Genomic DNA, 461,373 nt, shown 5'->3' with positions numbered 1-461,373 from the left:
GGCCACGCAAGACACCACCAAGGGTGTAGCCGACAAGAATGGTGTGCGGCGAGACCGGCGAGACCATCAACTCCTCGATCGAACGCTGGAACTTGCTGCCGAAGAAGCTCGATACCACGTTGCCGTAGGAGTTGGTGATCACCGACATCATGATCAGCCCCGGCACGATGTACTCCATGTAGGTGAAGCCACCCATGTCGCCGATCTGACGGCCGATCAGGTTACCAAAGATGACAAAGTACAGAACCATGGTGATCGCCGGCGGCAGCAGGGTCTGCGGCCAGATACGCAGGAAGCGTCGAACCTCGCGATAGACAATCGTATTCAGGGCGACCCAGTTGGTGCGCAGTTCCACACTCATACCGCCACCTTCGACAGGTTCTTTTCCACCAGTGCCACGAACAACTCCTCGAGTCGGTTGGTCTTGTTGCGCAGGCTCTGCACCTCGATGTTCTGCAGCGCCAATTGGCCGAACAACGCAGTGATGCCGATATCCTTTTCTACCTGCACTTCCAGCGTATGCGGCGTGATCAGCCGGCACGGGTAGCCTTGCAGCGTCGGCGCCACAGGCAGGTCCTGCTTGAGATCGAGGACAAAGGTCTCGACATGCAGCTTGCCCAGCAACTGGCGCATACTGGTGTTCTCGACGATGGTGCCGTGGTCGATGATGCCGATGTTGCGGCACAGCTGTTCGGCTTCCTCGAGATAGTGCGTGGTGAGGATGATGGTGATGCCTTTCTGGTTCAGCTCGGTGAGGAAACTCCACATCGAGCGACGCAGTTCGATGTCCACGCCAGCCGTCGGCTCGTCGAGGATCAACAGGCGCGGCTCATGGATCAGCGCACGGGCGATCATCAGGCGCCGCTTCATGCCGCCGGACAGCGACCGCGACTGCACGTCACGCTTGTCCCACAGCCCCAGTTGGGTGAGGTACTGCTCGGCACGCTCCTTGGCCAGCTTCGGCGGGATGCCATAGTAGCCAGCCTGGGTGACGACGATGTCGAAGGTCTTCTCGAACTGGTTGAAGTTGAACTCCTGGGGCACCACGCCGATGCTGCGCTTGAGCGCGGCAGGCTGGCGGTCCAGGTCGTGACCGAAGACATTCACCGTGCCGCTGGTCTTGTTCACCAGGGTCGAAAGAATGCCGATGGTGGTGGATTTGCCGGCGCCATTGGGGCCGAGCAAGGCGAAGAAATCACCTTCGGCGACCTCCAGGTCGATGCCCTTCAGGGCCTGAAAGCCGTTGCCGTAGGTCTTGGTCAGCTGTCTTATGGACAGGGCAGAACTCATAGCGGGTCACGTACCGAAGAAAAAGGTTCAGGACACGCCAGGTCAAGTCACTGGCGCAGTGAGTAGTGCGGCCATGGTGCAAGGCCTGACCGCACAAGTACAGTCATGTGTATCGATAGTGACTATCGAAACGGGCGGGGTATCCGCTCAAGTCAGTGCCGTCATTACCGCTTTCTGATAGGCCGGACGCGCCTTCAGGCGCTCGTACCAGGCCTGCAGGTGAGGGAGCTCGGGGCGTTCGATGGGCATCTCGAACCAGCCGTAGGCAAAGCAGCCCAGCGGAATGTCGCCCATGCCGATCTGCTCACCGGAGAGGTAGGGCTGGGTGGCCAGCGCCTTGTCGACGATCGCCAGCAACTCGCCGCACTTTTCCCGCGCAGCGTTGATCGCCGTCCAGTCACGCTCGTTCTCTGGCGTACGCAGCATGCCCCAGAACAGCGGGCGGAACGGCGCGGCGAAGGACGAGGTGGTCCAGTCCATCCATTTGTCCGCTAGGGCGCGCTGACGCGGATCGTCCAGATACCAGCCCTGCTCGGCACCATATTCGGCGCTCAGGTAGCGCACGATGGTGTTGGACTCCCAAAGGACGAAGTCGCCATCTTCGAGCAACGGCACCAGGCCATTGGGGTTGCGGTCACGGTACTCAGGCTCGTCGACCAAGCCGAACGCCCCACCGGCGTCGATCGATTCGAACTCTAGCCCCAACTCGTGGGCAATCCACAGCGCCTTGCGCACATTGCTCGAATTCTTGCGACCCCAGATCTTCAGCATGACAACGTCCTTAGTGAGTGCAGAGGGCGAACAGTCTACTCCACAGTGACGGCACCTGTACCAGCAGACAATGCGCTGAAACTCCTGTCGCCACACCCTGTCACTGTTCATAGCGAGCCATCCGGCGCATCGCGTCTAAGCTATCCGGGATGGCGCGAGCCCAAGCTTCCAAGGAGGAAGAACTATGCTGCTGTTGTGGTTGGTGGTGCTGGTGATCGGCGCCGCATATCTCACCCATCGACGTCTGGCACCGCTGCAGATCCTCGGGGTGATCGCTGCCTATGTGTTGCTGATGGGTATCTTCGCCGACGCACCCGGCTGGCTGCTGACCGTGATCTGGCTGGTGCTGGCCGCCAAGGCCGCCCTGCTGGTGCTGCCGCAGTGGCGGCGCCAGGTGTTCACCGGCCCCGTGTTCAAATGGTTCCAGCGCACCCTGCCACCCATGTCGCAGACCGAGCGCGAGGCGATCGACGCGGGTACCGTGTGGTGGGACGGCCAACTGTTCAGCGGCCAGCCTGACTGGAACACCCTGCTCGACTACCCTGCCCCCACGCTCACCGCAGAAGAACAGGCATTCATCGATGGCCCCACCGAGGAACTCTGCGCCCTGGTCAGCGACTGGCAGATCGGCCAGGACCTCGACCTGCCGCCCACAGCCTGGGAACACATCAAGCAGCACGGCTTCTTCGCCCTGATCATTCCCAAGGAATTCGGTGGCAAGGGCTTCTCCGCCTATGCCCACTCGCAAGTGGCGATGAAACTTGCCACCCGCAGCGGCGACCTGGCCTCGACCGTGATGGTGCCCAATTCGCTCGGCCCCGCCGAACTGCTGCTGCACTATGGCACCGATGAACAGCGTAACCACTACCTGCCGCGTCTGGCCCGTGGCGACGAAATCCCCTGCTTCGCCCTCACCGGCCCACTGGCCGGCTCCGACGCAGGCGCCATGCCTGACACCGGCATCGTCTGCAAAGGAGAATGGAACGGCGAGGAAGTCATCGGCCTTCGCCTGAACTGGGAGAAGCGCTACATCACCCTCGGCCCGGTGGCCACCCTGCTGGGCCTGGCCTTCAAGGCCTACGACCCCGATCACTTGCTGGGCGAACAGGAGTCCCTGGGTATCAGCCTGGCACTCATCCCCACCGACACCCCGGGCGTGCAGATCGGCAAGCGCCATCTGCCGCTGGGTGCCGCCTTCATGAACGGCCCGAACAGCGGCAAGGACGTGTTCGTGCCCCTGGACTTCCTCATCGGCGGCAAGGACATGCTCGGCAAGGGCTGGATGATGCTGATGAACTGCCTGTCGGTCGGTCGCTCCATCTCGCTGCCCGCGGTCGGCACGGGCGCTGCCAAGTACACCAGCCTGGTCACCGGCCAGTACGCCCGCATCCGCGAGCAGTTCAACGTGCCGCTGTCCGCCTTCGAGGGCATCCAGGAATCGCTGGCACGGATAGGTGGCAACGCCTGGCTGATGGACAGCGCCCGCCTGCTCACCGCAAAGGCAGTGGACCTGGGCGAAAAACCCTCGGTGCTTTCGGCAATCCTCAAGTACCACCTGACCGAACGCGGCCGTGAATGCATCCAGCACGCCATGGACGTACACGGTGGCAAGGGCATCATCATGGGCCCGAACAACTATCTGGGTCGCAACTGGCAGGGCGCGCCGATCTTCATCACCGTCGAGGGCGCCAACATCCTGTCGCGCAACCTGATGATCTTCGGACAGGGCGCGATCCGCTGCCACCCCTTCGTCCTCAAGGAAATGGCCCTCGCCGGGCGCGAGGATCGCGAGCAGGCGCTCAACGAGTTCGACGATCTGCTGATGAAGCACATCATGTTCGCCGCCAGCAATGCTGCCAGCACCTTCGTGCTCGGGATCGGGCTGGGACGCTTCGAGAAGGCGCCGGGCGACGCCCTCAGCCAGGGCTACTTCCGTGCACTGAACCGTCAGGCGGCCGCATTCGCCTTGCTTGCCGACCTGTCGATGATGCTGCTCGGTGGCGCACTGAAGCGGCGCGAACGCCTGAGCGCGCGCCTGGGGGATGTCCTCAGCTACCTGTACCTGTCATCTGCAGCGCTCAAGCGCTATCACGACCTCGGCTCACCCGCGCACATGCAACCCCTGCTCCGTTGGGCGCTGGAAGAAAGCCTGGGGCAGGCCGAAAAGGCCCTCGATCGGCTGCTCGACAACTTCCCCAATCGCTTCATCGGCTGTGCGTTGCGGGTTCTGGTATTCCCGTTCGGTCGCCGCCATACCGGGCCAAGCGATGAACTGGATAAAGAGGTGGCTGAACTGATCGGCCGACGCAAGGGTGATCCGGCCCTGGAGGAGCTGCTGGCGGGCTGCTTCCGCCCTGACGGCGAAGGTGATCCGGTAGCCGCCCTGCAGACAGCTTGCGACCTGCTGGACGAGGTGGCGCCACTGCACAAGGCGCTGCACCAGGGGCTCAAGGAGGGCAAGGTGCATCCGGCACCGGGCCAGTCGGACATCGAAGCCGCCGTGCAGGCTGGCGTGCTGCAGGCTGATGAAGGCGAGAGACTCCATGCAGCCGAAGCTGCACGTCGGACAGTGATCGATGTGGATGCTTTCGACAAGGCACAACTGCTGCCCGTGGAGGGCAAGGTGCGCTAAGTACCGTCAGTCGCACGGATCGCCGGCACCTGACGGTCCGGCGGTCAGGGCAGAGCGAGGCTGCGCCTGCCCCGGCGGGGCAAAACCTGCGTATACTCCGGCCCCCGTTTCAATACCAGAGGATCGCCCCCATGGCCAACCCCCACCTGGAGTACCACCTGCAACTGCTCCAACACCTGCGCACCATCCTGGTGGCCCTGGGCGACGCCGAGCAAGTGCCGGAAGAAAGCCACGCCCTGTTCCTCGAACGCTTCGACGAACTGCTGACCCTGCTGCCGCAGAATCCACTGGAAAGCCAGTACCTGGGCCAGGACCTGATCTGCCAGGTGATCACGCGCTACCCGCAGATCGCTCACCTGGTCCCGCGCGACCTGTTGTGGTTCTTCGGCGGCGACTGCCTGCACTACATGCCCGATGAGGAACTCGAGCTGTACCAGACCCTTGAAGAGCGTCGCTACGAAGCCGAGCAGAATGACGAGCCCTTCGACTGGAACCTGGAGAAGCAGTTGCTGAGCGCGCCTGACCAGGGCGAGCGCCACTGAGCAAAAAGGCCGCGGGCATTACAAATGCCCGCGGCCCCGTGGCTGCGATGTTTTTGAAGGTAAAAAAAACGCCACTTCAACGAAGTGGCGTTTTCGAATGGAGCGGGAAACGAGACTCGAACTCGCGACCCCGACCTTGGCAAGGTCGTGCTCTACCAACTGAGCTATTCCCGCAATGTGAAGCAAAACCGCATGTGGCGTGAATGGCCTGAGCCTTTCACTACCGCTGCACCGTCAATGGACGCCACAGTTTTAAAACTGGAGCGGGAAACGAGACTCGAACTCGCGACCCCGACCTTGGCAAGGTCGTGCTCTACCAACTGAGCTATTCCCGCATTGGCGTCCCCTAGGGGACTCGAACCCCTGTTACCGCCGTGAAAGGGCGGTGTCCTAGGCCACTAGACGAAGGGGACACACTACAACTTCACTGCCTGCCGCGTTTCGCTGTGTGCTTTACGCTGCAAGTGGCGCGCATTCTATGGATGCCTCGACAAGCCGTCAACCCCTTTGTGGAAATTTATTTAAATCAACGACTTCCGCCCCTGTACATAGGTCGCGCATGATGCGCCCGGGGATTGGCGTTGCTTTTCTGACGCCAGCCCGGCAAGCTCGCATCAAAGTGCCAGCACTGTAGATTTTCGACCTTGCGCCGACACCCATGGGTATGACCTGTCCGCCAGGCTGCACTGTTCGCCCCCTGGCGAACTCACTACACTCAATGATGCAAAACTTCTTCATGAGGCGTTAACGGTGACACCACTTCTGATCACCCTGCTCATCGTGGCGGGTATCGCGTTGCTGATCGTGATCGGCTACCTCAACAATGTCGTGGAAAACGCCAAGCTCGAGCGCGCGCGCCTTAAAGTCGAGCTGACCGAACGCTTGCGCCGCTGCGGTGAGATCACCGAAACCTTCCCCGGCCAACTGATGACCCCGGCACTCAAGCTGCTGCTGACCCGCCTGGAGCTCAACCTCAATCAGCGCCTGCTGGCGCTGGACAAGCACAACGGCGACTTCAAGGCGCGCATCACCGAACTCGAAGGATTGATTGCCACGGGCGACAAGTTGCCGGTCAACAACCCGCCGAGCCCGATTCAGACCGAGGTCAAAGCCAAGGACGTGCGCTTCCTGCTTGAGTCGCTGCACAACCAGATCGTGCGCGCTACCCAGGAAAACTTCCTGCAGTCCAACGAAGGCAAGTACTGGGTCAGGGAAATTCGCCACATCCTGGTACTACTGCACATCGAGTTCTTCAATAACCTGGGCCAGCAGGCGTTGCAGCAGAATCAACCAGGCCATGCGCGGCTGGCGTTCGAACGCGGCGTGCAGTACCTGCGCAAACAACCGGAACCGAAACAATATGAAGAGCAGCTGACCTACCTGGAAAAACTGCTCGCTCGCGCCAACGCGCAAGTACTGGACCAGATGGAGCCGGCCGAAAATGACCAGAACGCGCTGACCCAGGGCCTGAAAACCGATGAAGACGAGACGTGGAAAAAGCGGGTGATCTACGACTGATCCACAACCGTTGAATACAAGAAGGGCCGCAAAAAGCGGCCCTTCTTGTTTTCAGCAGTCGCTCAACGCCAGGAAGATCGACGCCAGGCGTTCAAGCCCGCACTGATCGGCCTCACTGAAACGCGCAAGGCTCGGACTGTCCAGGTCGAGCACGCCAATCAGCCTGCCCTCCTTTACCAGCGGGATCACCAGCTCGCTGTTGGACGCGCTGTCACAGGCGATGTGACCTGGGAATGCATGCACATCTTCCACCCGCTGGGTCTGCCGCGTGGCTGCGGCCGCGCCGCACACACCCTTGCCGAATGCGATGCGCACGCACGCCACCTGCCCCTGAAATGGCCCGAGCACCAGTTCTTCGTTGCGGTTGAGGTAGAAACCCGCCCAGTTCAGGTCTTCCACCTGGTGGTAGAGAAATGCCGAGAACTGTGCGGCGTTGGCGATGAAGTCACGTTCGTCGGCGAACAACGCCTGTACTTGCGCAGCCAGCAGGTCATAGCCATCGAGGCCTTTGCCGCTGGCGTTGAGGTCGATCATTGGTTCTGCTCCAGCAATTGCAGTCCGACCCAGTAGCGGGCGAACTGGTAGGCACAACGGCCATTACGGTTGCCGCGGCCGGTGGCCCAGCGCGCAGCGAGGATGTCGAGTTCTTCGGTGCGCTGCCAGGCCAGCCCGGCCGGTCGCGCCAGTTGGCCGATCCAGTGCTCGACCACGTTGAGGAAATGCTCCTGGGTGAACGGATAGAACGACAACCACAAGCCAAAACGGTCAGACAAGGCGATCTTGTCTTCCACCGCTTCGTTGGGGTGCAGCTCGCCGTCGATCATCTTCCAGTTTTCGTTGTCGCTCTGCTTCTCGGGCACCAGGTGACGGCGGTTCGAGGTGGCATAGAGCAGGACGTTGTCCGGCGCCTGCTCGAGCGAACCATCGAGCACACTCTTGAGCACGCGGTAGTCGCCCTCTCCCGCCTCGAACGAGAGGTCGTCGCAGAACAGGATGAAGCGTTGCTCGAGCTTTTGCAGTTGCTCGACCACCCGCGGCAAGTCGGCCAGGTGATCGCGCTCGATCTCGATCAGGCGCAGGCCCTGGCTGGCATGTTCGGCCAGCAGCGCACGCACCAGCGACGACTTGCCGGTGCCCCGCGAGCCCCACAGCAGGGCGTGATTGGCGGGCATGCCATTGATGAACTGATGGGTGTTGCGGCCCAGTTGCTCACGTTGCTGATCGACGCCGATCAGGTCCGAGAGTCGGATGTCCAGGCTGACTTCCAACGGCATGAGGTAGCCACTGCGACCATCACGCTGCCAGCGCGCAGCGAGGGTCGATGACCAGTCGATCTGCGGTCGGGGCGCCGGCAGCAGCGGTTCGAGGCGGGTCAGTATGGATTCGGCGTGTTCCAGGAATGCAATGAGGCGGGTGTCCATGAAGGTTTCCTTAATCAAGACCGGTTCAGGAGCCGGAGCGCCGCCATCGCGCGACAAGACTGCCCCTACAGAGCCAACAGAGGTTGTGGGAGCAGGCTCGTCCCGCGATGGCCGCACACCGGCCCATTGATTGGATCGCTCGAAACAACAGACAGACCCGCCAGCAGCCGGGGCTGATCGGCTATGCTTGCGCAGCGCAAGGGGCGTTGAACCGGCTCGGGAACCATGGATATCAAGTTCACCAATCGCCTGTCATACAAGCAAGCCCGGTTGACAGTCCTGGTCGGCTTCATCCTGGGAACATTGCTCAGTCTCATCCAGATCGGCATCGATTATGCCAGCGAAGACGCGTCCATCAACCGCGAAGTGCAGGCATTGCTGCAAATAAGCCACGACCCGGCCTCGCGCATCGCCTACAACATCGACGCCGAGCTGGCTCAGGAGCTCACCGGCGGGCTGCTGCAATCGCCAGCGATCATCCGTGCGCGCCTGATCGACAACAACGATACGGTGCTGGCCGACGTCCATCGCCCGCGCCAGGAAGACAGCTACCGGCCGCTCAGCGACTTCCTGTTCGGCGAGCAACGCCAGTTCAAGGACCGCCTGTTCCTCGCCCACATGCCCGACGATTACCTCGGCACCCTGTACCTGGATGTCGACACCTACGCCTTCGGCAGCCGCTTTCTCGACCGCGCCGGCATCACCCTGCTCAACGGCTTCGCCCGCAGCCTGGTGCTGACCGGTATTCTCCTGGGGCTGTTCTACATCATGCTGACCAAACCGCTGGTCACTGTCATCGGCGCCCTGAGCGGCAGCGATCCACGCCAACCCGGACAGACGCGCCTGGACTACCCCACCGGTCATGAGCACGATGAGATCGGGGTACTGGTGAAAGTCGCCAACCAGCAGTTCGTCAGCATGGCCACCGAAATCCAGCAGCGGCGCAACGCCGAAAACCGCCTCACCCAATACCTCAACGAGCTGGAAGACATCGTCTCGGCCCGTACCGAAGAACTCAAGGCCAGCAACAACCGGCTGAGCCAGTCCAACCAGGAACTGGAAGAGGCCCGCCGCCGCGCCCTGGACATGGCCCAGGCGCGCGCCGCCTTCCTGGCCAACATGAGCCACGAGATCCGCACACCGCTCAACGGGATGCTCGGCATGATCGCCCTGGCCCTGGACAGCGGGCTGACCGCCGAGCAACGCCAGCAGCTGTCGATCGCCCACGACTCGGGCAAGGTGCTGGTCGAGCTGCTCAACGATATCCTCGATCTGTCCAAGTTCGATGCCGGGCAACTGGAGCTCGAACGCATTCCTTTCGACATGGGGGCAATGGTCGAGGACACCGCCAATCTGCTGTCGCAGAACGCCGCGCCCAGTGTCGAGCTGACCTGCCTGATCGCTCCGGACTTTCCCAGCACCGTGCTCGGCGACCCCACACGGGTGCGCCAGATCGTCAGCAACCTGCTGTCCAATGCGCTCAAGTTCACCCGTTTCGGGCGCGTCGACGTTCGCCTTTCGAGCATCGTCGGCGGCGTACGCCTTGAAGTGTGCGACACCGGGATCGGAATCCCGGAGGAAGCCCAGGTGCGCATCTTCCAGCCCTTCACCCAGGCTGGCGCAGGCATCACCCGCCAGTACGGCGGCACCGGCTTGGGCCTGGCGCTCACCCACAATCTGTGCAAGGCCATGCACGGGCACCTGCATATTCACTCGCAAACCGGCTTCGGCAGCCGCTTCAGCGCCGACCTGCCCCTGCCCACCCACACCGAAGCGGTCTCGCCTGCGCCGCTGAAGGGTCAGGTGGTGGCACTGAGCAATGCCTCAAGCGGCCTGGCTGAACTACTGCACGGCCTTTTGCCAAGCTGGGGGTTGGATTATCAGCGACGCGACGATACCAGTGGACTCGACGGCATGGCCATCGACCTGCTCATCACCGACGATGCCGAGCACCTGTTCGAACTGCGCCCCGGCCTCAGCGCACCGATCCTGCTGGTCACGGCCTATGGCAACTTCCTGCCCGCCGAGCAAACCGCGCAATTGGCCCCTTTGCACCAGCAGGCACGCCCTCTGGCGCGCAATGCCCTGTACCAGATGCTGCGTCGCACCCTGCAAGGCGAGAATGCCACCCCCGCACCCACCGAGGCCGGCCGCCTGCTGGAGCGGCGCGCGCAGATCCTTCTGGTGGAAGACAACCCGGTAAACCAGTTGGTAGCCAAGGGCATGCTCGGCAAGCTCGGCTGCCAGGTACAGGTTGCCGCCCATGGTGCCGAAGCGCTGGAGATACTCGAGCGCGAAGGCTTCGACATGGTACTGATGGACTGCAACATGCCGGTGATGGATGGCTACGAGGCCAGCCGGCGCATCCGCCAGAGCGGGCGCTGGCCCGACCTGCCAATCGTCGCCCTGACCGCCAACGCCATGCCCGAAGAGCGCGAACGCTGTCGCGCTGCGGGCATGGACGACTACCTGGCCAAGCCGTTCCGCCGCGAAGAACTACTCGCCCTGATCGACCACTGGGTGCCGGTCAGCGGCTGAGCAGACGCTCGATATCCGCTTCCAGCGCCTGCGGCTTGGTGGTCGGTGCATAGCGCGTGACCTGACCGCTGGACGGATCGACCAGGAACTTGGTGAAGTTCCACTTGATCTTCTGCGTCCCCAGCAGGCCAGGCGCACGCTTCTTCAGCTCGGCGAACAGCGGGTGGGCGCCAGGGCCGTTCACCTCGATCTTGCGAAACAGCGGGAAGCTCACGCCAAAGTTGAGCTCACAGAACTGCGCGATTTCCGACGCATCGCCCGGCTCCTGCTTGCCGAACTGGTTACACGGAAAGCCCAGTACGACAAGGCCCTGGGCGGCATGGTCCTGCCACAGCTTCTCAAGCCCCTTGTACTGCGGCGTGAAACCGCACTGGCTGGCGGTGTTGACCACCAGCAGCGCCTTGCCGGCGAAGTCGCCCAGGGTTTTCTGCTCGCCCTTGAGGGTGACGCAGGGAATGTCCAGCAACGCATCGGCCATGTCGAATCTCCGTTCAGTCGTGCGGTTTGAAATCCAGGCAAACCGAATTGATGCAGTAGCGCAGCCCCGTCGGTGGCGGGCCGTCCGGGAACACGTGACCCAGGTGCGCGTCGCACTGGGCGCAGGTGACTTCGGTGCGGATCATGCCGTGGGACGTGTCGCGGATCTCGATCATCGCACTCTCCTCGATCGGCGCGTAGAAGCTCGGCCAGCCGCAACCGGAGTCGAACTTGGTCTGCGAATCGAACAGCGGCAGATCACAACAGATGCAGTGATAGACACCGGCACGCTTTTCACTGTTGTATTTGCCCGTGAACGGTCGCTCGGTCCCCTTCAGGCGGCATACCTGGTATTGGGCGGGATCGAGCATCTCACGCCATTCTTCAAGTGTTTTGTCGATCTTTTGCATGGATGGACCTCGGCAGGCTGAATTTCACCCTGCGCCGTCTTTTCCCTGGCGCGGGTGGCACGTATATTAGTTGGCTTGTGCGCAGACGATCAGTCTGGCACCCGCGCCCCGTCCTTTTCAAACCTTTTGACGACAGCGCCCCGCGACTTATCCATTCGGGATCACATCATGCAGTTCAGCAAATCGAACAAGCTCGCCAATGTCTGCTACGACATTCGCGGTCCGGTGCTCAAGCACGCCAAGCGTCTGGAAGAGGAAGGCCAGCGCATCCTCAAGCTGAACATCGGCAACCCGGCGCCCTTTGGTTTCGAAGCGCCGGACGAAATCCTCCAGGACGTGATCCGCAATCTGCCGACCGCCCAGGGCTACAGCGACTCCAAAGGGCTGTTCAGCGCGCGCAAGGCGGTGATGCAGTACTGCCAGCAGAAGCAGATCGAAGGCGTTGGCATCGAGGACATCTACCTGGGCAACGGCGTCTCCGAACTGATCGTGATGTCGATGCAGGCGCTGCTCAACAACGGTGACGAGGTGCTGATCCCGGCCCCCGACTACCCATTGTGGACCGCAGCAGTGAGCCTGGCTGGCGGCAAGCCCGTGCACTACCTGTGCGACGAGCAGGCCGACTGGTTCCCGGATCTTGACGACATCAAGGCCAAGATCACTCCGGACACCAAGGCCCTGGTGATCATCAACCCGAACAACCCGACCGGCGCGGTGTACTCCAGGGAGCTGCTGCTCGGCATGCTGGAGCTGGCCCGCCAGCACAACCTGGTGGTGTTCTCCGACGAGATCTACGACAAGATCCTCTACGACGAAGCCGTACACATCAGCACCGCCTCGCTCGCTCCGGATGTGCTGTGCCTGACCTTCAACGGCCTGTCCAAGTCCTACCGGGTCGCAGGTTTCCGCTCCGGCTGGCTGATCATTTCCGGGCCCAAGCACCACGCGCAGAGCTACATCGAAGGCATCGACATGCTGGCCAACATGCGCCTGTGTGCCAACGTGCCCGCACAGCACGCCATCCAGACCGCGCTGGGCGGCTACCAGAGCATCAACGACCTGGTATTGCCGCCGGGCCGCCTGCTCGAACAGCGCAACCGCACCTACGAGTTGCTCAACGCCATCCCCGGCGTCAGCTGTGTCAAGCCAATGGGTGCCCTGTACGCGTTCCCGAAAATCGACCCGAAGGTCTGCCCGATCCACAACGACGAGAAGTTCGTCCTCGACCTGCTGCTGTCGGAGAAACTGCTGATCGTCCAGGGCACGGCGTTCAACTGGCCGTGGCCGGATCACTTCCGCGTGGTCACCCTGCCGCGGGTGGATGACCTGGAGCAAGCCATCGGCCGTATCGGCAACTTCCTGCGCACCTACTCGCAGTAAGCGATCAAGGCCTTGTCGTGCCAACCGGCCATGTTGGCACGACGCCCTCCGCCCCACGGATGAATTCTTACATCCTGCAACGGTCTATCTCCCGGCGATCCGCCGCGTCTCTGTCATACTTCGCGATACACAGTTTGAAATAGTCGGCCAGTTGAATCGCCTCGGCCGCCACCTTATATACCCCGCAGTAGAGCGACATTTTCATCCGTCAGGAGAACGTAACAACCATGATGCGCATTCTGTTGTTTGTGGCCACCAACCTTGCGGTGGTGCTGGTTGCAAGCATTACCCTCAGCCTGTTCGGTTTCAACGGGTTCATGGCCGCCAACGGCGTCGACCTGGACCTGAGCCGCCTGCTGGTCTTCTGCGCCGTGTTCGGGTTTGCTGGCTCGCTGGTTTCGCTGTTCATCTCCAAGTGGATGGCGAAGATGACCACCGGCACCCAGATCATCACCCAGCCGCGCACTCACCACGAACAGTGGCTGCTGCAGACGGTCGAGGAGCTGTCCCGCGAGGCGGGTATCAAGATGCCGGAAGTGGGCGTGTTCCCCGCCTACGAGGCGAACGCCTTCGCCACTGGCTGGAACCGCAACGACGCACTGGTCGCCGTTTCGCAGGGCCTGCTCGAACGCTTCTCGCGGGACGAGGTACGCGCGGTACTGGCCCACGAGATCGGCCACGTCGCCAATGGCGACATGGTCACCCTGGCACTGGTCCAGGGCGTGGTGAACACCTTCGTGATGTTCTTCGCGCGTATCATCGGCAACTTCGTCGACAAGGTGATCTTCAAGAACGAAGAAGGCCAGGGCATCGCTTATTACGTCGCGACCATCGTCGCCGAACTGATCCTGGGCATCCTGGCCAGCATCATCGTCATGTGGTTCTCGCGTCGCCGCGAATACCGCGCTGACGAAGCCGGTGCCCGCCTGGCAGGTACTGGCGCGATGATTGCCGCACTGCAGCGCCTGCGTTCGGAACAAGGTATGCCAGTGCACATGCCCGATACGATGAAGGCCTTCGGCATCAACGGCGGCCTCAAGCAGGGCCTCGCCGGCCTGCTGATGAGCCACCCGCCGCTGGAAGACCGTATCGATGCACTGCGTCGTCGCGGCTGATTCAACGCGGTAAATGGAAAGGGCGACTCAGGTCGCCCTTTTCTTTGCACGTCTTCTGGTCAGAAGGCCGATCAACGCTGCAACCGATACACCCGTTCCACCAGGCTGCCGACTCCCGCTTTCTGGAATTTAGGGCTGTCCTCGATAATGTCCGGCGCCTGCAACTCGGCCACTTCTTGCCATCCAGCAAGCCCGCGCCGGACTTCGTCATCCGGCACCGAGAACGGCGGCCCGTCCAGACGCGACTGATCGTAATCCAAGGTGACCATCAGCCCCTGGCAAGCCGTCGGCAGGTAGTCAGACAGCAACGCAAGGTAACGGGTACGCAGCGCCTGCGGCAATGCAATCACCGCAGCGCGATCATAGAGCCCCGCGCACTGTGCCAGATCCTCCGCCTGCAAGGCGAAGAAGTCACCACACCACAACTCCACCAGGCCGCTGCGCCAGACCTCGAAGGCCCCATGCTGTGACACCTCGGGCTCGAGTTTGTGCTCCAGGAAGAAATCCGCCACCGCACGTTGCGACAATTCCACCCCCAGCACGCGATACCCCTGCCCCGCCAACCAGATGACATCCAGGCTCTTGCCGCACAAAGGCACCAGCACCTGGCTGCCGGATTCCAGCTTTGGCCAGTGCGCCTGCAGGTACGGGTTCACCTGCGACTGGTGAAAGCCGATCTGATTGTCCGCCCACCGTTTGTGCCAGAACGCTGGCTCCATGATTCCTCCGAATATTTCGATAGATAACTTGCAAAACTTATATTGGATATCGATCTGTAACTGATCGAAGATGGCGGCATCTTAACCGCTCAGGACCCTGCCATGCTGCCTAGCCTGTTCATTTCCCATGGCTCCCCCATGCTTGCCCTGCAACCCGGCGCCAGCGGCCCCGCACTGGCCCGCCTGGCGGCAGGCCTGCCACGGCCGAAGGCGATCGTGGTGGTGTCCGCGCACTGGGAAAGCCAGGAACTGCAGGTGATGAGTGGCGCGCAGCCACAGACCTGGCACGACTTCGGCGGCTTCCCCGCTGCGCTGTATGCCGTGCAGTATCCAGCACCTGGCGCCCCCGAACTGGCGCGCGAGGTAGCAGGCTTGCTCAGTGACGCCGGCCTGTCCGCCCAGCTCGATGCACAACGCCCCTTCGACCACGGCACCTGGGTGCCACTGTCGCTCATGTACCCGGATGCTGGCATCCCGGTAATCCAGGTGTCGCTGCCCAGCCGCCAGGGCCCAGCCCTGCAGCTGCAGGTTGGCAAGGCACTGGCCGGATTGCGCGCCCAGGGGATACTGCTGGTCGGTTCCGGCAGCATCACCCACAACCTGGGCGAACTGGACTGGCACGCCGGGCCAGACGCCATCGAGCCCTGGGCACGGGCGTTCCGCGACTGGGTGGTCGAGCAATTGAAGGCAGAGGATACGGCCGCCCTGGAAGACTATCGACAGCAGGCTCCCTACGCGGTGCGCAACCACCCGAGTGATGAGCATCTCCTGCCATTGTTCTTTGCCATGGGTGCAGGCGACAGGTTCGGGATCGTCCACCAGGGCTTCACGATGGGAGCACTGGGAATGGATATCTACAGGTTCGACTGACTCCACAGACCTCAATCGACAGGCAAAAAAAATCCCCGGCAAGGCCGGGGATTTTTCATTGCAGCAGGACTTAGTCCTCGCGATAGCGGCGCAGCTTCAGTTGCTTGCCGGCCACGCGGGTATCCTTGAGCTTGGACAGCAGACGCTCCAGGCCTTCTTCCGGCAGCTCGACCAGGCTGAAGCTGTCGCGCACCTGGATGCGACCGATAGCATCACGGGCCAGGCCGCCTTCATTGAGGATCGCACCCAACAGGTTCTTGGCGGCGATACCATCACGGGCACCCAGGGCAGTACGGCAACGCACGCGGCCTTCGGCCAGCGGCATCGGCGCACGACGCTCGCGATCACCGCGCTCGCTGCGCTCACCACGGTCACTGCGCTCGCCGGTACGCTCACGCGGCGTGTAGGTCGGCACCAGCGGTTGCTCGCGCTCGACAGCAGCCAGGTCAAGCGACTGGCCATTGGTGGCCTTGCGCAGCAACGCAGCAGACAGCGCACGGGCCGAGCAGCCCAGGTCGGCGGTCAGGCGGTCGAACAGCTCGCCATGGGTGGCCTCAGCTTCGGCAACCAGCGGCGCGAGGCTTGCGGTCAGCTTCTTGATGCGCGCATCCAGTACGGCCTGTGGGCCAGGCAGACGAGCTTCGGCAACCTTCTGCCCGGTGACGCGCTCGATTACCTGCAGCATGCGGCGCTCACGCGGCGTCACCAGCAGCAGTGCGCGACCATCGCGACCGGCACGACCGGTACGGCCGATACGGTGCACGTAGGATTCCGGATCGTATGGCATGTCCACGTTGAACACGTGGGTGATGCGCGGTACGTCCAGGCCACGGGCGGCGACGTCGGTAGCGACGACGATGTCCAGGCGACCATCCTTGAGCGAGTCGATGACACGCTCACGCTGGTTCTGGGCAATATCGCCGTTCAGCGCGGCAGCCTTGTAGCCCTTGGCTTCCAGCGCGGCGGCCAGGTCCAGGGTGGCTTGCTTGGTGCGCACGAAGGCGATCAGCGCGTCGAACTCCTCGACCTCCAGCAGACGCAGCACGGCCGGGATCTTCTGGTCGGCGTGGACCATCAGGTGAGCCTGCTCGATCGCGGTGACGGTCTGGGTCTTGCTCTGGATCTTGACGTGCTTGGGCTCGCGCAGGTGGCGCTCGGCGATCGAACGGATCGACGACGGCAGGGTTGCGGAGAACAGCACGGTCTGGCGGGTGGCAGGGATGGCGTCGAAGATCACTTCGAGGTCGTCCATGAAGCCCAGCTTGAGCATTTCGTCGGCTTCGTCGAGCACCAGGTACTGAACGGTGGAGAGCACTTTCTCGTCACGGCGCAGGTGGTCGCACAGACGGCCCGGGGTGGCGACGACGATCTGCGCACCGTTACGGATGGCACGCAGTTGTGGGCCCATCGGGGCACCACCGTACACAGCCACCACGTTAACGCCCGGCATCTGCTTGGCATAGGTTTCGAAAGCGGTGGCTACTTGCAGCGCCAACTCACGGGTTGGCGCCAGGATCAGGGCTTGCGGTTCGCGCTTGCTCACGTCGATCTTGTTGAGGATCGGCAGGGCGAAGGCAGCGGTCTTGCCGGTGCCAGTCTGCGCCTGGCCGATCATGTCATGACCGGCGAGGATGATCGGGATCGACTGTTGCTGGATGGCCGACGGCTCTTCATAGCCGGTGGCCAGAACGGCGGCAACGATGTTCGGATGAAGATCGAGAGCGGCGAATCCGCCGGTTTCCTGGGTCATGGGTCTGCCTCTATGTGCATCCGCAAAGACCCATGCTCCAAAGCTGCACATGCCTTGAAAGACCCGAAAGTCACCCAGGCAGCTTTGGCGGCGGGGATTTGCGAAAACGATTGAAAAAGAATTACGTGGGAAAGGTCCGCCTAGCGGACGTGCAGCCGAAGCTGGACTCGGAGGGTTTGCACCACCTGATTTTGAGGTCCGCTAAAAGACCGGCGCGTACTATATACGAATTCGCCCTGTACCGTGAGATTTTTTTCTGGGGTGCTGCATGGTATCAGGCCATCATCGAGCAGCTTGCTGAATCGTTTCCTTTTTTTGCTCCGCGGCACACTTTTGTGGGAGCGGGCTTGCCCGCGAATGAAGGCATCACCAACGCCGGATCAGCTCGCCGGTCGAACTTCCTTGATCAGATACTCCAGTGAATACCCCAACTGCGCCGCCAGCGCAGCGGCGCGGGCGCGCAGCCCGTCCAGATCCAGTGTCTGCTCCAGATCCGCCGGCACCAGCAGGATCACGTTGCCCTCCTTCACCGGCAGCTCCCAGTAATGCCGGTGATACAACCCACGCAACAATGCCGCGCCCAGCGGCCGGCCATCGTCGCCGGCCCACTGGTTGATCACCAGCCACCCCCCCGGATTGAGCTGCTGCTGGCACCGCTCCAGAAAGCCCCAGGCCAGGTGCCCGACACCCGGGCCATGATCGGTATAGAGGTCGACGAAGATCAGGTCGGCCTGCTCAGCCGTGGGCAGCAGTTCGAGAGCGTCGCCAATGCGCACGTACAAGCGCGGATCATCATCCAGCCCCATGTATTGCATGGCCAGGCGCGGCACGTCCGGGCGCAGCTCGATGGCCTCGACATCCTCCAGCGGCAGGAACTTCAAGCAGGCCTGGGTCAGGGTACCGGCCCCCAGCCCCAGGAACAGCGCGCTCTCTGGCTGCGGATGGCACAGCGCACCGACCAGCATCGCGCGGGTGTAGTCGTATTCCAGCCAACTGGGGTCGGCGGTGAAGGTACAGCTCTGCTCGATGGCGTCGCCGAACTCAAGGAAGCGATAATCCTCGACCTCGTACACACTGATGACCCCGTAGGCATCTTCCACCCGGGCCAGCAGCCGCTCTTCCCGCTCCGTCGCCATCGCTTGCCACCTGCCCACACAAAAAACCGGCATTGTCCGCCAATGCCTGCGGTGCAACAAGCACGCCGCCAACTGATACCATGACAGGTACGCCTGAACCGACCACATCGAGCCCGTGATGAACCGACCCTGGACCCCTGACAGCTGGCGCGCCCTGCCGATCCAGCAACAACCGACCTACCCCGACGCCGCTCACCTGCTCAAGGTCGAGCAGACCCTGGCCAGCTACCCGCCGCTGGTATTTGCCGGGGAAGCCCGCGAGTTGCGCCGCCAGTTCGCCGAGGTCACCCAGGGCCGCGCCTTCCTGCTCCAGGGCGGCGACTGTGCCGAAAGCTTCGCCGAATTCTCCGCCGCGAAAATCCGCGACACCTTCAAGGTGCTGCTGCAGATGGCCATCGTCATGACCTTCGCCGCTGGCTGCCCGGTGGTGAAGGTCGGGCGCATGGCCGGGCAGTTCGCCAAGCCGCGCTCGGCCAACGACGAAACCATCGGCCAGGTCACCCTGCCCGCCTACCGTGGCGACATCGTCAATGGTATCGGCTTCGACGCCGCCAGCCGCGTCCCCGACCCGGAGCGCCTGCTGCAGGCATATCACCAGGCCACCGCCAGCCTCAACCTGCTGCGTGCGTTCGCCCAAGGCGGCTTCGCCGACCTGCACCAGGTGCACAAATGGAACCTGGACTTCATCGCCAACTCGGCACTGGCCGACAAGTACCATCAGCTTGCCGATCGCATCGACGAAACCCTCGCCTTCATGCGCGCCTGCGGCCTGGACAGCGCCCCGCAACTGCGTGAAACCAGCTTCTTCACGGCCCACGAGGCGCTGCTGCTCAACTATGAGGAAGCCTTCGTACGCCGCGACAGCCTGACTGGGGACTACTACGACTGTTCGGCGCACATGCTGTGGATCGGCGACCGCACCCGTCAGCTTGATGGTGCCCATGTGGAGTTCCTGCGGGGCGTGCACAACCCGATCGGGGTCAAGGTCGGCCCGAGCATGAACACTGAGGATCTGATCCGCCTGATCGACGTGCTCAACCCGGACAACGACCCCGGCCGCCTGAACCTGATCGTGCGCATGGGAGCGAACAAGGTCGGCGATCACCTGCCGGGGCTGATCCGCGCCGTCGAGCGCGAGGGGCGCCAGGTGTTGTGGAGTTCCGACCCGATGCACGGCAACACCATCAAGGCCAGCAGCGGCTACAAGACCCGCGATTTCGCGCAGATCCTCGACGAAGTACGGCAGTTCTTCCAGGTACACCAGGCCGAAGGCAGCCACGCCGGGGGTATCCACATCGAGATGACCGGGCAGAATGTCACCGAATGCATCGGCGGCGCCCGGCCGATCACCGAAGATGGCCTGTCGGACCGCTATCACACCCATTGCGACCCACGGATGAACGCCGATCAATCACTGGAACTGGCATTCCTGATCGCCGAAACCCTCAAGCAGGTGCGTCGCTGAGGGCCTGACGCAACGGCCCTGCCGACTCGCGCGCGCAATCCAGACGCACCCGTTCCAGGCCCAGCCAGCCCGCCAGCCGTTCCAGGCTGCGGGCCAGGGCCTGGAAGCCCTCTTCATCCAGCCCCTGAACTTCCTCATGCACGGCATGCACCGCCAGCTCGCCGCGTGCCCGTTCCGCACGCAGGTCCAGGCGCGCGGCGATACGACCGTCGTGCAGGAACGGCAGCACGTAGTAGCCATACACCCGCTTGTGCGCCGGGGTGTAGATCTCCAGGCGGTAGCGAAAGTCGAACAGCCGCTCGGTACGGGCGCGCTCCCAGACCAGCGAGTCGAACGGCGAAAGCAAGGCGGTGGCCTCCACACGCCGGGGAATACGCGGCGTGCCGGCGCAGTAGGCCGGCTGCTTCCAGCCCTGCACCGTGCACTGCTGCAAGCGACCGTCAGCGAGCAACTCGCCCAGGGCGGCCCGCGCCTGCGCGGGACTGAGCCTGAAATAGTCGCGCAGGTCTTGCTCGGTTGCCACGCCCAACGCCATGGCGGCTTGCAGCAGCAACCCCTGCTGGGCCTCGCTGTCACGGAGTTCGGGCTGATCGAGGATCGCCGCTGGCAGCACGCGCTCCGGCAGGTCGTACAGGCGCTCGAACCCGCGGCGCGCGGCGACGGTGACCTGTCCGGCCGCAAACAGCCACTCCAGGGCGTGCTTCTCCTCGCTCCAGTCCCACCATGGGCCGGCGCGCTCTTGTCGGGTCGACAGGCTTCCGGCGCCCAGGGCGCCCTGGTCGCGCACCGCAGCCAGCACGCGGGCAATGACATCCTGACGCTCACGCCCGAACTGCGCCAGCTGCCGGTAGATACCCTCGCCCTGCTGCGCTCGCGCCATGCGCCAACGCATCAGCGGATAGAGCGACAAGGGCAGCAAGGACGCCTCATGCCCCCAATATTCGAACAACTGGCGCTGACGCCCACGGCCCCAGGCCAACTGGTCGAGCAGCTCGGCCGGGTAGTCGCCCAGGCGCGAGAACAGCGGCAGGTAGTGCGAGCGCACCAACGCATTGACCGAGTCGATCTGCACCACGCCCAAGCGCTGCAGCATGCGCTTGAGAGCAGCCGGCGTCGGTGCCTGGGGCTTGCCGAAGCCCTGCGCGGACAGGGCCAGGCGTCGGGCCTGCTTCAGGGAAAGGCTGAAGGTCACGGTACGGGCTCCACGGCAAGTCGGGTCACAGTGTAGCGCCAAGGCAGTCTTTACCCAGCCTTTACCCTGCACTGACCGCCCTTGACCTTGATCTCCCTAGACTGGGCTCATCCGGTAACCACCGGCCTCAGAAAGGAGAAACACCATGCGCAAGACCCTTATCGCCCTGATGTTCGCCGCAGCCCTGCCGACCGTAGCCATGGCCATGCCAGACGGCGGCCCACGCGGTGACGGCCCGCATCACCGCGGTGATGCGCCTTTCGCGCAGCTCGACCTGACCCGTGACCAGCGCCAGCAGATCGGCAAGTTGATGGGCGAGCAGATGAAGCAGCGCCGCGACATCACCGAACGCTACCTGGCCAAGCTGCCGGCAGCGGACCAGAAAGCCATGCAGGACGAGATCAAGGCCGGTCACGACAAGACCCAGAGCCAGATCCGTACCCTGCTCAAACCAGAGCAACAGAAGCAGTTCGACGAACTGCAGAGCAAACGCGCCGCAGACAAGGCTGAATGGCAGCAGTTCCAGGCATGGAAAGCTGAAAAAGCCGCCAAGGCCCAGTAAGCTGTCCGACCGATGCCCGGCTCGCATTTATGCGGGCCGGGCCTTTCTCGTGTGTGGGAGGTACTCGTCTTGCGTTCATTGTTCTGGCGCATCCTGGCCAGTTTCTGGCTGGCCATCGCCCTGGTTGCGGGCCTGTCGATCCTGCTCGGCCACATGCTCAACCAGGACGCCTGGATTCTCAGCCGCCACCCAGGCCTGAACACCTTGGCCAGCCGCTGGGTAAAGCACTACGAACAGGAAGGGCTGGAGGCATCGCAGCGCTTTCTGGAACGCCGCAAGCAGCGCTACAAGATCGACGTCCAGGTGCTCGACGACAGCGGCGACGCCGTGGTGCCCGGCACCTTCCCGCGTCGCGCCGAAGACTTCGAGCGACGCCAGCACAACGACGAGCGGCGCCTGCCCTGGCGCCGCCTCACCGAGGAATACACCAGCCCGACCACGGGCGAAACCTACCTGCTGATCTACCGTATCCCGCACCCGGAGCTGATGGCCTGGCACCGTGAAAGCCTGATCTGGCCGCTCAGCGCCCTGGGAATCGCCTTGGTGGTGCTGACCCTGTTCAGCTTGCTGGTGACCCTCTCGATCACCCGCCCCCTCAGCCGCCTGCGCGGTGCGGTGCACGACCTGGGCCAGACCAGCTACCAGCAGAACAGCCTGGCGCGGCTGGCGGTGCGCCGCGACGAGTTCGGCGTACTGGCCAACGATTTCAACAAGATGGGCGCCCGCCTGCAAAGCCTGATCGGCAGCCAGCGCCAGCTACTGCGCGATGTGTCCCACGAGCTGCGCTCGCCGCTGGCACGCCTGCGCATCGCCCTGGCCCTGGCCGAACGCGCCGAGCCCGAACAGCGCCAGGCCCTCTGGCCACGCCTGACCCGCGAGTGCGACCGGCTGGAAGACCTGATCAGCGAAATCCTGGTGTTGGCCCGGGTCGATGCCGAGCAGGCACATGCCGAGCCTGTCGACCTCAACGCACTGCTCGGCAGCGTGCGCAAGGATGCCCAGCTCAGCGTGCCGGAACAGGAAGTACGCCTGGAGGCCGAGCCCGGGCTGACCCTGCAGGGCTGGCCGACCCTGCTGGAGCGTGCGGTAGACAACCTCGTGCGCAATGCGCTGCGCTTCAGCCCAGCGGGGCAGCCGATCGAGATCCGCGCCACCCGCGAGCAGGAACACCTGCTGCTGAGCGTGCGCGACCATGGGCCGGGGGTGGCGCCAGAACACCTTGCACAGTTGGGCGAGCCGTTCTTCCGCGCGCCGGGACAGGAAACGCCAGGCCACGGACTTGGCCTGGCGATCGCCCGGCGCGCGGCCGAGCGACATGGCGGGACGCTGGTGCTGGAGAATCATCCGCAGGGGGGCTTTGTCGCGCGGCTGGAACTGCCGGTGGCCCAGGCAACTGCCTGAGCGTGCAAGCCCACCTGGTCACTCGCCCCAGGCGCTGACGAACTCGGCGGTCTCCAGCACCGGCGGGGTGCGTGGTTCATTGACCGGCGTGCCCAGGTACAGGTATCCGATCAGCTCTTCGTTCTCCGCCAGCCCCAGCCCCTTGTTCACATGGGCATCGAAGGCCATGTCGCCAGTGCGCCACACCGCGCCGATCCCCTGAGCATGGGCGGCGATGAGGATGCCATGGGCCGCACAACCGGCAGCCAGACGCTGCTCCGACTTCGGCACCTTGAAGTGATCCTGCAGACGGGCAATGACCACGATCAGCAAGGGCGCGCGCAGCGGCATGGCCCGGGCCTTGTCCAGTGCCGCCTGGCTGGCGTCACCCTTGGCCTGTACAGCTTCGGCGAACAGCTCGCCAAGCTTTTCGCGCCCCTGCCCTTCGATGGTCAGAAAACGCCAGGGGCGCAGCTGACCGTGGTCCGGTGCACGCAGCGCGGCCTGGAACAAACCCTCGCGCTGGGCGGCATTGGGCGCCGGGTCGGTCAGGCGTGGTACGGAAACACGGTTGAGCAATGCGTCGAGAGCCTCCATCGGCTACCCTCCTGACAGAAGAAATGTGGCGCCATTCTAAAGGACCTCGCGCACATGTGGAGCCGACTTGTCCGCGATCGCGATCAAAAGTCCGCACCCCGCACCGCCGGGCACACGTTTACATCCCGCAACCCACAGGTAGAATGGCGCCCTTTCCGTTTCGAGTCAGAGCAGATCACATGGCGTTGCCGACCTTAAGGATCATTGGTTTCATCATCGGCATCTTCCTGATCACCCTGGCGGTGAGCATGGTCGTGCCCATGGCGACCCTGCTGATCTTCGAACGCACCGGCGACATGCCGTCATTCCTCTGGTCGAGCCTGATCACCTTCATTGCAGGCCTGGCCATGGTCCTGCAAGGCCGCCCCGAGCACGTGCACCTGCGCCCACGCGACATGTACCTGCTGACCGTCAGCAGTTGGCTCGTGGTCTGTGTGTTCGCCGCCCTGCCCTTCCTGCTGACCCAGCACATCAGCTACACCGACGCCTTCTTCGAAAGCATGTCCGGTATCACCGCCACCGGCTCGACGGTGCTCAGCGGGCTGGACAACATGTCGCCCGGCATCCTCATGTGGCGCTCGATGCTGCACTGGCTCGGCGGCATCGGCTTCATCGGCATGGCGGTGGCGATCCTGCCATTGCTGCGCATCGGCGGCATGCGCCTGTTTCAGACCGAGTCCTCGGACCGTTCGGAAAAGGTCATGCCGCGCTCGCACATGGTTGCCAAGTACATCGTCGCGGTGTACGTAGGCATCACCGTACTCGGCAGCCTGGCCTTCTGGTGGGCGGGGATGAGCCCCTTCGATGCGATCAACCACGCCATGTCGGCGATTTCCACCGGCGGCTTCTCCACCTCCGACCTGTCGCTGGCCAAATGGGACATTCCTGCGGTGCACTGGGTCGCCGTGGTGGTGATGATCCTGGGCAGCGTGCCCTTCACCCTTTATGTGGCCACCCTGCGCGGCAATCGCCGGGCGCTGATCCGCGACCAGCAGGTGCAGGGGCTGCTCGGGTTGCTGGTGGCCACCTGGATCGTGCTCGGCACCTGGTACTGGGCCACCACCGATTTGCACTGGCTCGACGCCTTCCGCCACGTGGCACTGAACGTCACCTCGGTGGTCACAACCACCGGTTTCGCCCTGGGCGACTACAGCCTGTGGGGCAACTTCTCGCTGATGCTGTTCTTCTACCTGGGCTTCATCGGCGGCTGCTCCGGCTCGACCGCCGGTGGCATCAAGATTTTCCGCTTCCAGGTCGCCTACATCCTGCTCAAGGCCAGCCTCAACCAGCTGATCCACCCGCGCGCAGTGATCAAGCAGAAATACAATGGTCACCGCCTCGACGAAGAAATCGTGCGCTCGATCCTGACCTTCTCGTTCTTCTTCGCCGTGACCATCTGCGTCATCGCCCTGTTGCTGTCGCTACTGGGCGTGGACTGGATGACAGCCCTGACCGGCGCAGCCAGTACCGTTTCCGGCGTGGGACCAGGCCTGGGCGAGGTGATCGGCCCGGCTGGCAACTTCGCCAGCCTGCCGGATGCCGCCAAGTGGATTCTCGCCGGCGGCATGCTGCTCGGCCGCCTGGAGATCATCACGGTGCTGGTGTTGTGCATGCCTGCGTTCTGGCGTCACTGACCACTGACGCCTCCAGGCGCGCGCGGTACTCGCTGGGGGTGACGTCGAACCAGCGGCGGAAGGCCCGGTAGAAATTGCTCGGATCGGCAAAACCCAGCAGATAGGCGGTTTCCAGCAGGGTCATGCCCGGCTGTGCCAGGTATTGCTCGGCCAGTTCGCGCCGCGTGTCGTCGAGCAGGGTCTGGAAGCTGGTGCCTTCCTCCTGCAGACGCCGCTGCAGCGTGCGCTGGGACAGGTGCAAGGCCTGGGCCACGGTTTCGCGCTTGGGTTCGCCCTGGGGCAGGATGCGGCACAGGGTCTGGCGCACCCGATGGGTGACCCGACTTTCCGAGAAACGCGCCAGGTATTCGCCCGCGAAACGGTCATGGAGAATGGCCATCGCTTCGTTGGCAGTGGGCAGCGGCGCCTCCATGTCGGCCCGTTCGAGCACCAGCGCATCGTGCGGAGCCCCAAACACCAGCGGTGCCCGGAAAGCGACCCGATAGGGCTCGACATTCCTCGGTTGCGGCCCCTGGATCAGCACCCGGCGCGGCTGCACCGGGCGTCCGCTGAGCCAGCTGCACAGCGACAGCGCACAGGCCAGCGAGGCTTCCGAGCTGTGCCGGGTCGGAGGCAGGTGATCACCATGAACGGTGAGAATCAGCGAATAGCCCTCAGGCCCGAGACGGAAGCTCAGGTCGGAGCTTTCGGCGATGATCCGCTGGTAACGCACCAGGCGTTCGAAACCTTCGGCCAGCGTACGGCTGGACATCAGCGCATAGCCAACCACATGGAAGGACGCAGGCCGCACCACGCGTGCCATGTTCAGGCCAATGGCCTCGTTGCCCGACAATTCCACCGCCAGCTGCCAGAGGCGGGTCATGGCGTCCTGGGGGAAGCGCGCATCCGGATCGTCGAGGGCGGCGAAGTCCAGCCCGAGTTGCTTGAACATGGCACGACAGTCGAGCCCTTCCAGCTCGAGCGCCTTGACGATCCCTGATGCCCAGCTGGCTGACGTGGTTCTTTCACTCATGACAGGCTTCTTGTGCTGACCGCTCCAGCGGTGAATCGAAAGGATACTCAATTGGCGCCAATTGTCACTGGTAGCCCCTCCCAGTGACTCTAGACTCGAAACAGGCTCCACGCCGTGTATCCTGAACAAAAACGCACCTGCGGGAACACAGCCCATGAACAGCACAGCGCAGTTTCGCAGTTTTGCCGAGTTCTACCCCTACTACCTTGGCGAACACGCCAACCCTACTTGCCGACGCCTGCACTTCGTCGGCACCAGCCTGGTCATCGCACTGTTGGCCTACACCATTGGCAGCGGCAACTGGCTGCTATTGCTGGCCATACCGTTCGCCGGGTACGGCTTCGCCTGGGTCGGGCACTTCTTTTTCGAGAAGAACCGACCGGCAACTTTCACGTATCCGCTATATAGCCTGATTGGTGATTTCGCGATGTTCCGCGATATCCTGCGAGGCAAGATCAGCCTTTGAGAGGCCTGCGGCCGTATCGAACTAAGCTGGCTCGCGCAACGCCTCGACGCGCTCGATTTCCCGTGCCTGGGCATCGGCCAGACGATACAGCTCGATGTGGCCATCCCAGTGCTCGATCAACGCCGTGCACGATTCGACCCAGTCACCGCAGTTGAGGTATTCGACCTCGCCCACCTTGCGAATCTCGGCGTGGTGAATATGCCCACACACCACACCCTGGAACCCCCGGCGTGTGCATTCATGGGCGATCGCATCCTCGAAGTCGCTGATGAAGTTCACCGCCCCCTTGACCTTGTGCTTGAGGTAAGCCGACAGCGACCAGTAGCCATACCCGTAGCGGGCACGCCAATGATTGAGCCAGCGATTGAGCACCAGGGTGAACTCATAAGCCCGGTCGCCCAGAAACGCCAACCAGCGGTGGTAGCGGGTGATCACGTCGAACTGGTCGCCATGCACCACCAGCAAGCGACGACCATCGGCGGTGAGGTGCTCGGCCTCGTCGACCAGCTGGATATTGCCCAGGACCAGCTTCGAATAACGGCGCAGGAACTCGTCGTGGTTTCCGGTGACGTAGATCACCTCGGTACCGCGCTTGCTCATGGTCAACAAGCGACGGATCACGTTGGTATGGGCTTGCGGCCAATAGATGCCGCTACGCAGCTTCCAGCCGTCGATGATGTCGCCGACCAGGTAGACGCGGTCGGCCTGGTAGCCCTTGAGGAACTGCGACAGGTGTCCGGCCTGGCAATCCCGGGTGCCCAGGTGCACATCGGAGATCCACAGGGTGCGCACCCGCTGCTTGCGTGACGGACGGACAAGTTCGGCATGTGTCATGGGGCGGCCTCCGGCGCTGTTTGCAGGAGACTGGCAGGTGCGGATGACAGATTGGTGGCAGTGATGTGACGAGTGATCGTCCCGGACGGAGCGCCGGCCTTTTCGCGGGCAATTCCCACGGTGATACACTGCACCTCTGTTCCAAGGATGCTCCCATGGTCGGTCCGATCCTTTCCCTGCGCCACTACCGCGACGAGTTGCTCGCCCACAGCCACGAACACCCGCAACTGGTGTTCGGCCTGCGTGGGCAACTGGATTTCGAAGTACAGGGCCGGGGCGCGCGCATCGACCGCCAGGGGCTCATCGTGGTCCCCGCCGGCTTTCACCACACCTGTGCCAGCGACGCGGGCAGCCACTGCCTGGTGCTGGATATTCCAGGCGAACACTGGCTGCGCGAACAGATGGGCGGCCACGCCGAGGCCAGCCACCGCCTGCTCGAGCGCCCGGCGGCGCTACTGCTCGACGGCCGCCAGCAGCAACTGGTGGACTGGCTCGCGGCGAGCCCGGTGGATGACCCGCTGATCAGCCGCCAAGGCGCACTCCTGCTGCTGGCCAGCCTGAACACCGCTGCCGCCCCCACCACCGCCAGCAAACGCCTGCCCTACGCCGCCTTCGATGCACATATCGAGCGTCATGCCGCACACCCGCTGCAGGTCGCCGACCTGGCACGACTGGCAGGTTTGTCAGGTGCCCGCCTGCACGCACGCTTCGTCGAGGAATGCGGCATGACGCCGATGGACTACATACGCCAGCGGCGTTTGCTCAAGGCACGGCAACTGATCGTTCGCACTTCGCTGCCGATGGGCGAAATCGCCGCACAGGTGGGTTACAGCTCGCAGAGTGCATTTTCGGCGGCGATACTGCGGGCATTCGGCCTTACGCCGCTGGCGCTGCGGCGAGAGTCTGGCGACAACTGACGCCAGGATCGCGACAGAATCTGTTCTCCCCGAGCTCTACACTGTGCCTGTATCGGCCTGTGGCTGCGGGTTTACCCGCGCAAGTGCCAGCAACGATCTCGAGCAAGGACTCAGCATGAACCACCGTACTGCCCTCGGCGCCCTGCACATCGGCGCGCTGTTCTTCGGCCTTACCGGCGTCTTCGGCAAACTGGCCGCCAGTGCCACGCCCTCGATCATCGTCTTTGGCCGCGCACTCTTCGCGGTGCTGGCCCTGGCCTTGTTCGCCGGCCTCGCCCGCAAGGGTTGGCAGCGACTCAGGGCTCAGGACCTGGGACGTTTGCTGCTTGGCGGCATATTGCTGGCCGGGCACTGGGTGAGCTTCTTCATCGCCGTGCGGGTCGGTGGCGTTGCCATCGCCACCCTCGGTTTTGCCAGCTTTCCAGCGTTCACCGTAATCCTTGAGGGCGTGCTGTTCCGCGAGCGCATCCGGCGCAACGAAGCCGTGCTGGTACTGCTGGTAAGCATCGGCCTGGTGCTGGTCACCCCGGCGTTCAACCTGGCCAGCGAGGCCACGGGCGGCCTGCTTTGGGCCTTGCTGTCGGGCCTGTTGTTCTCGCTGCTGTCGCTGACCAATCGTGCCGGCTCCGGTCGTGTGCCTGCGGTGCAGGCTGCGCTGTGCCAGAACCTGGTGGTCGGCCTGTGCCTCCTGCCCTTCGCGTTGCCGGGCCTGAGTGCCGTGAAACCGATGGACTGGCTGTGGATCGCCCTGCTCGGGATCTTCTGCACCGGGGTGGCGCACAGCCTGTTCGTCGCCAGCCTGGCAGTGATCAAGGCCCGTACCGCCTCGGTGGTGTTCGGCATGGAGCCGGTCTACGGTATTGCCGTGGCCTGGATGGTGTTCGCCGAGACCCCCACCCTGCGCATGCTCGCTGGCGGGGTGCTGATCATCTTCGCCATCGTGCTGTCCAGCCGCCTGTCTGCCGAGCCACCACCACAGCGTGAACGCCTGGCCGAAGGTGCATGATCAACGGTCGTTGTGGCCCAGGTCACGCTGCGGGTCGATCTGGTCGCGCACCCGCTGCTTGAGCACCTTGGCCTCGGGGAAGCCACCGTCGAGCTTGCGCTCCCAGATCTGCGCGCCGTCGCAAGTGATGCGGAACACTCCACCAGTGCCCGGTTCCAGGGCGACTCGCGCGAGATCGTCGGAAAAAGTGCTGAGCAGTTCCTGCGCCAGCCAGGCAGCGCGCAGCAACCATTGGCACTGCGTGCAATACGTGATGACGATTTCGGGTTTGGTATCGGCCATATGAGGACATTTCCTGGTGGGTGAGCCGCTTATACTAGCGGTCTTTGCCCACCGCTTTGAGACTCACGATGCATCATCTGCTGCTATGCCTGTTGCTGGCGCTCACCTCGTTCACCGCCCTGGCCGTGGAGCCACCCCGGCCCAAGGTCGGCCTGGTACTTTCCGGCGGCGCCGCCCGCGGCCTGGCGCATATCGGCGTGCTCAAGGCCCTGGAAGAACAGGGCGTGCGCATCGACGCCATCGCCGGGACCAGCATGGGTGCGGTGGTCGGCGGCCTGTATGCCTCCGGCTACAGCATCGAGGAGCTCGAGCACCTGGCGCGCACCCTCGACTGGCAGCAGGCACTCTCCGACGCCCCGCCGCGCAAGGATGTGCCGTTTCGCCGCAAGCAGGATGACCGTGATTTCCTGGTCAAGCAGAAGCTGAGCTTTCGCGATGACGGCAGCCTTGGCCTGCCGCTGGGTGTGATCCAGGGCCAGAACCTGTCATTGCTGCTGGAAAGCAAGCTGGCGCACACTGCTGACATTCGCGACTTCGACAAACTGCCGATCCCGTTCCGCGCCGTCGCCACCGACATCGCCAGCGGCGAGAAAGTGGTGTTCCGCCGTGGCCACCTGCCTCAGGTGGTGCGCGCCAGCATGTCGATTCCGGCAGTGTTCGCCCCGGTCGAACTCGACGGGCGCCTGCTGGTGGACGGTGGCATGGTCGACAACATCCCACTGGATGTGGTGCGCGAAATGGGCGTGGACATGGCCATCGTCGTCGATATCGGCACCCCGCTGCGCAGCCGCAAGCAACTGGCCACGGTCGTGGACGTGCTCAACCAGTCGATCACCCTGATGACCCGGCGCAACTCCGAGGAGCAACTGGCCAGCCTGCACCGCGACGACATCCTGGTACAACCAGCACTGGCAGCCTTTGGCGTCACCGACTTCGGTCGTGCCCAGGACATGATCGACGCCGGCTACCGCGCCACCCGCGCCCTCGACGCACGCCTGGCGGTGCTGCGCCAGGCAGGCGGCGACAGCCAGTTGGCCGCGGCCCGCTCTGCGCAACAGCGCACGCCCATCATCACGGCGATCAAGGTGGAGAACGATTCAAAGGTCAGCGATGACGTGATCCGCTACTACATCCGCCAACCCATCGGCGAGCCGCTGGAGCTGGAGCGCCTGGAGACCGACATGGGTACCCTCTACGGCCTGGACTACTTCGACCGGGTGCAGTACCGCGTGGTGCACAAGGGCGACGACAACACACTGGTGATCAACGCCCGAGGCAAGCGCGGCGGCACCGACTACCTGCGCCTGGGCCTGAACCTGTCCGACGACATGCGCGGCGACAGTGCCTTCAATCTGGGTGCCAGTTATCGGGTGAATGGCATCAACCGCCTGGGCGCCGAATGGTTGACCCGGGCACAGATCGGCGATCAGCAGGAACTGTACAGCGAGTTCTACCAGCCGCTGGACGTGGGTTCGCGCTACTTTGTCGCGCCGTACCTGTCCCTTGGCTCGCAAAACATCGAAGCGACCCTGGACAACGATCCGGTTGCCGAGTACCGCCTGGAACGCTACGGCTTCGGACTGAACCTGGGTCGACAGATCGGCACCTACGGGGAAGTGCGCCTGGGCGTGGGCAAGGCCTGGGGTGAGGCCGAAGTGCGCATCGGCGACCAGGACCTGCCCAAGGTCAGCTTCAATGAAGGCTTCTACGAATTGAAATACTCCTTCGACACCCTCGACAACGTGTACTTCCCCCACAGCGGCGAGGACATCGGCCTGACCCTGCGCAAGTACGACCGCTCGCTGGATTCAGACACCGACTACCGCCAGTGGCAGTTCAACATCGACAAGGCGTTGAGCTACGGGCCGAACACCTGGGTATTCGGCGGCCGCTACGGCCGTACCCTGGACGATACCGACGTGGTGACCTCCAGCTTCGTGCTTGGCGGCGCTCGTCAGCTATCGGGCTTTCGCCAGGATTCGGTCTCGGGGCAGAACATCAGCCTGATGCGCATGGTCTACTACCGGCGCCTGACACCACGCGCCTACCTGCCGCTGGACTTCCCGCTGTACCTGGGCGGGTCGCTGGAGCGTGGCCGCGCCTGGAACAACGACAACGAGTTCGACAGTGGCTATATCAACGCAGCGAGCATCTTCCTCGGGCTGGACACACCGCTTGGGCCGCTGAACATCAGTTATGGCGCCAACACCGAGCACCAGAAGGCGGTGTACCTGAACCTGGGCCACACCTTCTAGGCTCTGTATGAAAAACCTTGATACTCGGTGATGCTGCGTTGAAAACAGCCTCGGAATGCTCATTTACAACCCGTAAACTCCGCTTCCTCGGCTGTTTTCGCCTTGCCTGACCTTCGTCTCAATGCTTTTCATACAGACCCTAGTACGCGCGAAGGCGCGACATAAAAAAACGGATAGGGCGTGAGCCTCTATCCGTTTTCTCGTGCCGCTGAAGCGTAGTGCTGTGGTCAGGACTTCTCGAGGTTGCCAAGAATCTTCGCGTGCACGCGCATGCACACCTCCAGATCCGCCTCATCGACGCCAGTGAAGAGTTCGGCGCGCAGGGCATTGGCAATGGTTTCGATCTGATCGATGAGCGGTTTTGCAGGCGGGCACAGCAGGATTTTCTTGGCGCGCCGATCTTCCATGACCGCTTGACGACGCACCAGCCCCTGACTTTCCAGGCTGTCGAGCAGGCGCGCCAGCGTCGGGCCCTCGACACCGACACTTTGCGCCAGCTCGCGCTGGGTCGGCGCTTCGTCGAAACGGGCCAGGTGCAACAGCACCAGCCAGCGGGCCTGGGACAGGTTCAGCCCGGCCAGGCGGCGGTCGAGTTCGGCGCGCCAGCCCCGGGACATCTGGGCCAGCTGCATGCCGAAGCGGTGTTGGTTGTCGGTCAGGGGCATAAGCAACTCGATCGATAGAACTAATTATTAGTCAGCTAATCATGCCCCGGAGTATCAGGCAAGGCTCGGCGAGTGGGAAACGTCCGATAATCAACAAAAAGAATGACAAAGGTCAGGAATGACCGGGAAACCCAGCGTTACCGGCGGCACTCTACGCTCACGGCAGCAGGCACTATTGCCTCAGAGCTCGAACTCCGCCGCCAGCGCCGCGCGCACGCAATACAGCACCCCTTCCGGCACGCGCTGGCCAAACTGCGGGGCAATGGCCGAAACCGGCGGCAGTTCACCCTCCCCGTCGAGGAATGCGTCCTGCACCTCCATCATCAACTCTTCTGGCAGGTCCAGCGCCTGCTCCAGGCTCAGTTCCTGGCGCCCGATGGCCTCGGCCAACAGGCTGTAGACGTTCTTCTCGCTGCAGTTCAACTGCCCGGCGATCTGCGCCGGGGTCATGCCGGCGCGGGCCAGGCTGACCAGTTCGTGCCGCAGGTCGAGCACCACCTTCGGTGCCTCCTCGGTGCCGCCGGCGCCGTTGAGCACCTCCAGGAACGCCTGGCCATAACGCTCCAGCTTGCGCGCACCCACGCCACTGACCTGGGCCATGTCGCTGAGACTGGTGGGCTGGCTGCGCAGCATCTCGAGCAACGTCGAATCGGGGAAGATGACATAAGGCGGCACGCTGTGCTCCTCCGCCAGCTTGCGCCGCAGTGTACGCAGCGCCTCCCACAGCTCGCGCTCCTCGGCACGCACCAATTGGCTGGCCGGGCTGCCGCCGCCGCTGCCCGAGGACTTGGCCACGGTCTGCGGCTTGAGATCACGCCGCAGTTGCAGGTTCACCTCGCCTCGCAGCAGTGGCCGGCAGGTGTCGGACAGACGCAGGCCGCCATAGCCTTCGAGGTCGATGTCCACCAGGCCACGGGCAACCAGCTGACGGAACAGCGACCGCCACTCGTGCTCGCCCAGCGCCTTGCCGACCCCGAATACCGACAGCTTCTCGTGACCGAAATTGCGTACCTTCTCGTTATCCTTGCCCATCAGCACATCGACCAGATGGCCAACCCCATAGCGCTGGCCAGTGCGAAACACGGCCGACAGCGCCTGGCGGGCAGGCTCGGTGGCATCCCAGGTCTGTACCTTGTCGACGCAGTTGTCGCAATGGCCGCAGGGCTGCTCGAGCACCTCATCGAAGTAGGCCAGCAAAGACTGGCGCCGGCAGCGCGTCTCTTCGCACAGCGCCAGCATCGCGTCGAGCTTGTGCTGTTCGATACGCTTGTGACGCTCGTCGCCTTCGGAGTTCTGCAGCATCTGCTTGAGCATCACCATGTCCTGCAGGCCGTAGGCCATCCAGGCATCGGACGGCAGGCCGTCACGCCCGGCCCGACCTGTTTCCTGGTAATAGGCCTCAAGCGACTTGGGCAGGTCGAGGTGGGCGACGAACCGCACGTTGGGCTTGTCGATGCCCATGCCGAACGCGATGGTGGCGACCATGATCAGCCCTTCCTCGTTGAGGAAGCGGTGCTGGTTGGCCGCGCGGGTCTCGGCAGCCAGGCCGGCGTGATAGGGCAATGCCGGGAATCCCTGCTCGCAGAGGTAGGCGGCGGTTTCGTCGACCTTCTTGCGCGACAGGCAGTAGACGATGCCGGCGTTGCCGCGCCGCTCGCCGAGAAACGCCATCAACTGCTTGCGCGGCGATTCCTTGGGCACGATGCGATAGAAAATGTTGGGCCGGTCGAAGCTCGACAGGAAACGCTCCGCGCCCTGCAGGTGCAGGCGCTGGACGATCTCCTCACGGGTGCGCATGTCGGCAGTGGCGGTCAGGGCGATACGCGGCACATGCGGGAACAGCTCGGCAAGCTGACCCAGTTGCAGGTATTCGGGGCGGAAGTCATGCCCCCATTGCGACACGCAATGCGCTTCGTCGATGGCGAACAGCGAGATATCCAGGTCGCGCAGGAACTCCAGCATGCGTGGCTGCACCAGGCGCTCAGGCGCCAGGTAGAGCATCTTTACCTCGCCGCGGCGCAGGCGCCCGGCCAGGTCGCGCTGCTGCTCGGGGCTGAGCGTCGAGTTCAGCGCGGCCGCAGCCACCCCCAGCTCATCGAGGGTGGCGACCTGGTCGTCCATCAACGCGATCAGCGGCGAGACCACGACGGTAAGGCCAGGGCGCAGCAGGCCTGGCACCTGGAAGCACAGCGACTTGCCACCCCCGGTGGGCATCAGGACCAGTGCATCGCCCCCGTTGGCCACGCATTCGATGATCGCCGCCTGGCGACCTCGGAAACTGTCGTAGCCGAAGATGTCCTTGAGGACGCGCTGAGCCTGTTCGAGCATTTGCCACTCCAAATCGCCGTACCATCCTGGACACAGGCTGGACGATAAATCCGCCGCGCACACGTCGAATGCGTAAGCGGTTTTTGCCGGGCGGCGCAGAAACGCCAGCCGGCTTGAAAAACCGCGGAGTATACCCGAGTGCCCTGCTCTGCGGCAGGCTCCGGTGACAGACGTTCCCTTTGCCCCGCCGAGGCTGCAAGGTGCTAGAATTCACTATCGTTTATTCCCCAAGGTAGCCCTGTAATGTCCTTCGCCGAGCAACTGACCCGCCTGCAAGCCTTCCTCGACGCCGATGAGCTGCACGAAGAAGCGCTGGACTACGTCGCCGCACACGGCTACCTGACCGCGCTGTCGATCTGTGCCGAGGACGTTCCCGAGCGCGAATGGATCGACGCGCTTTTCGCCGAAGAACCTCACTACGCCAGCGAAGCCCAGCGCACCGAGATCGAAGCGACGCTGGTGGCCCTCAAGGGCCACATCGCTCGCCAACTGGCCAGCGACGAGGAATTCGACCTGCCTTGCGAGCTGGACCTGACCGACGAGCCGGACGATTCCGACCTGCGCGGCTGGTGCATTGGCTTCATGGAGGGCGTGTTCCTGCGTGAAGAGGCCTGGTTCGAGAACGCCGAAGAGGAAGTCAGCGAAATGCTGCTGCCGATCATGGTTGGCTCGGGCCTGTTCGACGAACAGCCTGAGTTCGCCGACATCGCCAGCAACGCCAACCTGCAGGACGACATGGTCGTGCAGATTCCCGAGGCACTGAGCGCGCTGTTCCTGCTGCTGCACGCGCCGGAAGAAAAGCCGGCCCTGCTCAAGCCGCGCCACCACTGATTCGCAGTGGTGCGCTACCTGCTGCTGGCCGTCGGCTGGCTCAGTGTCGCGCTAGGGGTGCTGGGGATCTTCCTGCCGGTGTTGCCCACCACCCCTTTCCTGCTGCTGGCGGCGGCCTGTTTCGCCCGCAGCTCGCCGCGCTTCCACGACTGGCTGGTGAACCACCCCAGGCTCGGACCGTGGATTCGCGACTACCTCAACGGCGAAGGTATCCCGCTCAAGGGCAAGGTCTACGCCATCGGCCTGATGTGGGCGAGCATCGGGCTTTCGAGCTACCTGGTGCCGCTGTTCTGGGCCAGGGCCTTCATGCTCACCAGCGCCGTGCTGGTCACCCTCTACATCCTCAAGCAGAAGACCCTGCGCCATCCGTAACCGGTTACACCGTATCCACCTTCAACGAATGATCGTTGAGCATGCCGCTGATGACGGTCGCGGTATCGTGCCCTGCCGCGATCATGCCCCCCGCTCCCGCCGTCACCCCGTAATGCTGGGCCAGGTCGACGCCGGCAAGATCGATGGTCTGGGTCGCCGCAGCACCCGCCACACTACTGACCTCAATGGTCGAGACCACATTGACCCCACTGCCACTGACCTTGAAGTGCAGGTAGTCATCCAGCGAGGCTGCCGTAGCATTCTCGCCTTGCAGCAATTGCGACAGGTCGAGCCGGTCGCTGCCCGGCGTGAAGTCGGTCACCCGGTCGTGCCCGGTATCGCCTTTCTGCCAGACGAAGGTATCGTTGCCGCTGCCGCCGGTGAGGGTGTCGTTGCCTGGCCCACCAATGAGGATGTCGTTACCGCCACCGCCGATGAGAATGTCGTCCCCCAGGCCACCACTGAGCACATTGTCCCCCTCGTTGCCGATCAGCGTGTCGTTGTAGTCCGAGCCGATCAGGTTCTCGATGCTGACCAGGGTGTCGAGGCCCGCCCCGCCGGTGTTCTGCGCACCGACATGGCCGAGATCGACCGTGACCCCGGCCGTCGCCGACGCGTAGCTGGCGGTGTCATTGCCGGGCCCGCCGTCCAGCAGGTCGTTGCCGGGGCCACCGATCAGCAGATCATCTCCCTCCCCGCCGTACAGGGCATCGTTCCCAGCCCCCCCCACCAGCACATCGTGGCCGGCACCACCGTTCAAGGTGTCGTCGCCATTGCCCGCCAGCAGTACATCGTCGCCTGCCGTGCCCTGCAAGGTGCTACCGGCCTGATAGGTGATGTCCACCGCCCCGGAGGCGCTGCCGCCATGGTTGTCGCTGAGCGTGTAGCTGCCCTGGTAGACCTCGTTCTCGGCATGGCTGTAGTCGATCACCAGGCTCAGCTTGTAGTTCTCCGCCGCCTTGCTGTTGCCCAGGGCATTCTCGCTGTTGATCACGTGAATGCTGTACACACCGTCGTGGCTGGCGGTGAAGCTGCCACCGTCGGCGATCGGCTGATAGCTGCCGTTGGCATCCTTCCACTCCAGCATCAGGTTGCCTGTCGGGCGGTCATGGTCGAGGCTGAGGCTCTCACCCTTGCGCAGGGTCACGGTCAGGGTGTCCTCATCGTTGGCATTGCCGGTGCTGATCGAACCCAGGTACCCAGCAATCACCAAGGCCGCCGTCATGGAGCCCGAGATCGCCGTGAAGTCACTGCGCGCCAGGTCCTTGAGCTGATTCTCGAGCTTGTTGGCGGTGCCATCGAACTTGAGCGTCTGTGCCTGGCTGCCTGCCGTGAAGCCCGCGCCCTTGTCGGCAAAGCCCGTGTTGAAGGTGATGGGCGCAGCGCTCAGGTGGTCGTGATCCGCATCGCTGTCATTGGCCAGCAGCGCCTCGGCCGGTACGGTGACACTGGCACCGGTGATATTGGTGATGATGTGGTCGGCACCCGCCACTGGCGCGCTGTTGCTATTGATCTTCACCATCAGGCTGGCGCTGCTGGTGTCGCCGTCGTTGTCGCTGACAGTGAAGCCGAACTTCTCGACCTGGCTGCTGCCGGTATCCTTCGGCGGCGTGTAGGTAAATTCACCAGTGTCCATGTCCACCAGCAGCGTGCCACCGAGCGCAGTCTTGATCGACAGCGTGTTGCCGCTGGTATCGAAGCTGGCCTTGTCCGGCCCTCCGGCAACGCTGTAGCCCCCCTGCCCAGCATTGGCCTTGGGATCGAAGGTGTAGGTGGTGCCATCGACCAGCAGCGCCTTGATGAAGCCGCCATCGGCACCAAAGTGCCCGCCACTCATCAGGCTGCCGGTGATCGGCGCCCCCTGCACAGTGCCCGACAGCACGGCGCTGAGCTGGCTGAGGTCGGTAACCACCACGGAGCCCGTATCCACATGGCTGCTGCCGTCGTAGGCCAAGGGGTCGAGGTTGGCCTGGTTGACGCCAGTGCCCAAGCCAATGGCGTAGGACTTGATCCCGTTGTTATCGAGGAAGCTTTCCCAGGCCGCTTCGCGCCCCGCTGTCATCGAATGATTGTCAGTGGGCACGCCATCGGAGAAGAAGTAGCTGATGTTCTGCGCCCCCGCGATCTTGCCGCTGGTGACAAAGGCTTCCTGCGCCTTGGTCGCGGCGGAGTCGTAGTAGGTCGAACCGTCGGCGGTCAGCCCGGCGACGATGCTCTTGGCCTCGGCGATCGACACCCAGACCGGCGTCTTGACCCAGGCCCCGGTGGCGAAGGTGACGATTTGCACCTTGATATCGCCCATGTCGTCGTACTTGTCGAGCAAGGCGTTGATCGCCTGCTTTGCCAGGGCCAGACGGCTCAGCCCCTGCACACCAGAGGCAAAGTTCATGCTGCCGGAGACATCGATCACCAGCAGGATATTGGAGTCCACCTGGCCGGGCGTGATGCTGCGTTCGGCGCACACGGCCTTGGGCACATCATCGACGATGGAAATGGCAATGGTACTGGTGACACTGTTGCCCAGCGAATCGGTGGCCTTGTAGGTGAAGTACTCGACAACCCGATTGGCGCCATCGTCCGCACCGCCCGGGGTTTTCGGTGCCGAGGTCAGGGTGTAGGTGTAGGAACCATCGGCGTTGATCTGAATTTGCCCGAACTGGCCGACAGCATTGCCCACCAGGCTATAGGTCAATGCCCCGACACCGCCGCCGACCGAACCCACCAGACTGCCGGAGGCGGTTTCCGCCGTTGAATGCGGGTCACTGCCAGTGACCGTGCCCGCCGCCAGGTCGTTGCCGTCCTTGACCAGGTCCAGCGCCTTCTCGTACACGGTGACGTCACGATCCTCACAAGCCACCAGCTTGCTGTCCTGCACATCGATGGTGATGGTCGTGGTGCTCTCGTCACCATCGGCATCGCGAATGGTGTAGACGAACACGTCGCTAGCGCCGGCCTTGGACACACTGTCAGGGTTGGCGTGATAAGTCGCATTGCCTTGGGCATCGAGGGTCAGGTAGCCGTACTGGCCCATGACCTGACTGCCAAGCTGGCCAATCGCCGAGGTCGAGGTGTCGCTGCCGGCGCGCACGCCGACCACATACTGACCGTCTGCCCGCACATCGGCACCGACAATGTCGTTGTCCAGCACATTGCCGCTGACCACGCCGCCTTCAGTCACACTGGCCACATCGCAATGGGCCTTGGGTACATCGTCGACGATGGTGATGACGATGGTGCTGGTAGTCGAGTTACCTACGGAGTCCGTCACTTGATAGGTGAAGGACTCGGTCAGACTGTTCGCACCGTCATTGACGTTGCCCGGCGTTTTCGGCGCTGAGGTCAGGGTGTAGGTGTAGGAACCATCGGCATTGAGCTGGAGCTGGCCATATTGCCCCGTGGCATTGCCCACCAGGCTGAAGGTCAGCGCGCCAACACCACCACCCACCGAGCCCGCGAGGCTGCCGGACGCGGTTTCCGCTGTCGAGTGCGGGTCACTGCCGGTGACATTGCCTGCGGCCAGGTCGTTGCCATCCTTGTTCAGGTCCAGTGCTTTTTCATACACCTTCACTTCACTGTCTTCGCAGGCCACCAGCTTGCTGTCGTGCACATTGATGGTGATGGTCGTGGTGCTCTCGTCGCCATCGGCATCACGGATGGTGTAGACGAACACATCGGTAGCGCCGGCCTGGGACACGCTGTTGGGGTTGGCATGGTAGGTCGCGTTGCCCTGGGCATCGAGGGTCAGGTAACCGTACTGGCCCATGATCTGGCTGCCGACCTGGCCAATCGCCGAGGTCGAGGTGTCGGAGCCGGCACGCACGCCGACCACGTACTGGCCGTCGCCGCGCACATCTGCACCGACAATGTCGTTGTCCAGCACATTGCCGCTGACCACGCCGCCTTCAGTCACGCTGGCGACATCGCAGTGCGCCTTGGGCACATCGTCGACGATGGTGATGACGATGGTGCCGGTGGTCGAGTTGCCGAGCGAATCTTTCACCTGGTAGGTGAAGGACTCCGTCAGCGTGTTCGCGCCGTCATTGACGTTGCCCGGCGTTTTCGGCGCCGAGGTCAGTGTATAGGTGTAGGAGCCGTCGGCATTGAGCTGGATCTGCCCGTACTGACCTGCGGCGTTGCCTACCAGGGTGAAGGTCATCGCCCCGATACCACCACTCACCGCCCCCGCCAGCGAGCCCGAGGCCGTCTCGCCCGGGGAGTGTGGATCGCTGCCGGTAACAGTGCCTGGCGCCAGGTCATTGCCGTCCTTCACCAGATCCAGCGCCTTCTCGTACACCGTCACGCCGCCATCAGGCGTTGCGACCAACGAGCAGTCGTGGATATCAATGGTGATGGTGGTGGTGCTCTCGTCACCGTCGGCATCGCGGATGGTGTAGACGAACACATCCGTAGCACCAGGCGGCGCGACACTGTCGGGGTTGGAGTGATAGGTCGCGTTACCCTGAGCATCGAGGGTCAGGTAACCATACTGGCCGACCACCTGGACGCCCAGTTGGCCGATGGCCGAGGTGGAGGTATCAGCGCCTGCGCGAACCCCGACCACGTATTTGCCATCGGCCACCACATCGGCGCCGAATACATCATTGACCAGCACGTTGCCACTGACCGTGCCGCCCTCGAAGACATTGGCAAAATCGCTGTGCGCCTTGGGCACGTCGTCAACGATGGTGATGACGATGGTGCTGGTGGTCGAATTGCCCAGCGAATCCTTCACCTCGTAGGTGAAGCTCTCGGTCAGACTGTTCGCCCCATCATTGACGTTATCCGGCGATTTCGGCGCCGAGGTCAGCGTGTAGGTGTAGGAACCATCGGCATTGAGCTGAATCTGGCCATACTGGCCCACCGCATTGCCCACCAGCGTAAAGGTCAGCGCACCGACGCCACCGCTCACGGAGCCCGCCAGGCTACCGGAGGCGGTTTCGCCAGTGGAACTCGGTGTGCTGCCGGTGACAGTGCCCGGCGCCAGGTCATTGCCGTCCTTCACCAGGTCCAACGCCTTCTCGTACACCGTCACGCCGTCGTTGGGCCCGGCGATCAGCGAGCAATCCTTGACGTTGATGGTGATGGTCGTGGTGCTCTCGTCACCGTCGGTGTCGCGGATGGTGTAGACGAACACATCGGTGGCACCGGCCGGCGCCACGGCATTCGGGTTGGCATGGTAGGTAGCATTGCCAGCGGCATCGATGGTCAGGGTGCCATACAGGCCCCCGATCGCGGTATTGAGATTTCCGATGGCCGAGATCGAGGTGTCGGACCCCGCCCGCGCGCCCACCACCACATTGCTGGTCCCAGCCTGGTCGGCGCCCAACTGATCGTTAAGCAGCACGTTGCCGCTGACCGTGCCACCCTCCACCACGCTGGCCGAATCGGGCTGCGCCTGGGGTACGTCGTCGACGATGTTCACATCCAGCGTGGCCGTGGCGCTGCTGCCATCGGTGTCCTGGGCGATCACGCTGAAATGCTCGCTCAGGCTGTTGATGCCCTCGCCCGCAGGATGGCCTTCGTTACCGAGCAAGGTGTAGCTGTAGCTGACCACGCCGGTGGCCGGGTTGTAGCCGGTGATGGTCAGGGTGTTGCCCAGCGCGGTCGTGATCGACTGCGGGAAACCCGCCACGATGCCGCCGCTGACCACGCTGATGCCACCGACACTCAGGGTCTGCAGGCCGTCCGGTGCATTGACGGTAAAGCTGCCACTCTGGGTCAGGGCGGTGCTGTCCGGCGCACTGCCGTTGCTCAAGTGTTTCTCGAAGACCGTCAGCTCACCGCCCTTCACATCCAGGCCACCGAGGGTTACCGGATCGTCGAGGTTGGTGATGTTCAGGGTCAGGGTCGCACTGCTGGTGTCACCGTCCGCATCCGTCAGGGTGTAGGTGAAGGTCTCGACGCCATGTCCGCCACCGTTGAGGTTCTTGAAGTCCGCATCCTTGGGGTTGAGCGTGTAGGTGTAGGAGCCGTCCGCAGCAAGCACCAGGGTGCCGTAGGTTCCGACGTAGGTACCGGCCACCACGGGGCCGCCGACCACCCGATCGGCGCCCTGGACGTCGTTGTCCAACACATTGCCGGTGAGCTGGGTGTGCTGCTCGGTGGCGGTGACCGCGTTGGTATCGTTGACCGCCGTGGGCACATCGTCGCGAATGATCACGTCCAGCGAGCCACTGGCGACGTCGCCATCCGTGTCGCTGACCAGCACCGGGAAATGCTCGCCGAGTTCATTGCTGCCCGCCCCGTCCGGATGGTGCTCGGCGCCGGTGAGGGTATAGCTGTAGCTGACGACACCCGTGGACGGGTTGTAACCGGTGATGGTGAGGACGTTGCCAAGGCCCGTGGTAATGGACTGGCCCACACCGGTCACCACACCGGCAGTCACCACGTTGATACCGCCGACGCTGAGGTTGAACACACCATCCGGCGCGACCACGGTGAAACTGCCGGATTGGGTCAGGGCTGCCGGGTTGCTGGCCGATCCCAATGGCAGGTTTGCCTCGTTGAGGGTCAGTTCGGCGGGGCTCAGGTCCAGCCCGCGCAGGGTGACAGGATTGTTCGGCGGTGTAACGGGAGGATTCACAGGTGGATTGATCGGCGGGTTTACAGGGGGATTGACCGGCGGATTGAGCGGCGATCCGAAGGGCCCTGCGTTGTTGTCGGCGTCCAGGGTGCCGATGTAACGGTTGGCCAGTTCCGGAATACCGTTGAAGCCGGCGGTGGGGAAGCCGATGGTCGGATCGACCCGTCCGGCCACCTCGGTCAGCAACACGAAACTGTGCCCGCCCCCCAAGGCCCCAGGCGCTCCGTTGGCGCCAGGCCCGGCGGCGGGTGCTTCGCCCTCCTGCGTCGGGTCGGCACCTGCGGCAATGGCTTGCTGCAGACGCTCGACATCGCTGAGCTGCGCCTGGCTGGGAAGCGGATCAGGAGCTTGTACGTGGGGAGCACGGTTGGCCAAAAGGTCCGGGGTCATTTCCAGGCTGCTGCCTCGTCCCAACGTCAGCTCGGCGCCGTTGTGCAAACGTACAGCCACAGCACCGGCGGCTCCGGTTTCCAGTTGCTCGCCTGCGAACAGGCGGTCGCCCTCCACCAGCATGCGCTTGGCACCGTCGCTGCCCACCGCGAATACCTGGCCTATGACCTTGCTGACCACGCCAATTGATTTAGCCATGAACGCACGCCTCCCCTGCCGATTGGCTTTCTGCAGTGGCGGACGGGCCAGGTAATGCGGGAAGCGATCCTTTGCGGGGTCTCGCGTCTGTCACAAGGGTGAGAAATCGCCTTCACCAAGACAGCTCAACGCGTGCGGTAGTGGGAATTGGCCATTATTATAATGCCAATTTTTTGTCGCCAAATTCCGCCGTCGTTGTCCTCTCCAGGGTCCTTAGCTGCAAAAAATCTGGAACTTTCTCCGAAGCCCGGAAATCAGGTACTGCAGCCGATTTACCCGGGCGCTTGAATAGAACAATGTCTCGGTTTGCTTAGACCGCATAAGTTTTTTTTCGCATAGACCTTATGAAAAAATCTTCTTAGCTTGCCCGTTAAATGTTCTTAGCTCTGTTGTTACAAACCTGAAACTGTTTCAACTCAATTTTTCGTCATTTTTTTGGCGAATCGCAGGACTTTTTTTAAGACCAGGGAGAAGTACCCCATGCGCGTGTTAACCCCCATCACCAGTGCGATCCTGTTGGCCATGGCCTGTGCCAACGCTCAGGCGATGTCGATCACCGAGGCTGTCCAGAGCGCCGTGGACTACCACCCTCAGATCAGTTCCAATCGCAACAGCAAGCTGTCGGCCGATGAGGATGTGAAGTTCGCGCGCGGAGGCTACTACCCCAGCGTCGACCTGGTGGCCGGTTATGGCCGCCAGCGCTCGGACAACCTCAATACGCGCGGCATCAACCCCGACGGCACGCGCAACCACAACAAGGAAACCCTCAACTACACACAGTCCGAGCTGCGCCTGCGGCAGATGATCTTCGACGGCTTCAACACCGCCAACGAAGTCGGGCGCACCGAATCGGTGGCCACCTCGCGCGCGTACTACACCCAGGCCATCGCCCAGGATGTCGCCCTGCGCGCCATCGAGGTGTACCTGGAAGTGCTCAAGCGCCGTGAGCTGGTGACCCTGGCCAAGAACAACCTGCAGGCACACCTGCGCGTCAACGACCAGATCGGCCTGCGCAGCGAGCGCGGCGTGGGCAGCACCGCCGACCTCGACCAGTCCCGCGCCCGTCGCGCCCTGGCGGAAAACAACCTGGACACCGCCGAGGTCGACCTGGCCGACGCCGAGGCCAACTTCTACAGCGTCATCGGCCGCCAGCCGGACGAACTGGAAACGCCGACTTCGATCAAGATCCAGATGCCCGGCACCCTCGATGAAGCCCGCCAGGGCATGCGCGAGAACAACCCGTACCTCAAGTCCGCCCAGGCCGATGTCAACGCTGCAGAGAAACAGTACGAAGTGGCCAAGTCGCCGTTCTATCCACGCCTGGACGCAGTGCTGGCCACCGGTGCCAACAACAACCTGGGCGGCGAGCGCGGCCACAGCAACAACGACTGGCAGGCCGGCGTCGAGCTCAGCTACAACCTGTTCCGCGGCGGCAGCGACAAGGCGCGCCTGCAGTCCGATGCGCACAAGATCAACCAGGCCATGGACATCCGCAACAACGCCCTGCGCGAGCTCACCGAGAACCTGAGCCTGGCCTGGAACGCCATGAACAACGCACGCAAGCAGACCCCCAGCGCCCGTGAATACGCCGAGACCACCCAACGCGTGCGTGGTGCCTACCAGGACCAGTTCGGCCTGGGCCAGCGCACCCTGCTCGACGTGCTCGACAGCGAGAACGAGCTGTACAACGCCAACCGTCGCTACACCGAGGTGCGCTACACCGAAGAGTTTTCCATGTACCGGGTGCTGGCGACCATGGGCGAGTTGCTGAGCAAGCAGCGCATCTCGCTGCCACCGGAAGCCATCGCCAAGACCGAAGTGCGCAATGAGGCGCAGTTGCCCGATATGCGCTAGGCCCTGCGAAAGGCGGCTGTAGCCCCCTGCAGCCACTTCCCGTCCACCGCGGCAGGAGTAGGCCATCGTGACCAGTATGCAAAGCACGCAGCCCAACCTGGCTGCGGATGATCCATTGCTCGATGGCCTGCTGATCCTGTGCAAGGTTCATGGGTGCCCGGCCAGCCGCGCCAGCCTGTGTGCCGGCCTGCCGCTGGCCGACCAGCGCCTGAGCCTCGAACTGCTGCCCCGAGCCGCCGCACGCGCCGGGCTGCAGGCGCGAGTACTGCGCCGCGAGCTAGGCGCGATCAGCCCGCTGAACCTGCCGGTACTGTTGCTGCTTGGTGACGGGCGCAGCGCCGTGCTGCAACGCTGGAGCGAAGATGGACGGGCGCTGATACTGCCGTGCGAGGCCGAAGGTGGCGAGCAATGGGTCGAGCGCCAGGCGCTGGAGCAGGCCTACAGCGGGCAAGCCCTGTTCGCCCGCCCGCGACATACCCTCGAAGACCTGCGTACGCCACTGCTGCCACGGGTCGAAGCCTGGTTTCGCGACACCCTCAAGCATTCACGCTGGCTGTACAGCGATGCCCTGCTGGCCAGCCTTCTGATCAACCTGCTCGGGCTGATGGTGCCGCTGTTCGTGATGCAGACCTACGACCGCGTGGTGCCCAACCAGGCACTCTCGACCCTGTGGGTGCTGGTCATCGGCCTGTTCATCGGTACCGCCTTCGAGCTGGTACTGCGCATGGTCCGCGCGCACCTGCTGGACCAGGCCGGCAAGAAGACCGACCTGATCCTGTCCGCCACACTGTTCGAGCGCATCACCGGCATGGCCATGAAAGCACGTCCGGCCAGCATCGGCGGCTTCGCCCAGAGCATCCACGACTTCCAGGGCCTGCGCGAATTCCTCACCGCCGTCACCCTGACCAGCATCATCGACCTGCCCTTCGTGGTGCTGATGCTGCTGGTGATCGGCCTGCTCGGCGGCTGGCTGGTGCTGATCCCGCTGGTGGCCTTCCCGCTGGCGGTGGGTGTGGCGTTGTTCATCCAGATGCGCCTGCGCGATACGGTGCAGAAAAGCCTGAGCCTCGGCGCCGTGCGCCAGGCCTTGCTGATCGAAACCCTTGGCGGCCTGGAAACCCTCAAGGCCTGCGGCGCCGAAAGCGAACGCCAGTATCTGTGGGAACACACCAACGGCGCCATCGCCCGTCTCGACGCCCATGCCCGCAACCTGTCGGCCCTGGCCAGCAACGGCACGCTGTTCATCCAGCAGTTCTGCGGCATGGCCACCATCGTCGCGGGGGTCTACTCGATCATCGCCGGCAGCCTCAGCGTGGGCGCCCTGGTCGCCTGCTACATGCTCGGCAGCCGGGTGCTGGCGCCGCTGGGCCAGATCGCCGGGCTGATCACCCGCTACCAACAAGCGCAATTGACCATGCGCAGCACCGACGCACTGATGAGCTTGCCGCAGGAGCGCCAACCCGGCCAGCAGGCACTGGAGCATACGGCGCTGCAAGGCGGCCTGGGCATCAGCCACGTGACCTTCCGCTACCCCGGCCAGGTTGCCGCTGCCCTGAACGACATCAACCTGTCGATCAAACCCGGGGAGCGCATCGGCATCATCGGCCGCAGCGGTTCGGGCAAGAGCACGCTCGGGCGGTTGTTGATGGGGTTTCATCACCCTGACGAAGGCCAGGTGCTGCTGGACAACCTCGACCTGCGCCAACTGGATATTGCCGACCTGCGCAACCAGCTGGGCTATGTCGCCCACGACATGCCCCTGCTGGCAGGCAGCCTGCGCGACAACCTGACCTTGGGCGCACGCCACGTCAGCGATGCGCGCATGCTCGAAGTCGCCGAGCTGACCGGCGTCAGCGAACTGGCCCGCCAACATCCGCAGGGCTTCGACCGCCCGCTGGGCGAGCGTGGCCAACTGCTCTCCGGCGGTCAGCGCCAGGCCGTTCTGCTGGCCCGCGCACTGTTGCTGGAGCCGCCGATCCTGATCCTCGACGAACCCACCAGCCACATGGACAACAGTAGCGAAGACCAACTGCGCCAACGCCTGCTGGCCTGGGTGCCCGGCAAGACCCTGCTGCTGGTCACCCACCGCAGCTCGATGCTCAGCCTGGTGGATCGGCTGGTGGTACTGGACAACGGCAAGGTGGTGGCCGACGGGCCGAAGGACGCGGTGATCGACGCCCTGCGCAAAGGCCGTGTCGGCGCAGCCCTGTAAACGACGTCAAGAACGGCGCTGCCAGAGGCTCCGTGGTTTTCATCGGAGGTAGACATGCCCCTCAGCCAAAGCGTTCGCAGCCATCTCGCCGGCGCCGACAAGCATGCCGAGCGTGACTACATGCCGGAGCTGGCCGGCGCCACCCTGCAGGACTCGCCGCGCCTGTCGCGCATCACGGTGTGGCTGGCAGCAGCGCTGTTGCTGGTGGCCCTGGTCTGGGCCAAGTTCGCCGTGCTCGACGAGGTCACGGTCGGCGAAGGCAAGGCCATCCCCTCGAGCAAGGTGCAGGTGATCCAGAACCTCGAAGGCGGCATCGTCACCGAGATCTTCGTGCGCGAAGGACAGATGGTCGACAAGGGCGCCACCCTGCTGCGCCTGGACGACACCCGCTTCAAGTCGAACAAGGGCGAGAGCGAAGCCGACCGCTACGCCCTGACCGCACAGGTCGAGCGCCTGTCGGCCGAATCCGAAGGGCGCCCCTTCGCGCTGTCGGACGAAATTCGCGCCAAGGCACCGCAGGTGGCCGAAGACGAAATCGCCCTCTATCAGTCGCGTCAGCGCCGGCTCACCAGCGAGAAGCAGACGCTCAACGAACAACTGCGGCAGAAGACCCAGGAGCTCGCCGAATTCCGCTCCAAGGTCGATCAGTACCGTTCAGCGGTAGGGCTGCTGCAGCAAGAGCTGGACATGTCGTCGCCACTGGTGAGCAAAGGCGCCATTTCTCCGGTGGAGATCCTGCGTCTCAAGCAGCGCAGCGTCGAAGCCCGCGGCCAACTGAACGCGACCAACCTGGCCATTCCTCGCGCTGAAGCGGCCATTGCCGAGATTCGCAGCAAGATCCAGGAGTCCGAGGCGAGTTTTCGTTCCGACGCGGCCAAGGAGCTCAATGACAAGCGCACGGAATTGTCGAAGATCACCGCCACCAGCATCGCCATCGACGACCGGGTCAACCGCACCACCGTGGTGTCGCCAGTGCGTGGCATCGTCAAGCTGCTCAAGGTCAACACCATCGGCGGCGTGGTCCAGCCCGGCAGCGACCTGGTGGAGATCGTGCCGATCGAGGACAACCTGCTGATCGAGGCCAAGGTGCGCCCGCAGGACGTGGCGTTCCTGCATCCGGGGCAGGTGGCGATGGTCAAGTTCAGTGCCTACGACTACACCATCTATGGCGGGCTCAAGGCCAAACTCGAGCTGATCAGCGCCGACACTGTCACCGACGACAAGGGCAATGCGTTCTACCTGATCCAGGTGCGCACCGAGAAGAACCATTTGGGCGGGGACAACAAGCCGCTGCTGATCATCCCGGGGATGACCGCGACGGTGGACATCATCACCGGGCAGAAGAGCGTGCTGGATTACCTGCTCAAGCCGGTGATGAAGGCCAGGACCGAGGCGATGCGCGAGCGGTGAGGGTCGTGAGATTGGGGGGGCCTTTTCGCGGGCAAGCCCGCTCCTACAGGGGCCCCACAGCATTCAGAATGCTATGGGGCAGTCCAATTTGTGGGAGCGGGCTTGCCCGCGAAAAGGCCCCCGCCAATCCGTCATCCTTGCCCATGATTCCGAGCAAAGGTCTCAGCCCCCATGGCGCTGATCTGCCCCTCGATCAATGCCTCGAACGGTCTGAGCAATTCATCGAAATTCGCGGGCTGTTCCAACCCATTCAACACCTGCACCACCGCCTCCAAGGTCGACAGCGCACCCTCCTCCGGCGCCTTGCGCAGCCGGTAACGCGAGGGCTGCACCTGGCCGAGCGTCACCCGCGGCAAGCCCTCCAGCAGCGGGTTGAGGTACAGCAGCTTGCGTGCCTTGCGCCAGGTCCCGTCTGGGACGATCAGCAGCAGCGGCAACGCATCGCCTTCGCCATAGGCCGACACCACCTCGGCCTGCTCGCCCGGGAACAACAGCGCCGGACGATAGCCGGGGGTGGCCAGCAGTGCAGGAAGATCCTCGAAGACTTCGCCAATCACCAGCTCGGCATTGCGCAGCCCCAACGCAGCCAGGCGGGCGGTGTTCAGGGCGTGGCTGGTTTCACTGGGGTGCTGCAGCAGGACTACGCGGGTGCGGCTGTCGAGTGACGGGATCAGTGGGCAAAGGCAATGGGCGAGCGGACGCTGGCAGCGCTCGCAGCGGGGTCTGGGCATGGGGGTCTCCGTTGGCGGAGGGATTTTGCCATATGCCGGGACTATATGCCGGAAATCGGGGGCCGCGTTGCGGGCCATTCGCGGGACAAGTCGGGACGCCGAACCGCCGCTCCCACAGGACAGCACCGCATTCGAGGCATGTGATGTACTTGTGGGAGCGGGCTTGTCCCGCGATGGGCCGCGCAGCGGCCCCAGGATCAGTGCAGCTACACAGAATGCACGGGGCTGCTACGCAGCCCTTTCGCGACATACAGCAGATCGCAGTGCCTGGCAGGAGCAGGTTTGCCGGCGTCACCATACTCGTCTAACGATTGAACCGCTCCGCCAGGCTATGCAGGTACTCCGCCATCCGCTCCAGATCCTGGCTGATCTCAGCCCCCTGCTTCGCCTGCCCGGCGCTTTCGTCGCACAGGTGGGCAATGCGCACGATCTGCTGGTTGATATCCTCCGCCACGTGGCTCTGCTGCTCGGAGGCAGTCGCCATCTGCTGGCTCATGCCAGTAATGCGGCTCACCGCCTGAACGATACCCGCCAGCGCCGACTGCACCGCCTCGACGCTGTGCACGCTATCGCGAGAAATCTGCTCGCCGCGGCTGGCGCTGCTCACCGCGCGCTCGGCACCGGCACGCAGCGAGGCAATGATCTGGTGGATTTCCTCGGTGGAGGTGCGGGTGCGCTGGGCCAGCGAACGCACCTCGTCAGCCACCACCGCAAAGCCCCTGCCCTGTTCCCCGGCACGCGCCGCTTCGATGGCGGCATTGAGCGCCAGCAGATTGGTCTGCTCGGCAATCGAGGTGATCACATCCACCACACTGCCGATCGACTGGGTCTGCTCGGCCAGGGCATTGACTGCCTGGCCGATGTCGTTCACCGCCTCGCTCATGCTGCCCATGGCGCGCAGGCTCTGCTGGGCCAGGTCACTGCCCTGCTGCGCCAGCTGGTCGGCATCGCCGGCCGCGTGGGCGGTACTCTGCACGTTATGGGTGACCTGCTGGATGGTCGCCGCCATCTGCGCGATAGCGGTCGCCGACTGGTCGGTTTCGCTGCGCTGTCGGTCGAGCATCTGCGCCTGGGCATCGGACAGTTCCGCTGACTGCGCGGCCCGTGACTTGACCCCGACGCCAGCATCCACCAGCCGCGTGAGCGCAGTCTGCAGACGCGCCTCTTCGCTGATGATCGCCAGGTCGAGCTGACCGCGCAGGCCCGGGTTGTCACTGTAGGTCAGGGCGACCAGCGGACTGGTGAAAGCCTTGGGATGCTCGGCCAGGGTACGGCGAATGGCCTGATTCTGCCGGTGTTCGATCAGGTACCAGGCACTGAACAGGCTGACCATCAGCAGGCCCAGCGCCGCATAGGGCGGTAGCCACAGGTAGCCTGCCGCCGCAATCAGCCCGGCACCCACCAGTGGCCAGCCAGTCCCCAGGCCATGCCCCAGCCGCGCCGCCCAGGGCACCGGCGAGCGTTCGGCCCGCAGGCGTGCGTACAACGCTTCGGCACGACGAATCTGTTCGCGAGTCGGCACCGAGCGCACCGACTCGTAGCCACTGATGCGACCGTTCTCGTAGACCGCCGTGACATAGGCGCTGACCCAGTAGAAGTCGCCGTTCTTGGCGCGGTTCTTCACCACCCCCATCCACGGCTTGCCTTGCTTGATGGTTTCCCACATATGGCCGAACACCGACGGCGGCATGTCGGGGTGGCGCACCAGGTTGTGCGGCTGCCCCACCAACTCGTCGTAGGTGAATCCGCTGATCGCCACGAACGCGTCGTTGCAGTAAGTGATCCGGCTGTTCAGGTCGGTGGTGGAAATCAACCGCTGCTCGCTGGAGAACGTTCTTTCATGCTCGGTTACGGGCAGATTCGTGCGCATCTCGGGCGGTCCTTGCTTGTGTAGATGAGAGGGAAATTTCATCAAAGCAAGTAAAGGTTTAGCAGAGCTTTTTCACGTGCGGGATCAGCATTTGTAAGAAAAGTTCCCGACCTGACGGAATGTATTTTCGGCAACGACGATCAGCCCACATTCAACTGCGACTTGAGCAGGTCGCGGAAGGTCTGGATCAACGGTTCGCGGCTGCGCCCACGGCGGATGATCAAAGAGAATGGCGCCTGATAGCCGAAGGTAGACGGCGACAACACCCGCAGATCACCTTTGTCGGCCCAGGCCTGGGCATAGTGCTCGGGCAGGTAACCGATGTAGGCACCGGACAGGATCAGGATCAACTGCGCCTCCATGCTTTCCACGGTCGCGGCGCTGTGCTTGAAGCCGTGACGAGCCAGCTCCGCCTGGCTCCAGTAACCGCGCCCGACCATGCGTTGCTGAGTGATGACCTGCGCCGGAATGCGCCGCTCGCTGAACAGCGGGTGGCGGCTGCTGCAGTACAGCCAGTGCTGCTCGCGGTACAACGGCTGGTACACCAGGCCGCTCATGCGCGAAGAGAAGGCGCCGATGGCCAGGTCCAGGCGGTTGTCCTGCACACCCAGCTGCAGCTCGTAAGGGCTGGACACCGACAGGTGCAAGTGCACGGCCGGGTGTTCCTGGCTGTAGGCGCCGATCGCCTCGGCCAGGGGCAGCGCGCGATCGCCAACGGTGGAGTCGATCACCCCCAGGTTGAGGGTGCCGCGCAGCTCACCCTTGAGCGCCGCGGCGTATTGCTCGAAACCGTCGAGCTCGCCCAGCAGGCGCAAGGTCTCCTGGTGGAACAGCTCGCCCTTGCTGGTCAGGCTGAAACCACCACGCCCACGGTGGCACAGCACCAGGCCCAGGGCGCTTTCCAGCTGGCTCATGTAGGTGCTGATGGCCGACGTGGAAAGGTTGAGGTCGCGCTGGGCATTGGCGAAACCCTGGTGGCGCACCACGCTGGCAAAGATGCGCAACAGTTTCAGGTCGGGCAGCGATGAGGCCATGGCGCACGGGTTCCGTCGAGTGGAAATGCGCCAGAGTCTACCGCGCCTGCGCGTCGATAGTTCAGAAATTCCTGAAGTAAGTATTTGTCGGTAGCGATTCTTTCCGCGCACTACCTTGCGCAGACTTGGCCGAAATGTCCCTGGTCGCCGGCGCCTTCGCGCTTGCCGAGCGTGCCGCGACACAGGTTCGAACAAACAGAACAATCGACCGACTGATGAGGCCCACCGTGGACAAGATTCTCCACCAACCACTGGGCGGCAACGAAATGCCGCGTTTCGGCGGCATCGCCACCATGCTCCGTCTTCCTCACCTGCAAAGCGCCGAAGGCCTGGACGCCGCCTTCATCGGCGTGCCACTGGATATCGGCACCTCGCTGCGCTCCGGCACCCGCTTCGGCCCGCGGCAGATCCGCGCCGAATCGGTGATGATCCGCCCGTACAACATGGCCACCGGCGCCGCCCCGTTCGACTCGCTGTCGGTCGCCGACATCGGTGACGTGGCGATCAACACCTTCAACCTGCTCGACGCCGTGCGCATCATCGAAGAAGCCTACGACGAAATCCTCGAACACAACGTCATCCCCATGACCCTGGGTGGCGACCACACCATCACCCTGCCGATCCTGCGCGCCCTGCATAAAAAGCACGGCAAGATCGGCCTGGTGCACATCGACGCCCACGCCGACGTCAACGATCATATGTTCGGCGAGAAGATCGCCCACGGCACCACCTTCCGCCGCGCCGTCGAGGAAGGCCTGCTGGACTGCGACCGGGTGGTGCAGATCGGCCTGCGCGCCCAGGGCTATACCGCCGACGACTTCAACTGGAGCCGCCGCCAGGGCTTCCGCGTGGTGCAGGCTGAAGAGTGCTGGCACAAGTCGCTGGAGCCGCTGATGGCCGAAGTGCGCGAGAAGGTCGGCGGTGGCCCGGTGTACCTGTCGTTCGACATCGACGGCATCGACCCGGCCTGGGCGCCAGGCACCGGCACCCCGGAAATTGGCGGCCTGACCACCATCCAGGCGATGGAAATCATCCGCGGTTGCCACGGCCTGGACCTGATCGGCTGCGACCTGGTCGAGGTCTCGCCACCGTACGACACCACCGGCAACACCTCGCTGCTGGGCGCCAACCTGTTGTTCGAAATGCTCTGCGTGCTTCCCGGCGTGGTGCGTCGCTGATCACCTGAAACACCTGCAATACCCAGGCAGGAGCCGTGGGTCAGGGCCATAGAGGCCCGCCAACACTCGATGAGGAGCGCCGGACGCGGTGAGAGCGTCCGAGCGATCGATCTCGCATAATAAAGATAATCGGAGACACCCATGGCCTTGGACATCATTGTTGTACTGATCTACGCCGCTGGCATGCTCGGGCTTGGCTGGTACGGCATGCGGCGGGCGAAAACCCACGAAGACTACCTGGTCGCCGGACGCAATCTCGGCCCGACCCTCTACATGGGCACCATGGCCACCACCGTGCTCGGTGGTGCATCCACCGTCGGCACCGTGCGCCTGGGCTATGTCCACGGCATTTCCGGTTTCTGGCTGTGCGCGGCCCTGGGCCTGGGCATCATCGCCCTGAACCTGTTCCTCGCCAAACCGCTGCTGCGCCTGCGCATCTTCACCGTGACCCAGGTCCTGGAGCGCCGCTACAACCCGATGGCGCGCCAGGCCAGTGCAGTGATCATGCTGGCCTACGCGCTGATGATCGGCGTGGTCTCCACGCTGGCCATGGGCACCGTGCTGCAAGTGCTGCTCGATGTGCCGTTCTGGATGGCCTTGCTGTTCGGCGGTGGCGTGGTGGTGGTCTACTCGACCATCGGCGGCATGTGGTCGCTGACCCTCACCGACATCGTGCAGTTCGTCATCAAGACCGTGGGCCTGATGTTCATCCTCCTGCCGGTGTGCCTGTACAAGGCCGGTGGCTGGGATGCACTGGTGGCCAAGCTGCCGGCGGCGAGCTTCCAGCTCACCACCATCGGCTGGGATACCATCATCACCTACTTCCTGATCTACTTCTTCGGCATCCTGATCGGCCAGGACATCTGGCAGCGCGTGTTCACCGCACGTGACGAGAAGGTCTGCCAGCGCGCCGGCACCGCCGCAGGCGTGTACTGCGTGATCTACGGCCTGGCCTGTGCCCTGATCGGCATGGCCGCCCATGTGCTGATGCCTGACCTGGCCAACCCGAACAACGCCTTCGCCGAGATGATCAAGACCACCCTGCCCGACGGCATCCGTGGCCTGCTGATGGCGGCGGCACTGGCGGCGATGATGTCGACCGCAAGCGCCGGCCTGCTGGCGGCGTCCACCACCCTGACCGAAGACCTGCTGCCCAAGCTGCGTGGCGGCAAGCGCTCGAGCCTGGGCGTGAACCGCCTGTTCACCCTGCTCACTGGCGTGGCAGTGCTGGTGATCGCCCTGGCGGTGAACGACGTGATCAGTGCCCTGACCTTGGCCTACAACCTGCTGGTCGGCGGCATGCTGATCCCGCTGATCGGGGCGATCTTCTGGAAACGCGCCACCACCCCGGGTGCAATCGCCAGCATGTCGCTGGGCTTTGCCACCGCGCTGTTCTTCATGTTCAAGGACGGCCTGGATGCCAACTCGCCGATCTACTACAGCCTGGCGGTGGGCCTGGTGAGCTTCATCGTGGTCAGCCTGATGTCGCGTAGACCGACGGCTGCGGTGAACCTGGCCTGATTCCAGGGCAGAAAATCTCCGGACCAGCCCGCCCCTACCCTGTGGAAGCAGCTGTCTTGTTCAAAATCTAAAGGTCAGCCCAATCCCTGTGGGAGCGGGCTGGCCCCGCGATCACCGGCGAAGCCGGTGCCATGCACTACGAAAGCCACACCACAGATCCCCCTTGCAAAAACGCAAAAGGCCGCCGCATCCCCCAAGGATGCAGCGGCCTTTTTCCTGCGCTAATCAGCGCCGACGCGGCTGGCGCTTGCGCTGTTCTTCGTCGGTGGGGATCGGTACCGGTTGCAATGGCGGCGGTACCAGGCCAAGGGCGACGGCAAGGTCGTGGAGCCAGTTGTACATGCGCTTGTTCATAGTGCCCCCTTCACGGGTCAGCCTTGCGGCAAATCAGTCCTGCGATGCTTCATACAGATCATAGTCCCATGTTCTGTATATCGCCTGCGTCTAACCTTACAGATATGGGCGATTTTGCCGCAGATCAAGCGGAAACGCCGTACTCCGACAGCCGGTTTACTGTTTCACCTTGTTGCAGGTCGATCCAGGCCTGCAAATTCGCCCCGCACATGCCCTGGCGCCACATCAACCAGGTCTCGGCATGATCGAACGGCGCCTGCAGCGGATGCGCGCTGACCCGCTCGCGCCCCGGCAGGCTGTCGAGCATCGAACGCGACATCATCGCCACCCCGGCACCGGCGATCACACACGCCAGCATGCCCTGGTACGACTCGATCTCCATCACCCGCCCCATGGGCGTGTGGTCGTGCGCGTACCAAGCCTCCAGACGCATGCGGTAGGCACACCCCTGACGGAACGTGAATACCGAACGCCCGGCCACATCACGCGCGCTATGCACAGGCGGGTGCTCGGGGCTGGTGATCAGCACCAGTTGCTCCTCGCACAAGGGCACGCCATCGAGCCCGGCCAGCCCCGGCGGGCCATCCACCAGGGCGGCGTCCAGGCGGCGCTCGAGCAGGCCCTGCAACAGCTCGCCGCTGGGCGCGGCCTGCACCTGCAGGTTCACTGCCGGATAGGCCTGATGGTAGCGCGCAAGCAACGCCGGAAGCTGGATGGCCGCGGTGCTGTACATGGTCCCGATGATGAAGTCCCCAGCTGGCTGACCGCCCTGCACCGCCGCCATGGCTTCATCGCGCAGTACCGAAAGCCTGTGCGCATAGTCCAGCAACACTTTGCCGGCCGGCGACAGTTGCAAGCGCTGACGCTCGCGCAGGAACAACTCGACCCCCAGTTGCTCTTCGAGCTGACGCAGGCGCGTCGACAGGTTCGACGGCACCCGGTGCAGGCGCTCGGCGGCGCGAGTCACTGAACCCTCCTCGGCGACGGCCTGGAAGATTCGCAATTGGCTGAAGTCCACGACATTCTCCAAAACAGAACAACTTGATCATCATTATTCAATTTTATTGAAAGTCAAGAACCCCTACCCTGCCATCCATCGCTTACCACTGCGCAGGAGTCTTCCCATGTCGCCCTTACTGCAACTCATGGCCAGTGCCGTCGCGCTGATGATGGCCATGGGCATCGGCCGCTTCGCCCTGACCCCGCAGATGCCCCGCCTGATTGCCGAGGGCCAGTTCGACCTGACCGCAGGCGGCCTGGTGGCCGCTGCCAACTATCTCGGCTATTTCATCGGCGCCGTGGACGGCATGTTCGCTCGCCACCCGCACCAGGTGCGCCTGCGCCTGCATGCCGGGCTGTGGCTGTGCGTGCTGCTGACCCTGGCCTCCTGGGCCGCCAACGGGTTTTGGAGCCACCTGCTGCTGCGCTTCGGCACCGGTGTGGCGAGTGCCTGGGCATTGGTGATGCTGACCAGCCTCAGCCAGCACGTGGCCAGCAGCCACGGCCGTGCGCGACTCGGCGCCCTGGTGTTCGCAGGCCCCGGCGTGGGGATCGCCATCACCGGCTTCCTGGCACTGGGCGCGCACCTGCTCAGCCTCGATTCGGCCGCGTTGTGGCTGATGTACTCGGTGGCCGCGCTGGTGATGCTGCTGGCCGTGCTGCCGTGGCTGCCCCGCGCCCACCTGCTGACGCCTGCGACCACTAACGCACCGGCACAGGCTCATTCACACCAGCGCGGCATAGCTCGTCTGGCGGTGGTCTATGCGCTGTACGGCATTGGCTACATCCTGCCGGCCACCTTTCTGTCGCAGATGGCCAGCCAGCAATTCCAGGGACAGTGGCTTGCCGACCTGTTCTGGCCCGGCTTCGGCCTGGCTGCGGCGCTTGGCGTAGTGATCGTCAGCCTGCGCGGCCCTGGTCGCACCAGCGTCTGGCTGACCGCCACACTCTGGCTGCAAGCCTTGGGCGTGCTGGCCTGCCTGCTGGGTGGCGGTATCGGACTGGGGCTCGGGGTATTGCTGTGTGGCGCGCCTTTCCTGGCCTGCATGCAACTGGTGATGCAGCGCTCACGGGAGCTTGCACCCCACGCCACCCAGCGCAACGCCGGTCTGCTGACCGCCTGCTTCGCCCTTGGCCAACTCAGCGGACCGTTGCTGGCCGCGCTGAGCAACCACTTCAGCGGTGGGCTGCAACCCGCACTGTTGCTGGCGGCTGCGGGGCTGGGGGTCGCCGGGTTGCTGGTGGCGACAAGCAGGTCGGATCAACGCGCCGCAGAGCAACTGGCGACCCCTGTGTAGGAGCAGCTGTCTTGCTCAAAATCTAAAGACCAGCCCAATCCCTGTAGGAGCGGGCTTGCCCGCGAACACGGGCGTAGCCCGTGCCAGGCAGCGCGATATCTTCTTCGCGGGCAAGCCCGCCCCTACCGGTCGAGGCGGTTTCATAGCCGGGCTGTGGCCTCAATGCACCGAGTTACGCCCAACCTCCAGGTCGTTCAGCAACGCCTTGGCCATCGCGCTCAGGTAGTGCAGCGCGGTGATGCTCACCGGGTCCACCTGTTCCTGCTCGCTCAACTCGCGGACACAGCCAAGGATCACCGACACTTCTTCCAGCACCCGCTCGAAAGGAATGCCAGGCTGTACGCGGTACATGTCCAGGAAAGTCGCCACGCCAGCGGTGGTGTAGCCATTGGATAGATCAGTCATGGTCACGTTTCCTCACTGCGGTGTGGGGAACGTGCGTAAGGCGGGGTGGATCGGGGACGAGCTTTTTCATGGCATGACTCCCATCGTGAAAAACAGGAACTGCCACTCGCTCGTTCTCACAGGATTGGGTGGCAGTCGTACGCGGGGTGAGAACCCGGCCACGATAGGGGAACCGGTCAGGACGAACCTGCCCGCGCACGGCTGCCATAGCAGAGCGGACGCTATCGTGATTAGGGTTCTCACACCCTGTCGTTTGGACGACCCGGCGAAGTTATCCCTGACGCATTTCCACGACAATTAAGACGCTTCCGCAAGCCGCGTAGGATAGATCCTAACGACTCAAAACCTGACACCGGCGCCCGAGAATTAGGAAAAATCAGACACGCTACAGCCCACCTTACCCCACCACCCGGCGCAACTGCCGCCGCACCCAAGGCTCGGCACTCACCAGCACCACACCACCGAGCACCATCACCGCCCCCACCACGAAGTTCACGCTCAGCGGCTCATCCAGCAACAGCACCCCGAACGTCACCCCGAACAACGGCGTGATGAACGAAAACACCGCCAGGTTCGACGCCAGGTACTGGCGCAGCAACCAGAACCAGGTCAGGTAACTGAAGAACGACACCACCAACCCCTGGAACAGCACGCTGCCCAATGCCAACGGCGTGAACGACACCGCACCGATCTGCCCGCTGAACAACGCCATCAGCAGCAAGCCGACGAAGCCCACCATCAGCTGGTAGAACAGCGTCAAGGTCGCCGGCGCCTCCGACAACCGCGAAGCCCGCACCACCACCGTGGTCGCACCCCACATCAGCCCCGCCAGCACCGCCATGGCATCGCCGAGCAGCACCCGCCCATCGAGTTGATCCAGCGACAGCCCGCCCGCAAAGGCCAGGGCAATCCCGGCAAATGCCAGCGCGATCCCCAGCCACTGCAACAAACGCAGGCGCTCGCTGGGCAACATGAAGTGCAGCCCCAGCGCGGTGAACACCGGGGCCGTGTAGAGAAACACCGACATATGCGCCGCCGAGGTCAGCTTCAGCCCCTCGGCGATGAACAGAAACTCCAGCCCGAACAACGCCCCGGCCAGCAAACCCGCGCGCCAGGTGCTGCCCAACTGCGCCCAGCCGCCCCGCCAGCACATCAGCAGCCCGACCAGCACCGCAGCGATACCGGAACGAAACGCCGCCTGCATCACTGGCGCGATATCGGCGGCGGCCCATTTGATCATCACCTGCTGGGAGCCCCAGATCAGGCACAACCCCAGCATCACCTGCAGGGCAAAGGCGTCGGTGTTCTTGCGGGCCGCGCTCATGGGCGGGCCTCGTAGCGGGTCAGGGGCATGGGCAACGCTCGGCAGTCAGAAAATGGATCCATTGCCGATTATCGGTGCGCCCGCCCCGCCGATACCAGCCTAAATCGCGCCCGGTGTTATCTGCGGCTTGCTCGAGACCTGATCGAAGGTGGACTCATCCAGCGCATCTGCCTGCTGATCCAGCGTCAAGCGCGGGCTGTCCGCCCCTGGAATCGCGCTGTCGATGAGGCTGAGCAGGCGTGAGCCGCGCTCGGTTAGCACAAAGTTCTCACCGTTGCCGCCATCTTCTTCAGGACGGCTCTTGATGAACCCGCCCTTGAGCAACAGCTTTTCGTAATCACAGGCGCGGGTTTTCAGCTGATCCAGATCGCCCACTGGCTGGCCCTTGGCGGCCAGCGCCGCAGCATGCTGCTCGGCGTAGGGGCGTGGCGTGAAGCTGTGACCGGCGCCGTTCTGCACCTCGTGCAGCAAGCGTTCGATCAGGTCCCAGTCGTAGGTGCTCATGGCAGTGGCCTCTTGCAGTGGACGGTGGGTACACAGCATGGGACCGGAGGCGTTGGAGGTCCGTTCAAATCATTGACAGTACACGGTTGGAACCGGCTCGGGGCCTGCGAACAGGTATCTACGGCACTTCAAACCTGCTCACGGGTTACAGCTCCCCCGAACTCGAGACAAGTCTTGTCTTCAGAAACCTCAAAACAAATCAACGCGGCTCATCTGAGCTGTGCTGAATAGCCGACAGCTGCGCCAGCCGCGACAAAGCACGGCCATAACCCGTTAGCAGTTGCTTTTGCACCGAGTTAGTCCGAAATCTCGTCCACAAATGGCTCACGGACAGAGTTCAAGAAATTTTTGCCGATAGCACCGATGGTAACGAAATTAATTCTGGCCTGCTCGAGGCTGATGGAATTCGCCCCGCCACCGTAAGTGGGATCACGGAATTGTGCATCGTCATCTTCCCACCCACAAACAGGGCAAACCTCAAAAGTTCCGGTAGGACGCTCATCAAACGTCAAATATTCACAACAAGGACAAGGGCATACCACTACTTAACATCCCATTGCCGATTTCAGCAGTTAACTTTTCCACCTACTCAGGAATGATCACCAACTCACTCCACAGTGGTTTCAGCCCTAGCTTTTCCATATAAGTCCCGTAGTCGAAAAAATCCTTAACCCCAATATTTTCGTATAAAAGCCATGAGGCTTCGCACTCTTGGCATACAAACAAGAAAGTATCGTTAGCTATAATTCTAGCCTTGACAACATCTCCCTGCTCACACCTTGGGCACAGCATATATAACCCCTCTATTTTATAGGATAGGCGGTAATAACCTGATTAGTTCCAGGCCGAACAATGATTTTAATACTCGTTTCTCCAGAAGTACCAAGAGCTCGACCCATCGGCACAACATATGCTCCCGGATCACCTACCACGGGACTTCCTTTCTTGAGCCATGCCTCATCGACAGCGCCTAAAATTTCTTTTCTGTCCATACTAAAGACGCTATGCGTTGTCTTGGCCGGATTCGGCTCCGCATGCTCTAAAACATGCAAAACTCTGTTTCCTTGAACCGATCCTTGTCCATAGTCTAGACCTGCTGGGGTTGTCCAAGTCCGAGTAGCTTTGTCAAATGTCAGTTCTACTGCACCGCCTGTAGCTTTTGCCCCACCCCCCGCCTTCCCAGCCGCAATCTCCCGCTCCGCAGCCGCCAACCCCGCAAGGTTCCCACCTTCCTTGGGCACCAACGCCGACTCGCTATAGAAATACAGCTTTCCATCCGGCGCGACAAACTCAAAATTGCCCGTGCGCAGGTTCACTACCGCCGTATACCCCTCCGGCGCCACCACGTTCGCACCAACCCCTGAACCATCGCGGTAATACGACGGCAACCCAGGCACCTGCCTGCCCGTCGCACCGCCCACCGCTTCGGCAATGGCCTCGCGCTCGGCCACCGTCTTGCTCACCTGACTCAGCTTCCCGGCCTTGCCGACCGGTACCAGGTTCATCACGAACTTGGTCTGCCACTCCGCTTCCACCCGCGCCGCAGCCGTAGGATTGCCCTGCAGCCGATACAGGGTCGCCTCGGCGCGCATGTCCTGCCATTCCTGCACCACCGCTTCAGGATGACTCAAGGAGTTGATCAGCTGGTGAGACACCTGCGAGGCGGTGTTCTGGGTATCGGTCAGCAGCCCCTTGCCCAGGCCGTACATGCCTTTGAGCATGTCGCCCAGCGCCGTGCCTACACCCGCCACCGAACCCAGCGTTTCTGCCGTGGGATCGTACTTGCCGAAGTTCAGGTTATTGGCGTAGTACGCGGCGTACTCGGGGTCCACTCAGGGCGCAGGAACTGGAACTTCAGCCATCCGCCTGTATCACACGAACGCGCAACGTTTATTGCATACAAACCACATTACTGCTAGTTGGTGAGATCACGGGTTTTGATGGGTAACCCGCGGTGTTAAAATTAGGAATCATCTGTGCTTGGCTTTTAGGAAATCCCACCCCAAACATATACTTGCCAGCATTCACTCAGGCTTCCAAGGCCTGCAACAATGATTTGCCCAAATGGAAATAAGTCTATAAACGCCTCAGAAAGCCCATAGCATTTAGGTTGCTCGATAATTTCGCAACGAATTACACATGAAGAACCACTCTAATAGTGGCAAACACACACTCAACTTCGTCGCTAACTGCCTGAACAGCAGACATTGTCGACCCCACCCAAAGCTCTGAGAGGTCATCCACAAAAGAAAACGCCCACACACAACTTTTCCATAGGGGCCAACTCAAACTAGCCCTTTCAGAGTTATAGTAAAATCTTCCCCATGAAACAAGTACGTGAAAAGTTCTGTAAACCCTCTACTCTGTCAATCGTGATGCCTTTTCTCTGAGGTGAGCTTGACCGAGCTTAACTCCGTCGTCGGTTATTTCAACATAACGAGCCACACCATCAACAATTCATTTATAAACACAAGTCGTCCCGCCTACAGAGGTAGCCCCACCTGCCCCTTTTACACCTCTAGCCTATAAAGCCAGACGACCTACAAAAATCTAAATTTCCAATAATCTTTAAACTCCAAAACCCAGTACTTCTCTCTGTCCGGAATCAAGTATCCGAAATCAGCACACTTAGCAAACCAACCAGGATAGGCCGAATCTTCATGAGCCCTTCCATTGTCCATATGCAGGTATATCTCCCTATCAAAATTCACATAAAACATCGGGAGCCTAGATGCAACAGCATTAGCAGCCTTGAAACAATTAACATTCAGCTCCGCCCCAGAAAGATAGTACTGCTCAATTTTTTCATACAAATCCCCCTCCAGATCAAGCCCCATCATAAGGATACTCTTAAGATTTTCCTGTGAAAGAATCTGCCTCCCATCGCCGCCAATGTATTGCGGGAAGTTATCTGATGTAAGTTTAAGAAGACCACCCCTAAACTCATTGCAAGCCAAAAAATATTGCTCCTTTGTTATATATCCCTTATCAAGATAGGCCCGATAATCCTTCTCCGCATCCAGACAGAAGTTATACTTATAATCCACAACCCAAAAGCATCGCCCCAAATGAACAAAAATACAGATGCTTTTTTCACCATCCCACAACTCGCCAAATAGTGCCTGGCTTAGTTTCATCGTCCAAACTCCTTCAGAAATTCGCTTTGTGAGCACACCCGCGCGTTGCTTGAGTGTTTTTCAAGCAGCGACTCCCATACCTTGGGTAGCTCCAGCGCAGTACCTGGCTGGTTCGGATCTACGATTTTGGGTGCTGATGGATCTCGTGGAACACCAGGGATGGGTCGTTGAGGCACGGCACTATCCATAATCTGCCTATGAAGACCCGCATCTACCTCGAACACAACCACAGACCCGTCCGGACGCTTATTGGTTAAGAAATAGCTAGCATGATCAGCATTTCCGACACTGACGCAAAGCTGCCCAGAACAACCGGGGTTAATGTTAATACTTTTCTGTCCGTACTAAAGACACTATGCGTTGTCTTGGCCGGATTCGGCTCCGCATGCTCTAAAACATGCAAAACTCTGTTTCTTTGAACCGATCCTTGTCCATAGTCTAGACCTGCTGGGGTTGTCCAAGTCCGAGTAGCTTTGTCAAATGTTAGTTCTACGGCACCGCCTGTCGCTTTTGGACCTAATCAGCAGCTGTAAAAAAATGCTTATCTAGATCAGCAGGAGGGAACTGACTAGGTAGAATTTTTGACGAGACATCCCTACCAAGAAGTTTTAAAAGAAACTCAACACAGCCATAACTGTAGACCTCTTCGCCTCCCTGATCCGAGCTATGAATAGCAACTCTCCACGAATCTGGCTGCCCCTCAACCAACCAAACAAAAGTTTCTCCATTATCTGTCACCGCCCAAGGAAGAAAAGAACCTTCCGCAGGATAATTTGGCCTTGGATAGTCCGACAAAAACTCCTGCCGCATTACAGCGTACGCGTCTAAAAAGTATTTACTTTTCTCAAAATTCAAATTTGGATTTTGAGAAAAAGGATCTAACACCCACACAAAATCGTCTACTACTCCGCACCCGTAAATTGAAATAAACTCCTTGAAATCGTTGGGCAGCCGCAGATCCTTATCAGCTTCAAAGTTTACCCAAGCGGCTTTATCAAAGGCTCGCGGAGAGGGTGGCGGAAGAATACTAATCAGCTCATTTATCATACTTACTTTACCCCATTTATGTTCGGGTTTGATACATCAAGAGTAAAACCACCTGAGCCACGAGCAGACAACGTCACACCGGTTGGCATTGGGTTTGCACCTGTACAAATAGGAATCGCCCTATAGCTTACTGTTTCACCACTCTGCACGGCACCTCTGACTTGACGCTCAAATGAGCTCATATTTGGATGATTCGCGTTGCGCTGGAAAAGTGTCACCAAATTTCTTGCATCATCACCAGCCCCTCCTAGTGAATTCGCAAGCAAATGTCCTCGCGCATGGCTAGCGGGCTGCCTCTCAAAACCTGGAGGTCGAATTGCTGGATTAGCACTCGAACCGCTTCCCAACGAACTCTCCCTGAGGACTGCTGTAACTCCCGTAGGTCGACCAAGTGAGTCGAGGTCGCCAAGAATTATGTTGCTTGGAGCATTTGCACTTGGCCTGGCGAGCGTCGAGTAGCTGCTTTCTGGAGTTGCTTTTGCCCCATTAAGTTATCTGAAAAAATGTAATCACTGGACCATAATCCTGATCTGAGTTAGAAACCACAACACTAAATTTCTTGTCAGAGAATTTCTCTCTCAAAACTAACCGCCAGGAGAATGCCATCACCTCTGCCAGCTGTTCGAACACCCTATTATCGACGTCCTCAGAGCACCCTTCAAAGACATCATAAATGTGCATATGGTTGATCATTTTTTCAGTTGCTTGCACGTCACCATTGAATTGATCCAGCCAACACCTAACAACACCGCCATCATATTTACTTTCTAAAAAAACCCCATTTCCATCAACAACAAAATCAGGAAAAAAAAGCCTGCTCGACAGCAATACGTCCTCAGGATTGCACTGACTGCTTATATAGGAAAACTCATCAATCTCGTCTTTTTCCGCCCACCCCGACTTCCAAGACTCATAACGAACCAAGCCGAACATGGAATGAATTGTTTTAACTTTCATTATGGGATCTCTTCGGGTTTAGCGGGTCTTGGTGCTAATTTTGTCGAGGGTGATTGAACTCTAATCGTCCCATCTGGCAACTTATTTCTACCGTACTCAATCACATGCGGAGTTTGCACATTTGCATGTGCAGCTCCAGTAACATCAACTCTCTTAACAATCATTCCTGCCGAATCGTACACAGCATAGCTCGTAATATTTCCTTGGTTATCCGCTCTATACACCGTCCCATTGACTGGCCCACCATCAAGTTTGAAGCGTCCGCTTATCTGGGCTGCGTTTTGCAGCGGGCCGCCTGCAAGGTTGCTGGCATTGCGAGGCACGGAAGGGGAATGTATTCCTTTTGCACCAACTAACTTCTAGTTCTTTACTGCTTCAACCCCAGCAGGTGCTTAAATGGCCCTTCATCCAAATCAAGCCCCATATCTAGAATCAGCAGAACAGCCTCTCTATATTCTTCGTCCGTTATAGAAATATCATATTCGCAAATATGATCACACAGTATCTCAAAGGCTAGGTTCTCTTCGCTATACGCGACATAATCCAAGGCGCCTTGGAGAAGATCGGAATTTAATCGACCTTCAAATTTTCTCCCAAACCTAATGATACGATCCGCAAACATAAATCCTACTTGATTGGTTTGTAAGGTGGAATTGGAGCATCATCAGGAAATGCAGTAACAACCTTTCCTGTAGCCGGCTGATATACAACTCGCATTCGTACGCCATCACGAGTTTCATAAGCGACCCATTTAGCAGCATCTCCTTTAACTGTATAAGCGCCACCGGTTCCAGTTTGCGCGTACCACTTAGTATTCGGAGATGTCGTGATATCGCCGACCGCGTCAACAATCTTATCTCCTGACCAACTTTCAGGAAAAACTGTCTTCCCTTCCTGTCCCGGCCACATATGTCCACCACTGCCTGGCTTATCACCGTACAAAATATGTTGCTTTGCTTCAGGAGAAAGAATGTCAACGTAATTCTTTCCAAGTCCTTTTGCCCCCCCCCCACCCGCCTTCCCAGCCGCAATCTCCCGCTCCGCCGCCGCCAACCCCGCAAGGTTCCCACCCTCCTTGGGCACCAACGCCGACTCGCTATAGAAATACAGCTTTCCATCCGGCGCGACAAACTCAAAATTGCCCGTGCGCAGGTTCACTACCGCCGTATACCCCTCCGGCGCCACCACGTTCGCACCAACCCCTGAACCATCGCGGTAATACGACGGCAACCCAGGCACCTGCCTGCCCGTCGCACCGCCCACCGCTTCGGCAATGGCCTCGCGCTCGGCCACCGTCTTGCTTACCTGCCCCAGCTTCCCGGCCTTGCCGACCGGTACCAGGTTCATCACGAACTTGGTCTGCCACTCCGCTTCCACCCGCGCCGCAGCCGTAGGATTGCCCTGCAGCCGATACAGGGTCGCCTCGGCGCGCATGTCCTGCCACTCCTGCACCACCGCTTCAGGATGACTCAAGGAGTTGATCAGCTGGTGAGACACCTGCGAGGCGGTGTTCTGGGTATCGGTCAGCAACCCCTTGCCCAGGCCGTACATGCCTTTGAGCATGTCGCCCAGCGCCGAACCTGCACCCTCCACCGAACCCAGCGTTTCTGCCGTGGGGTCGTACTTCCCGAAGTTCAGGTTATTGGCGTAATACGCGGCGTACTCGGTGTCCACCCCAGGGCGCAGGAACTCGCGATTCTTGGTGGAATCGTTGAACTCGGCGCTATGCGTGCTCGCATAGTCCTTGAACAACGCCGCTCCTCCAGCGCCCCCGCCATGGCGGCGTTGGCCCCGGCAGCCGTCGCTCCGCTGGCGAAATTACTACAAAAGCCTGCCGCCAATCATGGAGGCTCAACTGCTAGGCTCTGTATGAAAAACCTTGATACTCGGTGCTGCTGCGTTGAAAACAGCCTCGGAATGCTCATTTACAACCCGTAAACTCCGCTTCCTCGGCTGTTTTCGCCTTGCCTGACCTTCGTCTCAAGGCTTTTCATACAGACCCTAGACAGCTACGAACAAGACCTGAGCACATTAATTGCGCCCCCCGAGAACTCGCAGTCACACAGCAAGGATCAACTGCAGTCATTGCTGGATCTGCTAATGGCACAGCGGATGTAGCGCCGTGAAAAATGAAAGGGGCAGTAAGCAGGTAAAACAACACCGGCGCGTGGCCGGTGCAACTCCAATCACATTTATAGAAATGACTAGTGCGAATTCCACTATCGGGAGAGAACGCTAATCCACTTGGCACGCAAAAATCAATGACATCATATTGATCCGCGCCCCTGTTAAGGTGTGAACAATCATGATGAAAAGGGGCGTATTGGTTAGGTAGACAGAAGATCTTCAGGCTTGGGTGATAAAGACTAAAGATCCGGTGCGACAGGGGTACCAACGGAATGCAGGAATAGTCAGAAAACACCGGCACAAGGCCGTCGCCAGATCACACCTAGGCTACCTCTATCAAAGATTTTTCTTTCTCGAATATCTGCTCCGCAACGGAGTTACCATCGTGATACTTCTCCCAAAAACCATCGACTTGCCATGCTTCAGGCCCTAAATCAAAGTTTCCTGTGGGATCAAGACGAACTACCCAGCGCGGTGATAAATGTTTATCCACCAAATCAAAGTCTGTTCCAGGAAAGAGGGCCACGGTCTCTTGCGCTGCAGACCAAATAAGATATTTAACTCCTTCAAGTGGCGAAACATTCATCGCCAGAACCGTTAAGATTTCACCTTCACCCAGCCAGCCGGTAGCACTGGACGCAAAGGCTTTAACAATAACTTTCATTTCACCGCCCCCTTCACTTTGAAATCGATGTTCAGGTTGAGCTCGCCAGTTATTTTGTTCATATAGTAATGGACTTGAGAGCGCTGCCCGCTTGGCAAAGTTATGGACTGAGTTGTAAATTTACCCCAATCTTCAATTTTCGAGCCGTTTGCAGTCAGTTCCTTAACAACTGCTGGATTCGTCAGACGCCCACCTGAGATAGGTATTTCACGCGAAGCGGTAACAGCTTCTTTGGTTAGCCCGGCGCCTCCACGAGTCAAAATACCCGCTTCTTCATATGCAAGCTGAGTGGATAACTTCAATCCACTTGCAGAGCTATGAGCAGCATTGCCTGCTCCTCTTGCCCCACCCCCCGCCTTCCCAGCCGCAATCTCCCGCTCCGCCGCCGCCAACCCCGCAAGGTTCCCACCTTCCTTGGGCACCAACGCCGACTCGCTATAGAAATACAGCTTTCCATCCGGCGCGACAAACTCAAAATTGCCCGTGCGCAGGTTCACTACCGCCGTATACCCCTCCGGCGCCACCACGTTCGCACCAACCCCTGAACCATCGCGGTAATACGACGGCAACCCAGGCACCTGCCTGCCCGTCGCACCGCCCACCGCTTCGGCAATGGCCTCGCGCTCGGCCACCGTCTTGCTCACCTGATTCAGCTTCCCGGCCTTGCCGACCGGTACCAGGTTCATCACGAACTTGGTCTGCCACTCCGCCTCCACCCGCGCCGCTGCCGTAGGATTGCCCTGCAGCCGATACAGGGTCGCCTCGGCGCGCATGTCCTGCCACTCCTGCACCACCGCTTCAGGATGACTCAAGGAGTTGATCAGCTGGTGAGTCACCTGCGATGCGGTGTTCTGGGTGTCGGTCAGCAACCCCTTGCCCAGGCCGTATATGCCTTTGAGCATGTCGCCCAGCGCCGAACCTGCACCCTCCACCGAACCCAGCGTTTCTGCCGTGGGATCGTACTTGCCGAAATTCAGGTTATTGGCGTAGTACGCGGCGTACTCGGTGTCCACCCCAGGGCGCAGGAACTCGCGATTCTTGGTGGAATCGTTGAACTCGGCGCTATGCGTGCTCGCATAGTCCTTGAGCAATGCCACGGTCTGCTGCGCGGTGTACTGCTTGCCTGCCTTCCCCACCATAGGCACGTCACCATTGGCGCGGCTCACGTCGAGGCTGTCAGCCATTGGCGCCAGAGCCTGGCCGAGGTGCGCCAGGGTGCTGGCCTCGATGCTCCTGCCATTGGCGGTAATCACCTGCCGCCACTCGTTGTCGGTGTAGTAGGCCAAGGCTTCGGCCATGCGCCGCTCCGCCTCGGCGGGGCTGATACCTAGCTCCTGGGCGAGTGCAGGTGCCTGCTTCTTGATCTGGACCACCTCTTTCGGATGCGCCTGCCGGTTGTAGCGGTCGGCCATCTGGGCGATCCAGGCACCTTTCTCGACGTCGCCGTTGACCAGCCCCGCCGCAGCGAGGCCGGTGAGTTGCGAGAAGGTATCGCGCAGCGCAGGCTGCTTCTTGTAGAGCTCCTCCAGCGCCCCCGCCATGGCGGCGTTGGCCCCGGCAGCCGTCGCTCCGCTGGCGAAGTCGCCGCCGGAGGCCACAGAAACGGCGCCCCCTGCCAACGCGTGCAAGGCTACACGGCCTGCGCCACCTTCCTGCCACAACGCGATAGCGGCGGCATCGCTGCGGCTTTCTGCGTCGGCCAGGTTCTTCGTTGCGAGGTTGCCGATGGCATTGAAGGCCGAGGCGGCGACGACGTTGGACGCCTGTGACACCAGTGCGTCGAGCAGGTTGTCGCTCAGGCTCCCACCCTTCACTACGGTCTTGATCGCACCCGAGGTCACACCGATCGCACCGGCCCGCAGGCCGAAGCCACCTATGCCTTCGAGCTTGCTCAGGTCAAAGCCATAAGTACGGCTGAAGCCTGCATTGTCGCCGCTGAACTTGGGATCGATGTAGCCAGCGGTGGCGCCGGTCACCAGGCCGGAGATCACCGCGCCCTTCAGGCTGTCGCTGCTGAAGGTATCCTTGACCACCAACTCCAGGTTGCCGCGGTTGTTGATGGCGCTGATCGCCGCATTGCTGGTCAAGCCGGTCAGCCCGGCCGTCACCGCCGCATTGGCCCAACCAATCCCGCTCAGGGCAGCGCCGGTACCTGCTGCCCAGGCACCACCTGCAGTGGTCGCAGTAGCGGCAGTGGTTGCTGCTGCCGAAGCACCTGCGGTAGTCGCGCCGCTGGCGACCAGGCCACTGGCCACACCCGCCGTCAGGTAGCTGACGATGACGGCGATCACCATCTGCGCTGCCACGCCCATGCCGGAATGGCTGTATTTGAAAGAGTCGTGCACCTCCTTGACCTGACGCCAGTCGACGTCGCCGCGTGCCTCGGCCTCCTTGAGCCAGGCCAATTGCGGATCAGCCACGACCATCGCATCGATGATCTGGCTCACGCTCTGCCGGTCGACCTGCTTGATGTCGATCTGCAGCCCATCGGCAGCCTTGATAAGCACCTCGCCCTGGGCCAGCAACTGGCTCTGGCGCAACGTCTCATCGGTACTACCCTTGCCCTTGGCGCTGTTCCAGGCCAGGCTCGATTTGCTCTTCTCGTGACTCTCCTGATGAAGGTCCTTCACACCCTCGAACGTGATCGTCCCACCACTGGCCAGGGTAAGGTCTTCACCACTCTCAAGCTTCGCCGCCTGATAGCGCTGGTCGCCGCCGCTCGCCAGCGTGACAGCGCCTGCCGCCGAGACTTCGCTGCCGACATGACGCACATCGGTGACTTCGTCACGCTTGGTCTTCTTGCTGCCGAAGCTGCCTTTGCTCTTCTTGTCGTATAGGGAGTAGTCGCTATCTGTCTCGGCGAGCAACGACAGTTGCTCCCTGGCATACAGGTACGCCTCGTCCCCGGCACTCACACGGCTGGAAATCAGCGCCAGGTCCTTGCCAGCGGTCAGCGCAACATCACCTCCGGCCTTGACCGAAGTACCGACCTGGCTGACGTGGTCTTCCTGGCGGGTGACTTTCTTGGTCTTGCTGTAGAAGTTAGACTCATTGGCCGCAGAGGCCAGGGTCAGGTTCTCCAGTGCATCGACCGCAACATTGCGCCCGGCCTCCAGGGTGCTGGCGATGGCGGTGAAATCGCGACCGGCACTCAAGGCCAGGTCGCCGCCTGCGGTCACCTGCGAGCCGTATTGCTGCGTGGTCTGCGTGCGGTAGTTGGAGCCTATCTGCGTGCTGTCGACCTGCTGCGCCGAGGTGATCAGCAGATCGCGCCCAGTGCGGATATCCAGGTCGGCTCCAGCACTCAATACACCGCCGCTGTTGATCAGGTCGCGACCAGCATGAATCGACAGGTCATTGGCTGCCTCGATACGCGCGGCACTGTCGACGAAGTCAGCACGCTTGCTATACGCACCTGCACCGCTGGCATGGCTGCTGACGCTGCGCTCGTTGACCACATCGCCGCTGAGGCTGGTGAGGCTGACGTCGCGGCCGCTGATCAGGCCGCCGGCACCATTGACGATGCGGTTGCCAGCCAGCAGGTCCAGACGGCTACCGGCCTCGATCAGGCCGCTGTTGTCGAGGTCGTGGCCGGCGCTGGCGGAGAGGTTGTTGCTGGCCCGCAAGGTGCCGCTGTTGTCCAGGTTCTGGCCGGCGACCAGGGTCAGGTCGTTGCCGGCGATCAGGGCGCCGTTGGGCGCCAGACGGTTGTTGGCGTGGGCCAGGTACAGCACCGGCACCAGCACCTGCTCGCCCATCACCTCGTGCTGTTCGAGCCAGACGATGTCGTGAGTCAGGGCGGCGACCTGCTCGGCGCTGAGGCTGACGCCGACCTGGAGGTCGAGCTGGTTCTTGCTCGTCAGAGCGTTGTCCATCAGGTGGCGGTACAGGGCCTCGCCGTCGGCCTGGCCATCGATGAATTGCTGACCGGTGCGGGCGACCACCGCCTGCTGGATCAGACGCTGCTCGTAGAAGCCGTCGCCCAGGCGCTTCCAGCTCTGGTCAGGGTCGTAGCCGAGGTTGCCAAGCAGATAGTCCGAGCTCATGAACTGCTTGAGGTCGGTGAGTACCGGATTGGTCTCGATCAGGTACTTGTGCGGCTGCGGGGTGCCTGTATTGGCCGGAACCCCCTGTACCCGCAGGATGCTCTGCGCCGCGGGCAGTGTCATGGCGGTGGAGACGGTGCTGGCGACGGTCGGGAGGGCCTGCTGGAGCGTCGGCGCGGCCACCGACGTCATTGCCGGGAGGCTGGTGTCGCGCGCAAGGATGGTCTCGGTGGAGGGCTGTGCAAGCGTGATTGGCGTGCTCGGCCCAGGCTGTGCAGTGGACCAGTGCAACCCGTCGGCGGCCCCTCCTACCTGGCTCGACGTGCCTTGGCTGGCGGCCACTTCGCCGCTGCGGCTGGGCAATGTACCCGGCCCCTGGGCCTGATCGATGGCGGCCACGCGCACGTTGGTGGCGGCCGGGTCCAGACCTGCGGCCTGACGCTGATGCGCCTGCAGGGCGCGGTCGCTGCCAGCGACGGCGGCCAGCTCGGCGAGGTCGACGCTGCGGCCCTGCACAAGCGGCGTGGGCTGCTGGCGCTGTTGCAGGTCGATGCTCGCGCTGCCCAGTTGCCACTGGGTCGGGACGCTGGACGTAGCGCTGGCCTTGGCCTGGTTGGCAGCCTGGGCGCTGAGGCGGAACAAGCCGTTCTGACCGGTGGGCAGGCTGAAGCCGGGCAGGGTCAGCGGGTTGACCTGCTGCTGGGCGAGGTCAGGCGGCAGTTGCTGATGAATCGTGACGATGGTCGGCTGGGCCCCGCCGGAGACCGTAGTGTCCGAAGACCGCTGGCTGATGGATGACGCGGTGTTCTGCACCACGATGTTGCTGATGTCGTTGCTGGCGGTCAGCCTTGCCTTGCCACCGGCCTGGATGATCGCAGGGGCCACGGGGGCGCCACCCTCGACCATGATCTTGTCATCGATCCCGATGAACACACCCGGGTCGAACTTGTCGACCAAGGCCTTGAAAGCCACCGGATCGAACGGCCCAGATTGCGGATGGGCCTGGTCGTAGGCGGCCACCGCATCGATCATTTCGTAGAAGTAACGACCGGAGATCTTCACGTCCTTGCCGATCTGATGGCGGTCAGTCCCCGAAGCCGAACCGCCGGCCACGTTGGAGATATTGGCGCTGTCGATGGCCAGGTCGTTGACGGCGGAGATCAGGCTGAATTCGTTGTTCAGTGCAGTGCTGGCAATCGTCAGGTTACGGCCAGCCATCAGCATTGCCATGGGCGAATCTTCATGCACAACGGTGGAAACCGTCTGCGAGATGAACGCCGGCCCACGCACCCACTTGCCGCCAGGGCGACCGCAATGCTGGACGCAGTAGATGCTGATCGAACCGCTGGTCACCTGCGTGTCCGAACGGAATTTTTCACGCTTGTTGATAACGCTGGCGGCCTGCAGGTCGATATCACCCGCCGCTTCGATACTGGCAGAACTGTTGAGCACGCTGTTTGCCCGCGTTCCGCCCGTCACGCCGCCGACCAGCAAATTGCCGAGGCTGTAGACATCGGCGTATTCGTTGCTGAAGGCGCCCACCTGAAGCCTCATGTTCTGGCCACTGAACATGAAACCACGGCTGCCACCGGCAGCCTGGACGTTGCGCAGGTCCTGGCTGACGACCGTCAAGTCCTGCGAGGCGGCCAGGGTTCCGACGTTGGTCATGCTCCCAGCCAGCATTTCGAAGTTGCGTGCCGAGGTCAGGCGGCCCTGGTTCGACACTTGACCGGCTACTGCGATACGCGTGTTGTCGCCCCCGGCGATACTGCCGGTGACGCCAAGCTCTAGCTGCCCGGCATCGATGCCCAGTTGGCCAAGGCTGGCGGTGCGACCATTGCCGGCATAGCGTCCGCCAAGGTGCAGGTCGAGGCTTCCATCACTGATGATCCGGCCGTCGTTGAGCCAATTGCCGCCACTTCCCGACAGCCGCTGGGTCGCCAGCAACTGCCCGGAGGCTGTCTGGGTCAGCTCGCCGACGTTGAGCGTCAGCCGCGCGGCCTGCAGCACACTGCTGTTGGTCCAGCTGGCCGCCTCCAGGGTCAGGCCGCCAAGGGTGGCAATGTCACCGCCGGCATTGCTGAGGTTGGCCATGCCGATCTGCAGGTCGCCACTGCCACCGTGCAGCAGGCGGCCCTGCTGGTTGAGGAAGGTGCCGGCCTGCAGGTTGAAGTCCTGGCTGCCGATTTCAAGGGCGCCAGTGCGGTTGTCGAGCAGCCCGGTAACCTGCAGGCGGCTCTGGGCGCCGCCAAGGCTGCGCAATTGGCCGCCCTGGTTGTCGAGGGTGGCAGCGACCAGGCCCAGGCGGCTGTCACTTTCGATGATTCCTGCGCGGTTGTACAAAGCACCGCCAAGGGTCAAGTCCAGCGCTTGACCGGCGAGCTTGCCACCGGCGCTGTTGTCCAGCGCAGTCGCCTCGAGGGTGACCTGGCCCTGGCCGTAGAGGCCGCCATTACGGTTGTCCAACTGTTGAGTACGGATAACCAGAGGCCCTGCCTGCGCCGCCAGACGACCGCCCTGGTTGTTCAGGCCGCCGAGGGCAACGAGGTTGAGCTGGCTGGCCTGCAGCGTGCCGCCTTGGTCGTTGCGCAACAGGCCGGCGACCTGCGCCTGCAGCAGCCCGTGAAGGCTGGCCAGCACACCGCCGCGGTTGTCCGTGCTGCTGGCCGACAGCGCCAGCGGGCCCTGCTGGGCGATCAGTTTGCCGCGCTGGTTGTCCAGCACTTGCTGCAGGCGCACATCGAGCGCCTGGCCGGCCTGTACCGCACCGCCTTGGTTGGTCAGGCTGGCGGCTTGCAGGCTGACGCTGGCGTCACGGCTGGAGATCAGGCCGTCCTGGTCGTTGGCCAGGGTGTCGGCGAGCGTCACGGCTACCGCGCCGTTGGCGGCCAGCGTGCCCTGGGCAGAGTTGTCCAGACGGCTGCCTGCCAACTGCAGGGTGCCCTGGCTGGCCAGTTGACCACCCTGGTTGAGCAGCGTCGCGTTGCCCAACACCTGCAAGGTGCTGGTCGCGAGCAACTGGCCCTGGGCGTTGTTCAGCAGACTGGCCAGGTCCAGGCTGAGCAAGCCCTGGCTGATGACGTTGGCGCTGCGGTTGTCGAGGCTGGCGGCCTGGATGAACAGGTCGCCACCGGCATCGATGCGGCCCTGACGGTTGTCCAGGGCGCCGAGCAGGTGCAGGCGCTGGGATCCGCCGCTGGCCAGGTAGCCGCTACGGTTGTCCAGCGCAGCCGCGTTCAGGCGCAGCGCGCCCTGGCTGACCAGGGCGCCACCGCTGCTGTTGTCGAGGTTGGAAGTGACGCTCAGGTCCAGGTCGCCGGCGCGACTGGAGAGCGTGCCCTGGTTGCGGTTGTCCAGGCTGTCGGCACTGACCGACAGGCTCTGCCAGCCGGAAACCAGACCGCCCTGGTTGCTCAACACGCCGCTGCCGACACCCAGGCGCTGGGCCGAAATCAACCGGCCGCCGTCGTTGTTCAGGGTCCGTGCTGCCAGGTCGAAGCCCAGGTCGCTGGCGATCTCGCCACGCTGATTATCCAGGTCGCGCAGGTTGGCCAAGGTCAGGGCACCCTTGGCGCGAATCAGCCCGTCGCGGTTGTTCAGGCCGCCGCCATCCAGGCCCAGCAGCAGGGCCAAGGTGCTGTCGCCGAGCAGGCGTCCGCCCTGCTGGCTGAACTGGCGTGCCTTGATCTGCAGCGCCGCGCCAGCGGAAAGTTCGCCCCCGTCGTTGTTGACGTCGGTGGCTGTCAGGTCCAGACCTGCCTGGCTGTTGATCAAGCCTTTGTTGCCGTTGTCGAGTTGGCCGGTCACGAGGGTCAGTCGTTCGCTGGCAAGCAACTGACCGCCTTGGTTGGCCAGGCTCGCGCTGTTCAGCACGAGTGCGCGACCGGCATTGAGCAGCCCGCCACCCTGGTTGGCCAACTGACCGGCAACGTCCAGTTGCAGATCGCCGCGGCTGGTCAGCAGGCCCGCGCCGTTGTCCAGGCTGGCGGCGCTGACCGAGAGGCTGGCGGCGGCGATCTGGCCCTTGAGGTTGGCCAGGCTGCGCGCGACGATCAGGTTCAGGCCTTGGTTGCCGAGCAGGCGACCGTTGCCGTTGTCCAGTTCGGCGGCCGCCAGGGTGAAGGCGTTGGCACTGGAAATTTCACCGCCACGATTGTCGACCCGGCCAAGGCGCGTAAGCAGCAGTTGGCCTGGGGTGTTGATCAGCCCGGCCTGGTTGTCGAGGGTGCCGCCGGCCAGATCGATTGCCACGCCGCTGGCGCTATAAATCGTGCCGCCATGCTGGCGCAGGCTGCCGAGGTTGGCCTGCAAGGCCTGCTGACTGGTGATGCGTCCGCCACTGTTATCGAGCTGGGTAGCCTCGATGTGCAAGCGATCGGCACTGCTCAGGCGGGCGCCGGAAAGGTTGTCGACGCTGGCGGCACTAATACTCAGCAGGCCCTTGGCGCTAACCATACCAGCGTCGCGGTTATCCAGGTGCGCCGCTCTCAGTTCCAGGCCCGCGTCGCCCAGGATCTGTCCCCCGGCGTTGCCCAGCGTGCCCTGGCTGCGCAACAGCAGGTCGCCGGCACCGGACAGCACGCCGTGATCGTTGTCGATGCTTGCGGCGCTGACGCTCAGCGCGCCGTAGCTGTCCAGACGCCCATTCTGGTTGAGCAGGCCGTCGTCCAGCTCGACACTCAGGTCGGCGCCGCTGCGCAGTGTACCGCCGGCGTTTTCCAGCCGCGTGCCGGTGAGGGTCAGCGGCCCCACGCTGGACACCAGCCCCATGGCGTTGAGCAGAGTGTGCTGCTCGATGACCAGCGCGCCCTTGGCCAGGATCAAGCCAGCGCCGTTATCCAAGCGCTGCCCGCTCAGGCGCACTTCGCCCTGCCCGGAGACTTCGCCAGCGCGGTTGTCGAAGGCAGCGCTGTGCACGGTCAACAGGCTCTTGGCGGCGAGCAGGCCTTTGTCACGGTTATCGAGGGTGTCGGCCTGCAGGTTCAGCGTAGTGTCGCTGGCAATCTGGCCAGCCTGATTGTCCAGGCTGCCCAGGCGCGCTTGCAGACCCGATCTGGCAGACAACTGGCCTTTGCCGTTGAACACGCTGCCGGCCACCAGTAACAGCTTGCCGTCAGCCTGTAATGTGCCCGCTGCGTTGCCCAGCAGGCCGTCGACCTGCACCTGGAGATCGCCGCGGCTGCTGATCAGACCGGCGCCGTTGTCCAGGCCGGCAGCCTGCAACTGCAGGCTGCGCGCACTGACCAGGCCGCGCAGGTTGTCCATTTGCCGGGCGATGCGCAAAGTCAGGCTGGCGCCGGAGAGCAGCTTGCCACCGGTGTTGTCCAGACCGTCCGCGGCCAGCTCGAAGCCGACCAGACTGGAGATCTCGCCATCGCGGTTGTCGACCTTACCAAGGTTGTGCAGCAACAGGCTGCCCGGGCCGCGGATAAGCCCGGCACTGTTATCCAGCACACCGCCGTTGAGGTCCAGGTTCAGGCCATCGAGGCTGAACAGTTCACCGCCGTGCTGATCGAGACCGCTGACGCTGGCCTGGACCTGACGTCCGGCCAAGGTGCCGGCCTGGTTGCCGACCTGACCGGCGCGCACTTGCAGCAGTTGCCCACTGCTGATCAGGCCGCCCTGGCCGTTGCTCAAAGCACCGCTGCTCAGGTGATTGTCACCCTCGGCGGTGATGCGGCCGTGGTCACGGTTGTCGAGGCTGGCGCTGGCCAGTGTCAGCGCCGCGTCGGTCTCGATGGTGCCGCCGCGGTTGTCCAGCGCCTGGATGCCCGTCAGGGACAATTCACCATGGCTGGAAAGCTGGCCTGCCTGGTTGAGCAGTTGCCCGCCTTCCAGGATCAGGCGGCCAGCGCTGTCCAGGCGTCCGCCGCGGTTGTCCAGCAGCGCCTCGGCCAGTGGCACGCCGCCGTTGTCGAGCACCAGGTGCAGAGCCTGCCCGGCAGCGATCGAACCGCCCTGGTTGTCCACCCGCGCAGCACGCAATTCGACCTGCTGGGCGAATACCAGCGCCGTATTGCGGTTGAGCAGGCGTTCGACGGTCAGGGCCAGACGCGTGCCGGCGATCAGCTTGCCACCGTCGCTGTTGTCCAGCTGTGTGCCGCCCAGAGTAGCCTGCGCCAGGCTGCTGAGCTGGCCACCACGGTTGTCGAGCATACCGACCTGCAGGTCGAGACCCGTGTTGCCGGCGATCAGGCCACCGCTTCGGTTATCGGCATTATCGCCGTGCAGGGTGAGCCGACCTTCGGCGATCAACTCGCCACCCTGCTGCTGCAGGGTGGCAACACTGGCGTCGAGATTACCGCGAGTGGCAATACGACCCCTGCTGTTGTCGACCTGGGCCAGGCGCAGATCAAGTGGCCCGCCGGCGCTGAGCAGGCCTTCGCGGTTGTCCAGCGTGGAACCTTGGTAATCCAGGCGGTCCTTGCTGCGCGTCACCCCCTGGCGGTTATCGAAGCGGTCGACCAGCAGTTGCAACAGGCTGTCGGCATGCAGCAGGCCAGCCTGATTATCGACGCTGTTCGCCTGCAGGCTGAGCAGTTGCTTGCCGGAGACGACGCCGCCACGGTTGTCCAGACGGCCCAGGGCCAGGTCGATCAGGCCACGGGCACGCAGTTCGCCAGCTTGGTTGTCGAACAGGCCGGTGCTGCGTACGTGCAGACTGCCGTCGCTGACCAGGCTGCCCTGGACGCTGTTGTCCAGGCCCGCGCTCTCGACCTGCAAGGCGTTGCCGGCAGCCAGGGTACCGCTGCGGTTGTCCAGTGCGTCGCTCAGGGTCAGGGTCGTGCTGTCGTCGCCCAGTACGGCGCCGTCCTGGTTGTCCAGGCTGGCAGCGCGAACCTGGGTCTGGCCGCTGCTGGACAGCTCGCCGCCGCGATTGTCTACCTCGGCAGCCACCTGCAGGTCCAGGCGTTGCCCGGCGCCGAGAGTGCCGTGCTGGTTATCCAGCGTGCCGGCCACCACATGAAGCTGGTCGGCCTGTACCAGGCCCTGGGTATTGCGCAACTGTTGCGCCACACGGATGAGCAGTGCGTCATCGCTGATCAGTTGGCCGCCACCGTTGTCCAGACGCTGGGCGACCAGCTCGAAACTGCGCGCGCTGGAGATCTCGCCTGCGCGGTTGTCGACCTCGCCAAGCTGGCGCAACAGCAGTTGGCCGGCGGTGTGGATGAGGCCCTGACGGTTGTCGAGCCGCGCGCCGCGCATGTCGACGGTCAGGGCGGTGTCGCTGAGCAACTGTCCGCCGCCTCGCTGGTCGAGCCCGATGAGTTCGGCCAGCAGTGCACCCTGACTTGTGACACGACCGCCGTTGCGGTTATCCAGGTTGACGCCGATGAGGCTGAGGGTCGCGCCACTGGTAACGCGACCGGCCTGGGCGTTGCTCAGTTCAGCCAGTTCCAGGCGCAACGGGCCCTTGCCTTCGAACAGGCCGCTGGCACTGTTGTCCAGGCGCTGGCCAAGCAGCTCGATGCCGGCCTCGGCGCTGACCATGCCGCCCCGGTTGTCCACCTGACCGAGCACCAGGGTCAGGGCATTGCCACTGAGCAGACGCCCAGCGCGGTTGTCCAGGTACTCGCCGCTCAGGCTCAGCCCGGCCTTGCCCAGCAATCGTCCCTGGGCCTGGTTGTCGAGGCTGCCGGCGCTCAATTGCAACTGAGCACCGGCTGCGAGCAGGCCGCCACGGTTGAGCAAGCCGGCAGCGATTCGGGCGCGCAGGCCTGCATCACTGGTCAGTTGCCCGGCGCTGTTGTCGAGGCTGCCGGCGTCGAGCGTCAGCGGCCCGCCGGCCTGCAACGTGCCGTTCCGGTTGTCCAGGTGCGTCGTCACCTGCAACTCGGCATCCTGCTCGACCTGCAACAGGCCCTGACGGTTGTCCAGTTGGCCAAGTCGCGCATTCAGGTGCGCAGCACGCACTTCGCCCTGGCGGTTGTCGAGGCTTTCAGCCTGCAGGTCCAGGCGCTGAGTGGCGGCGAGCACTCCGGCGTTGTTGATCAGTGCCGTGCTGTGCAGATCGATGAGCGGTGCCGCCAGGCGCCCGCCGACGCTGTTGTCCAGGGCGCGAGCGATGCGCAAGGTGAGTGCTTGCTCGGAGAGCAGTTTGCCACCCCGGTTGTCGAGGTTGTCAGCCAGCAGTTCGAAGGCCCGCGCAGAGGAGATCTCGCCGCCGCGGTTGTCGACCTGAGCCAGTTGTCGAAGCAGCAACTGGCCAGGTGCATTGATCAGGCCGCCCTGGTTGTCGAGCAGACCGCCGCGCAGGTTCAGCAGCAGATCGGCGCCACTGAACACTTGCCCGACGTTGTGCATTTGCGTGGCGCTGACCTGCAGCCTCTGACCAGCATGCAGGCGCGCGGCAGTGCCGTTGTTCAAGCGTGCGGCATTCAGGCTCAGATGATCGGCGGCGTACAGTTGCCCACCGGTGTTGTCGAGGTCACCGCTGTCGATATTTGCCGACTGACCGGCGATCACGGCGCCACTGCGGTTGTCCAGCACAGCGGCGCTGGTCAGGGTCAGTCCCGCATCGGTCTGCACGCGACCGGCGCGGTTGTCGAGGCGGCCGAGGTGGGCATTGAGGGTCTGCCCGCCGAGGTTGCCGCGCTGGTTGTCGAGCGCGCCCTGAACGCTCAGGGTGAGCCCTTGACGGGCCTGCACACGGCCATCGAGGTTGAGCACGTCACCGGCGCTCAGGTCCAACTGCTCGGCACTGATCAAGGCGCGACTGTTATCGAGTACGGCGGCGATACGCAGGATCAGCGCACCATTGGACGACAGGCTGCCATCCTGGTTGTCGAGGCTGTCGGCGGCGAAGGTGAAACCGCTGCTGGCATGCATCTCGCCGTGACGGTTGTCCACGCTCGCCAGATTGCGCAACACCAACGCACCTGCACTGTGCAGGCGCCCGCCAGCGTTGTTCCAATGACCATGCAGCAGATCGAGGGTGAGTGCCTGATCGGCGTCCAGGCGCCCACCTTCACTGTTGTCCAGGCTGGCGCTGCTCAGGCTCAGGCTCTGCTGGCTGGTCATGCGCGCGCCACGGTTGTCCAGCGCGAGCGCCTGAACGTCGGCGGCCAGGACCGCGCTGGTCAGCCCGCCACGGTTGTCGAACCGGCCCTTGACCTGTGCAGCCAGGGTGCCACGCGCCTGCAAGGTACCCTGGCCATTGAGCAGTTCGGCGGCACTGAGCGCCAGCCCTTGTGCCGCGATCAGCCCTGCACCGTTGTTCAACTGCTCGACAATCGCCAGTTGCAGGTCGGCGCCGCTCAGCAACTTGCCACCGCGGTTATCCAGCTGGCGCGTGGCAAGCTGGTAGCCCTGAGCCGAGGAGATCTCGCCGGCGCGGTTGCCGACGCTGCCCAAGCCCAGCAGCCGCAGCGTACCAGGGCTGCTGATCAAGCCGCCGTCACTGTTCTCCAGGTGCCCGCCGCGCAGGTCCAGGCTCAACGCCTGGTCGGCGTGCAATTGGCCGCCGCCGCGCTGGTCGAGGCTGCCGGCCTGGACATCGAGCTGGCCGGTGCTGGCGATGCGTCCACCGTCACGGTTGCCGAGGCTGCCCGCCTGGAGGTGCAGCTCACGGTCGGCGGCCAGGGTACCGGCGCGGTTATCCAGTGTGCTGCTGGCGGTCACGGCCAGTTCGCGGCCGGCACTGATACGCCCGCTGTCATTGTCCACCTGCTGCGCGGCAATGGCCTGGCGCTCGCCAGCGGCGAGCTGCCCGGCGCGGTTGCTGACCCGGGTTGCGGTGATCTGCTGGGCACGCGTGGCAACGACCTGCCCGCGCTGATCGTTGATCAGGCTGGCAGCCTGCACGGTCTGGTCGCGGCCTGCCAGGACGCGGCCCTGGGCGCTGTTGTCCAGCACACCGACGTGACTGCGCAGGTCTTGGACGGCGCTCAGCGTGCCGCCGCGGTTGTCCAGCGAGCCACGAATGTCGGCGCTCAGGTCACGGCTGGCAACGATGCTTTTGCCGGTATTGACCAGCGCACCAGCGGCCAGGTCGATATCGCCTTGGGCATTGCGGCTGCCGTCGGTGTTGACCCCGCTCTCGATCACGCCCAGGTTGCTCAGGGTGCCGGCGGCCTGGACCTGCAGCTTGGCGCCTGCGGTCAGCGCCTGACGATTGACCACTTCGGCACTGCTGAGCACTTCGACGCGCGACGCGCCATGAACCGGCCCCTGGAGATCGACACCTGCCGCCCGCACCGTCACCGCGCCGCTGGCGCTGGCCTGGTTCAGGGTGAGTTGCCCGTTGACATCGAGCTGGATGTCGCCGCCGCTGGCGGCCATCTGGCCATCGAGCTTGACCCCTACGCCGGCTTCGGTGCCCACCAGCTTGATGGCCCCGGCATACATGCCGCCCAGGGCAGAGCTGTCGATAGCCAGCGTCGGCTTGGCGCTACCCTCTTCGGCTCGAGCCGTCGCCGCGAGCGTCCGGGCATCGACATCGTTGCGTCCGGCGACGATATCCAGGCGCCTGGCCTGCAGCCCGGCATTGATCTGCGCACTGCGGGTGATGATCTCGAAGCGGTCGACGTTGCTGGCATTGAGCCCGGCACCTTCGATCGCCACGCTGCCCTGCTCCACCTGGTAGCGGGTCAATTGACCGTTGTCGAGCACCGGCGTACCCGTAGTCAAGGTCACCTGGGGCGTGTTGATAAAGCCGCAGCCATTACAGGTGATGCCATGCGGGTTGGCGACGATGACATGGGCCGACTGCCCCGCCACCTCCGTATAGCCGCGTAGCTGGCTGGAGTTGGCGCCGTTGACTTCGTTGAGGATGATGCTTGCCGCCGTGCCCTGCAGGTTGGGGTTGCCGACGATGATGCCGCCCAGTTGCGTCTGCTGGGTACGGCTGGTGGCGTTGTTGAGGATCAGCCCCTGCTGGCCGACGTTGTAATCGCTGAACTGGTTATGCGAGAGGCCACTGCCGTTGGGCGCGGCAATATTGACGATCGGCACGCCGTTGCCCGCCTGACCGACACTGGTGTTGCCGCCGCTGACCATCACTCCTTCGGCAGCCTGCGCCCACAGTGGCTGCCAGAACATGACGTTGGCCAACAGGAAGGCCAGCGCGCGCTTGGACACACCGCAGAATTGCAGGCGGGGTTGCAGGCGCGCCGAAGGCTGGCGAACCAGGAAGGTGAAAAGGCGAACGTCCATGTGTTCTCTCGGGGCTCAAAGCACGAATCAGATGAAGAAATCGAGGCGCAGGTATACCGGATGCTCCTTGTCGGGCAGGGCATCCGGGCGTTCGAGGCTGCGGGCAAAAGTCACACTGGCCGCCAGGTGACGGCCCCGGGCGAACAGCTCCAGCGAATGGCTGCTGGCACGGCCATGGCGGTCGCCGTTGTAGCGGTCGTTGCGGATCACACCCAGGTCGTAGCCCAGGCCCATCCCGTATTCGGCAATCACCGGCTGTGCGACGGACCAGGTCACCGGGCGCGTCCAGCGCAGGTCGCTGCGCCAGTAGGCGCCGCTGTCGCCGGACAGCGACTGGTCCTTGAAACCACGCACCGATGACAACCCACCCAGGCTTATGCGCTGAGGGCTGAACAACACGTCTTCGCTGCGCTGGGCGGTAGCCAGGCTGGTGACGCTCAACTGCTCGCCGAATACCTCAAAGCCCTGCACGTAACTGACCGTCGCGGTGTACTTGCGATAGCGCGCGACCGGCTCGCCAGGTCGCGGATTGCCGTTGCCCTGAGCATCGAAGGCACCAATGCCCTCCTGCGTGCCCAGGTCAAGGTTGACGAAGGCCGTGCCCAGGCGCCGACCATGGTTGATGCCGAACTGCGCTTCGCTCAGACGATTGCTGCTGGCTCGCAGCAGGCTGTCTTCGATGTAGTTGCGGGTGCGCAGATGGGCAACGCCCAGGTTGACCGAGGTCTTGCTTGTGGCGTCGCGATGCAGTACACGATCGACGCGCAATTGATGATTCTGGCTGTCGCCGGTCTGTTTGAAGTCGAAGCCGTTGGCCTGGCCTACGGAGCGGTAGTCGGACGCGCTGTAGCTGTACGAGAAGTTCCACCAGCCCCAGGGCAGGCTGTAGGCCAGCACCCCGTTCTTCGCCCCCTTGGTGTGATCGCTGACCACATCGTGGGCACCGCGTAGCACCAACTGGTCGGCCAGGCCCAGCGGGCTATCCCACTCGAAGCCTAGGTTGACCTGCTGCTCGCCAGTGCTGCGTTGGCCTTCGTTGTTGCGCGACAGGGAAGCCCGCCAGGGCTTCTGCGCCTGATTGCGTACCAGCACCTGGCTGCCACCCACCGCCTCGCCAGGGACCAGTTCCATCTGCGCCTTGTTCGAAGGCAGACGGTTGAGTTGGTCGACCATCTGCTCGATCTCACGCAGGTTCAGACGCTCACCGGGCGCGCCGGGAAAAGCCATGGCCAGCTCCCGCTCGCTCAGCCTGCTGTCGGGAGCTGCGCGCAAACTCTCCAGGCGCCCCTCTACCACCAACACCTGCAGATGCCCGGTGGACAGGTCCTGCTGCGGCAAGTAGGCGCGGCTGGTCACTCGGCCACGATCCAGATAATGGTTGGTGATGACCTTGAGGAGCTCGTTGAGCTGGCTGACACCCAGGCACTGACCAATGAACGGCTTGAGCAGGCGCTCGCGCTCGGTCTCGGTGAGGCTGTCGGCACCCTTGAGGGTGATGGTGCGAATGGTGAAGCAGCGGCTGTCATCAGGCGCCGGTACGGCAAACGGCGGCGCCGTGCTGCCGGGCAGGTTGCGCAGCTCTTCGATGCGCCGCTGCTGCTCTTGCAGCAGGCGATCCTGGCGGTCGCGTATAAGATCCTGCTCCAGCGGCGAGGCCGCCAGGGCAGGCATGCTGGCAGTCAGCATGAGAATCGCGCTGCAAAGGCGTGTGCGAAACCCTATCGCCATGTTCCAGTCCCTGGGCGGTGAAAAAGTGGGGACGGAGAATACAGAGATGGCCTTTTGGCGTCAATTTGCCATCACATCAAGGGCAAACAGCTACATGCTGAACCTTTGCTGGCCGGCCAGACTCCACCGATAGACTGCACAAGGAGCAAGCGCCATGAACGTTATATGCCGCATCACCCTGCTCGCCACCCTGTCCTGCGCCCTGCCCGCCTGGGCCTGCACACCGGAAGAAGCCACGCAAAAGCGCGAGGAGCTGGCCAAGCTGGTGACACAATTGACCGAGCAGAGCCCGCAGAAGGCCAAGGAGATCAACGATGAGCTCCAGGGCATGGATCTGGGGACGGCGAGCAAGGACTTGCCGGACAAATGCCAGCTGATCGACAAGCGGGTGAAGGAGTTGAAAGAGGCGGAGCAAAAGGCGGGCTGAATCAAAGCTGCCGTGCACCGCACACCAGTTGTAGGAGCGGCGGTTCGGCGCCCCGACTTGCCCGCGAAAAAGACACAGCGCTGCCTGGCACGGGCTACGCCCGTGTTCGCGGGCAAGCCCGCTCCTACAGGGGTTGGGCTGGCCTTAAGATTTTGAACAATACAGGTTCTGGGGTTACTCCGCCTTCGGCGCGCGCTTCTTCAGCGGTGCCAAGCCGTCCGAGCTGCTCAGCGGCGCGTTCGGGCGCGGCTTGGCGGTCGGCTTGCGCTTGGCGGCGGCCTTTTTGTCGCCGGTCTTCTTGTCGACCTTTTTCTTCTTCGCGCCAACCGCCTTGCCCGAAGCCTTGACCTTCTTCGGCCCGCTGTAGGTGCCCTTGACCTCCTTGATGACGCGGCGCTCGAACTGCTGCTTGAGGTAGCGCTCGATGCTCGACATCAGGTTCCAGTCGTTATGGGTGATCAGCGAGATCGCCAGGCCTTCGCCACCGGCGCGGCCGGTACGGCCCACGCGGTGCACGTACTCGTCACCACTGCGCGGCATGTCGAAGTTGATCACCAGGTCCAGGCCGTCGATGTCCAGGCCACGGGCCGCCACGTCGGTGGCGACCAGTACCTTCGAGCTGCCCTGCTTGAAGCGCTCGATGGCCAGCTTGCGGTCCTTCTGGTCCTTCTCGCCGTGCAGGACGAAGGCCTTCACGTCCTTTGCCACCAGGTGACCGTAGATGCGGTCGGCCAGAGCGCGGGTGTTGGTGAAGATGATCGCCTTGTCGAAGGTCTCGTTGGCCAGCAGCCACTGCACGATCGCTTCTTTATGCTGGTCGTGGTCGGCGGTGATGATCTGCTGACGGGTGCCTTCGGCCAGTTGCGAGACACTGTTGAGCATCAGGTGCTCAGGGTCTTTCAATACCTTGCCGATGATGTCGCGCAGCGCTGCACCGCCAGTGGTGGCGGAGAACAGCAGGGTCTGCTCGCGGTTCTCGCACTCCTTGCACAGGCGCTCCATGTCTTCGGCAAAGCCCATGTCGAGCATGCGGTCGGCTTCGTCGAGGATCATCACCTGCACGTGCGAGAGGTCGAGGTTGCCCGCGTTGAGGTGCTCGAGCAGACGGCCCGGGGTGCCGATCAGCACGTCCGGCACCTTGCGCAGCATCGCGGCCTGCTCCTTGAAGTCTTCGCCGCCAGTGACCAGGCCAGACTTGATGTAGGTGAACTGCGAGAACAGCTGCACCTGCTTGAGGGTCTGCTGGGCCAGCTCGCGGGTCGGCAGCAGGATCAGCGCACGGATCTCGACCCGCGGCCCGCTCAGGTCGACCAGGCGGTTGAGCAGCGGCAGCACGAAGGCTGCGGTCTTGCCGCTGCCGGTCTGCGCCGTGACCCGCAGGTCACGCCCTTGCAGGGCCAGGGGAATGGCCGCCGCCTGCACCGGGGTCGGCTCGACAAATTTAAGCTCGGCCACGGCTTTGAGCAGGCGTTCGTGCAGGGCGAATTGGGAAAACACGGGTGTACCTCAGACAGATGCGGACAATTCGGTTGCATAGGGTAACGTTTTCCGTGGCCAGAGCCGAGTTTCTTTTGGCACCATCGGCGACTTCCGCGCATCGACTGCGCTTCGTTTACTGTGAATATCGGCCTTATCCCATGGACATCCAACGACTCTGGCACGACACCCTCGACCTCTGGGGCGTTCTCGACCAACATCCACTGCTGCACGCGGCCCTCGGCCTTGGCGTGCTGTTGCTGGTGTCGCTGCTGGTAGGCCGCGTGGCACGCCTGCTGGTGGTGCACGTCAGCCGTCTGCTGGCCCGTCAGCCCACGCTCCGGTGGCTCGATGACCTGCGCGACAACAAGGTACTGCAGCGCCTGGCGCAGACCACGCCGTCACTGGTGGTGCAGTTCGGCCTGCGCCTGGTGCCGGAGTTGTCCGATACCGCGCAGCATTTCCTGGGCAACCTTGCGCTGGCCTTCACCCTGCTGTTCATGACCCTGGCGGTGTCGTGCCTGCTCGACGCCCTGCTGGACATCTACGCCCGCACCGAACACGCACGCACCCGCTCGATCAAGGGCTATGTGCAACTGGCGAAGATGGCGCTGTGGGTGTTCAGTGCCATCGTCATCGTCGCCACCCTGATCGACCGCTCGCCGCTGTTGCTGCTGTCGGGCCTGGGTGCAATGTCGGCGGTGCTGCTGTTGGTGTACAAGGATACGTTGCTGTCGTTCGTTGCCAGCGTGCAGTTGACCAGCAACGACATGCTGCACGTTGGCGACTGGATCGAGATGCCCCAGGTCGGCGCCGATGGCGATGTGATCGACATCACCCTGCACACGGTCAAGGTGCAGAACTTCGACAAGACCATCGTCTCCGTCCCCACCTGGCGCCTGATGAGCGAGTCGTTCCGCAACTACCGCGGCATGCAGCAGTCCGGCGGGCGGCGCATCAAGCGCAGCCTGTTCATCGACGCCACAGGCGTGCGTTTTCTCACCCAGGAAGAGGAACAACGCCTGGGCGGCGTGCGCCTGCTCGGCGACTACCTGGCGACCAAGCGCAAGGAGCTGCACGACTGGAACGAGGCCCAGGGCCTGGTCGCCGAACTCTCGGCCAACCGCCGCAAGCTGACCAACATCGGCACCTTCCGCGCCTTCGCCCTCGCCTACCTGCAGAACCACCCCGAGGTGCATCCGGACATGACCTGCATGGTTCGCCAGATGGAGACCGGCGCCGGAGGTGTGCCGCTGGAGATCTACTGCTTTACCCGCACCACGGTGTGGGGCGAGTACGAGAGGATCCAGGGGGATATCTTCGATTACCTGCTGGCGGTGTTGCCGGAGTTTGGGTTGAGTTTGTATCAGCAGCCTAGCGGTAGCGATATGCGCTCAGGGCTGGCGGCGCGGGTCGAGCGGATGAGCGAGGCCTAAAAAGCGCTCCCCCTGTGGATGCGGCGGTTCGGCGCCCCGAATTGCCCCGCGAAAGGGCCGCAAAGCGGCCCTCTGCAATGAAAAGCCGTATCCGATAACCAATGGAAGCTCAAACTCTTGGGTTTCCACCTAAAAGCCGCATAGCAACTCGCGCCTCCCTGCCAGTACTTCGCTTGCGCAACGCGTAGCCGCACTTATCGGTTGCCCATTTAAACCGCAAATAATCTGCATGCTGAGCGATCGTGTGCCGAACCATTTGAGCAAGTCCTATGTCAACGACAGAGCCGCGTACAGATAGGGACGCGCTGGCCTACAGTGCAGGAAGTGCGTTGGACTGATGGGCATCAGACAGCTGCTTTATCAGGCCTGCGCGCGTCCAGTAACTGCCCATCGCGCTCCCCCCTTGTTTTTAGAGACTGCGTCCATGGAACACTCAAGCTTCGCCGCTTCGCACGACCGTGCCCTTGACTGGCTGAACTTCTTCCTGGCTGACGTGCGTGACGGACTCGGCCCCTACCTCGCCATCTACCTACTTGCCGTGCACCAGTGGCAGCCGGCGAGCATTGGCCTGGTGATGAGCCTGGCAGGCATTGCTGCACTGGTGGCGCAAACTCCAGCGGGAGCCTTGATTGACCGCACGACAGCCAAACACGCGGTGGTCGTGACCGCCGCCGTGCTGGTGACCGGCAGTTGCCTGCTGCTGCCTTGGATTTCGTCGTTCGCCGGGGTGGCCTTGACCCAGACGATCGGTGCCATAGCAGGCTCGCTGTTCGCTCCGGCGATTGCCGCCATCTCGCTGGGCATCACAGGCCCCAAGGCCTTTACGCGAAGGGTGGGTCGCAACGAGACGTTCAACCATGCGGGCAATGCCTGCTCAGCATTGCTGGCCGGTGGCTTGGCGTATCTGTTCGGCCCGGTGGTGGTGTTCTATCTCATGGCGGTCATGACCGTAGCCAGCATTGTGGCGATGTGGCGTGTGCCAGCAGCCGCCATTGACCACCAGGTGGCTCGCGGCCTTGTCCATGGTCCGGGTTGTGCTGAAAACCTTGCCAGGTTCAGGGTCCTCCTGCACAACCGCACGCTCTTGGTATTCGCTGTGTGCTGCGCTTTATTCCACTTGGCCAACGCGGCGATGCTGCCGCTGGTGAGCCAGAAGCTATCGCAAGTCGACCTGCGCTTGGCCACGCCACTCACATCCGCCTGCATCGTCGCAGCGCAGTTGGTGATGGTGCCGATGGCGCTGCTCGTGGGGGCAAAGGCCGAGACCTGGGGGCGCAGGCCGTTCCTTCTGGCCGGCTTTTTCATCCTACCGCTGCGCGGAGCCCTGTACGTGGCGTCCGACAATCCCTTCTGGCTGGTTGGCGTGCAATTGCTCGATGGAATCGGCGCAGGCATCTTCGGAGCATTGTTCCCGATCGTGATCAAGGACTTGACCGAAGGCACCGGGCGCTTCAATTTCAGCCTTGGCGCGCTGACGGCGGTGTTCGGACTGGGCGCTGCGCTCAGCCCTGGGATTGCCGGGCTGGTTGTTCAAGCAGCCGGCTACGATGCGGCATTCCTGACCTTGGCCGGCATTGCCGCGGTCGCCTTCGCAATAGTGCTGATGGCGCTGCCTGAGACTCACCCGCGCGTCGCACCATCGTCCCTGCCTACCCCTGCCGGAAACTAGACGCCTCATGCCTTACAGCGAAAATGCCTCGATCATCTGGACGGTAGCCGCTCTGGCAACCTGCGGTGTCATCCTGCGCCCATGGCGGATCCCGGAATACGTCTGGGCCATGGGCGGTGCGCTGCTACTGACAGGCCTGGGCCTGATCACACCGCGCAGCGCTCTGGCGGCAGTGGCCGAAGGCGGCGATGTGTACCTCTTCCTGATCGGCATGATGGTACTGGCCGAGCTTGCACGCCAGGAGGGGCTGTTCGACTGGCTGGCCCGCTACGCGGTCCGCCACGCCCGAGGTTCGGGGCAAAGACTGTTCGACCTGGTATTTCTGGTGGGCACGCTAGTCACCGTGTTCCTGTCCAACGATGCAACGGCGGTGGTGTTGACTCCCGCGGTGTATGCGGCGTGCAAGGCTGCCAAGGCCGAGCCCTTGCCCTACCTGTTGATCTGCGCCTTCATCGCCAACGCCGCCAGTTTCGTGCTGCCGATTTCCAACCCGGCCAACCTGGTAGTCTTCGGCAGCCAGATGCCCCCGCTACTGGAGTGGCTGAGGCAGTTCAGTTTGCCATCGCTTGCGGCAATCGCTGTGACCTATCTGGTGCTGCGCCTGACCCAACGCCGGCAGATCCGCCAACCGCTGACCCTGAATGTGGATAACCAGCCGCTGTCTCTGGGTGCCCGTCTATGCGCAGTGGGCATCGTGCTCACGGCAATTCTGCTGCTGGGGGCCTCAGCGCTGGACCGGGCACTAGGCCTGCCGACCTTCTGTGCCGGCGTGGCAACCACAGCACTGATCCACTTACGCCAGCGGCGCAGCCCGATGCCTGTGCTACGCCATGTAGCGTGGGGTGTGCTGCCGTTGGTGGCGGGCTTGTTCATACTGGTCGAAGCTGTCGCCCAGACCGGCCTGATAGTGCAGCTTGCCCAGGGGCTGGCTGCTCTGGCCGCAGACTCGACGATCGGGGCCAGTTGGGTGGGAGGCGTGGGCGTGGCCATCGCCAGCAACCTGATGAACAACTTGCCGACTGGACTGATAGCCGGGTCCATGGGGTCGCTGGTGGCCCTGCCGCAGCAGGTGACCGCTGCGCTGCTGATCGGCGTCGACCTGGGACCGAACCTGTCGATTACCGGATCACTGGCCACCCTTTTGTGGTTGGTGGCGATCCGTCGCGAAGGGGCGCATGTCAGCGCCTGGAACTTTTTGCGCCTAGGGGTGCTGGTGATGCCGCCTGCACTTGCAGCAGCACTGCTGGCGCTATAGCGTCGGGACCCGTGCAGGGGCAGCTTGATGGCGGCGAGCGGCCCCAGACGATTTTTGGGGGGAATACAGCGCATCCACGAAGCTCAACTTTCTACCTGTAGATGCCATTGGTGGGGAGAAAGTAAAACATTCTTAATCGCTGATTAATCACAACTTTGAGTTTCGCCCAGGTAGGATTTTGCGCGTATACCTGTGGAGAAAGCTCCGATGTTCCGAATGCTGTTTTGTGCCACCCTCTTAACCACTTCATTCGCCTGCTCGGCTGCTGACGTTGTACACGGCGGTAAGGAAACACTGACCGTTCTGAGTTCCGGCGGGATCATGGGCGCCATCCGCGAAGTAGCGCCAGCGTATGAGAAGAAATATGGCGTGAAGCTGGAAATTCTAGCCGCCCCATCGATGGGGGATACCCCACAGGCCATCCCAAACAGACTCGCTCGTGGTGAGCAGGCGGATGTTGTGCTGATGGTTGGTTCGGCCCTCGACAACTTGGTCGCCAGTGGACAAGCCGACAAAACGAGTCGAATCGATCTCGGAAAATCTTTCATTGCCATGGCCGTTCGCAAAGGTGAACCGAAGCCAGACATAAGCACCATGCAGACCTTACGCAAAGTGCTGCAAGATAGCAGCTCTGTCGCTTACTCCGACAGCGCAAGCGGGGTATATCTTTCCAAGACGCTGTTCCCTCGCATGCAGCTTGGTGAACAGTTCGAGTCGAAGGCTCACATGATACCTGCCGAGCCCGTAGGCGCAGTGATCGCTCGTGGCCAAGCACAGATCGGCTTTCAACAGCTAAGTGAGCTTAAGCCAGTAAAAGGTATCGACATCGTTGGTCTGATCCCGGCAGAAGCGCAGAAAATGACCCTGTATTCGGGCGCTGTCATCAACAAGAGCCAGCATCACGCCGCAGCCCAGGCGCTGCTCGATTACCTGGCCTCACCAGAAGCCGACGCAGCGATCAAAGATAGTGGCTTGACGCCGCTACCCCATCCAGCAAGCTGACGACACGCGCCGACATTGACCACGCGGCTACGCAAGACACGACGGTCTCGCCTCAGCCTTCGCTGCGCGCGTGTCGGCTTTGGGTCGAGAGCATTCAGTCACGGTCAGCAAGCCGCCGCTCTCGGCCAACCCTATTTCAGTTGGCCGCATAGACTCGCTGAATTGCGCGTATCCTCGGCCGGTCCTACAGGCGCGGGCTTGTCCCGCGATCATCCCGTAGCAGTCAGCCCGCCACACCCAGCAGGTACATGAGCCCGGTCAGGGTCAGCAGCGAAGCCACCGTAGACAGCAGGATGGTGCGCGAAATGAGCCCCGCCTCACGGTTGTAGTACTCAGCCAACATAAATGGCCCGGTCCCGGTCGGCAGCGCCGCCAGCAGCACCGCCGAGGTCGCCCACATGGTCGGCAGGCTGAACACCTTGAAGGCCAGCACCCAGGTCAGCGCCGGTTGCCCGACCAGCTTGAGCCCCACCAGCGGCCAGGGGCTGGCCTGCGCGCCGCTGCGTTTCTGCGCCAGGAATGCGCCCAGCGACACCAGCGCGCAAGGCGTGGTGGCCAGGGCGAGCATGTCGAGAAAATGCATCACAGGCTCCGCCAGGCCCAGGCCGGACATGGCCCAGGCGGCGCCGGCCAGTGGCGAAATCACCAGCGGGTTCTTCGCCAGCGCCTTGGCCACCAGCATTACGGCGCGGCCGATCTGGCGTTCTTCCTGCAGGCCGATCTCGATCAGGGTCAGGGAAATCGCGAACACCAGGCAGACCACGATCAGCGATGAGATCAGCGCCGGTTGCAGCCCCGGCTGGCCGAACAGCAACAGGCACAGCGGGATGCCGATGTAGCCGGTGTTGGCATAGCCCGCACTCAGGCCATCGATGCTCGAAGCCACCAGGCTGTGGCCGCTGAACAGGCGCCAAGCGAGGGTGATGAAGAACATTGCCAGCGCGCCGGCACCGAAGGCGACGATGAAGCCGGGGTGCCAGATTTCGCTCCAGGTCGCGGTGGCGGTCACCTTGAACAGCAGCGCCGGCAGGCACAGCCAGACCACCATGCGATTGATTTCGGCAGCGGCCTGCTCGCCGAGCTTGCCAGTCTTGCGGCACAGGTAGCCGACCAGGATCAGCGCAAAGATCGGCGCGACGATGACCAGGATGGTATGCATGGACGCCTCAGGCCTTGCCGACCAGCGCGGGGGTGCGACGGTCGCCCAGCCGGCTCAGCCACACCGAGGCGAGGATCACCGCACCGCCGATGAACAACCGCCCCAGCGGTTCGTGCTGGTTCCAGATCAGCAGGTTGAGCAGCAGGCCCACCGGCACGTGCAGGTTGTTCATCACCGCCAGGGTGCCGCCGGAAACCAGGCAGGCGCCCTTGTTCCACCAATACAACCCCAGCGCGGTCGGGCATAGGCCGAGGAACAGCAGCACCAGCCATTGCACGTCGGTGCTCGGCAGGTGCTGGGCGTTGCCGAACAGCAGGAAGGCCGGCAGCACGACGATCAGCGCGCCCAGGTAGAAGTAGCCAAAGCGCTTGTAGTGCGGCAGGTCGCTGGGGTGGCGGGCAATCAGGTGGCGGTACAGGACCTGCCCGGCGGCGTAGGTGAAGTTGGCCAGCTGCAGGAGCAGGAAGCCCATGAAGAACTCGCCGCTGATGCTGTCGAAGCGGATCACCGCTGCGCCGGCCACCGCGACCAGCGCCGCAAGCAGCGCCCAAGGGTTGAAGCGGCGGTTCAGTGCATCTTCGATGAGGGTGACGTGCAGCGGGGTGAGGATGGTGAACAGCAGCACTTCAGGCACGGTGAGCACGCGAAAGCTCAGGTACAGGCAGACATAGGTGATGCCGTACTGCAGCGCACCGATCAGCAGCATCGAGCGCATGAAGCGCGGCTCGACCTGGCGCCAGCGGGTCAGCGGCAGGAACACCAGCCCTGCCAGCAGCACCCGCGCCAGCACGGCGAAATAGCTGTCGACATGGCCGGCCAGGTATTCGCCGATCAGGCTGAAGGAAAACGCCTGGATCAGCGCGACGATAATCAGGTAGCCCATGGTTGCCTCTCGTGGATCAAGGCGGCGACCTTAGCGGGTAGGGGGTGGTCTGGGCAACCGGGAGGAGGATGAAGATGCGGCGGTGGATGGCACCGGCTGTGCCGGTGTTCGCGGGCAAGCCCGCTCCCACAACTCACATCCATGAGTGCCACCGCTTTTGTAGGAGCGGGCTTGCCCGCGAACACCGGCGAAGCCGGTGCCATCCACCGCGGCGCCCTTTTCGCGGGCAAGTCGGAGCGCCGAACCGCCCACAAATCTTGCCTGTCAGCGCTGCGCGTCGAACTCGGCCATCAGCACCTCGACCAGCTGCGCGGCCGGCAGGGCGCGCGCCCGGTGGGCGCCGGTACCGGCCCATTGTGCGGCGAAGTCGCTGCAGCCCTGGGCAGTCGCCACGCTATTGAGTGCCTTGTTGGCATCGTAGGCGCGGGGATAATCCGGCACGCCCGCAGCACTCTTCACCTCGAACGCCCGGTTGACCATACCCCGCGCAGGCCGTCCGGAAATTGCGCTGGTGATCTGCGTCTGCCGCGCCCGTGGTCCGCTCAGCGCCTCACGGTAGGCCGCGTTGGCCGACGATTCCGGGCACAGCAAGAACGCTGTACCCAACTGCGCCGCACAGGCGCCCTGCGCGAACGCCTTGGCGATGTCTGTGCCATCCATGATTCCGCCAGCTGCGATGATCGGCAGTCGAACCTGCTCGGCCAACAGGCGCACCAACTCCAGCGTGCTCGATTCGTCGTCATGCTCAGGATCGAATATCCCGCGATGACCACCCGCCTCGTAACCCTGGGCGATCAGTGCATCGACCCCTGCTTGCTGCACTTGGAGCGCCTCGTCCACGCAGGTCACGCAGGCCAGTAGCACGATACCGGCCGCCTTCAGCGCCTCGATGAACGACTGCGGCGGCAGGCCAAAATGAAAACTCACCACTGCCGGTTTTTCTTCCAGCAGCATCTGCAGCATCTCGGGGTCTTCGACGAACGAGCGATAGATTTCCCGCAGGCCCTTCGGCGGCTGGGCCTGGAACTCGGCAAAGCGCGCTTCGAGCGCCTGCAGCCAGGCGTCCTCGCGCACGTCATCTCGCAGCGCCGGGCGGTGGCAGAACAGATTGACGTTGAACGGTTGTTGGGTCAGCGCGAAGGTTTCGCGTATGTACTGGCGAGCCTGCTCGACCGAGCTCGCGCCGATCGCGATCGACCCCAAACCACCCGCATTCGATACCGCCGCCGCCAGCGCTGGCGTAGAAACGCCCGCCATGGGCGCCTGGATGATGGGGAAACGGACGTTCAGCAAAGCCTGGATGTCAGTGGTCATGGAGGTTGCTCATCATGGGTTGCTCATGGCGGGTGCGCATGTCCGTTGGCGGGGAGCGAGCCCAGAGTTGACCTTAAGCGCACCCATGAATTTTCACAAATGATGATAAATGATGAATTCCATCACTGATCGTGAACCAGCAGTCTGGCCCGGTCGCCTCCAAGCCACTGGAAAACCGATCATGAAATGATGCATAAACACCCCATCAATCATCATCAGTGATAGGTAGACCCCATGGAAATGCGCCAGTTGAAGATCTTCTGCGCCGTGGCCGAGCTGGGCAGTTTCACCGCGGCTGCGGTCAGGATCAACACCGTGCAATCCAACGTGACCATGCGCATCAAGGAGCTCGAGACAGAGCTCAAGCGCGAGCTGTTCATCCGCAGAAAATCCGGCGTCGTGCTCACGGTCGCGGGCGAGACGTTTCTCGGGTATGCCCGGCGCATCCTGCAACTGACCGAAGAAAGCCGCAGCGCCCTGCTCGATACCGGTGTACCCAACGGCCCGCTGCGCCTGGGCTCGATGGAGACCACTGCCGCCATTCGCCTGCCGAAGATCCTCACCCGCTACCGCGAGCAGCATCCCGATGTGCAACTGTCGTTGCTCACCGGCACCACTGCCGAACTGATCAAGGCCATCGAGTCCCACCGGATCGATGGCGCTTTCGTCGGAGGGTTTCACCAGAATCCGATGCTTGCCCAGCAAGAGGTGTTCAGCGAGGAACTGGTGCTGGTCAGCAGCGACCAGTTCGATTCGCTCGACACCTTGATGGCGCGAATGCCCTCGCAGACAGTGCTGGTGTTTCGCAGCGGCTGCTTCTACCGATCGACGCTGGAGAACTGGTTCTATCGGATGGGCCTGGTGCCCAACCAGATCATGGAAATGGGCAGCCTGGATGGCATCCTCACCTGCGTCTCGGCCGGAATGGGCGTGACTCTGTTGCCCAAGTCGGTGACGCAGAACTGCAGCGTGCGCCATGCGATTCGCTGCCATGAACTACCCGCGGAATTCTCCCGCGTGTCCACGGTGTTCATCCGTCGCCAGGATTCGCTGCCGACCTCGGCGATGAGCGCCTTCATGGAGCTGGCGCAGCAGCGCAGGGACGCGGCGGACCTGCACTGAGCCTGGCGCAAAAAAAAGCCCGGCCATTCGCATGACCGGGCACATACACCCAAAGGAGCAACAGGTGTCAGGGTTGGGAATTCGTGGACGCCTCGCGCCTCAAGCCACTGCGGCGAGCTTCGCCTTGGCCTGGTTCAGCCCCTTCTCGTGGAAGTCGCCGCTCATGTTCAGGCCCTCGGCGTGAATGAAGTTCACCTCGTGGATCCCGATGAAGGCCATCACTTGGCGCAGGTAGGGTTCCTGGTGATCGCTGGCAGCGCCGGTGTGGATACCGCCGCGGGCAGTCAGGACGATCGCACGCTTGCCGTTGAGCAGCCCCTGCGGGCCGGTCGGGGTGTACTTGAAGGTGATGCCGGCACGCAGCACATGGTCGAGCCAGGCCTTGAGTGTGCTGGGGATGGCGAAGTTGTACATGGGCGCCGCCATCACCAGCACATCGGCGGCCAGCAACTCATCGGTCAGCTCGTTGGAGCGGGCCAGCGCATCGATTTCAGCCGCGCTGCGCTGCTCTTCAGGCTTCATCCAGCCGCCGAGCAGGTTGGCGTCCAGGTGCGGCACCGGGTTGACCGCCAGGTCGCGTACCTTGATCTCGTCGGCAGGATGCGCCGCTTGCCACTGCTGGATGAAGTCACGGGTCAGTTGACGGGAAACGGAATCCTGTTGGCGGGCGCTGCTTTCGATGATCAGTACGCGGGACATGGGGTGCCTCCATCGGCAAATAGGGTTGCGATTCGATGGAGGTGAGATTAAGACTTGACCTATCGATAAAAAAGCGTAAAAAGTGGGTTCAATCTATCGATTAATTGGTTTTATTCCGGTTTGCAGCTCAGGTCGATGCGCAGCTTGATGATCTGCCGGTTGAACTTGGCCGTCACATCCACGCTCTTGCCGGCCGGCACATTGACCCGACGCACCCTCGGCGCTTCGGGGCCATTGCGCATGGTGACCTTGCAGGCAGCCGGCACCTGCCCGTAGTTGTTCAGGCTGATGCTGCCGATGTCGTAGGCGGTGTCGTACGCGGTGTAGTCGAGCTTGACCCCTTCGATCTCCTTCTGCACATCGATGGGATAGGCCATGGCGCTCAGGGGCAGGGACGTCAGCAGTACCGCAAACCATTTCTTCATTTCGCGCTCTCCTTGTGATGAGCGCAGCTTAGGACAACAGGAGCCGAAGATGAAAGCGCCGCGCGTGACCCTGGATCAGTGGCGAACCCTGCAGGCAGTGGTCGATCACGGCGGCTTCGCCCAGGCCGCCGAAGCCCTGCATCGCTCGCAGTCCTCGGTGAGCTACACCGTGGCGCGCATGCAGGAGCAACTGGGCGTGCCGCTGCTACGCATCGACGGGCGCAAGGCGGTACTGACCGAGGCCGGCAGCGTGCTGCTGCGTCGCTCGCGGCACCTGGTCAAACAGGCCAGCCAGCTCGAAGACCTGGCTCACCACATGGAACAGGGCTGGGAGGCCGAAGTGCGCCTGGTGGTCGACGCCGCCTACCCCAGCGCCCGGCTGGTGCGCGCACTGAGCGCGTTCATGCCGCAGAGCCGCGGCTGCCGTGTGCGCCTGCGTGAAGAAGTGCTGTCCGGGGTCGAGGAAGTACTGCACGAAGGCATCGCCGACCTTGCCATCAGCAGCTTCAACATTCCCGGCTACCTGGGCGCCGAGCTGAGCGCGGTGGAGTTCGTCGCCGTCGCCCACCCCGAGCACAGCCTGCATCGCCTGGGCCGAGAGATCACGTTCCAGGACCTGGAAAGCCAGTTGCAGGTGGTGATTCGCGACTCCGGCCGCAGCCAGCCACGCGACGTCGGCTGGCTGGGTGCCGAACAGCGCTGGACCGTCGGCAGCCTGGGCACCGCGGCGACCTTCGTCGGCAGCGGCCTGGGCTTTGCCTGGCTGCCCCGGCACATGATCGAACGCGAACTGCGCGAGGGCCTGCTAAAGCCTCTGCCGCTCGATCAGGGTGGCAGTCGACACCCGCTGTTCTACCTTTACTCGAGCAAGGAAAAGACCTTGGGTCCGGCCACGCAGATCCTCATCGAGCTGCTGCGCAATTTCGACACCGCGCCACTGGACGTGCCCTTCGCAGCCCCCCCGCAAGCCTGAGAGGACCGCGCCCATGGCCTGTTTCGAACGTGACGGATGCCTGCTGCACTATGAGGAACATGGCCAGGGCGAGCCTCTGGTACTGCTGCACGGGCTCGGTTCGAGCAGCCAGGACTGGGAGCTGCAGGTCCCGGAGCTGAGCCGTCACTATCGGGTGATCCTGATGGACATTCGCGGCCACGGCCAGTCGGCCAAGCCTCGCCACGGCTACCAGATCAAGACCTTCAGCGAAGACTTGCTGGCCATGCTCGACCATCTGGACACCGGCCCGGTGCACTTCGTGGGCTTGTCCATGGGCGGCATGGTCGGTTTCCAGTTTGCCGTCGACCATCCGCACAGGCTGCGCAGCCTGTGCATCGTCAACAGCGCCCCCGAGGTCAAGCGCCACAACCTCGAACACTGGATCTGGTGGGCCAAGCGCTGGAGCCTGGCACGCCTGCTCAGCGTCGAGACGGTCGGCCAGGGCCTGGCCGCGCGCCTGTTCCCCAAACCCGAGCAAGGCGAACTGCGCCGCAAGATGGCCGAGCGCTGGGCGCGCAACGACAAGCGCGCTTACCTCAAGAGCTTCGACGCCATCGTCGACTGGGGTGTGCAGGAACGCATCGGGCAGATCCCGTGTCCGACACTGGTGATCGCCGCCGACCACGATTACACCCCGATACAACAGAAAGCGCGCTACGTTGCCCTGATGCCCCATGCGACACTGGCGGTCATCGAGGATTCGCGGCACGCTACGCCCCTGGACCAACCCGAGGTCTTCAACCAGACCCTGCTGCGTTTCCTCGCAGCCGCATCCACCTCTCAAGGATCATTGAGCCCATGCTGAAGAAACTCCTGCTGACCGCCTGCTCGTTCGCCTTCGCTGCCAGCGTCATGGCGTCCGACAAGACCCCTCACGTGCTGCTGACTACCAGCTTCGGCGATGTCGAGATCGAACTGAACGCCGAAAAAGCCCCCATCAGTACGAAGAACTTCCTGGAGTACGTCGACAGCGGTTTCTATAACAATACGATCTTCCACCGCGTGATCCCGGGCTTCATGGTCCAGGGCGGCGGCTTCACCGACCAGATGGTACAGAAGAGCACCAAGGATCCGATTCGCAACGAAGCCAGCAACGGCCTGCAGAACACGCGCGGCACGCTGTCGATGGCCCGCACCTCGGATCCGAATTCGGCCACCAGCCAGTTCTTCATCAACGTGGCCGACAACGACTTCCTCAACCCTGGTCGTGACCGCGGCTACGCCGTGTTCGGCAAGGTGACCAAGGGCATGGAGGTGGTCGACCAGATCGTCAACTCCCCCACCACCGTCAAGAAAGGCATGCGCGATGTACCGGCCGATCCGGTCTACATCAAGTCGGCCAAACGTATCGATTGATCGCGGGTCTCACAGGATGTGACGCCGCCCGCGAGCGGGATCAACAGGAGTTTCCATGCTGTACCGTCGCTTCGAACAACTGATCGACATCTTCCGTGAGGCGCCCAGCGAGGCGCCGCCGAGCACGGTCTGGCCGTTCTACCTGTACTACTTGCGCCAGGTCTGGCCGAGCTTTCTCGCCTTGCTGGTGGTCGGCCTGGTCGCCTCGCTGATCGAGGTGGCCTTGTTCAGCTACCTGAGCCGGATCATCGACCTGGCCCAGGGCACGCCCAACGTCAACTTCTTCAGTGAGCACAGCGGCGAGCTGATCTGGATGCTGGTGGTGGTCCTGTTGCTGCGGCCGGTGTTCTTCGGCCTGCACGACCTGCTGGTGCACCAGACCATCAACCCGGGGATGACCAGCCTGATCCGCTGGCAGAACCACACCTATGTGCTCAAGCAGAGCCTGAACTTCTTCCAGAGCGACTTCGCCGGGCGCATCGCCCAGCGCATCATGCAGACCGGCAACTCGCTGCGCGACTCGGCGGTGCAGGCGGTGGATGCGCTGTGGCACGTGCTGATCTACGCGATCAGCTCGCTGGTGCTGTTTGCCGAGGCCGACTGGCGCCTGATGATTCCGCTGCTGGTCTGGATCGTCGGCTATATCGCCGCGCTCTACTACTTCGTGCCGCGGGTCAAGGAACGCTCGGTGGTGTCCTCGGACGCACGCTCCAAACTGATGGGGCGGATCGTCGATGGCTACACCAACATCGCCACCCTCAAGCTGTTCGCCCACACGGACTACGAACAGCAGTACGCCCGCGAGGCGATCAGCGAACAGACCGAGAAGACGCAACTGGCCTCACGCGTCATCACCAGTATGGATGTGGTGATCACCACCCTCAACGGCCTGCTCGTGGTCGCCACCACCGGCCTTGCCCTGTGGCTCTGGAGCCAGTCGCTGATCAGCGTCGGCGCCATTGCCCTGGCCACGGGCCTGGTGATCCGTATCGTCAACATGTCCGGCTGGATCATGTGGGTGGTCAATGGCATCTTCGAAAACATCGGCATGGTCCAGGATGGCTTGCAGACCATTGCCCAGCCGGTCTCGGTCATCGACACGCCCAATGCCCCGGCATTGAAGGTCAGCCGTGGCGGCGTACGTTTCGACGATGTCGACTTCCACTACGGCAAGGGTGGCAAGGTCATCGATGGGCTGAACCTGGATATTCGCCCGGGCGAGAAGATCGGCCTGATCGGCCCGTCCGGTGCGGGCAAGTCCACGCTCGTCAACCTGCTGCTGCGCCTGTACGACGTGCAGGGCGGGCGCATCCTCATCGATGGTCAGGATATCGCCCAGGTCAACCAGGCCAGCCTGCGTGCGCAGATCGGCATGATCACCCAGGACACCTCGCTGCTGCACCGCTCGATCCGCGACAACCTGCTGTATGGCCGGCCGGACGCGAGCGACGAGGAAGTCTGGGAGGCCGTGCGCCGCGCCCGGGCCGACGAGTTCATCCCGCAGTTGTCCGACGCCCAGGGCCGCACCGGCTTCGACGCCCATGTAGGCGAGCGCGGGGTCAAGCTCTCCGGCGGCCAGCGCCAGCGCATCGCCATTGCCCGCGTGCTGTTGAAGAATGCGCCGATCCTGATCATGGATGAAGCGACCTCGGCGCTGGACTCGGAAGTCGAGGCAGCGATCCAGGAGAGCCTGGAAACCCTGATGCAGGGCAAGACCGTGATCGCCATCGCCCACCGCCTGTCGACCATCGCCCGGATGGACCGTCTGGTAGTGCTGGAGAAGGGGCGTATCGTCGAAAGCGGCAGCCACGCCGAGCTGCTGGCCCAGCAAGGGCTGTATGCGCGGTTGTGGCATCACCAGACCGGCGGGTTCGTCGGGGTGGATTGAGGGGTTCTAACCGGCCAGGTAGCGCGTTGCACTGACGGACAGCGCGGTACCTGTGGGAGCGGCGGTGCGGCGATCCGACTTGCCCCGCGATAGTGCCGGCACAGCCCCCACTCAACCCCGCCGATACGGCAGCATCTCCCGTGCCTGCTCGGCATACGCCCTCACCCCGTCTCGCTCCTGAGCCAGAAACTCATCCACCGCCCGCCGCAGCCCAGCATGGCGCAAGTAGTGCCACGAACGCGTCAGCACCGGCTCGAACCCGCGGATCAGCTTGTGCTCCCCCTGGGCACCGGCGTCGAACCGATGCAGCCCCTCGGCAATCGCGTAATCCATGCCCTGGTAGAAGCAGGTCTCGAAATGCAGGCGGTCGAATTCGTCCAGGCAGCCCCAGTAGCGACCGTAGAAACTGTCGCCCCCGACCAGGCTCAAGGCCATGGCCACGTCGCGGCCGTTCTGCCGTGCGACCACCACCCGCAGCGCCTCGGGCATGCGCTCGGCCAGCAGGCTGAAGAACTCACGGGTCAGGTAGGGCGCACGTCGTCGCACCGCATAGGTGTTGGCATAGCAGCGGTAGACGAAATCCCAGCGCGCCTGGTCCAGCTCATCGCCGCGCAGCCACTGGAAGTCGATGCCCTGTCCGGTCACCTGCTCGCGCTCCTTGCGCATCTGCTTGCGCTTGCGCGAGCTGAGGGTGTCGAGAAAGTCCTGAAAATCCCGATAACCACGGTTGCGCCAGTGGAACTGGCAGCCCAGGCGCTCCATCCAGCCCGGCTGGCCGAGCATCTGCTCGTCCAGGCTGCTGTCGGTGAAGTTGATGTGCGCACCGGACAGTTCACCCTTGACCAGGTACTCCGGCAATGCCTGCAGCAACAGCAGGGCGTCGGCAGGGTCTGCGCTCAGCAGGCGAGGCCCACTGACCGGGCTGAACGGCACCGCCCCGAGCAGCTTGGGGTAATAGGCGATACCCGCACGCTCACAGGCATCGGCCCAGCCGTGGTCGAACACGTACTCACCGAACGAATGCCATTTGCGGTACGCAGGCAGCAACGCCCGCACCTCGCCATCGCGCTCCAGCACCAGGTGCTCGGCGGCCCAGCCGGTCTGGCGGCTGACGCTGCCACTGTCCTCCAGCGCGCTGAGGAAAGCATGGCGCAGAAACGGCTGGCCGGCGGGCACGAGCGCGTCCCAGGACAGTGCCGGAAGGTCACGCAGGTGGGCAAGACTGTAGAGGCTGGTCACGACTTCGGCTCCCTGAACACAGGTCGCCAGTATCGCCAAAGGCGCCGGTTCGCTCAAATGACGACGACCGTGCTTATAACCAAGTGAGTAATTACTTAACAGCAGTGCCACTAAATAGACATTATTCTGTAATCCCCCCTCGCAATACTTGCGCCTGTTTTTCGGATGCCGAGAACCTGTCTAGTCAGGCCTTTTCCGGAGACATGCCAACTTGGGGGTGGGCGCACACAAGCCTCCCCACACTTTTCCAATAGGGAGAACCTTATGCGTCTTGTTTCTACACTTACCGGAGTTAGCCTCACCGGCATGATGCTGGCCCTGAGCGCCCCGGCCAGTGCTGCAGTCGACGCCAAGCTGCTCGAAATGCTCCGCGCCAACGGCTCGATCAACCAGGCGCAGTACAGCGAACTGCAGGCCGATCTGGCAAAAGAAACCAAGGAAAAGGCCGACCAGAAGGCACAGTCCGAGCGCCTGAGCTCCTTCGAACAGAAAGTGGCATGGGCCGCCAAGACCCAGATCAAGGGTGACGTGCGCCTGCGTTACGAAGACGTCAACGTCGACAACCCACGCAGCGGCAGCGGCAACCAGGACCGCGAACGCGTCCGTGCCCGCGTCGGCTTCTACAGCGAAATCAACCCGCAGGTTGACGCTGGCGTGCGTATCGCCACCGGCAGCAGCGCCGATGGCCGCTCGACCAACCAGAGTCTGGACAACTACTTCGAGAAGAAATCGCTGTGGGTCGACCTGGCCTACCTCGACTGGCACCCGACCGCCATCCCGAACCTGCACCTGATCGGCGGCAAGATGCAGCAGCCTTGGGTGAGCATGGGCGACATCATCTGGGATAGTGACCTGAACCCGGAAGGTGTGGCTGTTACCTACAAGACCAACCTGGGCGGCGCCGAGCTGTTCGGCAGCGCCGGTCAGTACACCCTCAAGGACAACGTCGACGGCGACGGCGTGCAGTTCAAGCACGACGCCCAGCTGTACCACGGCCAGTTGGGTGCCCGCTTCGCACCGGCTGACACCCTCAAGGTCACCGTTGGCGGCAGCATCTACGGCTACGACAACGACAAGGAATCTGCCGCCCTGCGTCAGTTCGGCAACACCACCAACGAATTCAACCTGGTGGAAGGCTTCGGTCAGATCGACTTCACCGGCTTCGCCATCCCGCTGGCAGCCTACGGTCAGTACGTGAAGAACACCGAAAGCACCGACGGCGAAGACAAGGCCTGGCTGGCTGGTGTGAAGACCAAGCTCGGCGCCTGGAGCCTGGACTACAACTACCGCGACGTGCAGCGCAACGCTGTGGTCAGCGCCTTCACCGACTCCGACTTCGGTAACGGCTTCACCGGTAACCGTGGTCACAAGTTCAAGGTCGGTTACGAAATCGACAAGAACTTCGCTGTCGGCGCGGCTTACCTGATGGCCAAGACCGACCGTTCGCAGCTGCCGAACACCGACGCGGACGTCGACACCCTGCAGGTCGACCTGGAAGCCAAGTTCTAAAAGAACGCTCCCCTGCGTAGCTCAGCGGGAAGTGCCGACCCCATCCGGCGCTTCCCGCTTTTTTTCGTCTGCTGAAAAGGCCGCCGCCGTTATCAGCGCTTGCGCAGAATCACACTGCCAATCGAATACCCCGCCCCGAACGAACTCAGCACCGCCAGCGAACCCTCGGCCAGGTCATCCTGGTACAGGTGGAAGGCAATCACCGAGCCGGCCGAACTGGTATTGGCATAACGGTCGAGAATCACCGGTGCCTCCTGCTCGCTCACCTCACGCCCCAGCAGTTTCTTGACGATCAGGTGGTTCATGCTCAGGTTGGCCTGGTGCAGCCAGAAGCGCTTGACGTCGGACGGCTGCAGGTCGTTCTCGGCCAGGTGCTTGCCGATCAACTCGGCGACCATCGGGCAGACTTCCTTGAACACCTTGCGCCCTTCCTGCACGAACAGTTTGTCGCGGGTGCCTTCACCCTCCTCCGCCGCACGGTTGAGGAAGCCGAAGTTGTTGCGGATGTTGTTGGAGAACGAGGTCAGCAGCTTGGTGCTGACGATGTCGAACTGATGCTTCGAGGTGGCCTTGTCGGCGCGCTCGAGCAACACGGCAGTAGCGGCATCACCAAAGATAAAGTGGCTGTCGCGGTCACGGAAGTTCAGGTGCCCGGTGCAGATCTCCGGGTTGACCATCAGGATCGCCCGGGCCTGGCCGAGCTGGATGCTGTTGGCGGCGTTCTGGATGCCGAAGGTGGCCGAGGAGCAGGCCACGTTCATGTCGAAGCCGAAGCCCTGGATACCCAAGGCCTGCTGCACTTCGATGGCAATCGCAGGATAGGCGCGCTGCAGGTTGGAACAGGCGACGATCACCCCGTCGACGTCGGCAGCGGTACGACCGGCACGCTCCAGTGCCTGGCGGGCGGCGGCCACGGCCATTTCGCAAAGAATGGAGTACTCGTCGTTGGAGCGCTCCGGCAGGCGTGGCTTCATGCGCTGCGGGTCGAGGATGCCGGCCTTGTCCATGACGAAGCGGCTCTTGATGCCCGACGCCTTTTCGATGAACGCCGCGTCGGACAGCGGCGCCGGCTCGACCTCGCCACGCTCGATGGCGGCGGCGTTGTCTGCGTTGAACTGTTGCGACCAGGTGTTGAAGGATTCCACCAGTTCTTCGTTGGAGATGCTCTGGGCCGGGGTATACAGGCCGGTGCCGCTGATCACGACGTTATGCACGGTCGTTCCTCTGGTCTGTGGCCTGCGCCTGTCGGGCGTTGGCCGGGATGGGCTGTGATTAATGGCACTTTAGTGCCAACTTGAGATCGTCAGCGAGGGCTGCGCCCTCGATCGCGGGGCAAGCCCGCTCCCACAAAGTGAGAGCGCGGTTGTCATGCGATGGGCCGCAACGCGGCCCAAATTGCACCAATATTGCCACAATTCAGGGAATTTAGGCTTCCACCAAACTCCACTGCTTGCTTAATCGCTTATCGGAAACCGCCACTTTCGTCCCCAACTGCTGCGCGAACAGCGACACCCGGTACTCCTCCAGCAACCAGCGATACAGAGTCAGCTCGGCGTCACGCTTGCCCTCCTGGGCATGCTTGTCGGCGCGGGTCTTGTACTGTGTCCACAGGTTGCCCAGCTCGCCGCTCCAGACCCGGTCCTTCTGCACCTGCGAGCCCAGCTTCTCCAGACGTAGCTCGATGGCCTTCAGATAGCGCGGCAGTTCCTTGAACCACTGCGCCGGCGTCTCGCGCACGAAGCCTGGGTAGACCAGGTTGCCCAGTTGCTGCTTGATATCGTTCAGCGCCACGGCCTGGCTCAGGTCGATCTTGCCCTTGAAGCGCTTCTGCAGGCCATGCCACAGCTTGAGCACTTCCAGGGTCTGGCGTGCCAGCCGCTCGGCATGCTCGGCCCAGTCGCCACGCTTGCGTTCGGCGAGCGAGGCCAGTGCGGCGCCGTCGCGCGGCAGTGGCGTCTCGCCTTCGAGCACACAGCTGTCGAGGCTGGCCAGCAGGATGTCCTCGACCAGCGACTCGACACGGCCCAACTCGCGGTACAACAGCCCCAGCTCGGTCAGCCCCGGCAACTTGCCGCGCAGGAACTTGGCAGGCTCGGCCAGCTGTTGCAGCAACAAGCGCTGCAGCGCGCGGCGGTGCTGGAATTCGGCTTCGGCCTGGGTCGAGAAACGCCCCTCGCGCACCGCGCCGTTGTCTTCCACCAGTGCCGGGTAGACCGTCAGCGACAGGCCGGCAATCTTCTGCTGGGCAGTCTGCGCCACCTGGGCGAAGGCCTTGGCCTGCACCGGCTGTTCGGTCTTCTCGCTACGTGGCAACGCCAGGGCGGCCTGGCTGGCGGCGGCGAAACGCGCGGTCAGCTCAGCCAGGTCGCGGCCTTCGCCGAGGAACTTGCCCTGGCCGTCGACCACCTCGATGTTCATGCGCAGGTGCCCTTCGACCTGGCCGGCCGATTCGGCCCACGCCTCGTCGGACACCCGCGCCCCGGTCATGCGCAACAGCTCCTGGCCCAGGGCCTGCGGCAAGGCACCTTGGCCGAAGCTCATGCGCGACAATGCCGCCTTGACGAAGTCCGGCACCGGCACGAAGTTCTTGCGCAAGGCCTTGGGCAGGTTGCGCACCAGGGCCACGCACTTGGCCTCCAGCAACCCCGGCACCAACCACTCCAGGCGTTCGCCCGGCAGGTTCGGCAGCAGGGGCGCAGGCACCCGCACGGTGACACCGTCACGCGGGTGATTGGGTTCGAAGTGATAGCTCAGCGGCAGGCGCAGGTCGCCCACCTGCAGGTGGTCCGGGTACTGCGCGGCGGTGACTTCGCTGGCCTCACGGGCGAGCACGTCCTCTTCGCGCATGATCAGCAGGTTGGCGTCCTTCTGGCTGTTCATCCGGTACCAGCTGTCGAAGGTCGCGGTCTGGTGGATCTCTTCGGGCAGGCGCGCCTCGTAGAACGCGTACAGTGTCTCTTCGTCGGCCAGGATGTCACGACGGCGGGCCTTGGCTTCCAGCTCGTCGAGCTGCTCGAGCAGGCGCTTGTTGGCCGACAGGCACTTGGCCCTGGACTGGATCTCGCCACCGACCAGCCCCTCGCGGATGAACAGCTCGCGCGAGGTCACCGGATCGATCGGACCGAAGTGCACCGGGCGACGACCGACCAGGATCAAGCCATAAAGCGTGATCTGCTCATAGGCAACCACCTGACCGCGCTTCTTCTCCCAGTGCGGCTCGAAATGGTTCTTCTTGATCAGATGCCCGGCCAGCGGCTCGATCCAGTCCGGCTCGATCTTGGCGACCATGCGCGCATACAGCTTGGTGGTTTCCACCAGCTCGGCGGCCATCACCCACTGCGGGCGCTTGCGGCCGATGCCGGACGAGGGGTGCACCCAGAAGCGCCGCTGACGCGCGCCCTGGTAATCACCCTCTTCGGTCTTGTGGCCGATCTGGCTGAGCAGACCACTGAGGATCGCCTTGTGCATCCGCTGGTAGTCGGAGGCTTCCTTGTTCACCGCCAACTGCAGGTCGCGGCAGATCAGCGACAGCTGGCGGTGCGCATCACGCCACTCGCGCAGGCGCAGGTAGTTGAGGAACTGCTTGCGGCACCAGTTGCGCAGCGGGTTGGCGGTCAACGCCTGGCGCTGTTCCTCGAAGCCGCGCCAAAGGTTGACCAGCGCGGCGAAGTCCGAATCGACATCTTTCCACTGCGCGTGCGCCTGGTCAGCGGCCTGCTGGCGCTCTGGCGGTCGCTCGCGCGGGTCCTGCACCGACAGCGCACTGGCGACGATCAGCACTTCCTGCAGGCTGCCCTGGCGGGCACCTTCGAGCAGCATGCGGCCCAGCCGCGGGTCGATCGGCAGACGCGCCAACTGGCGGCCCAGCGGCGTGAGCTGGTTCTCGCGGTTGACCGCCGAGAGCTCCTGCAACAGGTTGAAGCCGTCGCTGATAGCCTTGCCATCCGGCGGCTCGATGAACGGAAACGCGTCGATCTCGCCCAGGCGCAGGTGCAGCATCTGCAGGATCACCGCCGCCAGGTTGGTGCGCAGGATCTCAGGGTCGGTGAAGGCCGGGCGGCCGTTGAAATCATCCTCGCTGTAGAGACGGATGCAGATCCCCGGCTCGACCCGCCCGCAACGGCCTTTACGCTGGTTGGCGCTGGCCTGCGACACCGCCTCGATGGGCAGGCGCTGGACCTTGGCGCGGTAGCTGTAGCGGCTGATGCGCGCGGTGCCGCTGTCGATCACGTAGCGGATGCCCGGCACGGTCAGCGAGGTTTCGGCGACGTTGGTCGCCAGTACCACGCGCCGGCCACTGTGGGACTGGAAGATCTTCTGCTGCTCGGCCGGGGTCAGGCGCGCGTACAGCGGCAGGATTTCGGTGTGGCGCAGTTGTGCCTTGCGCAGGATTTCGGCGGCATCGCGAATCTCGCGCTCGCCGGGCAGGAACACCAGCACATCGCCCGGGCCCTTGCCCTGGCTGCGCTCGTGCTGGGCGATTTCATCCAGCGTGGCGAGGATCGCCTGATCGACGGTGAGGTCATCCTCGACTTGGTTACCCTCCTCGTCCTGCTCGCTGGTCAGCGGGCGGTACCAGGTGTCCACCGGGTAGGTGCGGCCGGACACCTCGATGATCGGCGCGCCATCGAAGTGCTTGGAGAAGCGCTCCAGGTCGATGGTCGCCGAGGTGATGATCAGCTTGAGGTCAGGGCGCCGGTGCAGCAGGGTCTTGAGGTAGCCGAGCAGGAAGTCGATGTTCAGGCTGCGCTCGTGGGCTTCGTCGACGATGATCGTGTCGTAGCGCTCGAGGAAGCGGTCGTGCTGGGTTTCGGCCAGCAGGATACCGTCGGTCATCAGCTTGACCAGGGTGTTCGAGTCGCTCTGGTCCTCGAAACGCACCTGGTAACCGACCAGCGCCCCAAGCGGTGTGCCGAGCTCCTCGGCAACCCGCGCCGCCACACTGCGCGCGGCGATCCGGCGTGGCTGGGTATGGGCGATCAGGCCATGACTGCCGCGGCCCAGTTCCAGGCAGATCTTCGGCAACTGGGTGGTCTTGCCCGAGCCGGTTTCGCCGGCGATCACCAGCACCTGGTGCTCTGCCAGGGCCTTCTTGATCTCGTCGCGCTTGGCGGCGATGGGCAGGTTGTCGTCGTAGCGGATGCTCGGCACGCTCTGCTGGCGCGCGGTGACCTGGGCACAGGACGCCTGGACCTTCTCCACCCACTGCGCCAGCTTGCCCTCGTCGGGGCGCTTGCGCAGCTCGTGCAGTTGCCGCCGCAGGCGATGGCGGTCGGCGATCATGGCGTGGTCGAGGTTTTGCAGCAGTTTGTCGATGGCGTGGTCAGTCATGGGGCTTTCTGATGATGCAGGTGAGCCTGCTTTTGCATGATCGGCATTCTTGAGGATGCGCGATTGTCGCAGATTTGGCGGTTCTCTGCTGCCTGTACCGGCCTCTTCGCGGGCGAGCCCGCTCCCACAGGGACTGAGCTGGCTGTCAGATTTTGAACAAGACGGTTACTCCTACGCGACCGCGCGCGCCGGCAATTTCCGATCAGCCCCGATCCCGTTCGAAATACCGCGAACGCTTGAACAGCAGTCGTGTGCCAGCCATCGTGAAAAAGACGGTCCAGACCAAACCGTCGAGCAATAGGTTTTCGTGCTCACCCAGTTTCGTGCAACTCGTAATCGCTGCTGCCATGAAAACCAGATACATGAACACTCGGAGCCTGCTAGACCGGAATAGCCAGTCGACGCCTACCGCGAGAATGCAGATGAAGCCAATTGCAAAGACGTCAGCCATCACTACCCCGGATTAAATGATCAGCATCAGGCTGCTGGACTGTGGACCCCTATCCATTACGGTCTGAACATCTCGCAGGACTACTCCGAAACCCCATCACCAAGCGGCGCAAATGTTTAGCCAACTGCGGAGTGAACGTCGCCATTCACTGCTTGAATCAACCTTACCCACCATGTGAGTATCCAGGGCATGATTCCCGACCCGATCACCGCGCCCCCGCTGTCACGCCCTTCGCTGCCGAAGGTCAGCGCCCGCGCTGGTGAAAATCCGCTGGTCCACGTCATCCTCGCCTTCTGGGCCCTGTGGCACTGCCGCCATGCTCGCCCGCCGGATACCTCGCTCGCTGTCCATTGACGCCTACCGCAGCCCTGCGGCTGCCTGAATCCATCCGACACACCGCGTCAACCCGCGGTGGTCTTGTGCGCCCCTGAACGACAGGGGCGCGAGCAAGCCTCCATGCACTTTGCCAACCCCGAGCAAGCCCGCGGCTTTCTGGCCGAAAACCCCGATATCGACCTGATCGAACTGTTCATCCTCGACGCCAACGGCGTGCCGCGCGGCAAGCTGCTGCACCGTGACGAGCTGATGGCGGTGTATGAAAGCGGCCGGCCGCTGCCCAGCACCATCCTTGGCCTGACCCTCAATGGCGACGATGTGGAAAACTCGGGCCTGGTCTGGGATGTCGGCGACATCGACTGTCGCGCCTATCCCCTGGATGGCAGCCTGGTGCGCCTGCCCTGGCGCCGGGTGCCGACCGCCGCGGTGCAGGTCAGCATGCACCCCAGCGAAGGCCTGCCCGCCAGCATTGCCGACCCACGCCATGTCCTGCTGCGCACCATCGAGGCCCTGAAGGCCGACGGTTATCACCCGGTGATGGCCTGCGAGCTGGAGTTCTACCTGCTCGACCAGCAGCGCGATGCCCAGGGCCGCCCGCAACCGGCGCTCGACAGCGACGGCGGCCGGCCACGCAGCACACAGGTCTACGGCCTGCGTGAACTGGAACAGATCGAACCCTTCCTCGCCGACCTGTATGCCGCCTGCAAGGCCCAGGGCATTCCGGCGCGCACGGCGATTTCCGAATACGCCCCCGGCCAGGTGGAAATTACCCTGGAGCACGGCGATGCCCTGGCGGCCATGGACCAGGCGGTGCGCTACAAGCGCCTGGTCAAGGGCGTGGCCCACGCCCATGGCATGCAGGCCTGCTTCATGGCCAAGCCCTTCGCGCAGATTGCCGGCACCGGCATGCACATGCACCTGAGCCTGGCTGACAGCGAAGGCCGCAACCTGTTCGCCAGCGAAGACCCGGCCGGCACGCCGCTGCTGCGCCAGGCCGTGGCCGGCATGCTGCGCCACCTGCGCGATTCGCTGCTGCTGTTCTGCCCCAACGCCAACTCGTTCCGCCGCTTCCAGGCCAACAGCTATGCGCCGCTGGCGCCGACCTGGGGTGTCGACAACCGCACCGTGAGCCTGCGCGTGCCCGGCGGCCCTGCCCCCAGCCGACACATCGAGCACCGTATCTGCGGCGCCGATGCCAACCCTTATCTGGCTGCCGCGGCCATTCTCGCCGCCACGCACCAAGGCATTCGCGAACAACTGGACCCCGGCGCTCCGGTCGAGGGCAACGGCTATGCCCAGGCCACCGAGCACCTGCCCACCGACTGGCTCACTGCCCTCGATGCACTGGAGCACTCGGTTTGGGCTCGCGAAGCGCTGGGCGATGCGTTCCTCGGCGTATACCTGAAGGTCAAACGCGCCGAATACCGCCAGTTCATGGCCGAAGTCAGCGAACAGGACTGGCGCTGGTACCTGCACCAGGCCTGAGCCCTACCCTATTCAGAACAAGGAACACCCCATGAACGCAGCACTGAACAACGGCCCGGCCCAGCGCGCACCGTCCTACTACAGCGCCACCCTTAATGATCAGACCGAGTACCCGACGCTCAAGGGCACCGAGCAGGTAGACGTGGCGATCATCGGTGGCGGCTTCACCGGTGTCGCCACCGCCGTGGAGCTGGCCGAGCGCGGCCTGAAGGTCGCCATCGTCGAGACCAATCGCATCGGCTGGGGCGCCAGCGGGCGCAATGGTGGCCAGGTGACTGGCAGCCTGTCCGGCGACGAGGCCATGCGCACGCAGATGCGTGACCGGCTCGGCAGCGAGGTGGATGATTTCATCTGGCACCTGCGCTGGCGCGGGCACCAGATCATCGAGCAACGCGTGGCGCGCTACGGCATCCAGTGCGATCTCAAGCGCGGCCACCTGCATGCCGCGATGAAGCCGTCGCATATGGAGGAACTGCGCGCCTTCGAAGCCGAGGCCCAGCGCCGTGGGATGGGCGACCAGGTGCAACTGCTCGACCGCCAAGGCATCTCGCGCCACCTGCAAAGCCCGCTGTATCTCGGGGCACTGAAGAACACGCGCAACCTGCACCTGCATCCGCTCAATCTGTGCCTGGGCGAGGCGCGGGCTGCGCACAGCCTCGGCGCGCTGATCTTCGAGAATTCAGAAGTGCTGGATATCGTCCACGGTCCGCGCCCGGCGGTGGTCACTGCCAACGGTCGGATCGAGGCGCGCCAGGTATTGCTGGCGGGCGATGTGTACCACAAGCTCGAACAGCGCCAGCTCAAGGGCAAGATCTTCCCGGCCATGGGCGGCATCGTGACCACCGCGCCCCTGGGCGAGCTGGCCGAGCAGATCAACCCCGAGGACCTGGCGGTGTACGACTGTCGCTTCGTCCTCGACTACTACCGCCTGACCGCCGACAAGCGCCTGCTGTTCGGCGGCGGCGCCAACTATTCGGGGCGTGATTCGCGGGACATCGAAGCCGAGCTGCGCCCCTGCATCGAGCGCACCTTCCCGGCGCTCAAGGGCGTGCCGATCGAATTCAAGTGGAGCTGCGCCATGGGCATCGTGGTCAACCGCATCCCGCAGCTGGGCAAGCTGTCGGACAACGTCTGGTACTGCCAGGGTTACTCCGGGCATGGCATCGCGACCAGCCACATCATGGGCGAGATCATGGCCGAGGCGTTGACCGGGACGCTGGAGAAGTTCGACACCTTTGCCGCGTGCAAGCACATCAAGGTGCCGATGGGGGATTTGCTGGGCAATCCGCTGCTGTCGGTGGGGATGTGGTACTACCAGATGCTGGAAAAGTTGCGCTGAAACCAAAACCGGCCCGTTCTTGCAGGAGCGGGCCGGTGTGAATCAGGCGATCTTCTTCAGCCCAAGCTTCTTCATTTCTTCGTCGCGCAGCTCACGACGCAGGATCTTGCCAACGTTGGTGGTCGGCAGGGCATCGCGGAACTCGATGAAGCGCGGCACCTTGTAGCCGGTGACGTTGGCACGCATGTGCTCCATCACCTGCTCCTTGGTCAGCGTGACACCCGGCTTGGCGACGATGAACATCTTGATCACCTCGCCCGACTTCTCGTCAGGCACGCCGATCGCGGCACATTGCAGCACGCCCGGCAGGGAAACCAGCACGTCTTCCAGCTCGTTGGGGTACACGTTGAAGCCCGAGACCAGGATCATGTCCTTCTTGCGGTCGACGATGCGCATGTAGCCGTCGGGCTGAATCACCGCGATGTCACCGGTCTTCAGCCAGCCTTCGCTGTCGAGGATCTCGGCGGTGGCGTCTTCGCGCTGCCAGTAGCCCTTCATCACCTGCGGGCCCTTGATGCACAACTCGCCGATCTCGCCCAGCGGCAGTTCCTGGCCGCTGTCGTCGATGACCTTGCACAGGGTGGACGGCACCGGAATGCCGATGGTGCCGATCTGGTTGGCTTCGGACGGGTTGACCGCCGCCACCGGGCTGGTCTCGGTCATGCCGTAGCCTTCGCAAATGGCGCAGCCGGTGACCGCCTTCCAGCGCTCGGCCACGCTCAGTTGCAGGGCCATGCCGCCAGAAAGCGTGACCTTCAGCGCCGAGAAGTCCAGGCTGCGGAAGGTTTCGTTGTTGCACAGGGCGACGAACAGGGTGTTCAGCCCGACGAAGCCGCTGAACTTCCACTTGCCCAGCTCCTTGACCATCGCCGGCAGGTCGCGCGGGTTGCTGATCAGCACGTTGTGGTTACCGATCAGCATCATCGCCATGCAATGGAAGGTGAACGCGTAGATGTGGTACAGCGGCAGCGGCGTGATGATGATCTCGGAGCCTTCCTGCAGGTTCGAGCCCATCAGCGCGCGGCACTGCAGCATGTTGGAGACCAGGTTGCGGTGGGTCAGCATCGCGCCCTTGGCCACACCCGTAGTGCCGCCGGTGTATTGCAGCACAGCCACGTCATTGGCTTGCGGGCTGGCCTCGATGACCGGCTGGCCACGGCCCTTGGCCAGTGCATCGTTGAAGCGCACGGCCTGGGGCAGGCTGTAGGCCGGCACCATCTTCTTCACATACTTGATGACGCTGTTGATCAGCACGCGCTTGAGCGGCGGCAGCAGGTCGGCCACTTCGGTAACGATGACGTGCTTGACCTGGGTCTTGGGCAGGACCTTCTCGACCAAGTGCGCCATGTTGGCCAGGCACACCACGGCCTTGGCACCGGAATCGGTGAACTGATGCTCCAGCTCACGCGCGGTATACAGCGGGTTGGTGTTGACCACGACCAGGCCGGCGCGCATGGCACCGAACACGGCGACGGGATATTGCAGTACATTGGGCAGTTGCACGGCGATGCGATCGCCGGGCTTGAGGTCGGTGTGCTGTTGCAGCCAGGCCGCGAAAGCGCCGGACAGGGTGTACAGCTCGCCGTAGGTAAGGGTCTTGCCGAGGTTGCTGAACGCCGGTTTGTCGGCGAAGCGCTGGCAGGATTGCTTCAGTACGGCCTGGATGTTGGGGAATTCGTCAGGATTGATTTCCGCCGTAATTCCGGCTGGGTATTTATCCTTCCAAAAATGTTCGATCATGGAAGCCCACTCCTTTAGCAACAGCGAATTCTTCACGCGTCGATGCGTTTATTATTGATATGAGATGAAGGGATTCATTGCAAACCGCATCATCTGAAAGCGCGCCGAGAGTAACAGCTTTGCCTGGGGTCGCCTAGAGGGCTTCGCAAGCCTCAAGAGTCACCAAAGTGACTCAATGAACTCTATGAGTCATTTCTAGAGTATTTAATCAAAATGTCGCATTGCGGTGCGTGCTGCAGCCGACTCGGTCGCTGTAGGAGCGGGCTTGTCCCGCGATCGGGCGCGAAGCGGCCGCAAGCCAGGCAGTCGAGATCGTCCTGATAAATCTCGGTGCCAGGTTCTACGGCCGCTTCGCGCCCGATCGCGGGACAAGTCGGCACGCCGAACCGCCGCTCCCACAGGGGATTGGGCTGGACTTTAAATTCTGAGCAAGACAATTGCTCCCACAGATGCGCTGGATTTCAGGCGATGTCGCGCAACTCCCGACGCAGGATCTTGCCTACCGGCGTCATGGGCAGTGAATCGCGCAGCACGATGTGCTTGGGCACCTTGTAGCCGGTGAAGTTGGCCTTGCAGAAGGTCTTGAGCTCCTCGACGCTGACACCGCCCGCCCGAGGAACCACGAACAGTTTTACCGCTTCGCCGGAGCGTTCGTCGGGCACGCCGATCACCGCGCAACTGGCCACCTGCGGGTGGCCCATGACCACGTCCTCGATCTCGTTGGGATACACGTTGAAGCCCGAGACGATGATCATGTCCTTCTTGCGATCGACGATGCGGGTGAAGCCGTCCGGGTCGATCACCGCGATGTCGCCGGTCTTGAACCAGCCGTCGGCATCCAGCGCCTGGGCTGTCGCCTCCGGCTGCTGCCAATAGCCCTTCATGACCTGCGGCCCCTTGATGCACAGCTCGCCGCGTTCGCCCAGCGGCATTTCGTTGCCGTCGTCATCGATGACCTTGAATGCAGTCCCGACCACCGGGATGCCCACCGTACCCAGCCGCGCCAGTTGCCCGTAGGGGTTGGTGCTGGCCACCGGGGAGGTTTCGGTCAGGCCGTAACCCTCGACGATGCGACAGCCAGTCAGGCTCTCCCAGCGCTCGGCGGTGGCCTTGACCAACGCCGTGCCGCCCGAGTTGGTGACCTTCAGCGCCGAGAAATCCAGCGACTTGAAGCCCGGGTTGTCCATCAACGCGACGAACAGGGTGTTCAGGCCCAGCAGCGCCGAGAAGCGCCACTTGCCCAGCTCCTTGATGAAGCCCGGAATGTCGCGCGGATTGGTGATCAGTACGTTGTGATTGCCCGTGACCATCATGCACATGCAGTTCGCTGTGAAGGCATAGATGTGATACAGCGGCAGCGGTGCGATCATCACCTCCTGCCCTTCCTTGATCAGCGGCTGGCCGTCGGGCCCGTGCTGGGCGAAGCAGGCCAGCACCTGCAGCATGTTGGCGACCAGGTTGCCGTGGGTGAGCATCGCGCCCTTGGCCAGCCCCGTGGTGCCGCCGGTGTATTGCAGCACGGCGACATCCTCGAGCGTCTGCACCACCGGCTTGTGCGTGAGCTCACGGCCCTCGCGCAGTACCTGCTTGAACGACACGGCCTGGGGCAGGCGGTAGGCCGGCACCATCTTCTTCAGCTTGTCGACCACCGTGTTGACCAGCCAGCCCTTGGCGGCGGGCAGCAGGTCGCCCATCTTCGCCTCGATCAGGTATTCGATGCCGGTATCGGGCAGCACCGTCTGCACCCGCTGGCCGAACATGTTCAGGTACACCAGCGCACGGGCGCCGGAGTCCTTGAACTGGTGGCGCATCTCGCGCTCGGTGTACAGCGGGTTGGTGTTGACCACGATCAACCCGGCGCGCATCGCACCGAAGACGGCGATGGGGTATTGCAGGACATTGGGCATCTGCACGGCGATGCGATCACCGGGCTTGAGGTCGGTGTGCTGTTGCAGCCAGGCCGCAAAGGCCGCCGAATGGCGCTCCAGTTCGGCGTAACTGAGGGTGACACCGAGGTTGCTGAACGCCGGCCGGTCGGCGAAGCGTTTGCAGGAACGCTCGAACACTTCGACGACGGATTTGTAAGCAATGATGTCTATGGTGGAAGGCACGCCCGCCGGGCGCTTGTCATTCCAGAAGTCGGCTTGCATTTATTGTTGTTCCTCAGCCTGAACCGTCCATGACCTGATTGCCCAGCGGCAAAAAGGCGTTGAGCCGACGTTAGCAGGTAAGTCGGAGGTGGCAAATACGCCAAGGGCTGCCATTAACATTGTGAATCTTATTTGTGCCCCTGCTGCAATCCTGGTCATTGTGCATACACTGAGCTCAATCCCGTGCACAAAGGATTTTCCATGCCCCACGACGCCTTCTGGCTACCCGCCAGCGAGCACTGCAGCCTGTACGTCCACCAGTGGCTGCCGCAGACGCCGGTCAAGGCCGTTGTGCTGCTGGCCCATGGCATGGCCGAGCACGCCGGGCGCTACCGGCGCCTGGGCCACGCGCTGAACGATGCCGGCTTTGCCCTGTTCGCCCCTGATCTGCGTGGCCACGGCCGCACCGCGGAGCTCGGTAGCCTCGGTCTGTTCGCCCATCAGCACGGCTGGAACACGGTGGTCAACGACCTGGGCCTGCTCAGCCAGCACATCGGCCAGCAGTTCCCCGGCACGCCGCTGTTCCTGTTCGGCCACAGCATGGGCAGCTACATCGCCCAGGCGTACCTGCTGCACCACAGTGGCAGCCTGCATGGGGCGGTGCTCAGCGGCTCGAACTTCCAGCCGCCTGCGCTCTATCGCGCAGCACGCCTGATCGCCCGCCTGGAGGCCTGGCGCCAGGGGGTGGAGGGCAAGAGCGCGCTGATCGACTGGCTGTCGTTCGGCTCGTTCAACAAGGCCTTCAAACCCAACCGCACGGCGTTCGACTGGCTCAGCCGCGACCCGGCCGAGGTCGACGCCTACATCGACGACCCGCTGTGCGGCTTTCGTTGCAGCAACCAGCTGTGGCTCGACCTGCTGCAAGGCCTGGCACAGATCAGCCAACCGCGCCATCTGGCGCAGATCGATCCGAACCTGCCGATGCTGGTGATCGGCGGCGAATGTGATCCGGTCAGCGCCGGCAAGCGTCTCACCCACCTGGCCAACGCCCTGCGCGCGACCGGCAATCGCCATGTACAATTGCGCGTCTACCCGCAGGCACGCCACGAAGTGCTCAACGAAACCAATCGCGACGAGGTCACCCGCGACATCATTGCCTGGCTGGAACAGGCACTGGCCCTTGGCCGCCCTGCCCGCAGCGAATGATGTGCACCGCCTCGTCCCTCCAAGGAAGCCCTGATGACCCAGGTCACCAACACGCCCTACGAAGCCCTCGAAGTCGGCCAGAAAGCCAGTTATGAAAAATCGGTGGAAGAACGCGACATCCAGCTGTTCGCCGCCATGTCCGGTGACCACAACCCGGTGCACCTGGACGCCGAGTTCGCGGCCAAGAGCATGTTCCGCGAGCGCATCGCCCACGGCATGTTCAGCGGTGCCCTGATCAGCGCCGCGGTCGCCTGCACCTTGCCAGGGCCCGGCACCATCTACCTGGGGCAGAAGATGAGCTTCCAGAAGCCGGTGAAGATTGGCGACACCCTGACCGTACGCCTGGAAATCCTCGAGAAGCTGCCCAAGTTCAAGGTGCGCATCGCCACCAACGTGTACAACCAGAACGACGAACTGGTAGTCGAGGGCGAGGCCGAGATCCTGGCGCCACGCAAGCAGCAGACAGTAGAGCTGGTATCGCCGCCGAACTTTGTCGCCGGCTGATCGAGCAGTATCCTGTCGCGGATCTACCCGCGACAGGGCTCCAACGCCCTCAGGCAGCGCTCGATATGCCGCCGCTCCGGCGCCTGTCGGGCCAGCGCCAGCGCCCTGCCCCACGCCTCCCGGGCCTGCTGCACATGCCCCAGCTGCCCATGTAGCTGAGCCCGCGCCGCATGGGCCAGATGGTAATCGAGCAACTCGCCGCGCCCCAGAATCGCCTCCACCACCGCCAGGCCCGTCGCCGGTCCGTCACGACTGGCCAGCGCCACTGCGCGGTTGAGTTCGATCACAGGTGACGGCCAGTGCCGCAGCAACACGTCATACAGGCCGACGATCTCTGCCCAGTCGGTGTCCTGGGCGCTGGCGGCCTCGGCATGCACCGCAGCGATCGCCGCCTGCACGCTGTATGGCCCGATATCACGGGTGCCCAGCGCATGACGCACGAGGGCGCAGCCTTCCTCGATCTGTGCCTTGTCCCACAGGCTGCGGTCCTGCTGGTCGAGCAGCACCAACTCGCCTTCGCCATCGGTGCGCGCCTGCTGGCGCGAGGCCTGCAACAGCATCAACGCCAGCAGGCCGAACACCTCTGGATCCGGCAGCAATTGCGCCAGCAGCCGCCCCAGGCGAATCGCCTCGTCACACAGGTCGCGCTGCACCAGGTCTTCCCCCGCCGACGCCGAATAGCCTTCGTTGAACACCAGGTAAATCACCCGCAACACACTTTCCAGGCGCTCGGCCAGTTCGCCCATGGCGGGCACCTGGTAGGGAATCCGTGCATCGCGAATCTTGGCCTTGGCCCGCACGATGCGCTGGGCGATGGTCGAGGGCGACTGCAGGAACGCACGGGCGATCTGCTCGGTGGTCAGATCGCACACCTCACGCAGGGTCAAAGGCACCTGGGCATCGGCGGACAACGCCGGGTGACAACAGGTGAAGATCAAGCGCAAGCGGTCGTCAGCGAGCAGTTCCTCCTCGCTCGGATCCTGCGACGGGTCTTGGAGCTGCATGATCAGCGCCGCCTGCGAACGATCGAAACGGGCGCGTCTGCGCAAGGCATCGATGGCCTTGAAGCGCCCGGCCGAGACCAGCCAGGCCCGGGGGTTATCCGGCATGCCGTCGCGCTGCCAACGCTCCACGGCAATGAAGAAGGCATCATGCAGGGCCTCCTCGGCCAGGTCGAAATCACCCAACAGGCGGATCAGGGTCGCCAGGATGCGCCGCGAGTCGCGCCGGTAGATAACCTCGACCTGGGTGCGCAGTTCATCACCCGTCATCGTGTTGCGGTCCGCGGCGTCATCTTGGCTGACCTCCCGTCATCAGGGTTGCAGTTCGCGCACCGGCCTCACTTCGACACTGCCGACCCGCGCCGCCGGAATGCCTTTGGCGATGTTCAGTGCCTCGTTGAGGTCACGGGCATCGACCAGGTAGAAGCCGGCCAGTTGCTCCTTGGTTTCGGCGAAGGGTCCGTCGGTCAGGCTCATCTTGCCAGCGCGCATGCGCACCGTAGTGGCGGTCTGCACCGGCTTCAGCGCCTCGGCCGCAAGCATCCGCCCGGAGCCGTGCAGCGACTCGGCGTAAGCCATGCACTCGGCGTCTTCGGGGCTGTCGGGCAGGCTGTGCAGCAGCCCCTCGTCACAATAGACCAGGCACAGGTATTTCATGATCGTCTCCAGGCGACAGGCGGTTCAGGGCTTGAGGTCGAAGCGAGCCTTCTGGGTTTCCATGTCGAACGGTGCCGACCAGTGCTCATGGATCACCTGCCAGCGCCCTGCACTACGACGATAGCCCACCGTGACGCGCATGAAGCCGCACTGGCTTTCATCGTCGGCCGGGCCGCAGCGGTTGAGCCAATGCGCCAGGGCCAGGTCGCCATCGGCCTGGACGCTCAGTTCGGCCACCTCGAAGACCATCGGGCCGGTGCAGAAGCCCATGCACATCTCCCAGTGCGCCTGGTAGGCGGCCTTGCCCTTGAATTGCAAGGCCTGGATGGCGTCGAAGGCAACGATATCGTCGGCATAGGGCGCGACGATGGCCGGCAGGTCGCGCTCGCGCACGGCCTGGATCCAGCCTTCGATGAGTTGACGGATTTCGGTTTCGGCGGCGGTGTTCATGGGGAAGCCTCCAGCAGGTCATCAGTGGGTGGCGCCGAGTGTTTGCGGCGCCTTCACTGATGGTCGACTGGGGATGGGAGGAATCGACAACGCTGGAAAACTTTTTGCGGTTTTCCGTTACCGGCCTGTGCCGACAGGCCTTCGCAGGTTCAAGCCCGCGCCGCCTGCTCGAACACTTCGTCGGCCCACTGGTTGAGACTCTTGCCTGCAGCTCGCGCTGCGACACTTGCGGCAGCGTGCACTTCAGGACGAATACGCAGCATCACTTTGCCGGAGGCCGGTTTTTCCGGGGCAATACCCTGTTCGGCACAATCCGCTAGGTAATCTTCCAAGGCTTGAGCGAAAGCCTCGTGTAACGCAGGCACCGAGCTTGCGTGAAAGCTGATGATGTCACGCATCCCCAGCACACGGCCGACGAACAGGTCGTCACGTTCGTCGTAATCGATACGGGCAACATAGCCCTTGTAGCGCATGCAACTCATATCCCAACTCCCGCCCGCAACAGGAACTCACGGGCTTCTTCTACCTGATACCGCTTGGCCTCTTTGCCCGGATGGGGCCGATGGCAGCGCCAGCAATGCTCGCCAAGCACCAGCTTGACCCTGGACCCTTGCCTTTCCAGCACCTGCCCACCCAAGTGCAGCACAAGCGCTTCAATATCGGAAAACACCAGGGACGCCGTGGTTGGCGTTCTGAAAATGGTTTCCAGGATCTTGCGGTATCGAGTGTTCATCGAAAAATGCTATCAAATTAAGATAGCACTATTTCCACCGAGAGTGATTCAGGATTTTTCGTTGCGCCCCTTTACCTCGCCAGCACCTGCGCATAACGCGCCCGGTCCACGTTGGCCCCGCTCAACACCACCGCAACCCTCCTGCCCTGCTGGCGTTCGCGCTCCTGCAACAGCGCGGCCAGCGCTGCGGCGCCCGCGCCTTCGGCGGTGTTGTGGGTGGTTTCGTGGTAGAGGCGCATGGCCTGGGCGATCTCGTCATCGCTCACCCGGACGATGCGCGCGGCATGCTCACGCACCAGGGCGAAAGCGTCCGGATGCGGCACGCGGCAGGCCATGCCGTCGGCAAAGGTATCGGCGGTGGCCGTGGTGACGATACGTCCCAGCTCGAAGCTCTGTGCGTAGGCATCTGCAGCGCTGGACACCACGCCAACGATCTCGGTCCTCAGCCCCAGCAGGTTGCGCGCCTGGATCAGCCCGCAGATGCCAGAACCCATACCAATCGGCACGTAGACGGTGTCGAGGTCCGACACGGCCTCGAACAGCTCCAGCGCATAGGTCGCCACGCCGCGCACCAGCTCCGGGTGGAACGAGGGCACCATCCGGTAGCCGCGCTGCTCGGCCAGCTGTGCGGCGTACTCACGGGCCACATCGAAATCGACACCGTGCTCGATCAGTTCGGCACCCAGCGCACGCATGGCGGCGTTCTTCTCTCGCGAGTTGCCTTCAGGCACCACGATCACCAGGGGCAAGCCTGCCTGGCGCGCCGCCAGGGCCATGCTCTGGCCATGATTGCCGCGAGTAGCGGTGACCAGCCCCGGGGGCACATCACCGCTGGCCAGCAGCGAACGCACATAAACCAGCCCGCCGCGCACCTTGAATGCGCCGGTCGGCGCATGGTTCTCATGCTTGACCCACAGTTGGCAGCCGGCCCGCTCGGCGAGCAACGGCCAGACGTGCTGCGGCGTCGCAGGCACATGCTGGTGAACGAAATCGGCGGCTTCGCGCAGGGCAGTGAGGTCGAACATGGCGATCATCCTTCATCGAGGGCAGTTGCGACGATCCTGAGCGCCGGGCATTGTATGGGTCAAACCTTATATTGCATGGGTAGCAATTTCGTGTGGACCCCGGAACTGATCGACGACGCCCAACCCCGCTACCTGGCACTGGTCGATGCCATCGCCGCCGCCATCGAACGCGGTGAACTCAAGGTAGGGGAACGTCTGCCGCCACAACGGCGCCTGGCCTGGAAGCTGGGGCTCAACCCAAGCACCACCCAGCAGGCTTACCGCGAAGCTGCAGCGCGACACCTGGTGGCCGGCGAAGTGGGACGCGGTACCTACGTATTGGCGGGTAGCAAGGAAGCAACGCTGTTTCGCCTCAAACAGCACGACCGGCATTCGTCGCTGATCGACCTGTCGACCAACGTGCCGGTGGCCGATCCGCACCCGCACGACCTGCAGCACAGCCTCCAGGCATTGCTGCAGGCGGACGACCTCAGCCTGCTCGATCACTACCTCGATCATGACCAGTTGCTGCTCGCTCGTCTGCATGGCGCACACTGGCTGGCCCAGCGCGGACTGGTGCTGGGCGCTGACGACCTGCTGCTGTGCGGCGGCGCCCAGCAAGGGCTGGCCTGTGTGCTGCAGTCGCTGTGCCAGCCCGGCGAGGCGGTCATGGTCGAAGCCCTGACCGCCCCCGGAATCAAGGCTGCCTGCCGCCAGTTGCGCCTGCCAGTGCATGGCGTGGCCCTGGATCACCAGGGGCTGCGCCCGGATGAGCTCGACCGGGTGACGCGGGCCAGTGGCGCCAGGGTGCTGGTGACCACGCCGACCCTGCACAATCCCACCGGGGCCTGCATGGACGACCGCCGTCGCAAGGCCATCGCCGAGGTGGTGAAGCGCCACGGCCTGCGGGTGATCGAAGATGATGTCTATGGCGCACTGAGCGAGCGGCCCCCCTTGTACCCCTTGCTCGACGGCCAGGGAATACTCGTCAGCAGCTTGTCCAAGACGGTCGCGGCGGGGCTGCGCCTGGGCTGGATCGCCGCACCGGCGTCAGTGCTGGAACACATCGACCCGCATGCCCGGGCCACGCACTGGCCGGTGTCACCGCTGAACCTGCGCATCGCCTGCCAATGGATCGCCAATGGCACAGCCGCGCGGCGGCTGGCTTGGCAACGGGAGGAAATCGGGGAACGCTGGCGCCTGGCGCGACGTCTGTTCGGTGAGGCGATGCGCGCTCAGGATGAGCCCTCGCCACATGTCTGGGTGACCACCCCAGGGCCTGCTGAAGCACTGGTAGGCGCGTGCCGGGCACGTGGGGTCGAAGTAGTACCAGCCAGTGTCTTCGCGGTGGGTGGCGATGAGGTCAGGGCCGTGCGCATCAGCCTGTCGGCCGCCACCAGCCGCGCGCAGCTCAAGCAGGGGCTGGAGGTCGTGCGCGCGGTACTTGGAGAGCTGGCAGGGAGATAGCACTCACCCCTGCTGGCAACCCTCGCCCATGGCTCGGTACTGAATGGTGTGCACCTGACCTTGATGATCCTCATAGGTCATGGTGGCCGGCACCACCTCGCAGACATCGGGGATGGTCGACAGATTGATCACCCGCTTGATATCCAGGTTCATCGAGTAATCGTACTGCACCGGGGGCTGGGTCTGGGCGGTCTTGGCCTCGTCCGCGAGGGCGAGCGAAGACATCCCGACCAATGCAAGAATGAGTAATGTTTTCATGAGTCTGTGGCCTTGAAAGCAATCACGTTGATCGATTGACTTCTTATGCCGTCACTGGCGCGGAGAAGTTGTCATCGTCGGCGATGACACGAAGCACCGATCCCGCATCGTCGTACTGCAGAAGGGATGAGTGAAATTCTACGCCCGCCACCGAATACTTGAACCCTGCAGTCGGATATTCACCCTTGCCAGATTTGCAACAATCTGCGACAAAGCCCCCCATGACCCTGCCCGAATTCCTCCCGCTCTGCCGCTCGCAGCGCCGCCTGCTCGACCACTTCTACCGCCAGCACGGCTCGCGCATGCGCGCCAGCGCAGAGGGGCAACTGTGGGTCGCGCGTAATCAGGTCATGGTGGGTGCATTGAACCTGACGCCCGTCGCCGATGGCCACTGGCTGACCGGCCTGTTCGTGGCGCCACAGTGGCGTGGCCAGGGTGTCGCTGCAGGGCTGGTAGGCGCAGCGCTGGCCGACAGCACAGGCCCGACCTGGCTGTTCTGCCACCCCGACCTGCAAAGCTTCTATGCGCGCCAGGCATTCACAACGGCGAGCGCCCTGCCCGCCGAACTGGCCTCGCGGCTGGCCCGCTACCAACGCAGCAAAGCGCTGGTAGCGATGGTGTGCGCTCAGTCGTCGGCAACGTCGAGCCCGGGAAACAGCACATCGGTATAGCCGAAGCGGGCAAAATCCTGGATGCGCGATGGGTAGAGCCGGCCGATGAGGTGATCGCACTCATGCTGCACCACCCGCGCATGAAAGCCATCGGCGAAGCGGTTGATCGGGGCACCCTGGGGGTCGAGGCCCTCATAGCGGATGTGCTTGTAGCGGGGCACGACACCGCGCAAGCCCGGCACTGACAGGCACCCTTCCCAACCGTCCTCGAGCTCGGTGGACATCGGGGTGATCAGCGGGTTGAGCAGGATGGTCTGCGGCACGGGCTCGGCGTCCGGATAGCGCTCGCTGCGCTCGAATCCGAAGATCACCAGCTGCAGGTCGATGCCGATCTGCGGCGCGGCCAGGCCGACGCCACCGACGTGGCGCATGGTCTCGAACATGTCGTCGATCAGTTGCTGCAGCTCTGGGCTGCCGATCATCTGCTCGGGCACAGGCGGTGCGATGCGCAGCAGGCGCTCATCGCCCATCTTGAGGATGTCACGGATCATCAGGGGTTCGGCTCACGGGTCTGGGGTTCGGCATGCGCGGGATGCTCATGGCCGAGCACAGTGATGGTCTCCTTCGGCTGCTCGCCGTCGAAATCCTTCTCGCCGGGGTTCTTGCCTTCAACCGACATGTGCTCGATCACCGCATTCATCTCGGCGCCCAGCAATAGCACGGCGGCGGAGATATAGAAATACAGCAAAAGCACGATGATCGCCCCGATGCTGCCGTACATGGCGTTGTAGTCGGCGAAGGTCTTGACGTAGTAGGCAAAGCCCAATGAGGCGATGATCCACACCACCACCGCCAGCACCGAGCCTGGGGTGATGAAGCGGAATTTCTGCTTCACGTCGGGCATCACGTAGTAGATCAACGCCACCGCCACCATCATCAGGATGATGATCGCCGGCCAACGCAGCACGGTCCAAATGGTGACGATCACCTCCTGCAGGCCGACCTGGGCGGCGATCCACTCCATCACCTGCGGCCCCAGCACCATGAGTGCGGCGGCGGCCAGCAGCATGCCAGCGATGCCGATGGTGTAGAAGATCGACAACGGGATGCGCTTCCACACCGGACGGCCCTCGGGCACATCGTAGGCGGCGTTCATGGCGCTCATCATCAGGCGCACACCGGCCGAGGCCGTCCACAGGGCGATGACGATACCCACCGAGAGCAATCCGCCCTTCGATTGCTGCAGTTGGTCGATCACCGGATTGACTTGTTCGAGTGCCTGGGGCGGCAGCACCAGTTCCGATTGCAGGCGCAACCAGGAGAAGAAGTCGGGCAGGTGCAGGAAACCGATCAGCGCGATCAGAAACAAAATGAAAGGGAACAGCGAGAACAGCATCTGGTAGGCCAGTGCCGAGGCATAGGTGGACATCTCGTCATCGAGGAATTCCTTGACGGTGCGCACCAGCACGCGGTGCAGAGGCAGGCCCTGCAGGGCGGGAAAAATCATAGCGTCTCCTTTCGCCGCTTGATCGTCGTGGTTGCAACTGTGCAGACAAGTCTAATAGACCACGCGCACCGCGTACTGCTCACTGGCGAAATCAGGAAAACGGCTACGGCGGACGTTGAGACAAAACGGTAAGGCCTCATGGGCGCAAAACGGCGCGCCCACAAGGCCCTGTGCATCAACCGCGGTTCAAGGCTTTTTCACCGCATCCTTGACCTTGCCCACCGCCTGCTGCCCTTCGCCCTTGAGTTCCTGGGCCTTGCCCTCGGCACGCAGCTTGTCGTTGTCGGTCACTTTACCGACGCCTTGCTTGATGTTGCCAACCGCTTCGTTGACCAGGCCCTTGACTTTGTCTTTAGTGCCGCTCATGGCGAATCTCCTGCAAAAAGAGACACGTGAACCGTGTCGACAAAAGGTGGACCGGTTCGCTTGCGCAAGAGTTTCAACAATTTCTCGGGCACCAAGCCGAACGGCAAACAGCGGGCGAATACCGCACCGAATTGTCCCAGCGCCGCTGCGCACTCGGAAGGCGCAGCTCTAGAATCCGGCCATTCATAAAAACAACAGTTCGTGGAAACCTTGCACATGCGATTGATACCCCTACTCGCGGCCATGCTGCCGTTACTTCCCCTGCCCGCCCTCGCCGCCGCCCCGACCACCGTGCAAACCTTGCGGGTCGAGCGCTACACCGACGACGACCAACCCGGAACCCTGCGCTGGGCCCTGGAAACCAGCAACCGCAACCCCGGCCACTACCGCATCGACATCGCCGCGGTCGGCGAGCCGCCCTACGTGATCCGCCCGAGCCGGCCACTGCCTGAAATCAAAGGCCCGGTACGCATCACCGGCCTGGCCTGGGCACGTGACGGCCAGTACATCGCCATCGACGGCGCCGGCTATATCAAGGACCAGGGGGTACGCACCTGCCCAGGCGCCCTGCCCGGCCAGTTCGGCACAAATGTGCGCACCACCACCAACCCCGGCCTGGTGCTGCGCGACACCCAGGGCGTGCACCTGAGTGGCCTGGAAGTGCGCAACTTCTGCATCGGCATCCTGGTCAACCGCGCCAGCGGCAACGTGATCGAAGACAACCGCATCGTCGCCAACAAGGGTGGGGCCGGGATCATGCTCACGGGCGATGACGGCGCGGGCAACCCGACGGCCACCACCACACTCAACAACAAGGTGCTGCGCAACCAACTGGTCGACAACGGCGACGGGCTGGAGCTGACCCGCGGCGCCGCGTTCAACCTGGTGGCCGACAACCTGTTCCGCTCCACCGACGCCAACCCCGAGCCTTCCCAGGGCATCGAGATCCTGCTGGGCAACGACAACAGCGTGGTGCGCAACCGCTTCGAGAACTACTCCGACGGCCTGCAGATCAACTGGGGCAAGCGCAACTACCTGGGTGCCAATACCTTCACCGGCAACTCCATCGGCATCAGCGTGACCGGCGAGGGCAACATCCTCGACGGCAACCTGATCCACGGCAACCGCATTGGCGTGGCCCTGCGTCCGGAGCCGGAAGTCACCGCCACCCGCGTCACCGCCAACCGTATCTGGGGCAATGGCCTGGATATCCGGCGCTGCGAAGCGGGTGGCTCGTGCGTCGCGAACCAGCGCACTGGCGCGATCATCTTCGGTGTGCCGGCCCAGGCCCACGCGCTGTACGTCGGTTCGCGCGGTGTCGGCGCGGAACTGGCGAAAAAGGACCAGGCGATCATCTGCGATGGCAGCGGCCAACCCCAGCCGTGCCAGCCGCTGCCCAATCACAATCAGCAGGCGCCGCGTCTGATCGGGCTGGCCGGGCAGATGCTGCAAGGTGAAGTGCAAGGGCCGGCATCCAGCCTGCTGCGCATCGAGGTGTTCGGCAATGCGGCGGCGGATGGGCGGGAGGCGGAGCAGTATCTGGGCGAGGTGCTGGTCGCCAGCGATGCCCAGGGCAAGGCACGGTTCGAGAAGAGGCTGGACGGCAGTGACGGCTTGAACAGCTTCACCGCGACGGTGACCACAGCCGATGGCGCGACCTCGGAGTTGAGCCAGCCGTTGCGGCGCTGAAGCTCAGGGCCTCTTCACGGGCAAACCCGCGAGGAGGCCGACCCAACCCACCCCACAACCCTTGCCGCGCCCCGCGCCACCCCGCACAATGTCAGGCCTTTCTGGCGTCAACCCGCAGGAACCTGCATGAAACTCGACAAACCCACCGCCATCGCCCGGCGCAACCAAGCGCTGAACCGGCCGGTGCTCGACCGCGACAACACCCTGTTCGCCATCCTCGACAAGAAACGCAACCTGTGGTGGTTCGAGGTGCCGGTGGCATTGCTGCGCAAAGGCCAGCCCGATTGGGTCAACCTGCTGCTGCACTCCCCGGAAACCGACGAACTGCAGCACTTGAAAGTGCCGGTCAACTTCCTGCGCGCGCATCAGGAACAGATGGAAGTCCGCCACCCCGGCAAGCGCCGCTCGACCATCAGCCTGGCGCTGAGCGCCGACCGCGACTCGCTGCTGCGCGACACCCGCCCAGGCGGTGAGCAACTGGACTTCAGCACCTTCGTGCAGGCCTGATCAGGCCCGCTCGATGCGATCGTCATGGATGACGATCAGCCCCTGCTTGAACAGCCCGCCAATAGCCTTCTTGAAATTGCCCTTGCTGACGTTGAACAGCTTGACGATCACTTCCGGTGCGCTCTTGTCGCACACCGGCAGCACGCCTCCGGATTCGTCCAGGCGCTTGAGGATCTGCTCCTGCAGGCTGTCGGCCAAGGCCGCGCCCACCGGCTGCAGACTCAGGGCGATCTTGCCGTCGTGGCGCACTTCCTTGATGAAGCCCTTCTCGTGCATGCCCGAGCGCAGGAACTTGAACACTTCGTTCTTGTGGATCAGGCCCCAGTGGCGGTTGTTGATGATCGCCTTGAAGCCCATTGGCGTCTCGCCCGCCACCAGCAACTCCACCGGCTGGCCCGCCTTGTAGTCGGCCGGGGTACGGTCGAGGTAGCGGTCCAGGCGCGCGGTGGCGGTGATGCGTCGGGTGCGCTTGTCGAGGTAAGCGTGCACCACGCAGTAATCGCCGATCTTCAACTGCTGCGCCTCTTCCGAGTAGGGCATCAGCAAGTCCTTGGACAGGCCCCAATCGAGGAAGATACCTGCACCGTTGATGTCCTTGACCTTGAGACTGGCGAACTCACCGACCTGCACCTTGGGTTTCTCGGTGGTGGCGATCAGCTGGTCTTCGCTGTCGAGGTAGATGAACACGTTCAGCCAGTCGTCGAGCTCGAGCTCGGCGTCCTTGGGGAAGTAGCGCCTGGGCAGGAGGATCTCGCCGTCGGCGCCGCCGTCCAGGTAAAGACCGAACTCCACGTGTTTCACGATTTGCAAACTGTTGTAACGCCCAAGCAGAGCCATTTCCGATGTTCCTCAAGACAAGGCGGCTATTCTACACCTGAAGCTGCCCGGCTGCCCGATCCGTGGGAACCGCCGAGCGCGGCGCGTATCTATTGCCTGGCAAGCAACCTGCAAGGATTCGCTCATGCCTGTCCGTCTGCCCAGAGCCCTGCTGCTCATTCTCGCGTTTGCCCTTACGCTCGCGGCCTGCAGCCGTATCGACCTCGCCTACCGCAACCTCGACCGGCTGGTGCCCTGGTCGCTGGGCGACTACTTGGACATGAATCGCCAGCAGAAGGCCCTGCTCGACGAACGGCTCAAGGAACACCTGGCCTGGCACTGCAAGACACAGCTGCCCGGCTACCTCGACTGGCTCGACAAGGTGCGCCTGATGGTTGCCAACCAGACCGTGACCGACCAGGCCCTGCAGCAGCGCACTACCGAGGCGCGCCAGGCCATTGGCCGGGTCGCCGAAGAAATCACACCCTCCGCGACCGAATTGCTGCGCGGCATGAGCGACGCGCAGGTCGCCGAAATGCGCAAGGCGTTCGATGACGACATTGCCGAACGCCAGAAACAGTATGTCGACACTCCGCTGCCCAAGCAGATCCAGGCGCGCGCAACGCGCATGGAAAAACGCCTGACGCCGTGGCTGGGCGAACTCAATGCCCGCCAGCGCCTGCGGGTGATGATCTGGTCCCAGGCCCTCGGCGATCAGAACAGCGAGTGGATCGCCAACCGCCAAGCCTGGCAGCAGCAGTTGGTGCTGGCCATGGAGCAACGCCGCTCGCCAGCGTTCGAGCCGCGCCTGGCGCAGCTGCTGCAGCGCAAGGAGAGCCTGTGGTCACCGGCCTACCGCATGGCCTTCGAGAACACCGAACTGCAGGCACGCAGCCTGCTTGTCGACCTGATGCAGCAGAGCAGCCCGGCGCAGCGGCAGTTCCTGCAGGATCGGCTGGCCAAGGTACGTCGTGACTTCAGCGAGCTGAAGTGCCTCAAGGGGTGAGGGTCGGGATGGCCTTTTCGCGGGCAAGTCGCAGCGGCGAACCGCCGCTCCTACAAGGGCGGTGGAGGGGGTGTAGGAGCGGGCTTGCCCGCGAAAAGGCCACCACCGACTCAACTGACACCCTCACCTGCCCCTGCGCCGATAGGGGAATACATCGATCACCTTCCCCGCCCGTATCGCCCCCTGCAATCCCTGCCAGTAATCGGCGTCATACAGCTCCCCATGCAGCCGGCTGAACAAGCGGCGCTGGCCGATATCGGCGAACAGGAAGGGTGGGAACTCCTCGGGAAACACATCGTGCGGCCCGATCGAATACCAGGGCTCGCCAGACATCTCATCTTCCGGGTAGCGCGGCGGCGGGATATGGCGAAAATTCACCTCGGTGAGATAGCTGATCTCGTCATAGTCGTAGAACACCACCCGCCCATGCCGGGTAACCCCGAAGTTCTTCAGCAGCATGTCGCCGGGAAAGATGTTTGCCGCCGCCAGTTGCTTGATCGCCAGCCCGTAGTCCTCCAGCGCTTCGAGCACCTGGGCCTCGCTCGCCTGCTCCAGGTACAGGTTCAACGGCGTCATGCGCCGTTCGGTCCAGCAGTGGCGGATCAGCACGCTGTCACCCTCCACCACCACCGTCGAAGGCGCGACCTCCAACAGCTCGGCCAGGCAATCGGCTTCGAACTTGGCCACCGGGAAGCGAAAATCGGCGAACTCCTGGGTGTCGGCCATACGCCCCACGCGATCGACACTTTTCACCAGCCGGTATTTTTCGATCACGGTGGCCCGGTCGACGGTCTTCGAGGGTGAAAAGCGGTCCTTGATGATCTTGAACACGGTATTGAAGCCCGGCAGGGTGAACACACTCATCACCATGCCACGCACGCCAGGCGCCATGACGAAACGGTCATCGGTACTGGCCAGATGATTGATCAACGCGCGGTAGAACTCCGACTTGCCATGCTTGTAGAAGCCGATCGAGGTATACAACTCGGCAACGTGCTTGCCCGGCAGGATGCGCTTGAGAAAGTTGACGAACTCCGCCGGCACCGGCACATCGACCATGAAGTACGAGCGGGTGAACGAGAAGATGATCGACACCTCGGCCTCGTCGGTGATCAGGGCATCGGCCTCGATGCCATGGCCCTCGCGGTGCAGCAGCGGGATCACCAGCGGCCATTGCTCGTCACGGGTGTACAGGCGCCCGACCAGATAGGCGCCCTTGTTGCGGTACAGCACCGAGGAAAACAGCTCCACGGCCAACGCCGGGTCCTTGCATACCCAGTCGGGCAGGCAGTCACGCAGTTGCTCCTCAAGGCGCATTAGATCGGCGTCCAGCTCGCCGTAGGGCACTTCGAAAGCATGGTCGGCAAGGATCGCCCGCAACAGGCTGCCCAGGCCATCGCGCAGGTGATAGGTGCGGGTCTGTGCAGCGCGCTCGCGGCCGCGCATGGCCGGACGGGTGGTGTGGATGAACATGCAGCCGTCGCTGATCAGGTCGTGGCTGAACAGGCTGCAGAACAGGGAGTTGTACCAGGTCTCGGCCAGCTCATCGTCCAGGCGCGGGTCGATCAGGCGGATATAGGCGCTCTTGACCAGCGGCCACTGTTCCACGTCCAGCAGCAGCGAGGCGTCGAAACCCTCGCGCAACCAGCCGTTGACCTCGGCGACCTTCTCTTCGTACAGGTTGATCCGCGCAGCAGCGGCCTGCTGGATCGCCTGCCATTGCGCCTGTTCGAAGCGTTCGCGGGCGCCCAGGGTGATGCGGCGAAAGTGTTCGCGGTAATTGTCGAAGCCATCGAGGATCATCCGGGCGATGGCTGCAGCGGGCCAGGGCTGGGGCATGCTGAGGGGCTCGTTGGGTGCGGAATGAAAAGAGCTTAGTCGGGTGTCGGCCTTTTCGTGGGCCGACACAATTGCCAAAGCAAGAAAGCAGAAGAAACACCCCCGACAGCTGACGTACACTCGCGCCCCTGCCCAGAACCCGGAGATACCCGTGAGCCCCATCGCCCTCGCCCGCCTGCTGACCCTTGCCGCCGTCTGGGGCGCGAGCTTCCTGTTCATGCGCATCATCGCCCCTGAACTGGGTACGGTGCCGACCGCTTTCTTTCGCGTCTCCATCGCCTGCCTCGGCCTGATCGGCATCCTCGCCGCAGCCAGGGTGCGCTGGGACTTCCAGGGCAAGCTCGGTGCCTGCCTGGTGCTGGGCATGATCAACTCGGGCATTCCGGCGACCTTCTATTCGGTCGCCGCGCAGGTATTGCCCGCGGGCTATTCGGCAATCTTCAACGCCACCACACCGCTGATGGGCGTGCTGATCGGCGCGTTGTTCTTCCGCGAAAGTATGACCCTGCCCAAACTGTGCGGGATCTTCCTGGGCCTGTTCGGCGTCGGCATCCTCAGCGGCGCAGGCCCGGTGGCGCTGGACATGGCACTGGTGCAAGGCGCCCTGGCCTGCCTTGCGGCGACCACCTGCTATGGCTTCGCCGGTTTTCTCGCCCGGCGCTGGATCGGCGGCCTGGACAGCCGCCTGTCGGCCCTGGGCAGCATGCTGGGAGCGACCTTGCTGCTCAGCCCGCTGTTTGCCTGGAGCGCCCTGACCCAGCCACCCGCCAGCTGGGGTGGCTGGTCGGTGTGGCTGTCGTTGCTGGGCCTGGGGCTGGTGTGCACGGCCTTCGCCTACATCCTGTACTTCCGCCTGCTCAACGAAATCGGGCCGGTCAAGGCCAGTACCGTGACCTTCCTGATTCCGGTGTTCGGGGTGCTGTGGGGAGCCTGGTTGCTGGATGAGCCCCTGTCGTTGGCGCACCTGTATGGCGGGGTCCTGATTGCCGCAGCACTGTGGTTGGTGCTGCGGCCGGCGCGTGCCTGAAACCGTACCGCCGCAGGCGGTATCAGGCCTCGGCCATCTTCACCCCAGGCTTGCGGAACACGAACAGCAACCCCACCACGATCAGCCCCATCCCCAGCAGGCTCAGCGGCGCCAGGCGGTTACCGAAGATAAGGAAATCCATCACGGCAGTCACTGCTGGCACCAGGTAGAACAGGCTGGTGACATTGACCAGGTTGCCTCGGGCGATCAACCGATAGAGCAGCAGCGTCGCCAGCAACGACACCACCAATCCCATCCACAGCAGGGCGCCGACGAAGCTGGCGCTCCATTCGACGTGCAGCGGCTGAAACGGCGCAAACACCGCACACAGGGCAAACCCTGCGAGGTATTGCAGCGGCAAGGTCCCCATCGGATTGTCGGTGATGCGCTTCTGCAGGATCGAGCCGAACGTCATGCTGGTCAGCGCCAGCAGGGCAAACAGCATCCCGGCAAGGGAAACCCCACCCAGGTTGATGCTCTGGTAGACCACCATCACCAGGCCGCCAAGCCCCAGGCCCAGGCCGAACAGACGGCTCCATGAGCGCTGACGCTCCATCGACACCACCGTGAGGATTGGTTGCACCCCCATGACCGTGGCCATGACACCGGGGGTGACGTGGGTGTTGAGCGCCAGCAGGTAAAAGATCTGGTACGCACCGAGCAGCACGCAACCGGTGCCCAGGGCACGCAGGATACCGCCGCGACTGCGCGGCCAGCGCAACCCCAGCAAGGGGCCGATCAGCAACAGCCCTGCCAGGGCCAGGGCCGAGCGCAGCAGCAGGAAGGCGAAGGGGCTGGCCTGGGCCAGGCCGAGCTTGGAGACGATCGCCCCGCTGCTCCACAGCAGGACGAACAGGCTGGTAGTGGCCGCCGAGGCCACGGATGCTTTGGAAAGGACAGACATGTAGTGCCACCTGAGTATTGGGCAAAAGCCAAACGGTGGGCGCGCTTCAGCGAGCAAAGAGGCCGACCGTGTTCAGTAGGTTGCGAGTGCGCGTGGGCCGGCGAGAACGCCGATCAGCCCAGCACGACCACGCAGCGGGGCGGGGATACGCCGCCGACGACGCCACTGACAGGTGGTGGGTAGTGACTGATCATGGCCGGCTGCTGGCTGCCACGCACGACAACGCCCGCAACAGGCGCGAGAACGTAGGCGGAGGTGGAAGGGATGGCTGGCATGAACAGGTCTTCGGGGAAGATGGATGTTTCGGAATATATCGGTGAATGCGGGACAGGGCAACACCCTGGATTGATCGGACAGACCTCTTCGCGGGCAAGCCCGCGAAGAGGTCAACGAATCAGAACAACCAGCGATACAGCAGGTAGGCCACCACCACCGCCAGCACCGGCCGCAGGATGCGGTAGGCCTTGGGGTTGGAGCGCTTGAACTGCTTCACATGGGTGCTGATGCGGTTGCTGAAGCGCTTGCTCCAGGCATAGGCCTGGTTGATCCCGCCCACCCGCTCGTCGTCAGTGTTCTGCGGCGCGGTGGCGCGGCCAAGGAACGCGCTGACCTTGCGGTTGATGCGGGTCATCAGCGGGCTGTTGAGCGGACGCTCGACGTCACAGAACAGGATTACCCGCGTCACGTCGGTTTCGTTCTTCACCCAGTGCACATAGGTTTCATCGAACATCACGTCTTCGCCGTCACGCCAGGCATAGGCCTGGCCATCGACGTAGATGCGGCAGTCATCGGAGTTGGGGGTCGAAAGCCCCAGGTGATAGCGCAGGGAGCCGGCAAACGGGTCGCGATGCGGGTTCAGGTGGCTACCGCCAGGCAACAGGGCGAACATTGCACCTTTGACGTTGGGAATGCTGCTGACCAGTTCGACGGTACGCGGGCACAGGGCCTCGGCGGACGGCAGCGGCTTGTCGTACCACTTGAGGTAGAACCGCTTCCAGCCCTTCTTGAAGAACGAGCCGAAGCCGGCGTCGTTGTCTTTTTCGGCTGCGCGAATATACCCCTCGTCGAACAGGCGCATGGCCTCTTCGCGGATCTCCTGCCAGTTATCCTTGAGCACATCCAGTTCCGGGAACCGCTGGCGATCCAGGTAAGGCTTGGACGGGACGCCGGAGAACAGGTACATCAGGCTGTTGTAGGGGGCGAACAGCGCCGAATGGTTGACGAACTGGCGCAGTACCGGCAGGCGTGCCTTGCCGCGCAGGTGTACGAACAGCACACTGCCGAAGAACACCAGCAGGACACCCGCCTTGGCGACGAAGGAAAAGGTCATGCAACACTCCTTGACGGGGAAATCAGGCCATCCCCAGATAGCCGGACATGATAAACCCATCCGGGCCGGGTAAAAACAGCCCGCACCGGATCACAGTGTCACGGATTGTGCAGCAAACCGAAACCGTCGGCATTGCCCAGGATCAGCGTTGAGGCAGGGGCGCTAGACGCCCCTGGGCTTCACTGCTGGTTTTCCTGCTCGCTGAACATGTCGCTGAACAGCATGCTCGACAGGTAGCGCTCGCCCGAGTCCGGCAGGATCACCACGATGGTCTTGCCCTGCATCTCCGGTTTTTCCGCCAGGCGCACGGCCGCCGCCATCGCCGCACCGCAGGAGATACCACACAGGATCCCCTCCTCCTGCATCAGGCGGATGGCCATGGCCTTGGACTCTTCATCGGTGACCTGCTCGACCTGGTCGACGACCGACAGGTCGAGGTTCTTCGGCACGAAACCTGCGCCGATGCCCTGGATCTTGTGCGGGCTGGGCTTGAGTTCCTCGCCGGCCAGGGTCTGGCTGATCAGCGGCGAAGCCACCGGCTCCACAGCCACCGACAGCAGCGGCTTGCCCTGGGTGTGCTTGATGTAGCGCGACACGCCGGTAATGGTGCCGCCGGTGCCGACACCTGCGACCAGCACATCAACGGCGCCGTCGGTGTCGTTCCAGATCTCGGGGCCGGTGGTCTTCTCGTGAATCGCCGGGTTGGCGGGGTTTTCGAACTGCCCTGGCTGGAAGTACTGCGCGGGATCGGAGGCGACGATCTCGTTGGCTTTCTCGATCGCACCTTTCATGCCCTTGGCAGGGTCGGTCAGCACAAGCTCGGCGCCCAGTGCCTTGAGCACCTTGCGCCGCTCCAGGCTCATGGAGGCCGGCATGGTCAGAATCAGCTTGTAGCCGCGCGCCGCAGCAACGAAGGCAAGGCCGATGCCGGTGTTGCCCGAGGTGGGTTCGACAATGGTCATGCCCGGTTTGAGCTTGCCGCTGCCTTCGGCGTCCCAGACCATGTTCGCGCCGATCCGGCACTTCACCGAATAGCCCGGATTGCGCCCCTCGATCTTGGCCAGAATGGTCACCCCGCGCGGGGCGATGCGGTTGATCTGCACCAGCGGCGTGTTGCCGATGGAGTGGGCGTTGTCGGCGTAGATACGGCTCATGGCAGGGGTCCTTGAATCGTTGGAAACAGGCGGGAAAGCTTCAAGGGTAAGCCTGCCCCGGCAGCCCGTAAAGCCCGTTCGAACCAAGCCCGGCGCCTGGCGGTCAACCGCACAACCTGCCCTGGAGAGCTTGCGATGAAAGCCCGTTATCGCTGGCCGCTGATCGGCCTGGCCGGCCTGATCGTGCTGCTGGTGGCCCTGCATCTGGCCCTGCCCTACCTGGTGCGCGACTACCTGAACGACAAGCTCGCCGACATGGGCGACTACCGCGGCCAGGTCGCCGACGTCGATCTCGCCTGGTGGCGCGGTGCCTACCAGATCAACGGGCTGAAGATCGTCAAGACCACCGGCAAGGTGCCCGTGCCGCTGCTCGATGCGCCGCTGATCGACCTGTCGGTCAGTTGGCATGCGCTGTGGTACGACCAGGCCGTGGTCGCCGAGGTGGCGTTCGTGCGGCCCGAACTCAACTTCGTCGATGGCGGCAGCAAACAGAACTCGCAGACCGGCCAGGGCACCGACTGGCGCCAGCAACTGGAGAAACTGCTGCCGATTACGCTCAACGAAGTGCGCATCGAAAACGGCACCCTGACCTTTCGCAACTTCAACTCCAAGCCGCCTGTGGACCTCAAGGCCATCCAGCTTCAGGCCAGTATCCGCAACCTGACCAACGTGCGCGACGAAAAGGGTCGGCGTGACGCCAGCTTCGAGGCCACCGCCCTGATCGCCGGAGATGCCAAGGTCGAAAGCCGCGCCACCTTCGATCCGTTCAGCGACTTCGACGACTTCGAGTTCCGCCTGCGCGCCGAGGGCCTGGAACTGCGTCGACTCAATGACTTCGCCAGCGCCTATGGCAAGTTCGATTTCAATGCCGGGCACGGCGACCTGGTGATCGAGGCCCAGGCCGAGAACGGTAGGCTCAACGGCTATATCAAGCCGTTGCTGCGCGATGTCGATGTGTTCGACTGGCAGCAGGATGTCGAAGACAAGGACAAAGGCTTCTTCCGCTCGATCTGGGAGGCGGTGGTCGGTGCCAGTGAAACGGTGCTGAAGAACCAGCCGAAGAATCAGTTCGCCACCCGCGTCGAGCTCAGTGGCAGCGTGCATCAACAGAACATCAGCGCATTCGAGGCGTTCCTGCAGATATTGCGCAATGGTTTCGTCCAGGCATTCAACGCCCGCTACGAGCAGCCGCCACCCAAGGCTGACTGAAACCGGGGTGACGGGCCATTCAGGGACTGAATACCCGGTCTGCGTTTGCAGCCGCCTGGGGCCGCGTTATAGTCGGGGACACATCATAGACATGAGTTCTCGGTGTCGGCCTTTTCGCGGGCAAGCCCGCTCCCACAAGGTACTCTCCCCTGTAGGAGCCAGCTTGCCCGCGAAAAAGCCAGCACCGACACCCCGCAGAGGATCGGCTCCATGAAATTCGAAGGCACCCGCAACTACGTCGCCACCGACGACCTGAAGCTGGCGGTCAACGCGGCCATCACCCTCGAACGCCCGCTGCTGGTCAAGGGCGAGCCGGGCACCGGCAAGACCATGCTGGCCGAGCAACTGGCCGAATCTTTCGGGGCACGCCTGATCACCTGGCACATCAAATCCACCACCAAGGCCCACCAGGGCCTCTACGAATACGATGCGGTGAGCCGCCTGCGCGACTCGCAACTGGGCGTGGACAAGGTCCACGATGTGCGCAACTACCTGAAGAAAGGCAAGCTGTGGGAAGCCTTCGAGGCCGATGAGCGCGTGATCCTGCTGATCGACGAGATCGACAAGGCCGACATCGAGTTCCCCAACGACCTGCTGCAGGAACTCGACAAGATGGAGTTCTACGTCTACGAAATCGACGAGACCATCAAGGCGAAACAGCGCCCGATCATCATCATCACCTCCAACAATGAAAAAGAGCTACCCGACGCCTTCCTGCGCCGCTGCTTCTTCCACTACATCGCCTTCCCCGACCGCGAAACCCTGCAGCGCATCGTCGATGTGCACTACCCGAACATCAAGCAGTCGCTGGTCAGCGAGGCGCTGGACGTATTCTTCGACGTGCGCAAGGTGCCGGGCCTGAAGAAGAAGCCCTCCACCTCCGAGCTGGTCGACTGGCTCAAGCTGCTGATGGCCGACAACATCGGTGAGGCGGTGCTGCGCGAGCGCGATCCAACCAAGGCCATCCCGCCGCTGGCCGGTGCCCTGGTCAAGAACGAGCAGGACGTACAACTGCTGGAGCGCCTGGCCTTCATGAGCCGTCGCGGCAACCGCTGAGGGGCTGGCCATGCTGCTCAACCTGTTCAATGAAATGCGCGCGGCCAAGGTGCCGGTGTCGGTGCGCGAACTGCTCGACCTGCTCAACGCCCTGCAGCAGCGTGTGGTATTCGCCGACATGGACGAGTTCTACTATTTGGCGCGGGCAATCCTGGTCAAGGACGAGCGCCATTTCGACAAGTTCGACCGCGCCTTCTCGGCTTATTTCAAGGGCCTGGAGAACCTCGACCGCCACCTGGAAGCGCTGATCCCCGAAGAATGGTTGCGCAAGGAGTTCGAACGCTCGCTCAGCGATGAAGAGCGCGCGCAGATCCAGTCGCTCGGCGGGCTCGACAAGCTGATCGAGGAATTCAAGAAGCGTCTCGAGGAGCAGAAGGAACGCCACGCCGGCGGCAACAAGTGGATCGGCACCGGCGGCACCAGCCCGTTCGGCTCGGGCGGTTTCAACCCCGAGGGCATCCGCGTCGGCGAGGCCGGCAAGCGTCAGGGCAAGGCGGTCAAGGTCTGGGACCAGCGCGAGTACAAGAACCTCGACGACCAGGTCGAGCTGGGCACGCGCAACATCAAGCTGGCCCTGCGTCGCCTGCGCAAGTTCGCCCGCGAGGGCGCCGCCGAGGAGCTCGACATCGACGGCACCATCGACCACACCGCCCGCGATGCCGGGCTGTTGAACATCCAGATGCGTCCGGAACGGCGCAACACGGTCAAGCTGCTGTTGCTGTTCGATATCGGCGGCTCGATGGATGCCCACGTGAAAGTGTGCGAAGAGCTGTTCTCGGCCTGCAAGACCGAGTTCAAGCATCTGGAGTACTACTACTTCCACAACTTCGTCTACGAATCGGTGTGGAAGAACAACCTGCGCCGCACCTCCGAGCGTTTTTCCACCTTCGACCTGCTGCACAAGTACGGTGATGACTACAAGGTGGTGTTCGTCGGCGATGCGGCGATGGCGCCCTACGAGATCACCCAGCCGGGCGGCAGCGTCGAGCACTGGAACGAAGAGGCCGGGTATGTGTGGATGCAGCGCTTCATGGAGAAATTCAGGAAGATCGTCTGGATCAATCCTTACCCGAAACAGACCTGGAACTACACCGCCTCCACCCAGCTGGTGCGTGAGCTGGTCGAGGACCGGATGTTCCCGCTGACCTTGCAGGGGTTGGAGGAAGCGATGAGGTACTTGTCCAAATAGGTTCGCGGCGTCTGTACCGAGCCTATCGCGGGACAAGCCCGCTCCCACAGGGATAGGGCTGGCTTTTAGATTTTGAACAAGACAGTTTCTCCCACAGATACCCTACCGTCCCTGCGAACAGTGGGTTATCTGTGGGCTTGCCCCGCGATAGCGCCCGAAAGCTCACGCCCAGCGCTGCAGATACCCCTGCTGCTCCCGCCAGGCCGTCTCCTGCACCACCGCCCGAAACCGCACCACCGCCCCCGGCATGCACTGGGCCAACTGCGCCAGCGCCAGCGGCGTCAACGCCCCCAGCCGCGGATAGCCGCCAATGGTCTGGCGATCATTGAGTAGCACGATCGGCTGCCCATCCGGCGGCACCTGCACGGCGCCCAGCGGAATACCTTCGGAAATCATCGGCGCGCCCTGGTAGACCAGTTGCGGCCCCAACAGGCGGCTGCCCATGCGGTCGGCACGGCTGTCCAGCGTCCAGTCGCTGTTGAAGGCCTCGAACAGGCTGGTGCCGCTGAAGTCGCCGATCTGCGCGCCCATCACCAGGTCCAGTACCGGCTTGGCCGGATACAGCGGACGCAAGGCTTCGGGTACTTCACGCAAGGCCGGGGCGCCCTCGGCAAAGCGCAGAGCCTGCCCCTTGGCCAGCGCCTCGCCGCGCCCCTCGATGCCACCGAGCGCTTCACGCGCCACCGTCGAACAACTGCCCAGCACGGCTTCGCCGGCAAAACCGCCCGGTGCCGCCAAGTAGGCACGTATCCCCTGACGCGGCTGCCGCAGCGTCAGCCGTTGGCCCTTGTGCAGGGCGAAGCTGCGCCAGGGCGCCAGCGGCTGGTCGTCGATCCTGGCGTCCAGATCGGCGCCGGTCAGGGCCAGCACACAGTCCTGCTCGGCGAGCAGGCTCAAACCACCCAGCGCCACCTCCACCACTGGCGCGTCCAGGGCATTGCCCAGCAGCCAGTTGGCCCAGTTCATCGCCACCCAGTCCAGCGCTCCGCCCTGGGTCACACCCAGATGCCGCACACCCAGGCGCCCGGCGTCCTGTAGCTGGCACAGCGCGTTGCTGGCTTCGATCCTCAACTGCCTCATGCCAGCGCCTCCAACGGACGGTCATCGCCGCCCAATGCCATGAATTCGGTGTGCGACACCGCCACGAAACGTACCCGATCCCCCGGCTGCAGCAGGCTGTAGCCATCACGCTCGCGGTCGAACAGACGCACCGGCGTGCGCCCGATCAGGTTCCAGCCCCCCGGCGACACCGCAGGGTAAGCCGCCGTCTGCCGCTCGGCGATGCCCACGCTACCGGCTGCGACACGCTTGCGCGGTGTGCTCAGGCGCGGCGTGGCCAGACGCTCGTCCACCAGCCCCATGAAACCGAACCCCGGTGCGAAGCCCAGGGCGAACACCGGGTAGTCACGCGCGCAGTGCAGGCGGATCACCTCGTCTTCGCTCAGGCCACTGCGTGCGGCCAGCAGCGCAAGCTCCGGGCCGACGCTGGCGTGGTACCACACCGGAATCTCGTGACGCCGACCACTGTGGCCTGTATCCGGCTGCAAGCCTTCCAGCGCCTGGCCAATTCGCGCGCGCGCCTCACCTGGCGCCAGGTCCGACTGCAGCATCAGCGTGGTGTAGGACGGCACCAGGTCGATCAGGTGCTCACCGAACGCTGCGCGCAGGCGCTGGCTGGCGGCGAGGATCCACGGCATGTTGCCCTCATCGATGGTGTCGAACAGCCGCACCATCAGGCTGTCGATCGCCACCACTTCGATACGTGGCTTCATCGCGACATCCTCATGCCTGCAACGCGTCGAGGGCCTGGCGGATCTGCCGCACCGCAGCCACCGAGCTTTCGTTGTCGCCATGCACACACAAGGTGGCAGCATTGAGCCGCAGCGCGCTGCCATCATTGGCCACCAATGCCTCGCCACGGGCCAGGCGCACGGCCTGTTCGACCACCAGGGCCGGGTCATGATGCACGGCACCGGGCAGGCGACGCGACACCAGGTGGCCGCTGGCGGTGTAGGCGCGGTCAGCGAACGCTTCGAACCACAGCGGCACCCCGATCTCGTCGCCCAGGGCCTGTGCAGCGCTGTCGTCGGCAGTGGCCATCAGCATCAGCGGCAGGTCTGCGTCATAAGCGGCCACAGCCTCCAGCACCGCGCGCAGCTTCTGCGGGTCGGCCATCATGTCGTTGTACAGCGCGCCGTGCGGCTTGACGTAGGCCACGCGGCCACCGAGCACCTTGCAGATGCCGTCCAGGGCGCCGATCTGGTAGTGCAGCAGGTCGCGAATCTCGTCGTCGCTGCAGGCCATCGAGCGGCGGCCGAAGCCGACCAGGTCCGGGTAGGCCGGGTGCGCACCGATGGTCACGCCATGCTGCAGCGCCAAGGCCACGGTGCGGCGCATGGTGCCGGGGTCGCCGGCATGGTAGCCACAGGCGATGTTGGCGCAGTCCACGAAGGGCATGACCTCGGCGTCCAGGCCCATGCGCCAGTTGCCGAAACTCTCGCCCATGTCGCAATTGAGAAGCAGGCGGTTCACCTGTCGAACTCCTGTTGTGCTGTTCATAGGTCTACCTTAACGCGCCTTCAGTTCTTTGCCGCGGGTTTCTGGCAGGCTCAGGGCGGCGACGATCACGATGCCATAGGACACCGCAGCGAATGCGCCGATGCCCAGGCCCAACGGGATCTTCTCGCCGAGCAGGCCGATCAGCAGCGGGAACATCGCCGCCAGCACCTTGCCGACGTTGTAGCAGAAACCCTGCCCCGAGCCGCGGATGCGCGTGGGGAACAGTTCGGTGAGGAAAGCCCCCATGCCGCTGAAGATGCCCGAGGCGAAGAAGCCCAGCGGGAAGCCCAGCCACAACATAACGCCGTCACTGACCGGCATCTGCGTGTACAGCAGGACAATGACGAACGAACCCACCGCGAACAGGATGAAATTCTTGCGACGCCCCAGCAGGTCACTGAGGTAGGCGCTGATCACATAGCCGATGTAGGAGCCGACGATGACCATGGCCAGGTAGCCACCAGTGCCCAGCACGCTCAGGCCACGCTCGTTCTTGAGGAAGGTCGGCAGCCACGAGGTGATGGCGTAGTAGCCACCCAGGGCGCCGGTGGTCAGCAGCGAAGCGCGGATCGTGGTCCAGAGCATGCCGGAGGCGAAGATTTCGTAGAAGTGCGAAGGCGCTTCAGGCTTTTCCGCGCTCTTGGCTTCGCGGTAGACCTCCGGGTCCTTGACCATGCGGCGCACGAAGATCACGAAGATCGCCGGCAACAACCCGAGCAGGAACAGCGCACGCCAGGCCTGTTCGGCCGGCAGCCAGGAGAACAACAAGGCGTAGAGGATCGCGGTCAGGCCCCAGCCGATGGCCCAGCCCGATTGCACCATGCCCACTGCCTTGCCGCGGTCCTGGGCACGGATCACCTCGCCGATCAGCACTGCACCGGCGGTCCACTCGCCACCGAAGCCAAAGCCCATCAGGGTGCGGGCGATCAGTAACTGCTCGTAGCTCTGGGCGAAGCCGCAGAGGAAGGTGAAGAAGGCGAACCACAGCACGGTCAGTTGCAGGGTACGTACGCGGCCAATGCGGTCGGAGAGGATACCGGCGACCCAGCCGCCGATGGCCGAGGCGATCAGGGTGCTGGTGTGGATCAGGCCGGCTTCGGCAGTGCTGATGCCCCAGATCATGATCAGGGTGGGGATGACGAAGCTGAGCATCTGCGTGTCCATGCCGTCCAGGCCATAGCCGATCTTGCAGCTCCAGAAGGTGCGTCGTTGCTGGGAGTCGATGTCACGGTACCAGGCAAAGGGCCCGCCCGAAGATCGGGCGGGTGCCTGCTGCTGTACGCCGGTGGGGTTCATGGATGCCTCGGCTTGTTGGTATTGTTTGAGGAACGACTGCGTGGTCGCGGCCTGGACGCTATTGTTCAAAGCCCGCGCAACCTGCGTCCAACGAGAAAAACCGTCGGTCTGGAACAAGAAAACCTGATCGCCCTGCCCTGCGAGCACGAGATGAACCTGCGATTTCTCGAAACCTTCGTCTGGGTCGCCCGGCTCAAGAGCTTTCGCCTTACGGCCGAGAAGCTGTTCACCACCCAGGCCTCGGTGTCCAGCCGCATCGCCGCGCTGGAGGCCGACCTGGACGTGAAGCTGCTGCTGCGCGACTCGCGCGGCGTCAGCCTGACACCGGAAGGCAGCAAGGTGCTGGAGTACGCCGAGCGCATGCTCGACACCGCCAAGGCGATGAAACAGTCGCTGGGCGGCGAACGGGCCGTGGTCGGCCGGATCCGCCTGGGGGTCATGGACACGGTGATCCACACCTGGATGAGCGCCTTGGTGGCCGAGTTGACCGAGCGCTACCCGCAGGTGGAAATCGAGTTGGTCGCCGACACCTCGCTGAACCTGCGCGACCAGTTGCAGAAGGGTTTTCTCGACGTGATCCTGCAGACCGACCTGCTGCGCCAGGAAAGCATCCGCAGCCTGGACCTTGCGCGCTACCCGATGGGTTGGATCGTCGCCACCGGCTCACCGCACCATCGCGACTATGCATCGCTGGCCGAACTGGCGCGCGAGCGGATCATCACCTTTTCGCGCAACTCACGGCCGCACCAGGAGGTGTTCAGCCTGCTGCAGAGCGCGGGGAGCGAGACGCCGCGGCTGAACTGCGTGAACTCGGTGTCGGCCATCACCCGGTTGCTGCGCGACGGCTTCGGCATCGGCGCCCTGCCCCCGGCGCTGGTCGCCGCAGAGCTGGCACGCGGCGAACTGGTGCTGCTGACCGGGCTGCAGCCACCGCCTAGCCTGGAGCTGGTGGTGTCGTGGCAGACCGGGGTGGAGCTGGTCGATGAAGTGGTGGGGTTGTGCCGGCATGTGCTGGAGCGCTATGCGCAGGATGTGGGGGTGCAGCGGATCGTGCTGGTCTGAGCCAGGGATGTGTCAGTTTCGACCTCATCGCGGGACAAGCCCGCTCCCACAGGGATTGAGCTGGCCTTTAGATTTTGAACAGGACAGTAGCTCCCGCAAGGTCCAACACTGTGGGAGCGGCGGTTCGCCGCTGCGACTTGTCCCGCGATGAGGCCCGCCCCGGGCAACGAAATACCGGCAGCCTAGCGCCAGCTTTCCTTCACCGCCCGACGCCGCCCGCCCAGGATCACCCAACCGATCCCCAGCAACAGGCTCTCGACCAGGAACGCCAGCAGGAAGCCGCTGGCAATCCCCCAGCCGATCGCCTCGGGCACCAGCAGGATCTGGTAGCTATAGCCCTTGAGCGTCTCTTCGCGGAGCTGCGGATCGGCCTGCACCAGCACATGCCAGCTGCGGCTGGCCCAACTGCCTTGCAGCGCCTGCCATTCGTTTTCCAGCAACTGGTTGCGAATCATCAGGCTTTCGATGCTGTTGGCGTCACTGTTGAACACCGGGTCGTCGCTGGTACGGTAATGGCGCACCAACGCCTGCAGATCGCCCTTGAAGAAGCGCTCGGCGGTTTCCTGGAAGCCCGCCAGCGCTTCGCGCGACTCGAGCATGTGCGCCTCGACCCGCTGGCTGTAGTCCTTGACCAGGCCGGGCACCTGGACACCGGCCAGCAGGCCGAAGGTGAACAGCAGCAAACGCAGGTAACTTCTGAACATGCTCTGTCCTTAGCCTTTGGCGACGCACTCGCCGTGCCGCCACAGGGCCCATTGACCCGGCTCGTAACGCTGCCAGGTCTCGTTTTCGGTCAGGGCCTCGGTGGCGATCACCGTGACCACGTCATTGGGCGTGGTTTCCGATTGAAAATCCACGATCAGGTCGACATCCTTCAACCGCGCGGCACCAAAAGGCGCGCGTCGGGTGATGTGTACCAGCTTGGTCGAACAGAAGCAGAACAGCCAGTCGCCGTCGCTGAGCAGGTAGTTGAACACGCCCTTCGCGCGGTAGCCTGCGCAGGCCTCGACCAGCACCGGCAGCAGCGCCTCGACCTCGACGGGCTCGGGGAATGCCGCACGCACGCGGTTGAGCAGGTCGCAGAAGGCGGCTTCGCTGTCAGTGTCGCCGACCGGGCGGTAGAACGTCTTCTCGCCACTGAAATCGGCGAGCTGGCCGTTGTGCGCGAAGCACCAGTTGCGCCCCCACAGCTCACGCACGAAGGGGTGGGTGTTGGACAGGCAGACCTTGCCGACGTTGGCCTGGCGGATATGGCCAATAACCACTTCGCTCTTGATCGGGTAACGCTGCACCAGGTTGGCCACCTCCGACTCGCTGCTCGCGGCCGGGTCCTGGAACAGGCGCAGGCCACGCCCTTCGTAGAAGGCAATGCCCCAGCCGTCGCGGTGCGGCCCGGTACGCCCGCCGCGCTGCATCAGGCCTGTGAAGCTGAAGACGATATCGGTGGGGACGTTGGCACTCATGCCCAGCAATTCACACATTGGCGAGGGCTCCGTCCTAGATCCGTGGCTCGACGCGGCCGCCACCATTGCCCGGGCGACGCACCGGGGCAGCAGGTGGCTCTTCACGGTAGCGATCGCGACGATCGGCGACGGGCGCATCGGCCATCACCGCATCGTCTTCGGCCGCCTGGCGCTTGGCGGCGGCCTCGACCTTCTCGCGGCGCTCGCCAGCGCGTTTTTCCAGTGGCCAGCGCACCAGCACGAACAGCAGGTAAAGGCCAAAGGCGATCATGCCGTACATCGCCAGGTCCGAGGCTGCGCGCCAGGCGTTGTTGCCCACCTTGAACGCCAGGTCCAGGGCGGTGATGGCAATGGCCGGGGCAAAGCTGTCCTTGACCGGGTCGACAATGGTGGGAGTGAACAGCAGCACGGCAACGATCACCCGCAGCGGCTCGCGCAGCCAGCGCCACATCCAGCCGGTGAACTTGAAGGCCACCAGCAGGCAGCCCAGGGCGGCGACGGCGTAGAGGCCCCAGGCCAGTGTGTAGTCTTGTTCGATCATGGTGTCCGTGCAAGGCAGGCAAAGAGATGCCTATGATAAACACTTTTACGGGCACAGGCGCCTCTTCCCTCTATGAAGCCTGAGCGGCCTCTTCGCGGACAAGCCCGCTCCCGCAGACCGGCAATGCTCGCGAAGAGGCCGGCACAGACGCCACCAAACCACGGACATCCCATGCATACCAGACCCAAGCCCCCCATCGCCCGCCCCGCCCAAGCCGCCGATCCCTACGCCTGGCTGCAGGAACGCGACACCCCCGAAGTGCTGGCCTACCTGGAGCAGGAAAACGCCTACCAGCAAGCCTGCCTCGCCGACCAGGCCGAGCTGCGCGAACAGCTGTTCGAAGAAATCAAGGGCCGCATCCTCGAAACCGACCTGTCGCTCCCCTCCCCCTGGGGCCCCTACCTCTACTACACCCGCACCACGGCAGGCGACGAATACCCGCGCCACTACCGCTGCCCGCGCCCGGCCGACGACAGCAACCGCGTCGACGAAAGCGCCGAGCAACTGCTGCTCGACCCCAACGCCCTGGCCAACGGCGGCTTCCTCGCCCTGGGCGCGTTCAATGTCAGCCCCGACCATCGCCTGCTGGCCTACAGCCTCGACACCAGCGGCGACGAGGTCTACACCCTTTACATCAAGGACCTGGAAAGCGGCAGCGTCACCACCCTGCCCTTCGACGACTGCGACGGCAGCCTGACCTGGGCCAACGACAGCCGCACGCTGTTCTTCGCCGAACTGGACGACACCCACCGCCCGTGGCGCCTGCGCCGCCACACCCTGGGCGAAAGCGACGCCAGCACCGTGTTCGAAGAGCCCGATGGGCGCTTCTTCCTGCACTGCTACCGCGCAAGTTCCGAGCGCCAACTGGTGCTGCTGCTCAACAGCAAGACCACCAGCGAAGCCTGGGTACTCGATGCCGCCACGCCACAGGCCGACTTCACCTGCCTGGCGCCGCGGGTCGAGGGCCACGAGTACTTCCCCGACCACGGCCAGCTCGATGGCCAGTGGCGCTGGTTCATCCGCAGCAACCAGGACGGCATCAACTTCGCCCTGTTCCACGCCCCGGCCGACCAGGTGCCCAGCCGCGCACAATGGCAGGTACTGGTGCCGCACCGTGACGACATCATGCTCGAAGGCTTGAGCCTGAACGCTTCGGCGCTGTCGCTGAGCCTGCGTGAAGGCGGCCTGCCGATCATCGAAGTCCGCCCCCAGGGCCTGCCGGCCTATCGCGTCGAACTGCCCGACGCCGCCTACAGCCTCTACGTGCAGGACAGCCTGGAGTTTTCCAGCACGCGCATCCGCCTGCGCTACGAAGCGCTCAACCGCCCGGCCCAGGTTCGCCAGCTGGAGCTGGCCAGTGGTGAGCAGCAGGTGCTCAAGCAGACCCCGGTACTCGGTCGCTTCGATGCCGACGACTATGTCAGCCAACGCCTATGGGCGACCGCCAAGGACGGCACCCAGGTGCCGATCAGCCTGGTGCGCCGCCGCCAGGACCTGGACCGCGAAGTGCCGCTGTACCTCTACGGCTACGGCGCCTATGGCGAGAGCCTCGACCCCTGGTTCTCCCACGCCCGCCTGAGCCTGCTCGAACGCGGCGTGGCCTTTGCCATCGCCCATGTGCGTGGCGGCGGCGAGCTGGGTGAAGCCTGGTACCGCGCTGGCAAGCAGGAGCACAAGCAGAACAGCTTCGACGACTTCATCGCCTGTGCCGAACACCTGATCGCCCAGGGCGTCACCCGCACCGAGCAACTGGCCATCAGCGGCGGCAGCGCCGGCGGCCTGCTGATGGGCGCGGTGCTCAACCAGCGTCCGGAGCTGTTCCGCTGCGCCATCGCCGAGGTGCCTTTCGTCGATGTGCTCAACACCATGCTCGACCCCGAGCTGCCGCTGACCGTCACCGAGTACGACGAGTGGGGCAACCCCGAAGAGCCTGAGGTGTACGCACGCATCAAGGCCTATGCCCCCTACGAGAACGTCAAGGCCCAGGCCTACCCGGCCATGCTGGTGGTGGCTGGCTACAACGACAGCCGCGTGCAGTACTGGGAGGCGGCCAAGTGGGTAGCGCGCCTGCGCACCCGCAAGACCGACGACAACCTGCTGCTGCTCAAGACCGAAATGGGCGCCGGCCACGGCGGCATGAGCGGACGCTATCAGGGGCTGAAAGACGTGGCCCTGGAATATGCGTTCGTCTTCAATGAGCTGGGCGTGGTGTAAATCGCATTTCTTGTTGTCATAGAGTTCTCGCACACCCTGCGGCCTCTCCCGCAGGGTCTGTGGAAGCTCTCAAATACCGGACGACACGAAGAACAACACATGCCCGACCCAAGCCTCCTCAGCGCCGAAATCCGCGACATGCTCATGGACTGCGGCTTGTTCGACAGCCTGCAGCCCAGCGACTTCCAGGCCGTCGCCGGTTACTTCGCCATCGCGGCGATGACCGAGGGCCAGACCATCTTCGCCGAAGGTGACGCCGGCACCTTCATGTGCATCCTGCACCGCGGCGTGGTGTCGGTGCGCAAGACCGACGGCAACGGCCAGCAAGTCGAGATCGCGACCTTGCGCAAGGGCCGAGCCTTCGGCGAAATGGCCGTGCTCGACGGCGAACGTCGCTCGGCCAGTTGTGTGGCGGCCAGTGACTGCCAGTTGCTGACGCTGGGCAAGGACTCGCTGGACAAGATGCTCAACGACGCCCCACGCATCGCCGCGCGGATCATCCGTGCCCTGGCCGTGGCGTTGTCGAAACGCCTGCGGATGCAAGATGGCCAGCGCCTTTCGCAACAGGTCTAGTCGTTCTTTTTCGGCGGGTCCTGGGACAATCCCGGCAATGGCTGGTCCTTTGGCGGCCCGGGCAGCGGCATCGGCGGCAGCAATGGCGCGCCAGGCTGACTGCTGCCCGCCTTGGGCGGCGTGCTCGGGGTGATCTGCGGGTAGGGCGTGGGCGTGGGCGTACCCGGCGCGCCGGGCACCGGGGTGATGCTCCCCGATGGCTGCCCGGCAGCTTCGGCCGCTGGGGCAGCAAGCAACATCAGCGTGGCAAGGATCACAGGCAACATCGGTAACCTCCCGTCCGGAACCTGCCTACAGGCTACGCCCAATCGCACCTTTTTGCCTGTCCGCCAGGCCCGCAGGCGCGCTAGACTCAACGCCATAACCGTCATTGCCCTGATAACGAAAAAGGTAACACCATGAGCTCGGCCTCCAACTCCGCCGCCACCGCCCGCCTCGACCGCATCCTCGCCGACGCCAAGCGCGACAAGGAAATGGGCTACCGCGACAAGGCACTGAAGATGTATCCGCACGTCTGCGGGCGCTGCGCCCGTGAGTTCTCCGGCAAGCGCCTGTCGGAACTGACCGTGCACCACCGCGACCACAACCACGACAACAACCCCCAGGATGGCTCCAACTGGGAGTTGCTGTGCCTGTACTGCCACGACAACGAGCATTCGCGCTATACCGACCAGCAGTATTTCGGCGAGGGCTCGCTGAGCACGCCGAAAACCAATGTCGCCACGCACAACCCCTTCGCCGGCCTGGCTGCCCTGATGAAGAAGGACTGACCGTCGATTCATCCGCCCACGGCGTCGGCGAGCCCGTATAATCGCGCTCTTTTTTTCGAAGGGCCCCGACTCGTGGCGAACAAACGGTACAGCTGCATCGGCCTGTTCAACCCAAAATCTGCTGAAAACGTCGGCTCGGTGATGCGAGCGGCAGGCTGCTATGGCGTCAACTCGGTGTTCTACACCGGCAAACGCTACGAGCGCGCCCGCGACTTCGTCACCGACACCAAGCGGGTGCACTACGACATCCCGCTGATCGGCATCGACGACCTGCAGCGCATCATCCCGCTGGGCTGCACGCCAGTGGCAGTGGAGCTGGTCGACGGCGCACGGCCGCTGCCCGAATACACCCATCCGGATCGGGCGATCTACATCTTCGGCCCGGAGGACGGCAGCCTCGACGAAAGCGTACGCGCCTGGTGCGAAGAAACCATCTACATCCCCACCCAGGGCTGCATGAACCTGGCCGCGACAGTCAACGTGGTGCTGTATGACCGGCTGGCCAAGGGCTTGAATACTCGCTCCGGGCCCAAGTTCAAGTAACGGGGATCAGGGTAATTGCACTGAACGCCGGGGCAGCCTCCAAGGTCAGCTGATGTACCAACCCACAAGGAGACCTACCCATGCTCGATATCCATTCGGCGTCAGACAGGCATGACCACAACGTCCAGGGCTGGGAGCGCGTCAGCTCACTGGCGGGCGGTGCCCTGATGATCAGCAAAGGGATGCGCCACGGCGGGCTGATCGGCTTGCTGCAGGTAGCGGTGGGCGGCATGGCGCTGGCCCGGGGCATCAAGGGCCATTGCGCGACCAAGGCTTGGTTCCACAAGCATCGTGCGGAGTACCACCGGTTGCATGCCGATATCGAACGGGGAGCGGCGGAGTTGAAGGCACTCAAGGCCAGCGCCGAGGCGGCGACCCGCACGGTGACGGTGACGGGTAAGGATCCGTTGGCTGGGGTTTGAATCGGCGGTGGCCTCTTCGCGGGCAAGCCCGCTCCTACAGGACCTCCACAGCCTTGAGGGTGGTGTGGGAGCGGGCTTGCCCGCGAAGAAGCCGACACCCGCTCAACGCAACAACTTGCTCTCCAGCACCTCGGACTCGCGCCCCAGCACGCTCTCGCTGATCTGGATGAATTCCTCCGTGCTGACACTGGCCATGCGCATCAGCGCGCGAGTGACGTCGTCCAGCGAGCGCTTGTCGTGGCTGTGCAGGCGAATCTCGCGATCCAGCGCCTGCAACAACAGCACGCCCCTGGCCACCTGCATTGCGTCGGCCTGCTCGGTGCGAAGGGTCTTGACCTTGGCGCCGTCCTTCTGCAATCGCGCCTGCAACGCCTGGTAGCGGTCATCGCTCAGGCCGCCGGCGCGGCGCAGCAGTTCGGTGGCGTAGTAGTCGGTCAGGCTCTCGCCCAGCCAGTCACTGCGATCACGGTCGTCGATCTGCGCGAACAGTTGCACCAGCTCACGCAGCAGCGGGCTGCTGCCGCTCTCGCCGATCAGCGGGCCGGTGCTGTGCAGGTACAGCGAGTTGCGCGAGGCACGCGCACCGCGCCACATGTCGTCGCGGGCACCGACCACCAGCAGCTTGGGCGGATTGCGCGGGAACACCGCCTGCAACTGCGGCCAGACGAAGGTCATCAGGGTGAGGGTATCCATGCGCCGCATGCCCTGCCCCTGCGGCGCGGCGACCGTCACCTCGGTATCACCCAGGCGTGCGCGGCGGCTGCCGAGGTTGCCGGCGAGCATCCAGCCAGTGGGGCGGTCGAACAGGCGCGAGACGTTGTCGATACGGAATTTCTGCTTGCCGATGCGCGGCCAGGCCGTCTCGACACTCTGCCAGCCCGACGGCAGCTCGAAGGCCAGGCGTGTCACCAACTCGGTGCCATCCTGCTGATCGAGACGGGCCGGGGGCACGAGCTGATCGCCGCGAAACAACGCCCAATGCGGTGTGATGCGTGCCTCATGGGCGCTGCCATGGGGCTTCACATCGAGCTGCACGCGGTAGCTGAGGCTGCTCTTGCCTGCTCCGGGGTGCCAGACGCCACGGTCCTGCTGCACCTGCCATTGGCCGTCCGCCTTGAAATCGCTGTAGGCACCCTGCCTGCCCAGGTCGAAGTCCAGGCTGCGCACCGGCGTGCCCTCGGCCAGGGTCAGGCGCACTTCGGCCTGGCCCGTCTGGGGCAGCAAGCGCACCTGGTAATCCAGATCGACCTTCTTCGCCCAGGCCGGGAAGCTGGCCGACAGGGCCAGTAGCAACAACAACGGGCGACGCATACAGAAACTCCTTGTTCCCCAAAGGCGCGGGCCAGGCGGATCAGCCGGCGCGAAAGATCAGGTGGTCTTCCCAGTCGTCTTCGTCGACGTCGTTCTCGCTGAGCATCCGCCCGGACTGGGAAATGCGCTGCTCATGGACCTGCTCGCGGTCGCCACAGACCAAGTGGTGCCAGGCCGGCAGATCCTTGCCCTCGCTGACCAGTCGATAGCCACAGGTGGTCGGCAGCCATTTGAACTGGTCGGCCTTGCCCGGCGTGAGCTGGATGCAGTCGGGCACCTGCTCGAAGCGGTTGGGGTAGTCGCTGCACTGGCAGGTGTTCATGTCCAGCAGTTTGCAGGCGATACGCGTGTAATAGATGCTGTTGTCATCCTCGTCTTCGAGCTTCTGCAGGCAGCATAGCCCGCAGCCGTCGCAAAGCGACTCCCACTCCTGCGGGTCGAGCTGGTCGAGGGTCTTGCGCCGCCAGAAGGGCGCGGGGTCGGCGATCATCACACGTTTTCCTGCAATCACTTTGAAGGCCGCGGCGCGCGGCGGCGCCAGTCTAGAGCCTGTCCCGACGCAATGCCATACCGCTTGTCAGTGCCGAGCGGACGCAGTAGCGTTCAGGCTTTCCCTCGTCCTTTCGCAGGAGCCCGCATGAGCGTCAATCCCCGCATCGCCGACTATGCCATCAACGAGCAGTTCATCAACCGCTGGTCACCTCGTGCGTTCACCGCTGAACCCATCAGCGAAGAGACCCTGCTGAGTTTCCTCGAAGCTGCGCGCTGGGCGCCGTCGGCCTACAACTCGCAACCCTGGCGCTTCCTCTATGCCCGCCGCGACACGCCGAACTGGGAGCGCTTCCTGGAATTCCTGGTGCCGTTCAACCGCAGCTGGGCACAGCAGGCCTCGGCGCTGGTGCTGATCCTTTCCAAGACCACCTTCACTGCCCCGGGCGCCAGCGAAGAGACACCTGCCCTGTGGCACACCTTCGATACCGGTTCGGCCTGGGGCCACCTGGCGCTGCAGGCGAGCATCAGCGGCTGGCACACTCACGGCATGGCCGGGTTCGACCAGGAACTGGCGCGCAAGGAGCTGAAGGTCCCCGAAGGCTATGTGCTGCATGCGATGGTGGCGATCGGCAAGCTGGGCGACAAGGCCAGCCTGATCGAGGCGTTGCAGGCACGTGAAGTGCCGAGTCCGCGCCGGCCGCTGAGCGAGTTGGCGGCTGAGGGGGATTTCAGCCTCTAAGACCGGGTTGGCCCTATCGCGGGAAAAACCCGCGATAGGGCCAGCAGAAGCACCTCAATACCCCCGCGAGAAATCCACTTCCCCGCGCAGCCCCTGCCCCGCCGCATACGCCCGCACGTTCTCGACGAACAAGCGCACCATCGCCACCGGCGAGGTCGGCGCCGAACTGTGCCCGGTCAGCAGCAACCCCCAGGCGGTCCAGAACGGATGGCGCTGGGGCAACGGCTCCTGGCGGCAGACATCGATCACGGCACCAGCCAGGTGCCCGCTCTTGAGTGCCTCGACCAGGTCGGCATCGACCACCGCCACACCACGCCCGGCGTTGATGAACAGCGCGGTCGGCTTGAAGCACTGAAACAGCGCGGCATCATACAGGTCTTGGGTAGCCGGGGTATCCGGCAGCAGGTTGAGTACGTAATCGACCTGGCCGACCAGCCGCGGCAACGCATCCAGCCCCGCCACTTCGACGAACGGCGCCTGCTCGCGCGGGCTGCTGGCCACGCCATACAGCGTCACGCCAAACGGCAGCAGGAACTCGGCGACCCGCTGGCCGATGTCGCCGGTGCCGACGATCAGCACCTTGCGCCCTTCCAGGCTGTTGCCCGGCCGGCCATCCCAGCGCCGCTCGACCTGGCTGACCAGCCGCGCCAGTACATCGCGCTCGTGGGCCAGCATGTAGGTCAGCATGTACTCGGCCATGACCTGGCCGAAGATGCCCACCGCGCGGGTCAGGCGATAGTCACGCGGCAGGCCGTCGGCCAGCAGTGGCGTGATACCCGCCCAGGTGGACTGCATCCAGGCCGGCTTGTGGCCCTGGCGCAGCAGGCTGGCGACCAGGTGAGGCTCACCCAGCCAGATCGGGCATTCGGGGGCGTGGCGCGACAATTCGGCGGAATCGCCACTGGTCAGGACCTCCAGGTCCGGTGCCAGCTCGCCCAGCAGGCGAGCGTAAAGGGCATGATCCTGTTCAGCGATCAGAACGCGCATCTCGATGACAACCTTGCAGAACGACGAAAGCGGCCCGTCGAGGGCCGCCTGTTGATAGGGTTCGCGCCCGGCTCAGGCCGGATCGTTGCGGCGCAGCAGCTCTTCGGGCAAGTGCTCGATGTAGTCGTCGTCCGGCGGCGGCATCTGCAGGTGGTAACCCTGGTTGTCGAGGTTCTCCAGCACCTTGGCGATGTCCTCGCGAGCCAGCTTGCGCTCGGGGGTCAGCACCAGGTCGAAGGCATGCACCGGCGTACCGAAGAACGGCAGCAAGCCCTCAGGCACGCGCTCCAAGCCCTCGGCCTTGAGCACATACAGGTACATTTCGCGCTTGCGCGGGCTCTTGTAGATCGAGCAGATACGTTTCATCGAGTCTCTCCGGCGCCTGCCAGGTCGTCCAGCAGGGCCTGGCCCATCCGCTCACGGCGCCAGCCGCGCAGCGAATCGGGCAATTGATAGGGGCCATTGGGGTAGCCGCTCTTGAGCAGGGCTTCCAGGGCCTTCTTGCGCAGCATCAGCTCAGGGGCGATCTGCAGGCGCTCGCCTTCGGCCTGGCCGATGGCGCGCAGGCGCTTGAGAATGCCGGCGGCTTCGATTGGCAGCGGCTCGGGCAGCACCGCGGGCCATTGCTCGGCGGGCTGGCTGGCGGCGTTCTTGATCAACTCGATCAGCGTTGCGCCGTCCTGGCGGATGGTGCGCGGGTGCATTTCGTCGATCTTGGCCAGCGCCGACAGGCTGTCGGGCTGCCCCTTGGCCATGGGCCACAGCGAGTGCTCCTTGAGGATTCGACTGCGCGGTACATCGCGGCTGCGGGCTTCACGCTCGCGCCAGGCGCACAGCTCGCGCAGCACCGCCAACTGCTGCGGGCCCAGCTTCCAGGCCAGCTTGACGTCGCGGTAAAGGGTTTCGGGCTCGACTTCACGGCGCATTTGCGCGACCAGCTCGGCGCCGTCCTCCAGCACCCAGGCGTACTTGTCATCCGACAGGCGCGGGCGCAGGGCGGTGAACAGCTCCGCCAGGTGCACGGCATCCTCGGCGGCGTAGCTGACCTGAGTGTCGGACAACGGGCGCTGCAACCAGTCGGAGCGCGTCTCGCCCTTGGGCAGTTCGATACCCAGCACTTCCTGGACCAGGCGCGAATAGCCCATCGAAAAACCGATGTTCAGGTAACCACCGGCCAACTGCGTATCGAACAGCGGCTGCGGCAGCTTGCCGGTCAGGCGCAGCAGGACTTCGAGGTCTTCGCTGCAGGCGTGCAGCACCTTGACCACGCCGCTGTCTTCGAGCAACTCGCCCAGCGGCTGCCAATCGCGGATCAGCAGAGGGTCGATCAGGTAGGCGCTTTGACCATCGCCGACCTGCACCAGGCCAGCCTTGGGATAGAAGGTATCGACCCGCATGAATTCGGTGTCGACGGCCACGAACGGCAGCGTGCGCCACGTCCGGCAGAGTTCGGCCAGGGTCTGGTCGTCACGGATCCAGTGTATTTCGATGGCCACAAGGCTCTCCCACAAACATTGGCGCGCAGTATATACGGCGCGGGCACTGCTCGTGAAACCCGGGCCATCCATGGTGGCGATCAGCGGTAACGATAGCGCGCTGTCAGTTCCTGGCCGTCAACCAGGGCCGGCACCCGGCAAACATGTCCAGCGACTGCTGGTATACCTCGGTGCGCACCTGCAGCAGGCCCAGCATCGAGTGGAACAGGTTGTCCTGGCTCAGCGGCGTGTCACGCATCTTCGACAAGCAGTCGGTATCGATGGCGAAGTCCTGGCGGTAGCTGTCGGAGAACCAGGCCAGCAGCGGAATGTGCTTCTGCTGGTCAGGGGCAAGCATGTACGGGGTGCCGTGCAGGAACAGGTTGTATTCGCCCAGCGACTCGCCATGGTCGGAGAGGTAGATCATGGCGGTGTCGACCTTGTCCTGGTGCTTGCGCAGGGTGTCGACCAGCGACGCCAGCACCTCGTCGGTGTAGACCAGCGTGTTGTCGTAGCTGTTGACGATGTCCTGCTGGCTGCACTGGTTCAGGGCGTTGCTGCGGCACACCGGAGTGAAGCGCTCGAAGCCCGCGGGGTAACGCTTGTAGTAGTCCGGGCCATGGCTGCCCATCTGGTGCAGCACCAGCACGGTATCCTTGTCGAGGCTGTCGAGCAGCGCATCGAGGTTCTGCAGCAGGATCTGGTCATGGCACTCGCCATCGGCGCACAGGACCGGGTCCTTGGCGCTGGTGAGGTTGACGTAGTTGAATCGATCGCAGGTGCCTTTGCAGCCGGACTGGTTATCACGCCACTGCACCTCGATGCCGGCACGCCCGAGGATATCGAGCAGGCCCTCGCGGCGGCTGGCCAGGCTCGGGTCGTAGTCCTTGCGTGCCATGCCGGAGAACATGCAAGGCACCGACACAGCCGTCTCGGTCCCGCACGAATGCACATCGGTAAAGCCCAGCAGGCCAGCCTCCTTCGACAGGCGTGGCGTGGTATCGCGGCCATAACCCAGCACACCGAAGTTCTCGGCCCGGGCACTTTCACCCACCACCAGCACGGTCAGCGACTTGCGCTCATGCTTCTGCCAGGCGGCATCGCGATGGGCATCTTCGCCGTATTTCTGGAAGGGTTTGGCAGCGCTGCCGAGCTTTTCGCTGGCATAGCTGAACGACGCCCCGACGATATTGCTGGGGGTCAGCATCAAGTGCAGTTCGTGGTGATTGCGAAACAGCGACGACAGGCCCTGGTAATTGACCAGGCCGATCGAGCCCAGGGCTGCAACGCAGGCGCCGCTGACGATGAGCTTGCCCAGCAGCTCGCGGTGCCAGGGGCGGTAGGCGATGCGCGCCTTCCAGAGCAACAACGACGGCACGACGCCCAACCCCAGCATATAAAGTGCGAACTTCAACGACAGCAAGTCACGCACTTCCTCGATATTGGTTTCGGCGACATTGCGAAACATCCCGGCATCAATAAGTACGCCATATTGATTCATAAAGTAGGCGACACCGGCACCACTCATGAAAAGCACAATCAATACCGGTTTCAACACATACTTGAAGGCCAACAACGTCAATATCAGGTTGAAGGCGAACAACATCAGTACGGCAAACGCCAGGCCCAGCCACAGCCCAACCATGCCGGGGGGCAGGATGGTCTCCAGATGCTCCCAGAGGAACAGATTGAAGCCGATCAACAGGTAAAGGCTGGCCAGCAGCGTGACCCACTCGGTCCGCAGTGATTTGATTTTCAACATGGCGTTCGCAATCAGAGTTTAGAAGCGACCAGGCGTACCCGGGCGGGCACCTTGGGAAGTTGCCCGAACTTTAGAAAGCGTAGCATCAATTTTTTGTGAAAAAGACGCCAACAATCAGTTGTCATGCGTCTTTCATGATTAATTAAAGTTCATTCAGCTGCCATTCAGCGGCGTTGCGACGCTGCAGCCATGCCCGGCGAACCACTCCCGCCATCGGCAAACGCAGCTATCCTGAAGGATCAGGACTTTTACCAACCCCTGAAACAGAGGTGAAGAGATGCCAGTCCCGCACGATCTGCTAGCCGACCTGCACATTACCAAAGACAAATTCCAGGCCCTGATCGACAAGGACCAGGACCTGCACAAGCTGCACAAGGAATACAACGCCAAGGACAAGGAAGTGCTGGCCGCCGAAGGCAACGGCACCAACGACGAGGCGGTCAACCGCCTGCGCAAGGAACGTCTGCTGATCAAGGACAAGATCGAGCGGATCATTCATCCGCCCAAGGGTTGAGCCCTTTCAATCGAACTCACTGGTTTGTGGTAGGAGCTGGCTTGCCTGCGAACACCGGCTTGGCCGGTGCCAGACACCGCGATGTGCTTTTCGCGGGCAAGTCGGGGCGCCGAACCGCCGCTCCTACGATATTTGCTGCTACGCCGTCGCGGCCGCCCGCAACCCCGCTTCAAGGTCATCGATCAGGTCGCGGTAATCCTCGATCCCCATCGACAACCGCACCAGGTTCTCGCTGATACCCATCACGCCCTTCTGCTCCGGACTGAGCGAGTTGTGCGACATGGTCCAGGAATGGTTGATCATGCTCTCCACACCGCCCAGCGAATCGGCCAGGACAAAGATCGACAACGCTTCGACCAGGCGATTGACCGCTGCCCGGTCACCCTTCACACGCAGTGCCACCACCGCCCCGCCAGTGCGCATCTGGCGCTGGCACAGCGCATGCTGCGGATGGCTCGCAAGGCCTGGGTAGAAGACCTGCTCGACCTGCGGGTGCTGCTCCAGGTACTGCGCCACACGCAGGGCGTTGGCACTCTGGCGCTCCATGCGCACATCGAGGGTCTTCAGACCGCGCAGGGCCAGGTAGCAGTCGAACGGGCCCTGGATCGCGCCCACCGCCATGCTGATTTTGCGCAGGCGCGCCAGCAGCTCAGGATTGCCCGCCACCACCACCCCGCCAGTCAGGTCGGAATGGCCGCCGATGTACTTGCTCGCCGAGTGCATCACCAGGTCCACCCCCAGGGTGATCGGTTGCTGGTTCCACGGCGAGCAGAAGGTGTTGTCGATGCAGGTGAGGATGCCGCGCTCGCGGGCCAGGTCGCACAGCGGCTTGATGTCCACCAGGTGCAGCAGCGGGTTGGTCGGCGACTCCAGCCAGATCATCTTCGTACTCGGGCGGATCGCTGCGGCGACGGCGTCCAGGTCGTTGAGGTCGACGTAGGTGGTGGTCAGCCCGGAGGTGTGTGCCCGGTAGTCCTCCATCAGGCGGAAGGTGCCGCCATAGACGCCATTCATCACCACCACATGGGCATCCTTGGGCAGCAGTTCGAGCACCGTGGCGGTGGCACTCACGCCCGACGCGCAGGCAACCGCACCGACACCCTCTTCCAGGGCTGCGACGCAGGTTTCATAGGCGTGGCGGGTGGGGTTGGAAACACGGCTGTAAGCGTATTCAGGGTTATCGTCCAGGCCGCGCTTGATGAACGAGCTGGAGGTGACGATGGCCGGGAAGATAGCGTTGTCGGCGACGCTGGACTGCTCGCCGGCGTGGATGGTGCGGGTGGCGAAATTGCGCGGTTTTTCGGCCATGGTCGGATCCGTTGACTGAAGGGGTCAGGTAGAAAACCGCCACTATCGCATATCCCGGCCCGACCCGCTGCAACAGCGCCAGACGTAGCAAGCGATTCCCCGACTGAGCTACTCTCGAGAAACTTTTTCTGCAAATTCGGCCCCTATCGCCATGGACAGTTTCGACCAGCACATCCTCACCCTGCTCCAGCGCGACGCCTCGATCTCCCTCAAAGACCTGGCCGAGGCGGTCAACCTGACCACCACGCCCTGCTGGAAACGGGTCAAGCGCCTGGAGGATGAAGGCTATATCCGCGGCCGCGTCGCCCTGCTCGACCCCGAGCGCATCAACCTGGGCCTGAGCGTGTTCGTCCAGCTCAAGACCCAGCGCCACGACAGCGCCTGGCTCGAGCATTTCGCCAGGACCGTGACCGGTTTCGAGGAAGTGATGGAGTTCTACCGCATGTCCGGCGACTGGGACTACATGCTGCGGGTGGTGGTCAGCGACATTGCCGCCTACGACCGCTTCTACAAGAAGCTGATCACCAGCACCGACGGGCTGTCGAACATCACGTCCAGCTTTGCCATGGAACAGATCAAGTACACCACGGCGTTTCCGGTGTATCGGTGAGAAGATCACGGCAGCGGCCTGATGCGCCCTTACTGATCGCTTGATAGATCACACCTATCAAACGGTCGGGCAAAGCAATTTGACGCCCGTGCCTGCAGGTTATAGCGTGGACATTACCCCACCCCACCCTTTCGAGCGCGAACGTGGAACACAGCAGCCAGGCCCTGATCGACGGTTTCAACCGAAAAATCGACTACCTGCGAATGTCGGTGACCGACCGCTGCGACTTCCGCTGCGTCTACTGCATGGCCGAAGACATGCAGTTCCTGCCCCGCCAGCAGATCCTCAGCCTCGAAGAGCTCTACCAGGTCGCCGAGCGCTTCGTCGCACTGGGCACCCGCAAGATCCGCCTGACCGGTGGCGAGCCGCTGGTACGCCAGGGCATCGTCGACCTGTGCGGGCGCATCGCCGCCCTGCCCGGCCTGCGCGAGCTGTGCATGACCAGCAATGGTTCGCAGCTTGGCCGCCTGGCCCAACCGCTGTTCGATGCTGGCGTCACACGCCTGAACATCAGCCTCGACAGCCTCGATGCACAACGCTTCAAGGCCCTGACCCGCACCGGCGACCTGGCCCAGGTGATCGCCGGCATCGACGCTGCGCGCCAGGCAGGCTTCCACCGTACCAAGCTCAACTGCGTGGTGCTCAAGGGCCGCAATGACGATGAAATCGTCGACCTGGTGCGCTTTGCCATCGACCGCGAACTGGACATCACCTTCATCGAGGAAATGCCGTTGGGCGTGATCAGCGAGCACGAGCGTGGCGAGTCGTTCTACTCCAGCGACGATGTGCGCGAGCGCCTGGAACCGCACTTCACCCTGATCGAATCGGCCGAATCCTCCCAAGGCCCGGCCCGCTACTGGCGCCTGGCCGAAGCGCCGCAGACGCGGGTCGGCTTTATCTCGCCGCACAGCCACAACTTCTGCGCCACCTGCAATCGCGTGCGCCTGACCGTCGAAGGCCGGTTGCTGCTGTGCCTGGGCAACGAGCATTCGATGGACCTCAAACAGGTCCTGCGCAGCCATCCCGGCGACAGCGAGCGCCTGGAGCAAGCGATTCGCGACGCCATGCACCTCAAGCCCTACCGCCATCACTTCGAGGTGGGTGGCGAGGTGCAGATCCTGCGCTTCATGAACATGACCGGCGGCTGATCGGCCGTCTCTGGAACCGCCTTGATCGTCCATTCCAACACCGACATGCTGCGCATGCTGTTTACCCTGCGCGGCTCGATCGTCAAGCGCATCGCCCTGCGCTGCCTGATGGTGACCCTGCTGGCAGCGCTGATCGTGCTGGTCGAGCGACGCTACCCGGCGCTGTTCTACCCGGTCAGCGCCACGCCCTTCACCCTGCTCGGGTTGTCGCTGTCGATCTTCATGAGCTTTCGCAACAACGCCTGCTACGACCGCTGGTGGGAGGGGCGCAAGGCCTGGGGGCGGATGATCATCGAGACTCGCTCGTTCATCCGCGAAAGCGTGGTGATCGCAGATCCGGCCCTGCGACGTGAGCTGCTGCGCAGCCTGTGCGGCTTCGCCCATGCGCTGAACGCCCGCCTGCGCAACGAGGACGAACTGCGTGGCGCGAAGCCGTGGCTAGCCGAGGGCGCAGTCGGCACCGAGCACAATGTCTGCGACGGCATCCTGCGCCAGATCGGCGCGCACTGCTCGCACCTGGCCACCCAGCAGCACATCAGCGAATTCCGCTATACCCTGCTCGAGCAACGCCTGCTGGGGCTGTCGGAGGTGCAGGCGACCTGCGAGCGGATCAAGGGTACGCCGCTGCCGTTCCCCTACACCCTGCTGCTGCACCGCACCATCTACATCTTCTGCCTACTGCTGCCGTTCGCCCTGGCCCAACCGCTGGGCTGGCTCGCGCCGCTGTTCACCACCATCGTCAGCTACACCTTCCTTGGCCTGGATGCGATCGGCAACGAACTGGAAGACCCGTTCGGCCGCGACGAGAACGACCTGCCCACCGACGCCATGGTGCGCACGCTGGAGCGCGATGTGCTGTCTGCGCTGGGCGAGCCGCTGCCGCCGGTGCTGGAGCCGGTGAAGCATGTGTTGAGCTAGAAACGGCCGCTCACAAGATTTGTCTACACAGGGTTTTTTGCGTCAGGCTAGGGGCCCGGCGCGAGCGTCCAGTCGATAAGACGTGTCGTGCAGTCCTTCTCTATCGTCAGGCCCGACCATGGACATCAAGCAGCTCAAGTTCCTCATCGCCCTCGACCAGACCCGCCACTTCGGCCAGGCCGCCGCGCTGTGCCACATCACCCAGCCGACCCTGTCGATGCGCCTGCGCAACCTGGAGGATGAGCTCGACCTGGTGCTGGTCAAGCGCGGCCAGCGTTTCGAGGGCTTCACCGAAGCCGGCGAGCGCATCCTGGCCTGGGCCAAGACCCTGCTCGCCGCCCACGACGGCCTGCAGGCCGAGGCCGCCAGTTGCCGCGGCCAGGTGGTCGGCAGCCTGCGCCTGGGCACCGTGCCGCTGGCCAGCTTCAACCCGATGGAGTTGCTGCTGCCGCTGCGCGAGAAATACCCCGAACTGCACTTCCAGCTGAGCTCGCTGAGTTCGGAGCAGATCATCGACGGCCTGAGCCGCAACCAGCTCGACCTGGGCATCTGCTACCTCGACCAGGTCAATGTCAGCTTCTTCGATGTGATCGAGCTGGGCACCACCACCATGGGCCTGCTGCACGATACCCGGCACTTGCAGTTCGACACCGAGCAACTGCGCTGGGAAGACCTCGACGGCTTGCCGCTGGGCCTGCTGAGCAAAGGCATGCACTACCGCCAGTCGCTGGACCTGAGCTTTCGCAGCCGCGGCCTGGAACCCCAGGCCGTGCTGGAAAGCGACTCGACCTTCCAACTGATCCAGGCACTCAACGCCGGCATCTGCTGCGCGGTGATGCCGCTGGACTGCGGCCTGGAAGAGCTGAGCGAACACCTGCGCATCATCCCGGTGGCCGACGCCAGCATTCACAGCCCGGTGGGCCTGTTGCTGCGTCGCAGCGAACCGCGCTCGGCCATCGCCGAACAGTGCTTCGACGAAGCACGTGCACTGTTCAGCGCAGGCTGAGCCTGCTCAGCGCTTGGCCAGGCCAAGGGTGCCGAGAAGCAGGGTGTCGCGGGCAAGGGTACGCAGGTGGCTCCGGTCGTTGGGGTTTTCAGCTCGTAAACGCCCGCCACGCCGGTTTATTCCCTCACCGTCGGTCACCCGGTCAGCGACCTTGCCCCAACTGCGCCGCCAACCACTGCGAAAACACCCGCACCCGCGCCGACAGTTGTCGGCTCTGTGGGTACACCACCGACACCGGCATCGGCGGTGGCGGGCAGTCCGGCAACAACTCGCGCAGGCTGCCGGCCGCCAGTTCCTGGACAATCCGGTAGCGCGGGACCTGAACGATCCCCAGCCCCGACAGCGCCGCGCCGGTGTACAGGTCAACGCCGGTCACCGAAACCCTCGCTGGCAACAAACGCTCCACCACCTCACGACCGACCCTGAACTCCAGGGGCACCGCCCTGCCGGTGGCGCTGGACAGGTAATCCACCGCGAAATGCTGCTGCAAGTCGTCCAGCGTCGCGGGCGTGCCGTGTTGCGCGAGGTACTCGGGGCTTGCCACGGTCACCTGTTCAAGGCTGGCGACCTGTCGGCCGATCAACGACGAATCCTGCAGCAGGCCCGCCCGCAGCACGCAGTCCACGCCTTCGCGCACCAGATCGACCAGGCGGTCGTCCTCACCGATGTGCAGGGTGATGTCCGGGTACTGCGCCAAAAACCCACCCAGCGCCGGCATGACGAAATGCTTGGCCAGGGTGCCCTGCAGGTTGACCCGCAGCAGGCCCTTGGGCGGGGCATTGCGAAAGGCGCTTTCGGTCTCCTCGAGGTCCAGCAACAGGCGCACGCATCGGTGGTAGTAGGCCTCGCCATCGTGGGTCATGCGCACATGCCGGGTGGTGCGCTCGAGCAGGCGCACGCCGAGGCGCTGCTCCAGGCGCTTGATCAGGTTGGTGACGGTGGCCCGCGGGATCTGCAGGTCTTCGGCGGCCTGGGAAAAACTGCCGCGCTCGGCGATACGCACGAACACCTGCATTTCCTGGAAGCGATCCATGGACGGGTTCTCCTGGAAGGTGGCGGCTACGCTTGCTTCGCAAGGGAAAAGACGCCAAGGCGATAATTAAAGCAAATGGAACACTGATCGCACCTGCCGCGCAATTATCTTTTTTCGCCAACAGTCCACACTCCTTCCCACACCCACTCAGAAGGATGCCCAGCATGACCTCTCAAGTAGCCTTGATCACCGGCGCCTCGCGCGGCATCGGTGCCGCCATCGCCCGCCGCCTCAGCCGTGACGGCTTCGCCGTGGCGATCAACTACGCCAGCAACGATGACGAAGCCGATGCGCTGGTGAGCGAGATCCGCCAGGCCGGCGGCAAGGCCATCGCCCTCAAGGCCGATGTGTCCAGCGCAGGCCAGGTGCAAACCCTGTTCGACACCCTCGAGCGGCAACTGGGTCGCATCGATGTGCTGGTCAACAACGCCGGCATCCTCAAGGTCGCGCCCCTGGCGCAGACCAGCGACGAGCTGTACGCCCGCAACTTCGCGATCAACACCCAGGGCGTGTTCAACACCCTGCGCGCTGCAGCCACACGCCTGAACGACGGCGGGCGCATCATCAACCTGACCAGCACCACGCTGGCCCTGAAGATGCCAGGCTACGCCATCTACAACGGCACCAAGGCCGCGGTCGAGGCCTTCACCCAGGTGTTCGCCAAGGAGCTGCGCGGTCGCAACATCACCGTCAATGCCGTGGCCCCTGGCCCGGTGGAAACCGATATGTTCCTGGCCGACAAGACGCCCGAGCAGATCCAGGCCGCCACTCAGGCTCCGCCCCTGGGCCGCCTGGGCCAGCCAGAGGATATCGCCGGTGTCGTCGCCTTCCTCGCCGGCCCCGACAGCGGCTGGGTCAACGGCCAGATCCTGCGTGCCAACGGCGGCGTGGCCTGAGCAGCCGATAACGCCGCCCCACGTCCCTGATCTTCCCGCCTTTCTACACCCCGGCCCCCGGGGTGTTGTCATGCGTGGCGGTTTGTCGCCACGACCTGTTGTGGTGCAAAAAAAATGATGGCCCGCGTAACGTTTTCGAGCAATTACTCGAAACTTCCAAACTTTCCCAATAAAAACAGCCAATAACAAACTGCGTGCGCATGACTGTTTGCGAAAGACGACCGCAAACCCTACCGCAAACCCGCCATTTGTTTCATGACAAAGATGACAACTGCGAATGTGTTCACAAACTTCGCGATGGCGGATTACCGCCAACTAATAAACTACACAAAAGGATGATCTAAATAGTATCCATAGGGGGTCAGTTTATCCCCGCCCAACAATGAATCGCGCCGTGGCTGCGCATCGCGCACACACTTAACACCCTTTGCCAGGTATGGCGGGGAACCGCCAGGCGCTATTCGGCTTTTTGTCAGTACACACCGTCATGATCCGTACAGCCCGCGATTTACAATGCCTCCATTCGCCGTCGTCGTCCTGCAAAGTACGCCCGCGACCTCACTCATTCGGCAACCCGAACGCCATACGAATGAAACATTCGGAATTCCGAATAAAACCACGACCGACCTCGGCAGTGCGCATCGTTTCGCGAAAGTTCAAGGACGCCCGTTACCTGATAATCATCGGATCCATGGCACGGTACTTGCCAGAATTTGATCCGCTGCGGAGTCCTTCCGCGACGTGCCTTGCGAAACATGAACGAACAATGACAAACGAATGGCCCTTGGCTATCGAAGTTCGCCCGTGCCGCCAAGACAGACCTTTACGTCGGATCGCGCTGTTTATCCTGAACATGTGAAACAACAAAGGCGCCCTTCAAGACCGCCAATAACTAACTCATTCATAAAGGTTTAATCATGCCCCTGACCAAGACCAAGCCCGGAAAGATTGTCGCCCTGGACGCCCTGGATACCCCTGATCCGGAAAACGCCCTGTGCTTTGGGTCCTTCGTGCTATACCCCCAGCAGCATCTGCTGTTCAAGGACGGGGAGCTGGTGCAGTTGGGCAGCCGTGCGCTGCAACTGCTGGTCACGCTGGCGAGCCGAACCGGCGAGCTGTTGGAAAAGAACGAGCTGCTGGCGCTGGTCTGGCCCAAGGTCGTCGTCGAGGAATGCAACCTGCGCGCGCAGATGACCACCCTGCGCCGAGTGCTTGGCGAAGAAGGCGACTTCACCTACATCGTCACCGTACCGGGCCGCGGCTATCGCTTCGTGGCCCCGGTGACCATCCGTGAAATGGCGCCACAACCCCTGCTCGCAACGAAGACCGGCAACGATCTCCCGAGCCTTGGCAGCAGCGTCATCGGCCGCGACGACATTCGCCAGAGCCTGGCCGAAACCCTGCGCAGCCGCCGCCTGCTCACCCTCACCGGCACCGGCGGTATCGGCAAGACCACCCTGGCACTGACGCTCGCCCACGCCATGGCCGAAGACTTCAGCGAGGGGCGCACCTTCGTCGACCTCACCGAGGCTGACCAGCCTGCCTGCGTCGCCGACATGGTGGCGGCGGCCCTGGGCATCGATAGCACCGCACAAGACGCCGTGGCACTGATCGCCTCCCTGCTCGACGAAGCCCGCCACCTGCTGATCCTGGACAACTGCGACCACGTGCTCGAAGCCACCGCGACCCTGGTCGAAGCCCTGCGGCAACAGGCGCCGGGCTGCCATATCCTGGTCACCAGCCGCGAAGCCCTGCACGCCGAAGGCGAATGCGTCCACGAGGTCGCGCCGCTGCCCTGCCCCGCAAACGATCACGTGCTGTGCGCCGCCCAGGCCCTGCTCAGCCCCGCCGTCCAGTTGTTCGTCGAACGTGCCGCAGCGCACGACACAGACTTTGCCTTCGGCGATGCCGACGTGCCGGCGGCGCTCGCACTGTGCCGCACCCTCGACGGCAATCCGCTGGCCATCGAGATCGCCGCCAGCCACGTCCGCGCCTTTGGCCTGGCCTATCTGGTCGAACTGCTCGATGGCGACTTCCGCCTGCAGATGGCCGGCCGGCGTACCGCCCTGCCCCGCCACCGCACCCTGCAAGCCTCGCTGGAGTGGAGCCACGCCCTGCTGTGCACGCAGGAGCAGGCGATGTTCCGGCAGTTGTCGGTGTTCACCGGCAGCTTCACCCTCGCCGCCGCCAAGGCGGTGGTCGAGGTCCAGCCAGGTCCGTTCCAGGACACCGCCTGGCTGGTGGAAAGCCTGATGGACAAGTCGCTGCTGGTGGCCGCAGGCGCGCAACCGATCAAGCGCTACCGCCTGCACCACACCGCCCGCGTGTACGCAGCGCAGCAGCTGGCCCTGCATGACGAGACCGCCGCTATCGCCCAGCGCCACGCGCAATACACCCTTCAGGAGCAACGCCGTGCGGTGCAAGACCTGGAGCGCCTGGACAGCGACAGCTGGCTGGCCCTGCACAGCCCCGGCAGCGACAGCGTACGCAGCGCCTTGAACTGGTGTTTCAGCGACCAGGGCGACGCCTGCCTCGGCGTCGAACTCACGCTGATGAGCGTGCCGCTGTGGCTGCGCCTGTCACGGGTCGACGAATGCCACGCCTGGGTCGACCGCGGCCTGCGTTTCGAGGCCATCACACCTCGCCAGCGCATGCTCCTGCTGACCCTCTCGGCCAGCGTCATGGCCCTGACCCGCGGTGCCGGGCAGTCGATCCGCGACGCCTGGCAGCAGGTGATCGAAGACGCCCGTACCCTGGGCGACACCGAGCATGAACTGCGCGGCCTGTGGGGCCTCTGGCACGACCACTGCTGCAGCAACCAGCACGCCGAGGCGCTGGACCTGGCCAACCAGTACATCCAGCTCAGCGAACGCACCGGCATCCTTGAGCGGCGCATGCTCGGCCGACGCATGCGTGCAACGCCGCTGTTCCAGATGGCCGACTTCGATGGCGCCCGCCAGGCGATCAGCGAAGCCCTGAGTTTCCCGATGATGCCCCGCGCCCACGTCATCGACAGCCACTTCGACCAGGGGATCGCCGCGCGCTCGCTCAAGGCCCAGGTGCAGTTGCTGCAAGGCCAGGTCGGTCAGGCCCTGCTGACCATCGAGGCCAACGTCGAGGCGGCGTTGACCCAGCACCACCCGGCCAGCCTCTGGTACACCCTGAGCCTGAGCGCGATCCCCATCACCCTGCTGGTCGGCCACGAAAAGCGCAGCCGCGAGTTTCTTGCCCGCCTCAAGGACAGCCTGGGGCACCACGAGATGCCGGTATGGCGCCTGTTCGCTCGGTGCTTCGAGCACATCCTGCTGATCCGCCAGGGCAATGCCGAAGATGGCGTGCGCGGCCTGGGCGAAGCACTCGACCAGCTCCACGCGATCGGCGACAGCCCGCTGTACAACCTGGTGCGCAGCGAGTATGCCCAGGGCCTGGCGCAACTGGGCCTGGAGCAGTTGGCCATCGAGATCCTCGACCAGACCCTGGCCGTGACCGCGGCCCGCCAGGAGCGCTGGTTCCGCCCCGAACTGTTGCGCATCAAGGCCCAGTTGCTGGCCAGGCCCGACTCGCCCGAACGCCAGGCGCAGGCCCTGGAGCTGCTCAACGAAGCCATGCACGAAGCCCAGGAACAGGGCGCGCGCTTCTGGGCCGGACGCATCACCGCTAGCCTGTCGCAGTTGACCAGCCAACCGGAAGAAGCCCCCAGGCGCACCAGCCAAGCCTGGGATCAACGCCGTCAGGAGCGCCTGGTCAACACACAGTTTTCACACACGTGAAACCTTGTTGTAACTTGCCAAGGTTGTGCGTTTCAAAGGTCGAGGTCGCCTAGGATCAGACTTCCATGAACCTTTGATGTCGGTCGCGCAACCTGGTCGCCCAGCAACGAAATCGTCTGAGGCTGCGGGGCTGCGCTTGCCGCCGTCCTCGCCCCGGACCGTGCAATGATCAACAGACCCGAAGCCCCCTCCAGCAGCAGCCCCTCCTCCCCCTCCGACACCGCCGGCCTTTTCGACAGCGTCCTCGACAGGGCCCGCCTGCTGCTCAGCGATCCGGGCGCGGAGAAACCCTTCAAGCCCAAGGTCCTGGCGGCCAACGACAATGCCGGCGTATCGCATGACAAGCCCCCCCACGCCGACAGCTACAAGGACATCACCGAACTGCCGGAAACCCTCGACATCGCCAAGCTGAAGATCGTCGCCCAGGACAAGGATAACGGGGTCATCTACTTCGAACACGGCGGCACCAAGTACCAGATCAGCGAGAAGGCCGCGCAGCAGGCCCAGCCCGGCTTCGAGACCTTCGAGAACCTGCGTTTCGGTCACGCCGTGCCAACCCGCGAAGACCGTGGCCCGAACCACGGCACCCAGCTCTACAATCTGCTCGACACCCTCGCCGAGACCCAAGGTACGCCGGCCCACGACCTGATCGTCGCCGGCCTCGCAGGCCCCGACCAGACGCTGCTGCGCAAGGACGACAGCAGCTTCCTGCTGGACAACATCCAGTCGGTGGAGCAAGCCGCCGAGGGAGTGCTCAAGGTCAAGCTTACCAATGGCCGCGAAGTGATCATCGCCGAGGGCATCACCCCCGAGGCCTACGCCAGCTACAGCGGCGCCGGCAAGACCCGCCAGGTGCTGGATGAAGCCAAGGCTGCAGGTTACGAACAGGTCACCGGCCTGCCGGCGGGCCTGGACGTGGACAAACTGAAGGTGATCTCCGAAGACAAGGATGCCCACGTCATCCTGTTCGAGCACGACGGCCACAAATACGCCATCAGCCGCGACGACGCCAAGGCCCACGACCGCGGCTACGACTCGCTCGACAGCGTGCCCTCCGCCGCCGCCAACCAGCCCGCCCCGGAGAACCGCGGCAGCCAGCTGTACGACTTCCTGCACGCGCTGGACACGACCAAGGGCACTCCGGCCTTCGACTACATCAAGAACGCCTACAAGCTGCCCGACCAGCACCTGCAGGCCCGCGCCGAAGGCACCCTGGGGATGAGCGACATCAGCAAGGTCGATGCCCCCACCGACGGCATCCTGGTGGTCACCAAGGCCGACGGCAAGCTGGTGGTGGTGTCGCGCGATGTCTCCCCTGAAGCCTTCCTCGACTACAGCACCAAGGGCCAGACCCTCGCCGGCCTGGAAAAGGCCAAGGGCGACGGCTACACCAAGGCTGGCCCGGACGACTACCTGGCCTCGACCGAGGACATCATGAGCGTCGGCGGCGTCGGCGACTACGGCCCGGGCCTGATCGCCTTCACCCAGCGCAAGCCCGGCGGCGAAGAGCAGAAGATCATCGTGTCGCAGTTCGACAATCCGCAGATGTTCGAACAGATCGCCGACTACCGCAGCACCATCGCCGAACAGGTCACCGACGTCGACAAGCTGCGCGCCGACCATGGCCTGCCGCCGCTCAAGGACGTGTCGGTGGACGAGCTCGCCACCACCGAGAAGGATGATGACGGCCAGCCGCTGTCGGTGCGCGACCTGGCCATCCGTGACCTGGTCGATGGCTACCGCGCCGGGATCAAGGACGGCAGCATCGCCAAGGACGATCCACGGGCCAAGCTGGTCCGGGCGCTGGAAGCCAAGAGCATGTCCGACCACGGCATGTCGATCATCCCCGAGCACGGCTTCGGCAACCATGGCAGTGCCAGCGACCCGATCACCGTGACCTCGCGCGATGTGCGCGACGAGATCTTCGATGCCAAGGCCATCGACGCCCAGCTCGGCGAACTGCTCGGCGATCCGACCATCGTCGCCGACCTCAAGAGCAAGCACGACGCCGCCCTCGGCAAGGTCGAAGGCGGCTCGGCGAAAGTCGACGAAACCCGCCAGAAGCTGCTCGACAGCACCTCGTCGGAGAACTTCGTCAAGTACATCAACGACCTGCAGGCCAACGGCCAGACCGAGCTTGCCACCAGTGAAATCCGCAGCGCCTACGCAGGGCTCGCCGACATCGATCCGGCCAAGGCCGACCAGTTCCTGCAGAACCTGCAGATCGACGGCTACACAATGGAACTGGACAAGCTGATCGCCGACCCCAGCAAGATCTCCGACGACAACACCGCGCTGGCCACCACCGACCAGACCCTGCTCATGCTCCAGGCGCTCAAGGCCGGCGGCGACGGGATCCCGCGCCGGTCCCTGGCGACCTACGAGAAGTTCGTCGAGATGCTGCTCAAGGACAAGGACATGGCCACCGATTTCGGCAAGGTCATGAGCAACCTGGGCGACACCTGGCAGGCCAACGGCAAGATCACCCTCGACGACATCAACAAGGCGGTCAGCACCGAGCTGATGCCGAACCTGAGCGCGGAAAACCGTGGCGCCTTCGTCAAGACCTTGTCCTTCCTCAGCGACAATGGCGTGCTCGGCTCGATGGGCGGGGCGATCTCTCTGGGTCGGGCGATCTATCAGCTGGCGGGCAAGGGCGGCACGCTGGCCGACACCCCACGCGAACGGGCCGGCATCGCGAACGACTTCATCGGCTTCCTCAGCACCGGTTCGCACTTCGCCACCCTCGGAACCAAGGCCTTCGACAAGGCGTTCGGCACCAACGCCTACAAGCTGATGGGCCTGGACCGCTCGGTGCCGACCATCTGGAGCAAGCCTGGCACTGCGGGGCCCGAGATCCCGCGCAGCGTGCAGGACGTGCAGAACCAGTACTACAACATCATCGACGACGCCATGGCCGATGGTAAGGATGTCGGCAAGGCGCTCAACGGCCAGCCGTTCGACGAAGCCACGATGAACAAGCTGCACCAGGGCATTGAGAGCGGCATCGAAAAACGTGGCGGTGTCGTCGGTGCAGGCAAGATCGCGCGCTTCGCTGGCAGCGCGATCAAGGTCATTGGCGCAGGTGCCGACGTGGTTGGTGGGGTAATCGGCGTGGTCATGGGTGGCCTGACCATCCGCGACGGTGTGCGTGAAAAGGACCCTATCAAGATCGCCTCCGGTTCCTTGTCGGTCGCAGGGGGCGTCAGCAGCCTGTTCGGTGCAGCCGGCAGCGTCGCCGGGGTGTTCGGTATCACCGGGCGCCTGGTGCCCCTGCTGGGGCCGGTGGGCTTCCTGTTCTCCGGGGTGTTCTCCTTCGTCGGTGCGATTCTCAACGACGTCAAGTCGCACAAGCTGCACAAGATCTCTTTGCAAAACTGGGACCAGATCCAGGACTTCAAGCAGGACGGCCTGCTCAAGCCCAAGGGCGACGAGGCTTATGTGTGGCTGCAGACCTACCTTTCCGATTGGGGCCAGCGCGACGCGCCGGGCGATCGCAGCATCTTCGACTTCCGCAAGGAAGAGTGGGATGCCCGCTCGAGCATCCGCGGCGACCATCGCGTCGATCATCCGGACTACATCGGCGACGGCAACAACCGCCGTTCGGAAGACTACAAGTACTCGCTCAAGCCCTCGGACTGGATCGACGACAACGGCAACATCATCTCGATGGTCGGTGATGGTTACGGCGGGCCGTACAAGCCGGTGGATAACGGCTGACCTGTAGGAGCGGGCTTGCCCGCGAAAAGTACACCGCGATGCATGGCACCGGCTATGCCGGTGTTCGCGGGCAAGCCCGCTCCTACAAAAGCAGTGAACACATGGCACCGGCTACACCGGGGGATCAGATCAACCGCGCAGCCACCAACAGATCAGCCACGGTCTGGAAGGTGCTGTCCGGCACCGGATCCCCCGCCACGGTGCGCCGGGCAAGCTCCGCTGCCAGGCGGGCATCCATGGCATGGGCGATCCCCAGTTGCGCCGCCTCGGCCAGCATCCGCGCACTGTCTTCAGGCTCTGCCTGACACACCACCACCGGCACCGGGGTCTCGCCGCGCACATAGCGCAAACCCACCACCCAACCACCCGCCACCCCCACCATCAACGACGCCCGGCCCAGCCCCAGCTTGGTCGCCATGGCCTGCATTTCCTGGCGCTGGCGGCGCAGCTCGCGCTTGATCAACGGATCGCCATCGATATCCTTGCGCTCGCGCTTCTGCTCGCTGCGAGTCATGCGCATGTCGCGGCCGAACAGCCAGCGCTGCATCAGCACATCCGCCGCCCCCAGCACCAGAAACGCCGCCAGCACCGTGAACACCAGCGGCTTGAGCACCAGCAGGAAGGTCGACTGCAGGCACTCAGGCCCACACCGCGACGACTCCATCAGCGCCTGCAGCGCATGGCGCCCGACCACATAGAACGCCAGCCCCAGCAAGTGCACCTTCACCAGGCCCTTGAGGAATTCCACCACGTTGCGCATGGCGAAGATCCGCTTGAAGCCCTCGGCCGGGTTGATGCGCTTGAAATCCGGCTTCAGCGGCTCGACCGAGAACACCAGCCCGCGCATGGTCACCAGGTTGGTCAGCACCACGGCCGTCACCGTCACCGCCATCACCGGCAGGGTGATGCCGATCAGCAGTTGCTCGGCGGTATCGAGCAGGCGCGGCCACACCGTGGCGAAGGGTTCGATGTAGATCTGCGCGGTCAGGTCCACCAGTGCCGTGACCTGGGCCTTGGCCCGTGGCGCGAGGATGGCGATGCACAGGGTGCAGAGCAGGATCACCACCCCCGACACCAGGTCCTGGCTCTTGGCGACCTGGCCCTTCTTGCGTGCATCCTTGAGCTTCTTGTCCGTTGCCGGCTGCGACTTCTCTTCGCTGGTGTCAGCCATTACCCCCCTCCACCAGGCTCTGCAGCACCCCGACCGTGCCGCGAAACTCCGCAAGCTGATCGAGCATCAGCGGCACCAGGAAGCCGATGTAGACCACCATCAGAAGGGTGAAGAACAGGTTCTTCACCGGCAGCGACAGGTCGAAGATGTGCAGGCTCGGCGCCATGCGCGAAAGGTAGGCGAGCATCAGGTCGGTGATCAGCAACGAAATCAGCAACGGCGACACCATCAGCACCCCGATGCGCATCACCTGGTCGAGGATCGACAGCACCGCCGTCAGCGCGGAACCGGCGAACAACGGCGTGAACTGGGTCACCGGCCATAACTGGTAGCTGTGCAGGTAGCCATCGACCATGAGGATGAAACCACCCGACATGAAATACAGCGCGATCAGCATCACGGTGAGCAAGGTCGCCATCACCCCGGATTCACCCGACGACAGCGGATCCACCAGTTGCGCCATGGTCGAGCCCCGCTGCAGGTCGATCAGCTCCCCCGCCACTTCTGCCGCCCAGAACGGGATGCCGAACAACAGACCGACCACCAACCCGACCAGGAACTCCTTGATCAGCAAGCCCGCCAGCCAGAATCCGCCAAGCTCAGGCGAGGCGGTAAAGGCCGAGAACACTGGCAGGAACATCGGCACCGAAATCGCCACGGCGGCGCAGGTGCGGATCATCCCGGTCAGGCCCAAGCGGTTGAAGGCCGGGGTGATCACCACCACGCCCATGGCACGGGCCGTGGAGAGCGCGGCCGAGCTGATCACCGGGTAGGCGATCTCCAGAAAGGCATTGACGAAACCTGCGTCCATGCCCGGTCAGCGCGTCCACAGCGCGAAGTTGTCCAGCACCTGGTTGCCCAGCCCCATCACCTGCCCGGCCAGCAGCGGGCCAACGAAGACGATCAGCAGCAGCACCGCCACCAGCTTGACCACTTGCGGCAGGGTCTGGTCCTGGATCTGCGTCAGTGCCTGCAAGAGGCCCACGCTCAGGCCGACGATGATCGCCACCCCCAGCGCTGGCGCCGACAGCAGCAACACCGTCATCAGCGCCTGCTTCATCAACGAAAGGAACACGTCCTGTCCCATCGGCTCAGCTCCCGTAGCTCAGAATCAGACCATGCATCAAGCGCGACCAGCCGCTCAGCGCAACGAAGAGGAACAGCTTCAGCGGTATCGAGATCAGCGTCGGCGACACCATCGACATGCCCATCGCCATCAACACGTTGGATACCAGCAGGTCGACCACCAGGAAGGGGATGTACAACAGGAAACCGATCTCGAACGCCCGCGTCAGCTCTGAGCTGACGAACGCCGGGATCAGCACCACCAGATCGTCGTCGCGCAACTCGGCCCGGGCCTCTTCGGACCACACGTTCTGCGTGGCCTGCACGAAGAAGCCGCGCTCGCTCTCGTTGGCGAAGCGCGACAGGTGCGCCTGCAAGGGTGGCCTGATCGCCTCGCCCAGCTCCTTGAGCTGCTCGGCGTTCTCCAGTTGCAGGCCGTGGCTTTGCGCGGCCCGGTACATGTCGCCGATCACCGGCGTGGTGACGTACACCGACAGGATCAGCGCGATGCCATAGAGCACCAGGTTCGGCGGCGTCTGCTGCACACCCAGGGCGTTGCGGATCAGGAACAGCACCACGGAGATCTTCAGGAACCCGGTCAGGGTCACCACCGCCAGCGGAATCAGGCCGATGGAGGCGACGACCAGGATGATCTCGATCAGGTTTGGCTGGTAGCCACTCATGATGCGGCAAAGCTCAGCAGGCGCACGCCCAGGCCGTCGCCGATCTTCACCAATTGGCCCTGGCCGACGCGTCGGCCGTTGATCATCAGGTCGACGCCTTCGTGCATGCGCGGCGCCAGCTCCAGCACGCTGCCCACGCCCAGCTCGCGCAGTTGCGCCAGGCTCAACTCGACGCTGCCGACCTGGCAGACCAGTTTCAGTTGCAGCTCGTCAAGGCTGCTGTCCAGGCTCGGCCCGGTGCCCTGTTCGCTCATGTGTCGCTCCTTCAAGGCAAGCGCGGTGATAGGGGGTTCGAGTAGTTGCAGGCGTCGTCCGTCGCGCTGCACACGGGCCTGCCACTGGTCGTCCAGGTGCAGGCGCAGATGATCGTTCGACCAGGGGTCGAGCATGACCACATCGCCCGGCAGCAGGCTGCGCAGCTCGGCCAGGCTGAGCCAGGCTTCGCCGCCGTCGACGCCCAGCGCCAGCGCCAGGCCACCGAGGTCGTGGGGCATGGGGGTGGCATGCTGTTCCAGCAATAGGGCGATCTCGGCCCAGGTTGCGGCATCGCAGCGCAATTGCACCGCCAGCGCGCTGTCAGCCAGGTGCACCGCCAGGCCAAGGCTCAGCGGCGCCAGCTCGACGCACTGCGTGAGCGCGCGGTCGAGCACGCGAATCGGCTGCGCGAACAACTGCTCCAGCGGCGCGATCAGCGTCAGCAGCGCCTGCTCCAGCAACAGCGCCGCGGGCAGGCTCGGCAGCACCAGCCCCTCGGGCAAGCCGAGCAGATCGAGGGCACGGGCCGGCACGAGCAGCTGCACGGGCGAGTCGCCCAGCGACAGCCACAACTCAAGCTGGGGTTCATCCATCGCCACACCACTCGACGCCCAGGCGACACTCAGCGGCTCCCCGCCCAACTGCCCCTGCCAGGGCTGGCGCGGCCGATGCAGGCGCTGGTGCAGGGCTTGCCAATGCGGGTCAAGGCGCTCCAGGCTGCGCTCGAAGGCCAGCGCGTCGGCGGGCACCTCGGTGGTCTGCAGGGTCAAGGCGTGAGATCCAGCAAGGGGGCAAACAGGTCTTCGCCTTCATCCTGCGCTTCCACGACGCGGCGCTCGCCCAAGGCGTGGCCTTCGACCAGGGAATCCCAGGCATCGGCCTGGCGCTGGCGAGCGACATGGGCCTGACGCAGGCTCTCCTGGGTCTGCTCCTGCTGCTGGTGATAGTCGTGGGCCTCGTCCAGATTACCCAGCAGCGTCTCCTGTTCGTCCTCCAGCTCCGACAGGTGCACTTGCGCGGCAAGCCAGGCCTTGACCGACAGCCCCTCGCTGAAGCGACCGTAGAGTTTTTCTGCCTCGAGCGCGGAGGTTTCCCGCGCCAGGCACAGCCGCTGGCGGGCGTCGTCGAGGGCCGCATGGGTTTGGCGACAGAGCTGGCGCTGCGCGGCCAGTTGCGCCGACGCCCGTTGTTCACGCAATTGGCGCAGGGTCTGCAGGCTTTTCAGTTCGTGACTCTTCATGGGCGCTCCTCATTCATGCCAGCACCTTGCGCATGTGATCCAGGGTTTGTCGGGCGCCGCTCGGCTCCGCCGCCGACTGGCGCAGGAAAGCTTCGATAGCGGCGTGGCGGGCGATCGCTTCGTCCGCCAGTGGGTCGCTGCCGGCGGCGTATTCACCGATGCGGATCAGCATTTCGATATCGTTGCGCCGCGCCATCAGCTCGCGCATGCGCATGGCCAGCTGGCGTTGCTCAGGGCTGGCGACCTGCTCCATCAGGCGGCTGCGGCTGCGCAGCACATCGATGGCGGGAAAATGGTTGCGCTGAGCAAGCTCGGCGCTGAGCACCACATGGCCGTCGAGAATCGAGCGCGCCTCCTCGGCCACCGGATCGGTCGCCGCGTCGCCTTCGGTGAGCACCGTGTACAGCGCCGTGATGCTGCCCCGGGCTGCGGGGCCGGCACGTTCCAGCAGGCGCGGCAGGGCCGAGAAGAACGACGGCGGATAACCGCGACGGGTCGGCGGCTCGCCCACCGCCAGGCCGATCTCGCGCTGGGCGCGGGCGAAGCGGGTCAGGCTGTCCATCAACAGCAGCACGTTGCGGCCCTGGTCGCGGTGATACTCGGCCAGCACCGTCGCCACATAGGCGGCGCGAGCACGCTCGGCGGCCGGCCGGTCGGAGGTGGCGACCACCGCCACGGTGCGCGCGCGGGCCTGGGCATCGAGCTGCACGTCGAGCAGCTCGCGCACTTCGCGGCCACGCTCGCCGATCAGGCCGATCACCACCACGTCGGCATCGGTGTTGCGCACCATGCTGGCGAGCAGCGACGACTTGCCCACCCCCGGCTCACCGAACAGGCCCATGCGCTGGCCACGGCCCAGGGTCAGCAGCCCGTCGATGGCGCGAACCCCCACCGACAACGGCTCGACGATCACCTGCCGGGCGAAGGGTTCAGGCGGCTCGGCCTGCAGCGGATAACGGCGCATCGGCCCCAGCGGCGGCTGGCGATCACCATCGAGGTAATCGCCCATGGGGCTGATGACCCGCCCCAACTGACCATCGCCCACACTCACCCCCAGCGCCTCGCCGGTGGCGGTGATCTCGGTGCGCGTCGACAAGCCTTCGAGCGAGCCGATCGGCGAGAGAATCGCCTCGTCGCCATCGAAACCGATGACCTCTGCCGCCAGGGCGCGACCACTGGACGGGTCGTGCAGGCGGCACAGCTCGCCGATGCGCACCCCGGCGACGCTGGCACGCAGCAACACACCACGAATGCTGCGGATGGTGCCCTTCATCGGCCGTGGCCGGGCATCGCCCAGGCGCGCGTGCAGGCGCGGCAACAACGCTTGCAAGCTCACGGCGTCACCTCGGCGAACGGCAACAGGCTACGGCGCAGCGCCTGCAACTGGGCGTCCAGCCCCAGCTCCACCGAGCCGACCGGGCTGCTCAGGCGAGCCTGACCGGGCTGCAATTGATCATCGGACTCCACGGCGATCGTCGCCAGGCCATCCGTTTCGCCGTGCATGCGGCGGCGCACGGCCTCGACCTCCAGGCGCGGCACGAACAGCGTCAGCGCCTGGTCCTGGCGAAACGCAACCAGCGCCTTGCGTGTGCACAGCACGATGCGCTCGGCGTCCCCCAGGCTCTCCAGCACTTCGCGGGCAATGCCCAGGGCTAAGTCGGCCAGGCTGTTTTCCAGCCCCGCCAGGTAGGCCTCGACCTTGGCGGCAGTGTCGGCCAGCAATTCGCTGACTGCCTCGGCGCCCTTGGCGCGGCCGAGTTCAAAACCCTCGGCGCGGGCCTGCTCCAGCCAGCGGGCGCTGTCTTCACGGATACGTTCGGCCTCATCGCGGGCGGCCTGCAGGTAATCGCGTCCATCGGTCCAGGCCTGGACCTCGGCGGCACGCAGAATGCGCGACGCCGGACGGCTGGGCAACTGACTCATTGCACGCTCTCCCGGTTCTCGGACAACGGCATCAGCAAGGCGGCGACCCGACGCACGATGCCAGGGTCGGCCAACGATGCCGAACCTTCCGCCACAGGCATCGGCAGGCGCAATTGCAGCCAATCGCGCAGGTCGGCGGGCTGCTCGTCGAACCAGGCCTGCACACAGCGCGCACCGTCGTGATCGATGGCGGTCAGCAGGTCGTCAGGCTGGCGCAACAGGTCCATTGCCCCGCCCCATTGCCGATGGGCAATGGCCAGGCCGAAGACCTCATGCCCAAGCCCCTGGCGCAGGTGCTCGACCACCTCGCGACGGATTTCCCGGCCCAAGGTCGCACCGTGCCAGATGGCCCCACACAGGCGCGGCAAACGGGCGAAATCCTGCGGCGCCAGCAGCAACACCGGCAGGTCCTGTTCGGTCGGTTGCGACACCTGATCCAATGGCTGCAACTGGAAGTGCGCCAGCATCAACGCCTGCAGGCGCGCCTGGAAACGCGGCGACTCGATCAATGCCTGGATCTGCGCACCGGCGACGTTCTCGGCGAAACAGCGGCGCAGGTGGCGCCGGTCGACAAAGGCCAGAGGCTGCCCCAGCAGGGCCTGCCATTGGGGCATCAGGCTCATGGCGCCTCCGACAGGCTGTACAGCGCACGACCACGACGCTGCTGCCAGTGTCGCCAGCCCAACAGCCCGGCGAGGGCCAGCGCCACCAGCAGGCTGCCACCGAGCAGCAGACGCGCGCGGGCTGCATCCTGTTCGAGCATCCAGATGCCCATCACGCTTGCCAGGCGCGGCTGGCCGTCGGCTTCGCTCCTGGGGGCCGCAGCCTTGATCGCAGTCACCGACACACCGTCATAGCTGAGCCCGGAAATGCCGTTGGCGACCAGGGTCTTGATCTGCGGGATCAGCGGATTGATGTCGGTGTTGGCGTCATAGCGCACCAGCACCGAGGCCGACGACGGGGAAATCACCCGCTTGAGCAAGTCGTTGTCCGGCAGCACCACATGTACCCGCGCCGAGACGATGCCGTCGATCTGCGAGACGCTGTGCGACAGCTCTTCGCTCAGGGCGTAGACCATCTGCGCACGCTCCTGCACCGGCGAGGACACCAGGCCATTGCTCTTGAACACTTCGCCCAGGTTGGAGAACGACTGCCCCGGCAGCCCGGCCTCGTCGAGGCGGGCCATGGCGTCGGCAAAGCGACGCTCGTCCACCACGATCTTCATCTGGCCGTTGTCCTGGACCTTGCGCGAGGCCGGGATGCCATCGCGCAGCAACACCGCGAGCATGGCATTGGCCTCGCGCTCGCTGAGGTTGCTGTACAAGTCCATGTCACAGGCCTGCAACAGGCTGGCCAGGGCGACGACGATCAGCACACGCAGGGCTCGCCAACGACGGGTCATCGATTCATTGTCCTTTGAGCAGGGTGTTGGCGGAGCCGGAAACCTGGGTCGCGCCACGCACCACCATCTGGGTTTCGATGGAGTAGTCGAACATCCGCCCGAGGGACTCGACGATGTTCGCAACCTGGGTCTCTCCGACCTTGGGCGTGCCCTCGGCGCCCGGCGCCACGAACGGCGACGAGCCCACGGCCGGGCTCGACGATGGCATCGCTGGGCCGCCATGGCTAAGCAACTCGGCCCGAGCGCTGAAGGTGCGCGAACGGTCGATGAAACCATCCAGGCGCTGCATCAGGCTCTCACCGATCTGGTGAGGACTGGCACCTTCAGGCATGCCCTTGGCGCTGTTGGCCATGTGTTCGAAGAGGTTCTGGGAGGCACCAACCCCCCCTTGTCCTCCTGACGGCGGCAGTGCCGCCGTAGTCGCAAGACTGGCTGTCATGGCCGCTTACTCATCGTCGTCCGAGGACTGGGCTTCGTTCAGCATTTCCTGCGCCTTGGGCATGATGATGAACTGCCCGCCGATCATCACGGCCTGGTTCACCAGCGCCTCCTGGAAGCTTGGATCGTCAGAGGCGTCCTGGGATTTGCCGAGCGCAGCATCGAAGCGCGCTTCAGCGCTGCTCGGGGTGCTGCCGGGGGTATCGATCGGGGTAACGGCCATGGGGCTTCTCCTGGTTGGTTTTTCAGTGATCGCTGACGCTGGCGCCGCGGAACACCCGGATACTCCGGGAGGCTGCGGACGTCGCGACGGGTTGGGGTCGGTTGTCGAGGTGCTGCTGGATCATGTTCAGGTAGGCGGGCGGTCCGGACACCAGCAGCTCGTCGCGGTCGGCGCCAGGGCGTTGCGACAACTGGCGGCCGTACACATCGAGGCTTTGCAGGTAGTCGCGCAACTGCTCCAGGTCCAACCCGGGCTGGCGACGGAACAAGCGCGTGGCCACTTCATCGTTGCTATTGATGTAGAGCACGTTGCCGTCGTAGTACCAACCCAGCGCGTTGCTGTCGCACAGCTGGGTGAGGAATTCGCCGGCAGTGCTGCTGCGCAGTGGGCTGCGAGCCTTGCCGCGGACCTTGTCGGACACCACCACGACCTGCTCCAGGTTCTGCCCGAACTCGCTCAGGGCGCCGCGCAGGTCCTGGTCGACCAGGGCGTAGGCATAGGGTTGGGCGAACCAGGCGGGGTCACCCTTGCCTTCATCGCTGCGCGCAGGCAACGACAGCACGACCAGCAACAAACCGATGAGCCAGAGCGAGTTACGCATGGGCAATCACCTCTTTGGCAGAGGTCACAGCTGTGAAATCGTATGAAGCGCAGTCGAATTCACACATCAAGTCGCTAGAATGGCCACTCCGTCGCCCGGTCGAGTCCTTTCCATGCCCAACCGTTTTCCGTCCACCTTGCTTCTGATCGCCAGCACCTTGCTCGGCGCCTGCACCAGCCAGCAACACACTGCCGACGATGGCTACGATCGCCTCATGCACCTGGCGGGCGATCTGCAGCAGCGCGGCGATGCCGCCTCGGCTGCTGCGCTCTACCAGAATGCCGCGCAGCAACCTGGGCGCCATCCCGAAGCCTGGCAGAAGCTGGGCGACACCACGCTGGCCGCGGGCGATGCGCGCGCGGCCGAGCGGGCCTACCAGCAGGCGCTTGAACTGCAGCCGGACAACCTCGACGCCCTGCTGGGGCTGGGCAGCGCCCAACTGCGCCAGGGCAAGCTGGAGCGAGCGGTCACGTCCCTGACCCAGGCGGCCGAACGTGGCAACCGCGCCGATGCCTGGAACCGCCTGGGCATCGCGCAGATCCTGCGCGGCCAGGCAGCGGCCGCCCAAGGGGCCTTCAGCAAAGGCTTGGCGCTGGCGCCGGACGACCTCGACACCCGCTGCAACCTGGCCCTGGCCTACGCCCTGGGCGGTCAGACGCAACGGGCCCTGGACACCGTGCGCGTGGTCGGCCAGTCGCCCCGTGCCCTGCCCCGGCACCAGCGCAACGAACTGCTGGTCACCGTACTGGCCGGCCGCGAGCAGGACGTCGCCGGCCTGCCCCTGGACGATCTCTCCGCCAGCGAACGCCAGACGCTGCTCAACGAAGCCCGGCGCATCAAGGCGATCCCGGATGCCCAGGCCCAGGCCCGCGAGCTGGGCCTGGTGGACGGTCGCTAGCACCTGCACATGCGCGCGTTTCATTGCTTCTCCTGGCGATCGGCGCGCGCTTGCTGTTCATCCTGGCGTCGACGCAGCTCGGCGCGATCGTAACCCTCGATATAGACCTGCGCGGCGCGTCCCACGGGCGCCGCCATGGTCGGGCCGGTCGGCCGCCCCTGGGCCAGGTCGTCCGGCTGCTCGACCATGCGCATCAGCGTGAGGTTGTTGGCGCAGCCCGGCGGCAGCAGCGGCACGAAGTCCTCATCGAGGCCGAAATCATCCTTGCTCGCCGGTTTCAGGCACTCCACCGGCAGGATCTCGGTGCTGCCATTGGCCAGTGTCTTGTGCTGGAAATCCGGTGAATAGGAGACCGGCTCCAGGTGCGTCTGGCAGCCAGCCAGCAGTGCCAATGGCAACAGCCAGCAGAGCCCGGCGGGGGCACTGATCATCGGCTTGGAAAAGATCGATTTCATGGTCACCCCCAAGTCAGTTCATGTAGAAGCCGAACTTGCCGCCACTGCGTGGCCCTGCCGAAGCGGTCGCAGGGCCCGGCAGGGCATCGAGGGGGGTGGCCAGGTCGCGCTCGCGGGTCGGCTGGACCAGGTACGGGGTGATCAGGATCACCAGCTCTGTCTCGTTGCGCTGGAAGCGCTTGGAGCGGAACAGGTTGCCCAGGATCGGCATGTCGCCGAGCATCGGCACCTTGTCCATGTCCTGGCTGCTTTCGCGCTGGAACAAGCCTGCAATGGCAAAGGTCTGGCCGCTGCCGACCTCGACCCGGGTATCGGCACGCCGCACGCGGAACGACGGCACCCGGTAGCCGTTGACGTCGGTGGTGTCCGAGCCCATCAGGCTGCTGACCTCGGGGCGCACCTGCAAGGCGATATGACCGTTGGGCAGCAGCGTCGGGCTGAACAGCAGCGACACACCGAAAGGCTTGTACTCGATGCCCACCAGGTCACGGTTGACCGGCACCGGCACGGGGATTTCGCCGCCCGCCAGGAAGCTTGCGGTCTGCCCGGTCATGGCGGTGATGTTCGGCTCGGCGAGGATCTGCAGCACGCCATTGCTCTGCAGGGCTTCAAGCATCGAATCGATGTTCACGTTGCCCGAACTGAGGCCGGCGCTGATGACATTCGATGCACCGCTGGCGGCGTCGGCGGCAAGGCGACCACCGGTGATCAAGCCAAAGGAAAAGGTGCCGTTGTTGAACAGCGCGTTCCAGCTCACCCCGTAGCGCAGCAGCTCGGAACGCGAGACTTCGGCAAAGCGCACGCGGATGTTGACCTGGGCAGAACCGGCATAGGTCGCGGCGTTGACCGCTGGCACCGGGCTCTGGTTGTCGAGCAGTGCATTGAGGTCACTGGCTTCGCCGACATCCCTGACCAAACCCTTGGCCACCAGCTGATTACCCACGGCGCTGACCTGCGCGCCGCTGGCCGGATGCAGGTCCTGCAGCGGACGGCTGACGCTCTGGGTGGCGTTGTTCACCGACAGGCTCAAGGCCGCCAATTGCTTGCCCGCGTCGTCCAGAGCAATCAGGCTGGTCTGCCCCGGCGCCTTGCCGAACACGTAGATCACCCCGTCGGACACCACTTGCAGGTCGGCGATTCCCGGCTCGGCGACCAGCACCGACGCCACCGGCGCCTTGAAATGCAGCACCCTGCCCTCGCCCGATGCCAGGTCCAGGCGGCCATGGCTGCCGGCCGCGATCTCATCGGCAGTGGCCAGGAAGGACAGCAGCAACCCGACCAGGCCGAGCCACAGCCGGTAATGAAGCACAGCGCCAATGCGTGATGAACCGATCATGAAGCACTCGCCAGAGAAGTGACCGAGGCACCGCTGGTGGAGCGGCGTTGAGAGGTGTCGCCAAGTTCGAGAGTGCCCACGGCCTGCAGGTTGTATTCACCGGCCAGTTCGCGGAACGACAGCACGGCCAGTTCCATGTCGCCACGCTGCACCAGGCGACGCAGGTGGCGGCGCAGTTCCGGGTGCACCAGCAGCACGCTGGTGCGGTCTTCGGGCAGGCGCTCGCAGGCCTGGCGCAGTTGCAGCATCAAGGCGCGGCTGACCTGCTCGGGAATCGCCTCGCGGCCACCGCCCTGGCGACGCATGCCCGTGCGCAACTGCTGCTCCAGTGCCGGCGCCAGCACCAGGGCGCTGATCACCCGGTTGCGGTCGGCATATTGATGGCTGATCTGTCGGGCCAGCGCTGCGCGCAGGTGTTCGGCCAGGTGCGCGGCGTCGGCATCGCGGCCTCCCCAATCGACCATGGCCTCAAGCAAGGCGCGCTGGTTGCGGATCGATACACCCTCTGCAACCAGGTAGCGCAGGGCTTCGGCCATGCGCTGCAACGACAGGTTGCGCAGCACTTCCTTGATCAGCTCGCCATAGCTGCCCTCAATGCTTTCCAGCAGCGCACGGGTCTCCTGGATGCCGAGAAAATCGGCCGCGTAGCGGCGCAGGGTGCGCTCGACCGTCGCCCGTAGCACTTCCTCGGGGAGCATGAAACCGATGCCCGCCTGTTCCAGACGCTCCTGGTGCTCACGAGCGATCCAGTGGGCGCTGCGCGCAGCCAGGGGCGAGTCGGCTTCGATCATCGGCATGTCGAGCAACTGCACATTGACCGGGTCGTCCCTGAGCAGCAGGCAATCGGCAGGCAGTTCACCTTCGCTCACCGGCACGCCTTCAAGTTCGATGACGAAGCGCTGGGCGGCGCTCTTGGCGTCCACATGCACGGCGGCCAGGGGCACATCGATGCCGAGCTCGCCACGGATCTCGTGGCACAGCGCCTCGAAGCGCTGGCGTAGCGGCTGCTCCGGCGCACTGGCCGCAAGGCCCGGCCCCATGACCAGGAGGATACGGCAGTCGAGCGGCTTGCTCGCCGACACGCTGGCCTCCACCGTCGGCACCTGGGGTTCGTCCTCGGCCTCCGGTGTTTGCACAGGCTCAGCCTGCTCGATCGCCTGGCGACGCTTGAGGTAGAACGCCGAGCCAGCCAGCACTGCGGCAAGCACGAAGAACACCGCCGCCGGGAAGCCCGGCAGCAGGCCGATGCCCAGCAGGATCAATGCAGTGAGGAACAAGGCACGATGGCTGGCGCCCAACTGGCGAATGATCTCCGTCCCCAGGTCACCGCTGGCACCGTCGCTGTTGACGCGGGTCACCACGGTGCCGGCCGCCACCGAAATCAGCAGCGCCGGAATCTGTGCGATCAGGCCATCACCAACGGTCAGCAGCGAATAGGTGTGCACTGCGGTGCCGAACGGCATGTCGCGCTCGACCATGCCGATCAGCATGCCGCCCAGCAGGTTCACCGCGAGGATCACCAGGCCGGCGATGGCGTCGCCCTTGACGAATTTCATCGCACCGTCCATGGCGCCGAACATCTGGCTTTCACGCTCCAGGCGCGAACGACGGCGACGGGCTTCGGCCTGGTCGATGTCGCCGTTGCGCAGGTCGTTGTCGATGCTCATCTGCTTGCCGGGCATGGCATCGAGGGTGAAGCGCGCGGCCACCTCGGCAACCCGCTCGGCACCCTTGGTGATGACCACGAACTGCGCCACGGTGATGATCAGGAACACCACCAGGCCGACCACCACCTGGCCGGCGATGACGAAGTCACCGAACGCCTGGACGATATGGCCGGCATCGCCGTGCAGCAGGATCAGCCGCGTGGTGGTGATCGACAGCGACAGGCGGAACAGGGTGCTCAGCAGGATCAGCGGCGGCAGCGCCGAGAACTCCACCGAGTGGTTGATATAGAAAGCGACGACCAGGATCAGCATGCTCAGGGCGATGTTCAGGCCGATCAGGCCGTCGACCAGATAGGTCGGCAGCGGGATGATCATCATCGCGATGGCCATCAGCATGAACGACACGATGATCACGTCGGTGCGCTGGGAGGCCGCACGCGCCAGGCCGTTGAGGCGATCGAGCGGGCTCATCGGGCGGCCCTGCGTGCACTAAGGTAGCGCTTGAAGCACTGGCGCGCTTCGTCCTTGCGCCCGCCGCGCCACAGGGCATGGCTGCGCAGCAGCAACAGGCCGGGTGATTCGCCTTCCTGCTCGGTGAGGCGGTCGAGCGCGTTCAGGGCACGACTGGCGTTGCCGCTGTCGGTGAAGGCCATGGCCAGGTAGCGCAGCAGCGTGCCGTCCTGCGGGGCCATCTGCGCGGCGATCAACAGCATCACCAGCGCGCGCTGGGGCTGACCGCTGCGGCGGTAGAGGTCGCCCAGGCCCTTGAGTAGCTCGATGCTGTCGTGTCGTTCGCGGGACATCATGGTTCCTGCACCTCGGCGCGTTGCTGCTCCAGGGACTGGCGCAGGTGGATCTCTTCACGAAGCAGGTCTTCGGCCAGATCGCGGATCTCCGGTTCGGCATCCAGCGACGGCATGACTTCGTCCAGCAGGTACTGCAGCAGGTCCAGCGCACGGGTGCCGCTGAACAGGTCCGGGTTGATCTCCTCGCCGGCGCACGCTTGCTCGAGCTCTGCGCGCAGCGAGCGGCGACCAGCCACTTCACGCTTGCCCAGCAACGCATCGAAGCGAGCATTGGGGCGCGCCTGCAGCGGGCGCACGGCCTCGACGGAGGGGGTCTTTTCGGTGGAAGACGGCAACAATGGCCGCGGTTCGATCCTCATGCTCGGTCCTATAGGGTCAGGGTGAAGCGTTCTTCACCCCTGGCCAGGATCACCTGGTCGCTGTCGATACGTTCCAGCATCCAGCCGTCGGCCAAGGCCGCGCCGGGATAGAGGCGCTTGCCGCTTTCGCTGATCACATAGGGGTTGTTGCCGAACCACACCGCCTGGAAGCGCACCCGTGGACGGGCGACATCGGCCTGGGCGGTGACCGTGCTGTGCAGCATCACCTGCTGGCCGTAGCGCTGGTCGTAGTCCTGGCGTACGGCGAGCCAGCGCGCCTTCTGCGTCAGGTCCAGGCGCCCTTCGGCCAGCAGTTGCCCGCCTGCTTCGCTGAGCCGTACGCCTTCCAGGCCGTTGACCTGCAGCTGCTGCCCCAGCCATTGATGGGCCTGCGCCAGCGAAGGCAGCTGCGATGCACGCGGCGCAGGCATCACGCTGGCAGCCAGGGGTTTGGGTGGCTCGCCACGCACGGCGTAGGCGAAGGCGCAGATCAGCATCAGGCCCAGCGCCAGCGCAACGTGGGTGCGGGTGAATGCCGAGGCGTTCTGGGGCCGTGCGATCGCGGCAGCGGCGCGCGCGGACTGTTCGTGCTCCAGGCTCAACCGCGCCTCACCCAAGGCGATACGCAGCGGCAACTGGCCGCGATAACCGCTGCCCAGCGGAACGATGATCGCCCGCCCCTGCTGGTCTTCGACCCGCACTTCGCCGCCCACGGCCTCGACTGCGACCTTGCCGTCAGCCAGGCGCAATACCAAGTGGCGGGGCTCGACGCCCGGGTCATTGAGAATGAAGTCGGCATCAGGTGTGCTGCCGAAGGTGTACTGGGCGCCGTCCAGACTGATCCGGCCACCCTGGTGCAGACCCTGGGTGACGCTGAGTACCGGCTTGGAGGCTGTCGCGCCACCGGTGACGGCGGCCAGAGCGGTAAGGGCTGTCATGGGCGGGGCACCACCGTGAATACCACGGGCAACGGCCATTCAGGCCCTTGCCGAAAAATGCGTCGTTGCAAGACATGCGGGCGGAGCAACCTCCGCCCGCAGGGCACAACGTCAGTTCTGCGGACGCTGTTTGGTGGCGTCGAGCTCAGCCTTCTTTGCCGTGGTCAGCTCGGTGATCTTGGCCGACTTCTCGATAGCCATGTTGAAAGTGGCTTCCATCTTGGCGATTGCTGCGTCTGCGCCGCCACCGCTGCTTGCTGGAGGTACGTTGCTCATGGTGATACTCCTTCAGGATAGGGATTCATAAGAAGCCGCTTTGAGGCGGGTAGAAGTCCGTGCAAGACAGCGACCGAAGGGGATGTCAGGCAGTCGCTCTCTAACACGGGACCCATGTTAGGCAATGAATATTCGCCACTGCTGTGAAACGTTGTGAAAGGTTGGGAAAACTCTTGATACAAACCACCAGACAGCGCCTTTACACAGGCTACAAGCCAGGTACAGCAAGGCCTTCAGCTGAAAAGCCGAATACCTTTAAATGTCTCGAATGGGGTAAAACGCGCTGTTTTTCTGGTCGAAACAGCCGGCAGTCAAGTTCAGTTATCGAACAAACTTAGTCACTCAGGAGGCATGACAGGGCAAATATTACAAGGCGGCAGGATGAACGGATAAGTAATCACTTCTGTGAACTCAATCAACTTTGCGCCTGTAGAAACAGCGAAAACAACTCGGACTGTGACTTGATCCCCAATTTGCTGTACATGTGCTTGCGGTGCACTTTCACGGTCTCGGCGGATATCGCCAGCTTGCGCGCGATCTCCTTGCTCGAACAACCACTGAGCATCAAGCGCCCCACTTCCAGTTCCCGTGCAGTCAGGGGTGTCTGCAGCGCCTCGACGGTTTCCTCCAGGCGGCTCTGCCAGCGTGGCGCCGGTGGCGTGGCCTGCTCCAGCAATTCGCGCTCGAACGTCATGCGCTGGCGCATCAGCCCGGCCACCCAGGGGCGCAGCAAGTCGAGCAGGGTGATCTGCTCGGCGCTGAAACGCCCCTTGGTCCCCAACGACAGGCACAAGGTGCGCTCCTTCTCCAGCTGCACATTGAACTGCACCTCGTCGGCGACCACGTTCAGGCGAAAGTAGCGCTGATAGTAGTCGGTCTGCTCGAAGCACTCCGGCGCCACGTCCGCCAGTTGGAACAGGCCGCTGCCCGGCGCCTCGCGGCTGGCGATGTAGAACGGATCGAGCAGGTACAGGCCCTTGAGGTAGTCCTGGAACAGCGGGTCGGGCCCGCCGTCCTCACCAGGACACTCGGCGAACACTTGCGGTCTACCATTGCTGAAGAGCAAGGCCACCCAGCTGTCGAACGGCACATACTGATCGAGCAGGCGCACCAGGGCAAGCCAGAAGCCGGGCTTGTCGAGCGTCTCGACCAGGTGACCGACCGAGCGGTGCCAGGCCAGGTCCTGCAGCGTAAGGTTCATGCCTCTACCCCTGTTGGGTTACCACGTGGGCGTAATTACCCCCGATACGGTGGCCGACGCATACTCGGGCAAGCCTTGCCTCGGTCCGATGCGCATTCTGACCGTTTTTCACCGGGCGGTCATGTCACCGCCATGGCTCGGGCATTTCAATAAAAGATTGGGTCTATGAGAACAGCAATGAAGGTCGAACTCGTGCAACTGGTGGGCCGCGACGGTGACACCGCCTACAACCTGAGCCGCACCCTGGAGGCAATCCACGCCTGCCCTGCCGGCACCGACCTGGTGGTCTTCCCTGAAACCCAGCTGATGGGGTTCCCCAGCGAGGACAACATCGCAACCCTCGCCGAGCCCCTCGACGGCCCCAGCGTGCGCGCCGTGCAACAGGCAGCGCGCGAACGTGACGTCGGCGTGGTGGTCGGCATGGCCGAAGCGGGTGACGACGGCCGCTTCTACAACACCACCCTGCTGATCACCGCTGAAGGCATCGCCCTGAAGTACCGCAAGACCCACCTGTGGGCGTCGGACCGCGGCATCTTCACCCCGGGCGACCGCTACGCCACTGCGCTGTTCAAGGGGGTGCGGGTGGGCTTGCTGATCTGCTTCGACATCGAGTTCCCCGAAAGCGCCCGCGCCCTCGGCCAACTGGGCGTCGAGCTGATCCTGGTGACCAACGGCAACATGGACCCCTATGGGCCGACCCACCGTACCGCGATCAGTGGCCGCGCCATGGAAAACCAGGCGTTTGCAGTGATGGTCAACCGCGTCGGCGAGGGGGATGGCGCCCTGGTGTTCGCCGGCGGCAGCGCGGTGGTCGACCCATACGGGCAGTTGCTCTGCGAAGCCGGGCGCGAGGAGTGCCGCATCGGGCTGGAACTGGACCTGGCGCAACTGGATGTTGCCCGTCGCGACTACAGCTATCTGGCCGAGCGACGCTTCGTCCTGCCGGGCGAAGTGCGCGAGCACGATAACGGCCTGCGCGAGCTGGTGATCGGGGCCTGAACACCAGGTCCTGTGCCGGCAATCAGCTCCTGTTCCCACACAGGTATCGGCGCCAGCCTTGGGTCTGGTGCCAGACGATTGCTCGCACATTCGAACTCTGCATAACAAACATAATCTGGAGTAAGCAGTAATGGCCCGACTCAAGCGAACCCTTTCGCTCAGTGCGGTGGTGCTGTTTGGCATCGCCTACATGACCCCGATCATCGTCCTCGGGACCTTCGGCATCCTCGCCGACACCACCGGCGGCGTGGTGCCCTCGGCGTACCTCGCCGCCTCCGTCGCCATGCTGTTCACCGCCCTGAGCTACGGGCGCATGGCCGCCGCCTTCCCGGTGGCGGGCTCAGCCTACACCTATGTGCGCAAGTCGATCAGCCCGAAACTGGGTTTCCTGGCCGGCTGGGGTGTGCTGCTCGACTACCTGTTCCTGCCCATGGCCATCTGGCTGATCGGCGCGGCCTACCTGCACTCGGCCTTCCCCGCCGTGCCGCAAGCCGTCTGGGTGCTGGCGTTCATCGGCGTGACCACGGCGATCAACGTGGTCGGCCTGCGCCTGGCGAAGAACATCAACGGCGCGCTGATGCTAGTGCAGTTCCTCGTTCTGGCGGCCTTCGTGGTGCTGGCGATCCACTATGTGCTGGGGGACGCGAGCAAACCGCTGTGGTCGCTGGAGCCGTTCTTCAAGGAAGGCGTGCAGTTGCCGCTGATCATGAGCGGTGCAGCGATTGCCTGCTATTCGTTCCTGGGCTTCGATGCGGTGAGCACCCTGACCGAGGAAACCCACGAGCCGCGCAAGAACATCCCGCGGGCGATCCTGCTGATTACCCTGATCGGTGGATTCCTGTTCATCGCCGCCAGCTATTTCGTGCAGCTTGCCCACCCCTCCACCCAGTTCGAAAACGCCGACTCGGCGGCCTACGAGATCGCCCGCAACATCGGTGGCGACCTGTTCGTCAGCCTGTTCCTGGTCGGTTTGATCGTCGGCCAGTTCACCTCGGGGCTGTCCGCCCAAGCCAGCGCCTCGCGCTTGCTGTTCGCCATGGGGCGTGACGGTGTACTGCCCAAGGCATTCTTCGGGCGCCTGAGCGAGCGCTTCGGCACCCCGGTCGGCAGCATCGTGCTGTGCGGCGTGGTGGCGCTGCTGGCGTTGCACATGGATGTCACCACCTCCACCTCGTTCATCAACTTCGGCGCCTTCCTGGCCTTCAGCCTGGTCAACCTGTCGGTGGTGTTCCACTACTGGATCGGCCGTGGCGAACGCGGGCCACGCGCGGTGCTGCTGTTCCTGGTGTTCCCGCTGATCGGCCTGGCGGCAGACCTGTGGCTGATGGTGAGCCTGGATCACCTGGCGATCTACCTGGGCCTGGCCTGGCTGGCGGCGGGAATCCTGTACCTGGCAGTTCTGACGGGTGGGTTCAGCAAGCAGCCGCCGGAGATGCATTTCGAAGAAGCGTGATCGGAGGGCACCGGCCACGCCGGTGCCCTTCCTGCCATCGCGGACTACAAGGATCCGAAGCTAAGCTCGACGCTCAAGCTGCCCTGGTTGTCGCGCAGACCAACCCCGTAGCGCCCCTCCAGATCGTCATTGATGCACAACTGCAACTCGCCCTTCTGGCCACGCGGCAACTGCACCTTGTCCCCTATCAGGAACGGCGTGCCGTTACTGCCGATACGGCCGATCAGCGCACCTTCGTTCTGCCCGGGCAAGGTATAGCCAGGTTTGGCGATCAAACCCGCATGACCACTGGCGCCCACGAACCCGGTAGCCGGGTTGGCTGTCCACTGCCCGCCCTTGCACACCGCCAACTGCCAACTGTGACCATTGACCTGCACACCGGTCCCCTGCCAGGCCTGGTTGGCCTGTACCTGCACGGTGCGCGCAAGCAGGTCGCTGGCCACCACATCGGCAGCCTGGAAGGTCAGCGCAGTGATGGTCAGGGTGGGGTTGGCGGTACCGGTGGTGGGGAACACACCGTCGCCGACCAGGAACAGGTTCTTGTGGTCCCAACTGCGCTGCTGCTTGTCGACCACCGATTTGCCCGGGTCGCTACCCATGCGGTAGGTGCCCATCAGGTGCCCGGCGCCGTAGAACGCATAGCGTTCGTTGCCATGGTCGAACACCGTTTGCGGTCCAGGTTCCTTTTTGGGGTGGAAGTCGGTCAACTCGCTGGCGCCCATCAGCTCAGTGATGATGTGCGTCGCGGCCAAACGCGCCTGCCTGAACCCTTCCTTGGTGTAGTCGGAGAAATCATATTCGATCTCCGGTCTAGCCAGCCCGAGGCCGTCGGTGAGGGTATCGCTGACCTTCACTCGACACAGCGCCTTGTCCGGGTCTTTTTCCAACTGCTCGACCAGAAAGCCCAGGCGGAACTGGCGAGTCAGCACGCTGTTGAGCTGCTGGACCAGTGCCTGGCCAGACAGTGCCGACTTCTTGGGGTTGGTCCCGCCCTCGTTGGTCCCGTCGATGTAGTCGCAAACGGCCTTGTACGGATCCTCCTGCGACCAGTTCCAGCCCTCGTTGCCGATCTCGATACGCCAGGCCGCATGTTTCCTGCGAAAGTCGCCGTCACGCATTTCCTCGATGCCTGAAGTCGACAGCGGGCCACGGAACGGGAACAGCGGTTTACCCTCGGGCATCAGGCCCCAGGCCAGGTACACCGGATGGTCCGACAAGCCACAGCCAAGCTGCTTGCTGCTGTTGGCAACCCCATCCGGCCAATCCTTGCTCTTGGAGTTGAGCAGCAGTTTCGGCGTCTCGATGGCATGGGCGGCGATGACGTAACGCTGGCCCTGGGCCACGCCATCATTGCGTTTGCCATCGGCCTGGTACTGGATGAACTCGATGCCACTGACTTGCTTGTCGGTCACCAGCACCTTGCTGGCCACGGTCTGGTAGAGGATGCGCACGTTGCCGGTGTCCAGCGCCTTGGCCATGGTCACGGTGGCATCGTACTTGGCCTGGATCGGGCAGATCGGCGTACAGCTGGTATTACCGGCACAGGCCCGCCGCCCGTTGTCGTTCTGCGAGTTGCGTCCGGCCGGGGTCGGGCGCACCTTCAGCGTGATGCCGTTATAGAGCTTGCCGTCGATTGCCTTGGCCACGCCCTGGTCGACCAGCGAAGGCGGGATGCCGTGCATGCGGTACTGGTAGCCCTCGGGGAAGGTCACGCCGAGATAGGACTGGGCCGCCACGTCGGCAGACACGCCCATCTCCTCCTCGGCGCGGCAGTACGCGGTCTGCAGGTCGGCATAGCTGATCGGCCAATCGACCCCGACGTTGTAGGCCGACTTCATGCGAAAGTCATTGGGCAACAGGCGCAGTGCGGTGCCCATCCAGTGCCACATGGTGCCGCCACCGACCCGCTCGTAGGTGCTGGCGAACAGCAGTGGCCCTTTCTGTACCAGATAGCTTTTCTCATCCTTGTGCGGGTCGTTGCTAGCGACCGTGATCACGTCCTTGATGGTCGCTCGGGGAGCGAACTGCTTGTCCGGGGTCTGCTCCATCTGCTCAGGCGGATAGGGCGATTCAGGCGATTTGAGCACCGCGGTGTAGAAACGCTCCAGATACTCGCTGCGGTTCGGCGGAATCGCCGGCCCCGACTCCAGCACCAGTACCTTGAGCCCGGCCAGGCCCAACTGGTAGGCCATCACGCTGCCGGCCATGCCGGCGCCCACGACGATCACATCGGCTTGCTCGATGTTCTTGGCTTGTACGAGGCTCATGGCTGCTGCCCTTCCTTGGCTTTGACACCGGTGAATTGCTCGAGGGTTGGTGGCTGCTCGGCCCAGTAGCCGAAGTGATACTGGCTATAGCCCATGGGATGGGCCTGGGCGATCTTCCACGCCCAGCTTTCCTTGTAGGCCTGGTCGGAAACCACGTGGATATCACCTTTGGTTTTCTGCGCGTCCTTCAGGTCGTAGGGCTGGTACCAACTGCCCAGCAGCCAGAGCTTCATGATCGAACGCGCGCCCTGGGCGATCGGTGAATCCTTGCGGTCCAGAATGGCGGCGGCGATCTCTTTCTCGGGCCGGCCCTTGAGGCTGACAAACAGCTCCAGCAGATTGCTGAAGGCTGCCGCGCCCATGCCGCTTTGCGCTGTGGCGAAAAACACCGGTGGCAGGTTGACCGGGTCGTCGGACGGGGCAAGGTGGTCGCTGGACAGGCCCGTCAGCAGCGCCGAAAGCTCAATGAAGTTCTGCAGGTTCTGGTCGTTCATGGCATCACTCCTTGGCGCCAGTGGATTGGGCACGTTCAAGCAGGAAGGTGAAGTCCGCGAAGCTGGTACGCGGCGATTCAGTCACCCGGGTGGTCGCGTTGTTGTGGCACTCCATGCAGCTCGAAGACGCCTGCGGCACGGTGCCCTGGTTGTAGGTTTCCAGCGTGGCGTTGGCCAGGAAGCTTGGCGCCGGAGAGCCCAGGGGGTTGACCGGGTCCGGTACCTGGCACTTCGGATCCTTGGCGGGCTTGGTCGGCCATTGCGTACTGACCAGTTGGTAGTTGGCCCAGACCGTGCCGGCCAGCGCGCCTCGCCACTGCTGGTTGAGCGCCTGGGCGGCGGCAGTGATCGGAATCTCGCGCACGATCTGCGACGGCACGGCCTTCTTCGACGGATCCCACGGCAGCGCCGGCGGCTCGTTGATCGGCCGATCGGCCTTGGCGTCATAGAAAAGGTACGGCCCCTTGCGCTCACTCATAGGCGTAGTCTTTTCCGGCACGTTGCGCACGTGCTCGAACGTCGACCACACCCACTGCTGCGCGTCCTGGGTCTTGTGCACGATGTGCAGCCCGACCAGGCCGACCTTCTGTGCACTGCACGACTCGGGAATGAGCGCCCCTTTGTCCGGATCGTCATTGCCCGGGGTATAGACCAGGGCATCGACGGCATGGAACTCATCGGCCTTGTCGCTTGCATCAAGGACCTTCCAGGCCGACTTGACCATGATCGCGCCGACCCGCTTATCCTCGTTCGAACCGCAGGCAAAGGCGATGCGGTTGTCGCTCTTGCCGAGGAACGCCTGTTGCCCCTCCTTGCTGTAAAGGCCGTTGTTGACGATATCGTCGAACATCGGCTGGTTGACCATGATCGCGTTGCGCGTGTACTGCCCGCTCTGGTCGACCAGTGGGCCGGTCTTGAACGGCTGGATGAACTCATCGAGCACTCCGGCGACCTTGCCCATCTGCTGCAGCACAGGCAGGTTGCCCTTGCCCTCACAGGCCGCGGGAAGCGGGGCTTTCTCGTGCCAACCTACAGGTTTCTGCCCCTTGGGCAGGAAGATCTCGTAACTCTCCTTCCACGACTCCCACACCGTCGTTGTGTTCGGCTTGCCGATCGGCGCATCGGTGTCGGCACTGCCATCGGGCTTGGCCGGCCAGTTCAGGGCGACGAAGGTCTTCCACGACAACAGGTCGAAATCGTGCTGCAGGCTTTCAAGGGTAGGTGTGGGCGGTACCACGACGGTGACATCGAAGGGAATCTGCGGCGACAGCACGGGGCTGTCTGCCACCGCGGCCACGGCCAGTACGCTGGTGAAGCCTGCACCCAGGCAGGCCAGGTGTTTCGGTCGTTTTCTCATTATCGTCTCCTCAGCAGATAAAGCGTCGGGACGACACAAGATGCGGGCCCTTCATGGTCCCAGTATTCAGCGTTATCCCTGACGCTGATTTGCAGGCTAGCTGGCCATTTGCCACAGGAAAAATAATCGGATTAACGGTAGGGTTATTGCCCTGCCGTACCGATCAGGACACCTGTTTCACGGATGTAAAACGTTGTGAATTCCCGCGCACTGAAATCTTTACTTACATTCTGTTCTGCTACCTTCGAGCCGCCTCGAGGGTCGCCGAGCGTCCAGCAACGCTGACACGCCTTGCGCCCTTTCTGCCCCGACGAAAGGAGTTTCACGGCATGTCGACCAGCCCTCTCACCCGCAGCGCCGACACCAAACTGTCAGAGCCACGCGATCATAAGCCCGCCGCCACCTTCCGCGTGCTGCTCGCCAACAGCGAGCGCAACGCCGACAGCTACCGCAGTGCCAAGCCCGACGAGCAGATGCCCACGCTGGGCGAGCTGGCCGCGATCGGAGCGCCCGGTGCCCAGGGGGCCGACACCGTGCGCTACGTGACGGCCGCAGGCGACCATGTGCTGGTCAGCAAGGCCACCACCCCCAAGCTCTATCAACAGATCGTGGAGGCCCGCCCGGCACTGGAGGCCATCGCCAAGAGCAAGCAGGACGGCTACGAACTGCTCGGCAAGGACGCCCAGGCCCCCGCCACCCTTGGTGACTACAAGGCCATCGGTGCCGCTGACGAAGTCGGCCCCGGCCTGATCCGATACCAGACCGCCGACGGCAAGGCCTACATCGTCGCCGAGCAGGACAACCCCGAACTGTTCAAGCAGGTCTCGCAGGACTACAAGGCACTTTCGGGCATCAACCGCAGCATCGCCGATGGCTACCAATGGGCCGGGGCCGACCAGCAGGTGCCCGGCACGCTTGGCGACTTCCGCGCCGTGGGCCCCGCCGAGGAAGTCGGGCCGGGCGTGATCCGTTACGAGACCCAGGATGGCAGCAAGTACGTGGTGTCCGAACGCGACAATCCCGAGCTGTTCAAGGCCGCCAGCAGTGCCTACGACAGCCTCTCGGGCCTGCAGGCCAGCGAAGCCGACGGCTACCGGCGCGCCACCGACAATGAAGTCTGGCCGCCCTTCGACGGTACGGCCATCGGTGCCCGCGACGAGGTCGGCCCGGACCTTATCCGCTATGAACACAATGGCGAGAAAGTCGTGGTCGCCCGCGACGACAACCCCAAGCTGTTCGATTACCTGGCCGGCCTGCATGAGGTCTACAGCGACCCGGCCAAGGCTGCCGACATCCGCACTGCACTGGACAACGGCGCCGTGCTGGCCGATGCCAACACACAGGCGCCGGGCCTGAACGACTACAAGGGTTTCGGCTGGACCATCGGCCAGGAAGACAACGTCCTCACCTACGAAACCCACGACGGCACCAAGGTCGTGGTCTCGCGCGACATCGCGCCGGAGCTGTTCAAGCAGGTGGCGACCGCCAACGACACCTGGGGCAAGATCCACGACAGCGAGAAGGACGGCTACAAGCTGGCCGGCCCCAACGATTTTCTCAAGAACAAGGACATGTCTTTCGGCTCGCCGGACGAGCTGGGCGATGGCCTGATCCGCTTCGAGACCGACGAGGGCAAGTTCATCGCCTCCAAGGAGCTCAGCCCACAGCTGTACGACGAAGTGGTCGGCAAATGGGAAGGCTGGACCAAGGGCGAGGTCGATGAGACCCGCAGCAAGTACAACCTGCCGCCGCGCGAGGAGCTCGATGCGCTCAATCTCAAGACCGGGGTCAAGGCCGATGAGAAGGACGCCTCCTCGCCCGAACTGACCGTGGGCGAGTTGGCCACCAAGGAGCTGCTCGACAGCTACCGCAAAGGCGTGCAGGACGGCTCGATCGCCAAGGACGACCCGCGTGCCAAGCTGGTCCGCGCCCTCGAGGCGCAGGCCGCCTACCAGAACGGCCGCGGCATCACCGGCTACGAGGAAGAGCCCGGCGCCTTCGGCGGCACCTGGCGGGTGTTCGACAAGGAACAGACCGCGCTCACCTCCGCCGACATGCACGACATCATCGACGGCGGCAAGCTCAAGGAGCAGATCAGCACCCTGTTCGCCGACGAGACCATCCAGAAGGACTACAAATCGAAGATGGACGATGCGCTCAACCGCATCCCCAACAAGGACGAGGTCAAGCAGAAGCTGCTCGACCTGACCAACAACCCCGACTACATCGCCTACCTCAAGGACCTGCAGAAGCAGGGCAAGGACCACGAGGCCAAGGAAGACCTCAACAATACGCTCTCGGCCTTGTCGTTGTTCGATCCGGAGGCGGCCACCAAGGCGGCCCAGTCGATCCAGGCCGACGGACTGACCAGCGACCTCAATGACCTGGTCGGCGACCCGAGCAAGATTTCCGACGAGAACAAGGAGCTGGCCACCAAGGACCTGTTCGGCCTGCTCAAGAGTGTGCTCAAGGGCTCACTGCTGGACATGCCGCGCCGCACCCAGGAAGTCATCGAGAAGTTTCTCGAAGAGGGGCTGCAGGGCAAGCAGAAATCCTCGGTGGTCACCAAGGTGCTCGAAGAGCTGTCGCAGATCGACATGGCCAAGGGCAGCATCAGCGAAGCCGACCTCAAGACCGTGCTGTCCAAGCCCTACGTGCCGATTGCCGACCGTGGCACCCTCGGCGAGGTGTTCAGCGCCCTCAACAGCAAGGGCATCCTCGGCACGCTGGGTGCCGGGGTGAACCTGTTCTCGGGCATCTATCAACTGGTCGGCCAGGGCGGCAAGCTGGGCGAGACCTGGCAGCAGCGTCTGTCGATCGCCAAGGACTTCGTCAGTTTCGCCGGCGCCGGCAGCCACTTCGCCAAGGTCGGCGATGCCATCGGCGGGCTGGTCGGCAAGAGCGGGTTGGTCGACTTCCTCGGCCTGGACAAGACGCTGCCGGAGATCTGGGGCAAGGGCGGTATTCAGGAGCCGAAATTCGAGTTCAAGCTCAGCGAGCTGCCGGCGAGCACCAAGGCCAAGATCGCCGAAGCGCTCGATACCCTGCCCGGCAGCAAGCTGGGGGACTTTTCCGATGTGCTCGGTGACGGCGCGGGCAATGCCAACGCCGCCAAGAACGCCTATGGCGGCATTACCCAGCGCCTGGAGGACGCGGTGTCGGCCTCCGGCACGGTCAAGCTGCCACCGGGCAAGGCGGCGAAGATTGCGGGGTCGGTGATCAAGGTACTGGGCCCGGCCACAGACCTTGCCGGTGGTTTCGCCGACATCGTGCTGGGGGCCTTCACCATCAAGAACGCGATCAAGGATGGCGACCCGCTGGCCAAGGCCTCCGGTGGCCTGCAGATCGCCGGCGGTGCCTTCGGTGCCTCGGCCGGTGTCCTCGGTGCTGCCAGCCTGTTCGGTGCAGGCACGGCTGCAGCGCTGACCGGGCCGTTCTTCCTGGTGGGCGTGGTGCTGGGAGTGATTGGCGGGATCATCGGTTACTTCGTCGATCACAACAAACGGCAGAAGGCCAGTGAGAAGGAAAACGACTGGTATCGGGATTTGGCGGCGGATGGGTTGTTGCAGGGCGACTGGGCGGACAAGGTCGAGTATGCCCACTATTCGATCCACCATTATGGCGACCGCGAGGCGCCGGAGGATGACAGCCTGTTCCGCTTCCAGGAGGCCGAATGGAAGCATTTCGACGAGACGCCGCAGAAGAATGGCTCGTCGAGCAACCGCCTGGACGACAAGTTGCACGTGGATCATTGAGCCACTGATTGCAATCCATCCCTGTGGGAGCGGCGGTTCGGCGCTCCTACAAGGGCTGTGGCTTGGGCACAAAAAAGCCACGAGCCCGCCTGCGGCGATCCTCGTGGCTTTTCAGGCAACGGCCTGTCAGACGACAGGCCATCCCCAGGGCAGCTTACAGCGCCATGTCGTTGGCAGCCTTGCTCTCGGCAGGTGCGGTCGACTCGACACCGGTGCTGGTCCCGACGCTCTGGTCGATGACCGGCGGCTTCTCCAGTTGCAGCACTTCAGCGGTGTAGTTCCACTCTTTCTGCACAGCAGCAGCGGAATCGTTCAGCTTGGTACCGTAGCTCGGCACGATTTCACGGATGCGGGCCTGCCATTCAGGCGTGGCGACCTTCTCCTTGAACACGGTTTCCAGCACGTTGAGCATGATCGGCGCAGCAGTCGAGGCGCCTGGCGAAGCACCCAGCAGACCGGCGATGGTGCGGTCTTCGGACGCTACGACCTCGGTGCCCAGCTTCAGCACACCGCCCTTCTCTTCGTCACGCTTGATGATCTGCACGCGCTGACCGGCCTGCCACAGGCGCCAGTCTTCTTTCTTGGCGTTCGGGAAGTAAGTGCGCAGGGCTTCGAAGCGGTCGTCATCCGACAGCATCACCTGGCCGGCGAGGTACTCGACCAGCGGGTACTGCTCGATACCCACTTTGGTCATCGGCCAGACGTTGTGCAGGGTGGTGCTGCTCAGCAGGTCCAGGTACGAACCGTTCTTCAGGAACTTGGTCGAGAAGGTGGCGAATGGCCCGAACAGGATCACGCGCTTGCCGTCCAGCACGCGGGTGTCCAGGTGCGGAACCGACATGGGTGGCGCGCCGGTCGAGGCGATGCCGTAGGCCTTGGCCATGTGCTGCATGGCAACGGTCGGGTTCTCGGTCACCAGGAACGAGCCGCCAACCGGGAAGCCTGCGTATTCCTTGGCTTCAGGAATGCCCGACTTCTGCAGCAGCTTCAAGGCGCCGCCGCCGGCACCGATGAACAGGAACTTGGCGTCGGTGGCAGAGGTGCTGCCATCCTTCAGGTTCTTGTACTCGACGTGCCAGGAGCCGTCCTTGTTACGGGTGATGTCCTGCACTTCGCTGGACAGCTTCAGCTTGAAGTTGTCGCGGGTCTGCAGGTGGCCGACGAACTGGCGGGTGATCTCGCCGAAGTTGACGTCGGTGCCGATCGGCGTCCAGGTCACGGCCAGCTTCTGGTTCGGGTCACGCCCTTCCATCATCAGCGGGACCCACTTGGCGATCTGCGCGTGGTCTTCGGAGAACTGCATCGGGCGGAACAGCGGGCTCGCCTGCAGTGCTTCGTAACGCTTCTTCAGGAAGGCGATGTTGTCGTCGCCCCAGACGAAGCTCATGTGCGGGGTGGTGTTGATGAACGATTTCGGGTTCTTCAGCACGCCCTGGCGAACCTGCCAGGACCAGAACTGGCGCGACACCTGGAAGGCTTCGTTGATCTCGATCGCCTTGGAGATGTTGACCTTGCCGTCCTTGTCCATCGGGGTGTAGTTCAGCTCAGCCAGCGCGGAGTGGCCGGTACCGGCGTTGTTCCAGCCGTTGGAGCTTTCCTCGGCGACGCCATCCAGGCGCTCGACCATTTCCATCGACCAGCTCGGCTCCAGTTCGCTGAGCCATACGCCCAGGGTCGAACTCATGATGCCGCCGCCAATCAGGAGCACATCGACTTTCTTGGCTTCGTCGGCGTGCGCTTGCATGAAGCTCGCCGCGACAGCCAGACCCAGCAAGGTCTTGCCAGCTTTTTTGAACATTGATCACTTCCAGTCAGTAGAACGGAGGGGGGCCTGTGGCTGGCCCAGGTGTTTCTTGTTCTTCAGCGCAGGCTTTTTGTGATCATTGTTCAGCAGCCAGAGAACCCTTACAGGCTTCAGCCATTGGTCTGATTGACCGGGGTCGGCTGAAACGGTTGCGGATTGTAACCGAAACGCCAGCACAAACAAATTGGCGGCGGGAACGTCAAGGTGGCGGGTTGTCCCAGGGGCTCGCCCGGCACGTGGCCGGGCGATTGGGAGGTTCAAAGCTCGGGATCGATATCCCCGGCGTACATGTCCGACTCTTTATACAGGTCGTGCACATGGCGCAGCAGCACCATGATCACCGCCGCCACCGGCAGCGCCAGCAAGACGCCGGTGAAGCCGAACAGCTCGCCACCGGCGAGAATGGCGAAGATCACCGCCACCGGGTGCAGGCCGATGCGATCGCCCACCAGCAGCGGCGTCAGCACCATGCCCTCGAGGGCCTGGCCGATCATGAACACCGCGACAATGCCCAGCATCGGGTACAGGTCGCCGCCGAACTGGAACAACCCGGCGATCAACGCTGCACCGATGCCGACAATGAAGCCCATGTACGGCACGATGGCCGCCAGCCCCGCCAGCAAACCGATCAACAGCCCCAGCTCGAGACCGACCAGCGACAGCCCGACCGCGTAGATCACGCCCAGCGCCAGCATCACCAGCAACTGGCCGCGCACGAACGCCCCCAGCACCTCATGGCATTCACCCGCCAGCCCTACCACCTGATCTTCACGCTGACGTGGCAGCAGGCTGCGCAGCTTGGCCATCATCAGGTCCCAGTCACGCAGCAGGTAGAAGCCCACCACAGGGATCAGCACCAGGTTGGCCAGCCAGGCGATCAGCGCCAGGCTCGAGGCCGTGGCCTGGGACAGGACTATGCCGACGATGTCGGTGGTCTGGCCCATGTGCGCGCCGATGGCAGCCTTGATCTTGTCGAACTTCCAGAAGCCATCGGCCAGGCCCAGGCGGCTCTGCACCCAGGGCAGGGCCACATGCTGCAGCCAGTCGAGCATCTGCGGCGCCAGTTCGTACAGGCGCAGCAACTGCTTGGCCAGCATCGGCACCAGCACCAGCAGCAAGGCGAGGAACACCAGGGTGAACAGGCTGAACACCACCACCACGCCCCAGGTGCGCGACAGGCCCAGGCGCTCCAGGCGATCGACCAAAGGGTCGGCCAGGTAGGCCAGCAGGATGCCAACCAGGAATGGCGAGAGAATGTTATGCAGCAGGTAGAGCAGAACGGCGATCAGCAAGGCGACGCCCAGCCACACCCAACGGCGTACATCAGTCATGTTCGCGGCTCCTTACCAGCGAAAACGCAGGCCATCGAATGGCTTGGGCGCAGCCGCCTGCGGCGCGACCGCCTGGCCAGGCGCTGCCTCTGCTACGGGAGCGGGAGCGGCGGCAGGCGCCTGTTCGACAGGCACCTCCTGCAGATGCGCCAGCCCCAGTTGCGCACGCAGTTGCTCGCGATTGCCGGTGACCGTATAGGTCAGCGTGTCGCCGTCGGCCAACTGCAGCCGCGGGCCATAGGGCTCAAGCACGCGCAGCAGTTCGGCGTAGCGCTGCAGGTTCATGCCCTGCACCTGGACCTGCAGGTCGCTGCTCGCCCCCGGACGGGTGACGTAACGGGGCGCCAGGCGTGCGCTGATCGCCAGCATCACCGCATCGGCCAGCGCAGCTTGGTCGGCGCCCTGCGCCTTGCCCTGCTCGCGCTGATCGCCCAGCCACAGTTGCCATTTGCCCTGCCACTTGCCGTCGGCCTCGTGGGCGTGCACAGCCAGCAGGGCATCGGCGCCATAGCGCTCGGACGCCTCACGCAGTGGCGCCGGGTCGTTGCCTTCGAGCTGCTTGGCATTGGCCACCAGTTGTTCCTGCAGGTCGGCCAGCGGCAGGCGCAGCGGCAGACCACGGTGCTGGGCGGCACGACGCAGCGGCTCGGCACTGGTCTGACCATCGCCGACCAGGCTGCTGCCCTCGACACTGTCGTACAGCCACCAGCCAAGAATCGATGGCCGGTTGCTGCCCCACAGGGCCAGGCCGCCCTGGCGCAGGGCGCGCTCGGTGCTGCCGGGGTCGAACTCCACCACCACCGTCTCAGGTGGGCCGGCGTCGCTGCCCACCTGGTTGATGATCTGTTGCGGATCCTTGCGCAGGGCGACCACCGCCGGGTTCTGCGTCGCCTTGGCATCGCCGGTCAGACGCAGCACCAGGGTGTCGAGTGCCTTGGCGGTGGCCTGGGTCCGCGCCTCGCTGCCCTGCCCATCGACAGGTTCGCGGACCTGGTAAAGGCCCGATACGGTCTCGGCCTGTGCCGTTGCACCGATCAGCCCTACGCAAACCACTGCCAGGTAATTGAGAAAACGCATGGAGGATTCCTGTCCGGATGACTTTCAGGTCAGAAGCTACAAGCTGCACACCGTCAGCGGCAAGAAAAAGCGCGCGACACCGCAGCTTGTCTTCTCTTATAGCTTACCGCTCGCCACTTGCCGCTCAATGGAGGATGGCCGCTGCCGGGCAACCCTGATAAAATCGCGCGCCTTCGCAGACCAGTCACGTACAGGCAGCCGCCGCCTCCCGAGCCGGCCTTGGCCGCGCTGGTCGTTTTCCTGAATCCCTCCCCCTTAAAGGCCTGGATCAATGAGCAAGCAACCCTCCCTGAGCTACAAAGACGCCGGTGTAGACATCGACGCCGGCGAAGCACTGGTCGAACGCATCAAGGGCGTCGCCAAGCGCACCGCACGCCCTGAAGTCATGGGTGGCCTGGGCGGCTTCGGCGCCCTCTGCGAGATCCCGGCCGGCTACAAGCAGCCGGTGCTGGTCTCCGGCACCGATGGCGTCGGCACCAAGCTGCGCCTGGCGCTGAACCTGAACAAGCACGACAGCATCGGCCAGGACCTGGTCGCCATGTGCGTCAACGACCTGGTGGTCTGCGGCGCCGAGCCGCTGTTCTTCCTCGACTACTACGCCACCGGCAAGCTGAATGTCGACGTGGCCGCCACCGTGGTCACCGGCATCGGCGCCGGTTGCGAACTGGCCGGTTGCTCGCTGGTCGGTGGTGAAACCGCCGAGATGCCTGGCATGTACGAAGGCGAAGACTACGACCTGGCCGGTTTCTGCGTCGGCGTGGTGGAGAAGTCGGAAATCATCGACGGCTCGAAAGTGGTCACCGGCGACGCCCTGATCGCCCTGCCCTCCTCCGGCCCGCACTCCAACGGCTACTCGCTGATCCGCAAGATCCTCGAAGTGTCCGGCACCGACATCGAGAACACCCAGCTCGACGGCCAGCCGCTGACCGACCTGCTGATGGCGCCGACCCGCATCTACGTCAAGCCGCTGCTGGAGCTGATCAAGAAGACCGGCGCGGTCAAGGCCATGGCCCACATCACCGGTGGCGGCCTGCTGGACAACATCCCGCGCGTCCTGCCAAAAGGCGCCCAGGCCGTGGTCGACGTGGCCAGCTGGCAGCGCCCGGCGGTGTTCGACTTCCTGCAACAAAAAGGCAACGTCGACGAGCACGAGATGCACCGCGTCCTGAACTGCGGCGTGGGCATGGTCATCTGCGTGGCCCAGGACCAGGTCGACAACGCCCTGAACGTCCTGCGCCAGGCCGGCGAGCAGCCTTGGGTGATCGGCCGCATCGACGTGGCCGCCGAAGGCGCTGCCCAGGTCGAGCTGCAGAACCTCAAGGCACACTGATGCCGAGCAAGACCTGCAATGTCGTGGTACTGCTGTCGGGCTCCGGCAGCAACCTGCAAGCCCTGATCGACAGCACCGCCGCCACCGATAGCCCGGCGCGGATCCGCGCGGTGATATCCAACCGCCCCGACGCCTTTGGCCTGCAACGGGCCAAAGCCGCCGGGATCGACACCGCCGTGCTCGAGCACGGTGGTTTCGACGGGCGCGAAGCATTCGACGCGGCGCTGGTGCAGCTGATCGATGGCTTCGCCCCCGACCTGGTGGTGCTGGCCGGCTTCATGCGCATCCTCAGTGGCGACTTCGTGCGCCACTACCAGGGGCGCCTGCTCAACATCCACCCGTCGCTGTTGCCCAAGTACAAAGGGCTGCACACTCACCAGCGGGCCCTGGATGCCGGTGACGCCGAGCACGGCTGCAGTGTTCATTTCGTCACCGAGGAACTCGACGGCGGGCCCTTGGTCGTACAGGCTGTGGTAGCGGTCGCGCCAGGCGACGATGCGCAGAGCCTGGCACAACGGGTCCACCAACAGGAACACCAGATCTACCCGCTGGCGGTGCGCTGGTTCGCCGAAGGACGCTTGCGCCTGGGCGAACAAGGTGCATTACTGGATGGCCAGCCGCTGGCGGCCAGCGGTCACTTGATTCGACCCTAGGAGAATTTATGCGTCGCGCCCTGCTATTGGCTCTCGCCGTGCTCGCCCTGCCCCTCCAGGCAGCTGATCTGAAGCCGTTCTCGGCCAGCTACACCGCCGACTGGAAACAGCTGCCCATGAGCGGCACCGCCGAACGCAGCCTGGTCAAGAACGCCAACGGTACCTGGGACCTCAACTTCAAAGCCTCCATGATGATCGCCAGCCTGACCGAACAGAGCACGGTGCGCATGGACAACGACACCCTGCTGCCGCAGAAGTACCACTTCGAGCGCGGTGGCCTGGGCAAGGCGAAGAAGGTCGACCTGGACTTCGACTGGAACAGCAAGAAAGTCACCGGCAGCGACCGTGGCGATGCGATCAGCCTGCCGCTCAACCGCGGGGTGCTGGACAAGTCGTCCTATCAACTGGCCCTGCAACATGACGTGGCGGCGGGCAAGAAGAGCATGACGTACCAGGTGGTCGACGGCGACGAGATCGACACCTACGACTTCCGCGTGCTGGGCACCGAGAAGGTTGCCACCAAGACCGGCCAGGTCGATGCGGTGAAGGTCGAGCGCGTGCGCGACCCAAGCCAGAGCAAGCGCATCACCGAGCTGTGGTTCGCCAAGGACTGGGACTACCTGCTGGTGCAACTGCGCCAGGTCGAGACCGATGGCAAGGAATACGTGATCGTGCTGCAGGATGGTACGGTCGATGGCAGGACGGTGAAGGGCAACTGATCCCTTACCTGCGCTGTAACCTGCTGTAGCCCGAGCCCCGCCTAGTGCGGGGCTTTGTTTTGGCTTGCAGGAGCAAGCGCAGCGCGTTTCATGAACATAGTTTCATCGTCGTTTTATTTACTTAGCCTGCTAACAAACTCTATAAAGAAGGTGTGCGACACAGTGTCGCAGACCAACAGAAGTGGAGTTTACCGATGACTGTCCAAGTAACCGAACGCGACGAATCGAGAATGTCCCACGAAGGCCTGGCCGCTGGCGTGCGGATCTGGGACGTACACCAGCAGGGCCAACTGGTCGGCATGTTCCACAACGAACATGAAGCCCATCAGTACCGCCAGGAGCTCGAGACCCTCGAGAGCCAACGCGGCACACAATAAGATCTCCCCCACGAAAAACCCCGCCTGAGCGGGGTTTTCGTCATTTACCACATCAGATCGTCAGGGATCTTGTAGGCCGCATAGGGATCGTCCTCATCGGCCTCCTCGACATGGGTGTTGAGCAGCAGGATGCGCTTGGGATCGCGTTCCTGGATCTTCACCGCCGCCTCGCGTGGGATCACTTCGTAGCCGCCGCCATGGGCGACGATCGCCAGCGAGCCGTTGCTCAGCTTGCTGCGCATCAGCGCGTTGACGGCAATGCGCTTGACCTTCTTGTCGTCGACGAAGTTGTAGTAGTCCTCGGTGGTCAGCTTGGGCAGGCGGGTCGCCTCGATCAATTGCTTGACCTGCGCGGCACGGGCCTTCTGCTCGGCCTTCTCCTGCACCTGGCGGTTCAGTTCCTGGTCCTTTTTGGCCTTGTCGGCCATGGCTTCCTTGGCCAGGCGCTGCTGGCTGTCATCCACCTCGACCTGGCCCTTGTGTTCCAGGCGTTTCTGTTTCTTTTCGGCCTTGTTGGCCTGGGAGACCTGCTTCTGGTTGACCAGACCGGCCTTGAGCAATTGATCGCGAAGGGAAAGGCTCATCGGTGTTCACTCACTTATGCATCGGCTCAGCCGCAGCTGGGCAGGTTCTTTTCCTGACGCTTGGCTTCACCCCAGAGGGCATCCAACTCGTCAAGGTTACAATCTTCGATCGGTCGGCCAGTGTCGCGCAATGCCTGCTCGATGAAGCGGAAACGTCGTTCGAATTTACGGTTGGCGCGGCGCAGTGCGTTTTCTGGATCCTGCTTGAGGTGACGGGCCAGGTTCACGGCGGCGAACAGCAGGTCGCCGACTTCGTCCTCCAGTGCCTGCTCATCGCCATCGGCCATGGCCTGCAACACCTCGTCGAGCTCCTCGCGCACCTTGTCCAGCACCGGTAACGCCTCGGGCCAGTCGAAGCCGACGGTGGCCGCGCGCTTCTGCAGTTTGGTCGCGCGCGACAGTGCCGGCAAGGCGCCGGGTACATCGTCGAGCAGCGAGAGCTGTTCGGGGGTACTCTTCTCGGCGCGTTCCTCGGCCTTGATCTCCTCCCAGCGCGATTTGACCTGCGCCTCGCTCAAGCGCGGGATGTCGGGTGCGGCGTAGAGATCGCCGGTGGGGAATACATGCGGGTGGCGGCGGATCAGCTTGCGGGTGATCGAATCGACCACACCGGCAAATTCGAAACGCCCCTCCTCCCGCGCCAGCTGGCTGTAGTAGACGACCTGAAACAGCAGGTCGCCGAGCTCGCCCTGCAACTGCGCGAAGTCGCCCTGCTCGATGGCGTCGGCCACCTCGTAGGCTTCCTCGAGGGTGTGCTTGACGATGCTGGTGTAGTCCTGCTCAAGATCCCAGGGGCAGCCGTACTGCGGATCGCGCAGGCGGGCCATGAGGTGGAGCAGGTCGTCTAGGGTGTAGGTCATTACAGGTCCTTCGGCGGTGCCTTCATCGCGGGCAAGCCCGCTCCTACAGGGATCACGCTGCACCCGTAGGAGCGGGCTTGCCCGCGATGGAGGCGACGCAGTCTCAAGGCGTACGATTACGCCGCGTCTCGATGATGTTCGGCAACTGCGAGATCCGTCCGAGCAAGCGCCCCAGCGCATCCAGGCCTGGAATCTCGATGGTCAGCGACATCAGCGCGGTGTTGTCTTCCTTGTTCGAGCGGGTATTGACCGCCAGCACGTTGATCTTCTCGTTGAGCAGCACCTGCGAAACGTCGCGCAGCAGGCCCGGGCGGTCGTAGGCGCGGATGACGATGTCGACCGGGTAGGTCTGCACCGGAATCGGCCCCCAGCTCACCTGGATCATGCGCTCCGGCTCCTTGCCCGCCAACTGCAGCACCGAGGCGCAGTCCTGGCGGTGAATGCTCACGCCGCGGCCCTGGGTGATGTAGCCGACGATGGCATCGCCCGGCAGCGGCTGGCAGCAACCGGCCATCTGCGTGAGCAGGTTGCCTACGCCCTGGATCTGGATGTCGTTGCGCTTGCCCGATCGGGCTCCGCGCGCCGGTCGTGGCACCAGCTCGACCGGATCGATGCGCTCCGGCTCCAGCAGTTGCTGGGCGGCGTTGACCATGTGCGCCAGACGCAGGTCGCCAGCCCCCAGGGCGGCAAACATGTCCTCGGCGGTCTTGACGTTGGCCTTTTCCGCCAGGCGCTCGAAATCCACCTGTGGCAGGCCCAGGCGGCTGAGTTCGCGCTCGATGAGGGTCTTGCCGGCAGCGACGTTCTGGTCGCGCGCCTGCAACTTGAACCAGTGGACGATCTTGGCCCGTGCCCGCGAGGTGGTGACGTAGCCCAGGTTGGAGTTCAGCCAGTCGCGACTCGGGCTGCCCTGCTTGCTGGTGATGATCTCCACCTGCTCGCCGGTCTGCAGGCTGTAGTTCAGCGGCACGATGCGCCCGTTGATCTTGGCGCCACGGCAGTTGTGGCCGATCTCGGTGTGCACCCGGTAGGCAAAGTCCAGCGGCGTGGCGCCCTTGGGCAGGTCGATGGCGTGGCCGTCAGGGGTGAACACGTAGACCCGGTCCGGCTCGATGTCGACCCGCAGCTGTTCGGCCAGCCCGCCGATGTCGCCCAGTTCCTCGTGCCACTCCAGCACCTGGCGCAACCAGGAGATCTTCTCTTCGTAGTGGTTGGAGCTGGACTTGACGTCGGTGCCCTTGTACTTCCAGTGCGCACAGACGCCCAGTTCGGCCTCTTCGTGCATGCCATGGGTGCGGATCTGCACCTCCAGCACCTTGCCCTCGGGGCCGATCACCGCGGTGTGCAGCGAGCGGTAGCCGTTCTCCTTGGGGTTGGCGACGTAGTCGTCGAACTCCTTGGGAATGTGGCGCCACAAGGTGTGGACGATACCCAGCGCGGTGTAGCAGTCGCGGATTTCCGGCACCAGCACGCGCACCGCACGCACGTCGTAGATCTGGCTGAACTCCAGGCCCTTGCGCTGCATCTTGCGCCAGATCGAATAGATGTGTTTCGCCCGGCCGCTGATGTCGGCCTTGACCCCGGTGGCCAGCAGCTCGTTCTGCAACTGGTTCATCACATCGCTGATGAAGCGCTCGCGGTCCAGCCGCCGCTCGTGCAGAAGCTTGGCGATCTGCTTGTACTGGTCGGGCTCCAGATAGCGGAAGGACAGATCCTCCAGCTCCCACTTGATATGGCCGATGCCCAGGCGATGAGCGAGCGGTGCGTAGATGTCGAACACCTCGCGCGCCACGCGCAGGCGTTTTTCGTCATCGGCGGCCTTCACCGCGCGGATCGCGCAGGTCCGCTCAGCCAGCTTGATCAGGGCGACGCGCACGTCGTCGACCATGGCCACGAGCATCTTGCGCAGGTTCTCGACCTGCGCCTGCGAGCCCAGCACCAGCGACTGGCGCGGGCTGAGGCTGGCACTGATGGCCGCCATGCGCAGCACGCCGTCGATCAGCTTGGAGACCACCGGGCCGAAACGCTGGCCGACCTCGGCCAGGGTGACCTTGCCTTCGCGGACCGAGCGATAGATCACGGCGGCGACCAGCGAGTCCTGGTCGAGCTTGAGGTCAGCGAGAATTTCAGCGATCTCGAGCCCCGCCTGGAAGCTCGACGTCCCGTCGGCCCAGGAATGCTTGGCCGGGTTGCCCTTCTTCTCGACTTCCTGGGCGAAATCGCAGGCCTCCTTGAGCGCCGTGCGATCCAGCGCCGAGTCGACGCTCACCACATGATCCAGCCATGCTTCGAGATTGATACTGCCGTCGGTGTTGACCGGCTGGTGCACTCTCACCTGTACCATGTTCCGTTTACCTTTCCATACAGCGCACCTCACGGGTGCACTGACAATCAACCGTGCCGCTTCCCATCCGTGGAAGCCACACCAAGGGGCCAGCCGTTACTGGCCCACTTCGAATAACGCCATGGCCTCGACATGCGCCGTCTGAGGAAACATGTCGAGAATCCCGGCCCTTTTTAACCGGTACCCCTGGCCGACCAGCACCTGCGCATCTCGCGCCAGCGTGGCGGGGTTGCACGATACATAGACCAGCCGCTTGGCCTTGAGGCGGGCGATGCTTTGCACCACCTCGTAGGCACCGTCGCGCGGTGGGTCCAAGAGTACCGCAGAAAAGCCCTCGGCGGCCCATTCGGCACCTGCCAAAGACTGCGATAAATCGGCCTGAAAAAACCGTGCGTTATGCACATTGTTGCTCGCGGCGTTGGCGGCGGCCCGATCGACCATCGCCTGCACACCTTCCACCGCCACCACTTCACGGGCCTGGCGAGCCAGCGGCAGGGCAAAATTGCCCAGGCCACAGAACAAGTCCAGTACCCGTTCATCCGGTTGCGGCGCAAGCCACGCCAGCGCCTGTTGGATCATCAGGGTGTTGACCTGGGCATTGACCTGCACGAAGTCGCCAGGTCGCCAGGCCAGCTCCAGCCCCCAAGGGGCAAGGTCAAACCCAAGTGTCGCGGCGCCATCATGTGGCGCCGGCTCACCCTCGCCCTGCAGCCACAGTTGCGCACCCGCCTGCTCGCAGAACGCCTGCAGGCGCGCCAGGTCGCCATCGGCCAGCGGCGCTACATGGCGTACCAGCACCGCCTCGGCCGTGCCGCTGAACAATTCCACATGCCCCAGTGCCTGGGGCCTGCTCAGGCTGCGCAGCACGGTCGGCAGGTGACGCAGGATGGTTTGCAAGGGTTGTACCAGCACCGGGCATTCGTCGATGGCGATGATGTCCTGGCTGGCTTCGGCACGAAAACCGACGTGCAGCTCCCGCGCCTTCACATCCCAACGCACGGCGATGCGCGCGCGGCGGCGGTAGCCGAATTCCGGCCCCGCCAGCGGCGCGGCCCACTCCTCAGGCTGCACACCGGCGACACGCTGCAACTGCTCGGCAAGCAGGCGCTGCTTGAGCGCCAGCTGGCCCTCGTGGGGCAGGTGCTGAAGGTTGCAACCGCCGCAGCGGGCGTAATGCCGACACGGCGCCTCGCGCCGCTCGGGGCTGGGCTGCAGCACGCGCTCAAGACGAGCTTCGACGATCTTGCCGCGGGCATTGAGCACCCGCGCCTCGACCGCCTCACCTGCCAGGGCGCCGCTGACGAACCAGGTGCGCCCTTCGACAAAGGCGATGCCGCGTCCGTCACCGGCCAGGCGCTCGATGTCCAGGCGTTGCTTCTTGCCTACCGGCACCTGTGGGGTGCGATCGCCGCCGGCTGGCTGAAAGCGCAGGCCGCTACTGTTGCTTTTCTTTCTGGACATCAGGTTGCGTCGAACAGGCCGGTGGAGAGATAACGGTCGCCGCGGTCGCAGATGATCGCGACCATCACGGCGTTTTCAACTTCACGGGACAGGCGCAGCATCGCCGCGACCGCACCGCCGGAGGACACACCGCAGAAAATGCCCTCTTCGCGTGCAAGGCGACGGGTGGTGTCTTCGGCTTCCTGCTGGGACATGTCCATCACCCGATCGACGCGAGTGGCGTCGAAGATCTTCGGCAGGTATTCCTCCGGCCAGCGGCGGATACCCGGAATGGCCGAACCTTCCATCGGTTGCAGGCCGACGATCTGCACCGCCGGATTCTGCTCCTTGAGGTACTGCGAGCAGCCCATGATGGTGCCGGTGGTGCCCATGGAGCTGACAAAGTGGGTGATGCTGCCTTGAGTCTGCTGCCAGATCTCTGGGCCGGTGCTGTTGTAGTGGGCAATCGGGTTGTCGCCGTTGGCGAACTGGTCGAGCACCAGGCCGCGACCTTCGGCCTGCAGCTTTTCGGCCAGGTCGCGCGCCCCTTCCATGCCCTCTTCCTTGGTCACCAGGATCAGCTCGGCGCCATAGGCGGTCATCGCCGCCTTGCGCTCGGCCGTGGAGTTGTCGGGCATGATCAGGATCATCTTGTAGCCCTTGATCGCCGCCGCCATGGCCAGGGCGATACCGGTGTTGCCGGACGTCGCCTCGATCAGGGTATCGCCAGGCTTGATCTGGTTGCGCAGTTCCGCGCGGGTGATCATCGACAACGCCGGGCGGTCCTTGACCGAGCCGGCCGGGTTGTTGCCTTCGAGCTTGAGCAGGAGGGTATTGCTGGTCTGCCCGGCGATACGCTGCAGGCGAACCAGAGGGGTGTTGCCGACGCAATCGGCGATGGTTGGGTACTGCAAGGTCATGGGCGTGTTTCGCAATCAGGACGGCAGGGGCGCCTATCATACCGGCAAAGGACGCGTGGCCATATCACGCAATTGCTGGGGCATATAGCAGACCGTTATATGGGCGGTGCGTTCTTCACGGACAACCCTACCCCCACAAGAACATCGAACGCCTTCGGGGGAGCGGGTTGATCCGCGAGAAACCCACTGTCGATACACGGCAGGCGCATGCACAGTCGCAACCCTCGTTGCCCATTCTCGGCCCACAGCCTCCCGCCCTGACGCTGGATCGCACTGCGGGCGATGCTCAGCCCCAGCCCAAAGCCTCCATCCCCGGGGCGCGAGCCGTCGAGACGGGAGAACGGCGCGAAGATCCTTTCCAGATCGTCTTCGTCCACCCCGCCGCCCTCATCCTCCAGGAACAACTGCCAGTGATTGCCCTCGCGCTGGCCACTCAGGCGCACCACTCCGTCGTGCGGCGAGTGGCGGATGGCATTGCGCAGCATGTTCTCCAGCGCCTGGGCCAAATGGTTGAGGTTGCCCTCCACCCAACAACTGGCCGGCAACGTGCACTGCAACCGCTGCGCCGCCCAGCCGCTTTCGTAGCAGGCATTCTCCACCAGCAGGTCCCACAGGGCCTGAAGCTGGATGGGCTCAAGGTTCATCGGCGCACGCTCGGCATCCTGCCAGGCCAGTTGCAGGGTGTCCTCGACCAGTTGCTGCATGCAATCCAGTTCCCGCCCGAGGCGTTCGCGCAGGCGCGCGACGTCGGTCTCGCCCTCGCAGGCCACACGCAGGCGGCTCAGGGGCGTGCGCATCTCGTGGGACAAGTCGCGCAAGAGTTGCTGCTGCAGGGCCACGGTGCTCTGCAGGCGCTCGGCCATCTGGTCGAAGGCACGCGCCAGTTCGCCCAGCTCGTCGTCACGGCCGATGGTGCGCGAATCGAGCCGCGCCGACAGTTGGTCGGCACGCCAGGCATTGGCCTGCTCGCGCAACTGGTTCAGCGGCACGATCAGCATCCGGTAGAGGCCTACGCACAACAGCAGGGTGAACAGCCCCGGCATCACGCCATTGGTGATGATCCGCCAGAACAGCCGATACTGGCCGGGGGTCAGGCGCTGGGGCAACTCGATCACCAGCATGCCTTGCTCAGGGGCATGGGGGAACGGCAGGCGCAGCCAGGGCTGGTCGACGCTGCGCCTGCTCATCGGCCAGTCGACTCCGCGCAGACGGGTCAGGCGCTGGATTTCCTCAGTGGACAAGCGAGCGCCGGCGAGCGGTCGCAAGTTGCCATCGAGCACCCCGATCCAGCCCGACTCACGCTGGCGCATGTCCAGCAACCAGCGGTCGAGGCCTTCGCGACCGCCCTGGTTCCAGGCCTGCTCGGCCTCGGCGGCATAACCGCGCAGCAGGTGCCGGGCAGGCTCCGACAGGAAGGCGTTCTGGGTTTCCATGTGCCGGCCCCAGGTGTAGCTCAGGCCGATCATCAGCAGGCAGAAGCCCACCAGCAGCACCGCCAGCTTCCAGAACAGCGATCGACGCTCGAGCATCCTCAGTCTGCCTCGCCCGCACAGAACACGTAGCCCTTGCCCCATACCGTGCGCACCTGGCGCTCGTGATAACCGATGCCCTTTAGCTTGCGACGGATCTGGCTGACATGCATGTCCAGGCTGCGATCATGGCGCGAATAGCCCCGCTGCAGGACCTGCTGATAAAGGAAGGGCTTGCTCAGCACCTCCTCCTGGCTGCGGTTGAGGGTGTCGAGCAGGCGGTACTCGCTGGGCGTGAGCCCTGCTGGCTGCCCGTCGAGCGTCACGTCGCAGGCCTGCTCGTCGAAATGCAGCTGCCCCGGCAGGACGTCACGCGGCGCCTGATGACGGCGCTCCAGGGCGACCCGACGCAGGATCGCCTCGATGCGTACGCGCAGCTCGGCCATGCTGAAGGGCTTGGGCAGGTAGTCGTCTGCACCGCGCTGGAAACCGCTTATACGGTCCGCCTCGGCCCCCAGCGCCGACATCAGGATGACTGGCGTGGCACTGCGCCGGCGTAGTTGCGCCAGGGTGTCCAGACCGTTGAGCCCGGGCAGCAGGATGTCCAGCAACACCACATCGAAGGCCTCGCGGCCAGCAGTTTCCAAGCCTTCCAGGCCGTTACGGCACCAGGTCACGCGGAAACCGCCGCGCTGCAACTCCTCGTGCAGGTAGGCGCCGAGCACCGGATCGTCCTCGATGGCGAGGATGCTTGAGTCGTGAATGGATACGGTATGCATTGGCATCTGCCATGAATTCTCAGTTGCGCGATTATTGGCGAGGGACGCCGTTCTGGCAACCGAGTGTCGACCAATGCCCCGGCAAGCGCCGTGCGGCATAAAAAACCCGCACAAACAAAGTGCATTACCGCTGCGCGCGGAGTAACGTTCTGCGGGATCCCGTCCACTCGCGACGGCCCGCACGCACATGACAGGAGACAGGTGTGCTCGATCGTTTGGGAATCAGAAGCCGCGTCCTGCTGCTGGCCCTACTGCCCGCCGGGCTGATGGCGCTGGTGCTGGGCATTTATTTCACCTGGTTGCAGCAGAACGAACTGCGCACCCAGCTGTTGCAACGCGGCAAGATGATCGCCGAGCAACTGGCACCGCTCGCAGCCCCCGCCCTGGCTCAGGAAGCGCCAGCGCAGCTCGAGCGCATTGCCGCCGAGGCTTTGGAGCAGACCGATGTACGTGCCGTGGCCTTCCTGGCCCCGGACCGTTCGCGCCTGGCCCATGCCGGCCCCAGCATGCTCAACCAGCCGCCCAGCGGCGGCACCGGTACGCAACTGCTGCAACGCACCGGCAACGACGCCACGCGCTACCTGATGCCGGTTTTCGGCCATCACCGTGACCTGGCCACCGAAGCCGTGCCTAACGAATCCGAGCGCTTGCTTGGCTGGGTCGAAATCGAACTGTCCCACGATGGCACGCTCCTGCGCGGCTATCGCAACCTGTTCACCAGCCTGCTGCTGATCTTTGCCTGCCTGAGCCTCACGGTGCTGCTGGCACTGCGCATGAGCCGGGCGATCAACGGCCCGATCGGGCGCATCAAGCACGCGGTCACCCAGCTCAAGGAGGGCAATCTCGAAGAACGTCTGCCGCCGATGGGCAGTGTCGAGCTGGACGAGCTGGCGGCTGGCATCAACCGCATGGCCGAAACCCTGCACAACGCCCACGAAGAGCTGCAGCACAGCATCGACCAGGCCACCGAGGACGTGCGCCAGAACCTGGAGACCATCGAGATCCAGAACATCGAGCTGGACATGGCGCGCAAGGAGGCCCTTGAGGCCAGCCGGATCAAATCCGAATTCCTCGCCAACATGAGCCACGAGATTCGCACCCCGCTCAATGGCATTCTCGGTTTCACCCACCTGTTGCAAAAAAGCGAGCTCACGCCTCGACAGCTCGACTATCTGGGCACCATCGAAAAATCCGCCGACAACCTGCTGGGGATCATCAACGAGATTCTCGACTTCTCCAAGATCGAAGCCGGCAAGCTGGTGCTCGACAGCATCCCCTTCAACCTGCGCGACCTGATCCAGGACACCCTGACCATTCTCGCCCCAGCGGCCCACGCCAAACAGCTGGAGCTGGTCAGCCTGGTGTACCGCGACACGCCTTTGTCGCTGGTCGGCGATCCGCTGCGGCTCAAACAGATCCTCACCAACCTGGTGAGCAACGCCATCAAGTTCACCCGCGAAGGCACGATCGTCGTGCGCGCCATGGTCGAAGACGAGCACGAAGACACCGCGCAACTGCGCATCAGCGTGCAGGACACCGGCATCGGCCTGTCACCGGCGGACGTGCGCACCCTGTTCCAGGCCTTCAGCCAGGCCGACAACTCGCTGTCGCGCCAACCCGGCGGCACCGGCCTTGGGCTGGTGATTTCCAAGCGCCTGATCGAACAGATGGGGGGCGAGATCGGTGTCGACAGCACGCCGGGCGAAGGCTCGCAGTTCTGGATCAACCTGAGCCTGCCCAAGGCCCATGACGACACCGAGGAACTGCCCCTGCAAGCGCTGCTGGGCCGTCGCGCAGCGATCGTCGACGGCCACGAACTGGCCCGTCAGGCCCTGGAGCACCAGCTCGAAGACTGTGGCCTGAGCGTCAGCCTGTTCTCGTCGTTCGAGCAGTTGCTGCAAGGGGTGCAGGCCGCCAGCCAGGCCGGCCAACCCTTCGAGTTCGCCGTGCTTGGCGCCAACCTGGCCAACCTCTCGCCCGACCAGCTCGGCCAGTACCACCAACAACTCGAACGCCTGGGCTGCCAGTGCGTGGTGCTGTGCCCGACCACCGAGCAGGCGCTGTATCACCCATTCCTGCCCAATGCCCATGGCCAACTGCTGTCCAAGCCCACCTGCACCCGCAAGCTGCGCCGCCTGCTGCTGGAACTGGTGCAACCGACCCGCCCCAGCAGCGAACCGCGGTATACGGCCGGCTCACGGGTGCCGAGGATTCTCTGCGTCGACGACAACCCGGCCAACCTGCTGCTGGTGCAGACCCTGCTCGAAGGCATGGGCGCCGCAGTGGTGGCGGTGGACAGCGGCTTTTCGGCAGTTCAGGCCGTGCAGGATGAGCCCTTCGACCTGGTGCTGATGGATGTGCAGATGCCCGGCATGGACGGCTGCGCCTGCACCGAGCAGATCCGTCGCTGGGAAACCAGCCAGAGTAGCCCACCCCTGCCCATCGTCGCCCTGACGGCCCACGCCATGGCCAACGAAAAGCGCGCCCTGCTGCACAGTGGCATGGATGATTATCTGACCAAGCCGATCAGCGAGCGCCAACTGGCCCAGGTGGTGATGAAGTGGACCGGCCTGAGCCTCGGCACGCCCTCGCTGGACCGCGCCACTGAACGTTTCCCCGATGGCAACGAGCTCAAGGTGCTCGACCACGAAGAGGGTTTGCGCCTGGCGGCCGGTAAAGCGGACCTGGCCGCCGACATGCTGGCGATGCTGCTGGCCTCGCTGGAAGGTGATCGCCAGGCCATCCGCAACGCCCGCGAACAAGGTGATCGCTTGGCAATGATCGAGCGCGTGCATCGCCTCAACGGCGCTTCGCGCTACTGCGGCGTCCCACAGTTGCGGGCGGCCTGTCAGCGTAGCGAGACGCTGCTCAAGCAGGACAGCCCGCAGGCATTGCAGGCGCTGGATGACCTGGAGCGCGCCATCCACCGGCTGGCGGAGCAGGCGCACCTGAGTGCCTGATCGTCGACGACACACCGAAGGAATCCCCACCATGCGCGTCCTGTTGTTCAGCAGCCAGCACTACGACCAGGAAAGTTTCACCCAGGCCGCTGCCAGCAGCGCGCTGGAGCTGCATTTCCAAGCCGCCCGCCTCACCTCGGACACCGCACCGCTGGCCCAGGGTTTCGAGGTGGTCTGCGCCTTCATCAACGACGATCTGGGCGCCGACGTCCTGCAACGCCTGGCCAACGGCGGTACACGGCTGATCGCCTTGCGTTCGGCGGGCTACAACCATGTTGACCTGACGGCCGCAGCACACCTGGGGTTGACAGTGGTGCGCGTCCCGGCCTATTCGCCGCACGCCGTGGCCGAACACGCGGTGGCGCTGATCCTGGCCCTCAACCGCCGCCTGCACCGCGCCTACAACCGCACCCGCGAAGGCGACTTCACCTTGCATGGCCTGACCGGCTTCGACCTGCACGGCAAGACTGTCGGCGTGGTCGGCACCGGGCAGATCGGTGCTGCGTTCGCCCGCATCATGGCCGGCTTCGGCTGCCAGTTGCTGGCCTACGACCCCTACCCCAACCCCGAGCTGCTGGCCCTCGGCGCCCGCTACCTGGAACTGCCCGAACTGCTCGGCCAGGCGCGAATCATCAGCCTGCACTGCCCACTGACCGAGCATACCCGTCACCTGATCAACGCCGAGAGCCTCGCGCGCCTGCAGCCCGGTGCCATGCTGATCAACACCGGGCGCGGTGCGCTGGTCGATACCCCGGCGCTGATCGACGCGCTCAAGTCTGGCCAGCTCGGCTACCTGGGCCTGGATGTCTATGAAGAAGAGGCGCAACTGTTTTTCGAGGACCGCTCCGACCTGCCACTGCAGGACGACGTGCTGGCGCGGCTGCTGACCTTCCCCAACGTGATCGTCACCGCACACCAGGCGTTTCTGACCCGCGAAGCCCTGGAGGCGATCGCCGCGACCACCCTGGACAACATCGCCCGCTGGGCAGCAGGCGATGCGCAAAACACGGTCACAGGGTAGGATACGCGGCATTTCTGGAGGACCCATGGTCGAGCACGATTTCCGCTACACCCTTTTCAACCCGCAACACACCCTGATCGAATGCCGTGCACTGGTGCCAGGTCGCTACCAGGTGACCGGCAACGGCGGATCGATGCACAAAGGCGACGTCCTGCTGGTGACGCTCAAAGGCAGCAAGGACCTGTCCATGCGCCTGACCGTCGAGAGCGTCCGTCACCTGATCAACCCTCGCGGCCAGTGGGTTGCCGTGGCCAGCGGCCCGGTGTTCAACGAACTGGAAATCCTCACCTGGCAGGTCAAGTGCGACAGTTGCGAGGCCGTGCTCGACTTCGAATTCGCCGTCGATGCCAAGCTCGGCAAGAAGGCCCGCCAGCCCGCCGCCAATGCACGCATCGCGGAACTGGGCTGGAGCAGCCAGGGCGAGCGTCACCTGTGCCGCAACTGCCAGGGAAGCGCCCAGTGAAACACCTGTTGATCTGCGCCGCGCTGCTCGGCGGCCTATTCGGCTGCGCGGCGCAGCCATCCAAACTGCAGCAGGAGCGCAGCTATGTGCTGGAATGGATCGGCGAACGCCCGCTGATCGACTACAGCCACCTGACGCTAACCCTGGCCAATGATGGCCGCGCCTACGGCAATGCCGGCTGCAACCATTGGTTCGCCAGCTATACGCTGGACGGCGAGCAATTGAGCTTCGGCAAGATCGGCAAGACCCGCAAGCTGTGTGCACCGGCATTGATGGAGCAGGAAAAGCGCTTCCTCCAGGCACTGGAGACGGTGCAGCGCTGGGATGTGTCGGCGATCGAGCAGATCCGTTTCTGGCCGGCCGAAGGCAAGCCGCTGCGCTTCTGGCCTGAGGAAGGCTGAAGTGCATCGGGGCCGCTGCGCGGCCCATTCGCGGCACGAGGCCGCTCCCACAAGTAACACCGCAGTATTCAGAAATTGCGGAGCTCTTGTAGGAGCGGCCTCGTGCCGCGAATGGGCTGCGAAGCAGCCCCGACAACAGGTCAGGCGCCGCCCTTGAGTGCCTTGATCTTCGCCTGCAGCCCTTCGAGCGTCTGCTCGCCGAGCAACTGCTCACGCACCTTGCCCTTGTCGTCGATGATGTAGGTCACCGGCAGTGCTTCGCTGCGAGGCAGCTCGTAGCGCTCGGCCGGGTCCTGGGCCAGCACGGTGAAGTCGATGCCCAGGGCCTGCGCGGCCTGCTTGAGGTCATCGCCCTGCAGCCCGTCGAAGTTCACCCCCACCACCTTGATGCCCTGGGCGTCCCATTGCTTGGCCGCCGTATTCAGTTCAGGGATCTCGGTGCGGCACGGTCCGCACCACTCGGCCCAGTAATTGAGCACCAGCCAGTGCCCGTCGATCTGTTCGGCCTTCACCGTATTGCCGTGCTGGTCCACGCCGTAGTCCGCACCGCAGCCGCCGAGCAAAAGACTCGCGGTGATGGCCAGTGCAGCTGCCAAACGCCTTGCCATGGGTCAATCCTTCTCGAAGTTTTAAAGCATGAAATGTCGGTCGCTGCGGTTAGAATAGCCGCCAAACCCAGCTGGATGCGACCCGTCATGACCGATCTGACCCTCTATCATAACCCGCGCTGCTCCAAATCCCGCGGCGCCCTTGAACTGCTGGAAGAACGCGGCCTGGCCCCGACCGTGGTGCGTTACCTCGAAACCCCGCCCGACGCCGCCACGCTCAAGGCGCTGCTCGGCAAGCTCGGCATCGGCCCACGCCAGTTGTTGCGCAGCGGCGAAGACGAATACAAGGCCCTGGACCTGGCCAACCCAGCGCTCACCGACGCGCAACTGATCGACGCCATGGTCCAGCATCCGAAACTGATCGAACGCCCGATCCTGGTCGCCGGCGACAAGGCCGTGATCGGCCGGCCCCCCGAGAAAGTCCTGGAGATCCTGCCGTGAGCGATCCCTTCATCCTGGTCCTGTACTACAGCCGCCACGGCTCCACCAGCGAGATGGCCCGGCACATCGCCCGCGGTGTCGAGATGGCGGGCCTGGAAGCGCGCCTGCGCACCGTGCCGGCGATTTCCAGCGAGTGCGAAGCCGTGGCCCCGGACATCCCCGCCAGCGGCGCACTCTATGCCACCCTCGACGACCTGCGCCACTGCGCGGGCCTGGCCCTGGGCAGCCCGACGCGCTTCGGCAACATGGCCGCGCCGCTCAAGTACTTCCTCGACGGCACCAGCAGCCTGTGGCTGGGCGGTGAACTGGTCGGCAAGCCAGCGGCGGTATTCACCTCCACTGCCAGCCTGCACGGCGGCCAGGAAACCACCCTGTTGTCGATGCTGCTGCCGCTGATGCACCACGGCATGCTGGTCACCGGCCTGCCCTACAGCGAATCGGCCCTGCTCGAAACCCGTGGCGGCGGCACGCCCTACGGCGCCAGCCATCATGCCGGTGCCGATGGCAAACGCGAATTGGACCAACACGAGATCGCCCTGTGCAGGGCGCTGGGCCAACGCCTGGCCAACACTGCCAAGGCCCTGGGTGGCGAGCGTGGCTAGAAAGCCCAAGGCCCTGCCTGCACTCGACTGGCTGGCCCCACGCCTGCGCCTGACCCGGGCGCTGAGCCTGGCCTGCTTCTTCGGCCTGATCGCCTTGCTGGTGGTGAACAACCTGTGGTTCGCCGACCTGCATGGGGCGCGGGTCGAAGTGATCCTGGCCATCGAGCTGATCCCTCTGCTGCTACTGCTGCCAGGCATGCTCAGCGGCAGCGCCCGGGCGCATGCCTGGACCTGCTTCGTGGTGAACATCTATTTCATCAAGGGCGTGCTGGCAGCGTTCGACCCGGCCCGGGCGCTGTTTGGCTGGGTCGAGGTGCTGGTGAGCCTGGGGTTGTTCGTCAGCGGTTTGCTGTACGTGCGCTGGAAGTTTCAGCACGAGCGGCGGCTGGCGGGGGAATAGAACACCGGGTGCGGCATTCGCGGGCAAGCCGGCTCTGTAGGAGCGGGCTTGCCCGCGAAGCAGGCGCCGCAACCCTCAATGATTGACGGTATGCGCCAGCATCACCGACAACTGGCACAGCGGCCGGCCACTCTCTTCATGCCACTGGTTGAACGCCTGCTGCACCAGCGCCAGGTCGCGCTGGCTGGTGGGCGGCTTGTCGATCACCTTCTGCGCGATCAATGCCGCGGCCATGTCCTCGGTGGGGATGAAGGTATCCTTGCCGACCATGCGCAGGAAGCGCGGCGCCGACAACCCACCCAGCTGGTTGCCATGCTTGGCCAGGTACTTCCACAGCCCGACGATATCGGTCTCGGGCCAGTCGGCGATGAAGGCACCGAAACTACCCTTCTCCTTCGCTACATCGAGGATCATCTGCGCATTGCGCGGCACGCTCTTGAGCTTGCCCAGGTGGCGGATGATGCGCTCGTCCTGCATCAGGCGCTCCAGGTGCTCGGCGCCCATGAGCACCACTTTCTCGGGGTCGAAACCGAAGAACACCTGCTCGAACGCTGGCCATTTGGCGTCCACCAGGCTGTGCTTGAGCCCGGCGCGGAACACGCGCAGGGCCAGGGTCGACAGGTAGCGGTCGTCAGTGATGTCGCGCAGTTGCGCCGGCGTGCGCGGTTGCGGCAGGAAGGCTTCGAGCGCCTTGGACGAGCCGAAGCGATTGAGGCAGTACTCGTGCAGCCACTGGTAATCGCGCATGGGTTCAGATGTTCAGCACGTCGAGGAAGCGCGGAGTGGCGCTCTCGTCGATTTTCAGGCTGGTGAAGTCGAACAGGTTGCGGTCGGCCAGTTGCGACGGCGCGACGTTCTGCAGGGCGCGGAAGATGCTCTCGGTACGGCCCGGATGCTTGCGCTCCCACTCCACCAGCATGTCCTTGACCACCTGGCGCTGCAGGTTCTCCTGCGAACCGCACAGGTTGCACGGGATGATCGGGAATTCCTTCATATCCGAATAAGCCTGGATATCCTTCTCGCTGCAGTAGGCCAGCGGACGGATCACCACGTTGCGACCGTCGTCGGCGCGCAGCTTGGGCGGCATGCCCTTGAGCGCGCCATTGAAGAACATGTTGAGGAAGAAGGTCTCGACGATGTCGTCGCGGTGATGACCGAGCGCCATCTTGGTCGCACCGATCTCGTCGGCGAAGGTGTACAGCGTGCCACGGCGCAGGCGCGAGCACAGCGAACAGGTGGTCTTGCCTTCGGGGATCAGTTCCTTGACCACCGAGTAGGTGTCCTTCTCGACGATGTGGTACTCGACGCCGAGGGTCTTCAGGTAGGCAGGCAGCACATGCTCGGGGAAGCCTGGCTGCTTCTGGTCCATGTTCACCGCGACGATCTGGAACGAAATCGGCGCCACCTTCTGCAGGTGCAGCAGAACATCGAGCATGGTGTAGCTGTCCTTGCCGCCGGACAGGCAGACCATGACCTTGTCGCCATCCTCGATCATGTTGTAGTCGGTGATGGCTTCGCCGGCGAGACGACGCAGGCGTTTTTGCAGTTTGTTCTGGTTGACCGAGAGGGTGCCCATAGCGCTTGGATCCGCGAGGTGTGACAAAAGCCGGCTATTTTACGCACAAACCGAGCACAGGCGTAGGCCATTCCGATAAAGAATCAACAGCGCCGCCGACAGCGCGATTTGCTCTAAAAAGCCGGGTTTGTGCCGGGTTCTGCTTCCTATACTGCGACATAAGGCCATATTACCGCTTGATCGGTTGCCTGGCCTCGAGCCACAGGCGCTCCGCTTGGGGGGCGTTTGGCAACGACGATAGGAGTGACCGGCATGATCCATCACGTTCTGGGACTGTTTACCCATCCCGACCAGGAATGGCGGGAGATTCGTGGCGAAGAAGAAAGCATCAGCCACATGTACCTGACCCACACCCTGATCCTGGCGGCGATTCCGGCGGTGTCCGCCTTTATCGGCACCACTCAGGTCGGCTGGGTGATCGGTGACCGACCACCGGTGATGCTGACCATGGAAAGCGCGCTATGGATGAGCGTCATGTCCTACCTGGCAATGCTTGCCGGGGTGGCGGTGATGGGGGCCTTCATCCACTGGATGGCGCGCACCTACGATGCCAACCCCTCTATGGCGCAATGCATCGCCTTTGCCACCTACACCGCCACGCCACTGTTCCTCGGCGGCCTGGCGGCGCTCTACCCCCACCTGTGGCTGGGCATGCTGCTGGGGACAGCGGCCATCTGCTACACGGTCTACTTGCTGTATGTCGGGCTACCGACCTTCATGAACATCCCCACTGACGAGGGCTTCCTGTTCTCCAGCTCCGTGCTGGCGGTGGGCCTGGTGGTGCTGGTGGCGATCATGGCCGCCACCGTGATCATCTGGGGGCTTGGCGTGGGGCCGGTCTACACCAATTAGAAACACCAACACTGGGGCGTCGGGCCAGGGGCCGCCGTTTTGGCGGCCTCTGGCTTCGTGCTGACCGGCGGCTCGGCAAGCGTGCAGGGCTTGCGGCATAATGGCGCGTCAGGAGAATCATCCCGCCATGCCCGAGCAACTCAAGCAACGCGTCGAAACCTGTTACCAGCAAGCCGAAACCTTCTTCAAACGCCCCTTCCCCCGCCCGGAAGTCAGCTTCAAACTGCGCGGCCAGAAGGCCGGTGTCGCCCATCTGCACGAGAACCTGCTGCGCTTCAACCTGCAGCTGTACCGCGAGAACCAGGATGATTTCCTGCGCCAGACCGTGGCCCATGAAGTCGCCCACCTGATCGCCCACCAACTGTTCGGCGACCGCATCCAGGCCCATGGCGAGGAGTGGCAACTGATCATGCGCGGGGTGTACGAACTGCCGCCCAACCGCTGCCACAACTATGAGGTGCAGCGCCGTGTGGCAACCCGCTACATCTACCGCTGCCCCTGCCCGGACAGCGACTTCCCCTTCAGCGCACAGCGACACAAGCTGGTGCGCCAGGGGCGTCGCTACCTGTGCCGGCGCTGCCGGGAGATTCTGGTGTACAGCGGCGAGACACGCGTCGAATGAACCAACGCATTCGCGGGCAAGCCCGCTCCCACAGGGCTGCGGGAGCGGCGGTTCGCCGCTGCGACTTGCCCGCGAAAGGGCCAGTCTGATCACCGCAAGAACCGAGCATGAAAAAAGGCGACCCGAAGGTCGCCTTTTTCGCATCACTACAACCGCTATCAGCGAGTAGCCGGGCCTTCAGCAACGCCCAGGTCGTCGGTCGGACGGGTTTCGACCAGCGGCGCACCGCCGGAAGCCAGTTCCGATTGCAGCTTGTCGGTGTCCAGTTCCTTCACCCACTTGGCCACGACCACGGTGGCAACGGCGTTGCCGATCAGGTTGGTCAGGGCGCGGGCTTCGGACATGAAGCGGTCGATACCCAGGATCAGCGCAAGGCCGGCAACTGGCAGGTGGCCAACGGCGGACAGGGTGGCGGCCAGGACGATGAAGCCCGAACCGGTAACGCCAGCAGCACCTTTGGACGCGACCAGCAGCACCAGCAGCAGGGTGATCTGGTGAGTGATGTCCATGGGGGTATCGGTGGCCTGGGCGATGAACACCGCAGCCATGGTCAGGTAGATCGAGGTGCCGTCCAGGTTGAACGAGTAGCCGGTCGGAATCACCAGGCCAACCACGGATTTCTTCGCGCCCAGGCGCTCCATCTTGGTCAGCATGCGTGGCAGGGCCGATTCCGAGGAGGAAGTACCCAGTACGATCAGCAGTTCTTCACGGATGTAGCGGATCAGCTTGAGGACGCTGAAACCGTGGGCGCGGCAGATACCGCCGAGGACGATCAGGATGAACGCCAGGCAGGTGATGTAGAAGCAGGCCATCAGGTAGCCCAGCTGCACCAGCGAACCCACGCCGTACTGGCCGATGGTGAAGGCCATGGCACCGAAGGCACCGACCGGCGCCAGCTTCATGATCATGTTGATGATGTTGAACATGACATGGGCGAAGCGGTCGATCAGCTCGAGCACTGGCTTGCCGTAGCTGCCCAGGCGATGCAGGGCGAAGCCGAACAGCACCGAGAACATCAGCACCTGGAGGATGTCGCCGTTGGCGAAGGCACCGACCACGGTGTTAGGGATGACGTTGAGCAGGAAGCCAACGGTGGTCTGCTGCGCACCGGCGGCGGCGTAGGCTGCGACGCTGCTGGCGTTCAGGGTGCTGACGTCGACGTGCATGCCAGCGCCAGGCTGAACCACGTTGACGACGACCAGGCCGATGATCAGGGCGATGGTGGAGACGATCTCGAAGTACAGGAGCGCATAGCCGCCGGTCTTGCCGACCGACTTCATGCTCTGCATGCCGGCGATGCCGCTGACCACGGTGCAGAAGATGATCGGGGCGATGACCATCTTGATCAGTTTGACGAAGCCGTCACCCAGGGGTTTGAGGGCGACACCGGTTTCGGGGTAGTAGTGGCCGAGCAGAATGCCGATGGTGATTGCAACGATCACCTGGACATACAGGGACTTGTACAGCGGCTGACGTTTCGTCATGGCTTAATTATCCTCAAGTGTGCCGTTTCACCCTTCCCAGGGCGAGGCACCTAAAGCGCGAACCCTCCTGCACCTGGAGGGATTTGTCGTTGTGTTCGAGCTGCCTGAGCAGGCCTCTGCCAGATCTTTAGCAAGGGTGATGCCAAAATGCCCGGATTGGGTGCAAGGCCAGTGTTTTCGGGAAATTTCTGCCCAAGGACAGGGCGAATCGACAGGGGTGGGTTGGCGGATTTCCGCCCGGTGGCGAAATTCGTACAAGGCCGATGGCGGGAATCCGCCCGATGCGGGGCATGATGCAGGAAAGCCTCACCTGCGGGAGCTAGCCTGCCCGCAAGCTCACTCCAGGCTGAACACGATCCTGAATGCCGCCCCGCCCAGGGGCGAATCATCCAGCGTAAGCCGGGCATCGAAGCTGTCGATGATGTCCTTGACCACCGCAAGCCCGATCCCCTGCCCCGGATGCTGCCGGTCCAGGCGCTCGCCGCGCTGCAGGATACGTTCGCGCTGGCCTGCGGGCACACCCGGACCATCATCCTCCACGCACAACACCTGCTGCCCGGGCAGCGCCTCCAGGCTCACCCGCACCTGCCCCAGGCACAGCCGATACGCGTTCTCCAGCAGGTTGCCGAGCAGCTCGAGCAAGGCACCCTCTTCGATCGGCACCGAGGCTTGCGCGGGAACACTCAGGGTGACGGTGACACGCTTGTCGCGATAGACCTTGTCCAGCGTGTTGCACAGGCTATCGAGCACCGGCGCAAGGCGTACCTTGTGCCGCACCAGGCCGCTCTTGCGCAGGCTGGCGCGTTGCAGCTGGTAGTCGATCTGCTGGCTCATGCGCTCGATCTGGCTTTGCAGCACCCGCGCCTGTTCCCGTTCGCCGCTGCGCTGGCCCATGCTTTCGCCAACCCCCTGCAGCACCGCCAGCGGGGTCTTGAGGCTGTGTGCCAGGTCATCCAGCGAGTCGCGATAACGCTGACGTTGCTCGCGCTCGCTGTGCAGCAGGCGGTTCAGCGAGCCGGTCAGGCGCAGCAGTTCGCGCGGGTGCTCACGGCTCAGCCCCTCACGGGCGCCGCTCTCCACTTCATCCAGTTCGTGACTCAACCGGCGCAACGACCGCAGCCCCCAGGTCAGACCAGCCCAGAGCAGCACCATCAATGCCAGCAGGGCCGCGCCAAAGCCCAGGTAGAGTTTCTCGCGCAGGCCATCGAGGGTGTGCTGGTACTCACGCACCGGCTGCAGGGCAACGATGCTGAAGGCCGCGCTCTTGCCACCGAGCAGCTTGACCTCGACGTCATAGACGAAGAACTCGTCGCCGGTGTCCTGGCGGATCCGCGCGAACTCGTTGCCTCGACCGTCATAGCGGGGCTGATAGTTGATGTGCTTGTCGGCGGTGGCACGTGAACGCCAGACCAGCCGGCCGTCGCGGTCGAAGATGTAGCCGAGCAAGCCCATGTTGGGCAGGTTGTAGCGCTCGTCGGGCAGCAGGTCGGGCATCTGCAGATGACCATGCTCGATGCGCGCCGCCGAGATCATGGTGGTGACATCCGAGGCCAGGCGCTGCTCGATCGACTCCTGCAGGGCCAGGCTGAAGGCCTTCTGCAGCGCCGGCAGCAGCGCCAGCATGAACAGCAGGGCCAGCAGCGCTGCGGCCAGCATCAGGCGCAGGCGCAGCGAACGGATCATCGGCAGCGCTCGGTGAACAGGTAGCCCAGGCCGCGCACGGTGTCGATGGGTTTGAAGCCGTTGTCGCCCTCGAGCTTGCGGCGCAAACGACCGACCAATACCTCGATGACGTTGGGATCGCGCTCCTCGTCGTCCGGGTAGAGCTGCTCCATCAGACGGTCCTTGGCCACCACCTGCTGGTGATGGCGCATGAGGTATTCGAGGATCCGGTATTCATAGGCGGTCAGCGCCAGGGGCTGCTCGTCCAGTGTCGCCTGCTTGCGATTGAGGTCCAGCACCAGCGGGCCGGCAGCGATGGTCGACTGGGTAAAGCCACTGGAGCGACGCAGCAACGCGTTCAGGCGCGCCTCCAGCTCTTCGAACTGGAAAGGCTTGACCACATAGTCGTCGGCACCGGCGGCCAGGCCTTCGACCTTGTCCTGCCAGTTACCGCGGGCGGTGAGAATCAGAATGGGGAACGTCTTGTCCTGGCTGCGCAACTGGCGGATCAGGTCCAGCCCGCTCATGCCCGGCAAGCCCAGGTCGATCACGGCGAGGTCATGGTTGTACTGCTCGGCCTGGTAGAGCGCCTCTTCGGCATCGCCCACCGCCTGCACCACATGCCCGGTCTCGCCCAGACGTGTATACAGATGATGGCGCAGCAGCGCCTCGTCCTCGACCACCAGCAATTTCATGCCGCATCTCCTTTGTCTATATCTCCCGGACCGCCGAGCGGTCAGGGCCGGCACAGCATAACAGCGAACCGGCACGGGAAACCCCTGCCGGTTCGATGAGCCTCGACCTTAGAACTTGTAGCTGGCGGCGAGGTAGGTCTGGGCGCTGCTGGTCAGGCGCAGGGTGCCGTCCTTCGGACCACCGTGCGGCGACAGCTCGGTGGCGGCATTGCTGCGCAGGTAACGGTAGCCCAGTTCCACCGAGGTGTTGTCGGTGACCTGCTGCAGCACGCCGGCTTGCAGGCCGACCGCGTAGCCGTAGTCAGTATCGCGGCTGTAGCCAGACGAAGTCTGGGTCAGCTTGGTCATGCCCAGGCTGCCGCCGCCGAAGAGCTTGGTGGTGTCGGTGATCGGCAGGAACACATCGTAGCTGCCGAGCAGGTTTTCCTGGCGCAACTTGACGCCGCTGTGATCACCCGAAACGTTGTCGTAGGTCAGGTAGTAGCGACCTTGATCGTTGATCTGGCCGACACGCAGGCCCCAGGTGCTGTCCTTGCCGATGATGCCGTCGGCGTTGAGGTTATCGGTGTTGCGTTGCAGCAGGCCGGACTTGCGGACTTTGTCGCTGGTCTGACCGTAGGTCAGGCTGGCGAAGTTATCGTCGGCCTGGGCGGTGGCGGCAACGCCAGCGGCGCAAACAGCCATGGCGACCATCAGGGTGTTGAGTGCTTTCATGCTTTGTTACTCCAGTTAGGTGCGCTGTTTCGGTCTGGGGACTAGAGTAAGCAGGGCGCCCTGAACCGCTCCTGAACCCCGGCTGAACCTTGGCTGAACGAACCCGATACGGCTGCATCTTTCCTGGAGACCCCCTCATGCGTTCACTGCTTGCCCTGGCCCTGATGTGCAGCGCCGCCTTCGCCCAGGCGGCGGTACAGACCCGCGAGATCCGCTACCAGGACGCCGAAGGCACTGCGCTGATCGGCTACTACGCCTATGACGACGCCATCGCGGGCAAGCGCCCCGGTGTCGTCGTGGTGCATGAATGGTGGGGGCTGAACGACTACGCCAAGCGCCGTGCCCGCGACCTCGCGGCGCTGGGCTACAACGCACTGGCCATCGACATGTATGGCGACGGCAAGCACACCGAGCACCCGCAGGACGCCCAGGCATTCATGGCCGCCGCGCTGAAGGATCCAGCGGCAGCGGCGCGACGCTTCGATGCCGGGCTCGAGCTGCTCAAGCTGCAACCCAACACCAACAAGCACCAGTTGGGCGCCATCGGCTACTGCTTCGGTGGCAAGGTGGTACTCGACGCCGCACGCCGGGGCGAGAAGCTCGATGGCGTAGTGAGTTTCCATGGCGCGCTGGTCACCCAGACCCCGGCCAAGCCCGGAGTGGTGAGGGCGAAGATCCTGGTCGAACATGGCGAGGCCGACAGCATGGTCACGCCCGAACAGGTCGAGGCCTTCAAGAAGGAGATGAAGGATGCCGGAGCAGACATGCAGTTCGTCGGCATTCCCGGGGCCAAGCATGGCTTTACCAACCCCGATGCGGACCGCTTGAGCCATGGCGCGCATGGCGGGCCGGATATCGGCTATGACAAGGCGGCAGATGAAAGCTCCTGGAAGGACATGCAGGCGTTCTTCAAGCAGGCGTTCAAGTAAGGGCCCAAGCCCCCGCGAATTCTCTGCGTATAGGGGCAACTGTCTTGCTCAAAATCTAAAGGCCAGCTCAATCCCTGTGGGAGCGGGCTTGTCCCGCGATCGGGCGCGCAGCGGCCGTACAACCAGGCGACCGAAGTCTTTCTGAAAAACCTCGGTGTCAGTTTTACGGCCGCTGCGCGCCCGATCGCGGGACAAGCCCGCTCCTACAGGAATCGCGTCAGTTGCGGATTTGCATTGGCCTTGCCCGCGAAACGGCCGGAACTGGCACAATACCGCCCATGGACAGACTCCCCACCTGCTGCACCCCACTCCAGCATCACTGGCCCCTGCCCCAGCCCCTCCCCGGCGCAGTGCTGGTCAGTTGTGCCTTCGACCCCAAACGCCTGGCCGCCGACGACTTCCAGCGCGCCGGCATCGCACAGAGCCCCAGCCTGCAGCGCTCGGTGGCCAAGCGTCAGGCCGAGTACCTGGCTGGCCGAGTCTGTGCCCGTGAGGCGCTGCAACGCCTGGACGGCCGCGACTATGTTCCGGGCAGCCACGAAGACCGCTCACCGGTCTGGCCCGCCGGCATCCGAGGTTCGATCACCCATGGCCAGGGCTGGGCCGCTGCCGTCGTCGCCCACGAAGGTGCCTGCAACGGTATCGGCCTTGACCAGGAGAGCCTGCTTGACGACGAACGCGCCGAGCGCCTGGCGGGGGAGATCCTCACCGCCGACGAGCTGCAGCGTCTGGACCGCTCAATGATCGGCCTGGGTGTGACCCTGACCTTCTCGCTCAAGGAAAGCCTGTTCAAGGCCCTCTACCCCCTGACCCTCAAGCGCTTCTATTTCGAACACGCCGAAGTGCTGGAGTGGGATGCCACAGGCCACGCACGCCTGCGCCTGCTCACCGAGCTGTCGAGCGAGTGGCACCACGGCCGCGAACTGGATGGCCAGTTCTGCCTGCAGGACGGCCACCTGCTCAGCCTGGTCAGCGCCTGAGCCTCACCCCGGCGCCTGCTGTCGTGGCCAGTTCAGGCTGAAGCAGGCGCCACCCAGCGCCTCGCTGCGCCCCACCTGCGCCCGCCCACCGTGCCAGTAGATGATCCGCCGCACGATCGACAGGCCCAGGCCATGCCCTCCCGAGGCACGGGTACGGCTGTCATCCAGGCGGGTGAAGGGGGTGAAGATGCGGTCCCAGACGCCTTCGGGAATCCCTGGGCCGTCGTCCTCCACTTCGATGCGGCAACGTTGCTGGCCAAGCTGAAAGCTCAGGCGCACCTCGGACTCGGCATGGCGCATGGCATTGCTCACCAGGTTCTGCAACGCCCGATGCAGGTAGCGCGGTTCGGCCTCGACCCAGGCCTGATGGTCTTCCCCCAGCTGGCAGGTCCCGCGGGTCACCCGAACATCCGCACGCAGCGGTGCCAGTTCGTCGATCACCCGATCCAGCAGGCTGTCCAGCTCGATGCGCTGGAACTTCAGGGCCGGGGCGCCCTGCTCCAGGCGCGCGTAGGTCAGCATCTCGTCGACCAGTCGGTCCAGATCCTGGATATCGCTGTCCATGCCCGCCAGGTGCTTGCTCCGCGCCTGCTCGGTGCTGGCGCTCTCGATCATCTCAAGGCCGAAGCGCAAGCGCGCCACCGGTGTGCGCAACTCGTGGGACACCGCCCGCACCAGCTCACGCTGCATGCTCAGCGAGCGCTGCAAGTGCTCGGCCATGCCATTGAACGCCGCTGCCAGGCGCCCGACCGAGTCCGCATCACCGGCCGGCACGCGGGTTTCCAGGCTGCCCTGGGCGATGCGCGAGGCCGCCATCTCCAGTCCAGAGACACGGCGCTCGAGCTGGCGCACCAACAGGTACACCACCAACCCGATCAGGCACAGGCCGAGAAAGGCGATCAGGATCAACAGCTGCGGCGGATAAGGATTGAGCTGATACAGCGGGCCGATTTCCAGCACCCACGGCGAGCCGGACAAACCGGCAAACACGCGGATCGAGTCACCATCGCGGCCCAGCGCCATTACCGTGTCGCCTTCCTCGACCCGGCGCCGCTGGTCGTCGTCCAGCCCTACCCGCTCGATCCGCTGCAGGGCGATGTCGAAACCGAACCCCTTGCTCTGCCTGATCTGCGCCAACCGCTGCTGCTGCTCGGTCACCGGGTAGCGCACCAGCTCGTCGGCCAGCAGATAAAGGGTGGCACGGGCCAACTGCTCGCTGACCTGCTTGACCTGCGCGACCAGCACCACATCCTCGTGCGCCACCTGGCGCAAGACCTTGGCCGCATGCGGACCGGTCTTCTCCACCACCACCAGGCCGCGCGCCAGACGGCTGCGCTGCCCGGCATCGAGGGTCTGCATCGACAGCGGCGCCAGGTCCAGCGGCACCCCGAGCAAGCGCTCCCAGATCACCAGCGACCGCTTGCGCTCGACCTCGTTCTGCAGCGCCAGGTTGTCTGCCATCAGGCTGAAGGTGCCTTGCGCCAGGCCCTCGCGATGCTGGCCTGCGCGCACCTCGTTGACCAGGTGCAGGCTCAGCACGCCGAGTACGGCGACCAGCACCAGCACCGCGAGCATGCCGCCATAGATGCGCAGGAAGATCGAATTCATGGGGTGGCATCGCCGACGAACAGGTAGCCCTTGCTGCGCAGGGTCTTGATCAGCCGCGGGTGGATCGGGTCGTCACCGATCTTGGGGCGAATCTTGGAGATGCGCACATCGATGGAGCGATCCTGGCCGTCGTAACCCACCCCGCGCAACGAGGTGGAGATCTGCTCGCGCGACAGCACCCGCCCGGCGTTGCTGGCCAGCAACCAGAGCAGGTCGAACTCGGCGCCGGTCAGGTCGATCGGCTGCTCGCCCAGCCAGGCCTCGCGCAGGCGGTTGTCGATGCGCAGCGGGCCGAAGCTCAGGTCATGGCCCTTGCCCTGCGGCGCCTCGCTGCGCCGCAGCAGGGCGTTGATGCGCGCCAGCAACAGGCGTGGGCGCACCGGTTTGCAGATATAGTCGTCAGCCCCCAGGTCCAGCCCCTGGATCTGGTCGAGTTCATCGCTGCGCGCGGTGAGCATGAGAATGGGGTTGGGGAACTGCCCGCGCACCCGCCGGCAGATGCTCAGGCCATCCTCGCCGGGGAGCATCAGGTCGAGGATCACCAGATCAGGCTGGCTGTCGATGATGCGCCGCACCGCCCGCCCGCCATCGCCCTCGACCGCCACCTCGAAGCCGTTGGCCTGCAGGTATTCGGCGGTGAGATCGGCCAGGCGCTGGTCGTCCTCGACGATCAGGATACGGTTGTTGGGCTGGTCCATCGCCGGTCACCTCTGTTCATGATCTTGTTGGCGGTGCGCTATCGTGGGGGCAGTCTTGCCCCGCGACGGGGCAACTGCCGCCCTTCACCAAAGGGCAACATATCCCTCGGATACTACGTCCCGCCCCAGGCACTGCCAACCACGCGAAAAATTCTGTCACAGGCCTGAAACCGGCAAAAACCTCTTGCGACAAGGCCTACAGCGAATACCCACCTTTCACACACAAAGTACCCACAAGTTATCCACAGCGGCTCGCCTTGCAAAGACCCCAATACCGCATTATCTTGTATCCCTATTGCAGCGAACCACTACATGTTGTGGCTTCGACCCAAATCACAAACACAAGTCCAGGCAGAAACTCAAGCGATTTTTCTGCCGGAACTTACAGTGATTTCAGCAGCCAAACCGCTCCTGCGGAGGCGCGACCGAGGCAAGCCCTCCAGGGCCTTGTTCGGGTATGGGTGTTGCAGGCATCGCCTGACACCCGACAGCAACAGTTTTTGGGCGTGACCCAGAATCTTTGACTTCGGCCAGGGAGCGGCAAGTGATTGCCCCTTATTCCTGAGTCTGTCCCGAAGTCGGTAAGCCCGAGCGGGCGGATGCACGTGCGCGTGGCATCCCCCGCCCGGGCCGGTCGAACTGATGGATGGAACGGTGGGCGCCCACAAGGCGCCCGAACAATATAGAAACTGTGGAGACACCCATGCAAACCGACACAACTCGCGAGAACCCGCAGGCCAAGGCGCCGCAGGCCGCCGATTCGAACCAGGATCTGGCTGCGACCGCTCCGGGCCAGCTGCGCGTGATCAAGCGCAACGGCACTGTCGTCCCCTACACCGACGACAAGATCACCGTTGCCATCACCAAGGCGTTTCTTGCAGTTGAAGGTGGCACCGCCGCCGCCTCGTCGCGCATCCACGACACCGTCGCGCGCCTGACCGAGCAGGTCACTGCCACGTTCAAGCGCCGCATGCCGTCGGGTGGCACCATCCACATCGAAGAGATCCAGGACCAGGTCGAACTGGCCCTGATGCGCGCCGGCGAGCAGAAAGTCGCCCGCGACTACGTGATCTATCGCGATCAGCGCGCTAAAGAGCGCGCCACCCGCGCCCACACCGACGCCGTGGTCGAGCCGCACCCAAGCATTCGCATCACCCTGGCCGACGGCAGCCTGGCGCCGCTGGACATGGCACGCCTGAACACCATCATCAGCGAAGCCTGCGAAGGCCTGGCAGAAGTCGATGGCGACCTGATCCAGCGCGACACCCTGAAGAACCTCTACGACGGCGTGGCCATCAAGGACGTCAACACCGCCCTGGTGATGACCGCCCGTACCCTGGTCGAGCGCGAGCCGAACTACTCGTTCGTCACCGCCCGCCTGCTGATGGACACCCTGCGCGCCGAAGGCCTGGGCTTCCTGGGCGTGGCCGACAGCGCCACCCACCACGAAATGGCCGAGCTGTACGCCAAGGCCCTGCCGGCCTATGTCGAGAAAGGCGTCGAGTTCGAGCTGCTCGACCCTGCACTGAAAGGCTACGACCTGGAGCGCCTGGGCAAGGCCATCAATCACGAGCGTGACCAGCAGTTCACCTACCTGGGCCTGCAGACCCTCTACGACCGTTACTTCATCCACAAGGATGGCGTGCGCTTCGAACTGCCGCAGGTGTTCTTCATGCGCGTCGCCATGGGCCTGGCGCTGCAGGAGAAAGACCGCGAAGCCCGTGCGATCGAGTTCTACAACCTGTTGTCGTCGTTCGACTACATGGCCTCGACCCCGACCCTGTTCAACGCCGGCACCCTGCGTCCGCAGCTGTCCAGCTGCTACCTGACCACCGTTCCGGACGACCTGTCGGGCATCTACAAGGCCATCCACGACAACGCCATGCTGTCCAAGTTCGCTGGCGGCCTGGGCAACGACTGGACCCCGGTACGCGCCCTGGGCTCGTACATCAAGGGCACCAACGGCAAGTCGCAAGGCGTCGTGCCGTTCCTGAAAGTGGTCAACGACACCGCCGTTGCGGTCAACCAGGGCGGCAAGCGCAAGGGCGCGGTCTGCGCCTACCTGGAAACCTGGCACCTGGACATCGAGGAATTCCTCGAGCTGCGCAAGAACACCGGTGACGACCGTCGCCGCACCCACGACATGAACACCGCCAACTGGATCCCGGACCTGTTCATGAAGCGCGTCTTCGACGACGGCAAGTGGACCCTGTTCTCGCCAAGCGAAGTGCCTGATCTGCACGACCTGACCGGCAAGGCCTTCGAAGAGCGCTACGAGTACTACGAAGCCCTGACCGAGTACAACAAGATCAAGGTATTCAAGACCATCCAGGCCAAAGACCTGTGGCGCAAGATGCTGTCGATGCTGTTCGAGACCGGCCACCCATGGCTGACCTTCAAGGACCCGTGCAACCTGCGTTCGCCGCAGCAGCACGTGGGCGTGGTGCACAGCTCGAACCTGTGCACCGAGATCACCCTGAACACCAACGCCGACGAAATCGCCGTGTGCAACCTAGGTTCGATCAACCTGCCGAACCACATCGTCGATGGCAAGCTGGACACCGCGAAACTGGCGCGTACCGTCAAGACCGCCGTGCGCATGCTCGACAACGTGATCGACATCAACTACTACTCGGTGCCACAGGCGCAGAACTCGAACTTCAAGCACCGCCCGGTCGGCCTGGGGATCATGGGCTTCCAGGACGCGCTGTACCTGCAGCACATCCCGTACGGCTCGGACGCAGCCGTCGAGTTCGCCGACAAGTCGATGGAAGCGGTCAGCTACTACGCCATCCAGGCCTCGTGCGACCTGGCCGATGAGCGCGGTGCCTACGAGACCTTCCAGGGTTCGCTGTGGTCCAAGGGCATCCTGCCGCTGGATTCGCAACAGATCCTGATCGAAGCCCGTGGCGCCAAGTACATCGACGTCAACCTGGAAGAGTCGCTGGACTGGGCTCCGGTGCGCGAGCGTGTGCAGAAAGGCATCCGCAACTCGAACATCATGGCCATCGCGCCGACCGCAACCATCGCCAACATCACCGGCGTGTCGCAGTCGATCGAGCCGACGTACCAGAACCTGTACGTCAAATCGAACCTGTCGGGCGAGTTCACCGTGATCAACCCGTACCTGGTCCGCGACCTGAAGGCCCGCGGCCTGTGGGACTCGGTCATGATCAACGACCTGAAGTACTACGACGGTTCGGTGCAGCAGATCGAGCGTATCCCGCAAGAGCTGAAGGACCTGTACGCCACCGCGTTCGAAGTCGACACCAAGTGGATCGTCGATGCCGCCTCGCGTCGCCAGAAGTGGATCGACCAGGCCCAGTCGCTGAACCTGTACATCGCCGGCGCTTCGGGCAAGAAGCTGGACGTGACCTACCGCATGGCCTGGTACCGTGGTCTGAAGACCACCTACTACCTCCGTGCCCTGGCCGCGACCAGCACCGAGAAGTCGACCATCAACACCGGCAAGCTCAACGCCGTCTCCAGCGGCGGCGACAGCGCCCCGGTCCAGGCCGCGGGCCCAGCCCCGGTACCGAAGGCCTGCGCCATCGACGAGCCGGATTGCGAAGCCTGCCAGTAAGGCTTGGCTGAGGCTTCCCCCGGGAAGCCTCAATTTTCTGTGCAACAGCACAGCACCCTGTAGGAGCGGGCTTGCCCGCGAAGAGGCCACCACCTCTCCTGCAGACAGACATAAAAAGCCGCCGCCCAGTGCCGCGGCCAGCCCTTAAAGGGCGCTTCCGATTTGCGTGCACCGCACCGCAACCAAGATCCACCGGCCATACTCCATAGATGGCCCTCAAGCAGGAGAACCTCACCATGCTGAGCTGGGACGAATTCGATAAGGAAGACGGCGAAGTCGCCGCCAAAACCAACACCCCTGCGCAGGCCAACGCCGCCGCGACCCTCGACAAGCTCGACAGCGCCGGCGGTGCCGCCGCCCTGGAAGCCCGCGCCGCCACCGCCAACGACTCCGACGCGGTCAAGCGCGCCAAGGCCGCGCTGGACGCCCTCGACGTCGCCGAAGGCCTGGCCGAACTCGAAGGCTCCTCGGCCCGCGTCGCGGTAGACGAGAAGCGCATGATCAACTGCCGCGCCGACCTCAACCAGCTCGTGCCTTTCAAGTACGACTGGGCCTGGCAGAAGTACCTCGACGGCTGCGCCAACCACTGGATGCCGCAAGAGGTCAACATGACCGCCGACATCGCCCTGTGGAAGAGCATGGACGGCCTGACCGAAGACGAGCGCCGCATCGTGATGCGCAACCTCGGCTTCTTCTCCACCGCCGACTCGCTGGTTGCCAACAACCTGGCCCTGGCCGTGTACCGCCTGATCACCAACCCCGAGTGCCGCCAGTACATCCTGCGCCAGGCCTTCGAGGAGGCGATCCACACCCACGCCTACCAGTACTGCATCGAGTCGCTGGGCATGGATGAAGGCGAGATCTTCAACATGTACCACGAGATCCCGTCGGTCGCGAAGAAAGCCGCCTGGGGCCTGAAGTACACCCGCGCGATCTCGGATCCGGAGTTCAACACCGGCACCGTCGAAACCGACAAAGAGCTGCTGCGCAACCTGATCGCCTACTACTGCGTACTGGAAGGCATCTTCTTCTACTGCGGCTTCACTCAGATCCTGTCGATGGGCCGCCGCAACAAGATGACCGGCGTTGCCGAGCAGTTCCAGTACATCCTGCGTGACGAGTCGATGCACCTGAACTTCGGTATCGACGTGATCAACCAGATCAAGATCGAGAACCCGCACCTGTGGGATGCGGCGATGAAGGAAGAAGCGACCCAGATGATCCTGCAAGGGACCCAGCTGGAGATCGAATACGCCCGCGACACCATGCCTCGCGGCGTGCTGGGGATGAACGCAGCGATGATGGAGGATTACCTCAAGTTCATCGCTAACCGTCGCCTGACCCAGATTGGTCTGAAGGAAGAGTACCCAGGGACTACCAACCCGTTCCCTTGGATGAGCGAGATCATGGACTTGAAGAAGGAGAAGAACTTCTTTGAGACTCGAGTGATTGAGTATCAGACTGGTGGTGCGTTGAGCTGGGATTGATCGCTTGACGATTCGAAAAGGCTGCCTTCGGGCAGCCTTTTTTATTGCCCGAATTTCAGATCAGCCCGAGTCCGCGACGCGCCTGCAATCTCGCACGCCCTCATAAGGGTCTATCCTCTTTGACAAGTTGCTGTGGCAAACACATGACGCAAAGCTTCGGGTTGCGAGCAGGACGTCCACATGAATACAGCACTGTTTACTGCCACTCCGATAGTCACCGTCCGTGACAACCGCGGGTTGGCCATACGCGCCGTGGCCTACTGCCGCCATCCCGACACCCTTGATGTCACAGACAGACGAATCACCCATCACGGCTACGACGCGCGCGGCCGCCTGGTACACAGCGCTGACCCGCGACTGTCTGGCGCAGGGCAGACGAACGTCCTTTACCGGACAGACTTGACCGGTACTGTGCTGCACGCACAGAGGGCGGACACGGGCGTCACCCTGTCGCTGAACGATGCTGCAAGCCGGCCAATCATCGCCCTGAATAACCTGCCTGCCACTGACGTAGGGGCCGCAGATCAGGGTATGACACGCACCTGGCAGTACGAGGCGGCTGATCTGCTGGGTCGAGTGTTATGTGTGACAGAGCAGGTCTCCAGCCATGCTGCACGGATTGCCGAGCGCTTCGTGTATGCCGGCAGCACGGCCGCCGAGCGAGCCCGCAACCTCGCCGGACAATGCGTCAGCCATTTCGACACCGCCGGCCTGGTGCAGGTCGACAGCATCGGGCTCACCGGTGCACCGCACGCCGTGACTCGCCGTCTGCTACAGGGAGCCGCCGAGCCCTTTCAGGTAACCGATTGGCAAGGGTCGTCACGCGCTGCCTGGGACGCCCTGCTCGACAGTGAGCCTTACACCACCCTTACCACCGTGGACGCCACAGGCACGGCCCTGACCACTACCGATGCGCAAGGTCACCGCCAATGCATGTCCTACAACGTGGTGGGCCAGATGGCCAGCAGTTGGGTGACCCTGGCTGACAGCAGCGAGCTGGTCATCGTCAAATCCCTGAACTGGTCGGCCGCCGGACAGAAACTCCAGGAGGAACACGGCAACGGCGTAGTGACCCTATTCACCTACGAAGCGCAGACCCAACGCCTGGTCGGTATCAAGACGCAACGCCCGAACGGCCACGCGGCTGGTGCCAGGACGCTGCAAGACCTGCGCTACGCCTACGACCCCGTAGGCAATGTGCTGAAGGTCAGCAATGACGCCGAAGAGACTCGCTTCTGGCGCAACCAGAAAGTGGTGCCCGAGAACACCTATGCCTACGACAGCCTGTATCAGCTGACCAGCGCCAGCGGCCGCGAGATGACCAATACAGGCCGACAGAGCACGAACCTGCCACGTGCCGCCGTACCGCTACTCACCGCCCCCGATGCTTACACACTGTATACGCGCACCTACCGTTACGATGCCGCCGGTAACCTCACGCAAATCCGCCACAGCGCCACCGCCACGAGCAATCACTACACAACCGATATCACACTCTCGAACACCAGCAACCGCGGTGTGCTGAGTACGCTGACGGCAAAACCGGAAGAAGTGGATGCACTATTCACTGCCGGTGGACAGCAGACCCAGTTGCAGCCCGGCCAGGGCCTCGCTTGGACATCGCGCAACGAACTGCTTCAGGTGACACCAGTGGTGCGTGACGGCGCTCAGGACGACCGCGAGGGCTATCGCTACGATGCCACCAGTCAGAGGGTGCTGAAAGTCCGTCAGCAACACGCCAGCGGCAACCTGCATAGCCAGCGAACGCTTTATCTGCCGGGGTTGGAGCTACACCGCGTGGCAACTGGGCAGACCACTGTCGAGGCGCTACAGGTCATAACGGTAGGGGCCGCCGGGCGCGCGCAGGTTCGATTGCTGCACTGGACGCACGGCCAGCCTGCCGGCATCGCCAACGATCAACTGCGCTTCACCTACGACACGCTTACCGGCAGCACTGGGCTAGAGGTGGATGGCGACGGCAACGTCATCAGCATGGAGGAATACTATCCATACGGCGGTACAGCCGTGTTCAGTTCACGCAGCGCAGTAGAGGCGAACTACAAGACGATACGCCACTCGGGCAAAGAGCTGGACGCGACAGGGCTGTATTACTACGGCTATCGGTATTACCAGCCTTGGATCGGGAGATGGCTGAGCGCCGACCCGGCGGGCACTGCGGATGGCTTGAATATGTTCCGCATGAGCCACAACAATCCCTGCTCTGGACGTGACAGCGACGGCAGGATGTGGGAATACGCTGAGGATGCTCGACTACAACCGCTCGCCGATCGGCTGCAAGCACACGACCTCAATGTGTTCCTGGAGATATTGGGCCTTGCGTCCGAGCACAGTCCGGCACCTCGGCATTTGGCAGCTTATATCCTCAGTGGTTTGAACAACGATTTTCCGGCAGCCCTCAAAGCGCGGAAGCACCTGAAATACCTGGAAGGCCTGGAACACCTGGACTTTCGTCGCGAGCTCCAACCCCAGCAAACCCCTACGCTCGACCCGCTCGCCGGTATTGAGCCCATGCAAGACTACCCCATCGACGAGCGTTATTTCGCTACCGCCGTTTCATCAACCACTACCAACATGCCATCGGCCCCCCAGCCTCGCCCCTCCAGTTCAACAATCGAATATCTTTCGCCAGACAGCAGCCCAGACGTGAAAAACCGAATCGATACGCTCAGCCGCCGAGTGACCAGCCACCTGTTTGGTAGCCTTATCATATCGGGGGTTGACGGGGGCCACTTCCAGAATACTTTCACCCCTGATGAATGGAGATTCCAGTCGAACTTCAAAAACAACAAAAACGCGAGCTATTTCGCCAGCGATGTCGTTGCCATCCAATACGCCAAGGTCTCCCAAGCGGGAGGCTACGCGCTGAAGGCACCCAAGCGAATAATACGAGAGAGTGTGGTAAATCCAACGACCCTCACTGTGATGAACGCAGCGGCGGACTCTGCATTGTCGATGAAAGATCTGTTTCTGACGTCAACGCCGAACGGTCGAAGCACCCAGAGGATCATGGACTATTTTGGGCTGGAAGCGACGAATGTCACGCGGATAAACGACGATTTCATCGTTGACGTGAGGGTGAAGCCAAGCCCATCGCGGCGCGCATTGCACTAGTATCGCCCAAACACTGAAGGCTCGCACCGAAACGCCGTCGCGGGCAAACCTGCCCGCGAAAAGCGCCCCCAACTGCCAATCCTCAGAAGAACGTCTGCACCACATTGGCAACCCGGTAATCGCCATCCACCAAGTACAACAACCGCTACTTGTCGAACGTGGTGCAAGGATGCGAAACGCCCAGGCTGATCACATCGCCCACCGCAAAATAGCTGTCCACCGGCACCCGCACATGGGCGTGCTGGTCACTGACCGCTTCGATCACACACCCCGACGGCACCTCCTCCAGTGGCATGCCTGGGCGCTTGTGCAGCAGTGGCCGCGGTAACCCGGCAACGGTCCCCGCAAAGCGCGGCAGAGGCCATGCGCCAGCACATCCTGCGCTCGCGTGAACGCATGGCCCCGGTGTTCGAGGCCCTGCCCTGAGACGCTAGCCGGCGCGCTGCATCACAAACCGCACAAAGGCGTCGAGCTTGGACAACACGCTGCGCTGGCGCAGGTAGACCAGGTTGACCGGGCGAGTCGCCGGCAGAAAGGGTTCTAGTAGCGAGACCAGGCGCCCCTCGCGCAGGTCATCGGCCACCAGGAATTCCGGCTGCATGAGAATGCCGTTGCCACTGATCGCAGCCAGGCGCAGCACCTGGCCATCGTTGCTCTTGAGCGTCCAGTGTTCCGGCCAGGAGTATTCACGCCCGGCGTCCTGCAACGGCCAGGTGAAGCGATGGGTCCAGCTGGAATGAACCAGCAAGCGGTGCTTGCCGAGATCGGCCGGCACCGTGGGCCAACCCTGTTCGTTCAGATAGGCCGGGGCCGCACAGATCACCATGCGATAGGGGCGCAGCGGCTTGGCGACCAGATCCACATCTCCCAGCTCGCCGATACGAAACGCCAGGTCGAAACCCTCGGCCATGAGGTCGACTACACTGTTGCTCAGGACCAGATCGACGCGCATCTGCGGATGCTCCCGCAGAAACTGCGCCACGATCGGCGCCACCAGCGCCGAGCCCAAGGTCATCGGTGCACTGATTCGCAGCAGGCCGCTGGGTGCCTTCTGCAAGCTCTCGACTTGCTCGTAGGCCCGGCGCACCTGCTCCAGCGCCTGGCGGGACTCTTCATAAAACACCCTTCCCGCCTCGGTGACGTGCATGCGCCTGGTACTGCGCTGGATCAACTCCATCTGCAGCGCTTCTTCCAGCCCACGGATGTACTTGCTGACCATCACGGTCGACAGCCGCAGGTGCTCGGCAGCCGCGCTGAAGCTGCCTTGCTCCACCACGGTGACGAAGACTTCCATCGCGCGCAGACGATCCATATTTAACTCTCAGTTAAAATTAATTGAACGAAACCGTTATTTATTAACAGATAATTTTCCAATAACGTGTCTTCGTCAACTCACAACCACGGTGTTTCATCATGAGGTCGCTCACCTCCCTGCTCGAACGGTTCCCACGCACGTGCTTGATCGAACAGGCCACGCCCATTCAGCGCCTCGTCGCGCTGGAACAGGTCTTGGGGCTCGACGCGCGCGGTATCCGCCTGTTCGCCAAGCGGGACGACTTCATGGCGCTCGGTGGCGGTGGCAACAAACTGAGGAAACTCGAATTTCTGCTGGGCGCAGCGCTGCATGACGGTATCGAGCATGTCATCACCGTCGGAGGCCTGCAGTCCAACCACGCGAGATTGACCGCGGCGGCCTGTGCGTCACTGGGCCTGCCCTGCGAACTGGTGCTGTCGCGGGCAGTCGCCAAGGATGGCGAAGAATACGAGCACAGCGGCAACGTGCTGCTGGACGAGCTTTTCGGCGCCAAGGTGCATATCAGCCCCGACGGGATCAGCGCGCTGCATTGGGCCGAGCTGCGTGCAGCGCAACTTGAGAAGGCGGGCCACAAGGTCAAGGTGATCCCCACCGGCGGCTCGACTGCCCTGGGTTGCCTGGGTTATGTCAGGGCCGCACAGGAAATCGCCGAGCAGGAGCAGGCCCTGGCCGTGCAGTTCACGCGGGTGTTCACGGCCAACGGCAGTTCCGGCACCCATGCCGGCCTCAGTGCAGGATTCGCCGCCCTCGGACGTGGCGCCAACTTGGTGAAATCCTATGCGGTACTGGCAGACGCGAGCACTGCACAACGCCAGACCTTGGATTTGTCACACCATGTCCAAACCCTGCTTGGCCTGCCAGCCGACATCGAAGCGCACGATATCGAGGTGGATGGAAATTACCTTGGCAAAGGCTATGGGCTACCAACTCCCGAGATGCTCAATGCTCTGCGCCTGATGGCCCGCCATCAAGGCCTGCTGCTGGACCCTGTGTATTCCGGCAAGGCATTCGCCGGCCTGCTCGCCGACCTGCAGAGCGACCGCCATGTGCGCGGCGACAACCTGCTGTTCGTCATGACCGGCGGAACACCCGGGCTGTTCGCCTATCGCGATGCCCTGCAAGACGCCTGATCGACTCGCTGACTACCTACCCGCACGTCCCCCATTCCAACAAGACATCTCACCCCCCGGCTTCGCCGGGGGCGTGCTGATACCTCACCCCTGCAAGCAACACAACGCCCCCAATGCAAGCCATTGGGATCGAGAGGCAGTGCCAGTTACACATCCACCCTTATTGCCAGTCAGGAGAACACTCATGAACGGGCGCAACCTTTCCCTCACCCTGGGCACCCTTGGTCTGTTCGCTGTGGCCGCGCTGGGCCTTACCGCCGACCTGCGAAACACCACCGAAATCGACCCCGCAGGCTGCCTGCAATCGGCCAGCAGCTCACCCTGCAACCGCAAGCTGGCGCGCTACTACGACGACGTCTACGGCCAGCACGTGGAGGCCGACCGGGAAAACTCACTGGTGACCTCCGTGCAGAGTGCACTGCTGCAACTGCAGTACTACCCCGGCCCGGTGGACGGGCTGCTGGGGCGTGACACCCAATCGGCGCTGGTCGCGTTCCAGATGGACTACGACATCGGCGTGACCGGGGCGATCGACTCCTCGACGCTGGAAAAACTCAAGCTGCCGGTTCCCCGATGGTTCATGCAGTAAAGCGTCGCGCCCGAACGTTGAACGACGGTGTCGAAGGTGCGCTCTATCCCTGGCGGTTCCGCTTTGTCGTCGGCTTGCTCCTGCTGCTGGCAGGAGGCTTGATGGTGCGCATCGTCCAACTGCAGCTCGACAGCCAGGGATTTCTCCAGCGCCAGGGCGATGCACGCAGCCTGAGGGTGATCGCGATCCCGGCCCATCGCGGAATGATCACCGACCGCAACCACGCACCGCTGGCAGTGAGCACGCCCGTGGTCACGGTGTGGGCCAACCCGCGGCTGCTCGCTGACGCCCAGGACAAGTGGCCACTGCTGGCCGAGGCGCTGGGTATCGCCCCGGCCACCTTGAGCGACCACCTGACGCGCCACGCCCGGCGTGGTTTCGTGTACCTGGCGCGCGGCCTGACCCCGGAGGTGGGCGAAGCCGCCATGGCGCGTATCAAGGCCCAGCAGATTCCCGGGGTGTTCGAACTCGAAGAGTTTCGCCGCTTCTACCCCAGCGCCAACAGCCTGGCGTCGGTCATCGGCTTCACCGACATCGACGACCATGGGCGCGAAGGCCTGGAGCTGGCCTTCGACAGCTGGCTGGCAGGTATTCCAGGCAGGCGCCAGGTGCTGAAGAATCGTCGTGGCGATGTGATCAGCGAACTGCAGGTGCTGCGCAATGCCCGCCCCGGCCAGGACCTGGTCCTGTCGATCGATGCCCGCCTGCAGCACATCGCCCAACGCGAGCTGGCCCAGGCGATGCTCGACTATGGCGCCAGCGCGGCGAGCCTGGTGATTCTCGATGTGCACAGCGGAGAAGTGCTGGCCATGGCGTCGCAGCCGACCTACAACCCCAACAACCGTCGCCACGTGCGCCCGGCGATGATGCGCAACCGGGCGCTGGTGGATGTCTTCGAACCGGGCTCGACCATGAAACCGCTGTCGATGAGCGCAGCGCTGCTCAGTGGCCGCTGGAAACCGCAGGACAAGGTGGAGGTGTTCCCCGGCACGCTGCGTATCGGCAACTACACCATCCGCGACGTGTCGCGCAGCGAAGGACCGGTGCTGGACCTGACCGGCATCCTGATCCGCTCGAGCAACGTGGGCATGAGCAAGGTCGCCTTCGACATCGGAGGCGAGGCGATCTTCAACCTCATGCGCGACGTCGGGCTGGGCCAGGACAGCGGCCTGAACTTCCCCGGTGAACGCAGTGGCAACCTGCCGAACTACCGGCAGTGGCGCCCGGCGGAAACCGCGACCCTGTCGTATGGCTACGGCCTTTCGATCACCACAGCGCAACTGGCCCACGCCTATGCAGTGATCGCCAATAACGGGCGCAACGCGCCCTTGAGCCTGGTCAAGGTCGACACGCCGGTGAACGCTCCGCAGGTCATACCCGAGCCGGTGGCGCGCACGGTGCAAGAAATGCTGCAGCAGGTGGTGGAGGCGAACAAGGGCGTGTACCGCGCGCGAGTGCCTGGCTACCACGTCGCGGGCAAGAGCGGCACGGCCAAGAAGAACCAGGTGGGCAGCAAGGGCTACACTAAGAGCACCTATCGCTCGCTGTTTGCAGGTTTCGCCCCGGCCACGCAGCCGCGCTACGCAATCGCCGTGGTCATCGACGAGCCGACCAAAGTGGGCTACTTCGGCGGGCTGGTCGCAGCGCCGGTGTTCAGCAAGGTGATGGGCCAGACGCTCAGACTGATGGGGGTCGCGCCCGATGACCTGGAGGGACTGGAAGCCATGAAGCATGCACCCCGCAACGCCCGGCGATGATACGCGTCAGTCACTGGCAAAGCGGCGCCTGCGCCCCACCTCGCGCACAGCCTCGACCAGGGCGCGGGTCATTGGCGCAGGTTTGCCGGTGAAGGCATGGAAGCGTGCCATCGCCAGCGGCGGCAAGCCCTCGCTTTCGTCCACCGCACGCAGCCCCTGGCGCAACTGGCTCTGCGCCACGGGGCTGACGGCGAAGCCTGCCTGCGCCGCCGCCAGGCAACCGGCCATGCTGCGGCTCTCGAACGCCAGGCGCCAGTCGATATCCGCCGCAGCCAGGGCATTGATCGCCGACTCGCGGTACACGCAAGGCTCGGGAAACACCGACAGCGGTACGGGCTCATCGGACGGCAAGGCGGTGTGTTCGGCGAAGGCCCACACCAGAGGCTCTTCCCACAGCAGTTCACTGTCGTCTTCGATGCGTGCGCAGCGTTTGCCGAACACCACGTCCAGTTCCCCCTCCGCCTGTTGGCGCAGCAGTTCGGTGGTGATGCCCACCCGCAACTCGATGGCGATGCCCGGATGCCCGCGGCGAAACACCTGCAGCACTTGCGCAAGCCAGGTGCCGGCGAAGTCTTCGGAGGCGCCGATCACCAACCGCCCGGCGGGCGACTCACCTCGCAGGCGTGCCCGCACTTCCTGCTCCAGGTCGAGGATATTGCGGGCGTAGGTGTAGAGCGTCTCTCCCGCCGGCGTCATGTCCAGCTGGCGGGTGGTGCGCTGCAACAGGCGCGTCCCCAGGCTCTCCTCGAGGCGCTTGATGTGGCCGCTGACCGCTGACGGCGTCAGCGCCAGGCGATCGGCCGCAGCGGCGAAACCGCGCAGGTCGACCACCGCAAGGAAGGTACGCAACAGCACGATATCCAGGGCAAGTGCCGACGACGGAGGTTGCGAAGACATAGGGAATTTCAACTCATCACGAAATATGATTAGTAAACATCAATTACTCACGAATCACAACGATCACCAGCAGTAGCATGGAACGGTCATCAATGCTTTGAGCAGGACACATCATGAACACCCCATCCAGATCCTTGATAAACACCGCAGCACCGGCTGTTCGCCGACTGGCGATCGCACTGTCGCTGGTATGTATCGGGATGCTTCGTAGCGGCGCAGGCGCGGGGCTGACGCAAAGTGTGCGTGCAACCGGCTCCCGAGGCTGAGCCGTTCGAAGTGATTGGGCCGTGCCCTGTGCGGCCACGGCGTGAAGTGCGAATTTCACGCCGTTTTTTTATCTAGGCACTTGGCACCCGGACCAACGGCCTTGTAGCGTGGCGGCACCCTTATGCGCCCCAGAGCTGACTAGCCCCCATGGAAATCCGCCATTTCCGCTACTTCCTGAGTGTTGCCCAGCACGGTCACTTCACCCGTGCCGCTGAGCAGTTGGGCATCGCTCCGCCAACGCTGAGCCGGCAGATCCAGGACATGGAAAACGAGCTTGGCGTACGCCTGTTCCAGCGCAGCCAGCGGGCCGTGCGTCTCACCGCGGCGGGTGAAGCGCTGCGGGTCGAGGCGTTGCAGGCGGTGCGCCAGTTCGATGCTGCGCAACTCGGCGCGCAGCGGGCCGGGCGGGGTGATGTCGGGCGTATCGAACTGGGTTATGTGGCTTCTGCCGCGTACTCGGGGCTTTTGCAGCAGCAAGTGACGCACTTCAGTCAATCCTGCCCCGGCGTCCAGCTCAATATTCGCGAAGTCGCCATGATGGCCTCGCCCGAGCTGGTTCGTGATGGGCAGCTTGACCTCGCCTATGTACGAATGCCCATGGAACTGCCAGAAGAACTGAACGCCATTACGCTGCTGGAAGAAGGCTTCGTCCTCGCCCTGCCCTCCAGCTCCCGCCTCAACGAACTGCCGCAGATCAACGCCGCACGGCTGGCCGGGGAAACCTTCATCCTGCCCGAGCAGATCTCCGGCACCTTGGCGGTAGCCGCACAGGGAGGCTTCACCCCGCACCTGGGGCCGCAGCCCGGCAGCCTGGTGGCGGTGGTCGCTCTGGTCTCGCTGGGCCAGGGCATCGCGGTGGTGCCGGAGTCGATGGTGCGCCGGGTCAATCTGCCGCAGGTCAACTATCGCCCGATCGAAGATTGCCAGCCGCGCTCCTGCCTGGCCCTGCTGCATCGCCGTTTCGAAAAGGCGCCGGCGGTGCAGCGCTATATCGAGATGCTGGGGCGCGTGCGCTAGGCTCTGTACGAAAAGCCTTGATACTCGATGATGCTGCGTTGAAAACAGCCTCGGAATGCTCATTTACAACTCGTAAAGTCGAGCGCGACCCCGGCCGTTCCTCGGCTGTTTTCGCCTTGCCTGACCTTCGTCTCAAGACTTTTCATACAGAGCCTAGGGTCTGTTCCGCCCTGCCCGGTTCTCCCGCCTGAAGGTGCTGGCTAAAGTCCGCCCATCACTTGCTCCCTGGAGCACCACCATGAACCGTATCGCATTCTGCACACTCGCCCGGGCCTTGGCCTGACCGACCTACCATGGCCGCGCAGGTCAACTACCGCACCGCCGAAGTCGATGGCGTACAGATCGCCTGGCTCGACAAGCAAGGCTGAACCGGCCCGTATCGCAGCGACCTTGCCAGCCTTTGAAGCTGCGCAGCCTGTGTCGGGATGGCCGCGTTACGAGCGCCAGCCACCTCGCCAGTCATAGGATGTCTTCGCAACTGGCGAGCTAGAGCGACTGTAGCCTCAACACTGGAAAACCTCCGATAAATATGGACGCAAAACCCTGTTCAAAAGCGTTGACAGCGTTTTCAGCGGTTGTTAATAATCGCCAAAGTTGTACGACAACACACAACAAAAACAACAACTCGTGAAGCCCATCATGTCGACATCCTACCCACGCTACTCGCACCCTCCTCTTTCCAACATTCGCCGCTGCGGCGAATCGCTGGCAGCAACGGGCACCTGAGCGCCCGATTCGCGCGTTTCACCTTGGTCCACGACGGGCCATTCACCCCACCGCCCCTGCAATCGGCCGCTCGCGCGTGCCTGGCAGGCGGCTGCCTCACTGCTGGGAGCACAACAATAATGAAAATCCGCCAGACCCTGCCCTTCGCCCTGTTCGGCGCCACCGCCCTGGGGGCACTGCCCGACGCTGCACTGGCCGCCGGCTTCATCGAAGACTCCAAGGCGACCCTGAACCTGCGCAACTTCTACATCAACCGCAACTTCGTCGACCCGAGCAACCCGCAAAGCAAGGCCGAGGAGTGGACACAAAGCTTCATCCTCGACGCCCGTTCCGGATTCACCGAGGGGCCGATTGGCTTCGGCGTGGATGTGCTGGGGTTGTGGTCGGTCAAGCTCGACGGTGGTGGCGGCACTTATGGCACGGCCCTGCTGCCACGCCATGACGATGGACGCCCGGCGGACGATTTCGGTCGCCTGGCCGTGGCAGGTAAAGCGCGCATCTCCAAGACCGAGCTGAAGGTCGGCGAGTGGATGCCGGTCCTGCCGATCCTGCGCTCCGACGATGGCCGCTCGCTGCCGCAGACCTTCCGTGGCGGCCAGGTGACATCCAGCGAGATCGCCGGGCTGACCCTCTATGGCGGGCAGTTCCGCGGCAACAGCCCGCGTAACGACGCGAGCATGGACGACATGAGTTTCGGCCGTGGGGTGTCCGATCGCTTCAACTTCGTCGGCGGCGAATACAGCTTCAACGACAAGCGCACCCTGGTCGGGCTGTGGAATGCCCAGCTCAAGGATGTCTACCAGCAGCAGTACCTGCAACTGAGCCACAGCCAGCCACTGGGCGACTGGACTCTGGGCGCCAACCTCGGCTACTTCCAGGGCGAAGACGACGGCGCCGAACGCGCCGGCAAGCTCGACAACAAGACCTACTCGGGCATGTTCTCGGCACGCTATGCCGGCCATACCTTCTGGGTCGGCCTGCAGAAGGTCAGCGGCGATACCTGGATGCGGGTCAACGGCACCAGCGGCGGCACCCTGGCCAACGACAGCTACAACGCCAGCTTCGACAACGCCAACGAACGCTCCTGGCAAGTGCGCCACGACTTCAACTTCGTCACCGTCGGCATCCCCGGCCTGAGCATGATGAACCGCTACATCAGCGGCCGCGATGTGCACAGCGGCGCGGTGAGCGATGGCAAGGAGTGGGTGCGTGAATCGGAACTGGCCTACGTGATCCAGAGCGGCCCGTTCAAGGATCTGAGCGTGAAGTGGCGCAACTCCAACATCCGCCGCAGCTTCAGCAACAACGAGTTCGACGAGAACCGGCTGATCTTCAACTATCCGCTGTCGATCCTGTAAACCGATACCATCAATGCATTGACAAGCCGCGAACTCGCTGTCGATAATCGACCCATGTCGTACGACAACCTACAACAATCAACGACAAGAGCTGGCCATGACCACTACTCCCTTCAAACGCCTGCTGCTCACCGGAGCGGCAGGCGGCCTGGGCCAGGTGCTTCGCGAACGCCTCAAAGGCAGCGCCGAAGTCCTGCGCCTTTCCGATATCGCCCCGATGGCACCTGCTGCCGGTCCGCATGAAGAAGTGATCACCTGCGACCTGGCCGACAAGGCTGCGGTACACGCGCTGGTCGAAGGCGTCGATGCCATCCTGCATTTTGGCGGGGTGTCCACCGAGCACAGTTTCGAGGATATCCTCGGCCCCAATATCTGCGGGGTGTTCCACATCTACGAAGCGGCGCGCAAGCATGGGGTAAAACGCGTCGTCTTCGCCAGTTCCAACCATGTGATCGGCTTCTATCGCCAGGACGAGCGGCTCGATGCCCACTCCCCTCGCCGCCCCGATGGCTATTACGGCTTGTCCAAGAGCTACGGCGAGGACCTGGCCAGCTTCTACTTCGACCGCTACGGCATCGAGACCGTCAGCATCCGTATCGGCTCGTCCTTCCCGCAACCGCAGAACCCGCGAATGCTTTGCACCTGGCTGAGCTACGACGACCTGCTGCAACTCATCGAACGCAGCCTGCGCACCCCCGACGTCGGCCACACCGTGGTCTATGGCGCGTCCGACAACCGCACCGTCTGGTGGGACAACCGCCACGCCGAGCACCTGGGCTACCAGCCCAAGGACAGCTCGGAGGTGTTCCGCGCCGACGTCGAATCAAGGCCCGCGCCCCCCGCCGACGACCCCAGCATGGTCTACCAGGGCGGCGCCTTCGTCGCTGCCGGCCCCTTCGATTGAGCGCCACTGCGTGCAAGGAGCAGCACCATGCAGCACTGTGAACTGATCGTCGACGCGCGCAACGCCACCGGGGAAAGCCCGGTGTGGCATGCCGGCGAGCAGGCCCTGTACTGGGTCGATATTCCCGCCCGCCAACTGCAGCGCTGGCGCCTGGCCGATGGCAAGCACGACGTCTGGCAGGGCGATGAAATGCTGGCCTGCATCGCCCGTGGCGCACAGGGCTGGGTCGCGGCGATGGAGACCGGCCTGTTCACCCTTGAACCGACCGCGGACGGGCGCCTGCTCGGCACGCTCCTGGCCAGCGTCGAGCATGCCCGCGACCGCATGCGCTTCAACGACGGGCGCTGTGACCGCCAGGGCCGTTTCTGGGCCGGCACCATGCTGATGGACATGCAGCAAGGCGCCCAGGTCGGCGCACTCTACCGCCTCGATGGCAAGGACCACCTGCATTGCCAGCTCGACGGCATGATCGTGCCCAACGGCCTGGCCTTCAGCCCGGACGGCAGGCGCATGTACCTGTCCGACTCGCACCCGACGGTGCAGAAGATCTGGTCGTTCGACTACGACACCGACAGCGGTACGCCCCATAACCAGCAGCTGTTCGTCGACATGCGCGAGCATCCAGGCCGCCCCGATGGCGCGGCCGTCGACCAGGACGGCTGCTACTGGATCTGCGGCAACGACGAGGGGGTGATCCATCGCTTTGCCCCCGATGGCCGCCTGGACCGCTCGCTGCACGTGCCGGTGAAGAAGCCGGCGATGTGCGCCTTCGGTGGCCCTCAGCTCGACACCCTGTACGTCACCTCGATCCGCCCCGATGGCATCGACCTCGCCGACCAGCCGCTGGCCGGCGGCGTGTTCGCCCTGAATCTCGGCGTCAAGGGCCTGGAGGAAACACCCTGGCAAGGCTGACCGCCCAGCCCACCCACACCTGCACAACCGAAACCAGATAATAAAAACCACGGAGTTTCATCATGACCTTCAAACGCACGTTGCTTCTTGCCGCCCTCCCCTTGGCCCTCGGTCTGTCCAGTGCCGCCAGCGCACTGGACATCAAGTTCGCCGAGATCCACCCAGCCGGCTACCCGACGGTGGTCGCCGAGCAGAACATGGGCAAGAAACTCGAACAGGCCAGCAATGGCGAGATCACCTTCAAGATGTTCGCCGGCGGTGTGCTCGGCTCGGAAAAGGAAGTCATCGAACAGTCGCAGATCGGCGCGGTGCAGATGACCCGCGTGAGCCTGGGGATTGTCGGCCCGGTGGTGCCGGATGTGAACGTGTTCAACATGCCATTCGTGTTCCGCGACCAGGCGCACATGCGCAAGATCATCGATGGCGAGATCGGTCAGGAGATCCTCGACAAAATCACCAACTCCGAATTCAACCTGGTGGCACTGGCCTGGATGGATGGCGGCTCGCGCAGCATCTACACCAAGAAGCCGGTGCGCAGCATCGATGACCTCAAGGGCATGAAGATCCGCGTACAGGGCAACCCGCTGTTCATCGACATGATCAACGCCATGGGCGGCAACGGCATCGCCATGGACACCGGCGAAATCTTCAGCGCCCTGCAGACCGGGGTGATCGACGGCGCCGAAAACAACCCGCCGACCTTGCTCGAGCACAACCACTACCAGAGCGCCAAGTACTTCACCCTGACCAACCACCTGATCCTGCCGGAGCCGGTGGTGATGTCCAAGACCACCTGGAACAAGCTCACACCGGACCAGCAGGCACTGGTGAAGAAAGTCGCGCGTGAAGCGCAGATGGAAGAGCGCGAACTGTGGGACGCCAAGTCCGCCGCCAGCGAAGAGAAACTCAAGGCCGCGGGTGTCGAGTTCATCGCCGTGGACACCAAGCCGTTCTATGACGCCACTGCCCCGGTACGCGAAAAATACGGTGCGCAGTACGCCGACCTGATGAAACGCATCGACGCGGTCGAGTAAGCCACTCCTTCCAGACGACTCCGGCAGCACGGCGCCCGCCGTGCCGCCTCCTGGTGATGCCCATGAAAACGTTTTTCCTGCGCCTGAACGACAGGCTCTACAGCAGCTGCATCTGGATCGCTGGCCTGTCGATCCTGGCCATGTCGCTGATCATTCCCTGGGGCATCTTCGCCCGTTACGTGCTCGGCACCGGCTCCAGTTGGCCGGAGCCGGTGGCGATCCTGCTGATGGTGGTGTTCACCTTCGTCGGCGCCGCCGCCAGCTATCGCGCCGGCGCGCACATGGCGGTGGCGATGCTCACCGACCGCATGCCCGCACCACTGCGCCAGCTGGTTGGCGTGCTGGTGCAGGTGCTGATGATCGTGGTGTGCCTGTTCATGACCTGGTACGGCACCAAACTGTGCATCACGACGTGGAACCAGTTTCTCGCCTCGCTGCCGGGCGTGCGGGTGGGCATGACCTATGCGCCGATCCCGGTGGGCGGCGTACTGACCTTGATCTTCGTGCTGGAAAAACTCGTGCTGGGCGATCAGAGCAACCGCAAGGTGGTGCGCTTCGACCTGGTGGAAGAAAGCGAAGGAGCGGCATAAATGGATGCGTTCATTCTGTTGGGCAGTTTCATCGCGCTCATCCTGCTGGGCATGCCGGTGGCTTATGCGCTGGGGCTCTCTGCACTGATCGGTGCCTGGTGGATCGACATTCCGCTGCAGGCAATGATGATCCAGGTGGCAAGCGGGGTTAACAAGTTTTCGCTGCTGGCCATTCCATTCTTCGTGCTGGCCGGTGCGATCATGGCCGAGGGCGGCATGTCGCGGCGCCTGGTGGCTTTCGCCGGGGTGCTGGTGGGCTTCGTGCGTGGCGGGCTGTCGCTGGTCAATATCATGGCCTCGACCTTCTTCGGCGCGATTTCCGGCTCCTCGGTGGCCGACACGGCGTCGGTCGGTTCGGTGCTGATTCCGGAAATGGAGCGCAAAGGTTATCCGCGCGAATTCTCCACGGCGGTGACCGTCAGCGGCTCGGTGCAGGCACTGCTCACCCCACCAAGCCACAACTCGGTGCTCTATTCGCTGGCCGCAGGCGGCTCGGTATCGATCGCCTCGCTGTTCATGGCCGGGGTGATGCCGGGGCTGCTGCTCAGTGCGGTGATGATGGGCCTGTGCCTGTTGTTCGCCAAGAAGCGCAACTACCCCAAGGGCGAAGTGATCCCGATGCGCCAGGCGCTGAAGATCGCCGGTGAAGCGCTTTGGGGCCTGATGGCCATGGTGATCATCCTCGGCGGCATTCTCTCGGGCGTGTTCACCGCCACCGAGTCGGCGGCCGTGGCGGTGGTGTGGTCGTTCTTCGTGACAATGTTCATCTACCGCGACTACAAGTGGCGCGACCTGCCCAAGCTGATGCATCGCACGGTGCGAACCATCTCCATCGTGATGATCCTGATCGGCTTCGCAGCCAGCTTCGGCTACGTGATGACGCTGATGCAGATCCCGTCGAAGATCACCACTGCGTTCTTGACCCTGTCGGACAACCGCTACGTGATCCTGATGTGCATCAACTTCATGCTCCTGCTGCTGGGCACGGTGATGGACATGGCGCCGCTGATCCTGATCCTCACCCCGATCCTGCTGCCGGTGATCACTGGCATCGGCGTGGACCCTGTGCACTTCGGCATGATCATGCTGGTCAACCTCGGTATCGGCCTGATCACCCCGCCGGTGGGGGCGGTGTTATTCGTCGGCTCGGCGATCGGCAAGGTCAGTATCGAGGCGACGGTCAAGGCGCTGCTGCCGTTCTACCTGGCGCTGTTCATGGTACTGATGGCGGTGACCTACATCCCGGCCATCTCGCTGTGGCTGCCAAGCGTGGTTCTGTAAGTTCGTGGACAGCCTGCTCTCTCCCGGTGGGAGCAACTGTCTTGTTCAAGTCCTAAAGGCCAGCCTAATCCCCTGTGGGAGCGGCGGTTCGGCGCCCCGACTTGTCCCGCGATCACCGGCAGAGCCGGTGCCATGCAGCGCGGTGTTCTTGGCGTAGGCCCCCGCCCCGGCAAGCCCCCACTGTTGACCTCTTTTGCAAATGGACCCTGCACATGGCTGTTCCCGCCTCACCTTCCCTCTTCCCGCGCAAGCTGGCCATCGCCCTCCTGGCGCTGCTGGCCTGCTCGTTCGCCGGCAACCACATCGCCGCGCGCATCGCCTTCGATGACGGCACCGGCGTGCTGCTGGCGATTCTCTGCCGCTCGGGCATCACCTTCCTGGCCCTGGCCAGCCTGGTGCTCTGGCAACGCCAGGCCCTGGGGCTGCCCAGCGGCACCCGGCGCTGGCAACTGCTGCTGGGGCTGCTGATCGCCACCCAGAGCCTGTGCCTGTACTCGGCGGTGGCGCGCATCCCGGTGGCGTTGGCACTGCTGGTGGGCAACACCTTCCCGATCCTGCTGGCGCTGCTCAACTGGGCGCTCAACGGCGTACGCCCAACCGGGCGCACGGTGCTGTTCATGGCCCTGATCCTCTGCGGCCTGGTGCTGGCCCTGGATGTGCCGGGACGCCTGGCCGACAGTGGCACGAGCAATCCGCACTGGACCCTCGGGGTCAGCCTGGCCTTCGGTGCCGCCTGCGTGTTCGCCTGTGCGCTGTGGATCACCGACAACAAGCTGGCCGCTGTGCATGGCCCGGTCCGCAGCCTGCTGACCTTGCTGATCGTGTTCACCAGCATGCTGGTGGCAGGCGCTGGTGGTTGGGTGCCGGCGGGCCTGTCGTTGCCGGGCAGCGCAGGGGGATGGATGGCCCTGGCCAGCCTGGTGGTGCTGTACGGGGTGGCATTCACCCTGCTGTTCGTCTGCGTGCCGCGGCTGAACATGGCGCAGAACGCGCCAGTGATGAACATCGAACCAATCGCCACCCTGCTGCTGGGGTGGGCCTTGCTCGACCAACAGTTGAGCGGCCTGCAACTGCTCGGCGGGGCGGTGGTGGTCAGTGGCATCGTGCTGTTGACGTACCGCCGCCAGCCCGCGGCGAAATGAGCACGGCCCTGCCGGAGAACAGCGCAATGACCGAACTGCACCTGCAGGACCGCCTGACCCGTCTCACCCTGGCCCCCGCGCTGGGCGCCAGCCTGGTCAACTGGCAGGTCAAGGCCACCGGCCAGGCGTTGTTGCGCCACAGCGACGCCGCAGCACGTGCCAGCGGCTCACCCCGGCGCCTGGCCTGCTATCCGCTGGTGCCCTGGTCCAATCGCATCGCCGCTGGCGGCTTTGCCCGCCCGGACGGCTGGCAGGCCCTGGCCGCGAACACCGATCACGATCCCTACCCGATCCACGGTAGCGCCTGGCAGCAGCCGTGGCGTGTGGAGCACCACAGCCAGCGGCGGGCCCGGATGATCCTCGACAGCCAGCAGCCCTTCGCCTACCAGGCCATGCTGGATGTGCACCTGCACGAGGGGCGTCTTGACCTGGAGCTGCACGTCACCCACCTTGCCGCCCAGGCGACCTGGCACGGGCTGGGCCTGCACCCGTATTTTCCAAGGTCTGCCAACACCCGCCTGCAGGCATCCGCCCGCCAGGTGTGGCTTGGCGAGAGCGGTGAGCTGCCATCACGGCTGGCGCCCATTCCCGAGGCCTGGCGCTTCGACAGCGCCCGCCACTTGCCCCTGACACCGGTCGACCACGCCTTCGCAGGCTGGACAGGCAGCTGCACCATCGAACAGCCCGACGCGGGCTATCGCCTGGAATGCCAGGCCACCGGCGCCGAACACTTTCTGTTGTTCTGTCCGCAAGATCGCGACTTCTTCTGCTTCGAGCCGGTCAGCCACCCGATCAACGCCCATCACCTGCCCGGGCGCCCGGGGCTGCGCTTGCTGCAGCAGGGCGAGCAGGCCAGCCTGGGGTTGCGCCTGCGTTATCTGCCGGGCTGACGGGCAGTCAGTCCAGGCCCTTGGCGCGCACGTCGGCGGCCAGCATGTCGATAAACGCGCGCACCTTGGCCGAGCCGTACTTGCTCTCGCGGTGCAGGATATGGATGGGCCAGGGCGCCTCCTCGAAATCGGCGAGCACTACCTGCAGGCGACCGCTGGCGATCTCCTCGACCACCTGGTACGACAGCAGCCGGGCGATACCCAGGCCTGCGCATGCGGCGGCAATGGCACCGTCGTTGCTGGTCACGGTGAGGCGGGGCTTCATGCGCACCATGGTCGGCTCGTCGGTCAGGCCAAAACGCCAGCCCGCACGTGGCGACAGGTTGGTGGTGGCGATCACCACATGCTCGTGCAGATCGGAGGGGTGCGCCGGTACGCCGTGCCTGGCGAGGTAATCGGGCGATGCGCAGAGCATGCGCCTGACCTTGCCGACACGCAGGGCCTTGAGCCCGGAGTCGGGCAACTGGCCGATGCGCACCGCCACATCCATGCCCTCCTCGACCATGTTCACCACCCGATCGAGGAAGTACGCCGACACGTCCACCTCAGGGTACTGCTGCAAGTAACGCACGATGCTAGGCATGACGAACTTCTTGCCGAACAGGATCGGCGCGGTCACCGCCAGTTCGCCCTTGGGCGTGGCGTTGACTCCGGCTGCCGCCTCGTTGGCCTCGGCGATGCTGGCGAGGATGCTGCGGCAGTCTTCCAGGTAACGGCCGCCGGCCTCGGTCAGGCGCACGCTGCGGGTGGTGCGCAGCAGCAGCTTGACCCCCAGGCGTTCTTCGAGGGCGCTGACCGCGCGGGTCACCGCAGCGGGCGACATGTCCAGCCGGCGTGCCGCGCCAGCGAAGCTTTCCAGCTCGCCGACGGCGACGAATACCTTCATCAGGTGGATGTGGTCCATGCCCTGCCCTTCTGCCTGGAAACGATGTGCGATTATTTCAGCAGCCGGGGCGAATGAGTAGGTCGGGATGAGTGATGACCTGCGGCAGCAGGTAACTGGCCTCACACTCCGCGGCACAGGGCAGCGCCGGGACATCGAGCATGTCGATATCAGGGCACCTGTCCCCAGGCCACGCGGCAGACTGCTCGAGCGGTTCGACGACGTTCATCACTCATCTCCTGTCGCGAGGATCAGGCCTCGGCCTGCAGACCTGCCGCAGTGCGCGGCATCGCTACGAAACCGTCCAGCGCCTCGACCCGCGCCAGCCACGCTCGCACATTCGGGTAGGCTTCCAGCGACACGTTGCCTTCCGGTGCGTGGGCGATGTAGGAGTAGTTGGCGACGTCGGCGATGCTCGGCTCGCTGCCGGTGAGGAACGGCGCCTTGCCCAGCTCAGCCTCCATCACTTTGAGCAGGTTGTGGGCACGACCGATGACTTCGTCGGCATTGAAGCCTGCACCGAACACGGTGATCAGCCGGGCAGCAGCAGGCCCGAAGGCGACGGGGCCGGCGGCGATGGACAGCCAGCGCTGTACTCGGGCTTCGCCGGCGGCGTCCTGGGGCAACCAGCGGCCCTGGCCATAGGTCTTGGCCAGGTAGACGAGGATGGCGTTGGAGTCACCGATGATGGTGCCGTTGTCATCGATCACAGGCACCTGCCCGAACGGGTTGAGGGCCAGGAACTCAGGCTTTTTCTGCTCGCCCTTGGCCAGGTCGACGAAGACGACTTCCGGCTGCAGCTTGAGCAGCGACAGCATCAGCAGGGCACGATGAGCGTGGCCGGACTTGGGGAAGTGATAGAGCTTGATAGGGTTGGTCATGATCTGGACTCCGGTTCAAAGGTTTGAGGTCTGAGCGCCGGTATCCAAGGATGGCGCTGCTGGAGGGAATCCTGCACCTGTTCGCCGTTCAACAGAATCCGTGTGGCCAGCAATCCATAATTTCGCTGATCGGAATAATACAAGCGGTGCATTGCTCACAAACCCTGTGGGATCGGGCTTGCCCGCGAAGAAGCCACCGCAGTACATGGCACCGGTGGTAGGTCGATTGCCACCGGTTGCTCTGAGTGCCGACTTCGCTATGAAGCACCAGTGATCAGTCGCGTGTCAGCTTCTGATAGCGATAAAGGCCACGGACCGCCTCGATCACGCCCGGCACGCAGGCCTGGTGTTCATCGAAGCTCATCGCATCGAGCAGCTCGAAATTGTCTTCCAGGCCATGCAGGGAAATGGCCTTGAGCAGGGCGTCCTGCTGCGCTGGCAACTCGCTCCACTCGGCAACCTGGGTGCCGCGCATGTAGCCGAAACACCACTCTTCGAGAATGATCGCTGGCCCTTCCTCGCCCTCGCTTTCCTCGAACAAAGGCTCGAAGCCGTCGAGGTTCTCGTCCAACTCGTCGGCGACCTGGTCGGCGTAGCGCAGCATCAGCGCAGTGTAGGCTTCCTCGTGGGCGGGCTTCTTGAACTTGGGCACCTTGCCGCCGGCAACGGCTGGCAGCCATTGCTCGGGGTTGACCCTGACAGGCGAACTGGCCAGCGCAGTGAAGAAACCGTTGAGCTCGGCGAGGTTGAGTACCGAATAGTCGTTGCCGTAGGTGATCAGGAGGTCTTCGAGGCGGTGGAGTTCTTTTTCGCTGAGCGGCGGGAGCATGGGCTGGCGTCCTGATTGAATAGGGGTGCACCCTAGCACAGAGCCATGCAAAACGTGCCCGCTCATGCGGGCACCGGCTCAGTGGGCCAACCAGTCATCCAACTCTGTGAGGGCTGAGCTGCCCAGCAGCAACCAGAGCAAGATGCGACACTTGCGCGGGCAGAGCACACCAGCCATGCGCATGCCCTTCGCCTGCAGGTCGATCTCACCCCCCACAAAACCGTAGGTCGCACGAGCCGTCGAGCCACTGCCGGTGCGGGTAGCGACGATGACCGGCATGTGCCCGACCACATCAGCCAACGTATCGGCCCAGGGCTCGGAAACATGGCCGGCACCAAACCCGGCGACGACCAGCCCGTCATACCCCAACCCCGGGAGGGCCTGCAGCAAGGTCGTATCGGCATCGAGGCAGGCCTCGAGCAGGACAACGCGCTGGCTGGTGCGCTGCGGGAGAGGCAGCACTCGGCGTCGTGAAGCGACCTGACGATAGTGTGCACAGCCCTCTACCACCTGCCCTATGGGCCCGCTGCCCGGGGATTCGAACGCCGCCATCGCAAGGCTTGCCGTCTTGCGAACCGCTTTGGCCTCATGGATCTGGTCATTGATCACGGCCAGAACACCCCTCCCCCGGCTGTTCTCGGACAGGGCCACCCGCACGGCCGCCAGTAGATTGGCCGGCCCATCGGCCCCAGGGTGGCTGGCAGCGCGCATGGCACCGGTCATGATCAGTGGTGCATCGCATGGCCAGAGCAGGTCGAGGAAGTACGCCGCCTCCTCGAGGGTATCGGTACCCTGGGTCAGCACCACAGCCTGTGCACCCTGCCCGACTTGCGCCTTGGCCCACGCCAAGACTTCCAGCAACCCGGTGAAGTCCAGTGATGCACTCGGTACCAGGCATAAAGTCGCCGTGCTGAACTGCGCCAGCCCGACCAGTTGCGGCAATGCAGCCAGCATTGCATCACAATCGAGTTTCGGTGTGACCCCCTGCCCCGGAGCTGCGGCCTGCATGCTGACCGTCCCCCCCAGGCTGCCGATGGCGACACGCGGCAATGCCGTTTCCTGCGTCATGCTTCACCTCCTGCCAGCCATCCGACCAGAGGCACGATCGCCAGGGTACAGATGGCCATGGACAACACATTGCCGATATAACCGTGCATGTAGCGTGGCAAACGCTGAGTGATGGCCACGGCCAAGGGCGGTGCGAACACTGCGCCAAACACTGCGCTGGCCACCACCACCTGCCAACTGCCGCCCCATGTGAGGACCGTCGCCGGCACGACCGAGACGATGGGAATGTAGGTGGGGTACCAGCCCCGCATCATCCACTGCCGTCGCCACAATAACACGCCGACCAACGAGGCCAGCGCCTGCCCTGCCACCATGTGCAGCACCAACTGTGAGCCATAGGCCGGGGCACCTGGTGCGAGTATGTAAGCCAGCAGTACGCCCAACAGCAGGCCCAGGCTGGCCAGTTCATTGCCGAAAAATGGCGCCTCGCTGAAGTCTGCCAGCACCCGCCGCAGGGTCCAGGCAACGCCATGGTCGGGGTTGCATGCGCCCGCGGTCGACGGGGCGGCTGCGAGGCCATCACGTACCAGCACGGGATAGCGCTTGCACAACAGGAAGGCCACCACGCTGCCCAGTGCCATGCCGCAGACATTGCCGATGACTACCGGCAAGCCCAGCGGGTAGCACAAGTAATTGACCATCATCAGGCTCGCCGGGGTCACTAGCACGGCACCGAGCAGAGCACCATTGATCGCGACTCGCCAGCCCCCGCCAAAGAACAGCACCATGGCCGCTGGCAGTGACACAAAGGCCACGAATGTCGGTTGCCAGGTACCGCTGGAAAGCGTCCAGCCCCACAACCCGTGGCTGAGCAGCAACCCCAGCATCGAACTAAGCAGCAGCCATGGCCAGAGCCCGCTGCCGTAACAGATGGCGAAGCCTTGCCAACGATAGCCCCGAACCTGGGCCCAATGCGCAAGGCTCGCGCCCAACAGCAGGCCCAGGGCGGGGAGCTCATGCTTGTAGAACGCAACCTCGCTGATGTCACCAATGATCCAGCGCAACCGACTCAATGGCTGATCCAGGGTCGCGGCGACGTGGGCGTAATCAGGCCACTGTCCCAACACCAAAACCACGAGCAGCATCCCGGCCACGGCGGCCACGATGAAAGTGCAGGTGAATGACCGTCGTGTCGAATCGTGTACGTGTTCCATACCCTCTCCTCAACGCGGCAGCGGTGCATGCAACCGATAACCCAGGGTCGCGTCGTACAGGTCGATACGTCGATCCCGGGGCAGATCATTGAGGCTGTTCCAGATGGGCGCCGAACGTGCTGCGCTAAGGTCGACATCCGCATAGAGGATGCACTCCTGCTCGGCTCCGGCCACTTCCCCAAGCGGCCAGCCATGGGTGCCAGCGATCAGCGAGCAGCCGAGGAAACGCCCGCCACGTTCATGGCCGATACGATTGGCGGCGGCGATGTAGAGGTTGTTGACATGGGCTGCCGTCATGGTGAGATACGACGCCATGCAGCGCCCCGCCTCGTCGAACAGCGGCGGTGGCGTCCACACCCAGTTGTTCAGGCTGCAGATGATATCGGCACCCTGCGCGGCCATCAGGCGGGGGACTTCAGGGAACCAGATATCCCAGCAGATCAACAGGCCGATCCTGCCTATTGGCGTCTCGAAGACCGGGAAGCCCAGGTCACCAGGGGTGAACCAAAGCTTCTCCTGGTTCCACAGATGCGCCTTGCGGTAATGCCCCAGCAGGCCGCCGGGCCCCAGGAGCACGGCGCTGTCATAGAGCCTGAGGCCATCACGTTCGGCGAAGCCCGCGACTAGGTAGACCTGCAGCTCGCGGGCAAGCTCCGTCCAGGCCTTGAGGCTTCGCCCCTCAGACAAGGTTTCGGCATGGTCATAGGCTTCTGAGCGGGACTGGAAGGTATAGCCGGTATTGGACAGCTCGGGCAGTACGATGAGGTTGGCGCCTTCGCGCGCAGCCTGCCGTACAAGGGCCAGGCTTTGACAGAGATTGGCGTCGCAATGTTCGAGACCAACTTGCGGGTCGTACTGGATGACAGCGACGCGCACAGGGCTGACGGGGTGGTGCATGGCGGCTTCCTCTTGTGGTTGTTTTGGAAGGCCGCCAGTAGATCTGGGGAAGTACAAAGAGAAACAGTCAGGGATCTCTCATCACCATGCAAGAAAGGTTCAAATCTCTTGAAAGATAGATCCTACTTGCCTACGCATCGGTCAAGACCGCCGGACCTCATAATGCGGATAGCACTCAAGAGTGAAATCGCCCTTGAACTGAGCCTGGGTGTGGTCGCAGAGGTTGATCACCACATCGATGGCTGTACGCAGACAAGGCTCGGTCCAGCCGGCATCGACAGAAAAGGACTCACCGGCAAGGTACAGCCCTGAAGCACCGGCCAGGTCACGGTTGTACTTCATCAGGCTGACGGCGTCATAGTAGGTACCAGCTCGGTACAATTTCGCGCACCCCAACGAATTACGATCTGTCATCCAGCGTTGTATGCGAATGTTTTGCTTATCGATGTAGGGAGAGATGGGTTCAGCGATATTGACGCATCGCATCAGAATTCGATCCAGCTCAGCCACACACTTGTCCACCAGTTCATCGTCCGAGAACACCGCAAGCTTGGTCGCATCATCCTCCCATGTGTAGCTGAGCAGGATGCAGTCATGCGCACAGTGGTCGTTGTAGCGATAGGCATAGACATCGTGGACAAAGCTGTCGGTAATCAATATCTGCGGCAGTTGGGGATTATGGTCGAGGAAGCGCTTATCGAGAGGCGCGTAAACCTTGCAACTGGTCTCCCAGTGCGCATGTTTCCAGGCATCGATAATCGGCTGTGGCAATACAGCCTGACTGAATCCCTCGAGGCGAATATTGGTTTCGATCAACCAGGAAGGCATCGTCAGGATTACGCTGTCGAAGACGTCGCTAAGCAGTTTCTCCTCCGCGGGCTCGCTTGGCTGCCATCGATAATCAACCTGGATACGGCCATCGGCTAGCTTGTGCAGTGCACATACCGAACTGCTAGTGAGCAGCCCGTTGTCGCGGGCAACACACTGTTCATAGAGTGAAGTGCCACCCGCCTCCAGCGGCATGAAAAGCAGGCATTCATCCATTGCCGCCAAGCCTACATAAGTCGGCGCCTGGAACCTCTCCCCTCTGCTATCGGGGATTCCATCACGCTCCAAATAAGGCGCGGGCAACGGTACACCTTGGTCATCCACCCTGCCGTGGACCAACTGCAAATGGCTGCTGAATCCAAAAATTGCAGTCCGTAGCGGATACAGGCAGCAGACGTCATAGAAGGCGCCCCAACTACCGTCACCTATCCCGATGGCATAAAAGATCGCCGATTCGTCGCTATCCATTCCCAACCCACCGAACGCGCCAGGATCGGCCGCACTCCATGTGTCGAGAACAGGCAGGTGCACCAGATCGCGAAAGGACAAACGATGGTAGTGCTCAACGATGGCAGACCACATGGCCTCCCACTCCGCCGTCCCATACACAGCGGCCACTTTCTCGGCAAACCGCTTGGCAAAGCGCTGCCATTTACCGTGAACCGACTGCAAGATTTCGGTTGGTGGGGGTGTAATGCCCTCTGGATTCTTCCAAATGAGCAACTTGGGATCTCCCTCGCCATGCAGCAAACCTTCCCGCAGGTATATACCCGTAGCATTGACCCACGGTGTGCCTGGATTAGGAAAGTCGGAGATCTTCAGATCAAATAACTGGGCGTAATGGGCCATGAGTGAACGCCCTGCCTTGGGAGGCTCGCCGGTTCGATTGAAGAACGGCATACGCATGGCTCCCATCTCGAACGGCGTCGAAGACTGAGCGTGGCTCTCTGGATGACCTACCACGGTCAGATGTCGCCCGCCAATACGATGGGACTGCTCGATCAAGGTAATCTGGGTGAAACCACAACGCAGCAGTTCACGCGCTGCGGTGAGGCCTGTAACGCCCGCACCAACGATGCAGATGCGATGCTCCGGGCGAGTTGCAAGGGCAATACCGTCTACTTGCTCTACCAGTCGGCGATAGTCAAAACATAGGTCAGGTGGATTGGGAAATCGTGCAGCCCAGGGCTTAAGGGGAGAGTTCGGCTTGATAGCCAGATCGGCAGGATGATTGTGTGACGATCCTATAGTCATGATTCAGGCACTTCCTTCGAGGAAAAAAGAAACCTGAAAATGCCGCGCCCAAGCAAATGGCAAGTGGTAATTAGTTGTTTTGAACTGTGAAAACCTTCGCGGGCGTATCGTAACCTCGACTTGCCCGCGAAGGCACCTCAGGCCTTACACCGCCAGCGCGCGCTCACGCAGCTCGCTGTTGAGGATGCGGTCGTTCTCGCTGTAGTCGACCGGGCAGTCGATCACATGCACGCCCGGGGTCTTGATGCAGTGCTCGAGCAGCGGCAGCAGGCCTTCGGCGCTTTCCACGCGGTGGCCATTGGCGCCGTAGGCTTCGGCGTACTTGACGAAGTCCGGGTTGCCGTAGTCCAGGCCGAAGTCGGTGAAGCCCATGTTGGCCTGCTTCCAGCGGATCATGCCGTAGCCGTCGTCACGCAGGATCACCACGGTGATGTGCATGCCCAAGCGCACTGCGGTCTCCAGCTCCTGGCTGTTCATCATGAAGCCGCCGTCGCCGCACACCGAGATCACCGGGCGGTCCGGGTACACCAGGTGCGAAGCCATGGCCGACGGCAGGCCGGCGCCCATGGTCGCCAGGGCGTTGTCCAGCAGTACGGTGTTGGGCTTGTGCGCCTTGTAGTTGCGGGCGAACCAGATCTTGTAGATGCCGTTGTCCAAAGCGACGATGCCTTCGGAGGGCAGTACGCGACGGATGTCGGCAACCAGGCGCTGCGGGTAGACCGGGAAGCGGTCGTCATCGGCACCTTCGGCGATCTGCGCCTCGTTGGCTTCACGGATCGCCATCAGGCGGGTGAAGTCCCAGTGCGAGGTGTCGGTCAGCGCTTCACTGATCTGCCACACGGCGTTGGCGATGTCGCCGATCACTTCGACCTGCGGGAAGTACACGGCATCGACTTCGGCAGAGCGGAAGCTGATGTGAATGACTTCGGTGCCGCCACGGACCATGAAGAACGGTGGCTTCTCGATCACGTCGTGACCGATGTTGATGATCAGGTCGGCCGCCTCTACGGCGCGGTGCACGAAATCACCGGACGACAGCGCAGCGTTGCCCAGGAAGCGTGGGTGGCGCTCGTCGACCACACCTTTACCCATCTGCGTGGTGATGAACGGGATGCCGGTCTTGTCGATCAGTTGCTTGAGGACCTTGGCGGTCATCTTGCGGTTGGCGCCGGCGCCGATCACCAGGATCGGGTTGCGTGCGTTCTGCAGCTTCTGCACAGCGGCTTCGATGGCCACGTGCTCGGCCAGCGGGCGGCGGTGCAGGCTGCGCGGGATCGGCAGGGCGTCGGTCTGCTCGGCGGCGATGTCTTCGGGCAGTTCCAGGTGCACGGCACCTGGCTTTTCTTCTTCGGCCAGGCGGAAGGCTTCACGCATGCGCGCGGGGATGTTGTCGGCCGAGGCGAACTGGTGGGTGTACTTGGTGATGGGGTCCATCATGCCGCACACGTCGATGATCTGGAAACGGCCCTGCTTGGACTTCTTGATCGGCTTCTGGCCGGTAATCATCATCATCGGCATGCCGCCCAGGTACGCGTAGGCACTGGCGGTCACCAGGTTGGTCGCACCTGGGCCCAGGGTCGACAGGCTGACGCCGGTCTTGCCGGTCAGGCGGCCATAAGTGGCAGCCATGAAGCCTGCGGATTGCTCGTGGCGGGTCAGTACCAGCTTGATCTTCGACTTGCGCAGGGATTCGAGCAGGTCGAGGTTCTCCTCGCCGGGAATGCCGAACACATACTCGACACCTTCGTTTTCCAGGCATTGCACAACGACATCGGCGGCCTTGGCCATCTTGCTTGTTACCTCAATTGATTGGACGTGGGTGGAGTCCAGGGACGGTCAGCGCGGTGCGCTGACATCGGTCTGTCCGGTGGCCAGCAAAGCCCCCCGAACAAAGCCTTGACGCAGGCAACGCTCGACAAAGTCACTTACAAATGCGGCCGAATTGTCGCAGCCCCTCGGAACGGCCATGGCCTGGCGGATCGCGGTGAACGCACCGTCGAGCACACGGTAGCGCGGATCGGTGTCGGCGACCTTCTGCAAAGGCTGGCGCACACCTGCGGCGGCGTCCAGGCCTTCGTCGACAAACAGATCGACGGCAGCTGCGGAGGTGTCGGCGCGACACAGTTCGGCATGCTGCAGGGTGCGGCTGAGGTAGAGGTCATAGGCCGCGCCCTTGCCGACGGCCAGGCGCAGGCCGGATTGGTCGAGTTCGTCGACGTGCTGGAAGGGGGCGTCTTTTCTGACCAGGTAGGTGCCCTCGATCAGCACGTAGGGCGCGCTGAAGGCGATCTGCGCCTCGCGCACCGGTTCGATGGCGAGGAAGGCCAAGGTCCAGGCGCCCTCCTCCAGGGCGGCGAACACCTTGCCCGCGGCGTCAAAGGTGCGCATCTCGAGGCGCACGCCCAGTTCTTCGGCCAACTGCTTGGCCAGGGCGACCGAGACGCCCTGGGGCTCGCCATCAGGGCCGCGTTGGGCGAGGACCGGGTTGCCGTAGTTGATGGCAGCACGCAGGACGCCATCAGGGGCGATTTCGTCGAGAACGGCCTGGGGGATAGTGAGCGTCATTGGAACTCCGCTGGGCGATGAGTGGAATTGATGATTACAGCTACTGGCTGTGGGAGCGGGCTTGCCCGCGAAAAGGCCAGCACCGATTCAAGAATGGGCTGAGGCAGAAAAGACCATGCACACCGGGCTGCCGGTGGACACCGAGAAACCAGTCTGGCGCAGCCTGCCCTGCTCGGGATCGACGACGAAAGCCACGATGCTGTCGCTGTCTTCGTTGAGCGCGAAGAGGAAACGCTGATTGGGGGTAAGGGCGAAAAAGCGAGGAGTCTTGCCGGCACTGGGCTGCACTTCGACCAGGCTCAGAAGACCACTGGCTGCATCGACCGCATACACCGCAAGGCTGTCGTAGCCCCGGTTGGAGGCATAGACGAAACGACCGTTGCGGTCGATCTCGATCTCCGCGGCGCGGCTGTTGCCGGTGTAGGTCGAGGGCAACGTCGAGAGGATCTGCAGCGGCTGCAACGCGCCGTTGTGCGAGTCGAAACGGTAGGTGGTGACGGTCGAGTCCAGCTCGTTGACCACATAGGCGAACGGCGCCTTGGGGTGCACTGCAAGATGCCGCGGGCCGGCGCCTTCGCGAGTGGTGACGAAAGGCTGCTCGGCGGGATGCAGGCGGCCGTTGTCGAAGCGAAAGGTGAATATCCGGTCCAGCCCCTTGTCCGGCACCAGGACGAACTGGCCCGAGGCATCGAAGAGGTTGAAGTGCGGCTTGGCGAAGGGCTGCTCGATACGGTGCGGGCCGATCGGCCCCTCAAGCGTGAGCAACTGGCTGAGGGGGCCGATGCGCCCGTCCTGTTCGACATTGAGCACGGCAAGCGTGCCCGTGATGTGGTTCGACACCACCAGGAAGCGCTCGCTCGGGTCCAGTGCCAGGTGCACCGGATTTCTGCCCTCGCAGCGCTGACGGTTGAGCAACGCGAGCCGACCAGTGGCCTTGTCGACAGTGAAGGCGCTGACCTCGTCGAGGTCGCCATGCACCGTGTAGAGCCGATCCCCAGCGCGATTCAGCGCCAGGAAGGAAGGGTTGACCAGATCACCGACGACCTGGACCTGCTCCAGGCTGCCGTTGGCCTGATCGAGGCGGTAGACAGTGATGCCATCGCCACGGGCATTGCGCTCCCGGGCCGTGCGCGAGCCGACATAGGCGTACATAGGGGGTCGTTCTCCCAGTTGCGGATAGGTGGATCACCTGGCTGGCTGCCCATGGTCAGGGACGCGGAGCTGCCAGGCAAGTCCGCGCCCTTCATATGTGCAAACGATGCCGGGGCCTCAGCCGCGGGTGCGCTGCACCACCTTGCGGATCACGTAAGGCAGTACACCGCCATTGGTGAGATAGCGGATCTCCTGCTGCGAGTCGAGCCGTGCGATGAGTTCGGCCTCATCGACACCGCCATCGACGCGACGCACCTGCAGGCGGATGCGGTTGTCACCGACCCTCAGTTCGTCCAGGCCGATGAAATCGAACTGCTCGCTGCCGTCGAGCTGCAGGTCATCGACGCCCTGCCCTGCCGGGAACAGCAAAGGCAGCACACCCATGCCGATCAGGTTGCTGCGGTGGATACGCTCGATGCCGCGCGCCACCACAGCTCGCACGCCAAGCAACGCCTGGGCCTTGGCCGCCCAATCGCGACTGGAGCCTGCGCCGTAGTTGATACCGGCGAACACCACCATGGGGGTGCCGACATAGCTCTGCGCGGCCTCGTAAAGCGGCAGGCACTGATTGTGGTCGGCATTCCAGGCCCAGGCGCCGACGCCAGGCTGGGTATCACCGAGCAGACGGTTTTTCACCGACTTGTTGGTGAAGGCACCACGCAGCATGACTTCGTGGTTGCTGCGCCGGGTCGAATACTGATTGAGGTCCTGCGGGTCTTCGCCGCGGTCCAGCAGCCACTGGCCGGCCAGGCTACTGGCGGGAATGGCGCCGGCTGGAGAGATGTGGTCGGTGGTGACATTGTCCCCCAGCACCATCAAGGTACGGGCGTTCTCGATTGCCAGGCTGGCCTTGGGTTCGGCCTGGATATCGGCCAGGTATTGCGGGCGGCGCAGGTAGGTCGAGCGTGCATCCCAGGGGAACTGCACGCTGCCCTCGGCCGAGAGGGCCTGCCAATGATGGGTGCCGTCCCACACCGTGGCCAGGCGCTGCTGGAAGAACTCGGGCTTGACCACCTGGGCCACCAGCGCCTGCACTTCATCATCAGTGGGCATCAGGTCGTGCAGGTGAACCGGGTTACCGGCGCTATCCTGACCGAGCGGCTCGTGGGTCAGGTCGATATCGATGCGCCCGGCAATGGCGAAGGCTACGCACAGCGCAGGCGATGCCAGGTAGCCCGCAGGCACCTTGGGGTTTACCCGACCTTCGAAGTTGCGGTTGCCTGAAAGCACCACCACCCCCTTCAGGCCTTGGTCGGCGAAGGCCTCGACATGTGCCTCGAGCTTGCCGGAGTTGCCGATGCAGGTCATACAGCCGAACCCGGCCAGGTCGAAGCCCAGCGCGGAGAAGTCCTGCAGCAAGTCGGCTTCGCTCAGGTAATCAGCCACCACCTGCGAACCGGGCGACAACGAGGTCTTCACCCAGGGCTTGCGCTTGAGCCCCAACCGCCGCGCGCGGCGGGCCAGCAGACCGGCCTGGATCATCTGCGCGGGGTTGGCGGTGTTGGTGCAACTGGTGATGGCCGAGAGCACCACCGCGCCATGGTCGATGGCCTCGCCGAAGCTGGGCGCGAGGTAGCGGCTGCCGATCAGCTCGCTACCGCCCAGCACCTGTTCGCGGAACGACTCACCGGCGCGCGACAGCGGCTGACGCTGGTGCGGCTGGTAGGGGCCTGCGACGCTGGGCTCGATACTGGCAAGGTCGAGCTCGATCAGTTCGTCGAATTCAGGCTCCGGCAGCGCGTCGTGGCGATAGAGCCCCTGGGCCTGCAGGTAGGTGGTGGCCTGCAGGCACAGCTCGGTGGAGCGACCGCTGAGCTTGAGGTAATCGAGGGTCTGGTCGTCGAAGGGGAAGAACACCACGGTGGCACCATACTCGGGCGCCATGTTCGATACCGTGCCACGCGCAGCCCAACCAAGGTTCGATAGACCCGGGCCTGTGAACTCGACGAACTTGCCCACCACCGAGCGCTGGCGCAGGATCTCGGCCACGTGCAGCGACAGGTCGGTGGCGGTCACTCCAGGACGCAGGGCGTTGCTGACGCGAAAACCGATAACCTGGGGGAAGTTGATCGGTACCGGCTCACCCACCATCGCCGCCTGTCCTTCCAGACCGCCGACACCCCAGCCGAGCACACCGATGGCGTTGATCATCGGCGTGTGGCTGTCGGTGGCGACCATGTCGTCAGGGTGCAGCAAACGCTGCCCCTCGGCGGTGCGGGTTTCCCACACCACCTTGGCCAGGGCCTCCATGTTCATCTGGTGGATGATGCCAGTCCCCGGCGGAATGACACCGAAATTGTCCAGGCTCTTCTGCGCCCACTTGATGAAACGATAGCGCTCGCTGTTACGACGAAAATCGATCTCGAGGTTCTGCTCCACCGCATCGGCTTCTGCGTAGTGTTCGACGATCACCGAATGGTCGATGGTCAGCACCGCAGGAATCAGCGGGTTCATCGCCGCCGGGTCGCCGCCGAGTTCGGCGACCACATCGCGCATACCGGCAAAGTCGGCCAGGGCTGGCAGGCACGTGGTGTCATGGAACATCAGGCGGTTGGGCTGGAATGGCACCTCGCAGTCCGGCCCCTCGCCGATGGCGCGGGCAAGCACGGCGTCCAGCGCCTCGGGAGAACAGCGTGCCACGTTCTCCAGAAGGATGCGGATGGCGTAGGGCAAGCGCTGCAGTTGGGTGGGCGTCAGCAGTTTCTTGAGATCGAGGTAGGTGAAGTGATCCTGGTCGATCTGCAGGGGGCTCATCAGGTGGGCATTGTCGATCATGCGCGTGTCGCTCGGCTTCTTGTCATCATGGCGTCGTTCAGGCGACGACGCTGCAGGTGAGCCAATGCTAGGCGCTGGAGCGAGGGGTGAAAATTGATCGATTATCACGTCAGCGTTCTCCATCGGAGAACGCTCGAAAGGAAGGTTATGGCTGGGAGGGAGCGCCCAGGTGGTCGATGAAGGTCTTGAGCGTCGGCGAGGCGAGCTCGTACTTCTTGAATACCAGCAGCAATGAGCGGTGGGCCCAGGGCTCTGACAGGGTCACACGCTTGAGGCTGTGGCTGCGCACGTAGGGCTCCACCGCGCTACGTGGCAGCACGGTAATACCCAGGCCATTGGCGACCATGCGACACATGCAGTCGAAGCTGCTGATACGAATACGCAACTTGAGCGGTTGACCCATTTCTTTGGCCTGTTCGGTGAGCAGGCTGTGCAGGGTGCTGTCCAGGTGCGGGCCGACGAACTCGTATGCCAGCACCTCGCTGAACTGTACGGTGCGGCGTTTGGCCAGCTCGTGCTCTACCGGCACCACCAGCACCAGTTCATCGTGCCGGTAAGGCAGGGTTTCAAGCCCCTGTGGGGCTGTGTGCGACGAGATGATACCGAGGTCGGCGTGATCATCCGCGACAGCGCGGACTACCGCCGAGCCTACACCTTCCTCGATATCGAACTTGATCTGTGGGTAAAGCTGGGTGAAGCCAGCCATGTCCTGGGGCAGGAACTGCGACAGCGCCGAGGTGATGGCGTGAATGCGGATATGGCCTTTGACCCCTGCGGCGAACTCGCTGAGTTCGTTGTCCAGCTGTGCCAGGGTCTGCTTGAGCTGACGGGCGTAATAGAGCAGGGATTGACCGGCAGGCGTCAACTCGACACCGCGCGCGTTGCGAATCAGCAGCGGCGAACCGATCTGCGCCTCAAGTTCGCTGATGCGTTTGCTGATCGCCGAGACCGCCAGGTGCTTGATACCCGCAGCGCGCGTCAGATTGCGCTCCTGGGCGACAGTGATGAACAGGTCCAGGCTGGTAAGGTCGTAGCGCATGCGGGCCGGGTCAGGGAAGAATAGAGGTGCACCATACCCGGTAGAAGCAGGCTTGTCCCGTGGCATGGGCGGGTCCGGCCTGGCTTCAGAACGCCAGAAAGACAAAACCCCTACCTGCTCGCGCAGATAGGGGTTTTGCGAAATGAATCTTGACGATGACCTACTCTCACATGGGGAAACCCCACACTACCATCGGCGATGCATCGTTTCACTGCTGAGTTCGGGATGGGATCAGGTGGTTCCAATGCTCTATGGTCGTCAAGAAATTCGGTTGCCAGTGCGTCTTTGCAGACACGCCAGCCAATTCGGATATGTGATCTTTGTGAGTCGCTTCGAACTTTCGGTTCGTTTCGTCTTCACCACCGCAATCTGCACAGCAAATTGCTTGGGTGTTATATGGTCAAGCCTCACGGGCAATTAGTATTGGTTAGCTCAACGCCTCACAGCGCTTACACACCCAACCTATCAACGTCGTAGTCTTCGACGGCCCTTCAGGGGATTCAAGATCCCAGTGAGATCTCATCTTGAGGCAAGTTTCCCGCTTAGATGCTTTCAGCGGTTATCTCTTCCGAACATAGCTACCCGGCAATGCCACTGGCGTGACAACCGGAACACCAGAGGTTCGTCCACTCCGGTCCTCTCGTACTAGGAGCAGCCCCTCTCAAATCTCAAACGTCCACGGCAGATAGGGACCGAACTGTCTCACGACGTTCTAAACCCAGCTCGCGTACCACTTTAAATGGCGAACAGCCATACCCTTGGGACCGGCTTCAGCCCCAGGATGTGATGAGCCGACATCGAGGTGCCAAACACCGCCGTCGATATGAACTCTTGGGCGGTATCAGCCTGTTATCCCCGGAGTACCTTTTATCCGTTGAGCGATGGCCCTTCCATACAGAACCACCGGATCACTAAGACCTACTTTCGTACCTGCTCGACGTGTGTGTCTCGCAGTCAAGCGCGCTTTTGCCTTTATACTCTACGACCGATTTCCGACCGGTCTGAGCGCACCTTCGTACTCCTCCGTTACTCTTTGGGAGGAGACCGCCCCAGTCAAACTACCCACCATACACTGTCCTCGATCCGGATCACGGACCTGAGTTAGAACCTCAAGGTTGCCAGGGTGGTATTTCAAGGATGGCTCCATGAGAACTGGCGTCCCCACTTCAAAGCCTCCCACCTATCCTACACAAGCAAGCTCAAAGTCCAGTGCAAAGCTATAGTAAAGGTTCACGGGGTCTTTCCGTCTAGCCGCGGATACACTGCATCTTCACAGCGATTTCAATTTCACTGAGTCTCGGGTGGAGACAGCGCCGCCATCGTTACGCCATTCGTGCAGGTCGGAACTTACCCGACAAGGAATTTCGCTACCTTAGGACCGTTATAGTTACGGCCGCCGTTTACCGGGGCTTCGATCAAGAGCTTCGCTTGCGCTAACCCCATCAATTAACCTTCCGGCACCGGGCAGGCGTCACACCCTATACGTCCACTTTCGTGTTTGCAGAGTGCTGTGTTTTTAATAAACAGTCGCAGCGGCCTGGTATCTTCGACCGGCATGGGCTTACGGAGCAAGTCCTTCACCCTCGCCGGCGCACCTTCTCCCGAAGTTACGGTGCCATTTTGCCTAGTTCCTTCACCCGAGTTCTCTCAAGCGCCTTGGTATTCTCTACCTAACCACCTGTGTCGGTTTGGGGTACGGTTCCCAGTTATCTGAAGCTTAGGAGCTTTTCTTGGAAGCATGGTATCAACCACTTCGCACTCTAAAGAGCGCTCGTCATCAGCTCTCGGCCTTGAAATCCCGGATTTGCCTAAGATTTCAGCCTACCACCTTAAACCTGGACAACCAACGCCAGGCTGGCCTAACCTTCTCCGTCCCTCCATCGCAATAACTGGAAGTACAGGAATATTAACCTGTTTTCCATCGACTACGCTTTTCAGCCTCGCCTTAGGGACCGACTAACCCTGCGTCGATTAACGTTGCGCAGGAAACCTTGGTCTTTCGGCGTGCGAGTTTTTCACTCGCATTGTCGTTACTCATGTCAGCATTCGCACTTCTGATACCTCCAGCAAGCTTCTCAACTCACCTTCACAGGCTTACAGAACGCTCCTCTACCGCATCACCAAAGGTGATACCCGTAGCTTCGGTGCATGGTTTGAGCCCCGTTACATCTTCCGCGCAGGCCGACTCGACTAGTGAGCTATTACGCTTTCTTTAAAGGGTGGCTGCTTCTAAGCCAACCTCCTAGCTGTCTAAGCCTTCCCACATCGTTTCCCACTTAACCATGACTTTGGGACCTTAGCTGACGGTCTGGGTTGTTTCCCTTTTCACGACGGACGTTAGCACCCGCCGTGTGTCTCCCATGCTCGGCACTTGCTGGTATTCGGAGTTTGCATCGGTTTGGTAAGTCGGGATGACCCCCTAGCCGAAACAGTGCTCTACCCCCAGCAGTGATACATGAGGCGCTACCTAAATAGCTTTCGAGGAGAACCAGCTATCTCCGAGCTTGATTAGCCTTTCACTCCGATCCACAGGTCATCCGCTAACTTTTCAACGGTAGTCGGTTCGGTCCTCCAGTCAGTGTTACCTAACCTTCAACCTGCCCATGGATAGATCGCCCGGTTTCGGGTCTATACCCAGCGACTAAAGCGCCCTATTAAGACTCGCTTTCGCTACGCCTCCCCTATTCGGTTAAGCTCGCCACTGAATATAAGTCGCTGACCCATTATACAAAAGGTACGCAGTCACCTAACAAAGTAGGCTCCCACTGCTTGTACGCATACGGTTTCAGGTTCTATTTCACTCCCCTCTCCGGGGTTCTTTTCGCCTTTCCCTCACGGTACTGGTTCACTATCGGTCAGTCAGTAGTATTTAGCCTTGGAGGATGGTCCCCCCATGTTCAGACAAAGTTTCTCGTGCTCCGTCCTACTCGATTTCATTGAAAAGAGACTTTCGTGTACGGGGCTATCACCCACTATGGCCGCACTTTCCAGAGCGTTCCACTAATCTCAAATCAACTTAAGGGCTGGTCCCCGTTCGCTCGCCACTACTAAGGGAATCTCGGTTGATTTCTTTTCCTCAGGGTACTTAGATGTTTCAGTTCCCCTGGTTCGCCTCTTGCACCTATGTATTCAGTACAAGATACTCAGCTTATGCTGAGTGGGTTCCCCCATTCAGAGATCTCTGGATCACAGTCTGTTTGCCGACTCCCCAAAGCTTATCGCAGGCTACCACGTCTTTCATCGCCTCTGACTGCCAAGGCATCCACCGTATGCGCTTCTTCACTTGACCATATAACCCCAAGCAATCTGGTTATACTGTGAAGACGACATTCGCCGAAAATTCGTGAGAACTCACAAATTTTACCTTAGCCTGAACTACCAGCAGTGAAACTGGCATTCAGTCTATTTCTATCACATATCCGAATTTTTAAAGAACGATCTGACAAAAGCCAGAAATCAACATTCGATGCGAATGCTCATTTCTGAGTTTGATCAAGGTACAGCAGAAAGTGGTGGAGCCAAGCGGGATCGAACCGCTGACCTCCTGCGTGCAAGGCAGGCGCTCTCCCAGCTGAGCTATGGCCCCGCATATTGGTAGGTCTGGGCAGATTTGAACTGCCGACCTCACCCTTATCAGGGGTGCGCTCTAACCAACTGAGCTACAGACCTATATAGGGTCTTGATCGTCTTCGACAATGAATCAAGCAATTCGTGTGGGAGCTCATCAGCAGGCTGATGTCTTCGATTAAGGAGGTGATCCAGCCGCAGGTTCCCCTACGGCTACCTTGTTACGACTTCACCCCAGTCATGAATCACACCGTGGTAACCGTCCTCCCGAAGGTTAGACTAGCTACTTCTGGTGCAACCCACTCCCATGGTGTGACGGGCGGTGTGTACAAGGCCCGGGAACGTATTCACCGCGACATTCTGATTCGCGATTACTAGCGATTCCGACTTCACGCAGTCGAGTTGCAGACTGCGATCCGGACTACGATCGGTTTTGTGAGATTAGCTCCACCTCGCGGCTTGGCAACCCTCTGTACCGACCATTGTAGCACGTGTGTAGCCCAGGCCGTAAGGGCCATGATGACTTGACGTCATCCCCACCTTCCTCCGGTTTGTCACCGGCAGTCTCCTTAGAGTGCCCACCATGACGTGCTGGTAACTAAGGACAAGGGTTGCGCTCGTTACGGGACTTAACCCAACATCTCACGACACGAGCTGACGACAGCCATGCAGCACCTGTGTCAGAGCTCCCGAAGGCACCAATCCATCTCTGGAAAGTTCTCTGCATGTCAAGGCCTGGTAAGGTTCTTCGCGTTGCTTCGAATTAAACCACATGCTCCACCGCTTGTGCGGGCCCCCGTCAATTCATTTGAGTTTTAACCTTGCGGCCGTACTCCCCAGGCGGTCAACTTAATGCGTTAGCTGCGCCACTAAAATCTCAAGGATTCCAACGGCTAGTTGACATCGTTTACGGCGTGGACTACCAGGGTATCTAATCCTGTTTGCTCCCCACGCTTTCGCACCTCAGTGTCAGTATCAGTCCAGGTGGTCGCCTTCGCCACTGGTGTTCCTTCCTATATCTACGCATTTCACCGCTACACAGGAAATTCCACCACCCTCTACCATACTCTAGCTCGCCAGTTTTGGATGCAGTTCCCAGGTTGAGCCCGGGGCTTTCACATCCAACTTAACGAACCACCTACGCGCGCTTTACGCCCAGTAATTCCGATTAACGCTTGCACCCTCTGTATTACCGCGGCTGCTGGCACAGAGTTAGCCGGTGCTTATTCTGTCGGTAACGTCAAAACAGCAAGGTATTAACTTACTGCCCTTCCTCCCAACTTAAAGTGCTTTACAATCCGAAGACCTTCTTCACACACGCGGCATGGCTGGATCAGGCTTTCGCCCATTGTCCAATATTCCCCACTGCTGCCTCCCGTAGGAGTCTGGACCGTGTCTCAGTTCCAGTGTGACTGATCATCCTCTCAGACCAGTTACGGATCGTCGCCTTGGTGAGCCATTACCTCACCAACTAGCTAATCCGACCTAGGCTCATCTGATAGCGCAAGGCCCGAAGGTCCCCTGCTTTCTCCCGTAGGACGTATGCGGTATTAGCGTTCCTTTCGAAACGTTGTCCCCCACTACCAGGCAGATTCCTAGGCATTACTCACCCGTCCGCCGCTGAATCAAGGAGCAAGCTCCCGTCATCCGCTCGACTTGCATGTGTTAGGCCTGCCGCCAGCGTTCAATCTGAGCCATGATCAAACTCTTCAGTTCAATACTGCTTGGGTTTTTAAGAAACCCTAAACTTGGCTCAGCAATCTCAAATGACTATGTGATTTCTCGCATGGCCACTTGTGATGCTGATAATCTTGGCGACTATCAGTCCATACTCACAAGCACCCACACGAATTGCTTGATTCAATTTGTTAAAGAGCGTTTGGTTAAGAGCTTTTCGTCTCAACCGAGGCGCGCATTCTACGCTTTCCTCATTGCCTGTCAAGCGTTTATTTTGAAGTTTTTTCAAACCGCTTTCTTTCAAAAGCCTTCAACGTCAACGACTTACCGACTGCCCCGCTGCGTTCATCGCTGCGAGGAGGCGAATAATACGTGGTTTGAAATCACAGTCAACACTTTGATCCAAAAAAACTTTTATCTGCCCTCAGGAGCTCACTGGCAACTAATCCGAGCGCAATCGATCTGTAGAGAAACACCCCCTGGAGCGCACCACGATGAGCAAAGCGCAGAACGAGAAAACACCAGGCCTGTCGGCAGATGAAGAGCAGGAAGTCAGCCATAACCAGCCACCCCGCGCGGCAGTACTGCACGAGATCATCCGCGCCCAGGGCGATCAGGAACTGGAGCGCACCCTCGCGGCCCTGTGGTGGTCGGCACTGGCTGCCGGCCTGACCATGGGCCTGTCGCTGATGGCCATGGGGCTGTTCTATGCACGCCTGCCAGACAACGACAGCAGTCAGGTGATCGCCAGCCTCGGCTACGCCGCTGGTTTTCTTGCCGTGATTCTCGCTCGACAGCAGTTGTTCACCGAAAACACCCTGACCGCCGTGCTACCGGTAATGACCTCCCCTACGCTCGCCAACCTCGGTCGCCTGCTACGCCTGTGGACCGTGGTGCTTGTGGGCAATCTCGCCGGCACCTTGCTGGTGGCGTGGGTGATGCTCGAGCTGCCGATCTTCGACAGCAAGACAGATGTGGCCTTCCTCGAAATCGGGCGCAAGGTGATGCACAACGATCCGAGCCAGATGTTCGCCAAGGGCATCGTCTCGGGCTGGATGATCGCGACCATGGTCTGGATGATCCCGTCCATGGAGAACGCCAAGATCTGGATCATCCTGATGATCACCTACTTGATGGCCCTGGGCGACTTCACCCATATCGTCGTCGGCTCGGTAGAAGTGTCTTATCTGGTCTGGGCCGGAGAGCAGACCTGGCGCAGCTTCTGGCTGGAGTTCGCCCTGCCGACCCTGGCCGGCAACATCATCGGTGGCAGCTTCATCTTCGCCCTCATCAGCCACGCGCAGGTACGCAGCGACAGCGGCAAGCCGCCGTCGAAGCTGCTGGATGATGAACAAGAGTCGCCAATAAAGAAGGGCCGTGAAAGCTGATACTCAGCGCACCGCCACTGCACGCTCAGTGCTGTCGCCTCGCTGACGCAAAGGCCTGGGCTGCCACCAGTTCTGCCCGGCATGGGGCGAATCGAGACTGACGCGCTCGCCCATCTGTGGCGTGCTCAACGGAACCTGGGCCTGCGCGGCGAGCGCGACGATGCGCTCGAACGGCTCCTGCCAGCTGTGCAGGGACAGATCGAAGGTTCCATTGTGGATCGGCAACATCCAGCGTCCGCGCAGATCGAGGTGCGCTTGCAAACTCTGCTCAGGCTGCATATGCACATTGGGCCAGGCCAGGTTGTAGGCGCCGGTCTCCATCAGTGTCAGGTCGAAGGGACCGAAGCGCTCGCCGATTTCACGAAAGCCCTCGAAATATCCAGTATCTCCACTGAAGAACAGTCGCAGCCCTTCATCGATCACTACCCACGACGCCCACAAGGTGCTGTTGCTGTCGAACAGGCCGCGCCCCGAGAAATGCTGCGCGGGTGTGGCGACGAAGCGCACGCCTGCGACTTCGGTTTCCTGCCACCAATCCAGTTGACGCACCTTGTCGCTCGGCACGCCCCACTCGACCAAACGGTCGCCCACGCCCAGCGGCGCAAGAAACTGGCCGGTGCTTGGCGCCAACTGACGTATGGCCGACTCATCGAGATGATCGAAGTGATCGTGGGACAGAATGACTGCAGCCAGCGGCGGCAACTGGTCGATCGCCAGCGGCGAAGCGTGGAAGCGCAGCGGGCCGGCCCATTGCACCGGCGAGGCGCGATCGGCAAACACCGGGTCTGTAATAAAGAAATGTCCACGCAGTTTCAGCAGTACAGTGGAGTGCCCCAGACGCCAGAGACTGTGGTCGGGAGCATCGAGTACCTGCTGGCGGGTCATCGGCTGCAGGCTCGGGGGAGTGGCAGGTCGTGTTTCGGGAGGCTTGCGCAGCAGCAGGTACTTGAGACCGATGCGCAACTTCTTGAGCACGCCATCCTTGGGCAGCTCGGCCTGATTGTGGAAACGCCCATCTCTGTAAGGTGCCGGCTCGCCGGCGAGGGAAGCCATGGGGGCCATCAGCAGGAACACTCCGAGGAGGAAGATAGGCTTGATGCTACCTCACAATGATCGGATCAACCGTGAATTGGCTTGTAAGGTCATTTTTCCGCGATGAATCATTGTTCAACAATATTCATGCAACTTATGCGATAAACGGCTTCTGCAGAAAAAGAACGATAGACATGATCGACAACAGAAGCGGCAAGGGGCTCTCATTCGTCAGACGCATCTACCTGCCGCGCACCATCGGCATGGGCATCGGCCTGTTCAGCGTCATGGCGGCACTTGCCCCGCTGCACCCGCCCACCTGGGCGTGGCTGCTGATGCTGCTCAACGGTCTGGCCTGGCCCCACCTGGCTTATCAATGGGCGATCCGCTCCCCTGCGCCCTACCGCGCCGAACAGCGCAACCTGTTGCTCGATTCGTTGAGCGGCGGCTTCTGGGCCGCGGCCATTCATTTCAATCCATTGCCGACCGTGACCATCCTGTCGATGATGACCATGAACAACGTCGCCGCAGGCGGCAAGCGCCTGGTGCTGCGCGGGTTGCTGGCGCAACTGGCAGGCATGCTGCTGGCCATGGCGCTGTTCGGCCCCGGGCTGCAGCTGCAAGCCACGACATTGCAGGTCTATGCCTGCCTGCCAATGCTGACGCTCTACCCGCTGGCGCTCGGATGGGTCTGCTACCAGTTGGCGATCAAGCTGGCCGACCACAAGCGTCGACTGAGCGCCCTGAGCCGCACCGACAGCCTCACCGGGCTGCTAAACCACGGCTCATGGAAAGACTTGCTGCTGCTGAGGTTCCAGATCTGCCAGCAACAGCAAGCACCGGCCGTCATCGCCCTGATCGATATCGACCATTTCAAGACCATCAACGACACCTTCGGCCACGTGGTCGGTGATTGCGTGCTGCGCCAGCTGAGCCATGAGCTCAAGCGCATCCTGCGCGAAGATGACCTGGCCGGGCGCTACGGCGGTGACGAGTTCTGCCTGATCCTGCCTGCCACCGACCAGATCCAGGCCGGTGTTGCGATGGAGCGCCTGCGTGAACAGGTCGGCGCCTATCGCAACCCACAACTGCCGGAATTGCGCATCAGCCTGAGCATAGGCCTCTCGGCCTATCACCCTGGGCTGAAGACGCCCGAGCAGTGGCTTGAAGACGCCGACAAGGCGCTCTATACCGCCAAGCATCAAGGTCGCAACCAGGTCAACGTCGCTCGCAGCGAGGCTGGCCCTCTCAAGCTGGCCTACCCCGACTGAACCGCAGGCTCAGCGCAGGCTACGCTCGGCGACGATCTCCGGCAGGTCGGTGCGGCGCAGATAGATCCGCAGTGGCTCGCCAATGTTCAGGCGATCGTCCACATGCTGCTGCACCAACAGTGCCAGGCGCTCACGGCAGAGCGCCATGCGCTGCCCCGACTCGGGACGCCAGACGAACTCGCTGCAGGGTGTAATGCTCGCATCCGCGACATCCATACCGAATGCGTCCTCGGAAAAGCGCACGATATGCGTGCCACGCTTGCCATGAAAACCGACGAAGCCGTTGAGCTGCTCGGCAGCTGTGCAGATATCCTGGGATGTAATGGCCATGACGCTACCTCGCAATGAAATCGGAAGGAACGCACGCCGGGCGGGAACGGTTGCCTCTGTCGGGCAACGCGCAGATCGTTTGTTGCGCAGACTAACGCAACCTGCGCCGCCTTCGCCAAGGTTTTTCAGCGAGCGCCGGATACCGCCGGATCGAGCTGATCGGTCAACAGCGCCTCCATCCATCCCATGAACGCCTGTACCCGGCGCGGAACATGCCGCTGGCGCAGGTACAGCATCGTCACTGGCATGGCCCGGGCCCGCCGACATGGAGCTGCTCACCCGCTACCAGGCCAAGGAGTTGGGTGTCTAGCGCGGCATCCGGGCGCCATCGAGACCGATTTTGGTGGCACCATACGTGACAATCCGCAGGTCAACGCCTTCGTGGCCAGCAATACTGCCCTGGGCCGCGCCGGCCTGCCCGACGATATAGGCGCAGCCATCGCTCTGCTGCTTGAGGACGGTAATGGCTGGATAACCGGGCAGCGCCTGGAAGTCTCCGACGGCATGCTCCTCTAACCCAGGCTGCTGCCGCTCAGCACCTGCTGCAAGCTGGCCAAGGCAGGAATGGCCAAAGCCTGGGCGGCGTAGCACAACCCGACCCGACGCCGCAGCGCCGGGCCGGGCCCTGGTTGCCAGTAGACCCCCGGGTGGCGCTCGACCAGCGACTGTGGCAACCAGGCCGCGCCCATTCCGGCGGCGACCAGCGCCAACGCCAGTTGCAACGATCCGGCCTGTGCCACCTGCTCACCCTCGCCATACAGCCCCATCAGGCGCTGGTGCGAAGGGTGCTGCGGGCAGGTGATCCAGCGACCGTCGGCCTGGCTGCCGGTGGCCATGACCAGGACAAACGACTCTTCCCACAGCGCCAGGAAGAGCTCATCCTCACAGCGCTCGGCTTCATCGGCCAGCCGCGCATCGCCCTCGCAACCGTCCAGCAACGTCAATTGCAGCCCGGGCACGGCCTGAGCCGCAAGACGCACGCATGCTTCGACCTGGGCCGGAGCAATATCGGCCTCGATACCCAGCGCGAGCGGGACACACTCCTGCTCCTGGCGAAAGCGCAGGCGCAGCGCCTCGGCTTCCGCGACCATGCGGCACGCCTGGGGATACAGCGCCCGCGCCTGCTCGCTGACGTCCACCCCGCGGGCCTGGCGCAGGAACAGACTGACGCCGAGGTTGTCTTCGAGTTGCCGTATGGTCACCGACAATGTCGGCTGGGCCACGCACAGGCGCTGGGCGGCCAAGGTGATGTTGCGTTCTTCGAACACGGCGATGAACGCCTTGAGATGACGAATATCCATAGATAGAACCGATACCAGCCAGAGGAATAAGCCGTTTTTCATGGCCTGGATCGACGCCTACAATCCTGGCCATCGAAAACGATTATGCCTTGGAGGCGCTCATGAACAAACCTCTGATCATCATCACTGGCGCCAGCTCCGGTATCGGCGCCGCCACGGCTCAGCAATTTTCGGCCGCAGGCCACCCGCTGCTGCTGATCGCTCGTCGCCTGGAACGTCTCGAAGCATTGGCCTTGCCCAACTGCCTGTGCCGCGCCGTGGACATTCGCGACCGTGCTGCGCTGGTCGCGGCCGTGAACGAAGCCGAAGCCTTGTACGGCCCGGCCGACGCGCTGGTGAACAATGCCGGCGTGATGCTGCTGGGCCAGGTGCACGAGCAGGATCCCGAGCAGTGGGACCGGATGATCGACATCAACGTCAAGGGCCTGCTAAACGGCGTGCATGCCCTGGCCAGCGGCATGGTCGCGCGTCGCGCCGGCACCCTGATCAACGTCAGCTCCGTCGCCGGGCGCAAGACCTTCCCCAACCATGTCGCCTACGTCGGCACCAAGTTCGCCGTGCATGGCCTGTCGGAAAACCTGCGCGAAGAGCTGGCGCCACACAACGTGCGTGTCGTCACCATCGCGCCGGGCGCGGTCGAGACCGAGCTGCTCGGCCACACCACCGACGAGGGCATCAAGCGCGACTACGAGTCGTGGAAAGCCAATGACATGGGCGGTGTAGTGCTCAAGGCCGAGGATGTGGCCGGCGCGATCGTCTGGGCGTACCAGCAGCCGCAGTATGTGTGCATCCGCGAGATCGTCCTGGCGGCCACTGCCCAGCAACCCTGATCGGCAAACACTCCCACAGGTACCCGGGTGCCTGTGGGGGCTTGTTCAGCGTTGCACCTCATCCTCCCGCACCTGCACACTCGCCGTCATCCCGGCACTGAGGTTCACCCCTGCAGGAATCTCGTCCAGCCTGATTCGCACCGGGATCCGTTGCGCCAGCCTCACCCAGTTGAAGGTCGGTTCCACCTCCGGCAACAACTGTCCATCCGGCGTCGAGTTGCGGTCGGTGATGCCCCGGCTGATGCTCTCCACATGCCCATGCATGGCCTCACCTGCGCCCATCAACCAGACCTTCACCGGATCGCCGACACGTATGCGCGGCAGCTTGGTTTCCTCGAAATAGGCCTGGATATAGAAGGTCGACTCGTCCACCAGCGCCATTACCGATTGCCCGGTATTGACATAGTTGCCCTGGGCCAGCCGCAGGTTTGTGATGTGGCCGCTGCGCGGCGCGCGCACTTCACTGCGGGCCAGGTTGATCTTCGCCACTTGCAGTTGCGCTTGCGCCTCGTGCAGTTCCCCACGGGCGATTGCGGCGTTGATCTGGGCGTTCTCGCGCAGCTCGGCGCTGATCGCCTCCGGACCCAGGGCCGTGCGTCGGGCCGCTTCGCGCTCACGCAGGCGCAACTGCTGGGTGCGGGTTTCAGCCACGGCACTGGCCTGGTCGAAAGCGGCCTGGAAGCGCTCGTGGTCGATGGTCATCAACACATCGCCGGCCTTCACCGGCTGGTTGTCGTGTACCCGCAGTTCGCGCACCCAGCCGGACACGTCCGGGGCGATCACCACCACATCGGCCCGCACCCGCGCATCGCGGGTCCAGGGGGTGAGCATGTAGTACTGCCAGAGGTGATACCCGGCAAACACGGCAATGGCCACCACGCACAGGGTGACCAGGGTACGTACCGCTGTACGCATGGACTGACTCCTTACAAAGGTCCCAACAGATGTACCACCAACGACAGCACACAGACGAACAACGCCGCATCGAACAGCGCTTCATGCCAGATCCAGCGCCCTAGCGGCGTCGCCTGCACCACCAGGCGCAACAGGCCGGTAAGCGCCAACGCCATCAGCACATAGATCAGAAACGGGCTGAGCAATACGCCGCCCAGCGCCCACTCACGCAACCCCATGGACTTCCTCCTGCCAACGGCACCACTTGCCCCAGCTTTTCTGCAATTGCAGGACCGCGCCGATGGCCAGGCGCAGCGGGTCGCTCGACGGCTGGCGGCGCAGGGCCTCGATGAACTGTTCGCTGGCGGCATCCAGACGCTGGCCGCGCCCAGGCGCAGGGCCACTGGCCAGAACCGCCTCCAGTTGCTGCAGATACTGGCGCTCGGCACCGGCCAGCGGCACCTGGGCCACCGCCAGGCACATGCGCAGGTGCACCAGCTCGTCACCGATGTCCAAGCCATGCAGGCCATCGTCCCAACGCTTGCGCTCGGCCTCGGGCAACTCGCTGGCATGACGGGCCAACTGCATCAGGCGATCGGCCATGCGTCCACCGAACCAACTGTCAGCACCCCGCAGGTCGCGATGGGTCAGGCGAACCAGGTCGCTCTGGGTGGCGGCCCTCAGGCGCCGCCCCAGCCACTTCGGATTACGCAGCACGACCAAGCGAAACGCCAGTACCGCCGCCCCCACACCGATGAGCATGGCTTGGGCGCTGTTGAGCATGCTGGCCACGTCGAAGTGCATGGCGTTGAGGGGTGCCACCAGCACGATGAAATGCAGGCAGTACGAGGTCGCCGTCGGCCCCGTGCGCGGATGGGCCATGCCCAGCGCACCGAAGAACAGCGGCACGCCCATGCCCAGACACAGCAAGGCGAAACTGCTCCATTGCGGCAACAGGATCTGCCCGACGAAAAACGCCGCCGGAATCGCCAGCAAGATGCCACGCAAAAAGCTCAAGCCGATCTGTGCGCCGTTCTCGCGGCTGGCGAACAGGCTGCAGACCACGCAGGTCAGCACCAGGCCTCCGGGGGCCGAGGGCCAGGCCGTGGCCAGCCAGAAACTGCTCATGACCAGAAACGCCAACGCACTGCGCGAGCCGAACAGCAGCGCCAGCGGCAAGTCGCGATGCGCCGCCAGGCCCAGCGATACATCCTTGGGCGTTCGCCCCTCCTCCACATCGAGCAACGCCTGGGTGGCGGCCATGGCGAAATCCAGCAGCAAGGCCAGGCGCGCCAGGCAGAAATGCTCGGCGGGGCTGATCTGTTCATCGTGAGCAGCGTCCCAGACGCGCTGGCGCAACAACAGAAGGCTGGGTTGGTCGGGGCTGGCCAACTGGGTCCGAACCTCCTCGAGCCAAGGCGCCAGGTGCGCCGCTTGATGTTCGTCAAGCTGACGCCACTGACGACGCACCGAACGCGAGATGCGCAGCAGCACCATCAGCTTCTGGCTCAGGCCACGGATCGCCCGGGCCCGCTGGCGACCACGACTGCCTTCGAACCAGGCATGTTCACGCTGAGCGTCGATGGCGACGATGCGTCCAAGGATATCCAGCAAGCCCTGGCGCGCTTCGTCTTCGCCGCCGAGCATGGCGCTGGCGGTCTGCATGCCGTTCTGCCAGGCCTGCCTCGCCTGGCCGCCGAGTTGCTGCTCGACGCGCATGGGCCAGATCAGCGCGCTGGTGGCCGTGGCGCAAACGATGCCCAGGCAGATTTCGGTGGAGCGCGCCACCGCTTGGTCGAACACCTGCAAGGGATGGTCGATTGCCGGCAACGCGATGATCGCTGCGGTATAGCCGGCCAGCACGAAGGCATAAGCCCAGGCACTGCGCAATTGGGTTGAAGCGGCGGTACAGAGGGCCAGCCACAAGGCCAGGGTCAGCAGGAACAACCACGGGGTCTGGGCGAACAGGCCAATGAACACCACCGACATGAACGTACCGACCAAGGTGCCGGCCAGTCGCGCCAGGCCCTTCTGCACCACCATGCCCGACAGCGGCTGGGCGACGATGAACGCAGTCATCAAGGCCCAGGCGGGTTGCTCCAACCCCCAGCGCAGCGCCAGCCACAGCGCCAGTCCACCGCCCAGCAGGGTCTTGATGGCGAACTTCAGAGCAGGGCTGGTGGGTGCGAACAGGGCCTGGAGGGTGATGGGCACGAAGCGGACCTTGCAGGGGGATATTGAGTAGAAAGATAGACAACGGATGGAAGAATAAAATGCAATCAACTAATTAGCTAGCTAATCATCTTTTAAAAAGGCAAAAAAATAGGCGACCGAAGTCGCCCTAAATGCCTTGCGTGCTCGTATACCCGGAAGAATCAGCGCGATTTGCGCTTGTTCGCATCCTTCCAGATGAAAAGTCCCAGACCGGCAAAGAACGTCAACATCAACCCGACTGTCACCACACCGGCGATCACCACGTTGTCGAAGAACATGTCGGCCTCCCGATTCGTTGCCGTTGTCCGATGTGTGCAAGGTAACGAATATGCGGGGAGGAGAAATTGACCAGGGTCAATAGGGCCCGGGACCGGGCACAAGAGGGGGCGCAGGTTTGACCTGCATCAGTTTTCAGCGTTTCTTGGGCTTGCTTTTGCTTTTCTTCTTCTTGCTTTTCGCCAACGGCATGGCCTGCTCGAAGGCCTGGCGCATTTCATCCAGGCGCTTGTCCTTGATGTCGTGGATACGTTTGGCGCGCTCGGCGCCGAAGTCGATCAGGTTGTCTTGGCTCATGGGCGGGCTCGACTGACAGCGGATGCGCCCATGATGAAGCCTGATGGCGACGCTGAACAGCCCCGCCTCAGACTTCGATATCCACCAGCAGCCCCTGGCGCGGCCGCTCACCCAGCGGCGCCACCGGCACGGTGTTGTCGGCATTGAGTTCATCGCCAGGCATGGCGCTGTAGAGCTCTTCCTGCTCGTCCTGTCGGCGTTGCTGGCGACGTTGCTGCTGGCGGCGCTGCTCTTCGCGCAGCCGATAGGCCTCATCCTGCGGGTCGCGCTGCTGCTTGAGGTCGATGGTGCCATCACTGGAGGCAGGCTGGGCCGGAACCACCGGAGGAATATTGGGGGTCTGCTTGACGGGGTCTTGTTGCGAGGTCACGGGGACGGCACTGAGCGGAATGATCGGCGGCAGCATGAGTCGGTTCTCCTGTAGCCACTGTGTCGGCCAGCCAGCGTGCCCCTTGAGCGCGTGCGCAAGGGTTTGTGCGGCTGGTCACAATACCGTTTGCAAAGTATAGACCGCGATCACTCGCCTTCGTCGTCGGGATCGTCGTCCGCGGGCTGGCTGGTCTCGCTCCAGGGCCTCTTGTAGACCTGCTGCCAGACCGCGTCCATGTGCTCGCGCAGCACCTGCGGCGCACTCTTGAGCGACGCACTGTCCTCGCGCTCGCCGCCGATGGGCTCCTCGCCCGCCGGGCTGATCTGCGACTGGCCACTGATGCTGTAGATCGCCTGGCCTTCGCGCATTTCGATGCTGATGTCGTGCGGGTCGATGCCGCCGCCACAGAAAGCGTGGCTGGCCACGGTGACTTCGGCGACACCATCCTTGTTCAGGTCGGTGACGTCGCTGACATCGGTATAGAAATCGACATCCAGGTCCAGCCCGGGACAGGTCGTTTCCTGGTCGATCTGCCAGCGTGGCTTGAACGCCTCGCTTTCGCTCGCACGCCCATAGAGCGTGGCCTTGAGCACGACCTTGTCGACTTCCTGTTCGCTCTCGGCATCGGTCGCCTGGCCGTCGACACGGCTGAGCACCAGCAGGCCTTCGCCCTCGCGGTCGTGGAAATGCACGCTCTTGAGCGGTGTCTGCACGCCCAGGACTTCCAGTTGCTCGACCGGGATCGGCGCGAGGATCTCGAACTTCTTCTGGTCACAGGCCGCGAGCAGCGCCACGCTGCCCACGGCCAGGGAGAGGTTCAACCAGCGGTGCGTGACAGGCATGTTGGCGCGAGGCCCTCGTTGACTAAAGGGTATTCGTCGATGAAGTGGCTGAACGCTTTGGTCCGCCGGGCCTATCCGTTAAGATAGTGCGCTTTTTCATCGCGGGAGTTCAGGCAGTATGGCGCAGCAGTATCAACCGGGGCAACGCTGGATCAGCGACAGCGAAGCCGAGCTCGGCCTGGGAACCATCCTGGCGCAGGATGGCCGCCTGCTGACCGTGCTCTATCCGGCCACTGGCGATACCCGCCAGTACTCGCTACGCAACGCGCCGCTGACCCGCGTGCGCTTCTCGCCGGGAGACCAGATCACTCACTTCGATGGCTGGAAGCTGACCGTGCGCGAGGTCGAGGATGTCGACGGCCTGCTGGTCTACCATGGCCTGGACGGGCAGAACGAGGCGCGTACCCTGCCTGAGACGCAACTGTCGAACTTCATCCAGTTCCGTCTGGCCAGCGACCGTCTGTTCGCCGGGCAGATCGACCCGCTGTCGTGGTTCTCGCTGCGCTACAACACGCTGCAGCACAGCAGCAAGCAGATGCTCTCCACGCTCTGGGGCCTGGGCGGCTGCCGCGCCCAGCCGATCGCCCACCAGTTGCACATTGCCCGTGAAGTCGCCGACCGTATCGCCCCGCGGGTATTGCTGGCCGACGAAGTGGGCCTGGGCAAGACCATCGAGGCGGGCCTGGTCATCCACCGCCAACTGCTGACGGGCCGTGCCAGCCGTGTGCTGATTCTGGTCCCGGAAAACCTTCAGCACCAGTGGCTGGTGGAAATGCGCCGGCGCTTCAACCTGCAGGTGGCACTGTTCGACGCCGAACGCTTCATCGAGAGCGATGCCAGCAACCCGTTCGAAGATGCCCAACTGGCGCTGGTGGCGCTGGAATGGCTGGTCGACGATGAAAAGGCCCAGGACGCACTGTTCGCCGCCGGCTGGGACCTGATGGTGGTCGACGAAGCCCACCACCTGGTCTGGCACGAGGAACAGGCCAGCGCCGAATACGCGCTGGTCGAGCAACTGGCCCAGGTCATTGCTGGCGTGCTGCTGCTCACTGCCACCCCCGAGCAGCTCGGCCAGGACAGCCATTTCGCCCGCCTGCGCCTGCTCGACCCCAACCGTTTCCACGACCTGGCCGCGTTCCGCGCCGAGAGCGAGCACTATCGCCCGGTAGCCGAAGCCGTGCAGGAACTGCTCGACGAAGGCCGCCTGTCGCCCAAGGCGCACGCCACCATTCACAATTTCCTCGGCGCCGAGGGCGAAGCCCTGCTGGCCGCAGTCAGCGATGGTGACAGCCAGGCCAGCGCACGCCTGATCCGCGAATTGCTCGACCGCCATGGCACCGGCCGCGTGCTGTTCCGCAACACCCGCGCCGCGATCCAGGGCTTCCCCGAGCGCCAACTGCACCCCTACCCGCTCGCCAACCCCGAGCCGTACAGCGCGCTGCCTGCCGGCGAGCGTGCCGAGCTGTACCCGGAAGTGGCCTTCCAGGCCCAGGGCGAAGTCAGCGACGACGAACGCTGGTGGCGCTTCGACCCACGGGTCGACTGGCTGATCGACACCCTGAAGATGCTCAAGCGCACCAAGGTGCTGGTGATCTGCGCCCACGCCGAAACCGCCATGGACCTGGAAGACGCCCTGCGCGTGCGCTCCGGCATCCCCGCCACGGTTTTCCATGAGGGCATGAGCATCCTCGAGCGTGACCGCGCCGCTGCTTATTTCGCCGACGAAGAATTTGGCGCGCAGGTGCTGATCTGCTCGGAGATCGGCAGTGAAGGCCGCAACTTCCAGTTCGCCCACCACCTGGTGATGTTCGACCTGCCGGCGCACCCGGACCTGCTCGAGCAACGCATCGGCCGTCTCGACCGGATCGGTCAGAAACACACGATCCAGCTGCACATCCCGTACCTGCAGGACAGCCCGCAAGAGCGCCTGTTCCAGTGGTACCACGAAGGCCTGAATGCCTTCCTCAACACCTGCCCGACCGGTAACGCCCTGCAGCACCAGTTCGGCCCACGCCTGCTGGCGCAACTGGTCGGCGGCGACAATGCGGCCTGGAGCGCCCTGGTTGCCGAGGCCCGCGGCGAGCGCGAGCGCCTGGAGGCCGAGCTGCACAGCGGCCGTGACCGTCTGCTGGAGCTCAACTCCGGCGGCGCTGGCGAAGGCGAGGCACTGGTCGAGGCGATTCTCGAGCAAGACGACCAGTTCGCCCTGCCTATCTATATGGAAACCCTGTTCGACGCCTTCGGCATCGACAGCGAAGACCATTCGGAAAACGCGCTGGTGCTCAAGCCCAGCGAGAAAATGCTCGACGCCAGCTTCCCGCTGGGCGACGACGAAGGCGTGACCATCACCTACGACCGTGGCCAGGCCCTGTCACGAGAGGACATGCAGTTCCTGACCTGGGAGCACCCGATGGTCCAGGGCGGCATGGACCTGGTGCTGTCCGGTTCGATGGGCAACACCGCGGTGGCGCTGATCAAGAACAAGGCGCTCAAGCCTGGCACCGTGCTGCTCGAACTGCTCTATGTCAGCGAAGTGGTGGCGCCACGCAGCCTGCAACTGGGTCGCTACCTGCCATCGGCCGCCTTGCGCTGCCTGCTCGATACCAACGGCAACGACCTGGCGCCGCGGGTTGCCTTCGAAACCCTCAACGACCAGCTCGAGAGCGTGCCCAAGGCCAGCGCCAACAAGTTCATCCAGGCCCAGCGCGATGTATTGGCCAAGCGCATCGCCGCTGGCGAGGCGAAGGTACTGCCAGTGCACGACGAGCGTGTCGCCGAGGCGCAGCGCCGCCTGGCGGCTGAAGCCGACGAAGAGCTGGCGCGCCTGACGGCGCTCAAGGCCGTCAACCCGAGCGTGCGTGACAGCGAGATCGACGCCCTGCGCAAGCAGCGCGAAGAAGGCCTGGCAATGCTCGACAAGGCCGCACTGCGTCTGGAAGCGATTCGCGTGCTGGTGGCCGGCTGATAGAACTGCGGCCCCTTTCGCTCGCCTGCTCCTGCAGCTGCAGGAGCGGGCTTGCCCGCGAAAGAGACGACATCAGAATCCAGGTCGCCCCACCCTTTTTATAACCTTCCGCTATCGACTCCATGTCCAAATGGTAGAGATCAAATTGCCATTAATCAGGAAGGCCTAGTTTCCCTTTCCTATACTCGGGTTTCAACGGTCTCCACCACGCTGTTAGGAGACGAGTGCAAACTCGACGAAGAGACAGGCAATGGAGTGGCTGGGACTTCAATTGTTCGCCGAGCTTCCGGCGAACGGACAAATCATCCTCGACTGCCGTCATAACCCTTTCCTGGTCATGCTCGCCTACCTGGTGGCCTGCGCTGCATGCTTGGCCACCCTGGACATGGCCGAGCGGCAAAGTCACAGCGAGGCGCTCAACGCCCGCCGCCAATGGCGGATCCTCGGTGCCTGCTGCCTGGCCAGCGGTATCTGGGCCATGCACTTCATCAGCCTGCTGGCGTTCCAGGCGCCACTTGAAGTGCACTACGACATGCCGCTGACCGCCCTTTCGCTGATCATCGCCCTGCTCGCCGCGTGGCTGGCGATGAACAGCCTCGATCGCACGGTGATGCAGTGGCGTCATTACCTGCAGGCCGCACTGGCGATCGGCCTCGGCATTACCGTGATGCATTACGTCGGCATGGCCGCGCTGCAGACCAGCGCCCTGCAGTACTACCAGACCCCACTGCTGCTCACCTCGTTGGGCATCGCCACTGTCACCAGCCTGGTGGCGCTGCTGATGGCCCGGCATTTTCGCAGTGGCAGCGGGACCCTGCACCTGGTGATGAAATACGGCGCCAGCCTGATGATGGCGGCGGGCATCGTCCTTACCCATTTCACCGGCATGGCTGCACTGTCGCTGGTGATCCCAGACAACATGCCCCTGCAACTGCCCTCAGCCAACAACAGCCTGCAGCTGGGGCTGACCATCGCGTTCATCACCCTGCTGATCAGTGGCAGCAGCATCAGCGCGGCCCTGGCCGACAAGAAACTGCAAAGCAAGGAACATGATCTGCGTCGGGTCAACGTACTGCTGAGCCAGCTCGATCAGGCCCGGGCTTCGCTGCAACAGGCCGCCCACTACGATGCCCTGACCAACCTGGTCAATCGCCGCGGCTTCAACCAGGTCTTTGCCGAACGCCTGGCCGAGCAGACCGCGAGCGAAGGCATGCTGGCCGTGATGTTCCTCGACATCGACCACTTCAAACGCATCAACGATAGCCTCGGGCACGCTGCCGGCGACGAACTGCTCAAGGTGATCGCCGGGCACATCAAGGCGGCGACCCGCTCCCAGGATGTGGTGGCACGCTTTGGCGGCGATGAGTTCTGCATCGTCACCAGCCTGCACAACCGCGACGAGGCCCGCCACCTGGCGCAACGCATCATGCAACGCATGAAGGAGCCGATCGACCTGGGCGGGCGACGCATGGTCATGACCACCAGCATCGGCATCAGCATCTTTCCCGACGACGGGCGCAGCGTTGAGGAGTTGCTGAAGAATGCCGACCTGGCGCTGTACCAGTCCAAGGGCGGCGGGCGCAACAACCTGAATTTCTTCAACAGCAGCCTGAAGACCCGCGCCACGCTGGAGTTGCAACTGGAAGAGGAACTGCGCGTGGCGCTGCTCGAAGAGCGCGGACTGCGCGTGCATTACCAGCCGATCTTCGACCTGCACAGCACACGGGTCGCCAAGCTGGAAGCCCTGGTACGCTGGCAGCACCCGCAGCATGGCCTGCTCGGCCCCGACCGCTTCATCGGAATTGCCGAAGCCAATGGCCTGATCGCCGAACTCGACCTGTGGGTACTGCGCCGCGCCTGCGAAGACCTCGCCGAACTCAACCGCCTTGGCTACGGACATCTCAAGGTCACGGTGAACTGCTCCGCGGTGACGCTGGGGCGCGAGGAACTGGCCAGCGAGGTGGAGATGGCCTTGTTCCAGGCCGGTGTGGCGGCTCGCCAACTGGAACTGGAAGTCACCGAAAACGCCTTGATGGGCGATATCCACCGCACCATCAACCTGCTAAAACGCATTCGCGCCCAGGGCGTGGCCCTGTCGATCGACGACTTCGGCACCGGCTATTCATCGCTGGCCTACCTCAAGCGCCTTCCCCTGGACGTGCTGAAGATCGACCGTTCGTTCATCCAGGATGTGCCGGGCAGCCAGCAAGACCGTGAGATCGTCCAGGCCATCATCATCATGGCCCATACCCTGCACCTGCAGGTCGTCACCGAGGGCGTGGAGACCGACGAACAACGCGCGTTTCTCGCCGCCCAAGGCTGCGACTTCCTTCAGGGCTACCTGCTCAGCCGTCCGGTCCCGCTGACCGACCTGCAGCCAGTGCTGGAACGCCTCGACAATCTGGACAGCGACTTCATTCCCGAGCGCGGAACAGCTCTACAAGGGTCGCCGGATCGTTTTGCAGATGCCCCTGGCTGCCGTGCAGGCGCATCAGTTGCGCGGCGAGGCCACTGATCGGCGTTGCCGAACCCTGCTCGCGGGAAAACTTCACCGCAGTGTCGAGGTCCTTGAGCAAGGTGCGTACATGCCATTTGACCGGGGTGTAGCAGCTTTGCGCCATCTGCGGCGCGAGGATCTGCAGCGGCCGAGAGTCGGCGAACCCGCCGGAGAGTGCTTCGGCGATCAGGCTGGCATCCACCCCTGAACGTTCGGCCAAGGCCACCACTTCGGCAATCACCAGGGCATTACAAGCAACGATCATCTGGTTGCAGGCCTTGGTCACCTGGCCGGCGCCAACCGCCCCCATGTGCGTCACGCGCTGGCCGAGGGTCAGCAACACCGGGCGTACGCGCGCCAGGTCTGCAGCGTCACCACCCACCATGATCGCCAGGGTTCCCGCCTCGGCGCCTGGCGTACCGCCGGACACTGGTGCGTCCAGCCAGGCCATGCCGCACAGCGCCGCAAGTTCCGCGGCCATCTCGCGGGTGGCGGTTGGCTCAAGGCTGGAGAAATCCACCAGTAACTGGCCACTGCGACCGCCCTGGGCGATGCCTTGCTCGCCGAACACCACCTCACGTACTACGCCCGTGTCGGCCAGGCACAGCAGCACGATCTCAGTGTCACGGCACAACGCTGCCGGGCTCTCGGCCAGACGTGCCCCGGCGGCGACCAATTCGGCGCACTTCTGCGGGCTACGGTTCCACACGGTCAGCGGATAGCCGGCAGCCAGCAGGCGACGGCACATCGGCAGCCCCATCAGACCGATGCCGGCAAACCCCAGGGAAGGCAATGCAGTACTCATGAATGACTCCAGGCAAGGATTAAAGAAGCGTGGCTCTCGGGCGATGCAGTGCAGGTGCCAGCGTAAAACCACTATCGACCATAGGGTAAACCCCTATCGCATGGGCAAAAGGCGCACTGCTACAGTCGCCGGATTTACGTAATGGCCAGATGACATATCTTCCGACCGTCCACCACTCCAGGCAAATGGCGCACTATGACCTCCAATAATACTTCTGCCAATGCAGTGCCCGAGCCCTCGACCAGCATCACCTCGCTGACCCTCGGTGGCGGCCAGGCCACCCGCAACGTCCCCGCGCAATATCTGTACTTCACCGAGAACGATATCCAACGCATCCTCGACAACCTCGACGGCCTGCGTGACCTGGTGTTCCCGCAGGGCCTGCACGCGGAAGACGAAAGCCAATTGCGCCTGGACCAGCAGTTCCCTTCGGTATGCCTGATCGGCCTGGGGCGCTGCGGTTCGAACATTGCACTTGACGTGGCGGAACTGGTGTACAACGCACGTACCTTCTTCCTCAACGAATTCAACAACGAAGACCGCAACAGAAGCGAAGGCGGCTACAGCCCTGCACGCTGGATCCGACAGAACCTGCGCCTGGTGCAGAACAAGGGCGCCAAGCCGGTATTTCTGGTCGAGCCCTTGGTGATGCTCGGCGACCTGGACAAGGACATCGCCGGACGCATCCGCTTTTCGCGCAAGGGTGAGCGCGGGGGCTTCCTGCGCGACTACAGCAAGATGAAGATCATGGACCTGTCCGAGGTGCACGCCGGTGGCGCCGGCAATGCGCCGATCCTCGGCCAGTACCTGGCCAAGATCATCCTCAACAAGGATACCCAGCGCTTCTCGAGCGCCGACTGGAAACTCATCCACTCCTACCTGATCGATTCCTGCGGCATCAAGGCCAACCAATCGCGCCTGTACTTCTACATCTTCAGCGCCGGCGGCGGGACCGGCTCAGGGATGGCCTCGGAGTTCGGCCTGGCCCAGCAGTACTCGTACATGAACAAGACCTTCGACACCAAGCCGGCCGACGAGAACGACGGCAAGGGCGGGCATTCGTTCGTGTTCGAGCCGATCTTCACCAGCGGCATCTGCGTACTGCCCAATGCCTCCGACCACCGCAGCGAAATGTCCGAAGCCTTGCACATCAATGCCGGGCGCCTGCTGTGCAAGTATTTGTCCGAAGAATGGGACTTCTCGTACAACTTCGACAACGAAGACAGCAGCGAGGCCAGCGTGATGGGGCGCATCCGCCCCTGGAACGCAATGATGCTGATCTCCAACGACATCATGCGTTACGCCGAAGAGAGCGATGACGGGACGATCCAGAACATCGACGTCAATGCCATGGAGAAGCATGCCAACCAGTACATCTCTCAGCAGATCTTCAACATCCTCACCGCCCAGGCCGTGACCACCGACTACGACCAGAACTACTTCCGCCGTGCCGGCATCGACATTGGCGAAACCATCCGCCTGGATGCCAACGACCTGTTCATGAGCCTCGCGGGCCCGGTCGCCATCGCCTATGCCGAATCGGTAGTGCCGGAGGCGCCCGCGCAGGGCTCGGACAAGTTCAAGGTGTTCGAACGCGAATCGCCGCGCCTGGACATCGACGACCTGTTCTTGCGCTCCATCGACCTGCCCCACTTCAACAAGCAGACCCAGGCCATCGAGGGCATCAGCCTGCTGCCCATCGAGTCGCGTCGCTATCGCGCGGCACTGGAGCAGTACCAGGCCTCGGGCTTCGACGCAGCGGCCCTGCACGACCTGCATTTCTTCAAGAACTGCTCGTCGGTGGTATCGATCGTATCGCTGCCCAAGGACTACAAGCTGTCGTACATGGACCTGAACCGGCTCAAGACCCACCTCAACAGCCTGTTCCCCAACACCACGCTCAAGCGCTACGCGCTGGTGATCGGTGCCTCGGCCAACCTGTCGCTGACCACTCTGATCGCCAAGAGCCCCTGCCTGTCGGACGACTTCCTGACGCTGATCGTGGCCTTCATCAAGCGCTGCTTCGCACGCGCGCCCTACCGTTTCGACGACACGCTGGACAACGCCATCCTGGAGTTCATCACCAGCGAGCATTTCGATGAAGACCGTATCGACGACCTGCTCAACGAATTCGAGAACCCGGCGAAGATCCTCGATACCAACTGGTACGCGATCAAACCGATGTACGAGAAGAAGTACCGTGAGCTGATCAACGACAAGAGCCGCTTCGTCTCGATCAACGACATCCGCCTGTCGCGCGAATGCGTGAAGAAAGCGGTGAAGTACCTGCGCGAGATCTTCAGGCATCGGATCGGCAAGACCCGGGTGATTTCGCTCAACAGCCATACCGGGCGGGTGGATTACTGAGGTCTTGCACATGATTCCTGTAGGAGTGGCGGTTCGCCGTTGCGACTTGCCTGCGAATGCAATAGTGACGGCGCGGACGCATTCGCGGGCAAGCCCGCTCCTACCGGGATATTACGCATCCCGTAAACTGTTACCGCAGTGGCGAACGCAGCGGCGACTTGTTACTTACTTCCACCTTACGTCAGCGTCAACACGCACCAACAAGGTGCAATCAACTACTTTTACGCACTAAAAAAGCCCGCAGTTATTCCGCTTTCTTCACCTGGATCACGATGAACGGCGAAACCACCACCGCCCAGATCTCGGGATCGCGGCTTTGCAGGTCTAGCGCCTGCTCTGCACTGAGCGGTCCGACAACGCCATCGTTACGCCACTTGGCGAAGATTTCGCTGCGATTCTCGGCCATCGCCTCGGCAACGGCGATCAGATCCAGGCTGGAGTCGACCCAAATCAGGTCACCCTTGGCCCAGAAACGCTCCAAGGCTTTCCACTCGATAATCGCGGTCTCGCCGAGCAATTTGGCATAGAGGGTGCTTGTGTGATCAGTCATGGGTTTTCCTGCCGACAGAATGGCCATTTGAAAAGGCCGGCATTTTTGCAGAAAAACCCGGTTTCAAATACGTAATTTGATCGACGGGCCCCGGTTATATGGGGTTGGGCTCGGGATAGAGGCAAAGTGATGGCGCTTTTCTATATCTTTATGTCGATCATGCGACACCCCGGGAAACAGGCGCTTTTCGCCCGCTTTTCAAGCGCTCGGACAGCGCTCTACACTGTACCGGTACAGTTCCGGGACATGTTCCGGGGGAAGGTGGGCTTGCGACATGGCACGAGCGTGCCGCAAATCCCGCCCGGTCTGTAGCCCTGGCCGCCAGGACTATAAGAATTACAACAGAATGAGTGGAGCACTATGATCAAGATTTCCAAGCTGTTCGCCGCAATGGTCCTGGCCGGGGTAGCCAGCCATTCGTTTGCCGCCGACACCATCAAGATCGGCATCGCCGGTCCCAAGACCGGTCCGGTCACGCAATATGGCGACATGCAGTTCATCGGCGCCAAACAGGCCATCAAAGACATCAACGCCAAGGGTGGCGTCGACGGCAAGATGCTCGAGGCCAAGGAATATGACGACGCGTGCGACCCGAAACAGGCCGTTGCAGTCGCCAACAAAGTGGTCAACGACGGCGTCAAGTTCGTCATCGGCCACCTGTGCTCCAGCTCCACCCAGCCTGCGTCCGACATCTACGAAGACGAAGGCGTGATCATGATCACCCCTGCCGCCACCTCCCCGGAAATCACCGCGCGTGGCTACAAGCTGATCTTCCGCACCATCGGTCTGGACAGCGCCCAGGGCCCGGCGGCCGGCAACTACATCGCCGACCACGTCAAGCCCAAGGTCGTTGCCGTCCTGCACGACAAGCAGCAGTACGGTGAAGGCATCGCTACCGCGGTCAAGCAGACCCTCGAGAAGAAAGGCACCAAGGTCGCCGTCTTCGAAGGCCTGAACGCCGGTGACAAGGACTTCTCCTCGATCATCCAGAAGCTCAAGCAGAACAACGTCGACTTCGTCTACTACGGCGGCTACCACCCAGAGCTGGGCCTGATCCTGCGCCAGGCGCAAGAGAAGGGCCTGAAAGCCAAGTTCATGGGGCCGGAAGGTGTCGGCAACGACTCCATCTCGCAGATCGCCCAGGGCGCTTCCGAAGGCCTGCTGGTCACCCTGCCGAAGTCGTTCGACGCTGACCCTGAGAACAAGGCCATCGTCGACGCCATCAAGGCTGACGGCAAGGATCCTAGCGGTCCGTTCGTGTTCCCGGCCTACTCCGCTGTCGAGCTGATCGCCAAGGGTATCGAAGCCGCCAAGTCCGAAGACACCGACAAGGTGGCAGCCGCCATCCACGCCGGCAAGTTCAAGACCCCGACCGGCGAGCTGTCCTACGACGAGAAAGGCGACCTGAAAGACTTCAAGTTCGTGGTCTACGAATGGCACTTCGGCAAGCCGAAGACCGAAGTCTCCCCTCAGTAACTGCGTGACTAATAGCTGACCGAGAAGCCCACTGTGCGAGCAGTGGGCTTTGTTTTACGAGGTTCATGGACCTGATTCCCGCGATCCGGGAGCCGGTTCACCTGAAAATCTTAAAACCGTCACCCGCGGTTTCCTGGCTGTGCCCACTGACTTGGCGAAGACCACGAAACGGGCCGGGCCCATCGCCCGCCAGCGAAATGCAAATCAGGTTTTTAGGAGCGCTGTAATGCCTGAGATCTACCATTTCTTCCAACAACTGGTTAATGGATTGACCATCGGCAGCACCTATGCCTTGATCGCCATCGGTTACACGATGGTGTACGGCATCATCGGGATGATCAATTTCGCCCACGGCGAGGTGTACATGATCGGATCCTACGTGGCCTTCATCGCCCTCGCGGGGCTGGCCATGATGGGCATTCACTCGCTGCCGATCCTCATGACCGTGGCCTTCGTCGCCACCATCTGCGTCACCAGTGCCTATGGCTACAGCATCGAGCGGGTCGCCTACCGACCGCTGCGTAACAGCAACCGCCTGATCCCGCTGATTTCCGCCATCGGCATGTCGATCTTCCTGCAGAACACCGTGCTCCTGTCGCAGGACTCCAAGGACAAATCCATCCCCAACCTGATTCCGGGCGCCTTCTCGTTCGGCCCGGGCGGTGCGGAGGAAGTGCTGGTGTCCTACATGCAGATCCTGGTGTTCGTGGTCACTCTGGTGGCCATGACCTGCCTGACCCTGTTCATCTCCCGCTCCCGTCTGGGCCGCGCCTGCCGCGCCTGCGCCGAGGACATCAAGATGGCCAACCTGCTGGGCATCAACACCAACAACATCATCGCCCTGACCTTCGTCATCGGTGCTGCCCTGGCGGCCGTGGCGGCCGTACTGCTGAGCATGCAGTACGGGGTGATCAACCCCAACGCCGGTTTCCTGGTGGGCCTGAAGGCCTTCACCGCGGCGGTACTGGGCGGCATCGGCAGCATTCCGGGCGCCATGCTCGGCGGGCTGGTGCTGGGTGTGGCCGAAGCTTTCGGCGCCGACATCTTCGGCGACCAATACAAGGATGTGGTGGCGTTTGGCTTGTTGGTTCTCGTCTTGCTGTTCCGGCCGACCGGCATCCTGGGCCGTCCGGAGGTTGAAAAAGTATGAACAGAAATCTCAAACAGGCGTTCTTCAGCGCCTTGCTGGTCTGGGCCGTCGCCTTCCCGGTGCTGGGCCTGAAGCTGAGCATCGACGGCATCAGCCTGATCGTGCACAGCCAGGGCAGCTTCACCATCAGCATCATTGCCGTGTGTTCGATACTGATGTTCCTGCGCGTGCTGTTCGACAAGCAGTGGAGTTCGGTGATGGGCGGGCGCTCGGATCGCAAACTGATCCCGCCTTCGGTCAGCAACTTCCTGACCCTGCCCAAGACCCAGCGCTGGATCATCCTCGGCCTGATCGTGGCCGCCCTGATCTGGCCGTTCTTCGGCTCGCGCGGCGCGGTCGACATCGCCACCCTGATCCTGATCTACGTGTTGCTGGGCCTGGGCCTGAACATCGTGGTCGGCCTGGCCGGCCTGCTCGACCTGGGTTACGTCGGTTTCTACGCCGTCGGCGCCTACAGCTACGCCATGCTCTCGCACTACCTGGGCTGGAGCTTCTGGGTCTGCCTGCCGATCGCCGGCCTCATGGCCGCGACCTTCGGCTTCCTGCTCGGCTTCCCGGTACTGCGCCTGCGCGGTGACTACCTGGCGATCGTCACGCTCGGCTTCGGCGAAATCATTCGCCTGTTCCTGCGCAACCTCACCGACTGGACCGGCGGCCCCAACGGCATCAGCAACATCCCCAAACCCGAGTTCTTCGGGCTCACCTTCGAGCGCCGCGCGGCAGAGGGCATGCAGACCTTCCACGAGTTCTTCGGGCTGGAATACAACTCGATCAACAAGGTCATCTTCCTCTACCTGGTCGCCCTGCTGCTGGCCTTGCTGGCGCTGTTCGTGATCAACCGCCTGCTGCGCATGCCGATCGGGCGTGCCTGGGAAGCGCTGCGCGAAGACGAGATCGCCTGCCGCGCGCTGGGCCTGAACCCTACCGTGATCAAGCTCTCGGCCTTCACCCTGGGCGCCTGCTTCGCCGGTTTCGCCGGCAGCTTCTTCGCCGCGCGCCAGGGCCTGGTGACCCCGGAGTCGTTCACCTTCATCGAGTCGGCGATCATCCTCGCCATCGTCGTGCTTGGCGGCATGGGCTCTCAGCTGGGCGTGATTCTAGCGGCCATCGTGATGATCCTGCTGCCTGAGCTGATGCGTGAGTTCAGCGAATACCGGATGCTGATGTTCGGTGCGCTGATGGTGTTGATGATGATCTGGCGTCCGCAAGGCCTGCTGCCTATGCAACGTCCACACATGGAGCTGCGTCGATGAGCCGCGAAATTCTGCAAGTCAGCGGCCTGAGCATGCGCTTCGGCGGCTTGTTGGCGGTCAACGGCGTGGGCCTGACCGTCAAGGAAAAACAGGTGGTGGCCTTGATCGGCCCGAACGGCGCTGGCAAGACCACGGTGTTCAACTGCCTGACCGGCTTCTACAAGCCAAGTGGCGGCACCATCCTGCTCGACGGCCAGCCGATCCAGGGCCTGGCCGGCCACCAGATCGCCCGCAAGGGTGTGGTGCGGACCTTCCAGAACGTACGCCTGTTCAAGGAAATGACCGCGCTGGAAAACCTGCTGATCGCCCAGCACCGGCACCTGAACACCAACTTCTTTGCCGGCCTGTTCAAGACCCCGTCCTTCCGCCGCAGCGAGAAGGAAGCCATGGAGCGGGCCCAGTACTGGCTGGAGAAGGTCAACCTGACCGAATTCGCCAACCGTACCGCCGGCACCCTGGCCTACGGTCAGCAACGCCGCCTGGAAATCGCCCGCTGCATGATGACCCAGCCACGGATCATCATGCTCGACGAACCGGCAGCAGGCCTGAACCCCAAGGAAACCGAAGACCTCAAGGCCCTCATCGGCTACCTGCGCGAATCGCACAACGTGACCGTGCTGCTGATCGAGCACGACATGAAACTGGTGATGAGCATTTCCGACCACATCGTGGTGATCAACCAGGGCACGCCGCTGGCCGATGGCACGCCGGAACAGATTCGCGGCAATCCTGATGTGATCAAGGCCTACCTGGGGGAAGCGTAAATGCTGAAGTTCGAGAACGTTTCCACCTTCTACGGCAAGATCCAGGCGCTACACAGCGTCAACGTGGAAATCAACCAGGGCGAGATCGTCACGCTGATCGGCGCCAACGGCGCCGGCAAGTCGACCCTGCTGATGACCCTGTGCGGCTCGCCACAGGCACACAGCGGCAGCATCAAGTACCTGGGCGAAGAGCTGGTCGGCCAGCCCTCCTCGCATATCATGCGCAAGAGCATCGCCGTCGTGCCGGAAGGCCGCCGTGTGTTCGCCCGCCTGACCGTCGAGGAAAACCTGGCCATGGGCGGTTTCTTCACCGACAAGGGCGATTACCAGGAGCAGATGGACAAGGTCCTGCAACTGTTCCCGCGCCTGAAGGAGCGCTTCACCCAGCGCGGCGGCACCATGTCCGGTGGCGAGCAGCAGATGCTGGCCATCGGCCGGGCGCTGATGAGCAAGCCCAAGCTGCTGCTGCTCGACGAGCCGTCGCTGGGCCTGGCGCCGATCATCATCCAGCAGATCTTCGATATCATCGAACAGCTGCGCCGTGATGGTGTGACGGTGTTCCTGGTTGAGCAGAACGCCAACCAGGCGCTGAAGATCGCCGACCGCGCCTATGTGCTGGAGAACGGCAAGGTGGTGATGCAAGGGACCGGGGAAGCACTGCTGACCGATCCGAAGGTACGGGACGCGTACCTGGGTGGTTGAATGAAAAAAGGGCCTGCGGGCCCTTTTTTCATGGGGGTGGAGGTTCGGTGGCCGGTACTGTTCCTGCGGCCTGCCCCTTGTGAAGCCGCTCCCCGCTGGGTAACGTGGCCAACTTCAACCCGCCGCGACCCCGGAGTCCACCGATGCGCCTCACCCCTCCCCTGCTGCTCGCTGCCCTGCTGCCCCTGTTCGCCGGTTGCCAGATGCTCGCCGAGCAACCAAGCGACCCGAACGTCGGCACCACGCGCATGCAAGGCGAACTGAGCGCAGCCAACAGTCAGTTGCTGTTCAAGCCTTGCAGCGAGGCACGCCGCTTCGTGGTCAAGGATGCCGCCGGCACCGGTATCCTGCAGGAAGCCGCCAACCTCGCCAATGGCCCCAAGGCCGCACTGTTCGCCGACCTCCGCGGGCGCCTGGCCGGCAGCCGCGAAGCCAACAGTGACGGCCAGCTGGACGTCACCCGGCTGTACCGCGTCGAAAACTCCGCCAGCGCCTGCGAAGACCCCAACTTCAAGCAACTGACTCTGCGTGCCGGCGGGCATGCACCCGACTGGGACATCAAAGCCAGCGGCAAGGGCATGGTGATCAACCGTGCCGACAAGGATCCACTGCCGCTGCCGTTCCTCGAAGAGCAGATGCCCGGCGGCGGCCTTAGCCTGTCCAGTGAAGCCAACGGCCAGCGCGTCGAGCTGTGGGTCGCGCCGCAGCGTTGCGTCGAGCCTGGCACCGGTGCCGTGCGCCACCTACGCGCCGAACTGCGCATCGATGGCCAGACCCTGCAAGGCTGCGCCTACTACGGCGGTGCGCGCGACAACTGATCATCGGGTACTTTTATCCTGCCAGTCAGGCCGGCGAACAGCTTATACTTGGCGGTTTGAGTAAAGCCGCCGGCCGCCCATGGCCGGGATACTGGACCCTGCCATGCTACGAATCACCGAACTGAAGCTGCCCCTGGACCATCCCGAAGAAGCCTTGCGCGAGGCTATCGTCCAGCGCCTGGGGATCCGCGACGAGCAACTGCTCGGCTTCAACCTGTTCAAGCGCAGCTATGATGCGCGCAAGAAGAACAGCGAGCTGCTGTTCATCTACACCATCGACCTTGAAGCCAGCAACGAAGCCGAGCTTCTGCACAGGTTCGCCGATGATCGCAATATCAGCGTGGCACCGGACGTCAGCTACAAGTTCGTCGGACATGCACCTGCCGATCTTCAGCAGCGTCCGATCGTGGTCGGCTTCGGCCCGTGCGGCATCTTTGCAGGCCTGCTGCTGGCGCAGATGGGTTTCAAGCCGATCGTGCTCGAACGCGGCAAGGAAGTGCGCCAGCGCACCAAGGATACCTGGGGCCTGTGGCGCAAGAGCGTGCTCAACCCCGAATCCAACGTGCAGTTCGGCGAAGGCGGCGCCGGCACCTTCTCCGACGGCAAGCTGTACAGCCAGATCAAGGATCCGCAGCACCATGGCCGCAAGGTGCTCGAAGAATTCGTCAAGGCGGGTGCGCCGGAAGAAATCCTCTATATCAACAAGCCACACATCGGCACCTTCCGCCTGACCAGCATGGTCGAGAAGATGCGTGAGGAAATCATCAGCCTGGGCGGTGAAATCCGCTTCCAGGAAAAGGTTACCGACTTGTTGATCGAGGGCGAACAGCTCACCGGTGTGGTGCTGGAAAGCGGCGAACAGCTGCACTCACGCCATGTAGTGCTGGCCCTGGGCCACAGCGCCCGCGACACCTTCCGCATGCTGCACGCCAAGGGCGTGTTCATGGAGGCCAAGCCATTCTCGGTGGGCTTCCGTATCGAGCATCCCCAATCGCTGATCGACAAGGCGCGCCTGGGCAAGTATGCCGGCCACCCGAAACTGGGCGCCGCCGACTACAAGCTGGTCTACCACGCCAAGAACGGTCGTTCGGTCTACAGCTTCTGCATGTGCCCGGGTGGTACCGTGGTCGCGGCCACCAGTGAGCCGGGGCGCGTAGTCACCAACGGCATGAGCCAGTATTCGCGTAATGAGCGCAATGCCAACTCTGGCATCGTCGTGGGCATCGATCCTGAGCGTGACTACCCGGGCGGCCCGCTGGCTGGTATCGAGTTGCAGGAACGCCTGGAAGCCCACGCCTATGTCATGGGTGGCAGCAACTACCAGGCGCCGGCGCAACTGGTCGGCGATTTCGTCGCAGGTCGTGCGTCCACGGCGCTGGGCAGCGTCGAACCCTCCTATAAACCAGGCGTCACCCTCGGGGACCTGGCCCCCAGCCTGCCAGACTTCGCCATCGAGGCGATTCGCGAAGCGCTACCGGCCTTCGATCGCCAGATCAAGGGCTACAACCTGCACGATGCAGTGCTGACCGGTATCGAGACGCGGACCTCATCACCGCTGCGCATCACCCGTGGCGAGGACTACCAGAGCCTGAATCTCAAGGGCCTGTTCCCGGCCGGTGAAGGGGCAGGCTATGCCGGCGGCATCCTGTCGGCCGGCGTCGATGGCATTCGGATCGCTGAAGCGGTCGCGCGCGGCATACTCGGAATCAAGGCCTGACGCCCCAAGCCAGGCCAGTTGCACGAGGTTGCGGCTATTGCCGAGCACTGCGGTTCTTGCGGTACTCGGCCACATAGCCCAGCTTGCGACTCGCAGTGTTGTCCAGCTCCTTGCGGTCACGCTGCGATAACCTCCCATCTGGCGCGCAGTGAAGCCGCTGTCGCCCACAAGCTGCTGCGGAGCCAGCGTCACCATCAAGCTAGCCGCTGGCGCAACTGCCTGCCGATAACCGCTGCGCTCATCAAGATCGAAAGCTGCCAGCGGCAACGCCCCCCGCAGCCAGTTGCCCCAGTAGAACTCGAGAAACTCAGGCGCCACGTCGCCTGAACGCGGTTTGTCGTAGCCAACCTTGCGGGTGAACGATCCAAGCAGGATGTAGGTTACTGTGCGACCTCCAACTTTCCTTCCGTCGTGCATGTTCGGCTGCGACGTTTTCCCACGAGTATTTCAACGTGCATTTCAATGGTAGAAAGGCCCGTTAGTTGTCTGAGTAATCCTAAAATCCAAGCGAATATTTCCGCGCAAGACTCACAAGGCCAAAGTGAAACCACTTATAACAAAAAAGAATATAATTTTTGTTTTAAAGAATATCGTTGCGCGTTAGGGTGTACTCCCGTTCCGTTCGATCAACGTACTGGAGACCCATCCCCGTGCGCAGCCTCATCAATCGTTTCCTTCAGTTGGAGGCCGCCAGCGGCTTGCTGCTGATCATCGCGGCGATCATCGCCCTCATCGTCAACAACTCCCCGCTGTCGCATCTGTACGTCAGTTTTCTCGACGTCCCCGTCGCTGTGCAAATCGGCCCCCTGGAGATCGCCAAGCCGCTGCTGCTGTGGATCAACGACGGCCTGATGGCATTGTTCTTCCTGCTGATCGGGCTGGAGGTCAAGCGCGAAGTGCTCGAGGGCCAGCTGTCGAAACCTTCGCAGATCATCCTGCCGGCCACCGCCGCAGTCGGTGGCATGCTGGTCCCGGCGCTGATCTACTGGTTCATCAACCGTGACAACCCCGCGACACTCGCCGGCTGGGCCATCCCTACCGCGACCGACATCGCTTTCGCCCTTGGCGTGCTGGCGCTGCTCGGCAAGCGTGTGCCTGTGTCGCTCAAACTGTTCCTGATGACCCTTGCGATCATCGACGACCTGGGTGCGATCATCATCATCGCCCTGTTCTATTCCGGCGAGCTTTCGAGCATGGCATTGATGCTTGCAGGGGGCTGTCTGCTGGCTCTGCTGGGCATGAACCGTCTAGGGGTGAAGAAGCTTGCACCCTACCTGATCGTGGGGCTGGTACTTTGGGTCTGCGTGCTGAAGAGCGGCGTGCATGCCACCCTCGCCGGCGTGGCCCTGGCAATGTTCATCCCGCTGGGCGCTGGCGGCAAGAAAAGTACCTCTCCATTGCTCACCCTGGAGCACGCGCTACACCCCTGGGTGGCCTACGCGATCCTGCCGCTGTTCGCTTTCGCCAATGCTGGAGTCTCCCTGGTCAACGCCAGCGCGGAGAGCTTCACGCATTCGGTGCCCATGGGCATCGCCATCGGATTGCTGCTGGGTAAGACGGTCGGCGTGTTCGGCCTGACCTGGATGGCCATCAAGCTGCGCCTGGCCGCCCTGCCGGCGGGCGCCAATTGGGGCCAGGTGCTTGGCGTCGCGATTCTTTGCGGCATCGGTTTCACCATGAGCCTGTTCGTCGGTTCCCTGGCCTTCCCATCCGGTGTCAGCGAGTATGCCGGAGAGGACCGCATGGGCATCCTCACCGGCTCGCTCTTCGCAGCATTGATCGGCTATGCCGTGACTGCGGCGGCCAGCCGCAAGCGACAAGTGGCGGTTGCAGCCAGCTGATAGCACCAGGCACAAAAAAACCCCGACCGGCCTCGCCGGATCGGGGTTTTCTTTGCCCTGCGAAATCAGTGAGTGACGCGGCTGGTGCCGTCGACGGTCATGATGCGCACGCGCTCGCCCACGCGGAAGATCTCGTTCTGCTGCACTTGCTGCACGTAGGCGCGCATGCTGCCGTCGTCTTCACGCACGGTAATTTCAACGCCCTGGGTGCGGGTCAGGCCTTCTTCAGCAGCCGAACCTGCCAGGCCACCGGCCACGGCGCCGATCACCGCAGCGACGATACTGCCACGACCACCGCCGACGGCACTGCCCGCGACACCACCGACGATGGCGCCGGCACCACCACCGATCGGCGTCTTGGTACCCTCGATCTTGACCGGGCGCAGGGATTCGATCGTGCCCATGCGCACGGTCTGCACGCGACGGGCTTCATCTCGGGAATAGCTGTCACCGGTCAGGCTGGACTGGCAGCCGCCGAGCAACAGCGCCATGGTGGTGAAGCTCGCCACCATCAAAACGGATTTACGCATGGGGAATCTCCATAAGTCAGGTGTCCATTAGACTCCCCGTGTAGATGGGTGTCACGACACAAACGTTATTAAATTGTTTTCATTCAGCTCGAGTACAGGCGCCAAGCGACTTGCCGCCCACTTCACCAATGAGACCAAGAATAGTCGTGGATTACTTCATCGTCGCAGTGACAGGCGTTGCAGGTCGGTATTTTGCCGCTGAATGGCTGGATGGGGACCACGCCCTGCCGAGCAATGGCGGGGCCGCAAGCGGCCCCTGATGATCACGGTGCCAGCCGCTCACGCAGCCACTGACCATCGACCAGGCGGTAATTGAGGCGATCGTGCAAGCGACTGGAGCGCCCCTGCCAGAATTCGATCCGTTCAGGCAGCAGGCGGTAGCCGCCCCAATGTTCCGGGCAATGCGGCTGGGTGTCGGAGAACCGCGCCTCGGTGGCCTTGACCAACCCTTCGAGCTCGGCACGATCGGCAATCACCCGGCTTTGCGGCGACGCCCAGGCGCCCAGACGGCTGCCCAGCGGACGTACCTGGTAGTAGTCGTCCGACTCCTGAGCGCTGACCTTTTCCACCCGTCCCTCGATCCGTACCTGGCGCTCGAGCGCTGGCCAGAAAAAGGTCATGGCCGCGAACGGGTTGGCCAGCAGTTGCTGGCCCTTGGCACTGTCATAGTTGGTGAAAAAGGTGAAGCCGCGCTCATCGAGCCCCTTGAGCAACAGCACACGACAGTGCGGACGCCCCTCGCCATCGACGGTGGCGAGGGTCATGGCGTTGGCCTCCACCGGTGGCTGCTCGGTCTTCACCGCCTCGCCAAACCAGTGATGGAACAGCGCGAACGGCTCGCCCGGGGCCTGGGCCTCGGCCAGGCCATCACGGGTGTAGTCGCGGCGCATATCGGCCAGGGATTGAGTCATGACTGCGTTTCCTCAGACGATCAATTGGTCTTCGCAGGGCTGTTGGCGGCGACTTTCTTGTCGGCAGCTGGAGCTGTCTTCTTCGCTGCTGGCTTGGCCGCTGGTTTTTTCGCGGCTGGCTTGGCTGCGGTTTTCGCCACGGCCTTCTTCGCAGCCGGTTTGGCGGCAGCCTTGGCAGTTGGCTTGGCGGCCGGTTTGGCCTCAACGGCCTTGGCCGGGGCCTTGGCGTCCTGGGTGGCGACCATCGCTGCCGGTACGGACGCTGGCGCGGCCTGCTGGTACTTGGCCAACAGCGCAACCATGGTGTTCTGCGGCGTCAGCAGCATTTCCACCCGGCGGTTCAAGGCACGGCCCTCGACGCTGTCGTTGGCGGCACGCGGCATCACTGCGCCCATGCCCTTGAGGGTCAGGCGGTCACGCTGCAGGCCGCTCAAGCGGAAAATCGCCGAGACCGAGGCTGCACGCTCGAGGCTGAGCTTCTGATTGGCAACTGCAACACCGCTGGTGTCAGCGTGACCGAGCACGAGCACGGCAGTCTTCGGATCGCCTTCGACGATCTTGGCCACGCGGGTGATCGGGCCCAGAGAAGACGGCAGCAGCATGTTCGGGCGGTCCGGGTTGTAGGAGCCGTCGACCGGCAGGGTCACTGCAAGCACGTTGTCACGACGCTCGACTTCAAGCTTGCTGTCTTTGGCCGCCTCGCGCAGCTTCGGTTCATACTCGTCCAGCCAGGCCTGGGTAGCCTTCTGGTCGATCTTGGGTACCGCGGGCGCCTCGGCCTGCTTGTCGCTGGAGCCGAACGGCCACCACCAGCGGCTGCTGCTTTCGGACTTGGCATCGGCCTGGGCGACCTTCTCGGTCACCGCGTCCTTCACGTCCTGTTCGGCAACCTTGTCCGAACCGAACGGCCACCAGCTGAGGCCACCGTCCTTCGAGGCGTCCTGGGAGTGGCTGGCGCAGCCGGTCATGGCCAGGCACAGGGCAAGTGCTAAGGTTTTTTGTGAGGACATCAGCGATACACCATGAATTAGAAAGAAATTTTGCCCACGCACGCGAGGCGTTGGCATTGAGGATAGTCAAAGGGATCGGGCATTACCCGCATTACCCGATCAAAGGCAACTGCCCAGTACCCGCACCAGCGTCTGCGCACGGGGGTCCATCAATACGTAAGGGCCCAGGGTATTGGTGACGAAGCCGAAGGCCACGTCGTGCTCAGGGTCGGCGAAACCAACCGATCCGCCCGCCCCCGGATGACCGAAGGCCCGAGCCCCCAGACCGAAAGTGGCGTTGGCGACATCCGGCTGGTCGAGCATGCAGCCCAGGCCAAAACGGGTCTGGGTCAACAGCGTGCGATCCTGTCCAAGGCTGTGCTCGCGGGTCAGCTCATCGAGCAGTTCGGATTCCAGCAGGCTGCCATCGAGCAGGCCGGCATAGAAACCCGCCAGGCTGCGGGCATTGCCGTGGCCATTGGCAGCCGGTTGCTGCATGCGTCGCCACTCGGGTTTGTTGGTGCTGGTGAGGATTGCCGGCGGGTTGGTGAAGGCGCGGGTCGACAACGCCTCGGGCTCGCGCATGGTCACCTGCAGCAAGCGCTGGGCGGCGGCATCACCAGGATTACCCTTGCCACGGGCGATATGCGCCACGCGGTGGAACTCCTCATCGGCTAGCCCCACGTGGAAGTCCAGGCCCAACGGGCGCGCAGTGCGGGCAACGATCGAGTCACCAGGGCCGCGGCCATCGGCGCGGCGGATCAGTTCACCGATCAGCCAGCCATAGGTGATAGCGGCATAGCCATGTTCGCTGCCAGGGGTCCACCACGGGGTTTCGGCAGCCAAGGCATCGACCATGACCTGCCAGTCGTAGAGGGCCTCGGCGGGCAACAGCTCACGGATTGCCGGCAGGCCGGCGCGATGGCTGAGCAACTGACGCAGGGTAATGCCTTCCTTGCCCGCCTGGGCAAACTCCGGCCAGTACCGAATCACCGGAAGGTCCAGGGCCAGCTTGCCCTCGCCCACCAGTTGCAACGCAGTCACGGCAGTGAAGGTCTTGGTGCAGGAGAACAGGTTGGCGATGGTATCGCTGTGCCAGGCCTGCTGGCCGTCCTTGTCGGCACTTCCAGCCCAAAGATCGATGACGGTTTCGCCCCCTACCTGGATGCACAGCGCCGCGCCACGCTCCTGGGGATCATTGAACAATGCCGCAAATGCCTCGCGCACCGCTTCGAACTTCAGCTCATAGTGACCCTGGATCTGCACCCGCCTAATCTCCGTACGACCTGTCTTACAAAGTCGTGCATTGTTTCAGTAGTTGGCGGGTTTGCATACTGAATGTGGCTGGAAGGTTGTAAGGAAAACCTTGGGGTTTGGCTGAACCAACTGTCACCTTCAGGGCGCCTTGACCTCAAGCCCCGCGCGCAATTGCTCCAGGGCCTGCTGGTTGCTCCGACGCACGGCCTCGACAAAACCCGAATACGCCACATCGGTGATAGCGACCAAGCCCAGATGCCCATTCTCCCCATCGAGCAGGCGCCCGCTGGCGGGCTGGTCAAGGTATTGGAACCAGTGAGCGCCAACGATCATCGGCTGAGCCAGGGCTGCCTTGAGGAAATTGCGGTAGGCAGGCCCACGGTCCTCTTCACGCGCCACCTCGAGCGGCCCTGGCCAGAAAGGGCCACGGTCTCGGGAGCCAAACTGGAACTCCGAGACCAACACCGGTTTGTCCAGCTCGACCAACCGGGCGAAGTCGTAGCCATCCTCGGGCTTGAGGGTATAGAAGTTGAAACTGAGCACATCGCAGAACTCGGCGCAGGCCTTCACCGCCTCAGGCGTGCTGACCGCGTAGCGTCCACCCAACAACAAATGGTTGGGCGCATGCCATTTCAGCGCATCGGAGATGGTCTTGAAGTAGGTCTGTGCGAACACCTGCTGGAAGTACTGGTAGTCACGCTCGATTTCCGGATGCTCCGGGTTGGGCAGGGGCGCCTCGAAACCCGGGTCCTCCATGAGCTCCCAGGCCTTCAGTTCGATGCCCCAGGCCTTCGACAACCCCTCCTGGTTTCGGTATTTGTCACGCAACTGCTTGAGGAAGGCGCGCTTGGCCGGCACATCGGTGGTCAGACGCAAGGTGCCGTAGGCCAGGCCATAGCGTGCCTTGGGGTCATCGCCCGGCGCCGCCCAGGCCAGTTCGTTGTCGGCGAAATAACCGATCAGCCAGGGGTCGTCGCGATGGTCCCGCGCGGCAATGGCTACGGCGCGCTCGGTGGCCATGGCAAATCGTGGGTCGAACGGGTCGGGCATGCGCCCCCACCAGTCCATGCCAGTGCTGATGCTGGCATAGTCGCCGACAATCGATAGTGGCAGGGTGTACGGCATGCGCTTGGCCTGACCCAGGGCCGGATCACTCCAGTTACCCAGGGTGTTGAAACCCCAGGCCTGCAAACGATCGAGGCTGTGCACCTGCCAGCGTTCGGCATCGACACCGGCTGCCGGGCAGTTCGTTGGCGGCTGGCCCTCGGCCGCAGGGGCGCAGGGCTTGGCATAGGTACGCTGCAGGTTGGCAGCATAGAAGTCGAACCAACGCCCTTGCTTGAACCCGCGCCCCTGGGAAGACGCATTGCCGTCGTCATTGTTGCCCTCACCATAGAACGCCGCGAGCGGGTCACCCTCCCCGGGCAACCCTTTGAACATCGATTCGCGGCCCGCGACGTAGGTGCGCCCGCCATCGGCGGCCACCGCGTTGACGCCCAGCGAGTAGAACGGGTGCCCCTGCGGGGTCACCAGGAACCAGCGGCCATCGCGCTTTTCAGTGCGGAAGAAGCCGGTGGCTTCGAAGGCCGGTCCGGCCACCAGGCCGCCGTAGGTGTCCAGTTTCTGCCTGTCGCGCTCGGCCAGCCAAGCCTTGAGCTGCTGCCGTTCACGCGTATCGGCGGCCTTGAGTTGTTCATCGTTGACGATTTTTTCCGGCCAGCGTGCGCGGGTGGACTGGCCATAGGCGTCGATCAGATCGCCGTAGGCTGCCCGGTATGCCTGGTCATCATCCTGTATCCCGACCTTTTCGATCAGCAGGTTCTGCGCGACCTTGGGTCGCGGAATGCTCAGGCTGATCGAAACCACCTGCTTGAGGTCTACCTCACCCTCGCTGCTGGTCAACAGCACACGCTGTCCTTCGTACGTCCAGGGCATCGGTGGACCGGCACGCATGCCCTGGCTCAACGGCGAACTGGCCTTGAGCGGCACCATCACCGTTTGTGCCGGGCCCGCTGGCAGGTCGATGCGGCTGGTGAGCGTACGCCCGTCGCTGCCCAGCAGCGTGACGTCCACGGTCAAGGCCCAGTCCATCGCACTTTGCAGGCGTAGCGTCAGAAACTGCCCCGTCGACCAATCCCAGGTACCGGCCTGCGGGCTCAGGCGCAGGGTCGGACGCTCCACCGGGTTGAACACCACGCGCCGCAGCACCTCGCCTTCGGCTGTTTGCTCCGCGTTGTACTGCGGCATGCCCGTGTCCTCGGTGGTCACGGTGACGACCGAAGTCGGGCGTACGAAGCTGAACAACGTCTGCTGGGCTGCCAGCAACGGGGTACTGAAGAGCAGGGTGAAAACGACGGGCAAGGTACGGCGGATCATGTGGACGTGGCTCTCCTTCAAGGCCCTCATGGGCCTGATCGAGTCATGGACAACGGGCCGGAGCATCATGCTCCGGCCGTTACTGGATCTCCCGCCGGAAGGGCGGCAGCGCATTGAGAATAGCCTTGCCGTAGCGCTGGGTGACCAGGCGTCGATCGAGCAAGGTGATGACGCCACGGTCCTGCTCGGTACGCAGCAGGCGACCGCAGGCCTGGATCAGGCGCAGGGAGGCGTCGGGTACGGCGATTTCCATGAACGGGTTACCGCCACGCGCCTCGATCCACTCCGCCAGGGCCGCCTCGACCGGATCGTCCGGCACGGCGAACGGAATCTTGGCGATGACCACGTGCTCGCAATAAGCACCTGGCAGGTCGACGCCCTCGGCGAAACTGGCCAGGCCGAACAACACACTGTGCTGACCGTCATCGACCCGCGCCTTGTGCTTGTTGAGCGTTTCCTGCTTGGACAGGTTGCCCTGGATCAGCACCAGCTTGCGCCAGTCGCGGTCCAGGCCATCGAACACGTCCTGCATCTGCTTGCGCGAAGAGAACAGCACCAGCGCACCACGGGCTTCTTCGACGATGTTCGGCAATTCGCGGATGATCGCCGCCGTGTGGCCCGCCGCATCGCGCGGGTCGGCACCCAGATCGGGCACCCGCAGCAAGCCGGCATCGCCATGCACGAATGGGCTGGGTACGACGCAGGTCACCGCATCGCGCGGCAGGCCGGAGCGCATGCGGAAGCGATCGAACTTGCCCAGGGCCGTCAAGGTCGCCGAGGTGACCAGTGCACCATGGGCAACGCTCCACAGGCTGCGGCGCAGCATTTCGGCGGCGAGGATCGGGCTGGCGTTGACCTCGATGTCGAACAGCGCCCCACTCTCGGCCAGCGTCAGCCAGCGCGCCATGGGCGGACTGTCTTCCGGGTCTTCGGCGGTGAAGGCGGTCCACAGCTCCCAGTTGCCCTGGGCACGGGTGACCAGGCTGCCGAACAGCGGGTACCACTCTTCGGCCTGGTGGCTGGCGATGCCGATGTTGACTTCACCGTCCATGCCTTCCTTGAGCAGGTCGGCAAGCCGGGTGAACAGATCGTTGAGGCGGGCGAAGCCCTTTTTCAGCTCGATGCCGACCTCGCGGATCTGCTCGGGCACCACGCCCCCCTCGAAGCGGTAGCGCGGACGATCACGCCCTTCCATGTCTTCACCGGGCCGGAAATCGGCGACCTGCTCGCACAGGGTGAACATGAACTGCTGCTGGGTACGGATTTCCCGCGCCAGCTCCGGCACCTGCTCGATCAGCTTGCCCAGGTCGCCTGGCAACGGGTGCTGGGCCAACAGCTTGGTGAGATTCTTGGCGGTCTGCTCCAGCCAGTCGGCCGTGGAGCGCAGCCGCGAATAATGGGCGAAATGGCCGATGGCCTTGTCTGGCAGGTGGTGGCCCTCGTCAAACACGTACATCGTGTCGCGCGGGTCGGGCAGCACCGCGCCGCCGCCCAGCGCCAGGTCGGCCAGGACCATGTCGTGGTTGGTGACGATCACATCGACCTTGCCCATGCCTTCGCGCGCCTTGTAGAACACGCACTGCTGGAAGTTCGGACAATGCCGGCCGGTGCACTGGCTGTGGTCGGTGGTCAGGCGCGCCCAATCCTGGTCCTCGAGGGTTTCCGACCAACTGTCGCGGTCGCCGTCCCACCGGTTGCCGGCCAGTTTCTCGATCATGCTGTTGAACAGCTTCTGGCTGCGTTCGTCGACTTCGATATGGAAGCCTTCTTCCTCGAACAGCTGGGCGGTCGCCGACTGGGCGTGGCCCTCCTGCAGCAGTACGTCGAGCTTGGACAGGCACAGGTAGCGGCCACGCCCCTTGGCCAAGGCGAAGCTGAAGTTCAGGCCGCTGTTGCGCATCAGGTCGGGCAGGTCCTTGAAGACGATCTGCTCCTGCAGGGCGACGGTGGCGGTGGCGATCACCAGGCGCTTGCCGGCGGCCTTGGCGGCGGGAATCGCGGCGAGGCTGTAGGCGACCGTCTTGCCGGTACCGGTGCCGGCCTCGACCGCGACCACGGCAGGCTCGCCGGCCCGACGGCCTTCATCATCGCAGGCGATGTCGCCGAGTACCTTGGCCACTTCGGCGATCATCAGGCGCTGGCCGTAACGCGGCTTGAGGCTCTTGGCTTCGAGAAAACGCGAATAGGCGCCCTGGATGGTGGCTTTGAGTTCGTTGCTGATCATGGTCTGCGGGCGCCCAAAGGGCTGGATATATTTTCAGTGTTTCGCATGGGGCGGCTATCATACCCCGCTATTGCCCTTTATGCCGCATGGAGATCCGGATGCTCGCCTTTGCCCTGCCCTACACACTGCATGTCCTGGCCGCCCTTGTCTGGGTTGGCGGGATGTTCTTTGCCTGGCTGGTACTGCGCCCGGCGACTGTCGCAGCGCTGGAAGGGCCCGCGCGGCTGCGGCTGTGGGTGGAAGTATTCCGACGCTTCTTCGGATGGGTCTGGCTGGCGATAGCGGTGCTGGCGATAAGTGGTATCGGCATGTTGCACCTGCGATTTTCCGGCTTCGAGACCGCGCCCCGCTATGTACAACTGATGATGGGCGGCGGGATCGTGATGTTTGCCTTGTTCCTGCGCGTGCACGCGCTGCTGCTGCCGGAGCTGCGCGCTGCGGTGCAGGCCGAGGACTGGCCGGCGGGTGCCGGGGTGCTGGGCAGGATCCGACGGATGGTGGGGATCAACCTGCTGCTGGGCATTGCCGTGGTGGCAGTGGCCAGCGCTCGCGTCATGTTCTGAAGTCGTTGACCCAGGGCCGCGACGCAGCCCTGGAAACGCAAACGCTCGGGCGCGTAAAGCGCGTGTGTCAAAGCCGCTGCAGAATCAACTCCCCCGCCGTACCGGCAAGCCCCGGTTGCCCTGGCAGGCCCGGACGACCGTTGGCACCGGCCTCGGTGCGATACACAAGGCACCCTTTGCTCGCACCACCCTGCCCGGCCTTGCCGGCAGCGCCCGGCTTGCCCGGTGCACCGCCATCGAGGCGTACCTGGATGCGCTCCTGCGGGAAATCTGCCGGCAGGGCCAGGCGAATCCTTCCTCCGGCCGCGCCGTCATGCCCGTTGCCGCCGTTGTCACCGTTCGCGCCGCGGCTGGCAGTGCCCCAGGTACAACCTCCAGACGTGCCATTCCCCCCATCGAGGCCAGCATAGCCCGGTGCGCCAGCGCCGCCACGGGCGTCGATCGACAGTTGCTCGGCCTCCAGCGTCTGCAGGCGCAGGTCGAGGTCACGACCGGGGCGCGCCGCACGCTCGTAGCTGCCCGGCGCCCCCGGCGCGCTGATTTCACTACCGACGCCCAGCACGGCACTGCTCGCCTCGATGCTCAAGGCGCTTTGCGCCGGGGCGATGGCAATGCGCGCATCGCGTCCCAGTTCAAGATGATCGATCTTCAGCGCGGTGAGCGTGGCCGGCAGCAGCAGGGTCGCCGAGTCGGCCACCTGCACACGCTCCAGGTGCACGCTGGACGACTTGTTCGGCAGGCGCAGCATCGAATGGGCAGCGACTTCGAGACTCTCGGCCTGGGCCAGCGGGGTGGCCAGCGCGGCCAGCAACATCAACTTACGCATGGCGCGAAGCCTCCTGCGGACGGGGAATGGACATGACATGGAAGATGCCGGTCAGCAGGATCTGCAAGCGATCGAACCAGCGATGGCTGCGCCCGCGCAGGCTGGCGTTGAAGAAAAACACCTCCAGCACATGCAAGCCCAGCAGCGTGATGCCTGCCGCATTGATCAGCAGATTGAACGGCAGGGGCTGCGGCATCAACAGATTGACCAGCACCACCCACCAGAAAACCACCGTCAGGGCCTTGCCCAGGCCCAGGATGAACTTCATACCCCGCCCCCCGACTGTCTTGTACTGTCTTGTTATGTGCACGCGGCCCGTTCGAGCGGGCCGTGCGCACAACAGTACCGCCGCGCCAGGGCGCGCGCCAGAGGCGATTCAGTTCAGGTGCAGCTCCACCCGTCGGTTCTTCGCTCGGCCCTCGTCGGTGTCGTTGTCGGCCACCGGCTCGCTTTCACCGCGACCTTGGCTGGTCACCTTGGCCGGCGACAGCCCCTGGCCGATCAGGTACTGCGCAACACTGGCCGCGCGGCGCTCGGACAGGCCCTGGTTATAGCGGTCTGTGCCTACGCTATCGGTATGCCCGATCACCCTGATGGCGGTCACGCCGGGATCGCCGAGCTTCGGCAACAGCGCTTGCAGGCGCTGCTGGGCAGCGGCCGACAACTGTGCAGAGTCGAACGCAAACAGCACCTGGCCCTGATCGTCGAGGGTGATCACCTCAGGCGCAGGTGCTGGAGCCTCGGGTTTGGGCGTCGAAGGCGGATACTGCGCAAGCGGGCAGCCCATGTGGTCGACCGCCGTACCTTTGGGGGTGTCCGGGCAACGATCACGACGGTCGAACACCCCATCGCCATCTTCGTCACCGTCCTGGGCATAACAGATCAGGCCACCGGCGATGGCTCCAGCAACACCGGCACCCGTCGCCCAACTGGAACTTTCGATCGCACCCAGGCCACCACCGACCAGCCCGCCGAGCAGACTGCAGACCGGCCAGGTCCGTTGATTGAGGGGGGCGCTGCCATCACTGTGGGTGGCGCACCCGTTCAGCAGGCTGGAGGCCAGCAGCAGCGACACAGCCGTCTTCGACAAGGTATTCATGGATCATGTCCCCGGTGAATGCGCCCACGCCACGGCTAAAGACGTGGGCGCGGGCCGTCAGCGCTGGATCTTGATCTCGGTGCGCCGGTTCATCGCACGACCATCAGCCGTGGCATTGTCAGCCACCGGCTGGGCCTCGCCTGCCCCCACTACCGAAACGAAGCTGCTGCGTGGCACGCCGCTGCTCACCAGATAGTCGGTCACCGAGTGGGCACGACGTTCGGAGAGTTTCTGGTTGTAGCGGTCGGAGCCGACGCTGTCGGTGTGGCCGGTCACGCTCAGACGAGCGCTCGGCGCTTCCTGCTTCAGGCGCGTGGCAATGGTGTTCAGGCGTTCCTTGTCGGTGGCAGTCAGGCGCGCGGAATCGAACTCGAAGTGCACGTCACGAATGACGATGACTTCCTCCTTCTCGACCACGACGACTTCCTCGACCACGGCGACCGGCTCGGGCGGGCAACCGTTGGCATCGACCTGCACCCCCCGCGGGGGTGCCAGGGCACTTGTCACGGCTGTCGGGCACGCCATCGCCATCTTCGTCACCGTCGCCATGGGCCCAGCAGTAGCCCGCCGCCAGGCCACCGCCGAGCAACGCGCCCCAGCCGGCCCAACTGGAGCTTTCGATGGCGCCCAGGGCTGCGCCTCCCACGCCCCCGACGGCAGCACACTTCGGCCAGTCGGTTTTTTGCAAACCTGCACAACCAGTCAACACACTGGTGAGCAGAACCAGGGGTATCGCTGTGCGTACTATGCTCATTTTCGTTGCTTCTCCTAGGGGGATCGGTGCAAAACCGATGCTCTGGGAGTAAAGACCGCCTATTCCCTCTCTGCCAGCAATAGGCCACGACGCGACGCCGCGCCTCTTTGCCGCCAGGGCTGGGACCGCTAGTCTTGAGCGACCTGAACGAGGATTGGCAATGACCGACGGTTTCTCCCAGCGTACCCCCCAACAGGCCCTGGCGGCCCTTCTCGAGCGCTTCGCCCCCGCGCGCCTGCTATTGGTCGGCACACGTTTCCCGGCCCTGGAGGCCTTCGCCGCAGCCCACCCGGCGGTAGTGCTGTCAGAGGCGCTGCCAGGCCCGCTGCCTGCCGACCTGGCAGCGCAACGTTTCGACCTCGCGGTGCTGGTCGATTGCCTGGAGCACTTGCCCAAGCGCAGTGGGCTGGAACTGCTCGGCGGCATTCGCAATCTGAATGCCAGCAGGGTCGCGGTACTGGCCGACCTGTCCGCCTGTGGCTGGCAGGACACCGATTTCTTCGCCCTGGCGCTGTCGGCCAGCGAGAAATTCCGTCGCGACGAACAGGTGCTGAGCCTGTTCACCTATGATCTACATGACTACAAGCAGGTCCCGGACTGGCTCAATGCCAAGTTCTGGGCGAATCCGCAAAACTTTGGCAAGTACTGGTGGTGATTTCATGAGTGTCTCGGTCTGCCCCTGCGGCAGCGGCAATCTTCTCGACGCATGCTGCGGGCACTACCATGCCGGCACCCCGGCACCGGATGCCCAGGCACTGATGCGCTCGCGCTACAGCGCCTATGTGCTGGGGCTGGTGGATTACCTGGTAGCTACCACGCTTCCCGCCCAACAGGCCGGGCTGGACCGTGCCGGCATTGCCGCCTGGAGTGCACAGAGCACTTGGCTGGGGTTGGAGGTGGAAAGCGCACAGGTCCTGGGCGGGCAGCCGGAGCATGCGTTCGTCACCTTCACCGCACGCTGGCACGACCAGCAGGGCGACCACCAGCACCGCGAGCGCTCGGCGTTCGTACAGAATGGCGGGCGCTGGTACTTCATCGACCCGACCGTCGAGCTCAAGGCCGGACGCAACGACCCCTGCCCCTGTGCCAGCGGGCAGAAATTCAAGAAATGCTGCGCCAGCTACCTCGGTAATCAATGATGAATGCCCTGGCCCGCCTGCTCCTGCTCGGCCTCACCCTGGCCTTGCTGGGGGGCTGTGCGGGATGGGGCGGCAACCACTGGCGCGAGCCCGAGGTGCACCTGGTCAGGGTGGAAACCGTCAAGGCGCGCCTGCACCAGCAGGAGTTCGTCCTGCACCTGCGCATCGACAACCCCAACGACAGCCGCCTGTTCATCCGCAGCCTGTCGTACGCAATCCGGCTCAACGACCTGCTGCTGGTGCAGGACGAGACCAGTATCTGGCGCAGTGTCGGCGGCCATGCCCGGCGTACCTTCAAGATCACCGCGCGCACCAACCTGTGGCAGCACCTCAAGCCCCTCGCCAAGCTGCTGAAAAGCGGCGATCCGCTGCACTACACCCTGCAAGGCGAACTCAATACCGGCCTGATCAGTCAACGGGACCTGCACTTGTCGCGCAGTGGTGAGATAATCCCCGGCGATTTTCAACCGGAGTAACCCGCAATGACCCAGCAACCCCATGTCCATGGCCCCGACTGCAACCACGGTCACGATCATCACCATGATCATGAGCACGGCCATGTGCACGGCCCGCACTGCAACCACGGCCACCAGGAACCGGTGCGCAACGCCCTGAAGGACGTCGGACGCAACGATCCATGCCCATGCGGCAGCGAGAAGAAATTCAAGAAGTGCCACGGCGCGTAACGCGACTCCGGGTGGCGCTGCGTTTGCCGCTTGCAGCCCGACGCGCGCCGCCCTACCTTTAGCGCCTTTCCGACCCCGCCACGCCGCCCAGGAGCCCTCGTCATGGCCGCCCCCGTGTTTCCTCCCTTCCGCCCTCGGTTCGGCACCAGCGCCGTGCTGCTCGGCATGCTCGGGCTTGCCGGCTGCCAGATGGGCGGCTACCAGGACAGCGTGCCACCGACCACCGGCGTCCAGCCGCTCAAAGGCCTGGCGCAGAACGTCTCGGTACGGCGCAACGCCATGGGCGCACCACTGATCGAGAGCAGCAGTTTCCATGACGCGCTGTTCAGCCTCGGCTACGTCCATGCTGGCGACCGCATCGAACAGATGGTCGCCATGCGCCTGCTCGCCCAGGGGCGACTGGCCGAGATCGCGGGCAGCGAAGCCCTGGACATCGACCGCCTGATGCGCGCGGCCAACCTCAAGCAGAGCGCCGGCCAGCTGTATGCCGACGCCTCGCCGCGCCTGAAGCGCTTCTTCGAGGTCTATGCCCGCGGGGTCAACGCCTATCTGTTCCGCTACCGCGACAAGCTGCCGGCCGAACTCGCCCGCAGCGGCTATCGCCCCGAATACTGGAAGCCCGAAGACTCGGCGCTGATCTTCAGCCTCTATGCCTTCAGCCAGTCGGTGAACCTGCAGGAAGAACTCTCGGCCCTGACCCTGGCGCAGAAGATCGGCAGCGACAAGCTTGCCTGGCTGCTGCCCGGTGCACCCGACGAGCCTCTGGCCGAGGGCGAAACCGACAAGCTCAAGGGCATCAACCTGGCCAGCCAGATCCCCGGCCTGAACGACGTCGCCGCCGCCAGCCAGAAGCTTGCCGACCTCGACCTGCTGGGCAGCCCCGGCTCCTCGAACCTGGCCCTGGGCCCGCTGCGCAGCCGCAGCGGCAAGAGCCTGCTGGCCAGCGACAGCCGCGCCGCCTGGGCGCTGAGCCCGGTGCAGATCCATACCGGCAAGTACCAGGTCGCCGGCCTGTCGCTGCCCGGCCTGCCGATCGTGCTGGCCGGCTACAACGGCAAGCTGGCCTGGAGCAGCAGCGCGGTGATGGCCGACAACCAGGACTTGTTCCTCGAGCAACTGCGCCGCCAGGGCAGCCAACTCACCTACCTGGCCGACGGTAAGTGGCAGCCGGCCCGCGCGCGCAACGAAACCTTCTTCGTGCGCGGCCAGCGCCCGGTGCGCGAAGTGCTGTACGACACCCGCCACGGCACCCTGCTCGGACAACCCGGCAACGGCTATGGCCTGGCCCTGCACCTGCCGCAGCTCAAGGACGACAAAAGCCTCGATGCGCTGTTCGACCTTACCCGCGCCAGCAACATCGAACGTGCTTTCGACAGCACCCGCGAGATCGGCGCCGCTGCGCTGAACTTCGTCTTCGCCGAGCCCGAGCACATCGGCTGGCAGGTCAGCGGCCGCTACCCCAATCGCCGCGAAGGCCAGGGCCTGCTGCCCTCGCCGGGCTGGGACGGACGCTTCGACTGGGACGGTTTCGCCGATGCAATGCTTCACCCCTACGACCAGGATCCGCCCAGCGGCTGGATCGGCCATGCCAACCAACGTAGCCTGCCCAAGGGCTACGGCATGCAGTTGTCCAGCACCTGGTACTATCCCGAACGCGCCGAGCGCCTGGGCCAGTTGGCCGCCAACGGGCGTCATGACAGCCGCAGCCTGATGGCCCTGCAGAACGACCAGGTCACCCTGCTGGCCGACAAGCTCAAGCGCATGTTCGACGCCCCTGGCATGGCCCAGCCGCTCAAACAGGCCATCGATGCCCTGCCCGCCGAACAGCGCGACAAGGCCCGCGAAGCCCTCACCCGGCTCAAGGCCTTCGATGGCCGCCTGAGCCCGGTCTCGGCCGATGCGGCGCTGTACGAACTGTTCCTCCAGGCCGTCACCCGCCAGACCTTCCTCGACGAGCTCGGCCCCGAGTCCTCCCCGGCCTGGCAAGCGTTCGTCAGCAACGCCCGGCTGTCCTACTCGGCCCAGGCCGATCACCTGCTTGGCCGCGAAGACAGCCCGTTCTGGGATGACCGCAACACGCCGCAGAAAGAAGACAAACCGACCATCCTTGCCCGCAGCCTGGCCGCTGCTGTGGATGCCGGTGTCGCCCAGATGGGCGCCGACCGGCGTGCCTGGCAATGGGGCAAGCTGCACCAGTACCGCTGGCCCGCACCGAGCTACCACGGGCTCGGCGACAGCCTCAGCCGCGCGCCGATGGCCACTGGCGGTGACTTCAGCACCCTGGCCCTGACCCCTTACGCCTGGGGCAACGGTTTCGAAACCAGCCTGCCGGCCTCCGCGCGCATGGTCGTCGACTTCGGCCAGACCGAACCGCTGCAGATCCTGACCAGCAGCGGCCAGTCCGGCAACCCGGCCAGCCCTCACTACGGTGACGGCCTGGACGCCTGGTTCAAGGGGCGCTTCATGAGCCTGCCGCTGCAACCGCAGAACTTTGCCCGCGCCTATGGCAGCCAGCGCCTGACGCTGGTGCCGGGCAAGTAGGCAGTAACCCCGAGCGGCCCGTCCGGGCCGCTCGCCAGCACCACGCCATCCGAACTTCCAGGCCAGCGCTGCGCTCCTAACTGGTAACCCCAGCCAGCGCGAACGCCATGGACCTCGTCATCGCCCGCCCCGAAGGGCTGTACTGCCCGCCCGGGAACTTCTACATCGACCCCTGGCGCCCGGTTGACCGTGCGGTGATCACCCATGGGCACGGCGACCATGCGCGCACCGGCAACGGCCATTACCTGTGCGCCGAGCCCGGCGCCGGTATCCTGCGCAGCCGTCTTGGCCAGGATATCGCCCTGCAGACCCTACCCTATGGGGAGCGTCTGCAGCATCACGGTGTCACCTTGAGCTTCCACCCTGCCGGCCATGTACTTGGCTCGGCCCAGGTGCGCCTGGAATACCAGGGCCAGGTGTGGGTCGCCTCGGGCGACTACAAGGTTGAGCCCGACGGCACCTGCGCGCCGTTCGAGCCGGTGCGCTGCCACACCTTCATCACCGAATCCACCTTCGGCCTGCCGATCTATCGCTGGCCCTCGCAGGCCGAGGTGTTCAGCGGCATCAATGCCTGGTGGCGCGCCAATCGTGACCAGGGCAAGGCCAGCGTGCTGTTCTGCTACGCCTTCGGCAAGGCCCAGCGCATTCTCCACGGGCTGGACGCAGATATAGGGCCGATCGTAGTGCACGGCGCGGTCGAGCCGCTCAACCGCGTCTATCGCGAAGCCGGGATCGCCCTGCCCGACACCCTGTACGCCGGAGATCTGCCACGCAACGACCCACGGCTGCGCGAAGCCCTGGTGCTGGCACCACCCTCGGCAGGTGGCAGTAGCTGGATGCGTCGTTTCGGCGACTACAGCGATGCCTTCGCCAGTGGCTGGATGCTGCTGCGTGGCACTCGACGCCGGCGTGGCGTCGATCGCGGCTTCGTCCTCTCCGACCATGCCGACTGGCCTGGGCTGCTGTGGGCAATCGGCGAAACCGGTGCCGAACGGGTAATGGTCACCCACGGCTCGGTCAACGTGCTGGTGCGCTACCTGTGCGAACAGGGCCTCGACGCCCGGGCCTTCGCCACCGAATACGGCGAGGAAGACGACACGCCCCCGTCGGAGAGCGCCACATGAAGGCCTTCGCCGAACTCTACCTGCGCCTGGACGCCACCACTTCGAGCAACGCCAAGCTGCAGGCCCTGCGCGACTATTTCGCCCAGGCTCCCGCCGCCGATGCGGCCTGGGCGGTGTACTTCCTGGCCGGAGGCCGCCCGCGCCAACTGGTGCCGACCCGTCTGCTACGCGAGCTGGCCACACAGTTGGCAGACCTGCCCGACTGGCTGTTCGAAGAGAGCTACCAGGCTGTCGGCGACCTGGCCGAGACCATTTCCCTGCTGTTGCCCCAGCACCGACACGATACCGACGAGGGCCTGGCCCTGTGGGTCGAGCAGCACCTGCTGCCCTTGCGCGGGCAACCTGCGGACGAGGTACGCCAGCGCTTGCCGGCACTGTGGGAACGGCTGGACCGCCCCAGCCTGATGCTGTGCCTGAAATTGATTACCGGCAGCTTCCGTGTCGGCGTCTCCAAGCTGCTGGTCACCCGGGCGCTGGCGCAGTTGTCGGGGCTGGATGCCAAGCGTGTAGCCCAGCGCCTGGTCGGCTACACCGACCTGGCTCATCGCCCCGTTGCTGAAAGCTACCTGAAGCTGATCGCCCCCGAGTCCGCCGACGAACACGCCCAGCGCGGCGGCCAGCCCTACCCGTTCTTTCTCGCCCACGCCCTGCAGGCGCCGCTGGAACAGTTCGAGATACTGCTCGGCCCGGTCGAGGACTGGCAGGCGGAATGGAAGTGGGATGGCATCCGCGCCCAGGTGGTCAAGCGCGACGGCCAGTTGTGGATCTGGTCACGGGGCGAGGAACTGGTCACCGAGCGTTTTCCCGAATTGCACAGCCTGACAGAGACCTTGCCTGACGGCACCGTGCTCGATGGCGAGATTCTGGTATGGAAGCCTGGCATCTGCGACGACACCCTGGCGGTGCAGCCCTTTGCCCTGCTCCAGCAGCGCCTGGGCCGCAAGACCCTGGGCCGCAAGCTGCTGGCCGATGCGCCGGTGGTGCTGCAAGCCTACGACCTGCTGGAATGGCACGGCGAGGACTGGCGCAACCGCCTACAGCATGAGCGCCGCAGGCAACTGGAGCGCGTGCTGGTCGAACACCCCCTGGCCCCTGTGCGGCTTTCACCCCTGTTGCAGGCATCGAACTGGGCAGCCCTGGCCGAGCAACGCGAGCAGTCGCGCGAGTTCGGGGTGGAGGGGCTCATGCTGAAGAAGCGCGATGCCCTGTACGGCGTCGGCCGCACCAAGGACCTGGGCCTGTGGTGGAAATGGAAGGTCGACCCCTTCAGCGTCGATGCGGTACTGATCTACGCCCAGCGCGGCCATGGTCGACGCGCCAGCCTCTACAGCGACTACACCTTCGCCGTCTGGGATGCTCCACCAGGAGCAGCGCAACGCAACCTGGTGCCCTTCGCCAAAGCCTATTCAGGCTTGAGCGACGAAGAGATGCGCAAGGTCGATGCGATCATCCGCAAAACCACTGTGGACACCTTCGGCCCGGTGCGCAGCGTCACCCCGACGCTGGTCTTCGAGTTGGGTTTCGAAGGCATCGCCCTGTCCAAGCGACACAAGAGCGGCATCGCCGTGCGCTTCCCGCGCATGCTGCGCTGGCGGCTCGACAAACCGGTCGAGGAGGCCGACGACCTGGCCACCCTGCAGAGCTTGCTGGGCCCTGTATAACCAGGCCCGTGGCCGCTTCTGCGCACACCCGCATGCACAAATCCCTGGTTTATGCTTCTATTTCCAGTCGTCCACGTTCACAACCCAGCGCAGATCAGGCCCCCCATGCACCACTCGACCCACGAACTGCTGTCCCCCGTACCCGGCATCTGCCGCCAGTTGCACAGCTTTCATTTCGGCCCGCGCGGTGGCGGCAAGGTATACATCCAGGCATCGCTACACGCTGACGAATTGCCCGGCATGCTGGTGGCCTGGCACCTCAAGCGGCGCTTGAACGAACTGCACCAGCAAGGCCTGCTGCGCCGCGAGGTGGTGCTGGTGCCAGTGGCCAACCCGGTGGGCCTGGAACAGGTGCTGCTGGACGCACCATTGGGGCGCTTCGAGTTGCAGAGTGGGGAAAACTTCAATCGCAATTTCGTCGACCTGTCCGACAGCATCGGCGACCAGATCGAAAGCCACCTCACGCAAGACCCGGCACGCAACCTCTCGCTGATCCGTGAATATCTACGCCGCGGGCTCGACAGCCACCCCGCCGTCACCCCCCTGCAATCCCAGCGCCTGGCCTTGCAGCGCCTGGCCTGCGATGCCGACATGGTGCTGGACCTGCACTGCGATTTCGAAGCCGTCGAACACCTCTACACCACTCCCGACGCCTGGCCCCAGGTCGAGCCGCTGGCACGCTACCTCGGCGCCCAGGCCAGCCTGCTGGCCACCGACTCCGGAGGGCAGTCGTTCGACGAATGCTTCAGCCTGGTGTGGTGGCAACTGCAGCAGCGTTTTGCCAAGCGTTTCCCGATCCCCATGGGCAGCCTCTCGGTGACCGTCGAGCTGCGCGGCCAGGCCGACGTCAACCACGAGCTGGCAAGCCAGGACTGCCAGGCAATCCTCGATTTCCTCACCCACAGCGGTGTGATCGAAGGTCAGCCCGCAGCATTGCCGCCGCTGCGCCACCCCGCCACCCCGCTGGCTGCCGTGGAGCCATTGATCGCACCGCTGGGCGGCCTGCTGGTGTTCCACGCAAAACCGGGGCAGTACCTGGAGCCTGGGCAACTGATCGCCGAGGTCATCGATCCGCTCAGCGACCGGGTGACCCCGATCCGCAACGTCCAGGGCGGGCTGCTCTACGCCCGCAGCGTCCGGCGCATGGCCACCACCGGCATGGTGATCGCCCATGTCGCAGGGGAAAAAGTCTGCCGCAGCGGCTATCTGCTGGCCAACTGATCCCGATCAAACCAAAGCACCTGCGGCCGGTCTGTAGAAGCACAGCCTTCGACGAGACCGGCCGCCGATGCCATCCCCTTCCGACCTCGCCAGCTCCTGGTTTGCCTCCCGCAACTGGAAGCCGTTCGCCTTCCAGCGCAGCATCTGGGCGGCGATCCAGCGCGGCGAGTCGGGCCTGCTGCATGCCAGCACCGGCAGCGGCAAGACCTACGCCGTCTGGCTCGGCGCCCTGCGCGCTTTCGCACAGTTGCACGACGTACGCCGACCGGCGCCACTCCAAGTGCTGTGGATCACACCGATGCGCGCCCTGGCCAGCGATACCGCGCGCGCGCTGCAAGCACCGCTGGACGAATTGGGGCTGAACTGGACCATCGGCGTACGCAGCGGTGATACCACCAGTGCCGAACGTGCACGCCAGGCCCGGCGCCTGCCCAGCACGCTGGTCACCACTCCCGAAAGCCTCACCCTGCTGCTCACCCGCGAACAGGCTGCCGCCGACTTCGCCAGCCTGCGCCTGGTGGTGGTCGATGAATGGCACGAACTGCTCGGCAACAAGCGCGGCGTGCAGTTGCAACTGGCCCTGGCCCGGCTGCGGCGCTGGCAACCGCAACTGGTGGTGTGGGGGCTGTCGGCCACACTGGGCAACCTGCCGCACGCCCTTGAGGTCTTGCTGCCTGCAGGCGGGCGACTGGTTCAGGGCCGTCAGGACAAGCGCATCCTGGTCGACACCCTGGTGCCGAGCGCGATCGAACGCTTCCCCTGGGCCGGGCACATGGGGCTGAAGATGCTCCCTCAGGTCAGCGCCGAGATCGCGGCCAGCGCCAACAGCCTGGTGTTCACCAACACCCGCGCCCAGGCCGAGCTCTGGTACCAGGCCCTGCTCGAGGCGCATCCCGAGTGGGCGGGACTGATCGCTCTGCATCACGCATCGCTTGCCCGGCACGCCCGTGACTGGGTCGAGCGCAGCCTCAAGCAGGGCACGCTGAAGGCGGTGATCTGCACCTCAAGCCTCGACCTGGGTGTGGATTTCCTGCCCGTCGAACGCGTCCTGCAGATTGGCTCGGCCAAAGGCATCGCCCGCCTGCTGCAACGTGCAGGCCGCTCTGGGCACGCACCTGGGCGTACCTCGCGGGTGACCCTGGTACCAACCCACAGCCTTGAACTGGTGGAAGCGGCCGCAGCACGCCAGGCGCTGGCTTGCGGGCATATCGAGGCACGCTATTCGCCGCGCCTGAGCATGGACGTGCTGGTCCAGCACCTGGTCAGCATGGCGCTGGGCAGTGGTTTCCGACCGGCCGAACTGTTCGAGGAGGTTCGCAGCACCTGGGCCTTTCGCGATCTCGAAGAGAGCCAGTGGCAATGGGCACTGTCATTTGTGCGCAATGGCGGCAGCTCGCTCACCGCCTACCCGGACTACCAGCGCGTCGCAGCGCACCCCGACGGCATCTGGCGCGTGGCCAGCGAGCGCCTCGCCCGGCGTCATCGTCTGGGTATCGGCACCATCGTCAGCGACGCCAGCCTGCAGTTGAAGTACTGGAGCAAAGGGGGCGGTGGCAAGTCGCTGGGCAGCGTGGAGGAATCTTTCATTGCCCGTCTCAAGCCCGGTGACGCGCTATTGTTCGGCGGACGTATCCTGGAGCTGGTAAGGGTCGAGAACATGACCGCCTACGTGCGCCGCAGCACCGCGCGCAAAGCAGCGGTAGCACGCTGGAATGGCGGACGCATGCCGCTGTCGAGCGAGCTGGCGCAGGCGCTGGTCGAGCGTCTGGATGCTGCTGCCCACGGCCGCTACGAAGGCGCGGAAATGCATGCCGTTCGCCCCTTGCTGACACTTCAGGCAAGCTGGTCCGCCCTGCCCACCCAGCGCACATTGCTGGCCGAAACCCTGCACTCGCGCCAGGGCTGGCACCTGTTTCTCTATCCCTTTGCCGGGCGCATGGCCAATCTGGGCCTTGCCAACCTGATCGCCTGGCGGGTCAGCCGCGTGCAGCCGCTGTCGGTATCGATCGCGGTCAATGACTATGGCTTCGAACTGCTCGCAGCAAGCCCTGTGGACTGGGCCGCGCACTTGCCCGCTGCACTGGCTGCGGACAATTTGCTGGAAGATGTACTGGCCAGCCTGAATGCTGGCGAGATGGCATTGCGGCGCTTTCGTGAAATTGCCCAGATCGCCGGGCTGGTATTCGGCGGCTATCCCGCCGCGCAGAAAAGCACGCGCCAGCTCCAGGCCTCCAGCGGTCTGTTCTACGAAGTGTTTCGCAAGCATGACGCTGGCAATCTGCTGCTGGGCCAGGCGCGTGACGAGGTGCTGCGTGAGGAGCTGGAGATCGAGCGCCTGCATCAGCAGTTGCAGAAAATGGCAGGATTGCGCCTCGATCTGCACGCATTGCGCCGGCCCGGGCCGCTGGCCTTCGCCCTATTGGTCGAGGGCATGCGCGAAACCCTGAGCACGGAAAAATTGGCAGACCGCATCGCCCGGATGGTGGCGGATCTCGAAAAGGCGGCGAGCCGAACCATGAGCGACCTTGCGGGGACTGAACGGAGGAAATCCTGAACGTGCACCACCTGGCGATCGAACATTGCGGCGAAACGCTGTGGCTGTTACCTGGAAAAGCGCTCTACTGGCCAGCCCGGCGCGCCCTTCTGGTTGCCGACCTGCACATTGGCAAGGCTGCCAGCTACCGCGCCCTGCACCAGCCGGTGCCACGCGGCACTACCCAGGCGACCTTGAATCGCCTGGACACGCTCTTGCAGCATTACGATTGCCAGCAGTTGATCGTGCTCGGCGACTTTCTCCACGCCCGTACTGCGCGAGCACCAGCCACCCTAGCCCGTGTAGCTGCATGGCGCGAACGGCACCCAGGGTTACGGGTGGTCCTGGTGCGAGGCAATCACGACCGTCATGCTGGCGATCCGCCGCAGGAGCTAGCTATCGAAGTCGTCGACGAACCGTTGCTACTGCCGCCATTCGCGCTACAGCACGAGACCGGCGCTCACCCTGAGCATCCGGTGATCGCAGGCCATGTCCATCCGGCGTGCGTCCTGCGCGGTCGTGGCCGCCAACGCCTGCGCCTGGCGTGCTTCATGTTCCACCCAAAGGTCAGCCTGCTGCCGGCGTTCGGCGAATTCACCGGCGGTTGGACGGTGCAACCAGAGCCCGGCGCCCGCCTGTTCGTCGTGGGCGATCAACGGGTCTGGGCAGTGCCGGCCTGATCAGGCGACTGGCGCTGGAGGCGGCTCGTCGGGCAAGGTCGGCTCGCCCGGCTCCATCGGCGGGTGCTCGCCAGGCTCGGGGGGTTGCGGGGTATCGGGATCAGGCTGGTGCGGGACGCCACCGGCGTGCAAATCCGTCGGCGGATGGGGGTGCGCGAGCAGAGTCCAGGCCATCATGCCGATCTGGTTCGGCTGCAGGACGGCCAGCTTCGCGCTGATTGCAGGATCGAGTTTCATGGGCTGCTCCTGACGAGGGCCGGCGTACGTCATGCACGCCGGGGACTTACCTCGTTGGAGTGGCAAAAGGGAAACTAATTCCCCCGGCTCGTCGGCTCAGGTACGTGGCAGCGTTACGCCGCGCTGGCCCTGGTATTTGCCGCCGCGATCCTTGTACGACACTTCGCATTCTTCATCGGACTGCAGGAACAGCATCTGCGCCACGCCTTCGTTGGCGTAGATCTTCGCCGGCAGTGTGGTGGTGTTGGAGAACTCGAGGGTGACGTGCCCCTCCCACTCCGGCTCCAGGGGGGTGACGTTGACGATGATGCCGCAGCGGGCATAGGTGCTCTTGCCCAGGCAGATGGTCAGGACATCGCGTGGAATGCGGAAATACTCGACGGTACGGGCCAGGGCGAAGGAGTTCGGCGGGATGATGCAGACGTCGCTCTTGATGTCGACGAAGCTGCCGGCGTCGAAATTCTTCGGATCGACGGTGGCCGAATTGATGTTGGTGAACACCTTGAATTCATCGGCGCAGCGCACGTCGTAGCCGTAGCTCGAGACGCCGAAGGAGATGACTCGGCTGTCCTGTTCGCCACGCACCTGGCGCTCGACGAACGGCTCGATCATGCCGTGTTCCTGCGCCATGCGGCGAATCCACTTGTCCGATTTGATGCTCATGGCGGGATGTCCTGAAAGTACGAGGTGAAAAAACGAGATGCGCATCTTACCGGTCCTGGCCTGCGCGTTAAAGTTCCGCGCCCTATCCCGCGCCGGACGGGGGCTGGGCCACCCGTCGATCCGAATTTCATCAAAGCCGCTGTTGGCCATTGGCAGCTTGCGGAAAGTGGGGTAAGGTGGCGCCACTGTGCTGCACGTGACACCGAGAATCTGTTTGATGCACGATCCTGATCGGCCCATCGCTGAATTTTCCGCTCTCTTTGCACTCAGTCCCGGCCAGGGCAATTCCTGAGCCGAAATCTACTTTGTCCAAGGAGACAGACACATGTCCAATCGCCAATCCGGTGTTGTTAAGTGGTTCAACGATGAGAAGGGCTACGGCTTCATCACTCCTCAGTCGGGTGACGACCTGTTCGTACACTTCAAAGCCATCCAGGCTGACGGCTTCAAAACCCTGAAAGAAGGCCAGGCTGTTACTTTCGTCGCTACCCGCGGCCAGAAAGGCATGCAGGCTGAAGAAGTTCAAATCGCCTAAGTCGATTTAGCTTCCTCGCTTTCAAAAAAAACCCGCCTTCCGGCGGGTTTTTTTGTGCCCCAGTGCAGGAGCGGCCAGCAGCGGATCAATCCTCGCTGATGGTAATGCTGGGCATTGCGGGCGCCGCCGCTTCCTGCAGCACGATCCGAGCGCCCACCTGGCGGGCCAGCTCCTGGTAGACCATGGCAATCTGGCTTTCCGGCTCGGCGATCGCAGTCGGCTTGCCGCTGTCGGCCTGCTCGCGAATCAGCATCGACAACGGCAACGACGCCAGCAACTCGACACCATACTGCGCCGCCAGCTTCTCACCGCCGCCTTCACCGAACAGGTGCTCGGCATGGCCGCAGTTCGAGCAGATGTGCACCGCCATGTTCTCCACCACACCGAGCACCGGGATGTTGACCTTGCGGAACATCTCCACACCCTTCTTCGCATCCAGCAGCGCCAGGTCCTGCGGGGTAGTGACGATCACGGAACCGGCTACCGGCACCTTCTGCGCCAGGGTCAGTTGAATGTCGCCAGTGCCCGGCGGCATGTCGATCACCAGGTAGTCGAGGTCGTCCCAGGCGGTCTGGGTCACCAGTTGCAATAGGGCGCCGGAAACCATCGGACCGCGCCAGACCATCGGCGTGTTGTCATCGGTCAGAAACGCCATCGACATCACTTCGACGCCATGGGCCTTGATCGGCACGAACCACTTCTGCTCGCGCACCTGCGGGCGGGTGCCTTCGGGGATCCCGAACATCACGCCCTGGCTTGGGCCGTAGATGTCCGCATCGAGGATACCGACCCGCGCGCCCTCGCGCGCCAGGGCCAAGGCCAGGTTGGCGGCAGTGGTCGATTTGCCGACACCGCCCTTGCCAGAGGCCACGGCAATGACATTCTTCACATTGGCCAGCGCAGGCACCTGGGCCTGGGCCTTGTGCGTGGCGATCAGCGTGTCGATGCTCACCTGTGCTGCCGTCACGCCTTCGAGGTTCTCGATCGCCGTCTGCAGCACCTGGGCCCAGCCATTTCGAAACAGTGCAGCGGCATAGCCCAGTTGCAACTGCACGTTGACCTGCCCGTCCTGGATGTCGATCGCGCGCACGCAACCGGCGCTGACCGGATCCTGGTTCAGGTAGGGGTCGGTGTACTGGCGAAGCACGCCTTCAATGGCGGCACGTGTGACGGCACTCATGGAGACTCCCGTGGCATTCCGAAAAAGTGAATCAGGCGCCTATGCTAACCCGTCAACCGTCAGCAGATGCGTCTGCGGGGTGAAATATATTTCCCAGCCCTTTATAGTGGCCGATCACCCTCAATTTTTACCCGTCGCCAGATAAGTAGCCGAGCCACCATGTCCGAGCCACGCCAGATTCTCGTCACCAGCGCCCTGCCCTATGCCAATGGATCCATCCATCTTGGCCATATGCTTGAGTACATCCAGACGGACATGTGGGTACGCTTCCAGAAAATGCGTGGCAACCAGTGCATCTACGTCTGCGCCGACGACGCCCACGGTTCGGCGATCATGCTGCGCGCAGAGAAAGAAGGCATCACGCCCGAGCAGTTGATCGCCAACGTCCAGGCCGAGCACAGCAGTGACTTCGCCGACTTCCTGGTCGAGTTCGATAACTTCCACTCCACCCACAGCGAAGAGAACCGCGAGCTGTCGAGCCTGATCTACACGCGCCTGCGTGAAGCCGGGCACATCGCCAATCGCTCCGTGACCCAGTACTACGACCCCGAGAAGGGCATGTTCCTGGCCGACCGTTTCATCAAGGGCACCTGCCCGAAGTGCGGGACCGAGGACCAGTACGGCGACAACTGCGAAAAATGCGGCGCCACCTACGCCCCCACCGAGCTGAAGAACCCCAAGTCGGCGATTTCCGGTGCCACGCCGGTACTGCGCGACTCCCAGCATTTCTTCTTCAAGCTGCCCGATTTCCAGGCCATGCTGCAGCAGTGGACCCGCAGCGGCACCTTGCAGGACGCGGTCGCCAACAAACTCGCCGAGTGGCTGGATTCCGGTCTGCAGGAGTGGGACATTTCCCGAGACGCACCGTACTTCGGCTTCGAGATTCCCGGCGAGCCGGGCAAGTACTTCTATGTCTGGCTGGATGCGCCGATCGGCTACATGGCGAGCTTCAAGAACCTCTGTGACCGCCGCCCGGACCTGGACTTCGACGCGTTCTGGAACGAAGGCTCCAAGGCCGAGCTGTACCACTTCATCGGCAAGGACATCGTCAACTTCCACGCCCTCTTCTGGCCCGCCATGCTCGAAGGCGCAGGCTTCCGCAAGCCGACCGCCGTCAATGTGCACGGCTACCTGACCGTCAACGGCGCGAAGATGTCCAAGTCGCGCGGCACCTTCATCAAGGCGCGCACCTACCTCGACCACCTGCAGCCCGAATACCTGCGCTATTACTATGCCGCGAAGCTGGGCCGCGGGGTCGACGACCTCGACCTGAACCTCGAGGACTTCGTGCAGAAGGTCAACTCCGACCTGGTCGGCAAGGTGGTCAACATTGCCAGCCGCTGCGCAGGCTTCATCCACAAGGGCAACGAAGGCGTAATGGTTGCCGGCGACGCGGCACCGGAGCTGACCGAAGCCTTCCTGGCCGCCGCACCGTCGATCGCCGAAGCCTACGAGGCCCGTGACTTTGGACGCGCCATGCGCGAAATCATGGCCCTGGCCGACCGCGCCAACGCCTGGATCGCCGACAAGGCACCGTGGTCGCTGGCCAAGCAGGAAGGCAAGCAGGATGAAGTCCAGGCCATCTGCGCCCAGGGTATCAACCTGTTCCGCCAACTGGTGATCTTCCTCAAGCCGGTACTTCCTGTGCTGGCTGCCGACGCCGAGGCCTTCCTCAACGTCGCACCGCTCGAGTGGAACGACCTGCAGTCGCGCCTGGAAAACCACAAGCTGAACCCGTTCAAGGCCCTGATGAGCCGCATCGAGCCGGCCAAGGTCGAAGCCATGGTCGCCGCCAGCAAGGAAGACCTGCTGGCCGCCGAAGCCAAGGCACCAGCCGGCAACGGCGAGCTGAGCAAGGACCCGCTGTCGGCCGAGATCGAGTTCGACACCTTCGCCGCCGTCGACCTGCGCGTGGCGCTGATCGTCAAGGCCGAGGCCGTGGCCGGTGCCGACAAGCTGCTGCAACTCACCCTCGACATCGGCGACGAGCGTCGCAACGTGTTCTCCGGCATCAAGTCGGCGTACCCGGACCCCTCGAAGCTCGAAGGCCGTCTGACCATGATGGTGGCCAACCTCAAGCCTCGGAAAATGCGCTTTGGTGTTTCCGAGGGCATGGTCATGGCCGCCGGCCCTGGCGGCGAAGAGATCTACCTGCTGAGCCCGGACAGCGGCGCCAAGCCCGGTCAGCGCATCAAGTAAGGCCCGCTTGCCCTGGGGATCGTCCTGCGATCCCCAGGCTTGCCTCCCCTCTTTGGGCATTTCCAATGCCTGCCCCCTTGCCGGATAATCGTTCCATCCCCGGCCCTCGGCACCTCCATGAACGATTTCGTCCTGGTTCTGGTCAGCGCTGCGCTGGTCAATCACCTGATCCTGCACAGCGGCACGCCCGACCGCGCACGCCTGCACCTGCTTGGCCTAAGCAGCGCACTGTCGATGCTGTTGCTGGTGCCCGCGGCCCTGTTGCTGCGCCAGCCGCAGTTCGAAGGCCTGGAACCGCTGCTGGGCTTGTCATGGCTGGCAGTGCTGGCGTGGGGCATCCCGACGGCATTGACGCGCTTGCGCCCTCATTGGCCTACACAGAATCTGCCGACGCTGCTGCTGAGCAATGTCGCGGTGCTAGGCTTGCTGTTGCACATGGCCACATCGCAATCCCGTCCAGCCGCCACTGTCGCCTGGGCGCTGGGCCTGGGAATGGGGTTCTGGCTGGCACTGGCACTGTTCGACGACCTGCGCCAACGTCTCGATCATCCTGATGCGCCCCGCGCCTTTCGCGGCCTGCCGATCGAACTGATAGGTGCCGGGATCATGGCCATGGCCTTTTCCGGCTTCAACGGACTGTTCACACAATGAACCTGATTCAACGCATCGACGCCCTGCTACCGCAGACCCAGTGTGGCAAATGCGATCACGCAGGCTGCCGGCCTTACGCAGAAGGCCTCGCGGCGGGCGAAGCGATCAACAAATGCCCGCCTGGCGGCAGCGAAACCATTGCCGCCCTGGCCCAACTGCTGCTGGTGCCAGTGATCGCCCCGGACCCCGAGCGCCGTGCAGCGCCTGCGCAGGTCGCGTTCATCCGCGAAGCCGAGTGCATCGGCTGCACCAAGTGCATACAGGCCTGCCCGGTAGATGCCATCGTTGGCGCCAGCAAGCTGATGCATACCGTGATCGCCAGCGAATGCACCGGCTGCGACCTGTGCCTGGCGCCCTGCCCGGTCGATTGCATCGAGCTGCTGCCACTGCCGGACAACCTGGTGCCGATCGTTGGCGGGCTGGCGCAGACCGCCGAGCACCTGATCGCGCGCAGCCATCGTCGCAATCAGGCACGACTGCGCCACGAGCAACGAGCCGCACGTCTGCAGCGCGAAGAGACACGACGCCAGGCCGAGCGCCAAGCCCGGGCTCAGCGCAGCACCTACGCCCAAGGGACTGCCCAGGAAAGCGCACTGAAGCGGGCCAAGGTCGCGGCGGCGATGAGCCGCGCGCAGTTGAACGCTGTACGTAGCGCCCTGGGCGCGACAGCGGACCAGACACAGCTTGCGCAAATCCAGCGACTGGAGGCGGCAGCGCAAGAAGCGCAGCAACAGCTGGACGTTCTGCTGGCCGGACCGGGCCATGCAGGCGCCTGACCGCCGACAGCGCAACGCCATGGGCCTTGTGCTGCTGGCCTGTGTTCCCGGCCTGTTGTGCCTGCTCTGGCTGCAGGGTTGGGGCGTGCTGTTCAACCTGCTGCTGTGCAGCGCAACAGCACTGACCTGCGAATCGCTCTCGCTGTATCTGCGTGGTCAGCCAATACGCCCCTTCCTCAGCGATGGCAGCGCCCTGGTCAGCGCCGTGCTACTGGCAATCGCCCTGCCCGCACTGGCGCCCTGGTGGCTGCCGATAACCGCTGCGCTGGTGGCGATCACCTTGGGCAAGCACGTATTCGGCGGCGTCGGCCGCAATCCCTTCAACCCGGCCATGCTGGGATACGCCTTCGTGCTGCTGAGTTTCCCGCTGCAGATGACCCACTGGCCGGCGGGCCACCTCGACCTGACCGACAGCCTGAGCCTGGTGTTCGGCCACGGCACGCAGATCGATGCCTGGGCCCGCCCCACGGTACTCGACGTGCTGCGCCACAACCGCAGCCTGACCCTCGACGAGCTGTTCGCCAGTAACTCAGGCTTCGGTAACCTCGGTGGGCGCGCCAGCGAATGGATCAATCTAGCGTTCCTGCTGGGCGGCGTGTTCCTGCTGCAGCGTCGCGTATTCAGCTGGCATGCCCCAGCGGGACTGTTGGGTGCGTTGCTGGTCGTCAGCCTGCTGTGCTGGAATGGTTCAGGGTCGGACTCCCACGGCTCACCGTTGCTGCACCTGTTCAGCGGATCGACCATGCTTGCAGCCTTCTTCATCGCCACCGAGCCGGTGTCCGGCCCTCGCCTGCCGCTGGCCCGTCTGCTATTCGGCATCGGCTGCGGATTGCTGATCTACTTGATTCGCACTTGGGGCAACTACCCGGACGGCACGGCCTTCGCAGTGCTGCTGATGAACCTGGGAGCACCGGCGCTCGATCGCATTGCAGCCCGACGCCAGGCACTCGCCTCATGAACGCCAGAGTGCGCGACCTGCTCTTGCTTGCCTTGGTCACTACCCTGGCCGTTGCCGCCACCCTGGCCTGGCGGCAGTGGACCGCGGCCCCCATTGCCGATGCCGCACGAGAGCTGCAAGAACAACAATGGCTCGCGGTGCTGCCCCCGCAACGGTACGACAACGCTCCCCTGCAAGCGCCTCTGCCGATCGCCAGCGCTCAACTGCAGCACAGTCAGCTATTGGGCGGCTACCGCGCAACCCTCGCCGGCACGACCAGTGCCATCGTGCTGCGCAGCCAGATCCAGGGGTATGCGGGGCCCATCATGCTGTCGATCGCCATCGATCCCAATGGCCGCCTGATCGCTACCCGGGTGCTGATGCAGGAAGAAAGCCCAGGGCTTGGCGGTCAACTTGGCGACCCCGCGAGCCACTGGCTTGAGCAATTCGACCGGCAGGGCGCAGCGGCCAACTGGGCGCTGAAGCGCGATAAGGGCGACTTCGACCAGTTGGCAGGTGCCACCGTCACCTCACGCGCAGTAATGGCGGCCTTGCAGGACGCTCTGCGCTACTTCGATGCACAGCGCAGCAGCCTGTTGGAGCACACCAGCGATGAATAGATTCTGGCTCCTGGGCAGTGCCCTGGCTCCCCTGCTGGGCGCCACCCAGACCCTGGCGAACGCGCTGGCAATGGGATTGTCCGCCCTGTTGCTGGTACTCGGCCACCAGGCGCTGATGCGACCTCTGCACCGCATGATCGGCGCGCCGCGGATTATCGTCAGCCTGATACTCGCCGCCGCCCTGGCGAGCTGCCTGCAATTGGGCCTGAACGCCTGGGCCCTGCCCCTTGCCCTGAGCCTCGGCCATTACCCTGCCCTGCTGAGCCTGCACTGCCTCGCGGTGGATGCGCTGGCACCGCACCCTGGACGCTGGTCGGCGCTCATCCGGCACCTGCTTGGCCTGACGGGCCTGTGCCTGATACTGGGCGCCTGCCGCCAATGGCTGGGACAGAGTGCCGGCATCCACCTGGCGAACCTGGCACCCGGCGCATTGATACTGCTCGGCCTGCTCCTGGCCTTGTACAATCGCCTGCGTCCGGCCCCTGCCACCTCAAGCCGTCAAGGAACGCTTTGACCCCATGAATGCCGCCAAACGCCTGGAGATCTTCCGCAGGCTGCACGAAGACAATCCTGAACCCAAAACCGAACTGGCCTATACCACGCCCTTCGAATTGCTGATCGCCGTCATCCTTTCCGCACAGGCAACGGATGTCAGCGTCAACAAGGCGACCGCGCGGCTCTACCCTATCGCCAATACGCCCGAGGCTATTTATGCCCTGGGGGTGGAGGGTTTGAGCGAATACATCAAGACCATCGGCCTTTACAACAGCAAGGCGAAGAACGTCATCGAGACCTGCCGCTTGCTGATAGAGCAACACGGCAGCGAAGTCCCGCAAACCCGTGAAGCACTCGAGGCACTGCCCGGCGTGGGGCGCAAAACGGCGAACGTGGTGCTCAATACAGCCTTCCGCCAACTGGCCATGGCGGTCGATACTCACATCTTCCGCGTCAGCAATCGCACCGGCATCGCGCCGGGCAAGACGGTACTGGACGTCGAGAAGAAGCTGATGAAATTCGTACCAAAGGATTACCTGCTCGACGCCCACCACTGGCTCATCCTCCACGGCCGCTATGTCTGCCAGGCCCGCAAGCCACGCTGCGGCAGCTGCAGGATCGAAGACTTGTGCGAGTACAGGGGCAAGACCTCTGACGATTGAGGCAATAGCGAAAAATCAACCAATTCGATTGAAAAAATCTTTTTTACCGACTCCGTGATTCTCGCTATAAGGACGGCCAATGGCCCTTTGGCTTGGAGTGACACATGAGCACCGATAAAGACGAGCTAATCGAAGACGACTTCCCTGCGCAGGACGAAGACGAACCTCAGGTAGAACCTGCAAAGACCAACCTCAGCAAGCGCCGCACCATCGACAATCTGTTGGAAGAGCGGCGCCTGCAACGGCAGCTGGCTGATTTCGATTACGACCTGTAGCCCTGCGAAAAAGCCTCCCGCAAAGGAGGCTTTTGTGTTTCAGGCCAAGCCATGACGCTGGGCCAGCTCGATCAGGTCGACCAGTGACCGAGCATTGAGCTTGAGTAACAGCCGGGTCTTGTAGGTGCTGACCGTCTTGTTGCTGAGAAACATGCTGTCAGCGATCTCCTTGTTCGTACGTCCCCTCGCCAGCTGTTGCAACACCATCATTTCGCGTCCCGAAAGGCGTTCGACCATCTCCGTCTCACTTCCGCCACTGACACCACTGCGGGTCTTGTGCAACGCCTGGTTGGGAAAGTAGCTGTAGCCCGACAGCACGGCCTTTATTGCACTGAGCAGCTCGGTCAGTTCCTGCTGTTTGCACACATAACCTGCGGCGCCGGCCTGCATGCAACGCATGGAAAAATGCCCCGGCGCCTGCGATGTCAGAACCAGCACCTTGCTGCCGGGACTGGCAGCAGTCATCCGCGCGATCACTTCAAGCCCGTCGAGTTTGGGTATGCCGATATCGAGCACCACGATATCCGGCAAACACTCTCGAGTCAGTTGCAGCGCATCCACTCCATTGTCCGTTTCCGCCACCACTTCATATCCATGCCGCTCCATCAACATACGTACGGCCAAGCGAATGACCGGATGATCATCCACGATAAGTACTTTATTCATGGGATATCCATTGATCCATTATTCTAGTTGTGACGCGCCAAGATAACCGAGCCAATAGCGTAATGGCGCAGCCATTCCCTGACAGAGGGCATTCAAAGATGAAACTTACATCGTTAATAGAAACTTCCTACATTCATTGCGTGACTCGAATCGATGTCCATCCGTTCGACCAGATGCTCGTGAAAGCTAGCATGAACCGGGAAAGCAGCAGGTGGGGATAGCGCTTCAAAGCGGTGGGATATTTCTACCTTTTGATAAAGAAACATTTATCACCCGCCATATAAGCGGGAATACTTTACTGGTGAGGAAACAGCAGACATTTTCCACGGGGCGCCAGAAGCGATACAGATGCGCTAACGCCAGGAGATCGAATGCCATGAACAGTCCCGCAAAGATCACACCCTTGGGAATTATCGCCATCTTCGCTAGCATCATCGAAGCGTCGGCGCTCGCCTCGCTACCGTTCCTGAATCCAGAGAGCCAGGCCATTTACACCTGGTTTCTAATGGGGTTCCCCTTCTTTCTGACCGTCCTGTTCTTCCTGACCCTCAACTTCAACTGCGAATCGCTCTACATTCCGGAACACAGGGCCATACACCCGCCACTCGACGATCGTGGCGACAGCGAAGCAGCCACGGTCATCACTCTGCCAGGGCAGGATGTGCGCCAAGCCATCGAAACCCAGATCCTGCCCGAGTTGATTCAACCCCCGCAGCGCGAGCGCCGCTGGACGCTCTACAACCTGAGCGCCCACTCCTGCATTCAGCTGTCGGTGCGGGCCATCAAGAAAGGAGAAAAGGTTGCGCTGTAGGTACAGGAAGGCAAAAAAAAACCCGGCCAACAATGACCGGGTTTCTCACCACATACCGACACTCAGAGCAGCGAACGGCCCTTGTTGGCGGCAATGCGCATGCGCAGTGCGTTGAGCTTGATGAAGCCTGCGGCGTCCGCCTGGTTGTAGGCGCCGCCGTCTTCCTCGAAGGTCGCGATGTTGGCGTCGAACAGCGAGTCATCCGACTTGCGGCCCACCACGGTAACATTGCCCTTGTACAGCTTCAGGCGTACGACACCGTTCACATTGGTCTGCGAAGCGTCGATCATCTGCTGCAGCATCAGACGCTCAGGGCTCCACCAGTAGCCGGTGTAGATCAGACTGGCGTACTTGGGCATCAGCTCATCCTTCAGGTGAGCGACTTCGCGGTCCAGAGTGATCGACTCGATGGCGCGGTGGGCACGCAGCATGATGGTGCCGCCAGGCGTCTCGTAGCAGCCGCGCGACTTCATGCCGACGTAGCGGTTCTCGACGATGTCCAGGCGACCGATGCCGTTGGCACCACCGATGCGGTTGAGATCTGCCAGCACGGTGGCTGGGGTCTTCTCGACGCCGTCGATGGCGACGATGTCACCGTTGCGATAGGTCAGCTCGATGTAGGTGGCCTGGTCAGGCGCGTTCTCCGGAGAGACGCTCCAACGCCACATGTCTTCCTCGTGTTCGGTCCAGGTATCTTCCAGGACACCACCTTCATAGGAGATGTGCAGCAGGTTGGCGTCCATCGAGTAGGGCGACTTCTTCTTGCCGTGGCGCTCGATCGGGATACCGTGCTTCTCGGCGTAGTCCATCAGCTTCTCGCGGGACAGCAGGTCCCACTCGCGCCATGGTGCGATGACCTTGACCCCTGGCTTGAGCGCGTAGGCGCCGAGCTCGAAGCGGACCTGGTCGTTACCTTTGCCGGTGGCACCATGGGAAATGGCATCGGCGCCGGTTTCGTTGGCGATTTCGATCAGGCGCTTGGCGATCAGCGGACGAGCGATGGAAGTACCCAGCAGGTACTCACCTTCATACACGGTGTTGGCGCGGAACATCGGGAAGACGAAGTCTCGCACGAACTCTTCGCGCAGATCGTCGATGTAGATTTCCTTGACGCCCATTGCCTGCGCCTTGGCACGGGCCGGCTCGACCTCTTCGCCCTGGCCCAGGTCAGCGGTGAAGGTCACCACTTCGCAGTTGTAGGTGTCTTGCAGCCACTTGAGAATCACCGAAGTATCAAGGCCGCCGGAATACGCCAATACGACCTTTTTTACGTCCGCCATGCCATCACTCCACGGGGTTGTACGGAAAGCCGTCGATTCTACCGACCTCGGTGAAGAATTTACAGTGGGGCGACAGCTTGTGATGACAAAGCGACAGGAAATGTCGTGAGCGCGACCCGTCGCCGCACTCAGGCTTTCTTCGCGCCCGCTGGCAATGCCGGGGGCGGAGCCTGAGTCGTCGGCACCGGCGCCGCAGGCGCGTGTGCTGCAGGCTGGGCCGGGGCGGTGGGCGCCGCGTCGTGAGGTTTCTCCACGGGCTTCTCGATCGGCGTGACGCGGTCGAGCTGAATGTTCACCCGACGGTTGCGCGCCCGGTTGGCGGCCGTGTTGTTCTTGGCCAAGGGATAGCGCTCACCGTGGAAGCGCACGGTGATCTGCTCGTCCGGCACGCCATGGGCCTTGAGGTACTCAGCCACCGCCAACGCACGACGCCGCGAGGCATCGCGGTTGGTCAGGCGATTACCGCTGTTGTCGGAATGGCCGTCGAGTTCGATGTGATTGACCGTAGGATCGGCCTTCAGGTAGTCGAGGATCACGTCCAGACGCGCACGGGCCGCACTGTCCAGATCGAAACCGGTGCCGGGGAACGGCACCTGGGTCTGGCGAATCTGGTCATAGTTCATCGGTAGCAGTTTCGCGGCACACACTTGGTAATCGCCATAGGCCTTGGCGAAACTCACCGGCAGTACATGCACCTCCATCGGCCGCCCGCCCTCGCCGGCATAGTTGCGCACCACCGTACTGCGACCGTCCAGCAGACCATTGATCAGCCGGCTGGCCTGGCCCTGCGAAGAGCTGAACAGCACGCCATTGCGGCTCATGCGCACCGCACCCAGGTTGATGTCGCCACGCCCGGGCTGCCATGGGGCAGCGGCGGCCAGCAGCGTTGCGGAACCTGCGCCCAACGCATTGCTGTCCGAGCGCAGCTGGAAGACTGGCTGCTCGCCTGCACGACGCACGAACTCACCGCTGCCGAAGCCGTCGATCGGCTGGATCAGCCGACACTCGAACTGGTCGCCCTCGACCTTCCAGGCGATGTTCTCCATGCGGGTCTGGAAGGTGAGTGCCCCAGCCGGCAGGCTGGCACACAGGCTGAACAGGAGTAGGTAACGCTGGCGCACGGGCGGCTCCACAGATTCTGACGGCTTACCTGCAGGCTATCGGACGCTCGTCCGAAAACTTGATAGCCGTGCTGCCCACTGGGTTTTCCGGTAGCATTGACGCCTGAGTTCGAACCGCCTGGAAACCCCAATGTCCGATCGCCTGACCCTCCTGCGTCCCGACGACTGGCACATCCATCTGCGCGATGGTGCTGTGCTGCAACATACCGTCGGCGACGTGGCGCGCACCTTCGCCCGCGCCATCATCATGCCCAACCTGGTTCCGCCGGTACGCAACGCCACTGAAGCCGACGCCTACCGCCAGCGCATCCTCGCCGCCCGTCCGGCCGGCAGTCGCTTCGAGCCGCTGATGGTGCTGTACCTGACCGACCGTACCAGCCCCGAGGACATCCGCGCAGCCAAGGCCAGCGGCATCGTCTATGCCGCCAAGCTTTATCCGGCCGGTGCCACGACCAACTCCGACTCGGGCGTGACCAGCATCGACAACATTTTCCCGGCGATCGAGGCACTGGCCGAGACTGGCCTGCCGCTGCTGGTCCACGGTGAAGTGACGCGCTCGGAGATCGACGTGTTCGACCGCGAAAAGCGTTTCATCGACGAGCACATGCGTCGCCTGGTCGAACGCTTCCCGACACTCAAGGTGGTGTTCGAGCACATCACCACCAGCGATGCCGCGCAGTTCGTCACCGAGGCGCCAGCCCACGTCGGTGCAACCATCACCGCCCAGCACCTGCTGTACAACCGCAACCACATGCTGGTCGGCGGTATTCGCCCACACTTCTATTGCCTGCCGATCCTCAAGCGCAACACCCACCAGGTGGCATTGCTGGACGCGGCCACCAGTGGCAATCCGAAGTTCTTCCTCGGCACCGACTCGGCGCCACACGCCAAGCACGCCAAGGAAGCTGCCTGCGGCTGCGCAGGCTGCTACACCGCCTACGCGGCGATCGAGCTGTACGCCGAAGCCTTCGAACAGCGTAACGCCCTGGACAAGCTGGAAGGTTTCGCCAGCCTGCATGGCCCGGCGTTCTACGGCCTGCCGGCAAACACCGACACCATCACCCTGGTGCGCGAGGACTGGACCGCCCCGGCGAGCCTGCCGTTCGGCGACACCACCGTGGTTCCGCTGCGCGCTGGCGAAACGCTGCGCTGGCGCCTGCTGGAGGACAACGCGTGAGCGAAGACCTTTACGATGACGACCAGGACGGTCAGGTAGGCAGCAGCTCGCGCCACCCGATGGCCGAGCGCTTCCGTGGCTACCTGCCGGTGGTCGTGGACGTCGAGACCGGCGGCTTCAACAGCGCCACCGACGCGCTGCTGGAAATCGCCGCCGTCACCATCGGCATGGACGAGAAGGGCTTCCTGTTCCCGGAACACACCTACTTCTACCGTGTCGAGCCTTTCGAAGGCGCGAATATCGAAGCGGCGGCGCTGGAATTCACCGGCATCAAGCTGGACCACCCGCTGCGCATGGCCGTGAGCGAAGAAAGCGCGCTCACCGATATCTTCCGCGGCGTGCGCAAAGCGCTCAAGGCCAATGGCTGCAAGCGGGCGATCCTGGTCGGCCATAACAGCAGCTTCGACTTGGGCTTCCTCAACGCCGCGGTGGCGCGCAACGATCTCAAGCGCAACCCCTTCCACCCGTTCTCCAGCTTCGACACCGCGACGCTGGCGGGGCTGGCCTATGGTCAGACCGTACTGGCGCGGGCCTGCCAGAGTGCCGATATCGACTTCGATGGGCGCGAGGCGCATTCGGCACGTTACGACACCGAGAAGACCGCCGAGCTGTTCTGCGGGATCGTCAACCGCTGGAAAGAGATGGGCGGCTGGCGCGACTTCAACGACTGAGTCGAAATCCTGGGGTGCGCAGCGCTCCAGGATGCCAGACACAAAAAAACCGGCCACATGGGCCGGTTTTTTTACGCGTGGCGATTACAGCTTGCCAGCGTTCTCGCTCAGGTAGGCCGCAACACCTTCCGGCGAAGCGTTCATGCCCTTGTCGCCTTTCTTCCAGTTGGCCGGGCAGACTTCGCCGTGCTCTTCGTGGAATTGCAGGGCGTCGACCAGACGCAGCAGCTCGTCCATGTTACGGCCCAGTGGCAGGTCGTTGACGATCTGCGAACGGACAACGCCGTTCTTGTCGATCAGGAAGGCACCACGGAAGGCTACGCCGCCTTCGGACTCGACGTCGTAGGCCTTGCAGATTTCGTGGGTGATGTCGGCCGCCAGGGTGTACTTGACCTGACCGATACCGCCGTTGTTGACCGGGGTGTTACGCCAGGCGTTGTGGGTGAAGTGCGAGTCGATCGACACGCCGATCACTTCCACGCCACGGGCTTCGAAGTCAGGAATGCGGTTGTCCAGGGCGATCAGCTCGGACGGGCAGACGAAGGTGAAGTCCAGCGGGTAGAAGAACACCAGGCCGTACTTGCCCTTGATGGCCGAAGCCAGGTTGAAGCTGTCGACGATCTCGCCGTTGCCCAGCACGGCTGGAACGGTGAAGTCCGGGGCTTGTTTACCAACGAGCACGCTCATTCGTTATCTCCTGATGATGGTGAAAAACCGTTGCCCGGGCGAGGCTTGCACGCCCGGCATCCAACAAAGGCCGACCATCATACACGGCTTATCGTGACAGGCCGAATCGAACCACCGGTCGCGGGAAGATGAAGCTTTCTTCAAGTGCTTTGACAAGCATTCTCATTACCATTAAGCTCCACCCCATCGACTCAACCAGCGATGGTCTGACCTTATGTATGTATGTCTCTGCGTCGGCGTAACCGATGGACAGATCCGTGATGCGATCTACGAAGGATGCTGCAGCTACAAGGAAGTCCGTGCCGCCACCAACGTCGCCAGCCAGTGCGGCAAGTGTGCGTGCCTCGCCAAGCAGGTGGTCCGTGAAACATTGACAGACCTTCAGCTCAGTCAAACGGCCGCCCTGCCTTATCCGGTAGAATTTAACGCCGCCTGAAACACCCCGATTTTGAAGAACCGGACCTCGTGTCCGGTTTTTTTATGCCTGTAATTCAATAAGTTAGCCTTCGAACGCGGTTCACAAACATTCTTATTCCTATTAATTTTCACTTATTATTCAAGAACTTAGGTTTGACACGCGAAGTTGTCGGGCTCAAACTTCCTGCATTGGCACACTTCTACAGGGCAGGAACCCGATCATGAAAGGCGACGTAAGCGTCATCCAGCATCTCAACAAGATCCTCGGAAACGAGCTGGTCGCGATCAACCAGTACTTCCTGCACGCACGCATGTACGAAGATTGGGGCCTGAACAAGCTCGGCAAGCACGAGTACAAGGAATCCATCGACGAGATGAAGCACGCTGACAAGCTGATCAAGCGTATTCTCTTCCTCGAAGGCATCCCCAACGTCCAGGACCTGGGCAAGCTGCTGATCGGCGAGCACACCAAGGAAATGCTCGAGTGCGACCTGAAGATCGAGCAGAAAGGCCTGGTTGACCTGAAAGCCGCCATCGCGCACTGCGAAACGGTCGGCGACTTCGGCTCCCGCGAATTGCTCGAAGACATCCTCGAGTCCGAGGAAGAGCACATCGACTGGCTGGAAACCCAGCTGGGCCTGATCGACAAGATCGGCATCGAGAACTACCTGCAGTCGCAGATGGGCGAAGAATAAGCCTCCCTGGATAGCACCCATGAAAAAGCCCCGCCTAGGCGGGGCTTTTTCATGCCGGCGGTAAACCTGGATCAGGCCTCGGAAGCCTTGGCCTTGGCGGCTGCTTCCTTGATCAGGGTCTGCAGCTCACCCTTCTCGAACATCTCCAGCATGATGTCGCTGCCCCCCACCAGCTCACCACCTACCCACAGCTGAGGGAAGGTTGGCCAGTTGGCATACTTGGGCAGGTTGGCGCGGATTTCCGGGTTCTGCAGGATGTCGACGTAGGCGAATTTCTCGCCACAACCCATCACAGCCTGCGAAGCACGGGCCGAGAAGCCGCACTGCGGGGCATTCGGCGAGCCTTTCATGTAAAGCAGAATGGTGTTGTTGGCAATCTGCTCTTTGATTGTTTCGATGATATCCATGGAGCACCTCGGCTGAACTTTCCGACACGGTCGTCGGCACGGTGACGCATTGTATCGGAAAGCCGAGTGTCGTGCTTGGTAATGGACCTGGGGCGTCAAGCCGCCCCATTTCGCAATCAGGCCGCCTCCACCTGCACCGGTACTCCATTGAGCGCGGCATTGCCCGACAACGCATCGCGCAGCCGTTCATCGGTCAGGTCATTGGCACTCACCCCCGGCTGTGCGTGGGCAATCTGCAAGCGAACACCCTGGCGACCATGCCCGTAGCCATGCGGCAGGCTGACCACCCCGGGCATCACCTCTTCACTGGCCAGAACCTGCACCTCCAGGCTACCGGTACGCGAGCGAACCCTTACCCATTGCCCGTCCTCGAGCTGGCGCTGCTGCAAGTCCTGCGGATGCATCAGCAATTGGTGCCGTGGCTTGCCTTTGACCAGGCGATGGAAGTTGTGCATCCAGGAATTGTTGCTGCGCACATGCCGACGGCCAATCAGCAACAACTGGTCGTGCGCCATCGGCACCTGCCGCGCCAAGCGCTGGAGATCGTCGAGCAGCACCTGTGGCGCGGCCTGCACAACCTGACCTGGGGTACGCAGCCGAGCAGCAAGATTGGGTTGCAACGGCCCCAGGTCGAGTCCATGAGGGTAGGCGTCCAGCGCCTGCAACGACAACCCCCATGGCGACGCCTCGCCGCGCGGGCCTTTGCGCAGCGCCAGGTCGATCATCTGCGCCGGAGGCAGGGTCGGCTTTAACTCGAGCGCCGCACGCTCGGCGAACGCCCGCGCCAGCCCGACAAAGATCTCCCAATCATGTAGCGCCCCCTCTGGCTTGGCCAGGATCGCTCGGTTGAAACGGGTGACGTTGCGCACTGCCAGCAGGTTGAAGGTGCTGTCGTAGTGATCGTTTTCCAGCGCCGACGTGGAAGGCAGGATCAGGTCGGCGTGGCGCGTGGTTTCATTGATGTACAGGTCGATGCTGAGCATGAACTCAAGGCCCGCCAGCGCCCCGTCGAGCTGGCGGCCGTTGGGCGTGGACAACACCGGGTTGCCGGCGACGGTCACCAGCGCCCTCACCTGACCTTCGCCGGGTGTCAGCACTTCCTCGGCCAACGCCGCAACTGGCAGCTCCCCGCCGTACTCCGGCAGGCCAGAGACCCGGCTCTGCCACTGGTTGAAGTGACCGCCCGAGGTACTGGCGACCAGGTCAACCGCAGGCTCGGTGCACAGTGCCCCACCTTGGCGATCGAGGTTGCCGGTGACCAGATTGATCAGTTGCACCAGCCAATGGCAGAGCGTGCCGAAGGTCTGGGTGGAGACACCCATGCGCCCGTAGCACACGGCACTGCCGGCCGCAGCGAAATCGCGCGCCAGCTGGCGAATCTGCCCGGCCTCGATGCCGCACAGCGGGCTCATGGCTTGCGCCGTGAAGGGCGAGATCGCCTCGCGCACCTGCTCGAGCCCATCGATCGGCAGATGCGAGCCGCGCGCCAGGTTTTCACTGAACAAGGTGTTGAGCAGGCCACACAGCAACGCCGCATCACCGCCAGGACGGATGAACAGATGCTGATCGGCCATCGCCGCCGTTTCACTGCGTCGGGGGTCGATCACCACCAGCCGCCCGCCGCGGGCACGCAGCGCCTTCAAGCGTTTTTCCACGTCCGGCACGGTCATGATGCTGCCATTGGACGCCAATGGGTTGCCGCCGAGGATGAGCATGAAATCGGTGTGGTCGATATCGGGGATCGGCAGCAGCAGGCCATGGCCATACATCAGGTGGCTGGTCAGGTGCTGGGGCAACTGGTCGACGGAGGTGGCGGAAAATCGGTTGCGCGTCTTGAGCAGCCCCAGAAAGTAGTTGCTGTGAGTCATCAACCCGTAATTGTGCACGCTGGGATTGCCCTGGTAGACCGCCACGGCGTTGCGCCCATGCGCCTGCTGGATGCTCCACAAGCGTTCGGCAGCCAGCGCAAATGCCTCATCCCAGGCGATTGGCTCCCAGCGCTCCCCCACGCGCCGATGAGGCTGGCGCAAGCGGTCAGGGTCTTCCTGGATGTCCTGCAGCGCCACCGCCTTGGGACAGATGTGCCCACGGCTGAACGGATCCTGCGGATCGCCCTTGATCGCGCTGATCGACGCCCGCCCATCGGGCGCATGGCTGACTTCGATGTTGAGGCCGCAGATGGCCTCGCACAGGTGACAGGCACGGTGATGCAGGGTCTTGGTCATGGCCGCCTCTGCCTTGTTGTTCTGGAAGCTCCGACTATGCCCCCGGCCGATCACCGATGCCACGCCGCTTAGTCGTGTGAATCGGACGTCATCAGGCACACGATTCGCGACACGGCGTTTGCCAAAGCCCTGCCAAGCCGTGTACAACCCCCTGTAGAAAATAAAAAACAGACCTTCCACAAGGGTTTACGACACCCTTTGAAACAGCCCCGCTGTTTCCCCTCTTGGTTTCAGGCGACATTTAATTATAGTATTGCGCCTTTCCCTATTCCGTCCGCCCCGTGCGGCTTACGCCGCAGGTCACTCCCGTTGTCAAAAAAAACCATACGGTCGACCTGCAAACCGTTGCAGATAAGGTAGTCAATCATGAGCACCAGGCACTTTCTCTCCCTGCTGGATTTCACCGCTGACGAATTGCTCGGCGTGATCCGTCGAGGCATCGAGCTGAAGGACCTGCGCAAGCGAGGCGTGCTCTTCGAACCCCTGAAGAACCGCGTGCTGGGCATGATCTTCGAGAAGTCATCGACCCGCACCCGCGTATCGTTCGAAGCGGGCATGATCCAGCTCGGCGGCCAGGCGATCTTCCTGTCCCCGCGCGACACGCAACTGGGTCGCGGCGAGCCGATCAGCGACAGCGCCATCGTGCTCTCGAGCATGGTCGACGCGGTGATGATCCGCACCCATGCCCACAGCACCCTGACCGAATTTGCCGCGCATTCGAAGGTGCCGTTGATCAATGGCCTGTCCGACGAATCGCACCCCTGCCAACTGCTGGCCGACATGCAGACCTTCGTCGAACACCGTGGCTCGATCCAGGGCAAGACCGTGGCCTGGATCGGTGATGGCTTCAACATGTGCAACTCCTACATCGAGGCGGCCCGCCAGTTCGATTTCCAGCTGCACATTGCCTGCCCGGAGGGCTACGAGCCCGATCCACGCTTCCTCGAGCTCGGTGGCGAGCGCGTTCGGATCATCCGTGATCCGAAGGAAGCGGTACGCGGTGCGCACCTGGTGACCACGGATGTCTGGACTTCCATGGGTCAGGAAGAGGAAACTGCACGGCGCCTGGCGCATTTCGCGCCTTACCAGGTCACCCGCGAACTGCTCGACCTGGCGGCACCCGACGCCCTGTTCATGCATTGCCTGCCCGCCCACCGCGGTGAGGAAATCAGCCAGGACCTGCTCGACGACCCACGTTCGGTCGCCTGGGACCAGGCAGAGAACCGCCTGCATGCACAGAAGGCCCTTCTTGAATTCCTTGTAGAACCGGCTTACCACCACGCATGAGTCAACCCCTGCTGCTCAACCTGCGCAACCTCGCCTGTGGCTATGGCGAGCAGCGCATCGTCCAGAACCTCAACCTGCACCTGAACGCAGGCGACATTGGTTGCCTGCTGGGGTCATCGGGTTGCGGCAAAACCACCACCCTGCGCGCCATCGCCGGCTTCGAGCCGGTGCATGACGGCGAGATCCAGCTGGCCGGAGACGTCATCTCCCGAGCAGGCTTCACCCTCGCCCCCGAAAAGCGCCGGATCGGCATGGTGTTCCAGGACTACGCCCTGTTCCCACACCTGACCGTGGCACAGAACATCGCCTTCGGCATCGGCAAGCATCCGCGCCAAGGCGAAGTGGTCGAGGAAATGCTCGAGCTGGTCAAGCTCGGCGGTCTGGGCGCACGCTACCCCCATGAACTTTCCGGCGGCCAGCAGCAGCGCGTCGCCCTCGCCCGCGCGCTGGCGCCAGAGCCGCAATTGCTGCTGCTCGACGAACCGTTCTCCAACCTCGATGTGGAGTTGCGCCGACGCCTGAGCCACGAGGTGCGCGACATTCTCAAGAGCCGCGGCACCAGCGCAATCCTGGTCACCCACGACCAGGAAGAAGCCTTCGCCGTCAGCGATCATGTCGGCGTGTTCAAGGAAGGTCGCCTGGAACAATGGGATACGCCCTACAACCTCTATCACGAGCCACAGACGCCGTTCGTGGCCAGCTTCATCGGCCAGGGCTACTTCATCCGTGGCCAGATGAGCAGCCCGGAATCGGTGAACACCGAGCTCGGTGAACTGCGCGGCAATCGTGCCTACCTGATGCCGGTGGGCAGTTCGGTGGATGTCCTGCTGCGTCCGGACGACATCGTGCACGCACCAGACAGCACGCTGCGCGCGCGCATCAATGGCAAGAGCTTCCTGGGCGCCTCGACGCTCTATCGCCTGGAATTGCCCACCGGTAGCCAGCTGGAGGCGATTTTCCCCAGTCATGTCGATCACCAGGTCGGCCAGGACGTAGGCATCGCCGTAGCGGCTGACCATCTGGTGCTGTTCGCCGTACCGGGAAGTGTCGCGGCGCAGTTGCAGATACAGGAAAACGGCGTGCGCCGCTACAGCTCGGCGACCTGAAGCCGCTTTCCTGCACGCCCTCAGCCTCTGCCGATCCCGGCAAACGTGCCCTGGGTATGCTCGGCCAGCACCGCGGCTGCCAGCTCCACCTCGAGCCCGCGCCGTCCGGCGCTGACATGAATGCTGGCGAACTGCTGCGCCGACTCATCGATGAAGGTGCGCAGGCGCTTCTTCTGCCCTAAAGGGCTGATGCCACCGACCAGATAACCCGTGGCCCGCTGGGCCGCGGCAGGGTCGGCCATCTCGCACTTCTTTACCCCCGCAGCCTGGGCGAGCGCCTTGAGATCGAGCGTGCCGATCACCGGCACCACTGCCACCAGCAACTCACCTTTCTCGCTGCTGGCCAGCAGCGTCTTGAACACCTGCTGCGGATCGAGCCCGAGCTTCTCGGCGGCTTCCAGGCCATAGGAGGCGGATTTGGGGTCGTGTTCGTAGCTGAGCACGCGATGTTCGGCGCGCGCCTTCTTCAGCAGGTCGAGTGCGGGGGTCATGTACAGCTCCAGTCAATGACAGCTTGCCGGCTACTTTAGGGCAAATCCCGGGGGCCAGCCAGCGGACTTCGGGGCGTGCACCGGACCTGTGCAGGCAGGTTCATGTTCGTGGGTCAGAATGTGGCCGACCGTTCACTTTCGACCTTTGACATCAGCGTTTCTTGTCTATATTTTTTCGTTTATGAAGAAAATGCGCACATAAATAGTGCACACCCGTACACTCGCCGGTCGTTCATGGGGATGGACAACCGGCGTCGACACCCGAGCGCCCAGCGCCTCACAACAACAAGAACCGAAGGTCCTACATGACGACAGCTCTACGACAACCAACGCTTTCCGGCCAGTGCATGGCCGAGTTCCTGGGTACAGCATTGCTCATCTTCTTCGGTACCGGTTGCGTGGCCGCGCTCAAGGTCGCGGGTGCCAGCTTCGGACTCTGGGAAATCAGCATCATCTGGGGTGTCGGCGTCAGCATGGCGATCTACCTCAGCGCTGGCGTTTCCGGTGCGCACCTGAACCCGGCCGTCAGCATCGCGCTGACCCTGTTCGCCGGTTTCGACAGGCGCAAACTGCCTTTCTATATACTCGCCCAGGTCTGCGGCGCGTTTTGTGGTGCGGCATTGGTCTACACCCTGTACAGCACGCTGTTCTTCGATTTCGAACAGGCGCACAGCATGGTCAGGGGCAGCCAGGCCAGTCTCGAGCTGGCGTCGGTGTTTTCCACCTATGCGCATCCGTCGCTGTCCATCGGCCAGGCGTTCTTGGTTGAAGTAGTGATCACTGCCATTCTCATGGCCGTGATCATGGCGCTGACCGATGACAACAACGGCCTGCCGCGTGGCGCCACCGCACCGCTGCTGATCGGCCTGCTGATCGCGGTGATCGGCAGCGCCATGGGGCCGCTCACCGGCTTCGCGATGAACCCGGCACGGGATTTCGGGCCCAAACTCATGACATTCCTGACGGGTTGGGGCGAAATTGCCTTCACGGGTGGACGGGACATTCCCTACTTCCTGGTTCCGGTGTTCGCACCGATCCTCGGCGCGTGCCTGGGGGCTGCGGGCTATCGCGTCCTGATTGCCCGCAACCTGCCGACGGCCGACGCCACGAACCCACAGACAGATGCTGCTACCCAGGGCGATACTCAAACTTCCTGAGACCGGCGCTGCGCGATCTCGCCCGCCCTCCTTGACTCACTCCCTTTTCGTGCAAGGCAACGACCATGACAGACACCCAGGATAAGAACTACATCATCGCCCTGGACCAGGGCACCACCAGTTCGCGGGCGATCATCTTCGACCGCGACGCCAATGTGGTCGGCACCTCCCAGCGCGAGTTCGCCCAACACTATCCGCAAGCTGGCTGGGTCGAACACGACCCGATGGAGATCTTCGCCACGCAGAGCGCGACCATGGTCGAGGCCCTGGCGCAGGCAGGCCTGAGCCACGCCCAGGTGGCAGCGATCGGCATCACCAACCAGCGCGAAACCACCGTGGTGTGGGACAAGGAAACCGGTCGCCCGGTATACAACGCCATCGTCTGGCAGTGCCGCCGCAGCACCGAGATCTGTGCCCAGCTCAAGCGTGACGGCCACGAGCAGTACATCCGCGAAACCACCGGCCTGGTCACCGACCCATACTTCTCCGGCACCAAGCTCAAGTGGATCCTCGACAACGTCGAAGGCGCCCGCGAACGTGCCGAACGGGGCGAACTGCTGTTCGGCACCGTCGACAGCTGGCTGATCTGGAAATTCTCCGGCGGCAAGGTGCACGTCACCGACTACACCAACGCCTCACGCACGCTGATGTTCAACATTCACACCCTGCAATGGGATGACAAGCTGCTGGACATCCTCGGCATCCCGCGGCAGATGCTGCCCCAGGTGCGCCCGTCCTCGGAGGTCTACGGCCACACCAAGAGCGGTATCGCCATCGCCGGTATCGCCGGCGACCAGCAGTCGGCGCTGTTCGGCCAGATGTGCGTGGAGCCGGGCCAGGCCAAGAATACCTATGGCACCGGCTGCTTCCTGCTGATGAACACCGGCGACAAGGCCGTCACCTCGTCCCATGGCCTGCTCACCACCATCGCCTGCGGCCCTCGTGGCGAAGTGGCCTACGCCCTCGAAGGCGCAGTGTTCAACGGTGGCTCCACGGTCCAGTGGCTGCGCGACGAGCTGAAGATCGTCAACGACGCGCTCGACACCGAGTACTTCGCCAGCAAGGTGAAGGACAGCAACGGCGTCTACCTGGTGCCTGCCTTCACCGGCCTCGGCGCCCCCTACTGGGATCCGTACGCCCGCGGCGCGCTGTTCGGCCTGACCCGTGGCGTCAAGGTCGACCACATCATCCGTGCCGCCCTGGAATCGATCGCCTACCAGACCCGCGACGTGCTCGACGCCATGCAGCACGACTGCGGCCAGCGCCTCTCGGAGCTGCGCGTGGACGGTGGCGCGGTGGCCAACAACTTCCTCATGCAGTTCCAGGCCGACATCCTCGGCACCTGCGTGGAGCGTCCGAAAATGCGCGAAACCACCGCCCTCGGCGCCGCCTACCTGGCAGGCCTGGCCTGTGGCTTCTGGAGCAGCCTCGACGAGTTGCGCGACAAGGCGATCATCGAACGCGAGTTCAGCCCGCAACTGGATGACGCGCAGAAAGAAAAGTTGTACGCGGGCTGGAAGAAAGCCATCGAGCGCACCCGCGACTGGGAAGATCACGAAGGCTGACGTCAGCCTCTCACTTGATCCGTTCAGGAACGGCCTTGCACGCCCGATCGCGGCGCAAGGCCGCTTCCACAGAAGTACCAGCACAGGCTAGCGACAACAGTCTACTGGTCGTCATCCCCTTCCTACGGCATCATTGCAGCATTTGTCTGGCAGCTCCAAAGGACCGCCCATGAATCTGCCCCCTCGCCAACAACAAATCCTCGAACTGGTGCGCGAACGCGGCTACGTCAGTATCGAGGAAATGGCGCAGTTGTTCGTCGTCACGCCCCAGACCATCCGTCGCGACATCAACCAGCTCGCTGAGGTCAACCTGCTGCGCCGCTATCACGGCGGTGCCGCCTATGACTCGAGCGTCGAGAACACCGCCTACGCCATGCGCGCCGACCAGATGCGCGACGAGAAACAACGCATCGCCGAGGCCGTCGCCCGGCAGATCCCCGATCACGCCTCGCTGTTCATCAATATCGGCACCACCACCGAATCCATCGCCCGGGCCCTGCTCAACCACAGCCACCTGAAGGTCATCACCAACAACTTGCACGTGGCGTCGATCCTCGGTGCCAAGGATGACTTCGAAGTCCTGGTGGCAGGCGGTACGGTTCGCCGTGACGGCGGTGTGGTGGGGCAGGCCAGCGTCGACTTCATCAGCCAGTTCAAGGTCGATTTCGCCCTGGTCGGCATCAGTGGCATCGACGAAGACGGCAGCCTGCTGGACTTCGACTACCAGGAAGTACGGGTATCCCAGGCCATCATCGCCAATGCCCGGCAGGTCATCCTTGCTGCCGACTCCAGCAAGTTCGGGCGCAACGCCATGGTGCGCCTGGGCTCGATCAACCTGATCGACTGCCTGGTGACCGACCAGCATCCCACTCCCACGCTCACGCAACTGCTGAACCAGTACAAGATCCGCCTGGAAGTGGTCTGAGCGCGCACCGCTGCACCTCGCCGGTGGTGATCCGCCGGTGAGACAGCGCCATGGAATGTTCACTAATGTTCACTTTATTGCCATCTGATCAGTATTTTCTATGATCAGCGACTGGCGATGGCCATTTTGTTGCGCTACTATTTTCGGAAACGAACATAGATGTTCACATTCGCTGTGAACCGCTCCCAGGAGGCCTTGCCCGTGTCCCAGCCCGTCCAGCCCCAGCCGCCCCTCGCCGACTGCTATGACCTCGCCGTGATCGGCGGTGGCATCAATGGCGTCGGTATCGCCGCCGATGCTGCTGGGCGCGGCCTGAAGGTCTTCCTGTGCGAGAAGGACGACCTGGCCCAGCACACCTCCTCGGCGAGCAGCAAGCTCATCCATGGTGGCCTGCGCTACCTGGAACACTACGAATTCCGCCTGGTACGTGAAGCTCTGGCCGAGCGGGAAGTGCTGCTGGCCAAGGCGCCGCACATCGTCAAACCCATGCGCTTCGTGTTGCCACACCGTCCGCACCTGCGTCCGGCCTGGATGATTCGCGCCGGCCTGTTCCTCTACGATCATCTGGGCAAGCGCAAACGCCTGGGCGCCTCGCGCAGCCTGCGTTTTGGTGCCGGATATCCGCTCAAGCCCACGATCACCCGCGGTTTCGAATATGCCGATTGCGCAGTCGATGACGCTCGCCTGGTGGTACTCAACGCCATGGCTGCCCGCGAAAAAGGTGCCCACCTGCACACCCGTACCCGCTGCTTGCGCGCCGAACGTGTCGATGGCCTGTGGCAGGTTGAGCTGCAGCATGCCGACGGTAGCCTGCAGACCATCCGCGCCCGCGCCCTGGTCAACGCCGCCGGCCCTTGGGTGGCAAGCTTCATCAAGGACGACCTCAAGCTGGATGCGCCCTACGGCATCCGCCTGATCCAGGGCAGCCATCTCATCGTGCCGCGGCTGTACGAAGGCGAACACGCCTACATCCTGCAGAACGAAGACCAGCGCATCGTCTTCTGCATCCCTTATCTGGACCGCTTCACCCTGATCGGCACCACCGACCGTGAATACAGCGGCGACCCGGCCAAGGTGGCGATCACCGACGCGGAAACCGACTACCTGCTCAAGGTGGTCAACGAACATTTCAATCATCAATTGTCACGCGCCGACATCCAGCACACCTACTCCGGCGTACGCCCGCTGTGCAACGACGAGTCGGACAACCCCTCGGCCGTTACCCGCGACTACACCCTGGCGTTGTCCGCCAGCGAGGGGCAGGCGCCCCTGCTTTCGGTGTTCGGCGGCAAGCTGACCACCTACCGCAAGCTGGCAGAGTCGGCCATGGCCGAACTCAAGCCCTTCTTCTCCCAGATGCGCGGCAGCTGGACTGCCTGTGCGCCATTGCCAGGCGGCGAAGGCATGACCAGCGTGCAGGCCCTGGTCGATGCCGTTCTGGCGCGCCACGGCTGGCTGCCGGTGGACATCGCCAAGCGCTGGGTACTGACTTACGGCAGTCGGGTCTGGCGTCTGCTCGAAGGTGTACAAGGGCCGGACGACCTTGGTCAGTCGATCGGTGGCGGCTTGTTCAGCCGCGAGGTGGACTACCTGTGCGCCGCGGAATGGGCCGTCAGCGTGGACGATATCCTTTGGCGTCGCACCAAACTGGGCCTGTTCACCAGTGCTGCCGAGCAACAGGCTCTGGCCGACTACCTGCAGCAGGCCGCCTCGAACCGGGCCCGGGTCCGCGCGGCCTGAGTCCATCGACGGGGTGGCGCCGCGCCAGCCCGTCCCTGTTTCTACACACGAGCAAACGCCTCTTCGGCCAGTTCGCGCAGCAGCTTGCGTTCGGCGATAGCGTACTCGTCCTTGAGGGCCCTGCTGCGCAGATCGAACGTCCACTCGTCGATCGCCCCCTTGCCTACGTAAGCCTCCAGATCGGCCAAGCGCGTATGAAAGCGCTCTACTACCTCGCCGAACCTGTCGTTGTAATGATGTCGCGCATAGGCTTCCCAGAACGGACGCTGCGATAGGGAATCAGCGAGCGACTGGGTGTTCTCGGCCGCCAGGACCTCCCGTCGGGCCCGCAACAAGTCGCTGGTGTTGACGTTGGCGAAACTCTGGTAATGCATCGTCTCGGGTTCGATCGGCAGGTCCAGGGCGTAAGCCAGTTTGAGCCGGTAGAAAAGACGAATCTCCACCTCATCCACCAATGCCCAGGCGTGCAGACGCATGGACTCGACATGCCTGGCCGCGATCCGGTCCAGTTCATCCAGGCGAAAGAGCCCTCGCCCCAGACGCAGCAACGCCGATTCCGTCTGGCTGGCAGGTAGATCGCAGGTGGCGCGTTCGGCCAGGATGCTGATCTCCATCTGCTCCAGCACCAGCAGCAAGCGGTCCTCGCAGGTCCGTGGTCCGGCCGCCTCGAGGAACACCCGGTCACGCAACAGCTCGTGCTGCTCGCACTGCTCCAGGATACGCCAGACCCTCGCGCGAAAACGCTCAGGCGCATCGCTGAAGTCCTCGCTATTGGAGAAATCGGCCAGAAACCGAAACAATCCCTGCGACCCCGTCTCGCCCTGCAGCGTGTGCCATAGTCGCTGACGCTGACTACGGATGTCGTCCGCGACCGATCCGGTCCATGCATCGCGCACCGAATCGTCCAGGCTGTGGTGCTTGAACGACGGCAGCCGATGCGCATCGGTGGCAGAACCGGCAGCAGCCTGGTCCAGCAGTGACTCGCTGGCCTGGTCCAGTGGATTGTCGTGCAGCGCGACCACCTCAAGTTGATCGCGCAAGCTCGCCAGGTCCTGGCGCAACTGGCGAATACTGTTTTCACGCAGATCGACGATGCCGCGCAATGGCAGGTTCTGCGGCATGGCCTCAAGACCGGTCGAGCGCAACCGGACATCGCGCAGGCGCGAGCGTGCGGGCAACACGGGCGGGCGTCCGAGCGGGTTGCGATCGAGGTCGAGCAGTTGCAGCGTGGATAACCTGGCCAGCAGGTCGTCTGCGGCCTGATCCAGGACAATACGATTGGAAGCCAACCGCAACTGTTGCAACTGCCCCAGGCGCGCAACACCCGAAGGAATGGTCGCCAGCCGGTTCCCGGACAAGTCGAGCTCCACGAGGTTCGAGAAACGTGAAAGAAAATCGTCCTCGACCCGCTGCAAACCCATGTTTCTCAGGCGCAAGCGCCGAACATGCCCGAAGTCGATGCCCACCGGCAGCACGGGCAAGCTGTCGAGCACCTCGCCATCAAGCTCAAGCACATAGTCATCCGCCGAATCGGTGAGCTTGCGTCGCCAGCTGCGCCGGATCGCCGCGGCGACTCTGCGGCGCCTGAGCGCATCCAGCGGGCCGGTCCGTTGGCCACGCCACTGCTCCAGCCCCTGGCGTAATCGACCCAACTGCTGCTGCAATCGACTGTAATGCTCCCATAGGCCTTCTCCTGCACGGGTCAAGTTCTCCAGGTACGCGGTGAGCTGAGTCTCGTTGAGCAACGGAAAGACCTGCTGGATACCTCTGCGGATCGCCTCACGGCTGCTTTCACCCCGCCCACTGAGGGCATACCCCAGACGCCCGTCGGCAAAACGCCGCGGCGGGCGCAACCCGGCAGCGGTGGGCGTCAGGCCAATCAGTTCAGCCACCTTGGCGCGATCGGCGAACGCCAGGGTCATCAGATGCTCACGCAGCGTGGCCAGGCTGTCGCCCTCGGGCATCAGCGCCTGGCGTTGGGTGTCGTGCAGGCTAGGCAACACGACTTCCAGCAGGTCAGTTGACGTCAGCGACGAGCCTTGGCGCTGATAGCCTTGTGCGCTGCGCAACACGTACTCGACAGTCGCTGCATCCGTCGCCCCCCGGCTCGCCAGCAGCGCACCATCGGCCGTTGTCTGGCGCAACTCGATACGCACCGACGAGGGCCAGGCAGCCGCCTGGTCGATCAACCCCAGCACCAGACGCTCACTGTCGGCGTTGCTCGCCCAGGGCCAGCGCACGCCCGCGCACGCACGATCGATACGGTGTTCGCGCAGGCTCCAGCGCGCCCTTTCCGCCAGGGCCAGCGGCAAGCGCTGACGGCTGACCATCTCGTCAAGCTCCGCACTGCTGGCGTTGGCAAGCACCTCACGCACGCAGCGAATCGGCAGCCCTGCGAAGGCGGCGAGCACCAGTTTGTCTTCTGCAGTTGCCAGCGGCTGCCGCGCAATCAACTGCGCATCGAGGTCTGCGGCATTCAATGCGGGCGACTGCTCATGGATCTGATAGCGTTCCAGCACCTCGTGAAGGCGGGCAGGCACCTGCGCGTTTTCCAGGTGAAGCCGACGCAACTGCGCCTGCTCGAAGCCGGTCACCTGCAGCAGTTGCTCGGCAAGCAGATCGGTCACCTGGCTGAAGGCAATGCCAAAGCGCCGCAATATCAGCCCGGCCCCCTGCCAGCACTGGGGCTGCTCGTAGGCATGGCGCCAGCCGCCTCTGCCGTTTTCATGCACCTGCGGCCGATGAGCGTACTCACGCACCGGGTGCCGAGCCCGTGCGATGCGATCCTTCGGGTCATCGATCACCTGCAAGGTCATATCGGGCAGCGCCAGCATCCGCCCTTGCGTAGCGTCCGCCGGCACTTCGCTGCCGGCGTGATAGCCCGGCAAGCGCCCATCGATCAGCCGCAACGCCCCCGCCTCGTTACGCAGCGGCACCAGGGCATCGACGAAGGCCACCCGCTGCAGCGCCTCCCTCGCTGCCGAAGCCCCAATGCCAACGGCTACGCCGACCGCGATGTTTTCAGCCACACCGAAGAGGTGATCCAGCGCACCTTGCCGATCACCGACGCTCCAATCCAGGTAGCCCTCGTACACTTCATCGGCAATCTGCAGGGCCCCCACCACCAGCATGGCCTGCCCGAGCAGTGGGACGAACAGCCCGGCCAGGTTCAGTACATCGAGCCCCAGGCCGAGGTAGGCATCCAGACGCTCGCGCCGATCCTCCTCATCTTCATCACCGGTGGGCACCGCCAGTACCCGCGCGTCGTCGAAGAGCTTGGCGATGTGCAATTCACGCAAGTAGGCGAACAGCTTTCCGTCGATGGCCTGATGGCGTCCATCCAGCGCCAACGTTTCACCTGTGCCCAGCGCCCGGTTCAACTCGAGGAGGCGGGAGAAGAAACGAGGTCGATCACGCTCACTGACAAACCGGGAAAAGAACGTGCGATAGGATTTGTCAGTCAACTTCTCGGCCAACGCCTGGTACAGCGCGGCCCATGAAGGGTATCGCGCCACTGGCTGCCGCGCATCGCCTGGTAGCCAGGCGATCACCCCGCTCACCGCGGCGTCTGGACTGGCGCGCACCTCCAACGTGACCACACCACGGATGCACTTGCCCAGCAGGTACAATTGGCGTGGAATCACCGACGACGAGACCGGCGGAACGATCGGCCTGGGCGCGATCAACGGCAACAGTTCCAGATAGCTCTGCTCGTCCAGCTCGCCCTTGAGCACGGCCACGCGCACCGCGACCTCCAGGTGCGCGGCCAGACTCTCTTCGAACAGACCATGCACCTTGGCTGGCGAATCCGACGGGCGCAGTTGCTGCGCCAACACGGCTTGGTACGCCTTGCCCAGGTCAAGCGTGCGACACAGCCCGGCAAACGCTTCGAAGCCCATTCCCAAGTGCTTGCCGGTGGCATCGATCAGTTGCCCCGTGCGCCCGGGTGCCGGCTTGGTTTCGGTGACATGGTAGTTGTGCAGTGCCGCAGCCAGCAGCGTCTGCCGGGAAACATGGGTGAAGGTCGGCGCAGGCAGGGCCGCCGAGATGCTGGGCGTGACGATGCGCTGGCGAATTTTCACGGTGCTGTACCTGACATCCGGCCGTGCAATCGCGCGCCTGCGCAGCGCAGCGTCGATCAAGGGCTCGGCGAAGGCATCCAGAGACGGGATGGCATCGAGTATGGGCTTCAGGGCTTCGTTGGCCTTGGCCTGGCGGGTCATCGCCGCCTGCAGGGCCCTGAGGCGGTCGAGGGAGGCACCGGTCAACCAGGCAGGCAGGCGAGAGGCAATCAGGCTATCGATGGACTCGGGGTGGGGGGCGTAGGTCATGGCGCACACTCCTGGAAAGGAGCGCCAGTTGACCGCTTTCACGGTGGGCGACGTCGGTAGCCCTGTACCACCTGATCCCGGTATGGCACCCCGCGCCCATCCATTCGGATTTCCGAACGACACCAGCCCGGCCATTCGGAAACCCGCACGCCTTCCCTTGGAAATAATTCGTCAGAAAAGATTAATTTCCAGAAAATTCGCGGCGTTATGATGAATATGGGGGCTTGGCACGAGTCATGCTCTACACTTGGTAGCCGAACGCACACCGCTTCTTGTTGTGTTCGTTGAACGAAGAGTCCGCCAACGGCTCCATAAAAAAAACAAACGTCGAGGAAAATTTGATGCGTATCGTTCGTCAATTGCTGGGCGCTGCAATCGCCGCCGCCGTTATCGCTTCGCCGGTCATGGCCGAAGAACTGACCGGCACCCTGAAGAAGATCAAGGACTCCGGCACCATCACCCTGGGCCACCGTGACTCCTCCATTCCGTTCTCCTACCTGGCTGGCAGCACTGAGCCCGTGGGCTACTCCCACGACGTCCAGCTGGCTGTGGTCGAGGCCCTGAAAAAGCAACTGGGCACCGACATCAAGGTCAAGTACAACCTCGTCACCTCCCAGACCCGCATCCCGCTGGTGCAGAACGGCACCGTCGACCTTGAGTGCGGCTCCACCACCAACAACGTCGAGCGCCAGCAGCAAGTCGGCTTCTCGGTCGGCATCTTCGAAGTCGGCACCCGCCTGCTGACCAAGGTCAAGGACGGTCAGCCCTCCTACAAAGACTTCCCGGACCTGGCTGGCAAGAACGTCGTGACCACCGCCGGCACCACCTCCGAGCGCCTGCTCAAGGCCATGAACGCCGACAAGCAGATGAAGATGAACGTGATTTCCGCCAAGGACCACGGTGAAGCCTTCAACATGCTCGAAAGCGGCCGCGCCGTAGCCTTCATGATGGACGACGCCCTGCTGGCCGGCGAAATGGCCAAGGCCAAGAAACCGACCGACTGGGTCATCACCGGCACCCCGCAATCCTACGAAATCTACGGCTGCATGGTCCGTAAGGACGATGCGCAGTTCAAGAAAGCGGTCGATGACGCCATCATCGCCTACTACAAGTCGGGCGCAGTGCAGAAGAGCTACGACAAGTGGTTCCAGCAGCCAATCCCACCGAAAGGCCTGAACCTGCAGTTCCCGATGAGCGATGAGCTGAAGAAACTGATCGCAGAGCCTACCGACAAGGCTGCGGACGACAAACAGTCCTGATCCCCTGCTGAAATGGCCCGTGTGCTCCGACGAGCACGAATCGAACCGACGGGCCACGCATAAGTGTCTAACCTTTACTTCCGAGGGCGCCCGCGCCCTTGGAAGTTCAAAGGTGCCCGTGAAACAACCGTCTGAGGGGAAATCCCGATGAATTACAACTGGGACTGGGGCGTGTTCTTCAAGTCCACCGGCGTGGGCAGCGAAGTCTATCTGGACTGGTACATCACCGGCCTGGGCTGGACCATCGCCATCGCCATCTCTGCCTGGATCATCGCCTTGCTGCTGGGATCGCTGCTTGGCGTCATGCGCACCGTGCCGAACCGCCTGGTTTCGGGCATCGCCACTGCCTACGTGGAACTGTTCCGCAACGTACCGCTGCTGGTGCAGCTGTTCATCTGGTACTTCCTGGTACCGGACCTGCTTCCGGAGGGCCTGCAGGAGTGGTTCAAGCAGGACCTCAACCCGACCACCTCGGCATTGATCAGCGTGATCATCTGCCTTGGCCTGTTTACCGCCGCGCGTGTCTGTGAACAAGTGCGCACCGGTATCCAGGCCCTGCCCCGCGGACAGGAGTCTGCCGGGCGCGCGATGGGCTTCAGCCTTCCGCAGATCTACATGAACGTGCTGCTGCCGCAGGCCTACCGGATCATCATTCCGCCGCTCACCTCCGAATTCCTGAACGTGTTCAAGAACTCCTCGGTGGCGTCGCTGATCGGCCTGATGGAGCTGCTGGCCCAGACCAAGCAGACCGCCGAATTCTCCGCCAACCTGTTCGAGGCCTTCACCCTGGCCACGCTGATCTACTTCACCCTGAACATGGGCCTGATGCTGCTGATGCGCATGGTCGAGAAGAAAGTCGCCGTGCCTGGCCTGATTTCCGTGGGAGGTAAATAATGGACATGGATTTCAGCGAAATCATCCCTGCCCTGCCCGCCTTGTGGGACGGCATGGTCATGACCTTGCAACTGATGGTCATGGGTGTGGTCGGTGGTATCGCGCTGGGGACCGTCCTGGCGCTGATGCGGTTGTCGTCGAGCAAGCTGCTGGCCAATATCGCCGGCGCCTACGTCAACTACTTCCGCTCCATCCCGCTGCTGCTGGTGATCACCTGGTTCTACCTGGCCGTGCCCTTCGTGCTGCGCTGGATTACCGGCGAAGACACCCCGATCGGTGCGTTCACCTCCTGCGTCGTGGCGTTCATGATGTTCGAGGCAGCCTACTTCTGCGAAATCGTGCGTGCCGGCGTGCAGTCGATCTCCAAGGGCCAGATGGGCGCCGCGCAGGCACTGGGCATGACCTACGGCCAGTGCATGCGCCTGATCATCCTGCCCCAGGCGTTCCGCAAGATGACCCCGCTGCTGCTGCAGCAGAGCATCATCCTGTTCCAGGACACCTCGCTGGTCTACACCGTGGGCCTGGTGGACTTCCTCAACTCGGCACGCGCCAACGGCGACATCATCGGACGCTCCCACGAGTTCCTGATCTTCGCCGGCGTCGTGTACTTCATTATCAGTTTCTCCGCTTCCTGGTTGGTCAAGCGTCTGCAAAAAAGGATCGCCGTATGATTTCCATCAAGAATGTCAACAAGTGGTACGGGGACTTCCAGGTGCTGACCGACTGCACCACCGAGGTCAAGAAAGGTGAAGTGGTGGTGGTATGCGGCCCGTCCGGCTCGGGCAAATCCACCCTGATCAAGTGCGTCAACGCGCTGGAGCCGTTCCAGAAGGGCGACATCGTGGTCGACGGCACCTCGATCGCCGATCCGAAGACCAACCTGCCCAAACTGCGTTCGCGGGTGGGCATGGTGTTCCAGCACTTCGAGCTGTTCCCCCACCTGTCGATCACCGAGAACCTGACCATCGCCCAGCGCAAGGTGCTCGGCCGCAGCGAGGCGGAGGCCACCAAGAAAGGCCTGGCCCTGCTCGACCGGGTCGGACTCGGCGCCCATGCCAAGAAGCACCCCGGCCAGCTCTCCGGCGGCCAGCAGCAGCGCGTGGCAATCGCCCGCGCCCTGTCGATGGACCCGATCGTCATGCTGTTCGACGAACCAACCTCGGCACTGGACCCGGAAATGGTCAACGAAGTACTGGACGTAATGGTGGAGCTCGCCCACGAAGGCATGACCATGATGTGCGTGACCCACGAAATGGGCTTCGCCCGCAAGGTCGCCAACCGAGTGATCTTCATGGACAAGGGCAACATCATCGAGGACTGCCAGAAGGAAGATTTCTTCGGCAACCCCGAAGGCCGCCACGAACGCACCCAGCACTTCCTCAGCAAGATCCTGCAGCACTGATGATCCCGGTGTCCGCTGCCTGCCAGGGCAGCGGACGCTGGTCGTGACAAGGCCACTGTGATGAAATGCGATCCTTCGCTACTTCGCCCTGCCAAGCCTGCCGTGAAATCCCGCCTGATCCGCCAACTGTTCCTCCCACCACTGATCGTCCTGCTGATGGTCGGGCTGGGTCTGGTCGGCTACATGATCAGCGAAAACAACGGCATCCGCGCCCTGAGCGAGAACGGCGAGCGCCAGCTCGAGCTGCACGCGCGCACGGTCGAAAGCGAAATCAGCAAGTACACCTACCTGCCAAGCCTGCTGGAGCTCGAAGACAGCGTCTCGCAACTGCTCGCCGACCCTGACGGCGGCTCGCGGCAGGTCGTCAACGAATACCTCGAAGGCCTGAACCGCCGCAGCCGCAGCCGGGCCATCTACGTACTGGACACCAGCGGCCGAGTGCAAGCTACCAGCAACTGGCGCGACGCCGACTCCTTCCTGGGTGAAGACCTGGCCTTCCGCGCCTACTTCCAGGACGCCGTGCGCGGTCAGCCTGGGCGTTTCTATGGCATCGGCAGTACCACCGGAGAAGCCGGCTACTATCTGGCCCATGGCTTGGAGGAGCACGGCAAGATCATCGGCGTCGCGGTGATCAAGGTGCGCCTGGACACCCTGGAAGAGCGCTGGCAGCGCGCCCGTCTCGAAGCTTTCGTCAGCGACGAGAACGGCATCATCATCCTTTCCAGCGACCCCGCCCGGCGGTTGAAGTCGGTGCGCCCGCTTACCCCGCAGATCAAGGAAGAGCTGGCGCGCAGCCTGCAGTACTACTGGTGGCCACTCAACGAACTGCAACCGCTGGCTCGCGAGACGCTGGGCGATGGTGTAGAAAAGCTGACCTTCCCGACCAGCAGCGAAACTGTCCAGGGCAAAGTGCGAGAAGTCGCCTACCTGGCTCAGACGCGGCGTCTGGCAGACACCCCCTGGGACTTCACCCTGCTTACCCCGCTGCAGGATCTGCATCGCGAGTCGATGGTGCAGGGCATTCTGGTCGGCGTTGCCTTCGCCCTGCTGGCAATCCTCGGCATCGCCTGGAACGAACGGCGCAAGGTGATCGCCACCCGCCTGGCCGCCCGCGAAGCCCTGGAAGAGGCCAATAGCCTGCTGGAGCGGCGGATCGCCGAACGTACTGCCGACCTGCGTGCCAGCAACGAACGGCTCAAGGGGCAGATCCGCGAACGACGTCACGCCGAGCAGACCCTGCGCCATGCCCAGGACGAGTTGGTCCAGGCCGGCAAGCTGGCGGCCATCGGGCAGATGTCGACCAGCATCGCCCATGAACTGAACCAGCCGCTGGCGGCGCTGCGTACCCTGTCGGGCAACACCGTGCGCTTCCTCGAGCGCGGCGCCTTCGAGACCGCCAGCACCAACCTGCGCACCATGAATGACCTGATCGATCGCATGGGGCGTATCACCGCCAGCCTGCGCTCCTTCGCCCGGCGCGGCGAGGACAGCGGTCGCGCCTCGCTGGGCGTGGCGGTGGAAGCGTCCCTGCAGGTGCTCGGCAATCGCATCGGCGCATGCAACCTGCAATTGCATCGCCAGTTCGAAGATCAGCCGCTGGCCATCGACCAGACGCGCCTGGAGCAGATCCTGGTCAACCTGCTCGGCAACGCCCTCGACGCCATGACCGCCCAACCCCAACCGCAGTTGTGGCTGGAAGGCGAACTGATGGGCGACAGATACCGCCTGAGGGTTCGCGACAACGGCCACGGCATTGACGTCGAGGCACGCAAGCACCTGTTCGAACCGTTCTTCACCACCAAACCGGGCGAGCATGGCCTGGGTCTGGGCCTGACCTTGTCGGCCAGCCTCGCCACAGCCGCCAAGGGCACCTTGAGCGTCGAGCACCCCGCTGGCGGCGGCACGGCCTTCATCCTCACCCTGCCCCTGGTCACCTCCCCCACCGACTCGGCCGATGCCCCATGAACGAAGGGTCCCCATGAACCAAGCACCCTTGACGGTCCTGATCGTCGAAGACGACCCCCACGTGCTGCTCGGCTGCCAGCAGGCGCTGGCGCTCGAGGATATCGCCTGCGAAGGCGTCGGCAGCGCCGAGCAGGCCCTGGAGCGGATCGGCGACGATTTCGCCGGGATCGTCGTCAGCGACATTCGCCTGCCGGGCATCGACGGCCTGGAGCTGCTCAATCGCCTCAAGGCCCGCGACCGCAGCCTGCCGGTGGTGCTGATCACCGGCCACGGCGACATCGACATGGCTGTCGGTGCCATGCGCAACGGCGCCTACGACTTCATGGAAAAGCCGTTCTCGCCAGAACGACTGGTCGATGTCGTGCGCCGGGCGCTGGAGCAGCGCGGCCTGTCGCGTGAAGTGGTCGCCCTGCGCCGGCAACTGGCCGGTCACAGCTCGCTGGAAGGGCGCATTATCGGCCGTTCGCCCGCCATGCAGAACCTGCGCGAACTGATCGCCAACGTCGCCGACACCTCGGCCAACGTACTGATCGAAGGCGAGACCGGCACGGGCAAGGAACTGGTCGCCCGCTGCCTGCACGATTTCAGCCGTCGCCAGGCAGCCCCCTTCGTGGCCCTGAACTGCGGCGGCCTGCCGGAAAACCTGTTCGAGAGCGAAATCTTCGGCCACGAAGCCAACGCGTTCACCGGCGCCGGCAAACGGCGGATCGGCAAGATCGAGCATGCCAACGGCGGGACACTGTTCCTCGATGAAGTCGAGAGCATGCCGATCAACCTGCAGATCAAGCTGCTGCGCGTCTTGCAGGAGCGCACCCTCGAACGCCTGGGCTCGAACCAGAGCATCCCGGTGGACTGCCGGGTGATCGCTGCCACCAAGTCGGACCTGGACGCCATGGGCCAGGCCGGGCAGTTCCGCAGCGACCTGTACTACCGCCTCAACGTGGTCACCCTCGAGTTGCCGCCATTGCGCGAGCGCCGCGAGGACGTGCTGCAGTTGTTCGAGCACTTCCTGCAGCAATCGGCGCTGCGCTTCGACCGCGAAGTCCCCGAGCTGGACAGCCAGACCTTGTCGCGGCTGATGGCCCATGACTGGCCCGGCAATGTGCGCGAGCTGCGCAATGTCGCCGAGCGCTATGCGCTGGGCTTGCCGGCGTTCAAGAAGGCCGGTGGCGGTGCCAGCCAGGGGCTGGGCTTTGCCGAGGCGGTGGAAGCGTTCGAGCGCAACCTGCTGAGCGATGCCTTGCAGCGCACTGGCGGCAACCTCAGCCAGGCCAGCCAGGAGCTGGGCATGGCCAAGACCACCTTGTTCGACAAGGTGAAGAAGTACGGGTTGGGCTGAGGGGGAGCCGCGCCCCCGACTCAAAGCCCTGCCAGGTGCGTCACATCCTGGCGATGCGACTTCAGGTAAGGCAGCACCGCTGCCAGCAACGGCGCCTTGAACGGTTCCTGGAAGCGATGCGCCAACCCAGGAATCAAGCGCAACTGGCTGCCCTGGATATGCGCCGCCAGATGCACCCCATGCATCACCGGAAGCAGCGGGTCGGCCGTGCCGTGCACCACCAGCGTCGGCACACGCAACTGGTTGAGCAGCGCCACTCGGCTCGGCTCCGCCAGGATCGCCATGATCTGGCGCTTGACGCCCTCCGGGTTGAACGCCCGGTCATAGGCCAACGCCGCCTGCTGCAACAGCACCGCGCGATCATCGTGCACCGCCGGGCTACCCAACGCCGCCAGCAGGTCAGCCTGCTGCTCCAGCGCCACCTCACGGCTCGGTGCGCTGCGCCGGGCCAGCAACTGCACCAATGCAGGATTCGGCGCCGGCAAGCCTTCGGCCCCGGAACTGGACATGATCAGCGTCAGGCTGCGCACACGCTGCGGCGCCATGGCGGCCAGGTGCTGGGCGATCATCCCACCCATGCTGACCCCCAGCACATGGAACTGCTCGATCCCGAGCACATCCATCAGGTGCAGGCCGTCACCGGCCATGTCAGTCAGGCTGTAGGGTGCCGCCACTGGCAGGCCGAGCTTGTAGCGCAGCAACTCGACGGTGAGGTTGGCCGAAGCCGGCGCCTGGCTCCAGCGCGACAGGCCGACATCGCGGTTGTCATAACGGATGACCCGAAAACCCTGGCGACACAACGCCTCGACCACATCATCCGGCCAGTGGATCAATTGCCCGCCCAGCCCCATGACCAGCAGCAGTGCCGGATCCCCCGGCGCACCAATGCTCTGGTAGACCAGGCTCAACTCACCCAGCTCGGCACGCTGCACCGGTACATGGGCATCGCAACGCCCGGCTGCGAAGCCTGTCGGCACCCCGCATAACAAAAGAAAGAAGATCAGAAAAACCCGCATGGAAGGAAACACCAGAATGCAAATCCCCAGTAGAGCGCGAGTCTGATGAAATCCATTCGGTGGCGCTGCCACAGTTGCGTGACAGTTTGATTAATGTCGCCGAACGGTCATCTGCAGGGTTCTGTCGACAGACACTCCAACATGAGAGAAACTCAACCCAATCGATCTATTACCAAGTGTTTCTCCCGGAGTTGCGAGTGCTGGAAATCCGTCACCTGAAAACCCTTCATGCCCTGCGCGAAGCCGACAGCCTGGTGGAGGCCGCCGAGCGCCTGCACCTGACCCAGTCGGCGCTGTCGCACCAGTTCAAGGAGCTGGAAGAGCGCCTGGGAATGCAACTGTTCGTGCGCAAGACCAAGCCGATCCGCTTCACCAGCGCCGGCCTGCGCCTGCTGCAACTGGCCGACGCCACGCTGCCGCTGCTGCGTGGCGCCGAACGCGACATCGCCCGCCTCGCCGGCGGCACCGCGGGCCGCCTGCACATGGCCATCGAATGCCACAGCTGCTTCCAGTGGCTGATGCCGACCATCGATCAGTTCCGCGATGCCTGGCCCGAAGTCGAGCTGGACCTGGCCTCGGGCTTTGCCTTCGCCCCCTTGCCGGCCCTGGCCCGGGGCGATCTCGACCTGGTGGTGACTTCCGACCCGCTGGACCTGGCGGGTATCACCTACGTGCCGCTGTTCACCTATGAAGCCATGCTGGCGGTGGCCAACCAGCACCCGCTGGCGAGCAAGCCCTACATCGTTCCGGACGACCTGGCCGAGCAGACCCTCATCACCTACCCGGTGGAGCGTGATCGCCTGGACATCTTCACCCGCTTCCTCGAGCCGGCCGATATCGAACCGGCCGCGGTACGCACCTCGGAGCTGACAGTGATGATGATGCAGCTGGTCGCCAGCGGTCGCGGGGTGTGCGGCATGCCGCACTGGGCATTGCACGAGTACAGCTCGCGTGGCTACGTGAAGGGCAAGCGTCTGGGCGAAAAAGGCCTGTTCGCCACGCTCTATGCCGCGGTGCGCACCGACATGCTCGATGCACCGTACATGCGTGATTTCCTGCTGACCGCCAAGGATACCTCGTTCGCCACCCTCGACGGTGTCAGCGCGGTGCGCTGAGGCCTTCACGCCACAGCGGCAGGATCAGGTCGCGGGTCAAGGGTGCCAGGGCCAGCGCTGGCGCCTGATCAGCGGCCAGCCAATGCACTTCTTCGATTTCCGCAGCTGGGGACACCGCTTCGGCACACTCGACACGAAACAGCTCGGCCTGCACCTCGAACCCCGGCTCGTTGGCCGCCGGAGCGCTGAAGCACCCCAGGTGCACCGCCTGCTCAGGATCGACACGCACGCCCAGCTCCTCATGCAGCTCCCGCACCAGCGCCTGAACCGGCGTTTCACCCGCATCGATCTTGCCACCCGGTTGCATGAAGGCCTGGGTGCCGCGCTTGCGTACCAGCAGGGTACGGCCCGCCGGGTCGATGAGCAGGGCGGCGGCGATGTGGATAGTCTTGGTCATGGGGGCATTCCTGGACAGAGGCTGGCGAGGATACCTGATGAGGCCTTTTGCGGGTAATCCGCCGCGCGAACCGAGCGTTACTTCGCCTTCCCGGCAAACCCTGCAAAACGCTTGTTGAACCCAGCCACTCGCCCTTCGACGGTCGTTTTGCGCTGCTGCCCGGTGTACACCGGGTGCGATGCGCTGGAGACATCCAGCGCCACGTAGGGGTAGGTCTGGCCGTCGCTGTGGACCTGGGTGCGATCCGTTTCCACGGTCGACCCGATCAGGAAGAACACATCCGCCGCCGTGTCATGGAACAGCACCGGACGATACTCGGGATGGATACCTGCTTTCATGAAAATCACCTCGCTCATAAAATTGATACTTTATAACATACTATATTGAGAATGATTTTCGATACCCGAAATTTCATTTTTCCTCGCCTTTCGTCCGCTGGCCATTTGTCACCCGACCGGGCTATGGTCGGGGTTTGCCCAGGCCCCTGAGCCTGATTGACCGAAGCATTCGCAAGGATTTTCGCATGAGTCTGTCACTCCTCAGCCGTTACGCCGTGTTCGCCGCCTGCGTGCTGTTCACCTTGGCCAGCCTACCCTTCCTGCACCACGAATGGCTGTGGCCCTTCACCCTGACCACCGCCGTGCTCAGCCTGATCGGCCTGTTCGACCTGCTGCAGAAACGCCATGCGGTACGCCGCAACTACCCGATCCTGGGCAACATCCGCTACCTGGTCGAAGGCATCCGCCCGGAGATCCGCCAGTACCTGCTCGAATCCGACAGCGATGCCCTGCCCTTCTCCCGCGCCCAGCGCTCGCTGGTGTACGCCCGCGCCAAGAACGAAGCCTCCGACAAACCTTTCGGCACCCTGATCGATGTCTATGAGTCGGGCTTCGAGTTCATCGGCCACTCCATGCGCCCCGCCCCCCTGGCCGACCCGGCAGGCTTTCGCATCACCGTCGGCGGCCCGCAGTGCAGCCAGCCTTACTCGGCGTCGATCTTCAACATCTCGGCCATGAGCTTCGGTTCGCTCAGCGCCAACGCCATCCGCGCCCTCAACGAAGGTGCCCGGCTCGGCAACTTCGCCCATGACACTGGCGAAGGCAGCATCAGCCCCTACCATCGCGAGCACGGTGGCGACCTGGTCTGGGAGCTGGGCAGCGGTTACTTCGGCTGCCGCACCGCGGACGGACGCTTCGACCCCACGCGCTTCGCCGAGCAGGCCGCCAACCCGCAAGTGCGGATGATCGAGATCAAGATGAGCCAGGGCGCCAAGCCCGGCCACGGCGGCATCCTGCCCAAGCACAAGGTGACCCAGGAAATCGCCGACACCCGCGGCATCGTCATGGGCGAGAACTGCATCTCGCCGTCTCGCCACAGCGCCTTCTCCACGCCCATCGAGATGATGCAGTTCATCGCCCAACTGCGTGAGCTGTCTGGCGGTAAACCGGTGGGCTTCAAGTTCTGCCTGGGCCACCCATGGGAATTCATGGGCATCGCCAAGGCCATGCTGGAAACCGGCATCCTGCCCGACTTCATCGTCGTCGACGGCAAGGAAGGCGGTACCGGCGCGGCCCCCGTGGAGTTCACCGACCACATCGGCGTACCCCTGCGTGAAGGCTTGCTGTTCGTGCACAACACCCTGGTTGGCCTGAACCTGCGCGACAAGATCAAGCTCGGCGCCAGTGGCAAGATCGTCAGTGCCTTCGACATCGCCAGCGTGCTGGCCATCGGCGCCGACTGGGCCAACTCTGCACGCGGCTTCATGTTCGCCATCGGCTGCATCCAGTCGCAGAGCTGCCACACCAACAAGTGCCCGACCGGCGTTGCCACCCAGGACGCCCTGCGCCAGCGCGCACTGGTGGTGCCCGACAAGGCCCAGCGGGTGCTCAACTTCCACCACAACACCCTGCGCGCCCTGGCCGAAATGCTGGCCGCTGCAGGCCTCGAGCACCCCGCGCAACTGGAGGCCAAGCACCTGGTGCGGCGTATTTCCGCCACCGAGATCAAGCTGTTCTCGCAGATGCACGTGTTCCTCAAGCCCGGCGAGCTGCTGACCGGCGAGGTGGACGGGCAGTTCTACTCGCGGATGTGGCAACTGGCCCGCGCCGACAGTTTCGAGCCGCACAGCGAAGCCGCAGCCTGATCCGAATACACCGATCATCGCCCTCACAATTTTTTCACCAAGTCCGGCCAGCGTCTAAGCTTCAGACAAGCAAGACGAAAATACTTGGCCGGACTGAACTCTATGGGCGCACTGTGGCAATCGGAACAGACCAGAACGGAAGCACCCGAAACACCTCTGGCCGAGCCCCCACAGCCAAAGACTCCTCGTCAGCGTCGGTTGTGGTGGCGATTGATCATCCTGATCGTGCTGGTGGCCATGGTTGCGGTGGGCTTTGCCGTCTATGACGAGATGCAGAGTTCGGACCTGCAATCGCGTGAGTTCAGCCGCCTGGCCAGCACCCTCACCTACTCGCTGGAGCGCGGACCGAGCGACGCGATCGTCTACCCAGGCGACGGCCCCTTTGACAAGCGCCTGGGCTACAGCGCCCTGGGCCAGTTCCTGCCGCGTCTGCTCAAGCGCGACTACCTGATCAGCGAGCAGGTCCGTTTCTCGCCAGCGCTGATGCGCTACGTCGACCACGGCCTGTTCGTGCCCTACGTCGAGAAGATCCAGGCCGGCCTGTCGATCACCGACTGCCGCGGCGACACTCTCTACCAGTATCACTACCCCCAGCACCTGTACGGCGACTTCGCCTCGATCCCGCCGGTGATCGTCAACAGCCTGTTGTTCATCGAGAACCGCGACCTGCTCGACAGCAAGGATCCGCAGAACAACCCGGCGGTGGACTGGCCACGTTTCGCCAAGGCCGCCTACAGCCAGGTCGCCAAGTACCTCGCCCTGCCCGGCCAGTCGGCAGGCGGCAGCACCTTGGCCACGCAACTGGAAAAATACCGTCACTCGCCGGACGGGCTGACGGTCAATGGCGCCGAGAAGATCCGCCAGATGATTTCCGCCAGCGTACGCGCCTACCAGGGCGGGCCGGACACCACCGAGGCGCGCCAGCGCATCGTGCGCGATTACCTGAACAGCGTGCCGCTCTCGGCGGTACCCGGGCACGGTGAAGTGCATGGCATGGCAGAAGGGCTGAGGGTCTGGTACGGCGCCGACTTCGCCGAGGTGAACCAGGCGCTCAACTCGACCGAAACCGACCCCCAGAGCATGGCCGCTCGCGGCCTGGCCCTGCGTGAGGTGCTGTCGCTGATGATCGCCCAGCGCCGGCCTTCGCATTACCTGTCCAAAGGCCGCGTCGAGCTGGCCGAGCTCACCGACTCGCATATCCGCGTGCTCGCCACCAACGGCATCATCGATCGCCCGCTGGCCGACGCCGCGCTGGCCAGCAAGGCGGTGTACCGCGACTGGGTGGCCCAGCCGACCATCGTGCCGATCATCACCAACAAGGGCATCAGCCTGGCCCGCAACCGCCTGGCGGCCATGCTCAACCGCCCGCTGTACGACCTCGATCGCCTCGACCTCTCCGCCACCAGCACCCTGCAGGCCGACTTGCAGACCCAGGTCAGCCAGTACCTGAAAAACCTCGCCGACCCCGAGTTCGCCGCGCAGATGGGCCTGATCGGCGAGCGCCTGCTGACCAGCAAGACCACCGACCAGGTCAGCTACAGCTTCACCCTGTTCGAGCGCACCGCCGACGGCTCGCGGGTTCGGGTGCAGACCGACAGCACCAACCAGCCGTTCGACATCAACGAGGGCAGCAAGCTGGAACTGGGCTCGACCGCCAAGCTGCGGGTGCTGACCACCTACCTTGAGATCGTCGCCGAGCTGCACGACAAGTACGCCGGCAAGCCGGTGGCCGAGCTCAAGAAAGTGGAAGTGGCCGACCTCGACCGCATCACCCAGTGGTCGCTGGAATGGCTGATGCAGAACAGCAAGAACCAGAACCTCGACGCCATGCTCGACGCCGCGCTGGAGCGCAAATACTCGGCCAATACCGGCGAGGCATTCTTCACCGGCGGCGGCATGCACGTGTTCAACAACTTCCGCAAGGAGGACAACGGCCGCAACCCGACCCTCAAGGACGCATTGCGCGAGTCGATCAACCTGCCGTTCATCCGCCTGATGCGCGACCTGGTGCGCTACGTCACCTACCAGCAACCCTACAACCGCGAGCCACTGCTCAAGGATGACGCCGATCCGCGCCGCCAGGAATACCTGGCGCGCTTCGCCGATCGCGAGGGCACCAACTACCTGATGCGCTTCTGGCGCAAGTACCAGCGCAAGACCTCCCAGCAACGCCTGGACACCTTCCTCGACAGCATGCGCGTCACCCCCCAGCGCCTGGCGGCGGTGCACCGCTACCTGTTCCCCGAGGCCAGCCAGGAAACCTTCAACGCCTTCGTCCGCGCGCACAGTGCCAAGGACAAGGCCGCCATGGCCAAGCTCAATGACGGCCGCCTCTCCGAGATGTACGCCGCCTACGGTCCCGGCAAGTACGACCTGCCCGACCAGGGCTTCATCGCCAAGGTCCACCCCCTGGACCTGTGGCTGCTCGGCTACCTGCTGAAAAATCCTGGCGCCACCCCTACCGACATGGTCAACGCCAGTCGTTTCGAGCGTCAGGAGGTGTACAGCTGGTTGTTCAAGAGCCGTCACCAGGGCGCCCGTGACAGTCGCATCCGTACCATGGTCGAAATCGAGGCGTTTCTCGACATCCACCAGCGCTGGAAGCGCGTCGGCTACCCCTTCGATCACCTGGTACCGTCGCTGGCCACGGCCATTGGCAGCTCGGGCGACCGCCCTGCGGCGCTGTCCGAACTGGTGGGCATCATCCAGAACGATGGCGTACGCCTGCCGACCCTGCGCATCGACACTCTGCACTTCGCCGCCGGCACGCCCTATGAAACCAAGCTGATCAGCGATCCCGACCGCGGCCAGCGGATCCTCAAGGTAGAAGTGGCGCGGGCTCTGAAAGGCGCCATGTCGCAGGTGGTCGATGCCGGTACCGCGCGGCGCATTTCCGGCAGCTTCAAGCTGCACGACGGCACCTCGCTGGTGATGGGTGGCAAGACCGGTACCGGTGACAACCGCCTGCAGAGCTACGGCGCCGGTGGACGGCTGATCGGCTCACGCTCGCTGAACCGCACCGCCACCTTCGTGTTCTTCCTCGGCGACAACCACTTCGGCACGCTCACCGCCTTCGTACCAGGGCGCACGGCAGAGTCGTTCAAGTTCACCTCGGCCCTGCCCGTGCAGGTGCTCAAGGGCATGGCGCCGATTCTCATGCCGTACCTGGAGCCGGGAAACCCCAATGAATGCAAGGCGCCGCAATTGGCGATGCACTGAGATGGCCGACCCATCAAAAAACAAGATGATAATCATCTGCATTTAATGGTTTGTGTTTAGATATATCTTGAGTAATATCTTGCGATATATCGAAACACAAGGAACCTCTTCACCATGCGTGACCACGCCCCCCATGACCCTTTCGAGCGCCGCCCCGGTCGCGGTGAGCGCGGCCCACGGGTGTTCGCCCCTGGCGATCTGAAACTGCTGATGCTGTCGATGCTCGCCGAGCAACCGGGCCATGGCTATGACTTGATCCGCCAGATCGAAGGACTCTTCGATGGCAGCTACAGCCCCAGCCCCGGAGTGATCTACCCGACCCTCAACTTTCTCGAGGAAGCCGAGCTGATCAGTGGCCGGATCCAGGGCAGCAAACGCCTTTATGTCATCACCGAGGTCGGCCGCCACTCACTCGCCGAACAAGCCGTCGCCCTCGACGGCGTACGCATGCGCATCGAGCTGAGCAAGCGTGCCCTGCGCGGACATGACCGCCCGCCAGAGATCAACGAGGCGGTCGGCAATCTGCGCCACGCCCTGCACATGCACAGCGGCCGCTGGACACCCGAGGAAATCGAGCGGGTGCGCGATCTGCTCAACGACACGGCCAAGGCCATCGCAGGCGGGCCGAGCGATTCCGTTCAGGAGAACACCCCATGAGCGACACCATTCACCGCGTCAACCACGAGATCCGCCAACGTCGCCTGCAGGTGCTGCGGGTCACCGACCTGACCCCGCGCATGCGCCGCATCACCCTGGGCGGTGCGGAACTGGCAGGTTTCACCAGCGTGGGCACGGACGACCACGTCAAGGTTCTGTTCGGCTGCACGCCCGAGGAGCAACAGGCGATCGACGCCCGCAACCTGGGCCGCGACGGCGGCGTGCGGCCGACCATGCGCGAATACACACCGCGACGCATCGACCTGACAGCCCTGGAATTGGACATCGATTTCGTTCTGCATGGCGACGGCCCTGCCTCGACCTGGGCTGCCCAGGCTGCGCCGGGTCAGCACCTAGATATCGCCGGCCCACGCGCGTCGATGGTGGTGCCGGACATCTTCGACAGTTACCTGCTGATCGGCGACGAAACCGCCATCCCCGCCATTGCCAGAAGGCTCGAAGAACTGCCAGCCGGACGCCAGGTGCTGGCGGTCATCCAGATCGAGGATGAACAGGAGCGCCAGCCGCTGCCCAGCAAGGCGCAGGTGGAGGTGATCTGGGTACGTCGGCAGAAAGAGAACCTGCTTGAGCAGGTGAAACACCTGGCATTGCCCCAGGGCCGTCTGTATGGCTGGGTGGCGCTGGAGAAAGGCCTGACCCGGCAGGCCAAGGCCTTGCTGCTTGAAAAGGGTGTGCCAGAGAATGCGCTCAAAGCTGCTGCGTACTGGCGTGCAGAGGGCACTGCGGATGATGAGTAGCGAGTAAGACCGATCCGGCCCTGTCGCGGGACGAGTCGCAGCGACTCGTCCCGACTCATCCCTTCACCCGCCCCCACCACCGATCCACCCCAATCACCAGCAACCCTATCCCCCAGAACCCCGCCAACATCGCCAGCGCATTGAGCAGCACTCGCCCATACCCCAGGCTCGCCACATCGACGAAGGGATAGGGATAGACCCCGATCTCATGCCCTCGCCACAAGGTGAACAGGAAATACACCAGCGGATACAGGCTCCAGGCCCCCAGGTGCCATAGCCGCAAGCGCCCCTTGGGCACCGCCACGCACCAGTACAGCACGAACACCAGTGGCATCACGTCGTGCAGCAACTCATCGGCCAGCCATTGCCAACCCTCGGGCTGCCACAGGTGCCGCAGCAGCAGGCTATAGGCCAGCGCCACCAGCACGATACTGACCAGCACACCGGAGCTCACCGCCGGCGCCAGGAACCAACGCCGTGCCGCCGTCTCACGGCCGAACGCCGCATGGCTCAGCACCGTGGCCACCAGGGTGTTGCTCAGCACGGTGAAATAGCCGAACAGATTGACCATGCCACCGATCAGGCTGGCCTGTTCCTGCCAGCGCGCCAGCAGCACCAGGTACAACTGGACCGCCAACCCCGTCCAGCCGAGCAGCGCGGCCAGGGTCAGCCAGGGACGCGGCACCCTCAAGCCTTGCGCGACAGCTTGATGTACAGCTGCTCGACCTTTTCCCGCGCCCAAGGCGTCTTGCGCAGGAAGGTCAGGCTCGACTTGATGCTCGGGTCGCTCTTGAAGCAGCGGATGTCGATGCGCTCGGCCAGCCCCTGCCATTGGTAGTGGGCCACCAGCTCGATGAGGATCTGCTCCAGCGTCTTGCCGTGCAGTGCGTTGTGTTGGGCCGTGCTCATGCAGTGCTCCCGCGTTGAAAGATGCGCACCTTACACGAGTGTAGTGGGCCGGTGTGCAAGGATGCGGACCGCCTGTGCTCCCAGCCCAGGCCAGAGCCTTCCACAGCACGCCCCCCCTGGCCAGGACGCAACCTCTGTGATGAAATAGTAATGTTATATTGTATCCATACGTATCTTTACTATAAGTATCTGCCAAGGAACGTCACACGCTCATGTTGTCCAAGCCCCTGCGTCTCTCTCCCCTCGCCGTCGCCTTGTGGCTGGCGTCATCGCCCAGCCAGGCGGTGGAGCTCGAACCCCAGGTGATCACCGCCAACCCACTCGGCAACCGCCAACTCGCCGCGCCAAGCACCGTGCTCGAAGGCGACGACCTGCTGCAACAGCAGCACGGCAGCCTCGGTGAAACCCTCAACAAGCAGCCTGGTGTCGCCTCCACCTGGTTCGGCCCAGGCGCCAGTCGCCCGGTGATCCGTGGCCTGGATGGCGACCGCATCCGTATCCTGCGCAACGGCGTCGGTGCCCTCGATGCCTCGTCGCTGTCCTATGACCACGCCGTGCCGCTGGACCCGGTCACCGTAGACCGCGTCGAGATCGTCCGCGGCCCCGCCGCCCTGCTCTATGGCGGCAACGCCATTGGCGGTGTGATCAACACCTTCGACAACCGCATTCCCGACTCGCCCATCGAGGGCATCCATGGCGCCGGCGAGCTGCGCTACGGCGGCGCCGATACCACACGCAGCAGCGCCGGCAAGCTCGAAGCCGGTGACGGCAACTTCGCCCTGCACCTGGACGCCAACAGCCGTCAGTTCAACGACCTGCGCATCCCCGGCTACGCCCGCAGCTCGAAGGTGCGCGACGCCGATGACCCCGGCAGCAAGCATCGCCTGGAAAACAGCGACGGCCGCCAGGACGGCGGCGCCATCGGCGGGGCCTACCATTGGGATCATGGCTATGCCGGCCTGTCCTACAGCCGCTACGACAGCAACTACGGCTCGGTGGCCGAGCCCGGTGTGCGCCTGGACATGCAGCAGGATCACTACGCCTTCGCCTCGGAGTTGCGCGATCTCGAAGGGCCGTTCAGCTCGGTCAAGGTCGACGCTGGCTACACCGACTACCAGCACCGCGAGATCGAAGAGGGCGAGGTCCACACCACCTTCAAGAACAAAGGCTATGAGGCACGCATCGAGGCCCGCCACCAGCCCATCGGCCCGGTCGAAGGGGTGATCGGTGCCCACGTCAGCCGCAACGAATTCTCGGCGCTGGGTGAAGAAGCCTTTGTGCCGCACACCGACACCGACAGCCTGGCGCTGTTCATGCTCGAGCAATGGCAGGCTACCGAACGCCTGAACCTGAGCCTGGGCGCGCGCCTGGAGCACACCCGCATCGATCCGGATGCCAAGGGTAACGAAAACTTCGTCGGTGCCGACAAATCGACCAGCTTCAATGCCGCAAGCCTGTCATCGGGCGCGGTGTACCAGCTCGACCCGGTCTGGGCGCTGGCGGCGAGCCTGGCCTACACCGAGCGCGCACCGACCTTCTACGAGCTGTATGCCAACGGCGCGCACGTCGCCACCGGCGCCTATGAAGTGGGCGACCCGAACCTGAACAAGGAGAAGGCGATTTCCGGCGACCTGGCACTGCGCTTCGACAACGGCACGCACAAGGGCAGTGTCGGCGTGTTCTACAGCCACTTTCGCAACTACATCGGCCTGATCGGCAGCGGTAATCTGCGCGAAGGGCATGATCATGGCCATGGTGACGACGACCACGACCACGACCATGATCATGATCATGATCATGACCACGACGACGGCGGGATTCCTGAGTACCTGTATCAAGGCGTGCGTGCGCGCTTCTACGGTATCGAGGCCCAGGATCGCTGGAAGCTGGTGGAGAACCGCTACGGCAGCTTCGCCCTGGAGCTGTCCGGCGACTATACCCGCGCCAAGAACCTCGACACCGGCGAGCCACTGCCACGCATCGCCCCGCTGCGGCTGGGAACAGGCCTGCTGTGGGAGCTGGATCGCTGGCAGGCGCGGGTGGACGTGCAACACGCCGCCTCCCAGCACCGCAAGCCGGACAACGAACACAGCACCGACGGCTACACCACCCTCGGCGCCAGCGTCGGCTATCGCTTTGACATTGGCCAGAGCCAGTGGCTGGCGTTCGTACGTGGCGAAAACCTGACAGACCAGACCGTGCGTTACGCCAGCTCCATCCTGCGCGACATCGCGCCGGCACCGGGGCGTAGCGTCGAAGTCGGGCTGCGCACCAGCTTCTGACCTGCGTGCAGGAGCGACTGTCTTGTTCAAAATCTAAAGGCCAGCCCAATCCCCCTGTGGGAGCGGGCTTGTCGGGGCGCCGAACCGCCGCGAACACGGGCGTAGCCAGTGCCAGGCAGCGCGGTGTCTTTTTCGCGGGCAAGTCGGAGCGCCGAACCGCCGCTCCTACAGAAACCGCGCCGACTGTTACCTCTGCGACAACAATCCCCTGCGACATTTTGTCTTTTTTTCTTACAACTTCCCCTATATCCTCCGCACCGCAAGCTGAAACGCTTCACTGATAAATCCTCCAGCCGTTTCCATCGAAGCGTTCGCTCCTCGATGCGCTTGCGTTTTTTTCAATAATCAAAAGACAGCGCTATCTCATGCTCCAACTGCCGAAGAATCCATACCCGGGCCTTGCCCTCACTGCCCTGCTTGGCGGCTTTTCGCCCAGCGTCAGCGCAACCGCAGCCTTCGCGAACGACTCGCCCTGGATGTTCGGCGACTGGGGCGGCGCCCGCACCTCACTCAAGGCCCAGGGCTACGACTTCACCTTCGGCTACACCGGCGAAATGGGCAGCAACCTGCACGGCGGCTTCGATCACGATCGCACTTCGCGCTACAGCGACCAGTTCACCCTCGGTGCGCACCTGGACCTGCAGAAGATCCTGGGCTGGCGAGACAGCGAATTCCAGCTGACGGTCACCGAACGCCACGGCCAGAACATCAGCAATGACCGCATCAACGACCCGCGCGTGGGCGGCTTCACCTCCGCCCAGGAAGTCTGGGGCCGTGGCGAAACCTGGCGCCTGACGCAGATGTGGATCAAGCAGAAATACTTCGATGGCGCACTGGACGTGAAGGTCGGCCGCTTCGGTGAAGGCGAGGACTTCAACAGCTTCCCCTGTGACTTCCAGAACCTGGCGTTCTGTGGCTCGCAGGTGGGCAACTGGGTGGGTGGCATCTGGTACAACTGGCCGGTCAGCCAATGGGCGCTGCGGGTCAAGTACAACCTCGCCGACGATCTCTACGCGCAGGTCGGCGTCTTCGAACAGAACCCCTCCAACCTCGAATCCAGCAATGGCTTCAAGCTCAGTGGCAGCGGCACGCAAGGTGCGCTGATGCCGATCGAACTGGTGTGGACCCCACGGGTCAATGGCCTGAAAGGGGAATATCGCGCCGGCTACTACTACAGTAATGCCAAGGCACAGGATGTTTACAAGGACGGCAACGGCCAACCGGCGGCCTTGAGCGGCCAGGCTTACCGCAGCAGCGCCAGCAAGCATGGTTTCTGGCTCGGCGCCCAGCAGCAGGTGACCTCGCGCGCCTCGGACGCCTCACGCGGGCTCAGCCTGTTCGCCAATGCCACGATGCACGACAAGAAGACCAATGCCATCGACAACTATGTTCAGGCCGGTGTGGTGTACAAGGGGCCCTTCGATGCCCGCGCCAAGGACGATATCGGTTTCGCCCTCGCCCGCGTGCACGTCAACCCCGCCTATCGCAAGAACGCGCGCCTGGCCAACCAGGCCAACACCGTCGCCGACTACGACAATCCCGGCTTCCTGCCCGTCCAGGACACCGAATACAGCGCCGAACTCTACTACGGCATTCACTTGGCCGACTGGCTTACCGTGCGCCCTAACCTGCAGTACATCCGCCATCCGGGCGGGGTGTCGCAGGTCGATGACGCGCTGGTCGGCGGCCTGAAGATCCAGAGCAGTTTCTGAACCCAACCTTGAACGAACGGAGAACATACGATGAGCACTGACGGTGCCAAGAATGGAACCCGCTGGCTACCGCGCCTCGTAGGCGTGCTGCTGTTGCTGATGGGCCTGGCCCTGATCGCAGGCGGCATCAAGCTGAGCCAGCTGGGCGGATCCCTGTACTACCTGATCGGCGGGATCGGCTTTGCCCTCTCGGGCATCCTGCTGATCGCCCTGCGCCGCATCGGCCTTGGCCTGTATGGCGTGGTGCTGCTGGCCAGCACCGCCTGGGCGCTGTGGGAAGTGGGCCTGGACTGGTGGCAACTGGTGCCACGCCTGGCCATCTGGTTCGCCCTTGGCGTGATCCTGCTGCTGCCCTGGGCGCGCCGCCCGCTGCTTGGGCCTGCATCGAAGGTCAACGGCGCCCTGCTGGCCGCCGCGGTGGTCGCCTCCGGCGCAACCGCAGTCGGTAGCCAGTTCACCCATCCCGGGGAAATCTTCGGCGAACTGGGGCGTGACAGCAGCGAGATGGCCAGTGCCGCTCCCTCCATGCCGGATGGCGAATGGCAGGCCTACGGGCGTACCGAGCACGGCGACCGCTACTCGCCACTGCGCCAGATCACCCCGCAGAACGCTTATCGCCTGGAAGAAGCCTGGCGTATTCGCACCGGCGACCTGCCGACCGACAACGACCCGGTCGAGCTGACCAACGAGAACACCCCACTCAAGGCCAACGGCATGCTCTATGCCTGCACCGCGCACAGCAAGGTGCTGGCCCTGGACCCAGACACCGGTGCCGAAATCTGGCGCTTCGACCCGCAGGTCAAGAGCCCGGTCAAGACCTTCAAGGGCTTCGCCCACATGACCTGCCGCGGCGTTTCGTACTATGACGAGAACCGCTACGTCAGCCGTGACGGCAGCCCTGCGCCGAAGATCTCCGATGCCGGCCAGGTCGTTGCCCAGGCCTGCCCACGACGCCTCTACCTGCCCACTGCCGATGCCCGCCTGATCGCGATCAATGCCGACAATGGCAAGGTCTGCGAAGGCTTCGCCAACCAGGGTGCGATCGACCTGACCACCGGCATCGGCCCGTTCACCGCCGGCGGCTACTACTCCACTTCGCCAGCTGCGATCACCCGTGATCTGGTGATCATCGGCGGGCATGTCACCGACAACGAGTCGACCAACGAACCGTCCGGCGTGATCCGCGCCTACGACGTGCACGACGGCCGTCTGGTGTGGAACTGGGACAGCAACAACCCCGACGACACCAAGCCCCTGGCGCCGGGCAAGACCTACAGCCGCAACTCGGCGAACATGTGGTCGCTGGCCAGCGTCGATGAAGAGCTGGGCATGATCTACCTGCCGTTGGGCAACCAGACCCCTGACCAATGGGGCGCCGACCGCACCCCAGGCGCCGAGAAGTACAGCGCTGGCGTCGTCGCCCTGGACCTGGCCACCGGCAAGGCACGCTGGAACTACCAGTTCACCCATCACGACCTGTGGGACATGGACGTGGGCAGCCAGCCCACCCTGGTGCACCTGAAGACCGACGATGGTGTGAAGCCTGCGGTCATCGTGCCGACCAAGCAGGGCAGCCTGTACGTGCTCGACCGCCGTGACGGCACCCCGATCGTGCCGATCCGCGAGATTCCGGTCCCGCAAGGCGCGGTCAAGGGTGACCACACTGCACCGACCCAGGCCCGTTCCGACCTCAACCTGCTCGGCCCCGAGCTGACCGAGCAGGCCATGTGGGGCGCCACGCCGTTCGACCAGATGCTGTGCCGTATCCAGTTCCGCGAGCTGCGCTACGAAGGCCAGTACACCCCGCCGTCCGAGCAGGGCACGCTGGTGTATCCCGGCAACGTCGGCGTGTTCAACTGGGGCAGCGTATCGGTCGACCCCGTGCGTCAGTTGCTGTTCACCTCGCCGAACTACATGGCGTTCGTGTCGAAGATGATTCCGCGCGAACAGGTGGCCGAAGGCAGCAAGCGCGAAAGCGAGACCAGCGGCGTGCAGCCGAATACCGGCGCCCCGTATGCCGTGACCATGCACCCGTTCATGTCGCCACTGGGCGTGCCGTGCCAGGCACCGGCCTGGGGTTATGTGGCAGCCATCGACCTGTTCACCAACAAGGTGGTGTGGAAACGCAAGAACGGCACCACCCGTGACAGCACCCCTGTGCCGATCGGCTTGCCGGTGGGTGTGCCGAGCATGGGTGGCTCGATCGTCACTGCCGGTGGCGTGGGCTTCCTCAGCGGCACCCTGGACCAGTACCTGCGCGCCTATGACGTGCACAACGGCAAGGAGCTGTGGAGCGCTCGCCTGCCAGCCGGTGGCCAGGCCACGCCGATGACCTACAGCGGCAAGGACGGCAAGCAGTACGTGCTGATCGTGGCCGGTGGGCATGGCTCGCTGGGCACCAGGATGGGCGACTACATCATCGCTTACAAACTGGCTGAGTAACCTTCGAAGGCGGCGGTGGCCTCACCGCCGCCTTCGCGGGCAAGCCCGCGAGCGGCCCGGCACAGGCCGACAAAGATGAAAGCCTCCCCCCGCTGCCTTCGTCTACCATTGAAACCCATCCCCCCCCGCCCCATCTAAGCACCATAGTCATTCACGCAGGTGCCCCATGAGCGACCAGCAGGATTTCCCGGAACACCCCAACGCACACAGCGAAGTCGAACACCTCGATGCCAAGGCAGAGACCAGCCGCGCCCTCGCGCTGCCCGGCCAGCAGTTGCCGGACAAGGTCTACGTGATCCCGATCCACAACCGTCCGTTCTTCCCCGCGCAAGTGCTGCCGGTGATTGTCAACGAAGAGCCATGGGCCGAAACCCTCGACCTGGTCGCCAAGACCGATCACCACTCCCTGGCCCTGTTCTTCATGGACACCCCGCCCGAAGACCATCGCCACTTCGACACCAAGGCGCTGCCGGAATACGGCACTCTGGTCAAGGTGCACCATGCCAGCCGCGAGAACGGCAAGCTGCAGTTCGTCGCCCAGGGCCTGACCCGCGTACGCATCCGCACCTGGCTCAAGCACCATCGACCACCCTACCTGGTCGAGGTCGAGTACCCGCATCAGCCCGCGCAGCCCACCGACGAGGTCAAGGCCTACGGCATGGCCCTGATCAATGCGATCAAGGAGCTGCTGCCGCTCAATCCGCTGTACAGCGAAGAGCTGAAGAACTATCTCAACCGCTTCAGCCCCAACGACCCCTCGCCGCTCACCGACTTCGCCGCCGCCCTGACCTCCGCCACCGGCAACCAGTTGCAGGAAGTGCTCGACTGCGTCCCCATGCTCAAGCGCATGGAGAAGGTCCTGCCGATGCTACGCAAGGAAGTCGAGGTCGCGCGTTTGCAGAACGAGATTTCCGCCGAAGTGAACCGGCAGATCGGCGAGCACCAGCGCGAGTTCTTCCTCAAGGAACAGCTCAAGGTCATCCAGCAGGAACTGGGGCTGACCAAAGACGACCGCAGCGCCGACCTCGAACAGTTCGAACAGCGCCTGCAAGGCAAGACCCTGCCCGAGCAGGCTAAAAAGCGCATCGACGAGGAAATGGGCAAACTGGCGATCCTGGAAACCGGCTCGCCGGAATACGCCGTCACACGCAACTACCTCGAGTGGGCTACCGCATTGCCGTGGGGGCAGTACGGCCAGGACAAGCTCGATCTCAAGCACGCACGCAAGGTACTCGACCAGCACCACGCCGGGCTTGACGACATCAAGGAGCGCATTCTCGAGTTCCTCGCCGTAGGTGCCTGGAAAGGCGAGATCAGCGGCTCGATCGTGCTGCTGGTCGGCCCGCCGGGTGTCGGCAAGACCAGCATCGGCAAATCCATCGCCGAATCCCTGGGGCGTCCCTTCTACCGCTTCAGCGTCGGCGGCATGCGCGACGAAGCCGAGATCAAGGGCCACCGCCGCACCTACATCGGCGCCCAACCCGGCAAGCTGGTGCAGGCGCTGAAGGATGTCGAGGTGATGAACCCGGTGATCATGCTCGACGAGATCGACAAGATGGGCCAGAGCTACCAGGGCGATCCGGCCTCGGCACTCCTGGAAACGCTGGATCCAGAGCAGAACGTCGACTTCCTCGACCACTACCTGGACCTGCGCCTGGACCTGTCGAAGGTGCTGTTCGTCTGCACCGCCAACACTCTGGACTCGATCCCCGGCCCGCTGCTCGACCGCATGGAAGTGATTCGCCTGTCCGGCTATATCACCGAAGAAAAGCTGGCCATCGCCAAGCGCCACCTGTGGCCCAAGCAACTGGACAAGGCCGGCGTTGCCAAGACCAGCCTGAGCATCAGCGACGGCGCCCTGCGCATGGTGATCGAGGGCTATGCCCGTGAAGCCGGGGTCCGCCAGCTGGAGAAACAGCTCGGCAAGCTGGTGCGCAAGTCAGTGGTCAAGTTGCTGGAGAGCCCGGACGCCAAGCTCAAGATCGGCACCAAGGACCTTGAGGCAGCACTGGGCATGCCGGTGTTCCGCAGCGAGCAAGTACTGGCGGGCAAGGGCGTGATCACAGGCCTTGCCTGGACCAGCATGGGCGGCGCCACCCTGCCGATCGAGGCCACGCGCATTCATACGCTCAACCGCGGCTTCAAGCTCACCGGCAAGCTGGGTGACGTGATGAAGGAGTCCGCAGAAATCGCCTATAGCTATGTCAGCTCGAACCTCAAGCAGTACGGCGGTGATCCAGGCTTCTTCAACGAAGCTTTCATTCACCTGCACGTGCCCGAGGGCGCCACGCCCAAGGACGGCCCCAGTGCCGGCGTAACCATGGCCAGCGCATTGCTGTCACTGGCGCGGGACCAGGCGCCGAAGAAAGGTGTGGCGATGACTGGCGAGTTGACCCTTACCGGGCAGGTGCTGCCGATTGGCGGAGTGCGCGAGAAGGTGATCGCCGCGCGGCGCCAGAAGATTCACGAGCTGATCCTGCCGGAAGCCAACCGAGGTGATTTCGAAGAACTGCCCGAGTACCTGCGCGAAGGCTTGACCGTCCACTTCGCCAAGCGCTTTGCCGACGTGGCGAAAGTGTTGTTCTGATAAACCCAGGGCCTATCGCGATGCCCCGCGATGGGCCCTCACAGGCCCCACACACTCCAGCGCATCGGTTATCCTCAGGGCCATCGTCCGCCTCAGGAGCCATCATGACCTTATCCCGCCTGCTGCTCCCCCTGAGCCTCAGCCTGCTCGCCGCCTGCGCCCAGCAATCGCGGCAGACCGTCGAGCTGGATGCCGACAGCGAATGCCCCCAGCGCCTGCACGTCGGCCAGACCCTGTCGCTGTCGCTGGCCAGCAACCCCTCCACCGGGTATCGCTGGAGCATCCAGGATCCGGCCTCGGGCCTGCTGCGCAGCCTCGGCCCGGAAGTCTACAACTCGCCCGAGGAAGCTGGCATCGTTGGCAGTGCCGGTGTCGCCACCTGGCGCTTCCAGGCGGTCAGTGCCGGCGAAGGGCACCTGGTGCTGGTCTACCAGCAGCCCTGGGCCCCGGAAGTCCAGCCCGTGGAAACCTTCGATTGCGCCATCCGGGTGAAATGAACGCGCCACACTGGTCAGCCGGCCATGCATCCTCGGCCCGGTTTGGCTAGAATGCCGCCCCTCGACATCACCCGCTGAATCTGGATCCGCCGTGAGCAAAGACCCCGACCGCCTCTTCGCCCAACCCCTGGAGCAAGTGCCCGACTTCGTCTTCAACGAGGACGTGGTGCGCGTGTTCCCGGACATGATCAAGCGTTCGGTACCCGGCTACCCGACCATCGTCGAGAACCTCGGCGTACTCGCCGCGCGCTTCGCCCAGCCACACACCGCCCTGTACGACCTCGGCGCCTCGCTGGGCGCAGTGACCCAGTCGCTGCGCCGCCACGTGCGCCACGATGGCTGCCGGGTGATCGCCGTGGACAACTCCGCGGCCATGGTCGAACGCTGCCGGCAGTACCTCACCGCCCAGGACTCGATGTTCCAGGAACTGCTGCCGGTGCAGGTGCTCGAGGCCGACATCCTCGCCCTGCCCTTCGAGCCTGCCTCGGTGGTGGCGATGAACTTCACCCTGCAGTTCATCGCCCCGGAGCAACGCCTGGCCCTGCTCGCACGCATTCACCAAGCCCTGCTGCCAGGCGGCGCGCTGATCCTGTCCGAGAAACTGCGCTTCGACGACGAACAGGAACAGGCGCTGCTCAACGACCTGCACCTGGACTTCAAGCGCGCCAATGGCTACAGCGACCTGGAAATCGCCCAGAAGCGCAGCGCCATCGAGCACGTAATGAAGCCCGACACCCTGCAAGCCCACCAGGAGCGCCTGCGCGCCGCCGGCTTCTCGAAAGTCGTGCCCTGGTTCCAATGCCTCAATTTCGCCTCGCTGATAGCCCTGCCATGATCGATCTGTCCCCTCTCGTCCGCCGTCTGGCGGGCACGCCGCTGGCTTCCTGGTCCCAAGGGCTGCAAGCACAACTCGACACCAAGCTGGAAAAAGGCCATGGCGACCTCGAGCGCTGGCGCGGCGCGCTGGATGCGCTGCCGGACCTGACGCCCGAGAAAATCGACCTGGTCGACGGCTTGCGCCTGGACAGCGACTGCGATGCCGCCACCCGCGCCCAGGTACACCAGGCGCTGATGGGGCTTTCGCCCTGGCGCAAGGGGCCGTTCGACCTGTTCGGCGTGCACGTGGACACCGAATGGCGCTCGGACTGGAAGTGGTCGCGGGTCGGCCCGCACCTGGACCTCAAGGGCAAACGCGTGCTCGATGTCGGCTGCGGCAACGGCTACTACCAATGGCGCATGCTCGGCGCCGGTGCCGACATGGTGGTCGGTGTCGACCCGAACTGGCTGTTCTTCTGCCAGTTCCAGGCGGTGCAGAAGTACCTGCCGGAGCTGCCCGCCTGGCACCTGCCCTTCGCCCTGGAAGAGCTGCCAGCCAACCTCGAAGGCTTCGACACCGTGTTTTCGATGGGCGTGTTCTATCACCGTCGATCGCCCATCGAGCACCTGCTGGCGCTCAAGGACTGCCTGGTCAAAGGCGGCGAGCTGGTACTCGAGACCCTGGTGGTCGAAGGCGACGAGCAGCACGTGCTGGTGCCGGAAGACCGCTACGCGCAGATGCGCAACGTTTGGTTCCTGCCGTCGGTGCCCGCGCTGGAGCGCTGGCTGCGCCGCGCCGGCTTCAGCGATGTGCGCTGCGTGGATGTCAGCGTCACCAGCGTCGAGGAGCAGCGCAGCACCGACTGGATGCGTTACCAGTCGCTGGCCGACTTCCTCGACCCGAACGACCACAGCAAGACCATCGAAGGCCTCCCGGCCCCCCGCCGCGCCACGCTGCTGGCGCGCAAATAAAAAAGGCGCCCCGAGGGGCGCCCAAGTTCACCGGCGACGGGGAGCTGTCGCAGCGCCGGTGCCTCACCAAGACTATTCCTTGGCCACCTCACGGGCCGTCTCCTGCGCCTGGCGCTCACGCTTGACCAGCACTTCCTGCCGATCGCCGAACAGCCGCTGCTGTTCCTTGAGAAATGTATCCACGAACCGCTGCGAACGCTCCGCGCCACCCTCGGCGAAAACGCTGGTGCTACCCACGGCGAGAATCGCCAGCAGCAGGTATTTGGTCAGGTTCATCGTGCTTGCCTCATGATCACCGTTCAGACAGCGCCATCCTAGCGAGGGGCAGCTAACGCCAAGGTGAGGTGGGCATTACAGTCTTGCAATGTGGTCCTGTGGGCTGTGTTTACCCGCGACGGAGCTCGAACAAGCAGCCAGATGACGCCCGCATTACAAATCGGTTATTTGCGCCGACAACGCGTTCTCATGCCGTAACATCCTGCAGCTTGACCCTAAAGCCCCTACAGGCTTGAGAATCGCGCCCTTTCCACCCCACAGAGCCCCCCATGCGTCTATTGATCATTGAGGACGAACCCCGCACCGCCGACTACCTGCAGCAGGGCCTGCGCGAAAACGGCTACGTGGTCGATTGCGCATATACGGGCACCGATGGCCTGCACCTGGCGCGCCAGCACAGCTACGATCTGGTGATCCTCGACGTCAACCTGCCAGAGCTCGATGGCTGGGGCGTGCTGCAGCGCCTGCGTGCCGAATCGTCCACTCGGATCATGATGCTCACCGCCCACGGTCGCCTGGCCGACCGGGTCAAGGGCCTGGACCTGGGCGCCGACGACTATCTGCTCAAACCTTTCGAGTTCCCGGAGCTGCTGGCACGGATCCGCAGCCTGCTGCGGCGCAACGACCAGCACCTGCAACCGGACACCCTGAAAGTCGCCGACCTCGAGCTCGACCCAGGCCGGCATCGCGCCTGGCGTGGCGGCCAGCGCATCGACCTCACCGCCAAGGAGTTCACCCTGCTGCACCTGCTGATGCGCCAGAGCGGCGAAGTGCTGTCACGTACGCAAATCATCTCGCTGGTGTGGGACATGAACTTCGACTGCGACACCAATGTGGTCGAAGTATCGATCCGCCGCCTGCGGGCCAAGATCGACGACCCCTTCGACAACAAACTCATACACACCTTGCGCGGCGTGGGCTATGTACTCGAGGCACGCACGTGAAAGGCCGCACCCTGTCGCTGCGCCTGGGGCTTTCGGTCACCCTGATGGGCGCCGCGCTGGTGCTGCTGCTGGCCTGCCTGGCAGTGTTCGCCCTCGACCACGAACTGGACAGCCGCGCCCGTCGCGACCTGGCGCGCAAGATGATGCAAGTCGAGCACAACCTGCGGGTGGACCTGCGCAGCGACGACCTCGGCGCTCGCGCTCATCCCCTGCTCGACCTGGTGATGGGGCACGACAACCTTAGCCTCAATGTGCTGGCAATCAACGGGCGGCATCCGTCGCTGCTGAGCCTGGGCCCGGCGCTCGAGGCACAGGCCTTGCGCCAGCTACCGGCGGGGCAGCAACCAAGCTTCACGCAATGGCGCGACAGCGACGGGCGGCAGATCCTCACCGTCACTCAATTGATGCGCCTGCGCGACGACCAGCCGGTGCGGGTGATGATGTCGCTGGACCGCGCCGACGACAATGCGCTGCTCCAGGCCTACCTGAATTCGACCTTGCTGGCGCTGCCGATACTCTTGCTGCTGATCGGCATCGGTGCCTGGAAACTGGTGCAGCGCGGGCTCGACCCCCTGCGCCGGTTCCGCCGCATCGCCGGGCAGATCTGCACACACGACCTGGCGCACCGCCTGCCGACCAGTGGCCTGCCCCAGGAACTGGCGGAGCTGGCAGGCAGCATCAACATCATGCTCGATCGCCTCGACCAGGGCGTTCGCCAGCTGTCGCAGTTCTCCGACGACCTGGCCCACGAACTGCGCACTCCCATCGGCAACCTGATGGGCAAGGCCCAGGTCACCCTGTCCCGCGAGCGCGACGGCAACCGCTACCGCGAGGCGTTGGAGGACAGCGTCGAGGAGCTCACCCGCCTGAACCGCATCATCAATGACATGTTGTTCCTGGCCCAGGTCAGCCAACCCCAGGCGCTGGCCATGCTCAAGCCGCTGTCCCTGGCCGATGAAACCGCACGGGTGATGGCGCTGTTCGACTTCAGCGCCGAACTGAAAGGTATCGAGCTGCGTGCACACGGCTGGGGCACGGCACTGGCCGACCGGTTGATGTTCCAGCGGGCGCTGTCGAATCTGCTGAGCAATGCGATTCGCCATAGCCCGCAAGACCAGGTGATCGAACTGGGCATCGAGCGGCGCCAGGACCAGGTGTGGTTATGGGTGCAGAACCAGGGGCCCGGGATCGACGAAGCACATCTGGCGCATCTGTTCGAGCGTTTCTACCGGGTCGGCTGTGGGCGCTCGCGACAGGAGGGTGGAACCGGGCTGGGGCTGGCGATCGTGAAGTCGATCATGCAACTGCATGGCGGCCGGGTCGAGGTGAGCAGCCAGGCTCAGGGGCCTACGCGGTTTACCCTGGTGTTTCGGGCGGAATGATGAGGGGGTCACACCGGCCCAATCGCGGGACAAGCCCGCTCCCACAAGTACCCGCTATTCTCATGGACAGCGGGTACTTGTGGGAGCGATTGGGCCGGCACTGATCAGCGGGAACTGGCCGCCACGATCAGGGCCTTCATCTCTGCCACCGCCGCCTTGAAGCCGACGAACAATGCATGGGCCACCAGCGCATGGCCAATGTTCAGCTCATTGATACCCTCGATCGCTGCCACGGCCTCGACGTTATGGTAGTGCAGGCCATGCCCGGCATTGACGATCAGCCCCTGCCCCACGCCGAAGGCCACACCGTCGACGATACGCTTCAGCTCTTCGGCCACCTCGGTCGGGGTCTGTGCATCGGCATAGCGACCGGTATGCAACTCGATGGCCGGTGCGCCCACGCGACGCGACGCTTCGATCTGCCGCTCGTCGGCATCGATGAACAGCGACACCTCGGCCCCGGTACGCGCCAGGCGTTCCACCGCAGCCTTGATCCGCGCCTCCTGGCCGGCCACGTCCAGGCCACCTTCGGTGGTCAGCTCCTGACGGGTCTCGGGCACCAGGCAGATGTGCGCAGGGCGGATCCTCTCGGCAAAGAGCATCATTTCCTCGGTCACGCCCATCTCGAAATTCATGCGCGTCTGCAACACGTCCTTGAGCAGCAGCACATCACGCTCCTGGATGTGCCGACGGTCTTCGCGCAAATGCACGGTGATGCCGTCGGCACCCGCTTCCTCGGCGTCCAGCGCGGCCTTGACCGGGTCCGGATAGCGGGTGCCCCGGGCCTGGCGCAGAGTGGCCACGTGATCGATGTTGACGCCGAGAAGCATGCGGTTGCTGTGAGTCACGAAAGGCTCTCCTGAAGATTGAGCCACACAGCATACGACGTGCTCAGCGCTTGCGAAACAGTTCCCGGCTGACCAGCGGCTTGGGCCCCAGGTGAACGGCAAGCGCCTGGCGCATCAGGCGCTTGGCCGCAAGCAGCGCGCCAGGTGCGTCCCAGTCAGCATCGGCCAGGGCCAACAGCTCTGTGCCAATGAACAGACCAGGCTGAAGCAGTTCGACCCGCTCCAGCCCGGCGTCCACCTGGAGTCGGTAGCGCCCCTCGGCGACGACCGCGTCATCGTTCACGTCGTGAGTCAGCGAGAAGGCATAACCCAACTCGTCCAGCAGACGCCATTCGAAGGCGCGCAGCAGCGGCTCCAACGGGCGACCGGCAGCCAGCGCCTCAAGGGTGAGGGTGTAGTGCTCGAACAGTGCAGGGAACGGCGCCTCGGCAGGAAGCAGGCGCATCAGCAACTCGTTGAGATACAGCCCGCTGAACAACGCATCGCCATGCAGCCAGCCGGAAAGGCCGACCGTATCCAACCGACCGACATTCTTCAACTCGCCTCGCCCGCGCAACTCGACTTCCAGCGGCACGAAGGGGCGCACCGGGCTGCCGCCCTTGCCGCGCGCGCGCCGCAGCACCGCCCGCACACGGCCTTGGGCGGTGAAGAAGTCCACCAACGCGCTGGTTTCCTTGTAGGCGCGGCTGTGCAGGACGTAGGCGGGTTGCGGGGTGGGTTGGTCCATGAGCGGTCACTCGGTCTCAGGCAAAGCGCACACCTGTAGGAGCGGGCTTGCCCGCGAAGAGGCCAGCCCAGGCACCGTGGATGCATGGCACGGGCGTTGCCCGTGTTCGCGGGCAAGCCCGCTCCTACAAGGTGCGCGGCGAGGCTTAGAGGTCGCCGTAACCCAGCGAACGCAGGGCGCGTTCGTCATCGGACCAGCCGCCCTTGACCTTGACCCAGAGGTTGAGCATGACCTTGGAGTCGAACAACACCTCCATGTCCTTGCGGGCCTCGGAACCAATGCGTTTGATACGCTCGCCCTTGTCGCCGATGATGATCTTCTTCTGGCCATCACGCTCGACCAGGATCAAGGCGTGGATGTGCAGCACATGCCCCTGCTGCTTGAATTCCTCGATCTCGACCGTGATCTGGTACGGCAGCTCGGCACCGAGCTGGCGCATGATCTTCTCGCGTACCAGTTCGGCCGCCAGGAAACGGCTGCTGCGGTCGGTGATCTGGTCTTCCGGGAAGAAGTGCTCGTTTTCCGGCAGGTGCTTGGCGATCTGAGCTTCCAGCGCGTCCAGGTTGTGCCCCTGCTGGGCCGAGATCGGCATCACTTCGGCGTTCGGAAGTTGCTCCTGCAGCCACTGCAGATGCGGGATCAGCTCGGCTTTCTCTTCCATACGGTCGGTCTTGTTGACCGCGATGATGAGCGGGCCAGTGACGTACTGCACACGTTCGAGCACCAGTTGGTCCTCATCGGTCCAACGGGTGCGGTCGACCACAAAGATCACCACGTCGACATCCTTGAGGGCTGCCGAGGCGTTGCGGTTCATGTAGCGGTTCAAGGCCTTGTCGTTGGCCTTGTGCATGCCGGGGGTGTCGACGTAGATCGCCTGCACGTCACCTTCGGTCTTGATGCCGAGCATGTTGTGACGGGTGGTCTGCGGCTTGCGCGAGGTGATCGCCAGCTTCTGCCCGAGGATGTGGTTGAGCAGCGTGGACTTGCCCACGTTGGGGCGGCCGACGATGGCCACGTAACCGCAGCGGGTCGGATTGTTCTCAGTCATTGCCATTCTCCACGCCCAAGGCGATCAGTGCGGCGGCAGCGGCGACCTGCTCGGCGATACGCCGGCTCACGCCCTGACCGCGGCTCTTGTTGTTCAGCAGCACCACTTCGCATTCGACGAAGAAGGTGCGGCAATGAGGTTCGCCCTGGATATCCACCACTTCATAACGCGGCAGCTCGCAGGCACGCGACTGCAGGTATTCCTGCAGGCGCGTCTTGGGGTCCTTGTTGGTGTCGACCAGGGTCAGCCCATCGAACTCACCGGCCAACCAGGCCAGGATGCGCTCGCGGGCAGTCTGCATGTCGGCGTCCAGGTAGATCGCGCCGATCAGCGCTTCGAGGGCGTCGGCAAGAATGGACTCGCGGCGAAAACCACCGCTCTTGAGTTCACCCGAGCCAAGGCGCAAGTAGTCGCCCAGGTCGAAGCCACGGGCCAGGCGGGCCAGGGTTTCTCCTTTGACCAGGCGAGCGCGCAGGCGCGACAACTGGCCCTCGCGAGCCTGCGGGAAACGCTCGAACAGCGCCTCGCCAGCCACGAAATTGAGAATCGCATCGCCGAGAAACTCCAGGCGCTCGTTGTTGCGCCCGGCGTAGCTGCGGTGCGTAAGTGCCAGGAGCATCTGATCCCGGTCTTTGAAGGTATAGCCGAGCTTGCGCTCCAGGCGTTCGAGGGAAGCGCTCATGCAGCCACCCCTTCGTTGTTAAACGCGTTCAAATCAACATCCTGAAAGACTGTTTGGCTGTGTCACGCCGTCATGCAGCGGCGAATTTACCCATCCCTGAGAACACAGCCTATGTCAGAAATGCATTCGGCGCTGTCTGTGGACAGCGCCGAGGGGTATCAATGGATCAGACCGACCCGTGACAGGTTGGGGAAGTGGCTGAGCTTGGGCTCGGGCCAGCTCATCCAGACCGCAAAGGCCTTGCCGACGATGTTACGGTCCGGGACCATGCCCTGCAGCTCGCGCGGGATACTCGGGTCGTCCCAGTAGCGGCTGTCGTTGGAGTTGTCGCGGTTGTCGCCCATCATGAAGTAATGGCCAGCCGGCACGGTCCACTGCTGGTCCGGCGGCATGCGATAGCGGCTCATTTCCTTGCGGATCAGGTGCTCGGCTTCGCCCAGCTTCTCCTTGTACAACTCGGCGCTACCCAAGGATCCGGCTTCGGTGCCCACCAGTTGCTCAGCGACCAGCTGGTCGTTGACGTACAGATGCTTCTCGTTGGTGTAGCGGATCCGGTCGCCCGGCAGACCGACCACACGCTTGATGTAGTTGACGTTCGGGTCGCTCGGGTAGCGGAACACCATGACGTCACCGCGCTGCGGGTCACCGACCTCGATGACCTTCTTGTCGATCACCGGCAGGCGGATACCGTAGGAAAACTTGTTCACCAGGATGAAATCGCCCACTTCCAGGGTCGGCTTCATCGAACCCGACGGAATCTGGAAGGGTTCGACCAGGAACGAGCGCAGCACCAGCACGATGAACAGTACCGGGAAGAACGACTTGCCGTACTCGACGAGCAACGGCTCCTTGTTCAGGCGCTCGACCACCGCGACCTCGGGCTGGCTGACGCTGCCCTGGTAGTTGGCGATCGCCGCTCGCCGGCGCGGAGCCAGGAACAGCAGATCGATCAGACCCAACAGGCCGCAGACAGCGACGGCGATGACTAGCAACAGCGGGAAATTTAGCGACATAGGACCTAGCTATCCAACCTGAGCACAGCGAGGAAGGCTTCCTGTGGGATCTCCACGTTGCCCACCTGCTTCATGCGTTTCTTACCGGCCTTCTGCTTCTCCAGCAGCTTCTTCTTACGGCTGACGTCACCGCCATAGCACTTAGCCAGTACGTTCTTTCTGAGCGCCTTGACAGTGGTCCGCGCAATGATCTGGCCGCCGATAGCTGCCTGGATCGCCACGTCGAACATCTGCCGAGGAATCAGTTCCTTCATCTTCTCGGTCAACGCACGGCCTTTGTAGGCCGCGTTGTCACGATGCACGATCAATGCCAGGGCATCGACCTTGTCGCCGTTGATCAGCACGTCCAGCTTGACCAGGTTGGCCGACTGGTAGCGATCGAAATGATAGTCCAGCGAAGCGTAGCCGCGGCTGGTGGATTTGAGCTTGTCGAAGAAGTCCAGCACCACTTCGTTCATCGGCAGGTCGTAGCGCACCTGCACCTGGCTGCCGAGGAACTGCATGTCACGCTGAACGCCACGCTTCTCGATGCACAGGGTGATGACGTTGCCCAGGTGCTCCTGCGGCACGAGGATGGTCGCCGTGACGATCGGCTCGCGGAAGTCCGCGACCGCCGAGACATCCGGCAGCTTCGACGGGTTGTCGACGACGATGGTTTCGCCGGTCTTGAGCTCCAGCTCGTAGATCACGCTCGGCGCCGTGGTGATCAGGTCCAGGTCGTATTCGCGCTCGAGGCGCTCCTGGATGATCTCCATGTGCAGCATGCCGAGGAAGCCACAACGGAAGCCGAAGCCCAGGGCGTCGGAGCTTTCCGGCATGTACTGCAGCGACGAGTCGTTGAGCGTCAGCTTCTGCAGGGCGTCGCGGAAGTCCTCGAAATCGTCGGAGCTGACCGGGAACAGGCCGGCGTACACCTGCGGCTGGATCTTCTTGAAGCCTGGCAGCACTTCGACCTCGGGGGTCGAGGACAGCGTCAGGGTGTCGCCGACCGGCGCGCCGTGAATGTCCTTGATGCTGGCGATGATGAAGCCCACTTCGCCAGCCTTGAGGTCGGCGGTCTGGGTGTGTTTCGGGGTGAAGACGCCGACGCTGTCGACCAGGTGCACCTTGCCGGTGGACTTGACCAGGATCTTGTCGCCCTTCTTGACCCGACCCTGGCGCACACGCACCAGCGACACGACGCCCAGGTAGTTATCGAACCAGGAGTCGATGATCAGCGCCTGCAGAGGGGCGTCGATCTCGCCTTCTGGCGCGGGAATGGTCTGCACCAGGCGCTCGAGCACCTCGTCCACGCCCATGCCGCTCTTGGCACTGCAGGCCACGGCTTCGGTGGCGTCGATGCCGATGATCTTCTCGATCTCGTCCTTGACGCGGTCCGGATCGGCCTGGGGCAGGTCCATCTTGTTCAGTACCGGCATGACCTCGAGGCCCTGCTCGATGGCGGTGTAGCAGTTGGCGACCGACTGCGCCTCGACGCCCTGACCGGCATCGACCACCAGCAGCGCGCCCTCGCACGCGGCCAGCGAACGCGAGACTTCGTAGGTGAAGTCGACGTGGCCGGGGGTGTCGATGAAGTTCAACTGGTAGGTTTTGCCGTCCTGCGCCTTGTAGTGCAGGGTGACGCTGTGGGCCTTGATGGTGATACCGCGTTCACGCTCGAGGTCCATGGAGTCGAGGACCTGGGCCTCCATTTCGCGCGCCGACAGGCCACCGCACATCTGGATGAAACGGTCGGCCAGCGTCGACTTGCCATGGTCGATGTGGGCGATGATGGAGAAATTGCGGATATGACTCAAATCACTCACGGGTCAACACTCGAAAAGGCTGCGAGCCGGACGCCCGCGGAAAAATAGCCGGGAATTGTACCTCAAGCCGGAGGGATATGGGAGATTCCTCTATCGCCACGCACACCTGCAAATGCGACATGAATTTGCTCGACTCGCTGATGTTCCCACAGAACATCATGACACGCTCATGAAAAAGGGCAGCCGAAGCTGCCCTTTCCTACCCTTCACTCAGCCTATTCAGCCAACTTGAAGGTGATGAAGCTGGCGCGGCCCTGTCGCAGCACACGCATCGATACCGAACGGTTCTTCGGCAGGTCCTTGGCGATCTCGGTGAATTGCTTGGCCGAGCTGATCGCCTGGTTGTTCAGGTGGCTGATCACGTCGCCCGGACGCAGGCCAATCAGTGCTGCCGGACCATCCTGAACCTCCTTGATGACCACACCGCCCTTGAGCTCGAGCGACTTCTTCTGCTCGTCGCTGAGGTCGGCGACCGAGACGCCCAGGCGGTTGCTGTTGCGCTCCACGCCTGCCTGGCCAGCGGTGCCAATGTCGGCATCGTCTTCAGGGAGTGCACCGATGGTGATGTCCAGGGTCTGGCGCTTGCCTTCGCGGATGATCTCGAGCTTGGCTTTCTGGCCATCCTTGAGACCGCCGACCAGGTGTGGCAGGTCTGCGGACATGACGATCGGCTGGCCGTTCATGCTCAGGATCACGTCACCGACCTGCAGGCCGCCCTTGGCCGCAGGGCCGTTTTCCAGCACCTGGGCTACCAGCGCACCGGCAGGCTTGTCGAGCCCGAAGGACTCGGCCAGGTCCTTGTTCACTTCCTGGATCACCACGCCGAGCCAGCCGCGGCTGACCTTGCCGTCTTTCTTCAACTGGTTCGAGACATCGATCGCCACGTCGATTGGGATGGCGAACGACAGGCCCATGAAGCCGCCGGAGCGGGTGAAGATCTGCGAGTTGATACCCACGACCTCACCCTTCATGTTGAACAGCGGGCCGCCGGAGTTACCCGGGTTGATCGCGACGTCGGTCTGGATGAACGGCACGTAGGTGTCGTTGGGCAAGGTACGCCCCTTGGCGCTGACGATACCTTTGGTCACCGAATGATCGAAACCGAACGGCGAGCCGATGGCCAACACCCACTCACCGACCTTCAGCTTCTCGGAATCGCCCAGCTTGACGGTCGGCAGATTCTTGCCATCGACCTTGAGCAGTGCCACGTCGGTGCGCGGGTCGGTGCCAACCAGCTTGGCTTGCAGTTCGCTGCGATCGGACAGGCGGACGATGATCTCGTCGGCATCGGCGACAACATGGTTGTTGGTCAGGACATAACCATCGCTGGAGATGATGAAGCCCGAGCCCAGCGACTGAGCCTCACGCTGGCGATCGCCACGCGGGGAGCGCGGCTGCTGCGGCATGTTGCGCTCGAAAAACTCGCGGAACATCGGAGGCAGGCCCTCCAGGTCGGGCATCTGCCCGGCGGCGACGCGACGGTCCGGCAGTTTTTGCTTGGTACTGATGTTGACCACCGCCGGCGAGGCTTGCTCGACCAGGGTGGTGAAGTCCGGCAGGGCTTCCTCGGCCTGGGCGGTAAGCACCTGGCCGAGCATCAGCACGGCGGCGAACATCGATAGATAGGTTTTCAAGCGTGGTATTGACATACGGCTCCCGTCACAACGAGCGTAGTTAGCAGAAGGGCCCCTGCAGATGCAGGAAAGGCCAGACTCCAGGAAGTCTGACCTATAGAAAATTTACCAGTTGATTGCAAATGACAATGCTTTAATTTCATGTCAGCTGCGCGCCTGACAGCTTGTAGGAAGGGTCTGGGACGGTCATTACCGCGCCTGGACATCCTGGGCGCGCATCGACAATGCCACGCGCTCGGCGGTCCCAAGCGGAATCTCTCCGACCACGGTGACCATGACCTTGCCCTTGGGTGTGTTCAGATGCCGTGAGACAGCGACGGTAGGCCCCAGTTGCGCACGGGTATCGGTACCGGCGTCTTCCTTGATCGGCTCGAGAAAGACGGAGAACCGCGCCAGCCCATCGTCGTACATCAGGCTGCTGACGGTGCTGTTGCGTTCGGGATCACGGCGCACGGCGCTGTTGACCAGCTCGAAGCCAGGCGGCAGCCAGTCGGAACGCCAGCCAGCGACAGTTTCAGGCTTCGCCGCCGCAAGAGGCTGCACCGGCTTGCACGCGGAACTGGCCTGCAGGTCGCGATCGGTCGGAACGTCATCGGTATCCAGGCGGGTCATCTGGAAGCGCTCGAGCAACTGGCCCTTGTCGTTGAGCATCAACGACCGCAGCGGCAGGCCGGTCTGGCGATCCAGGTGAAGTTCAAAGGCGTAACGGTGCTGGTCGCGTGGAGTGAGGGTGACGATCACCGCGTCGCGCCCGGCGATACGTGCCTTGCCAGCCACACCCAGGTCGTACCAGCTCATCAGCTTCAGAGGATCGAGCACTCGCGGGGCGGAATCGGGCGGCGTACCGACCCCGCTGACCAGGGAACCACTGACGCACTGCACCTTGCCGTCGACTCGCACGATTTCCTGGGCGGCGCCATCGAGCTGCAACAACCGCTCGCTGACTTTGCCGTCCTGGACGCGATGCCAGATATCGTGGGAAGAAAAACTGCCGTTACGTTCGTAGACGAAAGAACCCTGGTAACTCTGCCCTTGCTCGGCCTGTGCCAGCTTGTTCAGCCACTCGCTCGCCTCAGGCGAAGAGTTGGCCGCCAATGCCGGCACCGTGATGCAACTGCCGAGCAGCAGCGACAGAAGAGGTAGCGCGCGCATGATCCTCCTTACTTAGCGATTTTCCAGGCTGGCGGCGCGTGCGTAAGGCAGAGCGGTTTCAGTGCCCTTCAGCGCAGACTCCTGAGCGTGCTGGCGCAGGTAACCTGGCAGACGCTGATCCCAGCCGGCCTGGTTCTGCAGCACACCGTTGGCCATCGGCCCGGTCGGTTGCTCACTGCTCTCACTATAGCCTGCCAGAACGGCTGGACCTTGAGCCTGCGGTACGGTGATCCCCTGCTGCACAGGTTGCTGCGAAGCAAGTTGCGCGCCGTTGATCTCATCCTGGTTGTACAGGCGTACGCCTGCCAGCACAGCGACGGTCACCGAAGCGGCAACGGCCAGGCGACCAATGCTGCGCCACGGGCCACGCTTGGCCTTGACCGGGACGGCTTCGTCGGCCAGCGCGGCAGAAACGGCCGACGCGATGTCGAGCTTGGGCAGCAGCAGCTCCTTGTGCATGGCTGCGCGAGCGACCTGGTAACGCGACCAGGTGGCACGTGTCTCGGCATCATCGACCGCGTTCAGCACTCGACGTAATTCCAGTTCGTCCGCTTCGTTATCCATTACCGCGGACAGCGATTCCTGCAAAGCTTCACGACTCATGGCGGTTCCTCTCTTGGCTGTCGCCGCTGTCTCAGGTTTCCTGCAACAGGGGTTGCAGGGCTTTGTCTATGGCCTCCCGAGCGCGGAAGATTCGAGAGCGCACGGTACCCACCGGACATTGCATGACACTGGCAATGTCTTCGTAACTCAGCCCGTCGAACTCGCGCAGGGTCAATGCCGTGCGCAGGTCTTCGGGCAGTTGCTGGATGGTGCGATGGACAGTGCCTTCGATTTCATCCCGCAACAACGAGCGCTCTGGGGACTCGAGATCCTTGAGACCATGATCGCCGTCGTAGAACTCCGCATCCTCGGAGCTCACATCGCTGTCTGGCGGCCGTCTTCCACGGGACACCAGGTAATTCTTCGCCGTGTTGATGGCGATGCGGTACAGCCACGTGTAGAACGCACTGTCACCGCGGAAGTTGCCAAGCGCACGGTAGGCCTTGATGAAAGCTTCCTGCGCCACGTCCTGCGCTTCATGGGTGTCGTGTACAAAACGCACGATCAACCCGAGAATCTTGTGCTGATACTTCAGCACCAACAGATCGAACGCTCGCCTGTCACCGCGCTGCACGCGCTCGACAAGCTGCTGATCCTCTTCCTGGGTTAGCATGAACACTCCTCAGTGAACTCAAAGGAGCGTTGCGACAGCCATCGTTCAGGCTTGCAACCATAGACTCGGGCTTTGCGCAAAAGTTCTCCCCTCCAAGCAAGTTTCCTGCGGCCTCTGGTCGGCTCGCACGAAAAAGACACAGCGCGGTCGCAGCCGGCTGCGTCGATAATCGGTGTCTCGAATACACAGGTTTCAGCCCGGGTAGAGCCGCTGTCCTGCGTCGCCTCGGCAATCGTGGCAGACGGGCAGCCTTCTTGAGATTTGCAGGGGTACTGGAAAGTTCCCACAAAGTCGCCACGCCTGCGCAACCGCCATTGGAAATCCGACGCCGGGGGCTGCTATAAAGGCAGCCCGGCATCTTTCACGATAGTTTCACAATGCCATATACGCATGACTATTGTGCCGCTCCCCTTCCCTAGTTACTAGTGTCCCGACATGAGCCAACAATTCCAACATGATGTCCTGGTGATCGGCAGTGGCGCCGCCGGTCTCAGCCTGGCACTGAACCTTCCCGGCCACCTGCGCGTCGCGGTCCTGAGCAAGGGCGACCTCGCCAACGGCTCTACCTTCTGGGCCCAGGGCGGTGTCGCCGCGGTACTGGACGACACCGACACGGTGCAATCGCACGTCGAGGACACGCTCAACGCAGGCGGTGGCCTGTGCCATGAAGACGCCGTGCGATTCACCGTCGAACACAGCCGCGAAGCCATCGAGTGGCTGATCGAGCAGGGCGTGCCCTTCACCCGCGATGAACACCACAGCGTCGACGACGGCGGCTTCGAGTTCCACCTCACCCGTGAAGGCGGTCACAGCCACCGCCGCATCATCCATGCCGCCGATGCCACGGGCGCCGCGATCTTCACCACGCTTCTGGAACAGGCGCGCCAGCGCCCGAACATCGACCTGCTCGAACAGCGTGTAGCCGTGGACCTGATCACCGAGCGGCGCCTGGGCCTGCCCGGCGAACGCTGCCTGGGCGCCTACGTGCTCGACCGCAACAGCGGCGAGGTGGACACCTTCGGCGCACGCTTCACGGTGTTAGCGACAGGCGGCGCGGCCAAGGTCTATCTCTACACCAGCAACCCCGACGGCGCCTGCGGTGATGGCATTGCCATGGCCTGGCGCGCCGGCTGTCGGGTGGCGAACCTTGAGTTCAACCAGTTCCACCCAACCTGCCTGTACCACCCGCAAGCCAAAAGTTTCCTGATCACCGAGGCCCTGCGTGGCGAAGGTGCGCTGCTGCGCCTGCCCAACGGCGAGCGCTTCATGCCGCGCTTTGACCCGCGCGAAGAGTTGGCGCCACGGGATATCGTCGCTCGCGCCATCGACCATGAGATGAAGCGCCTGGGCGTGGACTGCGTGTACCTGGACATCACCCACAAGCCGGTCGAGTTCATCAAGAGCCACTTCCCCACGGTCTACGAACGCTGCCTGACCTTCGGCATCGACATCACTCGCCAGCCGATCCCGGTGGTACCGGCAGCGCACTACACCTGCGGCGGCGTGATGGTCGACGAGCGCGGCCACACCGACGTACCGGGCCTGTATGCCATTGGCGAGACCAGTTTCACCGGCCTGCACGGCGCCAATCGCATGGCCAGCAATTCGCTGCTGGAGTGCTTCGTCTACGGCCGCGCGGCTGCCGCGGACATCGAGGCGCACCTGGATCAAGTCGGCAGGCCTCAGGCCCTGCCTTGCTGGGATGCCAGCCAGGTTACCGATTCGGATGAAGACGTGATCATCGCGCACAACTGGGACGAACTGCGGCGATTCATGTGGGACTACGTCGGCATCGTGCGCACCAGCAAACGCCTGCAGCGCGCCGAGCACCGGGTGCGCCTGCTGCTGGACGAAATCGACGAGTTCTACAGCAACTACAAGGTCAGCCGCGACCTGATCGAGCTGCGCAACCTGGCACAGGTGGCCGAGCTGATGATTCGCTCGGCGATGCAGCGCAAGGAAAGCCGTGGGCTGCACTACACCCTGGACTACCCGGGGATGCTGGGTGAGGCCAGGGATACGATACTCAGCCCGACCTGAGCCTGGCGCCGGCCTCTTCGCCGCGGCGACTTGCCCGCGAAGAGGTCGGCAACACCCACTTCACTCTACAGCCATCACCCATCGGCGTCGGCTGAACTTCAAGCGCACACGAAGCTGTCGGTGCTCATCCGCCGTCAGCGCATCCCTTGGAATGCACTGGCTCTGGGCAACCCGCCGCCCTTCGCGCACGAAGCGCAACACCACCATCACCGGCAGCGCGACGCTGTCACGGCACAACCTAACCCGCTGCCAGCCACGGGCACGGCTGAACGCCTGCCAGCCACGCGCATCACGGCGCAGACCGCTCACGGCATCAGGATGGGTCAGGAGGATACGACGGGGAATCACCCAACAGGCATGGGCGAGGCAGGCAATCAGCACGCCGGTTGCCAACCACCAGGGCAAGGCACTGAACCACAGAGTGGCGAGCGCCAGCGCCTGCCCGGCAAGATAGGCCGTCAGCAGCAGGCGCGAGCCCTGCCAACGGCACTCGAAGCTCTCACTTGGGCTGGACACGGTCCAGGATGATGCGGACCATGCGCTGCAGCTCAGGGTCTTCGGATTCGTTACGCTCCATGAACCAGCCGAACATGTCCTGGTCCTCGCAGGTCAACAGGCGGCGGTACAGTTCGCGATCCGCTTCGCTCAGGTTCGGGTAAACCTCCTGGGTGAAGGGTACGAGCAGCACGTCCAGCTCCAGCATGCCGCGGCGGCTGTGCCAGAAAAGCCGGTTGAGTTCAGTTTGTTCGACCATGGGGCCCTCCTCGAATGGTCGCGCAGTATACCGCGCTGCAACCACAGCGGCACGAGGCATTGGTCTAGTCACCTACCTATTTTGTTACTGGCGTTCTATGATGGCCGCCAGTCTTTATAGCTACCGCGATGACCCATGGCCGACTCCGCTTTCTTCTGTCCCCTGTCCCACGAGGGCATCCTCGCTGTCCGCGGCTCCGACGCCGGCAAGTTCCTGCAAGGCCAGCTGACCTGCAACCTCGACTATCTGAATCCGCAGCACGCCAGTCTCGGCGCTCGCTGCATGGTCAAAGGCCGCATGCAATCCAGCTTCCGCATCCTGCCCGAAGGCAATGGCTATCTGCTTGCCATGGCCAGCGAACTGCTCGAGGCGCAATTGGCGGACCTGAAGAAGTACGCGGTGTTCTCCAAGGCCACGCTGACCGACGAAAGCCCCGCCTGGGTACGCTTCGGCCTGCAGCAGGGCGATGCCGCGCTGCACGCGCTGGGGCTTGAAACACCACAGGCAGCCGGCGCCACCGTGCGTCATGAAGGGCTTGTCGCCATCGCTGTCTCGCCTGCACGCGTCGAACTGTGGGTGCCCGCCGAACAGGCCGCCAACGTGCGCGGAGTCCTCGCCGCCGCACTGCCCGAAGGCACCCTGGATGCCTGGCTGCTGGGCCAGATCCGCGCCGGCATCGGCCAGGTCATGGGCCCGACCCGTGAACTGTTCATCCCGCAGATGATCAACCTGCAGGCCGTCGACGGCGTGAGTTTCAAGAAGGGCTGCTATACCGGCCAGGAAATCGTCGCGCGCATGCAGTACCTGGGCAAGCTCAAGCGTCGCCAGTATCGTCTCTCGCTGCCCGTGGACGAAGCCCCCGCACCCGGCGCAGAGATCTTCTCGCCCACCCACGGCTCCTCGGTCGGCGAGGTGGTCATCGCGGCACCGGCCGAGCAAGGTGTCGAACTGCTGGCAGTGCTCAGCGCCGACTCGGTGGAAGATGACAACCTGCACCTGGGCAGCCTCGAAGGCCCACGCCTGACCCTGCTCGACCTGCCCTACGAACTGGACCGCGATCGGGAAATCCAGCGCTGACCAGCCCGCCCCGCCGCTGCGGCGGGGCAGCCCCACCACTGCGGTAGAGAAGTCCATGAACAAGCTGGCCGAGATGGTTCAAGCGCAGTTGCTCGCTGCCATCGACAACGACGACCTGGTCCTGCCCACGCTGCCCGAGGTTGCCCTGAGCATCCGCGAAGCCGCCGAAGACAGCGAAATCAGCGTGGCCGCCTTGAGCCGCGTGATCGGTCGCGATGCTGCGCTGTCGGCGCGCCTGATCAAGGTGGTCAACAGCCCGCTGCTGCGCGCACTGGTGGAGGTCACCGACCTGCACACCGCGATCACACGCCTGGGCGTCAACTACAGCTGCAACCTGGCTATCGGCCTGGTGATCGAACAGATCTTCCATGCCCGATCGCCGGCGGTGGAACACAAGCTGCGCGATATCTGGGAAAACAGCCTGGAAGTGGCGGGCATCAGTTACGAAATCTGCAGACGCTACACCCACCTCAAACCCGACCAGGCCACCCTGGGTGGTCTTGTGCACCAGATCGGCGCCCTGCCGGTACTGATCTACGCCGAAGAGCACAACGAGCTGCTGTCCGACCCGGTGTGCCTGCACTTCGTGATCGAACAGATCCATCCCGTGCTGGGCGACAAGATCCTCAGCGCCTGGGAGTTTCCCGAGCAACTGGTCAACCTGCCCAGCCAGGTCCAGGACCTGGAGCGCGAGACCGACAAGATCGACTACATCGGCATCGTCCAGATCGCCCGCTCGCTCAGCCTGCGCGGGCGCGGCCAGCCCTTGACCAGCCTGCCCGCCTACAAGCTGCTGCGCCTGCCGGAGGGCAAAGAGCTGGATCTGCTGGAGCTGGTCGAGGCACGAGACATGTTGCGCTGACTGCCGCGGGTGCGGCGGTCAATCCGCGATGAAGCTCACCCGCACCTTCAAACCGCCGTTGTCGCCATCATGCAGGCTGATCTGCGCCAGATGCGCACGGCAAATTTCGCCGACGATCGCCAACCCTAGCCCACTGCCTTGGGCACTGCGCCGGTAGAAGCGCTCGAACACGCGCTCGCGATCATCCAGTGGAATCCCCGGCCCATCGTCCTCGACCTCCAGCACCGCAGGGGCCAGCACGCGCAGGATCACGTTGCCGCCCATCGGTGTGTGGGCCAGGGCATTGTCCACCAGGTTGCTGAGCAGCTCGTTGAGCAAGGTCGGCTCGCCCTTCAGCCAAACCGGCGCCTCGGCTTCCAGCGCCAGGGCAACACCCCGGGCATGGGCCAGCGGCGCCATGGCCATGCCCAGTTCGCGGGCCAGCTGGCTGAGATCCAGGCGCTTTGCACCGCCTTCGGCGATTGCCCGGGCGCCATTTTCCACACGGGCCAGCGACAGCAACTGGTTGGCCAGGTGGGTAAGGCGATCAGTCCCCTGAGCCGCAGACTCCAGGGTCTGGCGCCACTCCTCGGGCTCCCGCGAGCGCAAGCCCAACTCCACCCGAGCCTTGAGCGCCGCCAGTGGTGTGCGCAACTCGTGGGCAGCATCGGCGATGAACTGCGCCTGGCGCTCGAACTGGCCGCGCAGCCGCTCGGTGAAGTGGTTCAAGGCCCGCACCAGCGGCCCCAGTTCATGCTGCACCTGCACCACCGGCAGGGCCCGTAGATCGTCGGGCTGACGGGCCTCCACCGCCGTGCGCAGACGCTCCAGCGGACGCAGTGCAGCACTGACCGCGAACCACACCATCACCAGCGCGCCCAGCGCAAGCATGCCCAGGCGCAGCAACGTGTCGGCCATCAGTCCGCGCGCCATGCTCACCCGCGCCTCTTCGGTCTCGGCCACGCGGATCTCGGCCATGCCGTTCATGTTCGGTTCGCTGACGGCCTTGAGCAGGCTCACCACGCGCACATCCTGGCCCAGGTAGGTGGCGTTGTAGAAGCGCGCCAGTGCCGGATAGTCGTCGGTGCGCGGCGTGCCAGGGGGCGGCGGCGGCAGCTTCTCGTAACCGGAAATCAGCCTCTGGTGGATATCCAGCACCTGGTAGTAGATGCGTCCGGCGCTGTCGTAGGCGAAGGTGTCCAGCGCCACATAGGGCACATCGGCGCTGAGCGTGCCATCACGCTGGGAAAGGCCGGCGGCAATGGTCCGCGCCGAGGCCAGCAGCGTGCGGTCATAGGCGGTGTCGGCGGCCTCGCGGCCATTCCAGTAAGCGCTCAGGCCGCTGGCCAGCATCAGCACCACGAGCAACAGCGCCAGGTTGCCGAGCAGGCGCGCGCGCAGGCTGCCGTTGTCACGCATCGCGATGCTCGAGCAGGTAGCCCAGGCCGCGGAACGTGACGATCGCCACCGGGTGGCCATCGAGCTTCTTGCGCAGGCGATGGATGTAGATCTCGATGGCATCGGGGCTGGCTTCTTCGTCCAGGCCAAACACCTGTGCGGCCAATTGCTCCTTGCTCATCACCCGCCCGGGACGGGCGATCAGCGCCTCGAGCACGCTCTGTTCGCGCGAGGTCAAGGTCAGCGGCTCGTCACCCAGCGCAAAGCGCCGCGTGTCCAGGTCATACACCAGGGGCCCGCAACGTTGCTGACGTTCGCCACCGAGCACGCTACGGCGCAGCAGTGCCTTGACCCGCGCCTCAAGCTCGGTGAGCTCGAAAGGCTTGGCCAGGTAGTCGTCGGCCCCAAGGTTCAGGCCGTGCACGCGGTCCTTGACGTCGCTGCGCGCGGTGAGCATCAGCACCGGCAGGGTCTTGCCCCGCGAGCGCAGGCGCGCCAGCACTTCGAAACCGTCCATGCGCGGCAGGCCGACATCCAGCACGGCGACAGCATAGTCCTCGCTGGCCAGGGCCAGGTCGGCGGCCACGCCGTCATGCAGCACATCCACGGTCAAGCCCTGGCTTTTGAGGGCCTGGGCCACGCTTTCAGCCAACGGCAGATGGTCTTCGACCAGCAACACACGCATCGGATTCTCCCTGCTCGGGTTGGGCGGTGGCGCGGAGTGTAACGCCCTCGCAGGCACTGTGAAGCCCTTGTGACAAACCTTTCGCGCTGAAAGGTTAGCGAAAGGTTCGCCACCTAGCATCGCACCACGGTCGCTCCACGCGCCGAAAAAAGCACCAGCAAGGTGCAACGAATAAGAACAATAAAACGGAGTCAGACGACGATGCTGTCAATGCAGCCCAGCCGGTCCCTTTCCGCCCGCCCTTCCACGCTCGCCAGCGCCATTGCCCTTGCCGGCATTGCTCCGATGAGCCAGGCCGCCTTCTTCGAAGACAGTACGGCCACCTTCGAAACCCGAAACATGTACTTCAATCGCGACTTCCGCGATGGCACCAGCGCGCAACAATCCAAACGCGACGAATGGGCCCAGGGCTTCATGCTCAATTTCGAATCCGGCTATACCGACGGCACCGTGGGCTTCGGCCTCGACGCCCTGGGCATGCTCGGCATCAAGCTCGACTCCAGCAAGGACCGCACAGGCACCGGCCTGCTGCCGACCCATGACGACGGCAAGGCGGCCAACGAGTACTCCAAGCTCGGCCTGACCGGCAAGGTCAAGATCTCCCAGACCGAGTTGAAAGTCGGCACCCTGATCCCGGAACTGCCGACGCTGCAGCCCAACGACGGGCGCATCCTGCCGCAGACCTTCGAAGGCGGCCTGCTCACCTCCCGCGAGATCAAGAACCTGACCTTCACTGGCGGGCGCCTTGAAAAGGCCAAGGACCGTGACGACACCAACTGGGAAGACCTGGCGCTGAACAACAAGAACGGCCGCTTCGGTGGTACGTTCCGCGCCGACCACTTCGACCTGGGTGGCCTGGACTACAAGTTCACCGACCGCATCACCGGCAGCTACCACTTCGCCCAGCTCGACGACATCTACCGCCAGCACTTCGTCGGCATGGTCGCCACCCAGCCCTGGGGGCCGGGCACCTTCGGCGCCGACCTGCGCCTCTCGAAGAGCGACGAACAGGGCAAGGCCCTGGCCGGCAAGATCGACAACACCACGGTCAACGGCATGCTCAGCTACGCGCTCAGCGGCCACAAGTTCAGCGCCGCCTACCAGCACCTGTCCGGCGACAGCGCCTTCCCCTATGTCGACGGCGCCGACCCGTACCTGGTCAACTTCGTCCAGATCAACGACTTCGCCGGCGCCGACGAACGCTCCTGGCAAGTACGCTACGACTACAACTTCGCTTCCCTGGGCATTCCTGGCCTGACCTTCATGACCCGCTACATCAACGGCGACAACGTCAGCCGCGCCGATGGCAGCGAGGGCAAGGAATGGGAACGCAACACCGAGTTCAAGTATGTGGTGCAGAGCGGTCCGCTGAAGAACGTCGCGGTGCGCCTGCGCAACGCTACCTTCCGCTCCAACTTCGCCCGCGATGCCGATGAAGTACGCCTGCTGGTCAGCTACAGCGTGGCCCTGTGGTAACCCATAACAACAACGCTCACGGAGATAGACGATGAACCTTTCACTGCGCCGACTCGTCCTGGCCACCGGCTGCCTGCTGCTGGCCGGCAACGCCCTGGCCGCCGAACCGAAACGCCCCGAATGCATCGCCCCGGCCTCGCCCGGCGGTGGTTTTGACCTGACCTGCAAACTGGTGCAGAGCGCACTGGTCGAGGAGAAGATCCTCAGCAAGCCCATGCGCGTCACCTACATGCCAGGCGGTGTCGGCGCGGTGGCCTACAACGCCGTGGTAGCCCAGCGTCCGGCCGATGGCGGCACGCTGGTGGCCTGGTCCAGCGGCTCGCTGCTGAACCTGGCCCAGGGCAAGTTCGGCCGCTTCGACGAGAACGCGGTGAAATGGCTGGCCGCCGTCGGCACCAGCTATGGCGCCATCGCAGTGAAAAGCGACTCGCCCTACAAGACCCTCGATGACCTGGTTGCCGCACTGAAGAAAGACCCGAGCAAGGTGGTGATCGGTTCCGGCGGCACCGTCGGTAGCCAGGACTGGATGCAGACCGCGCTGATCGCCAAGGCTGCCGGCATCAACCCGCGCGACCTGCGCTACGTGGCCCTGGAAGGCGGCGGCGAAATCGCCACCGCGCTGCTCGGCGGCCATATCCAGGTGGGTTCGACCGACATTTCCGACTCCATGCCACACATCCAGAGCGGCAGCATGCGCATCCTCGCGGTGTTCTCGGAAAATCGCCTGGACGAGCCTGAAATGAAGAACATCCCGACCGCCAAGGAGCAGGGCTACGACATCGTCTGGCCGGTGGTGCGCGGCTTCTACCTCGGCCCGAAGGTGAGCGACGAAGAGTACGCCTGGTGGAAAGCGTCGTTCGACAAGCTGCTGGCCTCGGAAGACTTCGCCAAGCTGCGTGACCAGCGCGAGCTGTTCCCGTTCGCCATGACCGGTGAAGAGCTCGATGGCTATGTGAAGAAGCAGGTCGCCGACTACAAGACCCTGGCCAAGGAATTCGGCCTGATCCAGTAATCTCGGCCCTTGTGGGAGCGGGCTTGCCCGCCCCCACGAAGGAAGCATGAAAGCCGCTTCTATCGAGGATTCCTTCATGATCCTGCAACGCATCTTCGCCCTGGTGCTGCTGGCGGTCTGCGCCGCCCTGGCCGTTATGGCCTGGCCGTACCAGGCGGCGTTTTCCTATGAGCCGGTGGGCCCGCGTGCCTACCCGCTGCTGATGCTCGGCCTGATGAGCCTGGGCCTCTTGTATCTGGCGATTCGTCCGACGCCCATCGTGCACAAGGACGACGAAGTCCCCCTGGACCGCGAGACCCTCACCAAGATCGCCGCCTGCGTCGGCCTGCTGATCGTCTTCGCCGCCACCTTCGAGTCGCTGGGCTTCATCCTCAGCGCCGTCCTCGCCGGCCTGCCCATGGCCCGCCTGTATGGCGGCCGCTGGCTGCACAGCGCGATCGTGGTGGTGGGCATGAGCATCTTCCTCTACTGGCTGTTCGACCGGGTGATGGATGTCCCCCTGCCCCTCGGCCTGCTCGACGTACTGGAGAACTGACACATGGATACCTTGAGCTACCTCGGCCAGGGCTTCGGCGTCGCCCTGAGCCCCTACAACCTGGTCACCGCCCTGAGCGGCACCCTGATCGGCACCGTGGTCGGCCTGTTGCCAGGTCTGGGCCCGATCAACGGCGTGGCGCTGCTGATCCCCATCGCCTTTGCCCTCGGTCTGCCGCCGGAGTCGGCGCTGATCCTGCTGGCCGCGGTGTATCTGGGCTGCGAATACGGCGGCCGGATCAGTTCGATCCTGCTGAACATCCCGGGCGAAGCCTCGACCGTGATGACCACTCTCGATGGCTACCCCATGGCCCGCCAGGGCCTGGCCGGTGTCGCCCTGTCGCTGTCGGCCTGGAGCTCGTTCATCGGCGCCCTCATCGCCACCTGCGGCATGGTGCTGTTCGCGCCGCTGCTGGCGAAATGGGCGATCGCCTTCGGACCGGCGGAATACTTCGTGTTGATGGTGTTCGCCATCGTCGCCCTCGGCGGCATGGCCGGCGACAAGCCACTGAAGACCTTCATCGCTGCACTGATCGGCCTGTTCCTGTCGGCCGTGGGCATCGACGCCAACAGCGGCGTGTACCGCTTCACCGGTGACAGCGTTCACCTGGCCGACGGTATCCAGTTCGTGGTGCTGGTACTGGGCCTGTTCTCCATCAGCGAGATTCTCCTGCTGCTGGAGAAGACCCACCATGGCCACCAGGCGGTCAAGGCCACCGGGCGCATGCTGTTCAACCTCAAGGAAGCCGCCTCGGTCTTCGTCGTCAACATTCGCTGCGGCCTGCTCGGCTTCTTCATGGGCGTGCTGCCCGGTGCCGGTGCCACCCTGGCCAGCGCCGTGGCGTACATGACCGAGAAGCGTATCGCCGGTGCCAGCGGCAAGTTCGGCAAGGGCGACGCCCGTGGCCTCGCCGCCCCGGAAACCGCCATCGGTGCATCCTGCTGCGGCGCCCTGGTGCCAATGCTGACCCTGGGCGTGCCAGGTTCGGGCACCACCGCCGTGATGATCGGTGCACTGACCCTGTACAACATCACCCCCGGCCCACTGCTGTTCGAACAGCAGCCTGACATCGTGTGGGGCCTGATCGCCTCGCTGTTCATCGCCAACATCATGCTGGTGATCCTGAACATCCCGATGATCCGCATCTTCACCCGCATCCTTGCCGTACCGAACTGGGCGCTGGTGCCGGTGATCGCGATCATCACCGCGATCGGCGTCTACGCCGTGCACGCCACCACCTTCGACCTGTTCCTGATGGTCGGCATCGGCATCATGGGCTATATCCTGCGCAAGCTGGACTTCCCGCTGTCGCCGATCCTGCTGGGCTTCATCCTCGGCGGGCTGATGGAGCAGAACCTGCGCCGTGCGCTGTCGATCTCCAACGGCGAGCTGGGCATCCTCTGGTCCAGCCCGATCAGCATGAGCGTATGGGCACTGGTGGTCTGCATGCTGGCCCTGCCGCTGCTGCGCATCTGGCGCCGCCGCAGCCTGCAGCGCCGGGCCATGGCCGATGCCTGATCGGTCGTTGCCGCTGTTCTGGGCTACCGGGCTGGTCGGACTTGCTGGCGGTTTCATCGCCAGCAAGGTCGGCTGGCCTTTGCCGTGGATGGTCGGCTCGCTGCTGGCGATCATTGCGGTGCGCTGCCTCACCCCCTGGCAACTGTCGGAAATCCCCAACGGCCGCAAATGCGGGCAATGGGTCATCGGTATCGGTATCGGCCTGCACTTCACCCCGGAAGTGATCGAACAGGTTGCCAGCCATTTCGGCTTGATCTTCTTCGGCGCACTGCTGACCACGGTCTCCAGCGGCGTCGGCGTGTGGCTGCTGCGCCGGTCCGGCGAGGACCGTGCCACGGCATTCTTTGCCAGCATGCCCGGCGGCTCGGGCGAGATGGTCAACCTGGGCGCGCGCAATGGTGCGGTGCTCAGCCAAGTGGCGGCGGCGCAGAGCCTGCGCGTACTGGCGGTGGTGCTGTGCGTACCGGCGCTGTTCAAGCTGCTGCTGGGCGATGGCGTGGCGCTGAACCATGCCGGCAGCGTCAGTTGGGGTTGGCTGGCGCTGATCGCGCCGCTGAGCATTGGCGTGGCGCTGCTCTGGCAACGCCTGCGCCAGCCCAACCCCTGGTTGTTCGGGCCACTGCTGGTGGCTGCCAGCATCAGCCTGGCCAACAACCTGCAGATCGGCCTGCCCAACGGCGCCAGCCAGATCGGCCAGTGGCTGATCGGCAGCGGCCTGGCCTGTCACTTCAACCGCGCGTTCTTCCGCCGTGCGCCGGCCTTTCTGGGGCGCACCCTGGTGGCGACGGCCCTGTGCATGCTGATCGCAGGCGGCGCGGCCTGGGTGCTGAGCCTATTCAGCCACCTGGACCTGCGTTCGCTGACATTGGGGATGATGCCGGGCGGGATCGCCGAGATGAGCCTGACGGCGGAGACCCTGCAACTGTCGGTGCCGTTGGTGACGGCGCTGCAGGTGATGCGCTTGCTGTTCGTGCTGTTCCTGGCAGAACCGATGTTCAGGTATTGGGTACGCCAGGACGATTGACCGGTCGACCTCTTCGCGGGCAAGTCGGAGCGCCGAACCGCCGCCCCCACTGGCTGAGAGCGGGCTTGCCCGCGAAGAGGCCAACCCGACCGCAAGCCCTTACAAAGGCGGCACCGCCCAATTGATGGGCTCCAATCCGCGCTGCTGCAGGAAGCTGTTGGTCCGGCTGAAATGCCCGCAGCCCAAAAACCCGCGATACGCCGACAACGGTGACGGATGCACCGACTTGAGCACCAGATGCTTGGTCCCGTCGATCAGCTTTTGCTTGCTCTGCGCATGCGATCCCCACAGCAGGAACACCACGTTCTCGCACTGCTCGCTGACCAGCTGGATGATGCGGTCGGTGAAGAACTCCCAGCCCTTCTTGGCATGCGACGCGGCATTGGCGCGCTCGACGGTCATGGTGGTATTGAGTAGCAACACCCCCTGCTCGGCCCAGCTCTGCAGGTAGCCATGATTGGGGATCGGCAGGTTCAGGTCGCGCTGCAGCTCCTTGTAGATATTCACCAGCGAAGGCGGCGTCGGCACCCCCGGCTGCACCGAGAAGCACAGGCCATGGGCCTGGCCCGGGCCGTGGTAAGGGTCCTGGCCGAGGATCACCACCTTCACCTTGTCCAGCGGCGTGGTGTTGAGGGCATTGAAGATCAGCGGCCCAGGTGGATAGATCTCCTTGCCGGCGGCATGCTCCTGGCGCAGGAACTCGCGCAGCTGGTGCATGTAGGGCTGGTCGAACTCGGCGCGCAGCGCGGCCTTCCAGCTGGGTTCGAGCTTGATGCGATCGTCGTCGGTCATGGAGCAATCCTGAATCAGAGTGGGCGCGACACTAGGAAAGCCGCCCCCGCTTGTCAATCGCTCCGACCGGTGACAGGCACGATCGGTCAGGCAAGCCATACTTGTGCGACGACTTGCGCGAGGTTGTCCATGTCCATTCATTGCGAGGTACTCACCGGCGCCGATGGCGCCCGTATCGGCATCGCCACCCTGGATGCCGCCAAGACCCTGAACGCCCTGACCCTGCCGATGATCGAGATGCTCGATTCGCACCTGCGCGAATGGGCGCGCGATCCGGGCGTCGTCTGTGTGCTGCTGCGCGGCAACGGCGAAAAGGCCTTCTGCGCAGGCGGCGATGTGCGCGCGCTGGTGCAGGCCTGTCGTGAGCATCCCGGCAGCGTGCCACCGCTGGCAGCAACCTTCTTCGCCGCCGAATATCGCCTCGACTATCTGCTGCACACCTACCCCAAGCCGCTATTGTGCTGGGGCCGCGGTCATGTGCTGGGCGGCGGCATGGGCCTGCTGCAGGGCGCCAATGTGCGTATCGTCACCCCCAGCAGCCGGCTGGCGATGCCGGAAGTGAGCATTGGCCTGTATCCGGATGTCGGCGCCAGTTGGTTCCTCAGCCGCCTGCCGGGCAAGCTTGGGCTGTTCCTGGGGCTGACCGGCGCGCCGATCAATGCCCGTGACGCCCTTGATCTGGGGCTGGCCGACCGTTTCCTCGGCGAGCAGCAGCAGGCTTCGCTGATCGAAGAACTGCTGCAACTGAACTGGCAGGAACAGACCGCCTTGCAACTGAACAGCCTGCTCAAGGCCGAGCAGCATCGCGCCTGGGCCGAGCTTCCAGAAGCGCAGTGGCTGCCTCGCCGCGCCGTGATCGACGCATTGCTCGATGTCGCTGACCCGGTAGCCGCCTGGCGGGCCGTGTGCGGCTTGAGACACCACACCGATCCACTGCTGGCCAAGGCGGGCGAGCGCTTGCATGAAGGCTGCCCGCTTACCGGTCATCTGGTCTGGGAACAGCTTCAGCGCGCCCGTCACCTGTCGCTGGCCCAGGTGTTCCAGATGGAATACGCCATGAGCCTGAACTGCTGTCGGCATCCGGAATTCAGCGAAGGGGTGCGCGCTCGCTTGCTCGACAAAGACAACCAACCGCACTGGCACTGGCCGGATATCGGCAAGGTGCCAGCAGCGGTGGTCGAAGCGCACTTCGTCAAAGTCTGGGAGGGGCGACACCCGCTGGCGGATCTGGGCTGACCCTATCGCTGCCAGTTGCGATCCCCACGCCCCCGATCGCCTTGCCCATTGGAATGCCAGCGATCATCCCCCCCGCCGCCACGGTAGTCCTGGCGATCGCGGTCACGCCCGTAGTCGTAGCGCTGGCGGTTGCCGTAGTCATGACGCGGATTGCCATGCCACTGGTTCACCACCGGTGGCGTGTAGGGCCGGTAGTAAGGTGCCGGCGCCGGACGGTAGTAACGCGGTGCCGTCTGGTAGTAATACCGAGGCTGCGGCGCGACGTAGTAACGGTCCTGACGGTAGTAGTAACCCGGGTAGGCGTAGCGGTCAGCGGTGTAGTACTCGCTGCGGTAATAGCCCCCGCCCCCGTAGTAAGGGGCACAGGCACTGGTCATCAGGCCAAGCAGAACGACCAACAGGATTCGAGGGTACATGGCGGCCTCCTGGACCGCTGGATTGCCCGGCACAGCGGCGCTGGCGGACGTCGATCGCAACACGTTGATCGACACTGAGTAAGACAGTGCGCCCAAGGTCCGGTGCCATTTGCGCAACAAATTGAAACAGACAGAACGATCCGGAAATACAAATAGACAGAGGCGCGACAAAAGCCTCCAACGGATATACTGCGCGCCTCGGTGCAGACATACCGCGAACCCGGAAGCCACCATGAACGACAGCCAGCGCTGCCCCGCCTGCGGCGCCGCCAACCAGTGCGCCCTGGCCGACCCGCGCAGAGCCACCCAGGCCTGCTGGTGTTTCAGCGTCAGCATCGATGCCGCTGTGCTCGAAGCGCTTCCCGACGAACTGCGCAACAAGGCCTGCCTGTGCCCTCGCTGCGCAGCAGTCGACGAACAGCTCAAGGCAGCCGACCAGCGGCAGCCTCTTTAAGATTGCTACGATGCGCCTCGATCGATTTCTCGCCAACTTCCCCCAGTACAACCGCCAGCAGGTGCGCTTGCTGCTGGTGCAGCGCCGTGTGCGGGTCGACGCAAAGCCGGTGATAGATCCGCGACACGAGGTGCGTGAATTCAGCCGGGTCGAGGTCGATGAGCAGTTGTTGCAGGCCGGGCGCCCGGCACGCTACCTGATGTTGTACAAGCCCGCGGGGTGCGTCAGCGCCACCCGCGACCCGCAGCACCCCACCGTACTCGACCTGCTGCCGGCCGACCTGCGTGACGACCTGCACATCGCCGGGCGCCTGGACTACAACACCACCGGGCTGATGATCCTGACCAATGACGGCCAATGGTCACGCCGCCTGACCCAACCGCGCACCAAGCAGGCGAAGGTCTATCAGGTCGAGACCGAGGACGAAATCGGCGCGCACTACATCGAAAAGTTCCGCGAAGGCTTCTACTTCGCCTTCGAAGACCTCACCACCCTGCCCGCCCAACTCGACATTCTTGGCCCGCGCAGCGCGCGACTGGCGATCGTCGAAGGCCGCTATCACCAGGTCAAGCGCATGTTCGGCCACTTCGACAACAAGGTGATCGGCCTGCACCGCGAAAGCATGGGGCCCATCAGCCTGGACCCGGCCCTGACGCCAGGCGCGTTCAGGGCCCTGACCGCCGAGGAAATCGCGGCGGTCTGACGGTCGACCTCAGGCGCTCTTCTTCACCCTGAACCAGGCCGCATACAGCGCCGGCAGGAACAGCAGCGTCAAGGCCGTCGCCACGATCAAGCCCCCCATGATCGCCACTGCCATCGGCCCGTAGAACACGCTGCGCGACAGTGGAATCATCGCCAGCACCGCGGCCAATGCCGTCAGCACGATGGGCCGGAAGCGCCGCACCGTGGCCTCGATGATCGCCTGCCAGCGGTCCAGCCCAGCGGCGATGTCCTGCTCGATCTGGTCCACCAGGATCACCGAGTTACGCATGATCATCCCTGCCAGCGCGATGGTGCCGAGCATCGCCACGAAGCCGAACGGCTGGCGGAACACCAGCAGGAACAAGGTCACACCAATCAGCCCCAACGGTGCGGTGAGGAACACCATCACCGTGCGCGAGAAACTGCGCAGCTGGATCATCAGCAGGCTCAGCACCACCACGATGAACAACGGCATGCCGGCGTTCACCGAGCGCTGGCCGCGCTGGGCATCCTCCACCGTGCCGCCGACCTCAAGCAGGTAACCGTCGGGCAATTGCTCGCGCACCTGCTGCAGGGTCGGCAGGATCTGCCTGACCAGGCTGTCCGGCTGTTCCTTGTCGTAGATGTCGGCGCGCACGGTCACCGTCGGCAGGCGATTGCGGTGCCAGATGACACCCTCCTCGAAGCCGTACTCCAGCGTCGCCACCTGTGACAACGCCACGCTCTGGCCGTTGTCGGTCGGCAGCGCCAGACTGCCCAGGCCCCCCATGTCGCTGCGCTCCTCGCGAGTGCCGCGCAAGAGAATTTCGATCAGTTCGTTGTCCTCGCGGTACTGGCTGACCGTGGTGCCCGTCAACGAGCTTTGCAGGAAGCTCGACAGCTGCGCGGTACTCACGCCGAGCGCGCGGGCGCGGTCCTGGTCGATTGCCAGGAACACCGCCTTGCTCGGTTCCTCCCAGTCCAGGTGCACGTTGACCACGTGCGGGTTCTCGCGCACCTTGACCGCCACCTCTCGGGCCAGGGCGCGCACTTTCTCGATGTGTTCGCCGGTGACCCGGAACTGCACCGGGTAACCCACGGGCGGGCCGTTCTCAAGGCGCGTGACCCGCGAGCGCAATTGCGGGAATTCCTGGTCAAGGGTGGTAATGGCCCAGCTGCGCAGGGCTTCGCGGTCCTTGAGCGACTTGGCCAGCACCACGAACTGGGCGAAGCTCACTGCCGGCAGTTGCTGGTCCAGCGGCAGGTAATAACGCGGTGAACCGGTGCCGACGTAGGCCACGTAGTTCTCGATACCATCCTGCTGCTTGAGCAGCGCCTCCAGGCGCTTGACCTGCTCGGCGGTGTTGGCCAGCGAAGCACCTTCGGCCAGCTTCAGGTCGATCATCAGCTCAGGCCGCGCCGATGCCGGGAAGAACTGCTGGGGCACGAAGCGGAACAGCACGATGCTGCCGACGAAGGCGGCAATGGTCAGCACGATCACCGTCTTGCGACGACGCACGCACCACTCCACCACCTTGCGCACACGTTGGTAGAACGGCGTGGCATAAGGGTCGGGCGTATGCTCGCCATTGCCGTGACGCGCCGCATGGCGCTTGGCCAGGTCCGGCAGCAGGCGGTCGCCCAGATAGGGGACGAACAATACCGCCGCGACCCACGAAGTCAGCAACGCGATGGTCACCACCTGGAAGATCGAACGGGTGTATTCGCCGGTGCTCGACGCGGCCGTGGCGATCGGCAGAAAGCCTGCGGCGGTGATCAGCGTTCCGGTCAGCATCGGGAAGGCGGTACTCGACCAGGCATAGCTTGCCGCCTTGAGCCGGTCGTAGCCCTGCTCCATCTTGATCGCCATCATCTCCACGGCAATGATCGCATCGTCCACCAGCAGCCCCAGGGCCAGTACCAGCGCCCCCAGCGAAATCTTGTGCAGGCCGATGCCGAAGTAGTGCATGGCGGCGAAGGTCATGGCCAGCACCAGCGGGATCGCCAGGGCCACCACCAACCCCGTGCGCACCCCCAGCGAGAAGAAGCTCACCAGCAACACGATGACCAGTGCCTCGACCAGCACCTGGATGAACTCGCCGACCCCGGCCTTGACCGCTGCCGGCTGGTCGGACACCTTGCGCAGCTCCATGCCCGCCGGCAGATCGTGCGCGAGCCGGGCGAACTCGGCTTCCAGCGCTTTGCCCAGTACCAGGATGTCACCGCCGTCCTTCATCGACACAGCAAGGCCGATGGCATCCTCGCCCATGAAGCGCATGCGCGGCGCAGGTGGGTCGTTGAAGCCGCGATGGACCTCGGCAACATCGCCGATGCGGAAGGTACGATCGCCTACGCGGATAGGGAACTGGCGAATCTGCTCGACGCTGTCGAAGCGCCCGCTGACCCGCAGTTGCAGGCGCTCGCTGGGCGTTTCGAAGAAGCCTGCGGTGCTCACCGCATTCTGCTCGCGCAACGCCTGCTGCACCGCGGCCAGCGGCACCCCCAGGGTCGCCAGCTTGGTGTTGGACAGCTCGATCCAGATCTTCTCGTCCTGCAAGCCGATCAGCTCGACCTTGCCCACATCCTTGACCCGTTGCAGCTGGATCTGGATGCGGTCGGCATAATCCTTGAGCACTGCATAGTCGAAGCCAGCCCCGCTCAGGGCGTAGATATTGCCGAACGTGGTGCCGAACTCATCGTTGAAGAACGGCCCCTGCACCTCAGGCGGCAAGGTGTGACGAATATCCGCGACCTTCTTGCGGATCTGGTACCACAGCTCGGGAATTTCGTCCGAATGCATCGAGTCGCGAGCCATGAACGTGACCTGGGACTCCCCCGGACGGGAGAACGAGACGATCTTGTCGTACTCGCCGGTCTCCATCAGCTTCTTTTCGATGCGCTCGGTGACCTGTCGCGACACCTCTTCAGCGGTGGCACCAGGCCACAGCGTACGCACGACCATGGCCTTGAAGGTAAAGGGCGGATCTTCACTCTGTCCCAGCTTGGTGTAGGACATAGCGCCAATGGCCGCCAACAGGATCATCAGGAACAGTACGATCTGGCGATTGCGCAGCGCCCAGGCGGAAAGGTTGAACCCCATCGGGACTTACTCCTTGCTCGCCAGGTTCACCACACGGTTGCTGCGATCGACCGGCCGTACCTCCTGGCCTTCGCGCAGCACGTGGCCACCTGCGGCGACCACCCAGTCGCTGGCGCCCAGCCCTTCGAGCACCGGCACACTGTCGGCACCATAGGGGCCGAGACGAACAGGCGCACGCTCCAGCCGATTGTCCTTGCCCACTCGCCAGACATAGGCCTGGCCCTGCTCGGCAGTCACCGCCGACAGCGGCACCGACAGCGGCGAGCGTTCGGCATGGGCGATGTACACCCTGGCGCTCTGGCCCAGCTCTGCCGGGGCTTGCGTCGATGTGAAGGCAATTCGCGCAGCGAAGGTGCGCGAGCGTGGATCGGCGGCCGGCGACAGCTCGCGGATACGCCCCTCGAAGCGCTGCTCGGGGTGCGACCAGAGTTCGACAGTTACCGCCTGCCCCACCGTGAAGCGGGCAAACTGTTGCTCGGGCAGGCCGATGGCCACCTCACGTTCGCCATCGGCTGCCAGGGTGAATACTGTCTGCCCAGCCGCAACCACCTGGCCCACTTCGACCTGGCGCTTGGCGATCACACCGTTCTGCGGCGCCCGCAGCACAGCGTATTCCGCATGGTTGCCGGCCACGTCGAATTGCGCCTTGGCCTGCTTGAGGCGGGCAAGACCCGCACGGTAGAGGTTCTCGGCATTGTCGAACTGGGAATGGCTGACCATCTGGCGGTCAAGCAGCTTCTGGTAACGGTCGCGTTCGGCACGCACCAGCGACAGGTTCGCCTCGGCGGCGGCCATCTGCGCGCGGTTGGCCTCCAACTGCAGGCGCACGTCCTGCGGATCGAGCTCGGCCAGTGGCTGGTCGGCCTTGACCCGCTGCCCTTCCTCGACCAGGCGCTTGCTGACCTTGCCGCCGATACGAAACGCCAGCTCCGGCTCGAACCTGGCGCGTACTTCGCCCGGATAGCTGTTGGCCGAAGCGCCGGTGGGCTGGGGCTGGATCACCAGTGCCGGACGCGGGGCCGCAGGTGCCGCGGCCTCCTGGCCACAGGCAGTGAGCAGCAAGACGCAGGCAAGGGGCAGGACGAGGGGCGACGCACGACGCAACATGATGAATAACCTTTCGCAGAGGACGCATCGAATAATTATACTGGCGGGTATATTAAGTCAGGGAACCGACGCCGGGAAGCGGGTGCCAGACAGAAAAAATGTATTTATCCCGCGACGTGCGTAGCAGCCGCGAGCCGCGCGACTCGGTAATATGAGCGCTTCATCAGACAGACACGGACTCCAATGCCCATCGACGCACCCACAGGCCCTGGCCGGCCCAAGGATCTCGCCAAGCGCGAGGCCATCCTCGAAGCCGCTAAGTCGCTGTTCCTCAGCCTTGGCTACGCCAACACCAGCATGGATGCGGTCGCTGCGGCGGCAGGTGTTTCAAAACTCACGGTCTACAGCCACTTCAACGACAAGCAGACCCTGTTCGGCTCGGCGGTCATGGCCACCTGCCAGACGCAACTGCCCGACCTGATCTTCGAGCTGCCCGAGGGCGTGCCGATCGAAGACGTGCTGCTCAAAATTGCCCGGGGCTTCCAGGCGCTGATCAGCAGCGACGAGTCGGTCAAGCTGACGCGCCTGATCATGGCTTTGGGGAGCCAGGACCCGGGGCTTGGGCAGTTCTTCTACGAGGTGGGGCCCAAGCGGGTGCTGGCCGAAATGGAGGCGCTGCTGCGCTGCGTCGATGCACGCGGGTTGCTGCGGATGGAGAATCCGTTGCGCGCGGCCGAGCATTTCTTCTGCCTGATCAAGGGCGCCGCCGATTACCGGCTGTTGCTCGGTTGCGCACCGCCGCTGGCCGGAGAGGAAGCCGAGCAGCATGTGCGCGAGGTGGTCGGGGTGTTCATGCGGGCGTATAGCAGCCACCTGTAGGAGCGGGCTTGCCCGCGAAAAGTACACCGCGATGCATGGCACCGGCTTTGCCGGTGTTCGCGGCGATTCGGCGCCCGCTTACCCTAAGCCTTCAACGCCTTCTTCGGGTAGATATCGTAGCGACTGGACTTGCCCTCCAGGCTATGGCTCGGCTTTGGCCCGTCGATGATCGGTGCCTTGCGTGGGCGCTTGACCACGACCCGGTGGCTGGCCAGCGCCAGCGCGGCCTCCAGCAATGCCGGAGCATCCAGATCGTCGCCCACCAGCGGGCGGAACACGCGCATTTCCTTCTTCACCAGTGCGCTCTTGTCACGGTGCGGGAACATCGGGTCGAGGTAGATCACCTGCGGCGCCTCGCCCTGCCAATCGCGCATGCGTTCGATGGCATTGCCCGTCAGCAAGCGCATGCGCTCGACGATCGGCGCCACTTCAGCATCCAGGCGCCCACGCGCCAGGCCATCCTCGAGCAACGCAGCAATCAGCGGCTGGCGTTCGATCAGGGTCATCTGGCAGCCCAGGCTCGCCAGCACGAAAGCATCCTTGCCCAACCCCGCGGTGGCATCCAGCACCTGAGGCCGAACGCCTTGGGCGATACCGACCGCCTTTGCGATCATCTGCCCATTGCCGCCGCCGAACAGGCGTCGATGCGCCGCCTGCCCTTCGACGAAATCCACCCGCACCGGACCGGGGGCCTGCGGCCCCAATTGCTGGATCTGCAGACCATCAGCGCCGATCTGCACGGCGAACTGCGCCGAGTCATCCTCCTGCGGCAGGCCCAGACGCTGCGCCCAATCCTGCGCCTGCGCCTGGAACGGCGCCGACAGCGCCTCGACCCTGATACCTGTGCCCTGCTCTTGCTCTGCCATCCGATCCCGCACTCGAAAAAATTAATGAAACCCCGGCCACGGCCGATAAAAGCTCTATCCGCTATTCTGCCAGAGCACAACGCGCGCGACTGCCATGTCAGATACTCTTCCCATCGGTTTGACCTACCTGTCGCCAGTCGGCAACTACGGTCGCCAGAATACCCAGGCTCTGGGCGGCGTCAGCCACCTGTGGCAGGACTTCTTCGCCCGCGCGATGGCCGAGCAGTCCGCAGAAGAGCAGGACAGCTTCAGCCAGGCCTTGACCCGCCAGTACGACAAGGACAGCGGCGAGCCACTGGGCGGCGCCAAGGCGCTGGCATTGATCGAGATTCAGCGCGCGCTGCCGGTTCAGGATACCGAGGTGCGTCCGCCCGAGCCGCTGTTCCTGCCCAAGGCAGAACTGGAAGCCAACCTGCTGGAGCCGGCGCCCGAACCCTTCAGCGCCAGCGAACTGATCGAGCAGCAGCGCCAGCTCGACCTCAATGGCAGCTGGCTGCGCCCGCTGGTGATGAACCAGGGCCATCCCTCGCCCGAGCCGGGCCCGGCGCCTTCGCCGCGTCCGCTGCACCTGCCGATCGCCGAACTGGAGAAGTACCTGCTCGAACCGGCTCCGGAACCCTTCGACGACGCGACCCTCGCCAAACAGCAAAACGACCTGGAATTCGATACCCACTGGGCCCGCCCTGTGGTGCTGAACAACGTGCGCGTACACGCCTGAGTCAGCGGCAGACCTGCCAAAGCCCCGCGTCCAGATGAAAGTGATTCGCGTGGGCAGCGTTGTAGTCAGGCCCCAGCACCGTACTGAAGCTCTCGCAGGCCGCATCGCGCACTTCGCGCAGGAATTGCGCCTTCGCTCCCCCCGCCTGCCAGTCTCGCGCCAGCACGATGCGTTGGCCATCCTTCAAGCGAAAGCCACTGATGTCCAGGGCATTGGCCGTGGCGTGCTGGCTGAGCCGCCCCTGCTCGCGATGATAGATATTGCGACAGGCAAAGCTGCCCAGGTGATCCACCTGTGCCACCGACTGGCCGAACACACGCTGCGCCGCAGGCTGCAAGCCGTGGGTCTCGAACAGCGCATAGGCCACCGCCAGCGGACAACTGGCGAGAAAGCTGCTGCTCAGGCGCGCCTCGCCACCTTCGATACGCCACACATTGCGTAACGGGCAACGCGCCGTTTCCGGGCTGTCGGCCTGTTCTCGATAACGCAGCGCAGACGTTTGCAGCGCCTGTCGACACAAAGCCGGGTCGTCACGCAGACGTGACAGCTTGTAGGCCGTCAGCAGGTTCGGCGGCTGACGCACATCGAGCGCCGCCCAGGGATTCCACGCTGCCGGTGGACGCCAACCCAGATACCAGGCAAGCGCGCCTGCGGCCATCAGCCCGCCCAGCACCATCGCCAGCAAGCGCATGGCCGGTCAGCGTCGGAACAGGTCGTTGAGCTGGGCGAACGGCATCGCCTGTTCGCCATAGCTGAAGGTGCCCTGATCCCGAATCTCCAGCGCCGCACGCTGGAACGCGCCCAGTGCCGCACGCGCCAGCGACGAGCCGACGCTGATCCGGCGCACCCCCAGGTCCTGCAACTGATTCACGCACAGCGGCACACCCGCCATGCCCAGCAGCACATTGACCGGTTTGGGCGCCACCGCCTGCACCACTGCACGAATCTCGTCGACACTGCGCAGGCCTGGGGCGTAGAGCACATCGGCGCCCGCCTCGGCAAACGCCTGCAGGCGTTTGATGGTGTCATCCAGGTCCAGGCGCCCGTGCAGGAGGTTTTCCGCACGGGCGCACAGGGTGAAAGGAAATGGCAGGCCGCGGGCCGCCTGAACTGCGGCGCGGACACGCTCGACGGCCAGGCCAAGATCGTGGATGGGGGCTTCGCTGCGACCGGTGGCGTCCTCGATCGAGCCGCCCACCAACCCAGCCTCGGCCGCGCGCAGGATGGTCTGCGCGCAGTCTTCGGGCAGGTCGCCGAAACCGTTCTCCAAGTCTGCGGCCACCGGCAGGGGTGTGGCATCGACGATGGCCTGGGCATTGGCCAGTGTTTCGTCGAGGCTCAGTGCACCCTCGGCATCAGGCCGGCCCAGACTGAAGGCCAATCCTGCGCTTGTGGTGGCCAGAGCTTCGAAGCCCAGCGCCGCCAGCAGCTTGGCGGACCCGGCATCCCACGGGTTGGGAATGACGAAGGCGCCATCACGCTCGTGCAACTTCTTGAAGGCTTCGGCTCGCAGGGTTTGCACATCCATGATCAGGTCTCCGGCAGGGTCTGGGGGTCAGAGTAGTCCCAGCTGTTCGACCTCAGGTGCGCGCGGCAATTCCGGCAAGGCCGCCAGGCCCGGCAACCGCACCATGAGGCGTTGGTGAAAATGCTGGGCCAGCGCAGCAGCCAGGCGGTTGTCGGAGGTATGCAGGAAAATGTACGGGCAACGCCCCTCTTCGATCCAGCCAGCGATCTTGTCCACCCAGGGTGTGAGAAAACTTTCGTTGGCGGCCAACTCCGGATGACCGATGAAGCGCACCTGCGGGTGCTGGCTGAAGGCGGCCGGACGCGGTGGCACCTTGGGCTTCTTGGCCTGCGCGTGTAGCACCGCTGGGTCGCGCGACGTGCAACTGAACAGCGCCCGCGGATCCAGGCAGATTCGCTCCACACCGCGCTCATGCAACAGCCGGTTGAGCAGACGCTCCTCATCGCCACGGGCGAAGAAGGCATCGTTGCGCACCTCGACGGCCACCGGCACACCGATCTCGTCGAGGAAGTGGCTCAGTTCCGCCAATCGCGACGGGCCGAACAGCGCCGGTAGCTGCAGCCAGTAGGGAGATACTCGCTCGCCCAGCGGCGCCAGCAGGCGGGTGAAGTCCAGCGCGGATTCGAGCTGATCACGCAGGTCGCCAGCATGGCTGACGTCACCGGGAAACTTCGCAGTGAAGCGAAACTGCCGGGGCATGACCTGGGCCCAGCGCTCCACCGTGGCAGGCGCAGGACGGGCGTAGAAGGTGGTGTTGCCCTCGACCGCATTGAACACCTGGCTGTACAGGCCAAGGTACTCAGCAGGGCGAGCGTCGGCGGGATAGAGGTAGTCGCGCCAGGCGTTCTCGCTCCAGGACGGACAACCGAGGTGATAAGGCAGAGGCGATGGATTCATCCATCAAATGTACAGGTCCAACCCCAGCACTTCCATCTCCCAGTCGGTGAAACCCGCGGTGCTGAGGTAGCTGGCCAACGCGGTGGCGGTGCGTCTGTCGCGGGCGCGGGGGAACACCATGTCCTGCTGGCGCGCTGGCAGGCCAGCGCTGCGGCGGTTGGCGCGGGCGATCTGCTCGGCTTCGTGGTCTTCGACGTCCTCGATGACCTGCGCATCGTCGATGCTCTCGTCGCGCACCGATGCTTTGCGCGGTGCGCGCTTGACCGGGTAGGACTGTGAGGAGAAACCGTCGATGCGCATGATGGGTGCACTCGGGAGCAATGATGGCAATCTAGCAGCATCAGGCGTCCATCACCAATGCGCGTGTGATAACTGGACCACAGATCGCGCAAAAGGTTTTATCTCGAACGGCAATAGCCGACGAACTGCACTCAGCGCGCCTTGGGCGTGGCGACATTATCGCGCAGATAGACCGGTTGCGCCTGTTCGGCGACGACCGCCTCGCCCCGCGCCCAGGCATGACCGGCCAGGCTGAGGATATCCAGGGCATGCGGCAGGGCCTGGGCATCGCAGCGCTCGACCTGAACGCCCAGACGCTCGCCATAGCCCCAGCCGGTGCCCGCACCGAACCACTGGCCACCCTCGGGCAGTACGACCCGCTCAGGGGCGATCACCCGCTCCTGGTCGAGCAGGCGCATTTCGCCATCGTGCGCCTGGTAGCAGCCCCAGTACACTTCATCCATGCGTGCATCGATGGCCGCGGCCACCTGCTGCACACCATGCTGGCGCAGCGCCCCCTGGGCCAGGGCGGCGAGGTTCGACACCGGCAGCACCGGCCGTTCGAGGGCGAATGCCAGCCCCTGGACCACACCGATGGCGATGCGCACACCGGTGAAGGCCCCAGGCCCACGGCCAAAGGCGATGGCATCCACTGCGCTCAGGGCGACACCGGAGTCGGCGAGCAACTGCTTGATCATCGGCAGCAGCTTCTGCGCGTGCTGGCGCGGGATCACCTCGTAATGGCTGGTCACCTTGCCGTCATGCAGCAGGGCGACGGAACAGGCTTCGGTGGCGGTATCCAGGGCCAGCAGGGTGGTCATCGAACGTGTATCCAGGCGAAAGGGAAAAGAGCGGCAGTATAAACGACAACGGCCCGCAAGCGGGCCGTTGTAAAACGCAGAGGGCGATCAGCTCAGGGCTGCCAGCACCTTGGCGGTGATCGACTCGACCGAGCCGACGCCTTCGATGTGGGCGTACTTGGGCTTGCCGGCGTTGGCGGCCGACAGCTTCTGGTAGAAGTCCACCAGCGGCTTGGTCTGGCTGTGGTAGACCGACAGGCGGTGACGCACGGTTTCTTCCTTGTCGTCGTCGCGCTGGATCAGGTCTTCGCCGGTGACATCGTCCTTGCCTGCCACTTTCGGCGGGTTGTACTGGATGTGGTAGGTGCGGCCCGAGGCCAGGTGCACGCGGCGACCGGCCATGCGACCGACGATCTCTTCGTCGTCCACGGCGATTTCGACCACGGCATCAATGTCGACACCGGCAGCGACCATGGCTTCGGCCTGCGGGATGGTGCGTGGGAAACCGTCGAACAGGCAGCCCTTGGCGCAGTCTGGCTGAGCGATGCGCTCCTTCACCAGGCTGATGATCAGATCGTCGGAAACCAGCTGGCCGGCGTCCATGACTTTCTTCAGTTCCAGCCCCAGCGGGGTGCCGGCCTTGACAGCGGCACGCAGCATGTCGCCGGTGGAGATCTGTGGAATACCGAACTTCTCGGTGATGAACTTTGCCTGAGTACCTTTACCGGCCCCGGGAGCTCCCAGCAGAATTACGCGCATCTTGTGCTCCTCATATTTTTTTATTGCAAATCAATGGATTCGGCGTTCAGGGCCAAGTCCGGAAAATCGGATCAGACCGGAAAATCGGTCAAAAGGCTGCTCAAGATACACAGCGCCCGGCAGCCAGACAAGCGTTCCAAAATTGCACGAACGCCCATCTGGCGCCCTTCTGCCGAGCAGGTTGCACCCATCGCAACCTACCCCGATGCATCCCCCGGCTGCACCACCGTACAACCCGGTGCGGCGCTGCCCGACGGCCTCAGCCGGTGTTGCGCAAACCGGCGGCAATACCGGCCACGGTCACCAGCAGGGCCTGCTCCAGCGGGCTGTCCAGAGCGGCTTCGCGCACCCGCGAACGCGCCAGCAGTTCCGCCTGCAGGCGGTGCAGCGGGTCCAGATAGGTGTTGCGCAGGCTGATGAATTCCAGGGTCTCCGGGCTGTGCGCCAGTAGCACCGGCTGGCCGGTCAGGCCCAACACCACCTGGCACGACTGCGACAATAGGTCGCGCAGATGTGCCCCCAAAGGCAGCAGCGCCGGTTGCACTAGACGTTCGTCGTAGGCCTTGGCAATTTCCGCATCGGCCTTGGCCAGCACCATCTCCAGCATGTCGATGCGAGTGCGGAAGAACGGCCATTGCTCACGCATCTGCCCCAGCAGCTCACCCTGGCCACGCGCCAGGGCATTGCCCAGCGCGGTTTCCCATCCCAGCCAGGCAGGGAGCATCAGGCGCGTCTGGGTCCAGCCGAAGATCCACGGGATGGCCCGCAGGCTTTCGATGCCGCCCGCCCGGCGCTTGGCTGGCCGACTGCCCAACGGCAGGCGCCCAAGCTCCTGCTCCGGGGTGGACTGACGGAAGTACTCGACGAAATCAGGGTTCTCGCGAACCACCGCGCGATAAGCCTTCACCCCATCGGCGGCGAGCTGGTCCATCAGTTCGCGCCAGGCAGGCTCGGGCGGTGGCGGCGGCAGCAAGGTCGCCTCGAGCACCGCCGCCAGATAGAGATTGAGGTTCTGTTCGGCGATCCCCGGCAGGCCGAACTTGAAGCGGATCATCTCGCCCTGTTCGGTCGTGCGGAAACGCCCCGCCACCGACCCTGGCGGCTGGGAAAGGATCGCCGCATGGGCCGGGCCACCGCCACGGCCGACGGTGCCACCGCGGCCGTGGAACAGCAGCAGCTCGACCTGGTGTTCACGGCAGATGCGTACCAGGTTTTCCTGTGCCCGGTACTGCGCCCAGGCTGCCGCCGTGGTACCGGCATCCTTGGCCGAGTCCGAGTAACCGATCATCACTTCCTGCGGCCCGTGCAGCCCGGAGCGATAGCCGGGCAAACCGAGCAGGCGCGCCATCACCGGGCCGGCGTTGTCCAGGTCAGCAAGGGTCTCGAACAGCGGCACCACGCGCATCGGCCGAGTCAGCCCGGCCTCCTTGAGCAGCAATTGCACCGCCAGCACATCGGAGGCGGCGCCCGCCATGGAGATGACATAGGAGCCCAGAGAAGCCGCGGGCGCCGCCGCGATCTCGCGACAGGTGGCGAGCACCTCGGCGGTCTCGGCCTGGGGCTGGAAGTGGGCGGGCAGCAGCGGCCGGCGGTTTTTCAGCTCGGCCTGGAGGAAGGCGATACGTTGTTCTTCATCCCACTCGGCATAACGCCCGAGCCCCAGGTACTCGGTGATCTCCGACAGCGCGTCGCGGTGCCGGGCCGCATCCTGACGCACGTCCAGGCGCACCAGGAACAGGCCGAAGGTCACCGCCCGGCGCAGGCAGTCGAGCAACGGACCATCGGCGATCACCCCCATGCCACAGGCATGCAGGGACTGATAGCACAGCTGCAAGGGCTCGATCAGTTGGCGATTGTCGACAAGCACTTCGGCACTTGCAGGCTGCGGGCCGGCCAATGCGGCATGGGCCCAGGCCCGGGTGGCACGCAGGCGATCACGCAGTTGCTTGAGGAAGGCGCGGTAGGGCTCGGCGCTGTCACCTACCTTGGCGCGCAGGGCGTCGCTGGCCTGTTGCATGGACAGTTCGGCGGCGAGGTAGTCGATATCGCGCAGGAACAGGTCGGCCGCCATCCAGCGTGCCAACAACAGCACCTCGCGGGTGACCGAGGCGGTGACGTTGGGGTTGCCATCGCGGTCGCCGCCCATCCACGAGGCGAAACGCACTGGCGCCGCCTCCAGCGGCAGGTGCAGGCCCGTGGCCTCGAACAACGCCTTGTCGACCTTGCGCAAGTGGCTGGGAATCGCCTGCCACAGCGAATGCTCGATCACCGCAAAGCCCCATTTGGCCTCATCGACCGGCGTTGGACGGGTGCGGCGAATCTCCTCGGTGTGCCAGGCTTCGGCGATCAACCGACGCAGGCGTTCGCGCACCTGCTGGCGTTCGGCCGGCGTGAGGTCGCGATGGTCCTGGGCGGCAAGCTGCGCGGCGATGGCGTCGTACTTCTGGATCAGCGTACGCCGCGCCACCTCGGTGGGGTGGGCGGTGAGTACCAGCTGGATGTCCAGCTTGGCCAGTTGCCGGGCCAAGGCATCGTCGGCGTGCCCGGCCTGCTTGAGCCGCGCCAGCAACTCGGGCAATGCGCGGTCCTCGAATGGTGCCGGCTGGTCGGCGCCACGGCGATGGATCAACTGGTACTGCTCGGCAATGTTGGCCAGGTTGAGGAACTGGTTGAAGGCTCGGGCGACCGGCAACAGGTCATCGTCTGCAAGATCGCCAAGCGTGGAGCTCAACTGCTCGGCCGCGCCACGGCGATCGGCCTTCGCGCTGTGACGGATATCCTCGATCTTCTGCAGGAATGCCTCGCCATGCTGCTGGCGGATGGTCTCGCCCAGCAGTTCACCCAACAGATGGACATCCTCACGCAAGCGCACATCGATATCGGTCATTGGCTCTCCTTATCGCGCGGTCCACCCGCGCCGCCGCCCAGGTCATTGCTCCAAGAGTGCCCACAGGCGCCCCCGCAAGGCAAGCCGGGATCGGCCAATGCAACTAAAGTGAAGAGACGGCCCTCACAGCTCATGTCACGGTTCTACAGAGGTCATCATGAAAATCCGCGAGCTCGCACAACACTGGGAACAGAACGCCGCTGGCACCCTCAGCCCCACCGGGCACCACCTGCACCTTGACCTGGAATCCGAGGCGCGCCTGGCCGCGTTGGTCGAGATGTACCCCAAGCGCACCACCGAAGAACTGCTCGGCGAGCTGGTCGCCGCCGCGCTCGAAGAACTCGAAGCCAGCTTCCCCTACGTGAAGGGCCAGCAGGTGATCGCCACCGATGAAGAAGGTGATCCGCTGTACGAAGAAAGCGAGCACACGATAGGAAAAACACGAAAGTCAGTCTAGGGCACGTATTCCGGGGCGTTGATTGAGTCCAGCCCCAACTGCCCCCGCTGTTTCGGTCAGATTTGGAATCACAGCATATATAGAGGTAGGCCATGAACACCTTCAAGGAAATGCTCAGTCAGTGGGAAAGCAAATCGCAGGAAACCGCTGATCGAGTGGAGTACACCCTGACCCTCAGAAAGCATGACTTGATCAAAATTAAGGCTTTCGCAGAGACGTATGAACTCGATGAAGCCACCATCACTGAGGGCCTTTTGCAAGCGGCTATAAAGGAAGCGGAGCAAGCCATTCCCTATGTGAAAGGTTCACAGGTCATCAGGATTGAGGAAGGTGAAGAGGTTTATGCAGATGCCGGTAAGACACCTGCATTTGTGGAAGCAGAGAATAAAATCTCTAAATCTTTGAATACTCCAACCAAGCAAAGTTAGACCTTATCATTCTGACTTTGGGGCTGCAGCGGCTGCAGCGGCCTCCTCTTTCTCCTTCTGAATTCGCCTCAACTCCCTGAGATATAATTGCTCATAAGAAACAAACTTACTCATTCGCAGCTTATTTAGAGCCGTTGTTTCTGAGAGCCTTTTTAGAGCGGCAAAGGTTTTAACAAAAATATCCCTATAGACCAAAGCATCCTCTTGATTCGAGAAAGAAGTATTGCCGAGCTTCAGTAGCAAGCGAGCATGGTAAGTGAAAGCCTGATCATTCAGGCGTGAAAAATAGTCATAAAATTCGAGTTCATTTTTTTCAGCAAGCCCCTTTATAATTTCATAACTATTATTAGGGCTTTCGAAAGCAGCATTCATCAACTCAGAAAAGCTACCTTTAAACACCAGACCTTCAAAATATTTCTCCAAAGACTGACCAACGTAAGGGTTAGATGGCCACTGAAAAACACTATCTTTATCTAGAACCCCATGAGCCGGATAAAAATCACTGAAGAACTTATCAATTATCGGTTGTATTTCTTTTTCCTTACCAAGACCATAATAAAGAAAAGCAACAGAATCCAAGTCTTCCAATGTAAACTTATCAAGCCCCACCTTGATAGCTTTATCGAACGCCAGCAAAACCTCTGGCTCATTATCGAAAAATGAAGAATTATAAAGTTTCCAAGCATCACGAAGAACAGCTATGTCATTATTGTGGCGAATCTCTCTTTCGATTTCTTCTACAATTTTCTTTATCAAATCTTCGTCTGCATAACCTTTCTTGACGAGATTTATAATAGCCAAGTCAAATTCGCTACATCTTGCAAATCCATACTCTTGAAGAAATGAAGTTTTTTCTGCCTCTAGTCGAGCAGCTTCAGCATCCTCACCTGTAGATTCTGGGTCTGGTAACCGTAGACGTCCCGAATGCCCGTGAGAGAGAATAAACTCTAAATCTACTTTTGAGTTTCGCTCACCATAAATAGCCAAAACCGCTAATGGCAATATTCTACACGCCTGTTCAATCACAAGACTTTGACAGCCCTTCAATTTCTCACTAAGCAGACTTGCAAACAGCTCAATCTTCCTGAGCAAGCGTATATTATTTATATCAAGAAATTCGCAATTTTCGCTAATCTTTTTTAGCAAAGTGTTATTTGCATCAAAAATCAGACCAACCGAATCTTTAGTTGATGGACCATACAAAACCTCGTAATCAAAAACCTTTTCGCTGAAGGTAAAAAACTCATCACTCTTCTCCAGAGACCCCTCATTAAGAATGAGGATAACTGAACAATCTTTAGACTCAACCAGATTTGAAACCAAACCTAAAACGTCTCTCGCTGATAGCGATTTACCTCGACGTTCAAAATCGTCGATACAGATGATGGTATCTGACACCAAAGAATACTGAATTGAATCAATTACACCACCAAAACTTCCCACAAATGGAATTTTAGCTTCCTTCCCAAAGCTAAATATTTTTCTCAGCCCGCCTAGTGCATCGCTAAAATCTAACTTTTTTAGATTTTCGATGACAGAATCTTTACTGGTGACAGTATTCGCCTTAGCAGATGGCACCGTATTCTCAAAAATCGAACGCTTCAAGTCGGCCAGTGAGTTAATACCGAACAATGACACATATGAGTAATTACCACGACCAAAATTTGAGCTATATTTCTTGATTATGGAGTTCCAAAGATAAGTCTTACCAGTCCCCCACTCCCCTTTCAAGACAATTGCAGAACCCGTTTTCCTAACGGCGAAATCATGTAATGCTTTTTCAACCTGAATAACAGACATCAATTAACCCCTTGAGCTTTATCATCATCCCTTATGAAAGCCGGATATTGCCGAGGATGCTGGATAAGAATGTATTTTACAAATTTCTGCTTCAAAGCTTCATTTAAGGCACTTTGAAAATCAGCTATAGAATGAAGAGGTGACTCATCAACCACCAGAGACCGCCAATGAATGTTTGTGTGACCATCTGCCATCTTCAGTAGTTTTTCCATGGCTCTATGTGCCATATTCCCTGTATCTGGACGGACGACGAAGCTTTGACTGATGTACTCATCATCTACTTCCGTATTTTCTTCAATCTCGCAAGTGTTCAGAATCGAAAGGGTTTTGGGCGAAAATCTGTATTGTTTTTCACCATTGAAATCACGAAGATAAACGTCTTCAATTTTTGCTTTCCAAGTCTCCACACTTTCATCACTGCCATGCATCTTGTCTTTTTTTAATTTTAGATAAAGACCTACACCCTCCCCTAGCTGATAATTCATGTCACCCGCTAGGAGACTCATCAAGCTATTAGATATAGCGGTGAAAAAGTCGATTCGATAATTTTTGTTAAATCGCTCGAACAACGAAATGTCAAACAACATCCAAAGGCCGTGATACTTCCACGCAAACAAGACAGGTAGCCCAAGCATTTCACCATACTTGAGTAATTTCTCCCTGTCTTTCGCTCTGAGAGTGAGGATTTTTTCTTGCTTAGTTTTGACTTCGACGAGAACCCTATACTGATTATTTGCAGTGTTGAAAACTGCCAGTAAATCGGGAACCTGATAGGTTTCTCGGGAAGATTTCGGAATTTGCTGCTGATCCAGTTTATGGACCAGCGAACACTTCCCGAGCCAGCTACAGATGACGGCGAATTCATCCTCGGCTGGTAGCCCTAGGTCGAGACGCTTCACACGTTGGATAACTTCCTCTGGGTTCTCCCACCCACACTGTTCAAGTGCTTCATGAAGGACGCGACTTCGATCCATCAGCGTAACCTCATCCATGTGCAAAATCCTCATCATCGCAAAGCAGGGGAATTTCATCGGGAGTAATTGAGATTATCGATTCACTAGAATGATTTGCCAATCCGATGCACCATAGACTCCCCCTATCATCTTGACGGATACTGGAGAAAAAAACCATGTCAAAACATGAAACCCTTTTAGTCATAATTGGCATTCTAATTAAGTTGCCAAATAAATCTATTATGGGAGCTTTCTGAATTTTGACTTCTGACTCTTCTTCTGAGCAGAACACCTTAATGCTCTCACGCTGTGCATCAGCTATACGAGCAGTGAATATCTTTTCGCCATAATCAAGCTTACGTACAACCTCCCCCTTGTACAGATTGCCGTATAGTTGAACAAATCTTTCATCTTGTCTTGTCAACTCCAACCTTTTCAAAACCACCTGTTTCGAGAGCTTTGACGCTATCGTTCGGGAAAACTCAGCTATCTCCACAATTTCTTTCAATCGGGAAAATAATGATGAGTAGTCTGTTTCAGTTCCCTCCCAAAGCCGCAAAGGCTTTCCGTTTAACACAATCTCGATTACCACACTTGAATTTGGATACCTCAGCAAGAAATCATAGGCCCGCTTAATACGATAATAATGACTCAAGTTATCAAGCGACTGCCCCAACCATCCAGCAACATCAAACGTAAAGCTTGCATCTACCGTGGACTCACTACGAATGAAGTAGCGATATGTGAAAAAACCACCTAACGCAGAGCCTTCGATATCGAATTGCTTGGAGCCTCTTCCCATCAGAGATTCAGTAGAGGCAAACTCGAACTCCTGCCCATCACCTTTAAAATAGATGGTCGTCTCAAGTCGTCTTTTAAGAGGGGTCAGTGTCAACGTCCCTCCATCACTCACTTCACTAAGATGCTCAAAAAGCTTAGACCCGACAAATTTAAAATTTTTGGTGGGTATGTGGATGGAGTCGCCCAATTCTTTCATGTTTTGCCATGCCAAATCAGCGGCTTCAACTGCATCATCATTGAAAACCATCTGAATTTCTGGAGCGGGACTTACTACGGGAATCAACTGATGCACCACCGCATCACTCGTAGCAGTAACCTCCACTCTAAAATTTGGATCAAGGCTATTTATGGAATCCTCATAACCTTCAACAACGGCTGAAACGTCAAAACTAGCTGGATTACCAGATTTACAAATTAAAAAAGTAGTAGCTTCGATAATACCAGCACGAATTTTGTTTTCAGCCTCAAACGGCGCCATCGGAATTACGCCAACCAAAGACGAAACGTAGGCTTGATGAGCAGCCTTCATTTCTCTTAAACGATCAGCCGTATGGAAGTTTTCTTCGTTATCGATCAGCTTGGAGCACGAATAACACATCCAGATGCCGTTATCGAAGTGTTTTCTTTCGGCTTTGGTTTGGTTTGGGTCATACCGTTTAGCCCCCGGTCCAGAGGCAGCGGCACAAATATGTGCAGCGACTCCAATGCTGTTTTTCCTGTCACCAGCATGAGTTGAGCCGACCGTGAAGACACGGCAACGCGAACACAGGTTTGCAGCTCTTACCAGTAGCTCGATTTTGGTGGTTTCAGAAAAGTCATCACGGGTGCCAACGCTCGGCCCTTCTCCCATGACCTCAACCGTCTTGCTCTTCCTTGGTGCCATCGCTCGTAGCTCGCCATCATTCAGAAGGAATCCTATACAGGCGTTTTAACATCGAACGCTCAGGCACACCACGAAACGGTGCTGAGCTTGTCACCCTGATGAGACCACTGCTTTCCACAGACTTGGTCTAAGCTGAGCTGTGCTGGCTTACCTCGACTGCGAAAAATTTCCTTTGTAGCCCCGCTTTCCGAAGATATCGGCCCCACGCCACGCTTCCTAAGCCTGTCGCGGCGGCATCTGCACGACCTCAGCCAGCCACTCCCCAAGCGCGACGCCTGAGCCGCAAGGCCCACGAATACTGCCCCGCGCGGCAATAGTTCCGTAGGAAAAGCACTGACCGACCAGTCAGAAATAATTACGAAGCCTACGCAACTTTTTCTGAACTATTCTGAAAACGCTCAAGTCGGAGCCAATAGCCATCACGCAAAAACCCTGCACGCATGGTGTTTGGCCTTGGACTCGAGCACATGTGTATGTCAGGGAGCGATGGACTGCTACGGACATCGTTATCAGGAGTGATCCAATGGAGTTGACCACCATGAAGACCCGCACCGAAAAATTCCCGTCCAACTCTCTGCGCGGGCTCAAGCTGGCCGCGCTGGCGCTTGGCAGCAGCCTGGTACTGGCTGGCTGTGCTGGCAACCCGCCGACCGAGCAGTACGCGGTGACCCAGTCTGCCGTGAACTCTGCCGTCAGCGCAGGCGGCACCGAGTTTGCCGCCGTGGAGATGAAAGCGGCGCAAGACAAGTTCAAGCAGGCGGAAATCGCCATGCATGACAAGAAGTACGACGAAGCCAAGCGACTGGCCGAACAGGCCGAATGGGACGCCCGCGTCGCCGAGCGCAAGGCACAGGCAGCCAAGGCCCAGAAAGCCGTGCAGGATGCCCGCCAAGGCGTTCAGGACGTACGTGAGGAAGGCCTGCGCAGCGCCCAGTGAGGCCTGCCCGGTATTCCCCTGCCTTCGTTATCGATCAAAGGATGAACACTATGCGCAATTACGTAATGATCCCTGCCCTGTTGGCCCTGAGCGTCGGTCTGGCTGCGTGCTCGCACGACCCGAACGCCAACCTCGAATCGGCCCGCACCAACTTCTCGGCGCTGCAGAGCGATCCGCAGTCGAGCAAGCTGGCAGCCCTCGAGACCAAGGACGCCCAGGACTGGCTGAACAAGGCCGACAAGGCCTACATGGATCGCGAAGATGAGAAGAAGGTCGATCAACTGGCCTACCTGACCAACCAGCGTGTCGAAGTCGCCAAGCAGACCATCGCCCTGCGCACCGCAGAAGCCGATATCAAAAACGCTGCGGCGCAACGCGCCCAGGCCAAGCTGGACGCCCGCGACGCGCAGATCAAGAAACTGCAGGACAGCCTCAACGCCAAGCAGACCGACCGCGGTACGCTGGTGACCTTCGGCGATGTGCTGTTCGACTTCAACAAGGCCGACCTCAAGAGCAGCGCCCTGCCGAACATCACCACCCTGGCCAACTTCCTTCAGGAAAACCCTGAGCGCAAGGTGATTGTCGAGGGCTACACCGACAGCGTCGGTTCGGCGAACTACAACCAAGGCCTGTCGGAGCGTCGCGCCGAAAGCGTACGCCGTGCGCTGGTGCGTGCCGGCATCGACCCATCCCGCGTAGTCGCCCAGGGTTATGGCAAGGAGTATCCGGTCGCGGACAACTCCAGCGCCTCGGGCCGTGCGCAGAACCGTCGTGTGGAGGTGACCATCTCCAACGATAACCAACCGGTCCAGCCACGTGCTGCGATTCGCTGATACGCGCTGTGAGTGATATGAAAAACCCGCCTTGATGGCGGGTTTTTCATGTGCGCAAGATCAGATTCACTGTACCTGCTGCGGCGTGTCCTGGCCCATGCAGCGGATCGCCCGCTTGCGGTTATCGACCAGCACGCCCGTCAGGCCCTTCTGCTGAGTGTCGAACAACACCAGCACACCCTCGACGCACTGCGCCACCTGCGGCGATGGATCGAGGGAAACCCGGTAGTCCTCACCCGGAATCGTCTTGAGCATGGTGTAGTCCTGCAGCAGCAGGGCATCCTCGGGCTTGGCGAAATGCAGGTAGCCGTAGTACCACAAGGCCCCCACCGTCACGATGATGCTGCCGACACCGGTCAGGATCAGCGGGATGGCGTTGCGTTCTTCACTCATTGCGCATTCTTCTCGTCAGGGTAGTTCGGGACCTCCGCCAATCGGCGCAGGCCGTTGAAGTGGCTGGGGTCGTCGAGGAAGCGCAGCATCACCTGACGCCAGGTCGGGTCGGCGAAGGTCTGCACATGGTCGCCACGGGTCAACTGCAACACGCGCGGCGGCGGGGCATGCTGGTACAGGCGGATACCGTTGGCCATGGGCACCAGGTTGTCATCGATGCTGTGGAAGAACAGCTTGGGCGGGCTGTCCAGGCGTTCGATGGAGTGAATCGCGCTGTCCGCGTCGGGCACCAGCCACGACAGCGGCACCTGAAGCGGCCAGGTCATCCATGACGTACTCAGGGCGAAGCGCCCGACGTCGCGGTAACTCGCCGGCACCCCATCGAAGACCAGCGCACTGAAACGCTGGCGCTGCTCGGGATGGCCGGCCAGGTAATGGATGGCCATCGCACCGCCCAGGCTCTGGCCCAGCAGCACCAGCGGCTTGCCCTGCACTTCGGGCGCCTTGCCCAACCAGCCCAGCGCAGCATCGATATCCTGGTACACCGCCGGCAGCGTCGGCGTGCCCTGGGACAAACCATAGCCACGGTAGTCGATCATCAGCACCTGATAACCCTGCTCGGGCAGCCAGTAACTGCCTCCCAGGTGCCAGGCCAGGTTGCCACCATTACCGTGCAGATGCAGCACCGTGCCCTTGACCTCGACGCCCGCCTTGGCCGGCAGCCACCAACCATGCAGGCGGGTGCCATCCTCGGTGGTCAGCGTGACATCGCGGTACTGCAGGTGCGCTCGCTCGGGGGTGAACGGCTGGCCCGGCTCTGGATAGAACAGCAGGCTGCTGCAACCGGCCAGGCAAGACAACCCGAGCCCGAGCAACAGGGTGCGGCAGCGCTCAGAGAATGTTCGCGTAGTCGGCTTCAATGCGATCCAGGCTCAGGTGATTGAGGAAGTTGGAGAAACACATCCAGGCCGACAGCGCGTTGAGGTCACGGAACTGTTCGGGCAAGTACTTCGGCGGCGCCACCAGGCCCTCCTCGACCAGTTGGCGCAAGGTGCGCATGTCTTCCAGCGTGGTCTTGCCGCAGAACAGCAGCGGAATCTGCTCCAGCTTGCCTTTCCTCACGGCCAACTGAATGTAGTTGTAAACCATGATGAAACCCTTGAGGTAGGACAAGTCCTTGGTGAACGGCAGACCATTGGGCACCGAGCCGCGGAATACTCGGCTGGCATTGCCATAGCTTTCGGCCATTTCGAAACCCTGGCCCCGGAAGAACTCATATACCTGCAGGAAGTCCGCGCCCTGCTCCACCATGTGAATGGCGCGGGTGCGGTTGGTCAGCTTGCGCAAGCGGCTGGGATAGGAGGCGAAGGCGATCACCTCCATGAGGATGGCCAGGCCCTCCTGGGTCACGGTCGACGAGGGCGGGCCCTTGGCCAGGAAGGTGCAGATCGGCTGGTTGAGGCCATTGAGCGTGGTGCCCACATGCACCAGCCCTTCGTGAACCTCCAGCGCGCGGACGTCGCGGCTGTTGAACATGGCGTCGGCACGCACCTTGATGTAGTCGGCACCGGCCGCCGCATCGGCGACGATGCCATCGGACTCGAACACGCGGATGGTTTCTTCCGCCTCGCCGAAGACCTTGTTCAGGCGGCGCTGGAGGATCTCCACCGCTTCCTTGGCAGTAAGGTTTTTCGGCTCGTCCTTCAGATCGCCACGCCCATCGATGTTGTTCAGGTAGTCCGAGAGCATCAGCCCCAGGTCGGCCAGGGTCGGGTCACCGGCGTGGAAGGCGTCGGAGGCGGCGCCATACAGCTCCTGGGAGATCAGCCCGAAATCCTCGGTGCCGCGCGCCTCGAGCATGCGCACCACCATGCGGTACTCGCGGCACATGCGCTTCATGATCTGCCCGACCGGGTTGAACTGGCCGAGCTGGCGGATGATGTCGCGCTCGATGGCCTGGAACTCGGCCTTCACCGCGCTGGAGTCGAACGACAGAGGGCGACTGTGGTAGTACGCATGGTCTACCGCTGGCGGCTCCTTGCCCTTGGCCTTGAGAAAACCCTGGCGAATGCCGTCGTCCCATTTCACCGCGTCCAGCACCCGGATCGGGGTCTGGGCCGCGACGATACGGTCGGACAATGTGCGGATGGTTTGCTGGTATTCGTCCAACGGAGACTCCTTGCAAGGGCCTATTCGCGGGCAAGCCCGCTCCTACAGGTACGCGGTATCCGCTATTTGCCGGCCCGCTGGAACCGCGCCACCTCGACGAACAGGTCGGAGTTGGCGGGGTCGTCCAGATAGGCCAGCACCCGCTCGGCGGGGCTGTCGATCAGTACGCCTGGGCCATTGTCTTCGGGCACCTCGGTACTGCGACCGCTCAATTCCTTGTTGTCCACGGCCTGCTGGACTTGCTCGACATCGAGGTTGTAGAGCACCAACTGCTTGCCATCGACGACTTCGAAACCGCCAATCAGGAACTTGCCGCCCAGGCGCTTGGGCACGCCTGCCGACAGATACCAGCGATTGCCATGGCGCGAAACGCTGAAGGTGTAATCCTCGGGCGCCTTGCCCTGGGCGCGGGCCACGGCCTTGTAGGTGTTGCCGCCGACGCGGCTGATGGTCAGCTTCAGTGGCTGGCCCCAGGCGTCCTTGCTGCTCCATTGGCCCAGCAAGGCCTTGGGGGCTGGTTCGTTACTGGCCAGCGGTTCGTCGAAGGTCACCAGACACCCGCCCAGCAGCAGGAACGACAAGGTCAACAACAGCACACGCCAGGCTTTCATCAGGTTCTCCTTGAAAAGGTCGGCTGCGCCTTAGACCGCGGCCAGCACCAGGTGCAGGTAACGGGTAAGGATAGCGAGCATCTGCCCATCGGCCTGGGCATTCGCTTCTTTGAGCAGCCCTTGATATTCCATCTGCTCGATGATGGCCGTCAACACCAGGGCGTCCTGCTCGGGCTGGCGCGAGCCGACCACCTGAAGCATCTGCCGCGCGCCATGCAGCAGGATCTGCTCGTGGGCCCGCACCAGTTCGGCCAGGCGCGGGCACAGCAGCGCCTCCTGGCGGAAGGCCTGCTCGGCCATGAGGAAGTCGCGCCGGTTGCACAGCTGGCGGGTGACGTAGTCGGCGGTCATGCGCGCCACTTCGTCGGCAAGACGTGCACGGGACTGCGGGCTGCCGTCGCCCTGGGCCAGCAGCTGGCGCAGCACAACCTCGGTGTTGGCCCACAGCTTGGCCATGTAGGCGGCGCTGCGCTCGACGTACTGGGCGAAGGTATCGGTGAGCAGGTCTTCGATATCCTTGAAGTAATAGGTGGTGGCCGACAGCGGCACCTCGGCCTCTGCCGCCACTGCACGGTGGCGCACACCGCGCACACCGTCGCGCACGACGATGCGCATGGCGGCGTCGAGAATCTGCTGGCGGCGTTGCTCGCTGCCCTGGCGACTGGTCTTGCGACCTTGGTACTGCACGCTCTCGGCGACGGCGTTGGCTACGCCGGCGGCGCCTTGCTGGGCGTTTGCGGGGGGCACGGTGGGGACCTCGGTGTCTGTCTGGGGGATGTTCATTGTCTGTCCCGCGATAGGGCCGGTACAGACACTACACAGCCAAGCAAGAAAAAGCCGCCCCTGGAGGCGGCTTTTTCAATTCACTCAAGCCTGCGGACGCATGTGCGGGAACAGGATCACATCGCGAATCGACGGCGAGTTGGTCAACAGCATCACCAGGCGGTCGATACCGATGCCTTCACCGGCGGTCGGCGGCATGCCGTATTCCAGGGCACGCACGAAGTCGGCATCGTAGTGCATGGCTTCGTCGTCACCGGCGTCCTTCTCGGCAACCTGCGCCAGGAAGCGCTCGGCCTGGTCTTCGGCATCGTTGAGCTCGGAGTAGGCGTTGGCGATCTCGCGGCCACCGATGAACAGCTCGAAGCGATCGGTCACGGCCGGATTGTCGTCGTTGCGACGGGCCAGCGGCGACACTTCGAACGGATACTCGGTAATGAAGTGCGGCTGCTCCAGCTTGTGCTCGACCAGCTCTTCGAAAATCATCACCTGCAGCTTGCCCAGACCTTCGTGCCCCAGCACCTTGGCACCGGCTTTCTTGGCGATGGCGCGGGCCTTGTCGACGTCCTGCAGGTCGGCGGCAGTCAGCTCGGGGTTGTACTTGAGGATCGAATCGAACACCGACAGGCGCGCGAACGGTTCGCCGAAGTGGAATACCTTGTCGCCGTATGGCACGTCGGTAGTCCCCAGGACCAACTGCGCCAGCTCGCGGAACAGCTCCTCGGTGAGGTCCATGTTGTCGCGGTAGTCGGCGTAGGCCTGGTAGAACTCGAGCATGGTGAACTCGGGGTTGTGCCGGGTCGAAACGCCTTCGTTACGGAAGTTGCGGTTGATCTCGAAGACCTTCTCGAAACCACCGACAACAAGCCGCTTGAGGTACAGCTCCGGCGCGATGCGCAGGAACATGGCCATGTCCAGGGCGTTGTGGTGGGTTTCGAACGGCTTGGCCGCAGCGCCGCCAGGGATGGTCTGCAGCATCGGCGTCTCGACTTCGAGGAAGTCGCGCTCGATCAGGAATTTGCGGATATGCGAGATCACCTGCGAACGCACACGGAAGGTGTGGCGGGTTTCCTCGTTGACCATCAGGTCGACGTAACGCTGGCGATAGCGCTGCTCGGTGTCGGTCAGGCCGTGGTGCTTGTCAGGCAGCGGACGCAGCGACTTGGTCAGCAGGCGCACGTCGGTCATCTCGACATACAGGTCGCCCTTGCCCGAGCGAGCCAGGGTGCCTTCGGCGCTGATGATGTCGCCCAGGTCCCAGGTCTTGACCGCGGCGAGGGTTTCTTCGGGCAGGGTCTTGCGGTTGACATAGACCTGGATGCGCCCGGTCATGTCCTGGATCACCATGAACGAGCCACGGTTGAGCATGATGCGACCGGCAACCTTGACCGGGATCGCGGCTGCTTCCAGCTCTTCCTTGGTCTTGTCCGCGTACTGTTTCTGCAGGTCGTTGCAGTAGCTGTCGCGACGGAAGTCGTTGGGGAAGGCGTTGCCCTTGGCACGCTCGGCGGCAAGTTTTTCCTTGCGCAGGGCGATCAGGGTGTTTTCTTCCTGTTGCAGGTCTTGCGATTCGGTCTTGAGGTCGCTCATGTCGTCATTGTTTCCATCAGGTATTCGGTGCCCCTGTCGGGCAGGGCACGCGATACGGGCCCATGGCCTCGTATCGCGGCGGTGGTGTGCGGTTTACAGCCCCTGCTTGAGGCTGGCTTCCAGGTACTGGTCGAGGTCGCCGTCGAGGACCTTCTGGCAGTCACTGCGCTCGACACCGGTACGCAGGTCCTTGATACGCGAGTCATCGAGTACATAGGAGCGGATCTGGTGACCCCAGCCGATATCCGACTTGCTGTCTTCCAGCGCCTGCGAGGCGGCGTTGCGCTTCTGCATTTCCAGCTCGTACAACTTGGCCCGCAGCATTTTCATGGCGGTATCCTTGTTGGCGTGCTGGGAGCGTTCGTTCTGGCACGCCACCACGGTATTGGTCGGCACGTGGGTGATACGCACCGCCGAGTCGGTGGTGTTGACGTGCTGACCACCCGCGCCGGAGGAACGGTAGGTGTCGATGCGCAGGTCGGACGGGTTGATCTCGATCTCGACCTTGTCGTCGATCTCGGGCGAGACGAACACCGCCGAGAAAGAAGTGTGGCGACGGGCACCGGAGTCGAACGGGCTCTTGCGCACCAGGCGGTGCACGCCGATTTCGGTACGCAGCCAGCCGAAGGCGTACTCGCCCTTGATGTGCACGGTGGCGCCCTTGATACCGGCGACTTCACCTTCGGACAGCTCGATGATGGTGGCGTCGAAACCGCGCTTGTCGGCCCAGCGCAGGTACATGCGCAGCAGGATGTTGGCCCAGTCCTGCGCCTCGGTGCCACCGGAGCCGGCCTGGATGTCCAGGTAGGCGTTGTTCATGTCCATTTCGCCGCTGAACATGCGACGGAACTCGAGCTGGGCAAGGTTTTCTTCCAGGCCTTCCAGTTCGGTCACAACGTCGCCGACGGCAGCTTCGTCACCTTCCTCGACCGCCATGTCGAGCAGGTCCTGGCAGTCGCCCAGGCCGTTGGACAGCTTGTCGAGGGTCTCGACCACTTGCGCCAGCATGGCACGTTCGCGGCCCAGGGCCTGCGCGTACTCCGGCTTGTTCCAGACGTTGGGGTCTTCCAGCTCGCGGTTGACTTCGATCAGACGATCAGCTTTGTGATCGTAGTCAAAGATACCCCCGAATGGACTGGGAACGTTCGGTGAGGTCCTTGATGGTGTTCAGGATCGGTTGGATTTCCATGGCTTCTGGCTACTCGCACGAATTCGGTGAAAAGCCCGCGAGTATAACCCAGTCCGAGCCACGGCGGCAGACCCGTCGGGCGCCGCACTTCGGCAAAAGCGATCAGCACCGAACGCTGGCAGGGGGTAACGAGCGAGCGCGGGAACGTCGATTGCAAACCTCTTCGACCTAGTATTTTTGTCAGTAGATAAGTACCACAGCCTATGCACTAATGAGCTTGCAGGCACCACCAACATTTAAGGTCAGGCGCAGTTGCGCAAGGAGACATACAATGAACAGTGTAACTAAAGCAGCGAATGAAGAAGATGTATACAACCCCCCTGAGGTTCCGGACTTCAAGGATAACAAGATCTATTTGGATAAGTTGGGAGAAGAACTCAAGGTCACCTTCGAGTATGACGACATTGCGGAAGGCCACACAGTAGGCATGCGCTGGCGTGGGAATGCGACGTACGACCTGCCTCTGCAGAAAGTGAAAGATGAGAAAGTCATGACGTTCGTCATTCCTTATGGTGTGGTCAAAACAGACCTCGGCAACAAATGGACATCAAAACTGACGGCCAGCGTAGGTATTCCTGGGAAGCCGCTGTCGATCAGCAAAACACTCGAAGTCCGGGTTTTTGAATCAGAAGATAAAAAATCTTAATACCCGGAGGGCACAACAAAGTCATTAGCCTGCTCACCCTCAACTTTATTGCGCCCTTCTGATTTCGTGGAGCGCTGGCGTACACGCCAAACTAACGTCAGCGTCACCATGACCGCTTCTATCTCACGAACAAGGAAGTCATGATGATAATGCCAGTAAAGCCATGTACTTACCGCATAGGCCCAAGTGCTCTGTTGTTGGCGCTGCTGGCGATGACCGCTTGCCAGACTCACCAGGCAGAAACACCTGCGGTGGCGGCGATCCAGTCATCGACTCAGGCGGCGACTCAACTGGAACTGTACCGCCCGCGCTTCCCCAACTCCGGTTCCAGCACGGTGGATGTCGATGCCATTGGCGATTCGGTCACCGTCAGCTTTCTCTACAAGCCCATGACGCTGAACGATACGGTGGGCATGCGCTGGAAAGGTCGCAGCGAATGGCTTGCAAAAACTCAGGTCGTCAAGACCCCCAATGTACCGCTGATGTTCCAGATTCCCAGAAGCGAAATCGCCAAGGATATTGGAAGTACCGCCGTGGTCACGGGCAGTGTCGGTGTCGGCGGTAATCCGCTGCTCATCTCGCCGCCGTTCAACGTTCGGGTGACACAAACCGGTACCGACCCCGGTTCAAGAATTGCCGCTAATCTGAATGCTCGTTACAACGCCAGGGAAAATACTTGCCCGGGAAATATGCCTGCCTACTACTGTAATGGCATCATCATTCGCTCAGTGGACGACGGCCCCTTCAACCCGTGGGACCCGAGCCCATCCGCAATTAAACTGGGTGCCGTGTCCTTCTCTTACTTTCGCGTCGATTCCGTTGTGAGCAATTTCTACCGGGATGCAGGCTTCATCTTCCTTCCGCAAGCCGAGGCTGCCGCACAAGGCAAGGGTATGGAGTACCTGTGCATCTACGCCTATGATGCAGCGACGGCAGTCGGCGTTCGCTCTGGCAAGGGCTGTGGCCTGAAACCGCGAAGCGTGGCAGCGGCAGACCTCAGCACCTGCGCCAGTGTAAACGTGACAACGGAGGCCACCTGGTATGCGTACTCCAGCAAACTGCCCGACCGAAACTATCAATGCTCACTGAGTACCCAGAATGCCGCACAGTTCGCGATCAGCTACAAGGTACGCAGCAATCCACCGCCGAACATCAAAGCGGCCTGGAATGAGTTGATGGTGAATCTTTGGCCGCAGAACTATGGTGCCCAGCTGCCAATCGAGGCGTTCTTCTACAAGGTCGGCAACACCGCTTCGCTCAACAATGCCAAGTCATTCCAGACCAAGTTCAAGGCCAACACCGGGATATGGGTACCGGTAGTGGCGCTGAACCTGCGACAGCTCACCCACTCACCGTTCAGCTACAGCAAAGCCGATCAGGCCGTTCAGCCTTGAGGGCGGGCAGGTGCAGATTCATTTCATGCAGAACCGCGTCATGCAATGCCAACCTGGTTACGCCCACTGTTCTTGGCCAGGTAAAGCCCCTTGTCTGCGGCAGAGATCAACTGCCGGCAGTGACTGCCCACCACCGGTGTCTGGGTGGCCAATCCGATGCTTACCGTCAGGCGCGCATCGGACTGGGGGGCATTGTGCGGAATATTCAGGGCGAGCACGGTCTGGCGCAGTTTTTCCGCAATCAGCCGTGCACCACCCGGCGAGGTGTTGGGCAGCACCAGAGCGAATTCCTCGCCGCCATAGCGCGCCGGCAGGTCGCTTGGGCGCGAGCAGGAGCCGCGGATTGCCTCGGCCACCTGGCGCAGCGCTTCGTCACCGGCCAGATGGCCGAAGCCGTCGTTGTAGGCCTTGAAGTAGTCGACATCGATCATCAGCAGCGACAACTGCTGCTGCTCGCGCATGGCGCGGCGCCACTCCAGCTCCAGGTATTCGTCGAAATGGCGGCGGTTGGACAGCCCCGTCAGGCCATCGGAGTTCATCAACCGCTGCAGCATCAGGTTGGTGTCGAGCAACTGCTGCTGGCTGACGCGCAGGGCGCGGTAGGCCTCGTCACGCTGTAGCAGGGTGAGGTAGGAGCGCGAGTGATAGCGGATACGCGCCACCAGCTCGATGGTGTCCGGCAGCTTGACCAGGTAGTCGTTGGCCCCGGCGGCGAAGGCCGCACTCTTGACCAGCGGGTCTTCCTTGGTCGACAGGACGATGATCGGGATATCCTGGGTCGCCGGGTTGTTGCGGTACTCGCGCACCAGCGTCAGGCCGTCCAGACCCGGCATGATCAGGTCCTGGAGGATCACCGTCGGCTTGATGCGCATGGCCTGGGCCACTGCCTGGTGTGGATCGGCACAGAAGTGGAAGTCGATGTTCTCCTCGTGGGACAGCCCACGACGCACCGCCTCGCCGATCATCGCCTGGTCGTCGACCAGCAGGACCATCGCGGCGCTTTCGTTGATCGTCGTGAAACCATCGATCGGTAGGTCATTCATCCCTATTCACCAGGTCACTACCGGCCAGGCGGCGTGACTCAATACATATCGTCATTTCGGAAAGATTTCCATAAGTCGCCCGGCAATTCGCTCCAGCGGTCGTATCTCGACCGCCGCCTGGATCGCTGCGGCGGCCTTGGGCATGCCATACACCGCACTGCTTTGCTGGTCCTGGGCGATGGTCAGGAAACTCTGCTCGCGCATCAGCTTCAGCCCCTGCGCGCCATCGCGGCCCATGCCGGTGAGCAGCACGCCCACCGCATCGCTGCGCCAGAAGCGCGCCACGCTCTCGAAGAACACGTCGATCGAGGGGCGGTAGATTTCGTTGACCGGCTCGGCGGTATACGCCAGTTGGCCATTCTGCAACAGCCGGATGTGGTGGTTGGTGCCTGCCAGCAACACCTGCCCCGGCTGCGGTGGTTCACCCTCACGTGCCAGGCGTACCGGTAGCCCGGACACACCACTCAGCCATTCGGCCATGCCGGCGGCGAACACCTGATCGACATGCTGGACCAGCACGATGGCCGCCGGAAAATCCTGCGGAAGCCCCTTGAGCAGTACCTCAAGCGCGGCTGGCCCGCCTGCGGACGAGCCAATGGCCACCAGGCCACAACGACGCGCTAGATTGCGGACCGGCGCCGCCACGGAGCGGACTGCGCTGGAGCGCTGCTGGCCGATCAACCAAGCGATGTTGAGGATCTTGCGCAGCAAAGGCGCCGCCGCCTCCCGGGCATCGCCCGCACCCAGTGCCGGCGTATCGACCACATCGAGGGCGCCGTGGCCCATGGCCTCGAACACCCGGTGCACATTCTGCTTGCGATCCACCGTGACGATGACGATGGCGCAAGGGGTTTCGGCCATGATCCGGCGAGTCGCCTCCACGCCATCCATCACCGGCATGATCAGGTCCATGAGGATCAGGTCCGGCGTCTGCTCGGCACACTTGTGCACGGCTTCGACGCCATTGTTGGCCACCCAGATCACTTCGTGCGCGGGCTCGAAGGCCAGCGCACGGCGCAGCGCCTCGACAGCCATGGGCATGTCATTGACGATGGCGATCCTCATCCCTGGGCTCCTCCGATCAACTCCACCACCGCATCCAGCAACGCATCGTCATGGAAGCTGGCCTTGGCCAAATAATAGTCGGCGCCGGCATCCAGTCCACGTCGGCGGTCCTCTTCCCGGTCCTTGTACGACACCACCATCACCGGCAGCGATTGCAGGCGACTGTCGCGACGCACCAGGGTGACCAGTTCGATACCGTCCATGCGCGGCATGTCGATGTCGGTGATCAGCAGGTCGAAGTCTTCGCTGCGCAGGGCGTTCCAGCCATCCATGCCATCGACCGCCACCGCTACGTCGTATCCGCGCGTACCCAGCAGCTTGCGCTGGAGCTCGCGTACCGTCAGCGAATCGTCGACCACCAGGATGCGCTTGCGCACCACACCCCGGCCCGCCCGTGCACCGCGATCGATACGCTCCAGGCGCCCGGTGCTCAACAGCTTGTCCACCGAGCGCAAGAGGTCTTCGACATCGATGATCAGCACCACCGAACCATCGTCGAGCAAGGCGCCAGAGGAAATGTCCTGGACCTTGCCCAGACGCGGGTCGAGCGGCATCACCACCAGCACCCGCTCGCCGATCAGGCGCTCCACGGCCACGCCGTACAGTTGCTCGCGCTCACGAATGACCACCACGCGCAGGCTGTCCGCCTCGTCCTGCGCGGCCGGACGGTTGAGCAACTGGCTCGCGGCGACCAGGCCGATGTGGCGGTCCTCGTGCCAGAAGTGCTGGCGGCCTTCGATCTGCACGATGGCCTCGGCCGGTACGTCGAGGGTGCGTTCGATATGCGCCAGCGGGAAGGCATAGGCTTCGCCACCGACCTCGACCACCAGGCTGCGCACCACCGACAGGGTCAGCGGCACCTCCAGGTGGAAGCAGCAGCCCTGCCCTGCCACCTGAGTGAGCTCGATCGACCCGCGCAGTTCGCGCACCATGTGCTGCACCGCGTCCAGGCCGACCCCACGGCCAGACACCTCGGTGACCTGGTCACGCAGGCTGAAACCGGGCAGGAACAGGAAGGTGAGCAACTCGGCCTCGCTCATCTGCGCCACGGTCTCGGCGGGCGACAGTGCCCGCTCGACGATGCTGCGGCGCAGGCGCTCAAGGTCGATACCCGCACCGTCGTCGCTCAGTTCGAGAATCAGCAACCCGGCCTGATGCGACGCGCGCAGGCGCAGCGTGCCGTCACCGGGCTTGCCCGCCAGCAGGCGTCCCTCGGGCTGCTCGATGCCATGATCGACAGCATTGCGCAGCAAGTGCGTGAGCGGCGCCTCGAGTTTTTCCAGCACATCACGGTCGACCTGAGTCTTCTCACCCTCGATCAGCAGCCGCACCTGCTTGCCCAGGGAGCGCCCCAGGTCGCGCACCATACGGCTCTGCCCGGTCAGCACATCGGCGAAGGGGCGCATCCGGCAGGCCAACGCAGTGTCGTACAGCAACTGCGCGCGCTGGCTCGCCTGCCAGCCGAATTCGTCGAGGTCGGCAGCCTGCTGCTGGAGGATCTGTTGGGTTTCGGCGAGCAGGCGCTGGGTCTGGGCCAGGGCGTCGAGCACTTCGGCGCTCTGGCCGCTGCCTTCGAGCTGGGTCTTGAGCCCGTCGAGGGCGCGCATACCCTGGCCATGCATGCGCTTGAGGCGCTGCAGGCTGGCGAGATAGGGCTTGAGCCGCTGGGTTTCCACCAACGACTTGCTCGACAGGTCGAGCAGACTGTTCAGGCGATCGGCGGTGACCCGCAGCACGCGCTCACCGCCTTCGCCTGTGCGCTTGCCGCTCCTGGGTGCGGGAGCAGGCTCCACTTCCGGCTCAGGCTCCACAGGCATCGCGGGCACTTCGGGCGGCATCGCGAGAGGCAAAGGCTCAGCCGATGCGCCGACAGCGTCCAGCGCAGGCGCCGAAGGGTCGAGCAACATGGCCATCTGTACCAGGAACGCCGGCACCGCCGCCTCGCCCTGGGTGTCCCCGGGCGTTGCGATGCGCATCAGCAGGTCAGTGCCCTGCAACAAGGCATCGATGTGTTCGGGGCGCAGCAACAGGCGCCGCTCCTGGGCCGCGACCAGGCAATCCTCCATGACATGGGCGACGCTGACACCGGCATCGATGCCGACGATACGCGCCGCGCCCTTGAGGGAGTGCGCCGCACGCATGCAGGCTTCCAGCTGATCGCCCTGGGCCGGATTGCGCTCGAGGGCCAGCAGCCCGGCACTGAGCACTTGGGTCTGGGCCTCGGCCTCGAGACTGAACAACTCGAGCAACGATGCGTCGCGCATTTGCTCCGGGGTCATGACAGGCTCCGCTTCACGGCAGACAGGAGGTGTTGGTCATCGAGTACGCGCACACTGCGGCCACGCCACTGCATCACCGCCAGTGTGAAATGGGCCGTGTCGTGCTCCTCGTGCAAGCGCGAAAGGTCCAGGCGATGGATGCCGTCGATCTCGTCGACCGGCAATACCACCGGCCCACCTTCGGCAGCCAGGATCAACATCCGCGGCATCACCCGCCCACTGCGCTCCTGTGCTGGCGCCAGCTCCATACCCAGCAGGTCAGCGAACGACAGGCACGGCACCAGCGCACCCCGCACGTTGGCGACCCCCTGCAGCATCCGCGAGCGCTGGTGCGGCAGCGAGTGAACGGCTTGCAGCGGCGCGATTTCCGCCAGGCAGGCAGTGGCCAGGGCCAGCCATTCCTCGCCCAGCCTGAACAGCAGCATGGAGCGACCGGCAGTGCCCTGCTCCACCTGCGCCATCTCGACATGCTCGTCCTGCAGCAAGGTGTAGCGGTCGAGCAGGCGGGTAGCCGCAGCGGCATACACTTCGCAATTGCGGCAGTGGATGTGCCGGTCCAGCAGGGGGCATTGCTTGTCGCCATGGACACCGATGCGATTCCAGCAATCGTCGATATCGTCATGGTCCTGGGCGATCAGGTCCATCGAGTAGGCACCGCTCATCGTTCAGACTCCCTGCCCGCCCGCGCCGCCCTTTCCTGCAGACGCCGTGCCCCTGTGACATCCCCCTGGGATGCCAACAGCGTGGCCAGGTGCAGCAGCGCCTCGGTGTGCTGGGGCTCCAGGTACAGGGCCTTGCGGTAATGCTTGAGTGCTTCGCCGGCATCGCCCTGGGTATCGCTGAGCAGCCCCAGCCAGTAGTAGACCTGCGCCTTGGGCTCGAACAGACGCAAGTAGCGCTCGCAACTGGCGCGGGCCTGCTCGCTGGCCCCGGCATTGGCCTGACGGGCGATGGCTGCCAGCAGTTCGGTTTCGTTCTCGTTCACGGTCGGCAACGCAACCGGCCTGGCGGGCGGGCGAGCAGCACGGGCCAGGGATGGCGCCACCACGGGCATGGCGACAGGACGCGGCGCAGCTACCGGCGGGACGCTGGGTCGTGCCGGCGGCACCGGGCTGACCGGCGGCTGCACGCCGACCTGGTCCTGACGCACATAGGCGAACGACTGCGCGATGCCGATCGGCCGCATGCCCAGACGCGCCAGCAAGCTGCCCTCGGCCGGGCCGATGAACAGCACGCCATCGTCGTGGAGCAGTTGCTTGAGCACCTCGAAGACCCGCTGCTGGGTGGGTACGTCGAAATAGATCAGCAGGTTGCGGCAAAAGACAAAATCGTAGACCCCCTTGCGGCTGCGCAGGGCAGGATCGAGCACATTGCCAGGCTGCAGGCTGACCTGCTGACGCACGCGCTCATGCAAGCGGTAACTGTCATCGGCGCAGTCGAAATGCCGCTCACGGAACGCCAGTTCACTGCCGCGGAACGAGTTGCGGCCATACACGGCCTGCTCGGCACGGGCGAGGGAACTGGGGCTGATGTCCATCCCATCAATGCGCACGGCCGATGGCGGCAGACCCGCATCGAGCAGCGCCATGGAAATCGAATAGGGCTCCTCGCCGGTCGAGCACGGCAAGCTGAGGATACGCAGCGGCCGTGATCCGGCCAGCTCGACCAGGCGTTTCCGAGCCAGCCCGGCCAATGCCGTGAACGACTCGGGGTAACGGAAGAACCAGGTCTCGGGAACGATCACCGCCTCGATCAACGCCTGTTGCTCACCGGACGATTGCTGCAAGCGCAGCCAGTAATCGTCGAGGTCACGCGCGGCGAGTGCCACACATCGCTGGCGCAAGGCCCGCTCGACCATCGGCGCGCCCACCGACTCCACATCCAGGCCGATGCGCTCCTGCAGGAAGCGGAAGAAGCGTTGTTCGATCATCCTGCCACCTGCGTGGATTGATCAGGGAACAAGAGCAGGCGCACGGCATCGCTCAACAGGTCGTCGACCTGGATGCGCTGCAACAGCCCCTGTGCATCCTGTCGCACAGGCCCCAGGTAACGCGCCTCGCCGTTGTCCACCCCGTAGGGCTGGAACTCGTCGGGTTGACAACGCAAGGTGTTGGTCGCCTGCTCGAGCACCAGCCCAAGTTGCAGGTCAGCGCCATAACGCACCAGTACCAGGCGCGTACTGGTGCGCTGCGGCGCAGGCTCACCGAAGCTCAGGGACGACAGGTCGATGACCGGCACCAGCGCGCCACGATGCCCGAGGATCCCGGCGACCCAGGCGGGTGCCTGGGCGATGGGCTTGAGCGGACGCAACGGCAGCACCTCTATCACCTCGCGCACATCCAGGGCAAAGCGCTGTCCGCCGATATGGAACAGCAGGTACAACACGCCCTTGGCTTCGGCCTGACGCTGATCACGCGGTTGCAGATCGTTCATCACCGTCAGACTTTGAAGCGCGACACACCGCCACGCAGCCCGGCAGCCACCTGGCTCAGTTCGTCGATGGCGAAACTGGCCTGGCGCAACGACTCGACCGTCTGCGTGCTGGCATCACTGAGCTGAGCCAGCGCCTGGTTGATCTGCTCGGCGCCGGTGGCCTGTGCCTGCATGCCCTCATTGACCATCAGCACCCGTGGCGCCAGCGCTTGCACCTGATGAATGATCTGGCTGAGCTGCTCGCCGACCTGCTGCACCTCGAACATGCCACGGCGCACCTCCTCGGAGAACTTGTCCATGCCCATGACCCCAGCCGACACTGCGGACTGGATCTCGCGCACCATCTGCTCGATGTCGTAGGTGGCCACTGCGGTCTGGTCGGCCAGGCGACGCACTTCGGTAGCCACCACGGCAAAACCACGACCGTACTCGCCGGCTTTTTCCGCCTCGATGGCGGCGTTGAGCGACAGCAGGTTGGTCTGGTCGGCGACCTTGACGATGGTCACCACCACCTGGTTGATGTTGCTGGCCTTCTCGTTGAGGATGCCCAGCTTGGCGTTGACCAGGTCGGCGGCGCCCATCACCTGGTGCATGGTTTCCTCCATGCGCGCCAGGCCTTGCTGGCCGGAGCCGGCAAGGCTCGAAGCCTGGTCGGCGGCACTGGTCACCTCGGTCATGGTGCGCACCAGGTCACGCGAGGTCGCGGCGATCTCGCGCGAGGTGGCGCCGATTTCCGTGGTGGTTGCCGCGGTTTCGGTGGCGGTGGCCTGCTGCTGCTTGGAGGTGGCGGCGATCTCGGTGACGGAGGTGGTCACCTGCACTGATGAGCGCTGGGCCTGGGCCACCAGGTTGGCAAGTGCCTCGCCCATTTCATTGAAGCCGTTCTCGATGGCGCCGAACTCATCCTTGCGGTCCAGGTTCAGGCGCGCACTGAGGTCACCCGAGCGCAGCTTGTCGAGGGCGTGCACGATGCGTTGCATGGGTGCGCTGATGGCGCGCATCAGCAGCAGGCCGCAGATGCCGGCGGCGACGATCGCCAGGATCAGCGAAACGATCATGCTGCCCTTGGCGGTGGCCACGGCGCTGACGATCTCGCGGGTGGCGGCATTGGCGGATTCGGTATTGCGGTCGATCACCGTGTTCAGGTGCTTGCGCCCGGCGGTCCAGGCCGGTGTCAGCACTTCGGCGATCAGACGCTCGGCTTCGGGGTAGTTCTTCTCGCGGTAGGCTGCCAGGACCTGGTCGACCACCTTGACGTAATCCTCCTCGAGGCGCACGAAGGTGTCGAAGGATGCCTGGTCCTGCGCATCCTGGATCGTGCCCTGGTAGTTGGTCATCTGCGCCCTGAGTCGGTCGTGGAAACCCTTGAACAGTTCGATATCGGCAGAGGTCACTTCGCGATGGTCGGACAAGCCGACCAACTGCTGGCTGGCGACGTAGCTGTCGACCCAGGCGCTGCGGATCATCGAGCTGTAGTAGATCCCCGGAATGCTGTCCGTACCCACTGCCTGCTCACTGGCTTCGATGGTCACCAGGCGTGAATACGCCGCTACGATCATCAACAGCATGATGGCGATGATCACGGCGAAACTTGCCAGGATCCGTTGGCGCAAGGTCCAGTTCTTCACAATCAGCCCTCAGGAATTCTTCACGAGCGGGAAAATCGTCGAAGTATAGCCTAGCCGCCAGGCGCTTTATCGGTTGAATTGCGGAGTATTCAGGCATCCCTGCCGATTAAATGGCCAATCGCCACATCACTGCGCTGCAGCGTCCCGCACCTGGCGCTCCAGTTCCTCGCGCAAGTTCGGGTCCAGGCGCAACTGGCGGGCCAGTTCATCAAGGTAGGCACGCTCCATGAAGTGCTCCTGATCGACCATCATCACACTGGCCAGGTACATCTCCGCGGCCATTTCAGGCGTCTGCGCGGCACGGGCCACTTCGGCGGGGTCGAGCGGCTTGTTCAGCTCGGCATGCAGCCAGGCCTGTAGCTCGCGATCGTTGTCCAGGCGCACGAATTCACCTTCGATCAGTTCACGCTCGCGCTCGTCGATATGGCCATCGGACTTGGCCGCCGCCACCAGCGCCTTGAGCACCGCCTGGCTGTGTTGCTCGGCCTGGGCCGGCGGCAGGCGATCGAGGGTCTGTGGCTCCTGCGCCGCAGCCTGGCCCTGGCGCGCCTGCCAGTTGCCATAGGCTTTGTAGGCAAGCACGCCAAGCGCAGCGAGGCCACCATAGGTAAGTGCCT

Annotated in this window: 400 protein-coding genes, 5 tRNA genes, 3 rRNA genes and 6 pseudogenes (2 of these 414 only partly in view); 182 read left to right on the top strand and 232 right to left on the bottom strand. The window is 63.3% G+C overall.

Annotated features, from left to right (window positions below; genetic code table 11):
• From ACK3BK_RS07920 to ACK3BK_RS07910, 3 genes are all read right to left on the bottom strand, one after another.
• A protein-coding gene (locus ACK3BK_RS07920; protein WP_186666820.1) for an ABC transporter permease crosses the window boundary here: on the bottom strand, positions 1–361 show its 5' portion. Its footprint begins 419 nt before the window's first position; the window shows 361 of its 780 coding nt (coding positions 1–361); its start codon is at positions 359–361; its stop codon lies beyond the left edge, outside the window.
• A complete protein-coding gene (locus ACK3BK_RS07915) occupies positions 358–1,290 on the bottom strand; it encodes an ABC transporter ATP-binding protein (RefSeq protein WP_186666821.1) in 933 nt (310 codons plus the stop codon). Before ACK3BK_RS07915 ends, ACK3BK_RS07920 begins: the two co-directional genes overlap by 4 nt.
• Before the next feature lie 147 nt (positions 1,291–1,437).
• Positions 1,438–2,061: a glutathione S-transferase gene (locus tag ACK3BK_RS07910; RefSeq protein WP_186666822.1), complete on the bottom strand. Its 624-nt coding sequence runs from the start codon at positions 2,059–2,061 to the stop codon at positions 1,438–1,440.
• A gap of 184 nt (positions 2,062–2,245) precedes the next feature.
• On the opposite strand from ACK3BK_RS07910, the gene ACK3BK_RS07905 reads away from it, so the two are divergent.
• Entirely contained in the window at positions 2,246–4,693 is a 2,448-nt protein-coding gene (locus ACK3BK_RS07905) for an acyl-CoA dehydrogenase (protein ID WP_411384061.1), read from the top strand.
• Positions 4,694–4,824: 131 nt separating this feature from the next.
• Positions 4,825–5,235 carry a PA2817 family protein gene (locus ACK3BK_RS07900; RefSeq protein WP_186666824.1) on the top strand — a complete coding sequence of 137 codons (411 nt, stop codon included), beginning with the start codon at positions 4,825–4,827 and terminating at the stop codon, positions 5,233–5,235.
• Between the two features lie 98 nt (positions 5,236–5,333).
• Here the strand turns inward: ACK3BK_RS07900 and ACK3BK_RS07895 are convergent.
• From ACK3BK_RS07895 to ACK3BK_RS07885, 3 genes are all read right to left on the bottom strand, one after another.
• Positions 5,334–5,409, bottom strand: a tRNA-Gly gene (locus tag ACK3BK_RS07895).
• Between the two features lie 85 nt (positions 5,410–5,494).
• Positions 5,495–5,570, bottom strand: a tRNA-Gly gene (locus ACK3BK_RS07890).
• Between the two features lie 2 nt (positions 5,571–5,572).
• Positions 5,573–5,648 (bottom strand) — tRNA-Glu (locus ACK3BK_RS07885).
• A gap of 337 nt (positions 5,649–5,985) precedes the next feature.
• Here ACK3BK_RS07885 and ACK3BK_RS07880 point away from each other — a divergent pair.
• Entirely contained in the window at positions 5,986–6,753 is a 768-nt protein-coding gene (locus ACK3BK_RS07880; protein ID WP_411384060.1) for a hypothetical protein, read from the top strand.
• Between the two features lie 51 nt (positions 6,754–6,804).
• Here ACK3BK_RS07880 and ACK3BK_RS07875 read toward each other — a convergent pair whose 3' ends face one another.
• Both ACK3BK_RS07875 and ACK3BK_RS07870 read right to left on the bottom strand, forming a co-directional pair.
• Positions 6,805–7,287 carry a GAF domain-containing protein gene (locus tag ACK3BK_RS07875; RefSeq protein ID WP_186666826.1) on the bottom strand — a complete coding sequence of 161 codons (483 nt, stop codon included), beginning with the start codon at positions 7,285–7,287 and terminating at the stop codon, positions 6,805–6,807.
• Positions 7,284–8,174, bottom strand: coding sequence for an ATP-binding protein (locus tag ACK3BK_RS07870; RefSeq protein ID WP_186666827.1), 891 nt, complete (start codon positions 8,172–8,174; stop codon positions 7,284–7,286). The genes ACK3BK_RS07875 and ACK3BK_RS07870 overlap by 4 nt, the downstream gene beginning before the upstream one ends.
• Positions 8,175–8,399: 225 nt before the next feature.
• Here ACK3BK_RS07870 and ACK3BK_RS07865 point away from each other — a divergent pair, with 225 nt between their 5' ends.
• Positions 8,400–10,712 carry a response regulator gene (locus tag ACK3BK_RS07865; protein WP_411384059.1) on the top strand — a complete coding sequence of 771 codons (2,313 nt, stop codon included), beginning with the start codon at positions 8,400–8,402 and terminating at the stop codon, positions 10,710–10,712.
• Here the strand turns inward: ACK3BK_RS07865 and ACK3BK_RS07860 are convergent.
• Complete coding sequence (locus ACK3BK_RS07860) at positions 10,702–11,190, bottom strand: glutathione peroxidase (protein WP_186666829.1); 489 nt, start codon at positions 11,188–11,190, stop codon at positions 10,702–10,704. The two genes, ACK3BK_RS07865 and ACK3BK_RS07860, sit on opposite strands and share 11 nt — an antisense overlap.
• Positions 11,191–11,203: 13 nt before the next feature.
• Complete coding sequence (gene msrB, locus ACK3BK_RS07855) at positions 11,204–11,599, bottom strand: peptide-methionine (R)-S-oxide reductase MsrB (RefSeq protein ID WP_186666830.1); 396 nt, start codon at positions 11,597–11,599, stop codon at positions 11,204–11,206.
• A 168-nt stretch (positions 11,600–11,767) separates the two neighbouring features.
• Here msrB and ACK3BK_RS07850 point away from each other — a divergent pair, with 168 nt between their 5' ends.
• On the top strand, positions 11,768–12,979 hold the full coding sequence (locus ACK3BK_RS07850) for a pyridoxal phosphate-dependent aminotransferase (protein ID WP_411384058.1): 1,212 nt from the start codon (positions 11,768–11,770) through the stop codon (positions 12,977–12,979).
• A gap of 227 nt (positions 12,980–13,206) precedes the next feature.
• The gene (gene htpX, locus ACK3BK_RS07845; protein ID WP_063543804.1) at positions 13,207–14,094 is read left to right on the top strand and encodes a protease HtpX; all 888 of its coding nucleotides are present in this window, start codon (positions 13,207–13,209) and stop codon (positions 14,092–14,094) included.
• 71 nt (positions 14,095–14,165) lie between these two features.
• On the opposite strand, the gene ACK3BK_RS07840 is transcribed toward htpX, so the two are convergent.
• Entirely contained in the window at positions 14,166–14,813 is a 648-nt protein-coding gene (locus ACK3BK_RS07840) for a thiopurine S-methyltransferase (RefSeq protein ID WP_411384057.1), read from the bottom strand.
• 102 nt (positions 14,814–14,915) lie between these two features.
• On the opposite strand from ACK3BK_RS07840, the gene ACK3BK_RS07835 reads away from it, so the two are divergent.
• Positions 14,916–15,683: a DODA-type extradiol aromatic ring-opening family dioxygenase gene (locus ACK3BK_RS07835; protein ID WP_288374599.1), complete on the top strand. Its 768-nt coding sequence runs from the start codon at positions 14,916–14,918 to the stop codon at positions 15,681–15,683.
• A gap of 70 nt (positions 15,684–15,753) precedes the next feature.
• Here the strand turns inward: ACK3BK_RS07835 and ACK3BK_RS07830 are convergent.
• Together ACK3BK_RS07830 and ACK3BK_RS07825 are read right to left on the bottom strand one after the other, a co-directional pair.
• Positions 15,754–17,467 (bottom strand): annotated as a pseudogene (locus ACK3BK_RS07830) (DEAD/DEAH box helicase).
• Positions 17,468–17,813: 346 nt separating this feature from the next.
• Complete coding sequence (locus ACK3BK_RS07825; RefSeq protein WP_411384056.1) at positions 17,814–18,569, bottom strand: spermidine synthase; 756 nt, start codon at positions 18,567–18,569, stop codon at positions 17,814–17,816.
• Between the two features lie 118 nt (positions 18,570–18,687).
• On the opposite strand from ACK3BK_RS07825, the gene ACK3BK_RS07820 reads away from it, so the two are divergent.
• Entirely contained in the window at positions 18,688–20,034 is a 1,347-nt protein-coding gene (locus ACK3BK_RS07820) for a class II 3-deoxy-7-phosphoheptulonate synthase (protein ID WP_054893253.1), read from the top strand.
• Here the strand turns inward: ACK3BK_RS07820 and ACK3BK_RS07815 are convergent.
• Entirely contained in the window at positions 20,015–21,226 is a 1,212-nt protein-coding gene (locus ACK3BK_RS07815) for a winged helix-turn-helix domain-containing protein (RefSeq protein WP_411384055.1), read from the bottom strand. The genes ACK3BK_RS07820 and ACK3BK_RS07815 overlap by 20 nt on opposite strands.
• Before the next feature lie 145 nt (positions 21,227–21,371).
• Between ACK3BK_RS07815 and ACK3BK_RS07810 the strand changes: the two genes are divergently transcribed.
• Together ACK3BK_RS07810 and ACK3BK_RS07805 are read left to right on the top strand one after the other, a co-directional pair.
• Positions 21,372–21,788 carry a Spy/CpxP family protein refolding chaperone gene (locus ACK3BK_RS07810; protein WP_411384054.1) on the top strand — a complete coding sequence of 139 codons (417 nt, stop codon included), beginning with the start codon at positions 21,372–21,374 and terminating at the stop codon, positions 21,786–21,788.
• Positions 21,789–21,800: 12 nt separating this feature from the next.
• The gene (locus tag ACK3BK_RS07805) at positions 21,801–23,189 is read left to right on the top strand and encodes an ATP-binding protein (protein WP_411384053.1); all 1,389 of its coding nucleotides are present in this window, start codon (positions 21,801–21,803) and stop codon (positions 23,187–23,189) included.
• 18 nt (positions 23,190–23,207) lie between these two features.
• Here ACK3BK_RS07805 and ACK3BK_RS07800 read toward each other — a convergent pair whose 3' ends face one another.
• Positions 23,208–23,765: an NAD(P)H nitroreductase gene (locus tag ACK3BK_RS07800; protein WP_186666839.1), complete on the bottom strand. Its 558-nt coding sequence runs from the start codon at positions 23,763–23,765 to the stop codon at positions 23,208–23,210.
• Positions 23,766–23,944: 179 nt separating this feature from the next.
• On the opposite strand from ACK3BK_RS07800, the gene ACK3BK_RS07795 reads away from it, so the two are divergent.
• Entirely contained in the window at positions 23,945–25,399 is a 1,455-nt protein-coding gene (locus ACK3BK_RS07795; RefSeq protein ID WP_186666840.1) for a TrkH family potassium uptake protein, read from the top strand.
• On the opposite strand, the gene ACK3BK_RS07790 is transcribed toward ACK3BK_RS07795, so the two are convergent.
• Positions 25,356–26,411 carry an AraC family transcriptional regulator gene (locus ACK3BK_RS07790; protein WP_054893258.1) on the bottom strand — a complete coding sequence of 352 codons (1,056 nt, stop codon included), beginning with the start codon at positions 26,409–26,411 and terminating at the stop codon, positions 25,356–25,358. The genes ACK3BK_RS07795 and ACK3BK_RS07790 overlap by 44 nt on opposite strands.
• A 154-nt stretch (positions 26,412–26,565) precedes the next feature.
• Between ACK3BK_RS07790 and ACK3BK_RS07785 the strand changes: the two genes are divergently transcribed.
• Complete coding sequence (locus tag ACK3BK_RS07785) at positions 26,566–26,877, top strand: DUF962 domain-containing protein (RefSeq protein WP_054893259.1); 312 nt, start codon at positions 26,566–26,568, stop codon at positions 26,875–26,877.
• 21 nt (positions 26,878–26,898) lie between these two features.
• Here ACK3BK_RS07785 and ACK3BK_RS07780 read toward each other — a convergent pair whose 3' ends face one another.
• Entirely contained in the window at positions 26,899–27,711 is an 813-nt protein-coding gene (locus ACK3BK_RS07780; RefSeq protein ID WP_411384052.1) for a UDP-2,3-diacylglucosamine diphosphatase, read from the bottom strand.
• A gap of 155 nt (positions 27,712–27,866) precedes the next feature.
• Here ACK3BK_RS07780 and ACK3BK_RS07775 point away from each other — a divergent pair, with 155 nt between their 5' ends.
• Together ACK3BK_RS07775 and ACK3BK_RS07770 are read left to right on the top strand one after the other, a co-directional pair.
• The gene (locus ACK3BK_RS07775; protein ID WP_411384051.1) at positions 27,867–28,628 is read left to right on the top strand and encodes an AraC family transcriptional regulator; all 762 of its coding nucleotides are present in this window, start codon (positions 27,867–27,869) and stop codon (positions 28,626–28,628) included.
• A 115-nt stretch (positions 28,629–28,743) separates the two neighbouring features.
• Positions 28,744–29,634 (top strand): DMT family transporter, encoded by an 891-nt coding sequence (locus tag ACK3BK_RS07770; RefSeq protein WP_186710084.1) that lies wholly within the window; start codon positions 28,744–28,746, stop codon positions 29,632–29,634.
• Here the strand turns inward: ACK3BK_RS07770 and ACK3BK_RS07765 are convergent, their stop codons facing one another.
• On the bottom strand, positions 29,635–29,916 hold the full coding sequence (locus tag ACK3BK_RS07765) for a SelT/SelW/SelH family protein (RefSeq protein WP_186666844.1): 282 nt from the start codon (positions 29,914–29,916) through the stop codon (positions 29,635–29,637).
• Between the two features lie 68 nt (positions 29,917–29,984).
• Between ACK3BK_RS07765 and ACK3BK_RS07760 the strand changes: the two genes are divergently transcribed.
• Entirely contained in the window at positions 29,985–32,171 is a 2,187-nt protein-coding gene (locus ACK3BK_RS07760; protein WP_186666845.1) for a patatin-like phospholipase family protein, read from the top strand.
• A 227-nt stretch (positions 32,172–32,398) separates the two neighbouring features.
• Here the strand turns inward: ACK3BK_RS07760 and ACK3BK_RS07755 are convergent, their stop codons facing one another.
• Both ACK3BK_RS07755 and recQ read right to left on the bottom strand, forming a co-directional pair.
• Positions 32,399–32,836 carry a MarR family transcriptional regulator gene (locus tag ACK3BK_RS07755; protein ID WP_186666846.1) on the bottom strand — a complete coding sequence of 146 codons (438 nt, stop codon included), beginning with the start codon at positions 32,834–32,836 and terminating at the stop codon, positions 32,399–32,401.
• A 180-nt stretch (positions 32,837–33,016) separates the two neighbouring features.
• Positions 33,017–35,164 (bottom strand): DNA helicase RecQ, encoded by a 2,148-nt coding sequence (gene recQ / locus ACK3BK_RS07750; protein ID WP_186666847.1) that lies wholly within the window; start codon positions 35,162–35,164, stop codon positions 33,017–33,019.
• 243 nt (positions 35,165–35,407) lie between these two features.
• Here recQ and ACK3BK_RS07745 point away from each other — a divergent pair, with 243 nt between their 5' ends.
• Positions 35,408–35,995 carry a YecA family protein gene (locus ACK3BK_RS07745; RefSeq protein ID WP_186666848.1) on the top strand — a complete coding sequence of 196 codons (588 nt, stop codon included), beginning with the start codon at positions 35,408–35,410 and terminating at the stop codon, positions 35,993–35,995.
• Between the two features lie 9 nt (positions 35,996–36,004).
• Positions 36,005–36,367, top strand: a complete 363-nt coding sequence (locus tag ACK3BK_RS07740) for a YbaN family protein (RefSeq protein ID WP_186666849.1) — start codon at positions 36,005–36,007, stop codon at positions 36,365–36,367.
• Positions 36,368–36,371: 4 nt separating this feature from the next.
• Here ACK3BK_RS07740 and ACK3BK_RS07735 read toward each other — a convergent pair whose 3' ends face one another.
• Positions 36,372–43,538 (bottom strand): retention module-containing protein, encoded by a 7,167-nt coding sequence (locus tag ACK3BK_RS07735; protein ID WP_411384050.1) that lies wholly within the window; start codon positions 43,536–43,538, stop codon positions 36,372–36,374.
• 480 nt (positions 43,539–44,018) lie between these two features.
• Here ACK3BK_RS07735 and ACK3BK_RS07730 point away from each other — a divergent pair, with 480 nt between their 5' ends.
• The 3 genes from ACK3BK_RS07730 (at position 44,019) to ACK3BK_RS07720 (ending at position 49,014) form a co-directional block, all read left to right on the top strand.
• Positions 44,019–45,392: a TolC family outer membrane protein gene (locus ACK3BK_RS07730; RefSeq protein WP_186710091.1), complete on the top strand. Its 1,374-nt coding sequence runs from the start codon at positions 44,019–44,021 to the stop codon at positions 45,390–45,392.
• A 76-nt stretch (positions 45,393–45,468) separates the two neighbouring features.
• Positions 45,469–47,604, top strand: coding sequence for a type I secretion system permease/ATPase (locus tag ACK3BK_RS07725; protein WP_411384453.1), 2,136 nt, complete (start codon positions 45,469–45,471; stop codon positions 47,602–47,604).
• A 54-nt stretch (positions 47,605–47,658) separates the two neighbouring features.
• Positions 47,659–49,014 (top strand): HlyD family type I secretion periplasmic adaptor subunit, encoded by a 1,356-nt coding sequence (locus tag ACK3BK_RS07720; RefSeq protein ID WP_186710093.1) that lies wholly within the window; start codon positions 47,659–47,661, stop codon positions 49,012–49,014.
• Between the two features lie 131 nt (positions 49,015–49,145).
• Here ACK3BK_RS07720 and ACK3BK_RS07715 read toward each other — a convergent pair whose 3' ends face one another.
• The 3 genes from ACK3BK_RS07715 to ACK3BK_RS07705 all read right to left on the bottom strand — a co-directional run bounded on the left by ACK3BK_RS07715 (position 49,146) and on the right by ACK3BK_RS07705 (position 52,649).
• Positions 49,146–49,745, bottom strand: coding sequence for a tRNA-uridine aminocarboxypropyltransferase (locus ACK3BK_RS07715; RefSeq protein WP_411384049.1), 600 nt, complete (start codon positions 49,743–49,745; stop codon positions 49,146–49,148).
• Between the two features lie 304 nt (positions 49,746–50,049).
• The gene (locus ACK3BK_RS07710; RefSeq protein WP_411384048.1) at positions 50,050–51,615 is read right to left on the bottom strand and encodes a methyl-accepting chemotaxis protein; all 1,566 of its coding nucleotides are present in this window, start codon (positions 51,613–51,615) and stop codon (positions 50,050–50,052) included.
• Between the two features lie 140 nt (positions 51,616–51,755).
• Complete coding sequence (locus ACK3BK_RS07705) at positions 51,756–52,649, bottom strand: LysR family transcriptional regulator (RefSeq protein WP_186666854.1); 894 nt, start codon at positions 52,647–52,649, stop codon at positions 51,756–51,758.
• Positions 52,650–52,876: 227 nt separating this feature from the next.
• Here ACK3BK_RS07705 and speB point away from each other — a divergent pair, with 227 nt between their 5' ends.
• Positions 52,877–53,827, top strand: coding sequence for an agmatinase (speB, locus tag ACK3BK_RS07700; RefSeq protein WP_063543768.1), 951 nt, complete (start codon positions 52,877–52,879; stop codon positions 53,825–53,827).
• Positions 53,828–53,968: 141 nt separating this feature from the next.
• Positions 53,969–55,348 (top strand): sodium:solute symporter, encoded by a 1,380-nt coding sequence (locus tag ACK3BK_RS07695; RefSeq protein WP_411384047.1) that lies wholly within the window; start codon positions 53,969–53,971, stop codon positions 55,346–55,348.
• Positions 55,349–55,573: 225 nt separating this feature from the next.
• Here ACK3BK_RS07695 and ACK3BK_RS07690 read toward each other — a convergent pair whose 3' ends face one another.
• Both ACK3BK_RS07690 and ptrR read right to left on the bottom strand, forming a co-directional pair.
• The gene (locus ACK3BK_RS07690; protein WP_256093825.1) at positions 55,574–55,702 is read right to left on the bottom strand and encodes a PA1414 family protein; all 129 of its coding nucleotides are present in this window, start codon (positions 55,700–55,702) and stop codon (positions 55,574–55,576) included.
• 124 nt (positions 55,703–55,826) lie between these two features.
• Positions 55,827–56,720, bottom strand: a complete 894-nt coding sequence (ptrR, locus tag ACK3BK_RS07685) for a putrescine utilization regulator PtrR (RefSeq protein WP_186721211.1) — start codon at positions 56,718–56,720, stop codon at positions 55,827–55,829.
• Positions 56,721–56,826: 106 nt separating this feature from the next.
• On the opposite strand from ptrR, the gene ACK3BK_RS07680 reads away from it, so the two are divergent.
• A complete protein-coding gene (locus ACK3BK_RS07680; RefSeq protein ID WP_411384046.1) occupies positions 56,827–57,999 on the top strand; it encodes a YbfB/YjiJ family MFS transporter in 1,173 nt (390 codons plus the stop codon).
• Between the two features lie 159 nt (positions 58,000–58,158).
• On the opposite strand, the gene ACK3BK_RS07675 is transcribed toward ACK3BK_RS07680, so the two are convergent.
• The 15 genes and pseudogenes from ACK3BK_RS07675 to ACK3BK_RS07605 all read right to left on the bottom strand — a co-directional run bounded on the left by ACK3BK_RS07675 (position 58,159) and on the right by ACK3BK_RS07605 (position 85,092).
• Positions 58,159–58,404: a DUF3077 domain-containing protein gene (locus tag ACK3BK_RS07675; protein WP_125930463.1), complete on the bottom strand. Its 246-nt coding sequence runs from the start codon at positions 58,402–58,404 to the stop codon at positions 58,159–58,161.
• Positions 58,405–58,801: 397 nt separating this feature from the next.
• A complete protein-coding gene (locus ACK3BK_RS07670) occupies positions 58,802–59,728 on the bottom strand; it encodes a DMT family transporter (protein ID WP_411384045.1) in 927 nt (308 codons plus the stop codon).
• Positions 59,729–59,827: 99 nt separating this feature from the next.
• Positions 59,828–60,232, bottom strand: coding sequence for a transcriptional regulator (locus tag ACK3BK_RS07665; RefSeq protein WP_411384044.1), 405 nt, complete (start codon positions 60,230–60,232; stop codon positions 59,828–59,830).
• Positions 60,233–60,528: 296 nt separating this feature from the next.
• Positions 60,529–60,774 (bottom strand): CPCC family cysteine-rich protein, encoded by a 246-nt coding sequence (locus ACK3BK_RS07660; RefSeq protein WP_411384043.1) that lies wholly within the window; start codon positions 60,772–60,774, stop codon positions 60,529–60,531.
• 261 nt (positions 60,775–61,035) lie between these two features.
• Positions 61,036–62,064 carry a hypothetical protein gene (locus tag ACK3BK_RS07655; protein ID WP_411384042.1) on the bottom strand — a complete coding sequence of 343 codons (1,029 nt, stop codon included), beginning with the start codon at positions 62,062–62,064 and terminating at the stop codon, positions 61,036–61,038.
• 708 nt (positions 62,065–62,772) lie between these two features.
• Positions 62,773–63,369, bottom strand: a complete 597-nt coding sequence (locus tag ACK3BK_RS07650) for a hypothetical protein (RefSeq protein ID WP_411384041.1) — start codon at positions 63,367–63,369, stop codon at positions 62,773–62,775.
• 516 nt (positions 63,370–63,885) lie between these two features.
• A complete protein-coding gene (locus tag ACK3BK_RS07645) occupies positions 63,886–64,416 on the bottom strand; it encodes an SMI1/KNR4 family protein (RefSeq protein ID WP_411384040.1) in 531 nt (176 codons plus the stop codon).
• A 2-nt stretch (positions 64,417–64,418) separates the two neighbouring features.
• Positions 64,419–64,763 (bottom strand): DNA/RNA non-specific endonuclease, encoded by a 345-nt coding sequence (locus ACK3BK_RS07640; protein ID WP_411384039.1) that lies wholly within the window; start codon positions 64,761–64,763, stop codon positions 64,419–64,421.
• 139 nt (positions 64,764–64,902) lie between these two features.
• Positions 64,903–65,373, bottom strand: coding sequence for a hypothetical protein (locus tag ACK3BK_RS07635; protein ID WP_411384038.1), 471 nt, complete (start codon positions 65,371–65,373; stop codon positions 64,903–64,905).
• Entirely contained in the window at positions 65,373–65,597 is a 225-nt protein-coding gene (locus tag ACK3BK_RS07630) for a polymorphic toxin type 24 domain-containing protein (protein WP_411384452.1), read from the bottom strand. The genes ACK3BK_RS07635 and ACK3BK_RS07630 overlap by 1 nt, the downstream gene beginning before the upstream one ends.
• Positions 65,598–65,740: 143 nt before the next feature.
• On the bottom strand, positions 65,741–65,995 hold the full coding sequence (locus ACK3BK_RS07625; protein ID WP_411384037.1) for a MafI family immunity protein: 255 nt from the start codon (positions 65,993–65,995) through the stop codon (positions 65,741–65,743).
• 5 nt (positions 65,996–66,000) lie between these two features.
• Positions 66,001–66,396, bottom strand: a pseudogene (locus ACK3BK_RS07620) (EndoU domain-containing protein); the annotation flags it as partial.
• 1,426 nt (positions 66,397–67,822) lie between these two features.
• The gene (locus ACK3BK_RS07615) at positions 67,823–68,164 is read right to left on the bottom strand and encodes a hypothetical protein (protein ID WP_411384036.1); all 342 of its coding nucleotides are present in this window, start codon (positions 68,162–68,164) and stop codon (positions 67,823–67,825) included.
• Complete coding sequence (locus tag ACK3BK_RS07610; RefSeq protein ID WP_411384035.1) at positions 68,161–83,364, bottom strand: filamentous hemagglutinin N-terminal domain-containing protein; 15,204 nt, start codon at positions 83,362–83,364, stop codon at positions 68,161–68,163. Before ACK3BK_RS07610 ends, ACK3BK_RS07615 begins: the two co-directional genes overlap by 4 nt.
• A gap of 27 nt (positions 83,365–83,391) precedes the next feature.
• A complete protein-coding gene (locus tag ACK3BK_RS07605) occupies positions 83,392–85,092 on the bottom strand; it encodes a ShlB/FhaC/HecB family hemolysin secretion/activation protein (RefSeq protein ID WP_411384034.1) in 1,701 nt (566 codons plus the stop codon).
• A 154-nt stretch (positions 85,093–85,246) separates the two neighbouring features.
• Here ACK3BK_RS07605 and ACK3BK_RS07600 point away from each other — a divergent pair, with 154 nt between their 5' ends.
• Complete coding sequence (locus ACK3BK_RS07600; RefSeq protein ID WP_411384033.1) at positions 85,247–85,519, top strand: hypothetical protein; 273 nt, start codon at positions 85,247–85,249, stop codon at positions 85,517–85,519.
• A 174-nt stretch (positions 85,520–85,693) separates the two neighbouring features.
• Here ACK3BK_RS07600 and ACK3BK_RS07595 read toward each other — a convergent pair whose 3' ends face one another.
• Positions 85,694–87,016 carry a DEAD/DEAH box helicase gene (locus ACK3BK_RS07595; RefSeq protein WP_411384032.1) on the bottom strand — a complete coding sequence of 441 codons (1,323 nt, stop codon included), beginning with the start codon at positions 87,014–87,016 and terminating at the stop codon, positions 85,694–85,696.
• A 140-nt stretch (positions 87,017–87,156) separates the two neighbouring features.
• Here ACK3BK_RS07595 and ACK3BK_RS07590 point away from each other — a divergent pair, with 140 nt between their 5' ends.
• The 4 genes from ACK3BK_RS07590 (at position 87,157) to ACK3BK_RS07575 (ending at position 92,357) form a co-directional block, all read left to right on the top strand.
• Complete coding sequence (locus tag ACK3BK_RS07590; RefSeq protein WP_411384031.1) at positions 87,157–88,431, top strand: mechanosensitive ion channel family protein; 1,275 nt, start codon at positions 87,157–87,159, stop codon at positions 88,429–88,431.
• Between the two features lie 424 nt (positions 88,432–88,855).
• The gene (locus ACK3BK_RS07585; protein WP_411384030.1) at positions 88,856–90,100 is read left to right on the top strand and encodes an MFS transporter; all 1,245 of its coding nucleotides are present in this window, start codon (positions 88,856–88,858) and stop codon (positions 90,098–90,100) included.
• Between the two features lie 7 nt (positions 90,101–90,107).
• Positions 90,108–91,355: an arsenic transporter gene (locus ACK3BK_RS07580; protein ID WP_411384029.1), complete on the top strand. Its 1,248-nt coding sequence runs from the start codon at positions 90,108–90,110 to the stop codon at positions 91,353–91,355.
• Between the two features lie 207 nt (positions 91,356–91,562).
• Positions 91,563–92,357: a substrate-binding domain-containing protein gene (locus ACK3BK_RS07575; RefSeq protein WP_411384028.1), complete on the top strand. Its 795-nt coding sequence runs from the start codon at positions 91,563–91,565 to the stop codon at positions 92,355–92,357.
• Between the two features lie 223 nt (positions 92,358–92,580).
• Here ACK3BK_RS07575 and ACK3BK_RS07570 read toward each other — a convergent pair whose 3' ends face one another.
• The 3 genes from ACK3BK_RS07570 to ACK3BK_RS07560 all read right to left on the bottom strand — a co-directional run bounded on the left by ACK3BK_RS07570 (position 92,581) and on the right by ACK3BK_RS07560 (position 95,713).
• Positions 92,581–93,516, bottom strand: coding sequence for an AEC family transporter (locus ACK3BK_RS07570; protein WP_065861469.1), 936 nt, complete (start codon positions 93,514–93,516; stop codon positions 92,581–92,583).
• Positions 93,517–93,523: 7 nt separating this feature from the next.
• Positions 93,524–94,399: a carboxylate/amino acid/amine transporter gene (locus tag ACK3BK_RS07565; protein ID WP_411384027.1), complete on the bottom strand. Its 876-nt coding sequence runs from the start codon at positions 94,397–94,399 to the stop codon at positions 93,524–93,526.
• A gap of 264 nt (positions 94,400–94,663) precedes the next feature.
• Positions 94,664–95,713, bottom strand: coding sequence for an NAD(P)H-dependent flavin oxidoreductase (locus ACK3BK_RS07560; RefSeq protein WP_186666871.1), 1,050 nt, complete (start codon positions 95,711–95,713; stop codon positions 94,664–94,666).
• A 234-nt stretch (positions 95,714–95,947) separates the two neighbouring features.
• Between ACK3BK_RS07560 and ACK3BK_RS07555 the strand changes: the two genes are divergently transcribed.
• Positions 95,948–96,835, top strand: a complete 888-nt coding sequence (locus tag ACK3BK_RS07555) for a LysR substrate-binding domain-containing protein (RefSeq protein ID WP_411384026.1) — start codon at positions 95,948–95,950, stop codon at positions 96,833–96,835.
• Between the two features lie 99 nt (positions 96,836–96,934).
• Here the strand turns inward: ACK3BK_RS07555 and ACK3BK_RS07550 are convergent, their stop codons facing one another.
• The gene (locus ACK3BK_RS07550; protein WP_186666873.1) at positions 96,935–97,534 is read right to left on the bottom strand and encodes an FMN-dependent NADH-azoreductase; all 600 of its coding nucleotides are present in this window, start codon (positions 97,532–97,534) and stop codon (positions 96,935–96,937) included.
• Positions 97,535–97,644: 110 nt separating this feature from the next.
• Entirely contained in the window at positions 97,645–97,959 is a 315-nt protein-coding gene (locus tag ACK3BK_RS07545) for a hypothetical protein (RefSeq protein WP_054893296.1), read from the bottom strand.
• A 49-nt stretch (positions 97,960–98,008) separates the two neighbouring features.
• Here ACK3BK_RS07545 and ACK3BK_RS07540 point away from each other — a divergent pair, with 49 nt between their 5' ends.
• Genes ACK3BK_RS07540 through ACK3BK_RS07525 form a run of 4 tightly spaced genes read left to right on the top strand, consistent with a single transcriptional unit; the run spans position 98,009 to position 102,197 of the window.
• Positions 98,009–98,932 carry a LysR family transcriptional regulator gene (locus ACK3BK_RS07540; RefSeq protein ID WP_186666874.1) on the top strand — a complete coding sequence of 308 codons (924 nt, stop codon included), beginning with the start codon at positions 98,009–98,011 and terminating at the stop codon, positions 98,930–98,932.
• Positions 98,933–98,945: 13 nt separating this feature from the next.
• Positions 98,946–99,758 carry an alpha/beta fold hydrolase gene (locus ACK3BK_RS07535; RefSeq protein WP_411384025.1) on the top strand — a complete coding sequence of 271 codons (813 nt, stop codon included), beginning with the start codon at positions 98,946–98,948 and terminating at the stop codon, positions 99,756–99,758.
• The gene (locus ACK3BK_RS07530) at positions 99,752–100,309 is read left to right on the top strand and encodes a peptidylprolyl isomerase (protein WP_186666876.1); all 558 of its coding nucleotides are present in this window, start codon (positions 99,752–99,754) and stop codon (positions 100,307–100,309) included. The genes ACK3BK_RS07535 and ACK3BK_RS07530 overlap by 7 nt, the downstream gene beginning before the upstream one ends.
• Before the next feature lie 55 nt (positions 100,310–100,364).
• Positions 100,365–102,197: an ABC transporter ATP-binding protein gene (locus ACK3BK_RS07525; RefSeq protein WP_411384024.1), complete on the top strand. Its 1,833-nt coding sequence runs from the start codon at positions 100,365–100,367 to the stop codon at positions 102,195–102,197.
• A gap of 111 nt (positions 102,198–102,308) precedes the next feature.
• On the opposite strand, the gene ACK3BK_RS07520 is transcribed toward ACK3BK_RS07525, so the two are convergent.
• A complete protein-coding gene (locus ACK3BK_RS07520) occupies positions 102,309–103,436 on the bottom strand; it encodes a GNAT family N-acetyltransferase (RefSeq protein ID WP_411384023.1) in 1,128 nt (375 codons plus the stop codon).
• Between the two features lie 264 nt (positions 103,437–103,700).
• Between ACK3BK_RS07520 and ACK3BK_RS07515 the strand changes: the two genes are divergently transcribed.
• The gene (locus ACK3BK_RS07515; RefSeq protein WP_186666879.1) at positions 103,701–104,945 is read left to right on the top strand and encodes a putative porin; all 1,245 of its coding nucleotides are present in this window, start codon (positions 103,701–103,703) and stop codon (positions 104,943–104,945) included.
• A 92-nt stretch (positions 104,946–105,037) separates the two neighbouring features.
• On the opposite strand, the gene ACK3BK_RS07510 is transcribed toward ACK3BK_RS07515, so the two are convergent.
• Complete coding sequence (locus ACK3BK_RS07510) at positions 105,038–106,159, bottom strand: beta-ketoacyl-ACP synthase III (RefSeq protein ID WP_186711840.1); 1,122 nt, start codon at positions 106,157–106,159, stop codon at positions 105,038–105,040.
• 211 nt (positions 106,160–106,370) lie between these two features.
• A complete protein-coding gene (gene hrpA / locus ACK3BK_RS07505; protein ID WP_411384022.1) occupies positions 106,371–110,276 on the bottom strand; it encodes an ATP-dependent RNA helicase HrpA in 3,906 nt (1,301 codons plus the stop codon).
• A 907-nt stretch (positions 110,277–111,183) separates the two neighbouring features.
• Here hrpA and ACK3BK_RS07500 point away from each other — a divergent pair.
• Together ACK3BK_RS07500 and ACK3BK_RS07495 are read left to right on the top strand one after the other, a co-directional pair.
• The gene (locus ACK3BK_RS07500; protein WP_411384021.1) at positions 111,184–112,548 is read left to right on the top strand and encodes a glutamine synthetase family protein; all 1,365 of its coding nucleotides are present in this window, start codon (positions 111,184–111,186) and stop codon (positions 112,546–112,548) included.
• A 31-nt stretch (positions 112,549–112,579) separates the two neighbouring features.
• Positions 112,580–113,887, top strand: coding sequence for an NAD(P)/FAD-dependent oxidoreductase (locus ACK3BK_RS07495; protein WP_411384020.1), 1,308 nt, complete (start codon positions 112,580–112,582; stop codon positions 113,885–113,887).
• A gap of 42 nt (positions 113,888–113,929) precedes the next feature.
• Here ACK3BK_RS07495 and fadD1 read toward each other — a convergent pair whose 3' ends face one another.
• Entirely contained in the window at positions 113,930–115,627 is a 1,698-nt protein-coding gene (gene fadD1, locus ACK3BK_RS07490; RefSeq protein ID WP_411384019.1) for a long-chain-fatty-acid--CoA ligase FadD1, read from the bottom strand.
• Between the two features lie 461 nt (positions 115,628–116,088).
• Positions 116,089–117,777 carry a long-chain-fatty-acid--CoA ligase FadD2 gene (gene fadD2 / locus ACK3BK_RS07485; protein ID WP_411384018.1) on the bottom strand — a complete coding sequence of 563 codons (1,689 nt, stop codon included), beginning with the start codon at positions 117,775–117,777 and terminating at the stop codon, positions 116,089–116,091.
• Positions 117,778–117,978: 201 nt separating this feature from the next.
• On the opposite strand from fadD2, the gene ACK3BK_RS07480 reads away from it, so the two are divergent.
• Positions 117,979–118,923 (top strand): lysophospholipase, encoded by a 945-nt coding sequence (locus ACK3BK_RS07480; RefSeq protein WP_411384017.1) that lies wholly within the window; start codon positions 117,979–117,981, stop codon positions 118,921–118,923.
• A 33-nt stretch (positions 118,924–118,956) separates the two neighbouring features.
• Entirely contained in the window at positions 118,957–119,427 is a 471-nt protein-coding gene (locus ACK3BK_RS07475) for a MaoC family dehydratase (protein ID WP_054893311.1), read from the top strand.
• Between the two features lie 23 nt (positions 119,428–119,450).
• Here the strand turns inward: ACK3BK_RS07475 and ACK3BK_RS07470 are convergent, their stop codons facing one another.
• From ACK3BK_RS07470 to ACK3BK_RS07445, 6 genes are all read right to left on the bottom strand, one after another.
• Entirely contained in the window at positions 119,451–120,698 is a 1,248-nt protein-coding gene (locus tag ACK3BK_RS07470; RefSeq protein WP_411384016.1) for an RNA polymerase sigma factor, read from the bottom strand.
• 42 nt (positions 120,699–120,740) lie between these two features.
• Positions 120,741–121,085: a YciI family protein gene (locus tag ACK3BK_RS07465; RefSeq protein WP_063543704.1), complete on the bottom strand. Its 345-nt coding sequence runs from the start codon at positions 121,083–121,085 to the stop codon at positions 120,741–120,743.
• Between the two features lie 24 nt (positions 121,086–121,109).
• Positions 121,110–121,535, bottom strand: coding sequence for a YybH family protein (locus ACK3BK_RS07460; protein WP_411384015.1), 426 nt, complete (start codon positions 121,533–121,535; stop codon positions 121,110–121,112).
• 149 nt (positions 121,536–121,684) lie between these two features.
• Positions 121,685–122,017 (bottom strand): type II toxin-antitoxin system HicB family antitoxin, encoded by a 333-nt coding sequence (locus ACK3BK_RS07455; RefSeq protein ID WP_151924220.1) that lies wholly within the window; start codon positions 122,015–122,017, stop codon positions 121,685–121,687.
• Positions 122,014–122,268 (bottom strand): type II toxin-antitoxin system HicA family toxin, encoded by a 255-nt coding sequence (locus ACK3BK_RS07450; protein ID WP_411384014.1) that lies wholly within the window; start codon positions 122,266–122,268, stop codon positions 122,014–122,016. The genes ACK3BK_RS07455 and ACK3BK_RS07450 overlap by 4 nt, the downstream gene beginning before the upstream one ends.
• A 71-nt stretch (positions 122,269–122,339) precedes the next feature.
• Positions 122,340–123,293, bottom strand: a complete 954-nt coding sequence (locus ACK3BK_RS07445) for a threonine dehydratase (protein ID WP_411384013.1) — start codon at positions 123,291–123,293, stop codon at positions 122,340–122,342.
• A 75-nt stretch (positions 123,294–123,368) separates the two neighbouring features.
• Between ACK3BK_RS07445 and ACK3BK_RS07440 the strand changes: the two genes are divergently transcribed.
• Positions 123,369–124,739, top strand: coding sequence for a PLP-dependent aminotransferase family protein (locus ACK3BK_RS07440; RefSeq protein WP_411384012.1), 1,371 nt, complete (start codon positions 123,369–123,371; stop codon positions 124,737–124,739).
• A gap of 3 nt (positions 124,740–124,742) precedes the next feature.
• Here ACK3BK_RS07440 and ACK3BK_RS07435 read toward each other — a convergent pair whose 3' ends face one another.
• Positions 124,743–124,997 (bottom strand): DUF2790 domain-containing protein, encoded by a 255-nt coding sequence (locus tag ACK3BK_RS07435; RefSeq protein ID WP_411384011.1) that lies wholly within the window; start codon positions 124,995–124,997, stop codon positions 124,743–124,745.
• A 221-nt stretch (positions 124,998–125,218) separates the two neighbouring features.
• Between ACK3BK_RS07435 and ACK3BK_RS07430 the strand changes: the two genes are divergently transcribed.
• Entirely contained in the window at positions 125,219–125,668 is a 450-nt protein-coding gene (locus tag ACK3BK_RS07430; protein WP_186666892.1) for a GNAT family N-acetyltransferase, read from the top strand.
• Here ACK3BK_RS07430 and def read toward each other — a convergent pair.
• From def to ACK3BK_RS07415, 3 genes are all read right to left on the bottom strand, one after another.
• A complete protein-coding gene (gene def / locus ACK3BK_RS07425) occupies positions 125,623–126,159 on the bottom strand; it encodes a peptide deformylase (protein ID WP_186666893.1) in 537 nt (178 codons plus the stop codon). The two genes, ACK3BK_RS07430 and def, sit on opposite strands and share 46 nt — an antisense overlap.
• Positions 126,159–127,115 carry a YihY/virulence factor BrkB family protein gene (locus ACK3BK_RS07420; protein WP_411384010.1) on the bottom strand — a complete coding sequence of 319 codons (957 nt, stop codon included), beginning with the start codon at positions 127,113–127,115 and terminating at the stop codon, positions 126,159–126,161. The genes def and ACK3BK_RS07420 overlap by 1 nt, the downstream gene beginning before the upstream one ends.
• 186 nt (positions 127,116–127,301) lie before the next feature.
• Complete coding sequence (locus ACK3BK_RS07415) at positions 127,302–127,481, bottom strand: CsbD family protein (RefSeq protein WP_186711549.1); 180 nt, start codon at positions 127,479–127,481, stop codon at positions 127,302–127,304.
• A 216-nt stretch (positions 127,482–127,697) separates the two neighbouring features.
• Between ACK3BK_RS07415 and ACK3BK_RS07410 the strand changes: the two genes are divergently transcribed.
• Together ACK3BK_RS07410 and ACK3BK_RS07405 are read left to right on the top strand one after the other, a co-directional pair.
• Positions 127,698–129,170, top strand: a complete 1,473-nt coding sequence (locus ACK3BK_RS07410) for a nitrous oxide reductase family maturation protein NosD (RefSeq protein ID WP_411384009.1) — start codon at positions 127,698–127,700, stop codon at positions 129,168–129,170.
• Positions 129,171–129,296: 126 nt separating this feature from the next.
• Positions 129,297–129,677 (top strand): hypothetical protein, encoded by a 381-nt coding sequence (locus tag ACK3BK_RS07405; RefSeq protein ID WP_186666897.1) that lies wholly within the window; start codon positions 129,297–129,299, stop codon positions 129,675–129,677.
• On the opposite strand, the gene ACK3BK_RS07400 is transcribed toward ACK3BK_RS07405, so the two are convergent.
• Positions 129,678–130,514, bottom strand: a complete 837-nt coding sequence (locus ACK3BK_RS07400; protein WP_411384008.1) for a S1 RNA-binding domain-containing protein — start codon at positions 130,512–130,514, stop codon at positions 129,678–129,680. It lies immediately after the preceding gene.
• A gap of 124 nt (positions 130,515–130,638) precedes the next feature.
• Between ACK3BK_RS07400 and ACK3BK_RS07395 the strand changes: the two genes are divergently transcribed.
• Positions 130,639–131,499: a DUF6279 family lipoprotein gene (locus ACK3BK_RS07395; RefSeq protein ID WP_186666898.1), complete on the top strand. Its 861-nt coding sequence runs from the start codon at positions 130,639–130,641 to the stop codon at positions 131,497–131,499.
• A 123-nt stretch (positions 131,500–131,622) separates the two neighbouring features.
• Here ACK3BK_RS07395 and aceK read toward each other — a convergent pair whose 3' ends face one another.
• Positions 131,623–133,338 (bottom strand): bifunctional isocitrate dehydrogenase kinase/phosphatase, encoded by a 1,716-nt coding sequence (aceK, locus tag ACK3BK_RS07390; protein WP_288377739.1) that lies wholly within the window; start codon positions 133,336–133,338, stop codon positions 131,623–131,625.
• Positions 133,339–133,489: 151 nt separating this feature from the next.
• On the opposite strand from aceK, the gene ACK3BK_RS07385 reads away from it, so the two are divergent.
• On the top strand, positions 133,490–134,365 hold the full coding sequence (locus ACK3BK_RS07385) for a DMT family transporter (RefSeq protein ID WP_186666900.1): 876 nt from the start codon (positions 133,490–133,492) through the stop codon (positions 134,363–134,365).
• Between the two features lie 22 nt (positions 134,366–134,387).
• On the opposite strand, the gene ACK3BK_RS07380 is transcribed toward ACK3BK_RS07385, so the two are convergent.
• The 4 genes from ACK3BK_RS07380 to cysK all read right to left on the bottom strand — a co-directional run bounded on the left by ACK3BK_RS07380 (position 134,388) and on the right by cysK (position 137,753).
• Complete coding sequence (locus tag ACK3BK_RS07380) at positions 134,388–135,269, bottom strand: DMT family transporter (protein WP_186666901.1); 882 nt, start codon at positions 135,267–135,269, stop codon at positions 134,388–134,390.
• A gap of 113 nt (positions 135,270–135,382) precedes the next feature.
• Complete coding sequence (locus ACK3BK_RS07375; protein ID WP_186666902.1) at positions 135,383–135,544, bottom strand: hypothetical protein; 162 nt, start codon at positions 135,542–135,544, stop codon at positions 135,383–135,385.
• Positions 135,545–135,663: 119 nt separating this feature from the next.
• Positions 135,664–136,599: an aspartyl/asparaginyl beta-hydroxylase domain-containing protein gene (locus ACK3BK_RS07370; protein ID WP_186722132.1), complete on the bottom strand. Its 936-nt coding sequence runs from the start codon at positions 136,597–136,599 to the stop codon at positions 135,664–135,666.
• Between the two features lie 179 nt (positions 136,600–136,778).
• Positions 136,779–137,753 carry a cysteine synthase A gene (cysK, locus tag ACK3BK_RS07365; protein WP_186709782.1) on the bottom strand — a complete coding sequence of 325 codons (975 nt, stop codon included), beginning with the start codon at positions 137,751–137,753 and terminating at the stop codon, positions 136,779–136,781.
• Between the two features lie 135 nt (positions 137,754–137,888).
• On the opposite strand from cysK, the gene ACK3BK_RS07360 reads away from it, so the two are divergent.
• The 3 genes from ACK3BK_RS07360 to ACK3BK_RS07350 all read left to right on the top strand — a co-directional run bounded on the left by ACK3BK_RS07360 (position 137,889) and on the right by ACK3BK_RS07350 (position 141,207).
• Positions 137,889–138,962: a DUF748 domain-containing protein gene (locus ACK3BK_RS07360; RefSeq protein ID WP_186666904.1), complete on the top strand. Its 1,074-nt coding sequence runs from the start codon at positions 137,889–137,891 to the stop codon at positions 138,960–138,962.
• A gap of 210 nt (positions 138,963–139,172) precedes the next feature.
• The gene (locus ACK3BK_RS07355; RefSeq protein WP_054895020.1) at positions 139,173–140,018 is read left to right on the top strand and encodes an AAA family ATPase; all 846 of its coding nucleotides are present in this window, start codon (positions 139,173–139,175) and stop codon (positions 140,016–140,018) included.
• A 10-nt stretch (positions 140,019–140,028) separates the two neighbouring features.
• A complete protein-coding gene (locus ACK3BK_RS07350; RefSeq protein ID WP_054895021.1) occupies positions 140,029–141,207 on the top strand; it encodes a vWA domain-containing protein in 1,179 nt (392 codons plus the stop codon).
• A gap of 162 nt (positions 141,208–141,369) precedes the next feature.
• On the opposite strand, the gene ACK3BK_RS07345 is transcribed toward ACK3BK_RS07350, so the two are convergent.
• Genes ACK3BK_RS07345 through ACK3BK_RS07330 form a run of 4 tightly spaced genes read right to left on the bottom strand, consistent with a single transcriptional unit; the run spans position 141,370 to position 145,062 of the window.
• On the bottom strand, positions 141,370–142,287 hold the full coding sequence (locus ACK3BK_RS07345; protein ID WP_411384007.1) for a biotin-dependent carboxyltransferase family protein: 918 nt from the start codon (positions 142,285–142,287) through the stop codon (positions 141,370–141,372).
• Complete coding sequence (gene pxpB, locus ACK3BK_RS07340; protein ID WP_186722135.1) at positions 142,284–142,979, bottom strand: 5-oxoprolinase subunit PxpB; 696 nt, start codon at positions 142,977–142,979, stop codon at positions 142,284–142,286. The genes ACK3BK_RS07345 and pxpB overlap by 4 nt, the downstream gene beginning before the upstream one ends.
• A 10-nt stretch (positions 142,980–142,989) precedes the next feature.
• Positions 142,990–143,766 carry a 5-oxoprolinase subunit PxpA gene (locus ACK3BK_RS07335; protein WP_186709781.1) on the bottom strand — a complete coding sequence of 259 codons (777 nt, stop codon included), beginning with the start codon at positions 143,764–143,766 and terminating at the stop codon, positions 142,990–142,992.
• 9 nt (positions 143,767–143,775) lie between these two features.
• On the bottom strand, positions 143,776–145,062 hold the full coding sequence (locus ACK3BK_RS07330; protein WP_186666909.1) for an MFS transporter: 1,287 nt from the start codon (positions 145,060–145,062) through the stop codon (positions 143,776–143,778).
• 150 nt (positions 145,063–145,212) lie between these two features.
• Between ACK3BK_RS07330 and ACK3BK_RS07325 the strand changes: the two genes are divergently transcribed.
• Positions 145,213–146,124: a LysR family transcriptional regulator gene (locus tag ACK3BK_RS07325; RefSeq protein WP_411384451.1), complete on the top strand. Its 912-nt coding sequence runs from the start codon at positions 145,213–145,215 to the stop codon at positions 146,122–146,124.
• 182 nt (positions 146,125–146,306) lie between these two features.
• Here the strand turns inward: ACK3BK_RS07325 and ACK3BK_RS07320 are convergent, their stop codons facing one another.
• From ACK3BK_RS07320 to ACK3BK_RS07310, 3 genes are read right to left on the bottom strand one after another with little or no spacing between them, the layout of a single operon-like run.
• On the bottom strand, positions 146,307–146,828 hold the full coding sequence (locus tag ACK3BK_RS07320) for a DUF2937 family protein (protein WP_186666910.1): 522 nt from the start codon (positions 146,826–146,828) through the stop codon (positions 146,307–146,309).
• Between the two features lie 9 nt (positions 146,829–146,837).
• Entirely contained in the window at positions 146,838–147,605 is a 768-nt protein-coding gene (locus ACK3BK_RS07315) for a class II glutamine amidotransferase (protein ID WP_411384006.1), read from the bottom strand.
• Between the two features lie 16 nt (positions 147,606–147,621).
• Complete coding sequence (locus tag ACK3BK_RS07310) at positions 147,622–148,128, bottom strand: MFS transporter (RefSeq protein ID WP_186709780.1); 507 nt, start codon at positions 148,126–148,128, stop codon at positions 147,622–147,624.
• Between the two features lie 171 nt (positions 148,129–148,299).
• Here ACK3BK_RS07310 and ACK3BK_RS07305 point away from each other — a divergent pair, with 171 nt between their 5' ends.
• On the top strand, positions 148,300–150,342 hold the full coding sequence (locus tag ACK3BK_RS07305) for a S9 family peptidase (protein ID WP_411384005.1): 2,043 nt from the start codon (positions 148,300–148,302) through the stop codon (positions 150,340–150,342).
• Between the two features lie 99 nt (positions 150,343–150,441).
• On the top strand, positions 150,442–150,915 hold the full coding sequence (locus ACK3BK_RS07300; RefSeq protein ID WP_402765883.1) for a cyclic nucleotide-binding domain-containing protein: 474 nt from the start codon (positions 150,442–150,444) through the stop codon (positions 150,913–150,915).
• Here the strand turns inward: ACK3BK_RS07300 and ACK3BK_RS07295 are convergent.
• Entirely contained in the window at positions 150,912–151,181 is a 270-nt protein-coding gene (locus ACK3BK_RS07295) for a hypothetical protein (protein ID WP_411384004.1), read from the bottom strand. The genes ACK3BK_RS07300 and ACK3BK_RS07295 overlap by 4 nt on opposite strands.
• A 132-nt stretch (positions 151,182–151,313) precedes the next feature.
• Here ACK3BK_RS07295 and ACK3BK_RS07290 point away from each other — a divergent pair, with 132 nt between their 5' ends.
• From ACK3BK_RS07290 to ACK3BK_RS07280, 3 genes are all read left to right on the top strand, one after another.
• Positions 151,314–151,685 (top strand): YajD family HNH nuclease, encoded by a 372-nt coding sequence (locus ACK3BK_RS07290; RefSeq protein ID WP_054895032.1) that lies wholly within the window; start codon positions 151,314–151,316, stop codon positions 151,683–151,685.
• 72 nt (positions 151,686–151,757) lie between these two features.
• Positions 151,758–152,228: an RNA methyltransferase gene (locus tag ACK3BK_RS07285; protein WP_054895033.1), complete on the top strand. Its 471-nt coding sequence runs from the start codon at positions 151,758–151,760 to the stop codon at positions 152,226–152,228.
• 80 nt (positions 152,229–152,308) lie between these two features.
• Positions 152,309–152,650 (top strand): DUF2892 domain-containing protein, encoded by a 342-nt coding sequence (locus ACK3BK_RS07280; protein ID WP_063543658.1) that lies wholly within the window; start codon positions 152,309–152,311, stop codon positions 152,648–152,650.
• A 102-nt stretch (positions 152,651–152,752) separates the two neighbouring features.
• Here the strand turns inward: ACK3BK_RS07280 and ACK3BK_RS07275 are convergent, their stop codons facing one another.
• Positions 152,753–153,961 carry a hypothetical protein gene (locus ACK3BK_RS07275; RefSeq protein ID WP_411384003.1) on the bottom strand — a complete coding sequence of 403 codons (1,209 nt, stop codon included), beginning with the start codon at positions 153,959–153,961 and terminating at the stop codon, positions 152,753–152,755.
• A 40-nt stretch (positions 153,962–154,001) separates the two neighbouring features.
• Positions 154,002–154,451, bottom strand: coding sequence for a YcgN family cysteine cluster protein (locus ACK3BK_RS07270; protein ID WP_063543654.1), 450 nt, complete (start codon positions 154,449–154,451; stop codon positions 154,002–154,004).
• A 147-nt stretch (positions 154,452–154,598) separates the two neighbouring features.
• Between ACK3BK_RS07270 and ACK3BK_RS07265 the strand changes: the two genes are divergently transcribed.
• Entirely contained in the window at positions 154,599–155,192 is a 594-nt protein-coding gene (locus ACK3BK_RS07265) for a nitroreductase family protein (RefSeq protein WP_186666916.1), read from the top strand.
• Between the two features lie 54 nt (positions 155,193–155,246).
• On the opposite strand, the gene ACK3BK_RS07260 is transcribed toward ACK3BK_RS07265, so the two are convergent.
• The 4 genes from ACK3BK_RS07260 to ACK3BK_RS07245 form a co-directional block, all read right to left on the bottom strand.
• Entirely contained in the window at positions 155,247–156,179 is a 933-nt protein-coding gene (locus ACK3BK_RS07260) for a D-2-hydroxyacid dehydrogenase (RefSeq protein WP_411384002.1), read from the bottom strand.
• A 72-nt stretch (positions 156,180–156,251) separates the two neighbouring features.
• Positions 156,252–156,545, bottom strand: a complete 294-nt coding sequence (locus tag ACK3BK_RS07255; protein WP_186666918.1) for a YcgL domain-containing protein — start codon at positions 156,543–156,545, stop codon at positions 156,252–156,254.
• On the bottom strand, positions 156,542–157,675 hold the full coding sequence (rnd, locus tag ACK3BK_RS07250) for a ribonuclease D (RefSeq protein WP_411384001.1): 1,134 nt from the start codon (positions 157,673–157,675) through the stop codon (positions 156,542–156,544). Before rnd ends, ACK3BK_RS07255 begins: the two co-directional genes overlap by 4 nt.
• Before the next feature lie 103 nt (positions 157,676–157,778).
• Positions 157,779–159,416, bottom strand: coding sequence for a phosphoethanolamine transferase (locus ACK3BK_RS07245; protein WP_411384000.1), 1,638 nt, complete (start codon positions 159,414–159,416; stop codon positions 157,779–157,781).
• A 277-nt stretch (positions 159,417–159,693) separates the two neighbouring features.
• Between ACK3BK_RS07245 and ACK3BK_RS07240 the strand changes: the two genes are divergently transcribed.
• Positions 159,694–159,930, top strand: coding sequence for a YdcH family protein (locus ACK3BK_RS07240; protein WP_411383999.1), 237 nt, complete (start codon positions 159,694–159,696; stop codon positions 159,928–159,930).
• Between the two features lie 138 nt (positions 159,931–160,068).
• Here ACK3BK_RS07240 and ACK3BK_RS07235 read toward each other — a convergent pair whose 3' ends face one another.
• Positions 160,069–161,238: a trans-sulfuration enzyme family protein gene (locus ACK3BK_RS07235; RefSeq protein WP_411383998.1), complete on the bottom strand. Its 1,170-nt coding sequence runs from the start codon at positions 161,236–161,238 to the stop codon at positions 160,069–160,071.
• A gap of 151 nt (positions 161,239–161,389) precedes the next feature.
• On the opposite strand from ACK3BK_RS07235, the gene ACK3BK_RS07230 reads away from it, so the two are divergent.
• The 4 genes from ACK3BK_RS07230 to ACK3BK_RS07215 all read left to right on the top strand — a co-directional run bounded on the left by ACK3BK_RS07230 (position 161,390) and on the right by ACK3BK_RS07215 (position 164,920).
• Complete coding sequence (locus ACK3BK_RS07230; RefSeq protein ID WP_065861420.1) at positions 161,390–161,848, top strand: Lrp/AsnC family transcriptional regulator; 459 nt, start codon at positions 161,390–161,392, stop codon at positions 161,846–161,848.
• Positions 161,849–161,991: 143 nt separating this feature from the next.
• Positions 161,992–162,996, top strand: coding sequence for a GTP 3',8-cyclase MoaA (gene moaA / locus ACK3BK_RS07225; RefSeq protein WP_411383997.1), 1,005 nt, complete (start codon positions 161,992–161,994; stop codon positions 162,994–162,996).
• A 21-nt stretch (positions 162,997–163,017) separates the two neighbouring features.
• Entirely contained in the window at positions 163,018–163,914 is an 897-nt protein-coding gene (locus tag ACK3BK_RS07220; protein WP_186709760.1) for a bestrophin family protein, read from the top strand.
• A gap of 118 nt (positions 163,915–164,032) precedes the next feature.
• Positions 164,033–164,920 (top strand): LysR family transcriptional regulator, encoded by an 888-nt coding sequence (locus ACK3BK_RS07215; RefSeq protein WP_411383996.1) that lies wholly within the window; start codon positions 164,033–164,035, stop codon positions 164,918–164,920.
• A gap of 142 nt (positions 164,921–165,062) precedes the next feature.
• Here ACK3BK_RS07215 and ACK3BK_RS07210 read toward each other — a convergent pair whose 3' ends face one another.
• Positions 165,063–165,953: a LysR family transcriptional regulator gene (locus ACK3BK_RS07210; protein ID WP_288377754.1), complete on the bottom strand. Its 891-nt coding sequence runs from the start codon at positions 165,951–165,953 to the stop codon at positions 165,063–165,065.
• 155 nt (positions 165,954–166,108) lie between these two features.
• Between ACK3BK_RS07210 and ACK3BK_RS07205 the strand changes: the two genes are divergently transcribed.
• The 3 genes from ACK3BK_RS07205 to ACK3BK_RS07195 all read left to right on the top strand — a co-directional run bounded on the left by ACK3BK_RS07205 (position 166,109) and on the right by ACK3BK_RS07195 (position 174,339).
• On the top strand, positions 166,109–166,849 hold the full coding sequence (locus ACK3BK_RS07205) for an SDR family oxidoreductase (RefSeq protein ID WP_411383995.1): 741 nt from the start codon (positions 166,109–166,111) through the stop codon (positions 166,847–166,849).
• 917 nt (positions 166,850–167,766) lie between these two features.
• Positions 167,767–170,619, top strand: a complete 2,853-nt coding sequence (locus ACK3BK_RS07200) for a winged helix-turn-helix domain-containing protein (RefSeq protein WP_411383994.1) — start codon at positions 167,767–167,769, stop codon at positions 170,617–170,619.
• A gap of 165 nt (positions 170,620–170,784) precedes the next feature.
• Positions 170,785–174,339 carry a hypothetical protein gene (locus ACK3BK_RS07195; protein WP_411383993.1) on the top strand — a complete coding sequence of 1,185 codons (3,555 nt, stop codon included), beginning with the start codon at positions 170,785–170,787 and terminating at the stop codon, positions 174,337–174,339.
• Positions 174,340–174,463: 124 nt separating this feature from the next.
• On the opposite strand, the gene ACK3BK_RS07190 is transcribed toward ACK3BK_RS07195, so the two are convergent.
• The 13 genes from ACK3BK_RS07190 to ACK3BK_RS07130 are packed head-to-tail and all read right to left on the bottom strand — an operon-like array spanning position 174,464 to position 183,340.
• Positions 174,464–175,510, bottom strand: a complete 1,047-nt coding sequence (locus tag ACK3BK_RS07190) for an EscU/YscU/HrcU family type III secretion system export apparatus switch protein (RefSeq protein ID WP_411383992.1) — start codon at positions 175,508–175,510, stop codon at positions 174,464–174,466.
• Positions 175,503–176,321 (bottom strand): type III secretion system export apparatus subunit SctT, encoded by an 819-nt coding sequence (sctT, locus tag ACK3BK_RS07185; RefSeq protein ID WP_186666929.1) that lies wholly within the window; start codon positions 176,319–176,321, stop codon positions 175,503–175,505. Before sctT ends, ACK3BK_RS07190 begins: the two co-directional genes overlap by 8 nt.
• A 6-nt stretch (positions 176,322–176,327) precedes the next feature.
• Positions 176,328–176,597: an EscS/YscS/HrcS family type III secretion system export apparatus protein gene (locus ACK3BK_RS07180; protein WP_054892864.1), complete on the bottom strand. Its 270-nt coding sequence runs from the start codon at positions 176,595–176,597 to the stop codon at positions 176,328–176,330.
• Positions 176,598–176,601: 4 nt separating this feature from the next.
• A complete protein-coding gene (sctR, locus tag ACK3BK_RS07175; RefSeq protein WP_063543624.1) occupies positions 176,602–177,258 on the bottom strand; it encodes a type III secretion system export apparatus subunit SctR in 657 nt (218 codons plus the stop codon).
• A complete protein-coding gene (locus ACK3BK_RS07170; RefSeq protein ID WP_411383991.1) occupies positions 177,255–178,283 on the bottom strand; it encodes a FliM/FliN family flagellar motor switch protein in 1,029 nt (342 codons plus the stop codon). Before ACK3BK_RS07170 ends, sctR begins: the two co-directional genes overlap by 4 nt.
• Positions 178,280–178,753: a hypothetical protein gene (locus ACK3BK_RS07165; protein WP_186666931.1), complete on the bottom strand. Its 474-nt coding sequence runs from the start codon at positions 178,751–178,753 to the stop codon at positions 178,280–178,282. Before ACK3BK_RS07165 ends, ACK3BK_RS07170 begins: the two co-directional genes overlap by 4 nt.
• A 13-nt stretch (positions 178,754–178,766) precedes the next feature.
• Positions 178,767–180,026 (bottom strand): FliI/YscN family ATPase, encoded by a 1,260-nt coding sequence (locus ACK3BK_RS07160; RefSeq protein ID WP_411384450.1) that lies wholly within the window; start codon positions 180,024–180,026, stop codon positions 178,767–178,769.
• 59 nt (positions 180,027–180,085) lie between these two features.
• The gene (locus ACK3BK_RS07155) at positions 180,086–180,676 is read right to left on the bottom strand and encodes a FliH/SctL family protein (protein ID WP_186666933.1); all 591 of its coding nucleotides are present in this window, start codon (positions 180,674–180,676) and stop codon (positions 180,086–180,088) included.
• Entirely contained in the window at positions 180,673–181,299 is a 627-nt protein-coding gene (locus ACK3BK_RS07150; RefSeq protein ID WP_411383990.1) for a type III secretion protein, read from the bottom strand. Before ACK3BK_RS07150 ends, ACK3BK_RS07155 begins: the two co-directional genes overlap by 4 nt.
• Complete coding sequence (sctJ, locus tag ACK3BK_RS07145; RefSeq protein ID WP_411383989.1) at positions 181,296–182,078, bottom strand: type III secretion system inner membrane ring lipoprotein SctJ; 783 nt, start codon at positions 182,076–182,078, stop codon at positions 181,296–181,298. The genes ACK3BK_RS07150 and sctJ overlap by 4 nt, the downstream gene beginning before the upstream one ends.
• A gap of 4 nt (positions 182,079–182,082) precedes the next feature.
• Complete coding sequence (locus tag ACK3BK_RS07140) at positions 182,083–182,517, bottom strand: hypothetical protein (protein WP_411383988.1); 435 nt, start codon at positions 182,515–182,517, stop codon at positions 182,083–182,085.
• 6 nt (positions 182,518–182,523) lie between these two features.
• Complete coding sequence (locus tag ACK3BK_RS07135; RefSeq protein WP_186666937.1) at positions 182,524–182,739, bottom strand: hypothetical protein; 216 nt, start codon at positions 182,737–182,739, stop codon at positions 182,524–182,526.
• A gap of 22 nt (positions 182,740–182,761) precedes the next feature.
• The gene (locus tag ACK3BK_RS07130) at positions 182,762–183,340 is read right to left on the bottom strand and encodes a type III secretion protein (protein WP_411383987.1); all 579 of its coding nucleotides are present in this window, start codon (positions 183,338–183,340) and stop codon (positions 182,762–182,764) included.
• A gap of 112 nt (positions 183,341–183,452) precedes the next feature.
• Between ACK3BK_RS07130 and ACK3BK_RS07125 the strand changes: the two genes are divergently transcribed.
• On the top strand, positions 183,453–184,238 hold the full coding sequence (locus tag ACK3BK_RS07125; RefSeq protein ID WP_411383986.1) for a tetratricopeptide repeat protein: 786 nt from the start codon (positions 183,453–183,455) through the stop codon (positions 184,236–184,238).
• A 20-nt stretch (positions 184,239–184,258) separates the two neighbouring features.
• On the opposite strand, the gene ACK3BK_RS07120 is transcribed toward ACK3BK_RS07125, so the two are convergent.
• The 8 genes from ACK3BK_RS07120 to ACK3BK_RS07085 all read right to left on the bottom strand — a co-directional run bounded on the left by ACK3BK_RS07120 (position 184,259) and on the right by ACK3BK_RS07085 (position 191,276).
• Complete coding sequence (locus ACK3BK_RS07120; RefSeq protein WP_238348295.1) at positions 184,259–184,693, bottom strand: hypothetical protein; 435 nt, start codon at positions 184,691–184,693, stop codon at positions 184,259–184,261.
• A 13-nt stretch (positions 184,694–184,706) separates the two neighbouring features.
• Positions 184,707–186,029, bottom strand: coding sequence for a type II and III secretion system protein family protein (locus tag ACK3BK_RS07115; protein WP_411383985.1), 1,323 nt, complete (start codon positions 186,027–186,029; stop codon positions 184,707–184,709).
• Positions 186,026–188,167 carry a type III secretion system export apparatus subunit SctV gene (gene sctV, locus ACK3BK_RS07110; protein ID WP_411383984.1) on the bottom strand — a complete coding sequence of 714 codons (2,142 nt, stop codon included), beginning with the start codon at positions 188,165–188,167 and terminating at the stop codon, positions 186,026–186,028. Before sctV ends, ACK3BK_RS07115 begins: the two co-directional genes overlap by 4 nt.
• The gene (locus ACK3BK_RS07105) at positions 188,164–188,499 is read right to left on the bottom strand and encodes a tetratricopeptide repeat protein (protein ID WP_371105658.1); all 336 of its coding nucleotides are present in this window, start codon (positions 188,497–188,499) and stop codon (positions 188,164–188,166) included. The genes sctV and ACK3BK_RS07105 overlap by 4 nt, the downstream gene beginning before the upstream one ends.
• Entirely contained in the window at positions 188,499–188,861 is a 363-nt protein-coding gene (locus ACK3BK_RS07100; RefSeq protein ID WP_186708430.1) for a hypothetical protein, read from the bottom strand. Before ACK3BK_RS07100 ends, ACK3BK_RS07105 begins: the two co-directional genes overlap by 1 nt.
• Before the next feature lie 8 nt (positions 188,862–188,869).
• A complete protein-coding gene (locus ACK3BK_RS07095) occupies positions 188,870–189,799 on the bottom strand; it encodes an FHA domain-containing protein (protein WP_411383983.1) in 930 nt (309 codons plus the stop codon).
• A gap of 111 nt (positions 189,800–189,910) precedes the next feature.
• On the bottom strand, positions 189,911–190,075 hold the full coding sequence (locus ACK3BK_RS07090; RefSeq protein WP_186666944.1) for a hypothetical protein: 165 nt from the start codon (positions 190,073–190,075) through the stop codon (positions 189,911–189,913).
• Positions 190,076–190,490: 415 nt separating this feature from the next.
• Complete coding sequence (locus ACK3BK_RS07085; protein ID WP_054892881.1) at positions 190,491–191,276, bottom strand: helix-turn-helix transcriptional regulator; 786 nt, start codon at positions 191,274–191,276, stop codon at positions 190,491–190,493.
• Between the two features lie 177 nt (positions 191,277–191,453).
• On the opposite strand from ACK3BK_RS07085, the gene ACK3BK_RS07080 reads away from it, so the two are divergent.
• Both ACK3BK_RS07080 and ACK3BK_RS07075 read left to right on the top strand, forming a co-directional pair.
• The gene (locus ACK3BK_RS07080) at positions 191,454–192,275 is read left to right on the top strand and encodes a carbon-nitrogen hydrolase family protein (protein WP_186666945.1); all 822 of its coding nucleotides are present in this window, start codon (positions 191,454–191,456) and stop codon (positions 192,273–192,275) included.
• A gap of 130 nt (positions 192,276–192,405) precedes the next feature.
• A complete protein-coding gene (locus tag ACK3BK_RS07075) occupies positions 192,406–193,728 on the top strand; it encodes an APC family permease (protein WP_186666946.1) in 1,323 nt (440 codons plus the stop codon).
• Positions 193,729–193,772: 44 nt separating this feature from the next.
• On the opposite strand, the gene ACK3BK_RS07070 is transcribed toward ACK3BK_RS07075, so the two are convergent.
• From ACK3BK_RS07070 to ACK3BK_RS07060, 3 genes are read right to left on the bottom strand one after another with little or no spacing between them, the layout of a single operon-like run.
• On the bottom strand, positions 193,773–195,995 hold the full coding sequence (locus tag ACK3BK_RS07070; RefSeq protein WP_411383982.1) for a GMC family oxidoreductase: 2,223 nt from the start codon (positions 195,993–195,995) through the stop codon (positions 193,773–193,775).
• Positions 195,992–196,489 (bottom strand): sorbitol dehydrogenase, encoded by a 498-nt coding sequence (locus tag ACK3BK_RS07065; protein WP_186666948.1) that lies wholly within the window; start codon positions 196,487–196,489, stop codon positions 195,992–195,994. The genes ACK3BK_RS07070 and ACK3BK_RS07065 overlap by 4 nt, the downstream gene beginning before the upstream one ends.
• A 4-nt stretch (positions 196,490–196,493) precedes the next feature.
• A complete protein-coding gene (locus tag ACK3BK_RS07060; protein WP_186666949.1) occupies positions 196,494–197,846 on the bottom strand; it encodes a cytochrome C in 1,353 nt (450 codons plus the stop codon).
• 329 nt (positions 197,847–198,175) lie between these two features.
• On the opposite strand from ACK3BK_RS07060, the gene ACK3BK_RS07055 reads away from it, so the two are divergent.
• Entirely contained in the window at positions 198,176–201,601 is a 3,426-nt protein-coding gene (locus tag ACK3BK_RS07055; RefSeq protein WP_411383981.1) for a hypothetical protein, read from the top strand.
• 154 nt (positions 201,602–201,755) lie between these two features.
• Here the strand turns inward: ACK3BK_RS07055 and mqo are convergent, their stop codons facing one another.
• From mqo to ACK3BK_RS07040, 3 genes are all read right to left on the bottom strand, one after another.
• A complete protein-coding gene (gene mqo / locus ACK3BK_RS07050) occupies positions 201,756–203,399 on the bottom strand; it encodes a malate dehydrogenase (quinone) (protein ID WP_063543592.1) in 1,644 nt (547 codons plus the stop codon).
• Between the two features lie 263 nt (positions 203,400–203,662).
• The gene (locus tag ACK3BK_RS07045) at positions 203,663–204,736 is read right to left on the bottom strand and encodes an AI-2E family transporter (RefSeq protein ID WP_411383980.1); all 1,074 of its coding nucleotides are present in this window, start codon (positions 204,734–204,736) and stop codon (positions 203,663–203,665) included.
• 12 nt (positions 204,737–204,748) lie between these two features.
• Positions 204,749–205,813 (bottom strand): DUF2066 domain-containing protein, encoded by a 1,065-nt coding sequence (locus tag ACK3BK_RS07040; protein WP_411383979.1) that lies wholly within the window; start codon positions 205,811–205,813, stop codon positions 204,749–204,751.
• A gap of 271 nt (positions 205,814–206,084) precedes the next feature.
• Here ACK3BK_RS07040 and purM point away from each other — a divergent pair, with 271 nt between their 5' ends.
• The 4 genes from purM (at position 206,085) to ACK3BK_RS07020 (ending at position 208,892) form a co-directional block, all read left to right on the top strand.
• Positions 206,085–207,143, top strand: a complete 1,059-nt coding sequence (gene purM / locus ACK3BK_RS07035; protein WP_054892891.1) for a phosphoribosylformylglycinamidine cyclo-ligase — start codon at positions 206,085–206,087, stop codon at positions 207,141–207,143.
• Complete coding sequence (purN, locus tag ACK3BK_RS07030) at positions 207,143–207,796, top strand: phosphoribosylglycinamide formyltransferase (protein ID WP_186666953.1); 654 nt, start codon at positions 207,143–207,145, stop codon at positions 207,794–207,796. Before purM ends, purN begins: the two co-directional genes overlap by 1 nt.
• Positions 207,797–207,804: 8 nt before the next feature.
• Positions 207,805–208,515, top strand: a complete 711-nt coding sequence (locus tag ACK3BK_RS07025) for a DUF3108 domain-containing protein (RefSeq protein WP_054892893.1) — start codon at positions 207,805–207,807, stop codon at positions 208,513–208,515.
• Between the two features lie 194 nt (positions 208,516–208,709).
• The gene (locus tag ACK3BK_RS07020) at positions 208,710–208,892 is read left to right on the top strand and encodes a hypothetical protein (protein WP_054892894.1); all 183 of its coding nucleotides are present in this window, start codon (positions 208,710–208,712) and stop codon (positions 208,890–208,892) included.
• A gap of 44 nt (positions 208,893–208,936) precedes the next feature.
• Here ACK3BK_RS07020 and ACK3BK_RS07015 read toward each other — a convergent pair whose 3' ends face one another.
• The 7 genes from ACK3BK_RS07015 to ACK3BK_RS06985 all read right to left on the bottom strand — a co-directional run bounded on the left by ACK3BK_RS07015 (position 208,937) and on the right by ACK3BK_RS06985 (position 217,288).
• The gene (locus ACK3BK_RS07015; protein ID WP_186666954.1) at positions 208,937–209,476 is read right to left on the bottom strand and encodes a DUF2058 domain-containing protein; all 540 of its coding nucleotides are present in this window, start codon (positions 209,474–209,476) and stop codon (positions 208,937–208,939) included.
• A 26-nt stretch (positions 209,477–209,502) separates the two neighbouring features.
• The gene (gene mazG / locus ACK3BK_RS07010) at positions 209,503–210,336 is read right to left on the bottom strand and encodes a nucleoside triphosphate pyrophosphohydrolase (RefSeq protein ID WP_186666955.1); all 834 of its coding nucleotides are present in this window, start codon (positions 210,334–210,336) and stop codon (positions 209,503–209,505) included.
• Positions 210,337–210,439: 103 nt separating this feature from the next.
• Positions 210,440–212,680, bottom strand: coding sequence for a GTP diphosphokinase (gene relA, locus ACK3BK_RS07005; protein WP_186708445.1), 2,241 nt, complete (start codon positions 212,678–212,680; stop codon positions 210,440–210,442).
• Positions 212,681–212,776: 96 nt separating this feature from the next.
• Complete coding sequence (gene rlmD, locus ACK3BK_RS07000; protein WP_411383978.1) at positions 212,777–214,141, bottom strand: 23S rRNA (uracil(1939)-C(5))-methyltransferase RlmD; 1,365 nt, start codon at positions 214,139–214,141, stop codon at positions 212,777–212,779.
• A complete protein-coding gene (gene cysM / locus ACK3BK_RS06995; protein ID WP_186708449.1) occupies positions 214,141–215,040 on the bottom strand; it encodes a cysteine synthase CysM in 900 nt (299 codons plus the stop codon). The genes rlmD and cysM overlap by 1 nt, the downstream gene beginning before the upstream one ends.
• Positions 215,041–215,135: 95 nt before the next feature.
• Positions 215,136–216,569, bottom strand: a complete 1,434-nt coding sequence (locus tag ACK3BK_RS06990; RefSeq protein WP_186666959.1) for a sensor histidine kinase — start codon at positions 216,567–216,569, stop codon at positions 215,136–215,138.
• A gap of 2 nt (positions 216,570–216,571) precedes the next feature.
• The gene (locus tag ACK3BK_RS06985; RefSeq protein ID WP_186708451.1) at positions 216,572–217,288 is read right to left on the bottom strand and encodes a response regulator transcription factor; all 717 of its coding nucleotides are present in this window, start codon (positions 217,286–217,288) and stop codon (positions 216,572–216,574) included.
• 203 nt (positions 217,289–217,491) lie between these two features.
• On the opposite strand from ACK3BK_RS06985, the gene ACK3BK_RS06980 reads away from it, so the two are divergent.
• From ACK3BK_RS06980 to ACK3BK_RS06965, 4 genes are read left to right on the top strand one after another with little or no spacing between them, the layout of a single operon-like run.
• Positions 217,492–220,248, top strand: coding sequence for a response regulator (locus ACK3BK_RS06980; protein WP_411383977.1), 2,757 nt, complete (start codon positions 217,492–217,494; stop codon positions 220,246–220,248).
• Positions 220,249–220,279: 31 nt separating this feature from the next.
• Positions 220,280–221,269: a 2-hydroxyacid dehydrogenase gene (locus ACK3BK_RS06975; protein ID WP_411383976.1), complete on the top strand. Its 990-nt coding sequence runs from the start codon at positions 220,280–220,282 to the stop codon at positions 221,267–221,269.
• A 25-nt stretch (positions 221,270–221,294) separates the two neighbouring features.
• Complete coding sequence (locus ACK3BK_RS06970; RefSeq protein ID WP_063543577.1) at positions 221,295–221,732, top strand: hypothetical protein; 438 nt, start codon at positions 221,295–221,297, stop codon at positions 221,730–221,732.
• Positions 221,729–222,133: an META domain-containing protein gene (locus ACK3BK_RS06965; protein WP_186666963.1), complete on the top strand. Its 405-nt coding sequence runs from the start codon at positions 221,729–221,731 to the stop codon at positions 222,131–222,133. Before ACK3BK_RS06970 ends, ACK3BK_RS06965 begins: the two co-directional genes overlap by 4 nt.
• 140 nt (positions 222,134–222,273) lie before the next feature.
• Here ACK3BK_RS06965 and ACK3BK_RS06960 read toward each other — a convergent pair whose 3' ends face one another.
• Positions 222,274–222,741: a TlpA disulfide reductase family protein gene (locus tag ACK3BK_RS06960; protein WP_186708458.1), complete on the bottom strand. Its 468-nt coding sequence runs from the start codon at positions 222,739–222,741 to the stop codon at positions 222,274–222,276.
• A gap of 87 nt (positions 222,742–222,828) precedes the next feature.
• On the opposite strand from ACK3BK_RS06960, the gene arsC reads away from it, so the two are divergent.
• Genes arsC through ACK3BK_RS06945 form a run of 3 tightly spaced genes read left to right on the top strand, consistent with a single transcriptional unit; the run spans position 222,829 to position 224,184 of the window.
• Complete coding sequence (arsC, locus tag ACK3BK_RS06955) at positions 222,829–223,182, top strand: arsenate reductase (glutaredoxin) (protein WP_186666965.1); 354 nt, start codon at positions 222,829–222,831, stop codon at positions 223,180–223,182.
• Entirely contained in the window at positions 223,179–223,784 is a 606-nt protein-coding gene (gene wrbA, locus ACK3BK_RS06950) for an NAD(P)H:quinone oxidoreductase (protein ID WP_186666966.1), read from the top strand. The genes arsC and wrbA overlap by 4 nt, the downstream gene beginning before the upstream one ends.
• A complete protein-coding gene (locus tag ACK3BK_RS06945) occupies positions 223,777–224,184 on the top strand; it encodes a DUF2069 domain-containing protein (RefSeq protein WP_411383975.1) in 408 nt (135 codons plus the stop codon). The genes wrbA and ACK3BK_RS06945 overlap by 8 nt, the downstream gene beginning before the upstream one ends.
• A gap of 75 nt (positions 224,185–224,259) precedes the next feature.
• Here the strand turns inward: ACK3BK_RS06945 and ACK3BK_RS06940 are convergent, their stop codons facing one another.
• Both ACK3BK_RS06940 and ttcA read right to left on the bottom strand, forming a co-directional pair.
• A complete protein-coding gene (locus ACK3BK_RS06940) occupies positions 224,260–224,931 on the bottom strand; it encodes a DNA-3-methyladenine glycosylase I (RefSeq protein WP_186666968.1) in 672 nt (223 codons plus the stop codon).
• Positions 224,932–224,935: 4 nt separating this feature from the next.
• Positions 224,936–225,760, bottom strand: a complete 825-nt coding sequence (gene ttcA, locus ACK3BK_RS06935; protein WP_186666969.1) for a tRNA 2-thiocytidine(32) synthetase TtcA — start codon at positions 225,758–225,760, stop codon at positions 224,936–224,938.
• A 252-nt stretch (positions 225,761–226,012) separates the two neighbouring features.
• Here ttcA and ACK3BK_RS06930 point away from each other — a divergent pair, with 252 nt between their 5' ends.
• Both ACK3BK_RS06930 and ACK3BK_RS06925 read left to right on the top strand, forming a co-directional pair.
• Positions 226,013–226,612, top strand: coding sequence for a Yip1 family protein (locus ACK3BK_RS06930; protein WP_054892910.1), 600 nt, complete (start codon positions 226,013–226,015; stop codon positions 226,610–226,612).
• 127 nt (positions 226,613–226,739) lie between these two features.
• The gene (locus ACK3BK_RS06925; RefSeq protein ID WP_186666970.1) at positions 226,740–227,234 is read left to right on the top strand and encodes a SprT family zinc-dependent metalloprotease; all 495 of its coding nucleotides are present in this window, start codon (positions 226,740–226,742) and stop codon (positions 227,232–227,234) included.
• Positions 227,235–227,392: 158 nt separating this feature from the next.
• Here ACK3BK_RS06925 and ACK3BK_RS06920 read toward each other — a convergent pair whose 3' ends face one another.
• The 4 genes from ACK3BK_RS06920 to ACK3BK_RS06905 form a co-directional block, all read right to left on the bottom strand.
• On the bottom strand, positions 227,393–228,718 hold the full coding sequence (locus ACK3BK_RS06920; protein WP_186666971.1) for a dicarboxylate/amino acid:cation symporter: 1,326 nt from the start codon (positions 228,716–228,718) through the stop codon (positions 227,393–227,395).
• 336 nt (positions 228,719–229,054) lie between these two features.
• A complete protein-coding gene (locus tag ACK3BK_RS06915) occupies positions 229,055–230,401 on the bottom strand; it encodes an ATP-binding protein (RefSeq protein WP_411383974.1) in 1,347 nt (448 codons plus the stop codon).
• Positions 230,398–231,075, bottom strand: coding sequence for a response regulator (locus tag ACK3BK_RS06910; RefSeq protein ID WP_054892914.1), 678 nt, complete (start codon positions 231,073–231,075; stop codon positions 230,398–230,400). Before ACK3BK_RS06910 ends, ACK3BK_RS06915 begins: the two co-directional genes overlap by 4 nt.
• Positions 231,076–231,183: 108 nt before the next feature.
• Positions 231,184–231,789, bottom strand: coding sequence for an outer membrane protein (locus ACK3BK_RS06905; protein ID WP_186666973.1), 606 nt, complete (start codon positions 231,787–231,789; stop codon positions 231,184–231,186).
• Between the two features lie 137 nt (positions 231,790–231,926).
• Between ACK3BK_RS06905 and ACK3BK_RS06900 the strand changes: the two genes are divergently transcribed.
• Together ACK3BK_RS06900 and ACK3BK_RS06895 are read left to right on the top strand one after the other, a co-directional pair.
• Positions 231,927–232,718 carry a dienelactone hydrolase family protein gene (locus ACK3BK_RS06900; protein ID WP_186708468.1) on the top strand — a complete coding sequence of 264 codons (792 nt, stop codon included), beginning with the start codon at positions 231,927–231,929 and terminating at the stop codon, positions 232,716–232,718.
• A 278-nt stretch (positions 232,719–232,996) separates the two neighbouring features.
• The gene (locus ACK3BK_RS06895) at positions 232,997–233,698 is read left to right on the top strand and encodes a 4'-phosphopantetheinyl transferase (RefSeq protein ID WP_186666975.1); all 702 of its coding nucleotides are present in this window, start codon (positions 232,997–232,999) and stop codon (positions 233,696–233,698) included.
• A gap of 3 nt (positions 233,699–233,701) precedes the next feature.
• Here the strand turns inward: ACK3BK_RS06895 and ACK3BK_RS06890 are convergent, their stop codons facing one another.
• Together ACK3BK_RS06890 and ACK3BK_RS06885 are read right to left on the bottom strand one after the other, a co-directional pair.
• Positions 233,702–235,306, bottom strand: coding sequence for an ATP-binding protein (locus ACK3BK_RS06890; RefSeq protein ID WP_186708472.1), 1,605 nt, complete (start codon positions 235,304–235,306; stop codon positions 233,702–233,704).
• Positions 235,303–236,004, bottom strand: coding sequence for a response regulator (locus tag ACK3BK_RS06885; protein ID WP_411383973.1), 702 nt, complete (start codon positions 236,002–236,004; stop codon positions 235,303–235,305). The genes ACK3BK_RS06890 and ACK3BK_RS06885 overlap by 4 nt, the downstream gene beginning before the upstream one ends.
• Before the next feature lie 703 nt (positions 236,005–236,707).
• On the opposite strand from ACK3BK_RS06885, the gene ACK3BK_RS06880 reads away from it, so the two are divergent.
• The 3 genes from ACK3BK_RS06880 (at position 236,708) to ACK3BK_RS06870 (ending at position 244,206) form a co-directional block, all read left to right on the top strand.
• Entirely contained in the window at positions 236,708–239,587 is a 2,880-nt protein-coding gene (locus tag ACK3BK_RS06880; RefSeq protein WP_186708477.1) for a ribonucleoside-diphosphate reductase subunit alpha, read from the top strand.
• A 236-nt stretch (positions 239,588–239,823) separates the two neighbouring features.
• The gene (locus tag ACK3BK_RS06875) at positions 239,824–241,074 is read left to right on the top strand and encodes a ribonucleotide-diphosphate reductase subunit beta (RefSeq protein WP_186666978.1); all 1,251 of its coding nucleotides are present in this window, start codon (positions 239,824–239,826) and stop codon (positions 241,072–241,074) included.
• A 180-nt stretch (positions 241,075–241,254) separates the two neighbouring features.
• On the top strand, positions 241,255–244,206 hold the full coding sequence (locus ACK3BK_RS06870) for an RHS repeat-associated core domain-containing protein (RefSeq protein ID WP_411383972.1): 2,952 nt from the start codon (positions 241,255–241,257) through the stop codon (positions 244,204–244,206).
• A 145-nt stretch (positions 244,207–244,351) separates the two neighbouring features.
• Here the strand turns inward: ACK3BK_RS06870 and ACK3BK_RS06865 are convergent, their stop codons facing one another.
• Together ACK3BK_RS06865 and ACK3BK_RS06860 are read right to left on the bottom strand one after the other, a co-directional pair.
• Positions 244,352–244,501, bottom strand: a complete 150-nt coding sequence (locus ACK3BK_RS06865; RefSeq protein WP_411383971.1) for a hypothetical protein — start codon at positions 244,499–244,501, stop codon at positions 244,352–244,354.
• 135 nt (positions 244,502–244,636) lie between these two features.
• Entirely contained in the window at positions 244,637–245,518 is an 882-nt protein-coding gene (locus ACK3BK_RS06860) for a LysR family transcriptional regulator (RefSeq protein ID WP_411383970.1), read from the bottom strand.
• 98 nt (positions 245,519–245,616) lie between these two features.
• Between ACK3BK_RS06860 and ACK3BK_RS06855 the strand changes: the two genes are divergently transcribed.
• From ACK3BK_RS06855 to ACK3BK_RS06845, 3 genes are all read left to right on the top strand, one after another.
• Positions 245,617–246,651 (top strand): D-cysteine desulfhydrase family protein, encoded by a 1,035-nt coding sequence (locus ACK3BK_RS06855; RefSeq protein ID WP_411384449.1) that lies wholly within the window; start codon positions 245,617–245,619, stop codon positions 246,649–246,651.
• 184 nt (positions 246,652–246,835) lie between these two features.
• Positions 246,836–247,240 (top strand): peptidoglycan-binding protein, encoded by a 405-nt coding sequence (locus ACK3BK_RS06850; protein ID WP_402765657.1) that lies wholly within the window; start codon positions 246,836–246,838, stop codon positions 247,238–247,240.
• The gene (locus ACK3BK_RS06845; protein ID WP_411383969.1) at positions 247,225–248,997 is read left to right on the top strand and encodes a peptidoglycan D,D-transpeptidase FtsI family protein; all 1,773 of its coding nucleotides are present in this window, start codon (positions 247,225–247,227) and stop codon (positions 248,995–248,997) included. Before ACK3BK_RS06850 ends, ACK3BK_RS06845 begins: the two co-directional genes overlap by 16 nt.
• A gap of 6 nt (positions 248,998–249,003) precedes the next feature.
• Here ACK3BK_RS06845 and ACK3BK_RS06840 read toward each other — a convergent pair whose 3' ends face one another.
• Positions 249,004–249,894, bottom strand: coding sequence for a LysR substrate-binding domain-containing protein (locus ACK3BK_RS06840; protein ID WP_411383968.1), 891 nt, complete (start codon positions 249,892–249,894; stop codon positions 249,004–249,006).
• Positions 249,895–250,308: 414 nt separating this feature from the next.
• Between ACK3BK_RS06840 and ACK3BK_RS06835 the strand changes: the two genes are divergently transcribed.
• The 9 genes from ACK3BK_RS06835 to ACK3BK_RS06795 all read left to right on the top strand — a co-directional run bounded on the left by ACK3BK_RS06835 (position 250,309) and on the right by ACK3BK_RS06795 (position 260,015).
• Positions 250,309–251,178 carry a LysR family transcriptional regulator gene (locus tag ACK3BK_RS06835; protein ID WP_186666982.1) on the top strand — a complete coding sequence of 290 codons (870 nt, stop codon included), beginning with the start codon at positions 250,309–250,311 and terminating at the stop codon, positions 251,176–251,178.
• A gap of 845 nt (positions 251,179–252,023) precedes the next feature.
• Complete coding sequence (locus ACK3BK_RS06830) at positions 252,024–253,262, top strand: OprD family porin (RefSeq protein ID WP_186666983.1); 1,239 nt, start codon at positions 252,024–252,026, stop codon at positions 253,260–253,262.
• Positions 253,263–253,359: 97 nt separating this feature from the next.
• A complete protein-coding gene (locus ACK3BK_RS06825; RefSeq protein ID WP_186708487.1) occupies positions 253,360–254,166 on the top strand; it encodes an NAD-dependent epimerase/dehydratase family protein in 807 nt (268 codons plus the stop codon).
• Between the two features lie 27 nt (positions 254,167–254,193).
• On the top strand, positions 254,194–255,078 hold the full coding sequence (locus ACK3BK_RS06820; protein WP_411383967.1) for a glucurono-1,5-lactonase: 885 nt from the start codon (positions 254,194–254,196) through the stop codon (positions 255,076–255,078).
• 62 nt (positions 255,079–255,140) lie between these two features.
• Complete coding sequence (locus ACK3BK_RS06815) at positions 255,141–256,112, top strand: TRAP transporter substrate-binding protein (protein ID WP_186722321.1); 972 nt, start codon at positions 255,141–255,143, stop codon at positions 256,110–256,112.
• Between the two features lie 62 nt (positions 256,113–256,174).
• Positions 256,175–256,702, top strand: coding sequence for a TRAP transporter small permease (locus ACK3BK_RS06810; RefSeq protein ID WP_186666987.1), 528 nt, complete (start codon positions 256,175–256,177; stop codon positions 256,700–256,702).
• Positions 256,703–257,983 (top strand): TRAP transporter large permease, encoded by a 1,281-nt coding sequence (locus ACK3BK_RS06805; RefSeq protein WP_186722317.1) that lies wholly within the window; start codon positions 256,703–256,705, stop codon positions 257,981–257,983. It begins immediately after the preceding gene.
• A gap of 212 nt (positions 257,984–258,195) precedes the next feature.
• The gene (locus tag ACK3BK_RS06800; RefSeq protein WP_411383966.1) at positions 258,196–259,125 is read left to right on the top strand and encodes an EamA family transporter; all 930 of its coding nucleotides are present in this window, start codon (positions 258,196–258,198) and stop codon (positions 259,123–259,125) included.
• Positions 259,126–259,151: 26 nt separating this feature from the next.
• Complete coding sequence (locus tag ACK3BK_RS06795) at positions 259,152–260,015, top strand: aldose 1-epimerase (protein WP_411383965.1); 864 nt, start codon at positions 259,152–259,154, stop codon at positions 260,013–260,015.
• Positions 260,016–260,022: 7 nt separating this feature from the next.
• Here the strand turns inward: ACK3BK_RS06795 and ACK3BK_RS06790 are convergent, their stop codons facing one another.
• From ACK3BK_RS06790 to ACK3BK_RS06705, 18 genes are all read right to left on the bottom strand, one after another.
• Complete coding sequence (locus ACK3BK_RS06790) at positions 260,023–260,919, bottom strand: LysR family transcriptional regulator (RefSeq protein ID WP_411383964.1); 897 nt, start codon at positions 260,917–260,919, stop codon at positions 260,023–260,025.
• A 37-nt stretch (positions 260,920–260,956) separates the two neighbouring features.
• Positions 260,957–261,127: a hypothetical protein gene (locus ACK3BK_RS06785; RefSeq protein ID WP_411383963.1), complete on the bottom strand. Its 171-nt coding sequence runs from the start codon at positions 261,125–261,127 to the stop codon at positions 260,957–260,959.
• A 22-nt stretch (positions 261,128–261,149) separates the two neighbouring features.
• On the bottom strand, positions 261,150–261,779 hold the full coding sequence (locus ACK3BK_RS06780) for a glutathione S-transferase family protein (protein ID WP_411383962.1): 630 nt from the start codon (positions 261,777–261,779) through the stop codon (positions 261,150–261,152).
• A 274-nt stretch (positions 261,780–262,053) separates the two neighbouring features.
• Entirely contained in the window at positions 262,054–262,608 is a 555-nt protein-coding gene (locus ACK3BK_RS06775; protein WP_411383961.1) for a UPF0149 family protein, read from the bottom strand.
• A gap of 78 nt (positions 262,609–262,686) precedes the next feature.
• Positions 262,687–263,676 (bottom strand): asparaginase, encoded by a 990-nt coding sequence (locus ACK3BK_RS06770; protein ID WP_288377787.1) that lies wholly within the window; start codon positions 263,674–263,676, stop codon positions 262,687–262,689.
• Entirely contained in the window at positions 263,673–264,761 is a 1,089-nt protein-coding gene (locus ACK3BK_RS06765) for a hypothetical protein (protein ID WP_186722353.1), read from the bottom strand. Before ACK3BK_RS06765 ends, ACK3BK_RS06770 begins: the two co-directional genes overlap by 4 nt.
• Positions 264,762–264,839: 78 nt before the next feature.
• Positions 264,840–265,727, bottom strand: coding sequence for a nitrilase family protein (locus ACK3BK_RS06760; RefSeq protein WP_288377788.1), 888 nt, complete (start codon positions 265,725–265,727; stop codon positions 264,840–264,842).
• A gap of 141 nt (positions 265,728–265,868) precedes the next feature.
• Positions 265,869–267,809 (bottom strand): flavin monoamine oxidase family protein, encoded by a 1,941-nt coding sequence (locus ACK3BK_RS06755; RefSeq protein ID WP_411383960.1) that lies wholly within the window; start codon positions 267,807–267,809, stop codon positions 265,869–265,871.
• A 144-nt stretch (positions 267,810–267,953) separates the two neighbouring features.
• On the bottom strand, positions 267,954–269,597 hold the full coding sequence (locus ACK3BK_RS06750) for an acetolactate synthase large subunit (protein WP_065861364.1): 1,644 nt from the start codon (positions 269,595–269,597) through the stop codon (positions 267,954–267,956).
• Between the two features lie 48 nt (positions 269,598–269,645).
• A complete protein-coding gene (locus ACK3BK_RS06745) occupies positions 269,646–270,374 on the bottom strand; it encodes a transporter substrate-binding domain-containing protein (RefSeq protein ID WP_186666995.1) in 729 nt (242 codons plus the stop codon).
• 87 nt (positions 270,375–270,461) lie between these two features.
• The gene (locus ACK3BK_RS06740) at positions 270,462–271,526 is read right to left on the bottom strand and encodes a lactonase family protein (RefSeq protein ID WP_411383959.1); all 1,065 of its coding nucleotides are present in this window, start codon (positions 271,524–271,526) and stop codon (positions 270,462–270,464) included.
• Positions 271,527–271,643: 117 nt separating this feature from the next.
• On the bottom strand, positions 271,644–274,301 hold the full coding sequence (gene acnA, locus ACK3BK_RS06735; RefSeq protein WP_411383958.1) for an aconitate hydratase AcnA: 2,658 nt from the start codon (positions 274,299–274,301) through the stop codon (positions 271,644–271,646).
• A 145-nt stretch (positions 274,302–274,446) separates the two neighbouring features.
• Positions 274,447–275,340 carry a LysR family transcriptional regulator gene (locus ACK3BK_RS06730; RefSeq protein ID WP_411383957.1) on the bottom strand — a complete coding sequence of 298 codons (894 nt, stop codon included), beginning with the start codon at positions 275,338–275,340 and terminating at the stop codon, positions 274,447–274,449.
• Positions 275,341–275,487: 147 nt separating this feature from the next.
• Positions 275,488–275,603, bottom strand: a 5S ribosomal RNA gene (gene rrf, locus ACK3BK_RS06725).
• 133 nt (positions 275,604–275,736) lie between these two features.
• Positions 275,737–278,629 (bottom strand): 23S ribosomal RNA (locus ACK3BK_RS06720).
• Positions 278,630–278,850: 221 nt separating this feature from the next.
• A tRNA-Ala gene (locus ACK3BK_RS06715) sits at positions 278,851–278,926 on the bottom strand.
• A 6-nt stretch (positions 278,927–278,932) separates the two neighbouring features.
• Positions 278,933–279,009 (bottom strand) — tRNA-Ile (locus tag ACK3BK_RS06710).
• Between the two features lie 77 nt (positions 279,010–279,086).
• Positions 279,087–280,623: ribosomal RNA gene (locus ACK3BK_RS06705) — 16S ribosomal RNA — on the bottom strand.
• Together the 16S, 23S and 5S rRNA genes with 2 tRNA genes alongside form the textbook arrangement of a ribosomal RNA operon.
• 455 nt (positions 280,624–281,078) lie before the next feature.
• Between ACK3BK_RS06705 and ACK3BK_RS06700 the strand changes: the two genes are divergently transcribed.
• Positions 281,079–281,972 carry a formate/nitrite transporter family protein gene (locus ACK3BK_RS06700; protein ID WP_186710890.1) on the top strand — a complete coding sequence of 298 codons (894 nt, stop codon included), beginning with the start codon at positions 281,079–281,081 and terminating at the stop codon, positions 281,970–281,972.
• A 3-nt stretch (positions 281,973–281,975) separates the two neighbouring features.
• Here the strand turns inward: ACK3BK_RS06700 and ACK3BK_RS06695 are convergent, their stop codons facing one another.
• The gene (locus ACK3BK_RS06695) at positions 281,976–283,070 is read right to left on the bottom strand and encodes an MBL fold metallo-hydrolase (protein ID WP_411384448.1); all 1,095 of its coding nucleotides are present in this window, start codon (positions 283,068–283,070) and stop codon (positions 281,976–281,978) included.
• Between the two features lie 128 nt (positions 283,071–283,198).
• Between ACK3BK_RS06695 and ACK3BK_RS06690 the strand changes: the two genes are divergently transcribed.
• On the top strand, positions 283,199–284,275 hold the full coding sequence (locus ACK3BK_RS06690; protein WP_186668423.1) for a diguanylate cyclase: 1,077 nt from the start codon (positions 283,199–283,201) through the stop codon (positions 284,273–284,275).
• A 9-nt stretch (positions 284,276–284,284) separates the two neighbouring features.
• On the opposite strand, the gene ACK3BK_RS06685 is transcribed toward ACK3BK_RS06690, so the two are convergent.
• Both ACK3BK_RS06685 and ACK3BK_RS06680 read right to left on the bottom strand, forming a co-directional pair.
• Complete coding sequence (locus ACK3BK_RS06685; RefSeq protein ID WP_411383956.1) at positions 284,285–284,605, bottom strand: DUF2025 family protein; 321 nt, start codon at positions 284,603–284,605, stop codon at positions 284,285–284,287.
• A 125-nt stretch (positions 284,606–284,730) separates the two neighbouring features.
• Positions 284,731–284,853, bottom strand: coding sequence for a hypothetical protein (locus ACK3BK_RS06680; protein ID WP_346655303.1), 123 nt, complete (start codon positions 284,851–284,853; stop codon positions 284,731–284,733).
• 17 nt (positions 284,854–284,870) lie between these two features.
• Between ACK3BK_RS06680 and ACK3BK_RS06675 the strand changes: the two are divergent.
• Positions 284,871–285,121: pseudogene (locus tag ACK3BK_RS06675) on the top strand (SDR family oxidoreductase); the annotation flags it as partial.
• Here ACK3BK_RS06675 and ACK3BK_RS06670 read toward each other — a convergent pair.
• Positions 285,118–285,906 (bottom strand): LysR family transcriptional regulator, encoded by a 789-nt coding sequence (locus ACK3BK_RS06670; RefSeq protein ID WP_411383955.1) that lies wholly within the window; start codon positions 285,904–285,906, stop codon positions 285,118–285,120. The pseudogene ACK3BK_RS06675 and the gene ACK3BK_RS06670 overlap by 4 nt on opposite strands.
• A gap of 101 nt (positions 285,907–286,007) precedes the next feature.
• Here ACK3BK_RS06670 and ACK3BK_RS06665 point away from each other — a divergent pair, with 101 nt between their 5' ends.
• Positions 286,008–286,736 carry an SDR family oxidoreductase gene (locus ACK3BK_RS06665; protein WP_186720752.1) on the top strand — a complete coding sequence of 243 codons (729 nt, stop codon included), beginning with the start codon at positions 286,008–286,010 and terminating at the stop codon, positions 286,734–286,736.
• Between the two features lie 45 nt (positions 286,737–286,781).
• Here the strand turns inward: ACK3BK_RS06665 and ACK3BK_RS06660 are convergent, their stop codons facing one another.
• The 7 genes from ACK3BK_RS06660 to ACK3BK_RS06630 all read right to left on the bottom strand — a co-directional run bounded on the left by ACK3BK_RS06660 (position 286,782) and on the right by ACK3BK_RS06630 (position 291,629).
• Entirely contained in the window at positions 286,782–287,651 is an 870-nt protein-coding gene (locus ACK3BK_RS06660; RefSeq protein WP_186668431.1) for an HlyD family secretion protein, read from the bottom strand.
• A gap of 11 nt (positions 287,652–287,662) precedes the next feature.
• Positions 287,663–287,869: a DUF1656 domain-containing protein gene (locus tag ACK3BK_RS06655; protein ID WP_186668433.1), complete on the bottom strand. Its 207-nt coding sequence runs from the start codon at positions 287,867–287,869 to the stop codon at positions 287,663–287,665.
• Positions 287,856–289,844, bottom strand: coding sequence for an FUSC family protein (locus ACK3BK_RS06650; protein ID WP_411383954.1), 1,989 nt, complete (start codon positions 289,842–289,844; stop codon positions 287,856–287,858). Before ACK3BK_RS06650 ends, ACK3BK_RS06655 begins: the two co-directional genes overlap by 14 nt.
• 161 nt (positions 289,845–290,005) lie before the next feature.
• On the bottom strand, positions 290,006–290,122 hold the full coding sequence (gene ccoM, locus ACK3BK_RS06645) for a cytochrome c oxidase subunit CcoM (protein WP_054891741.1): 117 nt from the start codon (positions 290,120–290,122) through the stop codon (positions 290,006–290,008).
• 133 nt (positions 290,123–290,255) lie between these two features.
• Positions 290,256–290,417 carry a hypothetical protein gene (locus ACK3BK_RS06640; protein WP_186668437.1) on the bottom strand — a complete coding sequence of 54 codons (162 nt, stop codon included), beginning with the start codon at positions 290,415–290,417 and terminating at the stop codon, positions 290,256–290,258.
• 67 nt (positions 290,418–290,484) lie between these two features.
• Positions 290,485–290,823: an aspartate-semialdehyde dehydrogenase gene (locus tag ACK3BK_RS06635; RefSeq protein ID WP_186668439.1), complete on the bottom strand. Its 339-nt coding sequence runs from the start codon at positions 290,821–290,823 to the stop codon at positions 290,485–290,487.
• A gap of 110 nt (positions 290,824–290,933) precedes the next feature.
• Entirely contained in the window at positions 290,934–291,629 is a 696-nt protein-coding gene (locus ACK3BK_RS06630) for a M949_RS01915 family surface polysaccharide biosynthesis protein (RefSeq protein WP_186668441.1), read from the bottom strand.
• A gap of 118 nt (positions 291,630–291,747) precedes the next feature.
• Here ACK3BK_RS06630 and rapA point away from each other — a divergent pair, with 118 nt between their 5' ends.
• Together rapA and ACK3BK_RS06620 are read left to right on the top strand one after the other, a co-directional pair.
• Positions 291,748–294,594, top strand: a complete 2,847-nt coding sequence (rapA, locus tag ACK3BK_RS06625) for an RNA polymerase-associated protein RapA (protein ID WP_411383953.1) — start codon at positions 291,748–291,750, stop codon at positions 294,592–294,594.
• A gap of 250 nt (positions 294,595–294,844) precedes the next feature.
• A complete protein-coding gene (locus ACK3BK_RS06620) occupies positions 294,845–297,109 on the top strand; it encodes a putative bifunctional diguanylate cyclase/phosphodiesterase (protein ID WP_411383952.1) in 2,265 nt (754 codons plus the stop codon).
• Here ACK3BK_RS06620 and ACK3BK_RS06615 read toward each other — a convergent pair.
• A complete protein-coding gene (locus tag ACK3BK_RS06615) occupies positions 297,009–297,896 on the bottom strand; it encodes an NAD(P)-dependent oxidoreductase (protein WP_186710871.1) in 888 nt (295 codons plus the stop codon). The two genes, ACK3BK_RS06620 and ACK3BK_RS06615, sit on opposite strands and share 101 nt — an antisense overlap.
• Positions 297,897–298,091: 195 nt before the next feature.
• Between ACK3BK_RS06615 and ACK3BK_RS06610 the strand changes: the two genes are divergently transcribed.
• On the top strand, positions 298,092–300,263 hold the full coding sequence (locus tag ACK3BK_RS06610) for a hypothetical protein (protein ID WP_186710869.1): 2,172 nt from the start codon (positions 298,092–298,094) through the stop codon (positions 300,261–300,263).
• 244 nt (positions 300,264–300,507) lie between these two features.
• Here ACK3BK_RS06610 and ACK3BK_RS06605 read toward each other — a convergent pair whose 3' ends face one another.
• A complete protein-coding gene (locus ACK3BK_RS06605) occupies positions 300,508–300,813 on the bottom strand; it encodes a DUF2288 domain-containing protein (RefSeq protein ID WP_186668452.1) in 306 nt (101 codons plus the stop codon).
• Between the two features lie 360 nt (positions 300,814–301,173).
• On the opposite strand from ACK3BK_RS06605, the gene ACK3BK_RS06600 reads away from it, so the two are divergent.
• From ACK3BK_RS06600 to nhaA, 8 genes are all read left to right on the top strand, one after another.
• Entirely contained in the window at positions 301,174–302,289 is a 1,116-nt protein-coding gene (locus ACK3BK_RS06600; RefSeq protein ID WP_054891749.1) for a branched-chain amino acid ABC transporter substrate-binding protein, read from the top strand.
• A gap of 226 nt (positions 302,290–302,515) precedes the next feature.
• Positions 302,516–303,439, top strand: a complete 924-nt coding sequence (gene livH, locus ACK3BK_RS06595) for a high-affinity branched-chain amino acid ABC transporter permease LivH (RefSeq protein WP_039575990.1) — start codon at positions 302,516–302,518, stop codon at positions 303,437–303,439.
• Entirely contained in the window at positions 303,436–304,692 is a 1,257-nt protein-coding gene (locus ACK3BK_RS06590; protein WP_054891751.1) for a high-affinity branched-chain amino acid ABC transporter permease LivM, read from the top strand. The genes livH and ACK3BK_RS06590 overlap by 4 nt, the downstream gene beginning before the upstream one ends.
• Positions 304,689–305,456 (top strand): high-affinity branched-chain amino acid ABC transporter ATP-binding protein LivG, encoded by a 768-nt coding sequence (gene livG / locus ACK3BK_RS06585; RefSeq protein WP_411383951.1) that lies wholly within the window; start codon positions 304,689–304,691, stop codon positions 305,454–305,456. The genes ACK3BK_RS06590 and livG overlap by 4 nt, the downstream gene beginning before the upstream one ends.
• Complete coding sequence (locus ACK3BK_RS06580; RefSeq protein WP_054891753.1) at positions 305,457–306,158, top strand: ABC transporter ATP-binding protein; 702 nt, start codon at positions 305,457–305,459, stop codon at positions 306,156–306,158.
• Between the two features lie 143 nt (positions 306,159–306,301).
• The gene (locus tag ACK3BK_RS06575; protein WP_411383950.1) at positions 306,302–306,976 is read left to right on the top strand and encodes a COG3650 family protein; all 675 of its coding nucleotides are present in this window, start codon (positions 306,302–306,304) and stop codon (positions 306,974–306,976) included.
• 103 nt (positions 306,977–307,079) lie between these two features.
• On the top strand, positions 307,080–308,693 hold the full coding sequence (locus ACK3BK_RS06570; protein WP_411383949.1) for an NAD(P)/FAD-dependent oxidoreductase: 1,614 nt from the start codon (positions 307,080–307,082) through the stop codon (positions 308,691–308,693).
• 650 nt (positions 308,694–309,343) lie between these two features.
• Entirely contained in the window at positions 309,344–310,534 is a 1,191-nt protein-coding gene (gene nhaA / locus ACK3BK_RS06565) for a Na+/H+ antiporter NhaA (protein WP_186668462.1), read from the top strand.
• A 65-nt stretch (positions 310,535–310,599) separates the two neighbouring features.
• On the opposite strand, the gene ACK3BK_RS06560 is transcribed toward nhaA, so the two are convergent.
• The 6 genes from ACK3BK_RS06560 to dinG form a co-directional block, all read right to left on the bottom strand.
• Positions 310,600–311,064, bottom strand: coding sequence for a glycine zipper 2TM domain-containing protein (locus tag ACK3BK_RS06560; RefSeq protein WP_054891758.1), 465 nt, complete (start codon positions 311,062–311,064; stop codon positions 310,600–310,602).
• A gap of 263 nt (positions 311,065–311,327) precedes the next feature.
• Positions 311,328–311,975, bottom strand: coding sequence for a pyridoxamine 5'-phosphate oxidase (pdxH, locus tag ACK3BK_RS06555; RefSeq protein ID WP_186711167.1), 648 nt, complete (start codon positions 311,973–311,975; stop codon positions 311,328–311,330).
• A 20-nt stretch (positions 311,976–311,995) separates the two neighbouring features.
• Positions 311,996–312,985 carry an OmpA family protein gene (locus ACK3BK_RS06550; RefSeq protein WP_411383948.1) on the bottom strand — a complete coding sequence of 330 codons (990 nt, stop codon included), beginning with the start codon at positions 312,983–312,985 and terminating at the stop codon, positions 311,996–311,998.
• A gap of 99 nt (positions 312,986–313,084) precedes the next feature.
• Entirely contained in the window at positions 313,085–314,230 is a 1,146-nt protein-coding gene (locus ACK3BK_RS06545; RefSeq protein WP_411383947.1) for a serine hydrolase domain-containing protein, read from the bottom strand.
• A gap of 129 nt (positions 314,231–314,359) precedes the next feature.
• The gene (locus ACK3BK_RS06540) at positions 314,360–316,597 is read right to left on the bottom strand and encodes a beta-galactosidase (RefSeq protein ID WP_411383946.1); all 2,238 of its coding nucleotides are present in this window, start codon (positions 316,595–316,597) and stop codon (positions 314,360–314,362) included.
• A 79-nt stretch (positions 316,598–316,676) separates the two neighbouring features.
• A complete protein-coding gene (gene dinG / locus ACK3BK_RS06535) occupies positions 316,677–318,821 on the bottom strand; it encodes an ATP-dependent DNA helicase DinG (RefSeq protein WP_054891763.1) in 2,145 nt (714 codons plus the stop codon).
• A 98-nt stretch (positions 318,822–318,919) separates the two neighbouring features.
• Here dinG and ACK3BK_RS06530 point away from each other — a divergent pair, with 98 nt between their 5' ends.
• On the top strand, positions 318,920–319,384 hold the full coding sequence (locus ACK3BK_RS06530) for a CopD family protein (protein ID WP_186668473.1): 465 nt from the start codon (positions 318,920–318,922) through the stop codon (positions 319,382–319,384).
• A 67-nt stretch (positions 319,385–319,451) separates the two neighbouring features.
• On the opposite strand, the gene ACK3BK_RS06525 is transcribed toward ACK3BK_RS06530, so the two are convergent.
• The 4 genes and pseudogenes from ACK3BK_RS06525 to ACK3BK_RS06510 form a co-directional block, all read right to left on the bottom strand.
• Positions 319,452–320,210, bottom strand: coding sequence for a collagen-like protein (locus ACK3BK_RS06525; protein WP_288374535.1), 759 nt, complete (start codon positions 320,208–320,210; stop codon positions 319,452–319,454).
• Positions 320,203–320,478, bottom strand: coding sequence for a DUF1145 domain-containing protein (locus ACK3BK_RS06520; protein ID WP_054891766.1), 276 nt, complete (start codon positions 320,476–320,478; stop codon positions 320,203–320,205). The genes ACK3BK_RS06525 and ACK3BK_RS06520 overlap by 8 nt, the downstream gene beginning before the upstream one ends.
• 108 nt (positions 320,479–320,586) lie before the next feature.
• Complete coding sequence (locus ACK3BK_RS06515; RefSeq protein WP_186668477.1) at positions 320,587–321,309, bottom strand: OmpA family protein; 723 nt, start codon at positions 321,307–321,309, stop codon at positions 320,587–320,589.
• Between the two features lie 57 nt (positions 321,310–321,366).
• Positions 321,367–322,063, bottom strand: a pseudogene (locus ACK3BK_RS06510) (OmpA family protein).
• Between the two features lie 160 nt (positions 322,064–322,223).
• Between ACK3BK_RS06510 and ACK3BK_RS06505 the strand changes: the two are divergent.
• The 10 genes from ACK3BK_RS06505 to pdeM all read left to right on the top strand — a co-directional run bounded on the left by ACK3BK_RS06505 (position 322,224) and on the right by pdeM (position 333,648).
• Positions 322,224–322,718: a DUF6231 family protein gene (locus tag ACK3BK_RS06505; protein ID WP_186720730.1), complete on the top strand. Its 495-nt coding sequence runs from the start codon at positions 322,224–322,226 to the stop codon at positions 322,716–322,718.
• A 4-nt stretch (positions 322,719–322,722) separates the two neighbouring features.
• Entirely contained in the window at positions 322,723–323,202 is a 480-nt protein-coding gene (locus tag ACK3BK_RS06500) for a YchJ family protein (protein WP_186720728.1), read from the top strand.
• Positions 323,202–323,678: an LEA type 2 family protein gene (locus tag ACK3BK_RS06495; RefSeq protein WP_186720726.1), complete on the top strand. Its 477-nt coding sequence runs from the start codon at positions 323,202–323,204 to the stop codon at positions 323,676–323,678. The genes ACK3BK_RS06500 and ACK3BK_RS06495 overlap by 1 nt, the downstream gene beginning before the upstream one ends.
• A gap of 6 nt (positions 323,679–323,684) precedes the next feature.
• Positions 323,685–323,888 (top strand): SEC-C metal-binding domain-containing protein, encoded by a 204-nt coding sequence (locus ACK3BK_RS06490; protein WP_186668487.1) that lies wholly within the window; start codon positions 323,685–323,687, stop codon positions 323,886–323,888.
• Between the two features lie 102 nt (positions 323,889–323,990).
• On the top strand, positions 323,991–326,429 hold the full coding sequence (locus ACK3BK_RS06485) for a penicillin acylase family protein (RefSeq protein ID WP_411383945.1): 2,439 nt from the start codon (positions 323,991–323,993) through the stop codon (positions 326,427–326,429).
• Between the two features lie 107 nt (positions 326,430–326,536).
• The gene (locus ACK3BK_RS06480) at positions 326,537–327,553 is read left to right on the top strand and encodes a ligase-associated DNA damage response exonuclease (RefSeq protein ID WP_288374524.1); all 1,017 of its coding nucleotides are present in this window, start codon (positions 326,537–326,539) and stop codon (positions 327,551–327,553) included.
• A complete protein-coding gene (locus tag ACK3BK_RS06475; RefSeq protein ID WP_411383944.1) occupies positions 327,550–329,214 on the top strand; it encodes an ATP-dependent DNA ligase in 1,665 nt (554 codons plus the stop codon). Before ACK3BK_RS06480 ends, ACK3BK_RS06475 begins: the two co-directional genes overlap by 4 nt.
• Before the next feature lie 105 nt (positions 329,215–329,319).
• Entirely contained in the window at positions 329,320–330,435 is a 1,116-nt protein-coding gene (locus tag ACK3BK_RS06470) for a succinylglutamate desuccinylase/aspartoacylase family protein (protein ID WP_186711179.1), read from the top strand.
• Positions 330,436–330,502: 67 nt separating this feature from the next.
• Positions 330,503–332,989 carry a ligase-associated DNA damage response DEXH box helicase gene (locus ACK3BK_RS06465; protein WP_411383943.1) on the top strand — a complete coding sequence of 829 codons (2,487 nt, stop codon included), beginning with the start codon at positions 330,503–330,505 and terminating at the stop codon, positions 332,987–332,989.
• A gap of 2 nt (positions 332,990–332,991) precedes the next feature.
• Complete coding sequence (gene pdeM, locus ACK3BK_RS06460) at positions 332,992–333,648, top strand: ligase-associated DNA damage response endonuclease PdeM (RefSeq protein WP_411383942.1); 657 nt, start codon at positions 332,992–332,994, stop codon at positions 333,646–333,648.
• Here the strand turns inward: pdeM and ACK3BK_RS06455 are convergent, their stop codons facing one another.
• Positions 333,649–333,885: a hypothetical protein gene (locus tag ACK3BK_RS06455; protein ID WP_054891778.1), complete on the bottom strand. Its 237-nt coding sequence runs from the start codon at positions 333,883–333,885 to the stop codon at positions 333,649–333,651. It lies immediately after the preceding gene.
• A 96-nt stretch (positions 333,886–333,981) separates the two neighbouring features.
• Positions 333,982–334,548 (bottom strand): dCTP deaminase, encoded by a 567-nt coding sequence (gene dcd, locus ACK3BK_RS06450; RefSeq protein WP_003258001.1) that lies wholly within the window; start codon positions 334,546–334,548, stop codon positions 333,982–333,984.
• A gap of 325 nt (positions 334,549–334,873) precedes the next feature.
• Between dcd and ACK3BK_RS06445 the strand changes: the two genes are divergently transcribed.
• Positions 334,874–335,083, top strand: a complete 210-nt coding sequence (locus tag ACK3BK_RS06445) for a cold-shock protein (protein WP_003254922.1) — start codon at positions 334,874–334,876, stop codon at positions 335,081–335,083.
• An 85-nt stretch (positions 335,084–335,168) separates the two neighbouring features.
• Here the strand turns inward: ACK3BK_RS06445 and apbC are convergent, their stop codons facing one another.
• On the bottom strand, positions 335,169–336,263 hold the full coding sequence (gene apbC, locus ACK3BK_RS06440) for an iron-sulfur cluster carrier protein ApbC (protein WP_411383941.1): 1,095 nt from the start codon (positions 336,261–336,263) through the stop codon (positions 335,169–335,171).
• 159 nt (positions 336,264–336,422) lie between these two features.
• Between apbC and metG the strand changes: the two genes are divergently transcribed.
• The 8 genes and pseudogenes from metG (at position 336,423) to ACK3BK_RS06400 (ending at position 342,878) form a co-directional block, all read left to right on the top strand.
• Positions 336,423–338,462, top strand: coding sequence for a methionine--tRNA ligase (gene metG / locus ACK3BK_RS06435; RefSeq protein ID WP_411383940.1), 2,040 nt, complete (start codon positions 336,423–336,425; stop codon positions 338,460–338,462).
• 117 nt (positions 338,463–338,579) lie between these two features.
• Entirely contained in the window at positions 338,580–339,113 is a 534-nt protein-coding gene (locus ACK3BK_RS06430) for an Rnf-Nqr domain containing protein (RefSeq protein ID WP_411383939.1), read from the top strand.
• Positions 339,110–339,871, top strand: a pseudogene (locus tag ACK3BK_RS06425) (RnfABCDGE type electron transport complex subunit B); the annotation flags it as partial. The gene ACK3BK_RS06430 and the pseudogene ACK3BK_RS06425, both read left to right, overlap by 4 nt.
• A 4-nt stretch (positions 339,872–339,875) precedes the next feature.
• Positions 339,876–340,847 (top strand): RnfABCDGE type electron transport complex subunit D, encoded by a 972-nt coding sequence (locus tag ACK3BK_RS06420; protein WP_186668504.1) that lies wholly within the window; start codon positions 339,876–339,878, stop codon positions 340,845–340,847.
• A complete protein-coding gene (locus ACK3BK_RS06415) occupies positions 340,844–341,446 on the top strand; it encodes an RnfABCDGE type electron transport complex subunit G (protein ID WP_186711509.1) in 603 nt (200 codons plus the stop codon). Before ACK3BK_RS06420 ends, ACK3BK_RS06415 begins: the two co-directional genes overlap by 4 nt.
• Entirely contained in the window at positions 341,439–341,960 is a 522-nt protein-coding gene (locus tag ACK3BK_RS06410; protein ID WP_411383938.1) for an Rnf-Nqr domain containing protein, read from the top strand. The genes ACK3BK_RS06415 and ACK3BK_RS06410 overlap by 8 nt, the downstream gene beginning before the upstream one ends.
• Before the next feature lie 4 nt (positions 341,961–341,964).
• Positions 341,965–342,603, top strand: a complete 639-nt coding sequence (gene nth, locus ACK3BK_RS06405; protein ID WP_411383937.1) for an endonuclease III — start codon at positions 341,965–341,967, stop codon at positions 342,601–342,603.
• A gap of 104 nt (positions 342,604–342,707) precedes the next feature.
• Positions 342,708–342,878 carry a PA3496 family putative envelope integrity protein gene (locus ACK3BK_RS06400; RefSeq protein ID WP_186668510.1) on the top strand — a complete coding sequence of 57 codons (171 nt, stop codon included), beginning with the start codon at positions 342,708–342,710 and terminating at the stop codon, positions 342,876–342,878.
• A gap of 39 nt (positions 342,879–342,917) precedes the next feature.
• On the opposite strand, the gene ACK3BK_RS06395 is transcribed toward ACK3BK_RS06400, so the two are convergent.
• Positions 342,918–343,544 (bottom strand): response regulator transcription factor, encoded by a 627-nt coding sequence (locus ACK3BK_RS06395; RefSeq protein WP_186668512.1) that lies wholly within the window; start codon positions 343,542–343,544, stop codon positions 342,918–342,920.
• 376 nt (positions 343,545–343,920) lie between these two features.
• Between ACK3BK_RS06395 and ACK3BK_RS06390 the strand changes: the two genes are divergently transcribed.
• A complete protein-coding gene (locus ACK3BK_RS06390) occupies positions 343,921–344,355 on the top strand; it encodes a hypothetical protein (protein WP_186668514.1) in 435 nt (144 codons plus the stop codon).
• A 62-nt stretch (positions 344,356–344,417) separates the two neighbouring features.
• Here the strand turns inward: ACK3BK_RS06390 and ACK3BK_RS06385 are convergent, their stop codons facing one another.
• Positions 344,418–345,635 (bottom strand): argininosuccinate synthase, encoded by a 1,218-nt coding sequence (locus ACK3BK_RS06385; protein WP_054891789.1) that lies wholly within the window; start codon positions 345,633–345,635, stop codon positions 344,418–344,420.
• 128 nt (positions 345,636–345,763) lie between these two features.
• Positions 345,764–346,756: a flagellar protein MotY gene (locus ACK3BK_RS06380; protein ID WP_411383936.1), complete on the bottom strand. Its 993-nt coding sequence runs from the start codon at positions 346,754–346,756 to the stop codon at positions 345,764–345,766.
• 130 nt (positions 346,757–346,886) lie between these two features.
• Between ACK3BK_RS06380 and pyrC the strand changes: the two genes are divergently transcribed.
• Together pyrC and rnt are read left to right on the top strand one after the other, a co-directional pair.
• Positions 346,887–347,933, top strand: a complete 1,047-nt coding sequence (gene pyrC / locus ACK3BK_RS06375; protein WP_186668518.1) for a dihydroorotase — start codon at positions 346,887–346,889, stop codon at positions 347,931–347,933.
• Complete coding sequence (rnt, locus tag ACK3BK_RS06370) at positions 347,930–348,604, top strand: ribonuclease T (protein ID WP_186668520.1); 675 nt, start codon at positions 347,930–347,932, stop codon at positions 348,602–348,604. The genes pyrC and rnt overlap by 4 nt, the downstream gene beginning before the upstream one ends.
• Positions 348,605–348,688: 84 nt before the next feature.
• On the opposite strand, the gene ACK3BK_RS06365 is transcribed toward rnt, so the two are convergent.
• Entirely contained in the window at positions 348,689–349,291 is a 603-nt protein-coding gene (locus ACK3BK_RS06365; RefSeq protein ID WP_054891793.1) for a peroxiredoxin, read from the bottom strand.
• 214 nt (positions 349,292–349,505) lie between these two features.
• Between ACK3BK_RS06365 and ACK3BK_RS06360 the strand changes: the two genes are divergently transcribed.
• Complete coding sequence (locus ACK3BK_RS06360; protein ID WP_186668522.1) at positions 349,506–349,727, top strand: bacterioferritin-associated ferredoxin; 222 nt, start codon at positions 349,506–349,508, stop codon at positions 349,725–349,727.
• Positions 349,728–349,929: 202 nt separating this feature from the next.
• Entirely contained in the window at positions 349,930–350,403 is a 474-nt protein-coding gene (gene bfr, locus ACK3BK_RS06355; protein WP_054891795.1) for a bacterioferritin, read from the top strand.
• Positions 350,404–350,474: 71 nt separating this feature from the next.
• Here bfr and grxD read toward each other — a convergent pair whose 3' ends face one another.
• Positions 350,475–350,810: a Grx4 family monothiol glutaredoxin gene (gene grxD / locus ACK3BK_RS06350; RefSeq protein ID WP_136913238.1), complete on the bottom strand. Its 336-nt coding sequence runs from the start codon at positions 350,808–350,810 to the stop codon at positions 350,475–350,477.
• Positions 350,811–350,926: 116 nt separating this feature from the next.
• Positions 350,927–353,035, bottom strand: coding sequence for a molybdopterin oxidoreductase family protein (locus tag ACK3BK_RS06345; protein ID WP_186668524.1), 2,109 nt, complete (start codon positions 353,033–353,035; stop codon positions 350,927–350,929).
• 366 nt (positions 353,036–353,401) lie between these two features.
• Between ACK3BK_RS06345 and argF the strand changes: the two genes are divergently transcribed.
• Entirely contained in the window at positions 353,402–354,322 is a 921-nt protein-coding gene (gene argF, locus ACK3BK_RS06340) for an ornithine carbamoyltransferase (RefSeq protein WP_186668526.1), read from the top strand.
• The gene (locus tag ACK3BK_RS06335; protein ID WP_186668528.1) at positions 354,319–355,428 is read left to right on the top strand and encodes an ABC transporter ATP-binding protein; all 1,110 of its coding nucleotides are present in this window, start codon (positions 354,319–354,321) and stop codon (positions 355,426–355,428) included. Before argF ends, ACK3BK_RS06335 begins: the two co-directional genes overlap by 4 nt.
• Positions 355,429–355,448: 20 nt before the next feature.
• Here ACK3BK_RS06335 and ybaK read toward each other — a convergent pair whose 3' ends face one another.
• Positions 355,449–355,919, bottom strand: a complete 471-nt coding sequence (ybaK, locus tag ACK3BK_RS06330) for a Cys-tRNA(Pro) deacylase (protein ID WP_186668530.1) — start codon at positions 355,917–355,919, stop codon at positions 355,449–355,451.
• A gap of 305 nt (positions 355,920–356,224) precedes the next feature.
• On the opposite strand from ybaK, the gene ACK3BK_RS06325 reads away from it, so the two are divergent.
• The 4 genes from ACK3BK_RS06325 (at position 356,225) to glpD (ending at position 361,306) form a co-directional block, all read left to right on the top strand.
• The gene (locus ACK3BK_RS06325) at positions 356,225–357,076 is read left to right on the top strand and encodes an MIP/aquaporin family protein (RefSeq protein WP_411383935.1); all 852 of its coding nucleotides are present in this window, start codon (positions 356,225–356,227) and stop codon (positions 357,074–357,076) included.
• A 65-nt stretch (positions 357,077–357,141) separates the two neighbouring features.
• Entirely contained in the window at positions 357,142–358,641 is a 1,500-nt protein-coding gene (gene glpK, locus ACK3BK_RS06320) for a glycerol kinase GlpK (RefSeq protein WP_065863094.1), read from the top strand.
• A 169-nt stretch (positions 358,642–358,810) separates the two neighbouring features.
• A complete protein-coding gene (gene glpR, locus ACK3BK_RS06315) occupies positions 358,811–359,566 on the top strand; it encodes a DNA-binding transcriptional repressor GlpR (RefSeq protein WP_065863095.1) in 756 nt (251 codons plus the stop codon).
• A 201-nt stretch (positions 359,567–359,767) separates the two neighbouring features.
• Positions 359,768–361,306 carry a glycerol-3-phosphate dehydrogenase gene (gene glpD, locus ACK3BK_RS06310; RefSeq protein ID WP_411383934.1) on the top strand — a complete coding sequence of 513 codons (1,539 nt, stop codon included), beginning with the start codon at positions 359,768–359,770 and terminating at the stop codon, positions 361,304–361,306.
• A gap of 41 nt (positions 361,307–361,347) precedes the next feature.
• On the opposite strand, the gene ACK3BK_RS06305 is transcribed toward glpD, so the two are convergent.
• Positions 361,348–365,637, bottom strand: coding sequence for an NEL-type E3 ubiquitin ligase domain-containing protein (locus ACK3BK_RS06305; protein WP_411383933.1), 4,290 nt, complete (start codon positions 365,635–365,637; stop codon positions 361,348–361,350).
• 341 nt (positions 365,638–365,978) lie between these two features.
• Between ACK3BK_RS06305 and ACK3BK_RS06300 the strand changes: the two genes are divergently transcribed.
• From ACK3BK_RS06300 to ACK3BK_RS06275, 6 genes are all read left to right on the top strand, one after another.
• Positions 365,979–366,896, top strand: coding sequence for a glutamate/aspartate ABC transporter substrate-binding protein (locus ACK3BK_RS06300; protein ID WP_186668542.1), 918 nt, complete (start codon positions 365,979–365,981; stop codon positions 366,894–366,896).
• Between the two features lie 147 nt (positions 366,897–367,043).
• Positions 367,044–367,790 carry an amino acid ABC transporter permease gene (locus tag ACK3BK_RS06295; RefSeq protein WP_186710623.1) on the top strand — a complete coding sequence of 249 codons (747 nt, stop codon included), beginning with the start codon at positions 367,044–367,046 and terminating at the stop codon, positions 367,788–367,790.
• Complete coding sequence (locus ACK3BK_RS06290; protein WP_186668546.1) at positions 367,790–368,461, top strand: amino acid ABC transporter permease; 672 nt, start codon at positions 367,790–367,792, stop codon at positions 368,459–368,461. Before ACK3BK_RS06295 ends, ACK3BK_RS06290 begins: the two co-directional genes overlap by 1 nt.
• Positions 368,458–369,192 (top strand): amino acid ABC transporter ATP-binding protein, encoded by a 735-nt coding sequence (locus ACK3BK_RS06285; protein WP_186668548.1) that lies wholly within the window; start codon positions 368,458–368,460, stop codon positions 369,190–369,192. Before ACK3BK_RS06290 ends, ACK3BK_RS06285 begins: the two co-directional genes overlap by 4 nt.
• Positions 369,193–369,252: 60 nt before the next feature.
• On the top strand, positions 369,253–371,157 hold the full coding sequence (locus ACK3BK_RS06280; RefSeq protein WP_186668550.1) for an ATP-binding protein: 1,905 nt from the start codon (positions 369,253–369,255) through the stop codon (positions 371,155–371,157).
• 64 nt (positions 371,158–371,221) lie between these two features.
• Positions 371,222–372,496: a sigma-54-dependent transcriptional regulator gene (locus ACK3BK_RS06275; RefSeq protein ID WP_238343357.1), complete on the top strand. Its 1,275-nt coding sequence runs from the start codon at positions 371,222–371,224 to the stop codon at positions 372,494–372,496.
• 20 nt (positions 372,497–372,516) lie between these two features.
• Here the strand turns inward: ACK3BK_RS06275 and ACK3BK_RS06270 are convergent, their stop codons facing one another.
• Entirely contained in the window at positions 372,517–373,512 is a 996-nt protein-coding gene (locus ACK3BK_RS06270; RefSeq protein ID WP_411383932.1) for an alpha/beta fold hydrolase, read from the bottom strand.
• A 197-nt stretch (positions 373,513–373,709) separates the two neighbouring features.
• Here ACK3BK_RS06270 and metR point away from each other — a divergent pair, with 197 nt between their 5' ends.
• A complete protein-coding gene (gene metR / locus ACK3BK_RS06265) occupies positions 373,710–374,627 on the top strand; it encodes a transcriptional regulator MetR (RefSeq protein ID WP_186668556.1) in 918 nt (305 codons plus the stop codon).
• Here the strand turns inward: metR and ACK3BK_RS06260 are convergent.
• Together ACK3BK_RS06260 and ACK3BK_RS06255 are read right to left on the bottom strand one after the other, a co-directional pair.
• The gene (locus ACK3BK_RS06260; protein ID WP_411383931.1) at positions 374,611–375,024 is read right to left on the bottom strand and encodes an NUDIX hydrolase; all 414 of its coding nucleotides are present in this window, start codon (positions 375,022–375,024) and stop codon (positions 374,611–374,613) included. The two genes, metR and ACK3BK_RS06260, sit on opposite strands and share 17 nt — an antisense overlap.
• Before the next feature lie 77 nt (positions 375,025–375,101).
• Positions 375,102–375,362: a type B 50S ribosomal protein L31 gene (locus ACK3BK_RS06255; protein WP_186668560.1), complete on the bottom strand. Its 261-nt coding sequence runs from the start codon at positions 375,360–375,362 to the stop codon at positions 375,102–375,104.
• Between the two features lie 185 nt (positions 375,363–375,547).
• On the opposite strand from ACK3BK_RS06255, the gene ACK3BK_RS06250 reads away from it, so the two are divergent.
• The 4 genes from ACK3BK_RS06250 (at position 375,548) to ACK3BK_RS06235 (ending at position 381,801) form a co-directional block, all read left to right on the top strand.
• Complete coding sequence (locus ACK3BK_RS06250; protein ID WP_411383930.1) at positions 375,548–377,167, top strand: FMN-binding glutamate synthase family protein; 1,620 nt, start codon at positions 375,548–375,550, stop codon at positions 377,165–377,167.
• A gap of 102 nt (positions 377,168–377,269) precedes the next feature.
• Positions 377,270–380,386 carry a transglycosylase domain-containing protein gene (locus ACK3BK_RS06245; protein WP_186710620.1) on the top strand — a complete coding sequence of 1,039 codons (3,117 nt, stop codon included), beginning with the start codon at positions 377,270–377,272 and terminating at the stop codon, positions 380,384–380,386.
• A gap of 114 nt (positions 380,387–380,500) precedes the next feature.
• Positions 380,501–381,043 (top strand): PadR family transcriptional regulator, encoded by a 543-nt coding sequence (locus ACK3BK_RS06240; protein WP_411383929.1) that lies wholly within the window; start codon positions 380,501–380,503, stop codon positions 381,041–381,043.
• Positions 381,040–381,801, top strand: a complete 762-nt coding sequence (locus ACK3BK_RS06235; protein ID WP_186710618.1) for a siderophore-interacting protein — start codon at positions 381,040–381,042, stop codon at positions 381,799–381,801. Before ACK3BK_RS06240 ends, ACK3BK_RS06235 begins: the two co-directional genes overlap by 4 nt.
• 55 nt (positions 381,802–381,856) lie before the next feature.
• On the opposite strand, the gene ACK3BK_RS06230 is transcribed toward ACK3BK_RS06235, so the two are convergent.
• A complete protein-coding gene (locus ACK3BK_RS06230; protein WP_186668570.1) occupies positions 381,857–382,486 on the bottom strand; it encodes a Pr6Pr family membrane protein in 630 nt (209 codons plus the stop codon).
• A gap of 2 nt (positions 382,487–382,488) precedes the next feature.
• Entirely contained in the window at positions 382,489–382,710 is a 222-nt protein-coding gene (locus tag ACK3BK_RS06225) for a VF530 family DNA-binding protein (protein WP_186668572.1), read from the bottom strand.
• 212 nt (positions 382,711–382,922) lie between these two features.
• On the opposite strand from ACK3BK_RS06225, the gene ACK3BK_RS06220 reads away from it, so the two are divergent.
• The 7 genes from ACK3BK_RS06220 (at position 382,923) to cmoB (ending at position 394,018) form a co-directional block, all read left to right on the top strand.
• Complete coding sequence (locus tag ACK3BK_RS06220; RefSeq protein ID WP_411383928.1) at positions 382,923–384,992, top strand: TonB-dependent receptor; 2,070 nt, start codon at positions 382,923–382,925, stop codon at positions 384,990–384,992.
• A 365-nt stretch (positions 384,993–385,357) separates the two neighbouring features.
• Positions 385,358–386,704 (top strand): carbohydrate porin, encoded by a 1,347-nt coding sequence (locus tag ACK3BK_RS06215; RefSeq protein WP_411383927.1) that lies wholly within the window; start codon positions 385,358–385,360, stop codon positions 386,702–386,704.
• 30 nt (positions 386,705–386,734) lie between these two features.
• Positions 386,735–389,146: a glucose/quinate/shikimate family membrane-bound PQQ-dependent dehydrogenase gene (locus ACK3BK_RS06210; protein WP_411383926.1), complete on the top strand. Its 2,412-nt coding sequence runs from the start codon at positions 386,735–386,737 to the stop codon at positions 389,144–389,146.
• 166 nt (positions 389,147–389,312) lie between these two features.
• Positions 389,313–391,733 (top strand): endopeptidase La, encoded by a 2,421-nt coding sequence (gene lon / locus ACK3BK_RS06205; RefSeq protein WP_411383925.1) that lies wholly within the window; start codon positions 389,313–389,315, stop codon positions 391,731–391,733.
• 104 nt (positions 391,734–391,837) lie between these two features.
• Positions 391,838–392,230 (top strand): protease inhibitor I42 family protein, encoded by a 393-nt coding sequence (locus tag ACK3BK_RS06200; RefSeq protein ID WP_411383924.1) that lies wholly within the window; start codon positions 391,838–391,840, stop codon positions 392,228–392,230.
• A gap of 91 nt (positions 392,231–392,321) precedes the next feature.
• Positions 392,322–393,065, top strand: a complete 744-nt coding sequence (cmoA, locus tag ACK3BK_RS06195; RefSeq protein ID WP_186720699.1) for a carboxy-S-adenosyl-L-methionine synthase CmoA — start codon at positions 392,322–392,324, stop codon at positions 393,063–393,065.
• On the top strand, positions 393,062–394,018 hold the full coding sequence (cmoB, locus tag ACK3BK_RS06190) for a tRNA 5-methoxyuridine(34)/uridine 5-oxyacetic acid(34) synthase CmoB (RefSeq protein WP_411383923.1): 957 nt from the start codon (positions 393,062–393,064) through the stop codon (positions 394,016–394,018). The genes cmoA and cmoB overlap by 4 nt, the downstream gene beginning before the upstream one ends.
• 72 nt (positions 394,019–394,090) lie before the next feature.
• On the opposite strand, the gene ACK3BK_RS06185 is transcribed toward cmoB, so the two are convergent.
• The gene (locus ACK3BK_RS06185) at positions 394,091–394,294 is read right to left on the bottom strand and encodes a hypothetical protein (protein ID WP_186668587.1); all 204 of its coding nucleotides are present in this window, start codon (positions 394,292–394,294) and stop codon (positions 394,091–394,093) included.
• A gap of 269 nt (positions 394,295–394,563) precedes the next feature.
• Between ACK3BK_RS06185 and ACK3BK_RS06180 the strand changes: the two genes are divergently transcribed.
• Together ACK3BK_RS06180 and ACK3BK_RS06175 are read left to right on the top strand one after the other, a co-directional pair.
• A complete protein-coding gene (locus ACK3BK_RS06180; protein WP_186668589.1) occupies positions 394,564–395,238 on the top strand; it encodes a heavy metal response regulator transcription factor in 675 nt (224 codons plus the stop codon).
• Positions 395,235–396,620 (top strand): heavy metal sensor histidine kinase, encoded by a 1,386-nt coding sequence (locus ACK3BK_RS06175; protein WP_411383922.1) that lies wholly within the window; start codon positions 395,235–395,237, stop codon positions 396,618–396,620. Before ACK3BK_RS06180 ends, ACK3BK_RS06175 begins: the two co-directional genes overlap by 4 nt.
• Before the next feature lie 104 nt (positions 396,621–396,724).
• Here the strand turns inward: ACK3BK_RS06175 and pdxJ are convergent, their stop codons facing one another.
• The 10 genes from pdxJ to rpoE all read right to left on the bottom strand — a co-directional run bounded on the left by pdxJ (position 396,725) and on the right by rpoE (position 406,745).
• Positions 396,725–397,450, bottom strand: coding sequence for a pyridoxine 5'-phosphate synthase (gene pdxJ, locus ACK3BK_RS06170; protein WP_411384447.1), 726 nt, complete (start codon positions 397,448–397,450; stop codon positions 396,725–396,727).
• 61 nt (positions 397,451–397,511) lie between these two features.
• Positions 397,512–398,195, bottom strand: a complete 684-nt coding sequence (gene recO, locus ACK3BK_RS06165) for a DNA repair protein RecO (protein WP_411383921.1) — start codon at positions 398,193–398,195, stop codon at positions 397,512–397,514.
• A gap of 145 nt (positions 398,196–398,340) precedes the next feature.
• A complete protein-coding gene (gene era / locus ACK3BK_RS06160) occupies positions 398,341–399,243 on the bottom strand; it encodes a GTPase Era (protein ID WP_186668596.1) in 903 nt (300 codons plus the stop codon).
• Entirely contained in the window at positions 399,236–399,925 is a 690-nt protein-coding gene (gene rnc / locus ACK3BK_RS06155; RefSeq protein WP_186668598.1) for a ribonuclease III, read from the bottom strand. Before rnc ends, era begins: the two co-directional genes overlap by 8 nt.
• Positions 399,926–400,083: 158 nt before the next feature.
• Complete coding sequence (gene lepB / locus ACK3BK_RS06150) at positions 400,084–400,938, bottom strand: signal peptidase I (protein WP_054891835.1); 855 nt, start codon at positions 400,936–400,938, stop codon at positions 400,084–400,086.
• A gap of 5 nt (positions 400,939–400,943) precedes the next feature.
• The gene (gene lepA, locus ACK3BK_RS06145) at positions 400,944–402,743 is read right to left on the bottom strand and encodes a translation elongation factor 4 (protein ID WP_186668600.1); all 1,800 of its coding nucleotides are present in this window, start codon (positions 402,741–402,743) and stop codon (positions 400,944–400,946) included.
• A 215-nt stretch (positions 402,744–402,958) separates the two neighbouring features.
• Complete coding sequence (locus ACK3BK_RS06140) at positions 402,959–404,359, bottom strand: DegQ family serine endoprotease (protein WP_411384446.1); 1,401 nt, start codon at positions 404,357–404,359, stop codon at positions 402,959–402,961.
• Between the two features lie 207 nt (positions 404,360–404,566).
• Positions 404,567–405,529 (bottom strand): MucB/RseB C-terminal domain-containing protein, encoded by a 963-nt coding sequence (locus ACK3BK_RS06135; RefSeq protein ID WP_186668604.1) that lies wholly within the window; start codon positions 405,527–405,529, stop codon positions 404,567–404,569.
• 12 nt (positions 405,530–405,541) lie between these two features.
• Complete coding sequence (locus ACK3BK_RS06130; protein ID WP_125930590.1) at positions 405,542–406,132, bottom strand: sigma-E factor negative regulatory protein; 591 nt, start codon at positions 406,130–406,132, stop codon at positions 405,542–405,544.
• Positions 406,133–406,163: 31 nt separating this feature from the next.
• On the bottom strand, positions 406,164–406,745 hold the full coding sequence (gene rpoE, locus ACK3BK_RS06125) for an RNA polymerase sigma factor RpoE (RefSeq protein WP_003252049.1): 582 nt from the start codon (positions 406,743–406,745) through the stop codon (positions 406,164–406,166).
• 435 nt (positions 406,746–407,180) lie between these two features.
• Between rpoE and nadB the strand changes: the two genes are divergently transcribed.
• Positions 407,181–408,785, top strand: coding sequence for an L-aspartate oxidase (gene nadB / locus ACK3BK_RS06120; RefSeq protein WP_186668608.1), 1,605 nt, complete (start codon positions 407,181–407,183; stop codon positions 408,783–408,785).
• A 60-nt stretch (positions 408,786–408,845) separates the two neighbouring features.
• Here nadB and ACK3BK_RS06115 read toward each other — a convergent pair whose 3' ends face one another.
• Together ACK3BK_RS06115 and ACK3BK_RS06110 are read right to left on the bottom strand one after the other, a co-directional pair.
• Positions 408,846–409,301 carry a protein YgfX gene (locus ACK3BK_RS06115; RefSeq protein WP_411383920.1) on the bottom strand — a complete coding sequence of 152 codons (456 nt, stop codon included), beginning with the start codon at positions 409,299–409,301 and terminating at the stop codon, positions 408,846–408,848.
• The gene (locus ACK3BK_RS06110) at positions 409,285–409,539 is read right to left on the bottom strand and encodes a succinate dehydrogenase assembly factor 2 (protein WP_054891841.1); all 255 of its coding nucleotides are present in this window, start codon (positions 409,537–409,539) and stop codon (positions 409,285–409,287) included. The genes ACK3BK_RS06115 and ACK3BK_RS06110 overlap by 17 nt, the downstream gene beginning before the upstream one ends.
• Before the next feature lie 135 nt (positions 409,540–409,674).
• On the opposite strand from ACK3BK_RS06110, the gene ACK3BK_RS06105 reads away from it, so the two are divergent.
• Both ACK3BK_RS06105 and ACK3BK_RS06100 read left to right on the top strand, forming a co-directional pair.
• Positions 409,675–410,616 carry a YgfZ/GcvT domain-containing protein gene (locus ACK3BK_RS06105; RefSeq protein ID WP_411383919.1) on the top strand — a complete coding sequence of 314 codons (942 nt, stop codon included), beginning with the start codon at positions 409,675–409,677 and terminating at the stop codon, positions 410,614–410,616.
• A gap of 55 nt (positions 410,617–410,671) precedes the next feature.
• A complete protein-coding gene (locus tag ACK3BK_RS06100; protein ID WP_186668613.1) occupies positions 410,672–411,478 on the top strand; it encodes an HDOD domain-containing protein in 807 nt (268 codons plus the stop codon).
• A gap of 18 nt (positions 411,479–411,496) precedes the next feature.
• Here the strand turns inward: ACK3BK_RS06100 and ACK3BK_RS06095 are convergent, their stop codons facing one another.
• Positions 411,497–412,876, bottom strand: coding sequence for a sensor histidine kinase (locus tag ACK3BK_RS06095; protein ID WP_186668614.1), 1,380 nt, complete (start codon positions 412,874–412,876; stop codon positions 411,497–411,499).
• Complete coding sequence (locus ACK3BK_RS06090) at positions 412,869–413,540, bottom strand: response regulator (protein ID WP_054891845.1); 672 nt, start codon at positions 413,538–413,540, stop codon at positions 412,869–412,871. Before ACK3BK_RS06090 ends, ACK3BK_RS06095 begins: the two co-directional genes overlap by 8 nt.
• Before the next feature lie 201 nt (positions 413,541–413,741).
• Here ACK3BK_RS06090 and ACK3BK_RS06085 point away from each other — a divergent pair, with 201 nt between their 5' ends.
• The 5 genes from ACK3BK_RS06085 (at position 413,742) to ACK3BK_RS06065 (ending at position 419,105) form a co-directional block, all read left to right on the top strand.
• Positions 413,742–415,016 (top strand): OprD family porin, encoded by a 1,275-nt coding sequence (locus ACK3BK_RS06085; RefSeq protein WP_186668615.1) that lies wholly within the window; start codon positions 413,742–413,744, stop codon positions 415,014–415,016.
• A gap of 31 nt (positions 415,017–415,047) precedes the next feature.
• Positions 415,048–416,028 carry a Bug family tripartite tricarboxylate transporter substrate binding protein gene (locus ACK3BK_RS06080; protein ID WP_125930594.1) on the top strand — a complete coding sequence of 327 codons (981 nt, stop codon included), beginning with the start codon at positions 415,048–415,050 and terminating at the stop codon, positions 416,026–416,028.
• A 76-nt stretch (positions 416,029–416,104) separates the two neighbouring features.
• The gene (locus ACK3BK_RS06075; protein WP_186668800.1) at positions 416,105–416,563 is read left to right on the top strand and encodes a tripartite tricarboxylate transporter TctB family protein; all 459 of its coding nucleotides are present in this window, start codon (positions 416,105–416,107) and stop codon (positions 416,561–416,563) included.
• Between the two features lie 3 nt (positions 416,564–416,566).
• Positions 416,567–418,081, top strand: a complete 1,515-nt coding sequence (locus ACK3BK_RS06070; protein ID WP_186668616.1) for a tripartite tricarboxylate transporter permease — start codon at positions 416,567–416,569, stop codon at positions 418,079–418,081.
• Positions 418,074–419,105, top strand: a complete 1,032-nt coding sequence (locus ACK3BK_RS06065; protein WP_411383918.1) for an AbrB family transcriptional regulator — start codon at positions 418,074–418,076, stop codon at positions 419,103–419,105. The genes ACK3BK_RS06070 and ACK3BK_RS06065 overlap by 8 nt, the downstream gene beginning before the upstream one ends.
• 99 nt (positions 419,106–419,204) lie before the next feature.
• Here ACK3BK_RS06065 and ung read toward each other — a convergent pair whose 3' ends face one another.
• Entirely contained in the window at positions 419,205–419,897 is a 693-nt protein-coding gene (gene ung / locus ACK3BK_RS06060; RefSeq protein ID WP_186668619.1) for a uracil-DNA glycosylase, read from the bottom strand.
• Between the two features lie 129 nt (positions 419,898–420,026).
• On the opposite strand from ung, the gene ACK3BK_RS06055 reads away from it, so the two are divergent.
• Positions 420,027–421,133, top strand: coding sequence for an enoyl-CoA hydratase/isomerase family protein (locus ACK3BK_RS06055; protein WP_411383917.1), 1,107 nt, complete (start codon positions 420,027–420,029; stop codon positions 421,131–421,133).
• A 2-nt stretch (positions 421,134–421,135) separates the two neighbouring features.
• On the opposite strand, the gene ACK3BK_RS06050 is transcribed toward ACK3BK_RS06055, so the two are convergent.
• The gene (locus ACK3BK_RS06050; protein WP_411383916.1) at positions 421,136–421,549 is read right to left on the bottom strand and encodes a hypothetical protein; all 414 of its coding nucleotides are present in this window, start codon (positions 421,547–421,549) and stop codon (positions 421,136–421,138) included.
• 232 nt (positions 421,550–421,781) lie between these two features.
• Between ACK3BK_RS06050 and ACK3BK_RS06045 the strand changes: the two genes are divergently transcribed.
• Positions 421,782–422,003: a cysteine-rich CWC family protein gene (locus ACK3BK_RS06045; protein WP_411383915.1), complete on the top strand. Its 222-nt coding sequence runs from the start codon at positions 421,782–421,784 to the stop codon at positions 422,001–422,003.
• A 10-nt stretch (positions 422,004–422,013) separates the two neighbouring features.
• Entirely contained in the window at positions 422,014–422,706 is a 693-nt protein-coding gene (locus ACK3BK_RS06040) for a pseudouridine synthase (protein WP_411383914.1), read from the top strand.
• 9 nt (positions 422,707–422,715) lie between these two features.
• Here ACK3BK_RS06040 and ACK3BK_RS06035 read toward each other — a convergent pair whose 3' ends face one another.
• Entirely contained in the window at positions 422,716–425,784 is a 3,069-nt protein-coding gene (locus ACK3BK_RS06035; protein ID WP_411383913.1) for an efflux RND transporter permease subunit, read from the bottom strand.
• A gap of 6 nt (positions 425,785–425,790) precedes the next feature.
• Positions 425,791–426,891: an efflux RND transporter periplasmic adaptor subunit gene (locus tag ACK3BK_RS06030; RefSeq protein ID WP_411383912.1), complete on the bottom strand. Its 1,101-nt coding sequence runs from the start codon at positions 426,889–426,891 to the stop codon at positions 425,791–425,793.
• A gap of 183 nt (positions 426,892–427,074) precedes the next feature.
• Between ACK3BK_RS06030 and ACK3BK_RS06025 the strand changes: the two genes are divergently transcribed.
• Complete coding sequence (locus tag ACK3BK_RS06025; RefSeq protein ID WP_186668632.1) at positions 427,075–427,710, top strand: TetR/AcrR family transcriptional regulator; 636 nt, start codon at positions 427,075–427,077, stop codon at positions 427,708–427,710.
• An 83-nt stretch (positions 427,711–427,793) separates the two neighbouring features.
• Here ACK3BK_RS06025 and ACK3BK_RS06020 read toward each other — a convergent pair whose 3' ends face one another.
• Positions 427,794–428,576 (bottom strand): class I SAM-dependent methyltransferase, encoded by a 783-nt coding sequence (locus tag ACK3BK_RS06020; protein ID WP_186710653.1) that lies wholly within the window; start codon positions 428,574–428,576, stop codon positions 427,794–427,796.
• A 94-nt stretch (positions 428,577–428,670) separates the two neighbouring features.
• On the opposite strand from ACK3BK_RS06020, the gene ACK3BK_RS06015 reads away from it, so the two are divergent.
• Entirely contained in the window at positions 428,671–429,294 is a 624-nt protein-coding gene (locus ACK3BK_RS06015; RefSeq protein WP_186668636.1) for an energy transducer TonB, read from the top strand.
• A 1-nt stretch (position 429,295) separates the two neighbouring features.
• On the opposite strand, the gene ACK3BK_RS06010 is transcribed toward ACK3BK_RS06015, so the two are convergent.
• From ACK3BK_RS06010 to ppc, 7 genes are all read right to left on the bottom strand, one after another.
• Positions 429,296–429,985 (bottom strand): extensin family protein, encoded by a 690-nt coding sequence (locus tag ACK3BK_RS06010; protein ID WP_186668638.1) that lies wholly within the window; start codon positions 429,983–429,985, stop codon positions 429,296–429,298.
• Positions 429,986–429,991: 6 nt separating this feature from the next.
• Positions 429,992–430,822 (bottom strand): oxaloacetate decarboxylase, encoded by an 831-nt coding sequence (locus tag ACK3BK_RS06005; protein WP_411383911.1) that lies wholly within the window; start codon positions 430,820–430,822, stop codon positions 429,992–429,994.
• Between the two features lie 27 nt (positions 430,823–430,849).
• Positions 430,850–431,719 (bottom strand): DUF72 domain-containing protein, encoded by an 870-nt coding sequence (locus tag ACK3BK_RS06000; protein WP_411383910.1) that lies wholly within the window; start codon positions 431,717–431,719, stop codon positions 430,850–430,852.
• 3 nt (positions 431,720–431,722) lie between these two features.
• Complete coding sequence (locus ACK3BK_RS05995) at positions 431,723–432,019, bottom strand: hypothetical protein (protein WP_186668644.1); 297 nt, start codon at positions 432,017–432,019, stop codon at positions 431,723–431,725.
• A gap of 131 nt (positions 432,020–432,150) precedes the next feature.
• The gene (gene tsaB, locus ACK3BK_RS05990) at positions 432,151–432,819 is read right to left on the bottom strand and encodes a tRNA (adenosine(37)-N6)-threonylcarbamoyltransferase complex dimerization subunit type 1 TsaB (RefSeq protein ID WP_186710648.1); all 669 of its coding nucleotides are present in this window, start codon (positions 432,817–432,819) and stop codon (positions 432,151–432,153) included.
• 87 nt (positions 432,820–432,906) lie between these two features.
• Positions 432,907–433,557: an adenylate kinase gene (gene adk / locus ACK3BK_RS05985; protein WP_153773975.1), complete on the bottom strand. Its 651-nt coding sequence runs from the start codon at positions 433,555–433,557 to the stop codon at positions 432,907–432,909.
• Positions 433,558–433,816: 259 nt separating this feature from the next.
• Positions 433,817–436,444 (bottom strand): phosphoenolpyruvate carboxylase, encoded by a 2,628-nt coding sequence (ppc, locus tag ACK3BK_RS05980; protein ID WP_186720682.1) that lies wholly within the window; start codon positions 436,442–436,444, stop codon positions 433,817–433,819.
• Between the two features lie 157 nt (positions 436,445–436,601).
• On the opposite strand from ppc, the gene ACK3BK_RS05975 reads away from it, so the two are divergent.
• Together ACK3BK_RS05975 and ACK3BK_RS05970 are read left to right on the top strand one after the other, a co-directional pair.
• Entirely contained in the window at positions 436,602–436,901 is a 300-nt protein-coding gene (locus ACK3BK_RS05975; RefSeq protein WP_411383909.1) for a hypothetical protein, read from the top strand.
• 92 nt (positions 436,902–436,993) lie between these two features.
• Positions 436,994–437,329, top strand: a complete 336-nt coding sequence (locus ACK3BK_RS05970) for a hypothetical protein (protein WP_238954831.1) — start codon at positions 436,994–436,996, stop codon at positions 437,327–437,329.
• 6 nt (positions 437,330–437,335) lie between these two features.
• Here ACK3BK_RS05970 and ACK3BK_RS05965 read toward each other — a convergent pair whose 3' ends face one another.
• The 3 genes from ACK3BK_RS05965 to ACK3BK_RS05955 are packed head-to-tail and all read right to left on the bottom strand — an operon-like array spanning position 437,336 to position 441,766.
• Positions 437,336–439,129 (bottom strand): P-loop NTPase fold protein, encoded by a 1,794-nt coding sequence (locus tag ACK3BK_RS05965; protein WP_411383908.1) that lies wholly within the window; start codon positions 439,127–439,129, stop codon positions 437,336–437,338.
• Entirely contained in the window at positions 439,129–440,121 is a 993-nt protein-coding gene (locus tag ACK3BK_RS05960; protein ID WP_411383907.1) for a hypothetical protein, read from the bottom strand. The genes ACK3BK_RS05965 and ACK3BK_RS05960 overlap by 1 nt, the downstream gene beginning before the upstream one ends.
• Positions 440,114–441,766, bottom strand: coding sequence for a hypothetical protein (locus ACK3BK_RS05955; protein WP_411383906.1), 1,653 nt, complete (start codon positions 441,764–441,766; stop codon positions 440,114–440,116). Before ACK3BK_RS05955 ends, ACK3BK_RS05960 begins: the two co-directional genes overlap by 8 nt.
• 180 nt (positions 441,767–441,946) lie before the next feature.
• On the opposite strand from ACK3BK_RS05955, the pseudogene ACK3BK_RS05950 reads away from it, so the two are divergent.
• The 3 genes and pseudogenes from ACK3BK_RS05950 to ACK3BK_RS05940 form a co-directional block, all read left to right on the top strand.
• Positions 441,947–442,045, top strand: a pseudogene (locus ACK3BK_RS05950) (pilin assembly protein); the annotation flags it as partial.
• Positions 442,046–442,289: 244 nt separating this feature from the next.
• Positions 442,290–442,703, top strand: coding sequence for a DUF4398 domain-containing protein (locus ACK3BK_RS05945; RefSeq protein ID WP_054895063.1), 414 nt, complete (start codon positions 442,290–442,292; stop codon positions 442,701–442,703).
• 50 nt (positions 442,704–442,753) lie between these two features.
• Entirely contained in the window at positions 442,754–443,536 is a 783-nt protein-coding gene (locus tag ACK3BK_RS05940) for an OmpA family protein (protein ID WP_411383905.1), read from the top strand.
• 66 nt (positions 443,537–443,602) lie between these two features.
• On the opposite strand, the gene ACK3BK_RS05935 is transcribed toward ACK3BK_RS05940, so the two are convergent.
• From ACK3BK_RS05935 to prfB, 7 genes are all read right to left on the bottom strand, one after another.
• Complete coding sequence (locus tag ACK3BK_RS05935; RefSeq protein WP_063543336.1) at positions 443,603–443,929, bottom strand: hypothetical protein; 327 nt, start codon at positions 443,927–443,929, stop codon at positions 443,603–443,605.
• On the bottom strand, positions 443,926–444,849 hold the full coding sequence (locus tag ACK3BK_RS05930) for an alpha/beta hydrolase (RefSeq protein ID WP_186720681.1): 924 nt from the start codon (positions 444,847–444,849) through the stop codon (positions 443,926–443,928). Before ACK3BK_RS05930 ends, ACK3BK_RS05935 begins: the two co-directional genes overlap by 4 nt.
• The gene (locus ACK3BK_RS05925; protein ID WP_186668664.1) at positions 444,821–446,098 is read right to left on the bottom strand and encodes a flavohemoglobin expression-modulating QEGLA motif protein; all 1,278 of its coding nucleotides are present in this window, start codon (positions 446,096–446,098) and stop codon (positions 444,821–444,823) included. Before ACK3BK_RS05925 ends, ACK3BK_RS05930 begins: the two co-directional genes overlap by 29 nt.
• A 62-nt stretch (positions 446,099–446,160) precedes the next feature.
• Entirely contained in the window at positions 446,161–446,709 is a 549-nt protein-coding gene (locus ACK3BK_RS05920) for a hypothetical protein (protein WP_186668666.1), read from the bottom strand.
• Between the two features lie 30 nt (positions 446,710–446,739).
• Positions 446,740–447,492 carry a TetR/AcrR family transcriptional regulator gene (locus ACK3BK_RS05915; protein WP_186710640.1) on the bottom strand — a complete coding sequence of 251 codons (753 nt, stop codon included), beginning with the start codon at positions 447,490–447,492 and terminating at the stop codon, positions 446,740–446,742.
• A gap of 84 nt (positions 447,493–447,576) precedes the next feature.
• Positions 447,577–449,079, bottom strand: coding sequence for a lysine--tRNA ligase (gene lysS, locus ACK3BK_RS05910; RefSeq protein ID WP_054895070.1), 1,503 nt, complete (start codon positions 449,077–449,079; stop codon positions 447,577–447,579).
• Between the two features lie 93 nt (positions 449,080–449,172).
• Positions 449,173–450,268, bottom strand: a protein-coding gene (prfB, locus tag ACK3BK_RS05905; RefSeq protein ID WP_186711318.1) for a peptide chain release factor 2 whose coding sequence is annotated in 2 segments (ribosomal slippage) — positions 449,173–450,195 and positions 450,197–450,268 — 1,095 coding nt in all. Because the reading frame shifts where the segments join, the coding sequence is not laid out codon by codon here.
• Between the two features lie 271 nt (positions 450,269–450,539).
• On the opposite strand from prfB, the gene ACK3BK_RS05900 reads away from it, so the two are divergent.
• Together ACK3BK_RS05900 and ACK3BK_RS05895 are read left to right on the top strand one after the other, a co-directional pair.
• Positions 450,540–450,914: a hypothetical protein gene (locus tag ACK3BK_RS05900; RefSeq protein ID WP_411383904.1), complete on the top strand. Its 375-nt coding sequence runs from the start codon at positions 450,540–450,542 to the stop codon at positions 450,912–450,914.
• Between the two features lie 194 nt (positions 450,915–451,108).
• On the top strand, positions 451,109–452,308 hold the full coding sequence (locus ACK3BK_RS05895) for a hypothetical protein (protein WP_411383903.1): 1,200 nt from the start codon (positions 451,109–451,111) through the stop codon (positions 452,306–452,308).
• Between the two features lie 38 nt (positions 452,309–452,346).
• On the opposite strand, the gene ACK3BK_RS05890 is transcribed toward ACK3BK_RS05895, so the two are convergent.
• From ACK3BK_RS05890 to ACK3BK_RS05855, 8 genes are all read right to left on the bottom strand, one after another.
• Positions 452,347–453,351: a PleD family two-component system response regulator gene (locus tag ACK3BK_RS05890; protein WP_186668676.1), complete on the bottom strand. Its 1,005-nt coding sequence runs from the start codon at positions 453,349–453,351 to the stop codon at positions 452,347–452,349.
• 51 nt (positions 453,352–453,402) lie between these two features.
• Positions 453,403–454,416, bottom strand: a complete 1,014-nt coding sequence (locus ACK3BK_RS05885) for a chemotaxis response regulator protein-glutamate methylesterase (protein WP_411383902.1) — start codon at positions 454,414–454,416, stop codon at positions 453,403–453,405.
• On the bottom strand, positions 454,413–456,695 hold the full coding sequence (locus ACK3BK_RS05880) for a hybrid sensor histidine kinase/response regulator (RefSeq protein ID WP_411383901.1): 2,283 nt from the start codon (positions 456,693–456,695) through the stop codon (positions 454,413–454,415). The genes ACK3BK_RS05885 and ACK3BK_RS05880 overlap by 4 nt, the downstream gene beginning before the upstream one ends.
• Positions 456,692–457,357: a chemotaxis protein CheW gene (locus ACK3BK_RS05875; protein WP_411383900.1), complete on the bottom strand. Its 666-nt coding sequence runs from the start codon at positions 457,355–457,357 to the stop codon at positions 456,692–456,694. The genes ACK3BK_RS05880 and ACK3BK_RS05875 overlap by 4 nt, the downstream gene beginning before the upstream one ends.
• On the bottom strand, positions 457,354–458,625 hold the full coding sequence (locus ACK3BK_RS05870; protein WP_411383899.1) for a CheR family methyltransferase: 1,272 nt from the start codon (positions 458,623–458,625) through the stop codon (positions 457,354–457,356). The genes ACK3BK_RS05875 and ACK3BK_RS05870 overlap by 4 nt, the downstream gene beginning before the upstream one ends.
• The gene (locus ACK3BK_RS05865) at positions 458,622–459,128 is read right to left on the bottom strand and encodes a chemotaxis protein CheW (protein WP_186668686.1); all 507 of its coding nucleotides are present in this window, start codon (positions 459,126–459,128) and stop codon (positions 458,622–458,624) included. The genes ACK3BK_RS05870 and ACK3BK_RS05865 overlap by 4 nt, the downstream gene beginning before the upstream one ends.
• A gap of 5 nt (positions 459,129–459,133) precedes the next feature.
• Positions 459,134–460,756 carry a methyl-accepting chemotaxis protein gene (locus tag ACK3BK_RS05860; RefSeq protein WP_411383898.1) on the bottom strand — a complete coding sequence of 541 codons (1,623 nt, stop codon included), beginning with the start codon at positions 460,754–460,756 and terminating at the stop codon, positions 459,134–459,136.
• 126 nt (positions 460,757–460,882) lie between these two features.
• A protein-coding gene (locus ACK3BK_RS05855; RefSeq protein ID WP_411383897.1) for a tellurite resistance TerB family protein crosses the window boundary here: on the bottom strand, positions 460,883–461,373 show its 3' portion. The gene runs 220 nt beyond the window's last position; 491 of the gene's 711 nt are visible here — the last part of the coding sequence; the start codon falls outside the window, past its right edge — the gene reads right to left on this strand; it ends in the stop codon at positions 460,883–460,885.

This window comes from Pseudomonas sp. L7 (genome assembly GCF_046605565.1).
GTDB classification, from domain to species: Bacteria; Pseudomonadota; Gammaproteobacteria; order Pseudomonadales; family Pseudomonadaceae; genus Aquipseudomonas; species Aquipseudomonas wayambapalatensis.
The sequence above is the reverse complement of the archived record's forward strand: the minus strand, read 5'-3'. Positions and strand labels throughout refer to the sequence as shown.

Coding starts and splice junctions, on each gene's coding strand:
- ACK3BK_RS07915 (WP_186666821.1), bottom strand. CDS start 1,290: ATGAGTTCTGCCCTGTCCATAAGACAGCTGACCAAGACCTACGGCAAC.
- ACK3BK_RS07910 (WP_186666822.1), bottom strand. CDS start 2,061: ATGCTGAAGATCTGGGGTCGCAAGAATTCGAGCAATGTGCGCAAGGCG.
- ACK3BK_RS07905 (WP_411384061.1), top strand. CDS start 2,246: ATGCTGCTGTTGTGGTTGGTGGTGCTGGTGATCGGCGCCGCATATCTC.
- ACK3BK_RS07900 (WP_186666824.1), top strand. CDS start 4,825: ATGGCCAACCCCCACCTGGAGTACCACCTGCAACTGCTCCAACACCTG.
- ACK3BK_RS07875 (WP_186666826.1), bottom strand. CDS start 7,287: ATGATCGACCTCAACGCCAGCGGCAAAGGCCTCGATGGCTATGACCTG.
- ACK3BK_RS07870 (WP_186666827.1), bottom strand. CDS start 8,174: ATGGACACCCGCCTCATTGCATTCCTGGAACACGCCGAATCCATACTG.
- ACK3BK_RS07865 (WP_411384059.1), top strand. CDS start 8,400: ATGGATATCAAGTTCACCAATCGCCTGTCATACAAGCAAGCCCGGTTG.
- ACK3BK_RS07860 (WP_186666829.1), bottom strand. CDS start 11,190: ATGGCCGATGCGTTGCTGGACATTCCCTGCGTCACCCTCAAGGGCGAG.
- msrB (WP_186666830.1), bottom strand. CDS start 11,599: ATGCAAAAGATCGACAAAACACTTGAAGAATGGCGTGAGATGCTCGAT.
- ACK3BK_RS07850 (WP_411384058.1), top strand. CDS start 11,768: ATGCAGTTCAGCAAATCGAACAAGCTCGCCAATGTCTGCTACGACATT.
- htpX (WP_063543804.1), top strand. CDS start 13,207: ATGATGCGCATTCTGTTGTTTGTGGCCACCAACCTTGCGGTGGTGCTG.
- ACK3BK_RS07840 (WP_411384057.1), bottom strand. CDS start 14,813: ATGGAGCCAGCGTTCTGGCACAAACGGTGGGCGGACAATCAGATCGGC.
- ACK3BK_RS07835 (WP_288374599.1), top strand. CDS start 14,916: ATGCTGCCTAGCCTGTTCATTTCCCATGGCTCCCCCATGCTTGCCCTG.
- ACK3BK_RS07825 (WP_411384056.1), bottom strand. CDS start 18,569: ATGGCGACGGAGCGGGAAGAGCGGCTGCTGGCCCGGGTGGAAGATGCC.
- ACK3BK_RS07820 (WP_054893253.1), top strand. CDS start 18,688: ATGAACCGACCCTGGACCCCTGACAGCTGGCGCGCCCTGCCGATCCAG.
- ACK3BK_RS07810 (WP_411384054.1), top strand. CDS start 21,372: ATGCGCAAGACCCTTATCGCCCTGATGTTCGCCGCAGCCCTGCCGACC.
- ACK3BK_RS07805 (WP_411384053.1), top strand. CDS start 21,801: ATGCCCGGCTCGCATTTATGCGGGCCGGGCCTTTCTCGTGTGTGGGAG.
- ACK3BK_RS07800 (WP_186666839.1), bottom strand. CDS start 23,765: ATGGAGGCTCTCGACGCATTGCTCAACCGTGTTTCCGTACCACGCCTG.
- ACK3BK_RS07795 (WP_186666840.1), top strand. CDS start 23,945: ATGGCGTTGCCGACCTTAAGGATCATTGGTTTCATCATCGGCATCTTC.
- ACK3BK_RS07790 (WP_054893258.1), bottom strand. CDS start 26,411: ATGAGTGAAAGAACCACGTCAGCCAGCTGGGCATCAGGGATCGTCAAG.
- ACK3BK_RS07785 (WP_054893259.1), top strand. CDS start 26,566: ATGAACAGCACAGCGCAGTTTCGCAGTTTTGCCGAGTTCTACCCCTAC.
- ACK3BK_RS07780 (WP_411384052.1), bottom strand. CDS start 27,711: ATGACACATGCCGAACTTGTCCGTCCGTCACGCAAGCAGCGGGTGCGC.
- ACK3BK_RS07775 (WP_411384051.1), top strand. CDS start 27,867: ATGGTCGGTCCGATCCTTTCCCTGCGCCACTACCGCGACGAGTTGCTC.
- ACK3BK_RS07770 (WP_186710084.1), top strand. CDS start 28,744: ATGAACCACCGTACTGCCCTCGGCGCCCTGCACATCGGCGCGCTGTTC.
- ACK3BK_RS07765 (WP_186666844.1), bottom strand. CDS start 29,916: ATGGCCGATACCAAACCCGAAATCGTCATCACGTATTGCACGCAGTGC.
- ACK3BK_RS07760 (WP_186666845.1), top strand. CDS start 29,985: ATGCATCATCTGCTGCTATGCCTGTTGCTGGCGCTCACCTCGTTCACC.
- ACK3BK_RS07755 (WP_186666846.1), bottom strand. CDS start 32,836: ATGCCCCTGACCGACAACCAACACCGCTTCGGCATGCAGCTGGCCCAG.
- recQ (WP_186666847.1), bottom strand. CDS start 35,164: ATGCTCGAACAGGCTCAGCGCGTCCTCAAGGACATCTTCGGCTACGAC.
- ACK3BK_RS07745 (WP_186666848.1), top strand. CDS start 35,408: ATGTCCTTCGCCGAGCAACTGACCCGCCTGCAAGCCTTCCTCGACGCC.
- ACK3BK_RS07735 (WP_411384050.1), bottom strand. CDS start 43,538: ATGGCTAAATCAATTGGCGTGGTCAGCAAGGTCATAGGCCAGGTATTC.
- ACK3BK_RS07730 (WP_186710091.1), top strand. CDS start 44,019: ATGCGCGTGTTAACCCCCATCACCAGTGCGATCCTGTTGGCCATGGCC.
- ACK3BK_RS07725 (WP_411384453.1), top strand. CDS start 45,469: ATGCAAAGCACGCAGCCCAACCTGGCTGCGGATGATCCATTGCTCGAT.
- ACK3BK_RS07720 (WP_186710093.1), top strand. CDS start 47,659: ATGCCCCTCAGCCAAAGCGTTCGCAGCCATCTCGCCGGCGCCGACAAG.
- ACK3BK_RS07715 (WP_411384049.1), bottom strand. CDS start 49,745: ATGCCCAGACCCCGCTGCGAGCGCTGCCAGCGTCCGCTCGCCCATTGC.
- ACK3BK_RS07710 (WP_411384048.1), bottom strand. CDS start 51,615: ATGCGCACGAATCTGCCCGTAACCGAGCATGAAAGAACGTTCTCCAGC.
- ACK3BK_RS07705 (WP_186666854.1), bottom strand. CDS start 52,649: ATGGCCTCATCGCTGCCCGACCTGAAACTGTTGCGCATCTTTGCCAGC.
- ACK3BK_RS07695 (WP_411384047.1), top strand. CDS start 53,969: ATGGCCTTGGACATCATTGTTGTACTGATCTACGCCGCTGGCATGCTC.
- ACK3BK_RS07690 (WP_256093825.1), bottom strand. CDS start 55,702: ATGAACAAGCGCATGTACAACTGGCTCCACGACCTTGCCGTCGCCCTT.
- ACK3BK_RS07680 (WP_411384046.1), top strand. CDS start 56,827: ATGTCGCCCTTACTGCAACTCATGGCCAGTGCCGTCGCGCTGATGATG.
- ACK3BK_RS07675 (WP_125930463.1), bottom strand. CDS start 58,404: ATGACTGATCTATCCAATGGCTACACCACCGCTGGCGTGGCGACTTTC.
- ACK3BK_RS07670 (WP_411384045.1), bottom strand. CDS start 59,728: ATGAGCGCGGCCCGCAAGAACACCGACGCCTTTGCCCTGCAGGTGATG.
- ACK3BK_RS07665 (WP_411384044.1), bottom strand. CDS start 60,232: ATGAGCACCTACGACTGGGACCTGATCGAACGCTTGCTGCACGAGGTG.
- ACK3BK_RS07650 (WP_411384041.1), bottom strand. CDS start 63,369: ATGAAACTAAGCCAGGCACTATTTGGCGAGTTGTGGGATGGTGAAAAA.
- ACK3BK_RS07645 (WP_411384040.1), bottom strand. CDS start 64,416: ATGATAAATGAGCTGATTAGTATTCTTCCGCCACCCTCTCCGCGAGCC.
- ACK3BK_RS07635 (WP_411384038.1), bottom strand. CDS start 65,373: ATGAAAGTTAAAACAATTCATTCCATGTTCGGCTTGGTTCGTTATGAG.
- ACK3BK_RS07625 (WP_411384037.1), bottom strand. CDS start 65,995: ATGTTTGCGGATCGTATCATTAGGTTTGGGAGAAAATTTGAAGGTCGA.
- ACK3BK_RS07615 (WP_411384036.1), bottom strand. CDS start 68,164: ATGAAAGTTATTGTTAAAGCCTTTGCGTCCAGTGCTACCGGCTGGCTG.
- ACK3BK_RS07610 (WP_411384035.1), bottom strand. CDS start 83,364: ATGGACGTTCGCCTTTTCACCTTCCTGGTTCGCCAGCCTTCGGCGCGC.
- ACK3BK_RS07605 (WP_411384034.1), bottom strand. CDS start 85,092: ATGGCGATAGGGTTTCGCACACGCCTTTGCAGCGCGATTCTCATGCTG.
- ACK3BK_RS07600 (WP_411384033.1), top strand. CDS start 85,247: ATGAACGTTATATGCCGCATCACCCTGCTCGCCACCCTGTCCTGCGCC.
- ACK3BK_RS07590 (WP_411384031.1), top strand. CDS start 87,157: ATGGACATCCAACGACTCTGGCACGACACCCTCGACCTCTGGGGCGTT.
- ACK3BK_RS07585 (WP_411384030.1), top strand. CDS start 88,856: ATGGAACACTCAAGCTTCGCCGCTTCGCACGACCGTGCCCTTGACTGG.
- ACK3BK_RS07580 (WP_411384029.1), top strand. CDS start 90,108: ATGCCTTACAGCGAAAATGCCTCGATCATCTGGACGGTAGCCGCTCTG.
- ACK3BK_RS07575 (WP_411384028.1), top strand. CDS start 91,563: ATGTTCCGAATGCTGTTTTGTGCCACCCTCTTAACCACTTCATTCGCC.
- ACK3BK_RS07570 (WP_065861469.1), bottom strand. CDS start 93,516: ATGCATACCATCCTGGTCATCGTCGCGCCGATCTTTGCGCTGATCCTG.
- ACK3BK_RS07565 (WP_411384027.1), bottom strand. CDS start 94,399: ATGGGCTACCTGATTATCGTCGCGCTGATCCAGGCGTTTTCCTTCAGC.
- ACK3BK_RS07560 (WP_186666871.1), bottom strand. CDS start 95,713: ATGACCACTGACATCCAGGCTTTGCTGAACGTCCGTTTCCCCATCATC.
- ACK3BK_RS07555 (WP_411384026.1), top strand. CDS start 95,948: ATGGAAATGCGCCAGTTGAAGATCTTCTGCGCCGTGGCCGAGCTGGGC.
- ACK3BK_RS07550 (WP_186666873.1), bottom strand. CDS start 97,534: ATGTCCCGCGTACTGATCATCGAAAGCAGCGCCCGCCAACAGGATTCC.
- ACK3BK_RS07545 (WP_054893296.1), bottom strand. CDS start 97,959: ATGAAGAAATGGTTTGCGGTACTGCTGACGTCCCTGCCCCTGAGCGCC.
- ACK3BK_RS07540 (WP_186666874.1), top strand. CDS start 98,009: ATGAAAGCGCCGCGCGTGACCCTGGATCAGTGGCGAACCCTGCAGGCA.
- ACK3BK_RS07535 (WP_411384025.1), top strand. CDS start 98,946: ATGGCCTGTTTCGAACGTGACGGATGCCTGCTGCACTATGAGGAACAT.
- ACK3BK_RS07530 (WP_186666876.1), top strand. CDS start 99,752: ATGCTGAAGAAACTCCTGCTGACCGCCTGCTCGTTCGCCTTCGCTGCC.
- ACK3BK_RS07525 (WP_411384024.1), top strand. CDS start 100,365: ATGCTGTACCGTCGCTTCGAACAACTGATCGACATCTTCCGTGAGGCG.
- ACK3BK_RS07515 (WP_186666879.1), top strand. CDS start 103,701: ATGCGTCTTGTTTCTACACTTACCGGAGTTAGCCTCACCGGCATGATG.
- hrpA (WP_411384022.1), bottom strand. CDS start 110,276: ATGACTGACCACGCCATCGACAAACTGCTGCAAAACCTCGACCACGCC.
- ACK3BK_RS07500 (WP_411384021.1), top strand. CDS start 111,184: ATGCACTTTGCCAACCCCGAGCAAGCCCGCGGCTTTCTGGCCGAAAAC.
- ACK3BK_RS07495 (WP_411384020.1), top strand. CDS start 112,580: ATGAACGCAGCACTGAACAACGGCCCGGCCCAGCGCGCACCGTCCTAC.
- fadD1 (WP_411384019.1), bottom strand. CDS start 115,627: ATGATCGAACATTTTTGGAAGGATAAATACCCAGCCGGAATTACGGCG.
- fadD2 (WP_411384018.1), bottom strand. CDS start 117,777: ATGCAAGCCGACTTCTGGAATGACAAGCGCCCGGCGGGCGTGCCTTCC.
- ACK3BK_RS07480 (WP_411384017.1), top strand. CDS start 117,979: ATGCCCCACGACGCCTTCTGGCTACCCGCCAGCGAGCACTGCAGCCTG.
- ACK3BK_RS07475 (WP_054893311.1), top strand. CDS start 118,957: ATGACCCAGGTCACCAACACGCCCTACGAAGCCCTCGAAGTCGGCCAG.
- ACK3BK_RS07470 (WP_411384016.1), bottom strand. CDS start 120,698: ATGACGGGTGATGAACTGCGCACCCAGGTCGAGGTTATCTACCGGCGC.
- ACK3BK_RS07465 (WP_063543704.1), bottom strand. CDS start 121,085: ATGAAATACCTGTGCCTGGTCTATTGTGACGAGGGGCTGCTGCACAGC.
- ACK3BK_RS07460 (WP_411384015.1), bottom strand. CDS start 121,535: ATGAACACCGCCGCCGAAACCGAAATCCGTCAACTCATCGAAGGCTGG.
- ACK3BK_RS07455 (WP_151924220.1), bottom strand. CDS start 122,017: ATGAGTTGCATGCGCTACAAGGGCTATGTTGCCCGTATCGATTACGAC.
- ACK3BK_RS07450 (WP_411384014.1), bottom strand. CDS start 122,268: ATGAACACTCGATACCGCAAGATCCTGGAAACCATTTTCAGAACGCCA.
- ACK3BK_RS07445 (WP_411384013.1), bottom strand. CDS start 123,293: ATGTTCGACCTCACTGCCCTGCGCGAAGCCGCCGATTTCGTTCACCAG.
- ACK3BK_RS07440 (WP_411384012.1), top strand. CDS start 123,369: ATGGGTAGCAATTTCGTGTGGACCCCGGAACTGATCGACGACGCCCAA.
- ACK3BK_RS07435 (WP_411384011.1), bottom strand. CDS start 124,997: ATGAAAACATTACTCATTCTTGCATTGGTCGGGATGTCTTCGCTCGCC.
- ACK3BK_RS07430 (WP_186666892.1), top strand. CDS start 125,219: ATGACCCTGCCCGAATTCCTCCCGCTCTGCCGCTCGCAGCGCCGCCTG.
- def (WP_186666893.1), bottom strand. CDS start 126,159: ATGATCCGTGACATCCTCAAGATGGGCGATGAGCGCCTGCTGCGCATC.
- ACK3BK_RS07420 (WP_411384010.1), bottom strand. CDS start 127,115: ATGATTTTTCCCGCCCTGCAGGGCCTGCCTCTGCACCGCGTGCTGGTG.
- ACK3BK_RS07415 (WP_186711549.1), bottom strand. CDS start 127,481: ATGAGCGGCACTAAAGACAAAGTCAAGGGCCTGGTCAACGAAGCGGTT.
- ACK3BK_RS07410 (WP_411384009.1), top strand. CDS start 127,698: ATGCGATTGATACCCCTACTCGCGGCCATGCTGCCGTTACTTCCCCTG.
- ACK3BK_RS07405 (WP_186666897.1), top strand. CDS start 129,297: ATGAAACTCGACAAACCCACCGCCATCGCCCGGCGCAACCAAGCGCTG.
- ACK3BK_RS07400 (WP_411384008.1), bottom strand. CDS start 130,514: ATGGCTCTGCTTGGGCGTTACAACAGTTTGCAAATCGTGAAACACGTG.
- ACK3BK_RS07395 (WP_186666898.1), top strand. CDS start 130,639: ATGCCTGTCCGTCTGCCCAGAGCCCTGCTGCTCATTCTCGCGTTTGCC.
- aceK (WP_288377739.1), bottom strand. CDS start 133,338: ATGCCCCAGCCCTGGCCCGCTGCAGCCATCGCCCGGATGATCCTCGAT.
- ACK3BK_RS07380 (WP_186666901.1), bottom strand. CDS start 135,269: ATGTCTGTCCTTTCCAAAGCATCCGTGGCCTCGGCGGCCACTACCAGC.
- ACK3BK_RS07375 (WP_186666902.1), bottom strand. CDS start 135,544: ATGCCAGCCATCCCTTCCACCTCCGCCTACGTTCTCGCGCCTGTTGCG.
- ACK3BK_RS07370 (WP_186722132.1), bottom strand. CDS start 136,599: ATGACCTTTTCCTTCGTCGCCAAGGCGGGTGTCCTGCTGGTGTTCTTC.
- cysK (WP_186709782.1), bottom strand. CDS start 137,753: ATGAGCCGTATCTACGCCGACAACGCCCACTCCATCGGCAACACGCCG.
- ACK3BK_RS07360 (WP_186666904.1), top strand. CDS start 137,889: ATGAAAGCCCGTTATCGCTGGCCGCTGATCGGCCTGGCCGGCCTGATC.
- ACK3BK_RS07355 (WP_054895020.1), top strand. CDS start 139,173: ATGAAATTCGAAGGCACCCGCAACTACGTCGCCACCGACGACCTGAAG.
- ACK3BK_RS07350 (WP_054895021.1), top strand. CDS start 140,029: ATGCTGCTCAACCTGTTCAATGAAATGCGCGCGGCCAAGGTGCCGGTG.
- ACK3BK_RS07345 (WP_411384007.1), bottom strand. CDS start 142,287: ATGAGGCAGTTGAGGATCGAAGCCAGCAACGCGCTGTGCCAGCTACAG.
- pxpB (WP_186722135.1), bottom strand. CDS start 142,979: ATGAAGCCACGTATCGAAGTGGTGGCGATCGACAGCCTGATGGTGCGG.
- ACK3BK_RS07335 (WP_186709781.1), bottom strand. CDS start 143,766: ATGAACAGCACAACAGGAGTTCGACAGGTGAACCGCCTGCTTCTCAAT.
- ACK3BK_RS07330 (WP_186666909.1), bottom strand. CDS start 145,062: ATGAACCCCACCGGCGTACAGCAGCAGGCACCCGCCCGATCTTCGGGC.
- ACK3BK_RS07325 (WP_411384451.1), top strand. CDS start 145,213: ATGAACCTGCGATTTCTCGAAACCTTCGTCTGGGTCGCCCGGCTCAAG.
- ACK3BK_RS07320 (WP_186666910.1), bottom strand. CDS start 146,828: ATGTTCAGAAGTTACCTGCGTTTGCTGCTGTTCACCTTCGGCCTGCTG.
- ACK3BK_RS07315 (WP_411384006.1), bottom strand. CDS start 147,605: ATGTGTGAATTGCTGGGCATGAGTGCCAACGTCCCCACCGATATCGTC.
- ACK3BK_RS07310 (WP_186709780.1), bottom strand. CDS start 148,128: ATGATCGAACAAGACTACACACTGGCCTGGGGCCTCTACGCCGTCGCC.
- ACK3BK_RS07305 (WP_411384005.1), top strand. CDS start 148,300: ATGCATACCAGACCCAAGCCCCCCATCGCCCGCCCCGCCCAAGCCGCC.
- ACK3BK_RS07300 (WP_402765883.1), top strand. CDS start 150,442: ATGCCCGACCCAAGCCTCCTCAGCGCCGAAATCCGCGACATGCTCATG.
- ACK3BK_RS07295 (WP_411384004.1), bottom strand. CDS start 151,181: ATGTTGCCTGTGATCCTTGCCACGCTGATGTTGCTTGCTGCCCCAGCG.
- ACK3BK_RS07290 (WP_054895032.1), top strand. CDS start 151,314: ATGAGCTCGGCCTCCAACTCCGCCGCCACCGCCCGCCTCGACCGCATC.
- ACK3BK_RS07280 (WP_063543658.1), top strand. CDS start 152,309: ATGCTCGATATCCATTCGGCGTCAGACAGGCATGACCACAACGTCCAG.
- ACK3BK_RS07275 (WP_411384003.1), bottom strand. CDS start 153,961: ATGCGTCGCCCGTTGTTGTTGCTACTGGCCCTGTCGGCCAGCTTCCCG.
- ACK3BK_RS07270 (WP_063543654.1), bottom strand. CDS start 154,451: ATGATCGCCGACCCCGCGCCCTTCTGGCGGCGCAAGACCCTCGACCAG.
- ACK3BK_RS07265 (WP_186666916.1), top strand. CDS start 154,599: ATGAGCGTCAATCCCCGCATCGCCGACTATGCCATCAACGAGCAGTTC.
- ACK3BK_RS07260 (WP_411384002.1), bottom strand. CDS start 156,179: ATGCGCGTTCTGATCGCTGAACAGGATCATGCCCTTTACGCTCGCCTG.
- ACK3BK_RS07255 (WP_186666918.1), bottom strand. CDS start 156,545: ATGAAACGTATCTGCTCGATCTACAAGAGCCCGCGCAAGCGCGAAATG.
- ACK3BK_RS07245 (WP_411384000.1), bottom strand. CDS start 159,416: ATGTTGAAAATCAAATCACTGCGGACCGAGTGGGTCACGCTGCTGGCC.
- ACK3BK_RS07240 (WP_411383999.1), top strand. CDS start 159,694: ATGCCAGTCCCGCACGATCTGCTAGCCGACCTGCACATTACCAAAGAC.
- ACK3BK_RS07235 (WP_411383998.1), bottom strand. CDS start 161,238: ATGGCCGAAAAACCGCGCAATTTCGCCACCCGCACCATCCACGCCGGC.
- ACK3BK_RS07230 (WP_065861420.1), top strand. CDS start 161,390: ATGGACAGTTTCGACCAGCACATCCTCACCCTGCTCCAGCGCGACGCC.
- ACK3BK_RS07215 (WP_411383996.1), top strand. CDS start 164,033: ATGGACATCAAGCAGCTCAAGTTCCTCATCGCCCTCGACCAGACCCGC.
- ACK3BK_RS07210 (WP_288377754.1), bottom strand. CDS start 165,953: ATGGATCGCTTCCAGGAAATGCAGGTGTTCGTGCGTATCGCCGAGCGC.
- ACK3BK_RS07205 (WP_411383995.1), top strand. CDS start 166,109: ATGCCCAGCATGACCTCTCAAGTAGCCTTGATCACCGGCGCCTCGCGC.
- ACK3BK_RS07200 (WP_411383994.1), top strand. CDS start 167,767: ATGCCCCTGACCAAGACCAAGCCCGGAAAGATTGTCGCCCTGGACGCC.
- ACK3BK_RS07195 (WP_411383993.1), top strand. CDS start 170,785: ATGATCAACAGACCCGAAGCCCCCTCCAGCAGCAGCCCCTCCTCCCCC.
- ACK3BK_RS07190 (WP_411383992.1), bottom strand. CDS start 175,510: ATGGCTGACACCAGCGAAGAGAAGTCGCAGCCGGCAACGGACAAGAAG.
- sctT (WP_186666929.1), bottom strand. CDS start 176,321: ATGGACGCAGGTTTCGTCAATGCCTTTCTGGAGATCGCCTACCCGGTG.
- ACK3BK_RS07180 (WP_054892864.1), bottom strand. CDS start 176,597: ATGGGACAGGACGTGTTCCTTTCGTTGATGAAGCAGGCGCTGATGACG.
- sctR (WP_063543624.1), bottom strand. CDS start 177,258: ATGAGTGGCTACCAGCCAAACCTGATCGAGATCATCCTGGTCGTCGCC.
- ACK3BK_RS07165 (WP_186666931.1), bottom strand. CDS start 178,753: ATGAAGAGTCACGAACTGAAAAGCCTGCAGACCCTGCGCCAATTGCGT.
- ACK3BK_RS07160 (WP_411384450.1), bottom strand. CDS start 180,026: ATGAAGGGCACCATCCGCAGCATTCGTGGTGTGTTGCTGCGTGCCAGC.
- ACK3BK_RS07155 (WP_186666933.1), bottom strand. CDS start 180,676: ATGAGTCAGTTGCCCAGCCGTCCGGCGTCGCGCATTCTGCGTGCCGCC.
- ACK3BK_RS07150 (WP_411383990.1), bottom strand. CDS start 181,299: ATGAGCCTGATGCCCCAATGGCAGGCCCTGCTGGGGCAGCCTCTGGCC.
- sctJ (WP_411383989.1), bottom strand. CDS start 182,078: ATGACCCGTCGTTGGCGAGCCCTGCGTGTGCTGATCGTCGTCGCCCTG.
- ACK3BK_RS07140 (WP_411383988.1), bottom strand. CDS start 182,517: ATGACAGCCAGTCTTGCGACTACGGCGGCACTGCCGCCGTCAGGAGGA.
- ACK3BK_RS07135 (WP_186666937.1), bottom strand. CDS start 182,739: ATGGCCGTTACCCCGATCGATACCCCCGGCAGCACCCCGAGCAGCGCT.
- ACK3BK_RS07130 (WP_411383987.1), bottom strand. CDS start 183,340: ATGCGTAACTCGCTCTGGCTCATCGGTTTGTTGCTGGTCGTGCTGTCG.
- ACK3BK_RS07125 (WP_411383986.1), top strand. CDS start 183,453: ATGCCCAACCGTTTTCCGTCCACCTTGCTTCTGATCGCCAGCACCTTG.
- ACK3BK_RS07120 (WP_238348295.1), bottom strand. CDS start 184,693: ATGAAATCGATCTTTTCCAAGCCGATGATCAGTGCCCCCGCCGGGCTC.
- ACK3BK_RS07115 (WP_411383985.1), bottom strand. CDS start 186,029: ATGATCGGTTCATCACGCATTGGCGCTGTGCTTCATTACCGGCTGTGG.
- sctV (WP_411383984.1), bottom strand. CDS start 188,167: ATGAGCCCGCTCGATCGCCTCAACGGCCTGGCGCGTGCGGCCTCCCAG.
- ACK3BK_RS07105 (WP_371105658.1), bottom strand. CDS start 188,499: ATGTCCCGCGAACGACACGACAGCATCGAGCTACTCAAGGGCCTGGGC.
- ACK3BK_RS07100 (WP_186708430.1), bottom strand. CDS start 188,861: ATGAGGATCGAACCGCGGCCATTGTTGCCGTCTTCCACCGAAAAGACC.
- ACK3BK_RS07095 (WP_411383983.1), bottom strand. CDS start 189,799: ATGACAGCCCTTACCGCTCTGGCCGCCGTCACCGGTGGCGCGACAGCC.
- ACK3BK_RS07090 (WP_186666944.1), bottom strand. CDS start 190,075: ATGAGCAACGTACCTCCAGCAAGCAGCGGTGGCGGCGCAGACGCAGCA.
- ACK3BK_RS07085 (WP_054892881.1), bottom strand. CDS start 191,276: ATGAACCTTACGCTGCAGGACCTGGCCTGGCACCGCTCGGTCGGTCAC.
- ACK3BK_RS07080 (WP_186666945.1), top strand. CDS start 191,454: ATGAAGGTCGAACTCGTGCAACTGGTGGGCCGCGACGGTGACACCGCC.
- ACK3BK_RS07075 (WP_186666946.1), top strand. CDS start 192,406: ATGGCCCGACTCAAGCGAACCCTTTCGCTCAGTGCGGTGGTGCTGTTT.
- ACK3BK_RS07070 (WP_411383982.1), bottom strand. CDS start 195,995: ATGAGCCTCGTACAAGCCAAGAACATCGAGCAAGCCGATGTGATCGTC.
- ACK3BK_RS07065 (WP_186666948.1), bottom strand. CDS start 196,489: ATGAACGACCAGAACCTGCAGAACTTCATTGAGCTTTCGGCGCTGCTG.
- ACK3BK_RS07060 (WP_186666949.1), bottom strand. CDS start 197,846: ATGAGAAAACGACCGAAACACCTGGCCTGCCTGGGTGCAGGCTTCACC.
- ACK3BK_RS07055 (WP_411383981.1), top strand. CDS start 198,176: ATGTCGACCAGCCCTCTCACCCGCAGCGCCGACACCAAACTGTCAGAG.
- mqo (WP_063543592.1), bottom strand. CDS start 203,399: ATGTTCAAAAAAGCTGGCAAGACCTTGCTGGGTCTGGCTGTCGCGGCG.
- ACK3BK_RS07045 (WP_411383980.1), bottom strand. CDS start 204,736: ATGACTGATGTACGCCGTTGGGTGTGGCTGGGCGTCGCCTTGCTGATC.
- ACK3BK_RS07040 (WP_411383979.1), bottom strand. CDS start 205,813: ATGCGTTTTCTCAATTACCTGGCAGTGGTTTGCGTAGGGCTGATCGGT.
- purM (WP_054892891.1), top strand. CDS start 206,085: ATGAGCAAGCAACCCTCCCTGAGCTACAAAGACGCCGGTGTAGACATC.
- purN (WP_186666953.1), top strand. CDS start 207,143: ATGCCGAGCAAGACCTGCAATGTCGTGGTACTGCTGTCGGGCTCCGGC.
- ACK3BK_RS07025 (WP_054892893.1), top strand. CDS start 207,805: ATGCGTCGCGCCCTGCTATTGGCTCTCGCCGTGCTCGCCCTGCCCCTC.
- ACK3BK_RS07020 (WP_054892894.1), top strand. CDS start 208,710: ATGACTGTCCAAGTAACCGAACGCGACGAATCGAGAATGTCCCACGAA.
- ACK3BK_RS07015 (WP_186666954.1), bottom strand. CDS start 209,476: ATGAGCCTTTCCCTTCGCGATCAATTGCTCAAGGCCGGTCTGGTCAAC.
- mazG (WP_186666955.1), bottom strand. CDS start 210,336: ATGACCTACACCCTAGACGACCTGCTCCACCTCATGGCCCGCCTGCGC.
- relA (WP_186708445.1), bottom strand. CDS start 212,680: ATGGTACAGGTGAGAGTGCACCAGCCGGTCAACACCGACGGCAGTATC.
- rlmD (WP_411383978.1), bottom strand. CDS start 214,141: ATGTCCAGAAAGAAAAGCAACAGTAGCGGCCTGCGCTTTCAGCCAGCC.
- cysM (WP_186708449.1), bottom strand. CDS start 215,040: ATGACCTTGCAGTACCCAACCATCGCCGATTGCGTCGGCAACACCCCT.
- ACK3BK_RS06990 (WP_186666959.1), bottom strand. CDS start 216,569: ATGCTCGAGCGTCGATCGCTGTTCTGGAAGCTGGCGGTGCTGCTGGTG.
- ACK3BK_RS06985 (WP_186708451.1), bottom strand. CDS start 217,288: ATGCATACCGTATCCATTCACGACTCAAGCATCCTCGCCATCGAGGAC.
- ACK3BK_RS06975 (WP_411383976.1), top strand. CDS start 220,280: ATGCGCGTCCTGTTGTTCAGCAGCCAGCACTACGACCAGGAAAGTTTC.
- ACK3BK_RS06970 (WP_063543577.1), top strand. CDS start 221,295: ATGGTCGAGCACGATTTCCGCTACACCCTTTTCAACCCGCAACACACC.
- ACK3BK_RS06960 (WP_186708458.1), bottom strand. CDS start 222,741: ATGGCAAGGCGTTTGGCAGCTGCACTGGCCATCACCGCGAGTCTTTTG.
- arsC (WP_186666965.1), top strand. CDS start 222,829: ATGACCGATCTGACCCTCTATCATAACCCGCGCTGCTCCAAATCCCGC.
- ACK3BK_RS06940 (WP_186666968.1), bottom strand. CDS start 224,931: ATGCGCGATTACCAGTGGCTGCACGAGTACTGCCTCAATCGCTTCGGC.
- ttcA (WP_186666969.1), bottom strand. CDS start 225,760: ATGGGCACCCTCTCGGTCAACCAGAACAAACTGCAAAAACGCCTGCGT.
- ACK3BK_RS06930 (WP_054892910.1), top strand. CDS start 226,013: ATGATCCATCACGTTCTGGGACTGTTTACCCATCCCGACCAGGAATGG.
- ACK3BK_RS06925 (WP_186666970.1), top strand. CDS start 226,740: ATGCCCGAGCAACTCAAGCAACGCGTCGAAACCTGTTACCAGCAAGCC.
- ACK3BK_RS06920 (WP_186666971.1), bottom strand. CDS start 228,718: ATGACGAAACGTCAGCCGCTGTACAAGTCCCTGTATGTCCAGGTGATC.
- ACK3BK_RS06915 (WP_411383974.1), bottom strand. CDS start 230,401: ATGATCCGTTCGCTGCGCCTGCGCCTGATGCTGGCCGCAGCGCTGCTG.
- ACK3BK_RS06910 (WP_054892914.1), bottom strand. CDS start 231,075: ATGAAATTGCTGGTGGTCGAGGACGAGGCGCTGCTGCGCCATCATCTG.
- ACK3BK_RS06905 (WP_186666973.1), bottom strand. CDS start 231,789: ATGAAAGCACTCAACACCCTGATGGTCGCCATGGCTGTTTGCGCCGCT.
- ACK3BK_RS06900 (WP_186708468.1), top strand. CDS start 231,927: ATGCGTTCACTGCTTGCCCTGGCCCTGATGTGCAGCGCCGCCTTCGCC.
- ACK3BK_RS06895 (WP_186666975.1), top strand. CDS start 232,997: ATGGACAGACTCCCCACCTGCTGCACCCCACTCCAGCATCACTGGCCC.
- ACK3BK_RS06890 (WP_186708472.1), bottom strand. CDS start 235,306: ATGAATTCGATCTTCCTGCGCATCTATGGCGGCATGCTCGCGGTGCTG.
- ACK3BK_RS06885 (WP_411383973.1), bottom strand. CDS start 236,004: ATGGACCAGCCCAACAACCGTATCCTGATCGTCGAGGACGACCAGCGC.
- ACK3BK_RS06880 (WP_186708477.1), top strand. CDS start 236,708: ATGCAAACCGACACAACTCGCGAGAACCCGCAGGCCAAGGCGCCGCAG.
- ACK3BK_RS06875 (WP_186666978.1), top strand. CDS start 239,824: ATGCTGAGCTGGGACGAATTCGATAAGGAAGACGGCGAAGTCGCCGCC.
- ACK3BK_RS06870 (WP_411383972.1), top strand. CDS start 241,255: ATGAATACAGCACTGTTTACTGCCACTCCGATAGTCACCGTCCGTGAC.
- ACK3BK_RS06865 (WP_411383971.1), bottom strand. CDS start 244,501: ATGCCACTGGAGGAGGTGCCGTCGGGGTGTGTGATCGAAGCGGTCAGT.
- ACK3BK_RS06860 (WP_411383970.1), bottom strand. CDS start 245,518: ATGGATCGTCTGCGCGCGATGGAAGTCTTCGTCACCGTGGTGGAGCAA.
- ACK3BK_RS06850 (WP_402765657.1), top strand. CDS start 246,836: ATGAACGGGCGCAACCTTTCCCTCACCCTGGGCACCCTTGGTCTGTTC.
- ACK3BK_RS06845 (WP_411383969.1), top strand. CDS start 247,225: ATGGTTCATGCAGTAAAGCGTCGCGCCCGAACGTTGAACGACGGTGTC.
- ACK3BK_RS06840 (WP_411383968.1), bottom strand. CDS start 249,894: ATGTCTTCGCAACCTCCGTCGTCGGCACTTGCCCTGGATATCGTGCTG.
- ACK3BK_RS06835 (WP_186666982.1), top strand. CDS start 250,309: ATGGAAATCCGCCATTTCCGCTACTTCCTGAGTGTTGCCCAGCACGGT.
- ACK3BK_RS06830 (WP_186666983.1), top strand. CDS start 252,024: ATGAAAATCCGCCAGACCCTGCCCTTCGCCCTGTTCGGCGCCACCGCC.
- ACK3BK_RS06825 (WP_186708487.1), top strand. CDS start 253,360: ATGACCACTACTCCCTTCAAACGCCTGCTGCTCACCGGAGCGGCAGGC.
- ACK3BK_RS06820 (WP_411383967.1), top strand. CDS start 254,194: ATGCAGCACTGTGAACTGATCGTCGACGCGCGCAACGCCACCGGGGAA.
- ACK3BK_RS06815 (WP_186722321.1), top strand. CDS start 255,141: ATGACCTTCAAACGCACGTTGCTTCTTGCCGCCCTCCCCTTGGCCCTC.
- ACK3BK_RS06810 (WP_186666987.1), top strand. CDS start 256,175: ATGAAAACGTTTTTCCTGCGCCTGAACGACAGGCTCTACAGCAGCTGC.
- ACK3BK_RS06805 (WP_186722317.1), top strand. CDS start 256,703: ATGGATGCGTTCATTCTGTTGGGCAGTTTCATCGCGCTCATCCTGCTG.
- ACK3BK_RS06800 (WP_411383966.1), top strand. CDS start 258,196: ATGGCTGTTCCCGCCTCACCTTCCCTCTTCCCGCGCAAGCTGGCCATC.
- ACK3BK_RS06795 (WP_411383965.1), top strand. CDS start 259,152: ATGACCGAACTGCACCTGCAGGACCGCCTGACCCGTCTCACCCTGGCC.
- ACK3BK_RS06790 (WP_411383964.1), bottom strand. CDS start 260,919: ATGGACCACATCCACCTGATGAAGGTATTCGTCGCCGTCGGCGAGCTG.
- ACK3BK_RS06785 (WP_411383963.1), bottom strand. CDS start 261,127: ATGAACGTCGTCGAACCGCTCGAGCAGTCTGCCGCGTGGCCTGGGGAC.
- ACK3BK_RS06780 (WP_411383962.1), bottom strand. CDS start 261,779: ATGACCAACCCTATCAAGCTCTATCACTTCCCCAAGTCCGGCCACGCT.
- ACK3BK_RS06775 (WP_411383961.1), bottom strand. CDS start 262,608: ATGCTCCCGCCGCTCAGCGAAAAAGAACTCCACCGCCTCGAAGACCTC.
- ACK3BK_RS06770 (WP_288377787.1), bottom strand. CDS start 263,676: ATGACGCAGGAAACGGCATTGCCGCGTGTCGCCATCGGCAGCCTGGGG.
- ACK3BK_RS06765 (WP_186722353.1), bottom strand. CDS start 264,761: ATGCTGCTCGTGGTTTTGGTGTTGGGACAGTGGCCTGATTACGCCCAC.
- ACK3BK_RS06760 (WP_288377788.1), bottom strand. CDS start 265,727: ATGCACCACCCCGTCAGCCCTGTGCGCGTCGCTGTCATCCAGTACGAC.
- ACK3BK_RS06755 (WP_411383960.1), bottom strand. CDS start 267,809: ATGACTATAGGATCGTCACACAATCATCCTGCCGATCTGGCTATCAAG.
- ACK3BK_RS06750 (WP_065861364.1), bottom strand. CDS start 269,597: ATGGCCAAGGCCGCCGATGTCGTTGTGCAATGCCTGGAAAACGAAGGT.
- ACK3BK_RS06745 (WP_186666995.1), bottom strand. CDS start 270,374: ATGACGCTCACTATCCCCCAGGCCGTTCTCGACGAAATCGCCCCTGAT.
- ACK3BK_RS06740 (WP_411383959.1), bottom strand. CDS start 271,526: ATGTACGCCTATGTCGGCTCGCGCACGGCCCGGGAGCGCAATGCCCGT.
- acnA (WP_411383958.1), bottom strand. CDS start 274,301: ATGATCGACAATGCCCACCTGATGAGCCCCCTGCAGATCGACCAGGAT.
- ACK3BK_RS06730 (WP_411383957.1), bottom strand. CDS start 275,340: ATGCGCTACGACCTTACCAGCCTGGACCTGTTCATCACTGTCGCCCAG.
- ACK3BK_RS06700 (WP_186710890.1), top strand. CDS start 281,079: ATGAGCAAAGCGCAGAACGAGAAAACACCAGGCCTGTCGGCAGATGAA.
- ACK3BK_RS06690 (WP_186668423.1), top strand. CDS start 283,199: ATGATCGACAACAGAAGCGGCAAGGGGCTCTCATTCGTCAGACGCATC.
- ACK3BK_RS06685 (WP_411383956.1), bottom strand. CDS start 284,605: ATGGCCATTACATCCCAGGATATCTGCACAGCTGCCGAGCAGCTCAAC.
- ACK3BK_RS06680 (WP_346655303.1), bottom strand. CDS start 284,853: ATGCCAGTGACGATGCTGTACCTGCGCCAGCGGCATGTTCCGCGCCGG.
- ACK3BK_RS06670 (WP_411383955.1), bottom strand. CDS start 285,906: ATGGATATTCGTCATCTCAAGGCGTTCATCGCCGTGTTCGAAGAACGC.
- ACK3BK_RS06665 (WP_186720752.1), top strand. CDS start 286,008: ATGAACAAACCTCTGATCATCATCACTGGCGCCAGCTCCGGTATCGGC.
- ACK3BK_RS06660 (WP_186668431.1), bottom strand. CDS start 287,651: ATGCGTACAGCGGTACGTACCCTGGTCACCCTGTGCGTGGTGGCCATT.
- ACK3BK_RS06655 (WP_186668433.1), bottom strand. CDS start 287,869: ATGGGGTTGCGTGAGTGGGCGCTGGGCGGCGTATTGCTCAGCCCGTTT.
- ccoM (WP_054891741.1), bottom strand. CDS start 290,122: ATGTTCTTCGACAACGTGGTGATCGCCGGTGTGGTGACAGTCGGGTTG.
- ACK3BK_RS06640 (WP_186668437.1), bottom strand. CDS start 290,417: ATGAGCCAAGACAACCTGATCGACTTCGGCGCCGAGCGCGCCAAACGT.
- ACK3BK_RS06635 (WP_186668439.1), bottom strand. CDS start 290,823: ATGCTGCCGCCGATCATTCCGCTCAGTGCCGTCCCCGTGACCTCGCAA.
- ACK3BK_RS06630 (WP_186668441.1), bottom strand. CDS start 291,629: ATGCCTGTCACGCACCGCTGGTTGAACCTCTCCCTGGCCGTGGGCAGC.
- rapA (WP_411383953.1), top strand. CDS start 291,748: ATGGCGCAGCAGTATCAACCGGGGCAACGCTGGATCAGCGACAGCGAA.
- ACK3BK_RS06620 (WP_411383952.1), top strand. CDS start 294,845: ATGGAGTGGCTGGGACTTCAATTGTTCGCCGAGCTTCCGGCGAACGGA.
- ACK3BK_RS06615 (WP_186710871.1), bottom strand. CDS start 297,896: ATGAGTACTGCATTGCCTTCCCTGGGGTTTGCCGGCATCGGTCTGATG.
- ACK3BK_RS06610 (WP_186710869.1), top strand. CDS start 298,092: ATGACCTCCAATAATACTTCTGCCAATGCAGTGCCCGAGCCCTCGACC.
- ACK3BK_RS06605 (WP_186668452.1), bottom strand. CDS start 300,813: ATGACTGATCACACAAGCACCCTCTATGCCAAATTGCTCGGCGAGACC.
- ACK3BK_RS06600 (WP_054891749.1), top strand. CDS start 301,174: ATGATCAAGATTTCCAAGCTGTTCGCCGCAATGGTCCTGGCCGGGGTA.
- livH (WP_039575990.1), top strand. CDS start 302,516: ATGCCTGAGATCTACCATTTCTTCCAACAACTGGTTAATGGATTGACC.
- ACK3BK_RS06590 (WP_054891751.1), top strand. CDS start 303,436: ATGAACAGAAATCTCAAACAGGCGTTCTTCAGCGCCTTGCTGGTCTGG.
- livG (WP_411383951.1), top strand. CDS start 304,689: ATGAGCCGCGAAATTCTGCAAGTCAGCGGCCTGAGCATGCGCTTCGGC.
- ACK3BK_RS06580 (WP_054891753.1), top strand. CDS start 305,457: ATGCTGAAGTTCGAGAACGTTTCCACCTTCTACGGCAAGATCCAGGCG.
- ACK3BK_RS06575 (WP_411383950.1), top strand. CDS start 306,302: ATGCGCCTCACCCCTCCCCTGCTGCTCGCTGCCCTGCTGCCCCTGTTC.
- ACK3BK_RS06570 (WP_411383949.1), top strand. CDS start 307,080: ATGCTACGAATCACCGAACTGAAGCTGCCCCTGGACCATCCCGAAGAA.
- ACK3BK_RS06560 (WP_054891758.1), bottom strand. CDS start 311,064: ATGCGTAAATCCGTTTTGATGGTGGCGAGCTTCACCACCATGGCGCTG.
- pdxH (WP_186711167.1), bottom strand. CDS start 311,975: ATGACTCAATCCCTGGCCGATATGCGCCGCGACTACACCCGTGATGGC.
- ACK3BK_RS06550 (WP_411383948.1), bottom strand. CDS start 312,985: ATGTCCTCACAAAAAACCTTAGCACTTGCCCTGTGCCTGGCCATGACC.
- ACK3BK_RS06540 (WP_411383946.1), bottom strand. CDS start 316,597: ATGATCCGCCGTACCTTGCCCGTCGTTTTCACCCTGCTCTTCAGTACC.
- dinG (WP_054891763.1), bottom strand. CDS start 318,821: ATGATCAGCAACGAACTCAAAGCCACCATCCAGGGCGCCTATTCGCGT.
- ACK3BK_RS06530 (WP_186668473.1), top strand. CDS start 318,920: ATGCTCGCCTTTGCCCTGCCCTACACACTGCATGTCCTGGCCGCCCTT.
- ACK3BK_RS06525 (WP_288374535.1), bottom strand. CDS start 320,210: ATGCGTAAGTTGATGTTGCTGGCCGCGCTGGCCACCCCGCTGGCCCAG.
- ACK3BK_RS06520 (WP_054891766.1), bottom strand. CDS start 320,478: ATGAAGTTCATCCTGGGCCTGGGCAAGGCCCTGACGGTGGTTTTCTGG.
- ACK3BK_RS06515 (WP_186668477.1), bottom strand. CDS start 321,309: ATGAATACCTTGTCGAAGACGGCTGTGTCGCTGCTGCTGGCCTCCAGC.
- ACK3BK_RS06505 (WP_186720730.1), top strand. CDS start 322,224: ATGACCGACGGTTTCTCCCAGCGTACCCCCCAACAGGCCCTGGCGGCC.
- ACK3BK_RS06500 (WP_186720728.1), top strand. CDS start 322,723: ATGAGTGTCTCGGTCTGCCCCTGCGGCAGCGGCAATCTTCTCGACGCA.
- ACK3BK_RS06495 (WP_186720726.1), top strand. CDS start 323,202: ATGAATGCCCTGGCCCGCCTGCTCCTGCTCGGCCTCACCCTGGCCTTG.
- ACK3BK_RS06490 (WP_186668487.1), top strand. CDS start 323,685: ATGACCCAGCAACCCCATGTCCATGGCCCCGACTGCAACCACGGTCAC.
- ACK3BK_RS06485 (WP_411383945.1), top strand. CDS start 323,991: ATGGCCGCCCCCGTGTTTCCTCCCTTCCGCCCTCGGTTCGGCACCAGC.
- ACK3BK_RS06480 (WP_288374524.1), top strand. CDS start 326,537: ATGGACCTCGTCATCGCCCGCCCCGAAGGGCTGTACTGCCCGCCCGGG.
- ACK3BK_RS06475 (WP_411383944.1), top strand. CDS start 327,550: ATGAAGGCCTTCGCCGAACTCTACCTGCGCCTGGACGCCACCACTTCG.
- ACK3BK_RS06470 (WP_186711179.1), top strand. CDS start 329,320: ATGCACCACTCGACCCACGAACTGCTGTCCCCCGTACCCGGCATCTGC.
- ACK3BK_RS06465 (WP_411383943.1), top strand. CDS start 330,503: ATGCCATCCCCTTCCGACCTCGCCAGCTCCTGGTTTGCCTCCCGCAAC.
- ACK3BK_RS06455 (WP_054891778.1), bottom strand. CDS start 333,885: ATGAAACTCGATCCTGCAATCAGCGCGAAGCTGGCCGTCCTGCAGCCG.
- dcd (WP_003258001.1), bottom strand. CDS start 334,548: ATGAGCATCAAATCGGACAAGTGGATTCGCCGCATGGCGCAGGAACAC.
- ACK3BK_RS06445 (WP_003254922.1), top strand. CDS start 334,874: ATGTCCAATCGCCAATCCGGTGTTGTTAAGTGGTTCAACGATGAGAAG.
- apbC (WP_411383941.1), bottom strand. CDS start 336,263: ATGAGTGCCGTCACACGTGCCGCCATTGAAGGCGTGCTTCGCCAGTAC.
- metG (WP_411383940.1), top strand. CDS start 336,423: ATGTCCGAGCCACGCCAGATTCTCGTCACCAGCGCCCTGCCCTATGCC.
- ACK3BK_RS06430 (WP_411383939.1), top strand. CDS start 338,580: ATGAACGATTTCGTCCTGGTTCTGGTCAGCGCTGCGCTGGTCAATCAC.
- ACK3BK_RS06420 (WP_186668504.1), top strand. CDS start 339,876: ATGCAGGCGCCTGACCGCCGACAGCGCAACGCCATGGGCCTTGTGCTG.
- ACK3BK_RS06415 (WP_186711509.1), top strand. CDS start 340,844: ATGAACGCCAGAGTGCGCGACCTGCTCTTGCTTGCCTTGGTCACTACC.
- ACK3BK_RS06410 (WP_411383938.1), top strand. CDS start 341,439: ATGAATAGATTCTGGCTCCTGGGCAGTGCCCTGGCTCCCCTGCTGGGC.
- nth (WP_411383937.1), top strand. CDS start 341,965: ATGAATGCCGCCAAACGCCTGGAGATCTTCCGCAGGCTGCACGAAGAC.
- ACK3BK_RS06400 (WP_186668510.1), top strand. CDS start 342,708: ATGAGCACCGATAAAGACGAGCTAATCGAAGACGACTTCCCTGCGCAG.
- ACK3BK_RS06395 (WP_186668512.1), bottom strand. CDS start 343,544: ATGAATAAAGTACTTATCGTGGATGATCATCCGGTCATTCGCTTGGCC.
- ACK3BK_RS06390 (WP_186668514.1), top strand. CDS start 343,921: ATGAACAGTCCCGCAAAGATCACACCCTTGGGAATTATCGCCATCTTC.
- ACK3BK_RS06385 (WP_054891789.1), bottom strand. CDS start 345,635: ATGGCGGACGTAAAAAAGGTCGTATTGGCGTATTCCGGCGGCCTTGAT.
- pyrC (WP_186668518.1), top strand. CDS start 346,887: ATGTCCGATCGCCTGACCCTCCTGCGTCCCGACGACTGGCACATCCAT.
- ACK3BK_RS06365 (WP_054891793.1), bottom strand. CDS start 349,291: ATGAGCGTGCTCGTTGGTAAACAAGCCCCGGACTTCACCGTTCCAGCC.
- ACK3BK_RS06360 (WP_186668522.1), top strand. CDS start 349,506: ATGTATGTATGTCTCTGCGTCGGCGTAACCGATGGACAGATCCGTGAT.
- bfr (WP_054891795.1), top strand. CDS start 349,930: ATGAAAGGCGACGTAAGCGTCATCCAGCATCTCAACAAGATCCTCGGA.
- grxD (WP_136913238.1), bottom strand. CDS start 350,810: ATGGATATCATCGAAACAATCAAAGAGCAGATTGCCAACAACACCATT.
- ACK3BK_RS06345 (WP_186668524.1), bottom strand. CDS start 353,035: ATGACCAAGACCCTGCATCACCGTGCCTGTCACCTGTGCGAGGCCATC.
- argF (WP_186668526.1), top strand. CDS start 353,402: ATGAGCACCAGGCACTTTCTCTCCCTGCTGGATTTCACCGCTGACGAA.
- ACK3BK_RS06335 (WP_186668528.1), top strand. CDS start 354,319: ATGAGTCAACCCCTGCTGCTCAACCTGCGCAACCTCGCCTGTGGCTAT.
- ybaK (WP_186668530.1), bottom strand. CDS start 355,919: ATGACCCCCGCACTCGACCTGCTGAAGAAGGCGCGCGCCGAACATCGC.
- ACK3BK_RS06325 (WP_411383935.1), top strand. CDS start 356,225: ATGACGACAGCTCTACGACAACCAACGCTTTCCGGCCAGTGCATGGCC.
- glpK (WP_065863094.1), top strand. CDS start 357,142: ATGACAGACACCCAGGATAAGAACTACATCATCGCCCTGGACCAGGGC.
- glpR (WP_065863095.1), top strand. CDS start 358,811: ATGAATCTGCCCCCTCGCCAACAACAAATCCTCGAACTGGTGCGCGAA.
- ACK3BK_RS06305 (WP_411383933.1), bottom strand. CDS start 365,637: ATGACCTACGCCCCCCACCCCGAGTCCATCGATAGCCTGATTGCCTCT.
- ACK3BK_RS06300 (WP_186668542.1), top strand. CDS start 365,979: ATGCGTATCGTTCGTCAATTGCTGGGCGCTGCAATCGCCGCCGCCGTT.
- ACK3BK_RS06295 (WP_186710623.1), top strand. CDS start 367,044: ATGAATTACAACTGGGACTGGGGCGTGTTCTTCAAGTCCACCGGCGTG.
- ACK3BK_RS06290 (WP_186668546.1), top strand. CDS start 367,790: ATGGACATGGATTTCAGCGAAATCATCCCTGCCCTGCCCGCCTTGTGG.
- ACK3BK_RS06285 (WP_186668548.1), top strand. CDS start 368,458: ATGATTTCCATCAAGAATGTCAACAAGTGGTACGGGGACTTCCAGGTG.
- ACK3BK_RS06280 (WP_186668550.1), top strand. CDS start 369,253: ATGAAATGCGATCCTTCGCTACTTCGCCCTGCCAAGCCTGCCGTGAAA.
- ACK3BK_RS06270 (WP_411383932.1), bottom strand. CDS start 373,512: ATGCGGGTTTTTCTGATCTTCTTTCTTTTGTTATGCGGGGTGCCGACA.
- ACK3BK_RS06260 (WP_411383931.1), bottom strand. CDS start 375,024: ATGACCAAGACTATCCACATCGCCGCCGCCCTGCTCATCGACCCGGCG.
- ACK3BK_RS06255 (WP_186668560.1), bottom strand. CDS start 375,362: ATGAAAGCAGGTATCCATCCCGAGTATCGTCCGGTGCTGTTCCATGAC.
- ACK3BK_RS06250 (WP_411383930.1), top strand. CDS start 375,548: ATGAGTCTGTCACTCCTCAGCCGTTACGCCGTGTTCGCCGCCTGCGTG.
- ACK3BK_RS06245 (WP_186710620.1), top strand. CDS start 377,270: ATGGGCGCACTGTGGCAATCGGAACAGACCAGAACGGAAGCACCCGAA.
- ACK3BK_RS06240 (WP_411383929.1), top strand. CDS start 380,501: ATGCGTGACCACGCCCCCCATGACCCTTTCGAGCGCCGCCCCGGTCGC.
- ACK3BK_RS06235 (WP_186710618.1), top strand. CDS start 381,040: ATGAGCGACACCATTCACCGCGTCAACCACGAGATCCGCCAACGTCGC.
- ACK3BK_RS06225 (WP_186668572.1), bottom strand. CDS start 382,710: ATGAGCACGGCCCAACACAACGCACTGCACGGCAAGACGCTGGAGCAG.
- ACK3BK_RS06220 (WP_411383928.1), top strand. CDS start 382,923: ATGTTGTCCAAGCCCCTGCGTCTCTCTCCCCTCGCCGTCGCCTTGTGG.
- ACK3BK_RS06215 (WP_411383927.1), top strand. CDS start 385,358: ATGCTCCAACTGCCGAAGAATCCATACCCGGGCCTTGCCCTCACTGCC.
- ACK3BK_RS06210 (WP_411383926.1), top strand. CDS start 386,735: ATGAGCACTGACGGTGCCAAGAATGGAACCCGCTGGCTACCGCGCCTC.
- lon (WP_411383925.1), top strand. CDS start 389,313: ATGAGCGACCAGCAGGATTTCCCGGAACACCCCAACGCACACAGCGAA.
- ACK3BK_RS06200 (WP_411383924.1), top strand. CDS start 391,838: ATGACCTTATCCCGCCTGCTGCTCCCCCTGAGCCTCAGCCTGCTCGCC.
- cmoB (WP_411383923.1), top strand. CDS start 393,062: ATGATCGATCTGTCCCCTCTCGTCCGCCGTCTGGCGGGCACGCCGCTG.
- ACK3BK_RS06185 (WP_186668587.1), bottom strand. CDS start 394,294: ATGAACCTGACCAAATACCTGCTGCTGGCGATTCTCGCCGTGGGTAGC.
- ACK3BK_RS06180 (WP_186668589.1), top strand. CDS start 394,564: ATGCGTCTATTGATCATTGAGGACGAACCCCGCACCGCCGACTACCTG.
- pdxJ (WP_411384447.1), bottom strand. CDS start 397,450: ATGCTTCTCGGCGTCAACATCGATCACGTGGCCACTCTGCGCCAGGCC.
- recO (WP_411383921.1), bottom strand. CDS start 398,195: ATGGACCAACCCACCCCGCAACCCGCCTACGTCCTGCACAGCCGCGCC.
- era (WP_186668596.1), bottom strand. CDS start 399,243: ATGACTGAGAACAATCCGACCCGCTGCGGTTACGTGGCCATCGTCGGC.
- rnc (WP_186668598.1), bottom strand. CDS start 399,925: ATGAGCGCTTCCCTCGAACGCCTGGAGCGCAAGCTCGGCTATACCTTC.
- lepB (WP_054891835.1), bottom strand. CDS start 400,938: ATGTCGCTAAATTTCCCGCTGTTGCTAGTCATCGCCGTCGCTGTCTGC.
- ACK3BK_RS06140 (WP_411384446.1), bottom strand. CDS start 404,359: ATGTTCGCCGCCGTGCTGATGCTCGGCCAGGTGCTTACCGCCCAGGCC.
- ACK3BK_RS06135 (WP_186668604.1), bottom strand. CDS start 405,529: ATGCGCGCGCTACCTCTTCTGTCGCTGCTGCTCGGCAGTTGCATCACG.
- ACK3BK_RS06130 (WP_125930590.1), bottom strand. CDS start 406,132: ATGAGTCGTGAAGCTTTGCAGGAATCGCTGTCCGCGGTAATGGATAAC.
- rpoE (WP_003252049.1), bottom strand. CDS start 406,745: ATGCTAACCCAGGAAGAGGATCAGCAGCTTGTCGAGCGCGTGCAGCGC.
- nadB (WP_186668608.1), top strand. CDS start 407,181: ATGAGCCAACAATTCCAACATGATGTCCTGGTGATCGGCAGTGGCGCC.
- ACK3BK_RS06110 (WP_054891841.1), bottom strand. CDS start 409,539: ATGGTCGAACAAACTGAACTCAACCGGCTTTTCTGGCACAGCCGCCGC.
- ACK3BK_RS06105 (WP_411383919.1), top strand. CDS start 409,675: ATGGCCGACTCCGCTTTCTTCTGTCCCCTGTCCCACGAGGGCATCCTC.
- ACK3BK_RS06100 (WP_186668613.1), top strand. CDS start 410,672: ATGAACAAGCTGGCCGAGATGGTTCAAGCGCAGTTGCTCGCTGCCATC.
- ACK3BK_RS06095 (WP_186668614.1), bottom strand. CDS start 412,876: ATGCGTGACAACGGCAGCCTGCGCGCGCGCCTGCTCGGCAACCTGGCG.
- ACK3BK_RS06090 (WP_054891845.1), bottom strand. CDS start 413,540: ATGCGTGTGTTGCTGGTCGAAGACCATCTGCCGTTGGCTGAAAGCGTG.
- ACK3BK_RS06085 (WP_186668615.1), top strand. CDS start 413,742: ATGCTGTCAATGCAGCCCAGCCGGTCCCTTTCCGCCCGCCCTTCCACG.
- ACK3BK_RS06080 (WP_125930594.1), top strand. CDS start 415,048: ATGAACCTTTCACTGCGCCGACTCGTCCTGGCCACCGGCTGCCTGCTG.
- ACK3BK_RS06075 (WP_186668800.1), top strand. CDS start 416,105: ATGATCCTGCAACGCATCTTCGCCCTGGTGCTGCTGGCGGTCTGCGCC.
- ACK3BK_RS06070 (WP_186668616.1), top strand. CDS start 416,567: ATGGATACCTTGAGCTACCTCGGCCAGGGCTTCGGCGTCGCCCTGAGC.
- ACK3BK_RS06065 (WP_411383918.1), top strand. CDS start 418,074: ATGCCTGATCGGTCGTTGCCGCTGTTCTGGGCTACCGGGCTGGTCGGA.
- ung (WP_186668619.1), bottom strand. CDS start 419,897: ATGACCGACGACGATCGCATCAAGCTCGAACCCAGCTGGAAGGCCGCG.
- ACK3BK_RS06055 (WP_411383917.1), top strand. CDS start 420,027: ATGTCCATTCATTGCGAGGTACTCACCGGCGCCGATGGCGCCCGTATC.
- ACK3BK_RS06050 (WP_411383916.1), bottom strand. CDS start 421,549: ATGTACCCTCGAATCCTGTTGGTCGTTCTGCTTGGCCTGATGACCAGT.
- ACK3BK_RS06045 (WP_411383915.1), top strand. CDS start 421,782: ATGAACGACAGCCAGCGCTGCCCCGCCTGCGGCGCCGCCAACCAGTGC.
- ACK3BK_RS06040 (WP_411383914.1), top strand. CDS start 422,014: ATGCGCCTCGATCGATTTCTCGCCAACTTCCCCCAGTACAACCGCCAG.
- ACK3BK_RS06035 (WP_411383913.1), bottom strand. CDS start 425,784: ATGGGGTTCAACCTTTCCGCCTGGGCGCTGCGCAATCGCCAGATCGTA.
- ACK3BK_RS06030 (WP_411383912.1), bottom strand. CDS start 426,891: ATGTTGCGTCGTGCGTCGCCCCTCGTCCTGCCCCTTGCCTGCGTCTTG.
- ACK3BK_RS06025 (WP_186668632.1), top strand. CDS start 427,075: ATGCCCATCGACGCACCCACAGGCCCTGGCCGGCCCAAGGATCTCGCC.
- ACK3BK_RS06020 (WP_186710653.1), bottom strand. CDS start 428,576: ATGGCAGAGCAAGAGCAGGGCACAGGTATCAGGGTCGAGGCGCTGTCG.
- ACK3BK_RS06015 (WP_186668636.1), top strand. CDS start 428,671: ATGTCAGATACTCTTCCCATCGGTTTGACCTACCTGTCGCCAGTCGGC.
- ACK3BK_RS06010 (WP_186668638.1), bottom strand. CDS start 429,985: ATGCGCTTGCTGGCGATGGTGCTGGGCGGGCTGATGGCCGCAGGCGCG.
- ACK3BK_RS06005 (WP_411383911.1), bottom strand. CDS start 430,822: ATGGATGTGCAAACCCTGCGAGCCGAAGCCTTCAAGAAGTTGCACGAG.
- ACK3BK_RS06000 (WP_411383910.1), bottom strand. CDS start 431,719: ATGAATCCATCGCCTCTGCCTTATCACCTCGGTTGTCCGTCCTGGAGC.
- ACK3BK_RS05995 (WP_186668644.1), bottom strand. CDS start 432,019: ATGCGCATCGACGGTTTCTCCTCACAGTCCTACCCGGTCAAGCGCGCA.
- tsaB (WP_186710648.1), bottom strand. CDS start 432,819: ATGACCACCCTGCTGGCCCTGGATACCGCCACCGAAGCCTGTTCCGTC.
- adk (WP_153773975.1), bottom strand. CDS start 433,557: ATGCGCGTAATTCTGCTGGGAGCTCCCGGGGCCGGTAAAGGTACTCAG.
- ppc (WP_186720682.1), bottom strand. CDS start 436,444: ATGACCGATATCGATGTGCGCTTGCGTGAGGATGTCCATCTGTTGGGT.
- ACK3BK_RS05975 (WP_411383909.1), top strand. CDS start 436,602: ATGAAAATCCGCGAGCTCGCACAACACTGGGAACAGAACGCCGCTGGC.
- ACK3BK_RS05970 (WP_238954831.1), top strand. CDS start 436,994: ATGAACACCTTCAAGGAAATGCTCAGTCAGTGGGAAAGCAAATCGCAG.
- ACK3BK_RS05965 (WP_411383908.1), bottom strand. CDS start 439,129: ATGTCTGTTATTCAGGTTGAAAAAGCATTACATGATTTCGCCGTTAGG.
- ACK3BK_RS05960 (WP_411383907.1), bottom strand. CDS start 440,121: ATGGATGAGGTTACGCTGATGGATCGAAGTCGCGTCCTTCATGAAGCA.
- ACK3BK_RS05955 (WP_411383906.1), bottom strand. CDS start 441,766: ATGGCACCAAGGAAGAGCAAGACGGTTGAGGTCATGGGAGAAGGGCCG.
- ACK3BK_RS05945 (WP_054895063.1), top strand. CDS start 442,290: ATGGAGTTGACCACCATGAAGACCCGCACCGAAAAATTCCCGTCCAAC.
- ACK3BK_RS05940 (WP_411383905.1), top strand. CDS start 442,754: ATGCGCAATTACGTAATGATCCCTGCCCTGTTGGCCCTGAGCGTCGGT.
- ACK3BK_RS05935 (WP_063543336.1), bottom strand. CDS start 443,929: ATGAGTGAAGAACGCAACGCCATCCCGCTGATCCTGACCGGTGTCGGC.
- ACK3BK_RS05920 (WP_186668666.1), bottom strand. CDS start 446,709: ATGAAAGCCTGGCGTGTGCTGTTGTTGACCTTGTCGTTCCTGCTGCTG.
- ACK3BK_RS05915 (WP_186710640.1), bottom strand. CDS start 447,492: ATGAACATCCCCCAGACAGACACCGAGGTCCCCACCGTGCCCCCCGCA.
- lysS (WP_054895070.1), bottom strand. CDS start 449,079: ATGAGCGACCTCAAGACCGAATCGCAAGACCTGCAACAGGAAGAAAAC.
- ACK3BK_RS05900 (WP_411383904.1), top strand. CDS start 450,540: ATGAACAGTGTAACTAAAGCAGCGAATGAAGAAGATGTATACAACCCC.
- ACK3BK_RS05890 (WP_186668676.1), bottom strand. CDS start 453,351: ATGAATGACCTACCGATCGATGGTTTCACGACGATCAACGAAAGCGCC.
- ACK3BK_RS05885 (WP_411383902.1), bottom strand. CDS start 454,416: ATGAGGATCGCCATCGTCAATGACATGCCCATGGCTGTCGAGGCGCTG.
- ACK3BK_RS05880 (WP_411383901.1), bottom strand. CDS start 456,695: ATGACCCCGGAGCAAATGCGCGACGCATCGTTGCTCGAGTTGTTCAGT.
- ACK3BK_RS05875 (WP_411383900.1), bottom strand. CDS start 457,357: ATGAGCGGTGCCTACTCGATGGACCTGATCGCCCAGGACCATGACGAT.
- ACK3BK_RS05870 (WP_411383899.1), bottom strand. CDS start 458,625: ATGATCGAACAACGCTTCTTCCGCTTCCTGCAGGAGCGCATCGGCCTG.
- ACK3BK_RS05865 (WP_186668686.1), bottom strand. CDS start 459,128: ATGAACGATCTGCAACCGCGTGATCAGCGTCAGGCCGAAGCCAAGGGC.